348 protein-coding genes, 4 tRNA genes, 1 other RNA gene and 3 pseudogenes are annotated in these 351,541 nt (G+C 58.7%); 183 read left to right on the forward strand and 173 right to left on the reverse strand.

Translation table 11 applies throughout. The annotated features are described in order from the left end of the window. Window positions 1-4 precede the first annotated feature (4 nt). The 28 genes from IOD40_RS01380 (at window position 5) to rplQ (ending at window position 14,503) form a co-directional block, all read left to right on the forward strand. Complete coding sequence (locus IOD40_RS01380) at window positions 5-100, forward strand: EF-Tu C-terminal domain-related protein (RefSeq protein WP_325099652.1); 96 nt, start codon at window positions 5-7, stop codon at window positions 98-100. Between the two features lie 75 nt (window positions 101-175). Next, window positions 176-484 (forward strand): 30S ribosomal protein S10, encoded by a 309-nt coding sequence (rpsJ, locus tag IOD40_RS01385; RefSeq protein WP_007066362.1) that lies wholly within the window; start codon window positions 176-178, stop codon window positions 482-484. Window positions 485-546: 62 nt separating this feature from the next. After that, the gene (rplC, locus tag IOD40_RS01390; RefSeq protein WP_198473528.1) at window positions 547-1,275 is read left to right on the forward strand and encodes a 50S ribosomal protein L3; all 729 of its coding nucleotides are present in this window, start codon (window positions 547-549) and stop codon (window positions 1,273-1,275) included. After that, window positions 1,275-1,901, forward strand: a complete 627-nt coding sequence (rplD, locus tag IOD40_RS01395) for a 50S ribosomal protein L4 (RefSeq protein ID WP_198473530.1) — start codon at window positions 1,275-1,277, stop codon at window positions 1,899-1,901. The genes rplC and rplD overlap by 1 nt, the downstream gene beginning before the upstream one ends. Continuing rightward, complete coding sequence (locus tag IOD40_RS01400; RefSeq protein WP_198473532.1) at window positions 1,894-2,187, forward strand: 50S ribosomal protein L23; 294 nt, start codon at window positions 1,894-1,896, stop codon at window positions 2,185-2,187. Before rplD ends, IOD40_RS01400 begins: the two co-directional genes overlap by 8 nt. A gap of 11 nt (window positions 2,188-2,198) precedes the next feature. After that, window positions 2,199-3,032, forward strand: a complete 834-nt coding sequence (rplB, locus tag IOD40_RS01405) for a 50S ribosomal protein L2 (protein ID WP_198473534.1) — start codon at window positions 2,199-2,201, stop codon at window positions 3,030-3,032. Between the two features lie 15 nt (window positions 3,033-3,047). Next, a complete protein-coding gene (gene rpsS / locus IOD40_RS01410) occupies window positions 3,048-3,326 on the forward strand; it encodes a 30S ribosomal protein S19 (RefSeq protein ID WP_198473536.1) in 279 nt (92 codons plus the stop codon). Between the two features lies 1 nt (window position 3,327). Then, window positions 3,328-3,714, forward strand: a complete 387-nt coding sequence (rplV, locus tag IOD40_RS01415; protein ID WP_198473539.1) for a 50S ribosomal protein L22 — start codon at window positions 3,328-3,330, stop codon at window positions 3,712-3,714. Next, on the forward strand, window positions 3,714-4,424 hold the full coding sequence (gene rpsC, locus IOD40_RS01420) for a 30S ribosomal protein S3 (RefSeq protein ID WP_198473541.1): 711 nt from the start codon (window positions 3,714-3,716) through the stop codon (window positions 4,422-4,424). The genes rplV and rpsC overlap by 1 nt, the downstream gene beginning before the upstream one ends. Before the next feature lie 27 nt (window positions 4,425-4,451). Beyond that, a complete protein-coding gene (gene rplP, locus IOD40_RS01425; protein ID WP_198473543.1) occupies window positions 4,452-4,865 on the forward strand; it encodes a 50S ribosomal protein L16 in 414 nt (137 codons plus the stop codon). Window positions 4,866-4,878: 13 nt separating this feature from the next. Beyond that, window positions 4,879-5,079 (forward strand): 50S ribosomal protein L29, encoded by a 201-nt coding sequence (rpmC, locus tag IOD40_RS01430; protein WP_198473545.1) that lies wholly within the window; start codon window positions 4,879-4,881, stop codon window positions 5,077-5,079. 11 nt (window positions 5,080-5,090) lie between these two features. Next, window positions 5,091-5,351, forward strand: coding sequence for a 30S ribosomal protein S17 (gene rpsQ / locus IOD40_RS01435; RefSeq protein ID WP_198473547.1), 261 nt, complete (start codon window positions 5,091-5,093; stop codon window positions 5,349-5,351). Window positions 5,352-5,414: 63 nt separating this feature from the next. Continuing rightward, on the forward strand, window positions 5,415-5,783 hold the full coding sequence (rplN, locus tag IOD40_RS01440) for a 50S ribosomal protein L14 (RefSeq protein WP_198473549.1): 369 nt from the start codon (window positions 5,415-5,417) through the stop codon (window positions 5,781-5,783). A gap of 13 nt (window positions 5,784-5,796) precedes the next feature. Then, window positions 5,797-6,111 (forward strand): 50S ribosomal protein L24, encoded by a 315-nt coding sequence (gene rplX / locus IOD40_RS01445; protein WP_198473551.1) that lies wholly within the window; start codon window positions 5,797-5,799, stop codon window positions 6,109-6,111. Next, window positions 6,104-6,661, forward strand: a complete 558-nt coding sequence (rplE, locus tag IOD40_RS01450; RefSeq protein WP_198473553.1) for a 50S ribosomal protein L5 — start codon at window positions 6,104-6,106, stop codon at window positions 6,659-6,661. Before rplX ends, rplE begins: the two co-directional genes overlap by 8 nt. Window positions 6,662-6,685: 24 nt before the next feature. Further along, window positions 6,686-6,991, forward strand: coding sequence for a 30S ribosomal protein S14 (rpsN, locus tag IOD40_RS01455; RefSeq protein ID WP_198473555.1), 306 nt, complete (start codon window positions 6,686-6,688; stop codon window positions 6,989-6,991). 12 nt (window positions 6,992-7,003) lie between these two features. Continuing rightward, window positions 7,004-7,402 carry a 30S ribosomal protein S8 gene (gene rpsH, locus IOD40_RS01460; protein WP_198473557.1) on the forward strand — a complete coding sequence of 133 codons (399 nt, stop codon included), beginning with the start codon at window positions 7,004-7,006 and terminating at the stop codon, window positions 7,400-7,402. Window positions 7,403-7,441: 39 nt separating this feature from the next. Beyond that, window positions 7,442-7,975 carry a 50S ribosomal protein L6 gene (gene rplF, locus IOD40_RS01465; RefSeq protein WP_198473558.1) on the forward strand — a complete coding sequence of 178 codons (534 nt, stop codon included), beginning with the start codon at window positions 7,442-7,444 and terminating at the stop codon, window positions 7,973-7,975. Window positions 7,976-8,068: 93 nt separating this feature from the next. Further along, on the forward strand, window positions 8,069-8,428 hold the full coding sequence (gene rplR, locus IOD40_RS01470; RefSeq protein ID WP_198473560.1) for a 50S ribosomal protein L18: 360 nt from the start codon (window positions 8,069-8,071) through the stop codon (window positions 8,426-8,428). A gap of 67 nt (window positions 8,429-8,495) precedes the next feature. Next, a complete protein-coding gene (rpsE, locus tag IOD40_RS01475) occupies window positions 8,496-9,062 on the forward strand; it encodes a 30S ribosomal protein S5 (RefSeq protein ID WP_198473562.1) in 567 nt (188 codons plus the stop codon). Window positions 9,063-9,074: 12 nt separating this feature from the next. Further along, complete coding sequence (gene rpmD, locus IOD40_RS01480) at window positions 9,075-9,272, forward strand: 50S ribosomal protein L30 (protein WP_024846999.1); 198 nt, start codon at window positions 9,075-9,077, stop codon at window positions 9,270-9,272. A gap of 18 nt (window positions 9,273-9,290) precedes the next feature. Further along, complete coding sequence (gene rplO / locus IOD40_RS01485) at window positions 9,291-9,764, forward strand: 50S ribosomal protein L15 (RefSeq protein ID WP_198473564.1); 474 nt, start codon at window positions 9,291-9,293, stop codon at window positions 9,762-9,764. Window positions 9,765-9,945: 181 nt separating this feature from the next. Next, window positions 9,946-11,286, forward strand: a complete 1,341-nt coding sequence (secY, locus tag IOD40_RS01490) for a preprotein translocase subunit SecY (RefSeq protein WP_198473566.1) — start codon at window positions 9,946-9,948, stop codon at window positions 11,284-11,286. Further along, window positions 11,283-11,864: an adenylate kinase gene (locus IOD40_RS01495; protein ID WP_198473568.1), complete on the forward strand. Its 582-nt coding sequence runs from the start codon at window positions 11,283-11,285 to the stop codon at window positions 11,862-11,864. The genes secY and IOD40_RS01495 overlap by 4 nt, the downstream gene beginning before the upstream one ends. Before the next feature lie 214 nt (window positions 11,865-12,078). Next, the gene (gene rpsM, locus IOD40_RS01500; RefSeq protein ID WP_198473570.1) at window positions 12,079-12,447 is read left to right on the forward strand and encodes a 30S ribosomal protein S13; all 369 of its coding nucleotides are present in this window, start codon (window positions 12,079-12,081) and stop codon (window positions 12,445-12,447) included. A 101-nt stretch (window positions 12,448-12,548) separates the two neighbouring features. Continuing rightward, window positions 12,549-12,938 (forward strand): 30S ribosomal protein S11, encoded by a 390-nt coding sequence (gene rpsK / locus IOD40_RS01505; RefSeq protein ID WP_198473572.1) that lies wholly within the window; start codon window positions 12,549-12,551, stop codon window positions 12,936-12,938. Window positions 12,939-13,035: 97 nt separating this feature from the next. Continuing rightward, on the forward strand, window positions 13,036-14,046 hold the full coding sequence (locus tag IOD40_RS01510) for a DNA-directed RNA polymerase subunit alpha (protein WP_198473574.1): 1,011 nt from the start codon (window positions 13,036-13,038) through the stop codon (window positions 14,044-14,046). A 31-nt stretch (window positions 14,047-14,077) separates the two neighbouring features. Beyond that, the gene (rplQ, locus tag IOD40_RS01515; RefSeq protein ID WP_198473576.1) at window positions 14,078-14,503 is read left to right on the forward strand and encodes a 50S ribosomal protein L17; all 426 of its coding nucleotides are present in this window, start codon (window positions 14,078-14,080) and stop codon (window positions 14,501-14,503) included. A 142-nt stretch (window positions 14,504-14,645) separates the two neighbouring features. Here the strand turns inward: rplQ and IOD40_RS01520 are convergent, their stop codons facing one another. Beyond that, window positions 14,646-15,920, reverse strand: a complete 1,275-nt coding sequence (locus IOD40_RS01520; protein WP_198474217.1) for an acetylornithine deacetylase/succinyl-diaminopimelate desuccinylase family protein — start codon at window positions 15,918-15,920, stop codon at window positions 14,646-14,648. Between the two features lie 184 nt (window positions 15,921-16,104). On the opposite strand from IOD40_RS01520, the gene IOD40_RS01525 reads away from it, so the two are divergent. The 4 genes from IOD40_RS01525 to IOD40_RS01540 all read left to right on the forward strand — a co-directional run bounded on the left by IOD40_RS01525 (window position 16,105) and on the right by IOD40_RS01540 (window position 21,173). Further along, window positions 16,105-16,530 carry a L,D-transpeptidase gene (locus IOD40_RS01525; RefSeq protein ID WP_233713787.1) on the forward strand — a complete coding sequence of 142 codons (426 nt, stop codon included), beginning with the start codon at window positions 16,105-16,107 and terminating at the stop codon, window positions 16,528-16,530. 88 nt (window positions 16,531-16,618) lie between these two features. Next, window positions 16,619-19,456: a molybdopterin oxidoreductase family protein gene (locus IOD40_RS01530; RefSeq protein WP_198473578.1), complete on the forward strand. Its 2,838-nt coding sequence runs from the start codon at window positions 16,619-16,621 to the stop codon at window positions 19,454-19,456. A 37-nt stretch (window positions 19,457-19,493) separates the two neighbouring features. Beyond that, window positions 19,494-20,255: a 4Fe-4S dicluster domain-containing protein gene (locus IOD40_RS01535; protein ID WP_198473580.1), complete on the forward strand. Its 762-nt coding sequence runs from the start codon at window positions 19,494-19,496 to the stop codon at window positions 20,253-20,255. A 3-nt stretch (window positions 20,256-20,258) separates the two neighbouring features. After that, a complete protein-coding gene (locus IOD40_RS01540; RefSeq protein ID WP_198473582.1) occupies window positions 20,259-21,173 on the forward strand; it encodes a dimethyl sulfoxide reductase anchor subunit family protein in 915 nt (304 codons plus the stop codon). Between the two features lie 2 nt (window positions 21,174-21,175). Here the strand turns inward: IOD40_RS01540 and IOD40_RS01545 are convergent, their stop codons facing one another. The 6 genes from IOD40_RS01545 to IOD40_RS01570 form a co-directional block, all read right to left on the reverse strand. After that, window positions 21,176-22,123 (reverse strand): lipid A biosynthesis lauroyl acyltransferase, encoded by a 948-nt coding sequence (locus tag IOD40_RS01545; RefSeq protein ID WP_198473584.1) that lies wholly within the window; start codon window positions 22,121-22,123, stop codon window positions 21,176-21,178. Continuing rightward, on the reverse strand, window positions 22,123-23,151 hold the full coding sequence (locus IOD40_RS01550) for a zinc-binding dehydrogenase (protein ID WP_198474221.1): 1,029 nt from the start codon (window positions 23,149-23,151) through the stop codon (window positions 22,123-22,125). Before IOD40_RS01550 ends, IOD40_RS01545 begins: the two co-directional genes overlap by 1 nt. Before the next feature lie 130 nt (window positions 23,152-23,281). Beyond that, window positions 23,282-24,556 (reverse strand): beta-ketoacyl-ACP synthase, encoded by a 1,275-nt coding sequence (locus tag IOD40_RS01555; RefSeq protein WP_198473586.1) that lies wholly within the window; start codon window positions 24,554-24,556, stop codon window positions 23,282-23,284. Further along, a complete protein-coding gene (locus IOD40_RS01560; RefSeq protein ID WP_198473588.1) occupies window positions 24,553-25,755 on the reverse strand; it encodes a beta-ketoacyl-ACP synthase in 1,203 nt (400 codons plus the stop codon). The genes IOD40_RS01555 and IOD40_RS01560 overlap by 4 nt, the downstream gene beginning before the upstream one ends. Before the next feature lie 26 nt (window positions 25,756-25,781). Next, a complete protein-coding gene (locus IOD40_RS01565) occupies window positions 25,782-26,063 on the reverse strand; it encodes an acyl carrier protein (RefSeq protein ID WP_198473590.1) in 282 nt (93 codons plus the stop codon). 141 nt (window positions 26,064-26,204) lie between these two features. After that, complete coding sequence (locus IOD40_RS01570; protein ID WP_198473592.1) at window positions 26,205-26,765, reverse strand: histidine phosphatase family protein; 561 nt, start codon at window positions 26,763-26,765, stop codon at window positions 26,205-26,207. A gap of 121 nt (window positions 26,766-26,886) precedes the next feature. Here IOD40_RS01570 and IOD40_RS01575 point away from each other — a divergent pair, with 121 nt between their 5' ends. The 3 genes from IOD40_RS01575 (at window position 26,887) to IOD40_RS01585 (ending at window position 30,405) form a co-directional block, all read left to right on the forward strand. Then, window positions 26,887-27,834 carry an AEC family transporter gene (locus IOD40_RS01575; protein WP_198473594.1) on the forward strand — a complete coding sequence of 316 codons (948 nt, stop codon included), beginning with the start codon at window positions 26,887-26,889 and terminating at the stop codon, window positions 27,832-27,834. A 92-nt stretch (window positions 27,835-27,926) separates the two neighbouring features. Next, window positions 27,927-29,384 carry an NAD-dependent succinate-semialdehyde dehydrogenase gene (locus tag IOD40_RS01580; RefSeq protein WP_198473596.1) on the forward strand — a complete coding sequence of 486 codons (1,458 nt, stop codon included), beginning with the start codon at window positions 27,927-27,929 and terminating at the stop codon, window positions 29,382-29,384. 1 nt (window position 29,385) lies between these two features. After that, on the forward strand, window positions 29,386-30,405 hold the full coding sequence (locus IOD40_RS01585; protein ID WP_198473598.1) for an aldose epimerase family protein: 1,020 nt from the start codon (window positions 29,386-29,388) through the stop codon (window positions 30,403-30,405). Here IOD40_RS01585 and IOD40_RS01590 read toward each other — a convergent pair whose 3' ends face one another. Continuing rightward, entirely contained in the window at window positions 30,406-31,326 is a 921-nt protein-coding gene (locus IOD40_RS01590) for a sugar kinase (protein ID WP_198473600.1), read from the reverse strand. A gap of 85 nt (window positions 31,327-31,411) precedes the next feature. Between IOD40_RS01590 and IOD40_RS01595 the strand changes: the two genes are divergently transcribed. Both IOD40_RS01595 and IOD40_RS01600 read left to right on the forward strand, forming a co-directional pair. Continuing rightward, entirely contained in the window at window positions 31,412-31,843 is a 432-nt protein-coding gene (locus tag IOD40_RS01595) for a FixH family protein (RefSeq protein WP_198473602.1), read from the forward strand. Window positions 31,844-31,855: 12 nt separating this feature from the next. Then, on the forward strand, window positions 31,856-33,046 hold the full coding sequence (locus tag IOD40_RS01600; RefSeq protein ID WP_198473604.1) for a cytochrome-c peroxidase: 1,191 nt from the start codon (window positions 31,856-31,858) through the stop codon (window positions 33,044-33,046). A gap of 1 nt (window position 33,047) precedes the next feature. Here IOD40_RS01600 and IOD40_RS01605 read toward each other — a convergent pair whose 3' ends face one another. Continuing rightward, window positions 33,048-33,500, reverse strand: a complete 453-nt coding sequence (locus tag IOD40_RS01605; protein WP_198473606.1) for an Lrp/AsnC family transcriptional regulator — start codon at window positions 33,498-33,500, stop codon at window positions 33,048-33,050. A gap of 141 nt (window positions 33,501-33,641) precedes the next feature. Between IOD40_RS01605 and putA the strand changes: the two genes are divergently transcribed. Then, the gene (gene putA / locus IOD40_RS01610) at window positions 33,642-37,238 is read left to right on the forward strand and encodes a bifunctional proline dehydrogenase/L-glutamate gamma-semialdehyde dehydrogenase PutA (protein ID WP_198473608.1); all 3,597 of its coding nucleotides are present in this window, start codon (window positions 33,642-33,644) and stop codon (window positions 37,236-37,238) included. 11 nt (window positions 37,239-37,249) lie between these two features. Here the strand turns inward: putA and IOD40_RS01615 are convergent, their stop codons facing one another. Then, on the reverse strand, window positions 37,250-37,564 hold the full coding sequence (locus tag IOD40_RS01615) for an antibiotic biosynthesis monooxygenase family protein (protein WP_198473610.1): 315 nt from the start codon (window positions 37,562-37,564) through the stop codon (window positions 37,250-37,252). 206 nt (window positions 37,565-37,770) lie between these two features. On the opposite strand from IOD40_RS01615, the gene hemP reads away from it, so the two are divergent. Then, entirely contained in the window at window positions 37,771-37,941 is a 171-nt protein-coding gene (gene hemP / locus IOD40_RS19815; RefSeq protein WP_198474223.1) for a hemin uptake protein HemP, read from the forward strand. A gap of 78 nt (window positions 37,942-38,019) precedes the next feature. Here hemP and rirA read toward each other — a convergent pair whose 3' ends face one another. Beyond that, entirely contained in the window at window positions 38,020-38,481 is a 462-nt protein-coding gene (gene rirA, locus IOD40_RS01625) for an iron-responsive transcriptional regulator RirA (protein ID WP_198473612.1), read from the reverse strand. A gap of 221 nt (window positions 38,482-38,702) precedes the next feature. Between rirA and IOD40_RS01630 the strand changes: the two genes are divergently transcribed. Continuing rightward, window positions 38,703-39,251 (forward strand): GNAT family N-acetyltransferase, encoded by a 549-nt coding sequence (locus IOD40_RS01630; protein WP_198473614.1) that lies wholly within the window; start codon window positions 38,703-38,705, stop codon window positions 39,249-39,251. 76 nt (window positions 39,252-39,327) lie between these two features. Continuing rightward, entirely contained in the window at window positions 39,328-40,611 is a 1,284-nt protein-coding gene (locus IOD40_RS01635) for a DUF445 domain-containing protein (protein ID WP_198473616.1), read from the forward strand. Between the two features lie 2 nt (window positions 40,612-40,613). Here IOD40_RS01635 and hpaR read toward each other — a convergent pair whose 3' ends face one another. The 4 genes from hpaR to IOD40_RS01655 all read right to left on the reverse strand — a co-directional run bounded on the left by hpaR (window position 40,614) and on the right by IOD40_RS01655 (window position 46,453). Beyond that, window positions 40,614-41,081, reverse strand: a complete 468-nt coding sequence (gene hpaR, locus IOD40_RS01640; RefSeq protein WP_198473619.1) for a homoprotocatechuate degradation operon regulator HpaR — start codon at window positions 41,079-41,081, stop codon at window positions 40,614-40,616. Window positions 41,082-41,122: 41 nt separating this feature from the next. After that, on the reverse strand, window positions 41,123-43,501 hold the full coding sequence (locus IOD40_RS01645; RefSeq protein WP_198473621.1) for an aldehyde dehydrogenase family protein: 2,379 nt from the start codon (window positions 43,499-43,501) through the stop codon (window positions 41,123-41,125). Between the two features lie 10 nt (window positions 43,502-43,511). Continuing rightward, window positions 43,512-44,540, reverse strand: coding sequence for a deoxyribose-phosphate aldolase (deoC, locus tag IOD40_RS01650; RefSeq protein WP_198473623.1), 1,029 nt, complete (start codon window positions 44,538-44,540; stop codon window positions 43,512-43,514). Window positions 44,541-44,650: 110 nt separating this feature from the next. After that, complete coding sequence (locus IOD40_RS01655) at window positions 44,651-46,453, reverse strand: adenine deaminase (protein ID WP_198473625.1); 1,803 nt, start codon at window positions 46,451-46,453, stop codon at window positions 44,651-44,653. 226 nt (window positions 46,454-46,679) lie between these two features. On the opposite strand from IOD40_RS01655, the gene IOD40_RS01660 reads away from it, so the two are divergent. Next, entirely contained in the window at window positions 46,680-47,144 is a 465-nt protein-coding gene (locus IOD40_RS01660) for a group III truncated hemoglobin (protein WP_198473627.1), read from the forward strand. An 80-nt stretch (window positions 47,145-47,224) separates the two neighbouring features. Then, window positions 47,225-47,662, forward strand: a complete 438-nt coding sequence (locus IOD40_RS01665; RefSeq protein WP_198473629.1) for a pseudoazurin — start codon at window positions 47,225-47,227, stop codon at window positions 47,660-47,662. 29 nt (window positions 47,663-47,691) lie between these two features. Here IOD40_RS01665 and IOD40_RS01670 read toward each other — a convergent pair whose 3' ends face one another. The 4 genes from IOD40_RS01670 to IOD40_RS01685 all read right to left on the reverse strand — a co-directional run bounded on the left by IOD40_RS01670 (window position 47,692) and on the right by IOD40_RS01685 (window position 51,466). Next, window positions 47,692-48,285 carry a hypothetical protein gene (locus IOD40_RS01670; RefSeq protein ID WP_233713788.1) on the reverse strand — a complete coding sequence of 198 codons (594 nt, stop codon included), beginning with the start codon at window positions 48,283-48,285 and terminating at the stop codon, window positions 47,692-47,694. Window positions 48,286-48,355: 70 nt separating this feature from the next. Further along, a complete protein-coding gene (locus IOD40_RS01675; protein ID WP_198473631.1) occupies window positions 48,356-49,435 on the reverse strand; it encodes a YcjF family protein in 1,080 nt (359 codons plus the stop codon). Beyond that, window positions 49,432-50,880 (reverse strand): YcjX family GTP-binding protein, encoded by a 1,449-nt coding sequence (locus IOD40_RS01680; protein WP_198473633.1) that lies wholly within the window; start codon window positions 50,878-50,880, stop codon window positions 49,432-49,434. The genes IOD40_RS01675 and IOD40_RS01680 overlap by 4 nt, the downstream gene beginning before the upstream one ends. An 82-nt stretch (window positions 50,881-50,962) precedes the next feature. Beyond that, window positions 50,963-51,466, reverse strand: coding sequence for a SixA phosphatase family protein (locus tag IOD40_RS01685; RefSeq protein ID WP_198473634.1), 504 nt, complete (start codon window positions 51,464-51,466; stop codon window positions 50,963-50,965). Window positions 51,467-51,734: 268 nt separating this feature from the next. On the opposite strand from IOD40_RS01685, the gene dksA reads away from it, so the two are divergent. Beyond that, window positions 51,735-52,151, forward strand: a complete 417-nt coding sequence (dksA, locus tag IOD40_RS01690; RefSeq protein ID WP_198473636.1) for an RNA polymerase-binding protein DksA — start codon at window positions 51,735-51,737, stop codon at window positions 52,149-52,151. 99 nt (window positions 52,152-52,250) lie between these two features. Here dksA and IOD40_RS01695 read toward each other — a convergent pair whose 3' ends face one another. Beyond that, window positions 52,251-53,192: a flagellar biosynthetic protein FliO gene (locus IOD40_RS01695; protein ID WP_198473638.1), complete on the reverse strand. Its 942-nt coding sequence runs from the start codon at window positions 53,190-53,192 to the stop codon at window positions 52,251-52,253. Window positions 53,193-53,397: 205 nt separating this feature from the next. Between IOD40_RS01695 and cckA the strand changes: the two genes are divergently transcribed. From cckA to IOD40_RS01710, 3 genes are all read left to right on the forward strand, one after another. Next, window positions 53,398-56,013, forward strand: coding sequence for a cell cycle histidine kinase CckA (gene cckA / locus IOD40_RS01700; protein ID WP_198473640.1), 2,616 nt, complete (start codon window positions 53,398-53,400; stop codon window positions 56,011-56,013). Between the two features lie 105 nt (window positions 56,014-56,118). Then, window positions 56,119-56,406, forward strand: coding sequence for a hypothetical protein (locus tag IOD40_RS01705; RefSeq protein ID WP_198473642.1), 288 nt, complete (start codon window positions 56,119-56,121; stop codon window positions 56,404-56,406). A 213-nt stretch (window positions 56,407-56,619) separates the two neighbouring features. Beyond that, a complete protein-coding gene (locus IOD40_RS01710; protein WP_233713789.1) occupies window positions 56,620-57,405 on the forward strand; it encodes a L,D-transpeptidase in 786 nt (261 codons plus the stop codon). A 6-nt stretch (window positions 57,406-57,411) separates the two neighbouring features. Here IOD40_RS01710 and IOD40_RS01715 read toward each other — a convergent pair whose 3' ends face one another. Both IOD40_RS01715 and IOD40_RS01720 read right to left on the reverse strand, forming a co-directional pair. Next, complete coding sequence (locus IOD40_RS01715; protein ID WP_198473644.1) at window positions 57,412-58,725, reverse strand: DNA polymerase IV; 1,314 nt, start codon at window positions 58,723-58,725, stop codon at window positions 57,412-57,414. Between the two features lie 64 nt (window positions 58,726-58,789). After that, on the reverse strand, window positions 58,790-59,080 hold the full coding sequence (locus IOD40_RS01720) for a DUF3572 domain-containing protein (RefSeq protein ID WP_198473646.1): 291 nt from the start codon (window positions 59,078-59,080) through the stop codon (window positions 58,790-58,792). 182 nt (window positions 59,081-59,262) lie between these two features. On the opposite strand from IOD40_RS01720, the gene IOD40_RS01725 reads away from it, so the two are divergent. Beyond that, the gene (locus IOD40_RS01725) at window positions 59,263-59,634 is read left to right on the forward strand and encodes a response regulator (protein WP_198473648.1); all 372 of its coding nucleotides are present in this window, start codon (window positions 59,263-59,265) and stop codon (window positions 59,632-59,634) included. Then, the gene (locus tag IOD40_RS01730) at window positions 59,634-61,004 is read left to right on the forward strand and encodes a PleD family two-component system response regulator (protein ID WP_198473650.1); all 1,371 of its coding nucleotides are present in this window, start codon (window positions 59,634-59,636) and stop codon (window positions 61,002-61,004) included. The genes IOD40_RS01725 and IOD40_RS01730 overlap by 1 nt, the downstream gene beginning before the upstream one ends. 339 nt (window positions 61,005-61,343) lie before the next feature. Here the strand turns inward: IOD40_RS01730 and rpmG are convergent, their stop codons facing one another. The 10 genes from rpmG to IOD40_RS01780 all read right to left on the reverse strand — a co-directional run bounded on the left by rpmG (window position 61,344) and on the right by IOD40_RS01780 (window position 73,381). Next, window positions 61,344-61,511 carry a 50S ribosomal protein L33 gene (gene rpmG, locus IOD40_RS01735; RefSeq protein ID WP_011580689.1) on the reverse strand — a complete coding sequence of 56 codons (168 nt, stop codon included), beginning with the start codon at window positions 61,509-61,511 and terminating at the stop codon, window positions 61,344-61,346. Between the two features lie 104 nt (window positions 61,512-61,615). Further along, a complete protein-coding gene (locus IOD40_RS01740; RefSeq protein WP_198473652.1) occupies window positions 61,616-62,812 on the reverse strand; it encodes an MFS transporter in 1,197 nt (398 codons plus the stop codon). Between the two features lie 29 nt (window positions 62,813-62,841). After that, a complete protein-coding gene (locus IOD40_RS01745; RefSeq protein WP_198474229.1) occupies window positions 62,842-63,576 on the reverse strand; it encodes an NUDIX hydrolase in 735 nt (244 codons plus the stop codon). 26 nt (window positions 63,577-63,602) lie between these two features. Next, the gene (locus IOD40_RS01750; protein ID WP_198473653.1) at window positions 63,603-64,037 is read right to left on the reverse strand and encodes a DUF983 domain-containing protein; all 435 of its coding nucleotides are present in this window, start codon (window positions 64,035-64,037) and stop codon (window positions 63,603-63,605) included. Continuing rightward, window positions 64,037-66,319, reverse strand: a complete 2,283-nt coding sequence (gene rnr / locus IOD40_RS01755; RefSeq protein ID WP_198473655.1) for a ribonuclease R — start codon at window positions 66,317-66,319, stop codon at window positions 64,037-64,039. The genes IOD40_RS01750 and rnr overlap by 1 nt, the downstream gene beginning before the upstream one ends. Before the next feature lie 6 nt (window positions 66,320-66,325). Continuing rightward, a complete protein-coding gene (topA, locus tag IOD40_RS01760; protein WP_198473657.1) occupies window positions 66,326-68,971 on the reverse strand; it encodes a type I DNA topoisomerase in 2,646 nt (881 codons plus the stop codon). Window positions 68,972-69,381: 410 nt separating this feature from the next. Further along, window positions 69,382-70,518, reverse strand: coding sequence for a DNA-processing protein DprA (dprA, locus tag IOD40_RS01765; protein WP_198473660.1), 1,137 nt, complete (start codon window positions 70,516-70,518; stop codon window positions 69,382-69,384). Further along, window positions 70,515-71,102: a glycerol-3-phosphate 1-O-acyltransferase PlsY gene (gene plsY, locus IOD40_RS01770; RefSeq protein ID WP_198473661.1), complete on the reverse strand. Its 588-nt coding sequence runs from the start codon at window positions 71,100-71,102 to the stop codon at window positions 70,515-70,517. Before plsY ends, dprA begins: the two co-directional genes overlap by 4 nt. 24 nt (window positions 71,103-71,126) lie before the next feature. Continuing rightward, a complete protein-coding gene (locus IOD40_RS01775; RefSeq protein ID WP_198473663.1) occupies window positions 71,127-72,419 on the reverse strand; it encodes a dihydroorotase in 1,293 nt (430 codons plus the stop codon). Continuing rightward, a complete protein-coding gene (locus IOD40_RS01780; RefSeq protein WP_198473665.1) occupies window positions 72,416-73,381 on the reverse strand; it encodes an aspartate carbamoyltransferase catalytic subunit in 966 nt (321 codons plus the stop codon). The genes IOD40_RS01775 and IOD40_RS01780 overlap by 4 nt, the downstream gene beginning before the upstream one ends. An 80-nt stretch (window positions 73,382-73,461) precedes the next feature. Between IOD40_RS01780 and IOD40_RS01785 the strand changes: the two genes are divergently transcribed. Further along, window positions 73,462-75,144 (forward strand): acyl-CoA dehydrogenase family protein, encoded by a 1,683-nt coding sequence (locus IOD40_RS01785; RefSeq protein ID WP_198473667.1) that lies wholly within the window; start codon window positions 73,462-73,464, stop codon window positions 75,142-75,144. On the opposite strand, the gene IOD40_RS01790 is transcribed toward IOD40_RS01785, so the two are convergent. After that, window positions 75,129-76,064: an AEC family transporter gene (locus IOD40_RS01790; RefSeq protein ID WP_198473669.1), complete on the reverse strand. Its 936-nt coding sequence runs from the start codon at window positions 76,062-76,064 to the stop codon at window positions 75,129-75,131. The two genes, IOD40_RS01785 and IOD40_RS01790, sit on opposite strands and share 16 nt — an antisense overlap. A gap of 222 nt (window positions 76,065-76,286) precedes the next feature. Here IOD40_RS01790 and IOD40_RS01795 point away from each other — a divergent pair, with 222 nt between their 5' ends. Continuing rightward, window positions 76,287-76,604: a DUF6105 family protein gene (locus tag IOD40_RS01795; RefSeq protein WP_198473671.1), complete on the forward strand. Its 318-nt coding sequence runs from the start codon at window positions 76,287-76,289 to the stop codon at window positions 76,602-76,604. On the opposite strand, the gene ruvX is transcribed toward IOD40_RS01795, so the two are convergent. Then, entirely contained in the window at window positions 76,558-77,028 is a 471-nt protein-coding gene (ruvX, locus tag IOD40_RS01800) for a Holliday junction resolvase RuvX (RefSeq protein ID WP_198473673.1), read from the reverse strand. The two genes, IOD40_RS01795 and ruvX, sit on opposite strands and share 47 nt — an antisense overlap. Window positions 77,029-77,104: 76 nt before the next feature. On the opposite strand from ruvX, the gene IOD40_RS01805 reads away from it, so the two are divergent. The 4 genes from IOD40_RS01805 to IOD40_RS01820 all read left to right on the forward strand — a co-directional run bounded on the left by IOD40_RS01805 (window position 77,105) and on the right by IOD40_RS01820 (window position 80,683). Next, a complete protein-coding gene (locus tag IOD40_RS01805) occupies window positions 77,105-77,812 on the forward strand; it encodes a metal-dependent hydrolase (protein ID WP_198473675.1) in 708 nt (235 codons plus the stop codon). Between the two features lie 90 nt (window positions 77,813-77,902). Continuing rightward, a complete protein-coding gene (gene gatC / locus IOD40_RS01810; RefSeq protein ID WP_198473677.1) occupies window positions 77,903-78,190 on the forward strand; it encodes an Asp-tRNA(Asn)/Glu-tRNA(Gln) amidotransferase subunit GatC in 288 nt (95 codons plus the stop codon). Window positions 78,191-78,254: 64 nt separating this feature from the next. After that, a complete protein-coding gene (gene gatA / locus IOD40_RS01815) occupies window positions 78,255-79,736 on the forward strand; it encodes an Asp-tRNA(Asn)/Glu-tRNA(Gln) amidotransferase subunit GatA (protein ID WP_198473678.1) in 1,482 nt (493 codons plus the stop codon). A gap of 149 nt (window positions 79,737-79,885) precedes the next feature. Then, window positions 79,886-80,683: a YdcF family protein gene (locus IOD40_RS01820; protein ID WP_198473680.1), complete on the forward strand. Its 798-nt coding sequence runs from the start codon at window positions 79,886-79,888 to the stop codon at window positions 80,681-80,683. 1 nt (window position 80,684) lies between these two features. On the opposite strand, the gene IOD40_RS01825 is transcribed toward IOD40_RS01820, so the two are convergent. After that, window positions 80,685-81,383, reverse strand: coding sequence for a DUF599 domain-containing protein (locus IOD40_RS01825; protein ID WP_198473682.1), 699 nt, complete (start codon window positions 81,381-81,383; stop codon window positions 80,685-80,687). Between the two features lie 275 nt (window positions 81,384-81,658). Between IOD40_RS01825 and IOD40_RS20155 the strand changes: the two genes are divergently transcribed. The 5 genes from IOD40_RS20155 (at window position 81,659) to IOD40_RS01845 (ending at window position 85,308) form a co-directional block, all read left to right on the forward strand. Further along, window positions 81,659-81,787: a hypothetical protein gene (locus IOD40_RS20155; protein ID WP_267905041.1), complete on the forward strand. Its 129-nt coding sequence runs from the start codon at window positions 81,659-81,661 to the stop codon at window positions 81,785-81,787. A gap of 151 nt (window positions 81,788-81,938) precedes the next feature. Next, window positions 81,939-83,345, forward strand: coding sequence for an L-serine ammonia-lyase (locus IOD40_RS01830; RefSeq protein WP_198473684.1), 1,407 nt, complete (start codon window positions 81,939-81,941; stop codon window positions 83,343-83,345). Window positions 83,346-83,406: 61 nt separating this feature from the next. Continuing rightward, window positions 83,407-83,841 (forward strand): DUF1489 family protein, encoded by a 435-nt coding sequence (locus IOD40_RS01835; protein ID WP_198473686.1) that lies wholly within the window; start codon window positions 83,407-83,409, stop codon window positions 83,839-83,841. Between the two features lie 43 nt (window positions 83,842-83,884). Continuing rightward, window positions 83,885-84,616: a VWA domain-containing protein gene (locus IOD40_RS01840; RefSeq protein ID WP_198473688.1), complete on the forward strand. Its 732-nt coding sequence runs from the start codon at window positions 83,885-83,887 to the stop codon at window positions 84,614-84,616. Continuing rightward, entirely contained in the window at window positions 84,613-85,308 is a 696-nt protein-coding gene (locus IOD40_RS01845; protein WP_198473690.1) for a DnaJ domain-containing protein, read from the forward strand. Before IOD40_RS01840 ends, IOD40_RS01845 begins: the two co-directional genes overlap by 4 nt. A 52-nt stretch (window positions 85,309-85,360) precedes the next feature. Here IOD40_RS01845 and IOD40_RS01850 read toward each other — a convergent pair whose 3' ends face one another. Next, window positions 85,361-86,611 carry a D-alanyl-D-alanine carboxypeptidase gene (locus tag IOD40_RS01850; RefSeq protein ID WP_233713791.1) on the reverse strand — a complete coding sequence of 417 codons (1,251 nt, stop codon included), beginning with the start codon at window positions 86,609-86,611 and terminating at the stop codon, window positions 85,361-85,363. Window positions 86,612-87,168: 557 nt separating this feature from the next. Here IOD40_RS01850 and clpS point away from each other — a divergent pair. The 3 genes from clpS (at window position 87,169) to IOD40_RS01865 (ending at window position 90,617) form a co-directional block, all read left to right on the forward strand. Beyond that, window positions 87,169-87,507: an ATP-dependent Clp protease adapter ClpS gene (gene clpS, locus IOD40_RS01855; protein WP_198473693.1), complete on the forward strand. Its 339-nt coding sequence runs from the start codon at window positions 87,169-87,171 to the stop codon at window positions 87,505-87,507. 8 nt (window positions 87,508-87,515) lie between these two features. Next, a complete protein-coding gene (gene clpA / locus IOD40_RS01860) occupies window positions 87,516-89,957 on the forward strand; it encodes an ATP-dependent Clp protease ATP-binding subunit ClpA (RefSeq protein WP_198473695.1) in 2,442 nt (813 codons plus the stop codon). A gap of 201 nt (window positions 89,958-90,158) precedes the next feature. Then, window positions 90,159-90,617, forward strand: coding sequence for a DUF4168 domain-containing protein (locus IOD40_RS01865; protein WP_198473697.1), 459 nt, complete (start codon window positions 90,159-90,161; stop codon window positions 90,615-90,617). A gap of 36 nt (window positions 90,618-90,653) precedes the next feature. Here IOD40_RS01865 and IOD40_RS01870 read toward each other — a convergent pair whose 3' ends face one another. After that, window positions 90,654-91,283 (reverse strand): MarC family protein, encoded by a 630-nt coding sequence (locus IOD40_RS01870; protein ID WP_198473699.1) that lies wholly within the window; start codon window positions 91,281-91,283, stop codon window positions 90,654-90,656. A gap of 280 nt (window positions 91,284-91,563) precedes the next feature. On the opposite strand from IOD40_RS01870, the gene gyrA reads away from it, so the two are divergent. Beyond that, complete coding sequence (gene gyrA / locus IOD40_RS01875) at window positions 91,564-94,338, forward strand: DNA gyrase subunit A (protein ID WP_407649047.1); 2,775 nt, start codon at window positions 91,564-91,566, stop codon at window positions 94,336-94,338. Here the strand turns inward: gyrA and IOD40_RS01880 are convergent, their stop codons facing one another. Next, window positions 94,339-94,476 carry a hypothetical protein gene (locus tag IOD40_RS01880; protein WP_198473701.1) on the reverse strand — a complete coding sequence of 46 codons (138 nt, stop codon included), beginning with the start codon at window positions 94,474-94,476 and terminating at the stop codon, window positions 94,339-94,341. A 171-nt stretch (window positions 94,477-94,647) separates the two neighbouring features. Between IOD40_RS01880 and coaD the strand changes: the two genes are divergently transcribed. The 9 genes from coaD to IOD40_RS01925 all read left to right on the forward strand — a co-directional run bounded on the left by coaD (window position 94,648) and on the right by IOD40_RS01925 (window position 102,689). After that, entirely contained in the window at window positions 94,648-95,148 is a 501-nt protein-coding gene (gene coaD, locus IOD40_RS01885) for a pantetheine-phosphate adenylyltransferase (RefSeq protein ID WP_198473703.1), read from the forward strand. A 104-nt stretch (window positions 95,149-95,252) separates the two neighbouring features. Next, window positions 95,253-95,744 carry a peptidylprolyl isomerase gene (locus tag IOD40_RS01890; RefSeq protein WP_407649059.1) on the forward strand — a complete coding sequence of 164 codons (492 nt, stop codon included), beginning with the start codon at window positions 95,253-95,255 and terminating at the stop codon, window positions 95,742-95,744. 27 nt (window positions 95,745-95,771) lie between these two features. Beyond that, window positions 95,772-96,251 (forward strand): peptidylprolyl isomerase, encoded by a 480-nt coding sequence (locus tag IOD40_RS01895; RefSeq protein WP_198473707.1) that lies wholly within the window; start codon window positions 95,772-95,774, stop codon window positions 96,249-96,251. A 121-nt stretch (window positions 96,252-96,372) separates the two neighbouring features. Beyond that, on the forward strand, window positions 96,373-97,449 hold the full coding sequence (gene queA, locus IOD40_RS01900) for a tRNA preQ1(34) S-adenosylmethionine ribosyltransferase-isomerase QueA (RefSeq protein WP_198473710.1): 1,077 nt from the start codon (window positions 96,373-96,375) through the stop codon (window positions 97,447-97,449). Next, window positions 97,446-98,576: a tRNA guanosine(34) transglycosylase Tgt gene (gene tgt / locus IOD40_RS01905; RefSeq protein WP_198473712.1), complete on the forward strand. Its 1,131-nt coding sequence runs from the start codon at window positions 97,446-97,448 to the stop codon at window positions 98,574-98,576. Before queA ends, tgt begins: the two co-directional genes overlap by 4 nt. 189 nt (window positions 98,577-98,765) lie before the next feature. Beyond that, on the forward strand, window positions 98,766-100,181 hold the full coding sequence (locus IOD40_RS01910) for a circularly permuted type 2 ATP-grasp protein (RefSeq protein ID WP_198473714.1): 1,416 nt from the start codon (window positions 98,766-98,768) through the stop codon (window positions 100,179-100,181). Window positions 100,182-100,195: 14 nt separating this feature from the next. Next, window positions 100,196-101,137: an alpha-E domain-containing protein gene (locus IOD40_RS01915; protein ID WP_198473716.1), complete on the forward strand. Its 942-nt coding sequence runs from the start codon at window positions 100,196-100,198 to the stop codon at window positions 101,135-101,137. Further along, window positions 101,137-101,934 carry a transglutaminase family protein gene (locus IOD40_RS01920; RefSeq protein WP_198473718.1) on the forward strand — a complete coding sequence of 266 codons (798 nt, stop codon included), beginning with the start codon at window positions 101,137-101,139 and terminating at the stop codon, window positions 101,932-101,934. Before IOD40_RS01915 ends, IOD40_RS01920 begins: the two co-directional genes overlap by 1 nt. Window positions 101,935-101,960: 26 nt before the next feature. Next, entirely contained in the window at window positions 101,961-102,689 is a 729-nt protein-coding gene (locus IOD40_RS01925; RefSeq protein WP_198473720.1) for a proteasome-type protease, read from the forward strand. Window positions 102,690-102,728: 39 nt separating this feature from the next. Here the strand turns inward: IOD40_RS01925 and IOD40_RS01930 are convergent, their stop codons facing one another. Beyond that, window positions 102,729-103,163 (reverse strand): BA14K family protein, encoded by a 435-nt coding sequence (locus IOD40_RS01930; protein WP_407649050.1) that lies wholly within the window; start codon window positions 103,161-103,163, stop codon window positions 102,729-102,731. 199 nt (window positions 103,164-103,362) lie between these two features. Between IOD40_RS01930 and IOD40_RS01935 the strand changes: the two genes are divergently transcribed. The 3 genes from IOD40_RS01935 to IOD40_RS01945 all read left to right on the forward strand — a co-directional run bounded on the left by IOD40_RS01935 (window position 103,363) and on the right by IOD40_RS01945 (window position 105,810). Then, window positions 103,363-103,438 (forward strand) — tRNA-Lys (locus IOD40_RS01935). 227 nt (window positions 103,439-103,665) lie between these two features. Next, on the forward strand, window positions 103,666-104,928 hold the full coding sequence (locus IOD40_RS01940; RefSeq protein ID WP_198473724.1) for a Glu/Leu/Phe/Val family dehydrogenase: 1,263 nt from the start codon (window positions 103,666-103,668) through the stop codon (window positions 104,926-104,928). 132 nt (window positions 104,929-105,060) lie between these two features. Then, window positions 105,061-105,810 (forward strand): cytochrome c biogenesis CcdA family protein, encoded by a 750-nt coding sequence (locus IOD40_RS01945; protein ID WP_198473726.1) that lies wholly within the window; start codon window positions 105,061-105,063, stop codon window positions 105,808-105,810. Here the strand turns inward: IOD40_RS01945 and phaC are convergent, their stop codons facing one another. Continuing rightward, window positions 105,811-107,634 (reverse strand): class I poly(R)-hydroxyalkanoic acid synthase, encoded by a 1,824-nt coding sequence (gene phaC / locus IOD40_RS01950; protein ID WP_198473728.1) that lies wholly within the window; start codon window positions 107,632-107,634, stop codon window positions 105,811-105,813. Between the two features lie 109 nt (window positions 107,635-107,743). Between phaC and IOD40_RS01955 the strand changes: the two genes are divergently transcribed. From IOD40_RS01955 to glmS, 7 genes are all read left to right on the forward strand, one after another. Then, entirely contained in the window at window positions 107,744-108,097 is a 354-nt protein-coding gene (locus tag IOD40_RS01955; protein ID WP_198473730.1) for a hypothetical protein, read from the forward strand. Window positions 108,098-108,169: 72 nt separating this feature from the next. Then, the gene (locus IOD40_RS01960) at window positions 108,170-109,387 is read left to right on the forward strand and encodes an LL-diaminopimelate aminotransferase (protein WP_198473732.1); all 1,218 of its coding nucleotides are present in this window, start codon (window positions 108,170-108,172) and stop codon (window positions 109,385-109,387) included. A 39-nt stretch (window positions 109,388-109,426) separates the two neighbouring features. Next, complete coding sequence (locus IOD40_RS01965) at window positions 109,427-110,740, forward strand: homoserine dehydrogenase (RefSeq protein WP_198473734.1); 1,314 nt, start codon at window positions 109,427-109,429, stop codon at window positions 110,738-110,740. Window positions 110,741-110,868: 128 nt separating this feature from the next. Then, a complete protein-coding gene (glpX, locus tag IOD40_RS01970) occupies window positions 110,869-111,846 on the forward strand; it encodes a class II fructose-bisphosphatase (protein ID WP_198474232.1) in 978 nt (325 codons plus the stop codon). 58 nt (window positions 111,847-111,904) lie between these two features. Next, entirely contained in the window at window positions 111,905-113,686 is a 1,782-nt protein-coding gene (gene recJ, locus IOD40_RS01975) for a single-stranded-DNA-specific exonuclease RecJ (protein WP_198473736.1), read from the forward strand. A 72-nt stretch (window positions 113,687-113,758) separates the two neighbouring features. Continuing rightward, complete coding sequence (gene glmU / locus IOD40_RS01980) at window positions 113,759-115,099, forward strand: bifunctional UDP-N-acetylglucosamine diphosphorylase/glucosamine-1-phosphate N-acetyltransferase GlmU (RefSeq protein ID WP_198473738.1); 1,341 nt, start codon at window positions 113,759-113,761, stop codon at window positions 115,097-115,099. Between the two features lie 123 nt (window positions 115,100-115,222). Further along, a complete protein-coding gene (gene glmS / locus IOD40_RS01985; protein ID WP_198473740.1) occupies window positions 115,223-117,046 on the forward strand; it encodes a glutamine--fructose-6-phosphate transaminase (isomerizing) in 1,824 nt (607 codons plus the stop codon). A gap of 6 nt (window positions 117,047-117,052) precedes the next feature. On the opposite strand, the gene recG is transcribed toward glmS, so the two are convergent. Next, entirely contained in the window at window positions 117,053-119,161 is a 2,109-nt protein-coding gene (gene recG / locus IOD40_RS01990; protein ID WP_198473742.1) for an ATP-dependent DNA helicase RecG, read from the reverse strand. A 114-nt stretch (window positions 119,162-119,275) separates the two neighbouring features. Between recG and IOD40_RS01995 the strand changes: the two genes are divergently transcribed. Together IOD40_RS01995 and mfd are read left to right on the forward strand one after the other, a co-directional pair. Further along, a complete protein-coding gene (locus IOD40_RS01995) occupies window positions 119,276-119,563 on the forward strand; it encodes a succinate dehydrogenase assembly factor 2 (protein ID WP_198473744.1) in 288 nt (95 codons plus the stop codon). Window positions 119,564-119,570: 7 nt separating this feature from the next. Next, the gene (mfd, locus tag IOD40_RS02000; RefSeq protein WP_198473746.1) at window positions 119,571-123,053 is read left to right on the forward strand and encodes a transcription-repair coupling factor; all 3,483 of its coding nucleotides are present in this window, start codon (window positions 119,571-119,573) and stop codon (window positions 123,051-123,053) included. A gap of 54 nt (window positions 123,054-123,107) precedes the next feature. Here the strand turns inward: mfd and IOD40_RS02005 are convergent, their stop codons facing one another. Both IOD40_RS02005 and IOD40_RS02010 read right to left on the reverse strand, forming a co-directional pair. Continuing rightward, entirely contained in the window at window positions 123,108-123,794 is a 687-nt protein-coding gene (locus IOD40_RS02005) for a DsbA family oxidoreductase (RefSeq protein WP_198473747.1), read from the reverse strand. Between the two features lie 12 nt (window positions 123,795-123,806). Then, window positions 123,807-125,603: an extracellular solute-binding protein gene (locus tag IOD40_RS02010; RefSeq protein WP_233713792.1), complete on the reverse strand. Its 1,797-nt coding sequence runs from the start codon at window positions 125,601-125,603 to the stop codon at window positions 123,807-123,809. A gap of 227 nt (window positions 125,604-125,830) precedes the next feature. Between IOD40_RS02010 and IOD40_RS02015 the strand changes: the two genes are divergently transcribed. Beyond that, window positions 125,831-126,457, forward strand: coding sequence for an invasion associated locus B family protein (locus tag IOD40_RS02015; RefSeq protein ID WP_198473749.1), 627 nt, complete (start codon window positions 125,831-125,833; stop codon window positions 126,455-126,457). A 61-nt stretch (window positions 126,458-126,518) separates the two neighbouring features. Here IOD40_RS02015 and hspQ read toward each other — a convergent pair whose 3' ends face one another. Then, complete coding sequence (hspQ, locus tag IOD40_RS02020) at window positions 126,519-126,848, reverse strand: heat shock protein HspQ (protein ID WP_198473751.1); 330 nt, start codon at window positions 126,846-126,848, stop codon at window positions 126,519-126,521. A 116-nt stretch (window positions 126,849-126,964) separates the two neighbouring features. Here hspQ and IOD40_RS02025 point away from each other — a divergent pair, with 116 nt between their 5' ends. After that, a complete protein-coding gene (locus IOD40_RS02025; protein WP_198473753.1) occupies window positions 126,965-127,924 on the forward strand; it encodes an AEC family transporter in 960 nt (319 codons plus the stop codon). On the opposite strand, the gene IOD40_RS02030 is transcribed toward IOD40_RS02025, so the two are convergent. Continuing rightward, window positions 127,884-129,098, reverse strand: a complete 1,215-nt coding sequence (locus tag IOD40_RS02030; RefSeq protein ID WP_198473755.1) for a UbiH/UbiF family hydroxylase — start codon at window positions 129,096-129,098, stop codon at window positions 127,884-127,886. The two genes, IOD40_RS02025 and IOD40_RS02030, sit on opposite strands and share 41 nt — an antisense overlap. Before the next feature lie 44 nt (window positions 129,099-129,142). Between IOD40_RS02030 and IOD40_RS02035 the strand changes: the two genes are divergently transcribed. The 12 genes and pseudogenes from IOD40_RS02035 (at window position 129,143) to mazG (ending at window position 140,807) form a co-directional block, all read left to right on the forward strand. Beyond that, window positions 129,143-130,042 (forward strand): DUF2182 domain-containing protein, encoded by a 900-nt coding sequence (locus IOD40_RS02035; protein WP_233713793.1) that lies wholly within the window; start codon window positions 129,143-129,145, stop codon window positions 130,040-130,042. A 9-nt stretch (window positions 130,043-130,051) separates the two neighbouring features. Next, a complete protein-coding gene (locus IOD40_RS02040) occupies window positions 130,052-130,666 on the forward strand; it encodes a DUF1326 domain-containing protein (RefSeq protein WP_198473757.1) in 615 nt (204 codons plus the stop codon). Window positions 130,667-130,683: 17 nt separating this feature from the next. Further along, a complete protein-coding gene (gene pcsA, locus IOD40_RS02045; protein WP_198473759.1) occupies window positions 130,684-131,439 on the forward strand; it encodes a phosphatidylcholine synthase in 756 nt (251 codons plus the stop codon). Window positions 131,440-131,441: 2 nt separating this feature from the next. Further along, a complete protein-coding gene (locus tag IOD40_RS02050; RefSeq protein ID WP_198474239.1) occupies window positions 131,442-132,422 on the forward strand; it encodes a quinone oxidoreductase family protein in 981 nt (326 codons plus the stop codon). 170 nt (window positions 132,423-132,592) lie between these two features. After that, window positions 132,593-133,516: pseudogene (locus IOD40_RS02055) on the forward strand (septal ring lytic transglycosylase RlpA family protein); the annotation flags it as partial. Between the two features lie 112 nt (window positions 133,517-133,628). After that, the gene (locus IOD40_RS02060) at window positions 133,629-134,804 is read left to right on the forward strand and encodes a D-alanyl-D-alanine carboxypeptidase family protein (protein WP_198473763.1); all 1,176 of its coding nucleotides are present in this window, start codon (window positions 133,629-133,631) and stop codon (window positions 134,802-134,804) included. Window positions 134,805-134,879: 75 nt separating this feature from the next. After that, complete coding sequence (gene tmk / locus IOD40_RS02065; RefSeq protein ID WP_198473764.1) at window positions 134,880-135,548, forward strand: dTMP kinase; 669 nt, start codon at window positions 134,880-134,882, stop codon at window positions 135,546-135,548. Beyond that, entirely contained in the window at window positions 135,545-136,600 is a 1,056-nt protein-coding gene (locus IOD40_RS02070; protein ID WP_198473766.1) for a DNA polymerase III subunit delta', read from the forward strand. The genes tmk and IOD40_RS02070 overlap by 4 nt, the downstream gene beginning before the upstream one ends. Before the next feature lie 64 nt (window positions 136,601-136,664). Continuing rightward, window positions 136,665-138,215 (forward strand): methionine--tRNA ligase, encoded by a 1,551-nt coding sequence (metG, locus tag IOD40_RS02075; RefSeq protein ID WP_198473768.1) that lies wholly within the window; start codon window positions 136,665-136,667, stop codon window positions 138,213-138,215. 9 nt (window positions 138,216-138,224) lie between these two features. After that, window positions 138,225-139,007: a TatD family hydrolase gene (locus IOD40_RS02080; protein WP_198473770.1), complete on the forward strand. Its 783-nt coding sequence runs from the start codon at window positions 138,225-138,227 to the stop codon at window positions 139,005-139,007. A 1-nt stretch (window position 139,008) separates the two neighbouring features. Further along, window positions 139,009-139,827, forward strand: a complete 819-nt coding sequence (locus tag IOD40_RS02085; protein WP_198473772.1) for an MBL fold metallo-hydrolase — start codon at window positions 139,009-139,011, stop codon at window positions 139,825-139,827. Between the two features lie 155 nt (window positions 139,828-139,982). Beyond that, entirely contained in the window at window positions 139,983-140,807 is an 825-nt protein-coding gene (mazG, locus tag IOD40_RS02090; RefSeq protein WP_198473774.1) for a nucleoside triphosphate pyrophosphohydrolase, read from the forward strand. Between the two features lie 2 nt (window positions 140,808-140,809). On the opposite strand, the gene hflX is transcribed toward mazG, so the two are convergent. The 8 genes from hflX to dusB form a co-directional block, all read right to left on the reverse strand. After that, window positions 140,810-142,129, reverse strand: a complete 1,320-nt coding sequence (gene hflX / locus IOD40_RS02095) for a GTPase HflX (protein WP_198473776.1) — start codon at window positions 142,127-142,129, stop codon at window positions 140,810-140,812. A 72-nt stretch (window positions 142,130-142,201) separates the two neighbouring features. After that, window positions 142,202-142,444 carry an RNA chaperone Hfq gene (hfq, locus tag IOD40_RS02100; protein WP_198473778.1) on the reverse strand — a complete coding sequence of 81 codons (243 nt, stop codon included), beginning with the start codon at window positions 142,442-142,444 and terminating at the stop codon, window positions 142,202-142,204. A 133-nt stretch (window positions 142,445-142,577) separates the two neighbouring features. Then, on the reverse strand, window positions 142,578-143,444 hold the full coding sequence (locus tag IOD40_RS02105; RefSeq protein ID WP_198473781.1) for a D-amino-acid transaminase: 867 nt from the start codon (window positions 143,442-143,444) through the stop codon (window positions 142,578-142,580). A 48-nt stretch (window positions 143,445-143,492) separates the two neighbouring features. After that, window positions 143,493-144,857, reverse strand: a complete 1,365-nt coding sequence (ntrX, locus tag IOD40_RS02110) for a nitrogen assimilation response regulator NtrX (protein ID WP_198473783.1) — start codon at window positions 144,855-144,857, stop codon at window positions 143,493-143,495. Further along, window positions 144,847-147,111 carry a sensor histidine kinase NtrY-like gene (locus IOD40_RS02115; RefSeq protein ID WP_198473785.1) on the reverse strand — a complete coding sequence of 755 codons (2,265 nt, stop codon included), beginning with the start codon at window positions 147,109-147,111 and terminating at the stop codon, window positions 144,847-144,849. Before IOD40_RS02115 ends, ntrX begins: the two co-directional genes overlap by 11 nt. 94 nt (window positions 147,112-147,205) lie before the next feature. Beyond that, a complete protein-coding gene (ntrC, locus tag IOD40_RS02120) occupies window positions 147,206-148,660 on the reverse strand; it encodes a nitrogen regulation protein NR(I) (protein ID WP_198473787.1) in 1,455 nt (484 codons plus the stop codon). Next, window positions 148,657-149,790 carry a two-component system sensor histidine kinase NtrB gene (locus IOD40_RS02125; RefSeq protein WP_325099644.1) on the reverse strand — a complete coding sequence of 378 codons (1,134 nt, stop codon included), beginning with the start codon at window positions 149,788-149,790 and terminating at the stop codon, window positions 148,657-148,659. The genes ntrC and IOD40_RS02125 overlap by 4 nt, the downstream gene beginning before the upstream one ends. Next, complete coding sequence (gene dusB, locus IOD40_RS02130) at window positions 149,787-150,803, reverse strand: tRNA dihydrouridine synthase DusB (RefSeq protein WP_198473789.1); 1,017 nt, start codon at window positions 150,801-150,803, stop codon at window positions 149,787-149,789. Before dusB ends, IOD40_RS02125 begins: the two co-directional genes overlap by 4 nt. Before the next feature lie 157 nt (window positions 150,804-150,960). On the opposite strand from dusB, the gene IOD40_RS02135 reads away from it, so the two are divergent. Next, window positions 150,961-152,151 (forward strand): bifunctional 2-C-methyl-D-erythritol 4-phosphate cytidylyltransferase/2-C-methyl-D-erythritol 2,4-cyclodiphosphate synthase, encoded by a 1,191-nt coding sequence (locus tag IOD40_RS02135; protein WP_198473791.1) that lies wholly within the window; start codon window positions 150,961-150,963, stop codon window positions 152,149-152,151. Further along, a complete protein-coding gene (locus IOD40_RS02140) occupies window positions 152,148-152,639 on the forward strand; it encodes a CinA family protein (RefSeq protein ID WP_198473793.1) in 492 nt (163 codons plus the stop codon). Before IOD40_RS02135 ends, IOD40_RS02140 begins: the two co-directional genes overlap by 4 nt. Before the next feature lie 57 nt (window positions 152,640-152,696). On the opposite strand, the gene IOD40_RS02145 is transcribed toward IOD40_RS02140, so the two are convergent. Both IOD40_RS02145 and cysE read right to left on the reverse strand, forming a co-directional pair. Continuing rightward, on the reverse strand, window positions 152,697-152,906 hold the full coding sequence (locus IOD40_RS02145) for a DUF3126 family protein (protein ID WP_198474243.1): 210 nt from the start codon (window positions 152,904-152,906) through the stop codon (window positions 152,697-152,699). A 107-nt stretch (window positions 152,907-153,013) separates the two neighbouring features. Further along, window positions 153,014-153,829 (reverse strand): serine O-acetyltransferase, encoded by an 816-nt coding sequence (gene cysE / locus IOD40_RS02150; RefSeq protein WP_198473795.1) that lies wholly within the window; start codon window positions 153,827-153,829, stop codon window positions 153,014-153,016. 126 nt (window positions 153,830-153,955) lie between these two features. Between cysE and IOD40_RS02155 the strand changes: the two genes are divergently transcribed. Beyond that, on the forward strand, window positions 153,956-154,735 hold the full coding sequence (locus tag IOD40_RS02155; RefSeq protein ID WP_198473797.1) for an enoyl-CoA hydratase-related protein: 780 nt from the start codon (window positions 153,956-153,958) through the stop codon (window positions 154,733-154,735). 3 nt (window positions 154,736-154,738) lie between these two features. Here IOD40_RS02155 and IOD40_RS02160 read toward each other — a convergent pair whose 3' ends face one another. The 12 genes from IOD40_RS02160 to IOD40_RS02215 all read right to left on the reverse strand — a co-directional run bounded on the left by IOD40_RS02160 (window position 154,739) and on the right by IOD40_RS02215 (window position 164,568). Then, complete coding sequence (locus IOD40_RS02160; protein ID WP_198473799.1) at window positions 154,739-155,605, reverse strand: alpha/beta fold hydrolase; 867 nt, start codon at window positions 155,603-155,605, stop codon at window positions 154,739-154,741. Next, the gene (locus IOD40_RS02165) at window positions 155,602-156,375 is read right to left on the reverse strand and encodes an alpha/beta fold hydrolase (RefSeq protein WP_198473801.1); all 774 of its coding nucleotides are present in this window, start codon (window positions 156,373-156,375) and stop codon (window positions 155,602-155,604) included. Before IOD40_RS02165 ends, IOD40_RS02160 begins: the two co-directional genes overlap by 4 nt. 39 nt (window positions 156,376-156,414) lie before the next feature. Further along, window positions 156,415-156,915 (reverse strand): DUF192 domain-containing protein, encoded by a 501-nt coding sequence (locus tag IOD40_RS02170; RefSeq protein ID WP_198473803.1) that lies wholly within the window; start codon window positions 156,913-156,915, stop codon window positions 156,415-156,417. 22 nt (window positions 156,916-156,937) lie between these two features. After that, window positions 156,938-157,525 carry a cold-shock protein gene (locus IOD40_RS02175; RefSeq protein WP_198473805.1) on the reverse strand — a complete coding sequence of 196 codons (588 nt, stop codon included), beginning with the start codon at window positions 157,523-157,525 and terminating at the stop codon, window positions 156,938-156,940. 193 nt (window positions 157,526-157,718) lie between these two features. After that, window positions 157,719-158,192 carry a hypothetical protein gene (locus IOD40_RS02180; RefSeq protein ID WP_198473807.1) on the reverse strand — a complete coding sequence of 158 codons (474 nt, stop codon included), beginning with the start codon at window positions 158,190-158,192 and terminating at the stop codon, window positions 157,719-157,721. A gap of 153 nt (window positions 158,193-158,345) precedes the next feature. Continuing rightward, window positions 158,346-159,194, reverse strand: a complete 849-nt coding sequence (locus IOD40_RS02185; protein WP_198473809.1) for an alpha/beta hydrolase — start codon at window positions 159,192-159,194, stop codon at window positions 158,346-158,348. A 23-nt stretch (window positions 159,195-159,217) separates the two neighbouring features. Beyond that, window positions 159,218-160,822, reverse strand: a complete 1,605-nt coding sequence (locus tag IOD40_RS02190; protein WP_198473811.1) for an NTP transferase domain-containing protein — start codon at window positions 160,820-160,822, stop codon at window positions 159,218-159,220. Window positions 160,823-160,827: 5 nt separating this feature from the next. Then, entirely contained in the window at window positions 160,828-161,526 is a 699-nt protein-coding gene (locus IOD40_RS02195) for an XdhC family protein (protein ID WP_198473813.1), read from the reverse strand. Window position 161,527: 1 nt separating this feature from the next. Beyond that, the gene (locus IOD40_RS02200) at window positions 161,528-161,860 is read right to left on the reverse strand and encodes an XdhC family protein (protein WP_198473815.1); all 333 of its coding nucleotides are present in this window, start codon (window positions 161,858-161,860) and stop codon (window positions 161,528-161,530) included. 29 nt (window positions 161,861-161,889) lie between these two features. After that, window positions 161,890-163,128 (reverse strand): vWA domain-containing protein, encoded by a 1,239-nt coding sequence (locus IOD40_RS02205; RefSeq protein WP_198473817.1) that lies wholly within the window; start codon window positions 163,126-163,128, stop codon window positions 161,890-161,892. 1 nt (window position 163,129) lies between these two features. After that, on the reverse strand, window positions 163,130-164,059 hold the full coding sequence (locus tag IOD40_RS02210; RefSeq protein ID WP_198473819.1) for an AAA family ATPase: 930 nt from the start codon (window positions 164,057-164,059) through the stop codon (window positions 163,130-163,132). A 14-nt stretch (window positions 164,060-164,073) separates the two neighbouring features. Then, on the reverse strand, window positions 164,074-164,568 hold the full coding sequence (locus IOD40_RS02215; protein ID WP_198473821.1) for a flavin reductase: 495 nt from the start codon (window positions 164,566-164,568) through the stop codon (window positions 164,074-164,076). A 157-nt stretch (window positions 164,569-164,725) separates the two neighbouring features. On the opposite strand from IOD40_RS02215, the gene IOD40_RS02220 reads away from it, so the two are divergent. The 4 genes from IOD40_RS02220 (at window position 164,726) to purB (ending at window position 168,911) form a co-directional block, all read left to right on the forward strand. Continuing rightward, window positions 164,726-165,733, forward strand: a complete 1,008-nt coding sequence (locus IOD40_RS02220) for a branched-chain amino acid ABC transporter substrate-binding protein (RefSeq protein ID WP_198474245.1) — start codon at window positions 164,726-164,728, stop codon at window positions 165,731-165,733. Further along, window positions 165,730-166,734 (forward strand): P1 family peptidase, encoded by a 1,005-nt coding sequence (locus IOD40_RS02225; RefSeq protein WP_198473823.1) that lies wholly within the window; start codon window positions 165,730-165,732, stop codon window positions 166,732-166,734. Before IOD40_RS02220 ends, IOD40_RS02225 begins: the two co-directional genes overlap by 4 nt. Window positions 166,735-166,789: 55 nt before the next feature. Then, the gene (locus IOD40_RS02230) at window positions 166,790-167,518 is read left to right on the forward strand and encodes a DUF2259 domain-containing protein (RefSeq protein ID WP_198473824.1); all 729 of its coding nucleotides are present in this window, start codon (window positions 166,790-166,792) and stop codon (window positions 167,516-167,518) included. Window positions 167,519-167,603: 85 nt separating this feature from the next. Beyond that, entirely contained in the window at window positions 167,604-168,911 is a 1,308-nt protein-coding gene (gene purB, locus IOD40_RS02235) for an adenylosuccinate lyase (RefSeq protein WP_198473826.1), read from the forward strand. Window positions 168,912-168,914: 3 nt separating this feature from the next. Here purB and IOD40_RS02240 read toward each other — a convergent pair whose 3' ends face one another. Continuing rightward, on the reverse strand, window positions 168,915-169,727 hold the full coding sequence (locus IOD40_RS02240; RefSeq protein ID WP_198473828.1) for a VOC family protein: 813 nt from the start codon (window positions 169,725-169,727) through the stop codon (window positions 168,915-168,917). 128 nt (window positions 169,728-169,855) lie between these two features. Between IOD40_RS02240 and IOD40_RS02245 the strand changes: the two genes are divergently transcribed. Then, complete coding sequence (locus IOD40_RS02245; RefSeq protein ID WP_198474247.1) at window positions 169,856-170,404, forward strand: RBBP9/YdeN family alpha/beta hydrolase; 549 nt, start codon at window positions 169,856-169,858, stop codon at window positions 170,402-170,404. A gap of 6 nt (window positions 170,405-170,410) precedes the next feature. Here the strand turns inward: IOD40_RS02245 and IOD40_RS02250 are convergent, their stop codons facing one another. Beyond that, a complete protein-coding gene (locus tag IOD40_RS02250) occupies window positions 170,411-171,181 on the reverse strand; it encodes an HpcH/HpaI aldolase family protein (protein ID WP_198473830.1) in 771 nt (256 codons plus the stop codon). Between the two features lie 4 nt (window positions 171,182-171,185). Further along, entirely contained in the window at window positions 171,186-171,506 is a 321-nt protein-coding gene (locus IOD40_RS02255; RefSeq protein WP_198473832.1) for a DUF1476 domain-containing protein, read from the reverse strand. A gap of 150 nt (window positions 171,507-171,656) precedes the next feature. On the opposite strand from IOD40_RS02255, the gene IOD40_RS02260 reads away from it, so the two are divergent. Together IOD40_RS02260 and IOD40_RS02265 are read left to right on the forward strand one after the other, a co-directional pair. Further along, window positions 171,657-171,887, forward strand: coding sequence for a DUF1289 domain-containing protein (locus IOD40_RS02260; protein WP_198473834.1), 231 nt, complete (start codon window positions 171,657-171,659; stop codon window positions 171,885-171,887). After that, window positions 171,887-172,591 (forward strand): retropepsin-like aspartic protease family protein, encoded by a 705-nt coding sequence (locus IOD40_RS02265; protein WP_198473836.1) that lies wholly within the window; start codon window positions 171,887-171,889, stop codon window positions 172,589-172,591. Before IOD40_RS02260 ends, IOD40_RS02265 begins: the two co-directional genes overlap by 1 nt. On the opposite strand, the gene dusA is transcribed toward IOD40_RS02265, so the two are convergent. From dusA to folP, 4 genes are read right to left on the reverse strand one after another with little or no spacing between them, the layout of a single operon-like run. Next, window positions 172,588-173,586, reverse strand: a complete 999-nt coding sequence (gene dusA / locus IOD40_RS02270; protein ID WP_198474249.1) for a tRNA dihydrouridine(20/20a) synthase DusA — start codon at window positions 173,584-173,586, stop codon at window positions 172,588-172,590. The two genes, IOD40_RS02265 and dusA, sit on opposite strands and share 4 nt — an antisense overlap. Window positions 173,587-173,641: 55 nt before the next feature. Continuing rightward, window positions 173,642-174,163 carry a 2-amino-4-hydroxy-6-hydroxymethyldihydropteridine diphosphokinase gene (gene folK / locus IOD40_RS02275; RefSeq protein ID WP_198473838.1) on the reverse strand — a complete coding sequence of 174 codons (522 nt, stop codon included), beginning with the start codon at window positions 174,161-174,163 and terminating at the stop codon, window positions 173,642-173,644. Continuing rightward, entirely contained in the window at window positions 174,144-174,506 is a 363-nt protein-coding gene (folB, locus tag IOD40_RS02280) for a dihydroneopterin aldolase (RefSeq protein WP_198473840.1), read from the reverse strand. The genes folK and folB overlap by 20 nt, the downstream gene beginning before the upstream one ends. 52 nt (window positions 174,507-174,558) lie before the next feature. After that, window positions 174,559-175,413, reverse strand: coding sequence for a dihydropteroate synthase (gene folP / locus IOD40_RS02285; RefSeq protein ID WP_198473842.1), 855 nt, complete (start codon window positions 175,411-175,413; stop codon window positions 174,559-174,561). Between the two features lie 172 nt (window positions 175,414-175,585). Between folP and IOD40_RS02290 the strand changes: the two genes are divergently transcribed. Then, window positions 175,586-176,197 carry a DUF922 domain-containing Zn-dependent protease gene (locus IOD40_RS02290; RefSeq protein ID WP_198473844.1) on the forward strand — a complete coding sequence of 204 codons (612 nt, stop codon included), beginning with the start codon at window positions 175,586-175,588 and terminating at the stop codon, window positions 176,195-176,197. Here IOD40_RS02290 and IOD40_RS02295 read toward each other — a convergent pair whose 3' ends face one another. Together IOD40_RS02295 and IOD40_RS02300 are read right to left on the reverse strand one after the other, a co-directional pair. Then, the gene (locus IOD40_RS02295; RefSeq protein WP_198473846.1) at window positions 176,198-176,518 is read right to left on the reverse strand and encodes a 2Fe-2S iron-sulfur cluster-binding protein; all 321 of its coding nucleotides are present in this window, start codon (window positions 176,516-176,518) and stop codon (window positions 176,198-176,200) included. It lies immediately after the preceding gene. A gap of 74 nt (window positions 176,519-176,592) precedes the next feature. Continuing rightward, complete coding sequence (locus tag IOD40_RS02300) at window positions 176,593-176,982, reverse strand: Hpt domain-containing protein (RefSeq protein WP_210336764.1); 390 nt, start codon at window positions 176,980-176,982, stop codon at window positions 176,593-176,595. A gap of 275 nt (window positions 176,983-177,257) precedes the next feature. Here IOD40_RS02300 and IOD40_RS02305 point away from each other — a divergent pair, with 275 nt between their 5' ends. After that, a complete protein-coding gene (locus IOD40_RS02305) occupies window positions 177,258-183,710 on the forward strand; it encodes an apolipoprotein A-IV repeat region-like domain-containing protein (RefSeq protein WP_198473850.1) in 6,453 nt (2,150 codons plus the stop codon). Window positions 183,711-183,985: 275 nt separating this feature from the next. On the opposite strand, the gene IOD40_RS02310 is transcribed toward IOD40_RS02305, so the two are convergent. The 3 genes from IOD40_RS02310 to tpiA all read right to left on the reverse strand — a co-directional run bounded on the left by IOD40_RS02310 (window position 183,986) and on the right by tpiA (window position 187,040). After that, window positions 183,986-185,614: a CTP synthase gene (locus IOD40_RS02310; RefSeq protein WP_198473852.1), complete on the reverse strand. Its 1,629-nt coding sequence runs from the start codon at window positions 185,612-185,614 to the stop codon at window positions 183,986-183,988. Between the two features lie 137 nt (window positions 185,615-185,751). Then, a complete protein-coding gene (gene secG, locus IOD40_RS02315) occupies window positions 185,752-186,120 on the reverse strand; it encodes a preprotein translocase subunit SecG (RefSeq protein WP_198473854.1) in 369 nt (122 codons plus the stop codon). A gap of 155 nt (window positions 186,121-186,275) precedes the next feature. After that, entirely contained in the window at window positions 186,276-187,040 is a 765-nt protein-coding gene (tpiA, locus tag IOD40_RS02320) for a triose-phosphate isomerase (protein ID WP_198473856.1), read from the reverse strand. Between the two features lie 141 nt (window positions 187,041-187,181). On the opposite strand from tpiA, the gene IOD40_RS02325 reads away from it, so the two are divergent. From IOD40_RS02325 to IOD40_RS02345, 5 genes are read left to right on the forward strand one after another with little or no spacing between them, the layout of a single operon-like run. After that, window positions 187,182-189,068 (forward strand): SurA N-terminal domain-containing protein, encoded by a 1,887-nt coding sequence (locus IOD40_RS02325; RefSeq protein ID WP_198473858.1) that lies wholly within the window; start codon window positions 187,182-187,184, stop codon window positions 189,066-189,068. A gap of 14 nt (window positions 189,069-189,082) precedes the next feature. Next, window positions 189,083-190,102 (forward strand): anthranilate phosphoribosyltransferase, encoded by a 1,020-nt coding sequence (gene trpD, locus IOD40_RS02330; RefSeq protein WP_198473860.1) that lies wholly within the window; start codon window positions 189,083-189,085, stop codon window positions 190,100-190,102. Next, complete coding sequence (gene trpC / locus IOD40_RS02335; RefSeq protein WP_198473862.1) at window positions 190,099-190,905, forward strand: indole-3-glycerol phosphate synthase TrpC; 807 nt, start codon at window positions 190,099-190,101, stop codon at window positions 190,903-190,905. The genes trpD and trpC overlap by 4 nt, the downstream gene beginning before the upstream one ends. Continuing rightward, complete coding sequence (moaC, locus tag IOD40_RS02340) at window positions 190,906-191,388, forward strand: cyclic pyranopterin monophosphate synthase MoaC (RefSeq protein ID WP_198473864.1); 483 nt, start codon at window positions 190,906-190,908, stop codon at window positions 191,386-191,388. Next, the gene (locus tag IOD40_RS02345) at window positions 191,388-192,602 is read left to right on the forward strand and encodes a molybdopterin molybdotransferase MoeA (protein ID WP_198473866.1); all 1,215 of its coding nucleotides are present in this window, start codon (window positions 191,388-191,390) and stop codon (window positions 192,600-192,602) included. Before moaC ends, IOD40_RS02345 begins: the two co-directional genes overlap by 1 nt. On the opposite strand, the gene soxZ is transcribed toward IOD40_RS02345, so the two are convergent. The 4 genes from soxZ to IOD40_RS02365 form a co-directional block, all read right to left on the reverse strand. Further along, entirely contained in the window at window positions 192,599-192,922 is a 324-nt protein-coding gene (gene soxZ, locus IOD40_RS02350; RefSeq protein ID WP_198473868.1) for a thiosulfate oxidation carrier complex protein SoxZ, read from the reverse strand. The genes IOD40_RS02345 and soxZ overlap by 4 nt on opposite strands. A gap of 12 nt (window positions 192,923-192,934) precedes the next feature. Then, the gene (locus tag IOD40_RS02355) at window positions 192,935-193,390 is read right to left on the reverse strand and encodes a thiosulfate oxidation carrier protein SoxY (protein ID WP_233713795.1); all 456 of its coding nucleotides are present in this window, start codon (window positions 193,388-193,390) and stop codon (window positions 192,935-192,937) included. Between the two features lie 98 nt (window positions 193,391-193,488). Then, window positions 193,489-194,763 (reverse strand): NAD(P)/FAD-dependent oxidoreductase, encoded by a 1,275-nt coding sequence (locus IOD40_RS02360; protein WP_198473870.1) that lies wholly within the window; start codon window positions 194,761-194,763, stop codon window positions 193,489-193,491. A 23-nt stretch (window positions 194,764-194,786) separates the two neighbouring features. Further along, on the reverse strand, window positions 194,787-195,146 hold the full coding sequence (locus IOD40_RS02365; protein ID WP_198473872.1) for a c-type cytochrome: 360 nt from the start codon (window positions 195,144-195,146) through the stop codon (window positions 194,787-194,789). Between the two features lie 470 nt (window positions 195,147-195,616). On the opposite strand from IOD40_RS02365, the gene IOD40_RS02370 reads away from it, so the two are divergent. Then, window positions 195,617-196,555 (forward strand): lysylphosphatidylglycerol synthase transmembrane domain-containing protein, encoded by a 939-nt coding sequence (locus IOD40_RS02370; protein WP_198473874.1) that lies wholly within the window; start codon window positions 195,617-195,619, stop codon window positions 196,553-196,555. On the opposite strand, the gene IOD40_RS02375 is transcribed toward IOD40_RS02370, so the two are convergent. The 9 genes from IOD40_RS02375 to IOD40_RS02415 all read right to left on the reverse strand — a co-directional run bounded on the left by IOD40_RS02375 (window position 196,479) and on the right by IOD40_RS02415 (window position 205,703). Next, a complete protein-coding gene (locus tag IOD40_RS02375; RefSeq protein ID WP_198473875.1) occupies window positions 196,479-197,210 on the reverse strand; it encodes a DUF502 domain-containing protein in 732 nt (243 codons plus the stop codon). The two genes, IOD40_RS02370 and IOD40_RS02375, sit on opposite strands and share 77 nt — an antisense overlap. Window positions 197,211-197,291: 81 nt before the next feature. Then, window positions 197,292-197,693 carry a monovalent cation/H(+) antiporter subunit G gene (gene mnhG / locus IOD40_RS02380; RefSeq protein WP_198473877.1) on the reverse strand — a complete coding sequence of 134 codons (402 nt, stop codon included), beginning with the start codon at window positions 197,691-197,693 and terminating at the stop codon, window positions 197,292-197,294. Next, window positions 197,690-197,971, reverse strand: coding sequence for a K+/H+ antiporter subunit F (locus IOD40_RS02385; RefSeq protein ID WP_198473879.1), 282 nt, complete (start codon window positions 197,969-197,971; stop codon window positions 197,690-197,692). The genes mnhG and IOD40_RS02385 overlap by 4 nt, the downstream gene beginning before the upstream one ends. Further along, window positions 197,968-198,453: a Na+/H+ antiporter subunit E gene (locus IOD40_RS02390; RefSeq protein ID WP_198473881.1), complete on the reverse strand. Its 486-nt coding sequence runs from the start codon at window positions 198,451-198,453 to the stop codon at window positions 197,968-197,970. The genes IOD40_RS02385 and IOD40_RS02390 overlap by 4 nt, the downstream gene beginning before the upstream one ends. Further along, window positions 198,450-200,090: a monovalent cation/H+ antiporter subunit D gene (locus tag IOD40_RS02395; protein WP_198473883.1), complete on the reverse strand. Its 1,641-nt coding sequence runs from the start codon at window positions 200,088-200,090 to the stop codon at window positions 198,450-198,452. Before IOD40_RS02395 ends, IOD40_RS02390 begins: the two co-directional genes overlap by 4 nt. Further along, window positions 200,087-200,431, reverse strand: coding sequence for a Na+/H+ antiporter subunit C (locus IOD40_RS02400; RefSeq protein WP_198473885.1), 345 nt, complete (start codon window positions 200,429-200,431; stop codon window positions 200,087-200,089). The genes IOD40_RS02395 and IOD40_RS02400 overlap by 4 nt, the downstream gene beginning before the upstream one ends. Next, window positions 200,431-203,346 (reverse strand): monovalent cation/H+ antiporter subunit A, encoded by a 2,916-nt coding sequence (locus tag IOD40_RS02405; protein ID WP_198473887.1) that lies wholly within the window; start codon window positions 203,344-203,346, stop codon window positions 200,431-200,433. Before IOD40_RS02405 ends, IOD40_RS02400 begins: the two co-directional genes overlap by 1 nt. A gap of 138 nt (window positions 203,347-203,484) precedes the next feature. Next, complete coding sequence (locus IOD40_RS02410; RefSeq protein WP_198473889.1) at window positions 203,485-204,660, reverse strand: AI-2E family transporter; 1,176 nt, start codon at window positions 204,658-204,660, stop codon at window positions 203,485-203,487. A gap of 182 nt (window positions 204,661-204,842) precedes the next feature. Further along, window positions 204,843-205,703: an SMP-30/gluconolactonase/LRE family protein gene (locus IOD40_RS02415; RefSeq protein ID WP_210336765.1), complete on the reverse strand. Its 861-nt coding sequence runs from the start codon at window positions 205,701-205,703 to the stop codon at window positions 204,843-204,845. 156 nt (window positions 205,704-205,859) lie between these two features. Here IOD40_RS02415 and lexA point away from each other — a divergent pair, with 156 nt between their 5' ends. Beyond that, window positions 205,860-206,570 carry a transcriptional repressor LexA gene (lexA, locus tag IOD40_RS02420; RefSeq protein WP_198473891.1) on the forward strand — a complete coding sequence of 237 codons (711 nt, stop codon included), beginning with the start codon at window positions 205,860-205,862 and terminating at the stop codon, window positions 206,568-206,570. Here the strand turns inward: lexA and IOD40_RS02425 are convergent. Next, complete coding sequence (locus IOD40_RS02425) at window positions 206,564-208,945, reverse strand: ComEC/Rec2 family competence protein (protein ID WP_198473893.1); 2,382 nt, start codon at window positions 208,943-208,945, stop codon at window positions 206,564-206,566. The two genes, lexA and IOD40_RS02425, sit on opposite strands and share 7 nt — an antisense overlap. Before the next feature lie 111 nt (window positions 208,946-209,056). Between IOD40_RS02425 and gltX (IOD40_RS02430) the strand changes: the two genes are divergently transcribed. Further along, window positions 209,057-210,481, forward strand: coding sequence for a glutamate--tRNA ligase (gene gltX, locus IOD40_RS02430; RefSeq protein WP_198473895.1), 1,425 nt, complete (start codon window positions 209,057-209,059; stop codon window positions 210,479-210,481). A 163-nt stretch (window positions 210,482-210,644) separates the two neighbouring features. Then, entirely contained in the window at window positions 210,645-211,934 is a 1,290-nt protein-coding gene (gltA, locus tag IOD40_RS02435; RefSeq protein WP_198473897.1) for a citrate synthase, read from the forward strand. 39 nt (window positions 211,935-211,973) lie between these two features. On the opposite strand, the gene lpxB is transcribed toward gltA, so the two are convergent. From lpxB to IOD40_RS02510, 15 genes and pseudogenes are all read right to left on the reverse strand, one after another. Further along, window positions 211,974-213,134 carry a lipid-A-disaccharide synthase gene (lpxB, locus tag IOD40_RS02440; RefSeq protein WP_198473899.1) on the reverse strand — a complete coding sequence of 387 codons (1,161 nt, stop codon included), beginning with the start codon at window positions 213,132-213,134 and terminating at the stop codon, window positions 211,974-211,976. Next, window positions 213,118-214,020, reverse strand: a complete 903-nt coding sequence (locus tag IOD40_RS02445; RefSeq protein WP_198473901.1) for an LpxI family protein — start codon at window positions 214,018-214,020, stop codon at window positions 213,118-213,120. The genes lpxB and IOD40_RS02445 overlap by 17 nt, the downstream gene beginning before the upstream one ends. Then, on the reverse strand, window positions 214,007-214,840 hold the full coding sequence (gene lpxA / locus IOD40_RS02450; protein ID WP_198473903.1) for an acyl-ACP--UDP-N-acetylglucosamine O-acyltransferase: 834 nt from the start codon (window positions 214,838-214,840) through the stop codon (window positions 214,007-214,009). The genes IOD40_RS02445 and lpxA overlap by 14 nt, the downstream gene beginning before the upstream one ends. A gap of 10 nt (window positions 214,841-214,850) precedes the next feature. Continuing rightward, window positions 214,851-215,324: a 3-hydroxyacyl-ACP dehydratase FabZ gene (fabZ, locus tag IOD40_RS02455; RefSeq protein ID WP_198473905.1), complete on the reverse strand. Its 474-nt coding sequence runs from the start codon at window positions 215,322-215,324 to the stop codon at window positions 214,851-214,853. Next, window positions 215,317-216,375, reverse strand: a complete 1,059-nt coding sequence (gene lpxD, locus IOD40_RS02460) for a UDP-3-O-(3-hydroxymyristoyl)glucosamine N-acyltransferase (protein ID WP_198473907.1) — start codon at window positions 216,373-216,375, stop codon at window positions 215,317-215,319. The genes fabZ and lpxD overlap by 8 nt, the downstream gene beginning before the upstream one ends. A 51-nt stretch (window positions 216,376-216,426) precedes the next feature. Beyond that, on the reverse strand, window positions 216,427-218,811 hold the full coding sequence (gene bamA, locus IOD40_RS02465) for an outer membrane protein assembly factor BamA (protein ID WP_198473909.1): 2,385 nt from the start codon (window positions 218,809-218,811) through the stop codon (window positions 216,427-216,429). A 219-nt stretch (window positions 218,812-219,030) separates the two neighbouring features. Continuing rightward, window positions 219,031-220,170 (reverse strand): RIP metalloprotease RseP, encoded by a 1,140-nt coding sequence (gene rseP / locus IOD40_RS02470; RefSeq protein ID WP_198473911.1) that lies wholly within the window; start codon window positions 220,168-220,170, stop codon window positions 219,031-219,033. A 97-nt stretch (window positions 220,171-220,267) separates the two neighbouring features. After that, window positions 220,268-221,104 carry a phosphatidate cytidylyltransferase gene (locus tag IOD40_RS02475; protein WP_198473913.1) on the reverse strand — a complete coding sequence of 279 codons (837 nt, stop codon included), beginning with the start codon at window positions 221,102-221,104 and terminating at the stop codon, window positions 220,268-220,270. Next, a pseudogene (locus tag IOD40_RS02480) lies at window positions 221,101-221,829 on the reverse strand (isoprenyl transferase); the annotation flags it as partial. The gene IOD40_RS02475 and the pseudogene IOD40_RS02480, both read right to left, overlap by 4 nt. A 39-nt stretch (window positions 221,830-221,868) precedes the next feature. Continuing rightward, on the reverse strand, window positions 221,869-222,429 hold the full coding sequence (gene frr, locus IOD40_RS02485) for a ribosome recycling factor (protein WP_198473918.1): 561 nt from the start codon (window positions 222,427-222,429) through the stop codon (window positions 221,869-221,871). Window positions 222,430-222,490: 61 nt separating this feature from the next. Further along, window positions 222,491-223,213 (reverse strand): UMP kinase, encoded by a 723-nt coding sequence (gene pyrH / locus IOD40_RS02490; protein WP_198473920.1) that lies wholly within the window; start codon window positions 223,211-223,213, stop codon window positions 222,491-222,493. Window positions 223,214-223,317: 104 nt separating this feature from the next. Beyond that, window positions 223,318-224,229, reverse strand: a complete 912-nt coding sequence (gene tsf, locus IOD40_RS02495; protein WP_198473922.1) for a translation elongation factor Ts — start codon at window positions 224,227-224,229, stop codon at window positions 223,318-223,320. Between the two features lie 108 nt (window positions 224,230-224,337). Beyond that, window positions 224,338-225,108, reverse strand: a complete 771-nt coding sequence (gene rpsB, locus IOD40_RS02500; protein WP_198473924.1) for a 30S ribosomal protein S2 — start codon at window positions 225,106-225,108, stop codon at window positions 224,338-224,340. A 156-nt stretch (window positions 225,109-225,264) separates the two neighbouring features. Then, the gene (locus IOD40_RS02505; RefSeq protein ID WP_198473926.1) at window positions 225,265-225,552 is read right to left on the reverse strand and encodes a DUF4031 domain-containing protein; all 288 of its coding nucleotides are present in this window, start codon (window positions 225,550-225,552) and stop codon (window positions 225,265-225,267) included. Window positions 225,553-225,558: 6 nt separating this feature from the next. Beyond that, window positions 225,559-226,368, reverse strand: a complete 810-nt coding sequence (locus IOD40_RS02510; RefSeq protein WP_198473928.1) for a cell envelope integrity EipB family protein — start codon at window positions 226,366-226,368, stop codon at window positions 225,559-225,561. 121 nt (window positions 226,369-226,489) lie between these two features. Here IOD40_RS02510 and IOD40_RS02515 point away from each other — a divergent pair, with 121 nt between their 5' ends. The 4 genes from IOD40_RS02515 (at window position 226,490) to IOD40_RS02530 (ending at window position 229,453) form a co-directional block, all read left to right on the forward strand. Continuing rightward, window positions 226,490-226,954 carry a RidA family protein gene (locus IOD40_RS02515; RefSeq protein WP_198473930.1) on the forward strand — a complete coding sequence of 155 codons (465 nt, stop codon included), beginning with the start codon at window positions 226,490-226,492 and terminating at the stop codon, window positions 226,952-226,954. A 27-nt stretch (window positions 226,955-226,981) separates the two neighbouring features. Beyond that, window positions 226,982-227,692, forward strand: a complete 711-nt coding sequence (locus tag IOD40_RS02520) for a glycerophosphodiester phosphodiesterase (protein WP_198473932.1) — start codon at window positions 226,982-226,984, stop codon at window positions 227,690-227,692. A 110-nt stretch (window positions 227,693-227,802) separates the two neighbouring features. Further along, window positions 227,803-228,945: a GNAT family N-acetyltransferase gene (locus IOD40_RS02525; RefSeq protein ID WP_407649055.1), complete on the forward strand. Its 1,143-nt coding sequence runs from the start codon at window positions 227,803-227,805 to the stop codon at window positions 228,943-228,945. A gap of 76 nt (window positions 228,946-229,021) precedes the next feature. Then, complete coding sequence (locus IOD40_RS02530) at window positions 229,022-229,453, forward strand: HIT family protein (protein ID WP_198473936.1); 432 nt, start codon at window positions 229,022-229,024, stop codon at window positions 229,451-229,453. Between the two features lie 2 nt (window positions 229,454-229,455). Here IOD40_RS02530 and IOD40_RS02535 read toward each other — a convergent pair whose 3' ends face one another. From IOD40_RS02535 to mgtE, 4 genes are all read right to left on the reverse strand, one after another. Further along, the gene (locus IOD40_RS02535; RefSeq protein ID WP_198473938.1) at window positions 229,456-229,815 is read right to left on the reverse strand and encodes an AzlD domain-containing protein; all 360 of its coding nucleotides are present in this window, start codon (window positions 229,813-229,815) and stop codon (window positions 229,456-229,458) included. Then, window positions 229,812-230,558, reverse strand: a complete 747-nt coding sequence (locus IOD40_RS02540; protein WP_198473940.1) for an AzlC family ABC transporter permease — start codon at window positions 230,556-230,558, stop codon at window positions 229,812-229,814. Before IOD40_RS02540 ends, IOD40_RS02535 begins: the two co-directional genes overlap by 4 nt. A gap of 73 nt (window positions 230,559-230,631) precedes the next feature. Further along, window positions 230,632-231,018 carry a MerR family transcriptional regulator gene (locus IOD40_RS02545; RefSeq protein WP_198473942.1) on the reverse strand — a complete coding sequence of 129 codons (387 nt, stop codon included), beginning with the start codon at window positions 231,016-231,018 and terminating at the stop codon, window positions 230,632-230,634. A gap of 87 nt (window positions 231,019-231,105) precedes the next feature. Continuing rightward, a complete protein-coding gene (mgtE, locus tag IOD40_RS02550) occupies window positions 231,106-232,479 on the reverse strand; it encodes a magnesium transporter (protein WP_198474255.1) in 1,374 nt (457 codons plus the stop codon). Window positions 232,480-232,759: 280 nt separating this feature from the next. Between mgtE and IOD40_RS02555 the strand changes: the two genes are divergently transcribed. Then, window positions 232,760-233,143, forward strand: coding sequence for a VOC family protein (locus tag IOD40_RS02555; RefSeq protein ID WP_198473943.1), 384 nt, complete (start codon window positions 232,760-232,762; stop codon window positions 233,141-233,143). Between the two features lie 246 nt (window positions 233,144-233,389). Here the strand turns inward: IOD40_RS02555 and IOD40_RS02560 are convergent. Next, window positions 233,390-233,474, reverse strand: a tRNA-Leu gene (locus IOD40_RS02560). A gap of 246 nt (window positions 233,475-233,720) precedes the next feature. On the opposite strand from IOD40_RS02560, the gene lipB reads away from it, so the two are divergent. After that, the gene (gene lipB, locus IOD40_RS02565) at window positions 233,721-234,443 is read left to right on the forward strand and encodes a lipoyl(octanoyl) transferase LipB (protein WP_198473945.1); all 723 of its coding nucleotides are present in this window, start codon (window positions 233,721-233,723) and stop codon (window positions 234,441-234,443) included. 203 nt (window positions 234,444-234,646) lie between these two features. Here the strand turns inward: lipB and IOD40_RS02570 are convergent, their stop codons facing one another. After that, window positions 234,647-235,174, reverse strand: a complete 528-nt coding sequence (locus tag IOD40_RS02570) for a gamma carbonic anhydrase family protein (protein ID WP_198473947.1) — start codon at window positions 235,172-235,174, stop codon at window positions 234,647-234,649. A gap of 149 nt (window positions 235,175-235,323) precedes the next feature. On the opposite strand from IOD40_RS02570, the gene IOD40_RS02575 reads away from it, so the two are divergent. Continuing rightward, window positions 235,324-236,085: a hypothetical protein gene (locus IOD40_RS02575; protein ID WP_198473949.1), complete on the forward strand. Its 762-nt coding sequence runs from the start codon at window positions 235,324-235,326 to the stop codon at window positions 236,083-236,085. Between the two features lie 16 nt (window positions 236,086-236,101). On the opposite strand, the gene IOD40_RS02580 is transcribed toward IOD40_RS02575, so the two are convergent. The 18 genes from IOD40_RS02580 to IOD40_RS02665 form a co-directional block, all read right to left on the reverse strand. Then, window positions 236,102-236,557: a type II toxin-antitoxin system RatA family toxin gene (locus IOD40_RS02580; RefSeq protein WP_198473951.1), complete on the reverse strand. Its 456-nt coding sequence runs from the start codon at window positions 236,555-236,557 to the stop codon at window positions 236,102-236,104. Between the two features lie 10 nt (window positions 236,558-236,567). Next, complete coding sequence (locus IOD40_RS02585) at window positions 236,568-237,122, reverse strand: AAA family ATPase (RefSeq protein ID WP_198473953.1); 555 nt, start codon at window positions 237,120-237,122, stop codon at window positions 236,568-236,570. Continuing rightward, on the reverse strand, window positions 237,119-238,087 hold the full coding sequence (lipA, locus tag IOD40_RS02590) for a lipoyl synthase (protein ID WP_198473955.1): 969 nt from the start codon (window positions 238,085-238,087) through the stop codon (window positions 237,119-237,121). Before lipA ends, IOD40_RS02585 begins: the two co-directional genes overlap by 4 nt. 69 nt (window positions 238,088-238,156) lie before the next feature. Beyond that, the gene (gene lpdA / locus IOD40_RS02595; RefSeq protein WP_198473957.1) at window positions 238,157-239,596 is read right to left on the reverse strand and encodes a dihydrolipoyl dehydrogenase; all 1,440 of its coding nucleotides are present in this window, start codon (window positions 239,594-239,596) and stop codon (window positions 238,157-238,159) included. A 15-nt stretch (window positions 239,597-239,611) separates the two neighbouring features. Next, on the reverse strand, window positions 239,612-240,253 hold the full coding sequence (locus tag IOD40_RS02600; protein WP_198473959.1) for an SGNH/GDSL hydrolase family protein: 642 nt from the start codon (window positions 240,251-240,253) through the stop codon (window positions 239,612-239,614). Between the two features lie 27 nt (window positions 240,254-240,280). Continuing rightward, window positions 240,281-240,826, reverse strand: a complete 546-nt coding sequence (locus tag IOD40_RS02605; RefSeq protein ID WP_198473961.1) for an HdeD family acid-resistance protein — start codon at window positions 240,824-240,826, stop codon at window positions 240,281-240,283. A 43-nt stretch (window positions 240,827-240,869) separates the two neighbouring features. After that, the gene (locus IOD40_RS02610) at window positions 240,870-242,237 is read right to left on the reverse strand and encodes a pyruvate dehydrogenase complex dihydrolipoamide acetyltransferase (protein ID WP_198473963.1); all 1,368 of its coding nucleotides are present in this window, start codon (window positions 242,235-242,237) and stop codon (window positions 240,870-240,872) included. A gap of 12 nt (window positions 242,238-242,249) precedes the next feature. Next, window positions 242,250-243,665: a pyruvate dehydrogenase complex E1 component subunit beta gene (locus IOD40_RS02615; RefSeq protein WP_198473965.1), complete on the reverse strand. Its 1,416-nt coding sequence runs from the start codon at window positions 243,663-243,665 to the stop codon at window positions 242,250-242,252. A 15-nt stretch (window positions 243,666-243,680) separates the two neighbouring features. After that, complete coding sequence (pdhA, locus tag IOD40_RS02620) at window positions 243,681-244,727, reverse strand: pyruvate dehydrogenase (acetyl-transferring) E1 component subunit alpha (protein ID WP_198473967.1); 1,047 nt, start codon at window positions 244,725-244,727, stop codon at window positions 243,681-243,683. 174 nt (window positions 244,728-244,901) lie between these two features. Then, window positions 244,902-245,210: an FtsB family cell division protein gene (locus IOD40_RS02625; RefSeq protein WP_198473969.1), complete on the reverse strand. Its 309-nt coding sequence runs from the start codon at window positions 245,208-245,210 to the stop codon at window positions 244,902-244,904. 112 nt (window positions 245,211-245,322) lie between these two features. Beyond that, a complete protein-coding gene (gene eno / locus IOD40_RS02630; protein WP_198473971.1) occupies window positions 245,323-246,597 on the reverse strand; it encodes a phosphopyruvate hydratase in 1,275 nt (424 codons plus the stop codon). A gap of 106 nt (window positions 246,598-246,703) precedes the next feature. Next, the gene (locus IOD40_RS02635) at window positions 246,704-247,069 is read right to left on the reverse strand and encodes a PRC-barrel domain-containing protein (protein WP_198473973.1); all 366 of its coding nucleotides are present in this window, start codon (window positions 247,067-247,069) and stop codon (window positions 246,704-246,706) included. Between the two features lie 85 nt (window positions 247,070-247,154). Then, window positions 247,155-247,988 (reverse strand): 3-deoxy-8-phosphooctulonate synthase, encoded by an 834-nt coding sequence (gene kdsA, locus IOD40_RS02640; protein ID WP_198473975.1) that lies wholly within the window; start codon window positions 247,986-247,988, stop codon window positions 247,155-247,157. Then, window positions 247,985-248,824 carry a VOC family protein gene (locus tag IOD40_RS02645; protein WP_198473977.1) on the reverse strand — a complete coding sequence of 280 codons (840 nt, stop codon included), beginning with the start codon at window positions 248,822-248,824 and terminating at the stop codon, window positions 247,985-247,987. Before IOD40_RS02645 ends, kdsA begins: the two co-directional genes overlap by 4 nt. 14 nt (window positions 248,825-248,838) lie before the next feature. Then, window positions 248,839-249,441 carry an ABC-type transport auxiliary lipoprotein family protein gene (locus tag IOD40_RS02650; protein ID WP_198473979.1) on the reverse strand — a complete coding sequence of 201 codons (603 nt, stop codon included), beginning with the start codon at window positions 249,439-249,441 and terminating at the stop codon, window positions 248,839-248,841. A 72-nt stretch (window positions 249,442-249,513) separates the two neighbouring features. Beyond that, complete coding sequence (locus IOD40_RS02655; RefSeq protein WP_198473981.1) at window positions 249,514-250,887, reverse strand: MlaD family protein; 1,374 nt, start codon at window positions 250,885-250,887, stop codon at window positions 249,514-249,516. A 9-nt stretch (window positions 250,888-250,896) separates the two neighbouring features. After that, on the reverse strand, window positions 250,897-251,697 hold the full coding sequence (locus IOD40_RS02660; protein ID WP_233713796.1) for an ABC transporter ATP-binding protein: 801 nt from the start codon (window positions 251,695-251,697) through the stop codon (window positions 250,897-250,899). Window positions 251,698-251,720: 23 nt separating this feature from the next. Continuing rightward, on the reverse strand, window positions 251,721-252,908 hold the full coding sequence (locus tag IOD40_RS02665; RefSeq protein WP_198473985.1) for an ABC transporter permease: 1,188 nt from the start codon (window positions 252,906-252,908) through the stop codon (window positions 251,721-251,723). 77 nt (window positions 252,909-252,985) lie between these two features. Here IOD40_RS02665 and dgcA point away from each other — a divergent pair, with 77 nt between their 5' ends. The 5 genes from dgcA (at window position 252,986) to IOD40_RS20335 (ending at window position 259,159) form a co-directional block, all read left to right on the forward strand. Continuing rightward, window positions 252,986-253,969: an N-acetyl-D-Glu racemase DgcA gene (gene dgcA / locus IOD40_RS02670; protein WP_198473987.1), complete on the forward strand. Its 984-nt coding sequence runs from the start codon at window positions 252,986-252,988 to the stop codon at window positions 253,967-253,969. A gap of 59 nt (window positions 253,970-254,028) precedes the next feature. Beyond that, window positions 254,029-254,808, forward strand: coding sequence for an SDR family oxidoreductase (locus IOD40_RS02675; RefSeq protein WP_198473989.1), 780 nt, complete (start codon window positions 254,029-254,031; stop codon window positions 254,806-254,808). Between the two features lie 32 nt (window positions 254,809-254,840). Continuing rightward, window positions 254,841-255,683, forward strand: coding sequence for a fumarylacetoacetate hydrolase family protein (locus IOD40_RS02680; RefSeq protein WP_198473991.1), 843 nt, complete (start codon window positions 254,841-254,843; stop codon window positions 255,681-255,683). A gap of 87 nt (window positions 255,684-255,770) precedes the next feature. Continuing rightward, a complete protein-coding gene (locus IOD40_RS02685) occupies window positions 255,771-258,077 on the forward strand; it encodes an NADP-dependent malic enzyme (protein WP_198473992.1) in 2,307 nt (768 codons plus the stop codon). A gap of 602 nt (window positions 258,078-258,679) precedes the next feature. Then, window positions 258,680-259,159: a DUF2865 domain-containing protein gene (locus IOD40_RS20335; protein WP_407649060.1), complete on the forward strand. Its 480-nt coding sequence runs from the start codon at window positions 258,680-258,682 to the stop codon at window positions 259,157-259,159. Here IOD40_RS20335 and gltX (IOD40_RS02695) read toward each other — a convergent pair. From gltX (IOD40_RS02695) to rpiA, 7 genes are all read right to left on the reverse strand, one after another. Next, window positions 259,119-260,492 carry a glutamate--tRNA ligase gene (gene gltX, locus IOD40_RS02695; RefSeq protein WP_198473996.1) on the reverse strand — a complete coding sequence of 458 codons (1,374 nt, stop codon included), beginning with the start codon at window positions 260,490-260,492 and terminating at the stop codon, window positions 259,119-259,121. The two genes, IOD40_RS20335 and gltX (IOD40_RS02695), sit on opposite strands and share 41 nt — an antisense overlap. A 30-nt stretch (window positions 260,493-260,522) precedes the next feature. After that, the gene (locus IOD40_RS02700; RefSeq protein ID WP_198473998.1) at window positions 260,523-262,202 is read right to left on the reverse strand and encodes an NAD+ synthase; all 1,680 of its coding nucleotides are present in this window, start codon (window positions 262,200-262,202) and stop codon (window positions 260,523-260,525) included. Window positions 262,203-262,309: 107 nt separating this feature from the next. Then, complete coding sequence (locus IOD40_RS02705; RefSeq protein WP_198474000.1) at window positions 262,310-263,107, reverse strand: DODA-type extradiol aromatic ring-opening family dioxygenase; 798 nt, start codon at window positions 263,105-263,107, stop codon at window positions 262,310-262,312. Between the two features lie 153 nt (window positions 263,108-263,260). Next, window positions 263,261-264,637, reverse strand: coding sequence for a class II 3-deoxy-7-phosphoheptulonate synthase (locus tag IOD40_RS02710; protein ID WP_198474002.1), 1,377 nt, complete (start codon window positions 264,635-264,637; stop codon window positions 263,261-263,263). Between the two features lie 117 nt (window positions 264,638-264,754). Continuing rightward, window positions 264,755-266,146, reverse strand: a complete 1,392-nt coding sequence (gor, locus tag IOD40_RS02715) for a glutathione-disulfide reductase (RefSeq protein WP_198474004.1) — start codon at window positions 266,144-266,146, stop codon at window positions 264,755-264,757. 23 nt (window positions 266,147-266,169) lie between these two features. After that, window positions 266,170-266,715 (reverse strand): DUF2059 domain-containing protein, encoded by a 546-nt coding sequence (locus tag IOD40_RS02720; RefSeq protein ID WP_198474006.1) that lies wholly within the window; start codon window positions 266,713-266,715, stop codon window positions 266,170-266,172. A gap of 23 nt (window positions 266,716-266,738) precedes the next feature. Next, window positions 266,739-267,440, reverse strand: a complete 702-nt coding sequence (rpiA, locus tag IOD40_RS02725; protein WP_198474008.1) for a ribose-5-phosphate isomerase RpiA — start codon at window positions 267,438-267,440, stop codon at window positions 266,739-266,741. A gap of 147 nt (window positions 267,441-267,587) precedes the next feature. Between rpiA and IOD40_RS02730 the strand changes: the two genes are divergently transcribed. The 6 genes from IOD40_RS02730 to IOD40_RS02755 all read left to right on the forward strand — a co-directional run bounded on the left by IOD40_RS02730 (window position 267,588) and on the right by IOD40_RS02755 (window position 274,306). Continuing rightward, window positions 267,588-268,271 (forward strand): phosphoglycolate phosphatase, encoded by a 684-nt coding sequence (locus tag IOD40_RS02730; protein ID WP_198474010.1) that lies wholly within the window; start codon window positions 267,588-267,590, stop codon window positions 268,269-268,271. 95 nt (window positions 268,272-268,366) lie between these two features. After that, complete coding sequence (locus IOD40_RS02735; RefSeq protein ID WP_198474012.1) at window positions 268,367-269,881, forward strand: malonate--CoA ligase; 1,515 nt, start codon at window positions 268,367-268,369, stop codon at window positions 269,879-269,881. A gap of 98 nt (window positions 269,882-269,979) precedes the next feature. Continuing rightward, window positions 269,980-271,647 carry a UGSC family (seleno)protein gene (locus IOD40_RS02740; protein WP_198474014.1) on the forward strand — a complete coding sequence of 556 codons (1,668 nt, stop codon included), beginning with the start codon at window positions 269,980-269,982 and terminating at the stop codon, window positions 271,645-271,647. A gap of 2 nt (window positions 271,648-271,649) precedes the next feature. Next, on the forward strand, window positions 271,650-272,591 hold the full coding sequence (locus IOD40_RS02745; RefSeq protein WP_198474015.1) for an NAD(P)/FAD-dependent oxidoreductase: 942 nt from the start codon (window positions 271,650-271,652) through the stop codon (window positions 272,589-272,591). A gap of 15 nt (window positions 272,592-272,606) precedes the next feature. After that, the gene (locus tag IOD40_RS02750) at window positions 272,607-273,296 is read left to right on the forward strand and encodes a GntR family transcriptional regulator (RefSeq protein WP_198474017.1); all 690 of its coding nucleotides are present in this window, start codon (window positions 272,607-272,609) and stop codon (window positions 273,294-273,296) included. 77 nt (window positions 273,297-273,373) lie between these two features. After that, window positions 273,374-274,306, forward strand: a complete 933-nt coding sequence (locus IOD40_RS02755; RefSeq protein ID WP_198474019.1) for an AEC family transporter — start codon at window positions 273,374-273,376, stop codon at window positions 274,304-274,306. A gap of 56 nt (window positions 274,307-274,362) precedes the next feature. Here the strand turns inward: IOD40_RS02755 and IOD40_RS02760 are convergent, their stop codons facing one another. Then, window positions 274,363-276,369, reverse strand: coding sequence for a tripartite tricarboxylate transporter permease (locus IOD40_RS02760; RefSeq protein WP_198474021.1), 2,007 nt, complete (start codon window positions 276,367-276,369; stop codon window positions 274,363-274,365). 85 nt (window positions 276,370-276,454) lie between these two features. Then, window positions 276,455-277,552, reverse strand: a complete 1,098-nt coding sequence (locus IOD40_RS02765) for a type 2 periplasmic-binding domain-containing protein (RefSeq protein ID WP_198474023.1) — start codon at window positions 277,550-277,552, stop codon at window positions 276,455-276,457. Window positions 277,553-278,482: 930 nt separating this feature from the next. Between IOD40_RS02765 and IOD40_RS02770 the strand changes: the two genes are divergently transcribed. Beyond that, window positions 278,483-278,558: transfer RNA gene (locus IOD40_RS02770), tRNA-Lys, on the forward strand. 199 nt (window positions 278,559-278,757) lie between these two features. Here IOD40_RS02770 and IOD40_RS02775 read toward each other — a convergent pair. From IOD40_RS02775 to IOD40_RS02785, 3 genes are read right to left on the reverse strand one after another with little or no spacing between them, the layout of a single operon-like run. Further along, window positions 278,758-279,594 carry an alpha/beta hydrolase gene (locus tag IOD40_RS02775; protein ID WP_198474025.1) on the reverse strand — a complete coding sequence of 279 codons (837 nt, stop codon included), beginning with the start codon at window positions 279,592-279,594 and terminating at the stop codon, window positions 278,758-278,760. A 40-nt stretch (window positions 279,595-279,634) separates the two neighbouring features. Then, the gene (locus IOD40_RS02780; RefSeq protein WP_198474027.1) at window positions 279,635-281,098 is read right to left on the reverse strand and encodes an NAD-dependent succinate-semialdehyde dehydrogenase; all 1,464 of its coding nucleotides are present in this window, start codon (window positions 281,096-281,098) and stop codon (window positions 279,635-279,637) included. 16 nt (window positions 281,099-281,114) lie between these two features. Then, entirely contained in the window at window positions 281,115-282,311 is a 1,197-nt protein-coding gene (locus IOD40_RS02785) for an iron-containing alcohol dehydrogenase (RefSeq protein ID WP_198474257.1), read from the reverse strand. A gap of 206 nt (window positions 282,312-282,517) precedes the next feature. Here IOD40_RS02785 and IOD40_RS02790 point away from each other — a divergent pair, with 206 nt between their 5' ends. From IOD40_RS02790 to IOD40_RS02815, 6 genes are all read left to right on the forward strand, one after another. After that, window positions 282,518-283,171, forward strand: a complete 654-nt coding sequence (locus IOD40_RS02790; protein WP_198474259.1) for a GntR family transcriptional regulator — start codon at window positions 282,518-282,520, stop codon at window positions 283,169-283,171. After that, window positions 283,168-284,751, forward strand: a complete 1,584-nt coding sequence (locus tag IOD40_RS02795; protein ID WP_198474029.1) for a sugar ABC transporter ATP-binding protein — start codon at window positions 283,168-283,170, stop codon at window positions 284,749-284,751. Before IOD40_RS02790 ends, IOD40_RS02795 begins: the two co-directional genes overlap by 4 nt. Further along, window positions 284,717-285,712, forward strand: coding sequence for an ABC transporter permease (locus IOD40_RS02800; RefSeq protein WP_198474031.1), 996 nt, complete (start codon window positions 284,717-284,719; stop codon window positions 285,710-285,712). The genes IOD40_RS02795 and IOD40_RS02800 overlap by 35 nt, the downstream gene beginning before the upstream one ends. Before the next feature lie 36 nt (window positions 285,713-285,748). Next, entirely contained in the window at window positions 285,749-286,717 is a 969-nt protein-coding gene (locus tag IOD40_RS02805) for a substrate-binding domain-containing protein (protein ID WP_198474033.1), read from the forward strand. A 62-nt stretch (window positions 286,718-286,779) separates the two neighbouring features. After that, a complete protein-coding gene (locus tag IOD40_RS02810; RefSeq protein WP_198474035.1) occupies window positions 286,780-287,367 on the forward strand; it encodes a DJ-1/PfpI family protein in 588 nt (195 codons plus the stop codon). 145 nt (window positions 287,368-287,512) lie between these two features. Then, on the forward strand, window positions 287,513-288,085 hold the full coding sequence (locus IOD40_RS02815) for an NADPH-dependent FMN reductase (protein WP_198474037.1): 573 nt from the start codon (window positions 287,513-287,515) through the stop codon (window positions 288,083-288,085). 271 nt (window positions 288,086-288,356) lie between these two features. On the opposite strand, the gene IOD40_RS02820 is transcribed toward IOD40_RS02815, so the two are convergent. Beyond that, the gene (locus tag IOD40_RS02820; protein ID WP_198474039.1) at window positions 288,357-289,385 is read right to left on the reverse strand and encodes a PAS domain S-box protein; all 1,029 of its coding nucleotides are present in this window, start codon (window positions 289,383-289,385) and stop codon (window positions 288,357-288,359) included. 316 nt (window positions 289,386-289,701) lie between these two features. On the opposite strand from IOD40_RS02820, the gene IOD40_RS02825 reads away from it, so the two are divergent. From IOD40_RS02825 to IOD40_RS02835, 3 genes are read left to right on the forward strand one after another with little or no spacing between them, the layout of a single operon-like run. Beyond that, window positions 289,702-291,084, forward strand: a complete 1,383-nt coding sequence (locus tag IOD40_RS02825) for an efflux RND transporter periplasmic adaptor subunit (RefSeq protein ID WP_198474041.1) — start codon at window positions 289,702-289,704, stop codon at window positions 291,082-291,084. Further along, window positions 291,081-291,794 (forward strand): ABC transporter ATP-binding protein, encoded by a 714-nt coding sequence (locus IOD40_RS02830; protein WP_198474043.1) that lies wholly within the window; start codon window positions 291,081-291,083, stop codon window positions 291,792-291,794. The genes IOD40_RS02825 and IOD40_RS02830 overlap by 4 nt, the downstream gene beginning before the upstream one ends. Then, window positions 291,794-293,002 (forward strand): ABC transporter permease, encoded by a 1,209-nt coding sequence (locus IOD40_RS02835; protein WP_198474045.1) that lies wholly within the window; start codon window positions 291,794-291,796, stop codon window positions 293,000-293,002. Before IOD40_RS02830 ends, IOD40_RS02835 begins: the two co-directional genes overlap by 1 nt. Window positions 293,003-293,004: 2 nt before the next feature. On the opposite strand, the gene IOD40_RS02840 is transcribed toward IOD40_RS02835, so the two are convergent. Both IOD40_RS02840 and IOD40_RS02845 read right to left on the reverse strand, forming a co-directional pair. Further along, complete coding sequence (locus IOD40_RS02840) at window positions 293,005-293,721, reverse strand: NUDIX hydrolase (RefSeq protein WP_198474047.1); 717 nt, start codon at window positions 293,719-293,721, stop codon at window positions 293,005-293,007. Next, window positions 293,718-294,833, reverse strand: a complete 1,116-nt coding sequence (locus IOD40_RS02845; RefSeq protein WP_198474261.1) for an endonuclease/exonuclease/phosphatase family protein — start codon at window positions 294,831-294,833, stop codon at window positions 293,718-293,720. The genes IOD40_RS02840 and IOD40_RS02845 overlap by 4 nt, the downstream gene beginning before the upstream one ends. Window positions 294,834-294,982: 149 nt before the next feature. Between IOD40_RS02845 and IOD40_RS02850 the strand changes: the two genes are divergently transcribed. Continuing rightward, entirely contained in the window at window positions 294,983-295,423 is a 441-nt protein-coding gene (locus IOD40_RS02850; protein ID WP_198474049.1) for a BA14K family protein, read from the forward strand. 65 nt (window positions 295,424-295,488) lie between these two features. Here IOD40_RS02850 and ilvC read toward each other — a convergent pair whose 3' ends face one another. The 4 genes from ilvC to IOD40_RS02870 all read right to left on the reverse strand — a co-directional run bounded on the left by ilvC (window position 295,489) and on the right by IOD40_RS02870 (window position 300,001). Beyond that, on the reverse strand, window positions 295,489-296,508 hold the full coding sequence (gene ilvC / locus IOD40_RS02855; RefSeq protein WP_198474051.1) for a ketol-acid reductoisomerase: 1,020 nt from the start codon (window positions 296,506-296,508) through the stop codon (window positions 295,489-295,491). A 26-nt stretch (window positions 296,509-296,534) separates the two neighbouring features. Then, on the reverse strand, window positions 296,535-297,185 hold the full coding sequence (locus IOD40_RS02860; RefSeq protein ID WP_198474053.1) for a TetR/AcrR family transcriptional regulator C-terminal domain-containing protein: 651 nt from the start codon (window positions 297,183-297,185) through the stop codon (window positions 296,535-296,537). 96 nt (window positions 297,186-297,281) lie between these two features. After that, window positions 297,282-299,192, reverse strand: a complete 1,911-nt coding sequence (locus IOD40_RS02865) for a potassium transporter Kup (RefSeq protein WP_198474055.1) — start codon at window positions 299,190-299,192, stop codon at window positions 297,282-297,284. 68 nt (window positions 299,193-299,260) lie between these two features. Then, a complete protein-coding gene (locus IOD40_RS02870) occupies window positions 299,261-300,001 on the reverse strand; it encodes a pyridoxine 5'-phosphate synthase (RefSeq protein ID WP_198474057.1) in 741 nt (246 codons plus the stop codon). A gap of 97 nt (window positions 300,002-300,098) precedes the next feature. Here IOD40_RS02870 and IOD40_RS02875 point away from each other — a divergent pair, with 97 nt between their 5' ends. After that, window positions 300,099-300,515: a SpoIIAA family protein gene (locus IOD40_RS02875; protein ID WP_210336768.1), complete on the forward strand. Its 417-nt coding sequence runs from the start codon at window positions 300,099-300,101 to the stop codon at window positions 300,513-300,515. On the opposite strand, the gene IOD40_RS02880 is transcribed toward IOD40_RS02875, so the two are convergent. From IOD40_RS02880 to IOD40_RS02900, 5 genes are read right to left on the reverse strand one after another with little or no spacing between them, the layout of a single operon-like run. Next, window positions 300,516-301,643 (reverse strand): ATP-dependent DNA helicase, encoded by a 1,128-nt coding sequence (locus IOD40_RS02880; protein WP_198474061.1) that lies wholly within the window; start codon window positions 301,641-301,643, stop codon window positions 300,516-300,518. Window positions 301,644-301,698: 55 nt separating this feature from the next. After that, the gene (locus IOD40_RS02885) at window positions 301,699-302,196 is read right to left on the reverse strand and encodes a globin family protein (RefSeq protein WP_198474063.1); all 498 of its coding nucleotides are present in this window, start codon (window positions 302,194-302,196) and stop codon (window positions 301,699-301,701) included. Between the two features lie 42 nt (window positions 302,197-302,238). Continuing rightward, window positions 302,239-302,835 carry a LysE family translocator gene (locus IOD40_RS02890; RefSeq protein ID WP_198474076.1) on the reverse strand — a complete coding sequence of 199 codons (597 nt, stop codon included), beginning with the start codon at window positions 302,833-302,835 and terminating at the stop codon, window positions 302,239-302,241. Window positions 302,836-302,893: 58 nt separating this feature from the next. Beyond that, complete coding sequence (ilvN, locus tag IOD40_RS02895; RefSeq protein WP_198474083.1) at window positions 302,894-303,472, reverse strand: acetolactate synthase small subunit; 579 nt, start codon at window positions 303,470-303,472, stop codon at window positions 302,894-302,896. 47 nt (window positions 303,473-303,519) lie between these two features. Next, window positions 303,520-305,310, reverse strand: coding sequence for an acetolactate synthase 3 large subunit (locus IOD40_RS02900; protein WP_198474085.1), 1,791 nt, complete (start codon window positions 305,308-305,310; stop codon window positions 303,520-303,522). Window positions 305,311-305,636: 326 nt separating this feature from the next. Here IOD40_RS02900 and IOD40_RS02905 point away from each other — a divergent pair, with 326 nt between their 5' ends. Further along, complete coding sequence (locus tag IOD40_RS02905; protein ID WP_198474087.1) at window positions 305,637-307,475, forward strand: ATP-binding protein; 1,839 nt, start codon at window positions 305,637-305,639, stop codon at window positions 307,473-307,475. Window positions 307,476-307,484: 9 nt separating this feature from the next. On the opposite strand, the gene miaA is transcribed toward IOD40_RS02905, so the two are convergent. Then, window positions 307,485-308,414 carry a tRNA (adenosine(37)-N6)-dimethylallyltransferase MiaA gene (gene miaA, locus IOD40_RS02910; RefSeq protein ID WP_198474263.1) on the reverse strand — a complete coding sequence of 310 codons (930 nt, stop codon included), beginning with the start codon at window positions 308,412-308,414 and terminating at the stop codon, window positions 307,485-307,487. On the opposite strand from miaA, the gene serB reads away from it, so the two are divergent. Then, complete coding sequence (gene serB, locus IOD40_RS02915; RefSeq protein ID WP_198474089.1) at window positions 308,413-309,300, forward strand: phosphoserine phosphatase SerB; 888 nt, start codon at window positions 308,413-308,415, stop codon at window positions 309,298-309,300. The genes miaA and serB overlap by 2 nt on opposite strands. A gap of 49 nt (window positions 309,301-309,349) precedes the next feature. On the opposite strand, the gene IOD40_RS02920 is transcribed toward serB, so the two are convergent. From IOD40_RS02920 to IOD40_RS02945, 6 genes are all read right to left on the reverse strand, one after another. Next, window positions 309,350-310,885 carry a Do family serine endopeptidase gene (locus IOD40_RS02920; protein WP_198474091.1) on the reverse strand — a complete coding sequence of 512 codons (1,536 nt, stop codon included), beginning with the start codon at window positions 310,883-310,885 and terminating at the stop codon, window positions 309,350-309,352. Between the two features lie 128 nt (window positions 310,886-311,013). Further along, window positions 311,014-311,199, reverse strand: a complete 186-nt coding sequence (locus IOD40_RS02925; RefSeq protein ID WP_198474093.1) for a DUF2065 domain-containing protein — start codon at window positions 311,197-311,199, stop codon at window positions 311,014-311,016. Then, on the reverse strand, window positions 311,196-312,143 hold the full coding sequence (gene hflC, locus IOD40_RS02930; RefSeq protein WP_198474095.1) for a protease modulator HflC: 948 nt from the start codon (window positions 312,141-312,143) through the stop codon (window positions 311,196-311,198). Before hflC ends, IOD40_RS02925 begins: the two co-directional genes overlap by 4 nt. Continuing rightward, window positions 312,143-313,237 (reverse strand): FtsH protease activity modulator HflK, encoded by a 1,095-nt coding sequence (gene hflK, locus IOD40_RS02935; RefSeq protein ID WP_198474097.1) that lies wholly within the window; start codon window positions 313,235-313,237, stop codon window positions 312,143-312,145. Before hflK ends, hflC begins: the two co-directional genes overlap by 1 nt. A 144-nt stretch (window positions 313,238-313,381) precedes the next feature. Next, window positions 313,382-313,894, reverse strand: a complete 513-nt coding sequence (locus tag IOD40_RS02940; RefSeq protein ID WP_198474099.1) for a dihydrofolate reductase — start codon at window positions 313,892-313,894, stop codon at window positions 313,382-313,384. Window positions 313,895-313,936: 42 nt separating this feature from the next. After that, window positions 313,937-314,731 (reverse strand): thymidylate synthase, encoded by a 795-nt coding sequence (locus IOD40_RS02945; RefSeq protein WP_198474101.1) that lies wholly within the window; start codon window positions 314,729-314,731, stop codon window positions 313,937-313,939. A 158-nt stretch (window positions 314,732-314,889) separates the two neighbouring features. Here IOD40_RS02945 and ssrA point away from each other — a divergent pair. The 4 genes from ssrA to IOD40_RS02965 all read left to right on the forward strand — a co-directional run bounded on the left by ssrA (window position 314,890) and on the right by IOD40_RS02965 (window position 316,328). Then, window positions 314,890-315,246: a transfer-messenger RNA gene (gene ssrA / locus IOD40_RS02950) on the forward strand. Between the two features lie 134 nt (window positions 315,247-315,380). Continuing rightward, complete coding sequence (locus IOD40_RS02955; protein ID WP_198474103.1) at window positions 315,381-315,911, forward strand: SspB family protein; 531 nt, start codon at window positions 315,381-315,383, stop codon at window positions 315,909-315,911. Beyond that, a complete protein-coding gene (locus IOD40_RS02960) occupies window positions 315,889-316,116 on the forward strand; it encodes a DUF4169 family protein (protein WP_233713797.1) in 228 nt (75 codons plus the stop codon). The genes IOD40_RS02955 and IOD40_RS02960 overlap by 23 nt, the downstream gene beginning before the upstream one ends. After that, the gene (locus IOD40_RS02965) at window positions 316,113-316,328 is read left to right on the forward strand and encodes a ribbon-helix-helix domain-containing protein (RefSeq protein WP_198474105.1); all 216 of its coding nucleotides are present in this window, start codon (window positions 316,113-316,115) and stop codon (window positions 316,326-316,328) included. Before IOD40_RS02960 ends, IOD40_RS02965 begins: the two co-directional genes overlap by 4 nt. Window positions 316,329-316,461: 133 nt before the next feature. On the opposite strand, the gene IOD40_RS02970 is transcribed toward IOD40_RS02965, so the two are convergent. Then, window positions 316,462-316,536, reverse strand: a tRNA-Val gene (locus tag IOD40_RS02970). A gap of 99 nt (window positions 316,537-316,635) precedes the next feature. Then, window positions 316,636-318,618 carry a L,D-transpeptidase family protein gene (locus IOD40_RS02975; RefSeq protein ID WP_198474107.1) on the reverse strand — a complete coding sequence of 661 codons (1,983 nt, stop codon included), beginning with the start codon at window positions 318,616-318,618 and terminating at the stop codon, window positions 316,636-316,638. Between the two features lie 261 nt (window positions 318,619-318,879). On the opposite strand from IOD40_RS02975, the gene IOD40_RS02980 reads away from it, so the two are divergent. Further along, window positions 318,880-320,499, forward strand: a complete 1,620-nt coding sequence (locus IOD40_RS02980; RefSeq protein ID WP_198474109.1) for a fumarate hydratase — start codon at window positions 318,880-318,882, stop codon at window positions 320,497-320,499. Window positions 320,500-320,517: 18 nt separating this feature from the next. Beyond that, on the forward strand, window positions 320,518-320,910 hold the full coding sequence (locus IOD40_RS02985; protein ID WP_198474267.1) for a rhodanese-like domain-containing protein: 393 nt from the start codon (window positions 320,518-320,520) through the stop codon (window positions 320,908-320,910). A gap of 2 nt (window positions 320,911-320,912) precedes the next feature. Here IOD40_RS02985 and IOD40_RS02990 read toward each other — a convergent pair whose 3' ends face one another. Continuing rightward, window positions 320,913-321,371 carry an RrF2 family transcriptional regulator gene (locus tag IOD40_RS02990; protein ID WP_198474111.1) on the reverse strand — a complete coding sequence of 153 codons (459 nt, stop codon included), beginning with the start codon at window positions 321,369-321,371 and terminating at the stop codon, window positions 320,913-320,915. Between the two features lie 175 nt (window positions 321,372-321,546). Beyond that, window positions 321,547-321,777, reverse strand: coding sequence for a hypothetical protein (locus IOD40_RS02995; protein WP_198474113.1), 231 nt, complete (start codon window positions 321,775-321,777; stop codon window positions 321,547-321,549). Window positions 321,778-321,965: 188 nt separating this feature from the next. Between IOD40_RS02995 and IOD40_RS03000 the strand changes: the two genes are divergently transcribed. The 5 genes from IOD40_RS03000 to IOD40_RS03020 all read left to right on the forward strand — a co-directional run bounded on the left by IOD40_RS03000 (window position 321,966) and on the right by IOD40_RS03020 (window position 327,719). Continuing rightward, window positions 321,966-323,405 (forward strand): aldehyde dehydrogenase family protein, encoded by a 1,440-nt coding sequence (locus IOD40_RS03000; RefSeq protein ID WP_198474115.1) that lies wholly within the window; start codon window positions 321,966-321,968, stop codon window positions 323,403-323,405. A gap of 88 nt (window positions 323,406-323,493) precedes the next feature. Then, a complete protein-coding gene (gene map, locus IOD40_RS03005; protein ID WP_198474117.1) occupies window positions 323,494-324,327 on the forward strand; it encodes a type I methionyl aminopeptidase in 834 nt (277 codons plus the stop codon). Between the two features lies 1 nt (window position 324,328). After that, the gene (locus IOD40_RS03010; RefSeq protein WP_198474119.1) at window positions 324,329-325,027 is read left to right on the forward strand and encodes a JAB domain-containing protein; all 699 of its coding nucleotides are present in this window, start codon (window positions 324,329-324,331) and stop codon (window positions 325,025-325,027) included. 116 nt (window positions 325,028-325,143) lie between these two features. Continuing rightward, complete coding sequence (locus IOD40_RS03015) at window positions 325,144-326,385, forward strand: tyrosine-type recombinase/integrase (RefSeq protein WP_198474121.1); 1,242 nt, start codon at window positions 325,144-325,146, stop codon at window positions 326,383-326,385. Continuing rightward, the gene (locus tag IOD40_RS03020; protein WP_198474269.1) at window positions 326,382-327,719 is read left to right on the forward strand and encodes a PDDEXK nuclease domain-containing protein; all 1,338 of its coding nucleotides are present in this window, start codon (window positions 326,382-326,384) and stop codon (window positions 327,717-327,719) included. Before IOD40_RS03015 ends, IOD40_RS03020 begins: the two co-directional genes overlap by 4 nt. A 34-nt stretch (window positions 327,720-327,753) precedes the next feature. Here the strand turns inward: IOD40_RS03020 and IOD40_RS03025 are convergent, their stop codons facing one another. From IOD40_RS03025 to IOD40_RS03040, 4 genes are read right to left on the reverse strand one after another with little or no spacing between them, the layout of a single operon-like run. Further along, window positions 327,754-329,172 (reverse strand): SAVED domain-containing protein, encoded by a 1,419-nt coding sequence (locus tag IOD40_RS03025; protein ID WP_198474123.1) that lies wholly within the window; start codon window positions 329,170-329,172, stop codon window positions 327,754-327,756. Beyond that, window positions 329,169-329,630 carry a Mov34/MPN/PAD-1 family protein gene (locus IOD40_RS03030; RefSeq protein WP_198474125.1) on the reverse strand — a complete coding sequence of 154 codons (462 nt, stop codon included), beginning with the start codon at window positions 329,628-329,630 and terminating at the stop codon, window positions 329,169-329,171. Before IOD40_RS03030 ends, IOD40_RS03025 begins: the two co-directional genes overlap by 4 nt. Beyond that, window positions 329,608-331,302: a ThiF family adenylyltransferase gene (locus tag IOD40_RS03035; protein ID WP_198474127.1), complete on the reverse strand. Its 1,695-nt coding sequence runs from the start codon at window positions 331,300-331,302 to the stop codon at window positions 329,608-329,610. The genes IOD40_RS03030 and IOD40_RS03035 overlap by 23 nt, the downstream gene beginning before the upstream one ends. Continuing rightward, window positions 331,299-332,312: an SMODS domain-containing nucleotidyltransferase gene (locus IOD40_RS03040; RefSeq protein ID WP_198474129.1), complete on the reverse strand. Its 1,014-nt coding sequence runs from the start codon at window positions 332,310-332,312 to the stop codon at window positions 331,299-331,301. The genes IOD40_RS03035 and IOD40_RS03040 overlap by 4 nt, the downstream gene beginning before the upstream one ends. A gap of 176 nt (window positions 332,313-332,488) precedes the next feature. On the opposite strand from IOD40_RS03040, the gene IOD40_RS03045 reads away from it, so the two are divergent. The 11 genes and pseudogenes from IOD40_RS03045 to IOD40_RS03095 all read left to right on the forward strand — a co-directional run bounded on the left by IOD40_RS03045 (window position 332,489) and on the right by IOD40_RS03095 (window position 339,551). Further along, window positions 332,489-332,767 (forward strand): hypothetical protein, encoded by a 279-nt coding sequence (locus IOD40_RS03045; RefSeq protein WP_198474131.1) that lies wholly within the window; start codon window positions 332,489-332,491, stop codon window positions 332,765-332,767. A gap of 172 nt (window positions 332,768-332,939) precedes the next feature. Beyond that, on the forward strand, window positions 332,940-333,911 hold the full coding sequence (locus IOD40_RS03050; RefSeq protein WP_198474133.1) for an ArdC family protein: 972 nt from the start codon (window positions 332,940-332,942) through the stop codon (window positions 333,909-333,911). Continuing rightward, window positions 333,908-334,278: pseudogene (locus IOD40_RS03055) on the forward strand (DUF2958 domain-containing protein). The gene IOD40_RS03050 and the pseudogene IOD40_RS03055 overlap by 4 nt, the downstream one beginning before the upstream one ends. Window positions 334,279-334,328: 50 nt before the next feature. Then, on the forward strand, window positions 334,329-334,535 hold the full coding sequence (locus IOD40_RS03060; protein WP_198474136.1) for a hypothetical protein: 207 nt from the start codon (window positions 334,329-334,331) through the stop codon (window positions 334,533-334,535). Between the two features lie 76 nt (window positions 334,536-334,611). Further along, window positions 334,612-334,977 (forward strand): hypothetical protein, encoded by a 366-nt coding sequence (locus tag IOD40_RS03065; RefSeq protein WP_198474138.1) that lies wholly within the window; start codon window positions 334,612-334,614, stop codon window positions 334,975-334,977. Between the two features lie 96 nt (window positions 334,978-335,073). Further along, entirely contained in the window at window positions 335,074-335,478 is a 405-nt protein-coding gene (locus tag IOD40_RS03070; protein ID WP_198474139.1) for a response regulator, read from the forward strand. 117 nt (window positions 335,479-335,595) lie between these two features. Beyond that, a complete protein-coding gene (locus tag IOD40_RS03075; RefSeq protein WP_198474141.1) occupies window positions 335,596-337,746 on the forward strand; it encodes a ParB/RepB/Spo0J family partition protein in 2,151 nt (716 codons plus the stop codon). A 102-nt stretch (window positions 337,747-337,848) separates the two neighbouring features. Then, window positions 337,849-338,325 carry a hypothetical protein gene (locus IOD40_RS03080; protein ID WP_198474142.1) on the forward strand — a complete coding sequence of 159 codons (477 nt, stop codon included), beginning with the start codon at window positions 337,849-337,851 and terminating at the stop codon, window positions 338,323-338,325. A 72-nt stretch (window positions 338,326-338,397) separates the two neighbouring features. Then, window positions 338,398-338,664 (forward strand): DUF6117 family protein, encoded by a 267-nt coding sequence (locus IOD40_RS03085; protein WP_198474144.1) that lies wholly within the window; start codon window positions 338,398-338,400, stop codon window positions 338,662-338,664. After that, on the forward strand, window positions 338,664-338,957 hold the full coding sequence (locus IOD40_RS03090; RefSeq protein WP_456061947.1) for a hypothetical protein: 294 nt from the start codon (window positions 338,664-338,666) through the stop codon (window positions 338,955-338,957). The genes IOD40_RS03085 and IOD40_RS03090 overlap by 1 nt, the downstream gene beginning before the upstream one ends. 429 nt (window positions 338,958-339,386) lie before the next feature. Then, window positions 339,387-339,551, forward strand: coding sequence for a hypothetical protein (locus IOD40_RS03095; protein WP_198474148.1), 165 nt, complete (start codon window positions 339,387-339,389; stop codon window positions 339,549-339,551). A gap of 14 nt (window positions 339,552-339,565) precedes the next feature. Here IOD40_RS03095 and IOD40_RS19820 read toward each other — a convergent pair whose 3' ends face one another. Continuing rightward, window positions 339,566-339,730: a hypothetical protein gene (locus IOD40_RS19820; protein ID WP_210336769.1), complete on the reverse strand. Its 165-nt coding sequence runs from the start codon at window positions 339,728-339,730 to the stop codon at window positions 339,566-339,568. Here IOD40_RS19820 and IOD40_RS03100 point away from each other — a divergent pair. The 8 genes from IOD40_RS03100 (at window position 339,729) to IOD40_RS03130 (ending at window position 348,714) form a co-directional block, all read left to right on the forward strand. Continuing rightward, complete coding sequence (locus IOD40_RS03100) at window positions 339,729-340,097, forward strand: thermonuclease family protein (RefSeq protein ID WP_198474151.1); 369 nt, start codon at window positions 339,729-339,731, stop codon at window positions 340,095-340,097. The genes IOD40_RS19820 and IOD40_RS03100 overlap by 2 nt on opposite strands. 323 nt (window positions 340,098-340,420) lie before the next feature. After that, entirely contained in the window at window positions 340,421-340,606 is a 186-nt protein-coding gene (locus IOD40_RS20385; protein ID WP_233713799.1) for a hypothetical protein, read from the forward strand. Next, window positions 340,603-340,773, forward strand: coding sequence for a hypothetical protein (locus tag IOD40_RS20390; RefSeq protein ID WP_233713800.1), 171 nt, complete (start codon window positions 340,603-340,605; stop codon window positions 340,771-340,773). The genes IOD40_RS20385 and IOD40_RS20390 overlap by 4 nt, the downstream gene beginning before the upstream one ends. A gap of 69 nt (window positions 340,774-340,842) precedes the next feature. Further along, on the forward strand, window positions 340,843-341,259 hold the full coding sequence (locus IOD40_RS03110) for a hypothetical protein (RefSeq protein WP_198474153.1): 417 nt from the start codon (window positions 340,843-340,845) through the stop codon (window positions 341,257-341,259). After that, window positions 341,252-341,896 carry an antitoxin of toxin-antitoxin stability system gene (locus IOD40_RS03115; protein ID WP_198474155.1) on the forward strand — a complete coding sequence of 215 codons (645 nt, stop codon included), beginning with the start codon at window positions 341,252-341,254 and terminating at the stop codon, window positions 341,894-341,896. Before IOD40_RS03110 ends, IOD40_RS03115 begins: the two co-directional genes overlap by 8 nt. A gap of 158 nt (window positions 341,897-342,054) precedes the next feature. Further along, complete coding sequence (locus IOD40_RS03120) at window positions 342,055-346,410, forward strand: strawberry notch-like NTP hydrolase domain-containing protein (protein WP_198474157.1); 4,356 nt, start codon at window positions 342,055-342,057, stop codon at window positions 346,408-346,410. Next, window positions 346,410-347,450: a DUF7146 domain-containing protein gene (locus IOD40_RS03125; protein ID WP_198474159.1), complete on the forward strand. Its 1,041-nt coding sequence runs from the start codon at window positions 346,410-346,412 to the stop codon at window positions 347,448-347,450. Before IOD40_RS03120 ends, IOD40_RS03125 begins: the two co-directional genes overlap by 1 nt. Window positions 347,451-347,778: 328 nt before the next feature. After that, window positions 347,779-348,714 (forward strand): DUF2493 domain-containing protein, encoded by a 936-nt coding sequence (locus tag IOD40_RS03130; RefSeq protein WP_198474161.1) that lies wholly within the window; start codon window positions 347,779-347,781, stop codon window positions 348,712-348,714. Window positions 348,715-349,191: 477 nt separating this feature from the next. On the opposite strand, the gene IOD40_RS20160 is transcribed toward IOD40_RS03130, so the two are convergent. Further along, entirely contained in the window at window positions 349,192-350,064 is an 873-nt protein-coding gene (locus tag IOD40_RS20160) for a LysR family transcriptional regulator (protein ID WP_198474163.1), read from the reverse strand. A 160-nt stretch (window positions 350,065-350,224) separates the two neighbouring features. Here IOD40_RS20160 and IOD40_RS03140 point away from each other — a divergent pair, with 160 nt between their 5' ends. Continuing rightward, a complete protein-coding gene (locus IOD40_RS03140; protein ID WP_233713801.1) occupies window positions 350,225-350,944 on the forward strand; it encodes a putative quinol monooxygenase in 720 nt (239 codons plus the stop codon). Window positions 350,945-351,541 lie beyond the last annotated feature (597 nt).

A 351,541-nucleotide genomic window follows, 5' to 3' on the forward strand; every position in this document is an offset into this window, starting at 1 on the left:
GCTGATCGTTCCGATCGCGATGGAAGAGAAGCTGCGCTTCGCTATCCGCGAAGGTGGTCGTACGGTCGGCGCCGGCATCGTCGCGTCGATCAAGGAATAAGAAGAATAAGGGTCTGTCGCGGGCGCAGCTTCGGCTACTGCCCGCGCCCGCGGAAGACTTGAAGGAACCGACCAGATGAACGGACAAAATATCCGCATCCGCCTCAAAGCGTTTGACCACCGAGTGCTCGACGCATCGACGCGGGAAATCGTGTCGACGGCCAAGCGAACCGGCGCGAACGTACGCGGGCCAATTCCGCTGCCAACGCGGATCGAGAAATTTACTGTAAACCGCTCGCCGCATATTGACAAAAAGAGCCGCGAGCAGTTTGAGATGCGCACGCATAAGCGTCTCCTCGATATCGTGGACCCGACCCCGCAGACTGTCGATGCTCTCATGAAGCTCGACCTGGCAGCCGGCGTCGACGTCGAGATTAAGCTCTAAGGAGCAATAACCATGAGCCGGACGGATTTCGGTCCGAATGGCTCCTCTGAAGGAAAAAACTGATGCGTTCAGGTGTTATCGCACAGAAGATTGGGATGACGCGCGTCTACAGCGACGCAGGCGAGCACATTCCTGTCACAGTCCTCCGCATGGAGAACTGCCAGGTAGTGGCGCAGCGCACCCAGGAAAAGAACGGCTACACAGCCGTCCAGCTCGGTGTGGGGCTTGCCAAGGTCAAAAATACGACCAAGGCAATGCGTGGCCATTTCGCCACTGCTTCGGTCGAGCCGAAGGCAAAGGTCGCGGAATTCCGCGTCTCCCCGGACAACCTCATCGAGGTTGGTGCCGAGATTACTGCCGATCACTTCGTCGCTGGCCAGAAGGTCGACGTGACGGGTACTTCGATCGGTAAGGGTTTCCAGGGTGTCATGAAGCGTCACAATTTCGGTGGCGGTCGTGCTTCTCACGGTAACTCGGTGTCGCACCGTTCGCACGGTTCGACCGGTCAGCGCCAAGACCCGGGTAAGGTGTTCAAGGGCAAGAAGATGGCCGGTCACATGGGTTCGACCCGCGTGACGACTCAGAACCTCGAAGTTGTTTCGACGGACGTCGAGCGGGGCCTGATTTTGGTCCGTGGCGCAGTTCCGGGTTCGAAGGGCGCTTGGATCTATGTGCGCGACGCCGTCAAGGCGGCGCTGCCAGAGAACGCGCCGAAGCCGGCGGCTTTCCGTTCGGCTAACAATGTAGCCCCGGCGGCTGAGACCGCTCCGGTCACCGAGGGAGCTGAGTAATGGACGTCAAGATTACCACGCTTGCCGGCGACGCAGCTGGCGACATCAAGCTGTCGGACGAGATCTTCGGTCTCGAGCCGCGCGAAGATATCCTTCAGCGTGTCGTTCGTTGGCAGCTTGCTAAGAAGCAGCAGGGTACGCATCAGTCGAAGGGTCGCGCTGATATCGCACGCACCGGTGCGAAGATGTACAAGCAGAAGGGTACGGGCCGCGCTCGTCACTCGTCAGCTCGTGCACCTCAGTTCCGCGGCGGTGGCAAGGCCCACGGACCGGTTGCTCGCAGCCATGAGCACGATCTTCCTAAGAAGGTCCGTGCACTCGGCCTGAAGCACGCTCTGTCGGTCAAGGCTCAGGGCTCCAGCCTGATCATCATCGATGATCTGGCCATGTCCGATCCGAAGACCAAGGCGCTCGTCGCTAATTTCGAGAAGCTTGGTCTGACCAATGCACTCGTGATCGGTGGCGCTGAAGTTGACGTCAACTTCAAGCGCGCTGCGGCCAACATCCCGAACATCGACGTCCTGCCGATCCAGGGTATCAACGTCTACGACATTCTTCGTCGCGGCACGCTCGTCCTCTCGAAGGCGGCGGTCGAGGCCCTGGAGGAGCGGTTCTCAAATGACTGATCTTCGCCACTATGACGTAATCGTCTCTCCGGCGATCACCGAGAAGTCGACCATGGCTTCTGAGTTCAATCAGGTGGTCTTCAACGTTGCTCGCAAGGCGACCAAGCCGGAGATCAAGGCTGCAGTAGAGGCGCTGTTCGGCGTCAAGGTAACTGCGGTGAACACGCTCGTACGCAAGGGCAAGGTGAAGCGTTTCCGCAGCACCATTGGCAAGCAGAGCGATGTCAAGAGGGCCGTCGTCACGCTGGCTGAAGGCCAGTCAATCGACGTCACGACCGGACTGTAAGGAACGGAACGATGGCATTGAAACACTACAATCCGATTACGCCTGGTACGCGCCAGCTCGTAATCGTGGACCGTTCCGGTCTCTACAAGGGCAAGCCGGTCAAGGGTCTGACCGAAGGTCTGACCAAGAAGGGCGGCCGCAACAACTACGGTCGTATTACGGCTCGCTTCATTGGTGGCGGCCACAAGCGTTCGTATCGTCTGGTCGACTTCAAGCGTCGCAAGTTCGACGTTTCGGCAACGGTTGAGCGTCTTGAGTACGACCCGAACCGCACCGCTTTCATCGCGCTGATCAAGTACGATGATGGTGAGCTGTCCTATATCCTGGCTCCGCAGCGTCTGGCTGTCGGTGACAAGGTTGTGGCTGGCGAGAGCGTCGACGTGAAGCCGGGCAACGCTATGCCTCTTTCGTCGATGCCGATCGGTACGATCGTGCATAACGTCGAGATGAAGCCGGGCAAGGGCGGTCAGATTGCCCGTTCGGCTGGTGCATACGCTCAGCTGGTCGGTCGTGACCAAGGCTCGGCAATCCTGCGCCTCAACTCGGGTGAGCAGCGTATCGTCCACGGTTCCTGCCTCGCAACGGTCGGCGCTGTTTCCAACCCGGAACACGCCAACATCAACGATGGTAAGGCGGGCCGCACCCGCTGGCGCGGCAAGCGTCCGCACAACCGCGGTGTCACCATGAACCCGGTCGACCACCCGCACGGTGGTGGTGAGGGTCGCACCTCGGGTGGCCGTCATCCGGTCACCCCGTGGGGCAAGCCTACGAAGGGCAAGCGCACTCGCTCTAACAAGGCGACCGACAAGTTCATCATGCGCTCGCGCCATCAGCGCAAGAGCTAAGGAAAGGTACAGAACGTGACCCGTTCAGTCTGGAAAGGCCCGTTCGTCGACGGCTACCTCCTCAAGAAGGCAGAGAAGGTACGCGAAGGCGGCCGTAACGAGGTGATCAAGATGTGGAGCCGTCGCTCCACCGTCTTGCCGCAGTTTGTCGGCCTCACCTTTGGCGTCTACAACGGCCAAAAGCACATCCCGGTCAGCGTGACCGAGGAAATGGTCGGCCACAAGTTCGGTGAGTTCTCGCCAACCCGTACCTACTACGGTCATGGCGCGGATAAGAAGGCGAAGAGGAAGTAACATGGGCAAGGCCAAAGCTCCGCGTAGGCTCGCCGACAACGAAGCGCGCGCTGTACTGCGCACGATCCGTGTCAGCCCCCAGAAGCTCAACCTGGTTGCCGCGATGATTCGCGGCAAGAAGGTTGGCTCCGCTCTCGCCGACCTCGAATTCTCGCGCAAGCGCATCGCCGGCACCGTCAAGAAGACGCTCGAGTCGGCAATCGCCAACGCGGAAAACAACCACGACCTCGACGTCGACTCCCTCATCGTTGCTGAGGCTTATGTCGGTAAGTCGATCGTCATGAAGCGCTTCCACGCCCGCGGTCGCGGTCGTGCCAGCCGGATCGAGAAGCCGTTCTCGCATCTGACGATCGTGGTTCGCGAAGTCGAAGAAGTGGAGGCCGCATAATGGGTCAGAAAATTAATCCGATCGGCCTGCGCCTCGGCATCAACCGTACCTGGGATTCCCGCTGGTACGCCAACACCGGCGAATACGGCACGCTTCTTCATGAGGACCTCAAGATCCGCGAGTATCTTGAGAAGGAACTGAAGCAGGCAGCTGTCTCGAAGATCGTGATCGAGCGTCCCCACAAGAAGTGCCGCGTGACCATTCACGCTGCACGCCCGGGCCTGATCATCGGCAAGAAGGGCGCGGACATCGAGAAGCTTCGCAAGAAGCTGACCGAGATGACCAAGTCCGAAACGCACCTCAACATTGTTGAGGTTCGCAAGCCGGAGATCGACGCCAAGCTGATCGCTCAGTCGATCACGCAGCAGCTCGAGCGCCGTGTGGCATTCCGTCGCGCCATGAAGCGTGCAGTCCAGTCTGCAATGCGTCTTGGAGCCGAAGGTATCCGTATTAACTGCGCTGGTCGCCTCGGTGGCGCGGAAATCGCTCGTATGGAGTGGTACCGCGAGGGTCGCGTTCCGCTGCATACTTTGCGTGCGGATGTTGACTATGGCACCGCAGAAGCGCAAACGGCGTACGGAATCTGCGGCGTGAAGGTCTGGGTGTTTAAGGGTGAGATCCTTGAGCATGACCCGATGGCGTCCGAGCGCAGGGCTATCGAAGGCGATCAGCAGCATAGCGGTGGAAACCGTCGCCGCGATAACGCCTGAGAAGCATAGGAATTTTGGAGAAGAACGATGCTGCAGCCAAAGCGCACAAAGTTCCGCAAGCAGTTCAAGGGCCGCATTCACGGTGCTGCCAAGGGCGGCACGGATCTTAATTTTGGCGGCTTCGGCCTCAAGGCCCTGGAGCCGAACCGCGTCACTGCTCGTGAGATCGAAGCGGCTCGCCGTGCGATCACCCGTCAGATGAAACGTCAAGGCCGTGTGTGGATCCGGATTTTTCCGGATCTCCCGGTCACCTCGAAGCCTACCGAAGTCCGTATGGGTAAGGGCAAGGGCGCCGTCGATTACTGGGCAGCGCGCGTCAAGCCTGGCCGCGTAATGTTTGAAATCGACGGTGTGTCGGAAGAAGTTGCTCGCGAAGCACTTCGCCTCGGCGCTGCCAAGCTGTCCGTACGCACGCGCTTCGTACAGCGCATTGCAGAATAAGAGGGTAGCGGATATGAAGGCGTCCGACGTGAGGGCGAAGACCCTCGACGAACTGAACGAAGAGCTCGCCGCACTGAAGAAAGAGCAGTTCAATCTGCGCTTTCAGAAGGCAACCGGCCAGCTTGAGAAAACCGCGCGCGTGAAGCAGGTCCGCAAGGATATTGCGCGCATCAAGACGATTGCAGCGGAGAAGTCCGCTGCCAAGAAGGCTTAAGGACGAGGACCATGCCGAAGCGCATCATGCAGGGCACTGTCGTCAGCGACAAGAATGATAAGACGGTCGTCGTCAAGGTCGAGCGCCGCTTCACCCATCCGGTGATGAGGAAGGTTGTCCGTCAGAGCAAGCGCTACAAGGCGCATGACGAGGGCAACGCCTGCAAGGTGGGCGACTTCGTCTTCATCCAGGAGTCGGCTCCGATCTCCAAAGACAAGCGTTGGGTTGTGATCCAGAACCAGACGCAGGAACTGGCGGCGAAAGCCGAGTAAGAACATTTGGACAGCCGGGCAGGGCGGGAGCCTTGCCCAAAATAAAGAAGAAGGCGGCCAGTCATGATTCAGATGCAAACAAACCTCGACGTCGCGGATAATTCCGGCGCGCGTCGTGTCATGTGCATCAAGGTGCTGGGCGGCTCGAAGCGGAAGTATGCCTCGGTCGGTGACATCATCGTTGTCTCGATCAAGGAAGCAATTCCGCGCGGCCGCGTCAAGAAGGGTGATGTGATGAAGGCGGTCGTGGTTCGCACGGCCAAGGACATCCGTCGGCCGGATGGCAGCGTGATCCGTTTCGACGGTAACGCAGCAGTGCTTGTCGACAACAAGCGGGAGCCGGTTGGCACTCGTATCTTCGGCCCGGTTCCGCGCGAGCTGCGCGCTAAGAACCACATGAAGATCATCTCCCTCGCACCCGAAGTGCTCTAAGGAGGCCGGTGACATGCAAAAAATTCGCAAGGGCGACAAAGTCGTCGTTCTCACCGGTAAGGATAAGGGCCGCACCGGAGAGGTACTGAAGGTTCAGCCGAAGGACGATAAAGCTATCGTCAGCGGCGTTAACGTCATTGTGCGCCACCAGCGCCAGACGCAGAGCCAGGAAGGTGGACTGATCCGTAAGGAAGCTCCGATCCACCTGTCGAATATCGCTGTGGTCGACCCGAAGGACGGCAAGTCGCCGACCCGCGTCGGCTTCGAGGTCCGCGACGGCAAGAAAGTTCGCGTCGCTAAGCGCTCGGGAGAAGTCATCAATGGCTGATCAGAAGTACGCGCCGCGGCTCAAGTCGCTATACCGCGAGGAGATCCGCAAGGCGCTCCAGGAACAGTTCAACTACGCCAACGAGATGCAGATTCCGCGTCTCGACAAGGTCGTGATCAATATGGGTGTCGGTGAAGCGACTGCGGATTCGAAGAAGCCGACAGTTGCCGCTGAAGACCTGAGCCAGATCGCAGGCCAGAAGGCAGTCATCACCCGCGCCCGCAACTCGATTGCTGGCTTCAAGGTGCGTGAGGAGATGCCGATCGGTGCGAAGGTGACCCTTCGTGGCGACCGCATGCTGGAATTCATTGATCGCCTGGTAACGATCGCGCTTCCGCGCGTCCGTGACTTCCGCGGCCTCAATGCAAAAAGCTTCGATGGTCGTGGCAACTTCGCCATGGGCATCAAGGAGCACATCGTGTTCCCTGAAATCAACTACGACAAGGTAGATCAGATTTGGGGAATGGACATCATCGTTTGTACGACTGCTAAGACGGACGACGAGGCGCGGGCTCTGCTCAAGGCCTTCAACTTCCCATTCCGGCAGTAACGGCAGCGAATAAAGGAACCTGAAATGGCAAAGACCAGCTCAGTAGAAAAGAATAATCGGCGCCGTAAGCTCGTCGATCAGTATGCCGCTAAGCGTGCGGAACTGAAGGCGATCATTATGGATCAGTCAAAGCCGATGGAAGAGCGCTTCCGTGCACAGCTCAAGCTGTCCGCACTTCCGCGCAATTCGTCCAAGACCCGCATCCGCAACCGTTGCGAGGTTACCGGCCGTCCGCGTGCATTCTACCGCAAGCTCAAGATGAGCCGTGTAGCGCTGCGCGAACTCGGCAATAACGGCCTGATTCCCGGCCTGGTCAAGTCGAGCTGGTAAGGAGGACGAACGATGTCCCTTAGTGATCCCCTCGGCGATATGCTCACCCGCATTCGCAATGCCTATGGCCGTCGCAAGACCACCGTTTCCACGCCGGCTTCGAACCTGCGTGCACGCGTGCTGGACGTGTTGAAGGCTGAAGGCTACATCCGCGACTACGCAAAGGTCGACTACGAGAATGGCAAGTCGGAGCTTGAGATCGAACTCAAGTACTACGAAGGCCAGCCGGTGATCCGCGAGATCTCCCGCGTCTCGAAGCCGGGCCGCCGTGTGTATGTTTCGGTCAAGTCGATCCCGTCCGTGGCCAACGGCCTCGGCATCTCCATCCTGTCGACTCCGAAGGGTGTGATGGCTGACCATCAGGCTCGTGAAGAGAATGTCGGCGGTGAGGTGCTGTGCCAGATCTTCTGATCCGGCCGGCTGGTGCAATAGAAGGACGAGGACCGAAACATGTCTCGTATTGGTAAGAAGCCCGTTCAGGTGCCCGCCGGCGTGACCGCTACGGTCGACGGCCAGACGGTCACCGCGAAGGGTCCGAAAGGTGAGCTGAAGTTCGTCGTTAACGACGAAGTTCTCGTGAAGCTCGAAAACGGCGAAATCGCCGTTACGCCGCGCGACGAGTCCAAGGATGCACGGTCGAAGTGGGGCATGTCCCGCACTCAGATCGAAAACATCCTGATCGGTGTGAAGGATGGCTTCGAGAAGAAGCTTGAAATCAGCGGCGTCGGTTACCGCGCAGCTATGCAGGGAAAGAACATTCAGCTTTCCCTTGGCTTCAGCCACGAGGTGGTTTATGAGACCCCTGAAGGCATCACGATTGCGACACCCAAGCCGACGGAAATCGTCGTCACGGGTATCGACAAGCAGGTTGTCGGTCAGGTAGCAGCGGAAATCCGCAAGTACCGTGGTCCCGAGCCTTACAAGGGCAAGGGCGTGCGTTATGCCAACGAGCGCATTGTGCGTAAGGACGGCAAGAAGAAGTAATATCAGCGCCACGAGGCGCGGTTGCGGGAGCTCGGCGAAGGTCGAGCTACCGCATATGGCCGTCCTCGTTTTACAAGGCAAGGAATACATATCATGGCTTCCAAGGAATCCATCCAGAAGCGCGCCGCGCGCGTCCGCCGTCAGATCAAGAAGGTCGCGAACGGCCGTCCGCGTTTGTCGGTTCACCGTTCGTCTAAGCACATCTACGCGCAGGTCATCGACGACTCTACCGGTCGTACGCTGGCTGCTGCGTCGACCCTTGAGAAGGACCTGAAGGGTTCGCTCAAGACTGGCGCTGACCAGGCCGCCGCGACCGCCGTTGGCAAGCTCGTTGCAGAGCGCGCTGTTGCGGCTGGCGTGTCGGAAGTCGTCTTCGACCGTGGTGCCTACATTTACCATGGCCGCGTCAAGGCGCTTGCCGAAGCTGCTCGCGAAGTTGGTCTGAGCTTCTAAATTCATTGCCGGGCTTTTGCCCGGCTTTTTCGCAACCCGTGCTCCGGAAAAGAATAAGGATCAGGACATGGCACAGGATCGTAGGGAAGGTCGCGATCGCAACCGTGACCGCGAAGAGCGGGACGACGGTTTCGTCGACAAGCTCGTTCATATCAACCGCGTCGCCAAGGTGGTGAAGGGCGGCCGTCGTTTCGGCTTCGCTGCTCTCGTTGTCGTTGGTGATCAGAAGGGTCGCGTCGGCTTCGGTCATGGCAAGGCTCGTGAAGTGCCTGAGGCAATCCGCAAGGCAACTGAAGCTGCCAAGCGCGACCTGATCTTCGTCCCGCTTCGCGGCGGTCGTACGCTGCATCACGACGTAAACGGTCGTCACGGCGCAGGTCGCGTTCTTCTGCGTACGGCCAAGGCCGGTACCGGAATTATCGCGGGCGGCCCGATGCGTGCTGTCTTCGAGACGCTCGGCATCCAGGACGTCGTCGCCAAGTCGATGGGTTCGTCGAATCCGTACAACATGATTCGCGCCACGTTCGACGCGCTGAAGAATCAGCTGCATCCGAAGGATGTCGCTTCTCAGCGTGGCATCAAGTATTCGGCTCTGCAGGCGCGCCGTGGCGCTGCCGTCGCAACTGACGAATAAGGAGAGGCGATCATGGCAAACAAGCAGGGCAAGACCCTCGTTGTGGAGCAGATCGGCAGCCCAATCCGCCGTCCGGTGGAACAGCGCGCTACGCTGATCGGCCTCGGTCTCAACAAGATGCACCGTCGTTCAACGCTGGAGGATACTCCTGCGGTCCGCGGCATGATTTCCAAGGTGCGCCACCTCGTCCGTATCGTGGACGAGGCGTAATCCGCTGGAGCAACTGATATGAAACTGAACGAACTGCGTACTGCCGAAGGTTCGACCAAGTCGCGCAAGCGCGTCGGTCGTGGCATTGGCTCGGGCACCGGCAAGACCGGCGGCCGCGGCGTCAAGGGTCAGAAGTCTCGCTCGGGCGTTTCCGTGAACGGCTTCGAGGGTGGCCAGATGCCGCTCTACCGTCGTCTGCCGAAGCGCGGCTTCCGCAACCCGACGGCAAAGAACTACAACGAAGTGACGCTTGGCCGCGTCCAGGCTGCGATCGACGCGGGCAAGCTCAATGCTTCCGAGACGGTCAATGTTGAAGCCCTGGTTCAGGCTGGTGTTCTTCGTCGTGCCAAGGATGGCGTGCGCGTCATCGGCGGCGGCGAGCTGAAGGCCAAGGTCAATTTCGACGTGGCTGGTGCTTCCAAGTCGGCAATCGAACAGGTCGAGAAGGCCGGTGGTTCGGTTAAGTTGCCGGAAGTGGCTGCAGCCGAATAACTTCGCGTTTATTCAGGCGGCGGTTTGTCTTGTATGGGTTGGTCGAAAATTAGCGATCAAACTCGTGCAAGTACAAACCGCCGCTTGCATCTTTTCGGGCCGAAGCCTATCTCGTGGCTTCGGTAACACACGGTCCGTCCATGTGGCGGACCTCGCTGTGTGACGATACGGAGATTATTTTATGGCATCGGCAGCGGAACAGCTAGCTTCCAACCTGAATTTTGCGGCCTTTGCCAAGGCCGAAGACTTGAAGAAGCGGATCTGGTTTACACTGGGTGCGCTGCTCGTCTACCGGCTCGGCACTTACATACCCATGCCGGGTATCAACCCGGAGGCGTTCGCGCAGGCGTTCCAGCAACAGTCTGGCGGCGTGCTTGGCATGTTCAACATGTTTGCGGGCGGCGCTGTCGAGCGCATGGCAATTTTCGCCCTTGGCATCATGCCCTACATTTCCGCTTCCATCATCATGCAGCTGATGACGTCGGTTGTCCCGACGCTCGAGCAGCTGAAGAAGGAAGGCGAGCAGGGCCGTAAGGTCATCAATCAGTACACCCGCTATGGCACAGTGCTTCTGGCCGTCGTTCAGGCGTACGGCATTGCGGTCGGCCTGGAGTCGGGCAATCAGATCGTGGCTGATCCAGGCTGGTTCTTCCGTGCGACAGCGGTCATTACGCTGGTCGGCGGCACCATGTTCCTGATGTGGCTGGGTGAGCAGATTACGGCTCGCGGCATCGGAAACGGTATTTCGCTTATCATCTTCGCCGGTATCGTCGCCGGATTGCCTTCGGCTCTTAGCGGTACCCTCGAGCTCGGCCGTACGGGCGCGCTGTCGACCGGGTTGATTCTTGCGATTCTGGTCCTCGCAGTTGTCCTGATCGCCGTGATCGTCTTCTTCGAACGGGCACAGCGACGTCTTTTGATCCAGTATCCGAAGCGCCAGGTCGGTAACCGCATGTTCCAGGGCGACACCTCGCACCTGCCGTTGAAGCTCAATACCGCAGGTGTCATTCCGGCAATCTTTGCGTCGTCGCTTCTGCTGCTGCCGGCCACGCTCGCTGGTTTCTCGGATACGACAGCTCTGCCTGCCTGGGCGAATTCGATTCTTGCGGCTCTCGGCCACGGCCAGCCGCTCTACATGCTGCTTTACGGTGGCATGATCATGTTCTTCGCGTTTTTCTACACGGCGATCGTGTTCAACCCGAAGGATACCGCTGAACAGCTCAAGAAGCATTCTGGCTTCATTCCAGGCTATCGCCCGGGCGAGCGGACGGCGGAATATATAGATTATGTGCTGACGCGCATTACGCTTGTCGGTGCGATTTATCTGGTGATCGTCTGCCTCATTCCCGAATTTCTGATTTCCGCGACGGGTGTTCCTTTCTATCTGGGTGGGACTTCTCTCCTGATCGTTGTCAGCGTCACGCTTGATACGGTGTCACAGATTCAGGGTCATCTGATCGCGCATCAGTATGAGGGGTTGATCAAGAAGTCTAAGCTTCGCGGAGGTAAGAGGGGACGATGAGACTTATTCTACTCGGCCCGCCCGGTGCCGGTAAGGGCACGCAGGCGCAACGGCTCGTTGCAAAGTACGGCATTCCACAATTGTCGACGGGGGACATGCTTCGTGCAGCCGTCGCAAACGGCACGGAAGTCGGCAAGCGTGCCAAGGCGGTAATGGATGCTGGTGAACTGGTTTCGGATGAGATCGTAAATGCGATCGTAGCTGAACGTATCGATCAAGCGGACTGCGATAGGGGGTTCATCCTTGATGGTTACCCGCGCACGCTCGCGCAGGCTGATGCGGTCCACGACATGTTGGCAGAACGGGGCATCCTGCTGGATTCGGTGATTGAGCTTGTCGTCGACGACAAGGTTCTGGTTGGCCGTATCGTCAACCGCGCTGAAGAAGCAAAGGCCGCTGGCCAGCCGGTTCGCAAGGACGACAATCCTGAGGTGTTTGAGGAGCGTCTGCGCGAGTACTACAAGAAAACGGCACCCTTGATCGGCTACTATTATGCCAACGATCAGCTTCGGCAGGTTGATGGTATGGCGCCGATCGATGATGTGACCGCACAGATCGAGGCATTGCTGTCTCGCTAACACAATGCGGCGTGGAGCTGCCGCAATGTGTTGACTTCCGTTGTGTTAAAGAATACAGCGGCGCGACTTCTAATCGGGTGTTCTGTGGCGGTCCCTCGGGACCGTCCATCCGTTTGGAGCAATAAATCTCCGCAAGGGCCGGCCTCCACCGGACGCGGATAACCGAAACCGCCGCCGCGATCGCGTGATCCGTCGGCCGATATGGAGAAAGACCATGGCTCGTATAGCCGGTGTTAATATCCCGACAAACAAGCGCGTCATCATCGCGCTTCAGTACATTCACGGCATTGGCCCCAAGTTCGCAGCCGAAATCGTTGAGAAAGTCGGTATTCCGCTCGATCGTCGCGTTCATCAGCTGACCGACGCGGAAGTGCTGCAGATCCGGGAGGCCATCGACCGCGACTACCAGGTTGAGGGTGACCTGCGTCGTGAAGTGTCGATGAACATCAAGCGTCTGATGGATTTGGGCTGCTACCGCGGTCTTCGTCACCGTCGCTCGCTGCCGGTTCGTGGCCAGCGCACGCACACCAACGCCCGCACCCGCAAGGGTCCGGCGAAGGCGATTGCCGGTAAGAAGAAGTAATCACAATTGGATTTTGGCCAGTGCACGGCTTCGGGCTGTCGCTGGCCAAGGTGTAGCCGCTGGTAGTACGGCGGCGTTGATATCAATCGGAAGGACTTTAGATGGCCAAGGAAGCCGGACGCGTTCGCCGTCGCGAACGTAAAAATATTTCGACGGGCGTTGCTCACGTCAACTCCACGTTCAACAATACCATGATCACGATCACCGATGCACAGGGCAACGCGATTGCCTGGTCGTCGGCAGGTGCACAGGGTTTCAAGGGCTCGCGTAAGTCGACCCCGTTTGCTGCTCAGGTTGCTGCGGAAGACGTAGCTCGCAAGGCGCAGGAACACGGGATGCGTACGCTTGAGGTTGAGGTTTGCGGTCCGGGTTCGGGTCGTGAGTCGGCTCTTCGTGCGCTGCAGGCTGCTGGCTTCACGATCACCTCGATCCGTGACGTCACGCCGATCCCGCACAATGGCTGCCGCCCGCGCAAGAAGCGCCGCGTCTGACGAATTCACACACTCGATGAGCGCACTGCGCTCCTCTCGGGTTTCCACTTATGCCCGTCACGATTGGATGGTGTCGGGGAATGGAAGGAAGAACTGAATGATTCAGAAAAACTGGCAGGAACTCATCAAGCCGAACAAGATCGAGTTCACGACCAAGGGCAATACCGTCACCACTCTGGTTGCGGAGCCTCTGGAGCGTGGATACGGCCTGACGCTTGGCAACGCTCTGCGTCGTGTTTTGCTGTCGTCGCTTCGTGGAGCCGCCGTTACGGCCGTTCAGATCGACGGCGTGCTGCATGAGTTCTCGTCGATCAACGGCGTTCGCGAAGACGTCACCGATATCGTTCTCAACATCAAGGAAATCGCCATCCGCATGGAAGGCGAGGGCCCGAAGCGCATGGTCGTGCGCAAGCAGGGTCCTGGTGTTGTGACCGCCGGTGACATTCAGACGGTCGGCGATGTGGAAATCCTCAACCCGGATCACGTGCTGTGCACGCTCGATGAGGGCGCGGAAATCCGCATGGAATTCACCGTCGACACCGGCAAGGGCTATGTCCCGGCTGAGCGTAACCGCGCTGAAGATGCTCCGATCGGTCTTATTCCGGTCGACAGCCTCTACTCGCCGGTCAAGAAGGTCTCCTACAAGGTTGAGAACACCCGTGAGGGCCAGGTTCTCGACTATGACAAGCTTTCTATGACCATCGAGACCAACGGTGCCGTTACCGGTGAGGATGCAGTGGCTTTCGCTGCTCGCATTCTGCAGGATCAGCTTGGTTTGTTCGTCAACTTCGAAGAGCCGCAGAAGGAAGTTGCTTCCGAGCAGGTTACAGAACTCGCGTTCAACCCTGCGCTGCTCAAGAAGGTGGACGAGCTGGAGCTGTCTGTCCGCTCGGCGAACTGCCTCAAGAACGACAACATCGTATACATCGGCGACCTGATCCAGAAGACGGAAGCCGAGATGCTTCGCACGCCGAATTTCGGCCGCAAGTCGCTCAACGAGATCAAGGAAGTTCTCGCTGCCATGGGTCTGCACCTCGGAATGGAAGTGCAGGACTGGCCGCCAGAGAACATCGAAGAGCTCGCAAAGCGTTACGAAGACCAATATTGAGGCAAAAGCCTCTTAGAGAAGGAGTAGGCCAATGCGCCACGGAAAATCCGGTCGCCGTCTCGGCCGCACTGTCAGCCACCGCAAGGCGCTGTTCTCGAACATGGCTGCCTCGCTGATCGAGCACGAGCAGATCACCACCACTCTGCCGAAGGCGAAGGAACTTCGCCCGATCGTTGAGAAGCTTGTCACCCTTGGCAAGCGCGGCGATCTGCACGCACGTCGTCAGGCAGCGTCGGCAATCGGTTCGGAAGCAGCAGCGAAGCGTCTGTTCGACGTCATCGCACCGCGTTACGCGACCCGCAACGGTGGCTACCTGCGCATCATGAAGGCGGGCTTCCGCTTTGGTGACAACGCGCCGATGGCTGTCATCGAGTTCGTTGATCGCGACACTTCGGCAAAGGGTGCGGGTGACCGCGCTCGCGTTGAGGCTGAGCAGGAGAACGAAGAAGCCGCATAATTGCAGCTTTTTCATTAGAGACTTCGGGAAGGGGCCTTCGGGCCCCTTCTTGTGTTTTAATGCAGTGGTGGGTTTGCGGGGTATGCGCACAAGCCGTTGGGCCCTGCAGGTGGGCTCGTCAGAGAACGGCTATGAATGCGGCTCAGTCTTGGCCGAGGAGCAAGCGGTTGAGGGTCAGCGCCATAACCTTCGCAGATTGGATCATGTCTTCAATTCCGACCCATTCGTCCGGACGGTGTGCGAGGTCAAGGATCCCTGGGCCGTAGGCGATGCAGTCGTACAAGTGTCCGATACGGGCGATATGTTTCTGATCGTATGTGCCCGGTGATATGACGTATTGCGGCTCGCGGTCGAATATCTCGTGGATGGATTTGGCGACCGCCTGAACAACCGGGCTATCGCGGTCGGTCATCGTCGGTTGCACCTCCATCAAGTCGCGGAGGCGATAATCGAATCGCGGCCGATTACTCTTCAACTGCTCCAGAATTGAGACGACCTCGCCCTTTACCTCATCGATTGATTCCTCAAGAAGGAAGCGGCGGTCGATGATCGCGCGACAAGAATCGGCGACGTTGGGCGACGGCAAGCCCGGGAAGTGGTCTTCAGTCTGTCCGCCGTGGATCGAATTGATGTTCAATGTCGATCTTCGTGCTCCCTCAGGCACGACCGGCATGGTCGTGGTCTTCCGATCAAGGGCGGGGTAGAGGTCGCTTTCAAACGCGTTCAGAACGGCACCCATATGCCGGATAGCGGAATCGCCCAGGAAGGGCATGGAGCCGTGGGCTATGGAGCCAAGCGTCTCAATTTCCGCCCACCACACGCCTCGGTGGCCAAGGCAAATTCGGTCCTTGTTGAGTGGCTCCGGGATGATGACATGGTCGACTCGTGGCTTTGAAAAGTAGCCCTGTTGGGCGAGATAAGCGACTCCGCCAAAACCACCTGACTCTTCGTCGACTGTTCCCGAAATCTCAATGGCGCCGGGAAAATCTGGGTAGGTGGCGATGAACGCCTCTGCCGCAATGATTGACGCGGCGAGGCCGCCTTTCATATCGCAGGCGCCGCGGCCGTAGACCCGACCATCCCGTACTTCTCCACCAAAGGGATCGACTGTCCAGCCTTCGCCGGCTTCAACGACATCGATATGCGAATTGAAGTGGACGGTCGGGCCGGAGCTTCTGCCATCGAACCGAGCAATCACATTGGTGCGCGGATATCGATCGCTGTCACCGGGCGTGCCTTCGGCGCGGATCATCTTGATCCCGAATCCAGCCTTGCGCAGCCGCATGGCGATATATTCTGCGCATGGGGTATAGGCCTCTCCCGGAGGATTGATCGTCGGAAACCGAATGAGATCAACGGTAAGGGAGACGAGGTCGTCGCGTCGTTGGTCGATGGCGGAGAGCAAGCGTTCTGTCATGTGCCAATTGAGCAGGCTTGGCTTCTGCTTGGCAAGTGTGGCTGACAAAGGTTGTGCATGGGCCAGCGTCTCACGGGGTTGTGAGGATCACGGCGAGCGCTTTGTTAGGATGTTCCGAAACATATGTGGGCTTGAACCGCCGGGTTCGGATGTGAAACATTCAATTGATGGGTCGGGGTTAATCATGCGTCATCGGTTGGCCATCATGGCTGGTGCCTTTTTCCTCGCTGTTGGCAGCGCTCATGCCGCCGCAGTCGTTGCGCGCGTTGATGTTGCCGAGCAGAAGATGGTCGTCAGCCACTATGGCAAGGTGATCCACGAATGGGTGGTATCCACCGGAGCTGACGAGTTTGGGGGAACTCCCCGAGGCGAGTACAAACCTTATCGGATGCACAGGATGTGGCACTCACGTACGCACAACGGTGAGGAGATGCCATTTTCGGTGTTCTATGACCGCGGCTGGGCCGTCCACGGCACGACTGAGGTAGACCGGCTCGGAAGTCCGGTGTCGCATGGTTGCGTCCGCTTGGACCCGGAACACGCGGAGACCTTCTACACGCTCGTCAACAAGGTTGGGGCAGGAAACACCCGCATCATCATCGAAAATTGAGCCGGGAATTTATTCCACATCTTGTCCCGGGTGAGGCATTTCATTCCGGGGCGCTATTCAATAGCCTGAGGCCAGGAGGCAGCCTGGCATGACGCAGCACCAAATCGATCTTTCGAAACCGGTCTCGGACGAGGTTCGGAAAACGACATGCTACATGTGCGCATGTCGTTGCGGTATCGATGTGCACCTCAAAGACGGCAAGATCCGTTATATCGAGGGTAATCGCGATCATCCGGTGAACAAGGGTGTTCTGTGCGCCAAGGGCTCTGCCGGAATCATGCAGCATTACGCGCCGGCGCGCCTCTCCGCGCCATTGCTGCGCACCGGACCCAGAGGTTCGGGCGAATTTCGTACCATTTCATGGGATGAGGCGCTTGCTTTGGCGAGCGAATGGCTCGGGCAGGTTCGGTCAGACGATCCCAGGAAACTTGCCTTCTTCACCGGGCGAGACCAGTCGCAGTCGCTCACCGGCTTTTGGGCGCAACAATTCGGGACGCCAAACTATGCCGCTCACGGCGGCTTTTGTTCGGTGAACATGGCAGCCGCTGGGATCATGACCATCGGCGGGGCATTCTGGGAGTTTGGTGCGCCTGATTGGGAGCGCACCAAGCTGTTCGTGATGTTCGGCGTGGCGGAAGATCACGATTCCAACCCGATCAAGATGGGCATTTCCAAACTGAAACAGCGCGGAGCGCGCTTCGTGTCGGTCAATCCGGTCCGTACCGGCTATTCTGCGGTCGCTGACAGCTGGATCGGCGTTCGCCCGGGCACCGATGGCCTTCTTATCCTCGCGCTCGTCCACGAGCTTCTAAAGGCCCGTAAGATAGATATCGACTATCTTGTTCGGTATTCGAATGCGCCTTGGCTTGTGATCGATGCGCCCGGCACTGATCGACACGGCCTTTTTGCGCGCTCTGCGGATGGCAAACCTCTCATCTGGGAAACCGTGACCGAGCGTGCCGTGGAGGTTGGGTCAAAGGGCGCACAGCCCGCTTTGAGCGGTCGGATTGTGCTGGATGACGGAACGGTCGCTCGGCCCTCTTTCGAACTTCTTGTTGAGGAGTACCTCAATCCGCGTCACTCGCCCGAGGCGGTTGCGGACAAGATCGGTATTTCTCCAGACGTCATACGCGGCCTTGCTGCCGAGATTGCAAGGGTAGCCTTCGAGGAGGCAATCGAGGTCCCGCAGTCATGGACGGACGTCCACGGAAATCACCACGCGAGCTTTGTGGGGAGACCGGTCTCGTTCCACGCCATGCGAGGAATTTCCGCGCATTCGAACGGCTTTCAAACGGCACGGGCACTGCACATGCTGCAGGTGCTGATCGGAGCAGTGGATTGTCCGGGGGGCTTCAGGTACGAGCCGCCTTACCCGAAGCCGGTGCAAGCTCATCCTCGCCCGCATGGCAGGGCGGAGCATTTTGGTTCGAACCAACCGCTGTCCGGACCTCATCTCGGCTTCCCGCTTGGTCCTGAGGACCTGCTGGTCGATGAAGCAGGGCAACCGTCACGTATCGACAAGGCCTTCTCCTGGGATGCTCCGCTTTCCGCCCACGGCCTCATGCATATGGTGATCGCCAACGCGCATGCCGGTGATCCGTATCCTGTGGACGTGCTGTTTCTCTATATGGCGAACATGGCCTGGAACTCGTCGATGAACACGGCGGGTACGATTCGCATGCTGGAGGAAAAGGACGAAGCGACGGGCGAGTACAGGATACCGAAGATCATCTACTCGGATGCATATTCGTCAGAAATGGTTGCGTATGCGGACCTGATCCTGCCGGATACGACCTACCTTGAGCGGCACGATTGCATCTCGCTTCTGGACCGCCCCATTGCCGAACCGGATTCCGTGAACGATGCAATTCGCTGGCCTGTGCTGCTGCCGGACCGGGATGTGCGTGCGTTTCAGAGCGTACTTCTGGATCTTGGTGCCCGCCTCAGGCTGCCAGGCTTCGCTGACAGTCGCGGGCAGCCGCTCTATCGTGACTACGCAGACTATATCGTGCGCCATGAACGCAGGCCCGGCATCGGGCCACTGGCCGGGTTTCGCGGATCAGATGGAACACGCGCGGGCAGGGGGGCGAGCAATCCACGTCAGCTCGAACAATATATCGAGAACGGGTCTTTCTTCTCGGCCCCCATTCCCGTGGAAGCGCAATTCTACAAACATGCCAACGCGGCCTATCAGGACTTCGCCGTGAAGATGGGGTTCTTCGACACCCCTCAGCCGGTGACGTTTCAGCTCTGGTCGGAAGAGTTGGCGAAGTTCATGCTATCCGCCCAGGGGGTGCGCGAGCCGATTGCGCCGGAGCAGCATCGGGAACGAATACTCTCTGCGTTCAGCCCTCTGCCGCTCTGGTACGAGCCTCTGGAAGAGCAGGCCGTTGATCGTGATGAGTTCCCGTACCATGCCATCACACAGCGCCCGATGGCGATGTACCATTCATGGGGTTCGATGAATGCCTGGCTACGGCAGATCTATACGCAGAACTATCTGTTCGTGCCGGGCGAGATCTGCGATGCCCATGGGCTGAAAGATGGCGACTGGGCGTGGGTGTCCTCACACCACGGACGCATCAAGGTGCCGGTCAAGCGGACTGACACTGCCAATCGGGATACGATGTGGACCTGGAACGCAATTGGAAAGAGACGCGGGGCGTGGGCACTGGATCCAGACGCGCCGGAAGGGGAAAAAGGTTTCCTTTTGAACCACTTGATTCACGAGCTTCTTCCAGAACAACAAGACGGGATGCGCTGGTCAAATTCCGACCCCGTCACCGGCCAGGCGGCCTGGTATGATCTTCGTGTCCGTATCGAGAAGGCAGAGCCGCCAGCAGAAAGTGAGCCGTATTTCCAGCCGGTCCTGAAAACGACCGAGACGCCAGCAGAAATCCGATACGGCGAGGAGTGGAGCCAGTGACTGCGTCTGCGATGTATCCCGGTTGGAGGGATGTCTATTGACCTGCCTGCCATCGCAGCCGACGCCCAAAAAGCTAGGATTGGTGATTGATCTCGATGTTTGCGTCGGATGCCACGCCTGCGTCGTTTCCTGCAAGGAGTGGAATACCGGCGGCTATGGTGCTGCCCTGTCAGATCAGGAGCCGTATGGCGCGGAGGTTTCCGGCACGTTCCTGAACCGGATTCATTCCTTCGAAGTTATTCCAGATGGCGGCGAAGTCGCTGCCGAGAAGGGCCATGCCCGCCTTGTCCACTTCCCGAAATCATGTCTGCATTGCGAAAATGCGCCCTGCGTGACCGTTTGTCCCACCGGTGCCTCGTATAAGCGCGCTGATGATGGGATCGTCCTCGTAGACGAGGATATGTGCATAGGCTGCGGTCTCTGTGCCTGGGCATGTCCTTATGGTGCCCGTGAGATGGACGTCTCCGCGGGTGTAATGAAGAAGTGCACCCTTTGCGTCGACCGGATCTATAACGAGACGCTCGAAGAAGAGGATCGTGTTCCTTCCTGCGTCCGAACATGCCCGACAAATGCACGGCATTTCGGTGATCTTGCCGATCCGACCTCGGCTGTTTCGATCATGGTCGCCGAGCGTGGCGGATACGATCTCATGCCCGAACAGCAAACTCTGCCCGTCAACAAGTACCTGCCGCCCCGGCCCAAGACCCGGCTGGAAGATGTCGCACCGCTGGCTGCTGCCGACACCGCCGGAGCGAAGGGCTTCTTCGCATGGGTCGATGCCGTGCTGGAGCGTTTTTGATCCATGCATCCTGCTTACTCGATCATCTTTTTCACGACAGCATCTGGTTTGGGCTACGGGCTCGCAGCGGTTCTCGGCCTCGGCTTTCTCGACCCGTCATCGATGTGGGTGCGGTTTGCCCACATCGTCGCGCTAGGGCTCATATCGGCGGGGTTGTTGTCGTCGACGCTCCACCTCGGCAACCCGCAACGCGCGTGGCGCGCGCTGACGCAGTGGCGCTCAAGCTGGCTTTCGCGCGAGGGCGTGCTCTCGCTGGCAACGTTCGTGCCACTGTGCATCTCTGCGTGGTTCGCCTTGTTCGAAGGCCGCCACCTGCCACTCGTTGGCCTCTTGGGGGCTATAGGTTGTGTCGTGACCGTATATTGCACCTCGATGATCTACGCCTCGCTCCGTGCGGTGCAGGCCTGGAACACGCAGCTGACCCCAGCGTGCTACCTGCTATATGCGGGTGCAAGCGGGAGCCTGCTTGGCGCCTTCTTCGCTGCGGGCGCAGGGCAGAGTGCGGTCGTTCTGACCGGGCTGTCGCTGGTGCTCTTCACAGCTGCATGGGCGACGAAGCTTGTCTGGCGTTTGCGTCTCAGGGAGAAACAGATCTCAACGCCAGAGAGCGCTACAGGGCTAGGGGCTATCGGCACGGTGCGCCTCTTCGAGCGCCCTCATACCAACGAAAATTATCTGACCCGCGAAATGGGGTATCGCGTAGCGCGCAAGCATGCGGACAAGCTGTTTGCCATTGCGCTGATTGCTGGAGGGCTCGTTCCGCTTGCGCTTCTGTTTCTGTCACCGGTGCTGGGGCACACGCAGGCAGCGATCGCGCTGGGGCTGGCGGTCGTTCTACACACCTTTGGCATGCTGGTGGAGCGCTGGCTTTTCTTCGCGGAAGCGCGCCACGCAGTGATGAACTACTACGGCCGATAGGGCTATTTGATTTCCCAGCGCTTGTGGAACCACATCCACTGGCCGGGATCTTCACGCACCCAACCCTCAACGATGTCGTTGAGCAACTGGGTGGTCGCGGGCACGTCCACGACGCCCTTTTCGTTGCGGGGCAGGACGAGCTTTTCCTGCACTTCCAAGCGGTATCGATTACCAGGCAAACGAACCGACCGCGCAGGATAGACATCGCAATCATATTGGCGAGCGAGCTTTCCAATGAGAGGACTCGTCAGGCACTTGCGCCCGAAAAACGTCGTCGGGACACCGCGGGAAAACTTCTGATCGACCAGCGCGCCGATATTGCCATCTCGCTCGAGGACACGGGCCAGGGTAAACGCAGCGCCAGCACGGGACGCAACCATGTCACCCATATGCGTGGCGCGCGTAGCAAACAAATATTTTGCGATAAAGGGATTGTTCGGCGCACGAAACAGGACCGAGATCGGCAGGTCGTATGCAGCCGCTGCAATGGGCAGAAGCTCGAAATTTCCCATATGCGCCGTAAAGACGATGTGCGGACGATCGCTTTGTTCACGGATGCGCAGGAAGATTTCGTCGCCGATCACCTCGACGCGCCCTGGCTTGTCGGAGCCCGGGACATAATCAAAGAGCTGATCGATGAAGATGTATTCGCCGAACAAGCGGGCCATATGGCCCCACATGTCGAGCGCCAGTTCCTCGACTTCCGCCTCTGTCTTTTCCGGGTAGGCCTGCCGGATGTTGTCGAGCGTGATCTGGTGGCGCTTCGTCTTCGGGCCGATCCAGCGCGCAGCTCGCTCGGCGAAGGAGAGTGCCTTTTCTGCCGGGAGCAGCCGAAGCGTATAGAGAACTCCGCGTGCGAGTTGTGCGACCAGCCAGTATTTGGTGGTTTTAACCGCGCGCAATGTCCGTGCAATGGTGGGCCGCAGGAGCGGCGCAAGGCCGCCCGACATCAGGCGACCCGCAGGATGATCTTGCCGAATACGTCCCGGCCTTCCATGCGCTCGAGCGCGAGGCCGATATCATCAAACGTGACTTCGGTATCGATGACCGGCTTCACAATACCGGATGCCATTTTCTGCATCGCGTCAGCCATGTTTTCCATCCGGCAGCCAAATGAACCCAGCAACTTCAATTGCTGTTGGAAGAGCTGCATCAAATTGATTTGAGTCGAAACGCCGGAAGTCGATCCGCAAGTGACCAACCGGCCGCCACGCTTGAGCGACAGCATGGACCCGGCCCAAGTGTCTGCACCGACGTGCTCGAAGACGACGTCGACACCCTTTTTCTTGGTGAGTTTGCGCACGACGCCTTCAAATCGGTCTTCACGGTAGTTGATGACGTGGTCTGCGCCAAGGGCCTTGGCCTTCTCGATCTTTTCATTCGAGCCGACGGTCGTGATAACGGTGCAACCCATCCGCTTTGCAAGCTGGATCGCCGCAGATCCGATACCGGAGCCACCAGCGTGAACCAGAATTGTCTCTCCAGGCTGTAGCTTGGCGTTGTCGAAAAGCATGTGTTCGACGGTTCCGAATGTCACCGGAGCAACAGCGGCACCGATCTCATCCACGCCGGGAGGCGCAACAACAAGAAGGCGGGCAGGCAAATTGACCAGTTCCTGCGCGAAGCCGTCGAGGTGAAAACCGTGAACGCCACCAACGTGCTCGCAAAGATTGTCACGCTTCTCGCGGCAGGCGCGGCAATGGCCACAGGTGCGCGCACCGTAGATCGAGACAAGCTGACCGGGCAGGAGGTTGGAGACGCCATCGCCGACTGTCTCCACAACCCCCGACGCCTCTGCTCCGACGACGAGCGGCATTTTGCGCTTGGCGAATGCCATGCCGCGCCAGCCCCAGACGTCGATATGGTTCAAGGCGACAGCCTTGATCCGGACCGTTACCTCGCCGCGAGATGGCGGCGGCGGTGGGGGCAGATCGACGGCTTCGAGACGCCGGTCCTCAACGAGTTGCAATGCGCGCATGTTTTTCGTCCTCATGCATCTCCGGCAACAGCTGATGGTACAGCATCCGGAAGTGCGAAAATCAACGGCTGGAGCGGGTTCGGGCGCCGGTTCGAGGCGATAACGCTGCAGCCGGGGTGATTGTCAGGGCCTAGCCGGGTTCGCGGGCCATGACAAGGCAGGCATTTTGGCCACCGAACCCGAACGAGTTCGACAGAACCGAGCGAACATCCGCTTCCCGCTTCACATTTGGCACGACATCGAGCTCGATTGCAGGATCAGGATTGTCGTAGTTGATGGTCGGCGGAATAACGCTATTCATCATGGTGAGCACTGAGAACACCGCCTCGACAGCCCCAGCTGCCGACAGCGTGTGCCCGATCATCGACTTGTTGGAAGAGATCGGCAGCTTCTTCATCCGCTCACCGAACACGGTCGACAAAGACAGATGCTCCATCTTGTCATTTTCCGGTGTGGAAGTGCCGTGAGCGTTGATGTAGTCGATCTCGTCAGCTGACATGCCAGCGTCGGACAGGGCCGCATTGATGGTGGCGATCGCCGGCGACGCGTCCGGCTTGGAGCGTGTGCGATGGAAGTCGTCGGCCTTTTCGCCGCAGCCTGCCATGATCGCGAGAACCTTTGCTCCGCGGGCAAGCGCGCTCTCCAGAGATTCGAGAACGAGCGCAGCGGAACCTTCCGCCAGCACAAAGCCATCCCGATCTTTGGAGAATGGCTTGGAAGCCTTCTCAGGATGTTCGTTCTGCGTCGAGAGTGCCGAGAGGAGCGCAAAGCGGATCAGCGCTTCAGCGGTTGCCGAGCCATCGGCTCCAATTGAAAGCGCGCGATCGGCTTCACCTCGGCGGATAGCCTCGACACCCAGCTGGATTGCTGTGGCGCCGGATGCGCAAGCAGTCGAAAGCGTGATCGGCATGCCGCGCGTCCCGAAGCGATCGGAAAGGCGGTCAGCGATGGCACCGAACTGCGTGCTCTCGAAGGTTTCGTTCCGCAGGACGTCACGTGCGACCGCGAGCAGGCGCTCGTATGCAGGTAGATTGAGGTCCGCGTTGTTGTAAAGGGAGAAGCGGTCGCGCCAGTCAAGCTCTACCGGAGGAGAAGCCAGAAACAGAGGGCCGCCAAAGTTATCAGTAGAAAGACCAGATCTGGAGACGGCCTCGAGAGCTGAGAGTTCCGCCAGTTCGTAAGTCAGGGCGCTGGCGCCCTTGTCGCTTGATGGCAAGAAGTCGACCGTGCCGCAGATCGTGGTGTTGAGGTGATCGGTCGGAAAGCGTGTGATCGGATGGATCCCGGAGCGACCGGCTGTCAGGGCGGACCAATTGTCTTCGACGCCCTGGCCGAGCGAGGTGACGACGCCGATGCCGGTGATGGCGACGATCGGGCGCCCGAAATGGTCAGTTGTCTTGGTCATCGCGCCGTCTCCTGAGCCGCAACGATGAGGGCGGCTCCCTCGAAACGATGGTAACCGATGGCTGTTGCCAACGAAGCTTTTGGCGCGTCTTCAAGCGTGGGCTCGTTCTCGCTGTCGAAGGCGGGGTAGGGCGCACCGTTCTTTACGGCAAGCGCAGCCAAGGCCACCGCAAAGGGGAACTGCGCCTCGCGCATATGCCCGGTAAGCGAAGAAAAACCGCGCAGGGCAAAGTCACCGGCTGCCTGGAGAGCGCGTCGCTCCGCTCCCGTAGCCGTGTGGGCACCGGATGCGCCCGAGATTGCCATCAGCTTTCCATCCGGCAGCTTGAAATTTCTTAGCAGGCCGGAAATAGCCTGATCCAGATTTCCTTCGGCGCGACGGGCACGGCCTGACGCGACGTCCTGGATGACTGCGTAGATCTTTGCACCACGGGCCTCGGCATGAGCGCGGGATTCCAGAATCAGGAACGCGGCGCCAGAGCCGGAAATGATGCCACCACCGTCATTCGCCGCGCGCGACCATACCGACTTCCAGCGTTTGCGATGGAGGAAGCCGCCCAATTCATAGGTCAGCAGCATGTCGGGGTGTTCGGTCTGGAAAGCGCCGCCAACCAGCGCGTGTGTGGACTGACCGGAGCGAATACGCGCGGCCGCTGTCTCTACTGCGGCGACGCCAGCACCTTCCTCGCCCATGAAGGTGCGGGAGGAGCCGGTCACCTTGTGCACGATGGAGATGTTGCCGGCGAGCAGGTTCGAGAGTTGAGCAAGAAAGAGCGTCGGGCGCAGTTCGGTGGTGAGCTTTTCGTTGAGGAGAACGTCACGATCATTACGTGCGCGACCCGCATCGAGAATGCTCTGGTCGACCGTTTCGTCGCGTTCGCCACCACCTGCAGCAACAATCATGTCCATTGTCGCGCAAAGAGCTTCATCACCCTTCATCCCGGCGTCATCGAGGGCCAGTCCAGCCGTATAGGTGCCCAGCCGCTGCCAGGTCTCCATCTGCCGCTGGTCACCACGCTTCGGAATTTGCTGCCCCCAATCGATAGGGGGCAGAGGATGAATGGTGTAGGGCGCAAAGCGCTCGGCGTCGATCCGAGGCGCGTGCCCCGGAGCCGAAAGTACCTGCCAATGGTTATCTGCCCCTTCGCCAAGGGACGAAACCAACCCGATGCCGGTGATGACGACGTCGCGCTCACTCATGCCGAACTCTTTCGCCGTATTGCTTCTTAGGCGTTCTTCGCTGCGACCAGCTCGTCGATCTTGGCGCAGAGGTTCTCCATGACGAAATACTCCTCGGTCGAGGCCTTTCCGTCATTCACTTCCTGCGTCCACTTCTCGAGCGGGATCTTGATTCCGAAGTCTTTGTCGATCGCGAAGACGATGTCGAGGAAGTCCAGGCTGTCGATGCCCAGATCGTCAATCGTGTGGCTCTTCGGCGTGATCGTATCGCGATCAATCTCGCTGGTTTCCGCGATGATGTCGGCGACCTTGTCGAATGTCGATGTCACTGTAGTTCCCTCTGACAACCGGGGCTGAACAAAATTGTATCGCGGCTGTCTAATCCGTTTTGTATGGCAGGGAAAGGGCGAGGGGGGAAAATTGCCGTCCTGCCCCCCGCTGGTTCGAGTTAGTAAATGGCCCCGCAGCCGCTAGTTGAAGACAATTCGGCCTGTGGATCTAAGCGTATCGCCGTCAGGCACGACTATGATCGCCTCGGCCTCGCGAGGCTTGATCCCCGTCCACGCCGTCACGTTTTCCCGATGCGTCACAAGAAGGAGATTGCCTGAACCTGAATATTCTCGAATCAGTTTTAGAACTTCGTCATGTGCAGCTTCATCTGCTTCTGGATCTGTCCCGAGGGGATCCAGGGCGGCAAGTTCGATAATCTCCCCCGTACCGAATGCGAGTTGAACGGTATCCAAGGCCCGGCAGTACCGGCTGGAATATATCTGTTCGACCGGCTCTGATCGGGCAGCGATCAGCGCCCCGATCTTGCGTGCCTGTTGGCGTCCGCGTTCGGACAAATTGCGTTGCGTACGGCAATTGCCGATCTCGAAATTGGCGGGTTCACCCGTGCCTGGTGCGTTGGCGTGAACAAGAAGAACGACCTGCCCGCCATTGCGAAGCAGCGCCCAACCCGCCTCCGTTGCGGCGGCTGGGATTGCGGTTAAGACAAATAGTGTAATGGAAATTATTGCTGAAAGTCGCATCCCGGATCCTGTTTAGAGGTACATATAGGGACGCAAACAGAGAGCGAAAGGCAAGCTCGCTCGGCGCAACGACGCTGATTGCATTCTTGCTGCGCAAAGAAGGCTGGGGTAGGCGCGGTTTATGTTAGAACTGGCTGAGATAATCGCGTTCGTCTTTGGCATCGTCGCGCTGGGGTATATTGCAGGCTGGACTGGTCTGTTGCGACTGACAACGGGCGATGCGCTGACGGAGTTCGCGGTCGCGGTCGCTTTGCCGGCCCTTCTATTCCGCACCATGATCAGTATCGATTTGAAGGGCGCAATGCCCTGGGCGATCTGGGGCGCCTATTTTTCGGTGATCCCGATTATCTGGATCATGGGTCATCTGACGATCACCCGCTTCTTTGGCAGAGAGCGTCCCGTAGGCGTCGTTGGCGGCATCGCATCGTCTTTCTCGAACATGCTATTGCTCGGATTTCCGCTTCTTACCAACGTGTATGGCCAGGCGGGCCTTGATGTTCTTTCCCTGCTAATCTCGATTCATCTGCCAATCATGCTCGCGGCGTCGATCATCACGTTCGAATGGGCGCGGGGCGGAGACGTGGCCAGCATTTCCGCGGCTGGGATCGCCAGAGAGTTTTTTCGCAAATTGCTGTCGAATCCGCTGATCATTGGAATTTTGTGCGGAATTGCGTGGCGTGCAAGCGGGCTACCTCTGCCTTCGCTCGGAACGAGGTTTGTCGATGCTTTCGCCGGAATCGCAGGAACAATAGCCCTGTTCGGGATGGGGATGGGGCTGCGCAAATACGGTGTGGGAGGGAACGTGAAGCCGGCCCTCGCGACGGCTGCGCTGAAGTTGATCGCCATGCCTGCGCTGGCGCTGGGGACAGCGTGGCTCGCAGGACTGCCTCCGGTAACCGCGCAGGTGGTGGTGATCGTGGCTGCCATGCCAACTGGAGTAAACCCGTATCTGATCGCGTCCCGGTTCGGCGCGGGGCAGATGCTGGCTTCGAACACGATGACGATTTCTACGGTTGGAGCGGTTGCCACCACGATTTTTTGGTTGGCTGTGGCACAAGCAGTTTTCTGACGAACCTGCTTGGCTTGTTGCGTTCGCGTCCTATTGTACGCTCCATCGCGATACATAGCCGGGTGTCATGCGCCCGATGACAGGAGGAAGCTATGCTTCAAAAAACAAGCCACTTCATGCGCCAGGCAAATCTGATCGATGGCGAGTGGGTGCAAGCCGATTCGGGCGCAACCATTGATGTCATCAACCCGGCTACAGGGCTTAAATTGGGCACAGTGCCCAAGGCGGGCCGTGCCGAAACGCGTCGCGCAATTGAAGCTGCCGACCGCGCATTTCAGACGTTCAAAAAGACCTCCGCGCTTGAGAGGTCGAAGCTCCTCCGGAAACTCCACGATGCCATCCTGGACAATCAGGATGCGCTGGCTGAATTGCTGACGCTGGAGCAGGGCAAGTCACTCACAGAAGCCAAGGGTGAGGTCGGCTCGTCGGCCGCCTATGTGCTTTGGTTTGCGGAGGAAGCACGTCGCGCTTATGGTGATGTCGTGCCCAGCCCTTGGGCAGATCGCCGGATCATGGTGACGCGTGAGCCCGTCGGCGTCATTGGTGCTATCACCCCGTGGAACTTCCCGTCCTCGATGCTGGCGCGCAAAATCGCCCCGGCGATCGCTGCGGGATGCACAGCAGTCGTAAAGCCTGCCTCGCAAACTCCGTATTCCGGCCTCGCCTGGGGTGCTCTGTGCGAAGAAGTCGGGATCCCGAACGGCGTGGTCAATATCGTGACCGGTTCAGCTGGTGAAATCGGCGATGAGCTTTGCGAAAACCCGATCATCAAGAAGATCACCTTCACCGGCTCCACGGAGGTCGGAAAGCTTTTGATCGCGAAGTCGGCTTCTACCGTAAAGAAGGTATCGATGGAGCTTGGAGGCAACGCGCCGTTCATCGTCTTCGACGATGCCGATCTGGACCGTGCTGTCGAAGGCGCGATGATGGCCAAATACCGCAACTCCGGACAGACCTGCGTGTGCACCAACCGCTTCTTCGTTCAGGCGGGTATCTACGACCAGTTCGTAGCCAAGCTGGCCGAGGCTTCCAACCAACTCAAGGTTGGTCCTGGCGTGGAGGACGGTGTTCAGCAAGGGCCCCTCATCGATGAACGTGCGGTGGAAAAGGTGGAAGAGTTGATCGCCGATGCCACGTCCAAGGGCGGCAAGGTCGTCGCGGGCGGAAGCCGTCACGAGCTTGGCGGGTCATTCTTCCAGCCCACCGTCATCGCCGACGCGCAGCCTTCAATGAAGTTCATGAAGGAAGAGATCTTCGGTCCTGTGGCTCCGGTCTTCAAGTTCGAGACGGAGGAAGAGGCCGTAGCGCTGGCGAATGACACGGAATTTGGCCTCGCTTGCTACTTCTACACCAGCGACCTCGGTCGCGCTTTCCGGGTCATGGAAGGGCTCAAATATGGAATGGTCGGTGTAAATGAAGGCCTCATCACGACGCCTGAAGCACCGTTTGGCGGAGTCAAGGAATCAGGCCTTGGCCGCGAGGGCGGTCACCAGGGCATCGATGATTACCTTGACACCAAGTACGTCTGCATCGGCGGCCTAGGGCTCTAAGATGCACCGGGAGACGTTCGGCACCACGGCCAATGGCGAAAAAGTCGAGCGGATCACGATAGAAGGAGGCGGGCTGTCAGCCCGCTTTCTCACATATGGCGCTGTGCTGCAGGATCTGCGCCTGGCTGGGCACGCGGCACCATTGGTGCTTGGTTTCGAGCGCCTTGAAGATTATGTCGCCCAGAAGTTTTACATCGGCGCTACGGTCGGGCGCTATGCCAACCGCATTGCTGGCGGGGCCTTCCGATTGGATGGTGAGATTTACCAGACCGACCGGAACGACAGCATCAATACCCTGCATGGCGGTAGTAATGGTCTCGACCGGCGACTCTGGCAAATTGCGGATTTCGGACCGGATTTTCTCACCCTGACTGTCGCAGATCCTTCCGGCGCGATGGGGTTTCCCGGGACGGTAAAGATCGACTGCACGTTCTCCCTTGAGGAGAGGGGCAGGCTGTCGATCGAGATGTCCGCAACCACGGACCGGACGACACTGGTCAACCTTGCCCACCACTCCTATTTCAATCTGGACGATGGCGGGGCCGGCCATGCGTTGGATCATCGCCTGAAAATTGATGCGCTGGCCTATATGCCAGTTGATCAAGATTGCATCCCGACAGGCGAGGTGCTGCCGGTTGCTGGAACGGATTTCGACTTTATGATGCCGCGACCCATTCGCCTTGGCGATACGGTCCACGCCAGCTACGACCACAATTTCTGCTTCGGCGCCGCGCGTGGACCCCTGCGGCAGATGGCGTGGGTTCAGGGAGCCGCGTCAGGGGTCGAGATGCAAGTGTGGTCCACGGAACCCGGCCTGCAATTCTACAGCGGCCAGTTTCCCGGTTTTCAAACACGCGGCCTTGAGGGGCGGCAGTACAGGACCCATGCAGGGTTCTGTCTTGAACCTCAGGTCTGGCCAGATTCGCCAAACCGTCCGTACTTTCCTCAAGCGATCCTTCGTCCGGGCGAGGTCTATCGGCAAGTCACGGAGTACCGGTTTCGCTCGCCCGACGAGGATTGATCAGCCTGCGAAAGCCTTCTGCAAGGCCTCGAATGGCGCCAGAGCGCCGCGTACCTGTACGACCGTAGCTGCAACGCGATGGCCGCAAAGTGCGGCTTCGAAAGGTGTTTTCCCGAGAATTCGGGCTGCGAGATAACCGCCGTTGAAGGAATCGCCGGCACCCGTCGTGTCGACTGGAGACGCTACATGCAGCGCTGGGAGCAATTCTTTCCTGCCGTCTGCTATGACAAGCGCGGGCTCTTCGCCGTTCTTAACAACGATCTCGTTGAGCCCCAGCGCAGCAAGGCGCTCAGCCGTAGCTTCGGGATTCTCGTCTCCGAAAAGTGCTTGCTCGTCCGGAAACGTCGGCAGTGCAATATCGGAAAGTCTCACTGCCTCGGCGATTGCCCGTTGTGCCTGCTCTTCCGAGGTCCAAAGACGTGGCCGGTAGTTGGGGTCAAACGCGATAAGGCTGCCGGCTTTCCTCGCGGTGCGGATAGCCTCAAAAAGATTGGCCCGAGCCGGGTCTTCCAGAATTGCCAAAGTGATTCCGGAAAAGTAGATAAGCTCTTTATTTTGAAGGCTTTTGCTTAGGAGGTCGAGATCGTCGGCAAGGCGACGTGCAGCTGAATCCCCACGCCAGTATGTAAAGGAACGCTCAGCTCCGGTAAGTGTAATGGCATAGAGGCCCGGGCGGGCACCGGGAATGCGCGGGCTTGCGGCAGTCCCGATATTGCTGGCGGCGAAGAAGTCGAGTTGTTGCGTCGAAAAGGGATCATCGCCGAATGCGCTGACATAGTCGGTAGGTTTATCGGCCGGAAGCAAGGCGCGTAGGGCCCAGTTCACGTTGAACGTGTCACCGGCGTGATTGAGTTTCCAGTCGCCAGTGCCGGTGCCTGATAGTTCCAGCATACATTCGCCGATAGACGCGGTACCGTTCATTCGATCAATCCTTGTGTAGTCCGCTGCGTGTCTACACCGCATTCAAAAACTGGCAAGGGGTTCTGCGCGATTGGGGAGAGCTGTCATGAAGAAGTTTGTCTTGGTTGGCGTGGTTGCTGTCTGCGTCATCATCGCCGCGTTAATCGGTACACGGATGTTGACGCCCCCACCGGCGGAACTTGATCTGGCCAGATCCAAAACGTCCGTTAACGGCACGTATCTCGCTTCCATCGAGCCAGAAACGGAGCCTGTTTCAGTGGGGCCAGTGCACAATTGGGTCCTGACGCTGGCAAGCGCCGACAGCACTCCGGCTGCGGGAGTCACCATTGAGGTTGATGGCGGGATGCCGGATCATGGTCATGGCTTGCCGACCGAGCCGCAGGTTTCGCGAGAGCTGGGCGATGGGCGGTACCTGGTTGAGGGTGTACGCTTCAACATGGGCGGCTGGTGGGAACTTACGTTCCAAATCGAAAGCGACGTGGGCAGCGACAGCGTCACTTTCAATCTCATGCTCTGACAGTGATCTTCGATGATCCGTCTTCATCTTGTTTCGTGCCTGATTGCTCTCGCCGCCTTGTCGGCCTGTTCTAGCGAGCCATTTTCGGACGACGAGAAAAAAATAATCGCCCAGCTTCGACTTTCAGAGCTTGGGTCGCTTGAGCCCGACCAAAGCAACCGTTTTGCAGATGATCCGGCAGCGGCGGCGTTTGGTGCTAGGTTATTCGTCGATGCAAGACTCTCGGCTAATGGTTTGATTTCATGTGCGAGTTGCCATGATCCGGAGCGGCAGTTTCAGGACGATGAGCCACTGGGGAAGGGCATAGGTACGAGCACGCGTCGAACTATGCCGCTCGCTGGCGCCGCGCATGGTGACTGGTTCATGTGGGACGGTGCGAAGGACAGCCAGTGGGCACAGGCTTTGGTGCCGCTGGAAGATCCGCGCGAACATGGCTTCAGCCGTGCGGGCGTCGCGCAACTTATAGCGGAGGTTTACCGCACCGAATATGAGGCGGTGTTTGGCGCGCTGCCTGAGGTGGGCGGGCAGCCCGATCTACCTCAGCTTACATTATTGGAAAGGGATCAGAACCACACGCGCGGTGAAGCGGAACAGGACCAGATCAACCGGGTCTTTGCCAATGTAGGCAAGTCGCTAGCGGCCTTTCAGAGAACGATCAGCCTTGAGGCGACAAGGTTCGATCGGTACGCTGCGATTATCTCAGACGCAGTGGAAGCTGACGACCGTAACTCGTTCAATTCCTTGGAGATAGAGGGGTTAAAGCTCTTCATCGGCAAGGCGGGTTGCATCGAATGCCATAATGGGCCGAGGTTCACCGACGACTTTTTTCATAATACCGGCGTGCCGAGGCGAGATGAGGCGCCTGCGGATCCTGGCAGGTCAGCGGTTCTTGAGTCCGTCGTCGGCGATCCCTTTAATTGCCTCGGGCCTTATAGCGATGCACAGGCAGAGGAATGCCACGCGCTTCGGTTTATGGTTCGGGATGAGGCTGCGATGAAGGGTGCTTTCAAGACCCCGTCGTTGCGCGGTGTCGCAAGTCGCGCACCGTACATGCATGCTGGTCAACTCCAGACGCTTGAAGAAGTCATCCAGCACTATTCCGACGCGCCTGCCGCCAGCACTGGTACCAGCGAAATTGCGCCGATCACATTTACCGATCGCGGTCGTGCAGCCCTTATCGCTTTTTTGAAGACGCTGGAGTGAGTTATCGGTCCTTGACCGTTTCCATGGCGACGTAGGTTGAGGTCTGTGCCACGTGCGGCAGTGCGGAAATGCGTTCGCCCAGCACCCGCCTATATGCGGCGATGTCTTTTGTCCGCACCTTTAGAATATAGTCAAAGCTCGCCGCGATCATGTGGCATTGCTCAACCTCCGCTATGGCCAGTACTGCACGGTTAAATGCATCGAGCGCTGTCGAGCGCGTGTCCGATAGCTTTACCTGCACAAATGCGACGTGACCTTCGCCCATACGCTCGAGGTCGATGATCGCAGAGTAGCCGCGGATGAACCCTTCGCGCTCGAGTTTTTTGACGCGGGCCTGCACGGGCGTTTTTGACAGGCCGACTTTTGCGCCGAGCTCGGACGCGGATAGGCGCCCGTCTGCAGCGAGCGCCGCCAGGATATTTCGATCTATGCGGTCCAGTTGGTCTTCTGACATGGCTGCGTGTGGTTCGTTATGTTCAAAGCGTGAACATGTTATAGGTCGAACGGGCTATAGAGTCGAACGGATTGGGCGGATCGGCCGCCTGCGAGATGATAGAGTGCTAGTAGTTCGTCTTAGCAACGTCAGGAGTTGCCAATGTCGTCTCTCGAGAAGATCCGTCACATCATCCGTGAAAATTACCTTCCAGACGAAGCGGGCGCCGTTGAACGTCTGATCGGGGAGGCGCGGTTATCGGCCGACCAGCGTCGCTCGATATCCCGGCGCGGGGCTGATCTCGTCCGCGCGGTGCGAGGCGCGTCCAAGCCTGAGCTGATGGAAGTGTTCCTGGCGGAATACGGACTTTCCACCCGTGAGGGAGTCGCGTTGATGTGTCTGGCCGAAGCACTGCTGCGCGTGCCGGATGCAGAGACCGTTGACGATCTGATCCGCGACAAGATCGCACCGCACGATTGGTCAGCGCGGTCTGGTTCATCGGCTTCCATCTTCGTCAACGCTTCTACCTGGGCTCTCATGCTCACAGGCAAGGTGCTGGAGGAAGGCCAGGGCGGCATTGAAGGCACGTTGCGGGGAATGGTCCGCCGCCTCGGCGAGCCCGTAATCAGGCGCGCTGTGTCGGCAGCCATGCGGGAGATGGGAGAGCAGTTCGTTCTGGGCCGGACGATTGATGAAGCCATCAAGCGCGGACGGGAGTTCTCTCGGAAGGGATACACCTATTCCTTTGACATGTTGGGTGAGGCGGCCCGCACCGAAGCTGATGCCCTGCGGTATCACGAAGCGTATGCTGACGCGATTGCAACTCTTGCGGCGACGGCGACCTCGAAAGAGATCGCCGAAAATCACGGCATCTCGGTGAAGTTGTCGGCACTTCATCCGCGCTACGAGGCAATTCAAGCGGAAAAAACACTGCCCGTTCTGGCCGAAAGGCTCCTTTCGCTCGCGCTCGCGGCTCGTAACGCCGGGATAGGGCTGAACGTGGATGCCGAGGAGGCAGATCGTCTCGACCTTTCGTTGGAAGTCATAGAGCGTGTTTTGTCGGATCCAGGGCTCAATGGCTGGGATGGCTTTGGTGTGGTTGTGCAGGCTTATGGAACGCGGGCTGGCTATGTAATCGATTGGCTCTACGCGCTCGCCCAGACGCTGGACCGAAAGATCATGGTCCGACTGGTGAAGGGCGCGTATTGGGACACCGAGATCAAGCGCGCCCAGGTGCTAGGTCTTTCAGGCTATCCCGTATTCACGCGCAAGCGAAACACTGACATCTCGTACATCGCCAATGCGCGGAAGCTGCTTGGCATGACCAACCGGATTTACCCGCAGTTCGCGACCCATAATGCGCATACCGTCGCAGCCATCCTCGAGATGGCCGAAGACGAAAAGTCTTTCGAATTCCAACGACTGCATGGGATGGGTGAGGCTCTTCATGATGAGGTGCGGCGAGCAGAGAACACGCGCTGCCGGATTTATGCGCCCGTAGGAGCGCATTCGGACCTGCTTGCCTACCTCGTTCGAAGGCTTCTTGAAAACGGCGCAAATTCGTCCTTCGTCCATCAGATTGTGGACAAGTCCGTTGAACCCGAGACGATCGCGGCGGACCCCTTCGAGGCGCACAAGGATGGCCCCGCAGCCAATCTTGCGATAGCGCGTCCGCGCGACATTTTCGGTTCCGAACGGCTTGGTGCAGCGGGCTATGACCTCAATGATGCACGGACGTTGGAGCAAATTCAGGCAGGGCAGCGGGCTTTCGCAGCCCCCTACCGTTGGAGTGCTGGAGAGGGCAACGTTCGCCGCGAGATCGTAAACCCGGCAATTCCGGATGAGGTTGTTGGCGAGTGTTACGAGGCTGACGCGGTGGCAGTTGAGAGGGCCGTCGATGTCGCCCTTGCGGCGCAGCCCGCTTGGGAGCGGCTGCCGGTGTCGGAGCGGGCGACCGCCTTGCGTAGGGCCGCTGATCTTTACGAAGAAAATACAGCTGAACTCCTGGCTCTGTGCACGCGGGAGGCCGGTAAAACCCTCGGCGATGCAGTCGCAGAATTGCGCGAGGCAGTCGACTTCCTTCGCTATTACGCCAACCGGGCATTGCAGGAAAAACCCGGTACAATTGCCCGTGGGGTTATTGCCTGCATCTCTCCTTGGAATTTTCCGCTGGCAATCTTCACTGGCCAGGTTGCAGCCGCGCTTGTTACGGGCAACGCGGTTGTGGCTAAACCCGCCGAGCAGACACCGCTGATTGCGGCTCGCGCGGTGGCATTGATGCAGGAGGGGGGCGTCCCACACGATGTGCTTCAGCTGCTTCCTGGTGACGGCCCATCTGTTGGCGCACCGCTGACCGCTGATCCAAGAATTGCTGGCGTTTGTTTCACCGGTTCCACCGAGGTCGCGCGGATCATCGAGCGCCAGCTCGCAAATACCGCTGCTCCAGATGCGATGCTCATTGCCGAGACGGGCGGACTGAATGCGATGCTGGTCGATTCGACCGCGCTGCCTGAGCAGGCGGTCCGGGATGTGGTCGCATCCGCCTTCCAGAGCGCGGGCCAGCGCTGTTCGGCTCTTCGGGTCCTTTACGTGCAAAAAGATGTCGAGGTCAAAGTGCTCGACATGCTGAAGGGGGCGATGAGCACGCTGACGCTTGGAGATCCATGGGATGTGGCTACTGATGTCGGTCCGGTGATCGATGATCAGGCACGCAATGATCTCCTTGCCTATTGTCGCCAGCAAGAGGCCGCCGGGCGCCTGATCGCGAAACTTGAGACGAACAAGGACGGCAGATTTGTTCCGCCGCACATCTTCCGTGTCGACGGCATCGCGGAGATGGACCGCGAAATGTTTGGCCCAATCCTTCACGTCGCGACCTTCGACGCAGAGGATCTCGACGATGTCATCAAAGATATAAATGCGAAGGGCTATGGGCTGACATTCGGGTTGCATACGCGGATTGATGAACGCGTGCAGCGGATCGTTGATGGCGTTGAGGCGGGAAACATATACGTCAACCGTAACCAGATCGGCGCTGTTGTGGAATCACAACCGTTCGGGGGCGAGGGGCTATCGGGCACCGGGCCGAAGGCGGGTGGGCCTCACTATCTGAACAGGTTTCGCAAACGCCCTGCAAAGGCTGACACGCCGCGCACACAAGGTTTACCCGTAAGCCTGCGTATGCTGCAGGATCATCTCCGGGTCGCATCTCAACAGGGGTGGGAGGAGCGACATGACCGAATTGCCATTTTGCGCAAACACCTCAGAGGGAAGGCGACAGAGGCAATGACCGCGGCGGCAGCGCTGGATGTAGGTCCAATCGATCTTCCGGGCCCGACGGGGGAGAGCAATATGCTTCGCCTTGCGCCTCGGGGGCGGGTGCTTTGCCTTGGGACAGATGCTGACGCGCTTCTTGCGCAGGTGATTCAGGCGTTGGCGGTAGGCAATTCGGTGCTGGCGGTCGCTCCGGGCGCCCACAAGGCCCTCGAGCCATTGTTGGGCAAGGGGCTGCCGCTTGAGGCTTTGGACGGGATGGCCGCAGACGAGCATCTTGCCACGCTGGACGTCGACCTGGTCGCGCTGGTCGCAGATGCGGAAGAGCTGCGAGCAGTGCGAAAGGTACTTGCTGAACGAGATGGCCCGATTATCCGGCTGGTGACACAACCCATTGAGCCATCCGCGTACGCGGTTGAGCGAGCTGTCTGCGTCGACACGACGGCAGCCGGTGGAAATGCAAGCCTCCTAGCTGCAGCGGAATAACAGGGAGGGGCTCATGCCCCTTCCACAATCGAAAAGCCTTCATAAACAGGCGGTTCCAGATAGAGCGATTTCTGATCGCCCGCCTGGCGATGGGACTGCCGAAAATTCTGCGACCGCATCCAGTCGACAAAGTGAGCTTCGCTCTCCCAGACAGAGTGGGACACATAGAGCGTAAAGCCTCCGGTCTCATTTTGTTTGCCCCGAAGGAGGTGAAAGTCACGAAAACCCGGTGTTTCGTGCAGTCGCGAATCGCGCGTTTTCCAGACCGTTTCAAATTCCTGTTCCGCTTCGATGCGGACCCTGAAGCGGTTCATGGCGAAGTACATGGCTACCTCCTGTCTGACTTCCAAGGGATCGTCCTGACGAATTATACATGAGCGATCCACTCATGTATTGCGAATCGGCTTAAACCTGATAAATCACTCAGGTAATAATCAGGTGGCGGCATGCCGCCGATACGAGCAACCGGCAAGAAAGGCGCGGTCCCGTGAACAGCTTCACTCCGTCGAATCATCCGTCCTTCCGTCGTTCAATTGCAATCGAAGGTGGCCCAAAATTCGTGCAACGTCCTGTCCAGTCGGTCGCACGCGTCGTCTCTAGTGACAATCTGTTTCGCGGAACCCATGAGATCGGCATTGAACATGGCGGCGCGATGTATCGCCTCAAGATTACCCGCCAAGGAAAGCTGATCCTCAACAAGTAGAACCTGAAATCTGCCTAAAAAAGTGCGCGCGACCGCTGGATCGCGCGCACTTTTTTGTTCATCGGGATCGTTGGGGACTCAGGCAGTGCCTGCAATCTGTGGCATGTCCGGAATGCCGAGCAAGTCCCGCATAGACGGTCGCGCCTTGACGAGGTCATCGATGGAATAGCCTTCCAAGACTTCGAAAAAGGCGCCGAGCGCCTTACGCAGGGCCGCGTTGAGGCCGCAAGAATCGATCAGCGGACAGTCGGCAGCGTCATTCTCGAAGCACTCGGCCATCGCGAAGTTTTCCTCGGTGACGCGAACAACGTCGAATAGGGTAATCTCACTGGCCGGGCGAGCCAGGCGCACACCACCATTGCGGCCGCGAACCGTCTCGACAATCTTTGCCTCGACCAGCGGCTGCAAGATCTTGAAAAGGAACAATTCGGATACGCTGTAAGCGCTGGCGACCTCGGAGACGCGGCTCAGCCGGCCCTCGTTGGCCGCGCAGTACATCAACAGGCGGATTGCGTAGTTGGTCTGACGTGTCAGCCGCATGGCAAGCCTTTCAAATCGTCGGAGAGGATCTCCACTTCATCTATTCGAATTTAGAAGGGTTCTAGAACATTGTCAAAAGGTGAGGAAAATTTTCAGGATTAAACCTCGGCAGGGCAGGCATGCATCCAGCGCATCCCTTCTCGCCTTGAAGTTTATGTTGCAATGCACAATATCCAGGGTAAGCGGAGAACCGTCGCGGAGGGACAACAGGGAATAGTGGAATGAGCAGCCTATCATCAGTCGCGCAGCCCCTGACAGGGACCATCAGGCTGCTGCGTCCCTCGGAACTGCCGCAATTCCGCGAACACCTTTTGCGTCTGGATGATTTAAGCCGACGCGACCGCTTCAACGGGCCGACGAGCGACAGCTTTGTGTCGTCATATGCCGAGCGGTCTTTCCACAATGGCGCACTCGTTATCGGCTACGTCGAGAACGGTCAGGTTTTGGGGGCAGCCGAGCTGCACGAGCGTCCTGAGGACCGGCTCCCAACCGGCGAGATTGCATTCAGCGTTGAACGTGCGCTCCAACATCGAGGCCTTGGCGGCTTGTTGTTCGAACGCCTGATCGAGAGCGCGCGCGCATTCGGCTACGAGCGTCTGTTGGTCACTACCCATCCGCAGAACCAGGCGATGAAGCGCCTCGCCCGCAAGTTCAACGCGACACTGCGCTTTGAGGACGGGGAGACTGTTGGGATCATCGAGCTTGAGCCGACACCCTCGCTGCCAGCCCGACCGGGCGTTGGCATGTTCGGACGATACCTCGCCGCCTAGTTTATTGGGTCAGGGGAGGTGATCTTTTCGGCTCGCCCACCCACATTGGTTCCGTCAATGAAGAGATGGAACCGGCATGACGAGCGATTCTCAAACTAACTTCTCCGGTGACGACCTCGCCAAGCAGAGAGCGCTTAGAAAGACGAAGGCGGTGGCCACGGCTTCTCTGGTCGGCTGCGTGATCGTGTTTCTCACCGCTCGCACATTTCAGGAAACATATCCGCTACTGTCATTTGTCGCGGCGTTCGCCGAAGCTGCTGCGATTGGCGGTTTGGCGGACTGGTATGCGGTTGTTGCACTGTTTCGTCGGCCGCTCGGTCTCCCGGTGCCGCATACAGCCATTATTCCCTCAAATAAGGACAGGATCGCCGACAATCTCGGGCGTTTCATCGAGCGCAATTTTCTTTCGGCGGGGGCGGTGAACGCAAAGCTGAGCGAAGTCGATTTTGGGATGATGGTCGCGGATTGGCTCGCTGCCCCACATCGTTCTTCAAGCCTCTCCAATTTTGCCGTACGGGTGGCTCCTCAGGCTCTGACAGCTCTCGAAAACAACGATCATCTGCGTGAACTCGTCTCCAGTCGGCTGAATGCGCAGCTCGAAAAGGTACAGGTGGCACCCCTTGCCGCTGATCTTCTTCAGGCGGTCACCGCAGACCGTCACCATCAAAAGCTGTTCGACGAGCTGCTCCGTGTTTTCGGAGGCATGCTGAACGACGAAGCGGCTCTTGCAAGCGTACGTGATAAGATCCGTACCGAACTGCCGAGCCTAGCCAATATGTTCAAGGCAGACGCTTACCTGTTGAAGAAGATCGTCGCATCTGGCGGCGCTCTGATTTCAGAGGTGCAGAGCGACTTGGAACATCCGATGAGGCGGGAATTCGATCGGTTCGTCGAGAGGTTTATCGCCGATTTGCGCGTGTCACCGGATTATGCCGACAGGGCAGAAAAGCTGAAGCGCTCTCTGTTGTCACGGCCGGAGCTCGCAGAACTCTCGGTCCATGCCTGGAAGGCGGTACGGAGTTTCGTGGAAACTGACATTACGAGCCCCAACTCGATGCTCAAGGGCCAGCTGACAGCTATGCTTGTCGAGATTGGCAAGCGGTTGGCCGAAGACCCGAAGCTGCGGGCTGAGATGAACCACGGCTTTGTCACCTCGCTGGGTGCCTTTGTGGAATCCCAGAAAAGCGGGGTTGCGACGTTTATCTCGGAACAGGTCCGCGGCTGGGACATGGGGCAGCTTACGCGTCTCATCGAACTCAATATTGGCAGGGACCTGCAGTTCATTCGCTTTAACGGTATGATCATCGGCGGCCTCGCGGGTCTGAGCCTGCATATGGCGGAGAGAATAATCTTCGGCTGAAGCTACTGGTCGGTTTTCAAAGCTGCCAGGTCTCCCAGCATGTCGAGAAGGTCGTCCAGGCGCTTGCGGCCATATCGCGCCTCGAGGTCCGCGTAGACGTCCTTGCTGGCTGGACTGACGGCGTAGATGATTTCCATCCCCTTGGCAGACAGCGACAAAAGCAAGCGGCGGCCATCAAGCTGATCACGCTCGCGAACGATCAACCCGCGCTCTTCCAGAGATCTGAGGATGCGCGTCAGGCTCGGGGCGAGGATGCAGGCGCGCTCGGCAAGCTCGGTGGCATCGAGCGGGTTCTCCTCCGCCAGGACGCGGATTACCCGCCATTGCTGCTCGGTCACATCCTGTTCGGCGAGGACGGGACGGAAGCGGCTCATGACCGCTTCGCGCGCGCGCAAAAGCGCGATTGGAAGCGACCTGCGGGTGTCCCTTGGGAGAAGGGCATCGTCGGGAAGTCGCTTGTCATCGTTCATAGCAAGCCGCCTCCTCGAGGACCGGACCGGGCAACCGGCGTTTAATCGCCATAGGGAACCCAGACATTCTTGATTTCAACCGAGCGCTGCAAAAAGCGTTCCAACGAGCCATGGCTTCCGTCCCAGTCCACAGCATAGCCGTTCGACGTCCACACACGCTTGAGATTTCCCGCGGCCTCGCCTTCAACCAGACGGCAAATACCTTCATCCGCTACCACCCAAAGGCCGTCGACATCGTCGTGCTGCGCCAGGACGGGCGCGAGGTCCGAGGCAAGGCCGGTGACCAGATTTATGGCACCCGGCGGCAGGTCCGAAGTTTCAAAGACCTGGTAGAGATCGGTTGCAATAAGGGCATGGCGTGCTGATGGAATAGCGATGACGGAATTGCCCATGGCCAGGGCCGGCGCGAGCATCGCGATCAGACCCAAGAGCGGCTGTTCTTCAGGAGCAACGATCCCGATAACGCCAACAGGCTCGTTCTGGGCGAGCGTAACAGCCCGCACGGGTGGCTGATGCACAACCCCTTCATATTTGTCGGCCATTCCGGCCGCTGCAAAAATTCGCTCTATTGCAGCGTCGACTTCTGACTTCGCTGCTGCCCCCGTGCTTCCCACAAGCGTCCGCAGACGGTCGGCAAATTCCTTACTCCGCGCAGCAAGGTTCTCTGCCAGAAAATAAAGGATCTGTGCCCTGTTATAGCCCGTCGCGTTCCGCCACGCGCTGGCCGCTCTTGCGGCGCTGACGGCGTCGCGAATATCCTTGCGGCTGCCAAGCCCGGCTTCCCCAATCAGTTTGCCTTTCGGGCCAACGACGGGGAAGGAATAGCCGCCGTCGGGACGCACCTGATTTCCACCTATGAAGAGTTTGGGCGTGCGGTCGATCAAGTCGCTGGCGCTATAAGCTGCAGATGGGATGGGGAGCGAAGAGCGCTTTAGCTTTATCCGTTTGCCCGTATCCGGCAGTGGCTGCAGATATTCACGCATGCCTTCCCTGCCGCCTTCGCGGCCAAAGCCGCTTTCACGGAAACCACCGAAGCCGCACGCCGCGTCGAACATGTTCGTTCCGTTAATCCAGACAACGCCGGCTTTCAGTTGCGGGGCTACATGCAGCGCGAGGTTGATGTTCTCGCTCCAGACTGAGGCGGCAAGGCCGTATCGCGTGTTGTTGGCGAGTTCGACCGCCTCGGATTGATCGCGGAAGCTCATCACAGCAAGCACTGGGCCGAAAACTTCTTCCTGCGCCAGCACGTTCGACGGAGCAACGTCGGTCGCGAGGACAGGCAGGTGATAGCTCCCGGAATCCGGGAGGCTAGTTTCCGGCGACCAGCATACTGCGCCCTGCTTTTGCCCCTCGGAAACCAGTTTATCGACGCGCTGGAGCTGGCTCTTGTCCACCAGCGGGCCGATATCGGTGTTCTTGTCGAGGGGATTGCCGACGCGGAGTTTGGCCATACGAGCCTTCACCTTGCTGATGAAGCTTTCGGCAATGCTCTCCTGGATTAGAAGTCGAGAACCGGCGCAGCAGACCTGGCCCTGGTTAAACCAGATGCCATCGACCAGACCTTCTACGGATGAATCCAGATCAGCATCTTCGAAGACGATGAATGCGGACTTGCCGCCAAGCTCGAGGGACAGCTTCTTGCCGGTTCCTGCCGTAGCTTTCCGGATCGATTTTCCAATTTCGGTCGAGCCGGTGAAGGCGATTTTGTCGACGCCCGGATGATCGACGATGGCCGCTCCAGTTGATGGTCCGCCATGCACGACATTGATGACGCCCCGCGGGACGCCCACCTTCTCGCAGATCTCGGCAAAGAGAATGGCGGTCAGCGGCGTAAACTCTGCAGGCTTCAGGACAATCGTGCATCCAGCGGCGAGGGCGGGCGCGACTTTCCATGCCAGCATCAGAAGTGGAAAATTCCACGGGATGATCTGGCTACACACTCCAACGCCATGCTGGCCGGGAAACTCTCGCTCCAAGGATTGAGCCCAGCCGGCGTGGTGAATAAAGTGCCGGATGGCGAGCGGAACATCGATGTCCCGGCTCTCACGGATTGGCTTTCCGTTATCCAATGTCTCAAGAACCGCAAACAGTCTGGCGTGGCGCTGCATCGTCCGGCCGATCGCGTAAAGCAGGCGGGCGCGATCGTAGCCGGATGTCGCACGCCATTTCTTTAGCGCGCGGCGCGCAGCGCCAACTGCCGCGTCAATGTCTGCCTCAGACGCCTCAGAGATGTTTGCCAGCGACTCTTCGGTGGCAGGATTTCGCGTGAGGAAGGAAGCTGCCTTCGAAGACGTCTTCCATTTGCCGTCGATGAAGAGGGATCTGGAGAAATCTCGACTGGCAATCCAGGCGTCTGCCTCTGCGCGGCTTTCGGGGGCAGGGCCATATTCCATCGCGTGGTAGCGCTCGAGAATGTTCATGATCCAACCCTTAAACGATGGCGTGCCGGTACGAGGCGGAGTAGTGCCCGGTCACATGATGTTCGAGCTGGCGCTCTATGTCGTTAAGCAGGCTTGAGGCTCCGAACCGGAACAGATCAGGTTCAAGCCACCGCCGGCCAAGCTCTTCCTTGATGAGAATGAGCCATTCGAGGGCGGCCTTGGCCGTCGATATGCCGCCGGCGGGTTTGAAGCCGATCTTGAAGCCGGTGCGCTCTTCATAGTTGCGGATGGCCCTGCACATGACGAGGCCAACCGGCAGGGTGGCATTCACGCTTTCCTTGCCCGTCGAGGTCTTGATGAAGTCAGCCCCTGCCATCATCGCCACCATCGAAGCGATCATTACATTGCGCAAGCTCGCCAGGTCGCCCGTGCCGAGGATAACCTTCAGATGTGCGTCGCCGCATGCCTCGCGGAACTGAGAGACCTCCTCATACAATTCCTGCCAATGGGCACCTAGAACGAGCCCCCGGCGTATGACCACGTCGATCTCATCAGCGCCTGCACCGACGGAAGCGCGAATTTCGTCCAATCGTGTCGACAGCGGCGCAAGGCCATGTGGAAACGCGGTGGATACCGCAGCGATATGTACCCCCGAGCCCTCCAAAGTATTCGAGGCTACGGACAGGAACGGGTGGTACACACAGACCGCTGCCGGGCGTATCTGCATATCAGCGAGTTTAAGTTTTTCCACGAGATCTCGCCGTAACGGATTGATTGCCTTCGCGCACAGACGTCGGACGCGCTCATCAGTGTCATTGCTGTTCAGCGTGGTCAGGTCCATCAAGGAGAGGGCCCGCAGCAGCCAGGCGGCTTGGTTCTCGCCTTTGATCGAGCGGCGTTTCACCAGCGTCGCAGCGCGCTTCTCCAGCGCCGAACGGTTTACGTTCCGGACTTCCTCAAGCCAGCCCAGATCGAGCTTTGTGCCGGGGTTTCGGAGAAGAGAGTTGGTGGCTTGAGCCCCTGCCACTGGTAGCGTGTGCACTTTGGCGCTGGTGGGGTTTGAGGTGCTGGCCGACATCGTGCGCCTCGTAGGTTCGAGTGGCGTTGGGAAAGATAAGCTATCGCACGAAATCAAGATGAACGGAACGGCACCCCCGCCGTGTGAACGGGGGTGCCTTGTGGTGTTAGCTAGGCGCCCTCAACGAGCGGTACGATTTCCATCTCGGGAACCAGAACCAGACCCTTGTCGGTAATCCGGATCTCGGGAATCACAGAAAGAGGGATCAGGTTGAAGCCCATGTAAGGGATGGAGCAGCCAGCCGCGTCCCACTCCTTTTTGAGCAGTTTTACTTCTTCTGCCACTTCGGTCACTCGCTTTTCAGAAAGCAAACCGGCGATCGGCAGCTCGACCATCGCAGTGACCTTGCCGTCGACGACCACGCAAACTCCGCCTTGGGTCTTCTCGATGGCTCGGAGGGCGACCTGCATGTCCTCTTCGTTGAGCCCGGCGATGATGATGTTGTGGCTGTCATGCCCAACCGACGAGGCCACGGCGCCGCGCTTGAGGCTGAAATTGCTGAGAAGGCCATAAGCGACGTTGCCGTCGGACTTGCCGTGTCTTTCGACGACCGTGACGAAGCAGAGGCCGTGGCGATCGAAATGCTCCTGCCAGCTGTTGGCTGCCTCGAGCATGATCTTTTCATGGCCGAGCGTGATACCTGGAAGCTCGGTGCGGATCGCGTTGATCGTCACCGTTTCGGCGGGTAGCTCCGGGGTCAGCTTGAGCTTCTCGGGCAGCTTCACTGTCCTGTAGGCGGCATCCGGGTAGCGGTAGCGATCGGACAATTCCTTGTCGAGCAGCGGTGTTACCTTGCGATCCTCAACGACGAGTTCGCCGCCGTACCAGGTGTTCACCGGCTTCATAGCGTCGTCCAGAAGGACAAGGTCCGCGCGGCGCCCGCCGCCGAGACCGCCGACCTCATTCTCGACGCCAAAGCGCGTCGCGCCATGCAGCGATCCCATCGACCATGCCTGCTCCGGGCTCATGCCAGCCTTAATTGCCTCGCGCACAACCCAGTCCAGGCCGAACATGAGGAGATCATCGGCATCGCGATCGTCGGTGCAGACGGCGATACGCTTGTGGGAAGCGCCCAGTTCGGTGATTGTCTTGATCGCTTCCGGCAGGCTGTGCCACGGCGTGGTCGGAGGTCCACCGCGAAGGAAAAGCCAGATCCCTGCTTCGAGCAAGTCGTCGGCAATGTCGCGGTCGATTGCTTCATGGGTGTCGGTCACGCCCGAAGCGGCATAGGCTGCCACAAACTCCCGGCCATAGACGTGACCAGAAACGGGACGGCCGCGCTGGAGTGCTGCGGCAAGGATGGCGTGACTGCGTTCGTCGCCCATCGCGACCTGAACGAAATCCATCTTCTCGCCCAGCGCCAGAGCTTCCGGCCACTTGTCGAACAGCGCTCCGATCTTCTCGGCGGTGAGGTCGCCGCCAGCCGTCTCAAGCTCCGGCGAGGTGGCTGGCACGGTGCTCGGCACGGTCAGGAATATGGAGAGCGGTGCCCTGCGGGCATCCTCCAGCATCGCCTCCACGCCAGCAACGTCCATGACGTTGCCAATCTCGTGGCTGTCACAGAAGATCGTGGTCGTGCCATTCAAAAGCGCCGCTTCTGCATAGGCGCATGCGGTGACCATGCTGGATTCGATGTGCAGGTGAGGGTCAACCAGGCCAGGCGCGATGATGCCGCCGCGCGCGTCATAGAGGTTGAAACTGCTGCCCTGGTAGGAGCCGGACGGCTTCACCGCGGCTATGCGTCCACCCGAAATCCAGATCTCCCGGTCCGCCAGGATCCGTTCAGAATAGGTGGAAAGAACCCGCGCGCCACGGATCACAAGGTCCGGATCCGCGCGTCCGGACGCAACGCCAGCGAGTTTTCGTGTCATAGTCGCCAACGGCGCGACTGAGAAACGTGTGAGTGAACCCATATCCTCGATTCCTTGCTTTGATTGTGCAGATCGTAGCAACAAGGATCGGTACCGGGAATGCCACAGCCTGGAACATCCTCATCCAGCAGCCCTATGCGTGGGATAACCACGATTACCGCAGGGTTAGTGCGACGCTTTCTCACGCCGTTCGCCGCTGGCGAGGTGATATCACTCGCCCCATCTGAGGCGGTAGAGCATCACATCCGCGGAAAGAAGGACCGTAGCGATGAAGGGACGTCCGGTATCAGCGCGCACGGCTGTCATAGATGGCAAGACGCTGCCTGAACTTTTGGATGAGGATATGATCCGCGACGTGGTTCATGGCTTCTATGACCGCATTCGCAGCGACGAACTTCTGAGTCCGATCTTCAACTCACGGATCGCGGCCGCCGATTGGCCGGTTCACCTGGCGAAGATGTGCGACTTCTGGTCGTCCACGCTCCTTCGTACCGGCAGGTATGACGGACGTCCGCTCCCTCATCATGTGTCGATCCCCGAGCTTGATGAACCGCATTTCAGGCGATGGCTGACTCTGTTCCGCGAGACAGTTCACGCTCTGTGCCCGGAGGAAGTGGCCGACCTGTTCATGGATCGGGCACTGCGCGTCGCGCACTCCTTCCGACTCGCGATCGCATTTCATCGCAAACAGGACACGCTGACGATCCAGCCGATCAGCGAGGAAAGTCTTTGAGCCAGCTCCTCCCGCTAGCTCCAGACCTGCGCCGAGCAGGTGTTTCTCTCGGCGAACCTGACTTCAGAAAGGATAATAAGATGAACAGGACATTGGCAGTGATCGCGCTTGCCGCAGCGACGGCGTTTGCTGTGCCAGCGATGGCGGCGGAACACGAGGTCCTGATGCTCAACAAGGGGGACAAGGGTGCCATGGTTTTCCAGCCAGACTTTTTGAAGGCCGAACCAGGTGACACCATCCGTTTCGTCCCTCAGGACAAGTCGCACAATGCTGAAACGATTAAGGGAATGCTTCCTGCAGGCGCGGAGGGCTTCAAGGGGAAGGTGAATGAGGAGATCACCTACACCGTGACTCAAGAGGGCCTGTACGGCATCAAGTGCACGCCCCACTACGGTATGGGGATGGTCATGCTCGTGTCAGTAGGCGAGTCGACAAACCTTGAGGAAGCCAAGGCGGTCAAGCATCCAGGCAAGGCCAAGAAGCACTTTGCCGAATTGTTCGAGAAAGTCGCCAACTGACCTGATGGCGAAGGCGGTTGCCGGCAAGCTTACTTGCCGGCGATCGCACCAATCGATGAGGCGCTTACGCGCTTCAGGTTCATACCGATGACCGGCACCATCTGCTGGTCGACGCGCACTGACACCGTAACGTGCAGCGTGTCATCATCAGGCAGGCTCGCGAGCATCGCTCCGTTGAGCTGGTTACGAGTCAGATTCAGCGTGACTTTGTGGCCCTTCACCGAACCACCGACAACATCGAGCCCTTCACCTACCGCACCATCCATGAAGGTTCCGCGATAGCCTTTGCGGCCGGCATGTTCGACGATCGCCGACATTTTTTGTGTGAACAGGCCAACCCGGCAGCCGCCGTCCAGCGACACACCGACCTTCTGCTTGTCGGTGATGCCCGTGAAATTGCAAGTGAAGCGGGTGCCCTTGTACTTGCCTGCAACGATTTCGCCGGGACCCGACCAAGCGCCTTCAACTTTGTTAAAGAACTTCCGGTCCGGTTCTGATGCATGTGCCTCGGAGGGCGAACTCAAGATGGCCGCCGCCGTTGCAACCGGCAAGAGCGCGGACAAAGCCATGCGTACGATCATCGAAATACCCGAGAACAGAACTGGAGACTGTTGTCGAACCATGAAGAAGAATGGTTAACGCTTCGTCTACTATTCGTGACCTCTAACAGATGTGTGGCAAAGTCGCCAAGCCTCAAGCTTGCTCGGGATTCGCTTTTCCTCTTGCAGGGTCTGCGACGCCCTTATCCTTTGCAAAGCGGGTGAGGGAAGCGAGGAAGTCGCTCATCCCCGGGCGCTTGACCGCGTGAAAATGCATGGGACGCACCGTCTCCATTGCGGCAACCCCAATTCGTGCGGTCATCATGCCGTTAACGACGCCTTCTCCGAGTTTCGCGGAAAGCCGCGCAGCGAGTCCTTGGCCCAGCACCTGATGCACGAACTCGTCTCCAGCCGCGACGACGCCGGTGACCGCCAGATGAGCAAGGACATCTTTGATCAAGCGAACAAAACCAAGCGTACCGGGTCGTCCGCCATAGAGTTCCGCGAGCCGTCGAATGAGCCGGCCCGCCTCGAACAAGACATAGGCAATATCGAACAAGGCGCGTGGGCTTACGGCCGTCACGACCGACACTCGTTTGGCAGCGTTCAAGATCAACTCCTGCGCGCGTGCGTCGAGGGGCGCGAGAAGTTCCAACTCCGCCAGGCGGACAAGATCGGGACCATCTATGATCTCGCCTTGCAGATCGTTCATCGCCCGTCGGCCGGCCGCAGTCTCCGGTCGTCTTGAAACGAAGCCAGTCAAGTCTGCAACGAACGCTTTAGCGCGGCGATTGTCTTTACTGGTGACAGCCGCCAAGCCGTCAGCGCGGAGTTTTTCGACGGAATTGAGCCGCGCCAGCCCGACCAGTTCGCGAGCGAGGATCGTGACAAAGGCGACAGCAGCAACGGCCGTAACCGCAGAGGCAAACCAACCCAGCCAGTCGGAGCGCGAGAACATGTCGCGTATGAGGCCGTCGACCCACATACCGATTGCTAGGGACACAAGAAGCCCGGTTGCCGCAAAGAAGATCGAACCGATCGTAGATCGACGACGCGATACGGGAGGAGGAGGGACGGCGACATCGTGCTCCACGCCCTCTTGCTCAAAAACATCGGTTTCCACCGGAGTTACGAGATCCGGTGAGATCGCGCGCGGCGGGCGCGCCATCGCGAAGCCGCTTTCGGGCTTATCTTCTTTGAGCTTGAAGGCTGCAGGTTTGCGCGGTGGCATCATGCTAGCCGATCTCCCAGAAGGAACTGCATGGCGCGGTCAAGCCGGATGTGCGGAAGCGACAGGGTGACCCCCTCTGCAGTCTGCTCAAGCTTGGGGGGGCGGAAGCGCACAAAGCGGATCTGATTGTTCGATGATGCCAGGAGGTCATCGGGGGAAGCTGGCAAGTCGCCCGGGAAGATCGCCGTCTCGGTTTCGCCGTCAAAGGTCTCGCCATCGATCGTCTCACCAGCCAGTGGCGTTCCGATGATGACCGGCAGACTATCCGAACCATGCTTTACCGTTCCCTCACGAGTGGCACGAATCGCGGCCATGGCCAGGGCTTCCACCTCGGCGCCGGAGAGGCTCGCTCGCTCTGCAGCGCGTGCTGCCAGACGTCGGACGATAGCCTGGAGCCGATCATGGCTTTCATGGTGGATGTGATCAGCTTTGGTCGCAGCGATCAGAATTCGGTCGATCTTTCGCGCAACAAGGCCGGTGAGGAACCCGGTGCGTCCTTGGCGAAAACAAGCCAGAATCTCTGTAAGGGCCCGTTCGAGATCCTGAACAGCGTCAGGCCCCGAATTGATGGCCTGCATTGCATCGATCAAAACAATCTGGCGATCCAGCTTGGCGACGTGTTCGCGAAAGAACGGCCGGACGACATGGGTCTTGTAGGCTTCGTATCGACGCTCCATCACGGCGCGCAGGGAACCTGGCTTGCTTTTCGTATCAGGCAGGTCGGGCAGCGGTGAGAAGGTGAGGGCAGGCGATCCTTCAAGATCTCCGGGCATCAGGAAGCGCCCCGGCGGCAAAGTGGAAAGAGCGCGCGAATCGTCCTTGCAGGCCCGCAAATAGTTGGCGAACGCTTCCGCCAATTCCCTTGCCGCGACTTCATCAGCCGGCGCATCCGGGTCGACGTTTGCTGCAAGAGCGCGCCACTCTGCAGACAGGTCCGAGCGGACTGGAAGCGCAGACAACTCATGCGCTTCCCTGGAAAACTGGGTGAAGTCCTTTGCCAGAAGCGGCAGATCAAGCAGCCACTCACCCGGATAATCGACGATGTCCAACGCAAGGCGGCCGGGCGAAAACATTCGGCCCCATCCGCTCGCCGACTCGTATTCGATGGTCAGGCGCATCTCTGAGATTGCGCGCGTCGAGTCAGGCCATATCCGTCGCCGTAGCAGCGCCGCAACGTGATCCTCGTAAAGGAAACGAGGCACGGTGTCGTCTGGTTGATGCTCCATGTACGCCCGCGCGATGCGCCCGCTCTTTTGCGCCTCAAAAAGCGGGAGCCTGCCACCGTGGAGCAGATTGTGAACAAGCGAGGTAATGAATACGGTCTTCCCCGCGCGAGACAGGCCGGTTACTCCCAGCCTGAGTGTCGGGTTTACCAGTCCAGTGGCATGACCGGCCAAGGTGTCGAGAGCAATCAGCGCGTCGTCGGTAAAGGTCGTGAGGCTGGCCAAGGCGTCCCCTATAAAGGCGAGTTGGTGCCAGATATAGTGTCCCAACGCTGCCGCTGGAAGGGTTGGCGAAACCTGTGGAAGATCAGATGCCCGCCGGCTTCAGGAACTTTTCGAGAAATCCGTCTTCTGGAGCTATTCGGGAAAGGGAGGCCGGAAAGCGGAGTATCGCCAGCCCGCACGCCGGAAATCCACGCCGGGCTGCAGCCATTGCCTGCTCGTTCCCGTCGCGGGCGAGGCCGATCGCCAGGTCCTCCATCATGGGATTATGCCCCACGATCAGTATCGATCCGTCACTTTTGGCCTCGCGAATGATGTCGAGGTATCCGGCGGCATCAGTGCTGTAGAGCGCGTCCGAATATCCGACATCATTAACCTCGATGCTGCGTGCAACCGCTTTCCATGTATCGCGCGCACGTTTGGCTCCGGAGCACAGTACCAGATCCGGAATAAACCCGGATCGCTGCATTTCCCGACCCATCTCCTCTGCGTCCTCATCTCCCGAGGGGTGAAGCGGGCGGTCGTAATCCCGTACGCCGGGCTCTGCCCAACGCGCCTTTGCGTGTCTGAGGAGGTAGAGGCGGGTCATGCTTGGTCCCCCGAATTGATGGTGCCGGCCCAGATTGGCACCTCAGGCATGTTTATCGATCACCGCATTTCGTAGCAACGGGGGCTGATGCGTGATGGTGTGCACTGCACAATTCTCTGGCACATCAGCGTAAGTTTGCGGGAATTACGTGCTAAGTGACTAATAAATAGGCCTTAACAAGTGTGTGACCTTGTTAGTCTTAGAACTTGTGTAAGCTTGTAAGCCAGAATATATAGGCGCCGGATCGCAGCTTTGGGATTTGAGTCGAATGTCAGATATCGTGGTTAACGATTACGTTCCCTCCGAAGACGAGCCCTTCATGAACGAGCGGCAGAAATCCTACTTCCGCGGCAAGCTGATTGCATGGAAGAACGATATTCTCCGTGAAGCTCGTGAAACGCTCGAAATCCTCCAGCAGGAAAATGCAAATTTGCCTGATCTGGCGGACAGGGCGTCGTCTGAGACGGACCGTTCGATTGAGCTGCGTGCCCGTGATCGTCAGCGCAAGCTGATTTCCAAGATTGATGCCGCCTTGCAGCGTATTGATGAAGGAACCTACGGGTATTGTGAGGAGACGGGTGAACCAATCTCGCTGAAGAGACTGGATGCACGTCCGATCGCCACGCTCTCGATTGAAGCGCAAGAGCGTCACGAGCGACGCGAGAAAGTATACCGAGACGATTAAGATTTGGCGGCCCCGAGGCCGCTTTTTTGTTTCTTGGTCTGGCAAACGGCGTCTGTGAAGGCGCCGTTTGTCTTTGAAGGGCGTCTAAACGCGTATCGATCAGCGCTTGGGTGTGGTCAGGTTGCCGAGGAGCTGGGTCAGTTCGTCATCGATCGCACGTTCGCGTTCGGCTGAAGTTGCCGGAGCTGCGGGAGAGGCAGTAGGAGCCGGCGTCCACGTCTTTCGCGCTTCGTGCTCAAGCGACACTTCCAGCTCCTGCAGCAAATTATCATCGAGCGAAGAACTCTTTCCTGCGCCGAGACTGGTTGGTGAGGGAGCGGCCGATTGCGGAGCGGGCGCTGCTGGTTGGGGAGCCGCCGCTCCACCAGCTGCCTGCGACGGGGCTGGCGTATATGTGTTCGGTGAATAGGGGGGCCTTGTCGGCATTGAGGGTGCCGAAGCGGATGCCGGTCTTGCTGGTGAAATGGAGGTCGGCACGGGTGCGCGTGGTGCCGCAGCAGGGGGTTGAGAAATTGCCGATCGTTCGGCTGCTCGGGGAGCGCCGGGCCCAGGCTTGACGGCGATTTCCGGTAGCCCCGCGGGTATGGGCTTGGCTTGGGCAACGGGCGCATGCGCCGATATGGCTTTCGGAGGCACTGTCGGCTGCGCAGGTGCAGGTGGAGCCGACGCTGTCAGCTGATGCCCACCCGCAACCGAATTTGCAGGTTCAGCAAAGTCAGGGGGAGGAGCCTGACGACGCCCGGCAGCAATAAGGCGAATATTCTGTTCGACTACCACGTCCGTTGGACCACCTATCAGAAGAAGGTGCGCAACGTCATCGCGGCGAACCAGGACAAGCCGCCGATGGCTGTCTACTGCTGTGGCATCCATCACGGCCAAGCGGGTCTTGCGACTCCGCCCGCCTGCAACGAACGTGCCAAATGTGAGGCTCCGCACGATGCGGATCACTACCAGCAGGATCAGGAGTCCAATGAGTGCCGCCAGCGTCCATATCAGAGCCGAACCATATCCTGGTGCGACACTCTCCAGCCATGCATGCATCTGCTTGCTCCCCTGCGGCCCGAGCTTTTGCGGAGAGTAGTCGCGGTACGATTACATCGCAAGCAATCTTGACGCTTCGCTGGGCTCAATCTTGAGCGAAGCATGCGCTCTTGCATCGAGCAAGGTCATTCATCCGTTGCCGCGCTTGCAGTCGTTGTTAAGCATGATGTATGCGAGGTTAACGTCGATGGCAGGCAGGATAGGAATGGCGAAGGACACCAGCGGCGAAATCCGTCCCGCAGCGATCGTTGACCAAAGCGCGCGGCCAGGCACGATAACGCGCCTCTTCATCTTTGTGGTGGTGCTGATCGTCGCTGCAGTTGCGTTCACGCTATTCCGCAACTGGTTCGGTGATCCGTTCCTGTTGGGTCTGTTAGGGATGCTCGCCATGATCGGCGTCGGCTTCCTGTTCACCGCGGCTATAGGTTTCATCCAGATTGCACCCCGCTCTACGGCTGACGAACTGGCTCGCTCATTCGTTGATACGATGCGACAGGGCTTATTGGTCACCGATATCAAGGGCCGCATTGTCTATGCGAACAATTCCTACGTAGAGATGACCGGGGCAACGTCCGCGGCAGATGTTCGGACGGTAGAGGGGCTGCTGGCTGATAACCCTGAGGCATCGCCCGTGGTCTATCGTTTGGCCTCCGGTCTCCGTGACGGAATTTCAGGCGATGGCGAATTTCGGCTCAACTCGTCGCTGCGCCCCGGCTCGGACGGGGCGGCGCGGTGGTATCGCCTGCGCGCAAGGACGTTTAAGGTTCCGGGCTATCGCCAGCCACTTTCCGCATGGGAAATCGCCGATATATCGGCAGAGCGGGCAGAGCAGGAGCGTTTCTTCCTGGATCTGCAGAAGGCCATAGATCATCTCGATCATGCACCAGCAGGTTTCTTCGCAGCGGATGCCACAGGACGGATTACGTATATAAACGCAACGCTGGCGGAGTGGCTTGGCATCGATCTGGCAGGGTTTACGCCCGGTGCGACCACGCTATCCCAGATTGTGGCGGGAGATGGGATGGCGTTGATCCGCTCGGTCAAGGCTGACCCTGGACAGACGCGCAACGCGGTCATTGACCTTGATCTGTCAACGGTGAACGGAGCCGTTGTTCCGGTGCGTTTCATGCACAGGGTCACGGCCAGCCGCGATGGGGCTCCTGGTCCATCTCGAACCATTGTTCTCAATCGCAATCAGGGCGAGGACGCATCTGCGGACCTGCGCGCCTCCGAGGTTCGGTTCACGCGCTTCTTCAATTCGACGCCAATGGCAATTGCCGGGGTCGATGGTGAAGGCCGCATCCTTCGAACCAATGCGCCGTTCCTGTCTTTGTTCGCCGCCGTCGTGGATCGCGATATGCTCGACAGGCGTGTGAAGCTGGAAGCCGTCATGCATCCGCGCGACCGCGAGGCTTTCGATATAGCCTTGGCGAAGGCGCGTCAGCGTCAGGCCGACATATCTCCGATCGACACAGTGGTGCCCGGCGACGAAGATCGTCACATCCGCTTCTACGTCAGTGCGCTGGCTGATGGTGGAACCGGTGAGGGAGCCGAAGAAGCTGCCATCGTCTACGCGGTCGAAACCACTGAGCAAAAGGCGCTTGAGGCGCAAATGGCCCAGAGCCAGAAGATGCAGGCGGTGGGTCAGCTTGCGGGCGGCATTGCCCACGACTTCAACAACGTCCTTACCGCGATCATCATGGCATCGGACTTGTTGCTGGCCAATCACCGGCCTTCGGATTCGTCCTTCCCGGACATCATGAATATCAAGCAGAACGCCAATCGTGCTGCCTCGCTGGTGCGGCAGCTGCTGGCGTTTTCGCGCAAGCAGACCCTGCGACCAGAAGTTCTCAACCTGACAGACGTTCTGGCCGATCTCCGGATGCTGCTGTCGCGTCTCGCCGGCAACGAGATAAAGCTTGCCGTCGAACATGGTCGCGATGTGTGGCCGGTGAAGGCGGATATCGGGCAGCTCGAGCAGGTCATCGTCAATCTTACCGTGAACGCGCGCGACGCGATGCCGGAAGGCGGATCATTGGCAGTGCGCACGCGCAACATTGTTGCAGCGGATTGCGCGGGCTTCGGATACCGAGAGCTTGTCAGCGGCGATTACGTTCTCGTCGAGGTGGAGGACACCGGCAGCGGTATCCCGGCGGATGTCCTTGAGAAGATCTTCGAGCCCTTCTTTACGACCAAGGAGGTGGGTAAGGGGACCGGGCTCGGGCTGTCGATGGTCTACGGCATCGTCAAGCAGACCGGCGGCTACATCTTCTGCACATCGGAATTGGGGAAGGGAACGACATTCCACATCTTCCTGCCGCGTCACGTGGTCGAGGTGCAGCAGCACGCTGAAATCCAAGCGGACTCTGCATCCGGGCCATCTGCGAGCGGCGAGGCAAATGGCTCTGCTCCTCGTGTAGCTGCCCAAGCGGCCGCCGCAAAGGACCTCTCGGGTTCTGCAACCGTCCTTCTCGTTGAGGATGAGGACGCGGTGAGGATGGGCAGCGTCCGCGCGCTGGTTTCCCGTGGATACACGGTTCACGAAGCATCGTCTGGCGTCGAAGCGCTTGAGATCTTTGATCAGCTTGACGGAAAGATCGACATTGTCGTCTCCGACGTTGTGATGCCGGAGATGGATGGCCCCACATTGCTCGGAGAGCTCATCAAGCGTCAGCCTGATGTGAAATTCATCTTCGTATCGGGCTATGCGGAAGATGCGTTTGCCAAAAACCTGCCGGAGGAGGCTAAGTTCGGGTTCCTGCCGAAGCCATTTACTCTCAAGCAGTTGGCGACGACCGTTAAGGACATGCTCGATGCGTGATCTTGTGGATCAAGCAATTTAGTTCAAATTGCGTGAGGAGTTTTAAGGTAGCTGAGACCCGCTGCGCGTAGAAGCCGCGCATCAACTCGGGGAAGCTCCATATCCATGACCATCAATCCGTTGTCGCTTCTGACGCAGATTCGCGCGCCGTCGTCGTCTCCGACGAGGACGGAAAGCGCCGCGGAAACGACCGAGATTGTTTATCGTCGGGAGATCTCGGCAATCAGTCCAGGATCGTGGGCGAATGCATATCAGGCGATCCGATCGCAGGAAGTCGCTTCATCGCTTGAGCATGGGGCGCAGCCATATGGGGATACCCGTGCGATCGTATCGGGTGTAGGCGTACCCGGCGCTTTGCAGGCATATGTCGAGATGATGGGGACGGATGAGTAGCTGTTGCAATCGAGCAACAGCGTTAGTCCGCCACTTTTCCGCCGCGACTTTCTCCCGTACTCGCCATGTTTGCTAGGCAAGCAACAGTTCGCACCGTTATGGTGTGGTCCCCCTGTGCCGCAAGGCGCGTGTCAAAACGAAAAGATCTCAGGTCCGCTTATGTGTGAGAAGACCGAAGCCGGAGAGCTGCACGAACGTTCGTCCGTGGGGCGCATGTCCAGACGCTTCTTCCTTGCTTCTGTGCCGGTATTCCTCGCCGGTTGTACGACATCTGGAAAGGTGCTGCAGGTAGCATCCGGTCCAGATCCTTACTACCTGGCGATGTATGGCCCTCTTCCTGATGATCGCTTCCCGATTCCGGCTACGGACATTTCGAACGTCGAGCCTCGCTTCCTTCGTCAGCAGGTGGATTACCATCGCTCGGAAGTGCCCGGCACCATCGTGATCGACACAGCCAACCGCTTCCTCTACCTCGTACAGGAGGGCGGCAAGGCGCTGCGTTACGGAATCGGCGTTGGCAAGGAAGGGCTGGAGTTCGAAGGAACGGCGACGGTCGGCCGCAAAGCACAGTGGCCTCGGTGGACCCCGACGCAGAACATGATTCGTCGCGAGCCGGATCGTTATGCGAAATATGCTGGCGGTATGGAGCCGGGGATCACCAACCCGCTCGGACCACGCGCTCTATATCTCTACAAGGATGGCCGCGACACGCTTTTCCGTATCCACGGCACGACTGAGCCATGGTCAATCGGCCTCGCAGTCTCGTCCGGTTGCATTCGCCTGTTCTCGCAGGACATCGTTGATCTGTATTCCCGCGTTCCGACGGGAGCTCCGGTTGTTGTGCTACAGAATGAGCCGCTGATGTATCCGCAAAAGGAGCTGCCAGCCTGGGTCGCGCGTCAGGTTAACCCTCAGCCGCCGGCGCCTGAACAGCTTGGCACCGTTCAGGATGCATCTGTGTCGTCCTCTGGGTTCCGTCGGCCGTCAGTAGGTATCTAAGCCGCCTCAATCAGCCGGGTCTTGCGGCTTCCCCCGCACGCTACGGCCGAAGGTGTAGCCAGTCTCGACTGCCTTGCCTCCGAATTTTTCACGAAGCGCGTCCATGGCCAACTCGGCCATGGCGCGCTTTCGTGCACCGTGATCCACCAGGTCAGGAGGATCTGCGCGCGCGTCGTCTACCAGATCGCTAACCCCAATCCCCAGCAGCCGAAATGATGTGCCATCCGCCTCTTTGCGCAGAAGCTCGAGCCCGGTAGCGAAAATCTTGTCAGCCAGTCGGGTAGCGTCGGGCAGTTGACGGTTGCGGGTGCGTATCCGGAAATCTGCCGATTTGAGTTTCAGGACGATTGTCCGCCCGGCGATCTCGGCCTTCTTCAGGCGGGTAGACACCGTCTCCGAAAGCGCTCTGAGAACCGGCACCAAGTCCTCGAGCGCAGTCAGATCATTATCGAATGTCGTTTCAGCAGAGACGCTCTTGGTTTCATGTTCGGGTTGAACCTTCCGGTCATCTTCCCCACGTGCGAGGTAGAATAGGCGGTTACCCAATGTTCCAAACCGCCGAATGAGGTCTTCGCGCTCCATAGTCTGCAGCTGCCTGATCGTGCGAACCCCCTCGCGCTCAAGCGCAGCAGCAGATGCCGTGCCCACTCCCCAGATCAAGGTCACCGGCTTGTCGGCAAGAAACTCACGGGCCTCTCCTTGACCGATGATGGAAAAGCCGCGCGGCTTCTGCATGTCGGATGCGATTTTCGCCAAGAACTTGCAGTAGCTCAGACCAACCGACACGGTGATGCCGATTTCGCGTTCCACTTGTTTCGCAAATTCGGCAAGCACAAGGGCCGGGGCTTTTCGATGGAGGCTTTCGGTACCGGACAGATCAAGGAAAGCTTCATCGATTGACACGGGTTCCACCAACGGTGTCAGCGACTGCATCAGTGAGCGAACCTGACGCCCAGCCTCGGAATATTTCTCCATGTCCGGCTTGATGACAATCGAGTCAGGGCAGGCTTCGAGAGCCTTGAACATGGGCATTGCAGATCGCACACCCCGGATGCGAGCAATGTAGCAGGCCGTTGATACCACGCCTCTCTTGCCGCCACCGATGATGACCGGCTTGTCGCGCAACTCGGGGCGATCCCGCTTCTCTACCGCGGCGAAAAACGCATCGCAGTCGATGTGCGCGATGCTGAGGCGTTCAAGCTCAGGATGCGATACGAGGCGCGGGCTGCCGCAACTGCTGCAGCGGCGCGCAGCTGAAGACTGACGCGTGAGGCAATCGCGACAGAATCCGTATTTAGGAAGGATAGCTGTATCGCTCATGGCGCCGGACAATTCAGGAACATCGTGACATTAGGCGATGCGTTTGAACGCAGCAAGGTTGTCGTCACGTGGTAATGTCGAAACGATCATCGCCAAAGGGGAGGGTCCGAAGGGCCACCCTGACGTCCTCAGGTGCTGTCTCTGTCGCTTCGCAGAATGCTTGAAGCGTTGGCTCATGCCCCATAATGAACTGCAGCACGCCGGCCAGAAAGCCTGGCTCCGCAGCGGCCAGTCTGATCTGTGCTGCATCGATGCCGCTGATAGCCAGAAAGCGTGGCATGAGCGTTGGATCGGCTGCAATGAAGCCCAGCGCAGAGATTGCGAGTTGCTCGGCTGCGTCACGATTGTGCGGCATTGCTAAACCTTTATGCTCCAGGATCACGTTCAGGTTTAGCGCCGAGCTGATAAGCTTAGCAAGCCGAGCGTGTTCAGCAGGCGAGAAGGGCACAATTCGTTTGCCATTCGTCAATCTGATTGCGCTAGCATCATCTGAATTCTTCTTGAGGGTGGTACAAAAGCGTACCGGACAGGGTTGCAATGGCGAAGAAGGTGATGATCGTCGAGGACAATGAGCTTAATATGAAGCTCTTCCGCGACCTGATCGAGGCATCTGGGTATGAGACAGTCCGGACCCGGAACGGGCTGGAGGCGCTCGATCTCGCTCGTTCGCACAAGCCTGACCTGATCCTCATGGACATCCAATTGCCTGAAGTCTCGGGTCTCGAGGTAACAAAGTGGCTCAAGGAGGATGATGAGCTTCACTCCATCCCGGTAATTGCGGTTACCGCCTTTGCGATGAAAGGCGATGAAGAGCGGATCCGGCAGGGTGGTTGCGAAGCCTACATTTCCAAGCCGATATCGGTCGCCAAGTTCATCGAGACGATCAAGTCTTATTTGGGAGATGCTTGATGACTGCTCGCATCCTTGTAGTTGATGACGTACCCGCAAACGTCAAACTCTTGGAAGCAAGGCTTCTCGCTGAATATTTCGAAGTTTTGACTGCTTCTAACGGCCTTGAGGCGCTGGAAATTTGTCAAGGCGGCAATGTTGATGTCGTCTTGTTGGACGTAATGATGCCGGGGATGGACGGCTTTGAGGTTTGTCGCCGCATTAAGAGCGATATGGCGACTCATCATATTCCCGTCGTTATGGTCACGGCCCTTGATCAGGTAACAGATCGGGTGCGTGGACTTGAATCTGGCGCAGACGACTTTCTCACCAAGCCTGCCAATGACCTTCAGTTGATGACCAGGGTGAAAAGCCTCGTCCGTCTGAAGAGCCTCACCGACGAGTTGCGCCTGCGTGCCTCGACCACGCGCAGCATCGGGATTGAAGAACTCTTGTCACGACGAGCATCGGTGGACGAGTCGCTGCCGAAAGCGCTGCTGGTTGATGACAAGGATAGTTCCGTCGAGCGAATTTCTCGCATGCTGCGTCATCGCTGCGTGCTCGAGAGTACTGCAGATCCCCAGGCAGCCTTCATCACCGCCGCAGAGGGTGATTTTGACTGTGTGCTGATCAGCACCAATCTTACCAACTACGATCCGCTTCGGATCTGTTCGCAACTGCGTACGCTCGATCGGACGCGTTTTACCCCGATCATGCTGATCGCCGATCAGGGGGAGGATGCCCGGCTTGTCCGCGGCCTCGAACTTGGGGTCAATGATTATCTCGTTCGTCCTCTGGACCAGCATGAACTGATTGCTCGCATGGTCACGCAGGTGCGCCGCAAGCGCTACAACGATCATCTGCGTGCCTCTCTGGCCGAAACGATCGAGATGGCTGTCACGGACCCTCTCACGGGCCTCAACAACAGGCGTTACCTCGACACGCACCTTCAGACATTGTTCGATCGTGCCCAGTCACGCGGAACGCCGCTGTCGCTCATGATCGCAGACATTGATCGCTTCAAGATGATCAATGATCGGTGGGGCCATGACGCGGGTGACGCGGTCCTAAGGGAATTCGCATCCAGGATCAGGCGAAACCTGCGCGGAATTGATCTTGTTTGTCGATTCGGTGGCGAGGAGTTCGTTGTGGTGATGCCGGAGACGCCGGGCGATATCGCCGAGAAGGTGGCTGAACGCATCCGCAGCGAGATTGCGGCGACACCCTTCGAGATACCCGGTCACGGCGGCAATCAAGTCACGGTCAGTTTAGGTGTGGCGACCCTACGCGACGGAGCCGACACAGTGCCGACGATGATCAAGCGGGCTGATCAGGCACTCTACCAGGCTAAGAATAGCGGCCGCAATCGCGTGGTCGCTGCAGCAGCGTGACGCGCAGGCGAATCAAGGATTGCCTGCATACGCTTATTTACCTTGTTCTCGTGAAAACGGGACGCATGGTTAAGAACAGATTGATTTTAACCGTAGGTTGCGCAAGAGTTCCGTTGGGTAAGGGGGGGCTTTGTTATTTTGGCTCCCGAAATAGACACCCCATGATGCTCAGGTCCGCCGCATCTCCTGGGTCCGTGGGGTTGGCCGGTCGGATGCTGGCGTTCAGCGGCCTCCTCGTACCGTTGTCAGCGCCGATCGGCCCCAATTCTCAGTGAGCACTGCAGAAACGAAAACGCCGCCCTTTGGGGCGGCGTTTTCGTTAGTTCGGCGTAAGGAAGATTACTTGATCTTCGTTTCCTTGAACTCGACGTGCTTGCGCGCGATCGGGTCGTACTTACGCTTGGTCATCTTGTCGGTCATGGTGCGGCTGTTCTTCTTGGTGACATAGAAGAAACCGGTGTCCGCGGTCGACAGGAGCTTGATCTTAATCGTCGTAGCTTTGGCCATGTTCTTGGTCCGCTGTTCTCGGGGTCTCGTTGCCGCATCGGTGCGGGCGGCAGGCCCGGCTTGCGGAAAACTCGCGCGGAGACATAAACGAGCCTCCGGAAATGTCAAGTCCGAGAGGTGCCTCCTCCCATGCGGCACACCGCCAAAAGCAGGTAACCGACGAAGAATACAGACAGGCTCCACGAGAATCCGCTTGGGCCGAAGAAGTCCATGCCGACGCCAATGGCCTGGGGACCGACAAGCATCCCGATGCCGTAGCATAGGACGAACGCAGCATTTGCAGAAGCAAGGTCCCGACCGGACAGGCGCGAGCCCAGATGGGCAAGCCCGACCGTGTACAGGCCAGCTACCACACCGCCCCACGCAAAGAGCACGGCGGCGCTCAGAAGCCAGTTGCCCGCTATCAAGGGCAAGATCAGCACGCCGGCCAAGCCAACCACTGCGCAGATCACGAGCAGCGTTCTGCGGTCCTGCATACGATCGCTGATAATGCCGAGGGGAATTTGCAGAAGCACATTTCCAAGACCAACGGCCGTAAGGAGAAGCGCTGCATCGCTTTCGCTATAGCCGATACGGGCACCGTAGACGGGGAAGAGTGCGAAGCCACCGGTCTCTACCGCCCCGAAGACGAGAACGGCGCCGGTGGCCATAGGAACCATCCAAATGTAATGCGCGAAACCAGACGAGGGCTCACCTGAGGTGGTCCCCATGTCCGGGCTTTCGCGTGAAGCTGCCAGAACCGGCAGAGCAGCAATCATCACCAAGCCGAACGCAATCCCGAAAGGCAGGAAACCTGACGACCCGACCTGGGAGAAAAGGAAAGGCCCGAAGGCAAAGCCGAGTGATAGGACGGTGGCGTATATTCCGAGCACCAGGCCGCGCTTGTTCGGCGGGGCGGAGGTGGAAATCCAGTACTCGGACAGGATGAATAGTGTCGTGAGTGCAAAGTGCAGCACAGCCCGAAGCGGAAACCACATCCAGAATGCGGGTACGAAATAAAACCCGATGAATGCGAAGCCGCCGAGCAGAATCATCGCCGTCATCAGCGGCACAACGCCGATTCGTGCAGCGAACGGTGTGACGAGAGGGGCCGCGGCTATCGAGGCGATTCCCGCGACAGCGGTGTTGGCCCCGATCACGGTCGATGAATAGCCGCGTGCCTCAAGAATTACGGACAGGAGCGGGACCCCAAGGCCAATTGCGATACCAACGACGCTGATCGATGCAACTGCTGCGGCGACCGATAACCAGCGAATGTGGGTGATCGCCTCTTCCTGAGCGGCCAGTGAATCTGGTGCCATGTAAAAGACCTGTGAAAAATGCGGAGTGCTTACAGTAGATCGCGCTGGAAGCGACTACCGCGCAAATAGTAAAATGGGACGGGTCCTCCCGGGGAGAGGTCAGGGTCGTTTTCAAGACGCTGCTCCAGATCCACCAGAACGGTGCGAGTTATGCCGGGGATGTCGGCAGATAGAGCTTCGGCGACGGACAGCCACATGATCTCTTCGAGCTCGTCTGTGGGGCCGCCCTCCGGCAACTCTACCGCCACGTCGTCCCTGAACGCCGCGAGAAACCGGGTATCGTATCGTCTCACCCGACCAGGAGGTGTGATCGCGCGAGCGATGAAGCGGAGAGGGGTGAGGGTGGGGCACACGCCATTTTGAACAAAGCCCTGCCAATCTGGCTTGGACGTCTTGAAGTCACCCATTTTGCCGATGAGAAGGCCTGCTTCTTCATAGGTCTCGCGGATCGCCGACATCGCAATCGCGCGGGCGCGGGTACGGCTGATCCGCGGGCGGGCCAGCTTTTCTTCCTCGAGTGGATGAAGCGCATCGGCCACTTTGATACGCCCGTCCGTGGGGTCAGTGCGGCCACCGGGGAACACGAATTTGCCGGGCATGAATGCATGCCTCATGTGACGCCGTCCCATGAGGACGCGCACCTGGCCTTTCGAGCGATCTAATAGAATGAGGGTAGCCGCATCGCGGGGACGCGATGGACCTGCGCCAAGTGCAGCGTCGCGTCCCTCCACGTGATCGACCTCGGCACGGCTCATCCCGGCCATGGTCCGGCGCAAAGCGCCGTCTCCCGTCATGGATTCTGCATTTCCGGGTGGGTATCCAACGCGTCGTCCTGACCTGAGAAACCATGCATGCGGCATGCCCACTGAAGACCAACCACCCCGCCTTTTACAGGAGGCAGTGCAAGCAAGGTCATGATCAGCGTCACCGGCCCGAGATAGGCAAGGTGAGTCCAGACCGACCAGTCCACGATCGATTCGAATCCCATATACATGGCCACTGCGACGTGTCCGACGATCGTGACGACGAGATAGGCCGGTAGATCGTCTGCGCGGTGGTGGTGAAAGTCCTCACCACACTGATCGCACCGATCAGCAACTTTCAGAAAGGCGCGGAACAGCTTGCCCTTGTTGCAATGTGGGCAGCGCGACATCATTCCGCGCATGATCGACTGCTTTACGGGGCGATCTGCAACCTGGGCTTCTCCGAATATCTGTTGATCCATTATCGTCTCCTTGGCCCGCCACGTGGTGCCTTGGCTCGGGCCCTTTCACGCGAGCGCCGCGCCTTATGATAGGACTGTTTGGAGCCCGGGAGGGGCTTCGGGTCGCTAAGCATCTCAAAACGCATGGCACCTGCAAGTGGTGCCACTTCAACGAGCTTCACATCAACTGTATCTGCAAGCTGGTATCCTCTTCTTGTCCTCTCCCCAAAAAGAGCACGGGCCGACTCGTCAAAGATATAGTAGTCGTCGCCCAGAGACGAAATAGGGATGAACCCATCTGCGCCAAATTGTGGCAGCTGGACGAAAAGACCCGCTTTGGTGACGCCCGATATTCGCGCAACAAAGGTTTCTTCCAGTCGCGAATTCAAATGTTCGGCGATGAGACGGTCGACCGTCGCACGCTCGGCTGCCATTGCCCGTCGTTCAGCCGTCGAGATCAGTGCAGCGATCTCTTCAAGACGCGATTCTTCTTCATTGGTGATCCCGTCCGGACCAAGCCCGTGTGCACTAATGAGCGCCCGGTGCACCAGGAGATCGGCATAGCGGCGGATGGGTGAAGTGAAATGGGCGTATCGGCGCAGGTTCAGGCCGAAATGGCCGAGGTTTTCGGGCGAGTAGACTGCTTGGCTCTGAGATCTCAGAACGACCTCGTTGACCAGCACCTCGTGGTCCGTGCCTGCGACTTGCGCCAGGATCCCATTGAAAGACGATGGCCGCATCTGGGCTCCTCGGGCCAAAGACATCCCGATCGTCTGGAGGAATTCGCGAAGTGCTTCCTGCTTGGCGAGCGAGGGCGCGTCATGAATGCGGTATACGAGCGGCTTGTGCTTGCCTTCCAATGTCTCGGCAGCGGCAACATTTGCCTGAATCATGAATTCTTCGATCAGCTTGTGGGCGTCCAGCCGCTCTGGAACGATCACGCGATCGACTGTTCCATCCTCCTTGAGAAGGATTTTTCTCTCAGGCAGGTCGAGCTCAAGCGGTCCACGCTGCGCGCGGCCTCGCTTCAGGGCACCGTAAGCCGCCCACAGAGGCTTCAGGATCGTCTCGAGCAGTGGCTTAGTCTTGTCGTCTGGCGAGCCATCAATTGCTGCCTGAGCTTGCGGATATGCAAGCTTGGCCGCCGACTTCATCATGATGCGGTGGAACGAGTGACGGATCTTCCCACCCTCGGCGCTGAATGTCATGCGTACCGCAAGTGCAGGGCGATCTTCGCCTTCGCGAAGCGAGCATAGATCGTTCGAGATACGCTCCGGCAGCATGGGCACGACGCGGTCAGGAAAGTAGACCGAATTTCCGCGCTTCAGGGCTTCTTGATCGAGCGCGGAACCGGGCGTGACATAAGTCGCGACATCGGCGATCGCGACTGTCACGATGTGCCCACCGACATTCCTGTCGTCTGGATCTGCTTCCGCAAAGACGGCGTCATCGTGATCTTTCGCGTCCGGAGGATCGATTGTGACCAAGGGGATGTTCCGCCAATCCTCACGACTTGCCATGCTCGCCTCAGGCGCGGCAGCGGCTTCCGCCAATGCCGTTTCAGGGAAGATGTAAGGAATGTCGTGTTCGTGGATCGCGATCATCGAGATCGCCTTCTCGCTGCTCAGCGACCCCAATATGTTGAGCACCTTGCCCTTGGGTAGGCCGTAGCGGCCGGCAGACACCTGCTCCACTTCCACGAGATCGCCTGGTTTGGCTCCGCCCGTGTAGTCGCTGTCGATGATCAGCTCAGCCTGGCGGCGCTCGACGGGCTCGATGCGGAAGCTGCCATCACGCAGCTGACGCAGCACCCCGAGAACGGCATCGCGGCGCTTCTCGAAAATCTTGATGATGCGTCCCGTGTAGGCAGGGCCAGCGTCGAGATCGGTCGGAAATACCTTTGCAAGAATACGTTCGCCAATACCGGGCGTCCGGGCCGAATCGCGCGAAGGACGCAGCGACACCAGCGGCACTGCACCATTTTCTTCCGGCCACTCGGCGGGGCGCGCGAGCAGGTTCCCGTCCTCGTCGCGAGAAAATACGTCGAGTACAGAAACATGGGGGAGGGCGTCGGCCCGAGTGAAGCGCTTCGCCTGCTTCTTCAGTACCCCCTCATCCTGAAGCTGGCGAAGCTGATCCTTCAGCCATGCGCGATCAGCGCCCTTCAGACGGAAAGCGCGTGCGATTTCGCGCTTTCCGCTCTGATCAGGATTTTCCTTGATGAAAGCAAGGATTTCATCGCGCGAAGGGCGGAAATCGCTTTTGTCTTCGCCGGTCGTGCGTCCCGAAATCCGCTTTGCCAAAAGGTCCTATTCCTCTTCTTTAGACTTCTTCGCCGGAGCTTTTTTGGCAGCCGGCTTCTTGGTGGTCGTGGTCTTCTTGGCCGCGGGTGCCTTCTTGACTGCGGTCGCCTTCTTGGTTGCCGCCTTTTTCGTTCCGGACTTTCCTGCCTTGGCGGCGATCAGCTCAAGAGCCTCTTCGACCGTCACAGATGCAGGGTCCTTACCTTTTGGCAGCGTCGCATTGACTTTGCCCCAGTTCACATAAGGGCCAAATCGGCCATCACGTACAGTAATGGCGCCGCCATCCGGATGTTCCCCAAGTTCCTTGAGGGCCGCCGGGGTGGCTCTGCCGCCACCCTTGGAGAAGCGGGACTTCTTCTCTGCGATCACGGTGACCGCACGGTTGAGGCCGATGGTGAAAACATCCTCCACCGTCTCGAGATTGGCATAGGCGCCGTCATGAAGCAGGAACGGGCCGTAGCGACCGATGCCGGCGGCAATCATCTTGCCGGTTTCAGGGTGCAGGCCGACATCGCGTGGAAGTGAGATGAGCTGCAGAGCTTTCTCCAGGTCCATTGATGATGGGGTCCACCCCTTCGGAAGACCGGCGCGCTTGGCTTCTTTCCCGTCGCCGCGTTGAACGTAGGGGCCGAAGCGGCCGCTCTTCAGAACGATGTCCTCGTCGGTCTCCGGATCCTTTCCGAGTACGCGGTCGCCATTATCGCCTGCGCCATCGCCTTCGCCGTTCAGGCCGTCGCCCAACTGGCGAGTGAAGCCGCATTCCGGATAATTCGAGCACCCGACAAAGGCACCGAATTTGCCCAGCTTCAGCGAAAGGTTCCCAGAGCCGCAGCGTGGGCATACGCGAGGGTTCGAGCCGTCTTCGCGGGCCGGGAACACAAGCGGAGCCAGTTCCTCGTTCAATGTGTCGAGGACGTCCGTTACGCGCAACTCTTTCGTCTCGTCGACGTGGGCGGAGAAGTCGCGCCAGAAGTCGCGCAGAACATCCTTCCAGGCGAGTTTGCCGTCGGAAATCTCGTCCAGCTTTTCTTCAAGATCGGCTGTGAAGTCGAACTCGACGTAGCGCTCAAAGAAGTTTTCAAGGAAAGCGGTTACAAGGCGACCTTTGGCCTGAGGCATCAGGCGGCGCTTCTCGATCGTCACATAATCGCGGTCCTCGAGCGTCTTAAGAGTCGCGGCATAGGTCGAGGGGCGGCCGATCCCGAGCTCTTCCATCTTCTTGATCAAAGACGCTTCAGAATAACGGGGAGGAGGTTCGGTCGTGTGCTGGGTCACTGCAACGTTCTTGCGTGACAGTGCCTCGCCAGCTTTGATTTCGGGGAGGCGGCGGCTTTCCTCGTCCTCGGAATCCTCGTCCTTCTGCTCGGTATAGGCGGCGATGAAGCCATCGAACCGAACGACCGAGCCGACAGCACGAAGCCCCGCCGTGCGGCTCCCGTTGACCGCCTCGATCTCGACAGTCGTCCGTTCGATCTCGGCCGGGTTCATCTGGCTGGCAATAGCCCGCTTCCAGATGATTTCATAAAGACGAGCCTGATCTGCATCCAGATATTTACGGACGCTTGCAGGCGTGCGCCGGAAATCAGTTGGACGCACCGCTTCGTGCGCTTCCTGGGCGTTTTTCGCCTTCGTGGAATAATAGCGGGGCTTCTCCGGCAAATAGCGATCGCCGAATTCGGCACCAATGGCTGAGCGAGCAGCGGCGATCGCCTCCGGTGCCATCTGGACGCCGTCAGTACGCATATAGGTAATCAGACCGGTGGTCTCACCGCCAATGTCGATACCTTCGTATAGGCGCTGTGCGACTTGCATCGTTCGGGACGCCGAGAAGCTGAGCTGCGATGAGGCAGCTTGCTGTAGCGTGGAGGTCGTGAAGGGAGGGGCCGGGTTTCGCTTCGTCGGCTTCGCTTCAACTGATACGGCGTTGAAGGTCGCCCCTTCCAGCATCCCTTTAATATCGGCGGCCTGTTCGGCGCTCTTGATATCGAGCTTCTGGAGCTTCTTTCCTTCGAACGCGGTCAGGCGCGCTTCGAAATCATCGCTGCGTGGCGTCGCAAGCTGAGCAGCTATCTGCCAATAATCTTCGCGGATGAACCGCTCGATTTCCGACTCACGATCGCATACCAGGCGCAGCGCGACGGACTGGACACGTCCAGCTGATCGAGCCCCGGGAAGCTTGCGCCAAAGAACCGGCGACAGTGTGAAACCTACAAGATAGTCCAGCGCACGTCTTGCGAGGTAGGCATCCACCAGCGCGACATCGATATCGCGCGGGTTCGCCATAGCCTCGAGAACGGACTGCTTGGTAATCGCGTTGAAGACGACCCGGCGGACAGGCTGATCTTTAATGACCTTCTTTTGGCGCAACACGTCGAGGACGTGCCACGAGATCGCCTCGCCTTCACGGTCGGGGTCAGTCGCGAGGATAAGGCTGTCAGCACCCTTCATCGCCTTGGCGATGTCGGACAGCCGTTTCGAGGACGCGCCGTCGACTTCCCACGACATGGCAAAATCTTCGTCCGGGCGCACAGAGCCATCTTTCGCTGGCAAATCGCGCACGTGCCCGAACGATGCCAGGACGATGTAGTCCGGACCGAGATATTTGTTGATGGTCTTTGCCTTGGCAGGCGACTCGACGACGACGACGTCCATATCCTGGTGAATTACCCCTCGTACGGTAGCAATCGGCCACCGCTGATCTTCGGAAAACAGCCCGTCACATGGCCGTGCTTTTAATTGCGGTCAAGAGGCTGTGACGATTTTAGGAGCGGTCAGGGGCTCGTCACAACCAAAGATTGCGCACGTTAAGATTGCAATTTTGCAGGCAGAGAGTATTAATTGAATCTATCTGTGGTTGTGTAAAATGTTTCTTGCAACCGGAGTGGCGGAGGGAAGTCATGCATACGCTTCGGCAGCGTCGACGAACCGACGCGTTGGATTATCTTCAGTCAATGCTCGGTCAATTGCGAACAATGGCCCAGGCCGAGCGCTGCGATATGTTGGCGTATCTGATCGAGATGGCGTACCTGGAAGCGGGTGACATTATTCGCGGTGAGCGCCCGCTAAATGTCAGAGACGATCAGCGAAACGGAGCCGCCGGAATGCCGCTCGAGGCGACCGGCAAGGTCAAGCTCAAGTAAGATCATCATGAGCTGGGACGGGTGTACGCCGGTGTGGTGCAAGAGTTCATCTATTTGAGCTGGCGACGGACCTAAGGCGTTCAGCACTGCTGAGCGCTGATCATCAAGTGGCGGGGGTGTGCTTGAGGGGATGGGCGGCTCCTCAAGCACATCCATTACGCGGGCGGTCCTGGGCACGAGTGGCTTGATGTCCTCCAGCACGTCCGCTGCTCCGGTGATGAGGGTCGCGCCGTTACGAATGAGGCTGTTGGTACCGGCGGATCTCGGATCAAGTGGCGATCCCGGCACGGCATAGACCAGGCGACCCATTTCCGCGGCGAGCCTTGCCGAGATGAGAGAACCGGACCTGTAAGCAGCCTCAATGACCACCAAGCCGGTTCCCAGCGCTGCAATCAGCCTGTTGCGACGCGGAAAATCGCGCGATCGGGGAGACCAGGTCAGCGGCATCTCCGAAATCAAAGCGCCTCGCTCGGCGATAGTCTCACTGAGTTTCTCGTTCTCCGGAGGGTAGGGGCGGGACAAGCCGCCGGCAAAAACCGCTACCGTTCCGGTGTCCAAGCTGCCGCTGTGAGCGGCGGCATCAATCCCTCGGGCCAGACCGGAGACGATGATGTGGCCCTCACGCCCGAGGTCGCTCGCGATGCGGCGTGCGATTGTCATTCCGTTTGCCGACGCATTGCGGGCTCCGACGACCGAAATCGCCGGCATCCGAAACACGTCTAGACGACCTCGTACCGCCACGAGTGGAGGCGGTTGATCCATCTGCCGCAACATTGGTGGGTAGTCGGGCTCGCCATAGGCGATAAGCCGCACGTTATGACGGGTTGCGGCCTCCAGTTCCGCTTCTGCCTCCGCAGTCGGACATATCCGGATAGATTTCGCCGCGCCGCCTGCAGCAGCCAGCGTGGGTAGCTCTGCAAGTGCGGCTTCTGCGGAGCCAAAACGGTTGATCAGTTGCCGGAACGTGGCAGGGCCAACGTTCTCGCTGCGGATGAGCCTCAACCAGTTGAGCCGTTGCCGGTCGGTTAGCGTCAAGCTTTCCGCCGGCCGCCGGCTCATCCTTTCGAGCCGATCTTCGATTCCGTCCCCGCCAATAGGCGCTCAATATTGGGTCGGTGCTTGATGAAGATGATTATGCTCATCGCCGCAACGATCAGCGAATGTGTTGGCAAGCCAACCATGTAGATCACGACCGGTGTGACGATACATGCGACCAGAGCGGAGAGGGAGGAGTAACGGCTGATGACAGCCGTGGCGAGCCAGGTGATCGCAAACGCCAGAAGTCCCTGCCAGGCAAAGGCGATAAGGATGCCAAGATAAGTGGCAACGCCCTTGCCGCCCTTGAAGCTTAGCCACACCGGAAACAAATGTCCGAGGAAAGCCGCGAAGCCAGCGGCAAGGCCCGCCTCCAGTCCCCATTGCGCACCGATCAGAACGGCTGCAGTTCCCTTTAAGGCGTCGCAGAGCAGCGTCAGTGCAGCGAGCCCCTTGTTCCCGGTCCGCAGGACATTGGTCGCACCGATATTGCCCGAGCCGATATTGCGCACGTCGCCCAGTCCCGCGGCGCGCGTGATCAGCAGGCCAAACGGCACAGAACCGAGTAGATAACCCAGCGCGAGCGCCAGAATTGTCGCTGTCGGCATGATCTGAATGCTCCCCGGGTCGCTTTAGATGGCGGCCTTGTAGACTGTGCGTCCGGACACGACTGTTTGCAAGACCTTGCCCTGCATGCGAGCGCCTTCGAAGCAGGTGTTCTTGGAGCGCGAAAGAATATCCTGTTCGCGAACAACCCAGGGCTCGTTGAGGTCAACGACAATCAGGTCGGCGTTGGAACCGGGGCGAAGCGTTCCCGCTGGCAGGCCGAACCTCTTGGCAGGTGCGGTAGACAAAGCGTCCACGAGGCGCAACAGCCGGACGCTGTCATTGTGATACAGCCGCAACGCAGCGGACAACAGCGTTTCGAGGCCGATGGCTCCTGCTGCTGCATCGGCGAACGGCAGGCGTTTCGTGTCGACATCCTGCGGATCATGGGACGAAACGAGAATGTCTATCGTCCCGTCTCGAAGCGCTTCCACCATTGCCAGACGGTCGTCTTCTGCACGGAGAGGCGGGTTGAGACGGAAGAACGTACGATACTCGCCGACGTCGTGCTCGTTTAATGACAGGCTGGCGATGGCCGCACCGGCGGTGACATTGGCGCCGTCAGCCTTGGCGCGCCGAATCGCATTTGCGGACAGCTCCGTGGAGAGCTTGGCGGCGTGATAGGCACCTTTGGTGAGACGCGCCAGCATCAGATCCCGTTCAAGCGGGATCGTCTCGGCTTCCCTCGGGATGCCAGGAAGGCCAAGCCAGCTTGCGTAGAGCCCTTCGTTCATGACGCCGGTCATGGCCAGGTATGGATCCTGTCCGGCATGGTCGATCACCGCGCCGAAGTCGCGAGCATATGTGAGCGCCCGGCGCATCACGAGAGAATTGACGAGGGTCTGACGACCTTCTGTGAAGAAGACGGCTCCCGCCTCACGCAGAAGGCCGAATTCCGTCATCTCGGAGCCTTTGAGGCCACGCGTGATGGAGGCTGCCGGGAAGACGTTGACGACTGCAGTATCGCGGGCCGCGCGCAGCACGAAATCAACCAGCGCAATATCATCGATGACGGGCGCGGTGTCGGGCATCATCACCAGGGATGTGATGCCGCCAGCCGCTGCGGCAACGCTTGCCGAAGCAATCGTCTCGCGGTGCTCGCCACCGGGCTCGCCGATGTGAACGCGCGCGTCGACCAGGCCCGGCATGATCGACTTGCCCGAGCAGTCGATGACTGCCGCGCCTTCTGGAATGCCTTGGTTGCGTGCGTCAGCGCCTGCCGCAACGATCTCCTTACCATTGACGATGACATCGCCGATCTCATCGATGTTCCGGGAGGGATCAACGACGCGTGCATTCTGAAAGACGGTGATGCTCATATGGCCGCTCCGTCGGGATTGCGGCGGGGGTCGAGGAGTGCTTCCATGACCGCCATGCGGACCGCAACGCCCATTTCAACCTGCTCCTGAATGACACTTTGAGGGCCGTCGGCTATCTCTGACGCTATCTCAACGCCGCGGTTCATCGGCCCCGGATGCATGACCAAGGCATCTTCCTTGGCCACCTTCAGCTTTTCGGCATCGAGGCCCCAATAACGGAAATATTCCCGCACCGACGGCACCATCGCGCCTTCCATGCGCTCGCGCTGCAGGCGGAGCATCATGACGACATCGGCTCCTGCCAGGCCTTCCTTCATGGTGTTGAACACCTCGACGCTCATCTGCGAGATGCCGGAAGGCAGCAGCGTTGATGGGGCAACGACGCGGACACGCGCACCCAGCGCGTTAAGCAGAATGATGTTCGAACGCGCGACCCGCGAGTGGGAAATGTCGCCGCAGATCGCTACGGTCAAACCGCCGATTCTCCCCTTGGCGCGACGAATGGTCAGCGCGTCCAAAAGCGCTTGAGTCGGATGTTCGTGTGCGCCGTCGCCGGCGTTGACCACGGAACAATCGACCTTCTGCGCCAGAAGGGCGGCAGCGCCTGCGGACGCATGACGGATGATCAGAATGTCGGGACGCATGGCGTTCAGCGTCATCGCCGTGTCGATGAGGGTTTCCCCCTTCTTCACCGACGACGAGGCAACCGACATGTTCATCACGTCCGCGCCGAGTCTCTTTCCGGCTAGTTCGAACGATGATTGCGTGCGGGTTGACGCTTCGAAAAACAGGTTGATCTGGGTACGGCCGCGCAGCGTCGAGGTCTTCTTTTCCGATTGGCGCGAAATGGAGACGTCCGCGTCAGCGCGGTCGAGCAACATTTCAATATCCAGCGGGGAAAGGCCCTTGATGCCGAGCAGGTGCCGGTGCGGAAATAGGGGAAGGGCGGTGCGCTCAGTCATGTTAAAGCTGTGCTATAGGCATGCATCGCCCGGCCCGCAAGCGCGGCGGTCATGTTTCAGCGATTTTTCCTCGCAAAAGGATGTGTATTGCTTGTAACAGTCATGCGGCCGGAATCGGCGGAAAACGGAGTTTTGCATTGACGCACGAGGTAACGAACCAGAGCCCGCCTCTCTCAGGAAGCAGCGCCTGGCGCACTGATCCGCTGCTCGTGCAGCTTGCAGACGATTTTACAGATCCGGTCCGCAAGGACCTCGATCAGCTTGGGCGCTACGTCCGCTCGGTTGAGGCGCAAGACCTTGCCCGCCTGGCAAATTCGGAAGTGCCCAAATTGCGCACTCACGACCGCCAGGGTCGACGTTCTGATATCGTCGAGTTCCATCCAGCTTACCATGCTTTGATGCGTCGGTCGGTGGGGATCGGCCTGCACTCCTCAATCTGGGAGAATAATCCGGCTGAGGCTGGAAAACGGCATCAGGTGCGCGCTGCGCGTTTTTACCTGACAGCGCAGCTGGAATGTGGGCATCTTTGTCCGATAACCATGACGAGCGCCTCGCTGGCTGCTCTGATGTCGAGTCCATCTCTGTTCCGGGAATGGGCACCACGCATCACAACGCGCAAATACGATTCCTCGCAAAAGGCGCCGGTCGAAAAAGGCGGTCTGACCCTCGGAATGGGGATGACCGAAAAGCAGGGCGGTACGGATCTGCGTACCAACACCAGCCGGGCGGTGCGCGAAGGCAGCCAGTTCTACCGCCTGAGTGGACATAAATGGTTCCTGTCGGCACCGATGTCGGACGCGTTCCTGATGTTGGCGCAGGCAGATGAGGGGCTTTCCTGCTTTCTGGTTCCACGCTTGCTCAAGGGCGGAGTCGACAACGGACTTCGCTTCCAGAGGCTGAAAGACAAGCTTGGCAACCGTTCTAACGCGTCGTCGGAGGTAGAGTTCGACGGCACATTGGCGGAGATGGTTGGCGACCCAGGTTCCGGAATCCGCACCATCATGGACATGGTTACGCTGACGCGTCTTGATTGCGCGGTCGCCAGTTCGGGGATCATGCGGGCGGCGCTTGCCGAAGCGGTACATCACACCCGCCACAGGCGCGTTTCCGGTCAACCCTTGATCGATCAGCCGCTCATGGTGCGTGTTTTGGCTGACATGTCTCTCGATGTTGCCGGAGCCACCGCCTTGTCGATGCGTTTGGCGCGGTCATTTGACGAGGCAGCGAACAATCCCGCCGAGGCCGCCTTTGCACGTGCGATGACGGCGGTGGTGAAGTATTGGGCCTGCAAGATCGCCCCAGCCCTGATCTATGAAGCCATCGAGTGCATTGGCGGCAACGGCTATGTCGAAGATGGCCCGCTGGCTCGCTATTACCGGGAAGCGCCTGTCAATGCCATTTGGGAAGGGTCGGGCAATGTGATGGCGCTGGATGTCCTGCGTGTCCTCGCGCGGGCCCCGCAGCTTTTCGAGGAAGTTCTGGCGGGTATCGGACGCGATCTCGGGCCTGCCGGCAAGGGCACAGTTGGCGTGCTGCGCGCAGCACTCCAGGTTGCAGGCTCGGATGAGGGGTCGGCCCGGATTTTGACAGAGCAGCTGGCTATTTCCGCTGCAGCCGCCGAATTGCGGCGGATGGGGGCAGGGCGGATCGCCGATGCATTTGTAGAATCTCGGTTGGCGGGGCAGTGGCGGACCACCTACGGGATGCTGGACGCACGCCATGACGCCCGTGTCATCGTCGACACCCTCTACCCCACCGACTGAGCGGCAATGAACAGCACCAACGGCATTGTCAGGAATGACAGTGCCGTCTGAAGCGTCTTGACCTCAGCGTATAGTTCCGCATCGCCGCCCAGGAGGCGCGCCAGGAGATACCCATTCGCGGCGGTCGGGACAGCTGCGCAAAGGACGAGATACTGAATTTCAGTGCCGGAGACGCCGAGTACGTAGCCTATGGTCGCGATCATGGCTGGGTAGATGATGAGCTTGGCAACAATTGGCGGCCACAGAGCTGTTCTTCTCAGCGATATCCTTTCCGTCTGAAGCGCCGCTCCAATCGCCATCAGGCCGATTCCCAGAGCCGATGTGCCTGCGAGGGAGAGGGTGACCTTGATCGGTTCGTAGAGCTCGAACGGCAATTGACGGAAAAGGACCGCACCTCCTGTTGAGATTATGAACGGGTTGAGCGCCATCCGGCGCAGCAGTACCCCGATGCTCGCCTGCTTGTCGGCGAATTTCGTGATCACCATGACCACCACGATGTTGATCGGGATGATGATGGCGGCCATTGCCAGTGCCACAACTGCGGCTCCTTGTGGTGGAAATATAGCCTGAGCTATCGGCAATGCGATGAAGCCGTTCCACCGTATCGAGGTCTGGAAAACGGACGAGAACTCGGCCGGAGTGACCCAGCGGCTGCGCCGAAGCAATGGCCAGGCGGCAAGCATGAGCGCGCACATTCCGGCAACCGCAAGGAGCAGTGCCAGCAGGAGTGAATCGAGCTTCAGAGGACTGAAATCTGCATTGTAGATCGTAATAAAGAGTAACGCCGGATAGAGGATCCAGTAGGTGAGCTGCTCGACGCCCGGCCAGACGTCTTTGGAGATTACCGGAAGTCTTCGGACGAGGATGCCCAGCCCGATCAGCATGAAAACTGGAAGGATGCTCTCGAAGATGATCAGCATGGGCGCTCACGAGGGTAAACCTTCCCGCGAACTAAATGGGAGGCTTGGGAAGGTAAAGGTGAGATCGTTGGGCCAGACGATGTTTGCTGGAGAGTTAACCCTAAGGAATGGTTTCCGTTGCTGTTAAGTAAGAGCAGGTTCAGTGTTGCGCTGTCGGAAGCGAACCTGAAATTCCGACTTCCTGCCTTCCAGAGCGCACGCCATTATACGGGGCCAAAGCTGATGCGTTACATCCTCATTTTCTGGGGATTGCCTATGGGGTTCTTCTGGGGCTGGTACTTCCTGTCCTACAACGACATCAATTTCGGATTGTTGTTCTTCTCCCGTGTCCTGCACGACTTTGCGTTCGGGTTTTATGGGGAATTGCTGGGCGTCGACCCCAGCGCCATAGGCCCCATGGTGGCACGGGCATGCGCCGTCGACACTTTGCTGATTTTTTCGATTTTTGGCTTTCGCCGGCGTCGCGAAATTCTGGAGTGGTGGAGAGCGAGGGTCAGGCCTGCAGTGTCCGAACCCGGTCGAGTGCCCCCTGCAGAATAAAGGCTGCCGCAGCCGAATCGATACGGTCCTCGCGTTTGCGCCTTGAGACATCCATCTCAATCAGCGTCCGCTCCGCCGCCACGGTGGACAATCGTTCGTCCCAATAGATGAACGGAAGCGATGTCAGCTTTTCCATGTTGCGAACGAAGGCGCGGGTGGCCTGAACGCGGGGGCCCTCACTGCCATCCATGTTGACGGGAAGGCCGATCACGATCCCGACCACTTTTTCCTTCTGAACCTCTGACAGAAGCGCCTGCGCATCGACAGAGAACTTTTTGCGCATGATGACCGGCCGAGGGTGTGCGAATGCCAATCGGGCATCTGAGATTGCGAGCCCGATGGTCTTTGTGCCCAGATCGATCCCGGCCAGTTTCGTGCCGGGTGTTGCCAGATGGGCTACCTCTGCTATGTCGATCACAGGCACGTTTGGTCCAATCCGCAGGCTTCTAACTGCGCGGGTTCTAACCTGAACATCACGATAAAGCGAGGAGGCTCTCCCAATGAAGCTCACCTGGTACGGACATTCCGCATTCCGGATCGAAGTTGGTGACGCCGCCATCCTGATCGATCCTTTCCTCACCGGGAACCCGTCCTGGGGCAAGGGATGGGAAGAGGTGGCGGAAGGTGTTACCCACGTATTGCTGACCCACGGCCACGGTGACCACATCGGCGACTCGGCAGATATCCTGAAGAAAACGGGCGCTATGCTGGTGGCTAACCCCGAAATCTGTCGGTTTCTGGTGAGCCAGGGCGTGGATCAGAACCGCATCAATCAGGGCAACAGCGGTGGCACCGTTGATTGCGGGGGCTTCACCGTCACGTTTACCCAGGCGTTGCACTCGTCATCATTCCCGGGAGAGGGCGGCGAGAACATCTATCTCGGCAATCCGCACGGGTTGGTTCTGCACTTCCCGAATGGCGAGTCGGCCTATCACATGGGTGACACCGATATCTTCTCCGACATGGCGCTGATCAATGAGCTGCACCAGCCGTCAATCGGTATCGTTCCCGTTGGCGACCGGTTCACCATGGGCGGAGCTGTCGCAGCTCTGGCATGCCAGCGTTACTTCAAGTTCGACAAGGTGATCCCGTGTCACTACGCAACATTCCCGCTGGTAGAGAAAACTGCGGACAAGTTTGTTGAGGGAATGAAGGGTTCGGCTACCGAAGTGGTGGTGGCAGAAGTCGGCAAGCCGTTCGAAGTGTGACAACGCAAATCAGTGTTCATTGTTGCGCCGCACGAGCGGTGCAGCTATAGCCCCACCAATGGTTTTCCCTGCAACTGGCCGGAGCATCGCATGTCCGTCGACATCGACACCGTCAAGCGTGTGGCGCGACTCGCCCGCATCGCCGTAACCGAGGAAGAAGCAAGCCAGATGACTGGCAAGCTCAACGCGATTTTAGGTTTCGTGGAACAACTTGGTGAAGTCGATGTCGAAGGCGTCGAGCCCATGACTTCCGTAATCCCGCAGTCGATGAGAAAGCGACAGGACGGGGTGACGGATGGAAACATCGCAGACATCATTGTCGCCAACGCGCCGGCGTCGGAAGAAAACTTCTTCCTCGTGCCCAAGGTGGTCGAATAGTTGACCGCGTAGGTCTTCCAGGACCGCATTCGAGCAGCACACAGGCTTACCTAACGGACGTTTCATGACCGACCTGACGCAACTCACCATCGCCGAAGCCCGTACCAAGCTGCAGGCCAAGGAGATCACCGCTACCGAATTGACGGATGCGTATCTGACTGCGATTGACGCGCATAATGCGGCATTCAACGCGTATGTTGCGGTGACGCACGATATTGCCCGCTCTATGGCGAAAGCCTCGGATGAGCGTCTCGCGAGCGGCAAGGGCGGTGCGCTCGAAGGCATCCCGCTCGGCATCAAGGATCTATTCGCGACCAAGGGCGTACACACGCAGGCTGCGAGCCACATCCTCAATGGCTTCAAGCCGGACTACGAGTCGACCGTTACGGCGAATCTTTGGGCTGACGGCGCTGTCTTGCTGGGCAAGCTCAACATGGACGAGTTCGCAATGGGCTCCTCCAACGAGACCAGCTATTACGGCCCGGTGAAGAACCCGTGGAAGGCCCGTGGTTCGGATGCCGATCTTGTCGCGGGTGGTTCGTCCGGCGGTTCCGCAGCCGCTGTGGCCGCGCATCTTTGCGCAGGTGCAACCGCAACCGATACCGGTGGTTCGATCCGTCAGCCCGCTGCCTTCACTGGCACGGTTGGCATGAAGCCGACCTATGGGCGTTGCTCGCGCTGGGGCACGATTGCCTACGCATCCTCACTCGATCAGGCAGGGTCGATCTCCCGCGACGTACGCGACGCCGCGATTATGCTCAAGTCGATGGCCTCGACCGACCTCAAGGACAGCACCTCTGTCGACCTTCCCGTTCCTGAGTACGAGTCAGCTCTCGGCCAGTCGGTGAAGGGGCTGCGCATTGGCATTCCGAACGAGTACCGCGTCGACGGCATGCCAGATGAGGTTGAAAAGCTGTGGCAGGAGGGCATCGCATATCTACGCGATGCAGGTGCAGAGATCGTCGACATCTCGCTGCCGCACACCAAATATGCGCTGCCGGCTTACTACATCATCTCGCCGGCTGAAGCGTCGTCCAACCTTGCCCGTTACGATGGCGTCCGCTACGGGCTGCGTGTGCCAGGCAAGGACATTATTGACTTGTATGAGAAGACCCGTGCCGCCGGTTTCGGTGACGAGGTCAAGCGCCGTGTCATGATCGGCACCTATGTGCTCTCGGCAGGCTATTATGATGCGTATTACGTTCGGGCTCAGAAGGTTCGCTCGCTCATCAAGCGCGACTTCGATCTGGCGTTTGATGCGGGCGTCGATGCGATCCTGACGCCAGCAACCCCATCGGCAGCTTTTGGTATTGCCGACAAGGAGATGGCCGCCGACCCCGTCAAGATGTACCTCAACGACATCTTCACCGTGACAGTGAATATGGCAGGCCTCCCGGCTATCTCGGTGCCGGCAGGTCTCGACAATCAGGGATTGCCGCTTGGGCTTCAGCTGATTGGAAAGCCATTCGAAGAGGAAACCTTGTTCCGCGCGGCATACGTGATTGAACAATCTGCAGGTCGCTTCGAGCCGCAGAAGTGGTGGTAGGATCTGTCTGATCAGCCAAACTTTCGATCAAGGGAGCCCGCCGGCTCCCTTTTTCTTTGCGGTTTTGCGTGGGGCTTTTCGATCCTGCGGCCTTGAAACGGCAGTCAGAGCCTGCGACGAGTGCGTAGACCAGATGGCATGGGGCAGCGATGTTCTTCACACTTTCAAAGCTGTTTTGGATTGTTGCGACGCCGATCAATCTGATCGGAATCCTGATCGCGCTGAGTATCGGCGCGCGGCTGCTGAGATTTCGTCGCCTGTCGATGATTTGCAGCGTGGCTGCCCTCAGCATTCTGGGGCTCGGCGCATGGACCACCGCCGGCGCGCTTCTTCTTCACCCGCTTGAAGATTATTACGAAAGGCCGGTGCCGCCGCCAGACAATGTTGCGGGTGTGATCGTGCTCGGTGGTGGCTTCGAGGGCAGCGTCAATCTCGCCCGTGGCGGCTATGAACTCAACGCCAGTGGAGACCGCTTCGTTGAGGCGGCGATCCTCGCGCGGCTTTATCCTGAGGCAAAGATTGTCGTCACTGGTGGGTCGGGGACGTTGCTCCTGGAGGGAGAAGGTGACGGTGACACGGCTCCGCGGCTTCTTACCGCGCTCGGCGTTGAGCCGGAACGCCTCGTTCTGGAGCGTTTGTCTCGCAATACTCAAGAAAACGCGACGCTGACCAGGGAATTGCTAAATCCGCAGCGCGGTGAAGTCTGGCTGTTGGTAACCTCCGCGTTCCATATGCCTCGTTCGGTCGGATTGTTTCGTAAGGCTGGTTTCGACGTGGTACCCTGGCCTACAGACTACCGGACAGCCGGCACCGAAACGCTGGGACTTGCGCAGGATAATGTCGCGGATTCCCTTCAAAATCTCGCAATAGGGCTGCGCGAATGGATCGGTCTGATCGCTTATAGGCTAACTGGAAGGATCGACGGGATCTTCCCACCGAAGACCTGATTTAATCGACCACCGCCTCCCGGGCCGCTGAGAAGAATTGCCGGCGGATCTCGACCGTGACGATGAAAACCGTCGTGCTGATCAGCATCCAGGCGCCGATAAACCAGCCAAGATAGGCGATAGCGAAGAAAATGGCGCGGAGGCCTTCGTTGAAGTGCCGCCCTGCGAGGACGTTCATGCGTGTGGCCCGCTCGACCGCAATCTCAAATTCAGGACGTAAGGCCTGTTCCTCGCGGTACGAAGGAACCGCACCCATCAGGATCGAGCAGTAATTGAACAGCCGATACGACCAGCCGAACTTGAAAAAGCCGTATGAGAGAATGCCGATGAGACCAAATACCTTGGCCTCAAAAGCAGTGCGGGTGGCGATCTGTGGAGCCGGAATCTCGCTGAGAACCTCCAGAAACGTATCGGCAGATCCGAACAGGGCGAAACACCCGCCGATTGCAAGGAGGCAGCTGGAAGCGAAGAAAGCCGTCCCTTGCTGCAGTCCGCTCATGATGCTCGTGTCCACCATGCGAAGCTCTCGGCGCGACATCGTAAGCATCCAGTTGGCTCGCTGAGCATCCATCATCGCCGTCAAGGTGCGTCGTCGCACCAGATGCTTGAGGATGCCGGGCGCGAAAATTCCCCAGCACATGACGAAGAAAGCGATCGCCACAAGGTCAAGTACGGGAAGATAATGAGAATCGAGCGTCATGCATGGACAGTGCCGCAACTGGCCTCACTTCGCCAAGATGACGCTGTCACAATTTCGCCGCACGAGTTCACGTTCCATTTACTGCAATTTTTGCTAAGCATTTGAATTCGCGTTATCTCTTAGCTGCGCGATCCCGCCCTGAGGGGTGGCTGACACTGTTCTGCCCGTTTGTGCATTGCGGAAGAGTCGGGGAAGGGCTATGTACCGGGCTGACGGAAGGGGCCGTCGCGGCGCAAAAGAGCCGAAAAAAGTTCAATCAGCTAACAGGACGACCAATGGACGAGAGCGTTCAGAAATCCTGCTGGGGCGTAACCGCCAAGGCAGTGATTGGTTTCGCCGGTATCTTCATGCTGGCCTGGCTTCTTGGCGGTCCCGATGCCGCTACAATCCTAGTGGCAGGATAGACCAAGTCATCATTTGGTGAATTCTCAAGGCGCAGCGCAGGCTGCGCCTTTTTTCTTTGGGCTTCATGTCGCAGTCGAAGCAGAGTGCGTCGGAACGCCGGTTGCAAAGTTCGCAGGAAGAGACAACATCTGTCAAAACTGGAGGCCTGCGATGTTCCTTTCCGTGTTCGATTTGTTCAAGGTCGGAATAGGTCCGTCATCGTCCCACACAATGGGCCCAATGACGGCGGCCGCGAGGTTTTTGGACGAGCTGCTCGGAGAAGACTGGCCGCGTCCAGTGGGGACCAAGGTTCACCGGCTTGCGGCAAGCCTGCATGGCTCGCTGGCATTTACCGGGATCGGCCACGGAACGGATCGTGCAGTCATTCTTGGCCTCACCGGATTGACACCGACCACAGTTGATCCGGATCGCGTAGATGACGTTCTCGAAACGGTTGAGCGCACGAAAAGCGTCAACCCGGCAGGACACCCCCTCTATTACTTTGACCCGCGTACAGACCTTGTACTCGACAAGAAGGTTCCATTGCCGGGACATGCGAACGGGATGGCATTCTCGGCATTTGCGTCAGACGGGCGCCTTCTGTTGCGCCGCATCTACTATTCGATCGGTGGCGGCTTCGTTGTTTCAGACGAAGAACTTCAACGCATGAAGGCAGAGGGGCCGCTGCGTGAAGCCGGCAGCCAAGCATTTCCATATCCGTTCGAGAACGCCAAGCAGATGTTGGCGATGGCTGCGAAAAGTGGGCTCTCCGTTGCGCAAATGAAGCGCGCCAATGAAGAGCGAAACATGTCGCGGGAGAAGCTTAACGAGGGTCTCGATGCGGTGTGGGGCGCTATGTCTGCCTGTATCGACCGGGGACTGACGCAGGAAGGCATCATGCCTGGCGGCCTGAAGGTGAAGCGCCGGGCAAGGCAGCTACACGACCGGTTGCAAGAAGAATGGAGAAACAACAGGCCCAATCCGCTCCTCGCCAATGACTGGCTCTCCGTTTATGCCATTGCGGTCAACGAGGAGAACGCCGCAGGTGGCCGGGTCGTTACAGCCCCGACGAACGGCGCCGCCGGCGTGGTACCTGCAGTACTGCGTTATTGGCTGCACTTCCACGTCGAGGCAGATCGCGAATCCATCCACGACTTCCTGCTGACTGCGGCTGCCATTGGCGGCATCATCAAGCACAACGCGTCCATATCGGGAGCCGAAGTAGGCTGCCAGGGCGAGGTGGGTTCCGCATCGGCAATGGCGGCGGCGGGGCTGTGCGCAGTCATGGGCGGAACGCCACAGCAGGTGGAAAACGCTGCTGAAATCGCGCTGGAACATCACCTCGGCATGACCTGCGATCCAGTCGGCGGTCTTGTCCAGGTTCCCTGCATCGAAAGAAATGCACTGGGCGCGGTTAAAGCGGTCACTGCGGCGTCATTGGCGATCAAGGGGGATGGAACCCACTTCGTTCCACTCGATGCGGCAGTCGAGACCATGCGTCAGACCGGTGTCGACATGAATGAGCGATACAAGGAAACCAGCCTTGGTGGTCTGGCCGTGAATGTCGTTGAGTGCTGACTGCTGTGGACATGCGAGTCTGGCCCTTCATCACGACAGCTCAGCGAACTAAATAGGGTGCATGTCACTTCACCTCATCAAACTGTGCGTCGGCGTCGAGAGCGTTGAAGATCTGGAAGGCTGGATTGCGCTGAAGCTTGAAGAGAAGCGGCGCTCAGGCCTTGCCATTGATCATTTTCACACAACGCGGATGGTTCCCAAACGAGTTGAGGAGCTTCTGTCCGGCGGTTCGATCTATTGGATCATCAAAGGTGGGGTGCAATGCCGGCAGCGTCTGCTCGACATCCAGCCATTCACCGATGCTGAGGGCATTGGAAGATGCCGCCTCATTCTCGAACCTGAGATAATTCGTACCGAGTGGCAACCGCGCCGTCCTTTTCAGGGATGGCGTTACCTGGATCCCAAGGATGCACCGGAAGACCTCGCGGGAGCCGAATCGGGTGACGAGCTTCCGCTTGAGCTGCGACGTGAATTGACGGAGCTTGGCCTGCTGTGAGCAAGGGCTTGCAAGCGCGGGAGCTGCAGCACATCTTCAAAGCATGAACCAAGACAAGCGGCAGCTTTCCAATAGCCACGTGACCGATCCGGTTTCCCGGTCAGATCGCGCCGAGATAAATGCGTTTCTCTCGCAGGTTAGGGCAATCACGCCTGCTGTGGGCTCAGGTCGTATTATCCTCGCATTAGACGCCACCATGAGCCGGCAACCCACTTGGGACCTGGCATGCAGGCTGCAGGCGCAGATGTTCGATGCAGTCGCCAGGGCCGGCGACCTGAAAGTTCAATTGGTCTACTTCCGCGGCATAGATGAATGTCGCGCGTCTCGTTTTGTGGGGGATGGATCGACCCTCAAGAACCTGATGACGAAGATTGTTTGTCGCGGCGGGCCTACGCAGATTGGAAAGGTATTCACCCAGGCGCTGAGAGAGACCGAACGCGAAAAAGTGAATGCCGTTGTCTTCATCGGTGATTCGATGGAGGAGGGCGTTGACCTGCTTGCCAAGAAGGCGGGTGAACTCGGTGTGCGCGGCGTGCCGATATTTCTGTTTCAGGAGGGGCGGGAGCCCGGCGTCGAGATCGCCTTCCGTGAATTTGCCCGCCTGTCGAAAGGGGCATGGTTCCGGTTTGACGCCAACGCCGCAGATACCCTCGCGAAGCTCCTCTCTGCGATCGCGGTCTTTGCGACCGGTGGGGTAAAGGCGTTGGAGGCGCGGGGCCGACCCGAAGATCGCCTCCTCATCTCTCACCTGAAGTCACCGGATGGAGGAGGATGACTTTTCTGTTTTACGGCGCGGCCGCTCTGGTCGTCATCATTGGCCTGACGCTTCTGTTCATTCGTACGGACCCCGTCCGGCTATCCAGGGCCCTCAAGCTCATTGGACCGGCCCTCGTTGGGGCGCTTGGTGCACTACTTTTGCTGATCGGAAGGGCTGCAGCCGGGGGGATGCTCCTCTCCGCAGCTTTTGCCTGGCACATGCGGTCCCGCAGCAAGGAGAAGGCGAAACCGTCACCCGGCATGCGGTCTTCTGTTCGCACAGCCGCACTCGAGATGGAACTCGATCATGATAGCGGAATGCTCGAAGGTCATGTTCTCGCGGGAAGTCGGGAAGGGCAGTCCCTAGCCTCTCTCGATCTTCCTGAGTTGATCGAGCTAGGCAAGGAATTGTCGTCTGATCCAGAAAGCCTTCAATTACTTGAGGCGTATCTGGACCGCCGATTTCCCGTCTGGCGTAGTCACGGCGAGACGGAGGCTGGCGACCGGCAACGTGGCACGCCAGCTTCGGGCCCCATGAGCAAGCAGGAGGCCTACCAGGTCCTTGGTCTTGAAGCGGGAGCCAGTGCGGCGGACATTCGAAAGGCCCACCGTCGATTGATGCAGCGGGTGCATCCCGATCTCGGCGGCAGCTCGTTCCTTGCTGCGCGGATCAATGAAGCCAAGGAAGTTCTGCTGTCTTCTCAAAGGTAGGTCTCCCTTCGACACACTACTAAACGGGGAAACGTTGATCATCGGGCTGACGTCAGAGCGCCGAGGTGAAGCAATCGATCTTCTGCTTCTTTAGGGCGCTGCAGGCGTTGACGGCCTGGTTCTTCGAACTGAAGCCGAAGCGGGCGCGGTAATAGAGAGTGCCCTTGTTGTTGAACTCTTCGATGAACGCATTTGCGTCCGAGACGATGCCGGATGCGTTTTTGCCCGCACGAACCAGCGCCGCGAGCGCTTCCTTCTGAGAGGTTGAGGAAGCGATCTGGACGGCCCAGCCGCTCGTCTGGATGGAGGCGGTGCTCATGCTGTCCACTGCGAAACGGTCATCCGATGCCGGCGAAGCGGTTGGGACCGGAACTGCTGCGGGTGGGGTGACGCGCGACGGCATCGCAGCGGCAGCTGCAGCGACGGCCGGAGGCGTTTGCGTTTGGATATAGGCTGCGACCTGCATATCAACCTCGCCATCAGGACGTAAGGACGGGACCGGGATATCACGACGCGGCAAAGCGATGCTCGCTGCTGCAACTTCTTGGGCACGAGGTGCCGGACGCGGTGCGCTGACCAGATTGCCACCGCCGCGCCGCGACGCTTGGGGGAAATGGTCGCGGATCAGGGCGGCGACGTGCTGGTCGCGGCTGGCGGCGCTCTTGCCCCCCATCACAACCGCGACAACCGAGCGGCCATCACGCTGAACCGAGGTCACGATGTTGAACCCGGAAGCGCGGGTGTATCCTGTCTTGATGCCGTCCGTCCCCTGGAGCTTGCCAAGCAGGCGGTTGTGCGAGTTGATGGTCTGCTTGCCGAACTTGAAGGAGCGGGTGGAAAAGTAGGTGTAATATTGCGGGAAATGCTCACGCAGGGCGATGCCCAGAATCGCCTGGTCACGCGCTGTGGTGTACTGCTCGGTGTTCGGCAGCCCGTGCGCGTTGCGGTACTGGGTGTTGGTCATTCCAAGCTGACGAGCCTTTGCCGTCATCATGCGGGCAAATGCCTGCTCTGATCCGCCCACGAACTCTGCGACGGCGGTCGAGATATCATTGGCGCTGCGCGTAATGAGAGCCTTGATAGCGTGCTCGACGGTGATCGATCCTCCAGCCTTAACACCCAGCTTGGTAGGTGGCTCGGCGGCTGCCCTCGCGCTGACCGGAATTCGCGACGATGACTTGTAACGCCCTTCCTTCATCCCCTCGAACAGAAGGTAGAGCGTCATCATCTTCGTCAACGATGCAGGGTAGCGCCGGGAGTCGGCATTGCTCGAGAACAGCACTTTGCCAGTCTTGGCATCCATCACATAGGCGGCGTAGCGGGAATTCGCTGATGCCTGTCCCAAAGACGCTGCAACTAAGAAAATCGCGGCGAAAAGGATTGTGACTGTTCGGTGGAGGTTCAGGATCTGCGAAAAAAACTCAGCGGACGCTGTACGCACAAACATAGCAAAACGCTCTTCGTCGACTTCGGGGGGGCGGTGCCTTCGGATGTCTGGCACGACTGGAGCGACGATATCGGGGAGAGTGTTACCAGTCCGTTTATGGTAACCTGCTCGTTCACCAATTTGATCAACTTTTCGCTAACGGATGGCTCTGGCGGGTCTTGCGAACAGGAATGCGGCAATGCGTTGAGTTTGGAGATGCTCGACGCTAAAGCGCCCGAGAGGCTGAAATCTCTTTTGTTTGTCGCGCGGTTCTGGCCGCACGGCTCGGTTTTCGCGGACACGTGCGTGCCGCATCTATTGTCAGGGCGCGAATTGATCTTAAAATTCGCGTATAAGTGCCTACATGTCGTGCCTGGGCACGGCTCTAGCAGGGAATGTGAGCAGTGAAGGCAGGGGAAGCTAGGACTGGACTGATGTTCAGGATGCAGGGCGATGAGGGTCGCGGTAGCGGTATCGGACGCGGGACCGAAGTCATCACGCGCACCAAGCCGAAGATCAAGAAACCGTCACTTTATCGAGTTCTGATCCTGAATGACGACTATACGCCGATGGAATTCGTTGTGCACATTCTGGAGCGCTTCTTCCAGAAGGACCGGGAGGCCGCGACCCGGATCATGCTTCACGTGCACAATCATGGGGTAGGGGAATGCGGGGTCTATACTTACGAGGTGGCTGAGACCAAAGTGACTCAGGTCATGGACTTCGCCCGACAGCACCAGCATCCGCTCCAGTGCGTGATGGAAAAGAAATGAGGTACTGAATGCCGGCTTTCTCCCCAGGCCTGGAACAGGCACTGCACAGGGCATTGACACTGGCCAATGAGCGCCATCACGAATATGCCACCCTCGAACATTTGCTGATGGCACTACTGGATGATCCGGATGCTGCCGCTGTGATGCGCGCCTGCAGCGTCAACATTGACGAGCTGCGGCAGACGGTTCTCAACTACATCGATACTGAACTCGATAATCTGATCACTGGATATGACGAAGATTCGAAGCCGACTGCCGGTTTCCAGCGTGTCATCCAGCGTGCGGTCATTCATGTGCAGTCCTCGGGCCGGGAGGAAGTGTCAGGCGCGAATGTTCTCGTGGCAATCTTTGCCGAGCGCGAGAGCCATGCTGCCTACTTCCTGCAGGAACAGCAGATGACGCGTTATGATGCCGTGAACTACATCAGCCACGGCATTGCCAAGCGTCCTGGTGCATCGGAGAGCCGGAGCCCGCGGGGAGCCAACGAGGATGAGCCGTCGAATTCTGCCGGGGAAGGCGAGGAGAGCGGCAAGAAGAAGCAGCAGGATGCGCTGACTGCCTATTGCGTGAATCTCAATCAGAAAGCGCGCTCGGGTAAGATCGACCGCCTGATCGGTCGTACCAACGAGATCAATCGCACGATCCAGGTCCTGTGCCGTCGCTCAAAGAACAACCCGCTTTATGTGGGTGATCCGGGCGTCGGCAAGACTGCGATTGCGGAAGGGCTGGCAAAGCGCATCGTCGATGGCGAGGTGCCTGAAGTTCTGCGCGATGCAACGATTTTTGCGCTCGACATGGGCACGCTTCTGGCGGGTACCCGCTATCGTGGTGACTTCGAAGAACGCCTGAAGCAGGTTGTCAAGGAGCTTGAGGATTATCCCGGCGCGGTCCTGTTCATCGATGAAATCCATACGGTGATCGGTGCGGGTGCGACCTCTGGCGGGGCAATGGACGCCTCCAACCTCCTGAAGCCGGCGCTGTCTTCGGGCGCGATCCGTTGCATCGGCTCGACCACCTACAAGGAGTTCCGTCAGTTCTTCGAGAAGGATCGGGCGCTTGTCCGTCGCTTCCAGAAGATCGACGTGAACGAGCCAACGGTCGAGGATGCCATCGAGATCATGAAGGGGCTGAAGCCCTATTTCGAGGACTTCCACAAGGTCAAGTACACGAACGAGGCGATCAAGGCCGCGGTCGAGCTTTCCTCACGCTACATCAACGACCGGAAGCTGCCGGATAAGGCGATCGACGTGATCGACGAAACTGGTGCGTCGCAGATGCTCTTGCCCGAAAACAAGCGGAAGAAGACGATCACCATCAAGGAGATCGAGGCGACCGTTGCGACGATGGCCCGCATTCCACCGAAGACGGTTTCTGCCGACGACGAAAAGGTTCTCGCCTCGCTTGAGGAAGAGCTGAAGCGTGTCGTCTATGGCCAGGACACAGCTATCACGGCGCTGGCTTCCGCGATCAAGCTGGCGCGGGCAGGCCTGCGAGAGCCGGACAAGCCGATTGGCTCCTACCTGTTCTCCGGGCCGACCGGTGTCGGCAAGACCGAAGTTGCAAAACAGCTGGCGAAGTCGCTGGGTGTGGAGCTTCTGCGTTTCGACATGTCGGAATATATGGAGCGCCACACGGTATCTCGCCTGATCGGTGCGCCTCCCGGATATGTCGGTTTTGACCAGGGTGGGCTGTTGACTGATGGTGTTGATCAGCATCCGCATTGCGTACTTTTGCTCGACGAGATCGAAAAGGCGCATCCGGATCTGTTCAACATCCTGTTGCAGGTCATGGATCACGGCAAGCTGACCGATCACAACGGCAAGCAGGTCGACTTCCGCAATGTCATCTTGATCATGACCACCAATGCGGGTGCGGCCGATCTGGCCAAGGCTGCCATCGGGTTTGGCTCCTCCAAGCGCGACGGCGACGACATGGAGGCAATCAACCGGCTCTTTACCCCAGAGTTCCGGAACCGTCTCGATGCAATCGTGCCCTTCGGCTCACTCCCGGTCCCTGTCATTCATCAGGTGGTGCAGAAGTTCGTCATGCAGCTTGAGGCACAGCTCGCCGAGCGCCGCGTGACCTTTGAATTGACACCTGAGGCAGTCGCTTGGCTGGCAGAGAAGGGCTACGATGAGCGCATGGGCGCTCGTCCTCTGGCTCGGGTTATCCAGGAGCACATCAAGAAGCCGCTCGCGGATGAGGTTCTCTTCGGCAAATTGCGCCACGGTGGGACGGTTCGCGTGAAGGTCGAGAAGGATGATCTTGGCAGCGACGTTCTGAGGCTTGAGGCGATTGCTGATGAAGTTCCGGTAAGGCCGAAGAAGGAAGTTCCGGAAGGGCAACCAGCCAAACGAAAGAACGCCAAGAAGGCGGTGGCGGTTGAGGATGACGCCAAGGGCAAGGATGCTTCCAAGCGCTCTATAGTTCCTCAGTTGCCACGGAAGTAATTCAAGACGTTTGGGCGGGCGGGATAAAGTTTTATCTCGCCCGTTTTGTATAAGTGACGCGTGATCACTATTTTGCGCGGCTTCCGCCACATTCAAATCAGCTTCTGGCGGTTCCCTGACGTCTGGCTTTCGCACCCGGGTTAGGGCGTATCTGCGTTAGCCTTTTCCGTCCCGTCGAGGACCCAGAAGAGGAATATGTGCATGAGACTGAACCGTACCTTGCTCACCGGATTTTCTGCCGCGCTTATCGGGCTTTCGGGAGCAATGGGGGCTGCGATCGCACAGGACGCCACCGCTCCCGCGGCGAATGCAGAAACGCAGGCCCCTGCCGCAGCCGCACCAAATCTCGATGAACAGAAGCTCCGTTCCTTCGCCGTTGCATTCCTGGAAGTCAGTGAGCTGACGCAGGAGTATCAGCCGCAGATTGCTGCAGCCGGGTCTGTAGAAGACCAGCAAAAGCTCCAGCAGGAAGCGGGGCAGAAGATGGTTGAGGCAGTCAATTCCTCCGACGGTATTACCGTCGAAGAGTACAACATGATCATACAGGCAGCTCAGGCTGATCCTGAGCTAGCGCAGCGTATCAATACGCACATCACAGACGCTGCTGCCGCCCCGGACGGTGCGCCGGCCCCTGCGCAAGCTCCGGCCCCGGCCGAATAAATCGTACCGTCAAGTTCCACTCATGTCGGCCAGAGTTCAGGCCGACATGAGTGCCTTTATGCCATCCGCAACAAACTGGACCGCGAGGGCCGCCAGTATGACGCCGAGAAGGCGGGTCAGGATGGATCGGCCTGTTTCCCCCAAGAACCGATCTACGCGCTCAGCCGCCGCAAATGTAAGCCATGTCAGGATCAGACATGCCGCGAGAATTGCTACCAGTGTCAAGTGACCTGAGGCACCGGTAAAGGAGCCGGAAAGGAGGACGGTCGCGGAGATGGCTCCGGGGCCCGCCATCAGCGGTATCGCCAGCGGAAACGCCGCGATGTTTCGAATGTGATCCTTGGTGATGGCGGTTTCCGCGCTCTTTTCCTTGCGCTCGGTACGCCGTTCGAAAATCATCTCGAAGGCAATGAAGAACAGCAGCAATCCGCCTGCTACGCGGAAGGCTGGCAAAGTTATCCCGAATACAGAAAGTATCACCACGCCAGCGACCGCAAATAGCGTCAGGATGGCAAAGCCGATTATTGTTGCCCGGGAAGCGACCTGCATTCGCTGTTTTCTGTCCATGCCAGGAGTAAGCGCCAAGAAGAGCGGTGCAAGTCCGGGCGGGTCGATCGTGACAAGGATCGTTACAAACGCATTAAAGATCACGTCTAGTTCAGGCATACAATTCGCTCCCCCACGAGTACCGGCGACGCTGTGATCTGCAGCGCCAGTTGGGACCACTCTGCCTCAAAACAGGCCCGCAGGCGATTCGCGTTGAGACCCATCGATTTCCGATTTTGCCGTGAGCTAACGCGTCGCTATCGACGGACATTCGACCTCCACAGCTAACATAATGACTCTTATAGCAAAAATGGCACTGGAAATTGACGGATCAGTTTGGAAAAATGGCGGCTCTTCCTATATAAGGAGTGGGTGTTTTCCAGCATGATCGTGATCTCCATTGACTGACCAGACCACGCCGCGCGAGCCTCAGGATATGCCTGAAGGCATCGAGCCGATCTCCATCATAGAGGAGATGCAGCGAAGCTATCTCGATTACGCGATGAGCGTGATCGTGTCTCGAGCGCTGCCGGATGTGCGAGATGGGCTTAAGCCAGTCCATCGCCGCATCCTCTATGCTTCGCACGAGAGCGGCTACCATTGGAATCGTAAGTATGTGAAATCCGCGCGTCCCGTCTCGGACGTGATGGGTAAATACCACCCGCACGGCGATGTGTCGATTTATGACGCCTTGGTTCGCATGGCGCAGGACTGGTCCATGCGCGTGCCGCTCGTTGACGGGCAGGGTAACTACGGCTCGATCGATGGCGATCCTCCGGCAGCGATGCGATACACAGAGGCGCGCCTGACCAAGGTCGCCCACGAAATTCTCGAAGATATTGACAAGGATACTGTCGACTTCCAGGAAAACTACGACGGTTCGCAGACCGAGCCGAAGGTGCTGCCTGCGCGCTTCCCGAACCTCCTGGTCAACGGGTCCGGGGGTATCGCGGTTGGTATGGCTACCAACATTCCGCCACACAATCTTGGGGAACTCGTCGACGGCTGTGTCGCCTTGATCGACAATCCTGAGATGGAATTGCCGGAGTTCATGGAGATTATTCCTGGGCCAGATTTCCCTACCGGCGGCATTGTTCTTGGACGTGCAGGAATCTATTCGGCTTACCAGACCGGCCGCGGCTCCATCATCATGCGCGGCAAGGTGCATGTGGAGGAGATCCGCAACGATCGTGAGGCGATCATCATCACCGAGGTTCCGTACCAGGTGAACAAGGCGACGATGATCGAAAAGATGGCCGAGCTCGTACGCGACAAACGTATCGAGGGCATCTCCGACATCCGGGACGAAAGTGACCGTCTGGGTTATCGGGTTGTGGTTGAGCTGAAGCGCGACGCAAACGCTGACGTCATCCTCAATCAGCTTTATCGATTTACGCCTCTGCAGACTTCGTTCGGCGCCAATATGGTTGCATTGAACGGCGGCAAGCCCGAGCAGATGGGTCTGCTCGAGATGCTCAGGGCGTTCGTCCATTTCCGTGAGGAAGTGGTGAGCCGACGCACGAAGTACCTGCTTCGCAAGGCTCGTGAGCGCGCGCATGTTCTCGTTGGTCTCGCGATTGCCGTCGCGAATATCGACGAGGTCATCAAGCTGATCAGGCATGCTCCTGACCCTCAGACCGCTCGCGAGCAGTTGATGACGCGTCGCTGGCCTGCTGCGGACGTGGAAGCGCTGATCCAGCTGATCGACGATCCGCGTCATCGCATCAATGAGGACGGCACTTATAACCTCTCGGAAGAGCAGGCTCGTGCAATTCTCGAACTGCGCCTGCAGCGTTTGACAGCGCTTGGTCGTGATGAAATCGCGGACGAGTTGAATGTCATTGGCGCGGAAATTTCTGAATTTCTCGACATCCTCTCGTCGCGCGTGCGCATCCTCCAGATTGTGAAGGATGAGCTGGTCGCGGTGCGTGAGGAATTTGGAACGCCTCGTCGGACCGAATTGGTCGAGGGCGGCGCGGATATGGATGATGAAGACCTCATCCAGCGGGAAGACATGGTCGTCACGGTTACCCACGAAGGTTACATCAAGCGGGTGCCCCTATCGATCTACCGGGCACAAGCGCGGGGCGGGAAAGGCCGTTCCGGCATGTCCACGAAGGACACCGACTTCGTTACACGTCTGTTCGTTGCCAATACGCACACTCCGGTCCTGTTCTTCACCTCGCGTGGCATCGTGTTCAAGGAGAAGGTGTGGCGTCTGCCGATTGGTACTCCGCAGTCACGTGGCAAGGCCCTGGTGAATCTTCTGAGCATTGATGCGGGCGATCGCATTACGGCGATCCTGCCACTGCCGGAAGACGAGAGCAGCTGGTCGAATCTGGACGTGATGTTCGCGACAACGCGCGGTACCGTACGCCGGAACAAGCTGAGCGATTTCGTTCAGGTGAATCGCAACGGCAAGATTGCGATGAAGTTCGACGAGGAAGGCGATGCCATCCTCGCTGTTGAAACTTGCACCGAGCACGACGACGTCCTGCTGATTGCAGATTCCGGTCAGTGCATCAGGTTCCCGGTCACTGATGTTCGCGTCTTCAAGGGCCGCGACTCTCAGGGTGTTCGCGGAATTGCGCTTGGCGATGACGACAAGGCGATCTCGATGACGATCCTGCATGGCGTCGACGCGTCGCCGGCGGAGCGTGCATCCTATCTCAAGCAGTCGGCATTTGAACGCAAACTGACCAGCGATGACGGCGAGAATGAAGAAATCAGCCTGACCAACGAAGAGGTTGGTGAAGAGGCGGTTCTCAGCCCTGAGCGCTACGAAGAGCTCAAGACGAGAGAGCAATTTGTCCTCACCGTAACCGAGCTGGGTTACGGCAAGCGATCTTCCTCGTACGACTTCCGGGTTACCGGGCGAGGTGGCAAGGGCATTCGCGCCACTGACGTTTCAAAGGTCGCGGAAATTGGCAGCCTGATCGCAGGATTCCCGGTCGAGAACGAAGATCAGATCATGCTCGTCTCAGACGGCGGGCAGGTCATACGCGTGCCCGTTAACGGCATCAGATATGCAAGCCGTGCCACCAAGGGCGTCACGATTTTCCATACGGCTGCGGGTGAGAAGGTCGTATCTGTCGAGCGGATATCCGAGCCCGAGGATGAGGAAGAAAGTGCGGATGGCGCGCAGGAAACGCCACCCGCACCGCTGGAGGACTAGTTAGCCGAAGGTGACATTGCGACGAGCAGCTTTGCGCTGCGCTTCCAGCTTAACGCTCTGGGCTTCGCTATGGAGGCCTAGGGCGGTCGCGATCAGCATGGCCAGGGTCATGGTGGTGGCAAGCAGGTAGATCATCATCGCATGTCTCCTTCGTGCTCAAATAACGGTCGAACCCAGATATTGGTTTCAACGCAGGCCCAACTTTTCCGTTTTCGGGGTTGAACAGTCGCTGAGGAAGGCGTTCAGCTGTTGTTCATCCTGCGCCTGTGGATGATTGCCATGAGCGTGGCCTCCAGATAGAAGCCAGATATGACAAGCCGCACCGCATTCTACGCCGGATCGTTTGACCCCCTGACCAATGGCCACCTGGATGTGTTAAGGGGAGCGCTGGTTTGCTCCGACCAGGTCATCATCGGGATCGGCGTTCAAGCTTCCAAGCAGCCGCTCTTTACGTTTGATGAGCGGGTCGAGCTGATCAATGCGTGGGCGGCGCAAGAACTCGGCGAAGACGCAGTTCGTCTCGAAATTGTTGCTTTCAAAGGACTGCTTGTCGATGCCGCGCGTCAGCACGGCGCGACGATGCTGATCCGTGGGCTCCGAGACGGTACTGATCTTGACTACGAAATGCAGATGGCCGGCATGAACGGTATCATGGCACCAGATCTTCAGACCGTATTTTTGCCTGCAAGCCCCGCGGTTCGCACAATTACAGCCACACTTGTTCGCCAGATTGCGTCCATGGGCGGCGATATCCGTCCATTTGTGCCAGCCAATGTGGCTCAGGCACTTGCTCGGAAGTTTAACGCCTAAAAGCGGAGCCACACATGCACTTTACGAAATTTTTCTCGTCCGCTTTGGTCGCGGCCAGCATTTTCGCCAGCTCTGGAGCTCTTGCTGAAGAGCTGGAGAACAAGATGGTCATTCAGCTCAAGGACGGGGAGGTCGTCGTTGCACTGCGCGATGACTTGGCCCCCAAGCACGTTGAGCAGATCAAAAAGCTGGTTCGGGCGGGCGAGTATGACAACGTCGCTTTCCACCGCGTGATCGAGGGCTTCATGGCCCAAACTGGCGATGTTCAGTTCGGGGATCTCACGGAAGCCTATAACAGCCAGCGTGTTGGCACAGGCGGCTCCTCATTGGGAACGATTGAAGCCGAATTCTCTGCAGAGTCGTTTGTCCGAGGCACGGTTGGAATGGCTCGCGCGCAGGATCCGAATTCTGCCAACTCACAATTCTTCATCATGTTCGCGCCGGGATCGTTTCTCGATGGACAGTATACGGTCGTCGGCAACGTCGAAAGCGGCATGGAGTTCGTCGATAACATCAAGCGCGGTGAGGGTCCCAATGGTGCCGTCACTGATCCGGATCGCATGATCTCCGCGCGTATCGCCGCAGACGCCAATTAAGAAACACCAGATCAGGAAGGATGCCAGATGGCCGAGATCAAAGACCCCGAAAACACGATCATCATGGAGACGACGAAAGGCAAGGTCGTCATTCAGCTTCTGCCAGATGTCGCACCGGGCCACGTCGCGCGCATCAAGGAGCTTGCTCGTGAGAATTTCTACGACGGGATCGTTTTCCACCGTGTGATCGAGGGCTTTATGGCTCAGACCGGTGATCCGACCGGCACGGGCATGGGTGGCTCCGACAAGCCGGACCTGAAGGCAGAGTTTTCGAATATGAGCCACGTTCGCGGCACCTGCTCAATGGCTCGTTCGCAGAACCCGAACTCGGCGAATTCGCAGTTCTTCATCTGCTTTGATGATTCTGCGTGGCTGAACCGCCAGTACTCTGTCTGGGGTCAGGTCATTGAAGGCATGGAGAACATCGACAAGATCAAGCGCGGCGAGCCGGTGCGCGATCCGGACAGCATCGTCACGATGCGCGTCGCCGCCGACGTCCAGGCCTAACTAAGCCTTATTGCAGGGCGCGACCTCTCCGGAAGGAGCGGTCGCGCCCTGAACCATTTTGACTTTTTCAATTTGACTGCCTCATCTCCTTTGAAATTGGCGCTTGGAACAGGCTTGCTGAATGCGAGTAGATCTCTTCGACTTCGACTTACCTGACGAGCGGATCGCGCTGCGACCGGCAGAGCCTCGTGATTCGGCACGGATGCTGGTGGTGAAGGACAGGCGAGGTTTTGAAGATCGCATCGTGCGTGATCTTCCCGCCTTTCTGCGTCCGGGGGACGCGATTGTTTTCAACGATACACGGGTTATTCCGGCGCAGCTGACAGGGCTTCGTCGACGGGATGGTTCGGTTTCCCAGATCGATACAACGCTTCACATGCGTGTTGCGGCAGATCGATGGAAGGCTTTTGCCCGTCCTGCCAAACGGCTGGTGGTCGGGGACCGGATCAATTTCGGTCATGGGAGCAACACTTGTCTCGTCGGGTCGCTCGATGCGACAGTCATCGACAAAGGGGAAGCAGGCGAGGTCACGCTCGCATTCGATCTGTCTGGACCGGCGCTGGACGAAGCGCTTCATGCGGTGGGACACATTCCTCTTCCGCCCTATATCGCGACGCGCCGAATGGATGATGAGCGCGATAAGGCGGATTACCAGACGATTTATGCGCGTGAAGAGGGGGCAGTCGCTGCCCCAACGGCAGGATTACACTTTACGCCAAGTCTGTTTTCCGCGCTCGAATCTACGGGTATCGAGAAGCACTTTGTGACATTGCATGTCGGGGCTGGCACCTTCCTGCCCGTCAAGGCGGACGACACAGCCGATCACAAGATGCATTCCGAAATCGGATACGTATCGGCACAGACTGCCGCAGCGCTCAACGCGGTCAAGGAACGCGGAGGCCGTATCGTTTCAGTGGGCACGACGTCTCTGCGGCTGATGGAAAGCGCGGTTGGTCCAGATGGCCGACTGCAGGAATGGTCCGGATCCACGGATATATTCATAACGCCCGGCTACAAATTCCGCACCGCGGACGTGCTTATGACCAACTTCCACTTGCCGCGCTCGACCCTGTTCATGCTGGTCTCGGCATTTGCAGGTCTGGAGACCATGCGGGCCGCTTATGCGCACGCAATCGAAAATGAGTATCGCTTCTATTCTTACGGCGATTCCAGCCTTCTTTTCCGGAGTGACTTGTGACTGAGCAGTTCACGTTCAAACTCCTCGCAACTGACGGCAAGGCGCGACGGGGCGAAATCAGCATGCCGCGGGGGACCATTCGTACGCCTGCGTTTATGCCAGTCGGCACGGGTGGCACCGTCAAGGCGATGTATATGGACCAGGTCAGGGACCTTGGTGCCGATGTTATTTTGGGGAACACCTATCACCTGATGCTGCGCCCGGGAGCGGAGCGGGTGGCGAGGTTGGGCGGTCTGCATGAGTTTGCGAAGTGGCCGTATCCTATTCTCACAGATTCCGGCGGCTTTCAGGTCATGTCACTGGCGCAGCTTCGCAAGCTGAACGAACAGGGCGTTACCTTCCAGTCGCATATTGATGGCCGTAAGTTCGAGATGTCACCCGAGCGGTCAATAGAGATTCAGGGGCTTCTGGATTCCGACATCCAGATGCAGTTGGACGAGTGCGTTGCACTGCCGACCGACGCCAAGAACATTGAACGTGCAATGGAATTGTCCTTGCGTTGGGCCGAAAGGTGCAAGGCTGCATTTGGCAATCAGCCCGGCAAGGCTATGTTCGGCATTGTCCAGGGCGGCGATATTCCGGCGTTGCGTGAGCGCTCTGCCGAAGCGCTCAAGGCGATGGACCTCAAAGGTTATGCTGTCGGCGGCCTAGCCGTCGGCGAACCGCAGAAAGTCATGCTTGATATGCTGGACGTGACCTGTCCGATCATGCCTGCTGACAAGCCAAGATATCTAATGGGCGTCGGAACTCCTGACGACATGTTGAAATCTGTCGCTCGGGGGATCGACATGTTCGACTGTGTGATGCCGACCCGGGCTGGACGCCACGGACTGGCTTTCACCAGGCGAGGGAAGGTCAATCTACGCAATGCGCGGCACGCCGACGATCCGCGACCTTTGGACGAAGAATCACCATGCCCCGCAGCGCGTGACTATTCCCGTGCCTACCTTCACCACCTCGTTAAGTCTGGCGAGGCTCTGGGAGGCATGCTGCTGACATGGAATAATCTGGCCTACTATCAGCAATTGATGGCTGACATCAGGTCGGCGATCGAAGCTGGTCGCTTTTCCGATCGCGCGGCCGAAATTTCAGCGGCTTGGGCCGCTGGAGATATACCGCCTCGGTGACGGGCTTTTAAACCGCGTATTCAACACCTTCGTAAGGCGTTCTGAAGTAATTCAAAAGGACTAGGGTTTCGTCGAGGAGCCTGGTCCTGGAGAAGCTTTCGTTCAACGAGAGATCATCTCAGCGGTTGCTAAAAGGACTTGCTTTCATTCCAGATGCTGATTGAAATAGCCTGGAATGGAGGTTTCCGTTTGGCATCATTCGATGAGATGCGTCCGGGAGGCGCGGGAACGAGGCAACCTTACGCCGGATACGATTCCTGGTTTCAGAATCAAGATCCGGCGCGCCTGAAAGAAAAGATGCTGGATGCGGAATCGGTATTCCGAAAAACCGGCATCACCTTCGCGGTCTATGGCGAGGCAGAGGCGGCTGAGCGCCTGATACCATTCGACATTATTCCAAGGATAATCTCAGGCAGTGAGTGGCGCCGCCTTACCCAGGGCATCGAACAACGGGTTCAGGCGCTGAATGCATTTCTTGACGATATCTACCATCGGCAGGAGATCATCCGGTCGGGACGCCTTCCGAAGCATTTGATTGCGGGAAATGAAGCATTCCTTCCCGAGATGATCGGAGTGCGCCCGCCTTCTGGTGTCTACACTCACATCATTGGCGTCGATATTGTGCGCACTGGCGAAAACGAGTTTTTCGTTCTGGAGGACAATGCTCGTACGCCCTCGGGCGTCTCCTATATGCTCGAGAACCGAGAGACGATGATGCAGCTCTTCCCGGAGCTGTTTCAAAAAATCAAGGTTCGCCCAGTCGAAGATTACCCGCAATTGCTGCGGCAGTCTCTTTCGATGGTTGCTCCCGAACCGGCGAAGGGCGCGCCTACAGTGGCCGTGCTCACTCCGGGCATCTACAACTCCGCCTATTTCGAGCATGCGTTTCTCGCTGACCAGATGGGGGTCGAACTGGTCGAGGGACATGATCTGCGCGTGATTGATGGGCATGTGGCGATGCGGACAACGCAAGGATACAAGCGGATCGACGTGCTCTATCGGCGTGTCGATGATTCTTTTCTCGACCCGCTTACTTTCCGGCCGGATTCGACGCTGGGGGTCCCGGGTATCATGGACGTTTACCGGGCCGGGAACATCACGCTCGCAAACGCGCCTGGGACGGGAATCGCCGACGATAAGGCGATCTACTCCTACATGCCGGAGATCATCGAGTTTTACACCGGCCGAAAAGCGATACTCGGTAACATCCCTACGTGGCGGTGCTCCGAGCCGGATAGCCTTAAATACGTAATCGAGCACCTTGAAGAGTTGGTCGTCAAGGAGGTGCATGGATCAGGCGGTTACGGCATGCTGGTCGGGCCCGCCGCTTCAAAAAAAGAAAGAGACCTGTTCGCATCAAAGCTAAAGGCCAATCCTGCAAACTACATTGCTCAACCGACTTTGGCTCTTTCGACGTGCCCTATACTGACCGAGGCAGGTCTTGCTCCGCGCCATGTCGACCTTCGTCCGTTCGTTCTCATGTCGGACCGTATCACGATCGTCCCCGGCGGGCTGACTCGCGTTGCCCTCAAAGAGGGATCCCTCGTGGTCAATTCATCTCAAGGAGGCGGTACCAAGGACACATGGGTGCTGGATGACTGGTAAGGGGGCGCACTGACATGCTGCTTGGACGCACGGCAAACGACCTCTACTGGATGAGCCGCTACATCGAACGCGCAGAAAACATGGCACGCCTCGTCGACGCGGGTCTTCGACTTGCATTGACCCGCACTGAATCCGCCTCGGACGAATGGTCATCAGTTGTGGCGAGTGCGGGAGCCAAGGCCGCCTATGAGGCGCGCTATTCCAGCTACACGGCAGAAGCTGTTGGAGATTTCCTTCTCAGAGACAGCACGTATCCATCCAGCGTGATCTCGTGCATCGAGGCCGGACGTTCTAATGCGCGAATGGTCAGAACGGCGCTGACCCGTGAAAATTGGGAAAGCATCAACGAGACCTGGATGGCGTTCAAGACACTGCTGGCACCGGAAATTGACCAGCGCGAATTGCCGTCGATCCTCGACCAGATCAAGCGCCAGACCGCGCTGATCCGGGGTGCGTTTCATGGCACGATGCTTCGAAACGAGATCTTCGATTTTGCGCAGCTCGGAATTTATGTGGAGCGTGCGGACAACACCGCACGTATCCTAGACGTAAAATATTACGTTCTTCTGCCCTCTCTGTCCTGGGTCGGTTCCTCACTGGACAACTACCAATGGGAATCGATCTTGCGGTCCGTCTCGGCGCACCGTTCGTATAGGTGGGTGTACGAGGCGGATTACAAACCGAGGAACATCGCGCACTTTCTCATACTCAACCGGCGGATGCCTCGTTCGCTGGCCTTTTGTTATCGTATGATCGCGGAAGGCCTGGAATTGCTGGCGGAAGATTATGGCGAGCGCCATACCTGTCATGACACCTTGGACGAGATCCGCCGCCAATTAGCTCCCGACTCAATTGACCAGATCTTTGAGAATGGCCTTCACGAGTTCCTCAGTCATTTCATTCGCTGTAACAACAGGTTCGGCGAAGAAGTTGCAGAAGATTACAGGTTCTTCTGATGCGGCTCAGGATCTCGCACCAGACCCAATATAGCTACGACAGCCCGCTGCCTTACGCGCTTCAGCGGATACGTCTTTGTCCCCAATCGGGGCCCACACAGGATGTCTTTTCCTGGAAATTGGACGTGTTGGGCGCAAAGGAAGAGGTCCGATTTAACGACCATTTCGGCAACGACACGCGTCTGTTTAGCGTGACGCCTGGCACCTCTCAGGTCACCATACTCGCATCCGGCGAGGTTGAAGTTAAGAACGTTTCTGGTGTCCTCGGGCCCCATTCGGGAGATGCACCATTATGGCTTTTTCAGCAGGAAACCGCACTTACGCAGCACGGTCCATTGGCGACTGAATTGCTAAACGGCGATGAGCGGAATGTCGATCTGCTGGAGCAGTTGCATGATTTATCCGCCCGTATCCGGCAGCGTGTCTCCTATCGTGTTGGAGCTACGGACGCTTCTACAACCGCGGAAGAAGCGTTGAACATGGGGGAGGGTGTTTGTCAGGATCACACGCATATCTTCCTGTCCACAGCACGAAGGCTTGGTGTCCCCGCGCGGTACGTGAGCGGCTACCTTATGCTGGATGATACCGTTCAGCAGGTGGCTACCCATGCGTGGGCCGAGGCCCATATTGATGGCCTCGGCTGGGTCGGCTTTGACGTTTCAAACGGTATTTCACCTGACGACCGATATACTCGCATCGCAGTCGGCCGCGACTATCGGGACGCAATGCCGTTTTCGGGTATACGCGTGGGCCTCGCGCAGGAACTTCTTGAAGTTCACATCACGGTAGAGCAGTAGTTTTCTTTTCCACTGGGACCCTTTCGATGACTTACTGCGTCGGCGTGAAGTTTAATCGCGGACTGGCCTTCATGTCGGACACCCGCACAAACGCCGGGGTCGATTCCATCTCGGTTTTCAAGAAGATGTACACGTGGGAGGTTCCAGGCGAGCGGGCCTTCGTGTTGCTCGCTGCAGGCAATTTGGCGACGACACAGGCGGTCGTCAGCTTGCTGGATGAACGAGCCAAGAGTGTTGCGGATCGTTCGCCGACCCTTTTGAAAACCCCCTCCATGTATCAGACGGCACGGCTTGTTGGAGACACGGTTAAAGAGGTGATCGCGACGTCCGCTTCGGGAGGCCAAAACGCTGATGCCTTCAGCGCCTCTTTTATTCTGGGTGGGCAGGTGAAGGGCGGCGAACCGCGTCTTTTCCTGATCTACCCGGAAGGGAATTTTATTGAGAGCAGCGAGGACACGCCATTCTTTCAGATTGGTGAGACGAAGTACGGTAAACCTATACTCATCCGCGCTTACGATCCTGACATGAGTTTCTCGCAAGCCACCAAACTTCTGGCGATCTCTTTCGATTCGACGATCAGATCGAATTTATCAGTCGGGATGCCGCTCGACATGACGTTCTACGAGCGCGATTCGTTGTCTCTCGGATACCGGGCGCGCCTGGAGCAGGATGATCCATACTATAAGGAAGTGTCGGAGCGGTGGTCGGAAGCCCTTCGGGACACCTTCAATGTCTTGCCCGACTACCCACTATAAGAAAAGGGGGAAGCTTGCGCTTCCCCCTAATCGGTTCGCTTAACGGTAAGGCGACGTGCACTGACGGCGCGGGCCGTTATATGGCTGGAAGGTGTTGTCTGATGGACGGTATGAACGATACCGGTTCAGGCAGTAATCGACGTGGGCGTCACTGCCGCGATAGACACGGGTTGGGGGCGCAACGTGGCGAGGCTGCTGATTGGCAATCGCGCCGCTGATCACCGCACCAGCGATGAAAGCGGCAGCGGGGAACCAGAAGTCGCCGTGGCGGCGGTAACCTGGGCGATGGTCGCGGTAGCCCCGATGTCCACGCCAATAGACGTCCCGTCCTCGACGTTCGAATCGGTCTCGGCGCTGATGTCTATCTCTCCGCCATTCGCCCTGTACCTGGATAACGGAGTCGCTCCGATCCCAGGAAGGAGCCCCAGTTGGCATGGCAATCGCCGGTGCAGCGAAGGGGACTGTCAGGGCCATGGCGGCCGCGCATAAGGTTGATACTATTTTCAACATGCCTGATCCTCTTGCATTGTTGGTCTCGTTCGGTCCCTTCCGGCAGAAACGGCGGGGCTGTTGAAACGTTCCCAAAAGCGTGTTTTTCGTTGATATTGCTGTTGACCCGTGGCGGGTATCTCCCTATGTTCCGGCCACCTTCGGGTAGCGCTTTAAGCGTCCGGAGCGCGTAGCTCAGCCGGTAGAGCAACTGACTTTTAATCAGTAGGTCCAGGGTTCGAACCCCTGCGCGCTCACCACCCCCTTCTTCCAGCATCGCATGAAGCCTCGTTCAGGACAACGCTGCCGTTGTGATGCCGAAATTGGTTTTTGTGGTCTCAGCTTGTTTCAAAGTTGCGTGTGCGACATAAGAACCGAGATAAAATTACAAAAAATAGGTCAGTATCGCTGACGACGGTTGCGAATTCCCTGTCTTTCTCATAAGCAGCGGTTCCCTAACAACTTGCAGTGGCCCATAGGAGTCATGATGTCGGAAGAAAGCCTTCTCGATCACGCCCTCGTACGCCTAGACGAAGCGGCAGCCCACTTGACCATCGACCCAGATGTCATCGAGAAGCTCAAATACGCCCGAGAGACTACCCAGGTTCGCCTCATGATCCGTATGGATGATGGGTCACGAAAATCGTTTCTCGCTTGGCGTTGCCGATATGACGACACCCGTGGCCCTACCAAGGGCGGCATCCGCTATCATCCGGACTCCAATGCAGACGAAGTTCAGACCCTCGCATTTTGGATGACCTTCAAGTGCGCGGTGATGAATCTTCCTTATGGTGGCGGCAAAGGCGCAGTACAGGTCGACCCGCGCAAGCTTTCCAAGGCTGAGCTTGAGCGTCTGTCGCGCGCTTACATTCAGGCTTTCGCTCGCACCATCGGTCCGGATCGGGATATCCCGGCGCCGGACGTCTACACCAACTCCATGGTGATGGGCTGGATGGCTGACGAGTATTCGCAGATTGTGGGTCGTTCCGAGCCAGCGGTGATCACCGGCAAGCCGATTTCGCTTGGTGGCTCTCTGGGGCGCGGCGACGCGACTGCGCGCGGCGGCTACTATCTCGTGCGCCACCTGGCTGGTGACCTCGGCCTCGAAGAACTTCGGATTGCAGTCCAGGGATTCGGTAATGCCGGTCAGCACATCGCCAGCCTTTTTGCTGCTGATGGCCACAAGATCGTCGCCGTCTCGGATTCTCAGGGCGCAGTAAAGTGCGACGATGGGTTGAACATCGAAGCTCTGCTCGCGGCCAAGCGCAGCGGCGCGTCCGTGACCTCGACTGTTGGCCAGCACGGCCACGAAGCCATGCCAGCTGAAGAACTGGTTGGTGCGAATTGTGACATTCTGGTTCCGTCAGCACTTGAGAACATGATTCACAAGGCGAACGCCGAGATCGTCCAGGCGAAGATCATTCTGGAGCTGGCGAACGGCCCGGTCACGTCCGAGGCGGATACGATTCTTGCTCGCAAGGGCGTCGTTGTCCTGCCAGACATCCTGGCAAACGCTGGTGGTGTGACCGTCTCGTATTTCGAATGGGTTCAGAACAAGCAGGGCTACTACTGGACCGTTGAAGAAATCCACGACCGTCTTCGCACGATCATGGAACGCGAAGGTCGTGCCATCTGGACGACGGCGAAGGAAAAGAACATCACCGTTCGTACCGCGGCCTATGTCCACGCTCTTTCGCGAATTGCCGACGCCATTGAGGCCCATGGTACCCAGAACTACTTCGCGAACTGACGTACTATTCCACCCGTCGGCTGCAATTTCAGCCGGCGGGCTTTTCAAGCGACCCTATGCCACGGCTTGGTGATTGGAGCTTGATAGAACCAAAGGTTATACCGAGGCCCGAAGACAACGGGTGAGCTTGGGATGGCCATTGATATCGGATATTTGAGCGCGGTCGGGGCAGGGGCTTTGTCCTTCCTTTCGCCCTGTGTGCTGCCTCTCGTGCCGCCTTATCTTTGTTATATGGCCGGGGTCTCAATCGATGATTTCCGAGCCAGCTCGGACCGGCTCACTGCGGTTGCGCCTGCGCGAAAGGCCCTGCTGGGCGCTTCAATCGCATTTGTTCTCGGATTTTCGACCGTATTCGTAGCGCTCGGAGCTGGTGCCTCGACGATTGGCGGGGTTCTCCGCGCCTGGCAACAGGAACTGGCGATCGTCGCTGGTCTGCTTATCATACTGATGGGTTTGAATTTCCTCGGCGTCATCAGGCTCCCGTTCCTCTCACGTGAGGTCCGCTTTCAGGGCGGAGGCGAACCCGCGAGTGCGACGGGCGCTTATATTATGGGCCTGGCTTTCGCGTTTGGCTGGACGCCCTGTATCGGCCCGGTTCTAGGTCCGATCCTGACGCTGGCTGGTGGAAGGGACACCGTGACCGATGGCGCAATGCTCCTTTTCGCCTACTCCCTCGGTCTCGGTATTCCATTTCTGATCGCTGCGCTTTTCTCTGGTGCTTTCATGCGTTTCCTGAGCCGGTTCAGGATACATTTGGGCCGGATTGAAAAGGTGATGGGCGGGCTGCTTGTGGCGGCCGGCCTGCTGTTCCTCACCGGCGGGATCCAGACAGCATCATTCTGGTTGCTGGAAACGTTTCCTGTCCTCGGAACACTCGGGTAGTTACGCGCGAACCATCACATACTCGCCGGGTGCGTCGCCGAGAGATGCCTTCCCGTTGGCAAGTGGCGTGCGCGCCGGAACGTGTCGTTCATCCAGCCCGGAGATCCAGTTTTGCCAGTGGGGCCACCAGGAGCCAGCAGTCTCGTGTGCATTGGCAACCCACTCGTCAAAGTCAGCCAAACTGGCACTGCTGGTCCAGAACTGGTATTTGAGGGCGGACGGCGGATTGATCACTCCGGCTATGTGGCCGGAGCCTGCCAGCACGTAGGTCATCTGGCCGCCGAAGCATTTCGACCCTTCGAATACAGAGCGTGCCGGAGCAATGTGGTCGTCCCGCGCAGCGAGATTGTAGATTGGGATGGTGACGTCGCTGAGCGATAGTTTCTTTCCTGCCAGCTCCATGCGCCCCGCTGAGAGATTATTGTTCAGATAGCAGTTGCGCAGATAGTAGGAGTGGTTGGCGGCTCCCATCCGGGTCGCGTCTGAATTCCAGAACAGAAGATCGAAGGGAAGCGGCGCCTTGCCCCGCAAATAATTGTTCACGACGTAAGGCCAGATAAGATCACCCGCGCGCAGCATGTTAAATGCCATCGCCATTCGGGTTCCATCCAGATAACCCTTGCCGGACATGGCTCGCTCAAGCGCTTCGATCTGATCTTCATCCACGAAGACTTTCAGATCACCTGCATGGGTGAAATCGACCTGGGTCGTGAAGAAAGTTACCGACTTGATGCGCTCTTCACCCTCCTTGGCAAACAGCGCCAGTGCCGCGGCGAGCAATGTGCCGCCGACGCAATAACCGATGGCATTTACCTCCGTCTCGTCGGTTTCCTCCTCGATGGTATCGAGAGCAAACTGCAGCCCCTCGCGGATGTAGGCCTCCCAACATTTGGTCCCGTGCCGCTCGTCGGGGTTCACCCAGGATATGACAAAGACAGTGTGACCTTGTTCCACCGCCCAACGGATGAAGGATTTCTGCGGGTTCAGGTCGAGAATATAGAACTTGTTGATCCAAGGCGGACAGATCAGCAGAGGCCGCTTGAGCACGGTGTCAGTGGCCGGCTCATATTGAAGAATCTCCGCCAACTCATTACGCGCAACCACCTTTCCGGGAGTAAGGGCCAGGTGTTTGCCGATTTCAAAATGCGTCGGTTCCGTATGACGGATTTTCAGGTCGCCACCCCCAGCTTGAAAATCCTCCGCAAGCATGCGCATGCCGCGAACAAGGTTTTCGCCATTTGACGCCATTGTCTCGCGTAAGAGCTCGGGGTTGGTCAGGAGGAAGTTGGATGGCGAAATCGCGTGGCTGATCTGCCCTACATAGAATTGGGCCTTGTGCCGCGTGTGATCATCCAGATCTGCGTGCTCTACCAGCTCGTTTGCCCAACGAGAGGTAACGAGGTAGGCCTGCTTCAAGAAATCGAAGAACGCGTTATTGGCCCATTCCGGGTCCTGAAAGCGCTTGTCGCCCTTTTCAGGCTTTGCAACCTCCCCAATTTCAGGCTGGGAGAGCCGTTGGATTGAGTTCGACCACACCTCGAGATAAGCAGAAAACAGCCGCGTTTGCGCCTCCAGCGCACGGCTCGGATCCTTCATCCAGTATTCGGTCAGATTCGAAAGCGTTTTGACGATATCTGCGAACGGGTTAGCTGTCGAACTATGCAGCTCGCCACGTTCATGCGCCGCCAACCACGAAGACGCTACCTTCCCCGCTTCCTCGACGGCCCGGGCTAGGTTGACAGCGAAGCTCTCCGGTTCCTTTACCAGATATTGCTCCAAATTCGGGGGAAAGCTGGTGGTTCCGCGATCGTCGCGCGTGCTCATTCTAACTCGCGTCCTCCGTTGCTTCCTTTTCAGGAGGCTCCTGTTCGCATATTACCATGTGATGTGAGTTTCGGTCCAACAGCGATCATTTAGACGAGGCAAAGAAACGATGACAATGTGGCGCATCGCCCTGATGACGGGGATTATGTTTCCAAGCCTGCAAGCGTGCGGTACCGCGACCATCGAAGACGCAGTCCCGGTCGGGGCCTTGCACAGTGCACAACCGGCGGCGCCCCCTGCGACTTTCTCTGCTACGGGCGCCTATCCCAACCTTAACGTTATCCCCGTTCCTGCGAGCGAGCAGCTGACCGAGGGTGAGGTCGAGAGAAAGACAGAAGAACTGCGCCGGCGTCGGGAAACCTTGTCTGCTGGAGGATCCGTAGCCCCCAGCGACATGCAGGCGCTGAGAACGCTTGGTAACAGTCACGCCGACGATGCGTTGAAGGTCATCGAGGGTCGCTGAACTATCGACCGGGGGAAGGTTTAGGTGTATAGCGCGGCTGAATTGCCTAACCCCTCGCGATCGGATTCTCCAATGGAAGAGTTTCACAAGGTCCGCCGGCTTCCGCCGTACGTATTTGAACAAGTTAATCGGCTGAAAGCTGCAGCCCGAGCGGGTGGCGCGGACATCATCGATCTGGGGATGGGGAATCCGGACCTGCCGACGCCTCAGAACATCGTTGACAAGCTGGTCGAAGTTGTGCGCGATCCGCGTACGCACCGTTATTCGTCCTCGAAGGGAATTCCTGGTCTGCGCAAGGCGCAGGCGAATTACTATGCCCGTCGTTTTGGTGTGAAGCTCAATCCCGACACGCAGGTCATCGCGACGCTGGGGTCGAAGGAAGGCTTTGCCAATATGGCGCAGGCCATCACCGCTCCTGGTGATGTGATTTTGTGCCCGAATCCGACCTACCCGATCCATGCATTCGGCTTCCTGATGGCCGGGGGCGTCATTCGCTCGATGCAGGCAGAACCGGACGATAATTTCATTCCGGCACTTGAGCGTGCGATCAGGCACTCTACGCCCAAGCCACTGGCGCTGATCCTGAATTATCCGTCTAATCCCACCGCCTTCGTGGCTTCGCTGGACTTTTACCGAGACGTCGTCGCCTTCGCGAAGAAGAACGACCTTATTATCCTGTCGGATCTGGCCTACGCGGAGATCTACTTCGACGGCAATCCGCCACCATCCGTCCTGCAGGTGCCTGGTGCGATGGATGTGACCGTCGAGTTTACGTCAATGTCGAAGACGTTCTCCATGCCGGGCTGGCGCATGGGGTTTGCGGTCGGCAATGAACGGCTCATCTCGGCGTTGACGCGGGTAAAGTCCTACCTCGACTATGGCGCGTTCACGCCGATTCAGGTTGCTGCAACTGCGGCGCTCAATGGGGATGGCTCGGAGATCGCCGAAGTGCGTGACGTCTATCATCGCCGCCGTGACGTGATGGTTGAAACATTCGCACGCGCTGGATGGAAGATCCCCGCGCCGGCTGCGACGATGTTCGCGTGGGCGCCTATCCCGGAACAGTTCCGACACATGGGTTCGTTGGAATTTTCGAAGCTTCTGGTGGAGAAGGCCGACGTAGCGGTCGCGCCCGGTGTGGGATTTGGTGAGCACGGCGACGAGTATGTCCGGCTCGCCCTCGTCGAGAATGAGCATCGGATCCGCCAGGCTGCGCGTAACATCAAGCGTTTCCTGGGTACGGTCAGCGCTACGCCCGACAATGTGGTCGAGCTCAAGGCGCATCGATAGGTTCCAAATCACAAACGAAGAAAGAAGGATGCCGGCGGCATGAGCGAAGCATTGCGTGTTGGGATTGCCGGTCTGGGTACCGTGGGTGCCTCGGTGGCGCGTGTTCTGGCGGAAAAGGCGGCAGAACTCACCCGTCAGTGCGGTAGATCAATCGCCGTGACCGCTGTCTCCGCACGTGATCGCAACCGCGATCGGGGCGTGGATCTCTCGGGTGTCGAATGGTTCGATGATCCGGTCGCACTTGCTCGTGAAGCCGAGATCGACGTTTTTGTCGAACTGATGGGCGGCGAGGACGGGCCTGCCAAGGCTAGCGTCCAGGCCGCACTTGAGCGCAGTTGCCATGTCGTGACCGCCAACAAGGCGTTGCTTTCCAGGCACGGCGTGTCACTTGCCCTCGTCGCCGAAAAAAATGGCGTTCTTCTTAACTATGAGGCTGCGGTTGCCGGCGGAATTCCGGTGATCAAGACATTGCGCGAGGCGCTGGCTGGTAATTCGGTCTCGCGCGTCTTCGGTATCCTGAACGGCACCTGCAACTACATTCTTACCAGGATGGAAGCTGAGGGCATTTCGTTCGAAGAGTGCCTCGCCGACGCTCAGCGGCTGGGCTACGCTGAGGCTGATCCGACCTTCGATATCGAAGGCAATGATACTGCCCACAAGCTATCGATCCTTACCAGTTTGGCATTCGGCACGAAGATATCTCCGGACGACATTTATCTGGAAGGTATCTCGAACATTTCGCAGGCGGATATAAGGGCCGCAGCGGAGCTCGGTTTTCGGATTAAGCTGCTCGGTGTTGCACAGCGGACCGAGAGCGGGATCGAGCAGCGGGTTCATCCGACCATGGTGCCGACCTCGTCGGTTATCGCTCAGGTGCACGGTGTGACGAACGCGGTGGCTATCGAGTCCGATATTCTTGGTGAGTTGCTTCTTTCGGGACCGGGCGCCGGTGGCAATGCTACCGCCTCGGCGGTGATCGGCGACATTGCCGACATTGCGAAGAGCCGCCCTGGCTTCCAGCACGGGCCAGTCTTCGGTCGGCCCGCTAAGGAGCTGTCCGCGTACAAGAAAGCGGCCATTCGCAAGCATGAGGGCGGCTACTTCATCCGCCTGACCGTTCATGATCGGACCGGAGTGTTCGCGGCTATCGCAAAGCGTATGGCCGAGAATGAGATTTCTCTGGAATCCATCGTGCAGCGCGCGGCAGATCCGCAGACGACTGACCAGAAGACGGTCGTGCTTGTGACGCACGAAACGAGCGAGGCAGCAGTTCGCAAGGCTGTCGATAAAATCACCAGCGATGGTCATTTGGTCGACAAGGCACAAGTCATCAGAATTGAGAGAGCAGCGTAAGCTGTATCTATATTCAATCGATTGATGTCTGGACGAGAGCTGAAACGCTCTTGCTTGGGGTGGTTCTCTTTGACAAAAGAGGCCAACCCCAGCCGGGAAATGCCTGATCTCACAAAAGGTTCGTCATGATGGCCAAAGCAGCCTCATCTGGTCTCGACCGTATCCTCACCCTTGAATTGGTCCGCGTGACAGAGCGCGCTGCGGTTGCAGCTGCGCGGCTTCGTGGCCGTGGCGATGAAAAGGCCGCCGACCAGGTCGCGGTTGACGCGATGCGTGCGGAGCTGAATCGCCTGCCCATCAACGGCACGGTCGTCATCGGCGAAGGTGAGCGCGACGAAGCTCCGATGCTTTACATCGGCGAGGAAGTCGGCACGGGTGAAGGTCCTGGCGTCGACATTGCACTTGATCCGCTCGAGGGTACGACGATCTGCGCCAAGAACCTTCCCAACTCGCTTGCGGTGATCGCGATCGCGGAGAAGGGAAGCCTCCTCTACGCCCCAGACGTCTACATGGACAAGATTGCGGTTGGTCCTGGCTATCCTGCCGGCGTCGTGAATCTGGATGCCTCGCCTCAGGAGAACATCGAGAACCTTGCCAAGGCGAAGGGCGTGCCGGTCAATGAGATCACGGCCTGCATTCTCGATCGTCCGCGCCATGCTCGCCTGATCGAAGCGGTCCGCGCGACTGGTGCAGCGATCCGCCTTATCGGTGATGGCGACGTTGCGGGCGTCATCCATACCACGAACCCGGATGAGACCGGGATCGACATCTACATGGGCACGGGTGGGGCGCCTGAGGGTGTGCTAGCAGCCGCCGCTCTGCGTTGCATCGGCGGTCAGATGCAGGGGCGTTTGCAGCTGAACACTGAAGAGAAGATCGAGCGCGCCGCGAAGATGGGTATCTCTGACCCTAACAAGGTCTACACGATGGATGAGATGGCCCGGGGCGACGTTCTGTTCGCAGCAACCGGCGTAACCGACGGCAACATGCTGTCGGGCGTCAAGTTCGGTCGCGACTCTATACAGACCCACACCATCGTTATGCGTTCATCCTCTGGCACCGTCCGTGAGATCAAGGCTCGCCATCAGGATCTGGACAAGTTCTGATCAGGGCTTTGTCTGAGCGACGTCGAGCGACTATGTTCGCATCCTGATGGGGGCGGATATGCCGGAACGGCGCTATTTTCTCGATATCAAGAAGTCGGTGAACGGCCTTTGCTGGGTTCACCGACTTAATCTGCGAGATGAGAATATCGCGCTTGCGATGGCGCAAGCGCATGGGGTGCCCGACATCGTCGCGCGTGTCCTCGCGGGACGCGGAGTGTCTCAGGACGACGCAACCCGGTTCCTGGACCCGACCGTACGGGACCTCCTGCCAGATCCGCGCTCATTCACAGATATGGATGCCGCAGCTGAACGGATCGCCCTGGCGATCAGGCGGCAGGAAAAGGTCGCCATTTTTGGCGACTATGACGTCGATGGCGCGTCATCTTCCGCGTTATTGATGCGCTTCCTGACCCATTACGGGATCGATGCTGAAATCTACATTCCTGACCGGATTTTCGAAGGTTACGGTCCGAACCCAGATGCGATGCGCGATCTGGTCGCGCGTGGCGCTCGTCTGATCATAACCGTTGACTGCGGCACGAATAGCGGAGCAGCAATCGACGCCGCGAATGAGGTCGGGGCTGAGGTCGTGGTGCTCGACCACCACCAGGTCGGGGGTCCTCTGCCAAATGCCGTTGCAGTCGTAAACCCAAACAGGGAAGACGATATTTCGGGGCAGGGGCATCTTTGTGCCGCTGGGGTGGTATTTGTCACCCTGGTCAGAACGGTTGCGGTACTGCGCGAGCAAGGCAGCCGCGTTTCGCCTCCGGACCTCCTTTCCTATCTGGATCTTGTTGCTCTGGCGACAGTCTGTGACGTTGTACCTTTGGTCGGCGTTAACCGAGCATTCGTCGTCAAAGGGCTGATTGCCATGCGCCGCCTCGGCAATGTGGGTCTTAGCGCGCTGTCTCGGGTCGCCCGGATTGGCGAGCCGCTCAACCCATTCCACCTGGGTTACCTGTTGGGTCCCCGCATCAACGCCGGTGGACGTATTGGGGATGCGGCGCTCGGCAGTCGCTTGCTCGCGACGGACGATCCCACGGATGCGCGCACCATTGCGGAGACGCTTGATCGGTTGAACAGCGAGCGTCAGGCGATGGAAAAGGTCATGCTGGCCGATGCACGTGCTGAGGCCGATGCTGAATTGGCACTCGGAGATGGTCCAGCGGTTCTCGTGACCGCAAGTGACCGCTGGCACGCCGGCATTGTGGGGCTGATTGCAGCCCGGCTCAAAGAGCATGCAAAACGTCCTGCATTTGCGATCAATTTCATGCCGAATGGCCTTGGTACAGGCTCGGGGAGATCGATCCCGGGGTTTGATCTTGGTCGGATGGTGAGGGGAGCTGTCGAGCGCGGGCTCCTCGTCAAAGGAGGCGGGCACGCAATGGCCGCCGGCATTACGGTTCAACGCGAGAAACTTGGTGAACTTCGCGCCTTCTTCGAGGAGTGGGCGTCGGAGGAAGTGACGCGTTTGCGTGATGCTGCGGCGCTCGAAATCGACGCGGCACTATCTGCCGATGGCGCGAATTTCCAGCTGCTGGATCGGCTGGAAAGTGCAGGCCCTTATGGCGCTGGCCATCCCCAACCGATGCTGGCACTGCCAAGGCATACTATTGCGGATGCCAGAGTAGTTGGTGAGAACCATCTCCGTGTCGACCTGCGTTCGCAAACGGGCGCGCGCCTCCAGGCGATGGCCTTTCGAACTGTCGGGACAGATCTAGGAAACTTCCTTTTGTCCAGCCGCGGCAGGGCCGTCCATATTGCTGGGACCATTTCATCCAATTGGTGGAATGGTCAGCGGTCGGTGCAGTTTCGCATAGAAGACGCTGCTGTGGCATAAATTGCGAAGGGATTGGAGCGGAGCGCTCCGGATGCTACACCAACGGCCCATCCAGCTTTCGTCGGATTTTCCATGATTTCCAGAACGTGCCTTTCGATCATTCTTGCCGCCGGTGAAGGTACCCGGATGAAAAGCGCGCTGCCAAAAGTGCTGCACCGGGTGGCAGATCTTCCTATGGTCGCTCATGTGGTCAATGCCGCGCGAGGTGCGGACATTGCCGTCGTCGTGGGACGGGAAGCGGATAAGGTTCGAGACGCTGTCAGGCCCTTCGCTCCCGATGCCGATGTGTTCCTGCAGCAAGAACGCCTGGGAACCGCTCATGCAGTTCTGGCAGCAAGAGAGAAGATTGAACGGGGCTATGATGATATCCTCGTTCTGTTTGGCGATACACCGCTGGTCGAAGTCGACGCGCTGACCTCTTTAAGATCCGAGCTTGCGAAAGGTGCGTCAGTCGTCGTGATGGGCTTTCGCACCGAGAAGCCAGATGGTTACGGGCGCTTGATCGAGAAGGATGGATCCCTCATCGCCATTAGGGAGCATCGCGACGCAAGCGATGAGGAGAGGCAGATTACCTTCTGCAATGGTGGCCTCATGGCGATAGCCGGCGAGCATGCGCTGGCGCTGCTGGACGCAGTGACGAATGAAAATGCGAAAGGCGAGTTCTACCTCACCGACGTCGTAGAGATCGGGACGGCGCGCGGGCTGAAAGTGGTAGCGACCGAGGCGTCCTACGAGAATGTGCTCGGCATCAACACCAGGGCCGAACTCGCAGAAGCGGAGACCGTGTGGCAGCAGCGCCGCCGGCGGGAGCTCATGCTGGACGGCGTGACAATGCTCGCTCCGGAGACGGTGCGGCTATCGCATGATACGGTAATCGAAGCTGACGCGACCCTGGAGCCGAACATCTATTTCGGGCCCGGCGTGAAGGTGGCTTCGGGAGCACGTATCCGGGCATTTTCGCACCTAGAGGGAGCAGTCGTTGACGCTGGTGCGGAGGTTGGGCCATTCGCGCGACTGAGACCCGGCACTCGGGTTGGCGATGGCGCTAAGGTCGGGAATTTCTGCGAGGTCAAGAATGCGGTTCTTGACCAGGGTGCGAAGGTCAACCACCTGACCTACATTGGCGATGCGCATATTGGCGCGAAAGCTAATATTGGCGCGGGAACGATCACCTGCAACTATGATGGGTTTGCGAAACATCACACGGAAATCGGCGCTGGTGCCTTCATAGGTTCGAATTCGTCGCTTGTTGCGCCCGTCAGCATCGGCGAAGGCGGATACGTTGCGTCTGGCAGTGTCGTCACGCAGGATGTACCCGCTGACGCTCTTGCCTTTGGACGCGCTCGACAGGAGACGAAGCTCGGCCTTGGTCGCAAGTTGCGCGATAGGCTCAAGGCAAAGTCCGAAAAATAAACGAATAACTGGTTTGGGTTGTGCCGCCTGGCACGACACTTGCTGAAATGAATTGTGACTTCTCCCGCGCGAGACGGACGTCCTATGACCGTCTTGCATTCGGGGTAGAAAAGGGTTCGCGGCATGTGCGGAATTGTCGGGATAGTTGGGCGGGCTGACGTTGCGCCACACATCGTGGATGCGTTGAAGCGGCTTGAATACCGTGGGTATGACTCAGCAGGCGTCGCAACCATTTCTGATGGCGCGCTTGGGCGGCGACGTGCGGAAGGAAAGCTCGTAAATCTTGAGCGGCGTTTGGCCGATGAGCCACTTGATGGCACGATCGGGATTGGTCATACGCGCTGGGCAACACACGGTGTTCCCAATGAGGCAAATGCCCATCCGCATTTTTCCGGTGACGTCGCTGTGGTTCACAACGGCATTATCGAAAACTTTGCCGAACTTCGGGCTGCGTTGATCGCTGACGGCTTTGAGTTTCATTCCCAAACTGACACCGAGGTCATTGCGCATCTGATCACCCGGGAGCTCAAGGCGGGGAAGGATCCTGTATCGGCCGCGCACGCCTCGTTGAGGGTACTGCGCGGAGCGTTTGCGCTCGCAATCATGTTCCGGGGCGATGAAGATTTGATCATCGGCGCCCGCAACGGTCCACCGCTGGCTGTTGGCCATGGGGAAGGCGAGATGTATCTGGGCTCGGACGCCATCGCACTGGCGCCGTTCACCAACGCCATTACCTATCTCGAAGATGGCGACTGGGCCGTGCTGCGTCGCAGCGGCGTCGAAATCTTTGACATTGAGGGTAGCCCGGTCAGCCGTCGGCGGCAGCAGTCGCTTGGCACAGCCTACATGGTCGACAAAGGCAATTATCGTCACTTCATGGAGAAGGAAATTTACGAGCAACCGGAGGTCGTCTCCCATACGCTCGCGAATTACCTCGATTTTGCAAACTCCAAGGTGAAAGAGTTTTCGCTTCCCTTCGACTTCGCGAAGCTCGATCGTCTGTATGTGTCAGCCTGCGGCACCGCCTATCTCGCGGGCCTGGTAGGAAAGTACTGGATCGAACGCTATGCGCGTCTTCCAGTCGACATCGATATCGCCTCGGAGTTCCGCTATCGGGAATTGCCGATAACCAAGAACAGCGCCGCGCTTTTCATCTCTCAGTCGGGAGAGACGGCCGACACGCTGGCTTCTCTGCGTTATTGCCGCAGTGAGGGTCTGCCGATCGGCGCGATCGTCAACGTGCGGGAATCGACGATCGCCAGAGAATCGGACGCGGTGTTTCCGACCCTTGCCGGTCCCGAAATTGGCGTTGCGTCAACGAAAGCATTCACCTGTCAGCTATCGGTCCTAGCTGCACTTGCGGTTCGCGCAGCAGTCGCGCGCGGCACAGTGGATGCCGCTCAGGAAGCGCAATTGGTCCGCGAGTTGTCGGAAGCGCCAGGATTGGCGCATCAGGTATTGAAGCTGGCGAGCCAGATCGAGCGTCTGGCGCGCGACCTCTCGCAATACAAGCACGTCCTGTATCTCGGCCGCGACACCAACTTCCCGTTGGCGATGGAGGGTGCCCTCAAGCTCAAGGAAATTTCCTACATCCACGCGGAAGGCTATGCGGCGGGTGAACTGAAGCACGGTCCTATCGCACTGATCGACGAGAAGATGCCGGTCATCGTGATTGCGCCTCACGATCGCATCTTCGAGAAGACGGTCTCCAACATGCAGGAAGTCGCGGCACGTGGGGGTAAAATCATCCTCATCACCGACGCGAAGGGCGCAGCGGAATCGACGGTCGATACGCTCGCGACCATCGTCGTTCCCGACGTGCCGGAAATCATCTCCCCGATTATTTACGCCTTGCCGATCCAGCTGCTGGCTTATTACACGGCGGTATTCATCGGCACGGACGTCGACCAGCCGCGCAATCTCGCGAAGTCCGTTACGGTCGAATAGCGGACGCTATCCTGCTCGCAAGAGCCTGACGGCATCATCCCGGCCATACAGATAAAGCAAGGTCTTGAGCGCCTCTCCGCGAGGGGAGGTCAGCTCAGGATCTCGCTCCAACATCAGGCGCGCGTCGTCACGGGCGATCTGCAAAAGATCCGCGTGGCGTTCAATTCGGGCCACTCTGAAACCTGGCGCACCGGACTGTTTGGTGCCCAGCAACTCGCCTTCGCCGCGCAATTTCAGATCTTCCTCCGAAATCCGGAAACCATCCTCAGTCTCGCGCATGACGGAAAGGCGCTGTCTGGCAACGAGACCCAGTGGCTCCTTGTAAAGCAGGACGCAGTTCGACTGGCGATCACCGCGACCGACACGGCCACGAAGCTGGTGGAGTTGCGCGAGACCAAATCGCTCGGCGTGTTCTATCACGATGATCGTCGCATCCGGCACATCGACACCCACTTCGATGACAGTGGTTCCGATGAGGATTCGGGTGTCACCGTTCTTGAAGGCAAGCATTGCCGCATCTTTGTCCGGACCGCTCATCCTGCCGTGGATAATTCCGACTTTATCGCCGAAGATCGGCTGCAGCGCCGCGTAGCGGTCTTCGGCCGACATCAATTTGATGTCTTCGGATTCCTCGACAAGCGGGCAAATCCAATAGACCTTCTGGCCGCTCTGAATGGCTGACTGAAGGCGATTTACCAACTCTCCGATACGTTCCAGCGGCAGCGTTACGGTCTGAATGGGTTTGCGCCCCGCGGGCTTTTCCGTGAGGCGGGAGACGTCCATATCTCCAAACGCCGTCAGGACAAGCGTGCGCGGAATAGGAGTCGCGGTCATCACCAGCATGTCCACTGCTTCACCTTTCGCCGAGATCGCAAGGCGTTGATGCACTCCGAAACGGTGCTGCTCATCAATGATCGCCAGCACGAGGTTCTGGAACTGCACAGCGTCCTGAAATATCGCGTGGGTGCCGATCACTATGTCGACATTTCCCTCGGCGATGGCTTTGAGTGTTTCCGTGCGGTCTCGACCTTTTTCACGTCCCGTCAAAATCGCGGTCTTGAGACCTGCGCTCTCGGCGAGGACCTTGATCGAGGAAAAATGCTGTCTGGCCAGGATTTCCGTAGGGGCCATCAGCGCTGATTGCCCACCGGCTTCGGCGGCGCGCGCCATCGCCATAAGCGCGACGACGGTTTTTCCTGACCCAACATCACCTTGCAACAAGCGCAACATGCGTTCCGGCAAGGCGAGGTCGGCATGAATGTCTTCCACTGCCTTCTCCTGAGCCGCGGTCAGCGAGTAGGGCAAAGCCGCGCGGATCTTCCGTTCCACCGATCCGTTGCCAACCAGGGGGCGACCGTCGGCCTTACGGATTCGCTTTCGGACCAGCGCGAGCGCAAGCTGGCCCGCCAGCAATTCGTCATACGCCAGCCTCCGCCATGCAGGGCTGTCTGGATTGATGTCGAGAGGATCCGTGGGGTGATGCAGTCTGTGCAACGCCATTCGCAAGCTTGGAAAGTTCTGGCCTCTCGATACTTCGGGATCCAGCCATTCGGGCAGATCCGGGACGCGATCAGTTCCAGCGAGAATGGCGCGGCGCAGCACCTTGCCAGATAGTCCGGCTGTCAGCGGATAGACATTTTCGAGCAGAGGCAGCTCATCGGCACGTGCGACCGGCACCATGTGGTCCGGGTGAACCATCGCGGCACGGCCGTTGAAGCGCTCCAAGCGGCCGGAGACGATGACCTCTGAACCTTCTGGCAACGCTTTGCCGAGCCAATCGCCTCGCGCGTGAAAGAAGGTGAGCGCGATTTCATTTGAGGCGTCATGTCCGTAGACCCGGTAAGGTTGTTTGCCTTTGCCAGGGGGAGGCGGCTGATGATGATCGATCGAGATCTTCAGGGTAACAACCGTGGCTTCAGGCGCTTCACTGATCAGATAGGTTTTGCGCCGGTCAATGATCGAATGCGGCAACACGAAGAGGAGATCACCCACCCTCACGTCTCGTCCGGTGGTATCGTGCGGGACGACGTTGGGGAGTAGCTTGGCCAGTTTCGGGCCAATCCCATCGAGGACGGTTGCAGGTGCGAAGAGGGGATCAAGCAGGTTCGGTCGCATGACTGGACCATATGACGCCCATGTGTGACGGCAAAGGCTGACATTGCGGATTTGAGGCGTTATATCCGCCCATCATCCATGGCTTTCCACAGGCCCGAGGGAATTTAATCCGACATGACGGGAACTACGCGCTCCAGCGCCAATCTGGATCCACGCCGCAGAAAGATTCTCTACCGCTCCTGGCACCGCGGAATGCGAGAGGTCGACCTGATCCTCGGTTCGTTTGCCGATGGTGAGATCGAAAAACTGTCGGAAGAAGAGCTGAACATCTATGAGCACTTCATGTCAGAACTCGATGGCGACATCCTGAAATGGGTTCTGGGCGAGGTGCCGGTTCCGGCCGAGCATGACACCCTGGTCTTTGCAAAGATCCTGAGTTACCGCGACGCAGCGTTGGTCTGATAGCCGCATGAGTATCCTCTCCGCAATCCGCCTACCCGAAAAAGGTAATGCCATCATTGATGGCATTGCCGATGGCTATGAAGGCTTCGCGCTAGCGTCTATCGCCGCCCAGTTGAGCGAAGCGCCGCTGATCTATGTGGCGCGTGATGGGCAGCGTATCCCGGCTCTGACTGAGGTGCTGGCATTCGCAGCTCCCGGCATCCCGGTGCTCGAACTGCCAGCGTGGGACTGCCTGCCATATGATCGTGTGTCACCGGGGGCGGATGCGGCTTCACGACGCCTGGATGCGATGACGGCGATGGCTGCGCTGCGGGACAAACCGCATCGCGCGATCATCCTTGTAAGCGCGAATGCATTGCTGCAGCGGATGCCTCCGGCAAAGGCCGTGGCGGCGCAATCCTTCTCTGCACGCCCGGGCAACCAGGTGGATATGAATGCGCTCCTAGCGCATCTTGAGATCAGCGGCTTCGATAGGGTTCCCACGGTTCGTGATGTGGGTGAGTACGCCGTCAGAGGCGGCATCCTTGATCTTTACGCGCCGGGTGGCGAGCCAGTGCGGCTGGACTTCTTTGGCGATACGCTGGAATCGATCCGGACCTTTGACCCTGCAACCCAGCGCACAGTTGGCCAAAAGCAGTCTTTCGCCCTGAAGCCAATGAGCGAGGTGTCGCTCACCCCTGATACAATCAGCCGGTTTCGGCGTTCTTATATCGAGGCCTTCGGCGCGCCTTCACGTGACGATGCGCTCTATGCCGCAGTCAGTGAAGGCCGGCGCTTTGCAGGCATGGAGCATTGGCTCCCGCTCTTCTATGAAGAGATGGAAACGGTCTTCGACTATCTCCCTGACGCACCGATCGTTTTCGATCATCTCGCACACGAGGCGATTGCAGAGCGGTCAGCACTGATCCTTGATCATTATGAAGCACGGTCGAAGCAGGGCGACGCATTCGCGGACGCCGTGCCTTACATGCCCGTTCAGCCGCCCCTGCTTTACCTTTCCCCCGAAGAAGTGAAATCACGGCTCGACGCGCGCGTGTGGGCCGACTTTACCCCTTTCGACACGCCGCCAACGCTTGGACGAGCTTTGCGTCATGCGGGGGCTCGGTCGGGGCGCAATTTTGTTGAGGAGCGAGCAGACCCGAATGAAAATGTGTTTGAACATGCAGTCAAACACATCGCTGATCTACGGACGGGCAAACGTCGTGTGTTGATTGCAGGGTACAGCGAAGGGTCGCTCGACCGCCTGACACAGGTGCTGACCGAGCACGGCCTGGAAAACCTTCACAAGATCGGAGCCATCGGTGAAGTCGAGAAGCTGGGTAAGGGGCAGGCAGGTCTAGTCGTTCTACCTCTGGAAGCCGGTTTCGAGACGGAAAGCCTCTCAGTCATCGCCGAGCAGGATATTCTGGGCGACCGTCTGATCCGTCGTGCCAAGAAGCGCAAGAAAGCTTCCGATTTCATTGCCGAAGTCGCAGCCCTTTCCGAAGGGGACATCGTCGTTCACACAGAACACGGCATAGGACGTTTCATCGGACTGAAGACGATCGAAGCAGCTGGTGCGCCGCACGATTGCCTTGAAATCCACTATGCGGGTGATGATCGGTTATTTCTGCCGGTCGAGAACATCGACCTCCTGTCTCGCTATGGATCCGAGTCGTCGGAGACCATGCTCGACAAGCTCGGCGGTGTGGCCTGGCAGTCTCGCAAGGCAAAGCTGAAGCGGCGACTGCTGGAGATGGCCGGCCAGTTGATCAAGCTTGCAGCAGAGCGCGAGTTGAGACCTGCACCCGTGATGATGCCGCCTGAAGGTGTCTACGCAGAATTTGCCGCACGGTTCCCGTACGAGGAGACGGACGATCAGCAGTCGGCAATTGACGCAGTCGCGGATGATCTGGCTGCTGGGCGGCCGATGGATCGGTTGATTTGCGGCGATGTGGGCTTCGGCAAGACGGAGGTTGCCCTCAGAGCTGCGTTCCTTGCTGCAATGGAAGGCTTCCAGGTTGCCGTCGTGGTTCCGACAACCTTGTTGGCGCGCCAGCATTTTCGCACTTTCAGCCAGCGGTTCGCAGGGCTGCCGATAAATGTGCGTCAAGCCTCGCGCCTCGTTTCGTCGAAAGAATTGTCGCAGACAAAGAAGGGGGTTACGGACGGCACTGTTGATATCGTCGTCGGCACTCATGCGCTTCTGGGGACGGGGGTAACCTTCAAAAACCTCGGCCTCCTCATCATCGACGAAGAGCAGCACTTCGGCGTGAAGCACAAGGAGCGATTGAAGGAGCTGAAAATCGACGTTCACGTTCTAACGCTGTCGGCGACGCCTATCCCACGTACGCTCCAGCTCGCGCTGACTGGCGTTCGTGAGCTGTCTTTGATCACGACTCCGCCGGTCGACCGTATGGCGGTACGCACATTCATCTCGCCCTTTGATCCGCTCGTAATCCGAGAGACTCTGCTGCGTGAGCGCTATCGCGGCGGCCAGAGCTTCTACGTTGTCCCACGCATCTCCGATCTTGACGAGATCAAGACGTTCCTCTCCGAACAAGTTCCGGAACTGAAGGTCGCGACGGCTCACGGTCAAATGGCTGCGGGCGAACTCGATGACATCATGAATGCCTTTTACGACGGCCAATATGATGTGCTTTTGTCGACGACGATCGTCGAATCCGGCCTCGATATCCCGACCGCGAACACGATGATCGTCCATCGCGCCGACATGTTCGGACTTGGGCAGCTCTACCAGCTGCGGGGGCGTGTTGGTCGCTCCAAGCTGCGGGCGTATGCGCTATTCACCTTGCCAGCCCGCAAGACGCTTACCGCGTTGGCCGAGCGCCGGCTCAAAGTTCTTCAGTCGCTCGACACTTTGGGCGCAGGCTTCCAGCTGGCCAGCCACGACCTCGATATTCGTGGTGCTGGCAACCTGCTCGGAGATCAGCAAAGCGGCCACATCAAGGAGGTCGGCTTTGAGCTTTACCAGCAGATGCTGGAGGAAGCGGTGGCCGAACTTCGTGGCACCGGTGAAGCGTTCGAGGAGGGGTGGTCGCCGCAGATCACTGTAGGAACTGCCGTAATGATTCCGGAAAGCTATGTTCCGGATCTGCAGCTACGCCTTGCCCTTTATCGCCGCCTTGCGGACCTTGAAACGCCGGGGGAGATCGACGGGTTCGGTGCTGAACTGATTGATCGTTTTGGTCCGATGCCCGAAGAGGTGGAGCACCTGCTGAAGATCGTGTTCATCAAGGCTCTCTGCCGCAAGGCCAATGTCGAGAAGCTTGATGCAGGACCAAAAGGGGTCGTCATTCAGTTTCGCAACAAGACGTTCCCCGAGCCGGCCGGCCTCGTTCGTTACATTGCGGAGCAGGGCTCGCTGGCGAAGATTCGTCCAGATCAGAGCATTGTGCTGATGCGGGATTGGCCAACTCCGCAAAAGCGTCTGGCAGGCTCTGCGGTGATAATGACGCAGCTTGCTAAGCTCGTTGAGAAGGCAGCCTGATAAGAAATGGCGCGGAGATCGTGTGCCGCGCCATTTCATATATTCGGACCTGCACTAAGCGTCTTTGGAAAGCTCCCCGCGCGCCTTAGCTGATGCAACCTGCCGGAGCGCATCAACCAATGACGTGGTTTCCTGCGCGCCGACGAGTACATACCTGTTTTCTAACACGAAGCTCGGAACGCCACTAACGCCCATCGCCCTGGCGGATTGCATCTCTGCACGAAGAGACTCGATGTCTGCCGGGGAGAGGAGCAGCGCTGCCACCAGGCCGCCATCCATGCCGCACTCCTCAGCGGCTTCCGTCAGCACCTTATGATCGCCAATGTCACGCCCCTCTTCGAAATATAGCTCGAAGAGCCGCTTCACGATCAAGGATTGAGTGCCATCGGGCGCCTTTGGCGAACCGGCCCAGCGAATCAAGCGATGGGAATCCAGCGTATTGGGCGCAACCTGAATGTCCTCGAAATTAAAGCGTATCCCGTCAAGTTCGCCTAACTGAGCGATCTGTGCGTGCATTGCGGTGATGCGTTCTTCGCTGCCGAATTTGTCGAGCATATACTTCGCCCTTGGCAGTCCCTTCGCCGGGACATCTGGGTCTAATTGGAACGGACGCCAACGCGGCTTGATCTGAACATCATCGATGAGGCTGATTGCCTGCTCGAGCCTTTTCATTCCGATGAAGCACCAGGGGCATACGACGTCCGAAATGACGTCGATGACCAATTCAGTCCGTTCAAGCATGGCTTTGTCCATTCATTCGTCTGCTTGCCACCACGTCGTGAGCTGCGGGCCCAGCAACGGGGTTACTTCCGGCCGATCAATCTGTTTCCACCGCGCAATCCATCTCACAGGCTGATGATAGAGTGGAACGACATAGGCACCCGAAAGCAGGACGCGATCATAGGCCCGAACCGCGGTCTCGAAATCTTCCCGCGTGCGAGCCGACAAGAGGGCGTCGATCATTGCGTCGATTGCTGGCTCAGCGGCCCCGGCGAAGTTGAACGTACCCTCAATGTCACGGTTTGCTGAGCCCCACCGAAAAACCTGTTCCACACCAGGGGAGAGCGAAGAGGTGTAGTTGAAGAGCATCGCGTCAAAATCATAAACCCGCTGACGCTGAAGGTACTGGGCCGCATCGACCACTCTGATCGTCGCGGAAATGCCAAGCCGCTCAAGTGTGCGGCTCCACGCGGTCGCGACTGGTACAGCTGAAGGGCCGTTGAGCATGATCTCAAACGAAAGGGGCTTGCCGCTGGCATCCACCAGGTGCCGACCTTCCAGCCGGTAGCCTGCTGCTTTAAGGGCATCCATTCCCTTTCGGAGAAACTCCCGATCCCTGCCCGTGCCGTCGGAGTGTGGGAGCTGCCACTTTCCGGTAAAAATTTCGGGCAATACCGCATCTGGGAACGGGGCTAGCAGGGCACGCTCTTCGTCACTCGCCGGCGCACCGAATGAGGAGAGGTCAGAGCCATCATAAAAACTGCGAATCCGCGCATAGGCTCCGTTGAAGAGGTTCCGGTTCGCCCATTCAAAATCAAACAGACCGCTCAGAGCATGTCGGACATCGCGGTCGGCGAATACGGGGCGACGAGTATTCATGACGAAACCGTACATGCCAGATGGGAAACGCTTCTCGAACTCGTCCTTTATGACACGACCGTCGCGCGCGGCCGGGAAGTCGTATCCCGTGGACCAGCGTCCGGTATCCGTCTCGATATTGATGAAGGTCGAGCCCTTCTTGAAGGCTTCAAAAATCGTGTTGTCGTCGCGGATATAGGTAATGCGGATCTGGTCGTAATTGTCGTGACCGATCTTGGTAGGAATGTCTTTTGCCCAATAATCCGGATTACGCTTCAGCGTGATGGATTCGCCAGGCCGAATGGCATCAATCAGATACGGTCCTGAACCGATAATAGGCTTCAGGGTAGACCGTTCGAACTTTTCCGCATCGATCGCATGTTCGGGCAGGACTGGCATCAGCCCGAGTATCAGCGGAAGCTCACGATCTGGCTCTGCAAAGGTGAACCGCACGCCCCGTTCGCCGACCTTCTCGATCTTCGAGACCTTTTTCGCGGTGGTTGCGTACCGCGGAAAACCCTTGTCGCGTAAAAGCTCGAGGGTGAAGATAACATCGTCCGGCGTGATCGGTTCGCCGTCCGAGAACCGGGCCCGTTCATCAAGGGTGAATTCGACGAAGCTGCGCTCGTCATCCGTTTCGACGGTTTTTGCGATCAGCGGGTAAAGGGTGAAGGGCTCATCCGCCGAGCGGTGCATGAGCGTTTCGAACACGTTGTTACCCAGCTCAAGATCGACAAGGCCGCGCGCAGCGTCCCCTTGGACGATGAAAGGATTGACGCTGTCGAAAGACCCTTGCCAGGCATATTCCACTCGCCCGCCTTTCGGCGCGTCGGGGTTTACATAGGGAAAATGGGCGAAGTCTTCCGGAAGCGCCGGCTCCCCATGCATCGCAATTGCATGGCGGGGGCCGTCAGCCATGGATGGGCAAATCATTGCGCCGACAATGACAAGTGCGGTCGCCAGTAGACGCATGAAGGGACTCCGAAGGTCAAACTCAATCCGAATCGGCAGACCCTAGCATGAGAGGGAAAGTGCCGGAATCGTGGTTAGGTCAGGCAATTTTGCTTGCGGGTCTGGATTCGTTTAGCCTGGCGGTGTAACAGGCGCTAGAAGTCATGCTGTCGCCGTATTTGCTGATCACCTGTGCAGCAACCAACGGCTGCCAAGCAGCTCATATGTCTTGAGAGGATCACGACCCAATGAACAGCCGGAAGACCGACGTGTCCCGCCTTTCAGTTTTGGCAGGCGGTGCTTTTGCCGTAGCGGCCATGACGTTGACTCCCGCCGCCGCTCAGCAGCCGGAGATGCCGAAAGGCTGGTTCAAGGCCTGCAGCAAGCAGGAAGACGTAGACATCTGCAATGTCCAGAATATCAGCGTTGCTGACACAGGGCAGCTGTTGACGGGCGTGAGCCTCATCGAGGTGAAGGGCAAGGTGAATCGCAAGATTTTCCAGGTTACTGTCCCGACCGGACGCATGGTTCCTCCCGGAATCGGCATGCAGATTGACGGCGGACAGACCCAGAAGATCGATTACATGATCTGCCTTCCGGATCGTTGCATTGCCGAGGCGCCGCTGACCGACCAGCTCGTCGCATCCTTCAAGCGCGGTTCAAACGTCACATTTACCTCGGTGAACTTCCAGAACCAGCCGAACCCGATCAAGGTCTCCCTCTCGGGCTTCACAGGCGCCTTTGATGGCGAGCCGCTTCAGCAGGCTGATATCGAAAACCGCCAGCGCCAGCTTCAGGAATTCGTCAATCGCAACACCGAGGACTTCGCTGCGAAGCTGAAGGAAGAGCAGGAGAAGGCGAAGCAGGGTAATTGATCCCCGGTTTCGCGCAGAAATTCAAAGGGCGGGGCAACCCGCCTTTTTTCGTGCCTGCCAGCTAGTGGCGAATTGGCAGCTTGAGGACGTAGCCATTCGTTGTCACGTCAAAGATCTCTGTTAGCGCCGGGTGGCGAATAGGTGCGCCGGAATCGTCGATCACGAGGTTCTGTTCGGAGACGTAAGCCACATATTCGGTGTCGTCGTTTTCAGCCAGAAGATGATAAAATGGTTGGTCGCGCGCGGGACGCACTTCCGCAGGAATCGCCTCGTACCACTCTTCCGTGTTCGCAAACTCAGGATCGACGTCAAACACAACTCCGCGGAAGGGGAAGAGGCGGTGACGCACGACTTGGCCGATCTTGAACTTCGCTGTTTTGAACTCACGCATCTGCTTGCACCTTTGCGCGCTATGTTGCGCAATACAGTCAGCTTTTCAACTGGCTCAGCTTGACCCTTGCCCGATAGCAAGCTAGCCGCTGTAGAAAAGCCATTACTGGGGGCACTATGGCGAATATCGTTGGCTTGGTTCTGCCCTTCTTCGGAATGATATTCGTCGGTGCGCTAGCTGCCCGCATCTCTCGCCAGCCACCAGATGCGCTGGCGTGGATGAACATTTTCGTCGTGTATGTGGCGCTTCCGGCGCTGTTTTTCCAGCTTATCTCCCGCACACCGGTAGATCAGCTGACTGAATGGCGGTTCATCGGGGGCGCGGTTCTGGCGACCTATCTGGTCTTCACCATCATGTTCGTCGGATCGCTGCTCGTGACACGAAATCTGGCTGAGACTACGATCAAAAGTCTGTCGGCGGCATATGGCAATATTGGGTATATGGGGCCGGGACTTGCGTTGCTTGCCTTCGGTCCCGACGCGGCAGTTCCCGTAGCGCTGATTTTTTGCTTCGAGAACACCCTGCATTTTACGGTGGCACCGCTGATGATGGCGCTTTCCGGAGGCAGGAGGCAATCTGCGGCGCGGCTGGCGCTCGACGTCGTCACCAAGGTCGTAACCCACCCTTTTATCGTGGCCACGGCCGCTGGGGTGTTCGCTGCAGTGTTCGAGTTGCAGGTGCCGACCGCGATCTCAACCTTGCTAGATTATTTTGCGCAGGCGGCTGCACCATGCGCCTTGTTTGCGATGGGAGTGACGCTCGCGTCACGACCTTTGCGCAGAATGCCGAGCGAACTCACGGCAATCGCGCCGCTGAAGCTCATCATCCATCCCACGCTCTGCTACCTGATATTGAGTCTGATCGGTAACTTTGACTCCGTCTGGGTATATTCAGCCGTGATATTGGCTGCATTGCCGACGGCCACGAACGTGTTCGTCATCGCGCAGCAATACGACGTGTGGGTTCAGCGGGCCTCAGCGAGCGTGCTCATAACGACGGTTGCATCGATCGGAACCATTACTGCCCTGCTGTATCTCATTCAGAGCGGAATCTTGCCGCCGGACCTCTTTCCCTGAAAAGGCCCGTAATACCGCTCCCGGTACGCAGGCCCTCGCGCATGAAGAAGCTACGCAAAGGGGGTAGGGCGCCAATTACGCTCAGGCCGGCGGTGCGCAGCACCTGTATCGGCAAGGCATCGGACATTAGCGAGCGGTTGAGCAGATCTACAGCCGAGGACCTCGCCAAAATGTCGGGACGCCTCAGTTGGTCGTAGTAGCTGAGCGCGGGAGCGGCTCCCGGATCGTTCATGTAGCGCCTTGCGACCTTCACAAGGCTCTCCACGTCGCGAATACCAAGGTTCAGCCCCTGTGCTCCAATTGGCGGGAATACATGCGCAGCCTCGCCGACCAAAGCTATTCGATTCGCCGCGAACCGAGACGGGAGCACCGCGGTTAGCGAGTAAACTTGACGTCCAGGCTCGACCTCGACGCGCCCCAGTATGGACTGCATTCGGTCCTCGATAAGCCGCGACAGCTCGGCATCCGGAAGTGCTTTCAGCTCTTCCGCTCGACGCGGGCGATTAACCCAGACGAGGCTCGATCGCATTCCGGGCAGAGGAACGACCGTGAACGGCCCGTGTTCGGTATGGAACTCCGTTGACGTATCGTCGTGATGGCGTGTGTGCGCGAAATCCAGAACAAGAGCCGATTGGCCGGTTGACGCGCTGCGGACGCGAATCCCCGCAGCGTCCCGGGCTGGTGAGCCGCGCCCGTCCGCTGCTGCAGCAAGCCTTGCCGTGATCGTTTTACCATTGGCGAGTTTCGCCTGCACGGCATCGTCGCCAGGTAGCCACTCGGTAACGATAGACTCCTCAGTGCGGATGTTAGCGGTTGATTTCACCGCACGCTCAAGAACCGGCAGCATGTTGCGGTTCGGGATGTTCAGGCCGAAATATTCTTCCCCGATTTCAACCGCCCGGAAGGTGACGACCGGGCTGCGCAATATTCTTGAAGTGGCGTCGGCTATCCTCATGACGCGCAGCGGTGCTGAACCGTCTCTCAGTTCCTCAAGAACGCCTAGCCCGTCCAGAAAATCCAGCGAAGGCTTCATGAGCGCCGTGGTCCGTCGATCTCCGCTATTTATTGGCGGACCGACGAGGATGACCGAGCAACCTGCTTGAGCAAGCGCAATTGCTGCGAGGAGACCTGCGGGACCGGTCCCGGCAACGACGATATCAGCATCATAGTTCATGGCGCGATATAGGGCTTTTCGAACAGCTTGATCAACGGGGCGAAATGGCTCATTCGATTGGAATGGATGAGCCCGATGATGATTTTTCAAATCTGGGTGTACCTGCTCGCTCCGTCGCGGAAGTGTCGGGTCGGGCGCGCGCTCTGGTCTATTTGATCCTGACCATCAGCGTGTTCCTTTCATGGCTGTTTCTGTTGGCGATGTCGCGACGGGCCGCGGAGGTCGATCCTGGGCCGGGAGGCGCGCTGCTACTGGCGCTGCCATCGTTGAAACTGCCCGATATCTTTGAGGCTTTCTTTCTCATGTGCTTTTCACCGGTGGTTGTCCCCGGTGGCATGACGGCACAACTAATCGCAATTTTCGTGATGTGGGTGCTGATGACCGTCGCGATGATGTTGCCGTCCGCAGCGCCAATGATCAGGACTTATTGCGAGATAGCCGACACAGCGGCAGGAAAGGGTGAGGAGGCTGTATCGCCGCTGGTGTTGCTATCCGGCTATCTGGCCACCTGGTTCGTCGTCGCGTTCGGCTTCGCACTCTTGAGCTACGCGCTCCTCTCCGCAGGGGTGAGACTTGGCGAGCCCGCTGGCTACAAAGTGGCGGCTGCCGCGCTGGCAGTTGCAGGTCTCTACCAGTTCAGCGGTCTGAAAAATGCTTGCCTCGACAAGTGCCGCAACCCGTTTGCGACTTTGTTTGCGCGTTGGAGCGTGGATAAGCGGAAGATATTCGTTCTTGGGATGCAGCAAGGTCTATGGTGCGTCGGATGTTGTTGGGCGCTGATGCTCGTCATGTTCGCGGTCGGAACGATGAACCTGTTCTGGATGGCGCTGATCGGCATCTTCTCATTGGTTGAAAAGGAGGTGCGGGGAAGCTTATTCACTTGGATTGCAGGCGGAATATTGCTTGTCTGGGCGGCGGCGCTCCTTGTAGCGTCTCCTGCGTAGGAGGTTGCAATGACCGTTGGAAGCTGGGTACTGAAAGGCGAGCTGGTCCTGTCGTGCAACTGCACCGTGTTTTGTCCCTGTGTTCTCTCGCTTGGACAGCATCCGCCCACCGAGGGATATTGTCAGACCTGGGCGGGGTTTCGCGTCGAGACCGGACATTTCGATGACGTCAATCTTTCTGATTTGAACCTTGGCCTCGTCATGGAGATCCCCGGCTATATGAGCAGGGGCAATTGGACGGCCGGCCTGTTTCTGGATGATCGCGCTTCACTCAACGCGCAAAAGGCCATTGAGCAGATCTTCACCGGAAGGGCGGGAGGGACCACGAGCCTTCTTTCGATCCTTGTTGGAAATTTCCTAGGGGTTCAACGCGCCAAAATCAGTTACGACGTTCGTGACAAGACTCGGTTATTTCAGATACCAGGCATCATCGATGGTGCGGTGACTCCCATACCGGGAAAAAGTCGGGATGGTGACACCGTGATCACCAACTCTGAATATTGGATTGCGCCCGAGATCATCGTGGCGAAATCCGACAAGAGCCGAATGCGAGCGTTCGGCCGTAACTGGAACTTTGCCGGCCGATCGGCCGAGATCTGTAAGCTGGATTGGCGCGGACCGTGACAGAAGACGAAGCCCCTTTGAAAAAGAAAATTGCGGACCGCATCCCGCGGCCCAAGAAGAAGGTGACGTGGCCTCAGGCTCGCGCATTCTCTGTACATCTCCTGACCGCGTCAGGTTCATTTCTCGCGTTTCTCTCTCTGGTTTCAGCGGCTGAGAAACAGTGGACTGCCATGTTCCTATGGCTGGGATTGGCCCTGTTTGTCGACGGGATCGATGGACCGATTGCGCGCAAGCTTCAGGTGAAAGAGGTACTGCCAACCTGGTCGGGCGAAGTCCTCGATAACATCATCGACTATGTGACCTATGTCCTGATACCGGCCTTTGCGCTCTATCAAAGCGGTTTCATGGGTGAGGGGCTGTCATTCCTCTCCGCCGCGATCATCGTGGTGTCGAGCGCGATCTACTACGCGGATACGGGCATGAAGACGAAGGAGAACTTCTTTAAGGGTTTCCCGGTCGTCTGGAACATGATTGTCTTCACCCTCTTCGTGATTGCACCCGGCGAGTGGGTTTCGTTCGCAGTCGTCGTGATTGCCGCGATGCTCTCGTTCGTGCCCGTGAATTTTCTGCATCCGGTGCGCGTTAAGCGTCTTCGCCCCCTCAATCTGGGAATATTCCTCGCCTGGTGCGTCTTCGGAATGATTGCCCTTTTGCAGGATATGGATGCACCACAGCCGATCCAGATCGGAATTGGCCTCACCGGCGTCTATCTGTTTGTGATCGGAGGTATCATGCAGATCTTCCCCAACCTAGGTCTGCGTAGGGGGGCATGATGATGGTCGCAGCGATCCGTATTCATGGGAACGGTGGGCCGGAAGTCTTAAAGTACGAGCAAATTCAGATTGGCAATCCGGGGCCGGGGGAAGTGCTTATTCGGCACACGGCCATCGGCCTCAATTTTATCGACACCTATTACCGGTCCGGGTTGTACCCAGCTCCCAGCGGTTTCCCTCTGATTCTCGGAAACGAGGCAGCTGGGAAGGTCGTAGATGTGGGTGACGGAGTTGAAGGCCTGAGCGTCGGGGACCGTGTTGCCTATGTCGGCCCGCTTGGGGCTTACAGTGAGCAGCGGATCATTGAGGCGCGCCACCTTGTTCGCGTGCCAGATGGCGTCTCAGACGAGACTGTCGCGGCCATGATGCTCAAGGGAATGACCGCAGAATATCTGTTGCGGCGGACCTACCACGTCAAAGCCGGCGATACCCTCCTGGTTCATGCCGCGGCCGGTGGGGTCGGCCTGTTGTTGGGCCAGTGGGCTAAATCGCTTGGCGCGACTGTCATTGGTACCGTCGGGTCCGACGAGAAGGTCGAATTGGCCCGTACGCATGGCTATCACCATGTCATTAACTATCGTCGAGATGACTTCGTTTCCGCTGTCAGCGAGATCACTGGCGGGAAGAAGTGCGATGTCGTTTACGATTCGGTCGGCAAAGACACATTTGAGGGATCGCTGAACTGCTTGAGGTCGCGAGGAATGCTCGTCAGCTTTGGTCAATCATCCGGCACAATCCCGCCTGTCAATCTCGGGATCTTGTCTCAGAAGGGATCGCTTTACGTGACGCGCCCGACGGTATTTGCGTATATCGCAACACGGGCCGAATTGGAGGAAAGCGCCAACGCGCTTTTCGGCGTCGTTCAGGCCGGCGCAGTAAAAGTTGCCGTCCATCAACGCTATCCATTGAACGAAGCCGCTATAGCCCATCGGGACCTGGAGGATCGAAAGACGACCGGGGCGTCCGTGCTGATTCCCAGTTGAAAAAGCCCCGTCTCCCGATCGAAACGCATTTATGCCCCGATCTCGCCCGAATTGCTTAAGAGGGTGCTAAGACTTTTATAGCAGTTTGCGCGATATTGCGCCCGCATGCGGGGACCGCTGTGATTGTTTTGTTTTGCGTACGACACGTGTGAGTTCGGGGTAGTTCGGGCATGACGGTTTTGCCTTCGATGGCAACCTGCAACAGGTTTGTCGCGCTTATCGGTGTCGTTTCGACGTGCTTGCTGGCATCCTGTGCATCACAGGTTGCCGAAGCTCCGAAAAAACCGAAACGCAGCAAGGAATATTTCGCTGAATCCGAGTATGGGGTGAAAGCGAGCCCCCGCGTATCAAATCTGGCGAGCAACCTGCCTCGCGGCGGCGGCAGGGAGCAGATTGGGAAACCTTACCAGATCAAGGGCAAGTGGTACCACCCGAAGGAGGAGCCGGATTATAAGAAGTCGGGGCTGGCATCATGGTATGGTGATGCGTTTCATGGCCGCCTGACAGCCAATGGTGAAATCTACGACATGACGCATCTCAGTGCAGCGCATCCCACGATGCCGCTGCCGAGTTATGCGCGCGTTACGAACAAGGAGAACGGCCACTCCGTGGTTGTCCGGGTCAACGATCGTGGGCCTTACTCCCGAGGTCGGCTGATCGATCTGTCACGACGTGCGGCCGAGATGCTGGATTATAGCCATCGGGGCGTGGCAAGCGTGGAAGTCGAATATCTCGGCCGCGCACCGCTCCACGGTCAGGATGATGAGATCTTGCTGGCGTCCTTCCGACCGGGTGGCAAGGCACCAGATCCCTCGGACGGCCTGCCATCCGGCGTCATGATCGCCATGAATGGCCCCACACCAACGCAACGTGCCGATGCGTCGGCTGCGTTTTCAGGTGTCGGCGTTGCACCGGCGTCGTCTTCCGAGTTTTTTGCTTTGCCCGACTTTGGTCCCGTCGTCCCGGAGCGTCCAGACAGCGTGATCGCGGTTGCACCCGCCGATCCATTGGCTTACGCTGATGAGCGTGTTCGCGGCGCGGCAGCTGTTCTGGATGACCTCGCCGGTGCTGATGCAGACATGGCTCGAATCGTAGAATCCCTGAACCAACGCTATTCACTCGCAGCCGAATAAAAGTCAGCACCCGCTTGATACGGATCTGGGCGGGCTGATACCTTCGAAGCAACGCGTGGGGAGCGGATAGGGTATGCGAGCATTTTACGTAGGCAGTCTTTTTCGTTCGGTGTTTGCGAGCCTGTTTCTTGCGGCTGCGTGTATCGGTGGCAACGCGCAGGACATGTTCGACACAAAGGCGAAGCAGGCTTTTCTCGTCGATGCGGACACCGGCACCATTCTTTACGCGAAAGATCCGGACACACCATTCCCGCCTGCGTCATTGGCCAAGCTGATGACGATGGAGGTGGTGTTCAATGCTATCCGCAAGGGGCAGCTTTCCCTCGATGATGAATTTTACGTCTCGGAGAATGCGTGGCGTACTGGTGGAGCGCCCTCGCGTACGTCTACCATGTTTGCAGCGTTGGGCTCTTCGATCCGACTCGAAGATCTGATCCAGGGGGTGATCGTGCAATCCGCCAATGACGGCTGCATCATCATCGCTGAAGGCATGGCCGGATCCGAAGAAAACTTCGCCCAGCTGATGAATGAGCGGGCGAGGGAGCTGGGGCTTACAAAGTCGGTATTCAAGAACTCAACCGGCCTTCCAGCCGAGGGGCAGGTTGTGACCGCGCGGGAACTTGCAAAGCTCGCGAACCATATGTGGCGCGAGTATCCGGAATTTTACAAATATTATTCGCAACCAGATTTCACCTGGAACAAGATCACGCAGCGAAACCGCAATCCGCTACTCGGAATGAACATCGGGGCCGACGGCCTCAAGACGGGTTTCACGGAAGAATCGGGCTACGCGATTGTAGGCTCTGTCAACCGTGACGGAAGGCGCACCTTTGTGGCGCTGAGCGGTCTTGAAAGCGACAAGCTGCGCGCTGAAGAAGCTCGCCGCATCCTCGACTGGGGCATGCGGGCGTTCCAAAAGATCACGATTTTTGATGCTGGGGAGGCCGTTGGCGAGGCCAAGGTGTATGGCGGCGAGAAGTCGGGCGTCGCGCTCAGAGGTGATGCGGGGCCGCTTTCCATCTTTGTTCCAACCTTCAATCGCGACCGGCTTATCGCCCGGATCGTTTACGACGGCCCGATCATAGCTCCGGTGGAGGAGGGCAGACGGATCGGATCGCTGAAGGTATGGATCGGAGACACGCTGAGCCAGGAGACACCACTTTTTGCTGCCGAGAGCGTGGGTGTCGGGCAATTGCATCAGCGCTTCTTTGACGCGGTCGAGGAACTGGCGATCGGCTGGTTGCGCTGAGCCGCGTGTAGATAATGACGCCGCACTATCATATGTGGAATGCAAATTCCGGAATCGGCGTACTGAAAGGCTGACGTGGCGCGTGGCATCTTCATAACTTTCGAGGGCGGCGAGGGGGCTGGAAAGTCGACTCAGATTACCACCCTCGCCGATGCGCTGCGGCAGGGAGGCCGAGATGTGGTGGTCACGCGAGAGCCTGGTGGCTCCCCCGGCGCAGAGGCTGTGAGGCATGTCATTCTGTCAGGGGCTGCAGAGCCCTTCGGCCCAGCGATGGAGGCAATCCTGTTCGCCGCAGCCCGGTCGGATCATGTCGAACAGGTCATCCGTCCGGCGGTGGACGCTGGGAAGATCGTCCTTTGCGACCGCTTCATGGATTCGAGCCGCGTCTACCAGGGCGTGACCGGCAACCTAGGTGCCGATTTCATGCAACCGCTCGAAGCATCCGCTATCAATGGAATGGTGCCGGACTTGACCTTGATCCTTGATCTTCCCGCAGAGGAGGGGATGCGCCGGGCAAATGCCAGGCGCGGGGACGAGGGGGCGGATCGCTTTGAAAAGGAGACGATGGACGTTCACCGCCGCCGACGGGAGGCGTTTCTTGACATTGCGCACACGGAGCCGGACCGCTGCAGGATTATTGATGCTGGACGCCCGCCGAACCTCGTGGCGGTAGACATCATCCGGGAGGTCACCAATCTTCTGACTGCGAGGAAAGATGTTGCAGGCGAGGAAGCCAGACCATGAGTTTCGTGCGCCTCGCCCCTGAACAGTTTGATACGATCGACGGGATCGCTGAGCCGGCGGAAAACCCGCTTCTTGTAGGCCATGAGGACGCTGTCGCTCATGTGGCAGCGGCTTACCGGTCGGGCAAGATGCATCATGCATTGCTCTTGTCCGGCGTTCCAGGGATAGGAAAAGCAACTTTTGCCTTCCACCTGGCTCATCATCTTCTTGCTCATCCTGTCAGCGAGAATGCTCCGCTGGAGTTCAGCAACCGGGATCCGCAATCTTCCTTGTTCCGCCAGATCGCCCAAGGCTCTCACCCGTCGGTGTTGCATCTCACGAGGCCGGTGAATGAGAGGACCAAAGGGTTCAAATCTGTTGTCACCGTAGATGAGATCCGAAAGATCGGCCGCTTCCTGTCCATGACGTCGCATGATGGCGGGTGGCGCGTCGTCATCGTTGATCCAGCAGATGACATGAACACCAATGCAGCCAACGCGCTTCTCAAAAACCTTGAGGAGCCGCCAGCCCGAACGCTTTTCATCCTGATCGCGCACTCTGCAGGTGGATTACTGCCAACCATCCGCTCGCGCTGTCAGTTGATGAAGTTCAAGCCCTTGAGTGAGGGGCAGCTTTTGAAGGTGCTGAATTCTCTGGCAGCACCGGTTCCTCCGGATGAGCAAGCGCGGGCGGCTCTGGCCCACAGGGCTGGGGGCAGCGTGCGCGAAGCGCTGCTGCTGACCCAGTATGGCGGCCTCGATATAGCCGACGCTATCGCCGAAGTGATGGCTGAGAAGCCCTACCCCGTCGCCAAGGCCTGGCGCATCGCTGAAGTTGTCTCAGGAAAGGACAACGGCGTTCAGTTCGCGATCTTCAATCAGAATGTGCTCGACATGATCGCAGACTGGGCGAAGAACGCAGCCGCGCAAAGTCATGTAGGAGCGGCGTCTTTTTTTGCTGATCTCTGGCGTCAAGCCGGCCAGCAAGTTATTGAGACCGAGACCTATAATCTCGACAAGAAGCAGCACGTAAGCGGCATGCTTCATCGAATGTGGCAGGCGCTCCACGCATAGATCGCGTAGCAATCGCGGTTGCGATGCGCTATCCACGCCCCACAAGATGGATCCGGACCAAGTTATGTCGACCGAACGCTATTACATCACCACGGCGATTTCCTATCCAAATGGCAGGCCCCACATTGGCCACGCCTACGAATTGATCGCGACAGACGCGCTTGCACGGTTTCAGCGTCTCGACGGCAAGGACGTTTACTTCCTGACCGGCACCGACGAGCATGGAATCAAGATGTTCCAGACTGCCCGCAAAGAGGGCATTACACCGCGCGAACTGGCCGACCGAAACGCAGCAGAGTTTCAGCGCATGGCGGCAGCGCTGAACTCGTCCAACAACGACTTCATACGCACCTCTGAAGAGCGTCATTACAGGGCATCTCAAGCGATCTGGAAGGCGATGGCCGCCAATGGCGACATCTACAAGGATAGCTATGCCGGCTGGTATTCGGTCCGGGACGAAGCCTATTACGGCGAGGATGAGACTGAAGTCCGGGAAGACGGTGTCCGCTACGGTCCGCAGGGAACTCCTGTCGAATGGGTGGAGGAAGAAAGCTATTTCTTCCGCCTTTCCAATTACCAGGATCGTCTCCTTAAGTTCTACGATGAGAACCCTGGCTTCATCGGGCCGAACGAGCGCCGCAACGAGATCGTCAGCTTCGTAAATTCCGGTCTCAAGGACCTATCGGTCTCGAGAACCACGTTCGACTGGGGGATTCCGGTTCCTGGCGACGAAAAGCACGTCATGTACGTTTGGGTCGACGCTCTGACCAACTACCTTACCGGTATCGGTTACCCGGACGAGGGGGCAGACCTTCGCGGATTTTGGCCGGCGGACGTTCATGTTATCGGCAAGGACATCACGCGTTTTCATGCGGTTTACTGGCCGGCATTCCTGATGTCAGCGGGTATCGAACTGCCGAAGCGCGTGTTTGGCCACGGCTTCGTGTTCAACCGCGGTGAGAAAATGTCGAAGTCGGTCGGTAACGTGATCGATCCATTCTCTCTCGTGGAGCATTACGGTCTGGATCAGCTGCGTTATTTCCTGCTGCGCGAAGTCCCCTTCGGCCAGGACGGCAATTACAGCCACGAGGCCATCGTCAATCGCACCAATGCCGATCTCGCGAACGATCTCGGCAACCTTGCCCAGCGCTCACTTTCCATGATTGCGAAGAATTGCGAGGGCAGGGTCCCTGCCAAGGGCGATCTGCAACCGGAAGACCAGGCCATTCTCGGAATGGCGACCGAAGCACTGGCGACATCGCGCAAAGCCATGGAAAATCAGGCGATCCATCAGGCGCTTGCTTCCGTGTTCGCGGTCGTTGCCGAAGCCAACCGGTATTTCGCCGGCCAGGAGCCGTGGGCACTGCGCAAGACCGATCCTGCGCGGATGGAGACGGTTCTTTGGACGACGGCGGAGACCGTGCGTCGCGTTGCCATTATGTGCCAGCCTTACATGCCGGAATCGTCAGCGAAGCTGCTCGATCTGCTGGCGGTACCAGCGGAAGCCCGTCGCTTCGCTGATGTCGGCGACAGCGCGGCACTTCAGTCTGGTCAGGAGCTCCCGGCACCGCAAGGCGTCTTCCCGCGCTATGTGGAGCCGGCGGCGACTGCGTAAGGACGGATCATGCTTGTAGACAGCCATTGCCATCTCGACTTTCCAGACTTTGCGGAGGAACTGGACGAAATAATAGCCCGTGCGAAGGCGGCGGGCGTCGGGCGAATGGTGACCATCTCGACCCGGGTTCGTCGGTTCGCAAATATTTTGGCAATCGCCGAGGCTTATCCGGAAGTCTATTGCTCAGTCGGCACGCATCCGCATCAGGCCGCCGAAGAGCTCGACGTAACGGTGGATGAGCTGGTTGCTCATGCTCGGCATGCAAAGGTTATCGCTATCGGTGAGGCTGGGCTGGATTATTTCTACGACCACGCTCCACGCGAAGCGCAGGCGCAGGGTCTGCGAAACCACATCGCGGCATCGCGCATCACGCAACTGCCGCTTGTGATCCATGCCCGCGATGCGGACGATGATATGGCCGCCATCTTGACCGACGAAATGGGGAAGGGGGCCTTCCCCTTTGTTCTGCATTGCTTTTCGTCCGGTCGACGCCTCGCCGAGGTCGGGGTTGGGCTAGGCGGTTATGTGTCATTTTCTGGTATTCTGACGTTCCGGAATTCTGACGAGATCCGCGCAATCGCTGCCGATGTTCCGCGCGACAGGCTGTTGGTCGAGACCGATGCGCCATTCCTTGCTCCGCCGCCTTTCAGAGGTAAACGCAACGAGCCTTCCTTCGTCAGGCAGACGGCCAAGGTCCTCGCCGAGACGATCGGGGTGGATGAGGACGAGATTGCAACGCTGACGACGAACAATTTCTTCCGCCTGTTCAGCAAGATGCCGAGACCTGCTTGAGATGGCGGATCTGCTCCGTTTCACGATCGTTGGAAGCGGTTCGTCTCCGGGTGTTCCGCGACCGAACGGTGACTGGGGAAATTGTGATCCTTCCAATCCAAAGAACAAGCGCCGCAGGCCCGCTGCGCTTGTGGAGCGGATCAGACCCGATGGCCGGACAACCCGCGTAGCGATCGATACCGGTCCAGACTTCCGGGAGCAGATGATTTCGGCCTCGGCAACGCATCTTGATGCGGTGGTGTACACCCACGGCCATGCCGATCACATCCATGGCATTGACGACGTGCGTAGCTACTTCCTCGAAGCCCGGAAACGGATCGACATCTTCGCAGATGACATGACTCTGTCCCGGTTGCGCGCAGGTTTCGAATATTGCTTCGAAACTCCGCCAGGCAGTTCGTATCCGCCGATTGTTGAGCCGCATCTGATTGACCACGATACAGCATTCGAAGTTGATGGACTTGGAGGACCGATATCGTTTCTGCCATTGCCGCAGATCCACGGCGATATGATGTCGCTCGGCTTCAGGATTGGCGACCTCGCATATTGCTCCGACGTCAGTGATTATCCGAGCGAGACGGTACCACTTCTCGAGAATCTGGAATTGCTCGTTATCGATGCACTGCAGTACAGACCGCATCCCAGTCATTTCTCGCTTGGCGAGGCGCTTGAGTGGATCGATCGGCTCAAACCCCGGCAGGCGGTTCTCACTCACATGCACGTACCGCTGGATTACGAGACAGTACGCGCCGAGACACCAGACAATGTCGAGCCAGCCTTCGACGGAATGATGTTCGAGTTTCCGCTCAAAGCCGATTGACCATTGAACGCGACAGCAGAAGCGGGAAAAGAACCAGCGTCAGTTCCATAATCATCCTTATGCGACTTTTATTGGTCCCGCTGGGGACGCTGATGGACAATGGCGCCGTCCTCTTCTACCACGGACTGCATCACAAATTCTTCTGAGCCCATTCCATGCTGCCATCCAAAGACATTACTCGCCTGATCGAAATCATGGCCGCGCTTCGGGACAAGGATACCGGCTGTCCATGGGACATTGAGCAGAACTTCGAAAGCATCGCTCCTTACACGATCGAGGAAGCCTACGAAGTTGCCGATGCAATCGAGCGGAACGATATGGACGAGCTGCGTGATGAGCTCGGTGATCTCCTTTTGCAGGTCGTCTATCACTCTCGAATTGCGGAAGAGATTGGTCAGTTCAAATTCGGCGATGTTGTCGAAGCTGTGACACGGAAAATGATCCGGCGCCACCCGCACGTATTCGGTGATGAGGAAGCTCGCCGGCAAGGTCTTCCAAAAGGAATGTGGGAGACGATCAAGGCAGAAGAGAAGGCAGAAAAAGAGGCGGCGCGAGCAGCACGCGGCGAGGAACCGAGGGTGAAATCCGAGGGCTATCTGGATGGCATTCCACTGGCGCAGCCTGCCCTCACCCGAGCGTTAAAGCTGCAACAGAAAGCTGCGCGCGTCGGCTTCGATTGGGGAGCGGCCGAACCTATACTCGACAAGATCGAGGAGGAAATCGGGGAACTACGGGCTGCCATGGCCGAAGGGCAGCAGGATGCGGTAGCAGCGGAGCTTGGAGATCTGTTCTTCTCGGTCGTCAATCTGGGGCGCCATCTTGAGTTGGATTCAGAGACATCGCTACGCCTGACCAACGATAAGTTCCGCGACCGGTTTCACTTTATCGAACGCGAACTTAAGTCGAAGGGCCGCAGCGTTGAGGAGGCGAACCTCGACGAGATGGAAGCGCTCTGGGCGATGGCCAAGGGCCGCGTCTGAGATCAGCTAAGTGCTGCGCCATATTTCAGCGTCAGCTCATCGCGAATTGCGTTGGTAGCACGTAACTTGAGGCTGATGCTGCCATCTTCGTGGTTTTCGCGAGATAAGACCGAGCTGTTGCGGTAAAGCCAGTCGAGATCGCCGATCTGATGAGGTGAGAGTGTCAGTTCCGCATCCTTCAGGGCGCCAGCGATGCGCTCCTCAATGATTGACGCAAGCTCGTCGATCCCCTCGCCCGAGATGGCCGATATGACAACCGGAGGCTGCCCCTTTCGGTCAAGCATGGCGGCACGAGCGCCGTCATCGAGAAGATCAACCTTGTTCCACACCTCAAGCACTCGCTTTTCGTCTTGGGCGTCGACATCGAGGCTGCGGAGAATCTCGACGACATCCTCTGCCTGGGCGGTTGTGTCGGGATCGGAAATATCGCGAAGGTGTATGATCAGATCGGCTTCAACCACCTCTTCGAGCGTTGCTCGGAAGGCCGCGATCAGATGGGTAGGAAGGTCGGATATGAAGCCGACCGTGTCAGACATGATGACGATCGTGCCATGAGGCAGTCGCACGCGGCGCAGCGTTGGATCAAGCGTTGCAAACAGCATGTCCTCTGCCATTACCCCTGCTCCGGTCAATCGATTGAACAGGGTTGATTTTCCGGCATTGGTGTAGCCGACGATCGAGACGATCGGATACGGTACCTTGCGGCGTTTCGCCCGATGCAAGTCCCGTGTGCGCCGAACGGTTTCAAGCTCGCGCTTCAGCTTGACTATCTTCTCTTGAAGGATGCGGCGGTCAGCCTCGATCTGCGTCTCTCCCGGTCCACCAAGGAAGCCGGCGCCGCCACGCTGGCGCTCGAGGTGGGTCCAGCTACGTACCAGCCGTCCACGTTGGTACTCAAGGTGCGCCAGATCAACCTGCAGCGTGCCTTCTCGGGTGCGCGCGCGACGGCCGAAAATCTCCAGAATAATGCCAGTGCGATCGAGGACCTTGGCGTCCAGACCTTTTTCCAGATTGCGTTGTTGGACCGGCGTCAGCGGATGATCGATGAAGACCAGCTCGACTTCGTGCTGCGCCACCAGTTCCGCAATCTCTTCGAGCTTGCCAGTGCCGATCAAGGTCGCGGGACGCGGATCGTTGACGGTCACAATCTCGGAATGGACCGTTTCGAGATCGATGGCGCCAGCAAGTCCGATGGCCTCGTCCAGGCGCGCTTGTGGCGCGCGCTGCGTTTTCGCGCGCGCTGCCTCGTCGGCGCCCCTCGGAAGGCGCGTTAGAACCGGAACGATAATGATTGCGCGTGCGGTAACGCCCTCAGGGGACATATTTTGATCCGTCGCAATGCTGCGGCGTTTGGCGTCCCCTGCCCGTTTTCCGGTCGAACCGGTGTGCGCCAATCAGGTTTCCTTGTCCTCGCTTTCGAACATCTGCACAGGCTGGCTTGGCATGATGGTCGAGATCGCGTGCTTGTAGACGAGTTGCGAGTGTCCATCGCGACGGAGCAAAACGCAGAAATTGTCAAAAGACGTCACCACGCCGGTGAGCTTGACGCCGTTGACGAGGAAAATCGTAAGTGGATTCTTGCTCTTGCGAACAGAATTCAGGAATACATCCTGCAGATTTTGCGTCCGTTCCGCCATTTTTCTTATCTTTCGCAGATCCCCAAAGTGCCTGCCAGTAGCGCCCATCTGAGCAAGAGCTGTCAAGCACACAAACAAAAAGGTCGACCAGCTGTGCACATGTCTAAACCTAATGCGCAGCTACTATAGGCGGTTAGCAGGCCTTTGCCTTCTCCGCAACTTCGAAAAACGCCGCCCGAATGGAAAGGGTCGTTTCTCCCGGGTGCCCATTGGCTACCGGGGTGTCATCGATGGCAACGACCGGCATCACGACGGTCGTGGCCGCAGTGATAAATGCTTCCTTGGCTTTGAGAGCTTCTTGGACGCTGAAAGCTCGCTCTTCAACCTTGAGACCGAGCTTGGCAGCGACATCCATGACCGTCGCTCTGGTGACACCGCGCAAGATACCGCTATCGGCGGGGCGCGTTACCAGGGTGCCGTCTGCGGTAACGATCCAGGCGTTCGTTGACGCGCCTTCCGTAACCATTCCGTCAGCATCGAAGAACCAGGCTTCGACCGCACCAGCTTCGCGCGCTTTTTGCCGGGCCAGAACGTTCGGGAGAAGCCCGACTGTCTTGATGTCTACGCGTTCCCAGCGGTTGTCTGGGTGGGTGATAACTTTCACACCCGCTTCAACCTTGCGAGCGGTGGCAAGGGTATCCGTCCTTTTTGCCGTCACCACGACCGACGACGGGGTTTTGGGGTCCGGAAAATAATGGTCTCGCGGCGCGACTCCACGCGTGACCTGGACGTACACCATCCCGTTTTCAACTTTGTTCCGCCGGATGACCTCGGCCATGATCATCTGCAAAGCCTTGCGGTTGACCGGCCAAGCGATGCGGAGTTCCCCCAGCGATCGATCCAGGCGATCCAGATGCCGGGTCATGTCCATGATGTATCCGCGCGCGACCTCGCAGACCTCGTAGACGCCGTCTGCGAATTGATAGCCGCGGTCCTCCACATGGACGGTGGCTTCGGCGTGAGGAATATATCGTCCGTTGACGTAAGCGATGCGCGGCATGTTTTCTCAAAAAGGTTCGTCAGTTGGCTGGGTGGCGAGGTGAAGCGGCTAAACCCCGAGGGATCGCAGTTTCCGGTGGAGCGCGGAACGCTCCATACCGATGAACTCTGCGGTACGTGAAATATTGCCCCCGAAGCGATTTATTTGCGCCAGGAGATATTCCTTCTCAAACTGCTCACGAGCTTCGCGCAGAGGAAGGGCCATGATGTGCTGGTCCGACTGATTTGGGGTGCGAGGCATCACGTCACCAATTTCCTGCGGCAGCAGGTCGGCTGTGATAGGAGCATCGACATCGTCACCGCGCGCCAGGATCATCAGGCGCTCGATATTGTTCTTCAGCTGGCGGACGTTGCCAGGCCAATTGTGCGCCTGGAGCACAGCCAGAGCGTCCTCGCCAATGCGGCGCATGCGGATGCCGGCCTGTGTCGCGACCTGCCGCATGAAGTGGTCCACAAGGAATGGAATATCCTCTCGACGCTCGGCAAGCGCGGGAACCCGCACCGGCACAACGGCGAGGCGGTGATACAGATCCTCACGAAAACGTCCCTGTGCGATCAGGGTTTCGATATCTTGGGCGGTCGATGAAATGATGCGGACGTCAACCTTCACCCGCGTACTGCCGCCGACCCGCTCAAATTGCTGATCGACAAGAACGCGTAAGATCTTCGCCTGCGTTTCCCGCGGCATGTCGGCCACTTCGTCGATGTAAAGGATGCCACGGTGGGCTTCCTCAAGTGCGCCGACCTTGCGCGGCTCGCCGTTCTTGGGTTCGGTACCGAAAAGCTCGACTTCCATGCGCTCGGGCGTGATGGATGCTGCGTTGACCGCTACGAAAGGTCCCGTCTTGCGGCTGGAAAGGGCATGGATCGCGCGAGCGGCCATTTCCTTGCCTGAACCCGATGGCCCGATCATCATGATGCGGCTATTGGTCGGGGCTACCCGCTCGATGGTCTGACGCAACTGCGTCATCGCGGCGGACATACCAATAAGGTCGAATGTCTCCCCGCTCCGCTTCTTCAGATCGAAAAGCTCGCGCCGGAGTTTCGACGTTTCAAGTGCGCGCTCAGCAATCAAAATCAGCCGGTCGGACTTGAACGGCTTCTCGATGAAATCGTAAGCGCCTCGACGGATTGCCGACACGGCCGTCTCGATCGTGCCGTGGCCGGAGATCATGACCACCGGCAGAGACGGATGTTGCTTCTTGATCTCATCCAGGAGATCCAGCCCGTCCAGCCGCGAGCCTTGCAGCCAAATGTCGAGGAACACCAAACGCGGCACACGATTGGCGATGGCGGCCAGAGCGCTGTCAGCGTCATGGGCAGTGCGCGTCTCATGCCCCTCGTCACTTAAAATGCCGGCTACGAGCTCACGGATGTCTTCTTCGTCGTCGACGATCAGGATGTCAGACGCCATTTTCAACCTTCCCACTACTGGTTCCACATGCGCCGTCTTGCTCGATCGCGGGCAAGATGACGCGGATCATGGCCCCCCTTCCGCCATGGAACTCGGCCGGAGCGTCATGCAATTCCAGCCGACCGCCATGGTCCTCGATAATCTTCCGCACGATCGCGAGCCCGAGACCCGTCCCCTTCTCGCGGGTGGTCATGTAGGGCTCCAACAGACGCTGCCGGTTTTCGCGCGGAAGTCCCTTCCCGTTATCAATCACATCAATAATCGTTTCGCGCGCGTTTGTCTGAGCTCGGACGAGGATCGCACCGCGCTCATCGTTCTGACGCTCGACACCCTCGATGGCCTCGGCAGCGTTCTTGATGAGGTTGCCGAATGCTTGGCCGAGGAGGCGTGGATCACCATTGCCGAGCAAGGGTTTGTCCCCGAATGCCCTTATGAAGTCGATGTCAGCCTTGCTCACTTCGACAAGGAAGGACGCCTCACGGAGCGCCTCACGCAGGTCCATCACCTTCATTTCCGGTTTGGGCATACGCGCGAAGGATGAGAACTCGTCCACCATGCGACCAATGTCGCCTACCTGGCGGATGATCGTCTCGGTGCATTGGTCGAACACTTCCTTGTCGTCAATTATGACCTTGCCAAACCGGCGTCTGATCCGCTCTGCTGACAACTGGATCGGAGTAAGCGGGTTTTTGATCTCGTGCGCGATGCGCCGCGCGACGTCCGCCCATGCAGAAGAACGCTGAGCGGAAACGAGGTCCGTAATGTCGTCAATAGTAACGACGTATGAGTTGTGTCCGCTGCTCGGTGTTACTTCCTCGGTCGTAACCTGAACGTCGAACGTTCGCTCCGCTCCCCCGCGGTAGAACGTGGTCTGATCACGGTAGACTGCCCTGCCTGCTACCCGTCCGGCTTCGAATACGGCGCCCACGTGCGGGAGGAGATCGGCGAGCTTCCGACCAATCACGTTCTCTGCGCGCAGGGTCAGCATCTTTGCTGCTGAGCGATTGACGATGGTAACGACACCGTCGTGGTCGACGCCAATGACGCCAGCGGAGACGCCAGACAAGACCGCCTCAGAAAAGCGACGGCGGTCGTCCATAAGATCCTTTGCCGCGATGAGCTCGTTGCGCTGGGACTTGAGCTCGAGAATCATGTTGTTGAACGTTTCGCCCAACGACGCGACGTCACCATCCGACTGGCGGACTGGAACTGCTACCTCCAGATTTCCGGTCGCAACATCATCTGCGGCGCTGATAAGCTGGCGAATGGGGCGAACCAGTCGGTCCGCAACAGCAATACCGGTCCAGATCGCTGAGAGAACGATGATCAGCGTCACCCCAAGATAGATCAACGCGAAAGCCACCTGCGTCGTCAGGCGGTTACTTTCGAGCGATCGATATTCATCCGTATTAGCTCTGACAATTTGCCGTGCGCGAATGACTTCAGGATCCACAGCGCGGATTGTATAGAGGTACAAATCTTCGAATTCGCGCAATTTGATGATGGCGCCCACGATGTTTCTTTGCGAGGGCGGTATGAGTACTGGCAAGCCGTCAGATGCCGTCTGGACCGCCTCTATCGGCGGCTGGGGGATAGCAAAATCCGCGCCGGTTTCCGCTTGCATGACAAACGAGCCATCCGACCTAATCAACGCAGCATGAGCCAGCGCCCGGCCCTGAGCCTGACGGCTTAGGAATGTGCGATAACCAACGCGATCCAGCGTGTACAAGGTCCGGTTGGCATCGAGATCGCCGGCCATCGAAAGGGTTGTCCCCTGCAAATTCCTGGCATTCTCGACAACGTACGCCTCGGCAATCGACAGAGACGAACTGATGATGACCTTCGTGCGAATCTCGAACCAGCGATCAAGTCCGAGATCCAACGTCACCGAAGCGACGACCGCGACGAGCAGGGCCGGGATCGCCGCAACGAGCGAGAACATTGCGACAATGCGAACATGAAGCCGTGACGCCGCCTTGCCGCGTCGCCTTGCCATGAAAATGCGGTGCACCTCGCGTGATATCAGCGCGACCAACACCAGGATGAACGCGGCGTTTATCGCGATAAGAGCGAGGGTGGTCGTTTCGTCCGGTGTTATCGGCGTCAGGCCCAACAGGACCGCGAACGATATACCAGCTGTCACGAAGGAGCCGAGGATTGCCAGGATGCCCGGAAGCGCGAGCAGCCGACGGCCGTCCGCTGAGGGGGCAGCTGGCTGCAGTGGGATACCCAGCGATGGCGTCTGCATTGTCATCGGATCACGTCCTCACGCGTGACATCTATGCAACGCATTGTGGCGAATATGCAACAAGCGGGCGAGCGATCCGGCATTTCTAATTGTTAGATGGCTATTTCGAGGCACGGTACACGTTGACGCCCAGTTCCCGGATCTTCTTCCTCAGTGTATTCCGATTGAGGCCGAGGATCTCAGCGGCTTTGATCTGGTTGCCACGGGTGGCGGTCATCGTTGCGAGGATAAGCGGATATTCAACCTCGGCTAGCACTCGATCATAGAGGCCGGTCGGGGGCAGCTCTCCCGCGAAACTGCTGAAATACCTCTGCAAATTAAGCTCGACAGCCGCCGAAATAGACAGATCCTCGTTTGGGAGTGGACCCGGCGCGTGCTCTTGCGGCGTCTCCGCCGAATGCAACTCCTGCTGAACGATCTCAGTCGTGATCTCTTCTTGGGGGTAAAGCGCTGCGAGTCGTCGCACAAAGTTCTCGAGTTCGCGCACATTGCCCGGCCAAGAATATCGCTTCATCAGGTCGATGCCGCCGCTGGCGATTCGCTTGGATTGCAGCCCTTCCCGTTCCGCCAGCTTGAAGAAGTGTCGTACGAGGTCAGGCACGTCCTCCGACCGTTCGCGAAGTGGAGGGAGGCGCATCGGGACAACGTTCAGCCGATAGAACAGATCTTCGCGGAACAGGCCCTGATTGATCAGGATGCGCAGGTCCTTGTTGGTCGCGGCCACGATACGCACGTCGGTGCGAATGGGCGTGCGTCCACCCACGGTGGTGTACTCGCCTTGTTGCAATACCCGAAGGAGGCGCGTTTGCGCTTCCATTGGCATGTCGCCAATCTCGTCAAGGAAAAGGGTGCCACCCTCTGCTTGCTCAAACCGGCCTGTGGAGCGGTTTTGTGCGCCGGTGAACGCCCCTTTCTCATGACCGAACAACTCGGATTCGATCAGGTCGCGAGGTATTGCTGCCATATTGATAGCGACAAAGGGGCCGTTTCGGCGACGTCCATATTCATGCAAAGCGCGCGCGACCAGCTCTTTGCCGGTTCCAGATTCGCCAGTGATCATGACGGTTAGATCCGTCTGCATCACCCTGGCAAGCATCCTGTAGATGTCTTGCATCGCACTTGAGCGACCGATCAGCGGCATGTTCTCGAGCGCTTCGTCGTTGTGTCGGTCTGCGACCCGCCCCCGGGGCTCCACGAGCGCGCGCTGAACGATCGCCAAAAGTTCGGTCAGATCAAATGGCTTGGGAAGGTACTCGTAAGCGCCTGCTTCTGACGCCCGGATAGCTGTCATGAAGGTGTTCTGCGCACTCATGACCACGACAGGGAGCTCCGGTCGAGCTTTCTTGATCCGCGGGAGCATGTCGAATGCGTTCTCGTCCGGCATGACGACATCGGTAATGACGATGTCGCCCTCGCCCGCTGCCACCCAACGCCAGAGTGTCGATGCGTTGGACGTCACCCTCACCTCATGCCCGACGCGAGACAGCGCCTGGCTCAACACCGTCCGGATCGCTGCATCATCGTCTGCAACGAGGATTTGCCCACAAACACTCATTCCGAAATCCTCTTACCGATATTCTGATCCGCGTCCTTCGGCTCTCTCCACGCCGGCATGAGAATACGGAAAGTTGTGCCCCGGGGCGCCGAATCGCACTCGATGACACCTCCATGCTCACCGACGATCTTGGCCACCAGAGCTAGACCCAGCCCCGACCCGTTCGGCTTCGTGGTGATGAAAGGGTCGAACAGGATCGGCAGCAGGTCGTCGGGAACGCCAGCGCCGTTGTCGTGGACACAAAACTCCAGAGGCAGCGATACCTTGTCCTGGCTTCCGGGGACAGAGACCCGAATTCCAGGCCGGTAGGCTGTCGATAGGTGGATCTCTCCGCCGGCGCGCTGCCCAATCGATTCCGCCGCGTTCTTTATGAGGTTGAGGAATACCTGGATCAGCTGATCCCTGTTTCCGTAAACAGGCGGAAGCGAAGGATCGTACTCTTCAACGATGTCGATATTACTGGCGAAGCCGCTTTGTGCCAGCGCCTTAACCCGATCGAGGACGACATGGATGTTGACTGGGAACCTGTCGATCGGACGCTCGTCCGAGAAGACCTCCATTCTGTCCACCAGCGACACGATACGATCTGTTTCATCCTGGATGAGGCGAGCCAATGGGCGATCTTCATCGCCGACGACGCTTTCCAGCAACTGCGCCGCGCCGCGTATTCCCGACAGTGGATTCTTGATTTCATGGGCGAGCATGGCAGCGAGCCCGGTGACGGACCGTGCCGCTCCGCGATGCGTCATCTGACGGTCGATCTTGTCCGCCATCGACCGCTCCTGAAACATGATGACGACATGCCCCTCAAGTTCCGGCACCGGGGCAACGTAAAGATCGACGACCCGATCCTCGCCAAGTCGAGGTGAGGAAATGTCGACGCGGTACTCATTGACCGGCGCATGAAGGTCCCGCACCTGCTCCACAAGGGTCAACAACGGGCTGCCAAACGGGACGAAGCGCCCCAATCCATCACGGGCCAACAGCAACGCGCTGGCCCGAAAGAAGTCTTCAGCGTCCGCATTGGCGTAAATGATGTGCCCCGTTCTGTCGACCATGATGACGGGGCGCCGGATTGTGTTCAGGATGACAGACGCTGTGTCAGCAGGAACAGAGCGCGGGTGAGTCACGTAGCACTCCTCTCGCTGATCTGCCCGATGGCGTCCCTGAGTGTGCTCATGACATGTCCGGGGTCTAGGGAGGTCATGATTGATTGCCGTCGGTCCAGATCAACTCCTGCGAGGTGACGATCGAGGTACCAGCCAAGATGTTTCCTTGCATGGCGGACCCCTTGCTGCGTGCCGTAAAGGCTTAACATGTCCTGATAGTGCTCAGAAATATAATCGAAAAGCTCCGTTACAAAGCGCGGAGCAGGCCTCGCGATCAGCCCACTTGCCTGAGAGGCGATTTCACCGGCCAGCCATGGCCGTCCGTAATGTTCGCGCCCTACCATGACCGCGTCTGCGCCCGACTTGGCCAACATGTCACTGGCATCCGCGTGATCCGCGACGTCACCGTTGGCAACGACCGGTATAGACACCCGGTCCTTCACAAGCCTGATCGCGCCGCGATCGGCCTTGCCCTTGTAAAACTGGCATCTTGTGCGACCGTGTATGGTCAGCATCGCTACACCTGCGCCTTCGGCTCGTGCAGCGATATCCGGAGCGTTTATTGACTCGTCATCCCAACCGAGGCGCATCTTGACGGTGACCGGGACCTCGACGGCAGCCACCACTGCTTCGATAAGCTTCAGGGCATGGTCGGGCTCTTTCATTAGTGCAGAGCCGCAATAGCCCCCCGTGACTTTCTTGGCGGGGCAGCCCATGTTGATGTCGATAATGTCTGCCCCTTCGGCTGCGGCAATCCGTGCCCCCTCCGCCATCCAGTCCGCATCGCGTCCCGCAAGTTGGACCATGTGCACCGGTACATCCGGGCGCCTGATCCTGAGCTCCGAGTTGCGGCGACCTTTCGCCAGTTCTGCACTCGCGACCATTTCTGACACGACCAATCCTGCCCCGTGCTTGATGGCTCGGCGCCTGAATGGCTCGTCCGTCACGCCCGACATAGGTGCCAGGATGACACGATTTGGGATCGAGACATTTCCGATTTGCATAGGTTCAGCCAGCAGGCTCTTAATTGTCATGCACAAAAACCAAGCATCTTGTTTTATTGCTCATGGAGTAGACATGTTCGGGGTGTGCTGCAATGCAAAAATTCTGCGCCAATGGATTTTCTATGGGCTGGCCATCGGGGTCTGGTGCCACTAAGGGTCAGGTAATCCAGGAAGGGAAATTGAGACCATGACCAACCGCAGGATCGGGGCTGTAATCGTCGCAGCCGGGCGCGGTGAGCGCGCTGGGCAATCCGTTGAGGGGCCGAAGCAGTACCGGAAAATTGGCGGCGAGCCGGTGATCTTGCGCACCTTGCGCTGCTTCCTGGAGCATCCGCTGATCTCGTCGATTTCGGTGGCGATTCATCCGGAAGATCGAGAATTGTTTCATCGGGCTGTTGGCGATCTTGCAGGTCATGTTCAGGTTGTTTCAGGTGGGGCATCGCGCCAGGCATCGACCAGGCTCGCGCTCCTTGCGCTGCGTGGGCACGATCTTGAGGGCGTATTGATCCATGACGGAGTGCGTCCGTTCGTGAGCGCAGATCTAATCACGCGGGTGTGTGAGAATCTTTCGGTCGGAGCGCTTCCGGCCATTCCAGTCTCCGACACAATCAAGCGGGCAGACCTGAGCAAAACGGTGACTGCTACTGTTCCACGTGCCGATCTCTTTTCGGCGCAGACACCGCAAGGTTTCCCCTTCAAGAGAATACTCGCAGCGCACGTGCAGGCTTTCCAGGATGGGCTGGATGAATTTACCGATGATGCGGCTCTGGCAGAATGGGCGGGTATTCCGGTGAAACTCGTCGAAGGCTCCCCGGACAACGTCAAACTTACATGGGCAAAGGACATTGAGATGGCGAACGCACGACTGACAGACTTCCACTTCCCGGACGTGCGTACGGGCAATGGTTATGACGTTCACACTTTCGGCGAAGGCGACCATGTCATGCTCTGCGGCGTCGCTATTCCATTCGGGAAAGCACTGACAGGTCATTCGGATGCAGATGTTGGCCTTCATGCGCTGACTGATGCGCTGCTGGCCACGTGTGGGGCTGGAGACATTGGCACCCATTTCCCCCCGTCCGATATGAAATGGAAAGGGGCTGCGTCTCGCATCTTCGTTGAAGAGGCTGTTCGCATCGTCAGGGCGCGCGGGGGCCGCATCGCAAACGCCGATATCACACTCATCGCCGAAGCACCGAAAATCGGACCGAACCGCGAAGCGATGACGAAGGAACTGGCGGACATGCTGGGGATTTCAGGGGAGCGGGTGTCCGTCAAGGCGACGACCAACGAACGTATGGGCTTCGTGGGTCGCGAAGAAGGCATCGCTGCAATAGCAACCGCAACCGTGGTGTACCCAGGAGAGATACCTGAATGAGTGAGATCGCCGAACGCACTCGCTTGCTCCTCGATATCTGTAAGGAGCGCGGGATCCTTGTCGCAACCGCAGAGTCTTGCACCGGCGGGATGATCGTCTCGCTGATGACTGACCTACCGGGCTCCTCGTCGATGGTAGATCGAGGCTTCGTTACCTATTCGAACGAGGCGAAGATGGAGATGCTGGGAGTCGCTGGCGAGACTTTGGAACTTCACGGGGCCGTGTCGGAGGCAACGGCGCTGGAGATGGCCGTTGGTGCCCTTTCCCGATCACGAGCGGGTCTGGCGCTCTCGGTGACAGGCATCGCAGGTCCAGACGGAGGAAGCGAAGAGAAGCCTGTAGGGTTGGTATGGTTCGGCTTGGCGCTAAACGGACAAGGTCCGAAGACTGAGCGCAGAATTTTCGAGAACGGTGGACGCGATTACGTCCGACATCAAGCTGCGTACCACGCGATCGAAATGGCGCTTGAAGCGCTAAATGAAGGGTAGCTGGTTCCAGAGCAGGAGTACGTGATGCGCCTCTGCTCTGGAAGGTAATAGGCTAGATTAGTCCAGATCGACGTCGAGGATCGCCATCGAGAAATTGTAGGATAGATCGCCGTCGTCATCGTCCTTGAAGACGATCCCGAGGAATTCGTCGCCAAGATACACTTCGCAAGAATCGTTCTTCCGCGGGCGGGCTTTCACCTGAAGCTGCGGGTTCTGGAACGTGCGCTTGAAATAGGCATCAAGCTTCCTGATTTCGTCGGGCTTCAAAACCTGTACTCCGATGACTGTGGCCTTAAGCGGCGCTTCTGCCACGCTGAGCACAGGCATGTAAAGCCCGTGAGCGGCCTTTCAAGTGAAGGCTGGGGATAGTCCTCTCAGCTTCTGTTGATGAGCTGATCCATCGCCCGCGCCGGCTCGGCGCAGCCTGTTTCCCCGATTATGCGCGCCGGGACGCCCGCGACGGTTTTGTTGTTGGGGATCGAGTTGAGGAGCACGGACCCTGCCGCGATCTTGGAGCAATGGCCGACTTCGATGTTTCCGAGTATCTTCGCTCCGGCGCCGATCAGGACACCGTGGCGGATTTTCGGGTGGCGATCACCTCCCGCCTTGCCGGTGCCGCCCAGGGTAACATTGTGCAGGATCGAAACGTCATCATCGATCACCGCGGTCTCGCCAACAACGATACCCGTCGCATGGTCAACAAAGATGCCCTTGCCGATCCGGGCTGCGGGATGAATGTCAGTCTGGAAGACCGCTGACGAGCGGCTTTGCAGGTAAAGCGCGAAATCCTTGCGTCCCTCATTCCACAGCCAGTGAGCAAGCCTGTGGGTCTGGATAGCGTGGAAGCCCTTGAAGTAGAGCATCGGCATCATGAAGCGATCGCAAGCGGGATCGCGATCATAGTACGCTTGGATATCGACGCGTACTGCAGTGCCCCAGTCGGGATTAGAGCCGACCATCTCCTCGTAGGTCTGACGAATGAGGTCAGACGGAAGATCAGAATGATCGAGCCGCTCGGAGACACGATGGATGACCGAGGACTCCAGACTGCTCTGGTTGAGTACAGTTGAGTAGAGAAAACCCGACAAAATCGGGTCGCGCTCCACCGCCGCAAACGCTTCTGCCCTAATCGTATCCCAGATCGGATCTATCGGCTTCACGGTCTGTGATCGAACTGCTCGGCTGCTCATTGTGGCTTCCTCATCGAACGCCTATTGAGGTCAGAGGGCGAACCATATTCCTTTTGGAGTGTCAACTAAACCCAATTCTTCTGATCGTGCGTTTCAAGAAACCATCATCAACACGAGGTCCTATCAGTGAAAACAGGTTTCTTGAGCGTAACGCAGGACGGTCATGTCGTTACAGTCACAATCCGGCGACCAGAACGCAAGAATGCGATGTCTCAGGAGATGTGGCGTGAGCTTGCTCGGATATACGCTAAACTATCGAGTGATGGGGCTGCTCGTGTGGTGATCCTGGAGGGAGCCGGTGGTGATTTCTGCTCCGGGGCCGATATCAGCGAATTCGATCAGGTGCGCGCCGATGCAACGAGCGCGCGGTCATATGAACGCGACAATTCGCGTGCGTTTGCGGCTATCCGGACATGTCCTGTGCCGACGATAGCGTCTATCAAAGGCGTTTGTTTTGGAGGCGGTTTTGGTCTGGCCGCAGCCTGCGGCCTCCGTATTGCCGATCCTACAGCCGTCTTCAGTGTGCCGGCGGCACGTTTGGGCCTCGCCTACCCGGTTGATGCCATGGCTGACATCGTGAATGCAGTCGGGCCGCAACTGGCGAAGTATCTCGTCTACAGCGCTGATCGCCTCAACGCTGATCAGGCTCTTGCAGCGGGATTCTTGATGAAGGTGGTTCCGGTCGAACATGACGACCATGTGCGGCATCTAGCTTCCGAGATTGCTGCGAACGCGCCTCTGACCCTGCGTGCAACAAAGGCATCGGTAAACGCGACGCTGACACAGCGGGCACGCGAACTTGAAGAAGCGGAAGCGCTGGGCGATGCGACATTCGAAAGTGCCGACTATGCAGAAGGGCGAGATGCCTTCATGGAGCGCCGCCTACCGATATTCCACGGCTGCTGACCGTCAGGCGAACGCTTCCTCTTTGAGGAAATCCATGACCGAGTCGCAGAAGATATCGTTCTTGTCGCCGGCGATCATGTGCCCTGCTCCGCCGATATCCACGTAGCGCGCACATGGTGCCAATGTAACAAACTCCCTTGCATGCTCCTCGTGAACCAACTCGGACTGCATGCCCCGCACCAGAAGCGTTGGCACTTTCAGAAATGGCAGCCGGGCGGTCACCTCTTCCATGATTTCTTCGGAGCCGGCGCCGATGTTTCGGTCTCCGTTTATAAACACCGGGTCCCAGTGCCAGCGGTATCTGCCATCTTGATGAAGGCGTAGATTTTTGCGTAGTCCGCCAAGGCTTCCCGGACGCTCACGATGGGGAAGGTAGGCAGCGATCGCGTCTGCTGCTTCATCAAGCGAAACGAACCCACTATCCAGGCGCTGGCCCATAAACCCCTGAACCTTGCTGACACCTTCAGGGTCCATGCGAGGGGTTACGTCCACCAGCACGAGTGAGCGTATCAGCGGCCCGCTCGAGGTTTCAGCAATCAGCGCCGAGAGGCCGCCTAGCGATGCACCAATGACCGATGGCGCCTCGCCGCACATTTCTGCCACGTGTCGGAACATTGTCGTGGCGTCTGTGCCGAATGCCCGGAACGTGTAATCGCCACTCGGCACCCACTCGCTGTCGCCATGGCCGCGCAAATCAACTGTGATCGCACGCATCCCGCTTTGCGCAATCTGCCGGGCAGTTTTCTCCCACGAATGGCGCGTCTGCCCACCACCATGAAGCAATATGACAGGGTGGCCAGCGCTGCCCCAAAGATCCGCACAAAGCTTGTTCTTTTCCGAACCCGTGAGATTCAGCGCTGTGGACTTCATGCGATCGGATGTTCCTGAAGGAACTCCAGAACCCTTGCCTTGAAGGTGCGGTCACCGACGGCGAGCATATGATCTCTGCCCTCAATATCAAATGCAGTGCCGTGAGGAAGAAGAGCCGCGAGCCTTTCCCCGGAACCGGCAATGTCGTCCTTGGTGCCCACGCCGACCAGCACAGGTGCCAGAATGCTCGCCATCTGCGCATCCGATACAAGTTCGCGCGAGGTCGCGATGCAAGCGGCAAGAGCTTGTCGGTCGCTTCTCGTCTGATCGGCGAAGGTGCGGAACATCTTTCCGCGTGGGTGGGTGATGGTCTCTGGATCCGGTGCGACCAATGCTTCGGCAATCGGGTCCCAATCGCCGACACCATCGACCATCCCGTAGCCAAGCCCGCCAAGTACGAGCGTGGCGACCTTTTCCGGGTGAGCCAATGCAAGGAACGCCGAAATACGCGCGCCCATCGAATAGCCGAAGATATGCGCCTTCTCGATTCCAAGGTGGTCGAGGAGAGCAGCGGCATCGTCCGCCATTTCTGCCGGCGTATATGCGGCGGGATTGTAGCTCTTGGTCGAGCGCCCGTGCCCTCGATTGTCCAGGGCGATGGCGCGATAGCCCGCCTCTGTCAGTGTCTTCACCCAGCCAGGCGCAACCCAATTCACCAGATGGCTCGACGCGAATCCGTGGATGAGGAGGACAGGCTCGCCTGATCCGTCCGAAACTGGCTGCTGATCGACAAAGGCGATCTCGAAGCCGTCATTGTTGAAAATCTGCATTTGTGATTTCTAACTCGCCACAAAAGGCGCGGTGGCTGACTAGCCTGCGACCTGATCTATACGAGGATGGCGCAAACGGACGCCCTCGGTGATCCCCGTCTTTTCGGCGGTTCCGGCTTTCAGTTCAAGAACAAATCGCGTCGGCTGGCCTGGAGTAATCGAGGCTGTCGAAAATGGCTCGCCGGGCAGGACCGCGAGGACGTTTCCGTCCTCACCGATGAAGACTAGGTCCAGCGCCATTGGCGTGTTTTTCATCCAGAAGGAAACCGGGCGTGTTGCCTCGAACACAAACAGCATCCCGCGGTCGTCCGGCATCTCGGTCCGGAACATCAGTCCTGCAGCACGCTCGTGGTCCTCGTCGGCAACTTCAATCGAGAAGCTTCGCTGACCATTTGCGGTCTCGGCAACCAGCATGGTTTCATCGACCGGCAATATCATCGGAGCTTCAGCACCCGCTGATATCTGTGCTGAAGCTGGCGCTACAGCCTGAAAAATACTGAGAAGCGCGAACAGGATCCCAACGGAAAGTGAACGATGCATGATAACTCCCTGCCGGTGGAGTTTAATGGGCAACCGGCAAGGTCCCGATATCGGGATGAATTTCGGCAGCCATAAGGCCCTTATCACCATTGCCGTACCGAACGAGGACGACCTGACCCGGTCGTAGCTCCGTTAGACCATAACGGCGCAAGGTTTCCATATGGATGAAGATGTCTTCGGTCCCCTCGCCGCGGGTCAGGAAGCCAAACCCCTTGGTCCGGTTGAACCACTTCACTAAAGCGCGCTCAAGTCCGCTCTCAGCCACAACCGAGACGTGCGTTCGTTGCAGGGGCTGTTCTGCGGGATGGACAGCGCTCGAATTATCCATGGAGATGACTCTGAACGCCTGGAAGCCTCTCTCTCCCCGCCGTATCAGGCAGACGATACGTGCGCCCTCCAGGGCGGTTTGGAAGCCGTCCTTGCGGAGGCACGTTACGTGCAGGAGGACATCCCCGAAGTCACCCTCGTCAGGGACAATGAAACCGTATCCTTTGGCGACGTCGAACCACTTGATGGCACCGGACACCTCGGTCAGATCGACCTCGTTGGTGTCATCCAGAGCATCCGTACCGGTCGCGTACCGCCCCTCAAAAGAGGCTTTATCCCCCATACCGACGTACCTCTCGTTCGATCGGCTACTGATTCTTAACCGAAGGATAACACCGGTGGTTGTCGCCATAGCAATAGGCGTGAAACAATTTTCAACATATCGTAGACGAATACACAGAAGCAAAGCCCGCGATTTCGTTTAGAAACCGCGGCTTCCGAGCGTGTATTGAATCATGGAAAAGCTCGATCGTCGGTTAGCGACGGGACCGTTTCGCGTCGTCAATCAGCATGTTGGCGATCTGCATCCGCAATGCGGCGCGCTCGCGGAACTCCTCCGGCACCCGATCCGGGTGATAGCGTTTGGCAAATACCCGGCGCGCACGGTCGAGTTCATCTAGTCGGCGGGCCTTATCGATACCTAGCTCGCGTGATATCGACTGCGGATCTAGGAAGAACAAATCTTCAAGCGCAGGTTGCAGATGTGGCGCAGCGTCATCCGCGCCTGTAGACGCACGTGGAGCTCTCGTATCCGCTTCGTATTCCTTGATTGCTCGTTCCGGAAACAGAGCAATATTTTCCGCCTGCAACCGTTCGATCTGCTCAAGCATGTCAACTCGCAGCGAAGGTGCGCAGATCTTTTCTCGTCCCTCATTGGACTCTGCTGCTTCCGAGGCAGCAATAAGGTCGTCCAGGAGTGATGTGAAATCGAGCTTGACGTCGGCGGCCACAGGGGCCTCCCTTAGATTTGTTGTTTCGAGAGGCTAACGCCCAGATGTTTAAAAGGTTCTGAATTCATTCCGCCCTTGCGTAAGGCAAGTCAACGGAACGGTCTGACGACTGAATTTCTTGATTAACAAACAGTTTGCATCCGTTTACTACCGTTAAACAGATCCCATCCAGTTAAGCGTGTCTCTCCAATCGACCATTCTGATGGGCGTGCCGTGGCTTCCGGTTTCAAACCGAACAAAGCGGACGGGATATGCGGGATCCTTTGAACGGATGCTCCGGAAGAATGCTTCCTGAGTTTCGATAGGAAAAACCCGATCGGCACTTCCGTGTCCGAAATAAATGGGAACTCGTGAGCGGAACGCTGCGCTGTTCAGGAAAGATCGGTCCCAATGCGAGCCAAGAAGGATGAGGCCGCCGAGCCTCGGAGCGAGTTTTTTGTCTTGTGCCAATGCCCAGCAAATTCGCCCGCCCATTGAGCCGCAGGCGACGAATACCGGAGCACGCGGTGACAGCTCCCTGAACTTGTGAATGAGATATTTGACCTGGCTGACGCCTGCCGCTTCGAAATTCGAGAAGTCGACAGTGAGGTAGAGCCCATCATTGCGGGCAGCCAGATTTTTCAGACGGTTGAAATTTCCGCCGAAAGTATGGTCGTTCATGCCCTGAGTGCGGTTGCCCCCTTGTCCGTGCACATAGACAACGATGAAGCGTGCTCGTTCACGCGTTCCAACGGCAATGTGCGGGAGGCGACCAGCTTCGGTTTCAAGGCTGAGATCGCGTTGGTATTTCCTCGGATATAGGTCAACGTAGCGTGGCTTTACCTGCTTCTCGGGTATTGCATCTCGCTGGCGTATATCGCGCTCGGCACGGTAATCGACCGATAAATATGCGCCCTGATGCGCAGATGCGAGCAAACTCGGATAGGCGAATAGCTCATCCTTATAAGGAGCCACGAGAGGCGATTTTGACGCTCCCACCAGGATAGTGAGCGCGAGGCACATCAGACATGTCCTCGCCGCGGCCATCATCCCTGGAGTATCCCGCCAGCGTGGGCCAGCGCTTCTGGAGTGTCGACATCGAGGCTCGCCGTATTCCCGAGTTCAACATCAATTACGGGGATGTCGCTGGATTCAACGAGATGGCGGGCTCCCGTATCTCCCTCCAGCCTCGCTACCGCTTCGAAGAGGTAGCGCGGCAGGATGACCGGATTGCCGCGCTTGCCAGAATGGGTTGCGCGAACGACAGACCTGCCGCCTGCATCTATGAACTTTCTGATCAACAGGTCGAGATCAACGGTCTCGACCTGCGGCATGTCTGCAAGCACGATGATCGCACCGGCAATGTCCGGTGGCAGGTTTGCGATACCTACCTTCAGGGACGACGCCAGCCCCGTCATATAGTTGGCGTTGCTGACAATCCTGACGGCCTGATCCTCGATAGTATCGATAATGCGTTCCGCCTCGTGACCGACCACGGCGATGCAGGTCTTTGCTTTCGACGCAAGAACCCGCTCGATGACCTTGCGGACGAGGGGAACTCCGTCAAAGTGGGCGAGCAGCTTGTTCGGCCCGCCCATACGTTCGCCCCTGCCCGCAGCAAGCACCACCGCGCCGACGTCAATTTTTGCTGCCGGTTTAGGGTCGCGGGGTTGAGGCCGAGATTCGATTTCCATCAGCAGTCCCCCTACCCCCAATCCCGCAATTTCGCTGTCTCCCACAGGAAGGTTGGCGAGAAGCCTGTTCAGTACCCAGTCGAAACCGTTGAGCTTGGGGCTTCTGGCACATCCGGGAGCACCAATGACGGGTTTATCCCTGATCTCCCCAAGCACGAGGAGGTTGCCCGGATCGACAGGCATTCCCACCCGCTCGACCCGCCCGACCTGCCGTATCGCAGCCGGAATGACATCGTCAGCGTCCGCTACCGCCGACGCGCCGAAAATCAGGACGATGTCATGGTGCTCAGCAAGTCTCGCGGCTGCAGAAGCGACTTCGTCAGCGTGATGCGGCACCCGCACCTCATCCCCGATGATGCTGCCGGACCGTGCAAGGCGCTCTGCGGTTCGGAGAACGGTCTTGTCGAGCACGCTCTTCTTGATCGTTGGCAATTGCGTCTGGATCAATCCAACCTTGCGCTGGTGGAACGGGTGCAGGCTGATCAATCGCGCCGCCATTGCTTGCGCACGCGCTTCTTCGACAAGCCGTGCCGGTACAGCAAATGGGATGATCTTAACGGTCGCGACCATCTGCCCCGGCTCTACGGCGGCATAGTCAGGAAGGGTGGCAAGCGTAATGGCTGGATCAACGCGGTTGAGTGCATTGATGTGGACGCTCGAGACCGTCACGACCCCGCCAACGACCGCGTGGAGGTTGACGCGTCCGGTTGAAGCTGCTCGCCCTTCAATTTCCGGCGTTGCCAAGGCAGATGCGATCCGTTCTGCCGCGGCGTTTTCGTCAAGATCGTCCGGACCGGGTTTGGCTACAACGATTTTGGCGACGCCGTTTGTCTCCAATTCGGCGATGTCGGCGTCTGAGATCACCCGGCCCTTACGCCATGATTTCCCACCCACCGAAATGCTGTGGGCCAGGATTGCTCCTTCGGCGGCCTGAACAGGAAGCGAACCGAACTTCATCTCGTTCACCCCGGCTCTGCAGGCAGGCCGCGCGTCCTGAGCGCCCTGACAATGTCCGCGATTATGGCGACCGCGATTTCAGCGGGGGATGAAGCGCCGATATCCAGACCGATCGGGGCAGAAATCCGCGCGATCTGTTCTTCGCTGGCTCCAGATTCAAGGAGGCGCTTTACTCTTGATGCGTGGGTCTTCCGGCTTCCAAGCGCACCGACGTAGAAGCATCCGGTGTCCAAAGCCGCTTTGATCGGGAGATCATCGATCTTTGGATCATGCGTGACCGCTGCCACCGCGGTGAAGGGATCCAGCGGGGCATCAGCCAGATACTGTTCCGGCCATTCCGCATGCAGCGACAAATTAGGGAAACGATCAGCGGTAGCGAAGGCTGTTCGTGGATCAACAATCTCGACGTCAAATCCTGCGATCTGAGCAATCAGAGCTAGTGCCTGGCTGATATGAACCGCACCGATCACGACGAGGCGTGGCGGCGGCAGGTGAACGTTCAAGAAGAGGGACTGACCGTCCGCCTCGACTAGCACCGATTTACCGGTCCGGAATGCCGAAGCGACCGCCTCATGCAAGCCTGTTGGGGCGGCATCCCCTTCGCGGATGAGTTGACACCGTCCTTCCGCTAGATGGGTGATCACAGCAACTGGACGCCGGGCGCGGCGCTCTGCGTTGACCGCCTTTAGGATTGATGTGTCCACGTCAGCTCAACCGTTCAACGTAAACACGGATCCTTCCGCCGCAGGACAGACCAACCCGCCATGCAGTTTCGTCCGCAACGCCGAATTCAAGGATGCGCGGCTGGTTTTCAGCGATGACGTCCTGGGCCTCAGTGATAACCGCGCCCTCGACACATCCTCCGGAGACAGATCCGAGGAAATTTCCGTCGGAATCGATTACGAGCTGGCTTCCGACCGGTCGCGGCGCCGATCCCCATGTTTCGATCACCGTGGCAAGCGCAACCTTGCGGCCCTCACCAAGCCAAACCTCTGCTGCTGTCAGCGCGTCGGGCGCCTCATCAATCGTCGTGTGCATTGCTTCCTCCCTGAGCAATATGACGCGGGTCAGCTGTCCCTGCCAAGCCCTTTCCAATGGCGGGGCGCCGCCTGGCGTGACTTTGCCGCCGATAGAGACGTCACGAGGTCGCTCAGCGAGTTTAGAGAGTGTACGGGACGGAACTCGTCCACGTGCGGCAACATTGCGCGCACTCCTTTGGCGCGGGGTTCGAAGCCATCGAAACGCAGCAACGGATTCAGCCAGATCAGCCGCCTGCAGGACTTGGCGAGGCGTTCCGTTTCAGTGCCGAGTAGCGCCGCATCGTCCCGCTCCAGTCCGTCAGTGATGAGAAGAACTACCGCACCTTGGCCGAGCACACGCCGGGACCAGCGCAGATTGAATTCTCGGAGCGTCTCGCCGATGCGTGTGCCACCCGACCAATCCTTAACTGCCGCAGCGCACTCGGCCAGTGCCTCGTCAGGGTCCCGATGTCGCATCTGGCGTGTGAGGTTCGTCAATCGCGTGCCGAATACGAACGTATGAACACGTCCGCGATGCAGCGCTAGCGCATGGAGAAAATGCAGAAATGTCCGGCTGTACTGGCTCATCGAGCCCGAAATGTCCGCCAGAACCACTAGGGGCGGATGCACGCGTCTCGTTGACCTGAATTTGGGCAGGATCAGCGCGCCGCCGGTCCGCATCGACGATCTGATCGTCGCTCGCGGGTCTGTCCGGTTGCCGCGAGCATCAGTCTTCCACCGTCTGGTGGGTACAAGATCGTGGGGTAGAATTAGCGTCGAAATTGCCTTGCGCGCTTCGGCCAGTTCCGCCGCACTCATCTGCGCGAAGTCCTTTTCGCGCAGGACTTCGTTAGCGGACGTTGTGAAACGCGCATCCACCTCGATTTCAGGCATTTCCTGGGGTGGCTGCTTTTGTCGATGCCCCTCAAACAGGGCGTCGGCAACACGTGTTTCAGCCGCGCGGTTCTTTCGAGTTTCTTGCCGAGGGGGCGCGACCGGCGAGAACATCGCGATCATCTTTTCGATCAATTCCCGGGATTTCCAGAACAGCTGAAACGCTTCATGAAACGTGGCCTGATCCTCACGGCGCTTCACCAGCACAGCATGAAGAGTCCAATAAAAATCCTCGCGCGAACCGATGCCGGTGACCAGAATCGCATCCAATGCGTCTTTTACCGAAGCTGGACCAACCCGCATGCCGGCTTTGCGCAATGTGCGCGCAAAAAAAACGATATTGTCGGCTATCCGCCCGGTCGCATCGGCATCTGGTGCGGAAGAGCGAGGCATGTCACTCAGCCGCGGCAAGCTCAGCCTTCACCTCATCGAGGATCCGGCGGCCTTCGCCCTCGCCGATGCGCGCAATGTCATCCTGATATTTCAGGAGGACGCCGATCGTGTCTGATACTGTTTCAGGATCGAGGGCGACTTTGTCGAGTTCAGTCAGCGCACCGGCCCAGTCGATCGTCTCGGCGACACCCGGCGACTTAAAAAGGTCGATTTGGCGCAGTTTCTGGACATAGTGGACGACCTCAGCGGATAGCCGCGAGTTTGCTTGCGGGACCTTGCGCCTCACGATTTCCAGCTCGCGCTCGGCGTCTGGATAATCAACCCAGTGATAGAGACACCGGCGCTTGAGAGCGTCGTGGATCTCGCGGGTACGATTCGTCGTGATGATGACCAGCGGTGGCTCAGCCGCCTTGATTGTTCCCAGTTCGGGAACGGTCACCTGCCAGTCAGACAGGATTTCCAGCAAAAACGCCTCAAACGCTTCGTCTGTTCGGTCTAGTTCGTCGATCAGGAGTACTGGTGCCGCGCCGGGCTCTCCAGTGAGCGCATCAAGGATTGGGCGACGAATAAGATATTTTTCCGAGAAGACGTTGCGTTCCATCGAAGCCCGGTCCGTCTCTCCGGTGGCCTCGTCCATCCGGATTTCGATCATCTGGGCGGCGTAATTCCACTCATAGACGGCAGTGGAGACATCGAGGCCCTCGTAACACTGAAGCCGGATCAGCCGCCGGTTCAACGAGTTGGCAAGTACCTTTGCAAGCTCGGTTTTTCCGACGCCTGCCTCACCTTCAAGGAAAAGCGGGCGCTGCATGCGCAAGCTGAGGAACAGGACAGTAGCCAGAGCCCGATCCGCTACATAATCCGCTCCAGCCAGCAGCTCCATCGTCTCGTCAATTGATGCCGGAGCGGAGCGCGACTGGGAGCTGACCATGTAAAACCTTACCTCTAGAACGATTTGTATTCGCGATTGTGGTAGATAAGTGGTTGGAGGCTATCGCCAATTTTGATCCCTGTCACCTTCCCGAACAGGATACGGTGAGTGGCAAAATCCTTGGCCTCCACGATGTGGCAATCGAAGCTCGCCTCTGTGCCAAGCAGGACTGGCGCCCCGGTCGAAATGGTCTCCCATTCGCCCAGCGCGAACCGTCCATCCTGCGACAGACCAGTCAAACCGGAGAACGCGTCGGCAACGGGCTGCTGCGCCAGGCTCAGCGTATTAATTGCAAAGACGCCGTTCTTCGCAAACAGATCATTATCCGGCTTCATACGGTTGAGACATACCAATACGGTTGGCGGATCATCAGACACGGAACAAGCTGCGATCGCAGTCGTGCCACGCCTGCCGAATGAACCGTCGGTCGTTACAACATGCACGGCACCAGCGAAGCGGCTCATCGCCTCACGATACAGGCGTGGTTCAACAGCATTTTTAAGAAGCACGATCAGCGATCCGGTTTTCTGAGATTCGTCTCGATATAGTGGTTGTGCTTGCTACCACCAAGCGCCGATCGTCTAATTGGTTGCGAAGCAAATCGCCAGCCTTTACCAAGCCTGCCAAGAGTGGAGACCGGATCAGGTGTCGCGTACAGTCACTTTTATGGCAGCAATTGTTGCGCTGGTTGTCTCGAGCCAAGCGGCGGTCGGGGAGACACGCGTAGGTTTGATGGCTCCCCTCACGGGCCCATTTGCCTTGCTCGGCCAACAAATGGAGGCCGGTGCAGAAGCCGCCGCGAAACAAACAGATGTCACACTGATCACGGCGGATGATCGATGTGAAGCAAACGGCGGCGCTTCTGCCGCACGTAGGCTTCTTGATGAGGGAGTCACGATCGTCGTCGGTGGTCTGTGTTCCGAGGCGATGGAAGCGGCACTGCCAGTCCTGACCGAAGCTGGCGTTCCAATGATCAGCGCCGGCGTGCGCGCAGACAGGTTCACTGACAAGAGATCGAAGGAAGGCTGGCTTTTCTGGCGTGTGGCTCCTCGCGACGATGCTGAACGTACCGCCGTATCGCAGCTTCTGGTTCCACTGTGGCGCAACGACCTGTTCGCCATCGTGGATGATGGGACGATCTACGGACGCGAAATAGCCGAAACATTTCGCCTAGCAGCCGAGGTGAACGGACTGAAGCCGGTATTTGTGGACACGTTCAGGCCCCAATCGGAAAATCAGGTCGCGCTGGTCAGCAGGCTGGTGCGATCTGGAGCCCGCAAGGTTTTCGTTGGCGGTGATCGCGACGATATCGCCATCATCGCCCGCGATGCAGCGGCCGCCGGCAGTGAATTGGTCATCGCCGGCGGGGAATTGTTGCGCGCGGCCTCAACCAACCAACTTCAGGCTGGAGTGCTGATGGTTGCGGTGCCCGAGGCTCCGGAAATTGGCGAGGGATACGCAGTCTCCGCCTTCGCGGCAGTCGAGATCGCTGCGGCGGCGTCTAAGCATAGTTCGCAACGCAGTGGTGATCTGACGGAGACACTGGAGAACGGAACATTCGAGACGGCTCTGGGGCTCGTGAAGTTCGATGACAAGGGCGACCTCAGCATCAACCCGTATCGACTTCATCGTTTCGATGGGGAAAAGTTCGTGCTCGTAGAGGAAGATCAATGAAATCGCACGCCGGGCCCCGGAACCTGATCACGGACGTTGCGGGTCTGAAAGTCGGCAATGCTCAAGACGATCAACTCAAGAGTGGCGTTACCGTCCTGATCCCTGACAAGCCGGCAGTAGCCGCTGTTCAAGTGCTTGGAGGAGCGCCAGGCACCCGAGAAACGGATGCGATGGCACCGCACAACACCGTCCAAGAGTTTCATGGGCTGGTCCTTTCTGGTGGTTCGGCGTTTGGCCTGGATGCCGCGTCGGGCGCACAGGCAGCGATGCGCGAGCAAGGGATTGGGATCGAGGTCGCTGGCCATCGCGTTCCAGTTGTCCCCGCTGCTATCCTGTTTGATCTGGCGAATGGCGGAAACAAGGATTGGGGGCTCTATCCGCCCTATCGCGAGATGGGCTACCAGGCAGCAAGATCTGTAGGTCTTGATTTTGGGTTGGGTTCTGTCGGGGCGGGAACCGGCGCGTTGACGGCAGGCCTCAAAGGCGGGCTAGGCTCGGCATCGACCGTCCTCCCGAACGGCGTGACAGTAGGTGCGCTCGTCGCCGCCAATCCGCTAGGTTCTGTAACGATGGGTGATACGCACCATTTCTGGGCGTCCCCGTTTGAGCTTGAGGACGAGTTTGGCGGCCATGGGCTGCCATCGCCAGTCCCGGCCGATGCTGCTCAGATACGGTATAAGTACCACGCGTTGAACGCCGCCACGACGATTGGCGTGATTGCCACAGATGCTGTTCTGACCAAGGCAGAGACCAAGCGGCTGGCCGTTGCGGCACACGACGGATTCGTACGCTCTATCTGGCCGGCCCATACTCCCGGGGACGGGGACCTCGTTTTTGGCATGGCAACCGGAGCGAAGGAAATTGTGCCAGATTTCCCGATGATGATGGACCTTGCCGCGGTCGCTGCCTCAACGATGGCCCGAGCAATCGCACGCGCTGTTTACTTTGCCACGCCCGCTAAAGATGATGTCTTCCCGACATGGTCTCAACGATTTGGCTGACGCTTGTTGTCGCCAGCTCATCTGTGAACCCTGTCGCTGACCTGAAGGAGGCGTCATGAAGCCCGTCACGTACATCGCCCCGGCGCTCCTTGCGTTGGCCCTTTCGCCTCTTGCAGCGCTTGCAGGAGATGTGGCGGAGCTGAATATCCTGGGCTTCAGTGCCGATGGGAAGGTGTTCGCCTTCGAAGAATATGGGGTTCAGGACGGTTCAGGCTTCCCTTATGCAAACCGCTATTACATCGATGTTGAAACGGATCGGTCCGTGCCGGGTTCGCCCGTGCGGATACGCATCGACGATGAGTCGGCTTCGGTCGCTGATGCGAGAGAAAAGGCCCGTCATCTGGGTGCGAAGATATATGACGAGGATGAATTGGCCTCGAACCGCGGAACGCTGGTCGCTTCGAATCCTGTGACCGAAAGATCTGCGGATCCCCACCGCGTTGCCCTCAATCCGCGTCCCGTCTTTCCACCAATCGATCCGTTGTTAGAGTTCAGAATCGAGGAAATTTTCGTCGAGCAGCCTAAGCGTTGCGAGGGCCTGGTGGAGACAAAGGGGTTCAAGCTGATCAGAATCGGCGTTGAGCCGGGGAAGGAAACGCGTGTCTTGCACGAAGATGAGGCCATTCCGGATAGCAGAGGTTGCCCTACGGGCTATCGCATCGGTGGGGTCCAAACTTTCTTCCCAGATGATGCAGAGCCTGTTTATGCGATATTGATTGCCGTCGAGACACTCGGCTTCGAAGGTCCTGACTTTCGGTGGATCGCGATCCCCGGGCGCCTCTGATTCTCATTTGGCCGACTTGGTTGAGGAATTGTCGCACGTCTGCTAGGGAGCCCCAATCCTTCCCGGAACAATCAGGACGAGCCTCATGATCCCGCGCTATTCGCGACCCGAAATGGTTTCAATCTGGTCGCAGGAAACGAAATTCCGGATTTGGTTCGAGATCGAGGCGCACGCTTGCGACGCGCTCGCCGAGCTCGGCGTCATTCCAAGGGAAGCCGCGAAGACCATTTGGGAGCGCGGCGGCAGTGCTACGTTCGACGTCGCGCGGATCGACGAGATCGAACGCGAGACCAAACATGATGTCATCGCGTTTCTCACGCACCTTGCGGAATTCGTCGGCCCCGACTCGCGCTTCATTCACCAGGGCATGACGTCATCCGACGTGCTCGACACCTGCCTCTCGGTTCAGCTGACGCGCGCCGCCGACATTTTGCTGGCTGATATTGACGCGTTGCTCGCTGCGCTGAAAGCCCGCGCCTTTGAACACAAGGACACGGTCACCATTGGCCGCAGCCACGGTATCCACGCGGAGCCGACAACTTTTGGCGTCAAGCTTGCCCTCGCCTATGCTGAATTCGAGCGCTGCCGTCAGCGTCTGGTCCACGCACGTGAAGAGATCGCCACCTGTGCGATCTCCGGTGCCGTAGGCACATTCGCGAACATCGACCCACGCGTCGAGGAACATGTCGCAGCAAAGCTGGGCCTGAAGCCCGAGCCGGTGTCGACGCAGGTTATTCCCCGTGATCGCCACGCGATGTTCTTTGCAACTCTCGGCGTTATCGCTTCGTCGGTCGAGCGACTCGCCACTGAGATCCGTCACCTTCAGCGTACTGAAGTGCTTGAGGCTGAAGAGTACTTCTCTCCGGGCCAAAAGGGCTCATCGGCAATGCCTCACAAGCGTAACCCGGTGCTGACCGAAAACCTGACCGGTCTTGCGCGTCTAGTTCGCGGCATGGTCACCCCGGCCCTCGAGAATGTCGCCCTTTGGCATGAGCGGGACATTTCCCACTCATCAGTCGAGCGCATGATCGGCCCTGATGCGACAGTTACGCTGGACTTCGCCTTGGCGCGGCTGACGGGTGTGATCGAGAAGCTGGTGGTTTATCCGCAAAACATGCTCGACAATATGAACAAGTTCCGCGGCCTGATCCATTCGCAGCGGGTTCTGCTTGCGCTTACCCAGGCTGGTGTCTCTCGTGAAGATTCGTATCGCCTTGTACAGCGCAATGCGATGAAGGTCTGGGAGCACGGTGCGGACTTCCTCGAGGAACTCCTTGCTGATGCTGAAGTTCGCAAGGCGCTTTCCGAGGACGAAATCCGCGAAAAGTTCGATCTTGGCTACCACACCAAGCATGTAGACACGATCTTCAACCGGGTGTTTGGCGCAGTATAACGCTTAGTCGCGAACCGGAAGAACGCGAATTTCCGTATCCCAAGGGTCGCTGGCGACATGCTCGTCAGCGGCCTTTTTTGATAGAAGCTCCACGAAGCTCAGCCCCGTGCGATCCTTGCGGCGCGGGCCGGCACCTCTGCTTTGCCACGAATTGGCACCGATGTGGTGGTGGTAACCACCAGACGCCATGAAGACCGCTTGTCCACCATAGAGCAGCATCGTGTCCAGTCCCTGGGCCTCTCGCCACCATTGCTCCGCAGTCTGCACGTCACCTACCCTGAGGTGAACGTGACCGATCACCGTTCCGACCGGCGAGCCCGTCCATGCAGGATCGCTCGGTGAAAGCGTATCCAGGAGGCTCTGAATGTCGAGGGGATCGGTGCTCATGTGGACACTGTTGCCGCTGAAGGTCCACGCCTCGCGCGGCCTGTCAGCGTAAATTTCGACACCGTTCCCCTCAGGGTCGGTGAGGTAAAGAGCCTCACTCACGTCATGGTCCGCCGCACCATCGACCTTGATCCTGGTTTCGATCGCGTGATTGATCCATCGAGCAAGGTCCGTCCGTTCGGGAAACAGGAAGGCGGTGTGGTACAGGCCCGCGCTGCGCGGATCATCCTGCTGCAAAGACAGGGAACCTTCGATTTCCAGCAGTGGGCGCTCTTCCGTACCGAGGACGATCCGCTCAGCTTCTTTGCTCAATGTCTTCAGCCCAAGAATCGCGACGTAGTAATCCGCCAGACGCTGCGCGTCGCGGGCCTTGAGGCCAACTCGACCTATGCTCACCGGGGTTGTCGCACCGAACGGTAGCTTTGCCATAGGACCCTCCATCTTCCGTCACAGCCTGATCATCAAAGATGGCCTGCTTGTGTCCTTCAACAAGTGGCCTCCGTCGAGACTTCGCCAAGACGGTTGCATCGGCGCGCTCGCCCCGCTACATCACGGCCATGAAGGTCAAAGACGCAGATATTCTCATCATTCCCGGCTACACCAACTCCGGTCCAGATCACTGGCAGAGCCGGTGGCAGAGCAAGCTATCGACTGCACGTCGGGTAGAGCAGGCGGAATGGACAAAGCCTGTGAGGGAAGATTGGGTCGCTAATGTCGTTCGCGCGATCGATGAGGCCGAGCGGCCGGTCATCCTCGTCGCGCATTCATTGGGGATTCCCACCGCTATTCATGCTGCTCGCGAGGCGAAAAACTCCGTCGCGGGTGCCTTTTTCGTGGCTCCGCCCGATGTCGCGAATCTGGACATCCGGCCGAAGCATCTGATGACCTTTGGGCCCTACCCTCGAGATCCGTTGCCCTTCCCGTCCATTACTGTTGCAAGCCGGAATGATCCTTTCTGCGCCTTTGAAGTCGCTGAGGATATTGCAGGGGCTTGGGGGTCGAAGTTTATCGACGCAGGCGAGTCTGGACATCTGAACGCGGAGTCGGGACACGGACCGTGGCCGGAAGGTTCAATGACCTTCGCGGCCTTCCTGTCAAAGCTATAAGCAACGTTATACGACCGAAGCGCGGGCGGCATTTAGCAGTTGCTGCGCACCCAGCGTCATGTAGCGTTGCTCCGTGCCGAGGGCGAGAAGCCGGTAGCCGTAGGATATGTAACGCCCGCTCAGCGCAGGATCTACAACGTAGATCGCTGCATGTTTGTTTGTGGCGCGCGTTCGCCGACCAATATCCTCGATCGCCGACATCATGTCTTCGAGGCCCGGATTGATCGCGGCACCATTGGTCCAAGCGATCGAAAAGTCCGATGGTCCGACGAATATGCCGTCGATACCGGGAACCGCGAGAATGTCATCCAGAATCGCGAGCGCTTCCCGGGTCTCGACCATAGCCAAGGCAAGGGTCTTGTCGTTCTGGCTCCCCAACCATCGGGCGGGATCGGAATGCCCTCTCCGGGCCATGGCAAAGCCAGCGCCCCATGACCTCTGTCCGAGCGGTGGGTATTTCATGGATGCGGCGAAGGCTTCGGCGTCGGCGACCGTATTCACCATGGGCGCGATCACGGCGTCAGCACCGAAATCGAGTGCACGGCTCGCCATCTCGAAACGTCCTACCGGAATGCGCACGATTGCCGGCTTATTCGCCGCCAGGATCGGTGCGATGCCTCGCAAGATGCTGTCTTCGTGATGACCGCCATGCTGCATGTCAAGCGTAACAGCGTCGACTGCCGTAGCGGCCAATGCATCGACGGTGAGCGGATCAGGTATCCCCGACCAGGCGGTAAACACAGCCTGGTCAGCGGAAAGAAGGTCTAGAAGGCTCATATACTCACGCGTTCTTTATCGTCTCGACGGCCTGCGCAAGCAGCTCTTCCATCGTTCTGCGGATCTGGTGATCGGATTGGGAGACGCCTGAAGCTGCGAAGTCGGCTTTCAACTTCCGAAATACGTCTTCATCGCCCACTTCTTCGAAGTCAGCAATCACGACCTCTTTTGCATATGCCTCGGCATCGTCTCCGGTCTTTCCAAGTTTCTCAGCCGCCCACAGACCCAGTAACTTGTTTCGACGCGCATACGCCTTGAACCGCAACTCCTCGTCGTGGGCGAACTTCTTCTCGAAGGCGTCCTTGCGATCATCCATGTTGGTCATGCCCGTATCCTCTGTCGCCGGAGTTAGACGCCGGCATAAACGTAGCGTCATCCAAAGAACAAATGGCCGCCATCCGGTCAATATGCAGCTTGCATCAGATCTAGTGGTGCTCCATGTCTGGCCCAAGAGGCAAAGGTGAATAATTCCGAAATGGCGATTAGCTCCCCCTGCATCCTGGTATGCGTAATCGATCAGCAAAGCGGCTATTGCTTTGGCTGCGGTCGAACAACCGACGAAATCGCATCCTGGGTCAGCATGACAGAGGATGGTCGCGCACGGGTGTTGGCCGAGCTTCCCGGCCGCATGGAGGGAATTGAGCGAAAGCCGCGTCGAGAGACCAGACGGTCACGTATGGCCCGCGAACGTGGCGGAGCTTCGTGATGTCCCGGCTTTTATGGGTGCTCCTCGCTGCGATAGCACTCGGGTTGATCGTGCTGATCGCGCGGCACGATGCTGGAACGGTGTTCGGTCTGGAGAGTGAAGCTTTTGCCCGCACGCTGGCGCTGGGTACGATCGCCGCGTTCATCGGGGCCGGCATATTCCGCTCAGGCTACGCCTTCTCCTATCTTGCGAAGGCAGCTTTCTTCTGGTTGTTGATCATTGCAGCGCTGGTGGGTGGCTACCAGTACCGTTACGAGCTCCAGGACGTGGCGAACCGCATGACGGCGGGGCTTATTCCCGGCAGCCCCCTCTCCATCAAGGACGCAGATGGCCGCGTGTCGGTGATGCTGGAGCGCCTGCGAAACGGCCATTTTGAGGTGAAAGCGGAGTTTGACGGCGCTGCTGTGGTTGCGATGATCGACACCGGAGCAACGTCTACCGTTCTAACGTATCAAGACGCAGAACGGGCTGGTCTGAACCCGGACGGACTGGATTTTACGGTTCCTGTCATGACCGCCAATGGAACCGCGAAGGCGGCTCGGGCTGTGATCGATGAGTTGCGCATCGGCGCGATAGTCCGTCGACGCGTACCGGTTCTGGTAACCGAAGCAGGCCGGCTCGACAGGAGCCTGCTTGGAATGAACGTAATAGGCACCCTCTCCGGTTTTGATATGCGCGGAGATCGGTTGATCCTGCGAGATTAGGCTGCAGGTATCTCGACACTGTCGAAGCGGATGTGGCTAAGCGCTTCAAGCATGAGGCTCGGATCGGCACCTGCCCGCGTTGCGTCCGTCGACAATATCTGACGCCAGCGCCTTGCGCCTGGAAGGCCGTGAAACAGACCAGTCATATGCCGGGTGATATGAACCAGGCGGCCGCCATTCTCGATGTGTCGGGCCGAGTAACGTACCATCGTTTCGACCACCTCCTCCCAGTCAATCTGGTTCCGTTCGGCGCCGTATACGATGTGGTCTACCTCAGCCATGAGGCCAGGATTGTGATAAGCGGCACGGCCTAGCATGACGCCATCTACGCCATTGCTCAAGTGTGCCTTGACCTCTTCGACGCTTACGACCCCGCCGTTAATTCCGATGAATCGGCCTTCATGTCTCGCCTTAAGTCGATAAACACGATTATAATCTAACGGCGGTATACCTCTGTTTTCCTTAGGAGAAAGACCCTGAAGCCATGCCTTTCTTGCATGAACCCAGAGCGCATCTGCGCCTACCTCCAGCACAAGTTCGGCAAGATCATCCAACGCGAGCTCGGGGTCCTGGTCGTCGACCCCGATCCGGCACTTCACGGTCACGGGTACGTTGACCTCAGACTTCATGCTGTCAACGCACTCCGCCACGAGCCGAGGCGTCTTCATCAGGCACGCGCCAAAGGTACCTGATTGCACACGATCTGAGGGGCAACCGACGTTCAGGTTGATCTCGTCATATCCAAACTGGGCGCCGATGCGCGCAGCTGCCGCAAGCCTCTCGGGATCCGAGCCGCCGAGTTGCAGAGCAATCGGATGCTCCTGTGCATCGAACCCGAGGAGCCGTTCGCGGTCCCCATGAATGATCGCATCTGCGACGACCATTTCTGTGTACAGAAGTGCCCGCCGTGTAAGTTGCCGATGAAAAAATCGGCAGTGACGGTCACTCCAGTCCATCATCGGTGCGACAGAAAATTTGTGCTCGGGATAAGTCATCGTGCGCTGGCCGCAGGTCATGTTGCGGCTCAAATAGACGTTAAAGGCGAAAAAGTCACGCCGAGGGGCGCCACCAGCCGCCACCGCCGTCGATTTTGATGATCCCCGCCTGATCGGTTCTGGCGAGAAGCTCAGCAACAGGAGCGCCCTCAAGCGACAGATCAGGTGCGATCTCCTGTAGTGGTGCCAACACGAAGGCTCGGTCCTTCATCCGCGGATGAGGGACTTGCAGATCCCCCTCCTCGATACGCTCGTCGCCATAGATAAGGAGGTCGATATCGATGGTGCGCGGGCCCCAACGCTCCTTGCGCACCCGCTTCAGCGCGCGTTCGCGGTCTAGGCAGAGATCGAGCAGATCGCGAGCACTCAGCGAGGTTTCGACTGCCGCCACGGCGTTCAGGAAATCCGGTTGATCGGTCACGCCCCAGGGAGGCGTCCTATACAATGAGGACACCGAAAGGACCCGCACTTGTGGGGGAGCTTCCAAGGCACGCAAAGCAGTCGCCATGGAAACCACCGGATCGCCGACATTACCGCCTAACCCAAGGTAAGCAACTTTATTGCTGGGGCCAGGCAAGCGTGACCTCCACGTAGTCCAAGACACCTGGAACCGGCGCGTTTGGCTTGCGCACCGTGATCTGCGAGCTCACCATCTGCGGGAATTTCTCGCTGAGCGCCTTGGCGATATCAAGTGCCAGCGTCTCGATCAGGAAGCGCCTTTTGCCTGTAACGATCCTCTCAATTTCCATGAACGCGACGCCGTAATCGACTGTAGAAGCGATGGAATCCTGTTCCAGTCCGACATCCGGCCTCACAGTCAGTTCGCAGTCGACGTAGAAGCGCTGACCTAGACGCTCTTCCTCATCAAGGACGCCGTGCCTCGCAAAGAAGGCGCAATTTTTCATTCGAATGACGTACATGTGTAATTCCTTATGCGCCGGCACCGCCGGGATCTGCGGTAAACGAAACGGCTTAGCTACGCCCTGCAGTGACGCCGCGCTTGATTAGTTCGTCAGCAAATCTCAAGGCGTCGTGATTCATTGCAACGTTATGCACTCTGAATATTGCTGCGCCTTGGAAGCGGGTGATGACGCTCGTTGACGTCGTCCCCGCATCGCGCTCAGCAGCATCCTTGCCGGTTATCGTCCCAATGAAACGCTTTCGCGAGGTGCCGATCAGGAGGGGGAACCCGAGTGTATGGAGCTCGTCGAGCCTAGCCATCAAATCAAGATTTGCTTTTGGCGTTTCCTTCGCGAAGCCAAATCCGGGGTCAAGGACGATCTGTTGGTCCCTTACATTCGCGTCCTTGGCAATCTTGAGCGAATGCCGAAGAAAATGCAGCTGATCCTCGATGACATCAGGCAGCGTCTCCCGACCGCGCCCGGTGTGCATCACGACAAGACCGGCGCCGGTGTCAGCAGCTACCTTCGCTATTCCTGGCTCGCGCTGCAGACCCCAAACATCATTGACTATATGCGCGCCTGCATGGACGGCCCGCCTCGCCGTTTCTTCCCGGTATGTATCAACGGAAAGAATGACGTCGGATCGGTTTGCAAGCGCCTCGATGACGGGAAGAATGCGCCGCTGTTCTTCCTTGGCGTCGACCTGATCCCCTCCGGGTCGCGTAGACTCGCCGCCGATATCAATAATGTCGGCGCCTTCCCGGATTAATGTTTCTGCCTGTGCTAACGCCGCATCTATCGAGGTGTAACGGCCACCGTCGGAAAAACTGTCCGGCGTGACATTCAATATGCCCATCAAACGAGCAACGGGACCGAGTTCCAGGCTGCGCCCATGCGCAAGTGGCCAATGGTAAGAAGCGAACATTCGCTACTCCAAATGTATACAGTTCGTCCTTAGCCGCGCATCAGGCACATGACAATTAATTTTCAGCATATACGCCTCTTGGGCGGCGGGCTCCACATAGCTGATTGCCAAGAGGCTGCCCCCTCTCCAAAGTGCCACAGGGTAGTCAGATACGCGAAGAGGTCATGATTTAATGCGCAGAGCCGCAGTTCTGCTGTCCAGCGTTCTCGTGCCGCTGTGTTCGGCGGCTGAGCTTCGTGCCGCGACCGTCGAAAAGACTTACCGCTATTATAAGGTCAGGGGAGCTAGTCTGGAGGAAATCGAGCAGGATGTGCGGCGGAGAGGTCCAAAGCTTGAGTCGGGTGTGCGGCATCCAGGTGCGACATCTCTCGAATTCAAGGCGAACGTGTCTTACGCTGAACGCCCGGGGAGATGCTGGGTAGACGGCGCAACGGTTACGGTGAAGGCCGAAGTCACCCTTCCTCGATGGGTCGGCAACAGGAAGGCGGATCCGGACACTCGGCTAATCTGGCAGGCGCTTGAAATGGACATCAAGCGCCACGAAGAATTCCACGTCACGATTGCGAAAAATCATGCGTTCGCGCTTGAGCGCACGCTCACTGAGCTGCAGCGCTATTCCAGCTGCGAACGGGCCAAGGCGGCAACTCAGGAGACGATAGATAACGTGCTGAAGAGGCACGATAGAGAGCAGGAGAAGTTCGATCGCGTGGAAAGTGCGAATTTCTCGGATCGCCTCGCGCGGCTTGTTCGTAGCCGCGCTCAGCAGATGGATCAATTAAGGTGATCAGCCCTGACGTTCAGGCACGCGAACGACGAGGCCATCCAGTTCGTCGCGAAGCTTGATCTGGCAGGAGAGGCGCGAAGTGGGCCCAACTTCCCACGCGAAGTCGAGCATGTCCTCTTCCATCGGCTCCGGTGAGCCAACCAGAGGTGCCCATTCTTCATCGACGTAGACATGGCACGTAGCGCAGGCGCAGGCGCCGCCACATTCGGCCTCAATCCCAGGCACAGAATTGCGAATAGCGTTCTCCATGACGGTGGAACCGTTCTCGGCCTCGATCTCGAAGCGCGTGCCGTCATGGGTGATGTAAGTGATTTTGGTCATCGACTGGATTTGCCTTAGGATATGTGGGTAGATAAGCCGAGTACACGATGTATACATAGGCCCATTGAATAGAGTCAACGCGGTTGCGTGGGTGTCGTTACCTCCAGTTCGGACACCGCAAAATTCCGAACCTCGTCTATCAGGGACAATAGTTGTTCGACAAGCGCTGGCTCACTCGGCGCACGCTCCAGGCGCGCGGCACACTCAGCCAGCGCAAATGCCCCGAGCCCGGCTGCGGCCCCCCGAAGCGTGTGAGCCACCCGCAAAATTTCGTCTAGATCAGTGGAGCCGAGCACCTTCCGGCTGGATTCTAGCTGCTCGATAAACATGCCGACCACTTCCTTGCGCAGCTCAAGATCCCCCATGGTCTGGCGAGACAAATGGTCGAGATCAATTGCTGCAGCCGCGGAGGGTGAGGTGGCCGGATTAATCTGTGGATTTACCGGTCTCGTAAACTTTGTCACCATTAGGGTAGGCCAATACTTCATACTCTTCGCGCGACCTATACACGCGGAACGGGCAGTGCGTCACGCGCCTTTCCGCTGCGTTAACGAAGTAAGAAAAAATTTCAAAGGTTTCCGCCCGTTAACCTTATATTTAAAGTTTTACACATGGGCGCAAATGCGAGTTCCCTTAAACGGGCTGTGCCAGTACGATACGCATTGGCCCGGAAAGGGTCAGGCGTGCGGGCACGAGGCGCCGAAAGGCGGCCCGCTAGAGAGTACAGGGTATCAGCGGCATGGCGCGTAAAGCAGTTAACATCAGCGACCTCGACAACAACGTCGCCAAGGAACTGGAAGACGCTCTCGACATCGATCTTTTTGTCGATGACGGACAAAGCGGGCTGGATATGTCCAGCTCGATCGCGGATTTTGAAGCCCAGATCGCACAGGCGGCGGCAGACCTTGCTCGTGATTCAAGGGCTGCGACTGTCTCCTACGCGACATCCAAGGCAGAAAAGCCTGCTCCGAAGACACCCGTCGAGAAGCCTCAGCCGAAGCCCGCGAATGCACGTGAGCCCAACAGTGATCTGAAGCCGGTTGAGCTGGCTCCGTCGACACCGCCCTCGCCTCAGTTTACGCACGCCAACGACGATAGACAAAAAGACTATCGCGCGCTTCAGCAGATGGTCCATCGGCACGGCTCGCGGGCTATCTACTGGACTGTAGCCATCCTATCCCTCGCCTGGGTCGCAGGCGCTATGGTGATGGGCAGCATGCTCTTCTCGCCGCCTCTGTGGGAAGTGCGATCGATCTCCCAGCTCGTTTCTTCGCCTGGGCTGGTAGGCCTTATTGTTGCGATTGTGCTTCCGGTCATTCTTTTCTGGGGTTTTGGCGTGATGATCCGCCGGGCACAGGAAATGCGTGCCGCAGCCCAATCGATGACGGAAGTCGCAATCCGCCTTGCTGAGCCAGAGCAGCTTGCAACCGATCGCGTCATGATGGTCGGTCAGGCGGTACGCCGCGAAGTACAGGCGATGGGCGAAGGCATTGAACGCACCCTCGCCCGCGCTGTCGAGCTCGAGGCGCTGGTTCACACTGAGGTCAATGAACTTGAGCGTGCCTACTCGGACAATGAAAGCCGAATTCGTGCCCTTATCGATGGTCTTGGCAGCGAACGCGAAGCTGTCGTTATGCATGCGGAACGTGTTCGTGCATCTATTTCGGGCGCACATGAGACGCTGAAAGACGAACTGGCGTCTGCAAGCGACGTTATCAGCGACAATATTCTCGGGGTTTCCAGCCGCCTTGCTTCTACCATTTCCGACTCCGGTGCTCAGCTGGTCGACCGTATCAATGAAAGCGGCATGGGGCTCTACAGCACCCTCGATGAGCGACTGGATGCGATCGCTGACCGCATCACAACTTCCGGCGAGGGCTTTGCCAGCCTCCTCGATACACGAATTGCGAAACTGACCCAGAGCACTGACGACGTAACGCGTACGCTGTCGCAGATGCTCGATGAACGCACGTCCGGCATGGTGTCCCTGCTTGGCGGTGCTACCAACAATTTGAACTCTGAGCTGACCGCGCGACTGGAAGGCATTGAAGCGACCTTGCGCGAACGCGGTCAGGCTTTGATCCACGAGTTCCAGACCCGGGCAGAAGCGCTCGACACCGGCGCACAGAAGCTTAACGCTGCCCTTGAAGCACGTGCACGCCAGATTAACGAGACCCTAGTCGATAGGTCGCGCGAGATCGCGCAGACCTTTACCGATGGCAAGCAGGCCATTAGCGCCGTCGTTGAAGAGAGCAAGGCGCGCATCGGTTCGGAAATGGCCGAATTGGTCATGTCGACTTCTACGATGCTCGAAGGTCGCGCTTCCGAATTCGCCGAGCGTCTGGGTCAGGGACGCGACCTCATCGCGCAAGCCCTCGAGGCTGATCTCGCGCAGGTTGCCGAGGCACGGCAGAGCGTCGATGTGGCCATGACAAGCCATGTTGAGCGCCTAGCGCAGGGCCGCCAGCTTCTCTCCAACCTTTTGGAGGAAGACCTCCAGAAGGTGGCATCGACACACGAAATGATCGAAGCAGCGGTCCACGGCAACATTGAGAAGTTTGCCGAGAGCCGCGAGGCAATGACGCGTGCTCTGGAAGACGACCTCCATAAGTTGACCGAAGCGCGCGCGCAGGTTGACGCTGCGGTCACTGGCCATATCGAAAAATTCGCCGAGGGGCGCGTACAAATTGCCGCCGTGCTCGAAACTGATCTTGAGCGCGTTCGGCAGGCGCGAGACGAGCTCGACGGAGCCGTTTCTCAGCATGTGGCCACCATCGTCGAGCGCCAGAAGGATCTTACAACAGCTCTATCCGTGGATATCGCCCGGGTGGAAGGTGCCTTTGATCAGCAGGCGAACGTCCTGGGAGAGCGGACTGCGGAAATGCAGAGCGTGCTCTCTAGCAGCATTGACCAGATCAAGGACACCTTCGGGAACGAGGTCGCTCGCATCGACAACGCGCTTGCAGGACAGGCAGATGTTATCGCAGATCGTGCGCAGGCAGTCGAAGCTCGCTTGTCAGCCGGTGCTGAGGCGATCCGCGCGAACATCGACTCCGACCTTGCACGTATCGATGATGCACTGGCGAACCAGCATCAGGTGATCGAAGCACGCACCCGCACGATCGAAAGCGCTCTGCATGCTGGCGCCGACAACATTCGAAACGTGCTTGGTGATGATCTTGCCAAAATCGAAGATGTGCTTGCACGCCAAAGCGGTGTTATTGAACAGCGCACAAAGCAGCTTCATGAAAGCCTGACGGCTGATGTCGGTCGTTTCGAGCACGTTTTTGATCGTCAGGCCGAGGTGCTCGAGAACCGCACCAGCGCGCTGGCCGACAAGGTTCGCGAAAGCGCAGAAGCTGTTCACGGCATACTCTCGCATGACGTTTCCCGTCTTGAAAACGCGTTTGCCCAGCACGCTGGCTTGATCGAGGAGCGTTCAGGCGAGCTGTCTCACGCAATTGCGTCCGGCGCGGCAGTCGTCCGCAACGCGATTGGCGAGGACATCCAGCAGATTGAGCGGGTCTTTGCAGAACAGGCTGGCGTAATCGAAGCTCGCACTGGTGCCCTGGCCGAGACGCTTGTTTCGGGCGCAGCAACTGTTCGCGACGCACTCGGACAGGATGTTGAACGGATCGAAACTCTGTTCGGCCAGCAGGCCGGGTTGATCGACGAACGCACAGCCGGCCTCGCTAATGCTCTTGTGAGCGGCGTATCTCATGTTCGCAATGTCATCGGGGAAGACATCCAGCAGATCGAGGGAGCCTTCGCTCAGCACGCCGGCGTCATTGACGAGCGCACGGCCGAATTGAAAAACGCTCTTGCGGCCGGCGTTGCCCAGGTTCGCAATGCCGTCGGCGAAGATATCCAGCAGATTGAAGGCGTCTTCGCGCAGCAGGCGGGTGTCATCGACGAACGTACCGCTCTACTGCGGAATGCGCTTCAGTCAGGCATTGCGCAGGTCCGGAACGTCATTGGCGATGACATTCAACAGATCGAAGGCGCATTTGCTCAGCAAGCGGGAGTCATCGACGAGCGTACGGCCCAGCTGAGGGATGCACTTGCGGCAGGCATTGCACAGGTGCGGGAAGTCGTCGGCGAAGACATTCAGCAAATCGAAGGAACATTCGCGCAGCAGGCTGGTCTGATCAAGGAGAGCACCACCGAGCTGAAGCACACCCTCGCCTCTAATATCGCTCAGGTGCGCAATGTCATCGGTGACGACATTCAGCAGATCGAAGGCGCATTTGCTCAGCAAGCGGGAGTCATCGACGAGCGTACGGCCCAGCTGAGGGATGCACTTGCGGCAGGCATTGCACAGGTGCGGGAAGTCGTCGGCGAAGACATTCAGCAAATCGAAGGAACATTCGCGCAGCAGAGCGGCATCATCGAAGAGCGTACGCGCACGATGGAGACCGCTTTGCGCATCGGCGTCGACAACGTCAAGAATGCGTTGGAGAGCAGCGCCGTCGTCGTTGCAGGTTCGCTCCGCGACAAGGTCCTCGAAGCAACGTCTCAGATCGGGGAACAGGCCCATCGCGCTATTGCTGAAGCAGACGAGCTGATTGCAGTTCGCACTGCTGAAAGCGCAAACGCATTCGGCGCTCGCGTGGGTGAATTCGAACAAGTGTTCTCTGCTGCAGAACGGCGTATGGCAGAACGTACACTTGAGGCTGCGGAACAGATGCGCAGCCAGGCAGATGAGGCTGCAGGCATCTTTGCCGTACGCGCCGCAGAGATCCGTGCTGCGTATGACGACGCTGACAAGCGCCTCGCAGAACGTATCGCCCTTTCCGGGGCAGAACTCGGTGGGCATGCCGATGAGGTAGCTCGTGCCCTCGCCGAGCGCGCCCATGAAGTGAAGCAGGTCTTTGACCAGGCCGATCGTGAGATCGGACAGCGCGTTATTCAAACGGCGGAAGCGTTCGCCGAGCGTGCGGCGCAGATCAAGCAAATCTTCGACGCCACCGACAGCCACCTTGGCGAGCGGGTTGAGCAGACTGCGCAGGCACTTGCCGCCCGCGCAGCCGAGATCAAGACCGTATTCGACGATGCTGATCGCTACCTTGGTGCAAGCGTCGAGCGTACCGCCCAAGCATTCACGGCCCGCGCAGAAGAAATCCGCAACGTGTTCAACGATGCTGATCGTCATCTGGGCGAACGTATACAGAGCAGCGCTCAGGAGTTCAGCAATCGTGCCGAGGAGATCAAGGGCGCGTTTGACGAAGCTGGTCGCCACCTCGGTGACCGTGTCGAGCAAACCGCGTCTTCGCTGGTTGCCCGCGTTTCGAACATCACGAATTCGTTCGATGAAGTGGATGAGCGGCTTGCAGCGCGGACCGGCGAACTAGGCGAAGTGTTCAGCAAGGCTGACAACGCCATTCTCGCCCGTACCCAACAGACTGCAGACATTCTCAACAACCGCGTGAATGCTCTGACCAATGCAATGGCTGCTGCCGAACAGCGCCTCGCTATCAGCGCGGCCGAAGCGGGACAGACGCTTCAGGAACATGTCTCGAAGGTTGAAGCTGATCTCGCTTCACGTGCAGAGGGTCTGACCGAAGCTCTGTCGAACGTCGGCGAGAAGATCGAAGAATCGACCAGCTCGGCGACTGGCGCGATTGACATGAAGACTCGCCAGCTTAACGCGTTGCTCGCCGCCCGCTCCAACGAGCTCGCCCGCATTCTGGATGAACGGGCGCAGCCACTAGTCGAGCAGTTTGCGCAAAGCGGGGAAGAGTTGCAGAAGAACCTCGAGGAAGCGACGGACAAGGCCACGGAGCGTCTGCGCCAGCAAAACGCTGCCCTGGTGAACGCACTCGCCTCTCGGACAGCTGAGACCCTGTCGGCCGTCGACTCTGCAACGAGTACTCTTGCTGAACGTGTCTCCTCGTTGATCGAACGCTTGGGCGCATCCAACGTGCAGCTCAACACGCTCGTCGAGAACGCAGCGTCGAACCTCGTGAACATCGATGAGAAGATTGCTGGCACGACAGAGCGTTTTGCCGCAACCACCGAGCGTGCCGCACAGTCCTTTGCGACCTCGGCGCGCCTCATCGACGCAAATGCGGGGCGCCTGAACGAGCTCTCCACGGTCACGCTCAAGGATGTCGCGAACATCGCCAACCGGTTCGATGATCATGCCGGCATGCTGCGTTCGGCTTCGGAACTGCTGAGCGCCGCTCAGAGCGAGTTTGCATCGACCATCGATGGCCGCAAGGAAGCGCTCGAGGCTCTTGCAACCGGTCTCGTAAACAAGTCGGGCGACATCGAACGCGTCATGCGTTCCTTCGAGGAACTCATCAATCGCTCCCTGCAGTCTGCTGAAGGCCGGACACGTGCCTCGACCGAGCAGATCCGTGGAGCAATTGCTGAGACCGTCGAAGGTGCAACCAAGCGCTTCGCCGATGCTACCGAGGAAATCCGTCGCACCGCGAAGTCCATTCGTCAGGAACTCGACCTGACACGCGCGGAAGTCAAAAAGGGCGTCATGGAGCTACCGGAGGAGACCAAGCAGTCGACCTCGGCGATGCGTCGCGCGGTGAGCGAGCAGATTAACGCACTCAAGGAGCTCGCAGACATCGTGGCCAAGTCTGGTCGTGCATTCGATGCCACCGAGCGTAAGCCGGCTCCTAAGGCGCCGCTGGTTCAAGCACCGGTACAGACACTCGCGCCACCGCCGCCCGCCCCGGCACGTGCTGTACAGCCTGCGCAGCCGGCTCCCGCGGAGCCTTCTGGCCAGGCTTCTGGCGGATGGGTGAAGGACCTTCTGCGCGGTGCTTCTCGCGAGGAGGCTGCCCCCGCCCCTAGCCCGAAGCCCGCCAGCAATGTCAGCCGCTCGCCGCTGCATCTCGTCGAGTCCCTAAACTCGTTGTCTGTCGATATTGCGCGAGCGATCGATCACGATGCGTCGATCGAGCTGTGGGAACGGTACCGCCGCGGCGAACGCAACGTCTTCACCCGCCGGCTGTACACGCTGAAGGGACAGCAGACGTTTGAGGAGATCCGCCGCAAGTACCAGTCCGACTCGGAGTTCCATGCAGCGGTGGACCGCTACTGCCGTGACTTCGAAAAGCTGTTGCAGGATGTCGGCCGCAACGACCGTGACAACATCATGACGCAGACATATCTGTCGTCGGACACAGGCAAAGTCTACACGATGCTGGCCCACGCCAGCGGCCGCTTGAAGTAAGGCGGTAGCTCAGACTGAAAAGGCGGCCCTGTGGCCGCCTTTTTTGTTGCTCTCATAATCCGAGGGTGCCCTACCGGCAAAGCCAGGGAGCGTTTATCAATGGAGTTAAAGCCGTGCGCGTCGACCAGTAGTTTTGCGCCACGCTTCAGGTTCTCGTTTTTAGTTAGACGTGGGGTCGGTTCCACTTTCGGCAGACATGCTTTAAGCCCAACAAAAAAAACGCGCCCTGAATTCAGAGCGCGTTTATAATTGAAGACGGTGTCAAGCGATGCCTGTCAGACCAACCTGCTCTGTTCCATAGCTGCATTGATGAAGCTGGAGAAAAGCGGGTGAGGATCCAGCGGACGCGACTTTAGTTCCGGGTGATACTGAACGCCGATGAACCATGGATGGTCCGCATATTCCACCGTCTCCGGAAGGACGCCATCTGGCGACATTCCTGAGAAGATCAGGCCGCACTCCTCGAGGCGTTCCTTGTAATCGATGTTGACCTCATATCGGTGACGATGGCGCTCGAGGATGTCGTTCGACCCGTAAATCTCCGAAATTTTCGTTCCGTCCTTCAGGGTCGAAGGGAAAGCGCCAAGACGCATCGTTCCGCCGAGATCGCCGCTTGCGCGGCGCTTTTCGAGCATGTTGCCCTTTAACCATTCAGTCATCAGGCCGACAACAGGCTCAACCGTCTCTCCAAATTCGGTAGAAGACGCATTCTTGATGCCCGCTAAGGAACGTGCCGCTTCGATGCACGCCATCTGCATGCCGAAGCAGATGCCGAAATACGGCACCTTGCGTTCACGTGCGAATTTTGCAGCGAGAATCTTACCTTCAGCACCACGCTCGCCAAAACCGCCCGGTACCAGGATCCCGTGGACCTTCTCGAGATAGGGAGCAGGATCTTCCTTCTCGAAGATCTCAGCCTCGATCCATTCGAGGTTTACGCGAACCCGGTTAGCAAGACCGCCATGCGATAGGGCTTCAATCAGTGACTTATAGGCGTCCTTGAGGCCGGTGTACTTGCCGACCACAGCGATCGTGACTTCGCCTTCGGGGTTGTGAATACGCTCTGTTACCCCGTGCCAGCGCTCCAGGCGAGGCTTGGGCGCCGGATCGATACCGAACGCTGCCAGAACTTCGCTGTCCAGCCCTTCGTGGTGGTACGCTTCCGGCACGTCGTAGATGTGAGCCACGTCGAGCGCCTGGATAACTGCGCTTTCCCGAACATTACAGAACAGCGAAAGCTTTCTGCGTTCTTCCTTGGGAATTTCGCGATCCGCACGCACCAGGAGGATATCGGGTGCAATACCAATCGAGCGGAGTTCCTTGACCGAATGCTGGGTCGGCTTCGTCTTGAGTTCGCCTGCGGATGAAATCCACGGCATGAGCGTCAGGTGAATGAAGACAGAGCCGCCACGTGGCAGTTCATTGCCGAGCTGACGAATCGCCTCAAGGAACGGCATCGCTTCGATGTCGCCCACGGTTCCACCGATTTCGCACAGCACGAAATCGAAGTCGTCATTGCCGTCGAGAATGAAATTCTTGATCTCGTCGGTGACGTGGGGGATCACCTGCACCGTTGCGCCAAGATAATCACCGCGCCGTTCGCGCTCGATGATGTTCTGATAGATGCGACCGGTCGTGATGCTGTCCTGACGATTGGCCGAGCGTCCGGTAAAACGCTCATAGTGACCCAGATCGAGGTCCGTCTCGGCCCCGTCATCAGTGACGAATACTTCGCCATGCTGATAGGGACTCATCGTCCCCGGATCGACATTAAGATAGGGATCTAGCTTGCGTATCCGCACACGATAGCCACGCGCTTGCAACAGAGCTCCGAGAGCCGCTGCAGCGATGCCTTTTCCGAGTGAGGAGACCACGCCGCCGGTGATGAAAACATATCGCGCCATGGGAGTCGTCGCTTAGCCTTCTGGTTTTGATTCCGCCAGCAAAAAATGCTTCCAGGAAGCATTTTTCTGTTCACGTTTTCACAAAAGAAAAGGGCCGACGCGGGCCGGCCCTGCGCTTATAGCAGTATTTCCGGATCCTACTGACCCGATGGAACCTGCGGCTGAGCAGGTTGAGCCGGCACTTCCGGCGTCTCAGATGAGCCACCCAGTTGATCCAACACACCAGCGCCGCCTGACTGACCCTGTTCCGTTGTCGGCAGGCGATCAAGAATGTTGATTGGCTGCTCCTGATAACGTGCCAGCAAAGACAGCGCCATCGACGTTGCGAAAAAACCAACTGCCAGGATCGCAGTTGCACGGGTAAGCGTGTTGGCGGCTCCGCGGGCGGTCATGAAGCCGGATCCACCGCCGATGCCGAGACCACCGCCCTCCGAACGCTGCAGGAGCACAACCCCGACCAGGGCGAGAACGATCATCAGGTGAATGACGACTAGGACTGTCTGCATGGCTCACTTCCAGCGTTGTTCGTAGGCCGCATACCAAGAGTGCTGCGGCCACGCGGCTCCTTACACGGATTTACCGTGTTTTCCAATCATATTGGGACTGTTTGCGTCCCAAAAAAGCCCCTGCGTCGTTTGAAGCAGGAGAGACCGCCTGAGGCCTACAGAGTCCGATAGGCTTCTGCAATACCAAGAAAGTCCGAAGCCTTCAGGCTCGCACCGCCCACCAGGGCACCGTCCACATTCTCAACCGCCATCAACTCTTTTGCATTGGCGGGCTTCACCGAGCCTCCGTAAAGGATACGAGTTTTAGCTGCCTGCCCTGCCATCACCTTCTTGAGTTCGCTGCGAATATGCGCATGCGCTTCGGCGACATCGGCAACGGATGGGGTCAAGCCGGAACCGATTGCCCATACTGGCTCGTAAGCAACAATGGTGTTTTCAGCAGTGGCATCGTTTGGGATCGACCCAGCAATCTGCCTGGATAGCACTTCCAAGGTCTTCCCCGCCCGGCGCTCCGCCTCTGTCTCGCCGAAGCAGATAATCGCGACCAGACCAGCGCGCCAAGCTGCAACGGCTTTCGAGCGTACCACGTCATCGGTCTCAGCATGGTCTGTCCGGCGCTCCGAGTGCCCGACGATGACATAGGCTGCGCCAGCGTCTTTGAGCATCTCAGAGGAAACGTCGCCGGTATGTGCGCCCGATTCCTTCGCGTGACAGTCCTGTCCACCAGCTTTCACCATCCCAGATCCAAGAGTGTTGCTTGCCCGCGACAGAAGCGTCGCCGGGACACAAATCAATGCATCTACATTCGCTTCCGGACCGCCGGAAAAACCTTCTGCAATCGCGGCAAGTTCAGCGAGTGCGCTGCTGGTGCCGTTCATCTTCCAGTTACCAGCTACGAGGGGGCGGATTCCGGGTGTCATCGGGGATAATTCCTTCAAATGGCGGTGACGCAGGGCTTTCCTACCAAAATCAGGGCACAAAGCAATCGACACCGAGGGGGATCGGCGGTATTGCCGATGCGCGGCTAACCGCTCGGTATTTGGCACTAACCGGGAAATGACATGCTCACCATTCTACGAAATGCGGCTGGTACTTGGGTCGCCAAACTGCTCCTCGTCCTTTTGGTTTTGAGTTTCGCAGTCTGGGGTATCTCCGGCCAGATTTTTGGTGGATTGGGTTCCAACGTCGTGCAGGTCGGCGGGACGCGCGTATCCGTCCTTGAATACCGCCTTGCCTACGATCGCCAGATCCGGCAGCTGTCGCAGCAATTTGGCATGCCGCTGACGCGGGAACAGGCTCAGGCCTTTGGCGTGGACAACCAGGTTCTTTCCCAGTTGGTCGCCGGAGCTGTGCTGGACGAGCAGGCTCGCGAGATGCGCCTTGGGCTTTCGCGTGATCGCCTCGCCGCACTAACTGCGGAGGATCCTGCGTTTCAATCAGCGGATGGCCGTTTTGATCGCATGCAGTTCGACTGGGTTCTTCGCCAGGTCGGCATGTCCCCTAATGACTATCTGAAAAATCGCGAACAGGTTGCGATTCGCCAGCAGGTAATTGAAGCCGTTTCGGACGGCCTTGCCGCGCCGGACACTTTCCTCAAGGCCATGGCTCTTTATCAGGGTGAAGATCGAACCGTCGAATACGTCGTTCTTCCCCGCTCGTTGGTTGAGCCGGTAGACGCGCCGACAGAAGCGCAGGTCGCCGCATTCTTCGAGGAAGGTAAATCGAGCTATGCTGCACCGGAATTCCGGAAGATTTCCTACGTCAAGCTGGAGCCGGAAGCGATCGCTGATCCTGCCTCGGTAACTATCGAAGATGCGCGCGCGCAATTTGACCAGACAGTCTCACGATACACGACTCCTGAGCGCCGCAAGATCGAGCAGATTGTCTTTGCAAACGAAGACGCAGCGAACGCAGCCCTTGAAAAGATCCGCGGCGGTGCCTCCTTTGAGGACATCGTCAGTGGGGAAGGAAAAAACCTTAACGACGTGCTTCTTGGGACTTTCGAGAAGGAACGCGTCGCTGATCCAGCGATTGCAGAAGCGGCGTTCGCCCTCGATCAGGGTGAGGTCAGCGAGATCGTCCAGGGTGCATTCGGCCCGGTCATCGTTCGCGTGAGCGAGATCACCCCAGCGGTCATCCAGCCATTCGAATCCGTCGCTGAGGCGATTCGTAAGGATCTGGCGCTTGCTGAAGCTACCCAGATCCTGATGGACGTCCACGACGCGTATGAAGATGCGCGCGCAGCTGGCGAAACCATGCGCGAGGCCGCTGCTCGCCAGCGCCTGGATGTCGTGACGATTGAGGCCGTCGATCGCACAGGCAAGACACCGGAAGGTACATTGCTCACTGACCTGCCTGAATCGAGCACCCTGCTTCGCGAGGCTTTTGATACAGAGGTGGGCGTCGAGAACCCTTCGATCAATTTCGGGTCTAACGGCTATCTGTTCTACGAGGTCGAGAGCGTTACTCCAGCACGAAACAGAGAGTTGGCAGAAGTTCGTGACCAGGTCGTCGCGGATTGGACGGCCGAAGAAGCTGAAACACGTTTGGCAGAGCAGGCTGCAGCGCTCCAGAAGCGTGTCTCCGACGGCGAGGATCTTGCGGCCATCGCTCAGGAACTCAGCCTTGAGCTGCAAACGCGCCGTGGCCTCAAGCGTGATTCATCTGATGCCGGGCTTGGACAGGGTGGCGTTGCTGCGGCGTTCGGTGTTGCGGCGGGCAACAGCGGCGTCGTGACCGGACCTGAGGAAGGCACGCAGATCGTGTTCCGCGTGATTGAATCTGTACAGCCGATCAACGCCACTGCAGAAGCTATCGGACAGCAGACAAAGGACGGTCTTTCCGCTGGCCTGTCGGATGATCTGATCGATCAGTTGGTTGCTCGCCTCCAGACGCAGTACGCCGTAACTGTGGATCGGAGTGCCATCCAACAGGCACTGAGCTTCTAAGGGGCGTTGAGGAAATGAGCGACTTCAAATCACACATTGCCAAAGCAGCCTCTGGGGAGCCTCTAACCTTCGAGGAAGCGCGTAGCGCCTTCGACATCATGATGTCGGGCAACGCAACGCCGAGCCAAATTGGAGGCTTCCTGATGGCGTTGAGGACACGGGGCGAAACCGTGCCGGAAATCTCCGGTGCTGTTGCAACGATGCGCGCCAAGATGCTGCGCGTGGATGCGCCTGATAATTCGGTCGACATCGTCGGAACGGGTGGTGACTCGTCCGGCTCCTATAATGTCTCCACTTGCGCGGCATTCATTGTGGCAGGAGCGGGTGTTCCAGTCGCCAAGCATGGTAATCGCGCCTTGTCATCGAAGTCCGGCGCAGCAGATGCCCTTGCCGCTCTTGGCGTAAATATCGAAATTGGACCGGAGGCGATTTCGGCGTGCATCCATGAGGCTGGTGTCGGCTTCATGTTCGCCCCCGTCCATCACTCCGCTATGCGCCACGTCGGGCCTACGCGTGTTGAGCTTGGTACCCGCACGATCTTCAACCTGCTCGGGCCACTGGCCAATCCTGCAGGTGTGACGAAACAACTTGTCGGCGTTTATTCCCCCGAATGGGTGGTGCCAATCGCAGAAGTGCTGCAAGGCCTCGGCGCAACATCGACCTGGGTTGTCCATGGTGCGGGTCTGGACGAACTGACCACCGCCGGGACCACACAAGTCGCGGCAATTTCTGGCGGCTCGATCCGCACTTTTGAAGTGACGCCCGAGGAAGTAGGCTTGCCTCGGGTCACTCAGGCTGACTTGAAGGGCGCGGACGCCGAGCACAATGCTCGAGCGCTGCGCAGCGTGCTTGCAGGCGAAAAATGCCCCTATCGTGAGATCTCGGTCCTTAACGCGGCCGCTGCGCTAGTCATTGCAGGCACAGCGGAAAATTTGCGCGAAGGCGTAGACCTCGCTTCGAAGGCCATCGATAGTGGCGCTGCAACTGCGGCGCTCGACAAGCTCGTTGAAGTTTCTAACCGGGGCAAAGAATGACGGATATCCTGCGCAAGATCGAGGCCTACAAGCGAGAAGAAATCGCAGCTGCAAAAGCTCGGCTTTCCCTCGATGAGGTCAAGGCTCGTGCCGCGGATGTCGCCGCACCCCGCGGATTTCAGCGCGCGATTTCTGCCAAACTGGAAGCCGGCGGCTTCGCGCTGATTGCGGAGATCAAGAAGGCAAGCCCCTCCAAGGGCCTCATCCGTTCCGATTTCAATCCGCCGGCGTTGGCGCAAGCTTATGAAGCTGGAGGCGCAGCCTGCCTATCCGTACTCACAGACACGCCATCGTTCCAGGGCTCTCCTGAGTATCTAAGTGCAGCCCGTGATGCCTGTTCGCTTCCGGCCCTGCGCAAGGACTTCATGTTCGAGCCCTACCAGGTTTACGAAGCGCGCAGCTGGGGTGCCGATGCCATTTTGATTATTATGGCGAGCCTCACAAATGATGAGGCGAAAGCACTGGAAGACACTGCTTTCGAAACCGGAATGGATGTGCTGATCGAAGTGCATGACGAGGAGGAGCTTGAACGTGCGCTTGGCGCCCTGTCCTCCCCGCTGCTTGGGATCAACAATCGTAACCTCCGCACCTTCGAGGTCTCATTGGAGACATCGGAACGTCTGGCCAGGATGATCCCGCAGGACCGGATCATCGTCGGTGAGAGCGGAATTTTCACTCACGACGACTGTCTCCGACTCGCAAAGTCGAACATTTCGACGTTCCTTGTCGGCGAGAGCCTGATGCGGCAGGAAGACGTGACCGCTGCAACTGAGGCACTGCTGGGAAATCGGACGGCCTCCTAAATGAGCGAACTCACTCATCTTGGTGCTTCAGGCGAGGCCAACATGGTCGATGTTGGCGACAAGGCGGAAACCGTTCGGACGGCAATTGCCGAGGGATCGGTGATCATGCTTCCCGAAACTCTACGTACCATTTTGGCCGGCGACGCTAAGAAGGGTGATGTTCTTGGTGTTGCGCGCATCGCCGGCATCATGGCTGCGAAAAAGGCCCATGAGCTGATTCCCCTCTGCCATCCGCTACTTTTGAATAAAGTGGCAGTCGAGATTGAACCGGATGAAACACTGCCGGGCCTGCGCGTGACCGCCCTCGCCCGCGTCAGCGGCAGGACCGGGGTTGAGATGGAAGCGTTGACGGCCGTCTCCGTGGCGTGCCTGACGATCTATGACATGGCAAAGGCAGTCGACAAGGCGATGACGATTTCTGAAGTTCGTCTCGTTGAGAAGACCGGGGGCAAATCGGACGATTTTCACCGCGGGGCAATCTGATGGCGCTTCTTCCGGTCAACGAGGCGCTGGAGAGACTTCTCTCCGATGTAAAGCCACTTCCAGCGGAGACCTCCAGCCTTGCAGATGCTATAGGGCGCACTCTCGCGCACGACCTCTATGCATTGCGCACGCAGCCACCGTTTGCCGCGTCTGCAATGGACGGATATGCCGTGCGCGCCGAAGACATTGCATCACTTCCGGCGAAGCTCCAGGTGACTGGGGAATCGCTCGCCGGCAGGCGCTTCGAAGGCACGTTGAACGCGGGCCAGGCTGTTCGCATTTTTACCGGTGCACCGGTCCCGGAAGGTGCTGATACGGTCCTTCTGCAGGAAGATGCCATCGTACATCCAAATGGATTCATCGAGGCGGCGGAGTCTACCGCATTCGGTCGACACATCCGCAAGGCGGGTCTCGATTTCGTTTCGGACGAGAAATTGCTTGAGGCAGGCCGGGTGCTGGATGGACCTGCGCTGGCACTTGCCGCAGCTGCAAACCACCCCACAGTCAGCGTGGTCAAAAAACCTCTAGTGGCTATCCTCGCAACCGGATCCGAGCTGGTTGCACCCGGGAATGAGCCGGGTCCGGACCAGATCGTCGCGTCCAACACGTTCGCCATTATGGCTCTGGTCGTTGAGGCTGGCGGTGAGGTGCTCGATCTGGGCATCGTCGGCGATGATCTGGCGGCACTGGACCTCGCGATCGAACGCGCACGCAACTCCGGTGCAGATGTTCTCGTCACTTTGGGCGGCGCATCAGTGGGCGATCATGACCTCGTAAAGGAAGCTCTGACCGCGGCCGGGATGGAATTGAATTTCTGGAAGATCGCCATGCGGCCCGGCAAGCCCCTGATGTATGGGAGGCTTGCTCAGCTGCGTATTCTCGGGCTTCCTGGCAACCCGGTATCCAGCGTTGTATGTGGCCAGTTGTTCCTCAAGCCACTGGTCGCAGCTCTGTGCGGCGCAGACCATCGCCACGACTTCCGCAGCGCCGTCCTTGGCGCCGCGATGGAGGCCAACTCGACGAGGCAGGACTACGTGCGGGCTGTAGTTGCAACGGCCGAACATCATGGGGACCAGCTCGTTGCAACGCCATTCGCGACGCAGGACTCATCCATGTTGAAAACACTGGCCGAGGCCAATGCGTTGATTGTGCGTGAGCCCTACGCACCCGCCGCTGCTGTTGGCGACCCCTGCAAGGTGCTCATGCTGCGCTAAGCAACCTCGATCGTGTGCTTGTGCGTGTAGATCGTGCCGTCATCGTCAGTCCAGGCAAACTCGAATTCGCCGCTTTTCACGATCTTTGCGTGAAATTCGAAATACGGATTGGCTGAAATCGCCGGCTCAAGATCGCACGAGAAGACGGGCTCTCTGTTGAAAGTGCACGTAAAGCTGTTCACGATCTTTCGCGGGATTATTGTACCAGAGCTGTCGCGCCTCTGACCGGATTCCATCGGGTGACTGAGCAAGGCGCGGATCAGGATTATCTCGCCCGCCTTAGCGGTATCGGGTACGCGAACACGCGGTCTTGATGACATCATTATCTCCTGTCAGCCCGTGCAGCCGCCGACCAGCACCTGAACATCGCGATGGTCGATAAATGCCCGCCCATCCGCCATCCGAGCAACGGCGGTCACTGTCTGGGACTGAGCCAACCGGATGCGGGTGGTTACCTGCGCCAGGCCGCTTGCCTCGGTGAAGTTGAACTGAGCGACATGAGGACGTGGGTTCCCACCGGCAACGATGAGAATGCTCTCCACCAGATCATTACCCACCATTTTGCTCTCGACAGCGGCAGTAATAGGCACCGCATTGCCGTTTTCAGCAGTCTCGGGAATGGTCAGAGTCACTCGAGCAGCTTCTGCCTCGGCACCGTTCAAGAACTCATCGATCAACTTTTGCGCGTCAACATCCGTGGCATAGGCAGCGGGGACTCCTGCCCCGGCCACAACAGCCGCAGCAACGCCGATAGTTAGACGGAGCGTGTGCCGCCTGGTCATCTGCATGGTCAACCTCCTGCAATGGCCATTTTAATCGACGGCCTTTCCAACGAAATACGAGGGCTGCAGCGCCGCTGCAACCCTCGCTTAGAGATCAGCTAATCTTAGCCGAATACGTCTTCAACGATACCCGCGTACCAACCCACGGATTCTTCGTAGGTCGCCTTACGCAGATCAGCGTCTTCACCGGGCTGGCTGATGAATGTCTCAACAGCGGCAATCTTACCGTCCTTCGGCTCATACTGTGCGCCGACCTTAACGCCGTCATTGGTCTCAATCAGCGACCAGCAGGTGTTGGAATAGCGAGCAGGGAAAGCACGCGCATCCGTAAGGTCAGCGCGAATGTTGATCGCGGCGACCTTTGCCTGGCTGTTGGCCGAGAAGGCGGATTTCGGCATGTCACCAGCGACCGACGCATCGCCAAGGACGAAGATGGAATCATCTACCTTCGAGCGCATCGAATTCTCGTCGATGGGCACCCAACCGGCTTCGTTGGTTACCCCTGCGTCAACGGCAATAGCACCTGCACGCTGCGACGGGATGATGTTGAGGAGCGCGCCCTCAAAGACGTCGAGATCGGTCTCGACCGTTCCCGCCGCTGCGTCTACCGACTTGACGCCGCCGTGAACATCGGGACCGTACCATTCGACCATGCCCGGGTAGTGCGCTTCCCAGCCCTCAGTGAACAGCGCCTGTTTCGAAAAGCTTTCCTTGTAGTCGAGCACGAAGATTTTCGAGCGCGTGAAACCCTTCTTCTTCAGAACGTGAGCGAACATGGAGATGCGCTCGTAAGGTCCAGGAGGGCAGCGGAATGGATTTGGCGGCGCGACCATGACAATGTTCTGACCGTCTTCGACCGCGTCCAACTTCTCCTTCAGGAGTTGCGTTTGCGGTCCAGCCTTCCAGGCATGAGGTGCGATTTGAGCGGCTTCCTGCGAGTATCCTGGAACCGAATCGTAGATTATGTCGATGCCGGGTGCCAAAACCAGGCGATCGTACGGAACGGTCGAGCCGTCAGCCAGTGTCACCGTCTTCGCTTCACGGTCTACGGAAGCGGCACGGCCCGTGATCTTCTTGATCCCGTAATTCGACACCAGCTTGTCGTAGTCGTGCGTGATGTCATCGAAGGATTGGAAATCCCCGAGATACAGGTTCGAGAAGAAGCAAGTGGTGAAAGTCTCGGTTTCGTTGATCAGGGTGACGTCAATGGCACCTGCTGAATCACGGGCGACATATTTGGCTACGGTCGCACCGCCTGGCCCGCCACCGATGACAACGACGCGTGGCTTCTCTTGGGCCCGCAAATAGGTAGGCAGTGCCAGCGAAGACGCGCTAGCCCCCAGCAGTAATCCAAAGTGGCGCCTGGTTAATCCGCTCATGTCCCTCTCCAATATCTAGGATTTTATTTCGTCTGTGCTGCAAAATGGGCGGCCAAGGCCGCAATTTCTTGGTCTCCGAGCCGCGCAGTGCGCACCGACATCACCTCATTGGTCCGTACCCCGAGCTTGTACTCCAGGAGCGCCGTAATGAGATCCGAGACCGGCTGGCCATGGATTATTGGAATTCCGGCGGGTTCGCCAGAAAGACGATGGCAAGCGACACAATCGCCGGCGAGGTACTCCCCATAAGCGCGGTCAGCGTCGATACCAAGTATGACTTCCCTCGCCTCCCCCACGCGCTGAATAGACGAAGGGTCAGCCACTGCGAGAACGGGACTATTCAGAGCCGCCAGAGCAAGAACGGCATGGAACGCGAGCTTCATAATTGCCCGACCCGGTTAAACCCGCGCATCCCAACCACCTCCACTATACAGTCACCCCAAGTTGCGCGCATCATACGGACAATCGCGGAGAACACTAAAGCAAGGAATTGCGAAGAGCGCCACCTCCACGATATTTCGTTTTGCCAAATGCGCCGGGATCGGAATTGAATTCCCCTTCACGATGATTTCATCAATGAAGGCGGGTAAGTCACCTTGCCTTTGGTTCGGAGGAGCCCCAGAAAATTCTCGCTTCTGGCTGCGTGGCGCGCGCTTTTTTTGGTTTCAATCGAGCATTTCCCGTTATGTTAGGTGCTTCGCCTAACCACTTCGTGGGACAGGCGTCGCTTTTGCCACTTCCCAGCTTTTCGAGCGAGCGTCGGGGCCAAGCACAAAGTGGTCGGGGGGCCGGCCGATAAGAAGTTGAGGCGTGGTGATCGGGAGGGTCGCCGCAATAGGGGATAGGTGCCTGCGTGAACTATATAAAACGGTATTTTTGGGCGGTCGTGGGAGTGGCGGCCGTCGCATTTTCTATCTGGCTGCTTTACCATGAACTTCGCGGTCTATCTTTAGATGAACTCTGGGAAAGTCTGGCCGCAATTTCCGTTCACGCTTGGATGTTGTCTATCGCAGCAACGCTGCTCGCATACGCGGCACTTGCTGGATACGACCACTTGGCTCTGCTCCACCTGCAAAGGGAGGTGGGCTGGCTCTACATGACCATATGCTCGTTCACCACCTATGCCCTTTCCCACAACATTGGCGCTTCGGTGTTTTCAGGGTCGGTGGTTCGCTACCGCGCTTATACTGCCAAAGGCCTTAGTGCTGCCGAAGTCGGCGTACTCGTCGCGTTCTGCTCATTCACGTTCGCTTTGGGCACGCTCATGCTCACGGGCATCGTCCTGATAATTGAACCGGAACTAACGGAGCGGTTCGTGGAGGTGCTGCCGGTGTCAGCATCATCGGCAACCGGAGTCATGCTCCTCGCCTTGGTGGGCCTTTATGTCTTAGGGAGTGCGCTGAAACTGCGCCCGTTGAAACTAGGCAAGATCGAGGTTCACTATCCGAAACTGCACATTGTTGGGCGGCAATTGCTGATCGCTCCCCTGGAGCTCATCGGCGCTGCCGCGATCATTTACTTTGCCCTTCCCGAAGCTGGAAACCCGGGCTTTGTTATCGTTCTCGGGATCTTCTTGATCTCATTCTCCGCTGCATTGCTCTCGCACGCACCCGGTGGCCTTGGTGTTCTGGAACTGGTGTTCATCACGGGTCTGTCCGAGATGGATCCGGCTGACGTCCTCGCGGCACTTCTCGTTTTCCGCCTGCTCTACCTTATTATTCCGTTTGCGCTGGCGCTGTTCGTCGTACTGGGCTTTGAGCGCTCACAACTGGCTCACGATCAGGAACCATGACCGTCTGATGTAATTTGGGCCAATTGAGCGGGACATTGTCTGGAGCCATTGCCCCGCCGGATACGATGAAGGCCATCGCATCGTTCTTCGTCCAATCGAGCCAGACCAGTCTCGACGTAGGCACCAGCTCCACAAAGCCAGAGGTCGGATTCGGCGTCGTGGGAACGTAGACGGCAGCCAATTCCGGATGCTGCTCCGTTTCGGGGAAAACCCGGGTTACTATCCCCACCGCGCGCATGTTCTCAGATAGAAACTCAATCAGGACCACACGTTGCCCTGTCGGCGTTCCATCGCCCCCAAGCGAGCGTATCAATGTTTGAGTGGCGCCATAGACCGTACGTGCCAGCGGCACACGTTCGACAATCCGGTCAAATGCCCGAAGCAATCTGCGGCCGACCACGGCGTTGGATGTCTTGCCAAGTAAGAAAAGGCAGAGCAGTGCGAGAATTAGGGCGAGACCAGATTGAAACCAGCCGGCCAGCAACAGGTCCGCAGCGTCGGGCATCGTTGGCCGCAATACACCCGCCAGCGCAAAGGTAGCAGGCCTTCCGGCCCAGACCAGCATGTCAACCACAAAGGAAATGATCCACGCGGTCACTCCTAACGGTACGATCGTGAGGACCCCGGTGATTATATGGCGAGTGATCGACTGCATGCAGCCCTCTGCTTCACGAAGACAATAAGCTTTCGACCCAATGCCTCGCCACTAATTTCGGGAAGTCAACTCTATCCCGCCTCAGGACCTGCTTTCCGGGGCGTCTGGATCAGCGCCGACGTCGAGCTTGATACGAGGCGGATCCATCGGAGGCACCTCCGGGTTGTTTTCCGCCCGATCGCGATAGATTGCGGCCCGCGCGAGCAACATCAGGGTGATCGGCATCGTGACGGTCACAAACACGCCGACGAGGAACTCATGCAGGACCGGACGTAGCTGCAGCACGGAGAAGAAGATCATCGACGCCATGACAATGGCACCGGTTCCCCAACTCGTCCCAAGGGTAGGTGCATGTACGCGGTCATAGAAAGAGCGCAACTTCCAAAAGCCGTATGAGCCTACGAGTGCCAGCCCTGAGCCAAGAAGCAGAAGAAGCGCGACGATAATTGCTGCCCAAAGCGGCAGGTCTTGCGCGTGGCTCATTCGATCACCTCACCGCGCATCAGAAATTTAGCCAATGCCGCGGTTGCGACGAAGCCGAGAACGGCAATGATCAACGCAGCCTCAAAATAAAAGGTGCTTCCGGTACGAATGCCGAAGACAAGCACCTGCAGCATGGAATTAACGTATAGGGTATCGAGGCCAAGAACCCGGTCCTGTGCTCTTGGTCCGCGCATCATGCGTGCCAAGGCAAAGATCATGGCGAGCGCCAAGGCCATATGAGCCACATAAACCGCGACCATGACGATCATCTCACTCATTCGAAAATCTCCCGCAGAAGATGCTCGTAACGGTTCTTGATGATGTCCATCCACTCCGCCTCATCTACCAGATCGAAGATGTGGAGCAACACCGTTCCCTTCGCTGAATCATAGTCCATCCACGCGGTACCCGGCGTGCTGGTAATGATTACCGACAGAATAGCCAACCCAACCGGGTCCCGGAGATCCAGTGGGATGCTGAGAAAGCCGGACGTTCTCGCCCTCTTCTTCCCCTGCAGGATGATCGTCACCACAGCGATGTTCGAACGGATGATGTCCAGGAGAACGATGCCAAGCAGCTTCGGCAACAGATCCCACCGCTTGATGTTCGGCCGAACGGGGTCAAGTGCCACCAGCCCTTGGACCGCTAGCAAGGCAACCGCCGTTCCGAGGATCAGATTTCCAAGTGAGAAGCTCGTCAGCAGCAGCCACATGCCGATGAGCGAGACCGTCAGCAGTGGAAAGGGGAACAAGCGCTTCATTGCGTTGTCTCCCTCATAGGTGTCACGGCACGCGGAGCGTCGATCACGCTTTCAATGTAAATGCGAGGGTCATGCAGATTATCCGCGGTTGCCTGCATGTATCGCATGATCGGGCCGGCCTGCACAGTGATCGCAAAGGTCAGAACGAGCAGTGCCGCTATCGGCAAAATCTCCGTGACTAGAACGCGCGGAACGACGGCATCCACTGGCGCCCAGAAGGCGCGGATGCCCGCGCGGCTCATCGAAATCAGTGAGGCCAAGCCTGACAGAATGAGGAAGGCTGTCAGCCACCAGGCAGAAGGGCTGATGACACTGCCTCCGTCAGCTCCGCCGGGGTTCATACCCGCGTCGATAATCACGAATTTGGCAACAAATCCCGGGAGGGGCGGCAGCCCCGCCAGGAGCAATGCGCAAGCACCAAAACTGATGCCAAGGATCGCAAGCGTGCCCGGAATGACTACCCCGACTTCCTCTTCAAAGTCCTCATCGACCTCCTCGTCACCGAAGGCCTCGACAGTCACGGCCAGAACGTTCGAGATCTGATCCTGACCGCGTTCCACAAGCTCGATCAGCAGGAAGAAAGCACTTATCGCGACGGTCGAGCTGACGAGATAAAGCAGCGCACCAGCGGTCACGCCAGCCTCGAAGAGACCGAGTGACGCCAGCAGTGTCCCTGAGGAAACGAGGACAGAAAACCCTGCCAGCCTGCCAAGCGACTGAGATGCAAGCACGCCTATCGCTCCGAAAGTGATCGTAGCAAGACCACCGAGCAGTAGCGCATTCGTCCCGAATCCAGCTGAGACCGTTTCCTCGCTGAAAAACAGAAGCGAAAGACGCAGGATGACATAGACGCCTACCTTGCTCATGATCGCCATGATCGCCGCGACCGGCGCTGGCGCCGCCGTGTAGGTGGTAGGTAGCCAGAAAGCCAGGGGCCACATCCCGGCCTTGATCAGGAACGCGATACCGAGGATCCCTGCTCCGGCCTCCAGCATCATCATGCTTTCAGGAGAGACACGCGGAATTCGTACCGCGAGGTCTGCCATGTTCAAAGTACCGGTGACGCCATAGATCATGGCGACGCCGATCAGGAACAGCAGTGAGGCCGCTAGGTTAATCGCAATGTAATGCAAGCCCGCCCTGACACGCTGCGGCCCTGAGCTGTGCAGGACAAGTCCGTACGACGCGGCCAGCATCACTTCGAAAAATACAAAGAGATTGAACAGATCGCCGGTGAGGAACGAGCCGTTGAGGCCCATCAGCAGCAGAAGGAATAGCGTATGGAAGTGCGGACCTGCCTTCTGCCAGCGACCGATCGAGAATATCAGCGCCGGAATTGCGAGAACCGACGTCAGCAGAAGCATCATGGCCGCAAGCCGGTCGAGTACCAGCACAATGGCAAAGGGCGGCGGCCAGTTCCCCAACAGGTAAACGACCACGCGGCCATTCTCGGCCGTTCCATCGAAGTGCGCGACTCTGATCAGCATCACCGAGATGACTAGCAGCGCGATCGATGTGACGATCGATACAGTCGCCTTCAGGACGCGTTCCTGATCGTTGAAGAACAAGAGCAACGCGCCTGCCAGCAATGGCAGGACTATGGGCAGGATGACGAGATGTTCAGGTCCCGGGATCATCGCTCCGGCTCCCTGCCGTCAACATGATCTGTCCCGGTAAACCCACGTGCTGCCAGAAGTACAACAAGAAACAGCGCCGTCGTCGCAAACCCGATGACGATTGCAGTCAGGACCAACGCCTGGGGTATCGGATCCGCAAAATTCGCTGGATCAACGACGTCAACACCCTGCACGACAGGTGCCGCGTTCGTCTTCAATCGCCCCATCGAAAATATGAAGAGATTCACTGCATAGCCCAGCAAAGAAAGACCGATAATGACCTGATAGGTACGCGGTCGGAGCAGCAACCACACTCCCGACGCGACAAGCACACCGATACCGATAGAAAGGACCAGTTCCATCAGGCGTCCTCCTCGACCTTCGCTGCTTCAACAGCGCGCACGCGATAGCTACGTACGGACTGATGCGCGATTGCGATGAGCATGAGGACGGTCGCGCCAACGACCAGCGCGAACACGCCTAGGTCGAACAGAAGGGCGCTTGCCGTCGGAACTTTTCCGATGAATGGAATCTCCGTGTACTGGAAGTAACTCGTCAGGAAAGGCATTCCAAATAGCCACGCTCCGAGGCCAGTGAACGCTGCCGCGAGAAGGCCGACACCGATCCACCGAACCGGAAGTATGCGCAGGCGATCTTCAACCCAGCGAGTACCGCCTGCCAGATATTGCAGCAGGAAACCAATCGCCATGGTGACGCCGGCTGCAAAGCCGCCTCCAGGCAGGTCGTGCCCGCGCAGGAAGAGATATGCAGCCAGCAAGATGATAACCGGGAACATCCACTGCATCAGAATGGACGGAACCATCAGGTAGTCACGCACCGTCGAACCAACTTCGCGGTCGGGACGCTCATCATCAATCAGGTTCTGGATACGTTGCTGCTCGGGCACGCCCACACTGTCCGGCGCGGGCCTGAAACGGCGCAGGAGAGCGAAGACGGTAAGCGCAACGATGCCAAGAACGGTAATTTCGCCGAACGTATCGAATGCGCGGAAGTCGACCAAAATGACGTTGACAACGTTCGTTCCGCCACCTTCCGAATAGGCACGGTCGAGGAAGAAATCAGCAATCGTGTCCGGCATCGGGCTCGTCATCATTGCGTAGGCGATCATCGTCATGCCGACGCCGCACACGAGGGCGAGCGCGAAATCGCGGTGGCGGCGCATGCGTGCCATCGGCGTGACCGCGTTGTCCACTTCCTCGAGACGCTGTGGCAGCCACCGCAAACCGAGCAAAATCAGAACAGTGGTAACGACTTCGACCACCAGCTGCGTGACCGCCAGATCAGGCGCTGAGAACCAGATGAAAGTGATGCAAGTTACAATCCCCGCACCGCCCATGAGAATAAGGGCCGCGAGGCGGTGGTACTTGGCCTGATATGCCGCGCCAATCGCGCAGACGATGCCGACAGCCCAAAATGCCGCAAACGTTGGGTCCAAGCCGTCGAAGCTTACATTTTGAGGTCGGAATCCAGCCTGAAATAGCGGCCATAGTCCTGCGACGAATGCTGCTAGGACTACAAGACGAAGCTGCGGCTGAAGGCGACGCGTCCCAAGATTGGCTTCTATCCAACGCGCCCAGCGCCACGAGATGGTCACCAGGATCCGCTCGAAGATTCGCTGTCCCTTTAGGTTGCGCAAGAACGGCGTGCCATCTTCGCAGGTCGCCAGATAATTGTTCAGCGCGAAATACAAGAGGATTCCGCCAACGAGTGCGATGACGCTCATCACCAAGGGCGTGTTAAAGCCATGCCAGACCGCGAGACTGTACTCCGGCGTCTCGCTCCCCAGCACCGCAACCACGGCGGTGTGCAAATAGGGCCCAACCGTGATGCTCGGTACCATTCCGACGATTAGACAGATGAGGACCAGCAACTCAATCGGAAGGCGCATCCAATGGGGCGGCTCATGCGGAATCTTCGGAAGGTCTACAGGCTTCGGGCCGAAGAAAACTGTATGAATGAACCGAACCGAATAGGTGACAGCGAAGGCGCCGGCCAGGGTGGCTGCATACGGAGCAAGACCGTCCAGAATCGAGCCATGGTGCTTTTCCAGGGTCTCGGCAAAGAACATTTCCTTCGACAAGAAACCGTTGAGCAGAGGCACGCCAGCCATGGCCGCGCTTGCAACCATCGCCAGCGTGGCCGTGATTGGCAAGAACGAAAAGAGGCCTGATAAACGCCGCATGTCGCGTGTTCCGGCTTCGTGGTCGATGATACCAGCGGCCATAAAAAGCGACGCCTTGAAGGTCGCATGATTCATCATGTGGAAGATGGCAGCGACGGCCGCGAGCGGGCTTCCCAAGCTCAAAAGCGTCGTGATCAGACCAAGATGGCTGATTGTTGAATAGGCAAGAAGACCCTTCAGATCCTGCTGGAAAATCGCATAAAAAGCGCCAAGGGTAAGCGTCGTCATGCCGGTCAGTCCGACGATGAAGAACCATTCATCAGTGCCGGACAGAACCGGCCAGAGGCGCGCGAGCAAGAAGACGCCAGCTTTCACCATCGTCGCGGAATGCAGATAGGCAGATACCGGCGTCGGTGCCGCCATCGCGTTGGGCAGCCAGAAATGAAATGGAAACTGCGCGCTCTTGGTCAGTGCGCCTAGCAGGATCAGGATGAGCGCCGGTGTGTAAAGATCATGGTTGCGAATGAGATCGCCTGACGCCAACACCACGTCCAGATCATAGCTTCCGACAATATGGCCAAGGATCATCAAACCGACGAGCAGCGCAAGTCCACCGATGCCGGTGATGGTCAGCGCCATTCTCGCGCCGTCGCGCGCAGCCTGATTGTGATGCCAGTAGCCGATTAAAAGGAACGACACGATACTGGTCAGTTCCCAGAATATGGCGAGTACAATCAGATTACCGGAGATAACGAGCCCCTGCATCGCGCCCATAAATGCCAGCAGGAAAGAAAAGAACCGCGGCACCGGATCCTTCGGCGACATGTAGTAGCGCGCGTAAATGACGACGAGCAGGCCGATGCCGGTGATCAGCACCGAGAACATCCACCCGAAACCATCCATCCGCAGCGTGAAGTTCACACCGAGTTCGGGAAGCCACTCCGCCTCACGACGAACCACCCCACCATTCTTGACCGACGGGTATAAGAACGCAGTGATCGCAAAGGCGGTCACTGAAATCAGGCCCGATAGCCAAGCCTCAGCGTTACGCGCATTCGAGGGGAGCAGTGAAGCTGCTACGCTGCCAGCAAACGGCAACAACAGGAGAAACAATAGCAGGTTCGCGTCGGTCATTCCGCGTGATTCGGCTTTCGGGTGCTAGAGGGATCAGGTAATTTCAGAAGCCGCAGATATTCGCATCAAGTCAAGCCCTTAACGAAATAATGTACGGATGTGCGTCAGGTAACCGTGCCCATCCACAGTCCTTGCTGATCAACTCACGATCGTCTGGTTTTTATTCGCCAGATCGTCTTCATCGCTAACAGCTACCGGAATCGGCGCAGCCATTTCATGGAGCCATTCGCGCCAGATGGCGACCAAAAGCGCCATAAGTACAGGGCCGATGAAGAGGCCTAGGAACCCCATCGTCTTTACCCCGCCAATGAGGCCGAAGAAGGTAGGCAGGAACGGCAGCTTGATCGGCCCCCCCACCAGTTTGGGTCGGACTGTCTTGTCAACGATGAAGAGCTCGATGGAGCCCCAGGCAAACAGGGCAAATCCTGCGACGGGCGAACCCGAGGCGATCAGGTAGAGCGATACAAGAGTAAAGCTGAGCGGCGCGCCGCCAGGAATCAGCGCCATAACACCGGTAATGACGCCGAACGTCACCGGAGATGGAACACCGGCGATCCAGTATGCGATGCCGAGGACGATGCCTTCCGCGATCGCAATGAGTGTCATCCCCATTACGGTCGAGCTGATGGTCGCTGGCACGACGCGTGAGATCCGCTCCCAACGCATTGGCAGGATGCGCTCGCCCAGCGTATCGACCTGTCCGGCGAAGTTCTCGCCGTCCTTGTAGACGAAGAACAGCGCTATGAGCATGAACAGGAGGGTCAGCAGCAGGTCAAACAGGCCGGTACCGGCGGCAAGGACACCACGATAGATCGAGCCGATGTTTGCACCGCTGACGATCTGTACCAGTTCACCGAGTGCGCCCGGATGCCCGATATAACGCTGCCACTGCTCGTCGAGCCATGCGCCAATCCCTCCCGGCAGCTGGATCATCCATTCAGGCGCGGCCGCCCCCGTACGGTTGGTTTCCACTGCCCATGTGAACCAGACCCCAATTTCGGTGATCGTATAGCTGATCGCCATGACAACCGGAACGACGAGGAAAGCTACAATCAGCGCGATCGCGATCGTAGCCGCGAGCGGGCGACTACCGCCGCAGCGGCGAAGCAGGTCGCGATAGATCGGCCAGCTGGCGAAACCGATGACCAGCGCAGCCAGAACAGGCACCAGAAAGCCGTGAAAGAAATAAATACCGGCGAGAAAAACGAGTACGAGCAGCCATCTGGCCGCCGATAATGGCGGTACCAGCGCGATCCGTGTCGGTCGTCCGTCTCCAAGCCAACGCGGTTCTTGCGGGTTGTTTGTCTTTTTCATACGCGTTTCGTCGCCTGCTCAGATCGCCGCTTAGCTGTACAGCGCTACCATCACTATGATGTGTGGCACTGGCATTCCAACGCGGTCAAGGCTTCGGCCCCCTGAAAGCGGCATGCGCGACATTCTTTCTGACTGAAATCGCGCTGCGGCTCCTTCCTTGCACCAAAGCCGAGTTTTATAGGCTAGAGCAATACTCGTGGATCTGCGATCCCCCGGAAGCTCGTCGGGACAGAGAAGGTCATGCCGGCCAGCGGCTGCTCGGAAAGCGCGGTATCGTTCAGGCCTTGCCTTGCCGTCGTGATGAACAGCGTAGTCAGATCCGGCCCGCCGAAAGCTGGACATGTCGCCTGGCTTGTTGGCAGCTCGATCCGCAAATCCTCCTGGCCATCTCGATCAAACCGGATCACACAAGCCTTGCCCCAGCAGGCGACCCACATGTACCCCTCGCTGTCAAAAATCGCCCCGTCGGGACTGATTTGTGCCTCACGGAGGTCCAGGAAGTCGGAACGATCACCAATTGGCCAGCCCTCGGCGTCGAGCCGCTGCTTCCAGATTATGCGCTGGCGTGTGTCGGTGAAGAAAGCATAATCCCCTTCCGGCGAAAAACAGGTGGCGTTCGGAATTTGGATATTAGGGCGAAGCGCCCGCAGTTCCCCCTTGTAGTAACGGTAGATCGTTCCCGCGCCAGGTTCCGCCTGCATTCCCATCGTGCCGAACCAGAAGCCGCCTTTGGGATCCGCTCGCCCGTCATTGGTCCGAAGTGCCGGCTCACTTGGCGGTAGCGGGCAAATCATCTCCCCCTCGCCTTTTACCAGGTCGAAGCGAATGAGGCCGTTGGCCCCTGCGACCAGAATGCAATCCTTGTCCACCCATCCTAGAGCCGACACCGGAACATCGAATGACCACTCTGCGGCTTCATCGCCTTTACGTGTCAATAGCCTGCGGCCAATGATATCGACCCAAAACAGCTGCTCGCGCAGCGGATGCCAAAGCGGTCCCTCGCCGAGGAAACACGATCGGTCGTCGAAAACTGATGGCTGCAAAATGATCCTCCCAAATCAAATTAGAGAAGATTGATCTTGTGCCACAAGCTGGCGCGCTGTGCAGCCTCCCCACCCGGATATTGGCGATTGCGGAACACAACTGGAACAGATAGTGTTTGTTCTGGGTTTGTTTGTCTGATTCTGAAGGGGCGCCCGATGCTTACACGCAAGCAACACGAACTGCTGCTCTTTATCCACGAGCGGTTGAAGGAATCAGGCATCCCGCCCTCATTCGACGAGATGAAGGACGCTCTGGATCTGGCTTCCAAGTCCGGAATTCATCGCCTGATCACCGCCCTTGAAGAGCGAGGCTTCATTCGGCGTCTGCCTAATCGTGCTAGAGCGCTTGAAGTTCTACGCCTGCCCGACTCGATTGCTCCCGGCCTGAACTCCGCAAAGAAATTTTCTCCGAGCGTGATCCAAGGCAGTCTGGGGCGTACCCCCGAGCCGTCAAGACTACACACCGCTGGCAACGACGCGGCGGCGGCCATTTCAGTGCCTGTAATGGGACGCATCGCAGCTGGTGTGCCGATCAGCGCGATACAGAACCAGACGCACACAATCAGTGTTCCGCCGGAGATGCTGCGCGGTGGCGAACACTACGCGCTTGAGGTCAAGGGCGACTCGATGATTGAAGCCGGTATCTTCGATGGCGACACCGTGATTATCCGTGACGGCTCCACTGCTACTCCGGGAGACATCGTGGTGGCGCTGGTCGACGATGAGGAAGCAACGCTGAAGCGGTTTCGCCGCAAGGGCGATTCAATCGCGCTCGAGGCGGCAAATCCGGCATATGAAACACGAATTTTCGGGCCCGACCGGGTCAAGGTTCAGGGTCGGCTCGTCGGGCTAATTCGTCGCTACTGATCGGCGTCTTTGGGCGCGGTTGACGGCAACGGGCGGCTTCTCGAAGGTTCGCCTTTATATTCAGCCAATCCGCGCGCTGCCCTGGAATACCGCCGATGATCGTGCCAGGGGCGGAGCGGCAAGTTGATTGCTTGCCGCAATTTTGCGGGTGCATTTGGTTCCCGAGGCAGCCTGATTTCGGCCGCGCCGTTCAGGGCAAGGTCGCGGCTCGTCAGGACAAGGGTTAGGCCGTCCACGCACGGATTTAGGATGGTGGCATCGGCGATGATCAGGACCGTGCTTTCGCCGCATGCGGCACGAGCGATGTCATCGGATGCCGTGTAGGTAATGATGGCACCCGTCCAATGCTTGGCCGAGCAATATAGCTCGTCGCACTGAAACTCACCCTTCATAGCGGCCGCCTTCTCATGAGTCGGCTTGAGGACGTTCGTTGCCTTCAACGCTCTTTGCCAGTTTTCGATGGTGAAGCCGCGTGGCCGGGGATTGTTTACGGCGACTGCACCATCCGACGTTTTCACGCCCACCAACCGCGCATCCTCCGAGACCAGAACATCCGGAATTGGATTCGATGCCAGGAGGACTATCACACCGGTAATCATCGGTATCGTTGCCGCATATCGCAACGATGTTTGCGCCATCGTCAGCAGCGCCAGTCCGGATGCCAAAAGGAGCACCGCAAAGGTGGAGATCGCACCTGTCGAATCAAGGAAGCTATGTTGGGCAAGTTGCGTAGCAATCGCGTTCATCGCGGCGATCCCCTCCCCCATGGCGTATAGGGGCAGTCCGTCCCAGCCGAGGGGCATCAGAACGGAGGCCAGGACGGCCATTGGCATTACAACAACGGAGACAATTGGCATCGCAGCCAGATTAGCCAGCAATCCGAGCGGCGAGACATGTTGAAAATGCCAAGCGCTGAAGATCGCCGTCGCACTGCCTGCGATAACCGACGTCATGGCGAGTGCGGCAGCGGCGGAGATCAAATTGCGCACACCCCTCCCAACTGCAGTTCGGCCTTTCACACCCGTTCCGTGGCTCCGTCGTGATTTCCGTCGTCTGCTCCACGCCGCATAAGCAGCAACAAGCGCGGCAGTCGCGGCGAAAGACATCTGAAAAGAAGGGCCAGCGACTTCATGCGGGGAGATTACAAGTATGATGATCGCGGAAATCGCCAAGTTTCGCATTGTCAGCGCTGCGCGATCGAAGACAACCGCCAGAAGCATCACTGCCAGCATCAGAAAACTTCGTTGTGCAGCAACGTCAGCACCTGAAATCAATAAATAAAATGCGGACGCTGCCAGTGCGAGCACTGCTGCAAACTTCTTGACCGGCCATCGTGTTGCGAATGCCGGCCAGAGCGCGAAGAGGCAACGTAGAGTGACCATCAACGTCCCGCCTACCAGCGCCATGTGGAGGCCGGAGATCGAAATGACATGGTAAAGCCCCACGACACGCAGAGCGTCGTTAATCTCTTCCGGGATACCAGCCCGAATTCCGGTAATTAGAGCGGCTGCGATTGCCCCTTCCGGCCCTCCGACCACAGAAATTATCCGCTCGGCCATTTTCTGGCGTAACAGTTCGATTTTCGCACGCGCTTGGGCGTCAACGCTAAGCGAAGGCCAGCTCCGCTCCGCCAAGACCGGATTTCCTAGAAAAAAACCAATCGCTCCTATTCCCGTGAAATAGCTCTGGAACGCGAAATCATAGCTATTCGGTCGGACCGGTCCAGAAGGAGGGATAAGCCGTACAACGCCTTGGACGACATCTCCTGGCCCAACTCCCTCCGGCAGAGCCCGTGCCGTAACCCTCACCCGATCGGGCGAATAGCGCAAAACGGGACGCTCGGTCGCCAAGACTTCGAGCGTCAGGCGCACACGTCCCGAGGCTTGATGCTCAACCCGATCGACTCGTCCCGTCAGCCGGGTCGTGATTTCGGATCCAATAATCTTTGTTCTTTTGAGGCCCGTCTCAACTTTGCCAAGCAGCGCTCCAAGGGAGACTACAAGAAGGGCTGCCGCAAGCATTTTCAGTAGTGGGTGCCTTCGCAATCGCCATGCTGCGACACCGAACAAGGACGCGACGACGAGGACGCCCAGCAGCGACGGCTCATAGGGCCAGGCGAAATAGACAAGCGCTCCGATACCCAGCAAGACAGGCAAGAAGAGGAATTGCGTTCCCTGATCACGCTCGGCGTCGAAGGTCCGCCCAATGCGAGCTTTGACGCGGTCCCGATCCAAGAACAGCCCGTATATCGGGATGCTCGGCAGACGACGATTTTGGCTGGGTTGCCCTGAAATACCTGACACTGCGGCCAGCAAGTCTCGATCGCCGTGAAACTGACGGCGCTCGTCAGAGTATGATGTCTCCTCCCCGCCCATGCCGCGGCCCCCGATCTGGTAAGCGCTTGCACGATGAGGGCGCTATGCTACATGAGCGCCAGATAATTGCCATCGGCACTACAAGTGCCCCGCGTTTCATGGATGGATCAAGTGTCCGACAAGGTAGTCACTCGTTTCGCGCCTTCGCCCACCGGCTTTCTGCATATCGGTGGTGCCCGCACCGCGCTCTTCAACTGGCTATACGCCAAGCACACCGGCGGCGTCATGCTGCTGCGAATTGAGGACACTGACCGTGAACGATCGACCGAAGCTGCCACAAGCGCGATTCTTGAGGGCTTGAAGTGGATCGGTCTCGAATGGGACGGGGAGCCGGTCTCTCAATTCGCACGCGCGGAACGACATCGCGAGGTGGCGAACGAACTCGTTTGTGCTGGCAAAGCTTATTATTGCTACGCGACGCCGCAGGAACTGGAGGAAATGCGCGAAAAGGCTCGCGCCGAGGGTCGTCCCCCACGCTACGATAGCCGCTGGCGCGACCGTGATCCGTCAGAGGCACCTGCGGGCGTAAAGCCGGCAATCCGGATCAAGGCGCCACAGGATGGCGAGACTCTGGTGCGCGACAAGGTGCAGGGCGACGTCCGCTTTCCCAACAAGGATCTGGATGATTTCATCATCCTACGTTCGGACGGCAACCCGACCTACATGCATGCCGTGGTGGTGGACGATCATGATATGGGCGTCACCCATATCATTCGTGGCGACGACCATCTTACCAACGCTGCACGCCAGACCATCATTTACGAGGCGATGGGATGGGACGTGCCGGTGATGGCGCACATTCCGTTGATCCATGGTGCAGATGGAGCGAAGCTCTCCAAGCGCCACGGCGCGCTCGGTGTCGAGGCATATCGAGCGATGGGCTATTTGCCGGAAGCACTGCGGAATTATCTCGTGCGTCTTGGCTGGAGCCACGGCGACGATGAGGTAATGTCGACCGAAGACATGATCAACTGGTTCGACATCGTTGATGTAAACAAAGGAGCAGCGCGCTTCGATTTCGCGAAACTGGAAGCCCTCAACGGCATCCACATGCGCAACTCACGCGATGAGGCCCTCTTGGATCAGTTCCTGGCAACGCTGCCCTACATTGAATCCCGCGGTGCCATCCCGTTGGACCTGACCTCCGAGCAGAAGGCGAAGCTGCTTGCTGCCCTACCCGGGCTCAAGGAACGAGCAAAGACCCTCGTTGAGCTAGCGGATTCGGCACAGTACCTGTTCGTCGCACGGCCGCTTGCGCTTGATGAGAAGGCGAGTCAGATTCTCGACGCTGACGCCCGTGCCGTCATCGGCGCACTCCTGCCACGTTTCGAGTCGCTTGAAGAGTGGAGTGCAGCGACCACCGAAGCCGCGGTTCGTGAACATGCCGAATCTTCTGGCCTGAAGCTGGGCAAGATCGCTCAACCGCTCCGCGCAGCCTTGACCGGAAGATCGACATCGCCTGGGGTCTTCGACGTTCTGGCTGTCCTCGGAAAGGATGAGAGCCTTGGTCGTTTGCGCGATCAAGCAGCAGGATAATGGTAACTTTTTGAGCAGCCGCTTATATTTTGCATTGCAACATTTGCCGGGCGGTTTAGCTTGGCAGGGTAAACCAAATCGGATAGCTAGTTTGCGCGATCGGGGGTTGCCGCAGGGCGCGATGCTGATCGGTGGCGGGGAAACTTACTAAGAGGTGATTGTCATGAGCAGCACAGCTGCAACGCTTGATTTCAAGGGAAAAGCCAATGAATTCAAGGTTCGACAAGGGACTGTAGGGCCGGAAGTCATCGACATCAGCTCGCTCTACAAGGATACGGGGGCGTTCACCTACGATCCTGGTTTCACGTCCACTGCGAGCTGTGAGTCTAAGATCACCTACATTGATGGTGACGAAGGCGTTCTGCTGCACCGCGGTTATCCGATCGAACAACTCGCTGAAAATGGCGACTTCCTCGAGACCTGCTACCTGCTTCTTTACGGCGAACTGCCGACCAAGGCGCAGAAGGAAGATTTCGACGATCGCGTGACGCGCCATACAATGGTGCACGAGCAGCTATCACGCTTCTTCACCGGCTTCCGCCGCGATGCACACCCGATGGCCGTCATGTGCGGTGTCGTCGGTGCGCTGTCGGCATTCTATCATGACTCCACCGACATCTCCGATCCGCACCATCGTATGGTTGCATCGATCCGCCTGATCGCCAAGATGCCTACGATTGCGGCAATGGCCTATAAGTACCACATCGGCCAGCCGTTTATATATCCGAAGAACGAGCTGTCTTTCGCAGCGAATTTCCTCCACATGTGCTTCGCTGTGCCGTGCGAAGACTACAAGGTGAACCCGGTTCTCGCTCGCGCGATGGAGCGGATCTTCATCCTTCATGCCGACCACGAGCAGAACGCGTCGACGTCGACGGTTCGCCTGGCCGGTTCTTCGGGTGCGAACCCGTTCGCGTGCATTGCCGCTGGCATTGCCTGCCTCTGGGGCCCTGCTCACGGTGGCGCTAACGAAGCCGCTCTGAACATGCTTGCCGAGATAGGCTCGGTCGACCGTATCCCGGAATACATCGCCAAGGCCAAGGACAAGAACGATCCGTTCCGCCTGATGGGCTTTGGACACCGCGTCTACAAGAACTATGACCCGCGCGCGAAGATCATGCAGAAGACGACGCATGAGGTTCTCGGCGAGCTGGGCATCAAAGACGATCCGCTGCTGGACGTCGCCATGGAGCTCGAGAAGATCGCTCTGACCGATGAGTACTTCATCGAGAAGAAGCTTTATCCGAACATCGACTTCTATTCGGGTATCACGTTGAAGGCGCTCGGTTTCCCGACCACCATGTTCACCGTGCTCTTCGCCGTTGCTCGTACCGTCGGCTGGGTTGCGCAGTGGAAGGAAATGATCGAAGATCCTAGCCAGCGTATCGGCCGCCCGCGCCAGCTGTACACCGGCCATGCTTCTCGTGACTACGTGCCGATAGCAAAGCGCTGATCGCACTCACATCAAAAAGGGCGCCTCGAGCGCCCTTTTTTAATTCGCAATCCTGCGCAGCACCGTTTCCGCAGCAAGGTCGCCTGGCGGCTTCAGCATCGCCATGTTTCTGGCAATCTGTGCCAGACCGTCAAGCTGCGCTGCGCGGCTTGGAGTATCGGACCATAGCTGCTCGACGAGGCGGGCCAGAAATTCCGGGCGTACGAACTCGTTGTAAAATTCCGGAACGACCGGCCAATCCGCGATCAGGTTCGGCAAGGCTGCAGACCACGTTGTAACGAAGCGTGTGAGTTGCGACGCGATCCAATCCGGCCTGTAACACGAGATCATCGGCACGCCCGATAGAGCCAGTTCGAGCAGAACGGTACCCGAAGCGGCAAGCGCCGCATCAGACTTTCCGAATGCCCGCCACTTTTCCTCGGTGGTCTCGACGATCGCTGGTTGTACCGTCCAGTCTGAGCATGCCGCCTTTACCGCGCCTGCAACGTGCGGCACAGTTGGAACGACGATGTCAAAGTCAGCACCCCGCTGACGCAAAATATCGACGGTCTCGCGGAAGGGCTCTAGCAGACGGCTGACTTCGCTTCTTCTTGAACCCGGCAGGATAAGAAGTTGTTTTCTGCCTGAGCGCGCCCGTCGCGCCTGAAGATCCGCTGCCGCTTTGACCCCGGGATTCGCGGTCAGGCGATGGCCCACATAGGTACCCGGAGGGCCCGAGAGCTTTTCAAGTGCGCGTGGCTCGAATGGCAGCACACACAAGATTTCATCGACAAAGGGGCGCATTGCCGGTGCCCTGCCCGACCGCCAAGCCCACACGCTCGGGCACACGTAGTGAATAATCGGGATCGACGGATCTGCTGCTCTGACCTTCTTCGCGACTCGTAACGCAAAATCGGGGCTATCAATGGTAACCAGGCAGTCAGGTTTTGCCTTGGCTATAGATGACGACGTTTTACCAATCCGCCGGATTAGACGCGGTAGATCTTTCAGGACTGCCGTGATGCCCATAAGGGCGATTTCGGAGCTGTCAAACAACGAATTAAGGCCGGCATTAGCCAGATGACGTCCGCCAACCCCCACCAGCTCAACGGATCGCCCAGAAATCCGCGTCAGTGACTCGACCAGGTCTGCACCCAGCAAGTCGCCGGACTCTTCACCTGCAACTATGGCAATCCGCAAAGGTCTAGCGGGCATCAGCATCACCCTGTGTCTCGGGCACGATGCCGATCAGAAACAGCCCAAGCTCGTCCGCGCGCATAACGGTTCGTTCGAAATCAAGAATGAAGCACCCACCGGCTTCTACCGCGACCCCAGCAAGGCCCGCCTGATACGCCTGGTCCATCGTATCCGGTCCAATTGCGGGGATGTCCGCTCGACGTTCCTGCTGCGGCTTGAACCGTTTGACGAGAACGCCTCGCTTGGTTCCGGCCAAACGACCGTGTGTCCGCATGTCCCCAGTCCTCTCGAGCAGACCTTCGGTCCCCTCGATTCCTTCAAGGGCGATGACACGCTGTCCAATGGCAACAGCGCCCTGACCGATATCAAGCTTACCTATCAGCTCAGCCGCTTCTGAGCCGGCCGTGATATCGACGAGATCAGTTTTCGTTGGCGCGGCCTTAGTCAGAAGTCCTTTTGGTGCCAGCAGATCCGGCACAATCTCGTGTGCGCCAACGACCTTAATTCCCTGGCGTTCGATAGCCGAGATCACGGTCCGTAGGAGCCCATCATCTCCGCGCATGAGGCCCGCCGCAACACGTGTTACCAGACGCATCAACGTCCAGTTCCATTTCATGCCAAGCAGACGTGGCCGTCTGCCGACGCTGCCCGCCAAGATCACATGGGAAACTTGTTCGCGGCTGAAACGATCGAGCAACGGCCCAAATTCCTCAAGCCGCACAGATATCTGGGAGATACCGGCAAAATCTACTGGGTCAGCTTCGCCATCAAGCACCGCTACAAACGGATTACAACCTTGTGTGTAAAGCGTACGCGCAACGGCGATAGGCAAAGCGCCGCCACCTGCAATGATGGCGACGCGACCGTCCCTAAAATTGATAGGCGCAGATGTCTTTTCAGTCGGCGTCATTGTCACTGGCATTGTCGCGGTCATCCAATGCGGGTACCACGAAATGCCGCTTGCCGCGACTGGTCATGAAGTCGAGGATTTCGACCACCTGCGGAATATCCGAGTAGGCCTGCCGAACCGCTTCGGCATTCTCTGCAACCGTTCCCTCGCTTGAGAAGAGCATCCGGTACGCCGCGCGCATGGCCTGCAACTGCGAGCGGCTCAACCCGGCACGCTTCAACCCGACCACGTTGTATCCGTGCAGCGTTGCGCGGTTACCAACCGCCATCGCGTAGGGAATGACGTCGCCTACAACTGCTGAGCAGCCGCCAAGAAAAGCCCGACGCCCGATACGCACAAATTGGTGGACCGCAGTGAGGCCGCCAATGATTACATATTCGCCAACTTCACAATGCCCGCCGAGCGTTGCTCCGTTTGTAAGCGTGACATTGTTTCCAACGATGCAGTCATGAGCGATGTGCGAGTAGGCTAGCAGAAAACAATTGTCCCCGACCACCGTGGCACCGGTTCCTGCATCTGATCCCTTGTGGATCGTCACGGATTCGCGGATGTCACAGTTGGCGCCGACGGTGAGCGTAGTAGGACCGCCCTTATGTTTGGTGTCCTGAGGCAAGCCGCCGAGCGTGGCAAACGCCTGAATTCGCGTACCGCTGCCGATGGTAGTGACGCCCTGCACCGATACGTGATTGCTCAAATGTACGTGATCACCAAGTACCACGTCGGGCCCGACGTGGCAGAAGGGGCCCACATAAACGCCAGCACCGAGCTGTGCGCCCGCCTCAACGAGCGCACTCGGATGAACAAATGTTTCCGAATTCATAGGTGCTCCGTTAGTTCGCCGGCTTTGGCGACATCATCGCAGAAATCTCGGCCTCAGCAACCTTGTTGCCATCTACGATGCCCTCGCAGGCAAAGCGCCAGATATTGCCGCGCTGCTTGAGCTTCTTAACGTGAATTTCCAGGCGATCACCCGGAACGACCGGTTTGCGGAATTTCGCGCCGTCAACCGTCATGAAGTAGACCAGCGACGGCTTGTCTTCGCCCGTGCTGCGAATGCAGATCGCGCCAGCAGTCTGTGCCATTGCTTCGATGATCAATACGCCCGGCATCACCGGCTGTTCCGGGAAATGGCCCTGGAAATGTGGTTCGTTGATCGTGACGTTCTTGATGCCGATCGCGGAGTTATCACCGTCGATCTCAATCACCCGGTCGATGAGCAAAAATGGATAGCGATGCGGCAGCAACCGCATAATCTTTAGAATATCGAGGCTTTCAAGCGTGTTGTTCTGAGTTTCCTCAGCCATCGCCCTGTCCCTTCTCGTTTCTTGGAGTAATAAGTTTGCGGATGGCGGCGACCTCTCGGAAGAAATCCTTGATCGGACGTGCCGGAGCACCTGCCCAACGCTCGCCCGCGGGGATATCGTTCATCACCCCCGAACGGGCAGCGATTGCTGCACCCGAACCAACCTTGATGTGATCGGCGATACCGACGCTACCGCCCATCATCACGCCGTCCCCGAGGGTGACTGACCCGGAGATACCGCACTGACCTGCAATCAGGCAGGAGCGGCCGATACGGACGTTGTGGGCAATCTGGACGAGATTGTCGATCTTGCTCTTCTCGCCGATGATCGTATCGCTCAAAGCTCCGCGGTCGATTGTCGAATTCGCACCGATTTCCACATCATCCTGAATGATGACACGGCCGACTTGCGGCATCTTCTCCGGGCCCTCCCGGCCACCGACGAAGCCGAAACCGTCCTGCCCTACCCGTACGCCTGCGTGAAGGATCACACGATTTCCAATCATCGCATGCTGGACACTTGCTCCGGCACCGATGAAGCACTCGCGCCCAATCTTCGACCTTGCTCCGATCACTGCCGAAGGGCCAATAATCGACCCTTCACCGATTGCCGCATCTGCGCCGATGACCGCGCCTGGCTCGACAATCGCGCCATCTTCAATCGTGGCAGTAGGATGGATAAATGCGGAAGTTGAAACACCAGTTTCGCCGGTTACGGAGGCCGGACGAGCGGCAGCCGGAAACAGCATTCTGCCGATGCTGGCAAAGTCCTGCTGGGGACGACGCGATACGAGTACCGCAATACCCTCTGGCACGGATGCGACAACGTCATCAGTGCACAAAAGTACGCCGCCAGTGATCCCCTTGGCCAAGGCAGCGTTACGCCGTCCTTCAACGAACGACAGCGAGCCCGCACCGCCGTTCTCGGCAGATGCAAGCGCTGACACCGTCATAGATGCATGTTCAGGAGTGCGAAGCTCCGCTCCCGTCAGCGCCGCAATATCAGCTGCGGTAAAACTGCGCGACGCCTCAAAGAAAACCGGGTCCGTCATACGAGCCTTCTTGTCCGGGCCGCGAGCGGCCCGGAACCGTTAATGCCGTGACTAGAACCGCGTCGACATGCCGAAGCTGAACTCCTGCACCCGGTCGCTCTCTTCCTTCTTGAAAGGAACAGCGTAGTCGACACGCAGCGGACCGAACGGCGAAGCCCAGATGATGCTCGCACCAGCCGAAGCGCGCCATTCCATGTCCGTGCCGGCAGCACCGGCGATGTCATTGCCGTAGAGCGTGGCTGCATCGACGAACGCGGCACCGCGGAACCCAAGGCTTTCAGACAGAAGCGGTAGTGGGAACTGCACTTCAGCCGAAGCATTGAAATACGTCATGCCACCGAGGTGGTAACTATCGCGACCGCGCTGAACTTCCGGATCGTACGGACCAATACCATTGTGGCGGAAGCCACGGATCATCCGATCGCTACCCTGGAAGTGGTCAAAGACACGCAGTTCACCAGAGCCATAGCTCTGGATGTGACCGGCACCCAACGACACCAAGCCGACGAGATCGAGCTCATCAACCAACGGCTTGTAGTAGCTACCGCGCGCTGTGAACTTGGCCCACTTGGCGTCGCCACCAAGACCTGCCACTTCGGTCGTGAAGTTCGCGTAGAGACCGCTACGTGGATTCTGAATGTTGTCGATCGTGTTGTAGATCAGAGAGCCGCTGACCGACGACTTGGTCCACGTGCCCTCATCAATCGCATCAACGATGTGACGCGAAAGGACAGCAGGATTGTTACAGGTAAGCGGACCACCGTAACCCGCCTCTACGCAACTCTCGTCGTACTTGTACTTTTCCTGCGTGTAGTTGTACGCGATCTGCGTCGACAGACCCTGCGAAATCGGCAAGCCGAAGCGGATCGTACCGCCGGTCAACTCGCTGTGGTACTCATCGTACTCACGCGTGTTGCGGTAGATGTCGAAACCGGCGCTGATACGGCGACCGAGGAAGTACGGCTCTGTGAACGAGAACTGGTAGTCGCGCGAATTCTTGCCGCCACCGCCGGAAAGACGGATTGCCTGTCCACGACCGAGGAAGTTACGCTCTGCAATCGAGCCTTCAACCGAGAAGCCACCCGAAGGGCCACCACCGGTGGCATAGCCGCCACCGACCGACAGTTCACCGGTCGACTTCTCAATCACGTCAACGACCAGCACCACCTGATCCGGCTCCGAGCCAGGCGCAGTCGCGATATTGACGGTAGTGAAGAAGTCCAGAGCTTCCAGACGGCGCTTTGCGCGCTGGATCAGAACCTGGTTGAACGCATCGCCCTCGCTGACATCAAACTCACGACGGATGACATAGTCACGCGTACGGCTGTTGCCACGGATTTCAATACGCTCGATATAGGCGCGCGGGCCCTGATCGATCGTATACACGACCGAGATTGTGCTGTTTTCGAAGTCGCGATCACCGCGCGGCGTAACCTGAGCGAAAGCATAACCGAGATCAGCTGCGCGCTCCGATAGACCAAGCAGCGTATCCTCAACTGCCTTCGCGCTGTAGTATTTGCCTTCAGCCGTCTTGAGTTCCGAGCGCAGAACCTCAGCCGTCAGACCCTCGACTGTGCTTTCGACCTCGACGGAGCCAAAGCGATAGCGCTGACCCTCATCGATAGCGAAAGTAATTTCGTAGGCATTGGTCTCTTCATTGTGTTGAGCTGACGAAGAAATCACGCGGAAATCGGCATAGCCACGGTTGTAATAAAAGCGACGCAGCGCCTCTTCGTCAGCACGAAGACGATCAGCATCGTAAATGTCATTACGGGTCAGCCACGACATAACGCCCGAACGCTTTGTCGAGATGACATCACGAAGACGGCTGTCGGAATAGGCCGAATTGCCCTCGAACGCGATCGTCGAGATTTTCGTACGACCACCCTCTTCGACGTTGAAGATGACATTGACGCGGTTCTCACCCAGATCGACGACCTGGTACGAGACGACTGCATCTTCACGTCCGACGCGTGCGTATGCCTGGCGGATGGTTTCGGCATCGGCCTCTGCCATAGCGCTCGAGTAAGAACCGCGCGCCTGAAGCTGGACCTGACGGTTCAGATCTTCGTCCTTGAGGCGCTTGTTGCCCTGGAAGAGAACCTGATTGACGATGGAGTATTCATCAACGGTGACGACGAGAGCGCCACCCGCCTGATTGATCCGAACGTCGGAGAACAGGCCCGTGCCAAACAGCCGCTTCACGGCTTCATCGACATCAGCATTGCTGAAATTACGCCCCGGACGGATACCGATGTTGTTCCGGATCGTTTCCGCATCAACGCGACGATTGCCGCGAACGTCAATACGGTTGACCACGGCGGCTTCAGCGACGGTCACGGTAGCGAACTGCAGGACACCTGCACCGCTAACCACAACGCCGGCCGAAATAGCGATCGCCGATACGGCGCCGAACAAATTAGAAGCTGCCTTCATTGGGCTCTGAAACCTTTTATTCTCGTAGTCCCCACGGCGAGAACACCGGACGTGGCTGCCAAGTGTCGTACCGTATTACCCGGATTTCGCCTACACGCAAGGGTTCTGGTTAAGATCCATTTACTTAATCGCCTCCCGTGGCATTAGCGTCACGGATAAGCGGTGCCATGGTAAACGCAGCGTCAATTTCACTCGGATGCTACGAAATTCATTCATCTTTTAGCAACCGAATAGATCGTTCCAGAAGACAAACAGCATGAAGCCAAGAACCACGAGCATTCCCACGCGATAGAACATCTCCATGACACGCTCGGATACCGGACGCCTCATGGTCGCCTCCGCGGCGTAAAAGGCCAGATGGCCACCATCGAGCGGAGGGATGGGCAGCAGGTTGAGAATCCCGATGCCAACCGACAGCATTGCGACAAGCTGGACAAGCCACTCGAAGCCGAGGGCCGCAGCCTTGCCTGCCATGTCAGCGATTCTGACTGGACCCCCGAGTTGGCAGCGATCCTCCCTGCCCGCAACGAATCGCTGAAAGAACTGACCGGTCCGCGCGATGATATGGCCGGTTTCCTTAGTCGCCTCTACCAAGGCTTCGCCAACGCCAAATTCGATGTGCCGAGGCTGGCCGAGCTCCTGATTGTTGACGACCCCGATCACGCCAATTCGAATAGTGTTGCCGAGGGCATCTTCCTGCTCGACCAGTTGAGGTGTCGCCATCAGCGTCACCTCCTGCTCGTCGCGCAGCATGACGAATGTGATCGAATCCCCGGCACGGCCCGAAACTAGGCGCTGCACGTCGCCAAACGTTGTGACCCTTGTTCCGTCAATTGAAACGAACCGGTCGCCGGGTTGAAAGCCTGCTTCTTCCGCAGCGCTGTCTGGGCGAACCTCCGCCACCATCGGCTCGGAAACGTAGCGTCCGTATATGGTGAACATGACCGCGAAAACCGCGATTGTCAGGATGAAATTGGCGAGGGGGCCCGCGAACACCGTTGCTGCGCGCTTCCAGACCGGCTGTAGATGAAACGCGCCCCGGCGCTCTTCCGGCGTAAGCGCATGCGTTTCCTGCGCCGACGGATCGCTGGTGACGCTCATGTCACCCATGAACTTCACGTAGCCGCCCAGGGGGATGGCGGAAAGCTTCCAGCGCGTACCCTTCCGAACGTTGAAGCCGATGAGTTCAGGCCCAAAACCGATAGAGAATTCGCGGACACCGATCCCGCACCACCGGCCTACCAGGTAGTGCCCCATCTCATGGACGAACACGACAACTGTCAGAACGAACAAAAACGGTATGATCGTCGTGAAAAAGATGTTGTCGAGGCTGAAAAAAGTGCCCAGGAATTCGTTCACGTCGGCTCCTGCCCGCTCTTGATGCTTAGTCCTGATACAGGATCAATACGGGCAAATCCGTGTCCGAACCTTACTATCGTTCGACACGGAGACGCCCTCACCCCGCAAATAGGAAATGCGCGGGAAACTCTGGGGAAACCGTTATTGCGCCCAGCAAGAACAGCGCGATGGCAGCAACGACCAACCCGTCGACCCGATCCATCACGCCACCGTGCCCAGGGATCAGTTGACTGGAATCCTTCACCCCGCACCGGCGTTTGATCGACGATTCGAAAAGGTCTCCTACCTGAGATACCGCCGACAGGGCCAGAATCATGACCAGCAAGCTCAACCAGTGAACCGTCGCTCCGAGCAGGATCGCCACCGCAAGACCAAGGATGATAGCGCCAGCTGCGCCACCAAGAGCACCACTCCAAGTCTTGCCAGGAGAAATTGATGGAGCCAGCTTCGGGCCACCCAAGGCACGGCCGACAAAATATGCAGCGATATCCGTGGTCCAGACCACCGCGAACAAAAAGAGCGTTGCGGCAAGCCCGGCCGAATCGTCGCCACGAAGAGCGGCCAACGCGATCGCACTGACACCGGCATAAAGAACGCCTAGCGCTGGCCAGAGGCCATTTCGGGTGGAGAGAGAAAGCGCCGCGCTGATGACGAAGATCAGCCCCGAAGCGGCCAAAATCATCACCATCGGCCAACCGGCGAGAAGAAGGAGGAGAATGGGTGCGAACAGAGCCGCCAGCACAATGCGGTGCGTTGCTCTCTCCTTCGGCATCAGCATCCCGGTCCACTCATAGAAGATAGCACCGCCGATGATGGCGCAGAGCAGTCGGTACCAAAAGCCCCCTGCCCATGTCAGGACGAGCACCGCTATGGCCAGGATGACCCCGGAGACCACCCGAAGCTGAAGATTACTCCGACCGGCAGCAACCGTCATAGCGCTACGTCTCGCGCAACCGTGACCCCGCCGAACCGCCGCTCACGCGCTGCGTAACTATCGATGGCCTGTAGCAATTCATTCCTGCCAAAATCTGGCCAATAGCACGGCATGAACACCAACTCGGCGTATGCAGCCTGCCAAAGCAGGAAATTAGACAGCCGAAGTTCGCCACTGGTTCTGATGATCAAATCAGGATCGGGCGCGAAACTCGTGTCGAGGTATTTGCCAATCAGCTCCTGCGTCACATCTTCCGGTCGAAGCTCTCCGCACGCGACGGCATTTGCAATGGCGCGCGTCGCCCTGACGATCTCGTCTCGACTACCGTAGTTGAACGCGATGAGGAGATTAAGGGCCTTGTTATTTGCAGTCAGGCTCTCCGCCTCTTCGATCAGGTGACGAATATCTTTTGCAAGACCGTCCCTTGCCCCGATCATACGGACCCGGACACCAGCTTTATGCAAATCCGCGAGATCTCTACGGATGAACGTCTTCAGGAGGCCAAGGAGATCGCTGATCTCGCTTTGCGGCCGAGACCAGTTTTCCGAGGAAAAAGCATAGACGGTCAGCCATTCGATGCCGAGGTCACCCGCAGCACGGACGGTCTGACGCAGCGCCTCAACACCGGCTCTATGCCCGGCGATGCGCGGCAGGCCACGAGCTTTCGCCCAGCGGCCATTGCCGTCCATAATGATTGCTATGTGCTCGGGCTTCAATTCCCGTTCCTTTCCCCCCGAAGTAGCGGGTCCGGCGTGTGGCCGCGATTAAACCTGCATGATCTCTGCTTCCTTTTCGGAAAGCAGCTTATCGATCAAAGCAATCGTGTCATCAGTAATCTTCTGGATGCGGTCCGCCTGAACACGGGCGTCATCTTGGCTGATCTCGCCGTCTTTCTCGGCCTTTTTAGAAGAATCAATGCCGTCGCGACGGACGTGGCGAGCAGCGACCCGCGCATTCTCGGCATATTGATGCGCGATCTTGGCGAGCTCCTTGCGGCGCTGCTCGTTCAATTCCGGAAGAGGGATGCGCAGAGTGGTGCCATCAACAATCGGGTTGAAGCCAAGGTTGGATTCGCGAATAGCCCGGTCGACGGCGCCAACCATCTGCTTGTCCCATACAGAGACCGAGATCATGCGTGGCTCGGGCACCGTTACGGTCGCGACCTGCGTGATGGGCATGTTGGACCCGTATGCCTGCACCTGGATCGGATCCAGCAGATTTGCGGACGCACGGCCGGTGCGCAGAGATGCAAGGTCATGCTTGAACGCGTTGATTGCGCCGTCCATGCGACGCTGAATGTCGGTGAAATCGACTCCGTTGGTCATCGGTAATCCTCCGCTGCCGTAAGATCGGCGCTGATTGTGGGAAAAATCAGGGTTGAGTCCGTTACGTCTCGCTAACGACCGTGCAACGGCCTTCGCCACGCAGGATCGCACCGAACCCGCCCGTTTCATGAATCGAGTAGACGATTATCGGAATGTTGTTCTCGCGCGCAAGCGCAATCGCGGCAGTGTCCATCACGGCTAGCCCTTCACGCAGGACCTCTGCGTGGGTTATCTTCTCGAAGCGCTTCGCGTTCGGATCCTTTTTCGGATCAGCAGAGTAGACACCGTCGACCTGCGTCCCCTTGAAGAGCGCATCCGCGCCAATTTCCGCAGCGCGCAAAGCCGCAGCAGAATCCGTAGTGAAGAAGGGGTTGCCCGTGCCGCCGGCGAAAATCACGACCTTGCCAGCGTCCATGTATGCCGTCGCCTGGCGCTGTGAGAAGCTCTCGCAAAGTTCGGGCATGGCAATTGCGGACAGTACGACCGCATCGACACCAGCTTTGATGAGGGAGGTTCGCAGAGCGAGCGAATTGATGATCGTTGCCAGCATACCCATGTGGTCGCCGGTTACGCGATCGCCGCCCTTGGACGCAACTGCAACACCTCGAAAGATGTTGCCCCCGCCAATAACGACGCCGACCTCGACGCCCATGGAGCGTGCTTCCTTAATGTCTGCAGCGATGCGGTCGGCAACGGATACATCGATGCCGAACCCCTGCTCGCCCATCAACGCTTCACCAGAAGCCTTCAACAAGACGCGGCGATAAATTGGCTTGTTAGGCATGGGCTCCTCGTGACTAACTGGATGTTGCGGTGCGCAGATACACGAAGGGCGCCGCGATGTCACGCGGCGCCCTGACGTTAGCAGTGTACGGAACGGAAGAACTGTTAGCTCTTGACCGCAGCAGCGACTTCAGCGGCGAAGTCCGCCTCTTCCTTCTCAACGCCCTCACCAAGCGCGAAGCGGACGAATGCGGTGATCTTGGCCGGGGCGCCGATTTCCTTCTCAGCATCCTTCATGGCCTGCTCGACCGTAACGTCCGGGTTCATGACGAAGCCCTGCTTCAGCAGCACGACTTCTTCGTAGAACTTGCGCAGACGGCCTTCGACCATCTTCTCGATGATATTCTCCGGCTTGCCGGACTCACGAGCCTGCGTCGAGAAGATTTCCTTCTCACGCGCAACAGCTGCCGGATCGACCTCTTCAGCCGTCAGGGCAAGCGGGCTCGTTGCAGCGACGTGCATTGCAACCTGGCGACCAAATGCGCGTGCAGCTTCTGCATCGCCGTCAGTTTCGATGGCAACCAGGACGCCGAGCTTGCCGAGGCCGTCTGCCACCGAGTTGTGGATATAGGACGCCACAACACCGTTCAGCTTTGCCGAACGACGAAGGTTCATGTTCTCGCCGATCGTACCAATCGCATCCTTCACGGTGTCGGCAACCGACTTACCATCGCCGTAGTCGACGGCGGACACTGCTTCGACCGACCCGTCGGTAGGAAGGGCAACGGTAGCGATCTTGCGAACCATCTCCTGGAACGCCTCGTTGCGAGCAACGAAGTCGGTCTCCGAATTGACTTCGACGACAACTGCGCCGTTATCGTCGGATGCAACGCCGATCAGACCTTCTGCAGCGGTACGGCCCGCCTTCTTGTCAGCCTTCGCGATACCCTTGGCGCGCAGCCAGTCGACAGCGGCTTCGATGTCACCGTTGGTCTCGGCCAGTGCGGCCTTGCAGTCCATCATGCCCGCGCCGGTCATCTCGCGCAGTTGTTTGACCTGTGCAGCAGAAATGCTCATTGTCGCCTCTTCAAATCCGGTAGTTGCAAAAGAGCGTGGCGCACCATGGAATTCCAGGTGCGCCAGCCCGTAGTTCAAATCTGTCGTCGCCAGATGCGACCGACAAGATTACGCGTTTTCGGCGCCCTCTTCGAGGGTCGGCTCAATCGGAGCCTCTTCCGCTGCACCGAGATCAACGCCCAGTGCACCCTGCTGACGCGCAATACCGTCAATAGCGGCGCGCGAGATCAGGTCGCAGTACAGCTGAATTGCGCGTGCGGCGTCGTCGTTACCCGGGATCGGGTACTCGACCGTATCCGGATCGCAGTTGGAGTCGACGATGGCGACGACCGGGATGCCAAGACGCTTGGCTTCCTGGATTGCGATCGACTCCTTGTTGGTGTCGATCACGAACATCAGGTCCGGGGTCGAGCCCATGTCCTTGATACCGCCGAGGGCCTTGTTCAGCTTTTCGCGCTCACGCTCGAGGTTCAGGCGCTCCTTCTTGGTGAAGCCCTGAGCATCCGCAGCCAGCAGCTCGTCAAGCTTGCGCAGGCGCTGGATCGAGTTGGAGATGGTCTTCCAGTTGGTCAGCATGCCGCCGAGCCAACGCGAGTTGACGTAGTACTGGGCCGAGCGTGCGGCTGACTCGGCAACGATGTCCGATGCCTGACGCTTGGTGCCGACGAACAAGACGCGACCGCCGCGAGCGACAGTGTCCGAAACGACCTTGAGAGCCTGGTGCAGCAGCGGCACGGTCTGCGAAAGGTCGATGATGTGAATGTTGTTGCGGGCGCCGAAGATATACGGGGCCATCTTCGGGTTCCAGCGGTGGGTCTGGTGGCCGAAGTGAACACCAGCTTCAAGAAGCTGGCGCATGCTGAAATCAGGCAATGCCATTGTCTTTTCCTTTCCGGTTTGCCTCCACGGACATGACGTTCGGATCACCCTTACGCCACCGGCGGTCCCAGCCAGATTTCTCCTGGATGGAACCAAGTCCGTGTGTGGAATGGCCGCGCATATAAAGCGAGGAATGAGAAAACGCAACCGTCCGGGTTAAACAACCTGTCTGCGCAGCTTCTCTCCTGGACGTTTTACACGCCGGTACACCGCAAGTATCTCGTCGCTGGTCACGGCCAGCGCACCAAGCCGGATGGCACGATCCCGCTCGAAGCCGGTAAGATCGTAGTGCGGCGCTGCCGTCTTCGGTGGCCCTTGATAGGACTGGCGTGTTATTCCCAACCTTGCCGCGAAGCGGTGAAGCTCTTCTTCAGAGTCGGCCAGTAAATGACACCATCGGCGACCGGCGAACGTCCAGATCGCGTCATCAACATATACCGCCATGACGAATTATTGCGGGCAGTCCTTTGCTGGCTCGAACATGGCAAGATCAACCAGCGTACCCGTCATCGAGAAGTCGCCATAATCCATGACGAGGTCACGTGTGACGCCGCTCTCATGCAATTTGAAGCTGATGCGGTAGGTCGGCACCTCTTCGCCCTGGTCACCGGCAAGGTCGAAATACGCAATGTCTACCGGCCAGAACTCATCCGCAGCGATCTTCTCCACGGCCTTGGCTTCCGGATCATTGGCCAGAACCTTCGCTCCACGGCCGATAATCACGGTCGTCGTCATGATTCGATCGGCATTTTCCGATCCGTCAAAGAGCGTCGTTTCGTAGAAGGTCTCACCGGCCCGGGCCTTATCCAGCAATTCAACCAGGTGCTGGGTCGGGAATTGGGTCTTCTCGAGCTCGACCTCTTGCTTCTCCGGCTTCTCGATGGAAACGACGGTCCCCTCACCCCCGGCCCTCGCGACACCCTTAAGCTCTGACTCTATCGCGCTATCAACGAAAGACCGGGTCATGAAGCTGAAGCTTTCCCCGTTCCCTTCCTCGAATGTCGTGGTCTGCTGGTCGGTAATACGGGTGACATCAGGAGTGTCTATCTGTGTCACGAATCGAAATGTCACCGTGTAACCGTCACATGACGAGCCAGCGAACTCATAGACCATTCGCCCCGAGATCCCGGTTATCCCGGAGCGGTCTGAAGCCGTGTCGAGCGCGAGATTATAGACGGCGCGGTGCGGTATCAGCGGTCCTGCATAGGCAGGCAGTCCGATGAAAATCGCTATAGGCAGTGTCAGGAACGCGGCGCGCATATGTACTCTCTCCGACGCGGCGATGCCGCAAACTGGTATTTAACAGAAAGCCTATTCGTGGCAGAAGCGGGGCACAGTGCGGCATAGCTGCCCTAATGGCGACAACCATAGGAAAGAGAGCATGAGCGACACAATCCAGAAACGCCTGTCCGACCTCGGCGTTACAATCCCCCCGGCGTCGGCTCCGGCAGCGAACTATGTTCCATTTGCCCAGAGTGGAAAGCTGCTCCTGACAGCAGGCCAATTGCCGCTGGTTGACGGCAAACTGATTGCCACCGGTCTGCTGGGACGAGATCTCGATACAACTGCCGGCCAGGAAGCTGCGCGGGCTTGTGCGATCAACGTACTGGCACAAATCCAGTCCGCAGTCGGAGATCTGGAGAACATCGCGAAGCTGGTGAAGATCACCGTCTTTGTCGCCTCCGCGCAGGATTTCTGCGAACAGCACATCGTGGCCAATGGCGCCTCCAACTTCCTCGCCGAGGTTCTGGGCGAGCGCGGGAAGCATGCACGCTCCGCAGTTGGCGTGGCGGTCCTACCCATGAATGCACCGGTTGAAGTCGAAGCGATCGTCGAACTGAAATAAATTCCGGCACCAACGCGGGCAACGAACATGACCGACATCTCCTGGCTGACGGCGCGACCAATCGCGCACCGTGGCTTCCACGACATGAATCGCACACGGTGGGAGAATACGCTCTCGGCGTTCAGCGCTGCGGTTGAACGCAACTACGCGATCGAGTGCGACGTGCACCTATCAGCGGATGGCGTGCCGATTGTGTTCCATGATGCCGACCTGGAACGTCTGACAGGGCGAAAAGGGTTTATTTACGAGAAGACCTGCGCCGAGATGGCCGCCCTGCGCATCGGTGGCACCGGTGATCATGCGCCCAGCCTTACAGAAGTCATTTCCCTCATTGATGGGAAAGTGCCAATTGTCATCGAACTCAAAGGGATAGAGGGAAAAGATAATGGTCTTGTTCAGGCGGTCGCCGCCGTTCTGAAGGACTATAAGGGTCACGCAGCGATCATGTCATTTGATCACTGGCTCGTTCGACGCTTTGCCTCGGATGCTCCAGGAATACCCGGCGGGCTGACAGCCGAGGGTAAAGGCGCCCGAGACCTGGAGCTACACTTCTCCATGCTCGCCCACCCGATTTCCTTCGTCTCGTTTGGCGTGAAGGACCTGCCCAACCCCTTTGTCAGCTTCGTCAGGGACAAGATGGGGTTGCCCGCCATAACTTGGACGGTACGCGATCAGGCGGCACGTGATGTCACCGCGCAATACGCAGACCAGGCCACGTTCGAGGGTTACGACGCGTAGGGCACACTTGCATCGCGGGCCGGGCAGCGTATCTATCCCGCATGGATACAAATTCACCACAGCAACCGCAGGACGAAGCTGGAAACTTCGTTCTCCGGGCAGCGACAGGAATGAACGACTTCACTCCTGACGAGTGGAACTCTCTATCCGGCTCATGCTCAAGTAATGCCTCAAATAAAGGCTATAACCCATTCATATCGCATTCCTTCTTATCTTCCTTGGAGGATAGTGGCTGCGCTAATGCACGGACCGGATGGTTGCCACGCCACCTGCGGCTTGAGGCACCAGACGGCACTTTGGCGGGTGCAGTTCCTTGTTATGTGAAGAGCCACAGCCAAGGCGAATATGTGTTCGATCATGGCTGGGCTGATGCCTTCGAACGGGCAGGCGGTTCCTACTACCCAAAGCTACAGGTAGCGGTTCCCTTCACGCCCGCGACCGGCCCTCGCCTCCTGGTTCATCAGAGTTTTGATTCGGCGGCGGTAAAGCTGGCATTGGCCCGTGGATTGCAAGCCTTATGCAACACGCTCGGCACATCGTCAGTCCACGTGACGTTTGCCGGAGACGCGGACATAGCGGCATTAGGCGCAGCCGGATATCTGCAGCGTATCGATCAGCAGTTCCATTTCTTTAACGAGGGCTACAGCTCTTACGACGATTTTCTGGGAAGTCTTGCGTCACGCAAGCGCAAGGCGCTGAAGCGCGAAAGGCGTGAAGCTCTTGATTCAGGCATCAACATCGAGTGGCTGACGGGAAGCGACCTCACAGAAGATGTCTGGGATCACTTCTTCTCGTTCTATATGGACACGGGAAGTCGCAAATGGGGCCGACCCTACCTCAACCGAAAGTTCTTCTCGTTACTTGGCGAGAGAATGGCTGATGACATCCTGCTGGTCATGGCCCGCCGCAGCAGCAGATACATTGCCGGCGCGATCAATTTCATAGGTTCCGACACCCTATACGGGCGAAACTGGGGCTGTATCGAAGATCACCCATTTCTGCATTTTGAGGTTTGCTACCATCAGGCGATCGACTTTGCGATTGGCAGGAAGCTGCGGGTCGTTGAGGCCGGAGCACAGGGCCAGCACAAAATCGCTCGTGGTTATCGCCCAGTCACGACTCACTCCGCCCACTACATCGCCCATCCCGGCCTCAGGCATGCTGTGGAGGACTATCTGGCGCAGGAACGCCGTGAGGTTGAAGAGGTGGGGAAGTGGCTGGATGATGCATTGCCCTTTCGACGCGAGACCTAGGGATCCCTAGGTTGACCCCGCAGGCCAATCGCCTATTGCCAAACGACCAGTATCACTGACCGCTATAGAGGCTTCGATGACCGCACCTGCCTATGATCCCGAAAACATCTTCGCCAAGATCCTGCGTGGCGACCTGCCGGCGCACAAAGTCTATGAGGATGAAGCAACCTTCGTTTTCATGGATATCATGCCACGTGGAGATGGGCACTGCCTCGTAATCCCGAAACTGGCGGCACGCAACATTCTTGACGTTGACGCGGAAAGCCTGGCTGCGGTGGCCCGTACCACCCAGAAGCTTGCTCGTGCGGTCAAGACCGCCTTCTCTGCCGATGGTGTGACCGTTCAGCAGTTCAACGAAACCGCAGGCGGACAGGTCGTGTTTCATCTCCATGTCCATGTGATCCCCCGCTTTGAAGGTGTCGCCCTGAAGCCACATACCGGCCAGATGGAAGACCAGGGCGTACTCGCCGCGAACGCGGAGAAGATCCGAGCGGCGCTTGCAGCGTAGACTTATACGTTAAGGTCGATCAGGGAGAGGCCGCCGATCAGTACGGCCTCTGCTACCACAATGCCGACGAGCACGAGCTTTCCGAATTTCAGATAAGCGATAAAGCCCAGCAGCACGGAAACGATCCGCAGGAGTAGTGGAGCATCTGCCAGGGCGCCGGTGGGAAATACGATCAAATTGCCGATCACTGCAGCGACGAGAGCAGTGGCCAGTGCTCTGATCAGAACCAATAGCTCCGAATCGTCCCTGATCCGCCCCCCCAGATAGACGCCGAGAAAACGCCAGATGTCAGTGGCGAGTGTACCGGCCGCCAAAACGAACAGGTATGGCCACCACCAGCTATCAAATGCGGTGAAGGTCATTCTGTACTCTGACCTTTGCGGGATCGGTGCAACAAATAGGCGGCGCCTCCGCCGATGGAGCCTGCCGCCATAAGGTCGAAGCCTGGCGTGATCAGATGAAACAAGGGGCCGAGAATCATTCCAAAGATCATCGCATAATGGCTCGCAGCTTCACGCGCAGACCCCCAGAGTGACGTCAGAAAATATATCGGGGTCAAAAGCAGCAAAGCAGCGGAGAGGATGGGCGGAAGACTTCCTGCGATCGCATAAACAAGCGCGACAACCAGCATATTGGCCACGACGAGTGAGCCGCCGAGCCCGGAATACCAGGATGTTCGCATCTCGCGCGGAATGTCCCTCACCTTTTCCATGGCGATGACCCATGATGTCACCGCCACAAAATGGGATAGGAGGTAAAGTGTCAGAGGACGGCCGCGGTCGCTGCGCAATTCAGGCATGAGAGCAACCACCATCGGCGTTAGTCTCACTGACGACAGTGCGACCGCCAGGGCAGCCGCTGGGAGCGAACTCCCCGCCATGATTGCGCCAATCAGCACGACCTTGGCGGGCAGTGCCCAGACCAGCCCCGTCATGAAGACAGCCTGTGCAACACTGACGCCCGCTTCGCGAGCAAGCCCGGCAAAGCCCACGAACGCGCTGATGAGAATCAGGCCGGGGACGGATACCGAGGCAACCATGCCGCGAAAGAACCAGCGGAAGTGATCGGGGGGCCCGGCAGGGTTGGCTAACGCATCGTCATTCATCAATCGCCAGATAGCACGCCAATTTGCCGCCTGCGATACTCAACCCTTGTACCAAGCCACCCCTTCTGGCGAGTCAGGTCGTCACGCCAAGCTCAACCAGACGCTCCACGCAGTTTTCTTCGGCGTCATCCAACTCAGCAAGCGTCTCTTCAAGATCGCGACGCTTTTGCCGAAGCTCCTCGCGCTTCTCTTCGATACGGCGGATCATGAGTTTCAGTTGTCCGACCTCGCCGGGAGGTTCCCGGTACATCTGAATGATCTCACGAATCTCCGCGATGGAGAAACCGAGGCGCTTCCCGCGGAGGATCTGACGAATTAGGTGGCGGTCCGATGGGCGAAACAGACGCGTACGTCCACGTCGAACGGGCGCAATAAGCCCTTCATCCTCGTAGAAACGTAGCGTCCGGGTGGAAATCCCGAACTCACGTGTCAACTCGGTGATCGTATAGTACTCGCGCATCTGAATTGTCCTGCCGTTCAATATTGGTTTGACACGGCATTTACGTAAAAGTCAATTTGCGCGACCTGCGCATTGAAAATCAGTGGATTAGATAAGTCCGAACCACCAGGTGGCGAGACCGAGGAAGGTGAAAAATCCAACCACATCTGTGATGGTGGTCACGAAGACAGCTGACGAGACGGCAGGGTCGGCGCCAGCCTTATCCAAGAGCAACGGCACCATGATGCCAGCGAGGGCTGCAACGAGAAGATTGACCACCATCGCAACAGCGATGATGCCGCCCAGATCCGGGCTGGAGAACCAGAACCCCGCGACCAGACCGATCAATGAGGCAAGGATCAGGCCGTTCAGGAGGCCGACGCCTATTTCACGCCGGATGATGCGCCCCGCATTATAGATGTCTAGGTCCCTTGTCGCCAGGGCGCGAACCGTAACTGTCATCGTTTGCGATCCGGCATTGCCCCCCATGCCGGCTACGATCGGCATCAGGATGGCGAGCGCGACGATTTCCTGGATTGTTGCATCGAACAAACCGATCACCGAAGCGGCAAGAAACGCCATGACGAGATTGATCAAGAGCCAGGGAATGCGGGAGCGCGACGTTGCGAGAACCGTATCAGAGAGTTCTTCGTCACCCACGCCGCCGAGGCGCATAAGATCCTCTTCCGCCTCTTCCTGAATGACATCGACAACGTCATCAATGGTCAGCACACCGACGAGGCGCTCGTTCTCATCCACGACCGCAGCGGAAAGAAGATCGTATTGCTCAAATTCGTGCGCGGCTTCTTCCTGGTCCATCGTTGCCGGAATCGCGTGCCGCGTCTCATGCATGATCTCCTCGACCTTTACCGCGCGCTGCGTGCGCAGGATCCGATCGAGGTCGATAGCGCCGAGAAGACGAAAGCTTGGGTCGATAACAAAGATCTGGCTGAATGAGTCGGGCAGATTGCTGTCTTCGCGCATATAGTCGATCGTCTGCCCGACGGTCCAAAATGGCGGGACCGCCACGAACTCCGTCTGCATCCGGCGCCCAGCCGATTCTTCCGGGTAGTCCAGGGAACGGCGCAGCCGGATTCGTTCGGTGAATGGAAGCTGGGCGAGGATCTCGTCCTGATCTTCCTGATCCAGGTCTTCCAGAATGTAGACGGCGTCGTCGGAATCCAGTTCCTGGACGGCCTGAGCAATCTGCGCATTCGGCAGGCTGTCGACAATGTCGAGGCGGATCGCTTCGTCAACCTCGGTCAGGGCCGTAAAGTCGAACGCAGACCCCATCAGTTCAACAAGTGCCAAGCGCTGTTCTGGAGAAAGGGCCTCCAGAAGGTCACCGACTTCCGACTGGTGAAGAACACCGACCTCTTCGGTCAGAACCGCTTTATCGCGATCATTGATCGCAGACGTGACCCGATTGAGAAACTCGGCACGCAAGACACCGGTTTCATCATAGATACCGTCTTCGATCATCGCGTCGCGCGGATCAAATTCAGGAGGCCGGTTATGCGAATTATCCAATAGCGCCTCCCGCTTTTTTCCTGTGTTCGAAGACGTTTACCCCGGTGAGATTCACTGAGGAACCCATCTGCATCATCTGGGATGCGGATAGCAAGGCGGTGTTGCAAGCTGGCAACCAGCAACGCACAAGGGTCCCAGAGGTTGCTCGTCATGATTGCCGCGCGCCGACTTGGCGGCCAGCTGGAATCAGTCTAGCCAATCCGTATCTTCAAGTTCGATAAGGAGGAGATTTATGTTCAGCCACATAGTGGTCGGCGCGAACGACATCCAAGCGTCAAAGAATTTTTACGATGCCATTTTTCTCGCTGCAGGCGGTGAGGAAGCTCAGGTCGATCCCAAGGGGCGGCTCATTTATGCCAAGGACGGCATGCGCTTCATGGTCACCAAGCCGCTCAATGGCGAGCCCGCAACCGGAGCAAATGGCGGCACAATCGGCTTCACGATGAAGTCGCCGGAAATGGTGGAAGCATGGCACACCGCGGGTATCGCCAATGGCGGATCCACCTGCGAAAATCCTCCGGGCGTCCGCGAGGTCGGCCCACGCAAGCTTTATCTCGCCTATCTTCGCGATCCGGCGGGCAACAAGCTGTGTGCTGGCGCACCCGCAGCTGAATGAAACAGAAGCGAGCGGGCCCCGGCCCGCTTTTTCTTTGACCAATAGGCTTATGTTGCGGGCGGGAGACTAGGTGTCAGCTGCGGTCGGAATTGTAGCTGCAGTCACGGCACAAAATCGCTTCGGCAAAGCGCCGGCATCGACGTCACGCCAGCTGTGCTAACATGTACGGGATTCTGTCGGGGTCGGAACTAGGTGGACCGCTTGTCTCAGTAGGTAAGTCTGAGAATTCAACCACTTGGGTTGTAATGGTGCGGTCGAGAAGACTCGAACTTCCACGGGTTGCCCCACAGCGACCTCAACGCTGCGCGTCTACCAATTCCGCCACGACCGCATCATGACAGGGGCCGGTTGCGACCGGCAACGGGCATGTACCAAATCACCCCTACCCGCACAAGTGGCGAATTCAAACTTTCGCGAATAATTTTCAGAAACCTCGTTTTTGTCGCTACGCGTGCGAGATAACGACCGAAACGCCTTGAAAACGCACAGGAAACTGGAAATAGCTCCTCCTAAATGTCATATGCTTTCGGCGAGCGGCATCCCGAATGGCCGCATTTAATGGAATCGGTGCCGACTCATGTCCAAACGCAGCCTCCTCAACACGTCCTTCAAGCCCATCGAGGGAAGTGCGCCAGTCGAATGGCGCGTTGAACCTGGCCTCACCGAATATGAGAGCGCGCTTTCGTTTATGGAGAGCAGGGCTGCAGCGATCCGAAATGACGGAGCCGCAGAAATGGTATGGCTGGTTGAGCACCCGCCTCTTTATACGGCTGGTTCAAGCGCTGATGCGAAAGACCTTATCGATCCGGAGCGCTTCCCGGTCTACGATGCGGGACGCGGGGGCGAATACACCTATCATGGCCCCGGACAAAGGGTCGCCTATTTCATGCTCGACCTGAAACGCCGCCGTGAAGACGTAAGGGCGTTCGTGGCTGCGTTAGAAGAATGTATCATTCGCTCGCTTTCCGCGTTCAACGTGAAAGGCGAACGTCGTGAAGATCGCGTCGGCGTATGGGTAGTTCGCCCGGATCGTCCACCCCTCCCCGGCGGGGAGCCCGCCGAAGACAAGATTGCAGCAATCGGCATTCGGCTACGGCGCTGGGTCACCTTCCATGGCATTGCGGTAAATGTCGAACCCGACCTGTCGCATTTCGGCGGCATCGTGCCTTGCGGAATCCAAGGCTACGGAGTCACCAGCCTGGTGGACCTCGGCCTGCCCATCACCATGAGTGACTACGACATCGCACTCAAAGCCGCCTTTGAGGATGTATTCGGGGAAGTCGTACCCGTTTTGTTCTAAAACGAGCCGATCAAAAGCGCCATCGCAGTGACGAACGCGCTGACCGAGACCAAGGAAGCGACATCCTGGAGAAATTCAGACATAACCCACTCCTGTTTCACGTTATGTCTGGATAATGTTCTCTCTTTGTTCTCGTGTCAAGCGTTTGATTCGGATGGGCGCCGTCGCCTGGCCTTATGTGCCGCGCGACGACGCACTGTAATTCACGCTTGTTTCATGCCCGCCTTGAAGCGCTTGGCGTTCTCGACGTAAAGATCGGCAGACTTCTTCAGCTCCACCACCGCGTTTTCGTCCAGTTGACGAACGACCTTTGCCGGAACCCCGACAATCAGCGAGTTGTCCGGAAATTCCTTGCCTTCGGTGACGAGGGCGCCCGCGCCGATCAGACAATTATTGCCGATCTTGGCGCCGTTGAGGACGATCGCGCCCATGCCAATCAGGGTGTTATCTCCAATCGTGCATCCGTGAAGAATCGCTCTGTGGCCAACCGTGCAGTCTTTGCCGACTGAGAGGGGAAATCCCATGTCGGTGTGCAACATGCTGTGCTCCTGGATATTGGTACGGTCACCGATCGAGATCTGTTCGTTGTCGCCACGAAGCACCGCGCCGAACCAGACACCCGTCTCCTTGCCCAGTTTTACCTTTCCGATAACCGAAGCATCCGGAGCGATCCAGGTGCTCTCCTCATCAACGAGTTCTGGCCTAACGCCATCGAGCGTATATAGCGGCATGATATCCTCCTATGCGGCTTTCGAGGCTACCCTTAGGTGAGCAGTGCAGCGCTACGCAAGGGGCGCGCGTCAGTCTTTCTTTGGATGAGCGCGCGTCACTACTCCCCTGCCCGTCAACGTTGTTTACCTGCCATTTACCATGATGGATCATGGGTGGAAGCTCTGGCCAGGGGCATCCGTTGCACAGCGAAGCTACAGATACATTTGAAGATTATTCGCCGAGGCGAGCACGCAGACGTCTGCTGGCGCGCCTCGGGCTACTTCTCGTGATCCTTGTGCTGGTTGCGGCCGGGATCAGTGTAGCGGGACGTTGGTATGGAAAGTCGCTTGCGATGGGCGGACACACCGACGAGACAACGGTATTCCAGATCGAACTCGGCAGTGATGTGTTGCGCGTGCCAGCCAACATGATCCGCTTCGAGCATGCACGACGCCACGGTGCGGTCGCTAAGCTGGATCTTTACATGCGCTGGCCGCAGATGGACGGTTTCTCACTCGAGGCCCGTCACGCGTTCAATCACGAGAACGGATCTCGCGAGCTCCTCTTCCTCTCCGTCGAAGAACGGATGATGTCTCGAGACATGTCCGGCCGTTACGAGCCCATTTACAAGGCGATGGTCTCGGAGCCAGGACGAAAGGGCCCAGCCGGGCTCATGGTCTATAGCTTTCCTGAGGGCACGGGCTATGTGGACGAATTGCTCGTCGTCGAAAACTCCGACAGCGCGGCCCCTTTTGTCATGCGCTGCCTGTCTGGAGCGCAGGCACGCGATTCTTTGGCACCTTGCGAGCGCGACATACATCTTGGGCGCGGTTTGTCGCTCACCTATAGAATGCCGGCCTCGCTCGCCAGCTCGTGGCGCGAGGTGGATGCAGCCGTCAAAGAAGCTGCGGAAAGCTTTCTTGCAAACTAGATGAGCTACGATCGGTTCAACTGGCCGGACCGTAGATCTCGTCCGCTCGCTTTTCGAACGCCTCAGCAAACATGCGAAAGGCGCGATCGAACATTGCGCCCATGAGCCCGCCCAGAACTCGACTTTTGAATTCATAGTCGATGAAGAAGCCGACTTCAGTGCCGCCTCCTGGCAGAGCCTCAAACCGCCACGTGTTCACCAGATACTTGAACGGTCCGTCGATGTATTTCACATCGATCCGGCTATCGGCGGGCTTGAGAACCACCTGACTAGTGAAGGTCTCACGCAGAGCCTTGAAGCCAACGGTCATGTCCGCCACGAGCAGCGTTACGCCGTCCCGCTCCCGGCGCGAGCGGATCGAGAGCGCTTCGCACATCGGAAGAAACTCGGGATACTTCTCAATATCCGCCACAAGGGCGAACATTTGAGCAGGTGAGTGCTGGACGGTCCTGGTGGTTTCGAAACTTGGCATTCGCGAAGGGCTACACTTTGTCAGATAGTTCGGCAAGCAGCGCGTTAACGTCTGTGGCCGTGTCGTACTCCAAGACGTTCAACGTGCCGCGATAGGCTTCAAGGCTTGCGGCGATTTCGGGCGTGACCAGCCTGTCGAAGGTCCAGGTATATCGCAGGAAATCCAAATCGAACCGCTCGGGACAATCGTCAGCCATCTCGGGACGGCTACGGCCAGTGTAGCGACGCCATCGCTGCAAGATCCGCCACAGGCAGAGCGAGCGTGGGAGCCGAAGCCAGATCACGAGATCCGCCCGCGTCAGCCGCAAATCCAGCGTCCGCAAGCCAGTTCCATCTATGAGCCAGCGGTCGCCCGCGATTGCCTTCGTCACAAGGTCCAGCGTCTCGTCGCGCGGTCGCAATTGCCAACCAGGCAACCAGAAAAACTCCCGGTCCATCGATATGTATTTCAGACCGAAGCGCTGTGCGATCCGTTGCGACAAGGTGGACTTGCCGCTGCCAGGTGACCCGAGAACAAGAATTCGGCGGGCCCTTGATAGGAGCCCGACCGCCTCATCTATCCTCACGCGGTAGCGACGAGCTTCCTGGCCCGCGCCTCACGCAAGCGTGCGAAGTCATCGCCTGCATGATGCGACGAACGCGTCAGAGGGCTCGACGAGACCATGAGGAAGCCCTTTGTGTAGGCCACCGTCTCGAAAGATTTGAACTCGTCCGGAGTGACGAACTTTTTCACCGGATGATGCTTTCGCGTCGGCGCGAGGTACTGGCCGATGGTGATGAAATCCACGTCGGCAGTCCGCAAGTCATCCATCAGCTGCAGCACTTCGTTACGCTCTTCACCGAGCCCGACCATGATGCCGGATTTCGTGAAGATCGTGGGATCCAGTTCCTTCACACGCTGCAGAAGACGCAGTGAGTGGAAGTAGCGAGCGCCCGGGCGAACAGTCAGATAGTTCGAAGGTACGGTCTCAAGATTGTGATTGAAGACGTCCGGCTTGGCGGCGACAACAATCTCCAGTGCATTCGCCGCATCCTTACGCAGGAAGTCCGGCGTCAGAATTTCGATGGTTGTCTCTGGAGATGCGGCACGGATCGCGTGGATCACGTCGGCAAAGTGCTGCGCGCCGCCGTCATGGAGATCGTCGCGGTCCACCGAAGTTATGACCACATGGCTGAGTGCCATCTGCTTGACGGCCTTCGCCACGTTCACCGGTTCTTCCGGATCAAGCGCGGTAGGAATACCAGTTGCAACGTTACAGAAGGCGCAGGCACGGGTGCAGATCTCGCCCATGATCATGAAGGTCGCGTGCTTCTTGTCCCAGCATTCGCCGATGTTGGGACAGCCAGCCTCCTCGCACACCGTGACGAGCTTGTTGTTCTTCACGATGTCGCGAGTCTCAAGATAACCGCGTGAGACGGGAGCCTTGACGCGGATCCACTCAGGTTTGCGTAGCACCTCCTGATCGGGCCGATGGGCCTTCTCCGGGTGGCGGGGCCTTGGCTTATCGACCAGATTTACGACGGTGACCATGACTGACCTTCCTGCTTGCGTCCGGCTCATATAGGCCGTGGTAGGGCGGTTTGAAACCGCCCTCGCCTGCTACATGTTCAACGCTTTGCCATACGCGTCGAGCACGCTTTCCTTCATCATCTCGGAGAGGGTCGGATGCGGGAATACGGTGTGCATCAGTTCCTCTTCAGTCGTCTCAAGGTTCATCGCAACGACAAACCCCTGAATGAGTTCGGTGACTTCAGCACCAACCATATGTGCACCTAGCAATTGGCCGGTCTTCTTGTCAAAAATAGTCTTCACCAGCCCCTGATCTTCGCCCAGTGCAACCGCCTTGCCGTTCGCCAAGAACGGGAAGCGTCCGACACGGATGTCATAGCCAGCTTCCTTGGCCTTGGCTTCGGTCAGTCCGACCGATGCGACCTGAGGGTTGCAATAGGTGCAGCCTGGCACAAGCGAACGGTCAAGCGGATGCGGATGAAGCCCTGCGATCTTTTCGACGCAGATGACCGCTTCGTGCTCGGCTTTGTGCGCCAGCATCGGAGGTCCGGCGACGTCACCAATGGCGTAGACCCCCGCGACATTGGTGCGGCAGAACTCGTCGATCGCGATTGCACCGCGCTCAAGCTTGACCCCGACAGCTTCCAGTCCAAGGTTCTCGGTGTTGCACTGGACGCCGACAGCCGAGATCAGGCGATCGGCGGTAAGCTTTTCGACCGAACCATCCTTTTTCTCGATATGCGCGGTGATCGAATTGGCTGACTTCTCAACCTTCGTCACCTTGGCTTCGAGAATGAACTTCATGCCCAGCTTCTCAAGGCGCTTTTGCGCGAAAGTCGAGATTTCCTTGTCCTCGACCGGCATGATCTGCGGCATCAATTCTACGACGGTGACGTCCACGCCGAGCGTCCGATAGAACGAAGCGAACTCAATGCCGATCGCGCCCGAGCCCATGACCAGCAGCGACTTTGGCAGTTCCTGCGGAACCATCGCCTCGAAATAGGTCCAGATCAGCTTGCCATCCGGCTCAATGCCCGGCAGCGCGCGCGGACGGGCGCCCGTAGCGACAATTATGTGCTTGGCCTTGTAGGTTCCCGCACCCTTGACGTTCTTCGGCTGCGGCGCTTGCGGCTGCATTGGCTGCTTCGAGGTCGGCGATACGACGATCTCGTTTGGCTTGGTAAGCTTGGCTTCGCCCCAGATGATGTCGACCTTGTTCTTCTTCATCAGCATACCGACGCCGCCGTTCATGCGCTCAGCGATCCCACGCGAACGCTTTACGATGGCTGTGACGTCCGGCTTTGCCGACGCGATTTCCAGGCCGTATTCCTTGGCGTGAGTCGCCAGATGCAGCACTTCGGCCGAACGCAGCAGCGCCTTGGTCGGAATGCAGCCCCAGTTGGAGCAAATGCCGGCCAGATGCTCACGCTCGACAATCGCTGTCTTCAGCCCCAGTTGTGCGGCACGGATCGCCGCAATGTAACCGCCGGGTCCGGCCCCGATGATAATGACGTCATAGCTTTCGGCCACGGCCGGTCTCCTATTCTATAGTCCAAGCATCACACGCACGATCGGCTCAATGCCTCGCCCAATCGCGCGCGTGTTTTCGGCATCCAGATGGACGCCGTCGATGGGGGTTGTTCTTGCAACAGATCCAGCATCGAAAAAGCCGCAACCGGCTTCGTCGGCGAGATCAGCATAAAGGCTCGCGATCATCTTCGACTGCTCGACGCCGCCGGCAAACATGGCGGCAAATTCAGGATGGGCCGTTTCGCAGAGGGGTGGTGGCGCCACGACCAGAACCGCCGGCGGCTCTTCCGTTCCATCCCGGAAAGGGCTCGTCCTGACGATTTCCACGAGACGACGCATCCCCTGCATCGCCGCCAGTGCAGTGCCCGCAATTGCGGGCTTCATGTCGTTCGATCCGAGCATCAAAATGACCAGATCAAGGGGCGCATGGGCGTAAAGCGTCGTAGGCAAGATGCGCACGCCATTACGGTCGCACGCAGCCATATGTTCATCGAAACCTGTGGTACGGCCCCGAAGACCATCCGTGATGACGTCAACCGTATGGCCTAAGGCCTTTTGCAAGACGTTTGGCCAGCGGTCTTCGTATGCGTGCCTTCCGCCGGTCTCGGCATTGGTGCCCCATGTGATCGAGTCGCCGTAGCAGAGGATGGTCTTCATCGATGTGCCTATCCGATCCGTTAATACCTAACGGAGATTACGCAGCCCAAGAGCGGTGAAAAGGAAAAGCACACCGTTCGAGATCAGCTCGATACCAAGCAGAATTCCAAGAACCTGCGTTGCGGCAGCAAAGATATCCGCAAATATCATCACGCCGAGTACCAGCGACACGATACCCGAGAGCAGTACCCAGCCCCAGCCGGTGACCGGCCGGAGCGAAAAGGACAGCATCACTTTCACAATGCCGGTCACAATGAAAAGGACCGCCACCAACATGGTCAGGGATACCATCCCTGCCAGCGGGTTGAAGATAAGCGACACACCGACAGCCAGCGTCAGCAGACCGAAGAGAAGTGCCCAGATGAATCCACCCCAGCCTTTGATCTGGAATGACTGGATCACCTGCATTGCACCGAGAAAGGCAAATGCCCAACCGGCCATCATTGTCGCGGCCAGCGTGGCCGCGAAAGGGTTGAGCAACGCCAAAACGCCCCCAACCAGCGAGATGACGGCAAATGCCGCCATCCAGCCCCATGATTTCTTCAGTCCTGCTTCAGTCGCTGTCGTTGTCATGTAACGGTCCTCCACAGCAGGTGCCGCACCTAATGTCCGGCCCTTAGACAAGCATCGTAAATGGCGCCTCCACGTAGCGCTTGAACGCGGCCAAAAGCTCGGCACCAAGTGCACCGTCAACCGCACGATGATCAGTCGAGAGGGTGACCGACATTACGTTGGCGAGCACGATCTGACCGTTCTTGACCACAGCCCGCTCTTCGCCTGCACCAACGGCCAAAATGGTCGCGTGCGGCGGATTGATGACTGCGGCGAAGTCCTTGATCCCGAACATTCCAAGGTTGGACACCGCGGTGGTCCCGCCCTGGTATTCTTCGGGCTTCAGCTTCCGGCTGCGCGCACGCACGGCCAAATCCTTCATCTCGTTGGAGATTGCAGAGAGTGTTTTCTCTTCAGCCTTCCGAACGATCGGAGTGATCAAGCCACCGGGGATCGAGACCGCGACACCGACGTCTGCGTGCTTATGTTTCAGCATGCCGCCTTCGGTCCAGGATACATTTGCATCCGGCACAGCCTTGAGCGCGAGGGCCATGGCCTTGATGACCATGTCATTGACGGACAGCTTGTAGGCAGGCGCCTCGCCCTTCTCCGTCTTGATCATCGGCGCGGCATCGTTGAGCTGCTTGCGCAGTGCAAGTAGCGCATCAATCTCGCAATCAAGCGTCAGGTAGAAATGCGGGACCGTGCTCTTGGCCTCTACCAGACGACGCGCGATGGTCTTGCGCATGTTGTCGTGCGGAATGACCTCATAGGTGCCTTCCTCGAACAGCTTGAGGACAGCATCGTCCGACATGCCCTTCGGAGCCGTTGGAGCTCCAGCGGCTGCAGGAGCATCAGCGGATTTAGCAGCCGGAGCCGCTTTGACACCGCCAGCGATTGCAGCTTCTACGTCAGCCTTGACCACACGACCCTTAGGACCCGTGCCGGTAACCGCGGCAACGTCGATGCCTGCATCCTTGGCAATACGGCGTGCAAGCGGCGAAGCGAAGACACGCTCGCCTGAGGAGGTCTCCGCTTTAGCAACCGGCGCCTCGGCAGGCTTTGCGACAGGAGTCGCAGCAGCAGCAACTGCTTCCTGTTTCGGCTCCTGCGGCTTGGCTACTTCAGCCTTTGGCGACGGAGCAGCAACGGCGTCTCCGGCACCTGCTGCGGCCGCAGCCAAATCCTCGCCGTCTTCGGCGAGGATTGCGATCAACGAATTGACCTTGACGCCCTCGGTGCCTGCGGCAACCACGAGCTTTGCTACTGTGCCCTCGTCGACGGCTTCGACTTCCATCGTCGCCTTATCGGTCTCGATTTCGGCAATCACGTCGCCGGGGGAAACCTTGTCGCCTTCCTTCACCAGCCACTTGGCGAGGTTGCCCTCCTCCATGGTGGGTGAAAGCGCGGGCATTGTGATGTTGATCGGCATCGCTCGCGCTCCTTAGCTACGGTAGGTGACGGCTTTGACCGCGTCGACAACCTCGCCAACGTTCGGAAGTGCCAGCTTCTCGAGGTTGGCTGCGTACGGCATCGGCACGTCCTTGCCCGCGATCGTGATGATCGGCGCGTCCAGATAGTCAAAGATTTCGCGCTGGACCCGGTTGGCGATGAAATCACCGACCGACGACTGCGGGAAGCCTTCTTCAACCACGACAAGACGGTTGGTCTTGCGGACGGACGCGATGATCGTGTCGAAATCGAGCGGACGGATCGTACGAAGGTCGATGATTTCAGCATCGATACCCATAGCTGCAAGCTCTGCCTCAGCCTTGACTGCGTAGGTCATGCCGATGCCGAACGAGACAATCGTGACGTCCTTACCGGTCTTGTGGATGCGTGCCTTGCCGATCGGCAGGACGAAATCATCCATCTTCGGCACTTCAAAGCTCTGGCCGTAGAGGATCTCGTTTTCAAGGAAGATAACCGGGTTCGGATCGCGAATCGCAGCCTTCAGGAGGCCCTTTGCGTCGGCAGCCGTGTATGGCATGACGACCTTGAGACCTGGGATGTGACCGTACCAGGCAGCATAGCACTGCGAGTGTTGAGCTGCGACGCGGGCGGCTGCACCGTTCGGACCACGGAACACCATCGGAGCGCCCATCTGGCCGCCGGCCATGTAGAGCGTCTTCGCGGCGGAGTTGACGATCTGGTCGATCGCCTGCATCGCGAAGTTGAAGGTCATGAACTCAACGATCGGCTTCAATCCGGCCATCGCCGCACCGACGCCGACACCTGCAAAACCGTGCTCGGTGATTGGCGTATCGACAACGCGACGCGGGCCAAACTCCTGCAGAAGGCCCTGAGTGACCTTGTAAGCCCCCTGATACTCGGCGACTTCCTCGCCCATGATGAAGACGTCTTCATCGCGGCGCATTTCTTCGGCCATGGCGTCACGAAGCGCTTCGCGCACTGTCGTAGTGACCATTTCGGTGCCAGCCGGAATATCTGGATCAGCAGCCACTTCGCTCTTCGGCACTGCAGGCACTGCGGTTGCCTTCGAAGCGGTCGGCTCTTCCGCGGCTTCGCGCGCCTTGCCACCGGCATCATCAGCAGCGGCGACAGGCGTATCGGCATCCGCCTGAGGAGCAGAGGATGAAATGTCATCCGCGCTCTCACCATCCTGAAGCAGAACAGCGATCGGCGTATTCACCTTCACTCCCTCGGTGCCTTCTGCAACGAGGATCTTCCCCAGCGTGCCTTCATCGACAGCTTCGACTTCCATTGTCGCCTTGTCAGTCTCGATCTCGGCAATCACGTCACCAGGAGCGACCTTGTCGCCTTCCTGCTTGACCCACTTTGCGAGATTGCCCTCTTCCATCGTCGGAGAGAGAGCGGGCATGAGAATTTCGATCGGCATAATCCGCCTCCCTCTTTAGAGCAGAATATCGGTGTAGAGCTCGGATGCATCCGGCTCAGGATCGTTCTGGGCAAACTCGGCAGCATCCGCGACGATTTCGCGAACTTCCTTGTCGATTGCCTTCAGCTCGTCCTCGCTCGCCCAATTGTTGGCAAGGAGACGATTCTTTACCTGCTCAATAGGATCATGCTCCGAGCGCATCTTCTGCACTTCGTCCTTCGAGCGATACTTTGCCGGGTCTGACATGGAGTGACCGCGGTAGCGATAGGTCTGCATGTCGAGGATAATCGGGCCATTACCCGAACGGCACCATTCGACAGCAAGATCTGCAGCGCTCTTCACGGCGCGCACATCCATGCCATCAACCTGAATGCCGGGAATGCGGAATGATGCACCACGCTGGGAGAAGTCAGTCTCTGCCGAGGAACGCGTGACAGCCGTACCCATCGCGTAGCGGTTGTTTTCGATGATGTAGATGACGGGCAGCTTCCACAGCGAGGCCATGTTGAAGCTCTCGTAGACCTGACCTTGGTTAGAAGCACCATCACCGAAATAGGTCAGAGAGACCGCGTCATTGCCGCGGTACTTGTTGGCGAAGGCCAGACCAGTACCGAGAGAAACCTGCGCACCGACGATGCCGTGACCGCCGTAGAAGTTCTTCTCCTTGGAGAACATGTGCATCGAGCCGCCCTTACCCTTGGAGTAACCTCCGCGGCGGCCGGTCAGCTCAGCCATAACACCACGCGCTGACATATCCATTGCCAGCATGTGACCATGATCACGATAGGCCGTGATCATCTGATCACCTTCCTTGATGGCCATAGCCATACCGGTAACGACCGCTTCCTGTCCGATGTAGAGGTGACAGAAGCCACCGATATACCCCATGCCGTAGAGCTGCCCGGCCTTCTCTTCGAAGCGGCGGATCAAGAGCATTTCGCGGTAAGCCTTAAGCTCCTGCTCTTTGGTAAACTCGACGGGGGCCGGAGTTCTTGGTGCCGGCGGGGTTTTTGAATCCGCCTTTTTTGTCTTGGCGGACGTTTTCCTGGCGGCTGTCGCCATGCTCTCGCTCCCTGTTCATCACAGAATTTCGGAAGACAGACCTTCCCAATCACGAAGAAGGTATCATGCGAAATGACGAACCGCCATGCAGAAAATTGCATGGCTCACATGCGAACAAGCAGTTCTATTTAAACGATAAATCGTCGATTAACTGCCATTCAGTTAATTAGCAATTCATCGCAGAATGACGACTTCGTCGGGCAGAGCAAGATTCAGAGACCGACGCGCCAACTCATCCAGCATGTCTTTTTCCATGAAGCCATCATGCAGGAGCTGGACGCGATTTTCCAGATGGACACGCTCTTTCGTGATCAGCGCCAGATTCTGCTCAAGTGTCGCCACTCGCTCTTCGAGCTGTATCTTGGCGTTGAGGCCGTAGGTTCCATGGAACGCATGAAAACCAAAATATGAAAGAACTACGGCAGCAATGGCTGGCACGATAAACGCGCCGGTGCTGCGCTTCTTGCGTTGACGTGTCCACATGGATTGGTGCTACTCTGGAACAATGGCACCATTTGAGCCAGTCATGCTTAAGGGGCGGTTACTTTCGTAACCGCCCCTCTTATTTTTTATCGAGATCTAAATTTGACGCGCATCAGGCCTTAAGGATGCTCGAACCTGCATAGCGCGCGTAGCGACCCAGCTCCTCTTCGATTCGAAGAAGCTGGTTGTACTTGGCGAGCCGGTCTGAACGAGCCAATGAGCCGGTCTTGATCTGACCGCAGTTGGTCGCGACGGCGAGATCGGCAATCGTCGAATCTTCCGTTTCGCCCGAGCGGTGCGACATGACGGCGGTGTAACCAGCCTTGTGCGCGGTCTCGACAGCATCAAGCGTCTCGGTGAGCGTACCGATCTGGTTGACCTTGACGAGGATCGAGTTGCCGACGCCCATGCGGATGCCATCCTTAAGGCGAGCCGAGTTGGTGACGAAGAGATCGTCGCCAACGAGCTGAGCTTTTTCGCCGGTCAGGTCAGTCAGGTACTTCCAGCCTTCCCAGTCATCCTCGGCCATGCCGTCTTCGATTGAAATAATCGGATAATCGGCAACCAGCTTTGCGAGATATTCGGCCTGCGCCTTCGGATCACGCGTCTTGCGCTCCCCTTCGTAGACGTAGTTGCCATCCTTGAAGAACTCGGTCGCGGCGCAGTCGAGAGCAATCGCCACCTGTTCGCCAGGCTTGTAGCCAGCCTTCTCGATTGAGGCCATGACGAAATCAAGAGCCGCCTGAGCGCTCTTGAGGTTCGGTGCAAAACCGCCTTCATCGCCCACGTTGGTGTTGTGTCCCGCGTCTTTCAGCCCCGTCTTGAGGGTGTGGAAGATCTCGGCACCCCAGCGCAGCGCTTCGCGGAACGATTCCGCACCGACCGGCATGATCATGAATTCCTGGAAGTCGATCGGATTGTCTGCGTGCGCGCCGCCATTGATGATATTCATCATGGGCACCGGAAGGATGTGCGCCCCGGCACCGCCGACATATCGATAAAGCGGGAGATCGGAAGACACAGCTGCTGCCTTGGCGACAGCAAGCGAAACGCCAAGAATGGCGTTCGCGCCGAGACGTGACTTGTTAGGAGTTCCATCCAGCTCGATCATCGTGTGATCGAGCTGGATCTGATTTTCAGCGTCGAGTCCGCTAAGCGCCTCAAAAATCTCGCCATTGACAGCATCAACGGCGCCCTTGACACCCTTACCGAGGTAGCGAGAACCTCCATCACGGAGCTCAACAGCCTCGTGCGCGCCAGTCGACGCCCCAGATGGGACCGCAGCGCGGCCAACGGAGCCGTCTTCCAGCACCACATCTACTTCGACGGTCGGGTTGCCTCGGCTGTCAAGTATTTCGCGGCCAACGATATCAATGATTGCGGTCATCCAGGATCCCCTTTGGCAAGGATTGCAAAGTGAGCTCGTCTTAGCGAATGGGGAGAAAAAGAAAAAGACCCGGCGGGTAGAAGCCGGGTCTTTCCTGTGGGGTGCCCTACATCCAGTAGGGCGGGACGTTGTAATAGTTGTACGATGTTTCACGCACCTTGGTGCCATCGGTGCTCGACAGTTCGCTGATGTCGTAGACAGGTGCAGCCTCTAACTGCTCGCGCGTGAACGAAACAACGTAACCACCGCGACTTGGATCGTAATCGAGGCTGGCCCACGGGATAGCGTGATATTTCTCGCCGATGCCCAGGAAGCCGCCAAATCCGATGACAGCGAACATGATGCTGTTCGACAGCTTGTCCAGCATCACATCCTCGATAGAACCGATGTGATGACCGTCGGTGTTGTAAACGTCGGTGCCGATTACACGCGATGCCTGGATCGCCTGGGTGTGACCGCTTGCTGTTGCCATGGTGGTGCTCCTTTAGGATTTCTTCTCTGGCCCCGTATCCATCAATGACACAGGGGCCCGGAAGTTCCCGAAGAGAGCTTGTGCTCTACTGTTGTTTGGCCACCCGATCAAAAGCCATGAGACGCTCGATGAGGCGCGGCATATCCTTCAATGGCACCATGTTCGGGCCGTCAGAAGGTGCATTATCGGGATCTTCGTGCGTCTCGATGAATACGCCCGCAACTCCCACCGCAACAGCCGCGCTAGCCAGCGTCTGAACGAAGCGCCGCTCACCTCCAGAGGAACCGCCCTGCCCGCCAGGCTGCTGTACGGAGTGCGTCGCGTCGAAAATCACTGGGGCTCCCGTCTCGGCCATGATCGGTAGCGAGCGCATGTCAGAAACCAGCGTGTTGTAGCCGAACGAGGCTCCACGCTCTGTCACGAGTACATTTGGATTGCCCGAAGCCGTCACCTTGGCGATGACGTTCTTCATGTCCCACGGGGCTAGGAACTGCCCCTTCTTGACGTTCACGACCTTCCCGGTCCCTGCTGCAGCAATCAGAAGATCGGTCTGCCGGGAAAGGAAAGCCGGGATCTGCAGTATATCGACCACTTCGCCCACGATCGCGCATTGCTCTTCCGTATGCACGTCGGTGAGGACCGGCACGTCCAGATCACGGCGCAGGTCGGCGAAGATCGGCAGGGCAGCCTCAAGACCTGCGCCTCGCTTGCCCGCGAGAGACGTCCGGTTCGCCTTGTCAAACGACGTCTTGTAGACTAGCCCTATTCCAAGCGATGCGCACATCTCTTTAAGAGCGCCCGCAATATCAAACGCATGCTGACGGCTCTCGAGCTGACAGGGACCTGCGATCAATGCGAGCGGAGAAGCGTTCGAAAGCTCCACATTACCGACACGGACGGATTGGTTGGGGGAAGTCATGACAATTCCTCGAATATGAAATCCGCACCCTGACCGGGAGCGGCAGGCACCAACGCAGCACCCTCGCTGTTCGCTTGGTACCCGATACCGCGGCTCGATAACATATCTTTAAGGCGCGTCAGATCGGTCACACGAAAGTGCACCGCTTCGATCCGGGCATTAACGGCCGTTTTGGCAGGCCTCACCGTCAGCGCAGAATTGGCAAGCGGTACGTCGTAATGACCGGACCGCGAAGTTACTCTGCTTCTGGCAATTTCGGCGAGAAAGTGCGCAATCTCTTCAGCCCGAACCGCCACAATGCGGACCGACGAGATACCCGCTGCGCCATTCTCATGCTGCTGAAGCTGCTGCATGTCGATCTTCGGAGCGTTTCGTCTCTCGCAGGTGAAGAAGTGCAGCGGGTGAGCGCTGGGCGTTCCTGCGAAGGCAAGGCGAAAGCTGGCTGTGTCCATCCGGCCATACGCATCCACGGCAGAACGTGAAAATTCGACAATCTGGCCACCGGAGATTGACCGCCTATGAAACTCGGCATTGTCATCAATCGCATCGTCGGTGCCTAGAACCAGCCCAGAAATTCCCTCCTCGCCTGAGGCTAGTCTGAACTGCCGGTCATGGCGCACGAAACTGTTTCGATCAGCTATCGCCGCATCTACCGAGTCAGCAGAGCCGATGGCGAGAGGCTCGATGAAGGTGCCGTCTGCGAAATAGACGCAGGCATTGATGGTGCCAAACGGATGATTTCCCTGCGGGGCTACGCTGAAACCAAGCCCCACGAGCCGATCACGAGACACGCCGAGATCGGCAGTCGGCATAACGAGGTGGTCGAGCGGGCGCATGGCTCGCTCCGCGCTCACGTAGAGCCGAGCGTCCAGCCAACGATCTGGCGCGTCACGTCGGCGAAGGCTCTATCGAGTGCTGCAACATAAGCATTATTGCCAGTGCCGTTCATTGCAGCTTCTGCCGAGAAGGTACGTTCCGCACGAACCACGCCGTTCCGATCGTTGAGCAGCTTGACGTGCAGCCGCACCTCTGCGCGAGGCGTACCATCGAGCTGGATCCCGAAAGCGCGAACTTCGGTCGCTAGTTGATAATCGATCGCGAGCCCTTCACCGGGCTTGCCAACCCCACCGAAGCGGCCAGAGCCCTGCAGAGCCTCAACCAACTTCGCCTGTACCAGGCGCGGCAGGCGGTCTGCCCATTGTGCACCCTTGAGATACTCAAGCGTCGCTCCCGTCGGGCGGATGACAATATTTTCGCTGTCGATGGTTTTTAGTGCAGTTGGCTCGGCGACGAGCAGTTGCACTCGCGACCTCCGCGCCGGAGTGCTCTCTACGTCAACTGCTTGCAGATCGAAGGTGTCCAAAGGAGCTGGTCCGCCACCGGGTAGCGCGGCGCATCCGGAGATGGCAAGTGCCGATGAGACGAGGAGAAAGCGCCGACTGATGCTGATCATGGTACTCTGCTGTCCCTTCCAATGGCCACTCGTATCATAAAATCGTCTTGAGGTTGTAGCCTATGCAATCTGTCATCTGCGCGCGCGGCCATCATGCTGACGGACCTCGCCAGCCCCACCCGAAATAATCCGCTGGGGGTTACGCTCAAGATCCGTGATGGCACGCTCGATCCGATTTATCGACCCTCGAGCATCGCGGACCAGTCCTTCGACTTCCCGCAGGCCCTGCCCCGAGAATCGCGCCAGACCGTCGGTAATGGCCCCCATACGGGCATTGAGCGTGTCAGCCACCTGACGGAAGGCTTTGAGCGTCTCTCCCGCTTCCGACATCAGGCCATTGGCCTCACCTGACCCGAGCAGATTGTCGACCTTCTGCAATACGCCATCGACGCGTTCCGATGCCTGTGCAAGTCGCGCGGCCAGTTGCTGCGCATCAGTGATGATCGCATCGATATCGTCTGTTCTGGCGCTGACCGCTTCTGACACACGACTTATGTCGTTGGCCGCATGGTTGATGCTCGTGCTTGCCTGTTCGAAATTTGTGAGTGCGGTTCGAACCGTCGAAGGATCGACGCTCGAGATCACGCTATCGACCTTGGAAAGTGTCTCACCAGCCGCGGAGGAGAATTCCGCCAGGGATGAAACCGCGACCTCGACATCCTTCATGATGCCATCAAGGTTGCCGCTTGCCTGATCTAATCGACTGGTAAAGCTCTCGAAGTTTTCTAAGACTTGAGCTACCTGATCGCGATCGACGGATCGGATCAAGTCTTCTGCAGCGGCGAGGGTGGAATCAATTCGCTCCGACGCTCCTGCCAGCGACGTCGACAATGTCGTCACGTTCGCAAGGAAAGTGTCGATGCCTTCAGCGTTTCGGCTCAACGCCGCAGAGAAGCTCTCGACATTGCGCAGGGTCTCGGTGATTGAAGGTCTCGCATCGCCGGCCAGTTCCTCCAGTTCACCCAAGACCGCATCTGCTCGCTTGAAGATATTCTGCGCACTCTCGAGCAGATTGGCGACGGCGGACGGATTCGCGGTCAGCTCGGCAATTGCGCCCTGCTCTTCCGCAATGTCGAGAAGGTTCTGTTCATTCGGGTTGCCGCCGCGCATTTCGATGTTTGCCTGTCCTGTCAGCCCCGCGAGGCCCACATCGGCTTGCGTTGAGCGAGTGATCGGCGTCAAACGGTCAACGACTGCATCGGCGATTGCGACGCTGGGGTTCGAGACGTCGATGTAGACGCGGCTGACATCGCCGACCTTCACGCCATTGAAAAGGACCATGCTGCCACGGGCCAAGCCGGAAGCAGACCCGTGGATCCGAAAGCGCAAAGTAGCGGTCTCCCCTCGGTCTCCTACACCTGAGGTCCAGTACACAAAGGCGAACGCCGCAAGCACCGTAACGATGGTGAAGATACCGACAATGACGTAATTTGCGCGGGTTTCCATGCATCGTTCCTATAATGTGCCGGTACGGGCGGACAGATCGATCTGCCTCGCGCGCTTACCGCGGAAGTAGGATTTCACCCAGGGTTCCTCGACCTTCATCATGTCCTCGATGGTACCTTCCATCAGGACCCTTTTTTGCCCGAGGACCGCAATCCGGTCGCAGACTGAGAAGAGGCTGTCGAGATCGTGGGTCACCATGTAGACGGTCAATCCCATCGTGTCCCTTAGCTTGGCGACGAGCTCATCAAATTCAGCAGCGCCGATAGGATCGAGGCCCGAAGTAGGCTCATCCAGGAACACGATGTCGGGGTCGAGCGCGAGCGCTCGAGCCAGCGCAGCGCGCTTGATCATTCCACCTGACAATTCTGATGGAAACTTTCCTGCGGCATCTCTTGGCAAGCCGACCAGTTCGAGCTTGAGCAAGGACAACTCATCCATCAGAGAGCGCGGCAGGTCGAGATACTCGCGCATCGGCACCTGGATGTTTTCTTTGACAGTCAGCGCCGAGAACAGCGCGCCGTGCTGAAACAGAACGCCAAGCCGCATATCGACCTGCATCTTCTCGTCATCCGTGGCAGCATCAAGATCCGTCCCCAACAGGCTCACGGTTCCCGATCGCTTCGGCGTCAAGCCCAGCACGGTGCGCAGCAGAACGGACTTTCCAGTGCCGGAAGCTCCGACGAACCCCAGGATTTCGCCGCGATAGACATCAAGCGACAGCTTGTCGAGGATGAGTTTGTCACCAAAGCCGACAGTGACGTCGCGAACAGAGAGAACGCTCTCCTGTCCATCGGCACGGGTCCCCTTCAAGGGCTGTATCTCCGCCTCGATCATTAAAAATCGATCGCCACGTAAAACATTGCAAACAAGCCATCGAGAACAATGACGACAAAAATCGACTTCACGACGGATGCAGTGACGTGTCGACCTAGTGACTCGGCGCTGCCGCCGACTTTCATCCCCTCTACTGATGCAATGATTCCGATGATGAGTGCCATAAACGGGGCCTTTATCAGGCCCGCAAAGACCGTCGACAAATCAACGCTCGGTCGCAAACGGTCGATGAACGCTTCCGGCGGAATTCCCGAGTAGAGCGCGGACACAACCATCGCGCCCCCAAGGGAGGCAGCGTTCGCGATAATTGTCAGGCAGGGAAGTGCGATGACAAGGGCGACAAGCCTCGGAAAAACGAGGACACCAATCGGATTGAGACCAATGACCTTCAGCGCGTCGATTTCCTCGCGCATTTTCATCGAGCCAATCTCGGCCGTTATCGCGCTGCCTGAACGCCCTGCGATCATGATTGATGTCAGCAGAACGCCAAGCTCGCGAAGGGTGAGGATACTCACCAAGTCCACGATGAAGATTTCCGCGCCGAACCAACGAAGCTGGTAGGCGCCCTGCTGAGCGACAATTGCACCAACAATCGCGGAGATAAGTACAACGACCGGGATTGCGCCCACACCCATCCGGTCAATCTGGTTGAATATCGCAGCCGGATTCACCGCATGTCCGCGACCAAGTTTCATCTGAGCGCCGCGGATCGTTGATCCGAGTATGTACATGCCCGCGACGAAATCTTCGCCTGCGGAGACGGTCAGACGTCCGATTGATTCAAGCCAACGGATGAAGAAAATCGGTGGCTTTGGTTCCTGCGACCCGGCGTCATCTTCGAGGGCTTCCTGAACCGCTTCAAGAAGGATCCCGGCCTCCGGGCTGGCACCCAATATTTCGACGGCCGCGCCAGAACGGCGCTGCGAATCGGCAAGTCGCTGAATCAGCCACGCACCTGCTGTATCGAGCCCGCTCACAGCGCCGACATCCAAGGCCACCGCGCCTGAGGAGGCCTGCCCCTGAAGTCTACGAACTTCCTCGTCGATCAGGTGAACGGAACGCGTATTCCAGATGCCGGAAAGCATCCAGAGCAAACGTCCGCCCTCCTCCTTTGCGGCAATAGCGGGCCGCCGCGCTTCAACCGCGTGGCTCATGGCCGTTGCGTCGCCTGCATCTTTCGTCAACATCGAGCCATTATTAGCCGTTGATATTTCGCGTGTCACTTGAGCGATGGGCTTGGCTGGCCCATCGACGGGAGTTCTTCATGAAGCGTGACCTTTTTGTCAGAACCGAGCGCTTTCCGCTTGCGGGAGCTTTCACTATATCCCGGGGAACCAAGACTGAGGCGGAAGTACTGACATGTACTATCCGCGCGGGCGATAATGTCGGGCTCGGTGAATGCGTTCCATATGGACGCTACGGAGAAACGCTCGAAAGCGTTGAATCCCAGATTGAGAGCGCCCGTGGTGCGGTCGAAAACGGTGCCAGTCGAGAAGATCTGCTCGGGCTGGTCAAAGCAGGTGCCGCGCGAAACGCGCTCGACTGCGCTCTCTGGGATCTCGAAGCAAAGTCGGGCTCCGGGCGCGTCCAGGATCGCATCAGCAACATCGCGCCCAAACCACTGGTCACCGCCTATACAGTCTCGCTTGGTGAGCCGGACCAAATGGCCGCAACCGCACGGGCGAACGCTCATCGTCCCGTTCTCAAGATAAAGGTTGGCACGGAAAACGACCTATCACGAATTAGCGCTGTCGCAGAGGCTGCACCAAACAGCCGTATCATTCTTGATGCGAATGAGGGCTGGACCGAATCGAACATCCGGGAACATCTCCTCGCCGCTGCCCGGTATGGGGTCGCTCTCGTCGAACAGCCACTCCCTGCAGGCAAAGACGAGATCCTTCGTCACATTCCCCACCCTGTGCCGATATGCGCAGATGAGAGCGTCCACACGGCCGACATGCTTGAGACGCTGCTTGGCCAGTACGACGCGGTCAACATCAAGCTGGACAAAACCGGCGGCCTGACAACCGCGCTTGGTCTGCGGCACCGCGCTCGTGAACTTGGGTTCGGGGTCATGGTCGGGTGCATGGTAGGCACATCGTTGGCTATGGCTCCTGCAGTGCTGCTCGCACAGGATGCAGAATTCGTCGATCTCGACGGGCCTTTGCTTCTCGCCAAGGATCGTCCAAATCCACTCACCTACGAAGGCTCTCTGGTTCACCCCCCTGCTGCCTCCTTATGGGGGTAGCGGCAGTTGTATCTGCCACAATGGAGAGTTAGCCTGCGCTCTCACAATTGGAGCTTGGAATGGAACTCGGGATTCGAGGAAAGAAGGCGATCGTCTGCGCGTCGAGCCGCGGGCTGGGGCTGGGATGTGCAACAGCACTGGCCGAGGCGGGATGCGACCTGGTCATGAACGGACGCGACGCGGCAGTACTTGCTGCCACAGCGGAAAATATCCGCTCCACCTATGGTGTCGACGTCGTAGAGATTGCGGGCGATGTCTCCGACCCATCTGTGCGAGATGCGCTTTTGGCCGCGGCTCCTTCGCCTGACATTCTGGTCAACAACAATGGCGGCCCACCTTTCCGTGATTTCCGCGAACTTACGCGCGACGCGATGATGGACGGCGTCAACAACAACATGATCACACCAATTGAACTGGTGAAGGCGGTGATCGACGGGATGTCCGAGCGCGGCTTCGGGCGGATCGTTAACATCACGTCCCTGTCTGTTTACCAACCGATCGCCGGACTTGATCTCTCGTCGGGCGCACGCGCTGGCCTAACCGCGTTCCTCGCGGGCGTCGCCAGAACGGTCGCGGACAAGAACGTGACAATCAACCATATCCTGCCTGGCAAGTTCGACACGGATCGCATTCGCTCCAGCGCCGAATTCGCCGCGAAGAAGGCCGGAATAAGCGTCGCTGAGCAGACCAGGCGTCTCTCAAGCGACATACCGGCCGGTCGTCTCGGCACTGCGGAGGAGTTTGGCAAGGTTTGCGCCTTCCTGTGCTCCGTGCACGCGGGATACATCACCGGCCAAAGCATACGTCTGGATGGCGGACATTTTGCCAGCTCGTTCTAGCCGCGCGACATTGCTGCACAGGAGTAATTGATTTGAAACTCATCCGTTTTGGTTCAGTCGGACAAGAAAAGCCCGGCCTTATTGACGCTGATGGCAAGATTCGTGACGTATCCTCATTGGTGTCCGATTATTCGCCAGAGACCATTGCCCAAAACCTCCTTGAGCGCCTTAAGGCTGCCGATCTCGCGGCCCTGCCGGTCGTGCCGGACGGCGTCAGGATTGGCTCGCCGATTTCACGTATCGGCCACTTCATCGCGATCGGTCTGAACTACGCCGATCATGCAGCCGAAACGAACTCGCCGATCCCGTCAGAGCCGATCGTCTTCTCGAAAGCGCCAAGCTCTCTGTCGGGACCTAATGACGACGTCCTGTTGCCAAAAGGCTCTGAAAAACTGGACTGGGAAGTCGAGCTGGCCATCGTCATCGGCCAGCGGGCGGACAATGTCACTGAAGCTGATGCCCTCTCCCACGTTCTTGGCTACGCGGTATGCAATGACGTTTCTGAGCGATCGTGGCAGGCAGAACGCGGCGGCCAGTGGATCAAGGGCAAGAGTGCCCCCACATTCGGCCCGCTCGGCCCATGGATTGTGACCCCCGATGAGGTTGCCGATCCACAAAACCTCGACATGTTCCTTGACGTGAACGGAGAGCGCCTCCAGACCGGCAACACAAAGACCATGATCTTCCCGGTGGCGCACATCATTTCCTATCTGTCCGGCTTCATGGTCCTCGAGCCGGGTGACGTCATCACGACTGGTACGCCTCCCGGCGTCGGGCTCGGGCAAAAGCCACCACGGTTCCTGAAAGCCGGTGATGAAATGAAGCTTGGTATCGCCGGTCTCGGCGAGCAAAAGCAAAAAGTGGTCGCGCGCTAAGGCGTCCCGAGGCGGCTAAGCCGCCTCACCACGCCTTCGCAAGATCATAGAAGAACGCAGCTCGACGCTGCGCTGGGGCAACAGGCAATGAACACCGATACAAAAACAAAATCATCCGATCTTGAAGAAGGTGCGCTGTTTTATCACCGCTACCCTTCACCCGGAAAACTGGAAATTCAAGCAACGAAGCCGCTGGGAAACCAGCGCGATCTTGCCCTGGCCTACTCGCCTGGCGTGGCTGCCCCCTGCTTGGCGATCAAGGATGATCCTGCTGCCGCTGCGCTCTACACCTCCCGTTCCAACCTTGTCGGCGTCATCTCCAACGGCACGGCTGTTCTGGGGCTCGGCAATATCGGTGCCCTCGCCTCAAAGCCGGTAATGGAGGGCAAGGCGGTCCTGTTCAAGAAATTCGCCGGTATCGATGTCTTCGATATCGAGATGGATGCGCCGGAGATCGAGCAGATGGTCGAGACGATCGCGGCGCTGGAGCCGACGTTCGGAGGCATCAATCTCGAAGACATCAAGGCTCCCGAATGCTTCGAAGTCGAGGAACGCCTAAAGCAGCGGATGAAGATCCCCGTGTTCCATGATGACCAGCATGGGACGGCGATCATCGTCGCGGCAGCTGTCATCAACGCGCTGGAGCTTGCCGGCAAGTCGATCGAAAACGTCAAGATCGTCTCTTCGGGTGCCGGCGCTGCCGCTCTCGCTTGCCTCAATCTCCTGGTCTCGCTGGGCGCGAACCGTGACAACATCTGGGTTACCGATCGACATGGCGTGGCCTACAAGGGTCGCACCGAGGAGATGGACCGCTGGAAGGACGTTTACGTCAAGGATACAAATGCACGCACGCTTGAGGATGTAATCGGCGGCGCTGACGTTTTCCTGGGGCTGTCAGCAGCAGGCGTACTGAAGCCCGAATTTCTTCAGCACATGGCGGAAAAGCCGCTGATCCTTGCGCTCGCCAATCCGACCCCGGAGATAATGCCGGAGCTTGCACGTGAAGCACGTCCCGACGCGATGATCTGCACCGGACGCTCAGACTACCCCAACCAGGTCAACAACGTCCTTTGCTTCCCTTACATCTTCCGTGGTGCGCTTGATGTCGGCGCCACCTCCATCAATGAAGAGATGAAGATGGCGGCCGTGCGTGCGATCGCTGCGCTTGCTCGGGAAGAACCATCGGAAGTTGCAGCACTCGCATATTCGGGCGAGACCCCAATATTTGGGCCCGAGTTCCTCATTCCATCCCCATTTGACCCGCGCCTGATCCTGCGCATTGCGCCTGCAGTCGCGCGTGCAGCCTGCGAGACGGGTGTAGCGCTTCGCCCCATTGAGGATTGGCAGGCCTACGTCGACAGGCTGTCCCGCTTCGTCTTCCGCTCGGGCCTGATCATGAAACCCGTGTTCTCTGTTGCGCGTAACGCCAGCAAAGATCGGGTCATCTATGCCGATGGTGAGGACGAGCGCGTCTTGCGCGCGGCTCAAGTGGTACTTGAGGAGGGCATTGCGCGCCCGACCCTTATCGGCCGCCCGAGCGTCATCGACGTCCGTCTCCAGCGCTACGGCCTGAAGATCCGAGCCGGCAAGGATTTCGACGTCGTAAATCCCGAGGACGATCCGCGTTACCGTGATTATGTCGATTTGCTGATCCAGGTGGCTGGACGACGGGGTGTGACGCCTGAAGCGGCGCGCACCATGGTCCGCACCAACAACACTGTCATCGCTGCACTCGCCATGTTGCGCGATGAGGCTGACGCGATGATCTGTGGCCTGGAAGGCCGGTTCGAACGCCACCTGCGGAACGTGGACCTGATCATTGGCCGGCGTGCAGGCGTCCACAGACTATCTGCGCTGTCTATGCTGATCGCGCAACGTGGTGTCTCGTTCTACACCGACCCTTACGTCGACCTTGACCCGACGGCGCAGCAAATTGCGGAGATGACCATTCTCGCGGCCGAAGAAATTCGGCGTTTCGGCATATCGCCGAAGGCAGCACTATTGTCTCACTCGAACTTCGGTTCGCGCGATTCGAAAAGCGCATTGAAGATGCGGGAAGCCGCAGCACTGCTTCGGGAACTCGTGCCGGAACTTGAAGCGGACGGAGAGATGCATGGCGATTCCGCCATCCTGCCTTCGTTGCGCAAGCGTATCCTGCCGCACTCGAACCTTGAGGGAGAAGCTAATCTGCTCGTCTTCCCAAATCTCGATGCCGCGAACATCACGCTGACAACTGTCAAGGCGATGACGGACGCGCTGCACGTGGGGCCGATCCTGCTCGGCACCGCGCATCCCGCGCATATTTTGACGCCATCCGTAACCTCCCGCGGTGTGGTCAACATGACGGCGCTCGCGGTCGTTCAGGCAAGCTCAGCCAAAACAGCCACCAGCTAAACTCTGGTTTAACCGCCCCATGTCATTCTATCCGGATGGTATGGGGCGGAATTTACAAAGACAAATACTGCAGAAAAACGCGGCAGGTGCTCGCAGTCGCGGCCCTTTGCTTCGCCCTTCCCCCAACGCTGCAATCTGCGGCGGCAAGTAATCTGTGTCGGCAGCTCGAAGCTCAACTCGCGTCGCTGTCGACTGCGTCGCGTCCATCCTCCTCTTCCCAGATTCGCAAGTACGATGCTGCCATTGCTCGGCAGCAGGAACAAATGCGGAAAGCCAGGGACCAACTTTCCAGCAGCGGTTGCGACGGTGTTCTGGGTGGCGTCACCCGACGATGCACAGACATCCGAGGCGCTCTCACGCGTATGGAGATGAACCTTGCGGAGCTACAAAGAACGCGGGCTTCTCTTGGCGGGTCCAACAGTCGTCAGGAACGCAACCGGGTCCTGAAACAGGTGCAGGATCACGGCTGTCGCAGCACGTCCAGCAGACTCGCTACAGGGCCGAAAGTGCGTGACAATGAAGCGGGGCAGCCGAAAACGCAGCCTGGCCAACCGTCTCAACGCGCCGGTTCGTCGAATAACCCGAAGGGAAATCTGCGCACGATGTGCGTACGAACCTGTGATGGCTATTTTTTCCCGATCTCATGGTCGGTATCGGCAAGGGCCTTCGACCGCGATACATTCCTGTGCGCGAATATGTGCCCCGGAGTGGAAGTCGAACTCTACTATCATCGCGTGCCACATGAAGAGTCCGACCGGATGGTTTCCGCAGCAACCGGCTTGCCCTACACACAGATGCCCTTCGCCTTCCGATACAAACGACCACAGTTGGAAACAAGAGCCGAATGTTCATGTGGGCGCCCAGCTGCGAGCGCTGCTACAGGCGGATACACAATCATTGGCGGCAGCTATGGAGCAAGCGACACCCTGAGTGAACTCAAGGGATCGGTGATTGCGTTTGGCTCGCCCAAGCTTCACCATCAACCCTCTGAGCGCGCCGGGGAGCCTGTCCTCCCGGCGATGCCCACAGTTGAGGAACGGACTATCCGGGTCGTCGGGCCAGAGTTTCTTCCCGACCAATGATTGGCAAGAGATCTGCAAGCTCAGGGCCTCGGTCGAGACCGGTAAGAGCGAGGCGCAGTGGCATGAAAAGCTGCTTGCCTTTTCTTCCGGTCTGCTCCTTCAGGCGATCCGTCCAGATTTTCCAGGTCATTCCATCCCAAGGTTCGGACGGGAGATGATCAAAAGCGACCCTCAGGAATGATCCGTCCGCCTCATCAAATTCCACCTTCCGCGGCCCCTCAGTTACGATCTGCCACCATGAGGCACAATCCGCGAGTTTCTCGATGTTCGCGCGTACTGCAAGCCAGAACGGCTCCGCCTTCGGGCCAGTGATGCCAAAGCCATGGAGGCGCTGATCGACGTCAGCAAACGGCGTAGCGTGCAACAAAACCTTGTTGAGCGCGACAAGCTCGGTGGGATCAAACTTCGAAGCAGACTTGGACGTCGCCTTCGGCTCGAAACGCTCGGCCAATTCTTCAAGGGAGCGCACCGCGGTAACGGACTCGGATGTTCCGATCAGAACGGCGAGCGAGGCGACTGCCATCGGCTCGATACCGTCTTCGGCCAGACTGCGAATCGACAATGCGCCCGAGCGCTTGGAGAGCCCCTCACCGTCCGCAGTTGTAAGCAGATTGTGATGCCCAAACGCCGGAGGCTCGGCATCAAGCGCGCGGAAAAGCGCGATCTGAACGCCCGTATTTGCAACGTGGTCATCGCCGCGGATCACATGGCTGATACCAAGATCGATGTCATCGACCACTGACGGCAAGGTGTAGGGATAGGTACCATCCTCACGCACCAGAACCGGATCGGACATGGACGAAAGATCTACCGTCTGCGGCCCGCGCACCACATCATCCCAGACGATCTCGGTCCGCTGCGTTTCGAACGGATTGTCAGTGAAGTTTGGTAGCAGGTAACGCCAGTGAGGCCGCCGCCCCTCTGCCTCGTAAGCTGCCTTCTGTTCGTCCGTCAGCTTCAGTGCCTCGCGACCGTACACAGGCGGCAGCTTTCGGGACAATCTCAGCCGGCGTCGACGTTCAAGCTCCTCAGCTGTTTCCCAGCACTGGTACAGAAGCCCCGCTCCCTTCAAGCGTTCGACCGCGGCAGCGTAGGTGTCAAAGCGTGCGGACTGGTGAGCAATCACATCCGGATGGATACCGAGCCAGTGCAGGTCTCTCTGGATCTGGTCTGCATATTCCTGCTTGGAGCGTGCCGCATCCGTGTCGTCAAAACGAAGGATGAAGCGGCCCTGGTGCTTCAAGGCGAACAGCCAGTTGAACAGCGCTGTGCGGGCGTTGCCGATATGGATGTGGCCGGTCGGCGACGGGGCAAATCGAACTGTTACGGTCATCTCAAAGTACTTTTAAAAACGCGCGCCCCGTCAGGTACGGTCGCGGAACTTGTTTGTGATCGGATAGCGTCGATCGCGTCCGAAATTCTTTTTCGTGATCTTCACGCCCGGGGCGGCCTGCCGTCTTTTATACTCTGCAATGTAGAGCAGATGTTCGATCCTGTGCACCAAGTCTCGATCATGTCCCCGCGCGACAATATCATCGACGGACATCTCTCCTTCTACGAGGCATTCGAGAATTTCATCAAGGACCGGATAGGGCGGGAGCGAATCCTGATCGGTCTGGCCGGGGCGCAATTCCGCTGATGGCGGCTTGTCGATAATGTTCTGCGGTATGACTATCCCTCCACCACCGAGCGCTCCGGCCGGAAGGTTTTCATTGCGCCACCGCGAAAGCGCGTAGACCTGCATCTTGTAGAGGTCCTTGATCGGGTTGAAGCCCCCGTTCATGTCACCGTAGAGCGTCGCGTAACCAACCGACATTTCGCTCTTGTTACCGGTCGTGACCACCATCGAGCCAAACTTGTTCGAGATAGCCATCAGGATCGTGCCACGGGCACGGCTCTGAAGGTTCTCTTCCGTGATCCCTTCATCCGTTCCCTCGAAGGTATCAGCGAGCGCCGACATGAAACCATCGACCGGCGCGAAGATTGGTACGATATCGTAGCGGACTCCAAGCGCGTTTGCGCAGTCCTGCGCATCTTTCAGGGACTCATCTGACGTGTAGCGATAGGGCATCATCACGCATCGGACCCGCTCTGCACCCAATGCGTCAACCGCAAGCGCGGCACAGATTGCCGAGTCGAGCCCGCCGGAAAGCCCCAGAACCACATTCTTGAAGCCGTTTTTGTTCACGTAGTCTCGCAGACCCAACATGCAGGCGCGGTAGTCCGCCTCCTCAGTCTCGGGGGTCGAAACTACGCTTCCCGGGACGCAGCGCCAGCCGTCGTCGCCGCGCTCCCACCTCGTCAACTCGCAGCCGCTCTCAAATTCCGGCATTTGTAAAGCGAGTGTGTGGTCGGCGTTCAACGCGAATGATGCACCATCAAAAACCAGCTCGTCCTGTCCTCCAACCATGTTGGCGTAGAGGATTGGCAGACCCGTCTCGATCACCTGCTTCAGAACAATCTGGTGGCGAACGTCCAGTTTGCCGCGATGGTATGGAGAACCGTTGGCTACCAGAAGTATCTCGGCGCCGCTCTCGGCCAGCGTCTCGCAGACACCGTGCTCACCCCAGACGTCCTCGCAAATGGGCAGCCCGATGCGCACGCCCCGGAAATTGACAGGTCCCGGTATATCCGGACCCGCAACGAATACGCGCTTTTCATCAAACTCCCCGTAATTAGGGAGGTCGATCTTGTGGCGCTCCGCAACGATCTTTCCACCGTCTAGGACCATGATCGAATTGTGCAGGCCACTCCTGCGGCGCACCGGCGTGCCGATAATGACGCCGGGGCCACCGTCAGCGGTTTCCGCCGCCAGTTCCTCAACTGCCCGCTCACAAGCGCTTGCGAAAGCAGGCTTGATCACCAAATCTTCGGGTGGATAGCCCGCGATGAAAAGCTCAGTGAAAAGTACGAGGTCGGCACCTTTTGATGCCGCCTCTGCTCTTGCCTGCCGCGCGAGAGCAAGATTGCCAGCAATATCGCCGACGATGGGGTTCAATTGCGCAACCGCAATTACCAGACTGTCAGGAGCACTATTGGTCATGCCCAAGCGTGTAGCGCGGCGCTGGCGATGCGGCAATGCCAATCGCGATCATCAGCCGCGTCGATGTAAAAACCTGACGCAGCTAATGAGAAGCTAGGTTAGGGCTCTCAGTGGAAGAGATACGAGTCCCACGCAAAGAAGCCGTACTGCTTTGACGAATGTGCACGCTCGATCCGCGGCTGATCTCCACCAGCCCCATAAGCGAAAAAGATCGGCATCAAGTGCTCGTCCGTCGGGTGGTTTTCTGCCGGAAAAGGCGCTCGGTTCTTCCAATCCAGGATTGCGTCACGATCATTCTCGGCGAAGCGGTCTGCGAACCAGAGCGTGAATGCGTTCACCTTCTCCATCAGGGCGGGATCCGGAGCAGCGCTGCCACGCATGACCGGGAACAGAGCGCGCAGGTTGTGCGTGATATGCCCCGACCCAATCAGAAGAATTCCTTCGTCGCGCAAAGGCGCAAGCGCCTTGCCCAAAGCGTAGTGCCAGTGAGCATCACGGTCCGGATCAACGGATACCTGCACAACCGGAATATTTGCCTCAGGAAAAGCGAGCTTGAGGGGGGTCCAGGTTCCATGATCGAAGCCACGCTTCTCAACCGCCGAAGCAGGGATGCCTGCATCGTTCAGCATCTGCAGCACGCGCCCCGCGAGTTTGGGCTCGCCAGGTGCCGGGTACACCATTTCGTATAGCTCAGGGGCAAAGCCGCCGAAATCGTAAATCATCCCCGGATTGGGATCTGTCACGACCGTAGCACCCTGTGCCTCAAAGTGTGCCGAGACAATCACGATGGCTTTGGGTGCCGGAACTAGGCCTGAGATACCTTCAAGGTAATGACGAGCCGGAGTGTCGTCGATGACGATGTTCGGACCACCGTGTGAGATAAACAGACTGGGCATTGTCGACATGGCGTGACTCCTTTCCTCCAATATAAGCAGGAGGCAAGCAGACGTCAGAGCACGAGTCCGCGACACATCGTTCGCTTTTACTGAACAGAAATTTCAGGAACGTTCAACAAAAAAGGCGCGATCACTCGCGCCTTTTTCCGGAAATTGCACTCGTCAGGCGCTGATCGCCTTGGCCGGCTGGTCAGACTTTCCCTTCTTGAGAAGGTCTGCGACCAGAAATGCGAGCTCAACCGCCTGGTCTGCATTCAGACGCGGGTCGCAGTGTGTGTGGTAGCGGTCCGCCAGTTCATCGTCACGGATTGCGCGGGCTCCACCCGTGCACTCGGTCACGTTCTTGCCAGTCATTTCGACATGGATGCCGCCGGGATGCGAGCCTTCAGCGTGATGGACATCGAAGAACGACTGCACCTCGCCGAGGATGCGATCAAATGGGCGGGTCTTGTAGCCGGCGGCAGTGATCGTATTTCCGTGCATCGGATCACACGACCAGACCACCTTTCGACCTTCCTTCTGCACAGCTCGTACCAGCTTCGGCAGATGATCGCCGACCTTCTCGGCACCAAAGCGCGCGATGAGCGTCAGACGGCCCGGTTCATTTTCCGGGTTCAGAAGGTCAATCAGCTGCAGCAATCCGTCAGGGGTCAACGAAGGACCGCACTTCAGGCCTAACGGGTTCTTGATGCCACGGCAATATTCAATGTGCGCATGGTCCGGCTGGCGAGTACGATCACCGATCCAGATCATGTGGCCGGAAGTCGCGTACCAATCGCCCGAAGTGGAGTCGATGCGGGTCAGCGCTTCTTCGTACCCAAGCAGCAACGCTTCGTGGCTCGTGTAGAAATCCGTCTCGCGCAGAGCCGGATTGCTCTCGGCAGAAATTCCCACCGCCCGCATGAAGTCGATGGTTTCGCTGATGCGATTGGCCAGTGCGCCGTACCGTTCGGCCTGCGGGCTGTCGGCAACAAACCCGAGCATCCACTTGTGAACGTTCTCAAGATTGGCGTATCCGCCCTGCGCGAATGCGCGAAGCAGATTCAGCGTCGCTGCCGATTGGCGGTAGGCCATTTCCTGACGCGCAGGATCCGGCATACGCGACTTTTCATCGAACTCGATGCCGTTGATGATGTCGCCACGGTAGCTAGGCAACGTCATGTCGCCCTTGGTCTCGGTATCCGAAGAGCGCGGCTTCGCGAACTGTCCAGCGATACGGCCAACCTTCACGACCGGCTGCGCACCGGCATATGTGAGGACCACCGCCATCTGTAGAAAGACGCGAAAAAAGTCGCGGATATTATCTGCGCCGTGCTCGGCGAAGCTTTCGGCGCAATCGCCGCCCTGCAGAAGGAAGGAGTCGCCGTTCGCGACTGCTGCAAGCTGTTTCTTCAGCTTGCGCGCCTCACCTGCAAATACAAGCGGCGGATAAGTCGAAAGCTGACGCTCCGTCTCGGCGAGCGCCGCAGCGTCCGGAAATGCCGGAACCTGGCTGATCGGCTTGCTTCTCCAAGAATTCGGGGACCATTTTGTAGTCATGTCTGCATCCAAAACCGCAACCGGGCACGTCGCGCCCGCACCATTCCCTAGTTAATCTCGGGACGCGGCTCCAATACACCAGACGAGACTGCTCGACCAGCCCTAGCTGCCCCTAGGCTAGCCGACGCGTTCTCCTTTTCGCACCAGATAGCTTGGCTGGTACATCGTCACCAATTCTTCCGCGGCGCTCGGATGCACAGCCATGGTCGCGTCAAAATCGTCCTTCGTGAGCTTGGCCTTGACGGCAATACCCAACAACTGCGCCATTTCTCCCGCGTCGACCCCCAAAATATGGGCGCCCAACACCCGCCGGGAAGCCGCATCCACGACGAGCTTCATGATCATCTTTTCCTGCCGGCCCGACAGCGTGTGACGCATCGGTCGGAATTCCGCCCGGTAAATTTCAAGTGTATCGTACTGTTTTGCAGCTTCGTCTTCGCTCAGTCCGACAGTCCCAATCTCCGGCTGCGAGAACACGGCGGTTGGAATAGTCCCGTGATCGGGTGACGTCGGCTTGTTCCGATAGACGGTATCGATGAAGCACATCGCCTCGTGGATTGCGACCGGCGTGAGCTGCACGCGATTGGTCACGTCGCCAAGAGCGTAGATACTTTCGACGTTGGTGCTGGAATAATCATCAACCAGGATTTCTCCCAGGGATCCAGTCTCAACCCCTGCCTTCTCCAGTCCCAGGCCTTCCGTGTTCGGTGTCCGGCCAACCGCAAGCATGACGGCGTCTACGACCTTAGATCCGCCGCCTGTCAGATTGACTTCCAACCCACCGTCATCGCGTTTCGTGATCCCGGTCGATGACGTCTGGGTTAGGACGGTGATACCCTTGTCGACCATGGCTTTATGCAACCCACGGCGCATGTCCATGTCAAAACGGCCCAAAATTTCGAGCCCGCGATACATAAGCGTCGTCTCGACGCCCAGGCCGTGGAAAATGTTGGCAAATTCGACGGCAATATATCCACCACCCGCGATCAGAATCGACTTCGGCAACTCGTCGAGGTGAAAGGCTTCGTCCGACGTGATGGCGTATTCACTGCCGGGAAGCGCATGATGCGGGTTAGGCCGTCCACCGGTCGCGATCAGAATGTGCCGTGCGGTGACCGTGCGGTCCTCGCTGACGATGCGGATGGTGTTCGGCCCCTCAAGGACCGCTCTGCTTTCGATCAACTGCGCGCCAGCGTTTTCAAGCCCGCGGCGGTACAGCCCCTCAAGGCGAGCAATTTCATGATCCTTGTTGGCGAGAAGCGTCTTCCAGTCGAAGCTCGTCTCGCCAACCGTCCAACCGTATCCGGCCGCATCCTCAAAATGCTCCGGAAACTGCGAGGCATAGACGAAGAGTTTCTTCGGCACGCAGCCACGAATGACGCACGTCCCTCCAAAACGGTATTCCTCGGCAATCGCAACGCGCTTGCCGAGCGAGGCCGCCACGCGGGCGGCTCGCACACCCCCGGAACCGCCGCCGATTACAAACAGGTCAAAGTCGAAATCGGACATGCTATTCCGGTCCTGGCTAGAGATTATTGCTGAGCCGGCGCGGCTTCGCCTTCAGCGTTGGCGTTGGAGTCAAAGCGCTTCTGGAGTTCAGCCGCGACCTGCTGTGCAAGATCCCGTGCAACACCATTCTGCCAGATCTCGGCCGCGCGGTAGACTTCCCGCATGACGATTGCCCCATCGGAGATGAGCTTCTTGCCGGTCTCGGACTCGTAAAAGGCCGCGATCTCATTGAGTTGCGCTTCCGAAAACACCCGGGCGTAAGCAAGGCCCGCTTCCCGCTCGAGGTCGCCACGGCGGGCAGCAAGCGAAAGTGCGGTCTGATCCACCACCGAAATGATGTCCGCCTGCATGTCAGGGTTCTTCTGGATCAGCTCGGTCTTCAGCGCCTGCGCAGCCTGCGGCAGGATCACGTCGAATTCAGCCGTGGCGCCAAGAGCCGAAATGGCTGTGCGAGCAGCCGAGAGATGGCTGTCGGAAATATCCTGCGCGAAGCTTGGCTGCGAAACAGCCAACAGTGCGAGCGCACCTGCAAGCGCACCTAGACGGCGGGAACCTTTGACGATTTTCATGATGGAGGTAACTCCCTTTGAGTTCATGCGACGGCGCGAACCGTTCTTACTCCGTGTCCGGCTTCGGCAACGACTGCCGCGTCCGCCAGTCCCAAAAACAGACCATGCTCAACCACACCCGGTATTGCGTGCAGTGCATCGGACAGCGCTCTTGTGTCGGGAATGCGGCCAAAAGATGCGTCAATGATCAGATGCCCACCGTCTGTAACAAACGGTTTCCCGTTCGTCATCCGGATTTCGAGCGGGCCCTCGAGGCCTAGATCTGCGGCGACCTTTGCAATCGCGATCTTCGTCGCACCAAGTCCGAATTCGTTCACCTCGATCGGCAGCGGAAACTTTCCGAGAGTATCGACCAGTTTTGACGCGTCTGCGATGACGAGCATCTTCTCTGATGCAGCTGCAACGATCTTCTCGCGCAGCAGCGCGCCACCGCCGCCCTTGATCAGGCCGAGCTGCGGATCGATCTCGTCGGCGCCGTCGATCGTCAGATCAAGCTCCGGGGTTTCCTCCAGCGTCGAGAGCGGCACTCCGAGCTCGGTGCAGAGCGCCGCCGTACGCTCAGACGTCGGGACGCCGATGATGCTCAACCCGTCGGCGACCTTGACCGCAAGGAGGCGTACGAATTCTTCAGCGGTAGAGCCTGTCCCGATGCCCAGGCGCATGCCATCTTCAACATGCTCCAAAGCAACCCGAGCGGCCTCGATCTTCAACTGCTTGGCGTCCATTGGTAGGTCCCGTCAACGTCAACTTTGGCCCGGTCCTATCAGCTTTGTCGCGTCGGGCAAGTACAAACGCTGGGCTGGCTTCAGACTTGCTCCCCCGATGCCACCGGGCTATCGCAGATTTCCCGGCAACCCAAGGGGATCATTTTCATGACCAAACCCATCGTCGTCTTCGATCTTGACGGCACTCTCGTAGATACCGCACCAGACCTCCTGGACAGCCTCAATCATTGCCTTGAATTGTCCGGGCTGAAGAAGGCTGAGCCCGAGGAACTGCGCCGGTTTGTGGGGATGGGCGGACGCGTAATGATCGAGCGCGCATTCGCATCGCAAAACGCAACGCTGCTGGAGGAGCAGCTTGACGAATTGCAGGCAGCGTTTCTGAAGCACTATGGCGGCAACATGCCTGGGAAATCGGCGCCCTACCCCGGTGTACTGGACGCCATCGCCCGGTTCGAAGCCGCCGGATACATCTGCGCTGTCTGCACGAACAAATATGAAGCGCTCGCCAAGACACTGATCGAACGACTTGAGCTGACCAGCTTGTTCAAAGTCATCTGCGGTGCTGAGACCTTCCCCTTCCGCAAGCCTGATCCGCGCCACCTTACTGAAACAATAGCACTGGCTGGTGGTGACCCTACCCGGGCATTGATGGTTGGCGATTCTCGCACCGACATTGACACCGCAAAGGCAGCCGGGATCCCGGTCGTTGCAGTCGATTTCGGCTACACCGACCGGCATGTCAGCGAGTTCGAGCCGTCGCGAGTAATTTCTCACTTCGATGAACTCACAGTCGAATTGGCCGAGTCGCTGATCGCACAGACAGTTGGCTGATCCGGCATTCAGCAACTTGCATACGCCCGAAATAGCATCGTATGCACCATGACATTGGATGAAGGCGCAGCAATGCGCCGGGGGGAGCATCTGAATTGAACCGCAATCTTTACGACGCACTTCTGGGGCAGTGCCACCAGGATTCCACTCTCATCAAGGAGAATGGCGGCAGCGCAATCACCTACGGCGAGTTCATTGCTGAGATTTCGCGGCTCGGCGGAGCACTGATCGAAGCTGGACTTCAGCCAGGAGACCGCGTGGCAGTCCAGGTTGAGAAATCGGTCCGTGCTCTCGCACTGTATCTGGCAACGGTGAAGGCCGGCGGCATTTTCCTGCCATTAAATACCGCCTACACGCCTGCAGAGATCGAATATTTTCTCACGGACGCCGAGCCGGTAATATTCATTTGCGACCCGAGCAAGCAGGCCGCGCTTTCTCCGATCGCCGCTCAGGTCAATGCGAAGATACTGACACTGGACGGTAACGGCGATGGAAGCCTCACCGAGGCGTCTCTTAAGGCATCGCCGCTGGTCGAGGCCTCCAGCCGGGGTGGAAAAGACGTCGCCGCAATTCTTTACACGTCGGGTACCACCGGCCGATCCAAGGGCGCGATGCTGAGCCATAACAATCTGCTGTCGAACGCTCTTACCTTGGTCGACTACTGGCGTTTTTCATCGCCCGATACACTGATCCATGCGCTGCCGATATTCCACACCCATGGGCTGTTCGTTGCAACCAACGTGGTTCTCGCCTCGGGCGCATCGATGATCTTCCAGCAGAGATTCGACCCGGCGCAGATTCTGCAGTCGATGCCGGATGCGACTGTTCTGATGGGGGTACCGACGTTCTATACCAGGCTCCTGCAGAGTGATGGGCTGACCCGCGAAGCCACGCAGCACATGAGACTTTTTGTATCCGGTTCGGCACCGCTACTCGCAGAAACGCACCGCGAGTGGGAAGAGCGGACAGGACATGCGATCCTCGAACGCTATGGCATGACCGAAACCAACATGAACACGTCCAACCCATATCACGGACGTCGTATCGCAGGAACGGTGGGATACCCCCTGCCCGGCGTGGAGATACGGGTGACAAATCCCGAGACAGGCGCCCTTCTTGCGAGCGGCGAAATCGGGATGATCGAGGTTCGTGGGCCGAACGTCTTCCAAGGCTATTGGCGCATGCCGGAGAAGACTGCTGCAGAACTTCGCACCGATGGCTTCTTCATAACCGGTGACCTCGGCAGAGTAGACCAGGACGGATATGTCCACATTGTCGGTCGCGGCAAGGACCTGATCATCACCGGGGGCTACAATGTCTATCCCAAGGAACTCGAGTCCGAAATTGATGCCCTGGACGGTGTCCATGAAAGCGCAGCAGTCGGCGTGCCGCATCCCGATTTTGGCGAAGGAATTGTGGCGGTAGTTGTTCGCGAGCCAGGCGCAAGCATCGCCGAAAGCGACATCCTTGAGGCTTTGACCCAGCGGCTCGCAAGCTACAAGCGCCCGAAGAAGCTGATCTTCCTCGAAGAGCTTCCACGCAACACGATGGGCAAGGTTCAGAAGAACGTCCTCAGGGAGCAATATAAGGACTCATTTCGGATCGAGTGAGGCCCATTATGAATGCGGCATGAGCTGCCACCCATCGTGCATACTAAACGCACATGTTTGCATGCGAAGCGGCCATGCCGCCTTGGGAGGAGAGGTTCATGCTGCATCAGACTACGCCGGATCAGACCGGCCCGGCAGTCAAGGTTCACAACCCGGTTGGCTACCCACCCAAGGTAAGCCGGAAAAGCCCTGCCGCCCGCAGCGGACCCCTTGATGGCAAGGTAGTTTACCTGGTCGACAGCCGGTTTGACGATTCGGTCGAGCTATTGAAGGAAGTCGAGGCTTGGTTTGGGCGCAATATGCCCTCGGTAGAGGTGCGTCTCCGGCAAATGGCAAGCACCTATGCCAAGGACGATCCTCAGCTATGGGAAGAGATAAAGGCTGAAGGGCACGCGGCAATCATCGGCGTCGGCCATTGCTCCACATGTGCGCCAGCCGTAACCACCCATGCGATCACGCTGGAAACGAAATACGGCGTTCCCACCGCAGCGATCCACACCGAAAAGTTCGACAAGGTTGTCAGGTCCGTCGCAAAGATGGGCGGCCTGCCTCAGCAACCTCTGATCTTTGTGCCCCAACCCGTCATGGGCAAGACGCCTGAAGAGCTGCGCCAATACGTCGAGGGTAACGATCCGATCTCAGGCCAACCGGTGATGCAACAGATCATCACTGCGCTCACGCAGGGCTTATCTGTGCCGGCGGAGGAAACGCAGTTTGATCGCAGCACCCCGCGTTTCGTTGAACCTGATACGGAGGACGCGCTCCACACTTACTTCCTGCGGCAGAATTGGACAGACAAGCTGCCGATCGTGCTGCCAACGGAAAAGCGCGTCCAGGAGATGCTGGCCGCGACAAGCCGCAAGCCCGATGAAGTCGTGGGGCATATGCAGCCAACGACCAATCGCGGCCTTTGGGAATACACGGTCGAGAAGGTGGCGGTAAACGCGGTGATGGCCGGCGCGTCGCCGGATTACTTCCCAGTGATCCTGGCGATTGCCCATGCGCAAATTTCCGCCCGCGGGTCGACATCCAGCTCCGCCTCAGCGATGGCGGTGGTGAACGGGCCCATTCGGCACGAAATCGACATGAACTGCGGCGTTGGAGCGCTGGGGCCCTACAACCATGCAAACGCAACGATCGGTCGTGCGTTTGGTCTTCTGTCGCAAAATCTGCAGGGTGGCTCAGTTCCTGGCGAAACCTTCATGGGTTCTCTGGGGAATGGCTACACCTACAACAATCTAACTTTCGCCGAAAATGAGGAGCGAAGCCCGTGGGAGCCGCTGCATGTCCAAAAGGGCTTTGATGCAGGGGCCAGCACGGTAAGCCTCTTCCACGGATGTCGCTCGACCACGTTCAGCCTCGGGCTGCGCAAGGAACATTGGCAAGAGCATGTGCGCGACATGCTGCTTGGAACCGATGCGATCACGGCGCCGGTTCTCGTTCTCGATCCCATCTGTGCCCGTCAGTTCGTGGACCGGGGCGGCTTCGTGAAAAAGCAGGAGCTGCTTCATTTCATCCATGAGATCGCGCAGATGCCCGCAGGTCGCTACTGGAATCTCCAGCTTGTCCAAAACTACATCTACCCACGAGCGACATTTGGCGAAGAGCCGCTGGCGACCAAGCTCAAGGCTGCACCCGACGAGATGATCCACATCTTCCAGGAGAAGGACATCAACGTGGTCGTCGTGGGCGGCGAATCAAACGGCTATTGGCAGATCTACGGCGCGCATTATCGAACGACCGTATCTGTCGACGAGTGGCGCTGAACATGGATCACGACGTCGTCATCATCGGGGCCGGAATTGCCGGCCTCAACGCCGCTGTTACTGCAGCCAGATATGGACTGGATACGCTGGTCATCGACAAGCTTGGCGCAGGCGGCCAGGTTATCAATGTCGACCGCATCGAGAATTTCCCCGGCCCTGCGGAAGGGATGTCCGGCTTCGAACTGGGCCCAGCCCTGCAGATGCAGGCGGACGAGGCTGGGGCAGAATTTGCCCTCGACAGCGTTGAGAAGCTGGAAAAAATCGAGGGTGGCTTTCGCATAATTGGGAGCGAACTGAACCTCACTGCAAGTGCGGTCATCATAGCCGCCGGTTCGTCCCGCCGAAAACTTGGGGTTCCTGGCGAGGCTGAATTTGAAGGCCGGGGTGTTTCCCATTGCGCGTCCTGTGATGGTCCCCTGCTCCGCGGCAAAAGCGTCTGTGTCGTAGGTGGCGGTGACTCGGCTCTGGATGAAGCATTGGCGCTCTCTGCTCATGCCGAGCAGGTCCGCATTGTCCATCGTGGCGAACGTCCGACTGCACGACACTCGCTCGTTGAATCCTGCAGGGCCACTGCAAACATCGAGTTCATACCGGCGCGCACAGTCGAGCGGATAAACGGTGATGATGGTGGCGTGACGTCTGTCACACTGCTTGATCGCAATGCAGACACTGGGTCGGAACTGCCCTGCCATGCAGTGTTCGTCTATGTGGGGCTTGAACCCAATGTCGACTTCCTTCCGGACGGAATAGAATTGGCTCCCGATGGGCGAATTTCGGTGGACCTGACGATGGAAAGTTCGCTGTCGGGCGTATTTGCAGCCGGAGACGTTCGCAGCCAATCCGTCGCGCATCTCGCCGCATCCGCCGGCGATGGGGTCACCGCGGCGATCTATGCGGCGAGGTACCTCAAGACGATCAAGGTGTCCCCTTCCGCAAGTAGCTAGACTGGAAACCAAGACATGAATGTCGGCGTAAAGGCACCCAAGCCGAGCAAAACCATCGTGCGCGATGCGATCGAGCAGGATATCGTCACCGGCTTCTACGTGCCTGGAGAACGCCTGGACGAAGCGACCCTGACGCAACGCCATCAAGTGTCGCGCACGCCCGTTCGGGAAGCCCTGATCCAGCTCAGCACCATGGGGCTGGTGAAGATCGTCCCGAACCGGGGCGCGTATGTGAATCAACTGACCATCACCGAACTTGTCGAAATGTTCGAAGTGATGGGAGAGCTTGAAGCTATGTGCGCGCGTCTTGCCGCGCGCCGCATTCATTCTGAGCAGCTTGTTCGGCTCGGCGAAGCGCAGGAAGAGTGCCGTCGCGCCCAGAAGCAAGGCAACTCCGACGAATATTATTACGCAAACGAGAAGTTCCACCAAACGATCTACGCGGCCAGTGGCAACGCATTCCTTGCCGAGCAGGCGAACGCGCTTCAACTTCGTCTGAAGCCTTACCGTCGCCTGCAGCTGCGGGTACCCGGGCGGATCGCGCGCTCCCTGTCTGAGCACGATGCGGTGCTGGATGCGATCCGCAGCCACGACCCTGCGCGTGCCCATCAGGCAATGTGCAGGCACGTCGTGATACAGGGCGAATTCTTCAGCGACTTCCTCGCTGCGATTCGCCCCTTGGATCATCAGATTCCGGCTGGCTGAGACAGGTTAGAAGCCTCCCACTTTCTTCCCGCGACATCGGCGTCGATGATCGCGTCATTCGTTTAGAGATTCGCGAAATGTATGAAATCGTCACGCTTATGCTGCCGATCCTGCTGCTGATCGGCCTTGGCTTGTTCGCCGTCAAATCCCGGATGATTAATCCCGGGCACATTGAGGGTATTGCCTCGTTCGTCCTGAATTTTGCCTTGCCCGCGGTGCTTCTGTCTGCGCTTGCAAAGCAGGACATCTCCAAATCGTTCAACCTCGGCTATGTGCTTGCATATGGCACGGGTTCGCTCGTGGCATTCTTCGGGGTCCTCGCCGTACTGCGCTTTTGGCTGAAGCGGCCCATGGATCGTGCTAGCATGGGCGCGTTCGGCGCATCCATGTCGAACAGCGGCTTCATCGCCTTCCCGGTCACGAGCATCGTCTTCGGCGAGATTGCCCTTCTGGCAATCCCCCTCTCGATGCTCATCGAGAACGTTCTAATCATGCCGCTGACCTTCATGCTCATTGAATGGGCCAACAGCGGAAAGGATTCCGCTCTTTCGGTGCTGCGCCAGACGGCTTCGCGGCTCGTACGCATGCCCTTGCTGCTGGCAATCGCCTGCGGACTGACGATGGCGTTGCTGGAGCTGAGTTTCCCCGCTCCGATCGTCAAGTCGCTGGACATGCTGGCGGCTGCATCAGCGCCAGCAGCCCTCTTTGTCGTAGGAGGTGTGATCGCTACCTTGCGGCCAACCGACCTTCAGATCGACATCGTGCCCGTCGTGCTAGGAAAGATGTTGCTGCATCCAGTTGCGGTCTTCGCGGCCTTTCTCGTCATCCCCGGCGTACCCGCCCAGCTTGCTGCTGTTGGCGTCGTCATTTCGGCGGTGTCCATGGTGACGATTTATCCAATCTTGAGTCGCCGGGTCGGGATGGAAGGTAGCGCCGCAGCGTCCCTTGTCATTGCCACTGCACTCTGCCTGATCACGCTTCCCTTCGTCCTTGCGATGGTCGCAAGCTGATAGCAAGAACAGACCCAGTAAGAAAAATGGGCGGTCGGACCGCCCATTTTTTTGGCCTATAGCTTGAGCCAACTCCAGTCGATGAAGGATGATGGTTCGAATGGAGTATGAAGCATACGGTGATACAGGAAATACATCAGCACCGCGATCGCGCCGGTGTAGAGGGTCACCGCCACGAAGCGGTACCGGCCCCAGAAGACCAGGTAAAGCGCGGTGAAGGCGATGATCGCCGCCACCTGCCCGAGCACGGGAATGAAGGCGATCGCGGCAGCGAATGTCAGCAGCGCCAAGATCTCTTTTTTCTGCTCGGAGAAGAGTTCTGCGATGGCATGACCAATGTTGAGAGACCTCGCTGTCAGTTCGGCCGACTGGACCGCGTACAGCTTCCTGTCTTTCCACAACACAGCCAGTGCGAGCGGCACACCTACACCGCAAATCACCATCGGGAACAGGCTGCTGAGGAAGGTCCAGTTTCGCGCCGCTACGAAGCCGTATCCGAACATGCCCGCCGCACAGAGCGCCAGTGCAACCGAGATGTAGATCGCAGCAACCGACTTGCTCGACGCCTCGATCTCTGTGGTGTTTTCGTTCTTCAACACTGAGCGAATGGCGACATAGGCGACCACCACAAGCACGAGAACCAGGCCGATGATCGTCGGGCGTGTTATGACGTTCATGAAGGTGGAGCTCTGTGCTGTGATGGTGAGCGCCTCCTCCATGACCGGCCCGAGTACGAAACCAAGCAGCAACGGTGGGCGCGGCCAGCCAGCAAGCTTCATCAGGTAGCCAACTACGCCAGCCGCCAGGAAGATTAGCAACGTCGACATGGCCGGCGAAACCAGCCAGGCACCCATGATCAGGAAGGTAATGACTGCCGGAACGATCAGGTGGCCGTCGATGTAGGCGGCTTTGGTCACCTGCTTCGACCAGGCCATCATAGCGATGGCACCAAGAATATTGGCGATGATGATCGCCCAGATCATCGAGAAGGTGATGTCGAGGTGTGTCGTCAGCATGTCACGACCCGGCACAAAGCCATGGATCGTCAACGCGCCAAGGAAGATTGCCATCGCGCCGCTTCCGGGGATGCCAAATGAGATCGTGGGGATCAATGAGCCGCCTAGAACCGCATTGTTAGCTGACTCCGGCGCGATCACACCACGGATATCGCCCTTGCCGAAATTCTCCTTGTCCTTCGACGACTGAACTACGTGTCCATAGGCCAGCCAGTCGACGACCGAGGCCCCCAGCCCCGGCAGGATGCCGATATAGGTGCCAAGCATCGAGCAACGCAGCGCGATCCAGCGATGTTTGATCGCTTCGCGCACGCCGGCCATGATAGAATCGCCCTCGGCCTTCCCGACGTTTCCGTCAACATTGGCGATGGAAGTACCTCTGCCAGCGAGCGCCATCATTTCCGGTATGCCAAACAGCCCGATCACGACCGGCACCAGGGGCAAACCGTCGAGGAGGAAGTCATAGCCGAACCAATATCGAGGCGTTGAACTCGTGACCGGGTAGCCGACCTGGGACAGAAGCAACCCCACTGCGGCAGCTGCCACGCCCTTCGAAATGGCATTGCCAGAGACAGCTCCGACCATAAACAGGCCGACGAGAGCGAGCACGAAGAACTCCGGAGAGCCGAATGCAAGCACGAGCCAAATCAAAATAGGCAGGCTTGCCGCCATCACCAGCGCACCAACAACGCCGCCTGCAGCAGAAACCGTAAAAGCAGCCCCGAGCGCGGTCTGCGCGAGCCCCTTCTTGGCCATAGGGTGACCGTCAAGGATGGTCGCCTGCGCGGCGACCGACCCTGGAATACCGAGCATGACGGATGCGATCGTGTCGCTTGTCTGCCCAACTGCGAGGATACCGAGCAACATTGCCAGCGCTGCTGCAGGCTCCATGCCGAATGTGAACGGCAACAGGACGATCATGCCCGTTATGCCACCAAGCCCCGGGATGATGCCAAGGAAGAGGCCGAAGACAACACCTGCAAGCAGATAAAAAACGCTCGGCCATTGAAGAATGAGACCGAGCCCCGCGACCAGTTCGGCGAACATGTTGCTACCTCAAAATTTCAGGCTTCGCGCTGCAAAAAGGAAGGCGGGCAGCTCGAAGCCGCCCGCCGGATCGCTCGCAAAGAGCTTAGCGCTCCATCTTGTTCAGATAGCCGCGCATCGTCTCCTTGAGGGCCTCGTCTGTACGAGCCACTTCGTCGACGACGTCCATGATCTCCGGAAAGGTTGTCACAGCGGGCTTCTGTCCGAAGATTTTTTCCGCCTTCTCCAGGAACTCCGGATCGGTCACCGCCTGCGCGAACGATTCTCGCAGCATCGACAGATGCTCTTCGGGCGTGTTCGGCGGAGCCACCACCAGCCAGTTGACACGGTCGCCAATTCCCCCGTGAAACTTTATGACATCCCACGCCGGGCCGGTAGGCTCCTTGCCCATCACGCGGCGGTAGTAGGCGTCGAAGGTTTCGAGGCCTTCCATGAACGGATCCTCCGTCAGGCCACTGCCGTCAGCCTTTGGTGGCGAGAAGTAGAAGAGACCCAAGGACTCACCGTCCTTGATCATCGTGTCCTTGAGCGTCCGATTGTAGATAACCCCTGTTGCCGGATAACCCTCCAGCTCGCCGCGCTGAAGGGCCGCCTGCAACGGGCCGTCACCTCCGAAACCGGAAACGAACTGGTACTCGATGCCGAGCAGATCCATCGCCGCGGCCGTACGCATCGATGCCGCGCTCAGCGCGGTGAAGCCACCGAAGGTAAACTTGTCGACCTTTTCGACAAACTCGTCATTGGTGGTGATGCCGCCGCCGACATTGGTGCTGACATGGACAAAGAAGTGGGCCCCGCCCACTCCCCCGATGACGCCGAAATCCTTGAACGGGATCTGAAGCTCTTCAGGGTCCAGAACACGCGTAGAACCGCTCCAGGCAACCCAGCCAAGCGTGCGGCCGTCCGGACGTGCATTCATAACGTGTCGGATACCGCGTGCCAGGGCACCACCCTCGACTGACTGCACCACGATCGTCGGGTTGCCAGCCATGGTCTTCATCCACGCCTCGGCTGCCACCTGTGCGCCCAGTCCGGTCGAGCCGCCCGGAGCAGCGTTGTGGACAAGCGTCACCGTCTGGCCTGAGAGATCGATGACCTGCGCATCGGCAGGCTTTGCACCAATCATTGCGATTGCCGCGGCACCGGCCAGGCACGCAGTACGGAAACCTGATTTCAGACTCATATAAATCCTCCCAATGAGTATGTGCCCGATGCTCCTCGGCATCGGAGGCTTTGTGACGGGCCTCGAGAGCATGCGAGCTCGATCGCATCCTGAACGCTGTGGCGAATTCCTCCCGAAAAGCAGACTGCTGCCTGCCGCTGGCGCCTCCCGATCCAGCTACCTAATATGTATACAAGAAAGTGCCGACGATGGCGGAACTTGCCGTTACGACATCAGCCTGCATGCAATCATGGGGTCTATCAAGCGCGTTTTGGCGATCCACGCATTCATTCTGAGGCAAAATCTATAAGCGCGCCGCCTTGGACCCGGTCGACGTCAGCGGCGGCTGGCCGAGCGTATACAGCGCTTCGCGCGAGCCCCACCACCATGGAGGCTAAATGAAGAAAACGTCGGAGAGATTTTTCGAAGGTCCGAGAGCATCTTGATTCCACATTTTTAGCCCGCCGATTCTGCCCGAAATCTTCAGAGCGGCCTGTTCGAGGTCTCGCGAGTGTCCAGCCTGGATAAATCGGAGAAATAATTGGACGAAAGGCCGATATTTTTTCGCTCCTGCCGGCGCACGTATCGACTAAGTATTCCCTGCCGGTGGTTTCACTTACGGCACCACGTCACTCCTCCTCTCGCCCTCCTGAACCTCGTGGACCAAATATTGGTCACCCCCGGCACTGTCCGCTTATCTTCTGCAATACCGTCACCGCCCAATCTGGGGTTGCGTCTTGGGATATTTTTTGGCGACGACATGCGCTCAACCTTCTTTTCACTCGTGTCTTACCTCCCCGCTTCAGGACCGCTCGCACCTTTCCTCCCCCAGAGCGCGTGCCCGGAAAACAAAAATCGAGAATTTTCGTTTTTCGTGCTGGACATGCGGAAAATCAGCATCTATACCCCGCCTCACTTGCAGCGGACCTCTCCGGTTCGCAGCGCCCCGGCGGGTGATTAGCTCAGTTGGTAGAGCAGCTGACTCTTAATCAGCGGGTCGTAGGTTCGATCCCTACATCACCCACCATTTTTCCTTTTCCGCTGATAAATTCATATTTTCACTTCAGGCGCATAGCGCGATGAACTGCCATCGCCGCGAGGATTCGCTGGCATCGCGACAATTGGCGCGGGCGATTTGTGGCGCGTTGGGGCGTTGCAGACCGTCCAGCCAGTACGAGTGGCGATGAGGCCGCGGCAGACCTCGACCCACCTCTTTTACGAACAGGTCAGCGAATATTGACCAGATCGAGCAGCGACCTCCCCAGGAGGCTGTCTCCATCAGCCAGCGCCAGAACGACATTCATGTGATTGGTCTCGGGCATTCTGAGAAGCTCCGCATGCTGCCCATTCGCGTGGAGCTTCTGTTCGAAAGCAGATGCTTGCTCCACAAAGGGACGGGTTTCGTCGCCACCATAGGCGATGACACGGTTCGGCCCACTCAGTTGCTCACAAAGCAATGGCGACCAACCGGCAGCCTCTTGGTGGGTCATCTGCGCTTCGGCTCTCAGGAAGCTGTCGGGAATACCGGACAGGTCGTATATCCCGCTTAACAGCAGCAGCCCCTTTACCGAGGGCAATGTAGGTGCTGCCTCCTCGGCGCCTCTTGCAGCAAGAAACGACGTCAGATGGGCTCCGGCGGAGTGGCCGCTGACGGTGAGGCGGGTGGGGTCGGCACCGAATGAAGCTGCGTTGTCCTGCAGCCAGAGGACTGCACGCCGGACCTGATCGATCAGCACCGGCAGACGCTGGCCGGGCATCAGGTCGTATTCGACCAGGGCCACGATGGCGCCAACAGACAGAGGCGTTTCGGCGACAAAGCGATAATCCGCCTTGTCACCCGAACGCCAGTAGCCGCCATGGACGAAGACGTGCAGCGGCGCGCCATTGGCCACATTGTCGGGGAAGAGAAGATCAAGCGTTTCGCGCGGGCGGTCGCCGTAGGCAACGTCGGTACGCATTATTGTGCGCGCCGAGAGGCCTCGGCTTCGCGCGGTGAACTCGGCAGCAATCGCGTCAAAGTCGTCGACGAAATCGCGGATCAGATATGGATCCTGTCCCTTCATTATCCCCTCCCCGGATGTGCAGGCGGCTTTAGCCTAACGCCTAAAACTCGACGGCGTAATATTTTGCTTCCATGAATTCGAGGATGCCGGTGACGCCACCCTCGCGACCCAATCCGCTCTGCTTGACCCCGCCGAATGGCGCTGCGGGGTCCGACATCAGGCCGCGGTTGATGCCAAGCATGCCGGTCTCGATACGCTTGCCGACGCGCATAGCGCGCTTGAGGTCCTGCGAGTAGATATAGGCTGCAAGGCCATATTCGGTGTTGTTGGCGAGCTTGACGGCTTCGTCTTCGGTCTCGAACTTGTAGACCGGTGCGACAGGCCCAAAAATTTCTTCATGGGCAATGGAGGCGTCGACCGGCACGTTGTCGAGCACGGTTGGCGGGTAATAATAGCCAGAGCCCGGCAGCGGCGCGCCGCCGGTTTGAACGCGTGCGCCGCGCTCCACGGCGTCGCTGACAAGCTGATCGATCTTCTGGACCGCCTTCTTGGTGATCATCGGGCCGCACTGGGTCGCGGGCTCAGTGCCCGGACCGATCTTCAGCGTTGCCATGCGCTCGGTGAGGCCGGCGACAAAAGCATCGTGAATGCCAGACTGGACATAGAAGCGATTGGCTGCAGTGCAAGCTTCGCCGGCATTGCGCATCTTGGCGACCATGGCCCCGTCAAGTGCAGCATTGAGGTCTGCGTCATCGAAGACGATGAAGGGCGCATTGCCGCCAAGCTCCATCGAGCAGCTGACGACGCTCTTGGCAGCTTCAGCTAGGAGCACGCGGCCAACGCCGGTCGAGCCAGTAAACGAGAGTTTGCGCACGCGTGGGTCTGCGAGCATCAAGCTGGTGACCCCACCTGGATTGGTGGTCGTGATGACGTTGACGACGCCGGCCGGAACGCCAGCCTCTTCACCCAGACGCGCCATGGCGTACGCGGTCAGAGGCGTTTCGGATGCGGGCTTGAGGATGACGGTGCAGCCGGCGGCAAGCGCTGGTCCGATCTTGCGGGTCGCCATCGCGGCTGGAAAATTCCACGGGGTGATCAAAACGGCGATGCCGATGGGTTCGTGATCGACCAGAATGTTGTGCGAGCCAGATGGCGTGTGGCGATGCTCGCCCGGAATGCGGGCTGCCTCTTCCGAATACCAGCGGAAGAATTCGGCAGCATACGCCACTTCACCGCGCGCATCGGTCAGCGCCTTGCCATTTTCGAGCGAGATGAGGTGCGCAAGCTCGTCTGCATGGCGCGTCATCAACTCGAACCAGCGACGCAAGATTTCGGCGCGCTGGCGCGCTGGCGTTGCGCGCCATCCAGCGGCAGCCTGCTCTGCGGCATCGACCGCGCGCATGGCATCCGACACATCAGCATCGGCAACCTCGACAAGGACGTCCCCTGTTGCAGGATCAATGACGGGAATGCCGGTGCCCTGCTCCCAGCGCCCGCCGATATAAAGACCATGCGCGTGCAGCGTGGGATCAGCGTAGTTGGAAATGCTGCGTTCGATGTTCATTTTCTAACCTCCGGTCTCAGTCGATCAGGCTGACATCGCCGGTATAGGCGGCGTCGAGCAGGCGGCGCATGTCGGCCAATGGCAAAGGGCGCGGGTTGTTCTGGATCAGGCGGGCGATGCCGCAGCTCTGCTCGGCGGTCCAGTCAAGGCGATCTTCAGCAAGGCCGAGATCACGCAGATTCGCCGGAATGCCGATACGCGCGAAGAGTGCGGCTATCTCGGGGATCAACGAATCTGCGGAGACGCCAACGGCTGCCGCGATTTCAGCGATTTCCGGTTCGATCGACGGACTATTCCAGCGCATTACATAGGGCATCAGGCAAGCGACACCGGCTCCGTGCGCGGTGTGGGTCAGAGCACCGACGGGATACTGGATCGCGTGGGCAGCGGCTGTGCCAGCAACACCAAAGGCGAGGCCCGCCATGGTCGCGCCCATCATCACCTTTTCGCGGGCGGCCACGTTGGAGCCGTCCTTGCAGGCAAGCTCCAGACCTTCCCAAAGCAGCACGATAGCGCGCAGGCCAAAGTGATCGGAGAAATCGTTCTTGCCGACGAAGACCCGGTCCTGCGCGATGCCGGGCAGAGGCTCGCGGCGGATCGCCGTATAGGCCTCGATGGCGTGGGTCATGGCGTCAGCACCCGCGATCGCAGTGAGACCTGGCGGGCATGTTACGGTCAGATCCGGATCGCATATCGCCACGGTGGGAATGATGTAAGGGCTCGAAACGCCAACTTTCAGCATGCGCTCAGAGTCGGACAGAACAGCGACGGGCGTCACTTCCGATCCCGTCCCTGCAGTTGTCGGCACCGCGATAATCGGCATGACCGGACCCGGCACGTTGTACTCGCCGTAATAGTCTTGCGGGCGGCCGCCGTGGGTCAAAAGCACGGCAACGCATTTTGCTATGTCGAGGCATGAACCGCCGCCAACGCCGATGACGAGATCCGGGCCGAAGTCCCGTGCCGCATCAGCACAAACTGTCGCGGTAGAAACAGGAACATCCGGAAGGGTTGACGCATCAACTTGGCAACTAACCCCCGAAGCCGTGAGATCAGCGATCATCGATCGAAAATCCGGGTCAGCAGCAAGGCGCGCGTCCGTGACGACCAGCGCTTTCTTCCCAAGCCGCGCTGCTGCCCGCCCCAGCGATTGCCTCTGTCCAACTCCGAAGATCAGCTCACGGGGTGCCCGGATCGTTCCGAAATAACCCATCATATTCCTCCTCCCTCAGCGGCTTGTCACCAAACGGCTTGGGCAGTCCGCAGATCGCGCCCTCCGCTAGCCCACCGCATTTTTGATCCCATATGAAATCATATACGATATTCTATTTGACATAGGATAGCCCTTCTGCAACATATTTCTTAGTTCGTATTCTGGAGGATGCAGTGGCAATCGCAGCTGAGGGAGACGCCAGGCCAATGGTCAATCGACCGGCCAGCGTCGTCGATAGCGTCTATGACAACATCTACCACCGGTTGATGGCGCTCGATATTGCCCCTGGTTCGCGCATCCCCATTGATGTTCTCGCTCGCGAGATCGGAGTATCCCAGACGCCGGTACGCGAGGCTTTAAGCCGCCTCGAGCGCGAAGGCCTAGTTCGCAAGGAACACTTGATCGGCTATAGCGCGGCCCCTCAGTGGACACGCAAGCAATTTGAGGATCTATACGTGTTCCGGCTCCTGCTTGAGCCTGAGGCAGCCCGTTTGGCTGCCAAGAACATGACGCCAGAGGCACTGCAGCAACTACAGCGTGCCGCCGCTGATATGGGAAACGGTGAGACGCCCCTCGATCGGAACACCCGATATTCGCGCTTTGCACGCGCCGATGCCAATTTTCACGACGACATTATGCGGATCTCAGGAAACGAGATCATTCGTTCAACGCTGTTCAACCAACATGTGCATCTGCACATCTTCCGCTTAATGTTTCACACGCGGGTAACCCAGGAAGCGCTGGAAGAACATGAGGCGCTGCTTGCAGCCTTCCGTGCTCACGACCCGGATGCCGCCCATCAGGCGATGTACGTCCATATTGAACGGTCGCGTGACCGCCTGCTTTCGGCTTTCGAATGAGCGCGCTGGCCGACATCCACCACCCTGCCCCATCGAACTCGGTAGCGTTGCGTGCCGAGGGGCTCGGCAAGGCGTATGGGCCCATTACCGTCCTGTCTGACGTTTCAATCGATATTGCTGCGGGTGAAGTCCACGCGATTATCGGCGAGAACGGAGCCGGAAAATCAACCTTGATGAAGCTCTTGTCGGGGCATGTGCTTCCAACCACTGGTCACATGTTCGTGGAAGGCCAACGCGTAGAGTTTGCTGATGCCGTGGAGGCTGAAAGCGCGGGCATCGTTCTGGTCCATCAGGAGATTCTTCTCGCGCCCGACCTCACGGTTGCGCAAAATCTGTACCTCGGCCGCGAAATCACGCGCGGCTGGATGGTCCACGACCAGACCATGAACCATCGCACCGCACAAATTCTTGCCCGCGTCGGTTCAGTCGCCCGCCCTGGTGACCGCGTCGGCGATCTTCCCCTCGCCCAACGCCAACTCGTGCAGATTGCCCGCGCTCTGCTCAACGAACATAAGGTCGTCATCCTCGACGAGCCCACGGCAGTGCTGGCAAATGACGAAGTTGACGCGCTACTCGACATTGTTCGCAGTCTGCGCGGCCACGGCGTCGCTGTGCTTTATATTTCGCATCGCCTCGAAGAGGTCGAAGCTCTCGCCGATCGCATCACCGTTCTACGCGACGGCCGGATGATCGGCACATGGCCAGCCGAAGATCTGTCACAACGCCAGATGGCAGAGCTGATGGTCGGCCGTGAGTTGGACATGCTCTATCCGCACAAGCGTGAACCGGCGACGAAAGCTCCCTTGCTTGAAGTGATCGATCTGGCCGTCGAACACGGCACATGGACTGGTTCGTTTGCGGTTCGCCCGGGTGAGGTTCTCGGCATCGGCGGAATGATCGGATCTGGCCGGACAGAGCTGATTGAGGGGTTGATGGGACTTCGCCCGTCGACAGCCACAAAGGTGGCGGTTGATGGAAAGGAAATGGCGGAACGCTCTGTACGTTCGATGATGGAAGCCGGCCTCGTCTATCTGACAGAGGACCGCAAGGGCAAAGGCCTGCTCCTCGACGAAGAGCTGGCGCCCAATCTCACGCTACAAGCACTCGACAGCGTCAATCCGGGCACCGTGCTGAACCGTCGGACGGAGACCAGCGCACTGCGGCATGCAGTCTCCGAGTACGACATACGCGTTCGTTCGCTCAGCCTTACCGCTGGCCAGTTGTCCGGCGGCAATCAACAAAAGCTCCTGCTTGCCAAGGTGATGATGACCGACCCGTCGGTCGTGATTATCGACGAGCCGACGCGCGGCATCGACATTGGCAACAAAAGCCAGATTTATGACTTCATCGACAAGATGGTGCGGGAGGGGAAGGCCTGCATCGTCATCTCGTCGGAAATGCAGGAGCTTGTCGGTCTCGCAGATCGAGTGCTCGTCATGCGCAATGGGAGGATCGTCGCGGAACTGACCGGCGACGAGATCAATGAAAAGACCGTCATCTATGCCGCCACATCCGGCAAGAGAGGGACGGCGGGGGAGGAAACACATGACAACAGCGACCGCACAAGTCGCGACCGCTGACGAAGGAAGCCGCATACGCTGGGCGGATTTCGCACCATTCATTGCGCTGGCGGTGATCGTTCTCCTCGGTGCGCTGATCAACTCGAACTTCACTTCCGGCGCAAACCTGATCAACGTTATCACGCGGTCGGCTTTCATCGCGATCATTGCTGTCGGGGCGACTTTCGTCATCTCTTCCGGCGGGCTGGACCTTTCTGTCGGTTCCATGATGGCCTTCGTGACCGGCATCATGATCATGACCATGAATGGACTGGCACCAGCCTATGGCAGCTGGGCCATCGTCATGGGCGCAGGCGTTGCGCTCTGCGTTGGCGCTCTATGTGGCCTTTTCAACGGACTGATTATCACAGTCGGGCGAATAGAGCCCTTCATCGTGACGCTCGGCACGATGGGGATCTTTCGCGCCTTCATCACCTTCATGACGGATGGCGGATCTCTACCAATCGACCGAAGCCTGCGCGAAGCCTATCGCCCGGTCTATTTCGGCAACTTCCTCGGGATCCCCTACCCGGTGCTGATCACGCTCATGGTCGTCCTGCTGGGCGCATTCATTCTTTACCGGACGAAATACGGCAGACGCCTCGTATCGTCAGGATCGAACTCCGAGGTGGCCCGCTTTTCGGGTGTCAATGTCGGTGGTGTTCGAACAATCGCTTACGTGATCCAGGGCCTCTGCGTTGCCGTGGCCGCAATCTGCTACGTGCCGCGCCTTGGCGCTGCAACACCCACAACCGGTCAGTTGTGGGAACTTCAGGTCATCACAGCCGTGGTGATCGGCGGCACCCTGCTTAGAGGAGGCAAGGGCCGCATATGGGGCTCCGTGGCGGGGGCCCTCATACTCGAGGTCATCGCGAACGTCATGGTCCTGTCGGACATGGTCTCCGAGTACCTCGTAGCTGCGGTGCAAGGCGCCATCATAATCATCGCAATGCTTGCGCACCGTTTCACCAAAAACCGCTGAACTACAGGCGGGAACACATCCATGGAGGAGAGTAACATGAAGTCGATCACCAAGAAGGCCCGACTTTTCGCATCGGCGCTTGCCCTGGGCGTCGCGCTACCTGCGGGCGCTGCCCTGGCGCAGGACCGCGATGTCACCATCGTCGTGTCGATCCCGGCAGCAACCCACGGCTGGACCGGCGGCGTCGTCTATCACGCCGAACAGGCAGAAAAGGAAATCGAGGCTGCATTTCCAAATATCGATGTAGTCGTATCCACCGCATCATCTGCTACCGCGCAGGTTTCCGCACTGGAAGACCTGTCGGCAACGCGTGAACTAGACGCCCTCGTCATCCTTCCGTTCACCTCCGAAGAGCTGACCGGCCCGGTTGAACAGGTGAAGGCGAAAGGCACCTTCATCTCGGTCGTGGACCGCGGCCTGACCGATCCGTCGATCCAGGATCTCTACGTTGCCGGCGACAACATTGCCGTTGGTGCCAACACCGCCCGCTGGCTTGCCGACAAGCTCGGCAATGAAGGCGAGATCGTTGTTCTTCGCGGCATCCCGACGGTGATCGACGACGAGCGCATTAAAGGCTTCTCGGACGTGATGGCTGAGACAAACATCAAGATCCTCGACATCCAGTACGCCAACTGGAACCAGGACGAAGCCTTCACCCTGATGCAGGACTACCTTGCCAAGTATCCAAAGATCGATGCGGTCTGGGCCAACGACGACGACATGTTGCTGGGCGTGATCGAGGCTGTCGACCAGGCTGGCCGAAAGGACATCAAGTACGCGCTTGGTGGCAACGGCATGAAGCAGGTCATTGAAATGGTGAAGGAAGAGAACGAGCGCACCCCGATCTCTACCCCATACCCACCGTCAATGATCAAATCCGCGATCTACATGACCGCTGGGCAGTTTGCCGGACAGGCGCCGATGCGTGGATCGTTCCTGCTCGATGCTCCGCTGATCACCCCGCAGAACGCGGACCAGTTCTACTTCCCCGATTCGCCATTTTAATCCAGCGCATGACGCCCGCTTCTGGCGGGCGTCACCCAGGCAATCATTTTGAGGAGACCGTCATGAGCGGCAAGAAGATCCTGATGCTCACCGGTGAGTTCACTGAGGAATATGAAATTTTTGTCTTCCAGCAGGGCATGGAGGCTGTCGGCCATACAGTCCATGTCGTCTGTCCGGACAAGAACGCCGGCGACCGGATCAAGACGTCGCTGCACGACTTTGAAGGCGACCAGACCTACACCGAAAAGCTCGGTCACTATGCCGACATCAATAAGACCTTCTCGGAAATCCGCGTGGAAGAATACGATGCGGTGTATTGTGCCGGTGGTCGTGGTCCTGAATACATACGTACCGACAAGCGGATCCAGGACATCGTGCGCTATTTCCACGAATCCGGAAAGCCGATCTTCACCATTTGCCACGGCGTCCAGATCCTGATGGCGGTTCCAGGCGTGCTGAAGGGCCGCAAGGTTGCCGGCCTCGGCGCGTGCGAGCCGGAAGTCACCGCGGTGGGCGGCATCTACATCGACGTCAAGCCCACCGAGGCTTATGTCGACGGCAACATGGTGTCCGCCAAGGGTTGGACGGGCCTTGCCGCATTCATGCGCGAGTGCCTCAACGTGCTCGGCACAAAGATCACTCACAGCTAAGTCGTCATGCCGGGAGGCACTGCTTCCCGGCGCATTCTTTGCCAGCCCAAGAAATAACGGCAGCTTTTTCTCTGCTCAGTGCGGTCGATACGGCCCGCGTGCCCTACGTTTGCTCAAGCGGAGGGCGACGACACAGGAGCAGGTTATGACCGCGCACAAAGTTGGATATTTCGTCGGGAGTCTCGCGTCTCAGTCGATCAACCGCAAGCTCGCGAAAGCCCTGACGCTACTCGCGCCCTCGCAACTGGAAATGTCGGAGATCCCGTTCAAGAATTTGCCGCTGTACAGCTATGATTATGACGACGATTTCCCGCCTGTAGCACGCGAGTTCAAGCAGGCAATTGATGCTGTCGACGCGCTGCTGTTTGTAACCCCGGAGTACAATCGCTCAATTCCCGGCGGGCTGAAAAATGCCATCGACTGGGCAAGCCGTCCCTACGGACAGAACTCCTTCACGCGCAAGCCGTCCGCCATCATCGGGACATCACCTGGCGCTATCGGCACGGCGATCGCACAGCAGAATCTGCGCAGCGTGCTGGCCTTCTGCAACTCCCCACAAATGAACGCGATCGAGGCGTACATCCAGTTTACGCCAAACCTGATCACCGACGCCGGCGAAGTGACCAACAAGGGCACCGAAGACTTCCTCAGAGGTTTCATCGGAGAGTTTGCTACGTTTATTACCCGCGTACGTGCGGCTCTTCCGCGCGACGAATGAAATGCCTTTCTCTAGTGGCAAGTATCCCCGCAAGTTTTCCAGCTTTTGGAACCAATGAGTAGTTTTTGCATTGTTTGGTTGGTGACAACAATGAGGAAACGCACATGCTACGTGGCGGGCTGTTATGGCTGATCGGTATTCCGATCCCGGTAATCATTGTCCTCTGGCTTCTCGGATTCCTATCGTAGGGAACTAGCGGCCAACAAGACCCACCCCTCCGCTGAAGGGGTGGGTCTATTTGCACAGCCCGCGCTAGGCCCTTTGACCGGCGCTAGGCCTTCGAATTGATAACGTGCTTCGCCGGCCCCCTTAGTCGCCAAGCGATACGGGACGCAGTAGACTCAAAGGTAGCGGTGGCGCTCAGCGCCTGAGGTGTGACCCGCTTCAAGATTACCGTGCCGAACCCCTGCCCTCGCCCAGCTTCTACAATCCCCTCCAGGAATGGCTCCGCAAACGTTTCAATCCACTCCAGGTGGAATTGATCAAACCCCTCATGATCCGTCGCAATACCCCACTGAACGACGATGCTTCCAGCACCTGATGCGAGCACCCCGTGTTTGGCGGAGTTGGTGGCAAGTTCATGGAACGCCATCGCCAGATGCTGGACCGCATTGGGGGATATCGTGACAACAGGACCGTTAACGAAGATCCGGTCCTCATTGGGAAATGCCCGGAGCTGATCTGCAGCAAGTTTGGCGAGTCCCGCACCGACCCAGTCGCCGAGGACCAGGAGATCGTGAGCGTTTGAGAGCGACATGATGCGCTCTCGCAAGCTCGCCTCATAATCTGCAGGACTTCCACAGCGCCGGGCAGTCTCTCTGATTATCGAAAGGATAACGGCATACTGATTCTTAACGCGATGGTTCACCTCGCGCAGCAGAAGCCTTATCTGACGTTCAGATTCCTTCGCCTGAGAGATGTCCCGCGCGATCTTCGATGCACCAACGATCTCACCGTGGCGATTCCGGATCGGAGATACCGTAAGCGAAACCGGAACCAGTTTGCCGTCCTTTCGGACCCGCACCGTTTCGAAGGTCTCGACCCGCTCACCAGCCTTGATACGACTGATGATGGATACCTCTTCTCCTCTGCGGCTTTCCGGAATCAGCATCAGGATTGACTTGCCGATAGCTTCTTCGGCGCAGTAGCCGAACAGGCGCTCTGCCGCCGCATTCCAGCTGACGATAACGCTGTTCAAATCCTTGCTGATGATAGCATCAAAGGAACAGTCGACTATTGCGGCGAGCCGGGCATCGGAGATGCCATCGCTGTCCGCGCGCTGAATGATGTCGCTGCTCATGGAATACCTTTTGACGGTGCTAAACGGCGTCCTCGGTAAAGTGTTCCAAAGAAAGTTCTGACAGGTGACCCCGACGCGTTAGCGACGGGGTCTGTTGCCTGAGTTGCCTCCCGCCCCAAGGAGGCAGGATGCAGCACTTAAATGGTCGAAGGCCAATCTGGTTGCGTTAACCCTGCGTCATCTTCATCATCTTCTTCATCTCACCCGACCCGCTCGACGCGCCCCATCCCGAAGATGGCCAAACTTTAATTTGAAATCCTGACCTTATTCCCCAATTTGTCAGCCAAGGGATTTCTACTGAGGATTGTTTTCTAAGATGGACCAGATCGTCGAGCGTGCGGCCGGCACACCGGGGAACGACACAGAGTCGATCGAGAAGGTTCTCGAACTCGGTAAAAGTGGACGCAGGACAAATGGCCGCCGTCGCTTTGGCCCTATCGCACTGGTGGCACTGGCTGCTGGCGCGGTGTGGTGGCTATTTGGCGGGAGCGAGCCAGAGCCGTCCGTCTCCTATCGGACTGTAGAGGTTCAGCGAGGCCCCATCACGGTAGAAGTGTCAGCCACTGGTACCCTGCAGCCTCTGACGCAGGTGGAAGTTTCCAGCGAACTGTCGGGTGTTGTGCGATCCGTTGCCGTCGAAGAGAACCAACTTGTGGCGAAAGGCGACGTCCTCGCCGAGCTCGACACCATGCGCATCATTGCTCAGATTGAACGGGCGCAAGGCAATGTCGCTGCTGCAAAGGCGCGCGTGCTTGATGCGCAGGTGACAGAACGCGAGACTGAACAAGCTCTTACACGCGCCCGTCAGCTGAACAATCGGGGCATGGCCACGGAGCAGGCTCTCGACACTGCGATCGCCGCAAGGGATCGCGCAGCAAGCGCCGTTGCCATCGCCGAAGCAAATCTGGCGGTGTCGGAGGCCGACCTGAAGCTTCAGGAAGCTGATCTGGCCAAGAGTACCATCTACGCCCCCATTGACGGCACGGTCCTGAGCCGAGCGGTGAACCCTGGCCAGACCGTAGCATCGTCAATGCAAGCGCCCGTGCTCTTCATTATCGCCGAAAACCTTGAAACGATGGAACTTAAGGCTGCTGTCGATGAAGCGGATATCGGCACCGTCTTGCCGGACCAGAAGGCACGCTTCACCGTCGATGCGTTTCCTGATCGCCGCTTCGATGCGACCATTCGGGACGTCTCCTACGCGTCAACGGTCACAGAGGGGGTCGTGACATATCAGGCCCGTCTGAACGTCAACAATTCGGAGCTGCTGCTTCGACCGGGCATGACGGCCTCGGTGGAAATCGTTACGCGCGAAGACGACGATGTCTTGCTGGTTCCTGCATCTGCTTTCAGGTTCAGCCCCCCACAGACGACACAAAACGGCGGATGGTCGTTGCAGCAATTGTTCATGCCGGCTCGACCCACGATGCGGCAGCGTCCTGCGCGTAGTTCCTCAGCCAGCGAAGGCCGCCCGCTCTACGTCCTGCGGAACGGCCAACCTGAACAGGTGCGGATCGTAACCGGCGCCAGCACCGGCGACAAGGTGGAAATCCTTTCCGGTCTGGAGGAAGGCGACCAGATTATCATCGGAATCGGCGCGGTACCGGCAAACGTTCAACGACCCGGCCGAGGCACTGCCGAGCCCTCTGGCGCCCGGCCAGCGCGCACCGGTGCGAACGAAACTGGTCGCGCACAATGACCGCCGCTTCCAATCCACCGCTCCTGAGCTTCGAAAAAGTCTGGAAGACCTACGGCGCGGGTGAAGCCAGAGTTGACGCGCTCGCCGGTGTCGATCTGACGATCAGACGCGGGGAATTCGTCGCCATCATGGGACCGTCCGGCTCAGGAAAATCGACGTCGATGAACATCATCGGATGTCTCGACACCCCGACGGATGGCACATACCGTTTTCTTGGAGTGGATGCAGGGCGACTGGATCGCACGCGCCGAGCCGTGCTGCGCAATCGGTACATCGGCTTCGTGTTTCAGGGCTACAATTTGCTGCCGCGTACAACGGCGGCGGAAAACGTCGAGTTGCCCCTCATCTATCGCGGCGTGTCCGCGCGTGAGCGACGCGGGCTTGCGATGAAGGCCCTCGCCGATGTCGGCCTCAAGGGCAGAGAAAACCACACCCCTGCCGAGCTATCCGGTGGCCAGCAGCAGCGCGTTGCCATCGCGCGCGCGATTGTCAGCAACCCGACCCTGCTGGTTGCCGATGAGCCAACTGGCAACCTCGACACGGCACGCAGCCACGAGATCATGAACCTGATGACGCGCCTTAATCGCGAGCAGGGCCTGACGATCGTCCTCGTCACGCATGAATCGGATATCGCTGATTATGCCCAGCGCACAATCTCATTCCTCGATGGCAACATCGCGTCGGACAGACTTAACCGGGAGGCTGCGTGATGCTCTGGGAAACTGTCAAACTCGCGCTGCGCTCGGTCCGTCGCAATGCGCTCCGCTCGTTTCTAACGCTTCTTGGTATCGTGATCGGTGTGGCGGCGGTGATCGCGATGATCACGATTGGCTCCGGAACGACGGAAAAGGTCAAGCAAGATATCACCAAGCTAGGCAGCAATCTGCTGACTGTGCAGGCGCTTCGCCCGATGCGTGGCGGCGACACGAACTTCACCCCTCGCCCTCTGTCAGATGAGGATTTACGTGGGCTTGTCGACGGGCTGCAGAATGTCGACGCAGTATCGGCCGCTGCACAGCGAACCGTCCGAATTGTCTATGGAGCGGACAACCTCTCGGCTCAGGTCACCGGCACTGACAACGATTTCTTCATCGCGCGCAATTGGGAAATTGTCAGTGGCCGCGAGTTCACGGAGTCCGAGCTTCGTGGCGGAGCGAATGTCTGCATCATAGGACAGACGATAAGAAGCCAGTTCTTTGGTGAGGGCGATCCGGCAGAAGATTCGATCCGCGTGGGCCGGCTGAGCTGTCGCGTCATTGGCGTTCTGGAATCAAAAGGCACTTCCGGTTTCGGTCAGGATCAGGATGCTGTGTTGATGATGCCGCTGACGACTTTTCAGCGTCGTATCGCCGGCAATCGCAACATCAGCCAGATCTACATTGCCGTTAAGGACGGGATCTCGACGAGCGAGACCGTCGCCAATGTAAAGGACATCTTGCGCGATACCCGTCGCCTCAGCCCCGACCAGGAAGATAATTTTGACGTTCGCGACATGACCCAGATCGCCGACGCGATGACGAGCACCACTCAGGTCATGACCGGCATGCTCGGCGCGCTGGCTGGTGTGAGCCTACTCGTCGGCGGAATCGGCATCATGAACATCATGCTGGTGTCGGTCACCGAGCGTACGCGGGAGATCGGGATCCGGCTCGCCATTGGCGCGCACGAGCGGCATATCCTCGTTCAATTTCTCGTTGAAGCAACGGTGCTTTCATTGCTGGGAGGGCTGATCGGGATCGTCATCGGTCTTGGGCTCGCGGCGGCAGCGTCCATGTCGCTGTCGATACCGTTTGTTCCGAGTATGACGGTCATCGCCATCGCCGTTGGCTTCTCCGCGCTGATAGGGATGGTGTTTGGCTTCTTCCCCGCGCTCCGCGGTGCTCGCCTCGATCCGATCGACGCACTACGCCACGAATAGGGTCAGATTGCCGCTGGCGGACCAAAATGCCAGCGGACCATGTCCGGCATATGCAGCGGCGTTTGCTCGGGGATGCCGTCGACATTGCGGATGATGTAGGCGCCGTCGATCTCCGGATCGGCTTCCGAAGCGACGTGCGCAGCTATCGATCCGGCAATTTCATTGGCTGTCTGCTCGAGAAAATACCGCCTGAAGAGCACCATCCCCGATGCTTTGGACAAGGCGTAAAAATCCGGCTCATGCTGCACCTGGGTGAGGTCAATGCCTGTCTCTTCAGACACCTCACGATGCATATTGCGGACCGGATCGACCCGACCACCAACGATGTCGATCGGCTCAAAGCTACCTGCGGCGAAGTATACTTGCCCGGGGTTGGCGGTGCGAACGCTCATCTTGACCGGCACCAGCGCACCGTCGGAACTCACGAGCATGGCGTGCGCGAAAATGTGCGTAACATCGGGTACCGGGCGAATGGTGCGCCAATAGAGAAATGTAGAATACCGCACAATGTGGCAACGAGCGGAGAGAATGCCGTCCTTGCACGTTACACCAGAGAAGAGCGCAACCTCGCCATCGAACAGGTTCGGGTTTGCAGCCCTTTCCTCATGCCAATGCCGCGCAGCCGCCTCTTGATGCGCAACGGCGAATGGATGAGGTTCGGCCACGAGCCGCAGGTCTACTTCCGAAACCGGGATGATGGAATCGGGAGGAACATTCATGTGATGTCGAGTTCCACCACGACCGGGCAGTGATCCGAGGCCTTGGGTCTATCCCAGCCGACGCGAGGGAAATACGATACCTCCTGGCCCGGTGGAAAGGGAGTGCGCACGGGCTGACCGTTACGAATGATCTCAGGGACCGCTGTACCGTTACTGCGTGCCAGTGCGCGCGACAGAAGGATGTAGTCCAGCTGACACAGATGCCGCTCTGCCGGGCCCCTTGTGTGATAAAGCGTCCAGCGATCCAGCAGTGGCCGACGCTCAACTACATTTTCGCAGAAGTCGCCGGCCGTCAGGACGTCGACCGACGAGATCTCCTCCGTCACCGGCGCGAAATCATATCTCTCATGCATGTCACCCGAAATGAGTATCCGTTCGCGGTAATCGTTGAGGTCGCCACAGATCGCCCATCGTTTATCCGGTGCATGCTCGGCGCCAAACCGATCCTCAATGATCCGGCGTACAGCAGCCGCCTCTGCAATCCTGATCGGCATGGTAGATAAGCGGCTGTCCTTTCCGTTGCGTGGCGGACCGCCCATGGACTTGAAATGCACGCTGTAGAGCGTGAAAGGCTTGCCCCCGATTTTCAGGTCGAGCTCCAGGCAGTCGCGCCTGAAGATCCTTTCATGGGGCTTCTCTCCAACCTCGGCGAGTTCGGCTGTGTAAAGGCCGAGATCGTCATAGGACAGATGCGCATGACTTTGCATCCGCACAAACTCGATCGGCTGACCGTGAAGTGTTTCCGCACGTACCATCACAGCGACATCAATGCCCCGGCCATCATTGCCTGGGGTCGTGTACTTGTCGCGATAACCGTGACCGATCATCTTGAACAAATAGCCATACTCGAAGGCACGTAATGCCTCGATGTTGTCGACCTCCTGCAAGCATATGATGTCTGCCCTCGCTGCAGCGATGGCGAGCGCGGTGAGTTGTCGAGCATCGTCGGTATGGGCGATCATTCTCGCCGCTTCAAACTGACGGTACTCCGCCTCGTCCCTTATCTGGTAGAGCGACAGAACACGGTCCTGATTGAGCGCGTTCCGGAAACCGGTGAAATCGAACCTGTTCATCAGGTTCTCGACGTTGAAAGTGGCAAGGCGCAGCGACATGGCTCGCATGTGAGCAACATGCCTCAGAAAACGCAAGTTCGCGGTGCCAGATTGGAGCGTTCATCCCGCATTCATGCGCCGTATTGCAAGATTGGAACATCAGTCATCGGGCTTTGATCTGAGGCAAGTACTCGACAAAGGAGCACGTCATGAAACGCACATTGTCAGCCCTCGCGGTCGTGGCTTCACTTATGGCGGGTGTGGCTTCACAAACCACAACGGCATCCGCCGCCGGGCCTGCAGGGATCGTCACCGCCCTACCCGCAGCTAGTTCAGACAGCAACGTTCAGCAGGTGCAGGACAGGCGGGATCGGCGTTGGGATCGCCACAGCCGCTGGGATCGTGATCGGCGCGGGGATCGCCGGTGGGACCGTCGCGGCCCTCCCCGCTATCACGGCCCGCGCTCAGGGCTCTATCTGGAGTTCGGCACCGCGCCACGCGTCTATCGCGCACCTCCGCGCCGCTCCTATGGGCTTTCCAACGCCCATGTGAACTGGTGCTACAATCGCTATCGGTCCTACGACGCGCGGAGCAACACTTTCCAGCCGTATAACGGCCCGCGGCGGGCCTGCTATTCGCCCTACGGCTAATTGAACATAAAAAGAGGCCGGCGGGATGGACCGCCGGCCTCTTCATTTTCAGCCTAAAACGCTGATTAGTTGCGGGCCTTGTCGACCAGCTTGTTCTTCGCGATCCACGGCATCATGCCACGGAGCTTCTCGCCGACTTCCTCGATCTGGTGAGAGTCGTTCATGCGGCGGATGCCCTTGAAGCGAGCTGCGCCAGACTTCCACTCCTGCATCCATTCCGAGGTGAACTTGCCGGTCTGGATGTCGTGCAGGACGCGCTTCATCTCAGCCTTGGTCTCTGCGGTGATGATGCGCGGACCCGAGACGTACTCGCCCCACTCAGCAGTGTTCGAGATCGAGTAGTTCATGTTGGCGATGCCGCCCTCGTAGATGAGGTCGACGATGAGCTTCACTTCGTGCAAGCATTCGAAGTACGCCATTTCCGGAGCGTAGCCAGCCTCGACCAGCGTCTCGAAACCAGCGCGGATGAGCTCGACCAGACCGCCGCACAGAACGACCTGCTCACCGAACAGATCGGTCTCGCACTCTTCCTTGAAGGTGGTCTCGATGATGCCCGAACGACCACCGCCGACGCCGCATGCGTACGACAGAGCGAGGTCAAGCGCGTTGCCCGAAGCGTCCTGGTGCACAGCGACCAGGCACGGCACGCCGCCGCCCTTCTGGTACTCGCCACGAACGGTGTGACCTGGGCCCTTCGGCGCGATCATGACGACGTCAATCGTCGACTTCGGCTCGATGAGACCGAAATGAACGTTGAGGCCGTGCGCGAAAGCAACTGCAGCGCCGTCGCGGATGTTGCCAGCGATCTCGTCGCGGTAGATGTCAGCCTGCAGCTCGTCCGGAGCAGCCATCATGATCAGGTCAGCCCAGGCAGCGGCCTCGGCGACGGTCATGACCTGAAGGCCATCGGCCTCGACCTTCTGTGCGGTTGCCGAACCAGCGCGCAGTGCAACTGCGAGGTTCTGCGCACCGGACTCTTTCAGGTTCAGCGCGTGGGCGCGGCCCTGCGAGCCGTAGCCGACAATAGCAACCTTCTTGCCCTTGATCAGATTGAGATCGGCATCGCGATCATAATAAACACGCATGTTACGGGTCCTTCCTTCCGTTGATCCTAACCGGCTTTAACCGGCAGCTGACTCGCTCCGTAGAGAGCGAAAAACTGGCGCGTCACCAAAGCGGCGTCGCGCGCGATATCTTGTTTGCTGAGCACCAGCGTCTCACCAAGCAGGGCGCGTATCTGCACATCCCTGCCCGCGAGCCCAAAGAAAGTGCGGAATGCTTCTTCAGCATCGTCGAAGTGAAGAAGTCCGGCTTCACGCGCATCTTCCAGCAATGGCTTCAACCGCTCGCCGATTGCAAAGCGCCCGTTCTCCAGAACGATCGCCCCAAGATTGCTTTTTCCAGAACCCGCGTCAGCAATGGCCACGCGGTTAAGCGCGATCGAGGTTCTGGACGTGATGACGGAAAGCCAGTTCGCCGCGAACTGCTCCAGGCTTTCACGCAACGCGGTGGCATCGAGCTTCTGGCGCTCGTAGTTTCCCGCGCGAACACGCGAGGCTTGCCACTGCACGGTCGCGCGCAAGAGTCCGTCGCGATCTCCGAACCACTTATATAGCGTTTCCTTAGAGCAACTTGCGCGCCGCGCCACAGCGCTCATCGTGAGTGCGGCACCTTCGACGAGGAGCGACAGAACGGCGTCCAGGACCTCTCCCTGACGGGTGGTCACATCCTCTCCGGCCTCTATCCGCTCAACGGTATTCATATGTCGAAAGCACCGTACCGTACGTTACGGTTCGGTTATCGCGTAGATTTCTGCGACACGCAAGAGGCGTGCGAGGAGATTCTCATTGACGGAGGGTCAGATGATTACCTGCGTGCCGATCTCCACCACGCGTCCGGTGGGGATCTGAAAGTAAGCCGTCGCTTCAGACGCGTTTCGCGCCATGACGATGAAGAGCCGATCCTGCCAGATCGGCATTCCTGAGTTCGCGGAAGGCTTCAAGGTTCGGCGGGACAGGAAGAACGACGTGGTCATGATGTCGAACTTCAGGCCTTTCTTGCGCAGTTGCGCGAGTGCCTTGGGCACGTTCGGCTGTTCCATGAAACCGAACTTCAGGATCACCCTGGTGAAGAGATGATTGACCTCTTCAATCTCCGCGCGTTCGCTCTCAGGCACACGTGGACGGTCCTCTGTCACGAGCGACAAGACGATGTTGCTCTTATGAAGAACCTTGTAGTGCTTGAGACTGTGCAGCAGAGCGGTCGGTGCGCTCTCAGGGTCGCCAGTCAAGAACACGGCGGTCCCGTCGACCAGGTGCATTTCCTTCTTCGCAAGGCTACCTGTCAGTATCGTCAGCGGCACTTCGCTCTTTCGCGTCTTTTCGAAGAGGAAGCGGCTGCCGCGCCTCCAGGTCGCCATGAGAATGAGCGCGACAATCGCGATGGCAATCGTAACCCAGCCGCCGTCCTTCACCTTGAAAAGATTTGACGAAAAGAACGCCAACTCAATCAGGAAGAACGGAAGCATGGCGCTAAGCGCCAGCCACAAGGGCTTTGCCCAGACTTTCCAGATGACGAAAAACAGGAGAAGCCCGGTTACCACCATCGCTCCGGAAAGTGCGATGCCGTACGCCGCGGTCAGAGCGCTCGACGAACCGAAGGCGAGCACCAGGATCACGACACCGACCAAAAGGAACGTGTTGATCTGTGGCACGTAAATCTGCCCGGATTGCTCCGCCGACGTGTGCTGAACGTCGAGACGCGGCAGGAGGTTGAGCTGAATTGCCTGTCGGGTCAGTGAAAAGGCGCCAGTAATTGCCGCCTGACCTGCGATCACAGTGGCCAGCATGGCGAGGATCACGAATGGGAGCACGCCCCACTCCGGCATCATCTCGAATAGTGGCTGCTCGGAGTTGTGGTTTTCAAGGACATACGCGCCCTGCCCGAAATAGTTGAGCAGCAGGGCCGGGAATACCAGGATGAACCAAGCCAGCATGATCGGTTTGCGACCGAAATGGCCGAGATCGGCATAAAGCGTCTCCGCCCCGGTGATCGCGAGAAAGATTGCCCCGAACACAACGACCGCTACACCAGAATGCTGAAACAGAAAGTAGATCGCGTAATACGGATTGAGCGCTACCAGCACTGTCGGGTTGAGGATGATGTGGTAAAGCCCCACGCCGGCGAGCACGACAAACCAGAGAGCAGTCAGCGGTCCGAAAACCTTGGCAACCTTTGCGGTGCCTAGTTTTTGCACGAAGAACAGTCCGATAAGGATCGCGACCGCGATGGGTATGATCCAGCGGTTGAACGCTGGCGTAACGACCTCAAGACCTTCGACTGCGGATAAAACCGAGATCGCCGGCGACACAACCGCGTCACCATAGAACAGCGCAGCTCCCACCATTCCAAGAGCGACCACGAGCCCGGAAAAACGGCCTGCGCTATGCCGGGCCAGCGCCATCAGGGATAAAACACCGCCCTCGCCGCGGTTGTCTGCTCGCAAAACGATGAGCATGTACTTAATCGCGACGATCAAAGTCAGGGACCAAACTATGAGCGACAGAATACCCAGTATGTCGGAATCGGTATTCGGCCCGTCTCCGGTCGCGGCGCGTACGGCTTCCCGGAACGCGTAAATCGGGCTTGTTCCGATATCGCCATAAACGACACCCAGCGCACCAAGCGTCAGCGCTCCGGTGCTGGACACAGGATGAGTGTGCTCCTGCTGCTGTGCCGTCTCGGCACTCTCTTGCCAGTCTTCACCCATGCGCGGTTCTCCTGCGCCAAATTGGACGGCGCTAATACACGCTCACCGGATCGAGTGGCAATGTGCTTTTACCACCCAGCCGCTTTCAGGAAACGCTGCACGGTGCCAGCCATCCCGTATTCCAATGCGTCGGCAGTGAGGCCATGGCCGATCGACACCTCAGACAGGTGGGGAAGATACTCGATTAGAGCCGGCAAATTTGCCACGGTGAGATCGTGACCCGCGTTTACCTCGAGACCGACGGCCCGAGCCGCATCTGCCGCTGCGCCAAGTTTCTCGAGCTCTCGCTTTGCCTGTTCTGGATCATCGTACGTGGAACCGTACGGACCTGTGAACAATTCGACCCGGTCGGCGCCCGTAGCCTTGGCCTCCGCCATTCCGGCAGGATCGGGCTCCGCAAACAATGAAACCCGGAAACCGCCCTTCTTCAACCTCTTCACGATCGGGGTCAGGAACGCCTGCTGCTCGACAAAGCTCCAGCCATGGTCTGACGTCGGCTGCGCTGGATCGTCCGGCACCAGCGTGACCTGATCGGGTTGATGCTCCTCCACCAGCTGCAGAAACGCCTCGTCCGGATAGCCTTCGACATTGAATTCAGCATGCGGAAATTCGTCGTCGATGAGGGCACGCAACGGAGCGAGGTCGCTGCGGCGGGTGTGACGCTCATCCGGCCGGGGGTGAACTGTCAGCCCATGCGCGCCTGCCTGCAGCGATATTCTTCCGAAATGAATCACATCCGGCCACGGCAGATCGCGGCGATTGCGCAGGAGGGCAACGGCGTTGAGATTGACGGAAAGCTTGGCAGGCATGGCGCAGAGTCCGATTCTTCTTGTCCTGCCAGATATATCGTCTCCAGGCGGGAACAGACACTGCCTTTCATGTGTTCCAGCTGGATGCTTATGCCGAATGGAGAACGGATTGCTTCCATTGGATCGGATTCCAGCCGTAAAGCGAGTCGGAACGAGCTCTCTGACTGTATTCTCGCTTGAAATTTCAGGTGAGTTCAATGCTGCCGACGCGGAGAATATGTGCGGCCTCCTTGCTGGGGCGTACACATTAAAGAACCGCATCAACCTGCTGGTTCGCATCAACGGGTTGAAAAGTTTCGATACCACGGGCCTTGCCGCTGAGACTGCCAGTCAGCTCAGGCGCGACGCCAGCCAGCACGTTGAGCGATGCGCGCTTGTCGATGACGGCGGCGAGGCCGCGAGCTATGTTGCAGCCTTGTTGGGATCTGACCTCGAAGTGCGAACATTCGCCGGCACCGAAGAAGACCAGGCGTGGGCCTATGTGGGTGCCGTCGAAGTCGCAGGAAAAGTCTGATCAGCGAACGATCGTCAGCCGTTCCGCCGCACGGGTAATGGCAGTGTAGAGCCATCGCTGGCGCGTATCCCGGAACGCATAGCTCTCGTCAAAGAGTACGACTTCGTTCCACTGAGAACCCTGCGCCTTGTGGACCGTCAGCGCGTAGCCATAGTCGAAATCATCAAATCGCTTCTTCTGCTGCCATGAGATTTCCTCATCCGGGTTCTCAAAAGCAGCTTTCAGCAGCTTGATCTTCGCCACGCCCCGGTCAGGATCATCCTCTTCCGGAGAAACCAGCAGATTGATACCCGGCTTTACCGTCTCACGAGATGAGGTCATGACCTTCCAAAGCGAGCCGTTCAACAGCCCCTTGGCGGGATCGTTACGCAAACACACCAGCTTGTCGCCGGCTTGCGGATAGGACGCGTCAAAGCCCTTCAATTCACGAAGCCGCTGGTTGTAACGTCGACGGGTGCGGTTCGTCCCGACCAGAACTTGATCTGCCGACAGCACAAGGTCCTGATCGACCTCATTGCGGCCGATCACGCGTGCGTCGCCATAGTCACCGTATTCGATCTCTCGTCCCTCACGGACATCGAGCGCCAAACGGATGATCGGGTTATCTTGCGCCTGCCGGTGAATTTCGGTGAGGAGGTGATCCGGCTCGTGTTCCGTGAAAAACCCGCCGCCGCTGATTGGCGGCAGCTGGGCTGGGTCCCCGAGCACGAGAATTGGCGTGCCAAACGTCATCAAATCGCGACCAAGCTGCTCATCGACCATCGAACATTCGTCGACGACGATCAGCTTTGCCTTCGCGACCGGGCTCTGGCGGTTAAGCGAAAAGGTCGGCGCAATGGAGGTCTTGCCGGTGGTCTCGTCCTCCACTGTCTCCTCGCCTCGAGGGCGATAGATCAGCGAATGGAGGGTCCGGGCATTATTCGCGCCCTTGGAGCGGAGAACCTGGGCTGCCTTCCCAGTGAACGCTGCGAACTGGACCGAGCCGTCGACATGTTCCGCAAAGTGACGGGCGAGCGTGGTCTTTCCCGTGCCGGCATAGCCGAACAGTCGGAAAATTGGCTTGCCACCTTCCTTCAGCCAGCGATCAACTGCCTTGAGCGCCGCATCCTGTTGAGGAGAAAACTGCATATGGTCTCAGTGGGGGATTCGGCGCGTGGAAACAAGGCCCCCGTCCCTTCCAGGGTCAGTTGGCCGCATTTGGGTTCTTTGTATAGCCGGGTCCGATCGTCAGCGGTTGATCAGGCACGAAGGATCCATCCAACTGGCTGCTGAACTGCATATGGTGCGTCCAGATCGTGATCTTTTCTTCACGGTCTAGGATCCTGATCGTAACTTCGTAGGGTCGGTGCGCCTCAACCCCATGGACCGTGGGTGAGCGCATCGAGAAGCGCGACATTTCCGGGCCTCCCATCCGTTGCCTGACCACATGGTCTGGGCCACCCGCCGGATCCTGAAACGTTGCAACAATCACGCTTCCAGTCGGGAGAGGACGCTGCACTATCGCGGTGAAGCCGTAATACATATCGGCCACCCTGTAATTGATGATGAAACCGCCACCCAGGACACGCAGATAAGGGGTTTCGTTAGGGTCTCGGCGCGTGAGCCACCCAACCGCGAACAAAAGCGCCAGCACAATGCATGCGGCCGCAACCACCCGCGCAACGGAGAGACGCTCCAACATCACCGTAAATTAGCACAGTGAAAAACGAGCGTCGATTTCCTGCTATCGAAGCATTGGCCAAAGGCTTGCCGCCAAGGCCAGGCCCATCGCGATGTTGAACCATTTAAGCCGCGTTGCGTCTGCGAGAAAGCTGCGAAGCGCGACGCCAAACGCAGCCCATGACGAGACGCAGGGAAGATTCACGACCGCGAACGCAACCGAGACAAGAACGACCGAAAGGAACGGCGATTCCGGCGAGGAATAAACGGCGATCCCGGTTAACGCCATCACCCAGGCCTTGGGATTGATCCACTGGAATGCCGCCGCCTCAAGCAGCGTCATGGGCCGCGTCGAGGCTGAGGCACCATCACCCAGGCTGCGCGTCGAGGCGATCCGCCAAGCGAGATAGAGCAGATAAACACCACCTGCGACCTGCAACGCCAGATGTAATGCCGGAAATGCCGTCAAAGCTGCACCGAGACCTAAACCGACCCCAAGGAGCAACGTGAGAAAGCCAACGCCAATACCCAACATATGCGGGATCGTGCGACGGAAGCCGAAATTGACCCCCGACGCCATCAGCATGAGATTGTTTGGACCGGGCGTGATCGACGTGACGAACGCGAAGACGAACAGTCCGAAAAACGCCTCGAATGTCATCTTGCACACCCCGGCGAGGGAGAAGTCATCTTCTCCCTCCAACTTTGCTCAGCAGCGCTTAGCGCTCCATACCCTGCGGACCACGGTTCATCGCTGCAACGCCGGTGCGGCACACCTCGATCAGACCCAGCGGCTGCATGATCGATATGAACTGATCGATCTTCGATGTTTTGCCGGTGATCTCGAAGATGAAGTGCTCGGTGGTTGCGTCCGCGACCTTGGCCTTGAAGGCGTCGGCGAGGCGAAGAGCCTCGACCCGAGACTCACCTTTTCCCGCGACTTTGATCAAGGCCAGTTCCCGCTCTAGCGGGTGATCCTGACCGATATGGCGGGCGCTCACGGTCAGATCAGTCACCTTGTGAACGGGGACGATCCGTTCCAGCTGGCTCTTGATCTGCTCGAGAACGTGCGGCGTGCCACTTGTCACGATGGTGATGCGTGACAGATGCTTTTCGTGCTCGGTTTCCGTGACGGTGAGGCTGTCGATATTATAGCCACGGCCGGAAAAAAGTCCGATCACGCGAGCGAGCACACCCGGTTCATTGCTGACGAGGACTGCGAGTGTGTGGCGCTCAGCCACGGCAGTCTCTTTAGCCATGAAGTATGCAGAACCAGTAGGTTGCAGTTGGGCGTTCATGTCAATTCTCTTCCTTGAATTGCTTCTGGCTAGCGCCGTGGCACGTCTTAAACCAGTTGACGACCCGCTGCGTCGATTGCGTTCGCGACCGCTTCGTCGGTGGCCTCATCCGGCAAAAGCATCTCGTTGTGCGCCTTGCCTGACGGGATCATCGGGAAGCAGTTGGTGAGATTTGCCACACGGCAGTCGAACAGAACCGGCTTCTTGACGTCGATCATTTCCTCGATCGCTGCGTCGAGATCAGCGGGCTTGTCACAACGAATGCCGTGAGCGCCAAACGCCTGTGCCATCAACACGAAGTCCGGCATTGCTTCTGTATAGGAGTGGGACAGCCGGTTGCCGTGCAGCAATTGCTGCCACTGGCGCACCATGCCCATATACTGATTATTCAAGATGAAGATCTTGATCGGCGCGCTGTACTGCACCGCCGTCGCCATCTCCTGCATGGTCATCTGCACCGATGCATCGCCTGCAATATCGATGACAAGCGCGTCGGGATGCGCGATTTGCACGCCCAGCGCCGCCGGCAGGCCATAACCCATCGTGCCAAGGCCCCCCGAGGTCATCCAGCGGTTCGGCTTTTCGAAGCCGTAATACTGCGCCGCCCACATCTGGTGCTGCCCAACTTCAGTCGTGATGTAGGTATCGCGGGTCTTGGTGAGTTCATAGAGACGTTCGATCGCGTATTGCGGCATGATGACATCGTCATTGGGCTTGAACGCAAGCGAGTTGCGAGCGCGCCAGCGATCGATCTGCTCCCACCACGGCTTCAGGTTCGCGGCGTTCGTCTTCACCGTCGCGCGCCACAGGCGGACCATGTCCTCAAGCACGAGGCCGACATCGCCAAGGATACCGACATCCACATGAACGTTTTTGTTCAGCGAGGACGGATCGATGTCGACGTGGATCTTGCGTGAGTTGGGCGAGAACGCGTCGAGGCGGCCCGTGATACGGTCATCAAAACGGGCGCCAAGGCACAGCATGACGTCGCAATCATGCATCGCCATGTTGGCTTCATAGGTGCCGTGCATACCCAGCATGCCCAGCCAATTCTTGCCAGAAGCCGGATATGCTCCCAGACCCATCAGCGTCGAGGTAATCGGAGCACCGGTCAGGTCGACCAGTTCACGCAGAAGCTGGCTCGCTTCCGGCCCGGCATTGATGATGCCGCCACCCGAATAGATGATCGGTCGCTTGGCATTCGCCATCAGCGAAACAGCCTGGCGGATCGCCTCCATATCGCCCTGAACCTTGGGCGTATAGCTCGTTCGACGGACTTCCTGTTTCGGCGTGTAGATGCCCTTGGCGAACTGGACGTCCTTGGGAATATCAACGACGACCGGGCCAGGCCTTCCCGTGGTTGCGACGTGGAACGCCTCGTGAATGACTGCAGCCAGATCGTTCACGTCTTTCACCAGCCAGTTGTGCTTGGTGCACGGGCGGGTGATGCCGACCGTATCGCATTCCTGAAACGCATCGGAGCCGATCAGAGACGTCGGGACCTGGCCAGTGATGCAGACCAACGGAATGGAATCCATCAACGCGTCCTGCAGAGCGGTGACGACGTTCGTTGCGCCAGGCCCGGAGGTGACGAGGACAACGCCCGCCCTGCCCGTCGAGCGGGCGTAGCCTTCGGCAGCATGGCCAGCACCTTGCTCGTGGCGAACGAGGATGTGTTCGATATCCTCTTGCTGGAAAAGCTCATCGTAGATTGGCAGGACGGCGCCGCCAGGATAACCGAAGATGTGCTTCACGCCGTTGTCGTTCAGCGCCTGAACCACAATCTCCGCACCGGTCATTTCGCGTCTTCCGGCTTCGTTTCCTGCATTGGTGTTCATCAGTCTCTTCCCGTCCTGTGTCCGCTGTCTGGCTGTCGTTTATCGATGTTCCGGGCAATAAAAAAGGCCCCTTTGAGGAGCCTCGTTTCTTCGCGCATGGGGTGCTGTCGCCCGGCGGCTACGCCGCCCTGCCCATACGCGTTCTTACTACTACAAGAATGTTGCGCTTGATCATGGTGCGGACCATAAGGACCGTTTTGCAGCGGTGTCAACAGAAAACGTACCTTTTTGGGTGATCCCGCTTTAACTCGCGATCAACCATCGCCCCAAACCCCACCTTAACTTCGGCTTGCGTAGCATCGTCACACAATGGGGGTTCGTGACAGATGTTTGTCGAGCGTAGCCACGGTGGTGAATTAACGAGCCAGGAGCGTCGCAACGACGCGCAATCCGATGCCCGCATCATTGGAAGAGTTGGCCAATGCGATGGCTCGCGTGCGGTTCTGGTGGCAACTACCAGTGGCGAAGCAGATCCGAGCATCGCAATGTGGACGGTTGGCCGACTGGTCTCCATCAACCTCGGCTCCATCCGAACAGTCGGGTTAATTTACCAGATTGACGCAACGGTCGGGGATTGGGAGGCAACCACAAACATCCCAATCAAGATCCACGTCGAACTAGTCGGTGAAGTGAGAGATCAGAGCGGCGGTCCGGCGATCTTCGACCGCGGCGTCACAGTCTATCCGCACATCGGAGCTATCGCGCACTGCATCAGGCAGAGCGACCTGGAAGCGATTTACGACCTCGGCGGGCAAAAAGCCGCCCGGATTGGTCACCTCACTCAAGAAGAGACGATTGACGCGAGGGTGGCAATCGAGACCACGCTGAGCCGGCATTTTGCCGTAGTCGGCACCACAGGCGTTGGTAAGTCGACCGCAGTCTCCCTGCTCATCCGAAAAGCAATTCAGTCACAGCCAGATCTTCGCGTCCTCATTCTCGACCCTCACAACGAATTTTCAGCGGCTTTTCCCGATCAATCGGTGCGGATCGATACAAAAACGCTGGATCTCCCCTTTTGGCTATTCCAGCTCGAGGAACTTGTCGAAGTCCTCTACCGGGGACGCGAACCCGTTGCCGAAGAAGTGGACATGCTCCGCGAGCTCATTCCACTGGCGAAGCAAGCGTATCGAAGCCCGCAGCATTCCATCGTGAAGCGCTATGGAGAGACGATAGGGATTGGTCCGGATACCCCTGTGCCCTATCGAATGGCCGACGTAATCCGGATGATCGAAGATCGGGTCGGTCAACTCGAGACGAAGAACGACAGACCCGTCTATCGTTCGTTGCGGGCGCGCATCGAAAGCGCTGTGGCCGATCCGCGTTACCGCTTCATGTTTGCGCCGAAGATGGTCGATGACAGCATCCACGAAACGATCGGCCGTATCTTCCGCATCCCGCATTTGGGACGTCCAGTCACATGCCTTGAGCTCGCCGGCCTTCCATCGGAAGTGATCAACTCCGTATGTTCGGTTCTTGCGCGGCTTGCATTTGATGTGACCATAAACAGCCGGGGTAGGCTGAAGCTTCTCGTGCTGTGTGAGGAGGCGCATCGTTATATGCCAGCCGATCCGCGGCTCGGCTTTGCTCCAACGCGCCACGCCCTTGCGCGCATCGCAAAGGAGGGCAGAAAATACGGCTGCTACCTTGGCGTCGTAACACAGCGCCCGGCCGAGCTTGATCCGACGGTGCTATCGCAATGCTCCACCGTATTTGCGATGCGTCTTGCAAACGAGGCTGATCAGGAGATTGTGCGCGCCGCGATCGCGGACAGCTCCGCCTCCATTCTCACTTTCCTGTCTTCGCTTGGACAACGGGAAGCCATCGCTTTCGGCGAGGGTGTCGCGACAACCATGCGCATGAAGTTTGACAGATTGGTCCCTGACGAACTCCCGTCGACAACGACGGTCGATCCGAACTCTCAGATTTCCAGCAATGATGAACTCGCCCTGCACCATCTGGTTCAGAACATGCGTGACATGGCCCGACCACAGTCAAGCTCGGATATGAACGAGGTGACGAGCTTCGATTCATCCTCGCCAACAAGCGCTGCCTATGCACCTTTTGGTGCTCCGCGCTTTGGAACATCCGGCTTGGCGTCGGATACGACAGAGCAAAGGCGCAGCCGTCACTTTGAAGATGATCCGCTCAAGCGCCTATACGAATAGAAAGCCAGCTCATTTCCGGATCAGGTGTGCGTCGGCAACACGCATCCAGCTCTCGTCCAGTTGAGTCCGGAACCATGTGGACTGCCGCTTCGCGTATTGTCGGGTCATCGTTTTCGCAAGTTCCACCGCATCCGCCATCGAAAGCTCGCCGCGGCGCACCTGAAGCAACTCCCTCAAACCAATTGCCTTCATGGCTGGTAACGCCGGATCGAGATCTAGCTTTGCTATCTGATCCACCTCATCCATGGCACCTGCCTTGATCATGATATCGAAGCGATCGCCTATCCGCTCCGCTAGCCATGCCCGATCAGGCGTGAGCACGATCTTACGAGCACCTGGAGCATGGACAATCGGTTGGCCTCGTTGTCCCTGCCACCATGAGATCGGTTTTCCGGAGGCTTCCTCCACCTCGAGAGCGCGAACGATCCGCTGCCCGTCAGTCACCCTTATCGCCTCAGCCGCAATGGGATCGCGGGTCTGAAGGATATTGTGCAGCTTAGCGGCACCTTCTGCCTGCAAAGCATCTCGCCAGCGCTGTCGTATCGCTGGATCTACTTCAGGCATGGACGACAGCCCCTCGGTAAGAGCACGGAAATAAAGTCCCGTGCCACCAACGAAGATAATCGTCTTGTCCTGCAGTTCGGCGTTTCGAACCAGGTTGCTAACCGCGCGAGCCCATTCGCCTGTCGAATACGCAATGGCTGGAGATACCGTACCATAGAGCCGGTGAGGAACTCTGCTCTCATCTTCCGCGCTCGGGCGTGCGGTGAGGTGATGAAGGACTGAGTAAACCTGCATGGAATCGGTGTTGACGATTACGCCGTCCTGCTGAAGAGCAAGGCGAATGGCCAGCGCTGACTTGCCGCTTGCGGTGGGGCCAGCTATCAGGATCGCGTTCTTCAATGGCTCCAGCGGAGCCGCAGTTCCGGATTCATCCATGTCTCTTGTTGCCACGCTAATCGCCAACCCTGCACGCCCCGTACTCGTCGCCTCCATGGCTGATAAGGCCTCAGGTGCGTTAGGCGCAAGCCGCATAGACTGGCTCGCACAAGACGTAGCCGCCGACTTCTACCTGCCCCACGGTATTGATGCAGGCGAAGCTCGAGGCCTTGCGGAGGCAGCAATCGGCGACGCACCCATCGACATCGTGATCCAGAAAGTCGAGGGCCGCCGCAAGAAGCTTCTCATCGCCGACATGGATTCTACCATGATCGATCAGGAGTGCATTGACGAGCTTGCAGACGAGGTCGGCCTCAAGGAGCATGTAGCTGACATTACCGCTCGTTCCATGAATGGCGAACTCGCCTTCGAGCCTGCGCTGCGCGAGCGTGTGGCCCTGCTGGCAGGCCTGGAGACATCGGTGATCTCACAGATCATCGAAAGCCGTCTGACTTTGGCCTCAGGCGGTCCTGCGCTTGTAGCCACCATGAACGCTGCTGGTGCCTATACCGCGCTGGTATCAGGCGGTTTTCTTTCGTTCACGGGGCCGATTGCCGAAAAACTCGGCTTCAAGGAAAACAGAGGCAATACTCTGCTGGAACAGGACGGGAAGTTGCTCGGCACCGTAGCCGACCCGATTCTCGGGCGTGAAGCCAAGGCAATCGCGCTTCGCGAAATTTGCCAGAAACTGGGCATCTCGATCGAGGACGCCATTGCAGTAGGCGACGGAGCGAATGACCTGGATATGCTTCAGCTGGCTGGAGCTGGCGTTGCGCTTCATGCCAAGCCCGCAGTCGCAGCCCAAGCCCGCATCCGGGTGGATCATGGCGACCTGACGGCGCTTCTTTATATGCAAGGATATCGCCGCGACGAGTTCGCGGTGTAGGCACACCAGAGCAATGCGCGCCGGTTTAAACAGCGGCGCGCACCTTCCGTCAGTCCATTCGGATCGTGACGAAACGAAGCTCGCCATTGGGCGACGACAACATCAAGAGCGCGTTCCGGCGCCCCTGGGACTTCAGTTCGGCAACCCGATCGCTAACCTCCTGCGGGGAGGTAACTGCTTCCTGGCCTATTTCTGTGATGACGGTTCCTGGTGTGATCCCCGATTCCGCAGCAATAGATCCGTCTGAAACAGCGGTGATCACGACGCCGGATATGCCTTCAGCGATTTCGAATTCTTCGCGTCTGGCGTCGTCCAGCTCCGCAACCGTCATTCCCAGAACTTCTGTGGTTGCTGCCGGTTCTTCGACGCTGGTATCCGATTCAGATCCGGCCGCCTGATCCTGACTTTCCATCCGGCCCAGTGTCACCTTGATCGTGACCTCTTCGCCCTTGCGGAAGACAAGAACGTCAACGGCCTTGCCAACCGGGCTTTCAGCAACGATGCGTGGCAGGTCGCGCATGGCACGGATTTCCTTGCCATCGAAGCGGAGGATCACGTCGCCGGGAACGATCGATCCGTCATCGACAGGCCCTCCCTTGATAATGCCGGCGACCAAAGCGCCGCTCGCCTTATCAAGGCCTATGCTTTCCGCAACCTCGTCGGTCACCGGCTGGATGCGAACACCCAACCAACCCCGACGCGTTTCCCCATACTCACGCAGTTGAGTGATCACGCTCACCGCAAGCTGCGAGGGGATCGAGAACCCGATGCCGATTGAGCCGCCGGTCGGCGAAATGATCGCGGTGTTGATGCCGATAACCTTGCCGTGCATATCGAACAGCGGCCCACCCGAATTGCCGCGGTTGATCGCAGCGTCCGTCTGGATGAAGTCGTCATAGGGACCGGAATTGATGTCGCGGCCGCGCGCGGAAACGATACCGATCGAGACCGAACCACCGAGGCCGAACGGGTTGCCGATGGCCATGACCCAATCGCCAATGCGGATAGACGACGAATCGCCAAATTCCACCTGCTTCAATTCCCGCAAGGATGGATCCACCTTCAGCACCGCAAGATCCGTCTGCGGATCCGTGCCGACGAGCTCAGCTTTCAGCTTGCCACCGTCGGCGAAATTGACCTCGATTTCATCGGCATCAGCAATCACATGATTGTTGGTGATCACGATGCCTTCCTTGGCATCTATGACGAAGCCGGACCCAAGCGATTGCACGCGGCGGCCGCTCCGCTGGTTGTCGCGGCGCTGGTTGAAGAATTCGTCAAAAAACTCTTCAAAAGGCGAGCCCTCCGGCAACCCTGGCTGTTGTTGACCGGGAGGCGCCCGGCGAACCGGTTGCCCATTTTGAGTGGTAGAAATATTCACGACAGCGTCGAGCAGACCCTCGGCGAGGTCTGCCACCGATTGAGGCCCGTGGACTGGCGCGCTTGTCGGTGGCGGTGCAACCTCCTGAGCATTTGCCGTCGGCGCATAGAACGAGCCTCCGGAAACCAGCATCAAAAGCGCCAGCGCGCTCCCGGCAGAACGCGTTGACCATTTCGATGCATGAAGCGGGGTCTTTGTAAGCATTCTACCGATCTCCGGAAATGTTGGAGGCGCAAAGCCTCACACGGATGATGACAAACAATGCGGCACGTTTGCGACCACTGCCGGTGCAAATCAGTCACATACTCATGTAGCTGCGTGATCAGGACGCGTCAGCCGCGCACCAACCAGACGATCGCAACGCCAAGAGCAATGGAGACAAGTCCCGCGACGCGCATCGCCTGTTCAGGCATGGAAAGCGCTTCGGCGGCCAGCCGCTTCGCCAATTGCGGCAGGCCGCCATAGAGCACGCCCTCGATCACGAGGACGAGCCCAATAGCTACAATGAGATCACTCACTCCGTAGCGCCGGTCGTGACACCACCGGTCGGTGCGGGCGTAGTTGCGCCCGGTGCATCAGCCTGGTCACCAAGTGCGCTGCCGAAGTACCGGAAGAACTCCGAATCCGGCGACAGCACCATGGTCGTGCCAGTACCCTCTAGTGCCTTCGTGTAGGCAGCCATCGAGCGATAGAACTCGAAGAAGCCTGGATCACGCTGGAAAGCGTCGGCGAAGATCGCGTTCCGCTCGGCTTCACCCTCACCGCGGAGAATTTCAGATTCGCGACGCGCGTCCGCCACGATCTCCACTACCTCACGGTCCGCACGAGCACGGATACGCTGGGCAGCTTCGCGACCACGAGCGCGCAGGCGCTCCGCCTCGGCCAGACGCTCCGCACGCATACGCTCGTACGTCTGCTGCGAAACTTCCTGGGTCAGGTCAGTACGGCGGATACGAACGTCGACGATCTCGAGACCGAGAGACGTCGCGTCCGGACGCAGCTGATCGCGCACTTCACGCATCATTGATGAGCGCTCTTCCGAAAGAGCGGCTTCAAAGCCACGCAGACCGTAGACGCGACGAAGGGCAGCATCAAGACGGGTGCGAAGGCGCTGCTCAGCGAGCGGCACACTACCGGACACGGCCAGACGGAACCGGCGTGGGTCGGAAATGCGGTAGGCGATGAAGGCATCGACTTCATAGAAGCGACCGCCAGAAACCTGAACGCGGATATCATCGAGATCGAAGCGCAAGACGCGGTCTTCGATCAGCTGGACATTGTCCGCTTCCATGAACGACAGCGGCAACTTGAAATAGATGCCCGGCTCGGACTTCACATCCACGATTTCACCGAAGCGAAGGACGATCGCCTGCTGACGCTCATTCACGACGTAAATCGATGACCACAGCAGGAAGATAAGGACTGCACCAATGACAGCAATGATTGGAAAACGGTTTGCCATCAGTTGTTACCTCCCTGCTGGTTCGCACGCAGTTCCGGCAACGGCAGATATGGTATTACGCCCTGTCCATTGCCCTGACCGACGATGACCTTGTTCGAACCCTGGAGAACATTTTCCATGGTTTCGAGGAACAAGCGCCGGCGGGTGACGTCAGGTGCCTTGGCGTATTCGTCATAGACCGAGATGAAGCGCTGTGCCTCACCTTCCGCTTCCTGGACTACTCTGGTCTTGTAGGCGGCAGCTTCTTCGCGAACTTGCGCTGCTTCACCGCGAGCGCGACCGAGCTGCTGGTTCGAGTACTGGTTTGATTCTTCCACGAATCGATCTTCGTCCTGCTCGGCGCGCTGCACTTCCTCAAACGCGTCGGCAACTTCGCGTGGCGGTGCGGCATCCTCGATCGAGATAGCCGTGATCGCCAAGCCTGCCTTGTACCCGTCAATCGTCGACTGAATGATATCACGGACGTCCTCAGCGATGCCCTGGCGGTCGTCGCGGAAAATATCCTGTGCAGGCCGGCGGCCCACTACTTCACGCATGGCGCTTTCCGCGACCTGGCGCAGAGTCGCGTCAGGATCATTGACGCGGAAGAGGTACTCCATCGGATTCGCTACCTGATAGGCAACCGAGAAGCGGACATCTACGATGTTCTGGTCGCCCGAGAGCATCAGACCAGAGGCACCGCCACCGCGCGTGTCGCCAATATTGATCAGGCGTTCGGCAACGGTCGCCTTCTCAACGGTCTCGATCGGCCACCAGTGGAAGTGAAGTCCCGGCTCGGAAACTTCGTCCTTCGGCTTACCGAAACGGAGCTCAACAGCAAGTTCATCCGGCTGAACCGTATAGATCGCCTGGAAAAACCACAGAACGAGCAGCACAAGGCCGATCAGTCCGAACATGGCAGGATTGGCACCGCCACCGCCGGGCAATGCCCGTTTCAGACGATCTTGACCGCGGCGGATGATGTCTTCGAGATCTGGTGGGTTACCGCCAGGACCGCTGGGACCACGCGGCCCCTGTCCCCAAGGCCCCCCTCCTCCGCCACCGCCGCCGCCGCCCCATGGGCCGCCGCCGCCGTTCTGATTGCTCCAGGGCATGAATTTCCTCTTTCTAGGATGTCGTGTCTTTAGATCGCGACGTGCGGGGAACTACACCCGCTTGTTGCCATTGTATCGGGTTATAGGGACGTGAACCGCTGCTTTCAATGCAAAGCAGGCCCATTCGCGTCTGCCGAAGCCTCCTCAGATACCGGCTCCCGTCGTGATCCGCTCATAAATGACATGGCGCGTCGCATGGCTATCTTCCTCGCTCGCAGGAATATCGTGGCGCGCGATCTCCTTCCAGATTGCCGGATCAATCGTCGGGAAAGATGTATCGCCTTCGATCTCAGCTAGTACATGAGTAACATCGAGACGGTTCGCAAAGCTAATTGCCTGCTCGTAAATCTGTCCACCGCCGATAACGCTGACTTTACTCGCGCCGCTATGCTCTGCCTGCTCGATCGCATCCTCGAAAGAGTGAGCGACCGACGCGCCTTCCGCCTGATAATCGATATCGCGCGTGATAACGATGTTCTGCCGGCCCGGAAGCGGCTTGCGTGGAAGGCCCTCCCAAGTCTTGCGGCCCATCAGTATGGGTTTGCCCATGGTCCGTTCTTTGAAGCGCTTCAAGTCGGTGGGCAGACGCCACGGCATTCCGCCGTCCAAGCCAATCACACCGTTCTCGGCCACGGCGACCACCAGAGTTACAATCATGTCTTGCAGGCCCTTCGGAAATTCAACTTGCGGAGAGCGAACTCACACCGCGATCGGAGCCTTGATGCTGGGATCAGCGACATAGTCCTCAAGCGAGAAGTCAGAGAATTTGAAAGCAAAAAGGTCTGTGACCTCCGGATTGACCCGCATCACCGGCAACTTCTTGGGCGTTCTGGCCAGTTGCTCGCGAGCTTGATCGAAGTGGTTTGAATAAAGATGCGCGTCCCCGAGTGTGTGAATGAATTCACCAGGCTGCAGGCCTGTAACCTGAGCGACCATCATCGTCAGCAGTGCATACGAAGCGATGTTGAATGGAACGCCGAGGAAAATGTCAGCAGATCGCTGATAAAGTTGGCAGGAGAGCTTCCCGTCGGCCACATGAAACTGGAAGAGGCAGTGGCATGGTGGCAAGGCCATTGCATCCACCTCGGCAGGATTCCATGCGGAGACGACCAACCTGCGGGAGTTTGGGTTGCGCCGGATCTGTTCAACGACATTTGCAATCTGATCGATTGAGCCGCCGTCCGGCGTCGGCCAAGAACGCCACTGGGATCCATAGACCGGCCCGAGATCGCCATTCGCGTCCGCCCATTCGTCCCAAATCGTCACGCCATTATCGTTCAGGTAGCGGATGTTGGTGTCGCCAGCGAGAAACCACAGCAATTCATGGATGATAGACCGCAGGTGCAGCTTTTTAGTCGTGGTGACAGGAAAGCCCTGAGACAGGTCAAAACGCATCTGGTACCCGAACACACCGCGCGTTCCGGTACCGGTGCGGTCGCCACGATCAACGCCATTATCAATTACGTGCTGTAGAAGGTCGAGATACTGCCGCATTCTCTGCTTTCCCTGGTCTTTTAAGATCCACCTTAACGAAGCCGAGCCTCCAAGTCCTCCCGGAGTGTCGCGCATTCCACACCCGAATGGCCCTGTTTGATCACGGCTTCGGGAGTGAGCCGCACCTTGGCGGAAAATTCCTGTGCGCCTCGCCTTGGTCCCTTCCAATCGTCGGCAAGACTTCCTATATTCGCCGCGTCGGTTTCGGCCGACTATGGAAATAAACGAACGATGTAATAAGCCATTCGGACCCGGGGGCGGTACCCGGCGCCTCCACCAGGATCAGCGGAGCACCGCTCATGCTGATGGGGGCGAAACAGGATCGACGAGGGTGTAAAGATCGGACTTTTTCCCGGCATTGTACCACCGTTATCGGGCTACCAAAGTAGTTGCAAACGACAACTATGCTGAGGCACGTCTCGCTGCTTAATGCGGCGCGATAGTCTCGAATTAAGCCCTGTGGGTTAGCACCTTCAGGCGGGGTTCGGAGGTACCTGGCAACAGAAACCTCCACTTTCCCTCACGTTCAATTTCATGAAACTTTTTCGCTTTGTCTTTGCTGCGCGGCGGCCAAAGCGCTATACCCGGTTTACGCGGGCCTAAAGCTTGACTACATCATCCGGGTTCGATTCACGGAAACCCTAGACATATGGCCGACGACCACATTCGCTATGACATTCTCGCTCAGGACGCGCTTCGCGGTGTGATGCGCAAGGTGCTCGGCGAGGTTGCGAAGACAGGCCTTCCGGGCAACCATCACTTCTTCATCACGTTCCTGACCACTGCGCCTGGCGTGCGTATTTCAAGCCGAATTCGCGAGCGTTATCCGGAGCAGATGACGATTGTCCTTCAGTATCAGTACTGGGACCTCAAGGTCAGCGAGACTGGTTTCGAAGTGAGCCTTTCCTTCTCCGACATACCGGAGAAGCTTGAAATTCCGTTCTCTGCGGTTCGGGGCTTCTACGATCCGTCCGTCAATTTCGAACTCGAGTTCGACGTTCCCCTAGCCTCGGCTGAACAGAACGATGACGATGCTCCTGTCGCGACGCTTCAGCCCGTGACAGCTGCCTCTTCTGCCCGCCCGGAAGCTCCCGCTTCAGAGGCAGCCGATGCAGAGGAGGTCAAGGAAACCGGCAAGGGAGCCGACGTCGTCTCACTTGACGCTTTCCGGAAAAAGTAACTTCCCGATGGCGGAGATTGTCAACCTTCGGATGGCGCGCAAGCAGCAAATGCGCGCCGCCAAAGAGAAGTCCGCTGAACAAAACCGCACTCTCTTTGGAATGACCAAGGCTGAGCGCGAATCCATCCGCATCGAGCGCGAGCGCACCGTGTCGGTTGTTGACGCTCATTTGCGCGAACGAAAAGACAATTCGGACAAATCGTGAGCAGTGTCGAGAAGCGTTCGATCTCGATTCGCGGCCACCGCACCAGCTTCTCCCTCGAAAAGCCCTTCTTTGACGAGCTAGCCCGGATCGCAACCGACCGCGAGATGTCGCTCGCGGCTCTTGTTGCGGAAATCGACGAAACTCGTGCACGCGATACGAATCTGTCATCCGCGTTGCGTGTGTTCGTGCTGGAAAGCGTAAAGCGCGGGTAAGTGCACCAGAGTTAAGGACGGCCTGATTCAGGCCCCGGATTTTCCACAAGCTGTTACGGCGAGTTCTGCCAGCGTTCCTCCGCGACCGGGTCCGACGAGCGCTCGAGAAAAACTTCTAACTGGTTTGAAGCAATGGTGGGCGCGACAGGGATTGAACCTGTGACCCCACCCGTGTGAAGGGTGTGCTCTCCCGCTGAGCTACGCGCCCTGCGCTGGGCGAACCAGCGAAGTGCCGCGATATAACGAGTGCGTCGCAAGCAAGTCAAGCGCGGAAGAGGACCGTCCAGCGCTTTCCCTGTGAGATTGGTCAGACGCCAGCTGCGCGCAGTGCGGCAACCTTTTCAATGGCGGCCTGAACCTTCGTGTCGCGGCTATAAGTGTCGTTATAGTAACGGACTATTCCGGTCTGATCCGGCCATGCAGTGAAGTACGCAACATAGACCGGCACTTTCACTTCAAGATTTTCTCGACCGTGTTTTCCAGCGAGACGCCGAGTTACCCTGTCGTTATCCCAACCGAGCACTGCGGCCGCCATGGCGCGCGGGTCGGAAAGGCGAATGCAGCCATTCGACAGGGCCCGATTCTCACGGTTGAACAGATGCTTCTCCGGGGTGTCATGCATGTAGATCGCATGGCGGTTAGGGAACATGATCTTCATTTCGCCGAGCGCATTGTTCGGCCCCGGCCGCTGGCGCACATTAAACGGGATCTTGGAGCCATACGCGCCCCAGTTCACCGAGGTTGATGAGACGACCTGCCCATTCTGCCCAACGACCTCGTAGCCGTTGCGATCAAAGTAAGTAGGGTCCTTGAGAACGCGCGGCAGATAGCTGTTGATCAGGATCGAGCGCGGCATGCCCCAGTAGGGGTGGAACTCCACATAGCTGATCTCATCCTGGAAGAAATATGTCTGGGTATCCAGTCGCCCTACCACCGTCCGCATCGCCAGCTTCTGTTCGCCGTCCTCGACGTAGTAAGCCTCGAATGAGGGCGTGTTGATAAACACGTAGCGATCCGAGAGATCAGACGGAAGCCAGCGGATCCGCTCCATCGCGGCCTCAACCTTGGCGATAGACGATGCCTTCGATTCGCCGGCCAGAGCCAGCACGGTCCTTGGCCCGATTACCCCATCGTCGCCGACGCCAGCCTGACGCTGCGCTGCCTTGATCAGCGGTACCAACTCCTGCGAGTAGGTTTCGGTGCCGAGGTGGTCGGCAAGAAGCACGCCGAATTCACTGCGAAAAGCGTCATCGGCACGACGATCGATAAGCGCGAGAATCTTGGTGAATTCCGGGTTCGTCTGACCTGGCTTCACCACGGTCTTTGGCTCGATCACGATGTCGTTTTCTGCGCTCTGGCGCAATCGGCCGAGTTCATCGCGCAATGCGCGGTAATAGGCGTTCTGCGGGTGCTGCTGCGCAAGAAAAGTCGTCACGTCGTCGCTATTTCTTGCCGCGCGAAGCCATTCGACCGCGTCGAACTCCTTGGCTTTGAAATCGTGGTAGCCAGAGATCCTGTTAGGATCGATCCGCCCGTTCAGCGCATCCCGCCCGTAGCGCAGCAGGCGGGCCGAAAGCTCCATTTCAAAGGCGAGGAGCTGGCGCTCGTCAGCATCAGCAGCTGGAACTGCCAGCGCATAATCGTTGGGGTCGAGCCCTTCAGTCTCTGCCTGACGCAGTGTGGCGATTGCCGACTGAGCCTTCTCGTTGACCCCGGCGTCCGCGATCCAGATAAGGGTCGGTTCCTGGCTGTAATAGGCCACGAGAGCCTCAGCTATATTCTTCTCCGCCAGCAGGGAGACATCCTGAAGCTGGCGTACCCGATCTTCAGTCAATTGTTCCGCGGCAATCTCCGGCCCAGTTCCAGCGGGTATCTGGATTTCAGTTGCTGCGGGCTGGCTGGGCGCGCCAGCTGTGGACTTAGCCTCTTCCAGAACCTCTTCAATGCGATCTTCGATCGTTGATCCGACAGCGGTGTGGTCGAGTTCAACCTCGGAAAGAGCGGCCCCTTCCCTCTCTCGCACCGGGACAATCGAAGCGAAGTCGACAGGGACAAGCGGATCGGTCTTGTACGTATAGTATTGAGGCCCCGCAATGCGAGGCGGCGGTGCGACCTTGGCGGGCTTGGGTGGCGCGGGAACTACTTCGACAGGCGGTGCCTGGCGCGCTCTGTCGCGGAACAGCAAGTCCATCAGCGTCTGCGCTGATGCCTGTGTGCTGAACCCTGATGTGATTGCGATAGCGGTGGCCGTGGAGAGCGCCAAGATTTTGGCAGTTCGCGCGATCGTCATCAAGTCATCCACCTGGCCTGTTCCGGATTCGCATCAACTATAGATAGTTCGCCCGAATCCGTTAAGCGGCGCAGGCACTACTGGCTGACGCGAGGTCAGCACTGCGTCCTTTGCGCAACAGGCCAACCAAGCTGGGCCAAGCGATGCGGCGTTCTATCGCCACGCCAAAGCCAAGAATGTGACGAATCCCATTTTTACTTTGACGGACAATGCTCTAAGAGGCTCAGCAACTATGAACCAGACTTCGGGACGCATATAGCCATGGCCAATCCGGCAGCAGCCAATCTCTTCCCTCTAGCATCTGATGACACAAGCTACCGCAAACTGACTTCCGATTTCGTTTCGGTCGACACGTTCCGCGGCCAGGAAATCCTGACGGTGGAGACGGAAGCGTTGCGTCTCCTGTCCGAGACCGCGTTTTCGGACATCAACCATCTTCTACGGCCTAGCCACCTGAAACAGCTGGCCTCTATCCTTGAGGATCCGGAAGCGACGGACAATGACCGCTTCGTGGCCTACGACCTGCTCAAGAACGCCAACATTGCCGCGGGCGGCATTCTGCCAATGTGCCAGGACACCGGCACTGCAATCATCATGGGCAAAAAGGGACGCCGCGTCTGGACGGACGGCGGCGATGATGCCTGGCTCGGTCAAGGCGTACTAGACGCCTACAACAAGAAGAACCTGCGTTACTCGCAGCTCGCGCCGATCTCCATGTTCGAGGAGGAAAACACCAAGAACAATCTGCCCGCGCAGATCGACATTTATGAGGAAGGCGAAGACGCCTACAAGTTCCTCTTTGTCGCAAAGGGCGGCGGATCCGCGAACAAGACGTTTCTGTATCAGGGAACACCTTCCCTGCTTTCCCACGACCGCATGATCGATTTTCTCAAGGAAAAGATCCTGACGCTGGGAACAGCGGCCTGCCCGCCTTATCACCTGGCAATTGTCATCGGCGGCACGTCTGCCGAGATGAACCTCAAGACAGTGAAGCTTGCCTCGACACGTTATCTAGACGGCCTCCCGACGAGCGGCGGCCCAACAGGGCATGCATTCCGCGACATTGAAATGGAAGAAGAGATCCACAAGCTGACGCAACAGATGGGTGTCGGCGCGCAGTTCGGCGGCAAGTATTTCTGCCACGACGTGCGTGTGATCCGTCTGCCCCGCCACGGTGCATCCCTTCCGATCGGTCTCGGCGTTTCATGCTCGGCGGATCGTCAGGCGAAAGGCAAGATCACGCGCGATGGCGTTTTCATCGAGGAGCTCGAAACGAACCCGGCGCGGTTCATGCCGGACATTGACGAGGACAAGCTGACCTCTCATGTCGTCCGCATCGACCTGAACCAGCCGATGGAGCAGATCCTCAAAACGCTGTCTCAACACCCTGTGAAGACACGACTTTCATTGACCGGCTCGATCATTGTCGCCCGCGACCTCGCGCATTCAAAGATCCGCGAGCGGCTTGAGCGTGGCGAGCCGATGCCCGACTATTTCAAGAACCACCCGATCTACTATGCAGGCCCGGCGAAAACGCCGACAGGTTACGCCTCCGGATCGTTCGGCCCAACCACTGCCGGCCGAATGGATTCCTATGTCGACCAGTTCCAGTCCTTTGGTGGGTCGATGGTCATGCTGGCAAAAGGCAACCGCTCGCGTCAGGTCCGCGACGCCTGCGCGCGTCACGGAGGCTTCTACCTGGGGTCTATCGGTGGTCCCGCCGCACGCCTGGCACAGGATTGCATCAAGAAGGTAGAAGTGGTCGAGTACCCAGAGCTCGGTATGGAAGCCATCTGGCGTATCGAAGTCGAGGACTTCCCTGCGTTCATCGTGATTGATGACAAGGGCAACGACTTCTTCAAGGAACTGAACCTCGAGTAGGGAGATTGCGGCATGGCGATGAAGAAGGGCTACAAGCAGCTGATCGATGAAGCCAATGCCGCGATCAAAGCGGTCAGCCCTGAGGAGGCACATCGTCTGTCCCAATCAGGCGATGTTGTCCTGGTCGACATTCGCGATCCACGAGAGCTGGATCGCGAAGGCCGGGTGCCGAACGCGTTTCATGCGCCGCGCGGGATGCTTGAATTCTGGATCGACCCGGAAAGCCCCTACCACAAACCGATTTTTGCAAGCGGCAAGACGTTCATCTTCTTTTGCGCGGGCGGGCTACGTTCTGCGCTGGCGACCAAGACGGCTCAGGATATGGGGCTCGAACCCGTCATGCATATTGAAGGTGGGTTTGGCGCCTGGAAGAAAAGTGGAATGCCCGTCGACACTCCGCCGGTGTCTTGAGGCTAAACTGACGCTGCAGAACGTAGCAACTGCTCATTGAGGTCGTCATTGGCCGCATCGCGCATTTCCGCGAGGCTACGGTTGTCGAGCACCGACGCGAGTGCATGCCGAACCTCCAGCATCAGACGACGAACCTCACAGGTCGACTCGTCGCAATCGTCACAGCGCTCATAACGCGTCTGGCTGGCACAAGGCAGCGGTGCAAGCGGCCCGTCAAGGACGCGAATTACGTGGCCAACCTTGATTTCGGACGCAGGTTTCGCCAGACGATATCCACCGTCCTTGCCCTTCCGGCTCTGAACGAACCCCGCATTACGGAGTTCTCCGAGAATCGCATCGAGAAACTTTTTCGGGATGCGGTTTTCGGCGGCAATATCACTGACGAACTCCAACTGACCAGCGGGCAGATGCGAAAGGTGCATGAGCGCCTTCAGACCGTATTTGCCCTTTCTGGTGAGCATTGCACTTCCCTTCAAACCCGCCGGATGAGTCGACTGATCGATGCGGCGGCCTCAACAATTCCGCCCAACCTGAAGCTGGCTTGATAGGCTCACCTGCTGGCACACACAACATCAATTGCGTTAAGTATCGGGTTCGAAGCGGGACCGTAAAGGCGTGGTGTCGGTGAGCGTCGGCTTAATTACCTGCCGGGGATGAAGTCTGCCGTACACGTTCATCCTCACCGCGTCGGAGCGGGAAATTGATGATCTTGGCACCCGTGCATTTCGTGCGATATTCGGCGGCAAGCAAGCCGTCGATCAGAATATCCAGCGCCTGTCGGGTCTTCTCGCTGAGCTCGTCGCTCCCATCGAGAAGTCGATAAGCTTCCTCGAGATGGCGGCGTACGGCCTGAACGTTGGTTGTCAAAGGTCACTCTCCATATCGCCCCCATATGGCACCGATTTGCGCCTGCAACCGTTTCGATACCTCCAACGATAAAGTGCGCATTTTAAACAATCGCGGCCGCGGGAGCTGAATCCTCAGCCGATAGTGTGTGACGGGGAAGAGTTGGGCTATGTAGGAAGAAGCGAAGACCCAATTCACGGAGGCTGTGAATGTTGCGAAAGACCCGCTTCTATATCGATGGCCATTGGTGCGAACCGCAAACGCCGCGAGAGCTTGAGGTGATAAATCCAGCGGACGAACAGCCTTACGCCGTCATCTCGATGGGATCCGAAGAGGATGTTGACATCGCTGTTTCTGCGGCACGACGCGCATTTCCTGAATGGTCTACGACCCCTCATGTGGAAAGGATCGCCGCTGTTGAACGCCTCCTCGATATCTACAAGCGCCGCTCAGAGGAGATGGCGAAAGCAATATCGGAGGAGATGGGTGCACCCATCCGGCTCGCCCTTGAAGAACAGACTGCCGCGGGTAGCTACCATATTCGCAATTTCATCCACGCCCTGAAGAGCTTTGAGTTCGAAACGCCGCTGAGCGACCGCTTCTCTGACGAACGCATCATCAGGGAACCGATCGGGGTGTGCGGTCTCATCACGCCGTGGAACTGGCCGATGAACCAGGTCGCTCTCAAGGTGGTTCCTGCTGTCGGGGTTGGATGCACTGTTGTTCTCAAGCCCTCAGAAATCGCGCCCATTTCTTCCATCATATTCGCCGAGATGATGGATGAGGCAGGTTTCCCCGCGGGGGTCTTCAACCTGATCAACGGCGACGGTCCTACCGTCGGCGAAGCGATGTCGCGGCATCCGGACATCGACATGATGTCGTTCACCGGCTCGACAAGGGCCGGCGTAGCGGTGACGAAAGCGGCGGCCGATACGGTCAAACGTGTCAGCCTCGAACTTGGCGGCAAATCACCGAACCTAATTTTCGCTGACACGGATGTCGAAGCTGCAGTCGTCCGTGGGCTCGATCACTGCTTTGAGAACACAGGGCAATCCTGCAACGCACCTACGCGCATGCTGGTCGAGCGTCCCGTCTATGAAGAAGCGGTCGAGATCGCGGAGCGCCACGCCTCGTCAGTTCGCGTCGGCAATCCGGCCGAGGATGGCTCGCACATTGGCCCATTGGTGTCGCAGGCGCAATTCGACAAGGTCCAGGGCCTGATTGAGGTCGCTATCAAGGAGGGAGCCCGGCTGGTGTCCGGGGGCCCTGGCCGTCCGGAAGGCTTCAATCGCGGGTATTATGTTCGTCCCACCGTATTCGCAGATGTAACAAACGACATGACTATTGCGCGCGAAGAGGTGTTCGGACCGGTACTGGCGATGATCCCGTTCGAGACGGAGGAAGAGGCAATCGCGATTGCCAACGACACGGTGTACGGATTGTCGAGCTATATTCAAACGGGCGATCCCGAGCGGGCCCGTCGCGTTGCCCGGCAACTGCGAAGCGGGATGGTGAACCTCAACGGAAAAAGCAATGCTCCGGGCAGCCCGTTCGGCGGCTACAAACAATCCGGCAATGGCCGGGAGGGTGGCCAGTTCGGTCTGGAGGAATTCCTAGAGGTTAAGGCCGTAGCTGGCTGGCCAGTCTAACTAGCCATTTTCTCCCCCTCTTGAACCTTTGCGTCTTCGATGCGAAATGAGGGGGAGACAAAACACCAATAAGGATGGCAGCGACCAAATGGTCACTTATCTTGATGCGGAGACGGCGCCGCTCCGCAACACCGGTCAGATCAGGCTCTACAACGCGGAGTCCTTCGAGGGCATGCGCCGGGCCTGTCAGCTGACCGCTCGCTGCCTTGACGAACTCGCATCGATTGTTGCTCCGGGCGTAACGACCGCTGCAATTGACCGCTTCGTATTCGAGTTCGGCATGGACAACGGTGCCCTGCCCGCAACACTGAACTATCGTGGCTATACCCATTCGGTTTGCACCTCGATCAACCACGTTGTTTGCCACGGCATTCCAGACGATAAACCCCTGCGCGAAGGCGACATCGTCAACATCGACGTCACCTATATCGTAGATGGTTGGCACGGCGATTCGAGTCGCATGTACCCGGTTGGCCAGATCAAACGAGCGGCTGAGCGTCTGCTCGAAGTGACGTATGAGTGCCTTCTGCGAGGCATTGAGGCCGTCAAGCCTGGCGCCCGAACGGGTGCCATCGGTGCAGCCATCCAGTCCTATGCCGAAGCAGAGCGCTGCTCGGTCGTGCGCGATTTCTGCGGCCATGGCGTAGGCAAGCTGTTCCACGACGCCCCGAACATCCTTCACTACGGGCATCCGAATGAAGGCGTCGAAATGCGCCCCGGCATGATCTTCACGATCGAACCGATGATCAACCTTGGAAAACCGCACGTGAAGGTTCTGTCTGATGGCTGGACCGCGGTAACACGGGATCGCTCCCTCACCGCACAGTACGAACATGCTGTCGGCGTAACGGAGACCGGCTGCGAGATCTTCACGCTTTCACCGGGCGGCCTGGACTGCCCCGGCCTGCCGGCGCGAAGCTGACATGGCGGACGGAGAAGAAGACGAGCGTGGCTTCTTCTCCGAATTCCCGGTTGCCGTCCGGCAGCCCGAAGAAGTCCCGGTAAAGAAATCCGACAAACCGCATCACCTCGGCCATCGCGAGCGTCTTCGCACGCGCTTCCGAGACGGGGGCGCTGCCACCCTTGCCGACTACGAACTTCTCGAGCTGCTACTTTTCCGCTCGATCCCGCGCGCAGACACCAAAGGCACCGCCAAAGCACTTATCGCTCGTTTCGGCTCTTTCCCTGAGGTGCTCGGAGCCCCTGAGCATTTGCTGCGTGAAGTACGTGGCGTTGGCGAGAATGTAGCGCTCGACATCAAGATCGTCGCAGAAGCCGCGCGGCGTATGGCACGTGGTCAGATCTCTCGCCGTCCTTTGCTAGGAACGTGGCAGCAAGTCCTCGACTATTGCCACACGGCAATGGCCTTCGAAGTTCGTGAGAATTTCCGGATCCTGTTCCTCGACAAGAAAAACACGCTCATCGCTGATGAGGTTCAACAGGTTGGGACGGTAGACCACACCCCAGCCTATCCGCGCGAAGTTGCGCGACGTGCGCTGGAGCTTTCGGCGACGGCTATCATACTCGTGCACAATCACCCCACTCGCCAATTTCGATCACGAGCGATACCGATCAATCCCGTTCAAACATCAGGGAATTCAGCGATTTTGAGGGTTGCGTAGTGGGGGCGGTTATGGAAAATTGGGGGCTGTAAAAGGGGTAGAAAACGGCTTCCCGATCCCACCTAGCGATCCCCGTTTCCCCTTGACCGATCCCAGTTGCGGAACAGGAGGAAACCATGCCCGCCCTGACCGACACCTCGATCCGACACGCGCTGAAGCGGGTCGAGATGAACCAGAAGCAAGAAAACCTCGCCGACGGCGAAGGGCGCGGCACCGGCCGCCTCATCCTCGTCCTCAAGCCCATGCCCAAGCGCGTCACCGCCGACTGGATGGCCCAGCAGTGGCGGGACGGCAAGCGCACCAAGAAGAAGATCGGTTCCTATCCTTCGATGTCGCTCGCCCAGGCGCGCGAGATATTCAAGCGCGATTTTGCCGACGTGATCCAGAAGGGCCGGAGCATCAAAATCGCCACCGACACCCGCCCCGGCACCGTCGCCGACCTGTTCGAGGGCTATGTCGCCGCCCTCAAGGAAGCCGGAAAACCATCCTGGAAGGAGACCGAAAAAGGACTCAACAAGATTGCCGATACGCTCGGGCGCAACCGTCTTGCCCGCGAGATCGAAGCCGAGGAAATCATCGAGTTGATCCGCCCGATCTATGAGCGCGGCGCCAAGTCGATGGCCGACCATGTGCGCTCCTATCTCCATGCCGCCTTCAGCTGGGGCATGAAGTCCGACAACGACTATCGGCAGCAATCCTCCCGCCGCTTCCGAATTCCTTTCAATCCGGCGACGGGCATTCCTACCGAACCCAAGGTCAAGGGCACACGCTGGCTCGACGAGGACGAGTTCGTTCAGCTCTATCGCTGGCTTGAATGTCCCGACACGCCGGTCCATCCACCTTATACGCGCGCGGTCAGGCTTCTCATGCTGACCGGCCAGCGGGTGCAGGAAATCGCGCGGCTTCACATCGACCAGTGGGACGCCCAGGAGAAGATCATCGACTGGTCCAGGACCAAGAATGATCAGCCTCATGCCGTTCCGGTGCCTTCGCTGGCGGCCGAGTTGCTCGCCTCGATCAATGTCAACGAGTACGGCTGGTTTTTCCCCTCAGCCCAAGATCCGTCGAAGCCCGTCAGCCACGGCACGCTATACTCGTTCATGTGGCGACAGCGGGATCGCGGCGTCATCCCCTATGTGACGAATCGCGACCTTCGGCGGACCTTCAAGACGCTGACCGGCAAGGCGGGCGTTTCCAAGGAAATCCGCGACCGGCTGCAAAACCACGCCTTGCAGGACGTCAGTTCCAAGCACTACGACCGCTGGAACTACATGGCCGAGAAGCGAGCCGGGATGGCGAAATGGGACAAGTTCGTCAGGGCAATGCTCGCGAAGAAGCGCCTGAAGGCGGCCGCATGACGTCCCCGCCGCCCAAGCCCTCCCCTCGCCGCGCGAAGTCCGCTGCCGCCGAGATCGACCCGCAAAGCTATGCCGCCTTCGTCGGCGATCTCAAGCGGAAGATCACGGAGGCGCGGCATCGCGCCAGCCTCTCTGTCAATCGCGAGTTGATCCTGCTCTACTGGACCATCGGACAGGACATCCTCGGGCGGCAGGATCGGGAGGGCTGGGGCGCCAAGGTCATCGACCGCCTCGCGACAGATCTCGGCCGGGCGTTCCCCGAAATGTCCGGGCTGTCATCCCGCAATCTGAAATATATGCGGGCCTTCGCCGAAGCGTGGCCCGATTCCGAAATTGTGCAACAGGTCGTTGCACAATTGCCTTGGGGTCATAACCTCCGCCTCCTCGATGCCGTGAAGGCGCCGGCCGAGCGCATCTGGTATGCGCGGCAGGCGATCGAGCATGGCTGGAGCCGCAACGTCCTCATCCACCAGATCGAAAGCAATCTCTTTGCTCGTCAAGGTAGCGCGCTCACCAATTTCTCGCGCACGCTGCCGGCCGAACAATCCGAGCTTGCCCAGCAGATCCTCAAAGACCCCTACACCTTCGATTTCCTCTCGCTCGGCCCGGAAATGCTGGAGCGCGATCTTGAGCGCGGGTTGATCGAGCATCTGCGGTCCCTGATTCTCGAACTCGGCAAGGGCTTCGCCTTCGTCGGCAGCCAGTATCACCTCGAAGTTGGCGGACAGGACTACTACCTCGACCTTCTCTTCTATCACCTGCGCCTGCGCTGTTTCGTGGTGATCGAGCTGAAGATCGAGGACTTCAAGCCCGAGTTCGCCGGCAAGATGAACTTCTATCTCTCGGCCGTGGACGATCAGTTGCGGCACGAGCAGGACCAGCCGACCATTGGCATTATCCTCTGCAAGGGCCGCAACGAGGTCATCGTCGAATACGCCCTACGCGACTCGAGCAAGCCGATGGGGGTCGCGCAGTATCGGCTATCCCCGGCCCTGCCGCCTCAGCTCCAGCAGGCGCTGCCGACGGTCGAGGAGTTCTCGCGCGAATTTCCGCTCATGTCCGTGGTCAAGCTGCGGATCGAGATCGAACGCGCGCTGCGCGATTTCCTCACCGGAAATGGAGCTGCCCCGGAACCTGTCGGCATTGGACAGATGCTGCGCGAGCTGCATCGACGTGAGATTTCCCCTCCCAGCACCCGGCGGCTTCTCGAAGCTCTCCGCATCATGAATGAAGCCTCGCATGGCGTGGATGTGGACCCGGAAAGCGCGAAGCAGGCTGTCGAGGTCGGGACCATTTTCCTGGCAGAACTCAGGGCTTTGAGCAAACGCGAGTAGGCATGTGTAACGCGAGTTACAAGCGCCGCACTGATCAGATCAATGCGGTCGCGATATAGCTTCGCTTGGAAACGACAAATTCATGTAGCTGTGTTGGCGCCATTGCGTTCCAGCGATGCCCAAGTGCCACAGCAAGCGCTGCTGGCCCGGCGAAATAAAGCTGAATCCCTTGAGGCCGAAGGCGCGCAACGGCACCGTCCACCGCACGCTTGATCGCGGAAGCCGCAACCTGCGCGCTCGCCGCCGAGGGGATCGGCTCTTCGAGGTGGAGCGCCAAAACCGCCTGCCTTGGAATACCGGCGGTCTGCTCCAGATCAGCTGAGGGATCACGCAGAACACCTACTGTAACGACGAGCTGATCACCGTGCAAAGCCAGTGGGTCAGAAATTCGCCAGGGTTGTCTCATGTCAGTCGAAGGGCGGTCATCGGTTGCCCACACCCCATCTCGCGTCGGTATCTCCAATTCAAACCCGACCGCGGCACGAAATGACGTCCCCAGAACCATGGCCGTCGTCAACCGATAAGAACCACTGAGCGCGATCCGAGACAAATTATGATTGCGCAACCAACGGGCCGTGCGTTCCAGCGGGGCGAGTAGTTGTTCTGCCCATTCCATTTGGGGCGGAAAACCCCCGTCTCGCCCGGAAAACGCGCTCGCATCAATCTCGAGACTCCGCTCGTTTGCTTCGTTGCGATCAGACCGGACGTGCAGTGGGAAGCTCCGCGAAAGCGGAAGTGGACGCTCCAAAGCGTCCTCAATCGTCTGACGCAGGAGGGCACGTCCGAGCGGCACGCCGATGGAACGCCGGGCCAGCGCACTCAACGCCTCAAACGCTTCCGCTACCCGCCGCGATGGAGACTCAAGAGAGGGATAGGTTCGATCTAGTTCAATTCCGAACATCATCACGGCAGCGTCGCGATCCGGCAGATTGCGTTCGCTGACCTCGACCGACCTGGCAACGAAAGCCCCGAGAGGATCGCCGTAGGTCTCCGTAAGCCGGTTGCGCAACTCGGCATCGCTTGCGGCCAACACATCGGCAAAGGGTGCGTAAAAGGGCCGGGCTTTTCGCACCCGATCAGAATCTCGGGCAAGCCAACTGACAGTCGGCGGTAATCGTGGCGTCACCAGAGTTTGAACGCGCGCGGCATTAGGAAAGGCTGTCTCGAACTCGGAAAAGGTCTGCAACACTGCGCGCACATCGGCAGGTGTCAGCGTGCCGGCTTTCGCCTGAAATCGTTCAAGTAGCCATTCTCTCGGCGCCTGTGGTGCGAAGAACCGAGCTTCCAGATCCTCCAGCCCTTCGAAGATGATCTGTTCAAAAGCGGGGTTCGCCAGCCACGCAGGCAATCGGGCGAGCCCATCCCATAGCTGGTAGTCAAAGCCATCCTGGGCGATCACCCCACCCCTGCCCCGTGCGTCCGTCAATGCTGGTGCATTCTCAGTGCCGCTCAAATTTCAATCTCCAGAGTTATCTGATGCTCGGCCCCCTGGGGATCGAACACCCAGGCACCGGTGGTCAACGTTTCCGCATCCAGCCGCACAATCATCAGGATGGCAAATGAGCCGGCGAACCTAGGATCGCGAACGATGCCACGCATGGCGGCAATGTCAGGTCCGCTCGGTTGCACCGCAAAGCTCGGGTGGCTGTGCCACTCCCCGATATAATTGTAGCGCGTATATCGATGCTCCGTCCTATCAAAGAAACGAACAGCATCCCTGGCGGCTTGCAGCAGATCGACGACGAATCGCGCGAACGTGCCTGGACGAGACTGCACCGTCAGTTCCGTCACCCGAAAATTCGATGGCGCGAGTTGCTCACCGAACAACTGGCCTCCAGTTTCCTTGATGCCCGCCCGGCCAAGCGCGGCGACGAGCTTCTCGGTTTGATCAGCCGCCAGCGCTATCTTCACCCGCCCTCTCCTTAAACAGCTTGAGTGCGAACGAGATCGCTTCTGGATCTTCCGTTGTCGGAGCACGCTCCCCACGTTCACCGACGTTCAGGCGAATCGTATGCCCATGCCCATCGAACAGCCAATTCCTCTGATAGCCCAGCAACAACCAGGCAGCTTCTGCGGGCGGCAGACGCCCATCGACGATATCGAGAATCGCGCGGGCAGCGTGACCCGCGGTCATTGTGACCGCCGCATCATCGGCTATCATCGGAGTTCCGTCCGTGGCCAGCATCTCGTAGCGGCGCGGTCCCGCTTCGGGTGGCTTGATGCCCTGTGCATCACACCAGGCAAGAAAGGTTGCGCGGCCCTCCACAAAAGGAGGATCGCGCGGTGGCACACAGGTTGCGATTAACGCGCCGATACCACCTTCGAAAACCTCCACGGAAACAAAAGCCAAACTGTTGGCTTCAGCGACGGCAGCAAGAAACAGGGCTGTCGCCGGATCGCCAGTCGCATCGACGATGACATGCCCTTCCGCCAGCGTCTCCACCTGCCACGCATGCGTCTTAGCCGACCGTTGCCAGTTTAGATTGGCGTCGATAACGCGAATATCTGCACCGGGAACGATGTGGAGAAGATGTCGCTTCAGTCCGTGGACCTTACGAAAGCCTATGTCTCGCCAATCGAGCGCATGACGCTCCAGATTGCCCGGCAGCATTACGTCGCCGTCGACGAGAGTGAGATGGTGAACACCTGAGCGCAATAGCGTTTCCGCAACCTTGGAGCCAACCGAACCGGCTCCCACGATTGTCACGCGCTTTGCCCTGCCTTCCTCGGCGCGCGCGGAACGTGCACCGTTTTCATCCGGTAGGATGAAAACGCGGCGTCGGAAGGTGCCTCCGTCCGTGACGAGATGAACGATCTCGACCTGGTCTCCAGCGGGAAAGATGACGACAGCGGCGGTTGATGCTTCGACGACCGCTGCCGTCACCGGATCGAATCCCGCAGCCTGAACCAGCCCCACCCTGTCCAACGCTCCTGGAGGAGGCGATGAGTTTTCTGAAATATAGACCGGCAAAGCGACACGCCAGCTCTCCATGCTGGCATCCGGTGGACGCTGCATCGCCCTCTGATCCTCTTCATCATGGATCATGATTGGCCACATGTCATCGTGAGCTAACCAACGCAATGCATTGATATTACTTGAGATTCCGCTTCTAATCCGCGACAGGCATCCGGCACCGATCAGGACAGGGAATTCGCCCCAGTCATATGCCTGCAAATCTCCAACATCATGGGCAGACGGCGCACGATCCTCAGCCCCACCGAGAGGGTTTTCAATGACGAGCAAATTATATGCGCTACGAAGAACGTCAGCTCCGGTTGCTCCGACATTCCAGTTGTCGGGACGAAGCTCAAGACACAGAGTCCCCTTGCCGTATTGATGCGAACTCCACCGGACCTCATCCTGTGGCTCGACCCATGCAGGCACTTCGGGATACTGATCAGGATAGATCAACCTGATCGGGTAGCGATGTCCATGCGCAATCAGGATGCCCTCTGCGCAGAACATATTTTCATGAAAGCGCCAGCGCTCCAGCTCAAACCAACTCTCGCCGCTGGCCACGGCCTCGACAGCGGATTTTTCTGCCGCCAGCTTGGCTGAATCGACAATCCACCAGAACTTCAAGCGAAACCACGCGGTTTGTTCGCCGGAGCAGCCATGGCATCCGGAAACGTATAGCCTGCGGCGACAGGTGTCGCTGCTGCGAAGCCTCCATAGGTTGCCGCTTTGGCCATATTCGCCGTGAACTTGAACCGATCACCGAATACCCGACGCCACTGGCGGGTCGCCTCCTCCATATCCTCAGCGTCTTGTGCTCTACGGGCTATGTCGGCGTAAACGCGGACCTTCTCGATGAAATCTTTCCATTGTGCGACCGATACTTTGCCGAGGATGTCGTTCGACGGGTCAGCAGGGTCGGCGAGGAACGGCTTCTGATTATTTGTCGCAAGCCAAGCATATTCACTGTAGATATTCGTGAGGAGCTGCGCGAACGCCTCGCCGTAGTGCGCTTCGGCCGTTGGCGCATGCCGAGAAACGAGAACCTCCAGGACAAAACCCTTCGGGCGGCGGCCGCTCGGATTCATCCTGCGCCACCACTTGAATAGTTTGACGAGCGGCTTGAACCGACCATCGAACTTCTGATTCTGCTCTGCACTCCAACTGGTATGAACCGGCGGATTCGTGAACTTCCAAGTGCCGGTATCACGATCGGGGATCATGTAGCCGTTCCACGTCGACACGACCGGAACGATGTCCATCTCGGCCTGCCACGTCTCCACCCGCACCGAGCGCTTGTTGATCCGCTCAACTGCGTAGCCATTGCCGCCATCCTCAAGCGCACGGCACACTTCCTTCAGCACATCGTCAGGATGATCGCTGGTCGAGAAATTGGTGACAATGATGATGTCAACGTCCGGGCGCTCAACTCCATCAGCCGTAGTGCGCGGCCGGATCGAGGTGCTGCGAGCATAGCTTCCCGACAGAAAGCTGGTAACGTATCTATCCTTGAAGCTCGAGTGGGTCCGCAGGTGTTCACGGATGCCATTGTGGCCGCCAGAAGCCCTGGTCTTCGTCGTTTGACTGGGCTCGATGTCTTCGAGCAATTCGGTAAATCGAGCCTGTGGAACCGGCATGGCGCCCCCAAATGTTCTTCGTTCGTTCAATATCGGGAGCACCCACACGAAATGCAAGAGAGCCCTTGCCGTTATTCAGTCATAAGTGACGGGACCAGCTCGAAAACTGTTATATACATGGCCACGACGGCCTCTTGGCTGTTGGCTGCTTCGCTTTACGGTCATGGTAGCTTGGAATGATCCGCATATTGTCAGACTGGCTTACAGCGCGAAGGCAGATCCGCCAGCGATGGCAGCAGGACGCGTGCGCATTGATCGAGCGGTATGGGCGCGACGCCTATTATGAGGCGCAGCGTCTTGCCGCCCGCAGTCGCGCCCAGGCAGACAGATCCGGGTTCTGGCATTGGGCGAAGGTAGCTTCCGAGGTCGCACGTCTCTCCCCGGTCGTGCAGATGGACATGAAGGTCGTGCAGGCTATTGCCGACGAGGAAATGCGAAAACACCGGCGCTGCTGACGGATTTTGCGGGGAAAAGCCTTCCCCCTGGCCGGCACTGCGTTGCCGGCGCACCCCCATCAAGCGGGGAGACCCCGCAACGCCCCCTTTAGAGTGAGAGTGCGGACGGGGTTTGCCGTGACGGGTTGAAAGCCGGAGGAGAGTCCGACGGCGCCCGTCGCGGAGAACCGCGATGTCGAAATATGACCGCACCCCACGCGCCGGCTCGGACCGGACGAACCTTTACGACGAAATCACCGGCAAGATCATCACCGAGCTTGAAGCTGGGCGCTTCCCCTGGGCTCAGCCCTGGGGCAAGGCCACGGCCAAAGCTCCGCTCGGCTTGCCGCAGAACGCCAGCACCGGCCGCGCCTATAGCGGCATCAATATCCTGATCCTCTGGGGGGCAGTCGTCCAGCACGGCTTCCCCGGCCAGGGCTGGCTCACCTTCCGCCAGGCGCAGTCGCTTGGCGGCAATATCCGCAAGGGCGAGCGCGGCACCACCATCGTCTATGCCGACCGCTTCACGCCCGAGGACGAGAAGCGGCGCGCGCTTGAGACCGGCGAGGAACCTGGGAAAATCCCCTTCCTGAAGCGCTTCACCGTGTTCAACACCGCGCAATGCGAGGGCCTGCCCGAGGATATTGCTGTCGCCATGCCGCCCCCGCCGCCCTGCCTGATCGAGCCGCGGGTCGAGGCGCTTATCAAAGCCACCGGCATCGACTTCCGCATCGGCGGGGGTCGCGCCTACTACGTCCCGGCTCTCGACCATGTAGTGGTTCCGCCTCCGCAAGCCTATTTCGAGCCGATCAACTGGCACCGGACGGCCCTGCATGAGCTGGGTCACGCCACGGGTCATGCGTCCCGTCTGGACCGCGATTTCTCCGGCAGCTTCGGCACGAAGAAATACGCCTTCGAGGAGTTGATCGCCGAGATGAGCGCCGCCTTCTGCTGCGCCTCGCTCGGCATCGTGCCGACCGTCCGCCACGCTGACTATATCGGTTCCTGGCTGGAGGTGCTGCGGGAGGACAATCGCGCCATCGTGCGCGCCGCCTCCCAAGCCAGCAAGGCGGCCGACTGGCTGCTCGCCTTCCTGCCGGACACAGGCGATGGCGCCGAAGGCAGCGAGCCCGGTGCGGCCGCGATCGACAGGAGGGCGGCATGATCCTCCTGACCGACGAACTGCGCGCGCAGCTCCTCGCCAATGGCCGCCAGCGCGACACCGATCATGTGCCGGTCGTGAAGTTCTTCAATCCGCTGGGCGAAGGGGTCTGGCTGGCAACCGAACTGGATGACGACGGCGACACGCTCTACGGCTTGGCCGATATTGGCGAGCCGGAACTGGCTATTTCTCGCTGCAGGAGATGGTCTCGGTGCGCCTGCCTTTCGGACTCGGCATCGAGCGCGACATTCTCTTTTCCGGCGACTTTCCGATTTCGGTCTGGGCCGAGGCTGCACGGGAAGCCGGCAGCATCCGCCGCGCCGAACGGATCATCTATGCCACGGCGCGTGCCCGGCGAGAGGGCGTGTGATGCGTTTCCGTCGCCGGCACAGGTTCGAACCCGCTGGAACATGCGACCGCGTGCTGCTCGGCAACTCCACCATCCCCGCCTTCTCGGGGACGGCTGGGAATTTAAGTTGCCGCAACTTCAAGCCCGCGCCAGCGAAGCCGCCGCCAAAGGGGGGCGGCTTCGTAACGATCTGGGTCGGCGATCGCGTCCTCTGGCAAGGCCCGGAGGATGAGATTCCGCCGCGCTTCCGCGACGGCGACGATCTCAACGAGCCCTGACGCCGGGCCGCCCCTTTTTCGCAATCGCCGCCGCGCCCGCCGAGCGGGCCGGCGGTCCAGCCATCCGGAGATTGCCATGATGACCCGCGACGCGCTGCGCGCCGCCCTGGCGCACATGGAAGAAGCACTGGCCAAAACCCGGCGCAACATCGCCGGCATCGAGCGCCGCATGCGCGACCATGCCGAGGCCGAGACCATACGCAGGCGGCCGACGGCCCGTTACTATCATCGCCGCATGAGCCGCTGGACCGGCGCTGACGAGGCCGAATACCAGCGCATTCTCGAAGCGCTTGCCGGCATCACCTTCGTCGAGCTGTCGCGGCTCGACCGCAAGGCCGAGCGGCAGGATCGCGCCATCGAGGCGCTGCGCCAAAAATACGGCGTAAATGCTCCGCGACCGCGCATCGTGATAGCTAGGCGCCGATTTCCCGGAACCTTTTAACTGTTTCGGAGGTTGCGGATCATAATCAAAGAGCGACTATTGCAGTCGTCGGTGGCGCAGGTGACCGGAGGTGGGCAATAGCGAGGGGACGCCCGCTTGCCTACGGCATCACACCAACCACAGACCATCCTCGTCGTCGAGGACGACGTCCTCATTCGCATCGACATCGCGGGCTACCTGCGCGGCTGTGGTTGGCACGTCATCGAGGCGGGCAATGCAGCCGAAGCGGTTGCTGCCCTTGAATCCGACCAGATTATCGATCTGGTCTTCTCCGATATCCAGATGCCGGGCGCTATGGACGGCTTCGGCCTCGCGGCATGGGTGCGCGAGCACCGGCCGGGCCTCCGCATCATCCTGACCTCCGGCGTGGTCCAGAGAACCGAGGCTGCCACGTCGCTCTGCGACGAGGGGCCGATCGGCAAGCCTTATGATCACGATCGCCTTGCCGAGCGCATCCGCCATCATCTCGAAGCGGCTGCAACAGGGTCGGCCGGGGCGTAAGCCGCCCGGCCACAGCGCTTGCCGCCACGGCAGCGAAAGTGAGAGAGCGGGAGGGGTTTTCGTGACGGATTTAGGGTCGAGAGAGAGGCTCTCGGCGTCCGTCGCGGAGAAACCACCATGGCTCGTGCCAAGAAAAAGAAGCCCGCCCTCCAGATGATCGAATTCTCGCGGGCGCGTGACATTCCCTTCAACCGCATTCGCCTGTCCGCTGACAACGTGCGCGAGGTCGACGTCGAGGCCGGACTGGACGAACTCACCCATGACATCGACCGTCGCGAGGATCTCGTCCAGGGTCTCAATGTCCGTGCCATCCTCGATGAGGACGGCAACGAGACCGGCGATTTCGAGACGCCCGCCGGCGGCAGGCGCTACCGGTCCATCGCACGCCTCGTGGAAGCCGGCCGATTCCCGGCCGATGGCCTCGTTCCCTGCATCGTCAAGAAGGCCGATGCCAAGACCTCGGCCGTCGACGACTCGCTGGCCGAAAACCTGCTACGCCTCGCCCTGCATCCGCTCGACCAGTTCAAGGCGTTCAAGCGGATGTTCGACATGGGCACGTCGAAGGAGGAGATCGCCGACGCCTGGCGGACCACGCCACGCTACATCATACAGCGCCTACGTCTCGCCACCGTCGCACCGTCCCTGCTCGATGCCTATGCGCGCAACGAGATGACGCTGGCGATGCTGGAAGCCTTCACCGTCAACCCCGACCATGAGCGCCAGCAACAGGTCTGGGAGCGCGTCAGCAATTCCTGGCAGAAGGAGCCCTGGCAGATTCGCAACATGCTGACCGAGACCACGGTTCCGGCCGCCGACAAGCGCGCCCGCTTCATCGGCGTCGAAGCCTATGAAGCGGCAGGCGGCCCGATGCTGCGCGACCTCTTCTCCGATGAGAACGGCGGTTGGTTGCAGGACGTCACGCTTCTTGATCGTCTGGTCGACGAGAAGCTTCGCGCCGTTGCCGACGAGATCGCCGGTCAGGGCTGGAAGTGGATCGACGCGGCGGTCGAGCTTCCCTATGGCTTCGCCAACGGCCTGCGCAGGCTGGTCGGTGTGACCCCGGAATTGACCGACGAGGAGCGCGCCACCCGCGAGGCGCTGCGCAACGAGTATGACGAACTCGAATCGCAATACGCCGAGGCCGAGGAACTGCCCGATGAGGTCGACCAGCGGCTCGGCGAAATCGAGGCCGAACTGGAAGCGTTCGAGAACCGGCCCGTCACCCTCGCGCCGGAAGACATCGCCCGTGCCGGTGTATTCGTCAGTATCGGCCGCGAGGGCGAGTTGATCGTCAGCAGCGGCTACGTCCGCCCCGAGGACGAGCAACCCGAGACCGTCGATGGCGAGGATGCCGGAGACGATGCGGATCCGTCCGATCCCGATGCCGTGCAGCGCGCCGTTATCACTGTCGGCGGCGAGCCGGTCCCGGACGCCGACGAGGAGGAGGACGATGCCGTCAAGCCGCTGCCTGAGCGGCTGGTGACGGACCTGACTGCCTGGCGGACGCTGGCGCTGCGCAATGCGCTCGCCGAGAATCCGCACGTCGCCATGACGGCCCTGCTGCACAAGCTCGTTCTCGACACCTTCGAGCGCACGTCCACCTCGGGAACGAGCCTCTATGCCGTCGTGCGTCACATCTACCTCCCGGCCGATGCGACCGGGCTCGCGGACAGTGCCGCCGCGAAGATGATCGACGAGCGCGCGGACGCCTGGCGGGGCGACATTCCCTCCGGCGATGATGATCGTCTCTGGGACTGGATCGACGGCCTCGACGATGCCAGCCGCCTGGCGTTGCTCGCCCATTGCGTCAGCTTCGGGGTCAACGCGCTCTACGAGCGGCCCAACCCCTATTCGGGGAATGGCATCTCGCAGCACGGTCTCGACCGCCGCATGGTCGAGGCCGAACGGCTGACGCGGGCCACCGGCCTCGATCTCGTCGAAGCGGGCTGGAGGCCCACGGTCGAGAACTATCTGGCCCGCGTGACCAAGACCCGCATCCTCGAAGCGGTGCGCGAAGGCGCCGGCGATCGCGCGGCCGATCTCATCGCGCATCTCAAGAAGGGCGACATGGCGAAGGAGGCCGAACGGCTTCTGGCCGATACCGGCTGGCTGCCGGAACCGCTGCGCCCCGCCATGGACGCGCAGGCCGTGGATGGCTCGGCCGACCAGGACGAGGATGGCGTGGCGCTGCCCGACTTCCTCGCCGGTGACGATGAGGACCCGGAAAAGGACGCCGACGATGCGGTGACCTTGGTCGCCGCCGAGTGACGCGCACCAGCGGGGCGGCCTCCGTCGCCCCGCTTTCAATCCCCTTCCACCCCCAAGGCCCGGCATCTCGCCGGGCCGTTTTCGTTTCAGGAGACCAGATTCATGTCCGCTTCTCTCATCTTCGACATCGCGCCGCTTGGCTCGCTCGTGGCTTATAGCGACGGTCAGCCGAAGCCGCCTGCGCGCTTCACCAAGAAGCTCGCCACGTGGAAGTCCCGGAACGGGGTCGGCCGCCTTGTACGCAAGGAGCCCGGCCGTGAGCGGCCTACCTACACGACCCTGCCGTCCTTCACCCTGCATGAGGGCGATTTCGGCGAAGGCGGTATCATCCTCATCACTGTCATGCGCACTTACGGCATCGACAGCGATCTGAGGTTCCGGGTGATCGAGCGCCCGAAGATCGGTCAGGTCCGCGTCGTTCAGGATGTCGGAGAGAACGTCGAACTGCTGCACCTCGCGGAGAGCCGGGAGGCGGCCGAACTCTGGCTTGTCAAGAAGGGATACCGCCGCGCCCGCCTCGAGGAGATCACCGCCGACGAGGTGGGCGCCGATGCGATCGAGGGTCGCGCCGCCGCGTGACCTTTTCCCATTTCCCCTCCATCTGGCCCGCTGTCCTTCGACGGCGGGCCATTTTCGTTTCAGGAGAACATCATGGCCATTCCCGATCCCGTCCGAACGAACTTCAACACCCTGCTGCGCGCCGCCGGTGACGGCAACCTGGCGCTGATGGAATGCCTCGACGCCGAAACCCAAGAGGTGCGCTACGTTCTGTGCGCTGTCGGTCGTGACGGCGGCGATTACGTCTTCACGCCATTCGGTCATCTCGCCGACGGCAATCCCTATGACGCCTATTTGCCGCCTGACCCCGCCGATCCTTCAGGCTTCCTCGAAAACCCCGGAAATGGAGACGCGGCATGATGAGCGTTGACGAAATCTTCGCCGACGACCGCCGCAATCCGCCTGCGGAGCGGTCGCTTCCATGGGAGGAATCGCGCGGCGGCGTCACCGTCGTCGTGGAGCCGAAGCCGCACTGGACCGAGGACATGCGCGCCTTCCGGCTCGATGCCCGCGAATATTGCCGCTATGCGGATTGGACCGCGCATGGCGCGCGGACGCGCTTCTACGGTCATATCGACACCGCCGGCGACGATGTGATGATGAAGGCCCGCGCCATGATCGTCCGGGAAATCGCCGATGGGCTCTGGGGCTGAGCATCGGAAAGGGGCGTCTCGGCATCGGGACGGTGAAATGTCGCTGTGCCCACAGCGATGAGTCGAGATCCAGCTTCACCATCTCTTCATGGTCATCCCGTCGCTGTCGGGGCAACAATGGGTTCCATCGCCGGCCTGAAACACGATCCGGGAAGCGGCCCGGCGGCAAGGCTGGCGCGGCGGGTCATCTGCGACGGGTCTCCGGCACCTGTCAGAGGCAAAACACCACCCCCGCTTCCATTCGCTAACCTTGGTCCTTCCGTCTCTTCGTCAATCAACCCATGGAGGGTCGGCTGACGCAAGCGTGCCGCCCTCGGGGATTCGGGACGAGCCCGAACGCCCGAGGATGATTGCAGATCCGGCCGGACACTTCGGGCGCCTGTCGCGCGGGGGATTGTCCCCCGCCTCCAAAAACAGGAGCCGGAACCCATGTCCTATGCAGATGCCACCGCCTTCGCCGCCAGCCTCGCCACCACGCTGATGGTCCCGATCGTCGTGCTCCAGGCCGGGGACGGAACCCATACCGCCATGCCCGCCGACGAGTTCGACGGGGACGACGAGATGGTGAAGTTGGAGCTCGACCCATGGAGCTGAGGCGCGAAAGGGCCTCACCTCGACGGCCCGGTGCCCAGGCGCAGCCGGGCCTTCTTCCCGTCGATCGCCGCCGATTGCCGCTTGCGTGCCGGTTCGCATTGCGATCTCGACCCGCATCGGAAAGAACCGTCGGCGATCACGCCGATTTCGTTTCCTTCGAGATGAAAGCCGTTCGCCATGCTCAGCCATATTGTCATTTCCGTTCTACTCTGCACGGCATCCTGTGAACCGGCCGAAATCCGCGTCTGGGACGGGGATTCCATCCGGCTGGGCACGACGCGGCAATCTGATGCCGTCCGGATCTTCAACATCGACGCTCCCGAGATCGAGGGGCAGTGCGCGTATGAATCCGACCTGGCGCTGCAATCGAAGAACAGGCTGGCCGAGCTTCTGAATGGCCAGCAGATCGAAATCCTGCGTCAGGGCACAGACCGCTATGGCCGGACCCTGGCGGCGATCCGCGTCGAAGGCCACGACGTCGGCGATATTCTCGTCGGTGAAGGGCTGGCGAGAACCTGGGCCGGACGGCGTGAACCTTGGTGCTGACCTTCGGGACATCCTGGCGCAGGCAGGAACCATCCTCCATCGCGAAGGGAGAGTGAGAGTGCGGGCCGGTTGGCCGTGACGGTTGCAGGTGGGAGAGAAGCTTCCGCCGTCCGTCGCGGAGTATTCCCCATGACCCTATCCCGCCAAACTACGTTCGCTCCCATCGGTGAAATCGTCGCGCGGCAAGTGCTGCCCCGGCTGCATCGCGCCCAGAGGCTGCCCCTGCGCATCTCCTGCATTGGCACCGTTACGATGGCCTCGGTGATGCCGATGGCTTCGACCGCACGGTCGTCATCGGCGAGTGCCCATCCCCCGAAGACGCCATGATCTTCGCCAGCCAGTGCATCGCACGCGGCGACGTCCGCATCGGCTCGGACGATACGCTGCGCTTCCGCCCGCGTATCATGATCATTCAGGACCGTGACAAGGGCCTGGTTCTCGCCGGAGAGGTCCGGGCCGGGATCGTCCTCTGGCAGCAACCCGTCGCGTCCGATGCCGAGGTGTCGTGACCGAAGCCAGCCGGCTGCGCGGCGTGGCTTTCGCGGCCTCCGGGCGCGGCGATGCGGCATCCGCCCGCGATCACCGCTACCGCGCCAGCCTGCTCGAGGCGCAGTTGGTCGATCCTTTCTGGCGCGAGACCGCCGCCGAACTTCTGCGGCTGCCGCAAGCAGCCTGATCGCATCAACCAGTTTCCACCCATCCTCGCCCGGCCTTCCGCCGGGCTTTGTCGTTTCAGGAGCCTGACATGGCCAACTATTTCACCCATTTCTCCTGCCTGCTCGATGTGGGCACGCCCGAGAACGCCGCCCGCGCGCTCGACCTCTACAATGCGTTGTCCGAAGAAAACGCTGCGGAAGACCCTCCGTCCGAGGGTTTCCTGCTCTCCATTCAGCCCGAGCACGGCGGCACCCAGCTCTGGATGCGCGACGACGAAACCGGCGATCCCGAGCATGTCATCCAGTTCGTCAAACGCTGCGCCGCCGCATTCGGTCTGACCGGATTGTGGGGATTCCAATATGCCACCACCTGCTCGCAAGCGCGGGTCAACGCCTTCGGCGGCGGCGCGCATGTGCTCGATCTCGCCACCGGAGAGACCATCGCCTGGACTTATACCGGTGGCTGGCTCCCCGAAGTGCTGGATGGAGGTGATCCCGATGCCTGAAGTCATCGAAACCACGGTCTATCGCCTCGACGAGCTTTCCGGCGAGGCAAAGGACAAGGCCCGCGCCTGGTATCGCGAGGGAGGCTTCGACTACGACTGGTATGATGCGGTCTATGAGGATTTCCAGCGGATCGCGGAAATCCTCGGTATCCGCTTCAAGACCCGCGCCGTGCGCCTGTATGGCGGCGGCTCGCGGCAGGAACCGCGCATCTTCTTAACTGGCTTCTGGTCGCAGGGCGATGGCGCCTGCTTCGAGGGCTACTATTCCTACCGGAAGAACGCCTCGGTCGCGATCCGGGCCTATGCACCGCAGGATACCACACTGCATGGCATCGCCGACGCCATCCAGGCCGTGCAGCGGCGGAATTTCTACCAGCTTCGCGCCGAGGCAACGCATCGTGGCCATTACCATCACGAGTATTGCATGGCGATTTCCGTCACCCGCGACAGCCCGACCTGGCAGGACATGACTGCCGATGCCGAGGAGATCGTCACCGAGGCGCTGCGCGATCTCGCCCGCTGGCTCTATCGCCAGCTTGAACGCGACTACGATTACCTGACCTCGGACGAGGTGGTCGACGAGAGCATCATCGCCAACGGCTACACCTTCACCGGCTCTGGCCGCCGGTTCGGCTGATTTCGACAAGCGCCCCGCCTGACGGCCGAGCGCTTGTTTCATGCCAGCTATCGCCACGGTTTCAGAGGGAGAGTGGGGCCGGAAGGGATTTGAGCCGGTGCGGTCGAGAGAGAGTGCTGCGCGGTTCGATCCTGTCCCACTCTCCCGAGGAATCCCCGATGAACATGATTTCCGCATCCGCGGCGGCATCCGCCACCGCGCCGCTTCCGTTCAATCATGACGCCGAGACTGTATCCGGCGTCTTCGTCGCTGCCGGGCTGCTGCTGCCGCATCTCGAGCGCGGCCGGCGCATCGACGCCGCCACGCTTCGCGGCGCCATGGAATCTGCCTTCGGAGCGTCCGATGCCACCGGCGCATGGACCTGGAAGACGGCCTATGACGCCTGCGAGGCGGCAATCGTCCTCTTCCTGCACAAATACGGAAAGCCGCTTTTCCGTAAGGCCGGAAATCCGGCGGCCATCCTGCCGCAGCTCGGCAAGATCGCCGGCCTGATGCCGACGCATACGCGCCGGTCGGAGGAAGCCCAGACCTTCCAGCAGTTCTCCACGCCGATCCCGCTCGGCTTCGCGGCGGTGACGGCGGCGGCGATCACCCAAGCCGACCGGGTGCTGGAACCCTCGGCCGGCACCGGGCTCCTCGCCATCCTGGCCGAGATCGCGGGCGGCACGCTTATGCTCAACGAACTCGCCGAGGCCCGCGCCAGTCTCCTGTCTTCCCTCTTTCCGGCCCTCGCCGTCAGCCGGTTCGACGCCGCCCAGATCGATGATCACCTCGATCTCGGCCTGATTCCGACCGTGGTGTTGATGAACCCGCCGTTCTCCGCCGTGGCCAATGTCGAGGGCCGCATGGCCGATGCCGCCTTCCGCCATGTCGCCTCGGCGCTGGCGCGCCTTGCGCCCGGCGGCCGGCTCGTCACCATCACCGGGGCGAGCTTCGCACCCGACAATCCGGCCTGGACCGCCTCCTGGGCCCGGCTGCAGGAACGCGGCCGCGTGGTGTTCTCTGCCGCCATCGAGGGCTCGGTCTACGCCAAACACGGCACGACCATAGACACCCGGCTGACCGTCATCGACAAGCTGCCCGCCGCAGACCCGGCGGTGTTTCCGTCGGCACCCGGTGTTGCGTCGGACGTGGCGACGCTGATGGGCTGGCTGGCGGACCAGCTTCCCGCCCGGTTGCCGGTCGATCCCGGCGTCGCCGTTCGGGTCCCACGGCCTGCCGCACCGCGCACCGTGCGCGGCTATGTCAACCGCGCGGCCCGCACGGTATCCGCAGCGCCTCTGGCTGAGCCGGAGGGCGTACCGCTCGCCTATGAGGCCGTCGATTGGGCACCGGCCGACGCTGACCGCCTGTCGGATGCAATCTATGAGGACTACGGCCTCCAGACGATCCGTATCGCCGGGGCGCAGGCGCACCCGACCCAGCTCGTGCAGTCGGCCTCGATGGCGAGCATCGCGCCGCCCAAGCCCAGCTATCGGCCGACACTGCCGAAGGATATTCTCGGCAAGCTGTCCGAGGCGCAACTGGAAACCGTGATCTATGCCGGCGAGGCCCATGGCGGATTTCTCGCCGGGGCCTGGACGATCGATGACACGCTCGACAATCTCGCCGCCGTGCCGGAGGACGCGAAGGACGCCATCCGTTTCCGCCAGGGCTTCATGATCGGCGATGGCACCGGCGTCGGCAAAGGTCGGGAATCCGCCGCCATTATCCTCGACAACTGGATGCAGGGCCGCCGCAAGGCGGTCTGGATCTCGAAGTCCGACAAGCTGCTGGAAGACGCACAGCGCGACTGGTCGGCCCTCGGTATGGAGCGCCTGCTGGTCACGCCGCTGTCGCGCTTCCCACAGGGCAAGCCCATCACGCTCAACGAAGGCATCCTATTTCTAACCTATGCCACGCTGCGCTCCGACGACCGCGGAGAAAGGGTTTCCAGGGTCAGGCAGATCGTCGAATGGTTGGGTTCAGACTTCGATGGGGTCATCATTTTCGACGAGGCGCATGCCATGGCCAATGCCGCCGGCGGCAAGGGAGAACGCGGCGATGTCGCCGCCAGCCAGCAGGGTCGTGCCGGGCTGCGCCTTCAGCACGCGCTTCCCGATGCCCGCGTCGTTTACGTTTCGGCCACCGGCGCCACCACTGTCCATAACCTCGCCTATGCGCAGCGCCTCGGCCTCTGGAGCGGCGAGGATTTCCCGTTCTCGACCAGGGCCGAGTTCGTTGAAGCGATCGAGGCCGGCGGCGTCGCGGCGATGGAGGTGCTGGCGCGCGACCTGCGGGCGCTCGGCCTCTACACCGCCCGCTCGCTGTCCTTCAAAGGCGTCGAATACGAATTGCTCGATCATGAGCTGACCCCGGAACAGGTCCGCATCTACGACAGCTATGCCGATGCCTTCGCCATCATCCACAACAATCTCGATGCGGCGATGCAGGCCGCCAACATCACCGGCGGCGATGGTGGCTCCGGCACGCTGAACCGGCAGGCCAAATCCGCTGCCCGCTCGGCTTTCGAATCCGCGAAGCAAAGGTTCTTCGGACATTTGCTCACCAGCATGAAAACCCCGACGCTGATCCGGTCGATCACCGCCGATCTGGAGGCAGGTCATTCCTCCGTCATCCAGATCGTCTCGACCGGCGAGGCACTGATGGAGCGGCGGCTGGCGGAGATCCCCACCGAGGAATGGGGCGACCTGAAGATGGACCTGTCGCCGCGCGAATACGTCCTGGACTACCTCGCCCATTCCTTCCCGGTCCAGCTCTACGAGCCGTTCACGGATTCGGAGGGCAACCTGTCCTCGCGCCCTGTCTATCGCGACGGTCAGCCAGTGGAGAGCCGCGAAGCCGTGGCGCGGCGCGACGAGATGATCGCCAGCCTCGCGAGCCTGCCGCCGGTCCCCGGCGCGCTCGACCAGATCGTCCAGCATTTCGGCAGTGACACGGTGGCCGAGGTGACGGGCCGCTCGCGCCGCATTGTCCGCAAGCGCGGCAATGGTGTCACCATCGACCGCCTCGTGGTGGAGAACCGCGCCGGTTCGGCCAATCTGGCCGAGACGCAAGCCTTCATGGACGATGCCAAGCGCGTGTTGGTGTTTTCCGACGCCGGCGGCACCGGCCGGTCCTATCACGCCGAGCTTTCGGCCAGGAACACGCGGCTGCGCGTCCACTACCTGCTCGAGGCGGGCTGGAAGGCCGATGCCGCCATCCAGGGCCTGGGCCGCACGCACCGCACCAACCAGGCGCAACCGCCGCTGTTCCGGCCGATCTCGACCAATGTGAAGGCCGAGAAGCGCTTCCTCTCGACCATCGCCCGCCGCCTCGACACGCTCGGCGCGATCACGCGCGGCCAGCGCCAGACCGGCGGTCAGGGCCTGTTCCGGCCCGAGGACAATCTGGAGAGCCATTATGCGCGCGATGCCTTGCGCCAACTCTATCTTCTGCTGGTGCGCGGCAAGGTCGATGGCTGCTCGCTGGAGCGATTCGAAGCGGCGACCGGGCTGAAGCTGATGGATTCGAACGGCATCAAGGATGATCTACCGCCGATCACCACCTTCCTGAACCGGCTGCTGGCGCTGACCATCGAGCTTCAGGGCGTGCTCTTTTCCGCCTTCGAGCAGCTTCTGACCGCCCGCATCGAGGGTGCCATCGCGTCAGGCACCTATGATGCCGGCTTGGAGACGCTGCGCGCCGAAAGCTTCGTCGTCACCGACCGACAGGTGATCTACACCCATCCGCGCACCGGAGCCGAGACCAGCCTGCTGAGCATCACCGAGCGCAAGCGCAACCAGCCGGTGACGCTCGACACGGCGCTGGCCGAACTCGATGATCCGCGTGCGAAGCTCCTGATCAACGAGCGCTCAGGCCGCGCGGCGGTGCAGATCCCCGCCACCAGCGTCATGCTGGACGATGGCGAGATCGAGCGCCGGGTCCGGCTGATCCGGCCGATGGAGGCGCACAACGTGCCGGTCAGGATGATGGGCGAGACCCATTGGGTCGAGGCCGACCGGGATGCCTTTGCTGCGGCTTGGGAGGCGGAACTCGCCGAGGTGCCGGAGTTTGCCGACAGTACATTGCATATGGTGACGGGCCTTCTGCTGCCGATCTGGAAGCGGCTGCCGAACGACTCCACCCGCGTCTATCGCCTCCAGACTGATGCGGGCGAGCGCATCATCGGCCGCAAGGTCTCGCCGGCCTGGGCGGCCAATGCGACCGAGACCGGCATCACCTCGATCACGCCGGAGGAAGCCTTCGCGGCACTGATGGAAGGCCGCACGATCCTCGATCTCGCCGAAGGCCTCCAGCTTCGCCGGGTCCGGGTCATGAGCGCGAACCGCATCGAACTCTCGGGCTTTACCGACACGATGCGCCGGCGCCTCACGGCCTATGGCCTGTTCCACGAGATCATCTCCTGGAAGCTGCGCATGTTCGTGCCGGTCGATGCCAATGGCCCCATCGTGCTGGCCAAGGTTCTCGACCGCTGGCCGGTCGAGCGCATCGGCGAGCGGGAGGCAGCCTGATGCCGCGTCACGACGCCTCCGAACTGGCGATCCGCCTTGGCCGAGAGGCCGAGGCGGTTTGCCGCCACTACCTGTCGGCCGGCCGGCGCGCCGGACGATACTGGCTGGTCGGCGATGTGCAGAACACCCCCGGCCGGTCGATGTTCGTCCGCCTGACCGGGCCGGAATCCGGTAAGGGCGCGGCGGGGAAATGGACCGATATGGCCACGGGGGAGCATGGCGATCTTCTCGACATCATCCGGCAATCGCTCGGCCTTGTCGACTTCAGGGACCTGGCCGAGGAAGCGCGTCGCTTCCTCTCGCTCCCGTATCCCGAGCCGGAAAAGACGAGGACGCCGCCCGGCAGCACCTCCAGCGCAGCATCCGGTTCGCCTGAAGCGTCGCGCCGCCTCTTTGCCATGGCGCAGCCGATCCACGGCACCCTTGCGGAGATCTACCTGCGCGGGCGGGTGATCACGCGCCTCTCGGGCACCATCGCGCTGCGCTACCATCCCCGGTGCTACTACAGGCCCGACGAGCATTCGCCCACCGAGATCAGGCCGGCCCTCGTCGCTGCCGTCACCGACCTCTCCGGCCACCAGACCGGCGCGCATCGCACCTGGCTCGCCCCGGACGGTTCCGGCAAGGCGGCTGTCGAGACCCCGCGGCGGGCGATGGGCGACCTTCTCGGCCACGCTGTCCGCTTCGGCACCGCCGCTGAGGTTCTCGCCGCCGGCGAAGGCATCGAGACCGTGCTTTCCCCCCGCCAGGTTCTGCCCCGCATGCCGATGCTGGCGGCGCTTTCGGCCGCCCACCTCGCAGCCATCCTGTTCCCGGCAACGCTACGCCGGCTCTATATCATCAGGGATCGCGACCCGGCCGGGGACGGTGCAAGGAGCAACCTTGTCGCCAGAGCAGCGAGCTTCGGGATCGAGGCGATATCGCTCACGCCGGTCGAGGGGGATTTCAACGATGATCTGCGACGCCATGGCGCCGATGGCCTCCGCGCGGCCCTGAAGGATCAGCTTCATCCCGAAGACGTCCGCCGTTTCATGGAGTGACAGCGTGATCGGCCCCGGAGGCGTTGCTCTGCTTCATCCCTGCCGGTTTCGCTCTCCCGTCATCGGCAGGCGCGTCCCTTGTCGGAGAGTCCCGCACCCACGGCCTTCTGAGAGGGCGATCGGCGCACGAACGGGCCGGGCAGGCAATGGCGGCGCCCGGCTATTTTCCGCCGCGCCCTCCGGGCGCTTTGCAGCGCGAAACAAAATAGCCGGGCTTGGCCATCAAGGCCCTCGCGGAGGGGCGAGGGCTGCCAGCCCGTCTCGCTCGTGCGCTTCGACGCCTGCGAAGGCCGCGATGGGCGCGGTCTCCAGACGAAGGACGCTCCCGATGGAAAACGAAACCGAATACGCAGGGACCGAGCCGGTCCACAGCTCTTCCCAGACCGATCACGCTCTCACCGAACTCCAGCTCTATGGCTGGCGCCCGTTCCAGGACGAACCCGATCCCCGGCCGCTGCCCGAGGGCAACACCGTCGCCGCCGCCGTCACCGACATCTTCGACGCCCTGGTCGCGACGCTCAGTGACACTCGCCTCGAACCCGATCTCGAAGAACTGCTCTGGGGAACCGTCAATCTCTTCCACCGCGCCACCAGCCGGGTCGAGCGCGATCTCGACGACAACGAGCAGGCGCAGCGCCGGACGCAGCGGGAACAGGATGGCAGCGAGGTCAAGTCGGTCGAACTCGAACGTCTCACGGCAGAGGGACCGACCCTGATCGAGCGGCGCGGCAGCATGGAACTCTTCCGCGATCTCGCCGCCGAGGCTTTCGAGCACCACACCGGCAGCGCCTGGCGGCCGCGCACCGGCTCGATGGTCAACCATCGCAACCTGACCGCGGCGATGATCGACAGCCGCGACTTCCTGGCCGCGAAACGCCGGGCCGAGACCGAGGTGATACTGCCCGCCGGTCCCAAGGTGGCCGTGACCGGCGGCGCCGACTTCAACGATCACCGGCTGATCTGGGCGAAACTCGATCAGGTCCATGCCAAGCACGCGGACATGGTTTTGCTCCACGGCGGCACCCCGAAAGGCGCGGAACTGATCGCCTCCCGCTGGGCCGATCACCACAAGGTACCGCAGGTCGCCTTCCGGCCCGACTGGACGAAGCACGGCAAAGCCGCGCCGTTCAAGCGCAATGACGCGATGCTGGACGTGCTGCCGGTCGGCGTCCTCGTCTTCCCCGGCACCGGAATTCAGGAGAACCTTGCGGATAAGGCCCGCAAGCTCGGCATCCCCGTCATGAAGTTCGACGGCGGCGCGTAAGCGCCGCCGTTCCGCGGCTGTTTCAGCCGGGTGTGAATGCCCTTGAATCTCTGCTTCCGACCTCATTGTCGCCGTTCGGAGCGCCGCGTTCGGCGCCCGAAACCTGCCGTTCATTCACTTCCACCCGACGGCAAAGTCGGGGCCGTCTGCTGAAGAGGTCATCAGGGAAATCAAGCGGCTCTTCAAGATTGAAAAGAACCCACCCACTGTTACCCGCGCCGAAGGTCGCCTCACGCGGCGCGGTGGCTTCTTGAAGAGTACGGCCTCGTCACCGACGACTATCACCGCACACAATGGGTGTGGTTCGCTGTGACCTTCACCGCAATCTGGCGCAATTTCTCCAGCGCTAAGTGGCGGATTGCGGGCGAGATCTCGAAGAAAAGTAGAACGGACGTTCGAGCGTGATGCCGCGAAAGTCTGGTCTGAGCCCAAAGTGACGAATGCTGCACGATGGGCGAATGTCGATTACCGACCTCACTACGCCAGCGTGCGCGCCATCTCACGGATCAGATCATTTGTCTCTGGTCTCGTCGTTTGGTGCCGATATCGAAGGGCCAAAACAGTTCTTGATATTTCAAGGCCATCGATGGGTTTCGACACCAGGCCCATGTCCGAAGGAATAGCGGTGGCTGGCAGGATCACCGCACCTGACCCTTGCCGAGCAAGTTCAACTAACCAATCCACGCGATTTGACCGATAGGCCGCGTAGAGTTCGTGACCATGATCCGCGCAGGTCCCATGCAAAACATCCCGCATTTCGCAATTTAGGCGGTCAAGCATGTCAGTTTTAGCAAGAGCCGAAAGAGAGATCGCATTTAGTTCAGCCAACGGATGCGACTTTGACACCACGACCTTGTAGTCCTCTTCATAGAGATGGTCTATACGATAGAGGTCTTCACTGACCTTCTCTGCGGTGACTACAACGTCAAATTCACCATCTCGTAACCCGGCAAGAAGCTCGGAGGTTGACGCAACGATCAATTCGATTTCGGCTTGCGGCAATCGCGTACGAGTACGCTCCATAGCTGCCGAAATCCTGTTGTGGCCAATCGTTTCGCCGACGCCGACAGAGATTGGAACCCGCTCCAAGCGCATATGACGGACCGCCTCTGCCTTAGCCTGTCGCGTCTCATCGTGAACCTTCTGCAACCTTGGCTGCATGAGTTTACCGAGGGACGTAGGCCTGCATCCCGCACGGTCCCTGACAAACAGGTCACCTCCAAGCTCGTCTTCAAGTTTCTTGATCGCAGTCGTCAAGGAAGGTTGGGAGACATTGGAGGCACTGGCTGCGTGGGTGAAGTTTCGGTGCTCGCAGACGGCGAGAAAATACCTGATCTGGTTCATTTCCATCGCCACATTCTCCGTCACATCTCATTTCAGGCCATCAAAACAAGTTCGATAGTCCACGTCTATCAAAGAATAGAATTTCGGAATTGGAGCCCGGCGCACCCAGCATGGGACAAGAGTGCATCGAAACCAAACACGATGCACTTCAAATCAGGAGACGACCATGAAAGCGCAAATCCTTCAGACATTCGCCGCACTGGCTCTGTTCACAACTTCTGCAACTGCACAGGACAACGCAATGGAAAATCATACTGCCAGCTACATCGCCATGCCCGCCGCCGAAGGCCAGACCGGAGCCTTCGCGGAGTTTCTGGCAGGTGCCGCACCTATCGTGCGGGAAACAGAGACGGGAACTGTACTTTGGTTTGCTCTGCAAGCCGACGATATGCTCGCAATCTTTGACATCTTCGCAGATGAAGAAGCACGCGACGCTCACTTCTCAGGAGCGGTTGCTGCGGCTTTGAAGCAAAAGGCCGACGCGCTGGTCGACGGAGGATGGGACGACGGTGTTGTCGCGAATATCAACAACTCCGATGTCCTGTCGGTAAAGGCGCCGGTTGATCTCTACACGGCAACGACCGCAACTTACATCAAGCTCGAAGCTGCTCCAGGTAAAGGCCCCGAATTGGCAGCCTTGCTGACCGCCGCCGGCCCCATCGTCGCAGAAACTGAACCCAAGACATTGTTCTGGGCGGCGCTGCAGATTGACGGGAACAACTTCGCCATCTTCGACATCTTTGCCGACAACTCTGGCCGCGAAGCGCACTTTGCCGGACAAGTCGCCGGACTCCTGAATGAAAAGGCTTCAGAATTGATCTTAGGTGGATGGGACGACGGTGTGGTGGCAAACGTCCACAATTTCGAAATCCTCGCTACCAAGTAATCTCGAGGTGACTTGAGAAAGAAGTGCCCGGTGCAATCCATCGGGCGCTTTGCTGTTTGAATTTAGATTCACGCCAAAGCGGCCGTGCCGGAACTGGCAAGCGAAGCTCGCACTCGCCTCCGGCTTGGAAAGGGCGGCTATCGGCGGGAACATGTCCGCGCCTTCGCCCAACACGCCGAGATCGCGGACGACGCGATCTACATCGAGGGCAGCAAAAAACACCCTATTGAGGACGCCGGTAGCCACCAAAGGAGGAAAGTCGGCGGGAATCGGCGTTCCCGGTTTTTACCAAAGTGGCGGACCGGGTGGGATTCGAACATATACGCCGAAGTAATCGGCTTGCGCTTGGCTACGCCGTGAGCAATGTCGGCTTTCGGGACGCCGCAAGCGGCAGTCGAACGGCCGGAAAGGTGGCGCATTGCGGTCAAAGTACAGTAGCCTGCTGAACGGCCGCTTTCCCGGCTTGGGCGCCCAGAAGCGGTCGGGCAGCTTGCCACCCCATGCACGAACCCGCTTCGCGGGAGGGGTGCCACGGCCTGAGATGGCATAGTATTCTCAGCCTTTGAGCGGTAGCGGCGGTCGAGCCGACCGTGGAGT

This window comes from Aquamicrobium zhengzhouense (genome assembly GCF_016124105.1).
GTDB classification, from domain to species: Bacteria; Pseudomonadota; Alphaproteobacteria; order Rhizobiales; family Rhizobiaceae; genus Aerobium; species Aerobium zhengzhouense.

Excerpts from the sequence above, each read along its gene's own strand:
- rpsJ (WP_007066362.1), top strand. The coding sequence starts at position 176 with ATGAACGGACAAAATATCCGCATCCGCCTCAAAGCGTTTGACCACCGA.
- rplC (WP_198473528.1), top strand. The coding sequence starts at position 547 with ATGCGTTCAGGTGTTATCGCACAGAAGATTGGGATGACGCGCGTCTAC.
- rplD (WP_198473530.1), top strand. The coding sequence starts at position 1,275 with ATGGACGTCAAGATTACCACGCTTGCCGGCGACGCAGCTGGCGACATC.
- IOD40_RS01400 (WP_198473532.1), top strand. The coding sequence starts at position 1,894 with ATGACTGATCTTCGCCACTATGACGTAATCGTCTCTCCGGCGATCACC.
- rplB (WP_198473534.1), top strand. The coding sequence starts at position 2,199 with ATGGCATTGAAACACTACAATCCGATTACGCCTGGTACGCGCCAGCTC.
- rplV (WP_198473539.1), top strand. The coding sequence starts at position 3,328 with ATGGGCAAGGCCAAAGCTCCGCGTAGGCTCGCCGACAACGAAGCGCGC.
- rpsC (WP_198473541.1), top strand. The coding sequence starts at position 3,714 with ATGGGTCAGAAAATTAATCCGATCGGCCTGCGCCTCGGCATCAACCGT.
- rplP (WP_198473543.1), top strand. The coding sequence starts at position 4,452 with ATGCTGCAGCCAAAGCGCACAAAGTTCCGCAAGCAGTTCAAGGGCCGC.
- rpmC (WP_198473545.1), top strand. The coding sequence starts at position 4,879 with ATGAAGGCGTCCGACGTGAGGGCGAAGACCCTCGACGAACTGAACGAA.
- rpsQ (WP_198473547.1), top strand. The coding sequence starts at position 5,091 with ATGCCGAAGCGCATCATGCAGGGCACTGTCGTCAGCGACAAGAATGAT.
- rplN (WP_198473549.1), top strand. The coding sequence starts at position 5,415 with ATGATTCAGATGCAAACAAACCTCGACGTCGCGGATAATTCCGGCGCG.
- rplX (WP_198473551.1), top strand. The coding sequence starts at position 5,797 with ATGCAAAAAATTCGCAAGGGCGACAAAGTCGTCGTTCTCACCGGTAAG.
- rplE (WP_198473553.1), top strand. The coding sequence starts at position 6,104 with ATGGCTGATCAGAAGTACGCGCCGCGGCTCAAGTCGCTATACCGCGAG.
- rpsN (WP_198473555.1), top strand. The coding sequence starts at position 6,686 with ATGGCAAAGACCAGCTCAGTAGAAAAGAATAATCGGCGCCGTAAGCTC.
- rpsH (WP_198473557.1), top strand. The coding sequence starts at position 7,004 with ATGTCCCTTAGTGATCCCCTCGGCGATATGCTCACCCGCATTCGCAAT.
- rplF (WP_198473558.1), top strand. The coding sequence starts at position 7,442 with ATGTCTCGTATTGGTAAGAAGCCCGTTCAGGTGCCCGCCGGCGTGACC.
- rplR (WP_198473560.1), top strand. The coding sequence starts at position 8,069 with ATGGCTTCCAAGGAATCCATCCAGAAGCGCGCCGCGCGCGTCCGCCGT.
- rpsE (WP_198473562.1), top strand. The coding sequence starts at position 8,496 with ATGGCACAGGATCGTAGGGAAGGTCGCGATCGCAACCGTGACCGCGAA.
- rpmD (WP_024846999.1), top strand. The coding sequence starts at position 9,075 with ATGGCAAACAAGCAGGGCAAGACCCTCGTTGTGGAGCAGATCGGCAGC.
- rplO (WP_198473564.1), top strand. The coding sequence starts at position 9,291 with ATGAAACTGAACGAACTGCGTACTGCCGAAGGTTCGACCAAGTCGCGC.
- secY (WP_198473566.1), top strand. The coding sequence starts at position 9,946 with ATGGCATCGGCAGCGGAACAGCTAGCTTCCAACCTGAATTTTGCGGCC.
- IOD40_RS01495 (WP_198473568.1), top strand. The coding sequence starts at position 11,283 with ATGAGACTTATTCTACTCGGCCCGCCCGGTGCCGGTAAGGGCACGCAG.
- rpsM (WP_198473570.1), top strand. The coding sequence starts at position 12,079 with ATGGCTCGTATAGCCGGTGTTAATATCCCGACAAACAAGCGCGTCATC.
- rpsK (WP_198473572.1), top strand. The coding sequence starts at position 12,549 with ATGGCCAAGGAAGCCGGACGCGTTCGCCGTCGCGAACGTAAAAATATT.
- IOD40_RS01510 (WP_198473574.1), top strand. The coding sequence starts at position 13,036 with ATGATTCAGAAAAACTGGCAGGAACTCATCAAGCCGAACAAGATCGAG.
- rplQ (WP_198473576.1), top strand. The coding sequence starts at position 14,078 with ATGCGCCACGGAAAATCCGGTCGCCGTCTCGGCCGCACTGTCAGCCAC.
- IOD40_RS01520 (WP_198474217.1), bottom strand. The coding sequence starts at position 15,920 with ATGACAGAACGCTTGCTCTCCGCCATCGACCAACGACGCGACGACCTC.
- IOD40_RS01525 (WP_233713787.1), top strand. The coding sequence starts at position 16,105 with ATGCGTCATCGGTTGGCCATCATGGCTGGTGCCTTTTTCCTCGCTGTT.
- IOD40_RS01530 (WP_198473578.1), top strand. The coding sequence starts at position 16,619 with ATGACGCAGCACCAAATCGATCTTTCGAAACCGGTCTCGGACGAGGTT.
- IOD40_RS01540 (WP_198473582.1), top strand. The coding sequence starts at position 20,259 with ATGCATCCTGCTTACTCGATCATCTTTTTCACGACAGCATCTGGTTTG.
- IOD40_RS01545 (WP_198473584.1), bottom strand. The coding sequence starts at position 22,123 with ATGTCGGGCGGCCTTGCGCCGCTCCTGCGGCCCACCATTGCACGGACA.
- IOD40_RS01550 (WP_198474221.1), bottom strand. The coding sequence starts at position 23,151 with ATGCGCGCATTGCAACTCGTTGAGGACCGGCGTCTCGAAGCCGTCGAT.
- IOD40_RS01555 (WP_198473586.1), bottom strand. The coding sequence starts at position 24,556 with ATGACCAAGACAACTGACCATTTCGGGCGCCCGATCGTCGCCATCACC.
- IOD40_RS01560 (WP_198473588.1), bottom strand. The coding sequence starts at position 25,755 with ATGAGTGAGCGCGACGTCGTCATCACCGGCATCGGGTTGGTTTCGTCC.
- IOD40_RS01570 (WP_198473592.1), bottom strand. The coding sequence starts at position 26,765 with ATGCGACTTTCAGCAATAATTTCCATTACACTATTTGTCTTAACCGCA.
- IOD40_RS01575 (WP_198473594.1), top strand. The coding sequence starts at position 26,887 with ATGTTAGAACTGGCTGAGATAATCGCGTTCGTCTTTGGCATCGTCGCG.
- IOD40_RS01580 (WP_198473596.1), top strand. The coding sequence starts at position 27,927 with ATGCTTCAAAAAACAAGCCACTTCATGCGCCAGGCAAATCTGATCGAT.
- IOD40_RS01585 (WP_198473598.1), top strand. The coding sequence starts at position 29,386 with ATGCACCGGGAGACGTTCGGCACCACGGCCAATGGCGAAAAAGTCGAG.
- IOD40_RS01590 (WP_198473600.1), bottom strand. The coding sequence starts at position 31,326 with ATGAACGGTACCGCGTCTATCGGCGAATGTATGCTGGAACTATCAGGC.
- IOD40_RS01595 (WP_198473602.1), top strand. The coding sequence starts at position 31,412 with ATGAAGAAGTTTGTCTTGGTTGGCGTGGTTGCTGTCTGCGTCATCATC.
- IOD40_RS01600 (WP_198473604.1), top strand. The coding sequence starts at position 31,856 with ATGATCCGTCTTCATCTTGTTTCGTGCCTGATTGCTCTCGCCGCCTTG.
- IOD40_RS01605 (WP_198473606.1), bottom strand. The coding sequence starts at position 33,500 with ATGTCAGAAGACCAACTGGACCGCATAGATCGAAATATCCTGGCGGCG.
- putA (WP_198473608.1), top strand. The coding sequence starts at position 33,642 with ATGTCGTCTCTCGAGAAGATCCGTCACATCATCCGTGAAAATTACCTT.
- IOD40_RS01615 (WP_198473610.1), bottom strand. The coding sequence starts at position 37,564 with ATGTACTTCGCCATGAACCGCTTCAGGGTCCGCATCGAAGCGGAACAG.
- rirA (WP_198473612.1), bottom strand. The coding sequence starts at position 38,481 with ATGCGGCTGACACGTCAGACCAACTACGCAATCCGCCTGTTGATGTAC.
- IOD40_RS01630 (WP_198473614.1), top strand. The coding sequence starts at position 38,703 with ATGAGCAGCCTATCATCAGTCGCGCAGCCCCTGACAGGGACCATCAGG.
- IOD40_RS01635 (WP_198473616.1), top strand. The coding sequence starts at position 39,328 with ATGACGAGCGATTCTCAAACTAACTTCTCCGGTGACGACCTCGCCAAG.
- hpaR (WP_198473619.1), bottom strand. The coding sequence starts at position 41,081 with ATGAACGATGACAAGCGACTTCCCGACGATGCCCTTCTCCCAAGGGAC.
- IOD40_RS01645 (WP_198473621.1), bottom strand. The coding sequence starts at position 43,501 with ATGAACATTCTCGAGCGCTACCACGCGATGGAATATGGCCCTGCCCCC.
- deoC (WP_198473623.1), bottom strand. The coding sequence starts at position 44,540 with ATGTCGGCCAGCACCTCAAACCCCACCAGCGCCAAAGTGCACACGCTA.
- IOD40_RS01655 (WP_198473625.1), bottom strand. The coding sequence starts at position 46,453 with ATGGGTTCACTCACACGTTTCTCAGTCGCGCCGTTGGCGACTATGACA.
- IOD40_RS01660 (WP_198473627.1), top strand. The coding sequence starts at position 46,680 with ATGAAGGGACGTCCGGTATCAGCGCGCACGGCTGTCATAGATGGCAAG.
- IOD40_RS01665 (WP_198473629.1), top strand. The coding sequence starts at position 47,225 with ATGAACAGGACATTGGCAGTGATCGCGCTTGCCGCAGCGACGGCGTTT.
- IOD40_RS01670 (WP_233713788.1), bottom strand. The coding sequence starts at position 48,285 with ATGGTTCGACAACAGTCTCCAGTTCTGTTCTCGGGTATTTCGATGATC.
- IOD40_RS01675 (WP_198473631.1), bottom strand. The coding sequence starts at position 49,435 with ATGATGCCACCGCGCAAACCTGCAGCCTTCAAGCTCAAAGAAGATAAG.
- IOD40_RS01685 (WP_198473634.1), bottom strand. The coding sequence starts at position 51,466 with ATGACCCGCCTCTACCTCCTCAGACACGCAAAGGCGCGTTGGGCAGAG.
- dksA (WP_198473636.1), top strand. The coding sequence starts at position 51,735 with ATGTCAGATATCGTGGTTAACGATTACGTTCCCTCCGAAGACGAGCCC.
- IOD40_RS01695 (WP_198473638.1), bottom strand. The coding sequence starts at position 53,192 with ATGCATGCATGGCTGGAGAGTGTCGCACCAGGATATGGTTCGGCTCTG.
- cckA (WP_198473640.1), top strand. The coding sequence starts at position 53,398 with ATGGCGAAGGACACCAGCGGCGAAATCCGTCCCGCAGCGATCGTTGAC.
- IOD40_RS01705 (WP_198473642.1), top strand. The coding sequence starts at position 56,119 with ATGACCATCAATCCGTTGTCGCTTCTGACGCAGATTCGCGCGCCGTCG.
- IOD40_RS01710 (WP_233713789.1), top strand. The coding sequence starts at position 56,620 with ATGTCCAGACGCTTCTTCCTTGCTTCTGTGCCGGTATTCCTCGCCGGT.
- IOD40_RS01715 (WP_198473644.1), bottom strand. The coding sequence starts at position 58,725 with ATGAGCGATACAGCTATCCTTCCTAAATACGGATTCTGTCGCGATTGC.
- IOD40_RS01720 (WP_198473646.1), bottom strand. The coding sequence starts at position 59,080 with ATGCCGCACAATCGTGACGCAGCCGAGCAACTCGCAATCTCTGCGCTG.
- IOD40_RS01725 (WP_198473648.1), top strand. The coding sequence starts at position 59,263 with ATGGCGAAGAAGGTGATGATCGTCGAGGACAATGAGCTTAATATGAAG.
- IOD40_RS01730 (WP_198473650.1), top strand. The coding sequence starts at position 59,634 with ATGACTGCTCGCATCCTTGTAGTTGATGACGTACCCGCAAACGTCAAA.
- rpmG (WP_011580689.1), bottom strand. The coding sequence starts at position 61,511 with ATGGCCAAAGCTACGACGATTAAGATCAAGCTCCTGTCGACCGCGGAC.
- IOD40_RS01740 (WP_198473652.1), bottom strand. The coding sequence starts at position 62,812 with ATGGCACCAGATTCACTGGCCGCTCAGGAAGAGGCGATCACCCACATT.
- IOD40_RS01745 (WP_198474229.1), bottom strand. The coding sequence starts at position 63,576 with ATGGCCGGGATGAGCCGTGCCGAGGTCGATCACGTGGAGGGACGCGAC.
- IOD40_RS01750 (WP_198473653.1), bottom strand. The coding sequence starts at position 64,037 with ATGGATCAACAGATATTCGGAGAAGCCCAGGTTGCAGATCGCCCCGTA.
- topA (WP_198473657.1), bottom strand. The coding sequence starts at position 68,971 with ATGGACGTCGTCGTCGTCGAGTCGCCTGCCAAGGCAAAGACCATCAAC.
- dprA (WP_198473660.1), bottom strand. The coding sequence starts at position 70,518 with ATGAGCCGGCGGCCGGCGGAAAGCTTGACGCTAACCGACCGGCAACGG.
- plsY (WP_198473661.1), bottom strand. The coding sequence starts at position 71,102 with ATGCCGACAGCGACAATTCTGGCGCTCGCGCTGGGTTATCTACTCGGT.
- IOD40_RS01775 (WP_198473663.1), bottom strand. The coding sequence starts at position 72,419 with ATGAGCATCACCGTCTTTCAGAATGCACGCGTCGTTGATCCCTCCCGG.
- IOD40_RS01780 (WP_198473665.1), bottom strand. The coding sequence starts at position 73,381 with ATGACTGAGCGCACCGCCCTTCCCCTATTTCCGCACCGGCACCTGCTC.
- IOD40_RS01785 (WP_198473667.1), top strand. The coding sequence starts at position 73,462 with ATGTGTATTGCTTGTAACAGTCATGCGGCCGGAATCGGCGGAAAACGG.
- IOD40_RS01790 (WP_198473669.1), bottom strand. The coding sequence starts at position 76,064 with ATGCTGATCATCTTCGAGAGCATCCTTCCAGTTTTCATGCTGATCGGG.
- IOD40_RS01795 (WP_198473671.1), top strand. The coding sequence starts at position 76,287 with ATGCGTTACATCCTCATTTTCTGGGGATTGCCTATGGGGTTCTTCTGG.
- IOD40_RS01805 (WP_198473675.1), top strand. The coding sequence starts at position 77,105 with ATGAAGCTCACCTGGTACGGACATTCCGCATTCCGGATCGAAGTTGGT.
- gatC (WP_198473677.1), top strand. The coding sequence starts at position 77,903 with ATGTCCGTCGACATCGACACCGTCAAGCGTGTGGCGCGACTCGCCCGC.
- gatA (WP_198473678.1), top strand. The coding sequence starts at position 78,255 with ATGACCGACCTGACGCAACTCACCATCGCCGAAGCCCGTACCAAGCTG.
- IOD40_RS01820 (WP_198473680.1), top strand. The coding sequence starts at position 79,886 with ATGTTCTTCACACTTTCAAAGCTGTTTTGGATTGTTGCGACGCCGATC.
- IOD40_RS01825 (WP_198473682.1), bottom strand. The coding sequence starts at position 81,383 with ATGACGCTCGATTCTCATTATCTTCCCGTACTTGACCTTGTGGCGATC.
- IOD40_RS20155 (WP_267905041.1), top strand. The coding sequence starts at position 81,659 with ATGGACGAGAGCGTTCAGAAATCCTGCTGGGGCGTAACCGCCAAGGCA.
- IOD40_RS01830 (WP_198473684.1), top strand. The coding sequence starts at position 81,939 with ATGTTCCTTTCCGTGTTCGATTTGTTCAAGGTCGGAATAGGTCCGTCA.
- IOD40_RS01835 (WP_198473686.1), top strand. The coding sequence starts at position 83,407 with ATGTCACTTCACCTCATCAAACTGTGCGTCGGCGTCGAGAGCGTTGAA.
- IOD40_RS01840 (WP_198473688.1), top strand. The coding sequence starts at position 83,885 with ATGAACCAAGACAAGCGGCAGCTTTCCAATAGCCACGTGACCGATCCG.
- IOD40_RS01845 (WP_198473690.1), top strand. The coding sequence starts at position 84,613 with ATGACTTTTCTGTTTTACGGCGCGGCCGCTCTGGTCGTCATCATTGGC.
- IOD40_RS01850 (WP_233713791.1), bottom strand. The coding sequence starts at position 86,611 with ATGGATGCCAAGACTGGCAAAGTGCTGTTCTCGAGCAATGCCGACTCC.
- clpS (WP_198473693.1), top strand. The coding sequence starts at position 87,169 with ATGTTCAGGATGCAGGGCGATGAGGGTCGCGGTAGCGGTATCGGACGC.
- clpA (WP_198473695.1), top strand. The coding sequence starts at position 87,516 with ATGCCGGCTTTCTCCCCAGGCCTGGAACAGGCACTGCACAGGGCATTG.
- IOD40_RS01865 (WP_198473697.1), top strand. The coding sequence starts at position 90,159 with ATGAGACTGAACCGTACCTTGCTCACCGGATTTTCTGCCGCGCTTATC.
- IOD40_RS01870 (WP_198473699.1), bottom strand. The coding sequence starts at position 91,283 with ATGCCTGAACTAGACGTGATCTTTAATGCGTTTGTAACGATCCTTGTC.
- IOD40_RS01880 (WP_198473701.1), bottom strand. The coding sequence starts at position 94,476 with ATGATGATCTACCTGCTTGCCACCACCATGACCCTGGCCATGCTGATC.
- coaD (WP_198473703.1), top strand. The coding sequence starts at position 94,648 with ATGACAAGCCGCACCGCATTCTACGCCGGATCGTTTGACCCCCTGACC.
- IOD40_RS01890 (WP_407649059.1), top strand. The coding sequence starts at position 95,253 with ATGGTCATTCAGCTCAAGGACGGGGAGGTCGTCGTTGCACTGCGCGAT.
- IOD40_RS01895 (WP_198473707.1), top strand. The coding sequence starts at position 95,772 with ATGGCCGAGATCAAAGACCCCGAAAACACGATCATCATGGAGACGACG.
- queA (WP_198473710.1), top strand. The coding sequence starts at position 96,373 with ATGCGAGTAGATCTCTTCGACTTCGACTTACCTGACGAGCGGATCGCG.
- IOD40_RS01915 (WP_198473716.1), top strand. The coding sequence starts at position 100,196 with ATGCTGCTTGGACGCACGGCAAACGACCTCTACTGGATGAGCCGCTAC.
- IOD40_RS01920 (WP_198473718.1), top strand. The coding sequence starts at position 101,137 with ATGCGGCTCAGGATCTCGCACCAGACCCAATATAGCTACGACAGCCCG.
- IOD40_RS01925 (WP_198473720.1), top strand. The coding sequence starts at position 101,961 with ATGACTTACTGCGTCGGCGTGAAGTTTAATCGCGGACTGGCCTTCATG.
- IOD40_RS01930 (WP_407649050.1), bottom strand. The coding sequence starts at position 103,163 with ATGGCCCTGACAGTCCCCTTCGCTGCACCGGCGATTGCCATGCCAACT.
- IOD40_RS01940 (WP_198473724.1), top strand. The coding sequence starts at position 103,666 with ATGTCGGAAGAAAGCCTTCTCGATCACGCCCTCGTACGCCTAGACGAA.
- IOD40_RS01945 (WP_198473726.1), top strand. The coding sequence starts at position 105,061 with ATGGCCATTGATATCGGATATTTGAGCGCGGTCGGGGCAGGGGCTTTG.
- phaC (WP_198473728.1), bottom strand. The coding sequence starts at position 107,634 with ATGAGCACGCGCGACGATCGCGGAACCACCAGCTTTCCCCCGAATTTG.
- IOD40_RS01955 (WP_198473730.1), top strand. The coding sequence starts at position 107,744 with ATGACAATGTGGCGCATCGCCCTGATGACGGGGATTATGTTTCCAAGC.
- IOD40_RS01960 (WP_198473732.1), top strand. The coding sequence starts at position 108,170 with ATGGAAGAGTTTCACAAGGTCCGCCGGCTTCCGCCGTACGTATTTGAA.
- IOD40_RS01965 (WP_198473734.1), top strand. The coding sequence starts at position 109,427 with ATGAGCGAAGCATTGCGTGTTGGGATTGCCGGTCTGGGTACCGTGGGT.
- glpX (WP_198474232.1), top strand. The coding sequence starts at position 110,869 with ATGGCCAAAGCAGCCTCATCTGGTCTCGACCGTATCCTCACCCTTGAA.
- recJ (WP_198473736.1), top strand. The coding sequence starts at position 111,905 with ATGCCGGAACGGCGCTATTTTCTCGATATCAAGAAGTCGGTGAACGGC.
- glmU (WP_198473738.1), top strand. The coding sequence starts at position 113,759 with ATGATTTCCAGAACGTGCCTTTCGATCATTCTTGCCGCCGGTGAAGGT.
- glmS (WP_198473740.1), top strand. The coding sequence starts at position 115,223 with ATGTGCGGAATTGTCGGGATAGTTGGGCGGGCTGACGTTGCGCCACAC.
- recG (WP_198473742.1), bottom strand. The coding sequence starts at position 119,161 with ATGCGACCGAACCTGCTTGATCCCCTCTTCGCACCTGCAACCGTCCTC.
- IOD40_RS01995 (WP_198473744.1), top strand. The coding sequence starts at position 119,276 with ATGACGGGAACTACGCGCTCCAGCGCCAATCTGGATCCACGCCGCAGA.
- mfd (WP_198473746.1), top strand. The coding sequence starts at position 119,571 with ATGAGTATCCTCTCCGCAATCCGCCTACCCGAAAAAGGTAATGCCATC.
- IOD40_RS02005 (WP_198473747.1), bottom strand. The coding sequence starts at position 123,794 with ATGCTTGAACGGACTGAATTGGTCATCGACGTCATTTCGGACGTCGTA.
- IOD40_RS02010 (WP_233713792.1), bottom strand. The coding sequence starts at position 125,603 with ATGCGTCTACTGGCGACCGCACTTGTCATTGTCGGCGCAATGATTTGC.
- IOD40_RS02015 (WP_198473749.1), top strand. The coding sequence starts at position 125,831 with ATGAACAGCCGGAAGACCGACGTGTCCCGCCTTTCAGTTTTGGCAGGC.
- hspQ (WP_198473751.1), bottom strand. The coding sequence starts at position 126,848 with ATGCGTGAGTTCAAAACAGCGAAGTTCAAGATCGGCCAAGTCGTGCGT.
- IOD40_RS02025 (WP_198473753.1), top strand. The coding sequence starts at position 126,965 with ATGGCGAATATCGTTGGCTTGGTTCTGCCCTTCTTCGGAATGATATTC.
- IOD40_RS02030 (WP_198473755.1), bottom strand. The coding sequence starts at position 129,098 with ATGAACTATGATGCTGATATCGTCGTTGCCGGGACCGGTCCCGCAGGT.
- IOD40_RS02035 (WP_233713793.1), top strand. The coding sequence starts at position 129,143 with ATGGCTCATTCGATTGGAATGGATGAGCCCGATGATGATTTTTCAAAT.
- IOD40_RS02040 (WP_198473757.1), top strand. The coding sequence starts at position 130,052 with ATGACCGTTGGAAGCTGGGTACTGAAAGGCGAGCTGGTCCTGTCGTGC.
- IOD40_RS02050 (WP_198474239.1), top strand. The coding sequence starts at position 131,442 with ATGGTCGCAGCGATCCGTATTCATGGGAACGGTGGGCCGGAAGTCTTA.
- IOD40_RS02060 (WP_198473763.1), top strand. The coding sequence starts at position 133,629 with ATGCGAGCATTTTACGTAGGCAGTCTTTTTCGTTCGGTGTTTGCGAGC.
- IOD40_RS02070 (WP_198473766.1), top strand. The coding sequence starts at position 135,545 with ATGAGTTTCGTGCGCCTCGCCCCTGAACAGTTTGATACGATCGACGGG.
- metG (WP_198473768.1), top strand. The coding sequence starts at position 136,665 with ATGTCGACCGAACGCTATTACATCACCACGGCGATTTCCTATCCAAAT.
- IOD40_RS02080 (WP_198473770.1), top strand. The coding sequence starts at position 138,225 with ATGCTTGTAGACAGCCATTGCCATCTCGACTTTCCAGACTTTGCGGAG.
- IOD40_RS02085 (WP_198473772.1), top strand. The coding sequence starts at position 139,009 with ATGGCGGATCTGCTCCGTTTCACGATCGTTGGAAGCGGTTCGTCTCCG.
- mazG (WP_198473774.1), top strand. The coding sequence starts at position 139,983 with ATGCTGCCATCCAAAGACATTACTCGCCTGATCGAAATCATGGCCGCG.
- hflX (WP_198473776.1), bottom strand. The coding sequence starts at position 142,129 with ATGTCCCCTGAGGGCGTTACCGCACGCGCAATCATTATCGTTCCGGTT.
- hfq (WP_198473778.1), bottom strand. The coding sequence starts at position 142,444 with ATGGCGGAACGGACGCAAAATCTGCAGGATGTATTCCTGAATTCTGTT.
- IOD40_RS02105 (WP_198473781.1), bottom strand. The coding sequence starts at position 143,444 with ATGCCGCGCATCGCTTACGTCAACGGACGATATATTCCTCACGCCGAA.
- ntrX (WP_198473783.1), bottom strand. The coding sequence starts at position 144,857 with ATGGCGTCTGACATCCTGATCGTCGACGACGAAGAAGACATCCGTGAG.
- IOD40_RS02115 (WP_198473785.1), bottom strand. The coding sequence starts at position 147,111 with ATGACAATGCAGACGCCATCGCTGGGTATCCCACTGCAGCCAGCTGCC.
- ntrC (WP_198473787.1), bottom strand. The coding sequence starts at position 148,660 with ATGAGTGTTTGTGGGCAAATCCTCGTTGCAGACGATGATGCAGCGATC.
- dusB (WP_198473789.1), bottom strand. The coding sequence starts at position 150,803 with ATGACAATTAAGAGCCTGCTGGCTGAACCTATGCAAATCGGAAATGTC.
- IOD40_RS02135 (WP_198473791.1), top strand. The coding sequence starts at position 150,961 with ATGACCAACCGCAGGATCGGGGCTGTAATCGTCGCAGCCGGGCGCGGT.
- IOD40_RS02140 (WP_198473793.1), top strand. The coding sequence starts at position 152,148 with ATGAGTGAGATCGCCGAACGCACTCGCTTGCTCCTCGATATCTGTAAG.
- cysE (WP_198473795.1), bottom strand. The coding sequence starts at position 153,829 with ATGAGCAGCCGAGCAGTTCGATCACAGACCGTGAAGCCGATAGATCCG.
- IOD40_RS02160 (WP_198473799.1), bottom strand. The coding sequence starts at position 155,605 with ATGAAGTCCACAGCGCTGAATCTCACGGGTTCGGAAAAGAACAAGCTT.
- IOD40_RS02165 (WP_198473801.1), bottom strand. The coding sequence starts at position 156,375 with ATGCAGATTTTCAACAATGACGGCTTCGAGATCGCCTTTGTCGATCAG.
- IOD40_RS02170 (WP_198473803.1), bottom strand. The coding sequence starts at position 156,915 with ATGCATCGTTCACTTTCCGTTGGGATCCTGTTCGCGCTTCTCAGTATT.
- IOD40_RS02175 (WP_198473805.1), bottom strand. The coding sequence starts at position 157,525 with ATGGGGGATAAAGCCTCTTTTGAGGGGCGGTACGCGACCGGTACGGAT.
- IOD40_RS02185 (WP_198473809.1), bottom strand. The coding sequence starts at position 159,194 with ATGTGCCTCGCGCTCACTATCCTGGTGGGAGCGTCAAAATCGCCTCTC.
- IOD40_RS02190 (WP_198473811.1), bottom strand. The coding sequence starts at position 160,822 with ATGAAGTTCGGTTCGCTTCCTGTTCAGGCCGCCGAAGGAGCAATCCTG.
- IOD40_RS02200 (WP_198473815.1), bottom strand. The coding sequence starts at position 161,860 with ATGCACACGACGATTGATGAGGCGCCCGACGCGCTGACAGCAGCAGAG.
- IOD40_RS02205 (WP_198473817.1), bottom strand. The coding sequence starts at position 163,128 with ATGCCTCGCTCTTCCGCACCAGATGCCGATGCGACCGGGCGGATAGCC.
- IOD40_RS02210 (WP_198473819.1), bottom strand. The coding sequence starts at position 164,059 with ATGGTCAGCTCCCAGTCGCGCTCCGCTCCGGCATCAATTGACGAGACG.
- IOD40_RS02220 (WP_198474245.1), top strand. The coding sequence starts at position 164,726 with ATGGCAGCAATTGTTGCGCTGGTTGTCTCGAGCCAAGCGGCGGTCGGG.
- IOD40_RS02225 (WP_198473823.1), top strand. The coding sequence starts at position 165,730 with ATGAAATCGCACGCCGGGCCCCGGAACCTGATCACGGACGTTGCGGGT.
- IOD40_RS02230 (WP_198473824.1), top strand. The coding sequence starts at position 166,790 with ATGAAGCCCGTCACGTACATCGCCCCGGCGCTCCTTGCGTTGGCCCTT.
- purB (WP_198473826.1), top strand. The coding sequence starts at position 167,604 with ATGATCCCGCGCTATTCGCGACCCGAAATGGTTTCAATCTGGTCGCAG.
- IOD40_RS02240 (WP_198473828.1), bottom strand. The coding sequence starts at position 169,727 with ATGGCAAAGCTACCGTTCGGTGCGACAACCCCGGTGAGCATAGGTCGA.
- IOD40_RS02245 (WP_198474247.1), top strand. The coding sequence starts at position 169,856 with ATGAAGGTCAAAGACGCAGATATTCTCATCATTCCCGGCTACACCAAC.
- IOD40_RS02250 (WP_198473830.1), bottom strand. The coding sequence starts at position 171,181 with ATGAGCCTTCTAGACCTTCTTTCCGCTGACCAGGCTGTGTTTACCGCC.
- IOD40_RS02255 (WP_198473832.1), bottom strand. The coding sequence starts at position 171,506 with ATGACCAACATGGATGATCGCAAGGACGCCTTCGAGAAGAAGTTCGCC.
- IOD40_RS02260 (WP_198473834.1), top strand. The coding sequence starts at position 171,657 with ATGGCGATTAGCTCCCCCTGCATCCTGGTATGCGTAATCGATCAGCAA.
- IOD40_RS02265 (WP_198473836.1), top strand. The coding sequence starts at position 171,887 with ATGTCCCGGCTTTTATGGGTGCTCCTCGCTGCGATAGCACTCGGGTTG.
- dusA (WP_198474249.1), bottom strand. The coding sequence starts at position 173,586 with ATGACTTATCCCGAGCACAAATTTTCTGTCGCACCGATGATGGACTGG.
- folB (WP_198473840.1), bottom strand. The coding sequence starts at position 174,506 with ATGTACGTCATTCGAATGAAAAATTGCGCCTTCTTTGCGAGGCACGGC.
- folP (WP_198473842.1), bottom strand. The coding sequence starts at position 175,413 with ATGTTCGCTTCTTACCATTGGCCACTTGCGCATGGGCGCAGCCTGGAA.
- IOD40_RS02290 (WP_198473844.1), top strand. The coding sequence starts at position 175,586 with ATGCGCAGAGCCGCAGTTCTGCTGTCCAGCGTTCTCGTGCCGCTGTGT.
- IOD40_RS02295 (WP_198473846.1), bottom strand. The coding sequence starts at position 176,518 with ATGACCAAAATCACTTACATCACCCATGACGGCACGCGCTTCGAGATC.
- IOD40_RS02305 (WP_198473850.1), top strand. The coding sequence starts at position 177,258 with ATGGCGCGTAAAGCAGTTAACATCAGCGACCTCGACAACAACGTCGCC.
- IOD40_RS02310 (WP_198473852.1), bottom strand. The coding sequence starts at position 185,614 with ATGGCGCGATATGTTTTCATCACCGGCGGCGTGGTCTCCTCACTCGGA.
- secG (WP_198473854.1), bottom strand. The coding sequence starts at position 186,120 with ATGCAGACAGTCCTAGTCGTCATTCACCTGATGATCGTTCTCGCCCTG.
- tpiA (WP_198473856.1), bottom strand. The coding sequence starts at position 187,040 with ATGACACCCGGAATCCGCCCCCTCGTAGCTGGTAACTGGAAGATGAAC.
- IOD40_RS02325 (WP_198473858.1), top strand. The coding sequence starts at position 187,182 with ATGCTCACCATTCTACGAAATGCGGCTGGTACTTGGGTCGCCAAACTG.
- trpD (WP_198473860.1), top strand. The coding sequence starts at position 189,083 with ATGAGCGACTTCAAATCACACATTGCCAAAGCAGCCTCTGGGGAGCCT.
- trpC (WP_198473862.1), top strand. The coding sequence starts at position 190,099 with ATGACGGATATCCTGCGCAAGATCGAGGCCTACAAGCGAGAAGAAATC.
- moaC (WP_198473864.1), top strand. The coding sequence starts at position 190,906 with ATGAGCGAACTCACTCATCTTGGTGCTTCAGGCGAGGCCAACATGGTC.
- IOD40_RS02345 (WP_198473866.1), top strand. The coding sequence starts at position 191,388 with ATGGCGCTTCTTCCGGTCAACGAGGCGCTGGAGAGACTTCTCTCCGAT.
- soxZ (WP_198473868.1), bottom strand. The coding sequence starts at position 192,922 with ATGTCATCAAGACCGCGTGTTCGCGTACCCGATACCGCTAAGGCGGGC.
- IOD40_RS02355 (WP_233713795.1), bottom strand. The coding sequence starts at position 193,390 with ATGCAGATGACCAGGCGGCACACGCTCCGTCTAACTATCGGCGTTGCT.
- IOD40_RS02360 (WP_198473870.1), bottom strand. The coding sequence starts at position 194,763 with ATGAGCGGATTAACCAGGCGCCACTTTGGATTACTGCTGGGGGCTAGC.
- IOD40_RS02365 (WP_198473872.1), bottom strand. The coding sequence starts at position 195,146 with ATGAAGCTCGCGTTCCATGCCGTTCTTGCTCTGGCGGCTCTGAATAGT.
- IOD40_RS02375 (WP_198473875.1), bottom strand. The coding sequence starts at position 197,210 with ATGCAGTCGATCACTCGCCATATAATCACCGGGGTCCTCACGATCGTA.
- mnhG (WP_198473877.1), bottom strand. The coding sequence starts at position 197,693 with ATGAGCCACGCGCAAGACCTGCCGCTTTGGGCAGCAATTATCGTCGCG.
- IOD40_RS02385 (WP_198473879.1), bottom strand. The coding sequence starts at position 197,971 with ATGAGTGAGATGATCGTCATGGTCGCGGTTTATGTGGCTCATATGGCC.
- IOD40_RS02390 (WP_198473881.1), bottom strand. The coding sequence starts at position 198,453 with ATGAAGCGCTTGTTCCCCTTTCCACTGCTGACGGTCTCGCTCATCGGC.
- IOD40_RS02395 (WP_198473883.1), bottom strand. The coding sequence starts at position 200,090 with ATGATCCCGGGACCTGAACATCTCGTCATCCTGCCCATAGTCCTGCCA.
- IOD40_RS02400 (WP_198473885.1), bottom strand. The coding sequence starts at position 200,431 with ATGGAACTGGTCCTTTCTATCGGTATCGGTGTGCTTGTCGCGTCGGGA.
- IOD40_RS02405 (WP_198473887.1), bottom strand. The coding sequence starts at position 203,346 with ATGACCGACGCGAACCTGCTATTGTTTCTCCTGTTGTTGCCGTTTGCT.
- IOD40_RS02410 (WP_198473889.1), bottom strand. The coding sequence starts at position 204,660 with ATGAAAAAGACAAACAACCCGCAAGAACCGCGTTGGCTTGGAGACGGA.
- lexA (WP_198473891.1), top strand. The coding sequence starts at position 205,860 with ATGCTTACACGCAAGCAACACGAACTGCTGCTCTTTATCCACGAGCGG.
- IOD40_RS02425 (WP_198473893.1), bottom strand. The coding sequence starts at position 208,945 with ATGGGCGGGGAGGAGACATCATACTCTGACGAGCGCCGTCAGTTTCAC.
- gltA (WP_198473897.1), top strand. The coding sequence starts at position 210,645 with ATGAGCAGCACAGCTGCAACGCTTGATTTCAAGGGAAAAGCCAATGAA.
- lpxB (WP_198473899.1), bottom strand. The coding sequence starts at position 213,134 with ATGCTGATGCCCGCTAGACCTTTGCGGATTGCCATAGTTGCAGGTGAA.
- IOD40_RS02445 (WP_198473901.1), bottom strand. The coding sequence starts at position 214,020 with ATGACGCCGACTGAAAAGACATCTGCGCCTATCAATTTTAGGGACGGT.
- lpxA (WP_198473903.1), bottom strand. The coding sequence starts at position 214,840 with ATGAATTCGGAAACATTTGTTCATCCGAGTGCGCTCGTTGAGGCGGGC.
- fabZ (WP_198473905.1), bottom strand. The coding sequence starts at position 215,324 with ATGGCTGAGGAAACTCAGAACAACACGCTTGAAAGCCTCGATATTCTA.
- lpxD (WP_198473907.1), bottom strand. The coding sequence starts at position 216,375 with ATGACGGACCCGGTTTTCTTTGAGGCGTCGCGCAGTTTTACCGCAGCT.
- bamA (WP_198473909.1), bottom strand. The coding sequence starts at position 218,811 with ATGAAGGCAGCTTCTAATTTGTTCGGCGCCGTATCGGCGATCGCTATT.
- IOD40_RS02475 (WP_198473913.1), bottom strand. The coding sequence starts at position 221,104 with ATGACGGTTGCTGCCGGTCGGAGTAATCTTCAGCTTCGGGTGGTCTCC.
- frr (WP_198473918.1), bottom strand. The coding sequence starts at position 222,429 with ATGACCAACGGAGTCGATTTCACCGACATTCAGCGTCGCATGGACGGC.
- pyrH (WP_198473920.1), bottom strand. The coding sequence starts at position 223,213 with ATGCCTAACAAGCCAATTTATCGCCGCGTCTTGTTGAAGGCTTCTGGT.
- tsf (WP_198473922.1), bottom strand. The coding sequence starts at position 224,229 with ATGAGCATTTCTGCTGCACAGGTCAAACAACTGCGCGAGATGACCGGC.
- rpsB (WP_198473924.1), bottom strand. The coding sequence starts at position 225,108 with ATGGCATTGCCTGATTTCAGCATGCGCCAGCTTCTTGAAGCTGGTGTT.
- IOD40_RS02505 (WP_198473926.1), bottom strand. The coding sequence starts at position 225,552 with ATGGCGGTATATGTTGATGACGCGATCTGGACGTTCGCCGGTCGCCGA.
- IOD40_RS02510 (WP_198473928.1), bottom strand. The coding sequence starts at position 226,368 with ATGCGCGCCGCGTTCCTGACACTGCCTATAGCGATTTTCATCGGACTG.
- IOD40_RS02515 (WP_198473930.1), top strand. The coding sequence starts at position 226,490 with ATGAGCGACACAATCCAGAAACGCCTGTCCGACCTCGGCGTTACAATC.
- IOD40_RS02520 (WP_198473932.1), top strand. The coding sequence starts at position 226,982 with ATGACCGACATCTCCTGGCTGACGGCGCGACCAATCGCGCACCGTGGC.
- IOD40_RS02525 (WP_407649055.1), top strand. The coding sequence starts at position 227,803 with ATGAACGACTTCACTCCTGACGAGTGGAACTCTCTATCCGGCTCATGC.
- IOD40_RS02530 (WP_198473936.1), top strand. The coding sequence starts at position 229,022 with ATGACCGCACCTGCCTATGATCCCGAAAACATCTTCGCCAAGATCCTG.
- IOD40_RS02535 (WP_198473938.1), bottom strand. The coding sequence starts at position 229,815 with ATGACCTTCACCGCATTTGATAGCTGGTGGTGGCCATACCTGTTCGTT.
- IOD40_RS02540 (WP_198473940.1), bottom strand. The coding sequence starts at position 230,558 with ATGAATGACGATGCGTTAGCCAACCCTGCCGGGCCCCCCGATCACTTC.
- IOD40_RS02545 (WP_198473942.1), bottom strand. The coding sequence starts at position 231,018 with ATGCGCGAGTACTATACGATCACCGAGTTGACACGTGAGTTCGGGATT.
- mgtE (WP_198474255.1), bottom strand. The coding sequence starts at position 232,479 with ATGATCGAAGACGGTATCTATGATGAAACCGGTGTCTTGCGTGCCGAG.
- IOD40_RS02555 (WP_198473943.1), top strand. The coding sequence starts at position 232,760 with ATGTTCAGCCACATAGTGGTCGGCGCGAACGACATCCAAGCGTCAAAG.
- lipB (WP_198473945.1), top strand. The coding sequence starts at position 233,721 with ATGTCCAAACGCAGCCTCCTCAACACGTCCTTCAAGCCCATCGAGGGA.
- IOD40_RS02570 (WP_198473947.1), bottom strand. The coding sequence starts at position 235,174 with ATGCCGCTATATACGCTCGATGGCGTTAGGCCAGAACTCGTTGATGAG.
- IOD40_RS02575 (WP_198473949.1), top strand. The coding sequence starts at position 235,324 with ATGGGTGGAAGCTCTGGCCAGGGGCATCCGTTGCACAGCGAAGCTACA.
- IOD40_RS02580 (WP_198473951.1), bottom strand. The coding sequence starts at position 236,557 with ATGCCAAGTTTCGAAACCACCAGGACCGTCCAGCACTCACCTGCTCAA.
- lipA (WP_198473955.1), bottom strand. The coding sequence starts at position 238,087 with ATGGTCACCGTCGTAAATCTGGTCGATAAGCCAAGGCCCCGCCACCCG.
- IOD40_RS02600 (WP_198473959.1), bottom strand. The coding sequence starts at position 240,253 with ATGAAGACCATCCTCTGCTACGGCGACTCGATCACATGGGGCACCAAT.
- IOD40_RS02605 (WP_198473961.1), bottom strand. The coding sequence starts at position 240,826 with ATGACAACGACAGCGACTGAAGCAGGACTGAAGAAATCATGGGGCTGG.
- IOD40_RS02610 (WP_198473963.1), bottom strand. The coding sequence starts at position 242,237 with ATGCCGATCAACATCACAATGCCCGCGCTTTCACCCACCATGGAGGAG.
- IOD40_RS02615 (WP_198473965.1), bottom strand. The coding sequence starts at position 243,665 with ATGCCGATCGAAATTCTCATGCCCGCTCTCTCTCCGACGATGGAAGAG.
- pdhA (WP_198473967.1), bottom strand. The coding sequence starts at position 244,727 with ATGGCGACAGCCGCCAGGAAAACGTCCGCCAAGACAAAAAAGGCGGAT.
- IOD40_RS02625 (WP_198473969.1), bottom strand. The coding sequence starts at position 245,210 with ATGTGGACACGTCAACGCAAGAAGCGCAGCACCGGCGCGTTTATCGTG.
- eno (WP_198473971.1), bottom strand. The coding sequence starts at position 246,597 with ATGACCGCAATCATTGATATCGTTGGCCGCGAAATACTTGACAGCCGA.
- IOD40_RS02635 (WP_198473973.1), bottom strand. The coding sequence starts at position 247,069 with ATGGCAACAGCAAGCGGTCACACCCAGGCGATCCAGGCATCGCGTGTA.
- kdsA (WP_198473975.1), bottom strand. The coding sequence starts at position 247,988 with ATGACTTCCCCCAACCAATCCGTCCGTGTCGGTAATGTGGAGCTTTCG.
- IOD40_RS02645 (WP_198473977.1), bottom strand. The coding sequence starts at position 248,824 with ATGCGCCCGCTCGACCACCTCGTTATGCCGACTGCCGATCTCGGCGTG.
- IOD40_RS02650 (WP_198473979.1), bottom strand. The coding sequence starts at position 249,441 with ATGATCAGCATCAGTCGGCGCTTTCTCCTCGTCTCATCGGCACTTGCC.
- IOD40_RS02655 (WP_198473981.1), bottom strand. The coding sequence starts at position 250,887 with ATGGAAACCCGCGCAAATTACGTCATTGTCGGTATCTTCACCATCGTT.
- IOD40_RS02665 (WP_198473985.1), bottom strand. The coding sequence starts at position 252,908 with ATGTTGACGAAAGATGCAGGCGACGCAACGGCCATGAGCCACGCGGTT.
- dgcA (WP_198473987.1), top strand. The coding sequence starts at position 252,986 with ATGAAGCGTGACCTTTTTGTCAGAACCGAGCGCTTTCCGCTTGCGGGA.
- IOD40_RS02675 (WP_198473989.1), top strand. The coding sequence starts at position 254,029 with ATGGAACTCGGGATTCGAGGAAAGAAGGCGATCGTCTGCGCGTCGAGC.
- IOD40_RS02685 (WP_198473992.1), top strand. The coding sequence starts at position 255,771 with ATGAACACCGATACAAAAACAAAATCATCCGATCTTGAAGAAGGTGCG.
- IOD40_RS20335 (WP_407649060.1), top strand. The coding sequence starts at position 258,680 with ATGTGCGTACGAACCTGTGATGGCTATTTTTTCCCGATCTCATGGTCG.
- gltX (WP_198473996.1), bottom strand. The coding sequence starts at position 260,492 with ATGACCGTAACAGTTCGATTTGCCCCGTCGCCGACCGGCCACATCCAT.
- IOD40_RS02700 (WP_198473998.1), bottom strand. The coding sequence starts at position 262,202 with ATGACCAATAGTGCTCCTGACAGTCTGGTAATTGCGGTTGCGCAATTG.
- IOD40_RS02705 (WP_198474000.1), bottom strand. The coding sequence starts at position 263,107 with ATGTCGACAATGCCCAGTCTGTTTATCTCACACGGTGGTCCGAACATC.
- IOD40_RS02710 (WP_198474002.1), bottom strand. The coding sequence starts at position 264,637 with ATGACTACAAAATGGTCCCCGAATTCTTGGAGAAGCAAGCCGATCAGC.
- gor (WP_198474004.1), bottom strand. The coding sequence starts at position 266,146 with ATGTCCGATTTCGACTTTGACCTGTTTGTAATCGGCGGCGGTTCCGGG.
- IOD40_RS02720 (WP_198474006.1), bottom strand. The coding sequence starts at position 266,715 with ATGAAAATCGTCAAAGGTTCCCGCCGTCTAGGTGCGCTTGCAGGTGCG.
- rpiA (WP_198474008.1), bottom strand. The coding sequence starts at position 267,440 with ATGGACGCCAAGCAGTTGAAGATCGAGGCCGCTCGGGTTGCTTTGGAG.
- IOD40_RS02730 (WP_198474010.1), top strand. The coding sequence starts at position 267,588 with ATGACCAAACCCATCGTCGTCTTCGATCTTGACGGCACTCTCGTAGAT.
- IOD40_RS02740 (WP_198474014.1), top strand. The coding sequence starts at position 269,980 with ATGCTGCATCAGACTACGCCGGATCAGACCGGCCCGGCAGTCAAGGTT.
- IOD40_RS02745 (WP_198474015.1), top strand. The coding sequence starts at position 271,650 with ATGGATCACGACGTCGTCATCATCGGGGCCGGAATTGCCGGCCTCAAC.
- IOD40_RS02750 (WP_198474017.1), top strand. The coding sequence starts at position 272,607 with ATGAATGTCGGCGTAAAGGCACCCAAGCCGAGCAAAACCATCGTGCGC.
- IOD40_RS02755 (WP_198474019.1), top strand. The coding sequence starts at position 273,374 with ATGTATGAAATCGTCACGCTTATGCTGCCGATCCTGCTGCTGATCGGC.
- IOD40_RS02760 (WP_198474021.1), bottom strand. The coding sequence starts at position 276,369 with ATGTTCGCCGAACTGGTCGCGGGGCTCGGTCTCATTCTTCAATGGCCG.
- IOD40_RS02765 (WP_198474023.1), bottom strand. The coding sequence starts at position 277,552 with ATGAGTCTGAAATCAGGTTTCCGTACTGCGTGCCTGGCCGGTGCCGCG.
- IOD40_RS02775 (WP_198474025.1), bottom strand. The coding sequence starts at position 279,594 with ATGAAGGGACAGGATCCATATCTGATCCGCGATTTCGTCGACGACTTT.
- IOD40_RS02780 (WP_198474027.1), bottom strand. The coding sequence starts at position 281,098 with ATGAACATCGAACGCAGCATTTCCAACTACGCTGATCCCACGCTGCAC.
- IOD40_RS02785 (WP_198474257.1), bottom strand. The coding sequence starts at position 282,311 with ATGGGTTATTTCGGAACGATCCGGGCACCCCGTGAGCTGATCTTCGGA.
- IOD40_RS02790 (WP_198474259.1), top strand. The coding sequence starts at position 282,518 with ATGGTCAATCGACCGGCCAGCGTCGTCGATAGCGTCTATGACAACATC.
- IOD40_RS02795 (WP_198474029.1), top strand. The coding sequence starts at position 283,168 with ATGAGCGCGCTGGCCGACATCCACCACCCTGCCCCATCGAACTCGGTA.
- IOD40_RS02800 (WP_198474031.1), top strand. The coding sequence starts at position 284,717 with ATGACAACAGCGACCGCACAAGTCGCGACCGCTGACGAAGGAAGCCGC.
- IOD40_RS02805 (WP_198474033.1), top strand. The coding sequence starts at position 285,749 with ATGAAGTCGATCACCAAGAAGGCCCGACTTTTCGCATCGGCGCTTGCC.
- IOD40_RS02810 (WP_198474035.1), top strand. The coding sequence starts at position 286,780 with ATGAGCGGCAAGAAGATCCTGATGCTCACCGGTGAGTTCACTGAGGAA.
- IOD40_RS02815 (WP_198474037.1), top strand. The coding sequence starts at position 287,513 with ATGACCGCGCACAAAGTTGGATATTTCGTCGGGAGTCTCGCGTCTCAG.
- IOD40_RS02820 (WP_198474039.1), bottom strand. The coding sequence starts at position 289,385 with ATGAGCAGCGACATCATTCAGCGCGCGGACAGCGATGGCATCTCCGAT.
- IOD40_RS02825 (WP_198474041.1), top strand. The coding sequence starts at position 289,702 with ATGGACCAGATCGTCGAGCGTGCGGCCGGCACACCGGGGAACGACACA.
- IOD40_RS02830 (WP_198474043.1), top strand. The coding sequence starts at position 291,081 with ATGACCGCCGCTTCCAATCCACCGCTCCTGAGCTTCGAAAAAGTCTGG.
- IOD40_RS02835 (WP_198474045.1), top strand. The coding sequence starts at position 291,794 with ATGCTCTGGGAAACTGTCAAACTCGCGCTGCGCTCGGTCCGTCGCAAT.
- IOD40_RS02840 (WP_198474047.1), bottom strand. The coding sequence starts at position 293,721 with ATGAATGTTCCTCCCGATTCCATCATCCCGGTTTCGGAAGTAGACCTG.
- IOD40_RS02845 (WP_198474261.1), bottom strand. The coding sequence starts at position 294,833 with ATGTCGCTGCGCCTTGCCACTTTCAACGTCGAGAACCTGATGAACAGG.
- IOD40_RS02850 (WP_198474049.1), top strand. The coding sequence starts at position 294,983 with ATGAAACGCACATTGTCAGCCCTCGCGGTCGTGGCTTCACTTATGGCG.
- ilvC (WP_198474051.1), bottom strand. The coding sequence starts at position 296,508 with ATGCGTGTTTATTATGATCGCGATGCCGATCTCAATCTGATCAAGGGC.
- IOD40_RS02860 (WP_198474053.1), bottom strand. The coding sequence starts at position 297,185 with ATGAATACCGTTGAGCGGATAGAGGCCGGAGAGGATGTGACCACCCGT.
- IOD40_RS02865 (WP_198474055.1), bottom strand. The coding sequence starts at position 299,192 with ATGGGTGAAGACTGGCAAGAGAGTGCCGAGACGGCACAGCAGCAGGAG.
- IOD40_RS02870 (WP_198474057.1), bottom strand. The coding sequence starts at position 300,001 with ATGCCTGCCAAGCTTTCCGTCAATCTCAACGCCGTTGCCCTCCTGCGC.
- IOD40_RS02875 (WP_210336768.1), top strand. The coding sequence starts at position 300,099 with ATGGAGAACGGATTGCTTCCATTGGATCGGATTCCAGCCGTAAAGCGA.
- IOD40_RS02880 (WP_198474061.1), bottom strand. The coding sequence starts at position 301,643 with ATGCAGTTTTCTCCTCAACAGGATGCGGCGCTCAAGGCAGTTGATCGC.
- IOD40_RS02885 (WP_198474063.1), bottom strand. The coding sequence starts at position 302,196 with ATGTTGGAGCGTCTCTCCGTTGCGCGGGTGGTTGCGGCCGCATGCATT.
- IOD40_RS02890 (WP_198474076.1), bottom strand. The coding sequence starts at position 302,835 with ATGACATTCGAGGCGTTTTTCGGACTGTTCGTCTTCGCGTTCGTCACG.
- ilvN (WP_198474083.1), bottom strand. The coding sequence starts at position 303,472 with ATGAACGCCCAACTGCAACCTACTGGTTCTGCATACTTCATGGCTAAA.
- IOD40_RS02900 (WP_198474085.1), bottom strand. The coding sequence starts at position 305,310 with ATGAACACCAATGCAGGAAACGAAGCCGGAAGACGCGAAATGACCGGT.
- IOD40_RS02905 (WP_198474087.1), top strand. The coding sequence starts at position 305,637 with ATGTTTGTCGAGCGTAGCCACGGTGGTGAATTAACGAGCCAGGAGCGT.
- serB (WP_198474089.1), top strand. The coding sequence starts at position 308,413 with ATGTCTCTTGTTGCCACGCTAATCGCCAACCCTGCACGCCCCGTACTC.
- miaA (WP_198474263.1), bottom strand. The coding sequence starts at position 308,414 with ATGGATGAATCCGGAACTGCGGCTCCGCTGGAGCCATTGAAGAACGCG.
- IOD40_RS02920 (WP_198474091.1), bottom strand. The coding sequence starts at position 310,885 with ATGCTTACAAAGACCCCGCTTCATGCATCGAAATGGTCAACGCGTTCT.
- hflC (WP_198474095.1), bottom strand. The coding sequence starts at position 312,143 with ATGGCAAACCGTTTTCCAATCATTGCTGTCATTGGTGCAGTCCTTATC.
- hflK (WP_198474097.1), bottom strand. The coding sequence starts at position 313,237 with ATGCCCTGGAGCAATCAGAACGGCGGCGGCGGCCCATGGGGCGGCGGC.
- IOD40_RS02940 (WP_198474099.1), bottom strand. The coding sequence starts at position 313,894 with ATGATTGTAACTCTGGTGGTCGCCGTGGCCGAGAACGGTGTGATTGGC.
- IOD40_RS02945 (WP_198474101.1), bottom strand. The coding sequence starts at position 314,731 with ATGCGGCAGTATCTCGACCTTCTACAGCACGTAATTGATAATGGCGTT.
- IOD40_RS02955 (WP_198474103.1), top strand. The coding sequence starts at position 315,381 with ATGGCCGACGACCACATTCGCTATGACATTCTCGCTCAGGACGCGCTT.
- IOD40_RS02975 (WP_198474107.1), bottom strand. The coding sequence starts at position 318,618 with ATGACGATCGCGCGAACTGCCAAAATCTTGGCGCTCTCCACGGCCACC.
- IOD40_RS02980 (WP_198474109.1), top strand. The coding sequence starts at position 318,880 with ATGGCCAATCCGGCAGCAGCCAATCTCTTCCCTCTAGCATCTGATGAC.
- IOD40_RS02985 (WP_198474267.1), top strand. The coding sequence starts at position 320,518 with ATGAAGAAGGGCTACAAGCAGCTGATCGATGAAGCCAATGCCGCGATC.
- IOD40_RS02990 (WP_198474111.1), bottom strand. The coding sequence starts at position 321,371 with ATGCTCACCAGAAAGGGCAAATACGGTCTGAAGGCGCTCATGCACCTT.
- IOD40_RS03000 (WP_198474115.1), top strand. The coding sequence starts at position 321,966 with ATGTTGCGAAAGACCCGCTTCTATATCGATGGCCATTGGTGCGAACCG.
- map (WP_198474117.1), top strand. The coding sequence starts at position 323,494 with ATGGTCACTTATCTTGATGCGGAGACGGCGCCGCTCCGCAACACCGGT.
- IOD40_RS03010 (WP_198474119.1), top strand. The coding sequence starts at position 324,329 with ATGGCGGACGGAGAAGAAGACGAGCGTGGCTTCTTCTCCGAATTCCCG.
- IOD40_RS03015 (WP_198474121.1), top strand. The coding sequence starts at position 325,144 with ATGCCCGCCCTGACCGACACCTCGATCCGACACGCGCTGAAGCGGGTC.
- IOD40_RS03020 (WP_198474269.1), top strand. The coding sequence starts at position 326,382 with ATGACGTCCCCGCCGCCCAAGCCCTCCCCTCGCCGCGCGAAGTCCGCT.
- IOD40_RS03040 (WP_198474129.1), bottom strand. The coding sequence starts at position 332,312 with ATGCCGGTTCCACAGGCTCGATTTACCGAATTGCTCGAAGACATCGAG.
- IOD40_RS03045 (WP_198474131.1), top strand. The coding sequence starts at position 332,489 with ATGATCCGCATATTGTCAGACTGGCTTACAGCGCGAAGGCAGATCCGC.
- IOD40_RS03050 (WP_198474133.1), top strand. The coding sequence starts at position 332,940 with ATGTCGAAATATGACCGCACCCCACGCGCCGGCTCGGACCGGACGAAC.
- IOD40_RS03065 (WP_198474138.1), top strand. The coding sequence starts at position 334,612 with ATGATGACCCGCGACGCGCTGCGCGCCGCCCTGGCGCACATGGAAGAA.
- IOD40_RS03075 (WP_198474141.1), top strand. The coding sequence starts at position 335,596 with ATGGCTCGTGCCAAGAAAAAGAAGCCCGCCCTCCAGATGATCGAATTC.
- IOD40_RS03080 (WP_198474142.1), top strand. The coding sequence starts at position 337,849 with ATGTCCGCTTCTCTCATCTTCGACATCGCGCCGCTTGGCTCGCTCGTG.
- IOD40_RS03085 (WP_198474144.1), top strand. The coding sequence starts at position 338,398 with ATGGCCATTCCCGATCCCGTCCGAACGAACTTCAACACCCTGCTGCGC.
- IOD40_RS03090 (WP_456061947.1), top strand. The coding sequence starts at position 338,664 with ATGAGCGTTGACGAAATCTTCGCCGACGACCGCCGCAATCCGCCTGCG.
- IOD40_RS03095 (WP_198474148.1), top strand. The coding sequence starts at position 339,387 with ATGTCCTATGCAGATGCCACCGCCTTCGCCGCCAGCCTCGCCACCACG.
- IOD40_RS03100 (WP_198474151.1), top strand. The coding sequence starts at position 339,729 with ATGCTCAGCCATATTGTCATTTCCGTTCTACTCTGCACGGCATCCTGT.
- IOD40_RS19820 (WP_210336769.1), bottom strand. The coding sequence starts at position 339,730 with ATGGCGAACGGCTTTCATCTCGAAGGAAACGAAATCGGCGTGATCGCC.
- IOD40_RS20385 (WP_233713799.1), top strand. The coding sequence starts at position 340,421 with ATGATCTTCGCCAGCCAGTGCATCGCACGCGGCGACGTCCGCATCGGC.
- IOD40_RS03110 (WP_198474153.1), top strand. The coding sequence starts at position 340,843 with ATGGCCAACTATTTCACCCATTTCTCCTGCCTGCTCGATGTGGGCACG.
- IOD40_RS03115 (WP_198474155.1), top strand. The coding sequence starts at position 341,252 with ATGCCTGAAGTCATCGAAACCACGGTCTATCGCCTCGACGAGCTTTCC.
- IOD40_RS03120 (WP_198474157.1), top strand. The coding sequence starts at position 342,055 with ATGAACATGATTTCCGCATCCGCGGCGGCATCCGCCACCGCGCCGCTT.
- IOD40_RS03125 (WP_198474159.1), top strand. The coding sequence starts at position 346,410 with ATGCCGCGTCACGACGCCTCCGAACTGGCGATCCGCCTTGGCCGAGAG.
- IOD40_RS03130 (WP_198474161.1), top strand. The coding sequence starts at position 347,779 with ATGGAAAACGAAACCGAATACGCAGGGACCGAGCCGGTCCACAGCTCT.
- IOD40_RS20160 (WP_198474163.1), bottom strand. The coding sequence starts at position 350,064 with ATGGAAATGAACCAGATCAGGTATTTTCTCGCCGTCTGCGAGCACCGA.
- IOD40_RS03140 (WP_233713801.1), top strand. The coding sequence starts at position 350,225 with ATGAAAGCGCAAATCCTTCAGACATTCGCCGCACTGGCTCTGTTCACA.